We start from the raw sequence: 357,833 nt of genomic DNA, 5'->3' as shown, positions 1-357,833 counted from the left end.
GGACAAAAACAATCGAGTGGGAATAGGCGGCGAACCTCACCAAACGGATATCTTCGACGACATCAATGACGTCGACCTGCTCCGCTTGCTGCTGGCCGATCTGCATGACGACCTGCCTGGTAGGTTAGCTCGGTTTCGTCAGCTAACAGATCTTTCCGCTGCCCTTGGCCCGGGTGGAACGCTTATGCCCGGCGGGGAAACGACATACAACGCGTGGAGCGAAGCTCGAACCAGCTTTGTCCACGGAAACTACATAGCAACTGTGATGTTATGCCAAGGCCTCGCAGAACATCTTCTTGCTGCCCATCTTGAACTAATGCTCGGTGGCGAGCCTCTTCCTCATCGCATCAAGTTCAAAGACACACTCGAACGCTGTATTTTTCATCAGACCATTACTGAGGCGGATGCCGCGGACCTTCGACGCCTCATGGATTTCCGGAATCCACTTTCGCATTACCGGAATATTAGCGATCCGCAAAATCTATCGCGACGAGTCCTAAACTCACAGCGCGCAGCAGGGCACCACCTACTAAACGATGCCAGCTTTGCGATCAGCATGGCTGTCAGGCTTCTGGCGCTACCATCCTTTCGATTGAGCGGACGGTCCATCCTCGATGAGGATGTTTGACCGCAACCATCGGTGTCCGAGCTCAGAGAAGAGATCAAAGTTGAATAATTAGCATTGACTAATGAATTAGTAATGACTAACGTGTTTGCATGATGCAGACACACACCATCGACGCCGTCATGCGCACGCTTGCCGACCCCACGCGGCGCGCCGTGTTCGAGCGGATTGTCGGTTCCGACGAGATCACTGTAGCGGAACTGACGAAGGGGAGCGGCGTCACGCAGGGCGCCATCTCCCAGCACCTCAAGTCATTGAAGCAGGCAGGCCTGGTCGCCGAGCGCCCCGAAGGCCGCAAGGTGTTCTATCGCGCGGAGCCCGAGGGCCTTGCGCCGCTTGTCGACTGGATGAGCCACTACGGCGTCTTTTGGCGCGAGCGGTTCGCCAATCTCAGAACCCTTCTCAAGGAGATCGATCCATGAGCGACGCCGCGTTGAAATCCGACACGCAAGACATCGTTGTCGACGAAGTCTTGCCACATGCGCCGGAGACGATCTGGAAGGCGTTGACAACGGGCGAACTGATCGGCCGATGGCTGATGACGCCGACCGGATTCGAGGCTGTGAAGGGCAAGCGCTTTACGTTTCAGACGACGCCGGCCGGTGCGTGGGACGGTGTCATTCATTGCGAGGTGCTGGAAGCCGTGCCGAACGAGCGGCTCGCCTATGCCTGGAAAAGCGGACACAGGGACAACGCCGGATATGGTGCGGTGCTGGACACGGTCGCGACCTTCACACTGTCGAAAGTTGAAAATGGAACGCGCCTTCGCGTTGTCCATTCCGGCTTCGTGCTCCCGAGGAACGATACCGCTTTCAGGAGCATGGGCGACGGCTGGAAGAAGTGTGTCCCCAACATCGGCGTAGTTGCCGGGGAACAAATCGCTCAGAAAAAGTTGCACTAACCAGCGGCAAGCTGTGACGGGGAAATCGAACGGCTGACCGTGCCGCGCGACGGGATATCTTTGTCTTAACGCCAACGCATCCGAACAAACAGGAGGCTCACCATGCAGCATCAAATCGTTTCGCGAGCGGAATGGGAAGCGGCGCGCGAGCAGCTTCTCGTCAAGGAGAAGGCCCAGACGCGGGCCCGTGATGCGCTGGCCGCCGAACGGCGGCGGATGCCATGGATGGCCGTGGAAAAGACATACACGTTCGGCGGGCCGAACGGAAAAGTGAGCCTGCTCGATCTGTTCGATGGCCGCCGCCAATTGATTGTCTATCGCGCGTTCTTCGAGCCCGGCGTGCACGGCTGGCCGGAACATGCCTGCATCGGCTGTTCGCTGGGCGCCGATCAGGTCAGCAACCTCGTCCATCTGAACGCGCGCGACACGACCCTCGTATACGCCTCGCGCGCACCGCAGGCGGACATTGCGCGCCTGAAGGCGCGAATGGGTTGGGAGAAAATCCCGTGGGTCACGATCACCGATAGCTTCGATGCCGACTTCGGCGTCGATGAATGGCACGGCCACAACGCCTTCATCCGCGACGGCGAACGCATCTTCCGCACCTACTTGATCAACACGCGCGGCGACGAGGCGATGGGCACCGTCTGGAGCTATCTCGACATGACCGCGCTCGGGCGTCAGGAGGAGTGGGAGGACTCGCCGCAAGGTTATCCGCAGGAACGGCCCTACAAGTGGTGGAACTGGAACGACAGTTACGTTCCCGGCGCCGCGCCGGACCCGAAGTGGGTTGCCGTATCCGACGCCGGAGAAGAGGCGTTCCGGAATAAAGATAGCGGCGCGAAAACATGAGGGCGACCTGTTCAGATGCGCCCGACGGCGGGCCGGTGCGCGGGAACGCAGGCGCGTTCCGGGCAGCCGAGTGGTTGAGCCTCGCGGCCGCGCCGACCTTCGCGATCATGGCGCTGCTGACGGGTGTTCTTGGTGAAGGTGCGCCGGCGATCCTTTGCTCGCACGGTGCTTCACCGCTGAGTAGCATGGCCGCGATGTACGGGCTGATGAGCGCCTTTCATTTGACACCATGGCTGAAGCTGATATCCGGCCGGTAAATCTGGAACGGTCCAGCGAGCCGACGTCGCGATAGCGGCTAACCAATCCGTGATTGGATGATATCGATCGTTCGCGGTAATCCTCCCGATGATAGGATAACAATGTCTCCGGGGCGCGAGCCCACGGCAATAAGGATGAATTGATGACGATCTCGACACGGCGCGCGGTATTGGTGGGAGCGTTACCGGCGGCTGCAGCGCTCGTGCTGTCGCGTTATTCGGTTGCAGCCGAGACTCTTCCGAAGATGACCGTCCATCGCGACCCGACCTGCGGCTGTTGCGGCGGTTGGGTCGCCCATGTGAAGGCTGCGGGCTTTTCAGTCGATGAAATCGAAGTTGCCAATCTTGTGCCACTCAAGACGAAGCTCGGCGTGCCTGTGGAGCTTTCCTCCTGTCACACGGCGGAAATCGGCGGCTACGCTATCGAAGGACATGTGCCGGCCGATGCGATCAAGCGCCTGCTTGCTGAGCGGCCGCAAGCGAAAGGCCTGGCCGTCGGCGGTATGCCGATCGGTTCTCCGGGGATGGAAGTCGCGGGAACTCCGCCCGAGGCTTACGACGTCGTTCTGTTCTCGGCTGACGGGGAGCGCGTGTTCGCGCGCTATCGCGGGACACAGGTGATATAGTCAAGCGTCGCCGCGCACTGATACTACTCCGTCGTAATCTTGAGCTTGGTCGCGCCGGTATAACCATAAGACTCGTGCAGCAGAATCAGGATTTCGCTCGCGATATCGGCATCCTTGTATTTGTTGAAGGCATAGCTCTTCGAGTAGTTCGGAGCACGGCCCGGATCGGCATATCCGGCGCTGTGTAATCGTGCGACGCGCTCAGGCGTGAGAACTGTTGTCAGCGCCGCCCAGCTTTCCGCCGACTGAGCTTCACAGTAGATCGCAACAGGCGGGACTTCCGGAGCGCACTGTATGTAGCCGATGCCTGCGTCGAACACGGCATAGACGCGTCGCGTGGCATTGATCCGCAATCGCTGGATTTCGGCGGTTGTACTCACGCCATAGATACCAACCAGCTCTGCCGCTGAACTCGCTGTCTGCTGTGTCGTGGCCGGTGGTGTGTAGAAGCATGTCCGCACCGCTGTTGCGCGCATGGATGGTGCATCGTTCACACTCCCGGCGAGATTCTGCGAGGGACCGTTGCGGGGCGGGCAGGCGGTATCGTTCACCCAACTGGTAGCAACATCCAGATCATTGACGTTCGCGGCATAAGCTTCAGCCAGCGCCCGCACAACATGATCCGCTGCGCGGTCCGTCGGCAGATCTGCGGGGAATATCTGCACGTGATTTCCGAAGCTGGGATCGAGCGTCCAGCCGAGCGCTGCGAGCCGGGTCAAACGATCGCCGGTCAGCACGCTTTTCAGGGAAGGCTGCATCGACGTTCCCGCCGCTTCGCAGCGGAGGCTACGGTCCGAAATACGTCTGCATTGAATGTACTTGTTGCCGTCCCAGAACGTTGCGTAACCCACACGACCGGGCCGGGCCAATGTCGTGATGTTTTGCAACGCTTCGTCGATACGTAAGGCCGGTGCTTGCGCGATGCAGGGGCTTGTCGCTCCCCACGATGCGATTATCGCGCCCGCGAGTGCTGCCAGCCCTCGCCGAAATCCGAACTGCCCCATGCGCACCCCCGAAACGCAAAGACTTCGAACGTTTGCGGACGACTTGTGGGTTTCGCCGCAGGCTACCAGAAGAACTCATCACGGCGCAGAGGTCAATCTAAAGTTGTGGATCGAATAGATTTCCCGCAGCCACTCACTTGAGGCCGTTCGCCATCTCCCGCGCGATGCTCACGAAGCGTTCGATGGTCGGCGTGGTGTCGCCGGTGCGCCACGTGATCCCGGTCTCAAGGATCGGTGCGGTGCCTGCCAGATCGACGTAATTGACGCCGGTACGGGCGAGGTTGCGTAGCGACGCAGGCACGAGCGCGATGCCCATTCCGGCGGAAACAAGACTAATGATGGTTTGCATCTGGATCGCTTCCTGCGCGATCCGCGCCTGTCCGCCATGCGCCGTGTAGTAACCGGTCACGAGATCATGGAAGGCAGGGGCGCTCTGCCGGGGAAAGATGATGAGCGGTGCACTCACCACCGAGTCAGGCGCGAGCCGGTCCGCCGACAACGACAGCGTCCCGTCGGTGATCCAGCTTTCCGGCACGGCCGCGACCAGCGGTTCAGTCACAAGCGGCAGATAAGAGAGTTGTCTGGGCAGCGCGGCGTTCGGTGGCGGGATGACCAGACCGACATGGCCATGGCCTTCGAGCAGGTTGGCGATCTGTACGTTGCTGGTCGCTTCGGTCAGTGAGATTTCGACGTTCGGATAAAGCGAGGCGTAACGGCGCACCAACAGCGGCAGGATGCTGTAGTCCGCGGTGCTGACGAACGAGAGCGCCAGATGGCCGGCGGTGCCGTCGCGCAACTGTTGCGCAATCTCGGGCAGGGCCTTCACGCCGTCGAGCGCGGCGCGGACATGGGTCAGCCACTGCGCGCCGAACGGTGTCAGCGCGACGCTGCGTTTGGTCCGCACGAACAGCGGCGCGCCGAGTTCGCGCTCCAGCGTCATGATCGATTGGCTGAGCGGCGGCTGGGTCATGCCGAGCCGCTCGGCGGCCCGGCCGAAATGCAGCGTATCGGCCACGGCCGCGAAATGCCTGAGCTGACGGACGTCCATTGTGATACTTTCCGCGACCTAGTTCCTTCTGAATAATATATTTTACAGAGCCATTGAACCCCCTTATTGGAACTGTTCCAATCAAGAGGGAACAATCATGCCGGCATACCGCTCCAGAACCTCCACCCACGGCCGCAACATGGCCGGTGCCCGCGGCCTTTGGCGCGCGACGGGCATGAAGGACGCGGATTTCGGCAAGCCGATCATCGCCATCGCCAACAGCTTCACCCAGTTCGTGCCGGGGCACGTCCATCTGAAGGATCTCGGGCAGCTCGTTGCGGGCGAAATCGAATCCGCGGGCGGCGTCGCCAAGGAGTTCAACACCATCGCGGTCGATGACGGCATCGCGATGGGCCACAGCGGCATGCTCTATTCGCTGCCGAGCCGAGAGCTGATTGCAGATGCCGTCGAGTACATGGTCAACGCGCATTGCGCCGACGCGCTGGTGTGCATTTCCAACTGCGACAAGATCACGCCCGGCATGCTGATGGCGGCGATGCGGCTCAACATCCCGACCGTCTTCGTCTCGGGCGGACCGATGGAAGCCGGCAAGGTCGTGGTGAAGGGCACCAAGCGCTCGGTCGATCTGATCGACGCGATGATCGTTGCGGCCGACGACAGCTACACCGACCAGGAAGTCGCGGCGGTCGAGCGCTCGGCGTGTCCGACCTGCGGTTCTTGCTCGGGTATGTTCACCGCAAACTCGATGAACTGTCTGACCGAGGCACTGGGCCTGTCGCTGCCGGGCAATGGATCGGTGCTGGCGACCCATGCCGATCGCGAACGGTTGTTCCGCGAGGCGGGTCATGTGGTGGTCGATCTCGCGCGCCGCTGGTACGAGCAGGACGACGCGACGGCGCTGCCGCGCAATATCGCCAACTTCGCGGCGTTCGAGAATGCGATGAGCCTCGATATCGCCATGGGCGGATCGACCAACACCGTGCTGCATCTGCTGGCCGCCGCGCAGGAAGGCGAAATCGATTTCACCATCGCCGACATCGACCGGCTGTCGCGGCGGGTGCCGTGTCTTTGCAAGGTCGCGCCCGCCAAGAGCGATGTTCACATGGAAGACGTTCACCGCGCCGGTGGCGTCATGGCCATTCTCGGCGAACTTGAACGGGCTAAACTGATCGATACCAGCTTGCCGACCGTGCATGCGCCGACGATGGCCGATGCGCTCAACCGCTGGGATATCGGACGCACCAACAGCGAATCCGTACGCAACTTCTTCCGCGCAGCGCCCGGTGGTGTGCCGACGCAGGTGGCTTTCAGCCAGTCAGAGCGTTGGGATGAACTCGACACTGATCGCGAGAAGGGCGTGATCCGCTCGGCGGATCATCCGTTCTCGAAGGACGGCGGACTTGCGGTGCTGTTCGGCAACATCGCGCCGGAAGGCTGCATCGTGAAAACCGCCGGTGTGGATGAATCGATCCTCACCTTCCGCGGCAAGGCGCATGTCTTTGAAAGCCAGGACGACGCGGTCTCCGGCATCCTTGGCAACAAGGTCAAGGCGGGCGACGTGGTTGTGGTGCGCTACGAAGGGCCGAAGGGCGGCCCCGGCATGCAGGAAATGCTCTATCCGACCAGCTATCTGAAGTCGAAAGGGCTCGGCAAGGTTTGCGCGCTGGTCACCGACGGCCGGTTCTCGGGCGGAAGCTCGGGTCTCTCGATCGGTCACGTTTCGCCGGAGGCCGCCGAGGGCGGGCTGATCGGGCTGGTGGAGACGGGCGATCCGATCCTGATCGACATTCCGAACCGCATCATCAGCGTCGAGCTCGACGACGCCGTGCTGGCGGCGCGGCGCGCGGCAATGGAAGCCAAGGGCAATGCAGCCTGGAAGCCGGTCGACCGCAATCGCGTGGTGTCACCTGCGTTGCGCGCTTACGCGGCGCTGACCACCAACGCCTCGCGCGGCGCCGTTCGCGACGTGTCTCAGGTCGAGAAGTAGTCGCTGGCATTTGCTTCAAACGCTGATGCGAGCAGCGTTAGCGTTTGAGCAGCTCGTAAACAACGGGGTTATCGGCGCACGCGCCGAACCCGCATTCCAGCAGCGCCGAGACGACATTCAACGCCGTCAGGCCGATCACAAGCCACACTGCCGTGCGCGCGAACGCTGATGCGGGAGGGTGAGCGCGGCCGCCGTCGAATTGCCTGTCGAACAGCAGGATGATCGAGAGCAGGGCGATTGCCGCGATAAAGCCCAGCAGCGCCCACGTATAATAGTGATAGCCGCGCAATGCCGAACCGTAGCCGGCTTCCCCCGGCATGATGTGCAGCAGAATCTGACGCGTCGAGACCATCGCGCCGATGAGAGCTGCCAGCAGCGATAGTGCGTAATGGCTGGGCCGCGGTCCGAAGCGGATGTTCAGGATCGGCCCGATGGCCAGCGCCGTGAACATGATGCGCTGAAGCAGGCAGAGCGGGCAGGGAAGTTCGTTCAGCACGAACTGTGCGGCGAAGGCGGCAGCGAGTACGGCCGCGACACCGTAGAGACTGAGTGCGTTCAGGGCGACGGCGCGTTCCGGGGTCATGTGATGTGCCTCAGAACGACAGCTTCAGGGTATCGGTCGCGTGATGGAGATAGGTCGCGACACACGCGATGAGCAGGACGGCGGACAAGGCGAGTGTCAGCGATCGCGAGCCGCGCCATGCGACGAGCATCGTGATCGTGGCGGCGAGAAACAGCGCGGTAAATTCCATCGTCCCGTCCGAGCGAAATACCGCCTTACTGTAAGGCAGATTCGTCGATCCACTAGCGGCGTTTCGCTCAGATATTGTCGTCTATGCGGGTGAGATTATCCCTTCACATACGCAGCCAGCTTCTCGAGCGTCTGCATACCGAGTTCGACCGCGCCGAACTTCATAACGGCATTTCGGGCGTCGACCGACGGGAAGATCGAATGCATCGTCAGGAGCGTGCGGCTCGCGCCCAGCGCTTCGAACGTGACAGCGACCTCGAAAGCGTTCGGATCGTTGTCGATGTCCGAGTCGTGCCGATAGGCGAGGCGTTCGCCCGGCAAGATTTCGCGATACGCGATGCGGTTCGGATAATCCGTTCCGTCCGGGCCGTGCATGGTGAAGCGAAACAGGCCGCCGACGCGAAAGTCCCTCGCGAGCACCGTGATCGTGAAGCCGTTCGGGCCGTACCAAATCTTGAGAGCCTCGGTGTCGGAGAAGGCGCGGAACAGCACGTCCGGCGGAGCGTCGAATTCGCGTTCCATGGTGATGGTGGGCTGATCGGCCGGTGTACTTGCCCTGACCTTGAGAGTTGTCGCCGTCATGTGTCTGTTTCCTTTGACTGGATGTCTTTCAAATACAGATCGAGCTTGCCAAAGCTCTCCTCCCAGAACCGCCGATACTGATCGAGCCATTCGGTCGCTTCCTTCAGCGCCCTCGGTTCCAGGCGGCAAGGTCGCCACTGGGCAGTGCGCCCGCGCGTGACGAGGCCGGCGGTTTCCAAAACTTTCAGGTGCTGGGAAACCGCAGGGAGGCTCATGTCGAACGGCTTCGCCAGTTCCTGCACGGAGGTTTCGCCGAGCGCGAGGCGGGCGAGGATTGCCCGCCGTGTCGGATCAGCGAGGGCCTTGAAGGTCATGTCGAGGGCGTCTGCTGGCATGGTTCAACCTGTATTTAAGTAGATGCTTAAGTACGATTTGGCGGCCCGGCCGTCAAGATTGAAAAGGCCGCTTGCATCTCCGGCCTGTCTGGAAGAGTGTTCTCTGTTTGTTCTATTGCGTAACGAGGTTCAGATCATGCCCGAACAGCTTGTTTTTCAAGGGTTTGAACCACCCAAGCTTCCTGAGTTGACCGATGGATTGTTCCTGGCCCTCGTTCCACCGGCGGCTATCGCTGATCGCATCAGCGACCTGGTTCAGCAGCTTCGTTACAGTCACAGACTGAGGGGTGAAGCTCTTTCGCCGCGCAGGCTCCATGTCACGCTGCACTATCTCGGCGCGTACAACGGCCTGCCTCAGAACCTCGTCGAGGCTGTTTGTACGGTGGCGCTGGATGTCTCCATGCCGCCGTTCGAGATCACCTTCGATCGCGCCTTGAGCTTCACCAACAAAAGAATGGCGAGGCCGCTTGTGCTGCGGGCGGGCAGGGACATTGTCGCGCTGTCGGCACTTCATCGCGCCGTTGGCGAAGCGATGACAAGGGCCGGATTGGGGCGATGGGAGAGACCGCATTTCACGCCGCACATGACGCTGCTTTACGACAGGCGGCTTGTCGACGAGCATCCGATTGAAGCATTTGGCTGGACCGTGACCGATTTCGTTCTCGTGCACAGTCTTGTCGGCCGGGGAAAGCACATTCATCTCGCGCGCTGGCCGCTGCAGCGCTAAATCCTGATTCAGACATGCGAGGAATTGAATTTGTCCATCACCATCTACGGTATCAAGAACTGCGACACAATGAAGAAAGCCCGCGCATGGCTCGACAAGCACGGCGTCGACTACAACTTTCACGATTACAAAACCGAGGGCGTCGACAAGGAATGGCTCGCGCGCTGGAGCAAGGTCGTGGGCTGGGAGACACTGCTGAACCGGGCCGGTACGACGTTCCGGAAATTACCGGACGCCGACAAGACCAGCCTCACCGAGAAAAAGGCGATGGCGCTGATGCTCGCACAGCCTTCGATGATCAAGCGCCCGGTTCTGGAGATCGGCGGCAAGCTGCTGGTTGGCTTCAAGCCCGACATCTACGCGGCCGTGATCAGATAGTGGTCCCCCGCAATTTTCCCGATGGTCAAGTTTCAGGCTCTGGAAGGAACAGCCTGTAAAATACCGCCGATAGGCGGATTCTTCTTGAAGGGGTGCGGCGTTCTGGCGCAGGCTCCGCGGGCGTGCGATTTTACCGTTCGTCCTCCTTCAGGGTGCCGCCATGACAGTCACAACCGCGCCGTCAGTCCCTGCCTCAACGCGATCGCCCTGGTACACCATTCTTTACATTCAGGTGCTGATCGCCATCGCGCTCGGCATCCTGATCGGGCATTTCTACCCCGGCACGGGCAAGGCTCTGAAGCCGCTTGGCGACGGCTTCATCTCGCTGATCAAGATGATGATCGCGCCCGTCATTTTCTGCACGGTCGTGCACGGCATTTCCTCGATGGGAGATCTCAAGCGCGTGGGCCGCGTGGGCCTCAAGGCGCTGCTGTATTTCGAAGTCGTCTCGACGATTGCATTGCTCGTCGGCCTTCTCGTTGGCGAAATCGTCCAGCCAGGCAGCGGCTTCAACATCGATCCGGCAACGCTCGATCCGAAGGCGGTCGCGACTTACGTCCACAAGGCGAGTGAGGAGGGGATCGTCGCGCACCTGATGGCGATCATTCCCAACAGTTTCATCGGCGCTCTGTCGAATGGCGATCTGTTGCAGGTGTTGCTGGTGTCGATCCTGTCCGGCTTCGCGATTGCCTTTATGGGACCGGCCGGCGAGCCGATCGCGCATGCCATCGATATGGCCGCGAAAGTCTTCTTCGGCGTGATCCGCATCATTGTGCGTGCAGCGCCGATCGGCGCATTCGGCGCGATGGCTTTCACCGTCGGCGCCTACGGACTCGGTGCGTTGTGGAATCTGGTGGCGCTGATCGGCACCTTCTATCTGACCAGCATGCTCTTTGTCCTGCTGGTGCTCGGCGGCATCGCGCGGGTTGCGGGATTCTCGATCCTGCGATTCATCGCCTACATCAAGGATGAGCTTCTGATTGTACTTGGCACAAGTTCGTCGGAGACTGTGCTGCCCAACATGATCACGAAAATGGAGCGGCTCGGCGCGTCGCGCGGCGTGGTCGGTCTCGTGATCCCGACCGGCTACAGCTTCAATCTCGACGGCACCAACATCTACATGACGCTGGCGACACTGTTCCTTGCGCAGGCGACGAACACTAATCTGACGATCTGGCAGGAGCTTGGTATTCTCGGTGTCGCCATCATCACCTCGAAAGGTGCATCAGGCGTCACGGGTGCAGGCTTTATCACGCTGGCGGCTACGCTTGCGATCGTGCCGGATATTCCGATTGCGTCGCTCGCTATTCTCGTCGGTATCGACAAGTTCATGAGCGAGTGCCGGGCGCTCACCAACCTGATCGGCAACGGCGTCGCGACCGTGGTCATCAGCCGGTGGGAAGGCGAACTCGACAAGAAAAAGCTTCACGAAGCGATGGCGCATCCAATCGAACTCGGCGAGGCGATGGAGAAGGTCCGCGCGACAGCGTGATCATTGACGCTGTGTGAGGTGTCCGGTTCGCTAAACGAACTCGATCGTGTCGCCTGGCGCGATGCGGCCGGGCAGTTTGTGAAACAGATCACGATCGATCACGGACCGCAGAACGGGGACCGGCAGAACGTCGTTGCCGCGCATCAGGTTTCTGATTTCGAAGCCGCCGTCATCACTGATTGCTTTCAATGAGGCGAGGATGCGGTTGACGCCGGTGCCGTCGGAAAACGGCATCAACAGCCGTTCGTAGTCGACCATGCGACCGTAGAGGTCGCTGACCTTTGAGATGGTGTAGGTTGGCAGCCGTCGCCGGACGCACTCAAAATAAATGGGCATGACGACCGGCTCGAGCTTGGCGCCGACATACTCGTCGAGATAACGGCCCTTGCCGCTGGTGCCATAGGCGCTCGACATACGGCTGCCTTCGCTTTCGATCGTGAACCGTGGCCTGTCTCCCGTGCCGTGCACGGTATAGTAGACCAGGTCGTCCACTTCGTCGGCGATGCGCTCTGGCAGATAGTCTTCAAATTTTGGCAGCCGGTCGTGCCGGGCATACAACCGCAGCCAACAGTTCAAGAGCTCACGCTGCTTGATCGACTTCACAATGGCCGGACTAGCGCTATCGAATTCCATGACCGACGTCCCGACGCGGAGTTGTGGACAGTCCTTGCCAGCAATCATCGGCCTTTGGTCGAAATTTTTGATGAAGGGGGAACCCGGCCGGATATTAGGCTTAACAAGCCGTTTCACGGCTTCTGTCGGGCAGCCGGCTTAGCCCTAGGCATCAATGGACATTATGGAATTTGCAGGCTACGCATAATCGAGTGGGCAGCATTGCGGCTTGCGCAACACTAACGATCCGATACATATTCCGGCCCAGTTGCCGGGGTCGACAGCGCAAGGGGCGGCGCAAAAAACGGTCACACGCGGAACGGCTTGCGTGAAGGCTGACAGGGGGAATTTGCTTGTCTGATGAGTTCATTCTTGAAACCTCTGGGTTGACGAAGGAGTTTGCGGGCTTTGTGGCCGTCAGCGACGTCAATCTGAAGGTTCGCCGCGGGACAATTCATGCGCTGATCGGTCCGAACGGGGCCGGGAAGACGACATGCTTCAATTTGCTGACCAAATTCCTGAAGCCGTCGCGCGGGCAGATTCTCTATAAGGGGCAGGATATCACCGCGATGGCGCCGGCCGATGTGGCGCGGCTGGGCCTGGTCCGGTCGTTCCAGATTTCGGCGGTGTTCCCGCATCTCACGGCGCTGGAAAACGTGCGGGTCGCGCTGCAGCGCCAGCACGGCTCCTCGTTCGATTTCTGGCGCTCCAAATCGGTGCTCGACCGCTTCAACGGCCGCGCGCGGGAACTGCTCGAGGACGTCGGCCTGAGCGACTTCGCCAATACGCCTGCGGTGGAGATGCCGTACGGCCGCAAGCGCGCGCTGGAAATCGCCACCACGCTGGCGCTCGATCCGGAAATGATGCTGCTGGACGAGCCGATGGCCGGCATGGGCCACGAGGACATCGACAAGGTCGCTGCGCTGATCAAGCGCATTTCGCAGAAGTACACGATCCTGATGGTCGAACATAATCTGAACGTCGTCGCCAACCTGTCCGACACCATTACTGTTTTGACGCGCGGCAAGGTGCTCGCGGAAGGCAACTACGCAACCCTCACCAAGGATCCACGGGTCAAGGAAGCCTATCTGGGAGCCGGCCATGAATAACGTTGCAGGCTCGCCGGTTCTCGACGTCAAGAATCTCGAGGCGTGGTACGGCGAATCCCACATCCTTCACGGCATGAACTTCGAGGTTCGTCAGGGAGAGGTCGTGACGTTGCTCGGCCGCAACGGCGCCGGCAAGACATCGACGCTCAAGTCGATCATGGGCATCATCGGCAAGCGCACCGGCTCGGTGTCATTCGAAGGCAAGGATCTGATCCGGCTGCCGGCGGAGAAGATCGCACGCCTCGGCGTTGCGTTCTGTCCCGAGGAGCGCGGCATTTTTGCCAGCCTCGACGTCAAGGAAAACCTGCTGCTGCCGCCGATCATCCGCAGCGGCGGCATGACCCTCGACCAGATCTTCGAGCTGTTTCCCAATCTCAAGGAACGCCTCGGCAGCCAGGGCACCAAGCTGTCCGGCGGCGAACAGCAGATGCTGGCGATTGCACGCATCCTGCGCACCGGCGCGCGCTTCCTGATGCTGGACGAGCCGACCGAAGGTCTGGCGCCGGTCATTATCCAGCAGATCGGCAAGATGATTGCGCGGCTCAAGGCGGAGGGGTTCACCATCCTGCTGGTCGAGCAAAACTTCCGCTTCGCCTCGACCGTCGCGGACAGATTCTACATCGTCGAGCACGGCAAGATCATCGACACCTTCGCAAACTCGGAACTCCAGGCCAACATGGAGAAGCTCCACACCTATCTCGGTGTGTAAAGACGCAACTTACTTCAAGGGAAACGGCAAACGCCGCCGATAGAGCGGCATCCAGGAGGGAAGATAATGAAGAACACGATTTCGGCACTTATGCTGAGCACCGCGCTGATGATCGGTGCGGGGACCAGCGCTTTCGCGCAGGACAAAACCGTCAAGATCGGAAACCTGACCGATATGTCGGGCCTTTACGCCGACGTGGGCGGGCCGGGTTCGACGCTCGCTGCGCAGATGGCCATCGAGGATTCGGGCCTCACCAAAAAGGGCTGGAAGGTCGACGTCATCGCCGCCGACCATCAGAACAAGCCTGACGTCGGTACCACGACGACCCGGCAATGGATCGATGTCGAGAAGGTCGACGTCGTCGTCGACGTGTTGAACTCGGGCGTCGCGCTCGCGGTCAAGAACGTCGTCACCGAAAAGAATGCCATCATGATCAACTCCGGCGCGGCATCGTCGGATCTGACCAACGCGCAGTGCTCGCCGAACGTCGTGCACTGGGTCTACGACACCTACATGCTGGCCAACAGCACCGGCAATGCGCTGGTGAAGGCGGGCGGCGACAGCTGGTTCTTCCTCACCGCCGACTATGCATTCGGTGCGGCGCTTGAGCGCGACACCACCGCGGCCGTCACAAAGGCTGGCGGTAAAATTCTCGGCAGCGTCAAGCATCCGTTGAACTCGTCCGACTTCTCGTCGTTCCTGCTGCAGGCGCAGGCCTCGAAGGCGAAGATCGTCGGCCTGGCCAACGCAGGCGGCGACACCACGAACTCGATCAAGCAGGCGGCTGAATTCGGCATCGTCAAGGGCGGCCAGCGGCTGGCCGGCCTGCTGATGTTCATCAGCGACGTCAACTCGCTCGGTCTGAATGTTGCGCAGGGCCTGAACTTCACCGAGACGTTCTACTGGGATCTGAACGACCAGACCCGCGCATTCTCCAAGCGCTTTTCCGAGCGCATGAAGAACAAGCAGATGCCCACCATGGTGCAGGCCGGCGTTTATTCGGGCCTCATGCATTACTTCAAGGCGCTCGAAGCCATGGGCGGCAATCCGCACGATGGCGCCAAGGTCGTCGCCAAGATGAAGGAAATCAAGACCGATGATCCGCTGTTCGGAAAGGGTGAAATTCAGCCGAACGGACGCAAGATCCATCCGGCTTATCTCTTCGAGGTGAAGAAGCCTTCCGAGTCCAAGGGACCGTGGGACTATTACAAGCTGGTTGGCACCACGCCTGCCGAGCAGGCCTTCCGGCCTCTCTCGGAAAGCGCTTGCTCGCTGGTGAAGAAGTAACAACCTATCGCCCGGCGGCTTGACGCCGCCGGGCATTCTCTCAAGACCGCCTTCAATCGCGCGCGAAAGAAACGATACGATGCAAGCTCTCTACGCCCAGCTTTTGGTTGGATTGATCAACGGCTCGTTTTACGCGCTGCTGAGCCTTGGGCTGGCCGTGATCTTCGGAATGCTCAACATCATCAATTTTGCGCACGGCGCGCTTTATATGATGGGTGCGTTCGTTGCGTACTTCCTGCTGAATCTGGCCGGCATCAACTACTGGTGGGCGCTGATCCTGGCGCCGGTGATCGTCGGCGGCTTCGGCATCCTGCTGGAGCGCACGATGCTGCAGTGGCTGACCGGCCTCGACCATCTCTACGGATTGCTGCTGACGTTCGGCATGGCGCTGGTGATCCAGGGCGTGTTCCAGAACTACTTCGGATCGTCCGGATTGCCCTATGCCATTCCCGATATTCTCAAGGGCGGCGTCAATCTCGGCTTCATGTACCTGCCGATCTATCGCGGCTGGGTCGTCATCTTCTCGCTCGTGATCTGTATTGCCACCTGGTACCTGATCGAGCGCACGCGGCTCGGCGCTTACCTGCGCGCCGCCACCGAGAATCCGACGCTGGTGCGCGCCTTCGGCATCAACGTGCCGCGCATGATCACGCTGACCTACGGTCTTGGCGTCGGTCTCGCCGCGCTGGCCGGCGTGCTCTCGGCTCCGATCAATCAGGTGCGGCCGCTGATGGGCGCGGACCTGATCATCGTGGTGTTCGCGGTGGTTGTGATCGGCGGCATGGGCTCGATCATGGGCTCGATCATCACCGGCTTCGCGCTCGGCGTGATCGAAGGCCTGACCAAGTATTTTTATCCCGAGGCGTCCAACACCGTGGTTTTCGTGCTGATGGTGCTGGTGCTCCTCGTAAAGCCGACTGGACTGACGGGGCGGGCGAACTGACATGACCACGATTACCGACAACGCCGTTCCCGTGAAGGGCCGCACCAGCGACGAAATGATCGCGTTCGCCGTCATGACGATCTTGCTGGCGATTGTGCCGCTGACGGGGCTGTATCCCTATTTCGTGATGCAGGCGCTGTGCTTTGCGCTGTTCGCCTGCGCCTTCAACCTGCTGATCGGCTACAGCGGCCTGCTGTCATTCGGCCACGCGATGTTCCTCGGCACCGCCGGTTATGTCACCGCCCATGCGCTGAAGGTCTGGGGCGTGTCGCCCGAGATCGGCATTATCCTCGGCGTTGCCGCCGCTGCCGCGCTCAGCGTCATAACGGGACTGATCGCGATCCGCCGCCAGGGCATCTACTTCGCGATGATCACGCTGGCGCTGTCGCAGTTGCTGTTCTTTATCTACCTGCAGACGCCCTTCACCCACGGCGAAGACGGCATCCAGGGCATTCCGCAGGGCATGATGTTCGGTGTGTTCGACCTGTCGAAGCCGACCACGCTCTATTACGTGGTGCTGGCGATCTTCCTGCTCGGCTTCCTGCTGATCTACCGCGCCATCAACTCGCCGTTCGGCGAGGTGCTGAAATCGATCCGCGAGAACGAGCAGCGCGCGATCTCGCTGGGCTACAAGACCGACCAGTACAAGCTGCTGGCGTTCATCCTGTCCGGCACGCTGGCGGGTCTGGCGGGTGCGGTGAAGGTGTTCGTGGCGCAGAACGCCTCATTGACCGACGTGCACTGGACCATGTCCGGCGAAGTCGTGCTGATGACGCTGGTCGGCGGCCTCGGCACCGTGTTCGGACCGGTGGTCGGCGCCTTCGTCATCATCGCCATGCAGCAGTACCTGGCCGGCTTCGGACAGTGGGTCACCGTGATCCAGGGCGCGATCTTCGTGATCTGCGTGCTGACCTTCCGCCGCGGAATCATCGGTGAAATCGCCCATTTCTTCAAGCGATCGCTGTAACTGCCGGATTCTACGGTCCTTCTCGTTCCGACAAAACGGTGGATGACCGGCGCTTTTGCGCCGGTAGCTGCCTGTTGGTTTGTGAAACGGGTTATGACAGATATGTGACGCATTCTGTTATGCCGGAGAAAGATCGATGCTTGGCTGGTTTCGTAAACTGCTGCCTCGGGAGGAGCGGTTTTTCGACCTGTTCGCCCGGCATTCCCAATCGGTGGTGCAGGGCGCCGAGGCGCTCGAGGGAATGATGCGCGGCGGCGAGGAGACCCCGGTCTACTGCCAGCGTGTCAACCAGTTCGAGAACGACGCCGACCAGATCACGCGGGAAGTTCTGACCGCGGTCCGCCGGACCTTCATCACACCGTTCGATCGCGGCGATATCAAGAACCTGATCACCGCGATGGACGATGCCATCGACCAGATGCAGCAGACCGCCAAGGCGGTGATGCTGTTCGAGGTGCGGACCTTCGAGCCGCCGATGCGCGAGATCGGCAGCATCCTCGTGCAGTGTGCGAATCTGGTCGGGCGAGCAGTGCCGCTGATGCAGGCCATGGGCGAGAACGTCACGACGCTGACGGCGCTCACCGAGGAAATCACCCGGCTGGAAGGCCGCGTCGACGATCTCAACGACATCGGCCTGAAGGAGCTGTTCCTCAAGCACCGCGGTGGCAGCGCGATGGATTTCGTCGTCGGCGCAGAAATCTACAAGCATCTCGAGAAGGTCGCCGACCGCTTCGACGACGTCGCGAACGAGATCAACAGTATCGTGATCGAACAGGTTTAAGGTCAGGATCGCATCGTGGATGCCTCGCTCGCTTTCCCTATCCTGGTCGGGTTGATCGGTGTCGCGCTGCTGTTCGATTTTCTGAATGGCCTGCACGATGCCGCCAATTCCATCGCCACCATCGTTTCGACCCGCGTGCTGCGGCCGCAATATGCCGTTGCGTGGGCGGCGTTCTTCAATTTCATCGCTTTCGCCGTGTTCGGCCTGCATGTCGCGCAGACCATCGGCACCGGCATCATCCACCCCGGAGTGATCGATGCCCAGGTGATCTTTGCAGCCTTGATCGGCGCGATCATGTGGAACCTGATCACATGGGCGCTCGGAATGCCGTCCAGTAGTTCGCATGCGCTGATTGGCGGATTGCTGGGTGCTGGTATCGCCAAGGCAGGATTCTCCGTCATGGTCTGGAGCGGCCTGTCGAAAACACTGCTCGCGATCGTGCTCTCGCCATTCGTCGGCTTCCTGCTCGCGCTGCTCCTGACGGCGATTGTGTCATGGGCCGCGGTGCGATCGACGCCCTTTGCGGTCGATCGTGCTTTCCGGATTCTGCAGTTCGTTTCGGCCTCGCTGTATTCGCTTGGCCATGGCGGCAATGATGCGCAGAAGACCATGGGCATCATCGCGGTGCTGCTTTACTCGCAGGGATACCTCGGGGGAGAGTTCAGCGTTCCGTTCTGGGTGGTGATTTCGTGTCAGGCCGCGATGGCGCTCGGGACGCTGATGGGCGGTTGGCGCATCGTGCGCACCATGGGATTGCGAATCACCAAACTCAATCCGATGCAGGGGTTTTGCGCCGAGACGGGCGGGGCGGCGACCTTGTTCGCAGCAACATTCCTTGGCGTGCCGGTCTCGACCACTCACACCATCACCGGTGCGATTGTCGGTGTTGGCGCTGCACGACGGCTGTCCGCCGTACGATGGAATGTGGCCAGTTCGATCGTCGTGGCCTGGATCTTTACCATCCCTGCGTCTGCGCTGGTTGCAGCCGCGACGTACTATGGTGTGACGCTGGCGGGCTGGCGCTGATCTACGCTTACGCGACGATCTTGAGTCCAACGATTCCCGCGACGATCAGCCCGATGCAGACGATGCGGAGGGTGGTCGCCGGGTCGCCCAGCAGCCAGATGCCGAGGACGGCGGTTCCGACCGTGCCGATACCGGTCCAGACCGCATAGGCGGTGCCGACAGGCAACGTCTTGAGCGACAGGCCGAGCAGGATGACGCTGGCGATCATGCTGATGATGGTTAGAACCGATGGCATCAGCTTTGTGAAACCATCGGTATACTTGAGCCCGATGGCCCAGCCGATCTCCAGCAAACCCGCGATGAACAGCATTGACCATGCCATGGCTAACTCCTTCCACAACAGGGCCGTCCCTGCGGAGATGTGAGTGAATCGAGGTTGTCCTCGCCGCCCAGATATGGCTGAGCGGTAAAGAAGATGCAAGTGCATATAGTTCAATTACCCTTGATCCTGCCGCGTTTCTTTGCGACACGCTCGCATCATGTCCGACACCGACACCGCCATCGCCGCCGAGTCTGCCTCGCTGACGCCGCTTGCCGAAGAAGTGGCGCGCCGGCGCACATTCGCGATCATCTCGCATCCTGACGCCGGCAAGACCACGCTCACCGAAAAGCTGTTGCTGTTCGGCGGCGCGATCAATCTGGCGGGTCAGGTCAAGGCCAAGGGCGAGCGGCGCAACACGCGCTCGGACTGGATGAAGATCGAACGCGAGCGCGGCATCTCCGTCGTCACCTCGGTGATGACCTTCGAATTCCAGAATCTCGTGTTCAATCTGCTCGATACGCCGGGCCACGAGGACTTCTCGGAAGACACCTATCGCACACTGACCGCGGTCGACTCCGCCGTCATGGTGATCGACGCCGCGAAAGGCATCGAAGCGCGAACGAGAAAACTGTTTGAAGTCTGTCGGCTGCGCGACATTCCGATCATCACCTTCATCAACAAAATGGACCGCGAAAGCCGTGATCCGTTCGATCTGATGGATGAAATCGAAAAGACGCTGGCGCTCGACACCACGCCGCTGACATGGCCGGTGGGACGGGGGCGCGATTTCCTCGGTACCTATGACATCCAGACCGGCGGCGTTCGTCTGCTGGAGGGCGGCGGCGCGAAGACCGGGCAGGCCGAGAAAATTGCAATTTCCGAGCTTGCCGGCCGCAACGCCAATCTCGACGCTGCTGCGATCGAGGAAGAACTCGCACTGGTGTCGGAAGCCTGCAAGCCGTTCGAACTTGACGCATTTCGCGAGGGTCATCTGACCCCGGTGTTCTTCGGCAGCGCCTTGCGCAATTTCGGCGTTGGCGATCTGCTCGAAGGCCTCGGCCGCTATGCGCCGCCGCCGCGCGCGCAGGACGCCGACAAGCGCAAGGTCGAAGCCGACGATCCGAAGATGAGCGCCTTCGTTTTCAAGATCCAGGCGAACATGGACCCGAACCATCGCGACCGCATTGCGTTTGCGCGGCTGTGCTCGGGCAAGCTGACGCGCGGCATGAAGGCCAAGCTGGTCCGCACCGGCAAGAACATGAGTCTGTCGTCTCCGCAGTTCTTCTTCGCGCAGGATCGCGCCATCGCGGATGAGGCGTTCGCCGGCGACGTGGTCGGCATTCCCAATCACGGCACGCTGCGGATCGGCGACACGCTGACCGAGGGCGAGGACATCACCTTCGTCGGCGTCCCATCGTTTGCGCCGGAAATCCTGCGCCGCGTGCGTCTGACCGACGCGATGAAAGCCAAGAAGCTGAAGGAAGCATTGCAGCAGATGTCGGAGGAGGGCGTCGTGCAGGTGTTCCGTCCGCGCGACGGCGCGCCTGCGCTGGTCGGCGTGGTGGGCTCGCTGCAGCTCGACGTGCTGAAGGCGCGGCTCGACGCTGAATACTCGTTACCGGTGGATTTCGAGATCAGCGAATTCCAGCTCGCACGCTGGATTTCGTCCGACGACCGCAAGAAGCTCGATGCGTTCGTGTCGGCGAACAACTCCGGCGTGGCCGACGACGTCGATGGCGATCCGGTGTTTCTCGCCAAGAACGAATTCTATCTCGGCTACACCCGCGAACGCGCCGAGGGCATCGTGTTCTCGAGCATCAAGGACGTGAAGAAGAGGGCGTAAGCTCGCTTTGTCCGCGGGTTCGGTTTTTCACACAGCCGCGACTTGCTGTTCTCGTGTTGCAACAGCGGTTGATTCCTTGCGAGAGGGCCATACGTATGGTTCGGTTGTCCGGACCAACAGGCCGTTCCATGCTGCGGCGCGTTACATTCATCATTCTCTTCGCTCTCGCGGCCGTGATCATCACCTCCGCAGCATCCTTAGCGGGCTCACTACGCGATCTCAATCCGACGCCATTCTCGCATTCGCCGTGCAGCGTGTTGGGCGGTGGACCGTGCACGCCGTATTTCTGCAGCACGTTCAACCACGGCCCGTGTATTCCCGAGATTTATTATCCCTATGGCGAAAATCTGCAGGTCACAGTGCTGAGCAAGCCCGACGACAAGGACGCGCCGAAGTACATCAAGCCCGATCACGATCTCGACACCATCCGCGATCTGTTTGCGGCGCTTCGCGCATGCTGGACGCCGCCACCCGAAAAAGAGGCGCAGGCGGACATGCAGATGTCGGTGAAATTCTCTTTCAATCGCGACGGCGGCCTGATTGCGCCGCCACAACTGACCTATTTCACACCGGGTGTTTCAGCGCAGATCCGTAAAGCCTATCTCGGCGCGATCAATGCGTCGCTCGAAAACTGTGCGCCGTTATCCCTGAGCAAGGGGCTCGGCGGCGCCATTGCAGGCCGACCGATCATGATACGTTTTGTTGATAACCGCAGGCTCAAGCTGGACAGTCCGCCGCCGCAACCATGAACCTGCCTGCGCAGCCTTGCGACCAACGTTGCAGGTCGGCCCTTTCATGTGATTTCATATCACCGGCAGCGGGGAATATGCGCGATCAGCGGCAGGCAGCACCCGGGCCGCGGGATACACCGGAGCCGCGGCAACGCACTGCTGCGCTGCTGCTCAAACTTTCGCCTGTGATGTTTGTCCTTTGTTATCTGCTCGCGGCCGTTCAGGGTGCGAAGTGGCAGCATTCGCTGCTGATCGCCGTGGTCGGGACCGCCATGTGCCTCGGCGCCGCGGGACTCTACAAACTGCGCGGGTCAAGATCGGCAGGCGATCTGTTCTGGCTCAACATCATTCTGCGCCTGTTTACGCGCTAGGCTTGAAGTCCGCGCGTTTCTCCACATTCGCCTTGATGTTTCCCAGACCCACCGCCGCTTCCGCGTCCATGTTGGCGATCTGCTCGTCCGTCGGCGGCTTCTTGCGCGCCGGATTGCGCAGGGTGCGGGTGAACTTCGTGCCGCCGCCGACGTCCTCGCAGGTGTATTGAACGACGATGGGACCGATGAAGTCGGTCTCGGCCTGCACGATCCAGAGTTTCGGGCTGACACAGGCGCGCACGATCCAGTTCAGCGACACTTCACCCGAGCGGATATGCCATTTTTCGTGAAACAGTTCGCCGGCCTCAAGCGGGCGATTTTCGCTGTCGATGTGATGCGATGCCGCCAGCCACTCTGGCCAGGATTGCGGATTGGTGACGTAGTCGAACACAGCTTTCGCCGGGGCGTTGATAACGATGTCGTGGCTGCGCTCGAAGGCGACGGTGGCAGGGGCGTTCATGGCGTTCCTCTTATTGTTTCTCTTGTCATCACCGGGCATAGCCGTCTGAAGGACGGCGTCGCTTCGCTCGCCTATGTCCCGGTGATCTCGGTAAGTTGGGCACCGTGCTTCGATGATCGGGATGGCCGGGACAAGCCCGGCCATGACGGCGCACGAGACCCTAATTGATTCTGATGTCGCCGCGCTTGATGACATCGGACCACAGCTTGATCTCGGCGTCCATCCGCGCGCGTAAGGCGCTCGGCGTCGAGGGTGCCGGTTCGATCAGTTGCGTATCGAGCCGCTCGCGCACGCTGGGCTTGGTCAGGATGTCGTTCACCTCGTCGTTGATCTGCGCGATGATCGCGGGCGGCGTACCTGCGGGAGCGATCAGCGCGTTCCACGCGTCGGATTCGACATCGATGCCTGACTCTTTCAGCGTCGGCACACCGGGCAGAAAGCGTGAACGCTGCGCGGTCGCGACCGCGAGGATTTTGACTTTCCCGCCCGCGAGTTGCGGTGTCACCGCGATGGCCGGCAGGCACGCGGCCTGCACATCGCCGCGGATCACGGCAGTGATCGCCTGCGGCGATCCGCCATAGGGGATATGCACCATCGCGGCGCCAGCACGCTGCGCGATAGCCTCCATGGTCAGGTGCGACAGCGAGCCCGCGCCAATCGAGCCGAAGGCGAGGGGGATCCCCTTGCGCTTGAGCATCGCCAGAAACTCCGCGACCGAATTGACGTTCAGGTTCGCCGGCACCACCAGCACGCTCGGCAACGACGTCAGCATCGTGATTGGCGCAATGTCCTTGGCCGGATCGTAAGGTAGCTTGGAGAACAGCAGCGTATTGATGGCGAGCGGGCCACCGAGGCTGATGCCGAGCGTTGCGCCGTCAGGCGCGGCCTTGGCGACGGCGTCGGTGCCGATATTGCCGCCGGCGCCGGGTTTGTTCTCGACGATGAAACTCGCGCCCGGATGGCGCGCCTGCAGGTCGTCGGCGACGATCCGCCCGACCAGATCCGGCGTCGATCCCGGCGCATAGGGCACGATGATTTTCACGGTTTTCGGCGGCCATGCCGGGTCTGCCGCTTGGGCGTTCGAGACGGGCGCGGCGAGAACCAGCGCGAGAGCGGCGATTGCAAGGGATTTCATAAGGCCAGGGAGAATTCTAGGGCAGGGTTGCGATGCGGAAGCGGCATTGCGCGCCGCACCCCAAAAGTGATACCGGGGCACAGTGCCGCTGGACTTTAACAGGGTCCTTCGCGCGGTGGAATGTCTCGGAAGGCGGTGCTGAAAACCGCTGCGGGCAGGTCGGGACGGAGGCGGCATATGGGCTTGTTGATCCTCATCGCCGGATTGGCGCTGTTTCTCGGCGTTCATACGCTGACCACGTTGCGCGGTCAGCGCGCGGCCGTCATCGCGCGGCTCGGCGAGGGCGGTTACAAAATTCTCTATACGCTGGTGTCGTTCGTAGGGCTTGCGCTGATCGTGTGGGGCTTCAGCCGCTATCGGGCGACGGAATGGGTCAATGTCTGGTATCCGCCGGTCGCCATGCGGCACATCGCGCTGGCGCTGATGCTGCCCGCGGTGATCCTGGTGGTGGCGTCCTATATCCGCGGCAATATCTACCTGAAACTGAAACACCCGATGCTGGCCGGCGTGAAATTGTGGGCGGTGCTGCATCTGATGGCCAACGGCGATCTCGGATCGATCATCCTGTTCGGATCGGTGCTGGCGTGGGCCGTGTACGACCGCATTTCGCTCAAACGCCGCGAGGATCCCGGCGCACCGCCCATTCCTGTCGGCGGATTTGGCAACGATCTGGTCGCGGTTGCGGTCGGCGTGGTCGTTTATGCCGCGCTGGCCTTCGCATTCCATCCTCTCGTGATCGGCGTCCCTGTGATTGGAGTTTAAGACATGTCCGTGCAATCAGCGGTAAAGCGCAAGACCGCGCCCGATATCCTCAAGCGCAAGGGCGGCGATCCGATCGTGATGCTGACGTCGTATCACGCGCACACCGCGGCGCTGGTCGACCGGTATTGCGATGTCATCTTGGTCGGAGACTCCCTCGGCAACGTGATGCATGGTTTCGAGACGACGGTGCCGGTCACGCTCGACATGATGATCCTGCAAGGACGCGCGGTGATGCGCGGCTCGAAAGAGGCGCTCGTCGTGGTGGACATGCCGTTTGGATCGTACGAGGCCTCGAAGGAACAGGCGTTTCATTCCGCCGCGCGCGTGCTGAAGGAAACTCATTGCGGCGCCGTGAAGATGGAAGGCGGCGTGCGTATGGCCGAGACCATCGAGTTTCTCACCACGCGCGGCATTCCGGTGATGGGGCATATCGGCCTGACGCCGCAGTCGATCAACACGCTCGGCAGCTTTAAGTCGCAAGGCAAGGACGAAGCCCTCAAGATCGCGGCGGGCGAGAATGGCAGCGGTCCGTTTCAGGATGATGCCCGCGCGGTGGCGCAGGCCGGTGCCTTCTCGATGGTGGTGGAAGCCGTGGCGGAGCCGCTGGCGCGACGCATCACTGAGATTGTACAGATCCCGACCATCGGCATCGGCGCGAGCAATGCATGCGATGGTCAGGTGCTGGTGCTGGAGGATATGCTCGGCCTGTCGCCGTGGGTGCCGAAGTTCGTCAAGCGCTACGGCAATCTCGGACCGGGGATCGAGGCGGCGATCCAGGACTACGCCCGCGAAGTCCGTTCGCGCGCATTCCCCGGGCCGGAGCATGTTTACGGCATCAAGCCGAAAGCCTGATGGTCCAGCACTCCTTCAAGGAGCGGCAACAAAAAGCCCGGCGTGACAGCCGGGCTTGAGTTTTTGGAGCTGGAGAAACGATGAAGACGTACGGCGCGGCCGTGAGGCCGCGCCGCTCAACATTCAGAACTTGTAGTTCACACCGGCGCGAACGACGTTCACCTTGGTGTCGAATGTCGTGATGCTTGATGCGCCTATGATGACCGGGGATAGGTTGACGAGCCTCTCGTCGCCGAAATCGTAGTAGAGGTATTCGGCGCGTACGGTCCAATTGTTCGTAACGGCATATTCCACACCGCCGCCGACGACCCAGCCCGACAGGGTCTTGTTGGCTGAGAGCGGGTTGAAGCCAAATCCAGTGAAGTCGGTGCGATAGTTGACGTCGGCCCACGCACCGCCACCTGTGAAGTATATCAGCCAGCGATCCGCCGCGTAGCCGAGCCTGCCGCGGATGCTTGCCATCCAGTCGATGTTACGGTCAGCTAGGTGGTTGAAGCCAGCGCCAACCGGCCCGCCGCCGGCGATGAAGACGGGTGAAACGTTAGCATTGCGGATTCCCGTTCCGGAAATATCGCCCTCAATGCCCAGCACCCAGTTGGGAGCGAACTGCCAATTGTAGCCGATCTGGCCGCCGCCGACGACGCCATTGCCGTTGTTGCCGATCGACGCTACGGCAAAACCCGGGAAATTTGCCTGGGTCACGGTTGCTGTGGAGTCACTCCAGCCGCCGCCGACATGGATGCCTCCGTAGAAGCCGGTCCAGCTCCAGACAGGAGCAATGATTGGAGGCGGGGCTTTGTACCGCGGAGCCATGTCCGCGGCAGATGCGCTGCTGATTGTGATGGCCAAGAAGGCTACTGTTGAAAGTAATTTCCGCATGATGCACTCCCCAAAAATAACAGAGTTTGGCAGTCGAGCCGGAAACGCCCTTAAGCGAATACCAACATAAAAATCAGCCGATGGCTGTCACCGGGAAGTCACGCCGGAATACTAATTAAATTGAGGTATGTCAGTATACTTGACATTAATGCGGCGCGGTCTGGCCCTACGTTCTCGATATTCGTCTCGAGAAGGTTTTACAGATGCTGACTGATCCAGACGCGCGCGGCCACTCCATCAGCGCCATCGCGCTGAAGTGCGGGTTCAACGATATTTCCTATTTCAATCGGGTGTTCCGCAAGCGGTACGGCTGCACGCCGTCCGATCTGCGTTACGGACGGCGTGAACCCGATGCGGCGCTCACTGCGACCGGCTGAGCTGCTCTTCGGTCACGATCCGCTCGATGTTCTCGGTCTTGCTTCGGATGCGGTACCGCAGGCGTCCATCCGCCTCGATCGGCATGCAGCCCACGATCGTGTAGACGTCCGACCGGACTTTCTCGGCGCGGCCCTGGGGGCCCTGACCCTGATGATGAACATCGTCATTGATCGAAAAGCTGTGTGACATGGAATCTCCCGGATTGAGCGGGTTGTAGCAGCCGGACAGGGTAAAGCAACGATTTCGGACGTGCCGGCGGCCCAAAAACAGTGTTAACGCTTTGATCCGGCTGGCTTTGCCTTGTCGCCGCCATACCGGTACTGTATCCGCCACCGTCACATCGGGGGAACCGTGCCAACCGCGCGGCTGACGACGGTCTCACACGTTTCCAACACGCCGGACGGGGCAATTAAGTGTCTGAAATATTTCATGAAATAGACGAGGACTTGCGCCGGGAGCAGTTCAAGAAGCTCTGGGAGAAGTATTCGATCTTCGTCATCGCGACCGCGATTCTCATTGTCGCCGCTGTCGGCGGCTGGCGCGGCTACCAGTATCTTGAAGCCAAGAAGGCTGCCGAGGCCGGATCGGCCTTCGAGGCCGCCATCTTGCTGTCCGAGCAGGGCAAGAAGAGCGAGGCCGAGGCCGCTTTTGGAAAGATCGCGGCAGACGGCTCCAGAGGTTATCGCGGGCTGGCGCGCTTGCGCGCCGCTGCGGACGCCGCTGCCGCCGATCCGAAGGCTGCGGCCAAGCTATACGACGGCATTGCTGCCGATCCGAGCGTCGCGGTTACTGAACAGGATCTCGCGCGCATCCGCGCTGCAGCCCTCGTGATGGAAACAGAGCCCTATGCGGACATGCTCAAGCGCCTTGAGCCTGCAGCGGGCGAGGGCCGGACCTTCCGGCACACTGCGCGCGAGCTGCTCGCATTGTCGGCGTGGCGCACGAATGACGCTACCGCTGCACGCCAGTGGCTCGACATGATTGGCAACGATGCCCGCACGCCGGCGAGCTTGCGCAGCCGCGCCGAGGCACTGCAGGCCCTGCTGCCGCCGGCCGCGAAAAGCTGAGGCGAGATATCGATGCGCCGCTCGCAACGTCTGATTGCCGCTACCGTCCTTGCCGCGATGTCTGTCGCGCTTGCCGGCTGTTCCAGCGGCAGTTTCGATCCGACCGATATGATGGACTGGTTCGATACCAAGAAGAAGTTGCCCGGCGAGCGCAGGCCGGTATTCCCCGAGGGCGTTCCGGGCGTCGAGCAGGGCGTGCCGAGGGATATGTACAAGGGCACGCGTCAGGATCTGGCGCCGGCGCCTGCGGCCGAAGCTCCGGCACCTGCGCCGGAACAGCGAAAGCCGGCTGGACGCTCCGCAGCCCGGGAGGCCGAGCCATTCCCGACGCCCGTCGACGATGCCAGCGCGCCTGCGCCGAAGATGAAAAAGCCGAAGCGAACGCGCATCACCGCGCCGGAGCCTGACGCAGAACCAGCCCCAGCGCCGCAGCGGCAACAGCAGCAGGCAGCACCGCAGCAACAGCCACCTTCCTTCCCGGCGCCGTTGCCGAGCGGAGGCTTCGCGCGCTGATCGATTTAAGCCCTCAACACGGTCCGGTGGGCCGCGCATTTTAGATCCCCTTTATTGACATGAGGTCCGTAAAGGGCGAACGGATCACTCATGTCCTTCACCATTGCCATCATCGGCCGGCCCAATGTCGGCAAGTCGACCCTGTTCAACCGGCTGGTTGGGCAAAAGCTCGCGCTTGTCGATGACCAGCCGGGCGTGACGCGCGACCGCCGCGAGGGCGACGGGCGGCTCGGCGATCTTGAATTCACGCTGATCGATACCGCCGGTCTCGATGAAGGCCCCAAAGGCTCGCTGACCGCGCGGATGCAGGAGCAAACCGAGGCGGCCATCGCCGCCGCGGACGCATTGATGTTCGTCATCGACGCGCGCGCGGGACTGACCCCCAACGACCGCGCCTTCGCCGATTTCGCGCGCCGCGCCAACAAGCCGGTGGTGCTTGTCGCCAACAAGAGCGAGGGCAAGGCGGGTGAGGCGGGCGCGATGGAAGCCTACGCGCTCGGTCTCGGCGACCCGATTCCGATTTCTGCCGAACACGGCGAAGGGCTGAGCGATCTCTACGACGCGCTGCGTGTGCTGATGCCGGAGCCGGTCGACGAGGATGACGAAGTGAACGATCCGGAGTCGTTCGAGAACGTGGACGGCGAAGACGAAAGTCTGTCAACGCGCCCGATCCGTGTCGCGGTGCTCGGCCGCCCCAACGCCGGCAAGTCGACGCTGATCAACCGTCTGCTCGGTGAAGAGCGGCTGCTGACCAGCCCCGAAGCCGGAACGACGCGCGATTCCATCGCCGTCGATGTGACGTGGAAGGGCCGCGAGTTTCGCGTGTTCGACACCGCAGGTCTGCGGCGGCGCTCGCGGATCGAGGACAAACTGGAAAAGCTGTCGGTGTCCGATGCGCTACGCGCGGTGCGGTTCGCGGAAGTCGTCATTCTGATGATGGACTCGCAGAGCAAGTTCGAGGAGCAGGATCTGCGGCTCGCCGATCTGATCGAGCGCGAAGGCCGCGCCCTCGTGATCGCGGTCAACAAGTGGGATCTTATGGATCGTGCGCCGAGCCAGATCGCAAGGCTGCGCGAAGATGCCGATCACCTGCTGCCGCAGGTGAAGGGCATGCCGGTCGTCGCCGTCTCCGGCATGATGGGCGAGGGTATCGACCGGCTGATGAGCGCCATCGAGGATGCCTATGGCGTCTGGAACCGGCGCACCTCGACAGCGTCGCTCAATCGCTGGTTCGAACAGGCAGTGCAGAACAATCCGCCGCCAGCCGTGTCCGGCCGCCGCCTCAAGCTCAACTACATCACCCAGACCAAGGCGCGGCCGCCCAGCTTTGTGGTGTTCTGCTCGCGCGCTGACGCCGTTCCGGAGTCCTACCTGCGTTATCTCGTCAACAGCCTGCGCAGCACGTTCGATCTGCCGGGGACGCCGATGCGCATTACGCTGCGCGAGAAGGACAATCCGTTCGCTCACAAAGCGAAGCGGAAGTCCTGAGCGCACAGGCGCTGGAACAATTTGTAACTTAATGGATTGATTCAGGTTCGCCCGTCGGGACCCGCGTTTGCCGGCCCCTGCTTTGTGAAGCGGAGGGTGCCATGTCTGTACTTAAGCCTTCGATACTCAAATCGGGAGTGCGCGCGCTCGTTGCGCTCCTGTTTGCCGTCCTGTTGTCGATCGCTGCCTATGATGCCGCGTCGGCAAGGCCGGGCGGAGGGCACGGTGGTGGTGGCGGGTTTCGGGGCGGGGGTGGTGGCTTTCACGGCGGTGGCGGTTTTCGTGGCGGCGGATTCCACGGCGGAGGCTTCCGCGGTGGTGGCGCCGCTTTTCATGGCGGTGGACACCAGATGGGTGGAGGGCGCGCCTTCTATGCCAGGCCGCACGTTTCCCATTCATTTGCCAGGCCGAGTTTCAGGGGAGGACGCTCCTACGCCGTCCACAATCGGCACTTCCAGCGTAGCGCACGATTCAGTTCGTCCCGCGTCGTCGCCTCACGCAATCTGATGAGGACATCCAGTACAAGAGCTTTGAACGCCACGCGGAACGCCAATGCGGTGCGGCACGCGTTCCACGCCCGCCCGGTCGACAGGGCATTGCGCAATACCAACGCGCTGCGCAATCCCGCAACCCGGGCGCTGGTGACGTCCCGGCTGGCGACGGCAGGGTGGCATGGACACCATGGCTGGTGGCGACACCGCCATGGCGGGTTCGGATGGGTCGGCCCGGTGTTCTGGCCATTCGCCTTCTACGACATCTACGGCTATTCGCTGTGGGGCTATGATTACGACGCCGCGTTCTGGGATTACGGCTATCCGGATATCTATGCAGGCATTTTCGCGCCGTACGGTTACGACGATCTCGCGGGGTACGCGAGTTACCTGCCGGGCTATGCCGGCGGAAGCAGGAGCGGCCGGGAGTCGTTTGCATCGGCTGACCCCAGGGACCGGACGAGCCTGACGCAGATGTGCGGCGAGGACAGCCGCGACATCGCCGGATTACCGATCGATGCGATTCAGAAAGCGCTGCAACCGGATGATGCGCAGCGCGCTGCGCTCGACGATCTCGCCAATGCATCGCTGAAGGCGGCACAAAATATCAAGGCCGCATGCCCGGCTGACATCGGACTGACCGCACCGCGCCGGCTTGCGGTCATGCAACAGCGTATCGAGGCGATGATCGCAGCTGTGCAAGTCATGCAACCGCCGCTGGCGAAGTTCTATGGGCTTCTCAGCGATGAACAGAAGGCGCGCTTTACCGCGCTCGCCGAGCGGCAGCGTCCGGCGCGTCTCGAAAGGACCGTCAGTTCGGCTACAGGATGCGGCGTTGCCCAGCCGGGGCTGACGGAATGGCCGAGCGCGGCGATCGAGCAAAGAGTCAGGCCGACTGATGAGCAGCGCAAAGGTCTCGATGCTCTTCAGAATGCCGCTGCCAAGGCTGCTGATACGCTGAAGGCATCATGTCAGCCGGAGAACGCGCTTACGCCGCCCGCGCGGTTCGAAGCTGTTGGCAAACGGCTGGACACCATCCTGCAAGCGGTGAAAACCGTGCGCGCGGCCATGGACAATTTCTACGGCTCGCTGAACGATGAGCAGAAGGCTAACTTCGACGCTATCGGGCCGAAGCGGCTAAGCGCCGTGGACGAGAGCGCCATCGCTCGCAACGACGCGGACACCCCGCGCCGTGCGCGCGGCCGCCATCATCACGGCAACGTCGAATACATGATCCGAAGGATGATGTCGTTCGCGCGTTGAACCGCACGGCACGACCGTTCTGGGCATGGAAAGATTGGTGCAAAGCCAAATTCGGATTGAGCCGGGTTTGATCCGTCGAGGTCGATAGGCGTGGCGAGCAATGCTCGCTTCTCAACCGCAGGGCCTGATGCCGACTACACCACCGGCGTGCGGAAGCTCTTCAGCGTCTTGCTCGGATAGTCGAAGAACTTCCCGGTCTCGGTCCATAACGGCGCACACATCGGCACGATGAATTCCGCAGCCTGCTCGGGCGTGTCGAGGATCATCGGGTCTTCGCCGGGCATGACTGTCGCGCGCATGCGGGTGCGGATCGGTCCGGGGCTGAACAGATTGACGCGGATCGGCGTGGTCGCGGTTTCGTTCGCCCAGACCCGCACCAGGGCATCAAGCGCCGCCTTCGACGCCGCGTAGGGGCCCATATAGGCGGTTGCCTTGCTGGCAATGCCGGAGGTGATGAACACCGCGCGTCCGGCGTCGGATTTCTGCAGCAGCGGTTCCATGCAGCGGATCAGCTGGAAGTTCGCGGTGGTGTTGACCGCGAACATGTTGTCCCAGAATTTCGGATCGGTGTGGCCGAGCGGCGACGAGGTGCCCGCGACGCCGGCATTGCCGATCAGGATATCGAGCTTGCCGTGGCGTTCGTTCAATGCGGCGCCGAGGCGCGCAATGCCATCAAGATCGGTCATGTCCAGTGGCACCAGCGTCGCGCTGCCGCCATCGGCGCGAATGGCGTCGTCGAGTTCTTCGAGCCCTCCCTGCGTCCGCGCAACGGCAATGACATGTGCGCCGGCGCGCGCCAGCGCGCGCCCCGTGGCGTAGCCGATGCCGCGCGATGCGCCGGTGACAAGAGCGATGCGGGAAGCGAGAGGTTTGATCATAGGGAAAGCCCGATTTTTCCCTTACCCCGCTTGCGGGGAGAGGGTGGCGAGCCGTGTCGGCGGCGCGCCGGGTGAGGGGCCTGCTATTGCATAATGCTGCGCATGAATAAACCCATGCCGGGCTTGCCCCTCACCCGGATCGCAATGGCGATCCGACCTCTCCCCGCAGGCGGGGAGAGGTGGAGGAGGAAGGTCTCCCCGATCTGTGCTAGATGTCCGGCATGACCCCGAACTCTCCACCCGCCGGGCGCCAATGGCGGGCCATGTCGGTTGCCGATCTGCCCGCGGTCAGTGCGCTGGCCGCGTGTATTCATCCCTCGTTTCCGGAAGACGAGGCTGTGTTCGCCGAGCGGCTGCGGCTCTATCCCCCGGGTTGCCGGGTGCTGGAGGGCAAGCAAGGCCTGGTTGCCTATATCGTCAGCCATCCGTGGCGGCATCTGGAGCCGCCGCCGCTGAACGCGCTGCTCAGGGCACTGCCGCAGCAGTCGTCGACATTCTACATCCACGATCTCGCGCTGGCGCCGGAGGCCAGGGGAACGGGCGCGGCAGCGCTCGTGATCGACGCACTGGCGGATCTCGCCCGCAAGACCGGACTGCCGATGATGTCGCTGATCGCGGTCAACGGTTCGGCGGGGTTCTGGCAACGCCAGGGATTTGAGGCAGTGCATGATCCGCTGCTGGACTCCAAGCTGCGCAGCTATAGCGACGATGCTCGCTATATGTCGCGGCCGCTTGAGGCGTCGGGCTGGCACCCGTCGTCGAAACAAATCAGCGCATTGTACGAGCGTCATGCCAACGTGTTCGACCGGGATCGCGGCACGCGGCTGGTCGAACGTACGTGGTTCGAGCGGTTCAGGCGGGTGATGCCGGAGGGCGCTGATGTACTCGATCTCGGATGCGGATCAGGCGAGCCGGTCGCTCGCTATCTGATTGAGGCCGGACATCGCCTCACCGGCGTCGATTCATCGCCGACGCTGATCGGGCTGTGCCGCTCGCGCTTCCCGGATGAGACATGGATCGCCGGTGACATGCGCAAGGTTTCTCTCTCTCGCCATTTCGGCGGCATTGTCGCATGGAACAGCTTCTTCCACCTGACGCCGGACGATCAGCGCCGGATGTTCGGGATATTTCGCGACCACGCCGGGGCCGGCGCTGCGCTGATGTTCACCAGCGGACCCGGAGCGGGCGAGGCAATCGGCGCGTATCAGGGTGAGGAACTATATCACGCCAGCCTCGATACGGCGGAATACGAAACGCTGCTCACAGCGCACGGCTTTTCAGCCGTGCAGCATGTAGTGGAGGATCGGGATTGTGGAGGCCTGACGGTCTGGCTGGCGCGGATGCGGCCCGGCTAAGCCGGTGCATCCGCCAAAGGCCTCGTACCTAGCTCGCTTCCGCCAGCAGCGAGAGCTGGTGCGGCGGTTGCTCCACCTGGGTCTGGTCGGTGAGGTGGGTCGGATAAGCGCCGGTGAAGCAATGGTCCGAGAACTTCGGATTGGAGGCATCGCGCCCCGGTTCGCCCATGGCGCGGTACATGCCATCGACCGACAGGAACGCCAGCGAATCCGCGCCGATGATGTCGCGCATCTGTTCCAGCGTATGGGTCGCGGCCAGGAGGCCGCCGCGGTCGGGCAGGTCGATGCCGTAATAGTCCGGATGCAGGATCGGTGGCGAGGCGAGGCGGAAATGCACTTCGCGCGCGCCGGCGTCGCGCATCATGCGCACGATCTTCTTCGAGGTGGTGCCGCGCACCAGAGAGTCATCAATCAGGATGATGCGCTTGCCTTCGATGGCCGCGCGGTTGGGTGCGTGCTTCATACGCACGCCAAGCTCGCGCACGCTCTGCGTTGGCTGGATGAAGGTGCGGCCGACATAATGGTTGCGGATGATGCCGAGTTCGAACGGCACGCCCGAATGCTGGCTGTAGCCGATGGCGGCAGGTACTCCGGAATCCGGCACCGGCACCACGACATCGACATCGACATGGCTCTCGCGCGCGAGCTGCGCGCCGAATGCCTTGCGGACTTCGTAGACCGAGCGGCCGCCTACGATGGAATCGGGCCGGGAGAAATAGATATATTCGAAGATGCAGGGGCGGGGCGGCATCGGCGGGAACGGTTTATGGATTTCCTGGCCGTGCTCGTCGAACACGATCACTTCGCCGGGCTCGATGTCGCGGACATATTTCGCGCCGATGATGTCGAGCGCGCAGGTTTCCGATGCGAGGATCGGGCAGCCGTCGAGTTCGCCGAGCACCAGCGGCCGAATGCCGAGCGGATCGCGTGCGCCGATCAGCTTCTTGTTGGTCAGCGACACCAGCGCATAGGCGCCTTCGATCGCGCGCAGCGCCTCGATATAGCGGTCGATGAACCGGCCGCGCTTCGACTGCGCGACAAGATGCAGGATTACTTCGGTATCGGAGGTAGACTGCATGATGGCGCCATGACGGACCAGTTCGTGGCGCAGCGTCAGGCCGTTGGTGAGATTGCCGTTGTGGCCGACGGCAAAGCCGCCTGCGTTCAGTTCTGCGAACAGCGGCTGCACGTTGCGCAGGATGGTCCCGCCGGTGGTGGAATAGCGGGTATGGCCAACCGCCATGTTGCCGGGCAGACGGGCGATGACTTCGGCGCGGGAGAAGGTGTCGCCGACGAGGCCGAGGCGGCGTTCGGAATGGAAGCGGCCGTTGTCGTAGGTGACGATGCCGGCAGCTTCCTGGCCGCGATGCTGGAGGGCGTGAAGGCCCAGTGCTGTGATGGCTGCGGCTTCGGGGTGTCCGAAGATGCCGAACACGCCGCACTCCTCGCGAAGCGTGTCGCCGTTCAGATCCTTGTCCAGATCATGGTCGAGATCGTAGTCGGATTTGGAGGGGGGAGTGGGAGACCGATCGCCAGAAGGGGTTTTCATATGATTCACCGCACCCTTGTGAAGCAGGACTAGCGTCCTGCGGCTTTGCCTTCGATCAATTGCTTCAGCCCGTCACGAGCTGATCTTCCATACCCGCCGTCGTTTCCCACCGTTGCCGTTGTGCGCGGTTCGGGAGCAGCATCGGTCTGCTCCTCGTCGCCCTTTTTCTTGAATCTCTTCAAGATGGTGTTCTCGGGATCATCCGGCAAGAGCGACATCAGCCAATCGCCGGTTCCCTGCAACATCACCCGCGACTTTGCACTACGGACCCAATCGGGCTGTTGTTTGTCCGGCACCAGCCAGGCGAAGAACAAAAACGCCACCACCATGATCAAGAGTCCTCGAGCGAGGCCGAACAGGAAACCAAGGGTGCGGTCGAGCGCGCCGATCCGCGAATCCAGGATCATGTCCGAGATACGCACGGTGATGATCGAGACCACGATCAGCGTCAGGATGAATACGCCGGCCACGACGGCGACCGCGGCGACGGTCTCGTTGTTGAAGTAGGTTTTCGCGGTCGGCAGCAGCTTCTGGTAGGCGTAGAGCGTGGTCAGGGCGGCTGCGCCCCACGCGGCGATCGACAGGATTTCGCGCATGAAGCCGCGGATCATCGCCAGAAGGCCCGACAACAACATCACGGCAAGAACGATAATGTCGAGAAGCGTTATCGGCATCGGATGGTCAGGTCCGCTTTCAGTTTCAGAACCGCGAATCGGGTTGCTCAGTCCCCGGATAGCTGACGGCCATATCGCACGTCCCGCAAGGGCCGGGAACCCGCAAAAGGCCTGACATCAACGGCAAAACTGCATCGCTGCTATTGATCGCCCGTTGCGGTTAACGGTCCGTAGCGGGCGCGGCTTGCAGCTCTTGCGACGTCGCCGATTGTATAGCGTCAGGTCACATGAGCGTCACGTCGGGTTTGCCCCTCGTCGGGCTTGAATCTGCCCTCTACGGTCGATTTTCCCGAAGCTGTGGCTTTACGGCCCCGCGCGGCAATGTCCGCGACCAGCGATGTCAGCGATCCGACCGTGTTGAGAGCCAGTCCGGCGTCGCCGACAGCATCGCCGCGAGCAGTTTCCGGTAATACGGCGCGGCCGAAACCGAGTTTGGCCGCCTCCTTGAGCCGGGCGGACGTTTGCGCCACCGGGCGAACCGCGCCGGACAGCGAGATTTCGCCGAAATAGACCGCATCCACCGGCAGCGGCGCATTGGCCAGCGACGACACCAGCGCGGCGGCGGCGGCCATATCGGCGGCCGGTTCGTTGATGCGCAGGCCGCCGGCGACGTTGAAATAGACGTCGTAGCCGGAGAGTTTGACACCGCAGTGCGCCTCCAGCACCGCCAGCACCATCGACAGGCGGCTGGACTCCCAGCCCACCACGGCGCGGCGCGGCGTGCCGAGCGTGGTTGGCACCACCAGCGCCTGCAACTCAACAAGAACCGGACGCGTGCCCTCGAGACCGGCGAACACGGCGGTGCCCGGGCTGCCGAGATCGCGCTCGGAGAGGAACAGTTCCGACGGATTGGAGACTTCGCGCAGGCCAAGGCCCGTCATCTCGAACACGCCGATTTCATCGGTCGGGCCGAAGCGGTTCTTCACCGCGCGCAGGATTCTGAACTGTTGCGAGCCTTCACCCTCGAAACTCATCACCGCGTCGACCATGTGCTCGACCACGCGCGGGCCGGCGATCTGCCCGTCCTTGGTGACGTGGCCGACGAGGATGAGCGCCGCGCCGGATTTCTTCGCGAAGCGGATCAGCGCTTGTGCGGACGCACGGACCTGCGTCACGGTGCCGGGGGCGGATTCGACCGTGTCGGTCCACATGGTCTGGATAGAGTCGATTATCACCAGCCGCGGTGGTGCTCCTTCCGACAGGGTCGCGATGATGTCTTCGACCGAGGTCTGCGCGGCCAATTGCACGGCGGCATCGGCGAGGCCGAGACGCGCGGCACGGAGCCGGACCTGCGCCACGGCTTCCTCGCCCGAGATGTAGACCACGCGATGTCCGGCCCGCGCCATCAGGCTGGTGGCCTGGGTGAGCAGTGTCGATTTTCCGATGCCGGGATCGCCGCCCACCAGCAGCACCGAACCGCGGACAAAGCCGCCGCCGGTCACGCGATCGAGTTCGGTCATTCCCGACGACAGGCGAGGCGCCTCGGGGCTCGAACCGGTCAGGCTTTCCAGTGCAAACGGGCGTCCCTTGCGCTTGGGGCGCAAATTCGCGGGCATGGACGTTGCGCCGGTGGTGTCTTCTTCCGACAGCGTGTTCCACTCGCTGCAGGACTCGCACTTGCCCTGCCACTTGTTATAGGCGGCACCGCAATTCTGGCAGACGAAGGAGAGGGCGTTTTTCGCCATGTATGGGGTGCCGGGGCCGGGAGGAGCGGGAATCGCCTGTTCTTCTTTTGTTCACGAAGGGCGAGCGAAAGTCAACCCCCATCAGCGTTGCCCCGATAGCCGGTTACCTTCCGATCGGCCTATCCTCTCGGGCGCCAGCCGGAGGAGACAACACTTCTCCCTCTACGCCGGGAAAACAAACAACGACCGTGCATGACCGGCCACCGGCATGACGCGGTAAAGGGAGTGACGCCATGAAATGGATTGCCGCCCTTGCCGGCCTTGCTCTCGCGAGCGCGGTTCATGCCGCGGACGCGCCGAAGTTTCAGGTCGACGCGCGGTGGCCGAAGCCGCTGCCGAACAACTGGATCATGGGGCAGGCGGCGGGCGTCGCTGTCGATGCGCAGGATCATGTCTGGGTGGTGCAGCGGCCGCGCACGCTGACCGATGACGAGAAGGCTGCGAGTTTCAATCCGCCGCGCACCAAGTGCTGTGTGCCCGCGCCGCCGGTGATGGTGTTCGACTCCGAAGGCAATCTCCTCAAGGCGTGGGGCGGCAAGGGCGAGGGTTATGACTGGCCTTCGAACGAGCACGGCATCTACATTGATGCGAAAGGCTTCGTCTGGCTTGCAGGCAACGGCGAGAACGACGGACAGATCCTGAAATTCACCCGCGAGGGCAAGTTCGTGATGCAGATCGGCAAGCCCGGTTCACAGACCGACAGCAAGGACACCACACGCCTCGGACGCCCGGCCAACATGACGGTCGACATCGCGGCGAACGAAGTCTATGTCGCGGACGGCTACTATAACCACCGCATCATCGTGTTCGACAGCGAGACCGGCGCGTTCAAGCGGATGTGGGGCGCCTACGGCAAGCCGCCCACGGACGAGAGGATGGGCGCCTACAATCCCGACGCGCCGCCGTCGCAGCAATTCGCCAACCCGGTACATTGCGTGCGCATCGCGAAGGACGGGCTGGTCTATGTGTGCGACCGCCAGAACGACCGCATTCAGGTGTTCAGGAAGGATGGCAGCTTCGTGAAGGAAATGTTCATCGAGAAGACCACGCTGGCGAACGGCTCTGTGTGGGATCTCGAAATCTGGAACGATCCCAAGCAGACTTTTCTGATCAATGCCGATGGCGCCAATAACGAAGTCCGCACCTTGCTGCGCGAGAGTGGAGAAGTTGTCGGACGCTTTGGCCGCAACGGCCGCATGGCGGGCGACTTCCACTGGATTCACAATCTCGCGCTGGACTCCAAGGGCAATATCTACACGACCGAAGTCGACAACGGAAAACGCGCGCAGAAATTCCTGCTGGTCGGCAACATGGTGCTGAAGAAGCGGACCGCGAAGTAGCAGGAAGATGCAAATACTCTGCTCAGCCGGATCAATTACATTCGTGCCAACGCGTACGATCGTAATTTATCCGGTCTAGGCAGGCATCATAGCTAGCAAAACTATACAGGAAACAAAAATACGATGACGCTTACCAACGCGATCATCGCTAATATCCAAGCCCAGCGCGAAGTCCTCATTAAGGCTCCTAACGCGCGTCGATCACCAGTTCTGTTCGCACACACCGCACGTCGACTTCGAACTCCATCCCGATCACGGGTGGCCATGCCGGATACCAGGCGAGGCCGATCTGGCTGATGTTGTCCTCGGCGAACACCGTGTCGAGCAGCGGGCGGATGTCGTGCACGGTGTAGATCTGGGCGGCGGTGACGGCGGCCCAGTCGCAGCCGAGCGCATCGACGCGCTCGCGCATGGCGTTCATGACGAAACGCGCCTTGGTCTCAAGCCCCTTCAATGACACGTCGCGGCCTCCGACGATGCGATCGGTGGTGACGCCATCGCGAATTTCTGGTTTTCCCGAAATCAGGAAGTCACCCGAGGCACCCGCTTCGGGGACGGTATAAGTGAAGGCGAAGAACATCGCCTCCTTTGGGACTTCCGTGATCGGCGCCAGATTGCTGCGCGCCAGTGGATTGATATCGCCGGCCTTGCATCCCCATTGATGCAGCGTCTTCAGGTATTCGCCATTGAAGGCCTGAAACTGCTCGCCGGTCATCGCGGCCGGCGAGCGTAGTTCGCAGGCGGCCAGCGCTGTGACCGGGCGGCCTTCGCGTTCGAGATGCGCCTTGATGAAGGCGAAGCCATCGGCCATCGGGACCGGACGTGCGAAGCGCACCCGGCGCAGCACGAAGCCGGGCATTGGCGTCACGCCGCTTGAGAACGGTCCGCCGGGTGAGACGATGAACCTGTAGTTTCCGGGCTTGAATTCCATGACGTCGGGCATCGTTACTGGCCACCTTTGTAAACGCGCGTATATCGCTTGCCGAGGCTGGTCAGCACTTCGTAGCCGATGGTGCCGAAGTGATGCGCAAGCTCGTCGACGGTGATTTCGTTGTTGAGAAGGGACACCAGCGCGCCGCGGCGTGTTGCGCCGGGCGGCAGGGCTGTGATGTCGATCGCCATCAGGTCCATCGAAATACGTCCGGCGACTGGGCAGCGCTTTCCGGCCACCATCGCTTCGGCGCTGCGCATGTTGTCGATGCTGCCTGCGGCACGGAAATATCCGTCGGCGTAACCCGCCGTGACAATGGCCAGTCGTGTCGGCTGCCGCGCGGTCCAGGTGCCGCCGTATCCGACGTGCTCACCTTTTTCGATGTTGCGGACCTGTGCCACGCGCACCTTGAGATCAACCACCGGCAGCATCGGCGTATCGGCTTCCGGCGTCGGGTTGACGCCGTAGAGAGCCGCGCCCGGCCTCACCAGATCAAACTGGAATTGCGGCCCAAGAAAAATGCCCGAGGAATTCGCCAGCGAGGCGGGGACGCCGGAAAACAGCGATGCGATTTCGCGGAACGCCGCCACCTGCCGCCCGTTCGCCGGATCGTGGAGCATTTCGGCGCTGGTGAGATGGCTCATCACCAGCGAGATGCCGTGATTGCCGTTCTTGATACGCGGCAGCAGTGCCTGCGCTTCCATGATGCGGAAGCCAAGGCGATTCATGCCGGTGTCGATGTGGATCGCAGCTTGACCGTCCCAGCCGCTGGTCTTGCGGAACGCGTCCCACTCGGCGAGTTCGGTGGCATCGCCGATCACCGGGCGGCAATCAATCTTCGCGTACTGGTCGCCGGCGCCCGGAAAGAATCCATCGAGCACGTAAATCGCGGACGTTGACGTGACCTCTCGCGCCGCGCGCGCCTCATCGAGGGTCGCGACGAAGAACGTCCGGCAACCAGCCTTCGCCAGCGCGCGGGTCACCTGCGTAATGCCGCAGCCATAGGCATCGGCCTTCACGACGGCGGCGCAATCCGCAGGGACGGCCTGACTGTTGAGCTTGCGCCAGTTGGTGACGATGGCGTCGAGATCGATGGTGAGAATGCCGGTGGCGCCCGGTGGTACGGGCGCGTCTGCGGCAGTTGCAGCAACGGTGTTGTCAGGAGATTTGATGTCGGAATCAGGAGTCATTGGCCCGGGCGAAAAGGTTTGCAGCGAGTTGATTCAGAAGTTGAACCGACTCTAGCACACTCTTTGCGCGTGGACGTACAGCCGATCAGTTACCAAATCGCTCAGGCAACTGGGCGTCCGGCGCGAGATCACCGAAGCGCGTGACACTGGCGTCGAACTGCAGATTGATGGTGCCGGTGGGGCCGTGACGCTGCTTGCCGATGATGACTTCGGCCTTGCCGTGCACCAGCGACATGTCGAGTTGCCACTTTTCGTGTTCGGGGGTGCCGGGGCGCGGTTCCTTGCTCTGCAGATAGTATTCCTCGCGATAGACGAACAGCACGACGTCGGCGTCCTGTTCGATCGATCCCGATTCACGCAAGTCCGAGAGTTGCGGGCGCTTGTCGTCGCGGCTTTCGACCTGACGCGACAGCTGCGACAGCGCGATGATCGGAACGCTCAGCTCCTTGGCCAGAGCCTTGAGGCCGGTGGTGATTTCGGTGATTTCCTGCACGCGGTTGTCCGAGCGGCGGCCCGATCCCGACAGCAGCTGGATGTAGTCGATAATCAGAAGGTCGAGACCCTTCTGCCGCTTCAGCCGCCGCGCGCGGGCGGTAAGCTGCGAGATCGAAAGACCGCCGCTGTCATCGACGTAGAACGGCAGGTTCTGCATTTCGATGGAATGGTCGCGGATCTTGTCGAAATCGGATTCACTGATGCCGCCACGGCGGATCGAACTTGACGAGATGCCGGTGCGCTCGGCGAGAATACGCGTGGCGAGCTGTTCGGCCGACATTTCGAGAGAGAAGAAGCCGACGACGCCGCCATCGACGGATTTCATATGCCCGTCTGGCTGAATTTCGCCGCGCCACTTCTGCGCGATATTAAACGCAATGTTGGTTGCAAGCGCGGTCTTGCCCATGGCCGGGCGGCCGGCAAGGACGATCAGGTCGGATGGTTGCAGGCCACCCATCTTGATGTCCATGTCGCGCAGGCCGGAGGCCAGTCCCGACAGGTTGCCGTCGCGGCTGTAGGCGGCCGCAGCCATATCGACGGCGACCGTCAATGCCTGCGAGAATTTCTGGAAGCCGCCGTCGTAACGTCCGGATTCGGCAAGGTCGTAGAGCTTTTTTTCGGCGTCCTCGATCTGTGCGCGGGGCGCGAAGTCCACCGGCGCGTCGAACGCGACGTTGACCATGTCTTCGCCGACGCGAATAAGGTCGCGCCGGATCGAGAGATCGTAGACGGTGCGCCCGTAATCCTGCGCGTTGATGATGGTCGTGGCTTCGGCGGCGAGGCGGGCAAGATATTGCGCGACAGTCATGCCGCCGATGTCGGTCTCCGCCGGAACGAATGTCTTGAGCGTCACAGGGGTCGCGATCTTGCCGGCGCGGATCAGGCTGGCCGCGGTCTCAAATATCAGCGAGTGGATCGGCTCGAAGAAGTGCTTTGGCTCTAGGAAGTCCGAGACGCGGTAAAATGCGTCGTTGTTGACCAGAATGGCGCCGAGAAGTCCCTGTTCGGCCTCGATATTATGGGGCGCAACCCGGTAAGTCGGCGTGCCGGCTTCCGGCGCGAGCTTGATAATGTTCGAATCGGTAATCGCCATTGACGTTTAATGATCTTTTATTCGGATGAAAGTGGGGCAGGCGGACGCACAAAGCGGACTGCTACCTAATACTTTCAGAGTCGCTGGCGAAATGCTTCAGGAGAACTATCCCCACTGTTCATCGCCGGAAAGAAAACACAGGCGGGGCTTGATTTGCGACAGACGATGGTTTTGTACGCATCCAGAGAAACGCTCGACATCACTGTTTCAGATTTGCTTCAAACGGCGGCCGCAAGTGGCTGACTTGCAAGACGAGATGGCGATGGAAGGAGCGGAGTTCCAGAAAACCTGTCGTAAAACAAAGCGCCGCCTCCAACTGGGAAGCGGCGGTATCGCGAAGAAATGGAGGAAAGGGACAGGATTCGAACCTTCGACACGGTTTCCCGTGTGCCGCGTTAGCGGTGCCTTAAGCCACTCAGCCACCTTTCCAAGACTTCAAAACTTGGAGGCCCAGCCTGGATTTGAACCAGGATGTGAAGCGTTTGCTGCGCTCCCGCGTAGTCTTTCCGCCACCGGGCCATGCACCGAACGTGCAGCAAGGACCGGCTGCGCGCAATCGAAGATCGAGTCGTTGGTTAATGTCCGCGCCGGCGTCGCGGTGATATGGCGGATTGAGCTGCCACTGGATTCAACCTAGGTTTCGGCCGTATGCGGCGATCCTGGCTAACGGGCCGGGCTCTAAGGCGCTTCTTTATCCCCTGAAACGAGAGGTTCAAAAATGGCTACGAGCGTGAAGCAGTTGATGGCTGAAGCTAACGCCGTTGTGCCGAAGATCACTCCGGCCGAGACGCGCGAGATGATTGCGAAAGGCAATACACTGGTGATCGACGTGCGCGATGCGCACGAGGTGGAGAAGAGCGGCAAGATTGCCGGGGCTGTCAATGTCTCGCGCGGCATGCTGGAATTCCGCGCCGATCCTGAATCGCCTTATCACGACAAGGCTTTCGCCAAGGACAAAACCGTTATCGTCTATTGCGCGTCTGGTGGCCGATCCGCGCTGAGTGGCAAGGTTCTCAAGGATTTGGGTTACGGCGACGTCTTCAACGCTGGCGCCTTCAAGGACTGGGCGGAAAGCGGTGGGGCGGTCGACAAAGCCTGATCCCCTTACGGCGTCCGCATCCCGGATTGGTTTATTCGCCAGCAAGCCGCAGCACAGGACGCTTCGCTGCCTCGACCTCGCGCAGGCGCTGTTCCTCGCGGGTGATGTAATCACGCGTGATCGGAACCACGCCCTGACGTTTGCTGAGCTGGATCTGGAACACCATCACGCTTTGCTTGCGGAACGACATCTCGGATGATGCGAGATAGAATTCCCACATCCGGACAAAGCGTTCGTCGTACAGTTTCGCAGCTTCCTCACGGCGGGCGAGGAAGCGTTCGCGCCAGGCTTTCAGCGTCTCGGCGTAGTGCAGCCGTAGGACTTCGATATCATCGACCAGCAGTCCGGCCCGCTCGACCGCAGGCAGCACTTCGGACAACGCCGGAATGTAGCCGCCGGGGAAAATGTACTTTGCTATCCATGGATTGGTGATGCCGGGGCCTTCCGAGCGTCCAATCGAATGCAGCACCATCACGCCGTCATCGGCGAGAAGTTCCGCGCAGCGCTTGAAGTAGGTGTCGTAATAGTCGACGCCGACATGTTCGAACATGCCAACGGAAACGATGCGGTCGAACGGACCCGGCGTCTCGCGATAGTCCTGTAACCGGAATTTGGCACGGTCACTCAGATTCAGTTCACCAGCGCGCGCGTTGGACACGCCGAGTTGTTCTTCGGACAGGGTGACACCGGTGACATTCGCGCCGGTCATCCCCGCGAGGTAAAGGCCAAGGCCCCCCCAGCCAGAACCGATGTCAAGCACGTGGTGGTCGGGCTTGACCAGCAGCTTGGCAGCGACGTGGCGTTTCTTGGCAAGCTGCGCGTCGTCGAGCGTCGAATCCGGCGTCTCGAAGTAGGCGCAACTGTATTGCATGTCGGCGTCGAGGAAGAGGCGATACAGCCGCCCGTCGAGATCGTAGTGGCTGGCGACGTTGCGCTTCGAGCGCTCGGGCGGATTGAATTGCTGCCAGTGCCGGATCAGGTAGCGGAGCCACCAGCGAACCCTGGACCAGCGCGGCACCAGATCCGGCTGACCGAGCACGATTTCCAGAAGATCGGTCATCGACCCGGTTTCGACCACAAACTCGCCGTCGGTGTAGATTTCGCCCAGTGCAAGTTCCGGGTCGAGCAACAGGTGACGTTCGGCCTCCTTTGTCAGAAACCTCACCGCGACCGACTTCCCTGTGCCGTCGCCGCAGGTGAAGGTGGCGCCGCTCGACGTTGTGAACGTCACCGAGCCCCGGCGGATGAACTGGCTCAGGAAAAACCGTAGCAAGCGATCTATCGAACGCATGTCCAACGATCCAAAGTGGTCTCACATCACCTGAATGTTGGGAGTTTTTGCTCCGGATTCAATCGCAATTTGCCATAGGCGGCGGTCGCGGAAGGCTGCTCTGCGTTTTTGTCCGGTGAGTCGGGGGCGGCATGCCAAAAAGGTGGGTTGGGTGCCGGGCGCACGCAGTTGCGAAGTGTCCGTTACGGGGGCCATCGCTGATCGCTTTTCCCGGTGAGGTCAGGGCTCGGGATCTTTGTTTTTTCTCCGGCTGTTGCGGTGATAGTCTATTACCGAGTCCTGGGCGTGCCGGGACCGTGGCCGGAGTGGTGCTTGTGATCACTTGGCGCGGCATCGTTGTCTTGATGTCCGCCGGACTTTTGTTCGGTGCCGTGAGCGCATCCGCGCAACATCAGCACCCGCCGCAGGACGAGGAAATCCACGAGAAGTTTTATTCGACTTGGATGAGGCCGGATAACCCTCATCTATCCTGCTGTAGTCAACACGACTGCTACCCGACCGAAGCCCGCATCGAAGGCGACATCTGGCTTGCCAAGCGCCGTGAAGACGGGAAGTGGCTTCGTGTTCCTCCTCAGAAAGTCGAGCAGAAGCGCGACAATCCCGACGGGCGTAGCCACCTCTGCGCCCCCAGACCGGAGCGTGCGTATAGCGCGGATGTCTACTGCTTCACCCCCGGCAGCGGAATCTAGTTCGGCCATCAGCCGGGCCGGAACGAAGCTCGGCAGTATCAACAACGTTACCCTGATGCGAAATCTCGGTGCTTCCATTCGCGGCATAATCCGCTAAAGGTGACCGCGAGGTCGGGGGCAGGGTGGACCGCCGTCTGTCCTTGGCTGGCGATGAATCTGGAGATCTTGGATGTTGAGCCGAGCGCTCATTTTGGCGGCGGTGGCTTTTGTGTTGGGCTGTTTCGGGGCGATCCCGGCGGACGCTCAAAATCTTGAAGCCGGCAAGCCTCCCTCCCAGATTTTCTCCAGCACCTGCTCGCTGTGCCATAAAAGTTCGCGCGGACTGCTGAAGAGCGTCTCGCCCGGATCGCTGCCAAGCTTTTTGCGCCAGCACTACACCACGAGCACCGACATGGCCGCGGCCATGAGCGCTTATGTCCTCTCCAATGGCGCCGCCAACGCGGCGCCGGGCGGAGGAAATCTGACCAGGCAGGGTCAGGAGGCGAAAAGCGGCCCGAAACCGGAGCCCGGCCCCGAACAGGCGGCCAAGGGTCGCAAACCACCGACACAAGAAGCAGCCAGACCGGATGCCGATGGATTGCAGAACGGTGCGCCTGACTCTCAAACCGCGGCGGCTCGCCAGAAGGCTGCGGCCGAGCGCCGGGCGGCTCGGCAGGCTGCCCGGGAGGCCGCCAAGGCCGGGAAGGACGGGTTGCCGCCCAAGATCGAAGCCCGGCACGAGGCGCCGAAAGACGAGCCCGCTGCGGAGGCCAAACCCGATGCTGGCAAGCCTGAACCCGCCAAGGACGCCGACAAGAGCGAAACAGCCAAGGCCGAGGGAACGCGCGCGGACCCGGTGCCTGCCGTGACGCCTGCGCCGAAGGAAGCCGTGAAGCCGGCCGAGGTGGCCGCAGCGCCCCCGAAGGACGATGTTCCCTCGGGTCCGTTGACCATCGACATCGGCCCCGCGCCGCCTCCGCCAGCGCCGGTGGTCCCGGTTGGACCGCCGCCGGTTCCCGCTGGCAAGCCTGAACCACCGATCTCCCGTTAAAGCCTGAATTCGGATGCGGATGCGGATGCGCCCGCGTCCTGCCTGACGATTGCTGCCTTGACTAGAGTTTTGCTCTAGAGCAATACTCCATGATCACGAGGACGATAGCGATGGCCGGTGTGCGCGACGATCTGCTAACGGCGGCTTTGGCGGTGTTCGATCAGGACGGTTTCGAGGGCGCGACGGTCGCTGCGATCCGTGAACGGGCCGGGGCTTCCAACGGCAGCTTCTTCCACTTCTTCGGCTCCAAGCGCGAGCTCGCGGGCACGCTGTTTCTCGAAGTGCTGCGGCGCTACCACATCGCTATGCTCGATGTAATTGAACCGCCGCCCGGCGCGGAGGAGGGCATCGCGCGTTTGATCCGCACGCATCTGGCGTGGGTCGTCGACAATCGGCGCGAAGCCAATTTTCTGTTCGAGATATCGCGCAGCGAATGGGCGCAGGATGTGCGTGACGCGCGCATGGCGCGCAACGCGACGGTCGCGGAAGGCGTGGAAGCGTGGCGCGCACCGCTGGTTGCGAGCGGTGAACTGCTGCCGATGCAGGCTTCGCTGTTCTTCAGCCAGATTATCGGTCCGGCTCAATTCGTTTGCCGCGCATGGCTATCGGGCCGCGATCCGTCCGATCCGCGTGATCATGCCGATGTGTTGATCGCATGCGCCGTTCGCGCATTGACGGCAAAGGGAGAGCAATAATGCTTCAGACAGATACGGAGTTCACGCCGATCGCGGCGCACATCCGCAACAACGTCATGCGGCAAGGATTCATGACTCATGTCGGCGCGGAGGTGACCGATCTCACGCGTGGCGGCTGCGTTCTGTCAGTGGATCGCCGGCCAGAGCTGTTACAGCAGAACGGGTTCTTCCACGGCGGCGTCACCGCATTCCTGATCGACAATGCGACCACGATTGCGGCCGCGACGGTGAAGGGACAAGCGGCGCTGACCGCCGAGTACAAGTTGAATCTGCTCGCACCGGCGTCGGGGGATCGATTGATCTGTCGCGCGCGCGTCGTGAAGCCGGGACGGCAAGTGTCGGTCGTCGCTGCTGATGTTTTCTGCATCATCGATGGCGCAGAGAAACATACCGCCACCGCGCTGGCATCGATTGCGATGATCGATCAGGCCATCGCGCCGAAGGTTGTCAGCTAGACAAAAAGCCCGGCCTCATGTGAGACCGGGCTTGTTTGAACGGAACAGACACATCCTCGATGTCATCACCGGGCTTGTCCCGGTGATCCCGATTGATCAGGCACCGTGCTTTCATGATCGGGATGGCCGGGACATAGGGCGAGCGAAGCGACGCCGTCCTTCGGGCGGCTATGCCCGGCCATGACGGAACATCGGTGTGCTTACTTCTCTTCGGCAGGCGCTTCGGCCGGTTCGGCGGCCTCGTCGTGATGGGCTTCCGGATCGAAGAATTCGCCGGCGGCGGCGATGGCTTCGGCAGCCGCGTCGCGATCTTCCTGACGGCTGTTGACGTCTTCGCCGCGGTTGATGCGCTCGGCTTCAGCATCGGAGCGAGCAACCGTCGTCGAGACATGGACTTCGACTTCTGGATGCACAGCGATGGTGATCTTGTGCTGGCCGATGGTCTTGATCGGCGCGTCGAGCAGCACCTGCTGGCGGCTCAGCGAAACGCCGTCGGCTTCGAGCGCCGCCATGATGTCACGCACCGAGACCGAGCCGTAAAGCTGGCCGGTTTCCGACGCCTGACGGATGATGACGACGTTGCGGCCGTCGATCTTCTCGGCGACCTTGGTGGCTTCGCCCTTGGCCTGAATGTTCTTGGCCTCGAGATCGGCCTTCATGCCGTCGTACTTTTCGCGGTTTTCCTTGGTCGCGCGCAGTGCCTTGTTACGCTTGAGCAGGAAGTTGCGGGCGAACCCGTCCTTCACTTTGACCACATCGCCCATCTGGCCGAGCTTGGCCACGCGTTCCAGCAGAATGACTTCCATTTGAGTTCTCCGTTGATGTCTGAGTTGAGTTGAAGATGTTGCGTTCAGGTTGAAGATCAGGAGGTCGGCAGGGGCGGTGGCCCGCGCCGATTCCAGTAGGCTTGTCGAATTCCCAGAACGGCATCGGCGAGGCCGAGACCGATCATTCCAATCAGCGGCCAGCCGATGAACAGCGTGCCGGCGTAGGCGGCGCCCAGTACGAAGGCGCGGCCCGAAAACGCCTGCGTCACGGTATGCAGCACCGCGAATCCGGTGAAGGCGTATGCCATCAGCAGCGCAGCACTGACGATCTGCGCGATCATCGCCAGCAGTCCGCCGGTAAAGCAGAGCACGACGGCGACCAGCAGCGCGCCGAGCACTGTCTTCGGCAACGTCGTGGTGCGCAGATCGGGCCACGGGCGCATCAGGCGGCCGGATGTGGTCGTGATCTTGGCGGCGAGCCACAGATTGAGCGTCAGCGTGATCATGGCGATGATCGTCGCGACACCGGGCGCCACCGCGACCAGTGCATCGACCACCCGCTCGCTTTCCCCCGCCGGGGTGGCAGTTCCGCGGCCGCCGATGATGCGAAGCAGACCACGGCGCAGCGCGGAGGTGATGGTCTCCGCGTCAGTGCCGAGCGTGAGCAGGGCGCTGATCGTGGTGAGGGTCGCGAACGCTGCGGTCCACACCAGGATGCGGCCGGTCGGATACCAGTCCAGCGCCGGCGCAAGATTTGCGAGCTGTGGATCGTTTGAGACCGGGCGCGCCAGCAGCGTTAGATATCCGAGCCACCATGCGGGCAGCGCGATGGTCAGTGCGAACGCCGCCATATAGGGGAAGCCGAAAATGCCGCCGAGGCCGAGCGCGGCGACAATCCCGCCGATCAGTGCGGTGGCGGATCCCCAGCCGAGCGCGGCGACCATCAACGGCAGCGGCGCGAGGTAAAACAGCACGATCGAGATCAGCGCGCCGGACACGATCGACGCGAACATCAACGCCGACGCAAGGCCGGCCGCGACTGCTATGAGGATGCCCGTCATCATCAGCTGTCCTGCTCCTTTCGAGCAGTTAGAGGTTCCTTGAACCCCAACCATCCACCGTGGGACGACCCGCAGTGTTATGAGAATTAGAGAAAAAGCGAGCGCGCGGAGGCCGCGCGCTCGCGGTATCGTTTTAGCGGATCACGTAAGGCAGAAGGCCGAGGAACCGCGAGCGCTTGATGGCGCGGGCGAGTTCACGCTGCTTCTTTGCCGACACGGCCGTGATGCGGCTCGGCACGATCTTGCCGCGCTCGGACACGTAACGCATCAGCAGCTTCGAATCCTTGTAGTCGATCTTCGGCGCGTTCGGGCCCGTGAACGGGCACGTCTTGCGGCGGCGGAAGAACGGACGGCGTGCACCTGCTTCAGCCATGGTTCTTACTCCTCTACCGACGCGGTTGCGTCTTCATCACGTGGACGGCGCGGACCACGGTCACCACGGAAGCCGCCGCCTTCGCGGTCGCCGCCACGGAATCCGCCGCCTTCGCGATCGCCGCGGAAGCCGCCGCCACCGCGCTCGTCGCGGTCACGCTCGGCCTTGCGCATCATGGCGGAGGGACCTTCCTCCAGCTCGTCGACGCGAACGGTGAGATAACGGATAACGTCTTCGTTGATGCGTTCCTGACGCTCGATCTCGGCGACCACCGCTGCGGGGCCGTCGATGTTGAGCAGCATGAAATGAGCCTTGCGGTTCTTGTTCATGCGATAGGTGAGGGAGCGCACGCCCCAGTTCTCGGTCTTGGTGACCTTGCCGCCGAGACCTTCGATCACGCCGGTAATCTGCGTGGTGAATTCTTCGACCTGCTGGGCGCTCGCATCCTGACGCGCGAGAAAAACATGCTCGTAAAGAGGCATGGGAGTCCTTTCCAGTGTTAGCGCGGTTCCTGGCGGCAAGCCCTTCGAGACCCTTCGGAAAGGACTCGATATTGCTCAGAAGGCGGAAGCACGGGACGACGGACCGACTGGCCCTGCCGCATCAATCAAACTGGAATGTCAGACTGGTGAGACCGTCCGTTCAGCTCCCGGCCGGGATCCACGGATGGCGCGGTTATAAGGATTCTGAGGGTGTTTGCAAGGCGCTGGATGGACCGGATGGCCGCCAAATCTGCCTTGATCTATTTGTTTGTATGCCATACAAACAAAGCAACATCGAATAGCTCAGGCGACCTTGGTTGCGAGAGTGCGGATGAAAGCCAGACCTGCCAGCGGTGGCATTCGCGATCCGAAACACGCATCCCGTGCGACCCGCACGGCGGGGCGGCAGATGCGGTCGCAGCTGCTCGATGCCGCCAGCAGCCTGTTCAAGGAACGCGGCGTGGCGGGCGTTTCGATCGCCGAAATCGCAGCAGCAGCAGACGCTTTCCCGAGCCAGATCACCTACTACTTCCGTACCAAGGAAGCGCTGTTCGTCGAGGCGGCCTGCCGCGACGTGCTGTATGTCGCTCGGGCCGCCGAGCAGAACGCGGGCAAACAGCTTTCGCCGAATGATTACACCCGTTCGCTGGTCGAAAGCGTGATGCGGACGGATGCCGTCGGCTTCTTCGTCGAAGCGATGACACTGACTCGCCGCCGCCAGGATTTGGCTCCGCTGGTGGAGCGCACAGTCGAGCGGCTGCACTCCGAAGGGTTGCGCGCCTACGCCGCGGAGATGATCGCCCGCGGATGGCATTCGCGCCTCGATCCGGAAACGAGCGCGCGGCGCTTCTGGGCGATCACGATCGGCGTGACTATAGAGGGGCACGCGATGGGGCGATCCTTCGAGGATCTTGTCGCCGAGATGCTGCGCCTGCTTGGACCCCAGGCCGATGTCGCCGCCGATGGCGCGCGGCTCCGGCTCGTCGCCGCGGATTCCGCCGAACAACCGTCATCCGATAACAAGGAGAAGCGCAAATGACCGCTCCACGCATCCGTGCACGTGACCTCATGACCGAGCAGGAATTGGTGGAGGTTCGCACGCGCTCGACGTGGAAGGGTGTCGCGCTGATCGCGCACGCCTGGGCTCTCATCCTCGGATCGATTGCGATGGTTGCGGTGTGGCCGAATCCCTTCACGTTTCTGCTGGCGGTCGGCATCATCGGCTCGCGTCAGCTTGGCCTTGCGATCCTGATGCATGACGGGGCGCATGGCAGTCTCGCGAACGGCGACAGACTGAATATGTTTCTCAGCCAGTGGTTCTGCGCCTATCCAGTTTTCGCGGAGACGCGGGCCTATCGCCGCTATCACCTTCAGCACCACGCTCATACGCAGCAGGACAATGACCCCGACCTGATCCTGTCAGCGCCGTTTCCGATCACGCAGCCCAGCTACCGACGGAAATTCTGGCGCGATATCACCGGCCAGACCGGTTACCAGCAGCGCAAGGCGCAGTTTCTGAATGCGATTGGCGAGCCCGCATGGACGTTGCGGCGACGCGCTGCGAATTTCTGGGAGAAACTCGGCCCGCAAATGGTGGTCAATGCGATTTTGTTCGCAGGACTCGCGCTGGCAGGGATCTGGTGGGCTTATCCGTTGCTCTGGCTCACGCCTCTGATGACGTGGATGATGGTGATCAGCCGCGTTCGCAACATCGCGGAGCACGCCGTCGTGCCGGACAGCAACGACCCGCTACGCAACACGCGCACCACGCGCGCGGGATTCCTCGAACGGCTGTTCGTCGCGCCATACTACGTCAATTACCATATCGAGCATCATCTGCTGTTCTATGTGCCTTGCTACAATCTGCGGCGCGTGCACGAAATTCTGACGCGCGGTCCGCATGCCGGGCGGATGGAAGTGCAGCCGAGTTACGCCGCGGTGTTGCGGCTCGCGACGTCGCGCCCGAAGGATCAGGATCGGCCGGGCGAGCTTGCCAGCAACGTGCGGCGCGCGCGTGCCGGCGCGGTGGTCGACGGCAACCAGGCGGCATCAGGCTTCTAGGCCTCGGGTGACGGTTGCAACACCGCGACGAGTCGGGCGGATTCTTTCAGTTCGCGCCGCCTATTTGATATTGGCTGGCTTGGGCGCCCCTGCGTTGTCAGGGGGGCCGACGATCGGAATCACTTTGCCGACGTCCATGAGTTGGCTGGAATAAGCCAAGGCGCCGGCGAGAATGACAACGCCGACGGCCACGCCCCAGAGAAACTTATGATAGGCGCGCCTGCCGCCGACTGTGTCATCCCTATCATTGCTCATGATCAGCGCCGTTCCGACATCGGATGCGGTCTCGCCATGCCCGTTGTTCCAGGCGGTGCCTTGTCCGTTGCGGCGACGACGGTCGGGTTACTGTCGAAGGCGGTCACCAGTGCCGCTCCGAATACCGCAAGCAGAACAGCTGCGAAAATCAAGACAGGTGCCAAGGCTAATGTTTGTGGCTTGCGAGGATCTTGTTCCATGTGCGCACTCCACTGAGCGCCCCAAGGTAGAACGCGTTCGTGGAGACCGGGTTCCGCCCGGTTACGCTCATCTCGGTCAGTGGCCTGCCGGTCCGCTGGGCGACCCGTTCAATGGCCGAATGGTTCCATGCAATGGCGGGCGGCCGCGCCGCAGCTTGACACCCGGCGTCCCGGCGGTGTCTTACGGCCTATCTTTTCAGGGGACTTCCATGACAGCAGCATTCACCTTTCCGGGACAGGGATCGCAGACGGTCGGTATGGGCAAGGCGCTCGCCGACGCATTTCCGGCGGCCAGGGCCGTGTTCGACGAGGTCGATGCGGCGCTGGGGCAGAAGCTCACCGCGGTCATCTGGGACGGCCCGGCGGAGACTCTGCAGCTGACCGAGAACGCGCAGCCGGCGCTGATGGCGGTGTCGCTGGCGACGCTGCGCGTGCTGGAGACCGAGGCGGGGATCGACATTGCGCGGGACGCGGCGTTCGTCGCAGGTCATTCGCTTGGCGAATACTCCGCGCTGGCCGCGGCTGGAAGCTTCTCCATCAGCGACACCGCGAAGCTGCTGCGCACGCGCGGTCTCGCGATGCAGAAGGCCGTGCCGGTAGGTGTCGGCGCGATGGCCGCTCTGCTTGGCCTCGACTACGAAGCCGCGGTTGCGGTGGCGGAAGAAGCTGCTCAGAACGAGGTCTGTCAGGCCGCCAACGACAATGGTGGCGGGCAGGTGGTTGTCTCCGGCGACAAGGCCGCCGTCGAGCGCGCACTGGAAATCGCAAAGACCAAGGGCGCCAAGCGCGCGATGCTTCTTCCTGTTTCCGCGCCGTTCCATTGCCGCCTGATGCAGCCTGCCGCCGACGCAATGGCGCAGGCGCTGGCCGGAGTGACTATCAACAAGCCGAAGGCGCCGCTGGTCTCCAACGTGCTGGCGTCTGCGATCACCGATCCGGACGAGATCCGCAAGCGCCTCGTCGAACAGGTCACCGGCACCGTGCGCTGGCGCGAGAGCGTTGCGTACATGGCGAGCAACGGCGTCACGCATTTCCTCGAAATCGGCGCCGGCAAGGTGTTGTCTGGTCTGGTCAAGCGCATCGCGGACGGTGCAGTGGGAGTGTCGGTCGGCGGACCGGGCGACATCGAAGCCGCGAGGGCGGCTATCGCGGCGGCGAAATGAGTTTCTGACGCCGTTGTCGCGGGTGATGATCCGGAAGGGCTGGTTTTTGCACCTTACAAAACCGAAAATCTCGCATATATTGGTACTGTCGCAAGACGATGGCGCTGAATCTCAACGCGGACAATAAGTAGACCCGGGGGGCAGTACCCCGGCGCCTCCACCAGAAGCGGTTAGAGCTTAAAGGTCTCGGTTCCTGAACCGTTTCTGATGGGGGCGAAATAGGTTCGATGCTTGTTATGAAGCCTTGAAGTGTGCCCGGCATGATACCGCCGTTATCGGGTCAAAACCTAAATGCAAACGATAACGTTCGCATGAATGAAGTGCGCCTCGCGGCGTAACCATTCGGGGTAGGTCCACCTAGCAACAGAACGGCCATGGCCGCGTCACCTTCGGGTGGCGCGGCTTTTATTTTGGAAAGCGCGATCTGCGACGCCCTGACGCATCATCGCGTCACTGCGTGCGGCGACGACGGCCGTCTAAGATGTCCTCTCAAGGAGGAGAACTTGAAGAAGAAAGCCAAGCCGGAAGCTCACGTTCAGTATCACAAGGACGGCAGCGTCTGGGCGCGCGGTCAAACGCTCGACGGAGCGATGACCGGTTATTGGGAATGGTTCCGAAAAGACGGCGTGCGCATGCGCTCGGGGCACTTCGAACTCGGCGAGCGGGTCGGAGAATGGACCACGTATGACACGAGCGGCAAGGTCTACAAAGTCACCACCATGAAGCCGAAAAAGAAACCGAAATGACCTTAGCTATCTTGTTTCTGGCCCGCGCAGGCGTGCAGCATTGTCGCCTTCAGGCAGCGTCAGATCGCTCTCGTCTTTCAAGCCCACCCCAGTGAGGCCGCGGCCCAGTGCCTCGCGCGCCAGCCACGCCAGCTTGAATGCCGCTGCGGCGTAGCTCAGTCCTTCCGGACGTACGTTGGAAATGCAGTTGCGTCCGGCATCGTTGCGCCCACGGAACGGCGCGTGGGTGATGTAAATGCCGAGGCTATCCGGTGAACTCAGGCCCGGCCGTTCGCCGACCAGCATGATCGACAGCTTCGCCTGCAACAGTTCTGCGATCTCGTCGGCGATTGCGACCCGCGCCTGCGTGGCGACAATCACCGGCGCCTGCTTCAGTTCGCTGGCGAGATGCGGCTTCAGCGCGGCGAGCAGGGATATGGCGTGACGGTCCACGGCCAGAGACGACAGTCCGTCGCCGATCACAATGCAGATGTCGCTTGGCATGATGGGCGCAGCGCGCAATTTCGCGATGTCATCAGGATCGATCATGCGGCCCAGATCAGGCCGCCGCAGATAGGTGGTGCGGTCGGACGCTCGACTATGGATATGTGCGACCGTCCACCCCTGAGCGTGCAGCGCCGCTTCGAGTTTCGGCACGTCCAGTGCGGCGTGTATCGCATCGCGCGCCATGGCATGCGCCCAGCCAAAGCGCAGGACTTCGTCAGTCGGCATGCCCGCACCGACGCGCCCAAGAGCAAGCCGCGCCGGCGTGACGCTGCGCCATTCGCTCCAGGGGCTTTCTGTTACAGAAGCATTTTCGTTGTCAGTCATGCGACCAGCGACTTGAGATTGCCCATGCCGCCGAGCAGTGCATTGGGTGAGGGCGGAAGCAGCCGCCCCTCCGCATCGGTGATCTGCATGCGTTGCAACCACGCCTCGAATTCCGGCGCGCGCTTCAGGCCCATGGTTTCGCGCAGGAACAGGGCATCGTGGAAGGAGGTGCTTTGGTAGTTCAGCATCACGTCATCCGCACCGGGAATGCCCATGATGAAGCTGATGCCCGCTGCGCCGAGCAGCACCAGAAGCGTATCCATGTCGTCCTGATCGGCTTCGGCATGGTTGGTGTAGCAAATGTCACAACCGAGCGGCAGGCCGAGCAGCTTGCCGCAGAAATGATCCTCGAGGCTCGCGCGGATGATCTGCTTGCCGTCGTAGAGATATTCCGGACCGATGAATCCAACCACTGTGTTGATCAGCAGCGGGTTGTAGCGCCGCGCCAGCGCATAGGCGCGCGCCTCGCAGGTCTGCTGGTCGACGCCGAAATTGGCGTCGGCAGATAACGCGCTGCCCTGACCGGTTTCGAAATACATCACGTTGTCGCCGACCGTACCGCGCTTCAGCGCCAGCGCCGCGTCCCGCGCTTCGTCCAGAATTTCAGGTGTCACGCCGAAAGAGAGATTGGTCTTCTCGGTGCCGCCGATCGACTGGAACACGAGATCAACCGGCGCCCCGGCCTCCGCAAGATGGATGGTGTTGGTGACATGGGTCAGCACGCAACTCTGCGTCGGGATTTCGAAGCGCTGAATCACTTCGTCCAGCATGCGCAGCATGTTGCCGAGCACCGGCATGCTGTCGGAGACGGGATTGATGCCGATCACCGCATCGCCTGAACCCATCAGCAGGCCGTCGAGCATCGACGCCGCCACGCCGCGTAAATCGTCGGTGGGGTGGTTCGGCTGGAGCCGCACCGACAGATGATTTTCCAGCCCGATGGTGTCACGGAAGCGCGTGATGACGCGGCATTTGCGCGCCACCGCGATCAGATCCTGGTTGCGCATGATTTTGGAAACAGCCGCGACCATTTCCGGCGTCAGGCCGCGCGCGAGTGCGGCAAGAGCTTCCGTTGTTGCCAGCTCGGACAAAAGCCAGTTGCGGAAATCGCCGACGGTCATGTGCGACACCGGCGCGAACGCCTTGGTGTCGTGGCTGTCGATGATCAGCCGCGTGATGTTATCGTCCTCGTAGGGGATCAGCGCCTCGGTGAGGAACTGCTTGAGCGGTACCTCGGCCAGCACATGACGTGCTGCCATCCGCTCCTGCGCGGAGGCGGCGCCGATGCCCGCGAGATAGTCTCCGGAACGCGCAGGACTCGCATAGGCCATCACCTGCTTGAGATCGTCGAACGCGAAGAGCTGGGACTCGATGGCGGTGCGATAGCGCATCGGTGTCTCTCCGCTGCTCCGATTCCAGGGCGTGACAGGCAGGATACCATCAGACCCCGCCTCGGCGTAGGAGGATTGCCTGTTGCGACCGTGAAAGACGCAAGGAAGGTGCCATGGGACCACGGTGGCCCGCCCGACCGGGGCTGTTTTGTGGCAAGAGATTGGGCAGGGGTCATTGACGAACAGCGTTTTCTTGCGGCAAACGGAGCGCAAATCTTTGAGCCGGGGGGTACCCGGGAATTCTCCCAAGGGGGCGATATGTTCGATTTAACAGGCAGGACCGCGCTCGTGACCGGAGCGACCGGCGGCATCGGCGGCGCGATCGCGCGGGCATTGCACGCACAAGGCGCGACGGTTGCCATCTCGGGCACCCGGCGCGAGGCACTCGATACGCTCGCCGGCGAGCTGAAAGAGCGCGTGCATGTGCTGCCGTGCAATCTCTCGGACATGACTGAGGTCGAAGCGCTGGTTCCCGCTGCTGAAAAGGCGATGGGTCAGCTCGACATTCTCGTCGCCAATGCGGGCATTACGCGGGACAATCTTTTTGTCCAGTTGCGCGACGAGGATTTCGACGACGTCATCCGGGTAAATCTCACCGCAACGTTCCGGCTCGCCCGGGCCGCGACCAAGTTGATGATGCGCAAGCGCTTTGGACGAATCATCGCGATCACGTCAGTGGTGGGCGTGACCGGCAATGCCGGGCAGGGGAATTACGCGGCATCGAAGGCCGGCCTGATCGGCATGATGAAATCCGTCGGCGCGGAATATGCGCGGCGCAACGTGACAGCCAACTGCATTGCACCCGGGTTTATCGCGACACCGATGACTGACGTTTTGAATGAAAAGCAACGCGAAGGGGTGCTGGCCAAGGTGCCTGCCGGGCGGCTTGGAACGCCCGAGGACATCGCCGCCGCCGCCGTTTACCTTGCGTCCAACGAGGCGGCCTACGTGACCGGCCAGACCCTTCACGTCAACGGCGGAATGGCCATGATTTAATCCCCGTTCCGCGGGGATTTTGTCAAGCGGGACAGGCCGGTGGACGGGGGCCGGGGCCTTGTGGTCAATTCCGGGGAAGTATGGTAACCGAACGGCACTCGGTTGGGGAAAACGCCATTGCAGGATCGCCAAACCCCGTATATTGCCGTTCCGGCGCTAGCCGCCGTTTTCGGTGACTTCGCCGCTGTGGCGAAGGTACGGGGACGCGTGGTACGGACGGCACGAATTCGCAATTTTTTCGCACCGCGAGGGGCTCGTATCGTTTTGCGGTCGAGTTTAATGGAACAAGCACGAGGTTAAACGATGAGTGAGATTGGCGAGCGAGTTAAGAAGATCGTGGTCGAGCACCTTGGTGTCGAGCCCGAGAAGGTTGTCGATGCTGCCAGCTTCATCGACGATCTCGGCGCCGACAGCCTCGATACCGTCGAACTCGTGATGGCGTTCGAAGAGGAATTCGGCTGCGAAATCCCGGACGATGCCGCGGAAACCATTCTCACCGTGGGCGACGCCACCAAGTTTCTCGAGAAAAACGCAAAGAGCTGACGCCACCGCGCAGCCATGACGACGAGCGGCGGGTTGTAATCGAGCGACCCGCCGTCTTGCTGTCAGAGCGGCGCTTGTTGGCGTTCGCCGATCGAGCCGGAGAAGAACGTATGCGGAGGGTTGTCGTCACGGGTCTGGGCATGGTTTCGCCGCTCGCGAATGGTGTCGAGCAGACCTGGAAACGCATCCTCAATGGCGACAGCGGCGCAAGGCGCATCGACCATTTCGACGTCTCCGACCTGACCTGTCAGATCGCCTGCGTGGTTCCGCGTGGCGACGGCACCAACGGCACTTTCAATCCGGATGACTGGATGGAGCCGAAGGAGCAGCGCAAGGTCGACGATTTCATCATTTTCGCGATGGCGGCTGCGAGCCAGGCGCTCGACGATGCCGACTGGCATCCGGCCACCGAAGAAGACCGCTGTGCCACCGGCACCATGATCGGTTCTGGCATCGGCGGTATCGAGGGCATCGGTGAAGCTGCAGTCATTCTGAAGGAGCGCGGACCGCGCAAGCTGTCGCCGTTCTTCATTCCCGGCCGCCTGATCAATCTTGCGTCAGGCTACGTATCGATCAAGCACGGCCTGAAGGGTCCCAACCATGCGGTCGTCACCGCTTGCTCGACCGGCGCGCACGCCATCGGGGATGCGAGCCGCCTGATTGCCTTCGGCGATGCCGACGTGATGGTGGCGGGTGGCGCTGAGTCTGCCGTCAACCGCCTCGCCATGGGCGGCTTCTGCGCGCTGCGCGCGATGGCCACCAAGTTCAACGACAATCCGACCATCGCTTCGCGGCCTTACGACAAGGACCGCGACGGCTTCGTGATGGGTGAGGGCGCGGGCGTTGTGGTGCTCGAGGAGTACGAGCACGCCAAAAAGCGCGGCGCGAAGATTTACGCCGAAGTCGTGGGCTACGGCCTGACCGGCGATGCCTATCACATTACCGCTCCTGCGGAAGACGGCGACGGCGCATACCGCTGCATGAGCGCGGCGATGAAGCGCGCGGGTGTGACGGCCTCCGACATCGACTACATCAATGCGCACGGCACCTCGACGCCGCTCGGTGACGAGATTGAACTTGGCGCGGCACAGCGACTGCTCGGCAACGCGGCCTCGAAGGTTTCGATGTCGTCGACCAAGTCCTCGACCGGCCATCTGCTCGGTGCGGCGGGCGCCATCGAGGCGATTTTCTGCGTTCTGGCGATTCGGGATAATGTCGCGCCGCCGACGATCAATCTCGACAACCCCTCCGTCGAGACGGCGATCGATCTCGTCCCGAACAAGGCAAGACCACGCGACATCAACGTGGCGCTGTCGAATTCATTCGGGTTTGGCGGCACCAACGCGTCGCTGGTCGTCCGGCGCCTCGCAAGCTAAGCGTTTCGAGTTTCAGAATTTAGAGGCTGTAGAAAAAGGGCAGGACTGTCTTCACGGTTTTGCCCCATTCGGACATAATTTCTCTCACGGACGTGCGTATAATACTGAACAATAACATTAATACGTCGGCAGAATTCAGGTTGCTTCGATGAGCCAGAGACCACCTATCGCGCCCCGCAGTCCACGCGCGGCGCTTGAGCCGGAACAGGTTCCGCAGCCACCAAAGCACTCGCAGCGAGCACGAAGCACGTTCGTCGTGGTTGGCAATGCGATCATGACGTTTCTGGTTGTGGCGATGCTGGGCGTCGGAGCCGTGTTTTTCTACGGCAAGAAAACCATGGAAGCCAAAGGCCCGCTGACAGAGGACAAGGTCGTCAACATTCCGCCGCGCGCCGGCATGACCGACATCAGCGACATCCTTCAGCGTGCCGGCGTTATTCCGGCGGATCGCTGGAACCTGACCTTTATCGGCAGCGTGCTGGCGCTCAATGCGCGCTCCGGTTTGAAGTCCGGCGAATATCTGTTCCAGAAGAACGCCAGCCTGCGCGATGTCATCGGTACGATTGTCGATGGCAAGGTGGTGCAGCATTCCATTACGATTCCGGAAGGCCTGACCTCGGAGCAGATCGTTGCCCGGCTTCAGGATAACGATATTTTTACCGGCGCTTTGAAGGAGCAGCCGCGCGAAGGCACGTTGTTGCCCGACACCTACAATTTCCCGCGCGGCACGCCACGCGATCAGGTGATCCACCGCATGCAGCAGGCGCAAAAGAAGGTCCTCGCCGAGGTGTGGGCGCGCCGCAATGCCGATATCCCGGTCCGCTCTCCTGAACAACTCGTGACGCTGGCGTCCATCGTCGAGAAGGAAACCGGCCGGGCCGACGAGCGCAGCCGCGTCGCTGCCGTTTTCACCAACCGTTTGCGTCAGCGCATCAAGCTGCAGTCCGATCCAACCATCATCTATGGCCTGGTCGGCGGCAAGGGCACCCTCGGCCGGCCGATCAAGCGCAGCGAGATCACTCAGCCGTCACCTTACAACACCTATGTGATCGACGGACTTCCACCAGGTCCGATCGCCAATCCCGGCCGCGCGTCGCTCGAAGCGACCGCGAATCCGGCACGCACCCGCGATCTGTTCTTCGTCGCCGACGGCACCGGCGGTCATTCCTTCACCGAAACCTACGACCAGCACCAGAAGGGCGTTGCCAAGCTGCGCGCGATGGAGCGGCAGCAGCAGAACGATACCGTGGATGCCGACGATCAGCCGCCGGTCGCTGCTGTGCCGGCGCCCGCGACAGGCGCGCCGCCTGCCGCGGCAGCTCCCTCAAAACCCCCAGGCGCGGCCCCCAAGGCTGCTCCAAAGGCGGCACCTAAGGCTTCCGCACCCGCCAGCATCATCGCAAACGAGCCGGCGGCGGATGGCGCGGCATCGCGCAAGCGCACCGCAAAGCGCGCCCCGGCTGCGGCGCCTGCCGAGCCGGAGCCCGAAGAAGAGAAGACGCAGTAACGCGGCCTCTCTCTTGCGTGCCTTGCCGATTTCAGGGACAAGCTCAATCCTGACGTGAGCCGGTCTGGCGGTTCGCAAGTCCGCATTTTTCAGGACACCAAGGACGGAGACACTTTCGCGATGGCGCTGTCGAGCATGACCGGCTTTGCGCGAAGCCACGGCACCAGCGGACCCTATGCGTTCGAATGGGAATTGAAATCGGTTAACGCCAAAGGCTTTGATTTCAGGATGCGTCTGCCAGCAGGGTGGGACGACGTCGAGACCGCAGCCCGCAAACGCGCGACCGAACTGCTATCGCGCGGTACCGTCTATGCCAACCTCACCGTCAAGCGTACGGGCGCAGCGTCGATTGTCCGCATCAACGAAGACGTACTGGCGTCGATTCTGAAGGTCGCTTCGGAGATTTCCGCGCGGACCGATGCGGTCGCGCCGAGCGTCGATGGACTGCTTGGGATCAAGGGCGTCCTCGAGGTCGTCGAGCCTGAAAGCGACGAGACTGAAATGCAGGCCGCGCGTGCTGCCGTTTCCGCATCGTTCGAGCAGGCGCTCCAAAGCCTGATCGACATGCGCAAGCGGGAAGGTGTTGCGCTCGGCCAGATCCTGTCCCAGCGCATGGATGAAATCGAACGGCTTGCTCAAAGGGCGGAAGCTGCACCCGGCCGCAAGCCCGAGGCGATCCGTGCGCGGCTCGCTGAGCAGATTACGGCACTGCTGGAGACATCGGATCGTTTCGACGCCGACCGGCTCAGCCAGGAAGCGGTGATGATCGCGGCGAAGGCCGACATACGCGAAGAACTCGATCGCATCGCCTCGCACATCGCGCAGACGCGCGAACTGCTCGGCAAGGGCGGAGCGGTGGGACGGCGGCTGGATTTTCTGGCGCAGGAATTCAACCGCGAGGTCAACACCACCTGCTCGAAGTCGAATGACATCGAACTCACCAATACCGGGCTTGAGATGAAGAGCGTCGTTGAGCAGTTTCGCGAACAGGTCCAGAATCTGGAATAGTAATTTCGGCAGACAGGGATTTGGATGATGGCGGCGGGGGGCACCTTGAGAGATGGTGAGCGGCGCGGGCTGATGTTCGTTCTGTCCTCGCCGTCCGGCGCGGGAAAGTCCACGCTGGCGCGCATGTTGATCGAGAAGATGCACGATCTGCGAATGTCGGTATCGGTGACGACGCGCGCGAAGCGCCCCGGCGAAGTTGACGGCGAGCATTACTATTTCATCGACAAGCCGAAGTTCGACGCCATGGTGAAGGGCAACGAACTGCTCGAGCATGCGCCGGTGTTCGACTATTATTACGGCACGCCGCGCAAGCCGGTGGAGGACGCACTCTCCTCAGGCCAGGATGTGCTGTTCGACATCGATTGGCAGGGGACGCAGCAGTTGCGCGAGAAGGCCCGCGCCGATGTCGTCAGCGTCTTCATCCTGCCGCCGTCGGCGGCCGATCTCGAAAAACGGCTGCATACCCGCGCGCAGGATTCCGATGAGGTTATTCGCGGCCGCATGAGTCGCGCCAGCCACGAACTCAGCCACTGGGCGGAATACGACTACGTCGTCACCAACAGGGATCTCGATGAGGCGTATTCACAGGTCGTGACGATCCTCAAGGCCGAACGCCTCAAACGCGAACGTCAGACCGGCCTGTCGGCTTTCGTCCGCGAATTGCAGAAGCAGTTGGAGAAGTAAGCGGCGGGTTTCGCCCGCCGCTCAGAGGCAGGCGCTACGCCGCCGAACGCTTCGATGCCCGCGCGAGCAACTGTTCGATTTCGTCGGCGGTGTCGTCCAGTACAAGCGGCTCGGGCAGACTGTGCGCGAAGCGCTGCGCCGACGCCGGCAGGAGCGGGTTGTCCTGCACGAGCATTTCATTGGATACGTTCAGATCCCAGATCGGGCGGCGCTGGCCGTAGGTGCGGTCATCTTCACGCGGCTTCGGCCGGAAATATTTGAACAGCAACGGGCCCAGAATCGCCGCGAGCGCCAGCACGCCGACGAGAATACTCAACAGAACCCTGATCGACATGCCCTCGGTCTCGGCAGCCGCGATGGGTTGCTGGGGGCGCGGCGACGCGGTGCCAGTCGTTACCGCAGGCGCAGGTGCGGGCGTTGGAGCCGGGGCTGCAGCGGCCGTTGCGAGACGTTCCGCAGTGAGAGTCGGAGCAGGCTGCGCGGGTTGCGGTATTGCGGCAGCAGGCTGGTCGCTGGCTGAGGCGGCTGCGGTTGGTTCGGGCCAGCGCGTCGCGACGTTCCAGTTCTGCTTGTTTGCCGTCTCAGGCGCCGGCTGGATCGCAGCCGCCTGATTATCATTGCGAACATCGGTGTTGGCGGAGGGGGCCGGCATCGGCGGCCAGGTTGTTTCCGCAAGCGACGGATCTTCATCCGGCGTTCCCGCGGTCAATTCCGCCCGGGCGTTCGCGACGGATTTCTGGATGGGCTTTTTCGCGGCTTCCGGTTTCGGCGAAGGCGCGATTTGTGTCGGAGGAGGCACGTCCTCTTCGGCAGTGTTTGACGACGTTGGTTCAGTTGTCGCTGTTGCCTTTTTCGTCTTCCCGCCCGCGTCTCCGAGATACCAGCACTTACGCTTGGTGCCTTTCTCGATGCGGTAGTACCAGTGTGCGCCCGCCGGAGTTGTGGCCTTTGGAGAGGCCAGACATTCGTCGGCAGCGGTGGCGGCGCTTCCGGATGTCGCGCTGGCGGGGTTCCCCGATGCCGATGTGATGCTGATGATTGAAACGCAGCCGGTGATGGCGGCAAAGGCAATTGCGGCCGTGCGGTTTGACATTCTGTCCCCCTTACGCAACACGAACTCATTCTCGCGTTAGGTTCTCGGTGACAAGTTGGGTCGGAATAGGCCGCAAATCCGGACAGGCTAAGGCTTAATTCGGGCGAGCGCGCAGGGGGCAATTTGCTCAATTCTGGCTGGCATTTGGGAACCTGGATGGCGTAACGAGAGCATGCGCTGCGCCCGTTGCGCCCAACAGTTCGAACATTTGAGGACTTGATCGTTGATCCCGTGGACCCTGCTGGATACCGCGCAAATCCCCGGCGGCGGCGAGCTTCGCCTGATGCGCCGTGGCACTGAATTCTCCATCAAGCTCGGCCAGAACGAACTGATGAACAGCCGCCTCAGCGGCTCGGAGCAGGCGCTGGCCACGCTCGCGTGCAGACGCATCCAGACACGCGAACGGCCACGCATGCTGATCGGTGGCCTCGGCATGGGATTTACGCTGCGTGCAGCGCTTGCCGTGCTCGGCTCCAAAGCCGAGATCGTTGTCGCCGAACTGGTGCCGTCCGTCGTGGCGTGGGCGCGTGGCGAGATGGCGGAGATGTTTGGCGGCAGTCTGACAGATCCGCGCGTCACGATCCGCGAAGAGGATGTCAGCCAGATCATCCGGTCTGCGCGTGCGGCTTACGACACCATCCTGCTCGACGTCGATAACGGCCCGGAGGGCCTGACGCGCGAGTCCAACGATGCGCTGTATGATCTGAAGGGACTGACTGCGGCGCGCGTGGCACTGCGGCCCGGCGGCGTGCTGGCCGTGTGGTCGTCAGGACCCGATCCGCGCTTCACCCAGCGGCTGCGCAAGGCGGGCTTCGATGTGAATGAGGTCCCGGTCCGCGCCAACGGACCACGCGGCGGTGCGCGCCACGTGATCTGGACTGCGGTTCGGCCCGAATAATCCGTTAGTTCTTCAGCATGATACGGCCGACGACCTTGCCAGCGCGCAGCTGATCGATCCACTTCTGCACGTCGGCCATCGGCTCTTCCTTCATAGGCGTCGGCTTGACCTTGCCGGCGCGTGCCAGCGCCATCAGCTCCTGAGCTTCCGCAAGGGTGCCGGTCATGAAGCCTTCGACCGTCATGCGCTTGTAGATCCATTGCACCATGGGCAGGTTGAAGTTGCCACCCATCAGTCCCGACACGACGATCTTGCCGCCGCGGGCCACAACGGAGGTCGCGAACGCCATCGACTTTTCGTTGCCGGCGAAATCGACGATCCCGTCGAAGCCGCCGTCGGTTTCTTTGACAATGCGCTTGGCGATATCGGCCTCTGTCGGATCATAGGCGGCCGAGGCGCCGTTCTTCAGCGCCGCATCGCGCGCCGATGCACTGAGATCGGCGACCGTGATCGGCTGCTTGAACATCGCCTGCGCGAGCGAGACGCCCATCATGCCAACACCGCCGAGGCCGAGCAGCAGGAGATTGCGCTGGCGTTGGCGATCGACCAGACGCTTGAGCGCGCCGTAAGCGGTGATGCCGGAGCACATCAGCGTCGCCGCCGTGTCGACCGGCACCTGACCGTAGTCGATGAGATACTTCTGGTCGGGCACAAGGACGTGGCTGGCGAAACCGCCGTCGATCGATACGCCGAGAAAGCGGTTACGCGCGCAAAGATTCTCGTCGCCGTTGAGGCAGTCGCGGCACTGGCCGCAACCGATCCACGGGAAGACAGCCATCTTCCTGCCGATCAGGGATTTGTCCGCTTCAGGGCCGACTTCATCGACGACACCTGCGATCTCATGCCCAAGGGTGAACGGCAGAACCATGCCGCGCGTGGTGTCGAGCTTCTTGCCGCCGCCCAGATCCGCATAGCCGTCCTGAATGTGCAGGTCGGAATGGCACAGTCCGCAGCGCTCGATGCGCACCAGAACTTCCCGGCCTTGCGGCTTCGGGGTCTCCACGATGGTTTCGCAGAGCGGAGCATCGAATTTCACGAGTGACTGGCGGCGCATCTGAGCCATTGGGATTTTCTCCGTTACGGTGTTTTTGCTTTTGCGGCTGTTATATCTGCCAATTCGCGCGCCATGGCAACAAAGCCGGACACCGGAATGGTCTCAGCGCGGCGGGTCGGTTCGACACCGGCTGCGGCGGCGAGGGTGGCCGGGTCGACGTTGAGTGACTTGAGACTTTGCCGAAGCATTTTCCGGCGCTGGCCGAACGCCGCGGCGGCTACGCGCTCCAGCGCGCGACGGTCGCAAGGCTCTGGCGCGGCGCGCGGGATCAGCCGCACCACGGACGAGGTAACCTTGGGCGGCGGCACGAAGGCGCCGGGCGATATGTCGAACAGGATTTTTGTTTCGGCACGCCAGTTCGCCAGCACGCCGAGTCGGCCATAGGCGTCGTCGTTCTCGCGGGCGACAATGCGCTCGGCGACTTCGCGCTGAAACATCAGCACCATTATGTCGTACCACGGCGGCCAGGGCTCGGCGCACAGCCAGTCGATCAGAAGCACGGTCGCGATGTTGTAGGGCAGGTTGGCGACGATCTTCGCGCGCTCGCCACCGAGATGCGGCCGCGGATCGAATGTCATCGCATCCGCGTTCACGATGGTGAGGCGGCCGGGATAGCGCTGCGCGATTTCCTCAAGCGCAGGGAGCGCACGCTCGTCGCGCTCCACAGCGATGACGCGCTTGACGCCCTGCGCGAGCAATGCGCGCGTCAATCCGCCCGGACCGGGGCCGATCTCGACGATCGTGGCGTCTTCCAGCGGCCCGGCTGCGCGCGCGATCCGCGATGTCAGGTTGAGATCGAGCAGGAAATTCTGGCCCAACGATTTGCGCGCGGACAGTTCAAAGCGGCGAATGACGTCGCTTAGCGGCGGCAGATCGTCGATGGCGCTCATGTGCTGGATGCCGACGCCATGCGCGCGGCAAGGCGAAGCGCCGCGATCAGGCTTGACGGATTGGCGCGACCGGTGCCAGCGATGTTGAACGCGGTGCCGTGATCCGGCGAGGTGCGGATGAACGGTAATCCCAGCGTGACATTGACGCCGTCGTCGAACGCAATGGTCTTGATCGGGATCAGCGCCTGATCGTGATACATGCAGATCGCGCAGTCGTAGGTTTTTCGTGCGGCTTCGTGAAACATCGTGTCGGCGGGCAACGGACCCCGGACTTCGATGCCGTCAGCCTGAAGCATCGCGACCGCGGGCGCTATGATTGTTTGATCCTCGGTGCCGAGCGTGCCGTCCTCGCCCGCGTGTGGATTGAGGCCGGAAATCGCAAGGCGGGGATGGGCAATGCCCAGCCGCGCTTTCAGGTCCGCCGCGACGATGCGCCCGGTCCGGACGATCAGATCGCTGGTGAGGTGTGTGATGGCGTCGCGCAGCGGCAGATGGATCGTCACCGGCACGACGGCAAGTTCAGGCGACCACAGCATCATCACCGGATGCGGCACAGAGCCGTTCACGGCTGCGGAGAGCTGCGCGAGGAATTCGGTGTGGCCCGGATGGGAAAAGCCCGCGCGGTAGAGCACGCTCTTGGCGATGGGGTTGGTGACCACCGCGCTGGCGCGTTCGGAGATCACATCCGCGACGGCGTGGCGGATCGATGCTATGGCAGCAGGTGCGCTGCTGTCATCGGGACGGCCGGGCTGGGCTGTCGCCGCGATGCCGGTTTTGACGACAGGAAGTGCGTTTGCGAAGATTCCGGGAGCGTCCTCGGGGCTGACGTCGGCGACAGCGATGCTGGCGCCCAGCAGGCGCGCGCGCTCGGTGATGAATGCACTATCGCCGATCAGATAGAATGCGGGAAGGTCGAGTTCGCGCCGCTTCAGCCATGCAGCGATTGCAATATCAGGACCGATACCCGCGGGCTCGCCGAGCGTCAGCGCCAAGGCCTTGCTCATGGCGGCTCTCATCATGGCAGCGGTGCCGCGGTTGAACTCATTTGTTGCGCATCTCGATCATCGCCCCTTTGCGAACTTCCTCGAGATACGACTTGGATTTGGCTTCGTACTTCTGGTTGTAGATCTTCTCGCGTGCCTCGCGCTTGGCCGGCGTGTCGGCTTTGGTCGGCTTGCGGCTGCACAGTGCGACCATTTCCACGCCTTGCTTGGTGACTTCCGGTGGCGTCAGCCTTCCGATGGGTGTTTTGTCGAGCAGTTCACGCAAGGCCGGGGGCAGGTCCGCCGAGGTCTTGGTGAGCTGATCGCGGATCGCGGCATCGCGCATCGACCGGAACAGCGACTGCGCTTCATCGCAGCTCTGAATGCGGCTGCGAAGCAATTCTGCTTCCTTGCGGCGTGCCTCAATGGTGCTCGACGGCGAACCGCGCGGTACGATCAGCACGATCGGACGAACAAGATACTCGAAGCTCTCGGCTTCCTTGGCGCCGGATGGTTCAACGCCGGCGAGATCCTTTTCCGGCACCAGCAGGTTCGACTGGAAGCGCCCCCGTACCAGATTGCCCCAAGTCATGTCGGCCTTGATCCGGCTCTTGAGGGTTTCGGGACGGATGCCGTGACCTTCAAGCGTTTTCGAAAGTTGCTCGGGGTTCATGCGCATGCGCGATGCCATATTGCCGTACGCGCCATCGACATCCGACGACGACATGTCGAGGCCATATCGCTTGGCTTCCTTGACCTTGAGCTTGTCGTTGATCAGTTCTTCGAGGGCTTCCTGCCGCGAGACTGCCTTCTGCGACGTAAGCTTGGTGAGTTTGATCCGCTGCTCGATATCGAAATTTGTGATGGCCTCGCCATTGACCATCGCCGCGACGGACTGGGCCATGGCGGCCGAGCCGAAGCCCGACACGGCGAGAACGGCGGCCGCGAGCGAGACTGTTCGTGAGTAGCGAAGAAAAGTAGCGATCATATTCAAACCCGTCTTCAAACCCTTCCTGGCGAAGGCTGGAGGTTCCAGCGCGCGTTCAGCAATATCAACCCCGAGTTTGCGGCGTTAATACGCGTATCCGGCGAACTCCCGGCGGTTCCCGTGACCACACGGCGAGCGCCCTGAAATCTGTCATCGAGCTGGCTGCATCATCCTGCTACCGGAATATTACTGAGCAGCGCTAAACGAAGTGCTGCCGATGGTGCGCAGGCCGATCTGCAGCATGATGCGGTGATCGGTAATGGGGGTCGTGTAGTTCTTCGAGGTATACGCGTAGTCCGTGATGTAGTTGGCTGCAATGATGAAGCAGTCGTCTACGTAGCCCGCGCCCACGATGTACTGATTGACCGTTTGATTGGCGATGTCGTAGCGCAGTGCGCCAGACAGCATCCAGTTGGTGGCCACCTTGAGAGATCCGGTTGCCACGACGCCTTCGCGGCGCGTGAGGAAGCCGAGTTCGGGTTGTGCGTCGTAGTTGCCATACAGCAGGCTCACTCCGAAGCGGTCGAAATTGGCCCGGCCTTCGAGTTCGAAGCGCCGCACAGCTCCCGATGCCTCGTCGAGCCGGGTGCGGGCGATCAGGCTGTAAATTCTGTTGGGCTGATAGGCGATACGCGCGACATAGTCGGAGGCCGATTTGTCCAAACCGCTGCCGAGAGTAGTATTGGTCAGATCCTGCACGGCAAAGGAGTTCAGGCCGAACAACTGGTAGGACTGTCCGAACAGGACGTTGACAAAGCCACCGCGGTCGAACTGCGTTGTCGCCTGAACGCCGACATTGGCGCGGCCACCGCCTTCGACGCGATCGTAGCCCGAGAATTTATCGACACTGAACAGGTTGCTGTCGTCAAATGCAAAGCTCTGCGCGTCTTCGTTGGGAAGGCGGCCGGCGCTCGGTTCGTTGGGACGGATGATCAACTGGCCGATCGGTTCGATCGTCGTCGTGCCCCATGGCTGCACGTTAATGAACGGATAGCGATATTCGAGTCCGACCGTCGGCATCAGGCGCGCGGTCTGGGTGGAGCCAACCGGCAGGTAATTGGAGACGCCCGGCTGGTTGTCGATGTTTGCGCTGATCAGGTCGCCGCGCAGCGAAGCGAACGGCGTAAAGATCTGGCCGATAGAGTCGGTGAACGACCGTCGCCAGGAAACCTCGGCGGTCAGCCGCGTATAGTCGCCCGGAATACCGCGCAGCAGGCAATTCGCTGGTGTTTTGGCCGAGGAGTCCGCGCTGGGCAGGCAGGAGCCAGCAAGCAGCGCGCCGGGATTTATCGCATCGAACGACGCGGTCTGACGGCTCAGGCTCGTAAAGTTTGCCTTGTAGCTGAATTCACCGCCGAGCAAGTTGCGGTTGAGCACGTTCGAGTAATCGATCACGGGGTGAACGATCGGAATCTGATTTTGGTCGTCGGCGGCCGAATAGCCGAGGAAGTGCATCACGCGCGCGTCGAAATAGCTGCGGTTGCCGACGCCGGTGAGATAGATCTGCGACAGGCCCGTATCCGGCGTCAGCAGGAACGCATTCAGCGCGTTCTTGTAAGGACCCAGTTTGTAATCGAAGAAGAACGACTTGTCCGAGACCGCGACTGCGTCCCAGCCCCAGACCCATTTGTCGTTCAGCGCGAACTGGCCCTTGGTGTCGATGCCGCCGCGGAATTCGCGCTGGCCGGGCTCGGCATTGAACTGGTTCGGATCGTTCTGGCGGATGCCGTAGGCGCGGATTTCGTAAGCGCCGTTGATCAGGCGCTGACGGAATTCACCCTGCATCAGCAGGCCCTGCTTGGTGGTATAGCGCGGCGTCAAGGTTGCGTCGTAGTCCGGCGCCAGCGCAAAGTAATACGGCACCTCGATGCCGACACCGTAACGGTTGCTGGACATGTAGTTCGGGATCAGGAAGCCGCTCTTGCGCTTGACCGTCGGGTCAGGCGTCGAGAAGAACGGCAGATACGCGATCGGCTGACCGAAGAATTCAAGGCGCGCGTCCTCGAAATACATCATCTTTTCGGTCTGATTGTGGATGATGCGTGCGCCCTTGACCTGCCATAGCGGCGGCTTCTTCGGATTGTCCTTACAGGCGGCGCAGGCAGTGTACACGCCGTTCTGGAAAATCGTGACCTCGCCGCCGCTGCGGTCTGCGCGCGTCGCCGCCATGCGGGTCTGATCGGCGGTTTCCAGCCGCAGCGAATCGACGAAGCCGTCGCGATAGTCGTCGGACAGGTCGAGAAGATTGGCGTGGGTAATCTTGCCGTCGGGGTCGGTCAGCCGGACGTTGCCTTCGGCGTGCAGCCGCTTGGTCTTCTGGTCGTAGATGACCTTGTCAGCCTCCAGCGTCGACCCGTTGTAGTAGATCTGAACGCTGCCGACCGCCGCGACGCGCGAGTTGTTGTAGTCGTAATTGACCTCGGTGGCCTGAACGAGCATCTGCCCGTCATTGGTCCGCTGGCTCGCAGGCTGCTTGGGCGGCCGGGGGGGAAGCTGGTTGTATCGGAACGCTTGCTGGGCAGACGCCGGTGTCACGTCGGCGGCACCGAAGCCGGCCGCCAGACTGAGAGCCAGAATGGCAGACATGACCGTGCCTTGACGGCGCAAGCGAATGCGCCGCCTAAACGCAGGCGTCCGTCCTTGGAGGGCGGCGACAACGGCCACTACCCGTCCTCCTGGTACAGCAAAGCCAAAAATCCCGAGAGGCCGCCCACACAAACGGGCAACCACGCGGCAGCGAGCGGATGCATCAACTCGGCCTTGCTTAAATCCTCAGTTACTTTCGACAGGACATAGAGCAGAAACCCTGCTGCAACGCCACTTAAAACCATCTTTTGCACGCCGCCGAAGCGGAAGAACCGCAGGCTCACGGCGGCCGCGAGCAACACCATCGCAGCCAATAAAAACGGGCGCGCGATGAGCTTCTGGTACTGCAGCCGGTAACCTGCTGTGGCCTGGCCGGAGTTCTCGGACGATTTGATGTAGTCCGGGAGTTGCCAAAATGACACAGTTTCGGGAGTAGAGAAGCTGTTCCGGACCTGGGCCGGGGTGAGGCTCGTGCCTAAGGTGAGGGTGTTAAGTTCCTCCACGGGGCTATCGAGCTTGTAACGACGCACCTGTTTGAACACCCACCGGCCAGGTTCAAGAGTGGCTTCCTTTGCCTCGATTCTCTCCCTGAAGATTCCAGAAGGGTCATACCTGAATATCGTGATGCCGGTCAGAAGCGCGCCTTGTCCCTGGCTCCGGGCGGCGTTGATGATGCTCTGTCCTTCGCTGGTCGACTGGTTGAGCCAGAAGCCTGCGCCGTCCTGAGCGGCTGGTGCCCTATCGGTGAAGATCTTGGTCTCCATGCCCTTGGCGCGTTCCAGCATTTCCGCCGACATCGGATTATAGAGTACGGTTGCGAAGAGGCCGAGCAAGAGCGCGCTGAGCAGCGCAGGGGTAATGAACTGCCAGGCCGAAATGCCGGAGGCGCGAGCTACCACAAGTTCGAGCCGTCGCGACAATGCGAGGAACGATACCATCGCGCCGATCAGAATGCAGAACGGCATCAGTTTTTCGAGCGACAGCGGCACGCGAAACAGCGCGGTCTGCGCGACGAATAGGCCCGACACATTCGGCAGGCTTCCGGCGCGGCGCATCAACTCAATATAATCGACGGTAATGACCAGCACGAAGATCGCGCCGAAGGTCGCGATCGACGCGATCACGAAACGGGCAGCGAAATAGCGTGCGAGAATTGTCGTTACCATGTGCGCAGCCGCCTTATGCCAACGCGGCCCGCCGGACGAGCCGTGCGGTCGCGAAAGTCCCGGCGGACGACGATGTGGTCATCCGGTAAACAGTAGTGTCGATCGACCCCATCGGGCAGCGGTATCCCCAACTCCAGCCGGATTTCGTGAGCGCGCCCCAATCTCTTGAGAGATTCCCCCAGGGCACGGAATCGAGCTTTCCGGCACATTCTTATTTCATAGCATCCCTTTGATTGGTCAACAAAATGGCCGACCTGAGGCTGGGCGCTAACTGTGGTTAATAAAACATCATCGTTGCTTTAAGGCCACTCCGGGAAAGCACACAGTTGCGGCGGCCATCCTTGCCTCGATTCCGGCGCGCTTGGCAGTGCACACCCGAAAGCGCCATAGTGCGTCATCTCATGTCCCGAATCCGAACGTCCGCTGGATTCTGGTCCCTTGCTGCGAAAGCCGCGATTATCTGGAGGATTTGCTTATGACCGACGCCGTGAAGGTCGGCTTCGTACCGTTTTCCGCTGCCCCGCGCGGCGTTCTGGTGGTGTTTTGCGACGAAGCGCTGAAATTCGGCCCCGCCACAATCAAGGCTCTGGGGACGGCGACGAACGCGGTCAAGCGCGCGGCGGCCACCAACCAGTTCAAGGCGAAGTGCGGCTCCACGATGGACATTCTGGCACCGGAGGGCCTCAAGGCCGGCCGTCTGATCGTCGTCAGTGCCGGCAAGACCGCTTCGCTCAAGGACAGCGATTTTCTTAAATTCGGCGGCAAGATCGCGACCAAGATCAGCGCCGGCACAGAGGCCGTCACGATTCTCGCAGAGCTTCCGTCGGGCGCGATGAAAGGATCGCAGGCAGCGTCGATCGCATCGGGCGTCCGGCTCCGCGCCTACCGGTTCAACCGCTACAAGACCACGAAGAAGGACGGCGACAACGCGCCGCTGCGTGCGCAGTTCTCGGTCGCGGTCGCCGATGTCGCAGCGGCGCGCAAGGCATTTGCCCCTGAGAATCATATTGTGGACGGCGTGCTGGTCGCGCGCGATCTCGTCAACGAACCGCCGAACGTGCTGTTTCCCGCGGAGTTCGCGCGGCGCGCGACGCTGTTGCGAAAACTTGGCGTCAAAGTCGAGGTTCTCGACGTCAAGGCAATGACAAAGCTGGGGATGGGAGCGTTGCTCGGCGTCTCGCAGGGCTCGGAACACGATGGCCGCATGGTCATCATGCGCTGGAGCGGTGGCAAGGCGGGTGAGCAGCCGATTGCCTTTGTCGGCAAGGGCGTATGCTTCGACACCGGCGGCATTTCGATCAAGCCGGCCGGTAGCATGGAAGACATGAAGGGCGACATGGGTGGCGCGGCTTGTGTCGTCGGTCTGATGCACGCGCTGGCTGCGCGCAAGGCGAAGGTCAATGTGGTCGGCGCGATCGGCCTCGTTGAAAACATGCCGGACGGCAACGCGCAGCGGCCCGGCGACATCGTGACATCGATGTCGGGACAGACCATCGAGATCATCAATACCGATGCCGAAGGCCGCCTCGTGCTGGCCGACGTGCTTTGGTATGTGGCGAAAAAGCACAAGCCGAAATTCATGGTCGATCTGGCGACGCTGACCGGCGCGATCATGGTCGCGCTCGGTGTTGACTATGCCGGCATGTTCTCGAACGACGACAAGCTTGCGGAGCGGCTGACCGCGGCGGGGCAGGAGACCGGCGAGCGGGTCTGGCGCATGCCGCTCGGTCCCGAATACGACAAACAGATCGACTCGCAGTTCGCCGACATGAAGAACACCGGCAGCCGTAATGGCGGTTCGATCACAGCTGCGCAGTTCCTGCAGCGGTTCGTCGATGAGACACCATGGGCGCATCTCGACATCGCCGGTACGGCAATGGGCGTTCCTGCATCGGACCTCAACCGCAGCTGGGGATCGGGGTTCGGCGTGCGTCTGCTAAACCGGCTGGTGGCGGATAATTACGAAGCGAAAAAGTAGAGCAGCGGATCGTCATCCTGAGGTGCGAACGCTTGCGGGCCTCGAAGGATGACGCGATAAGGGCGCGAGCCGTCGCCCTTCGAGGCTTGGCGGCTTCGCCGCTCAGGGTGACGGCAAAACATGCGATTGGGTCAGGCGCGATGACCGAAGTCCTGTTCTATCATCTGCAAGGCACGACACTTGAGAAGGTGTTGCCGCCGCTGCTCGAGAAATCCCTTGAGCGCGGCTGGCGCGTCGCGGTACAGACCGGATCGGAGGAGCGCGCGGAAGCGCTCGACGCGCATTTGTGGACGTATCGCGAAGATTCGTTTTTACCGCACGGCACGTGGCGCGAGAGCAATGTCGTGAACCAGCCGGTTGTTCTCACTGTGGATGACGGCAATCCAAACAATGCCAATGTCAGGTTCGTTGTCGATGCTGCGGGCCTGCCCAAGGATTTCGCAACATATGATCGCGTGGTCCTCGTGTTCAACGGTGACGATGACGAAGCTCTCGGCGTTGCCCGCGCAGCATGGGCGGATGGCAAATCGCGCGGTTTGGAGCTGACATACTGGCAGACCGACGAACGCGGCAAATGGCAGAAGCGGGCGTAAGCAGAAGCACGATGATGATCGTGTAATGCGGTTCTGTTGCTGCATTGCGCGCCGGTCCGGCGTTAACAATACAGTCTTTTTTCGTTGACCTGACCGGCGGTTAGCCACCATGGTGCCGCAAAGGGATGGTGGAAGGCCGGATGTGCGCAGCGATCGGCGAGTTGTTCCATCCTTGCCGCAAAATGATGCGCAAATGATTCTTTAGGCATTTGCTTTAAGTGATGTCTGGTTCCGAAACGCGCAGCAAGCGCTGAAGTTGGTGTGAGAACGAATTTGAGCGTCCTGCGTAAAAACACCCACGCCCGGCAGTTGGCGGCCCTCGTGATTGTGGCTCCGATGGTTGCCGGGTGCAGCGGGCTCGGGGGGCTGTCCGACTTCTCGCTCAAGGATCAGGAATGGTTCGCGCGCCCGGGCAGGATTTTCAAAGGCGGCAACAGCACGATTGAGACACCACCGCTGAGCGCGTCGAAGGGTGTGACGCCGAACGACCTGATCAGCTCCGACGGTCAATGTCCGGGAGCGCCGGTAGCCGGCACGCCCGCTGATGCCAATGCATCGTCCGAAGGCCAGGTCTCCGCGGCTCCGGTCGCGCTGGGTCATACCGAGTGCGACGTTGCGCGAGCGATTCCTGTGGCGCCCGACAATGTGAACCTGTCGAATAATGAACGCGGTGATCGTGTGGCGCTGATCACTTGGCGGTCTGGGCCGCGCCCCGGCGCCTATACCTTCACGTCGGGCCGCTTGACGTCGATCGAACGTGTCGATGTGCCGCCGCCGGAGAAGCCCGCGCGCGCTGCGAAGAAAAAGCGCTCTTAGTTTTTCAGCTCGCAGCTTCGTCGTAGGACGAACTTGCTTCCAGCCATTCATCTTCAGCGCGTTGCAACGCGTCTGCTGCACTTGCGCGGGCCTTGGTAAGCTGCGCCGCCTGCTTTGGGTCGCGCTTGAACAGATCGGGCAGGGCGAGCGCGGCATCGATTTTCTCGATGATGCCGGTGATGCGCGCAATCTCGCTTTCAGAATTTGAGATTTTCTGCTTGAGCGGGACGCGCTTTTCCTTGGGGCGCTGCGGTTTGTCGCGACCGTTGCTTGCGCGATCACGGCTTGAGGCGCGCATGCCGCGTGCGGTCAGCACCGAGCGGCGATAGTCGTCAAGATCCCCGTCGTAAGGCGTCACGGCGCGGTCCGCCACCACCCACAATTGATCCGCACACGCCTCGATCAGATAACGATCATGCGAGACCATAATGATCGCGCCGGGAAAATCGTTGATTGCTTCCGCGAGTGCCGCGCGGCTGTCGATATCCAGATGGTTGGTCGGCTCGTCGAGGATGATCATGTTCGGGCCGTAGAACGTCGCAAGCCCGAGCAGAAGCCGCGCCTTCTCGCCGCCGGACAATGAACTGACCTTTGTGTCGCCTGCCTTGCCGGAAAATCCGATGGCGCCGGTGCGTGCGCGCACTTTCGTTTCCGTCTCGTGCGGCATCAGCCTGCGCAGGTGATCGTAAGCCGAACCGTCGAGGTCGAGTTCGTCGGTCTGGTGCTGCGCGAAGTAGCCGACCGATAACTTGTCGGCGCGCACGACCTTGCCGGAAAAGGGCGGCAGCTTGCCGGCGAGCAATTTCACCAGCGTCGATTTTCCGTTGCCGTTGGAACCAAGCAGCGCGATGCGATCGTCATTGTCGATGCGCAGTGTGACGTTGTTGAGCACTGGTTTCGCCGGATCGTATCCGACCGACACGCCGTCCACTGCGATAATGGGCGGTGAGAGAATCTTGTCAGGCGTCGGAAACGCGATCTCGCGAACGTCCTGTGTCACCAGAGCTGTGACCGGCTTCATCCGCTCCAGCATCTTGACGCGCGATTGCGCCTGCTTGGCTTTCGAGGCCTTCGCCTTGAAGCGGTCGACGAACGCCTGCAACCGCTTGCGCTCGTCCATCTGTTTCTTGGCGTGCTTGGCGTCGAGCATCTCGCGGGTGGCGCGCTGTTCCTCGAACGACGAATAGGTGCCCTTGTAAAGCGTGAGCTTGCCGCGATCGAGATGCAGGATCTGATCGACAGACGTATCGAGCAGGTCGCGGTCGTGGCTGATGACGATCACGGTGCGCGGATAGTTCGCAAGATGATCTTCGAGCCAGAGCGTGCCTTCGAGATCGAGGTAGTTGGTCGGCTCGTCGAGCAGCAGAAGATCAGGCGCTGCGAACAGCGTCGCCGCAAGCGCCACACGCATGCGCCAGCCCCCGGAGAACTCCGAGCAGGAGCGTGCCTGATCGGCGGTGGAGAAACCGAGACCTGAGAGAATAGCCGCGGCTCGGGCAGGGGCAGAATGCGCGTCGATGTCCACAAGCCGAGTCTGGATGTCCGCGATGCGATGCGGGTCGTGCGCGGTTTCCGCTTCATGCAGCAACGCGTGGCGCTCGAGGTCGGCTTTCAGAACGACGTCGATCAGGCTTTCGGGACCGTCAGGCGCTTCCTGTGCAAGGCTGCCGACACGCCAGCGCGGCGGAATCGAAATCGAGCCGGTTTCCGTCGGCAATTCGCCCCGAATGGCGTGAAACAACGTCGATTTGCCGACGCCGTTGCGGCCGACGAAGCCGACGCGTGCGCCGGGTACGATTTGCACCGTGCTTTGGTCGATCAAAAGGCGTCCGGCAATCCGGACGGAAATGTCATTGAGGGAGAGCATGGCGGGCTTTTACGAAACGGGCCGCCGAACGCAACAGCTTTGTCAGTCATTTTATGACGGATCGCGGCACTTTTGGCGTGCCCGACCGGGTTGCTGAGAGAAGATGCGCTAACGCGTTTCCATCCCCGGAACCAGCGACGGAGCCTTTTCGCCGTCCAGCTCCGGCAGGCGCGCTATCAGCGCGCGCAGGCGCTGCGACATGTCCGGCGACTCACGGTTGAGTGCATCGCGCAGTTTTTCGCCGATGCCTTGCCAGACCGCTTCGCTATGAATGTGGTCGAGATGGATGTCCCGCGTGTCGACTCGATTTGGCATGGCATGTTCCAATTCGTCTCAACATCATTTCAAATTACACCTGACTAAGTCCGCAGAGGTAAATTCGTTCAGGCATTCGTGCTGAATGGTGAGCAATCGGTAAAAATTGAAGTATCGGGAACATGGAACCGCGATGAAGAAGGCCCCCGAACAGGGTCGCTGCCGGGGGCTGAAGTCTGGGAGGAGCGGATACGATCCGCTTAGTAGCAAACGTTGACCACGCGGTAGCGAAGGCCATACGGCGTATCGACGAGGCGCTTCACGTAGCAGCCGCCATAACCACCGCCGTATCCGCCAGCGAAGTAGCCGTAACCGCCACCCCAGTGGCCGTGATGGTGATGACCGTGATGATGCCAGCCGCCTTTCCAGCCCTTGGCTGAAGCCGCGGTGGGAAGCATGGCAGTGGTGGACAGAGCAGCGACAGCAGCCAGTCCAAGAATGAGTTTGCGCAACATGACAAGTCTCCTTCGGTTAGGCGCGGGGCGCCGTTGTGGTGTCCCTGAATGTCTGTCGATGCGTCCTCGCCGATGGTTCGATCCGTCCCGCGGGCGGGGGTGCGACAAAAAGGAACCGGCCGCTTTTGGCGGCCGGTCCAGGTCAGGAAAGCGGTGAGGCTGATCAATAGCAGCGGTTCACCAGCCGGTACCGGTAGCCCCACGGGGTCGGAACCAGACGGCGTACGTAGCAGCCGCCATAGCCACCGCCGAAGTAGACGGGGTGGCCGACAAAGCGCGGTCCGCCCCAGCCGCGGTGGAAACCGCCGCCGTGCCATCCGCCATGCCCGCCGTGCCATCCATGCGCGGACGCGGCGGACGCGGCGGACGGGGTGAACGCAGCCGCGCCAAGAGCCACGGTCGCGGCGCATGCAAGAACGAGTTTGCGCAACATGGTCATCTCCTTGAGTTCTTTGCGAGGCGTGGGTGAGATGCGCGAACCTCGCTGCGGAGAAGACTAGGTCTGCGATCCTGAACCCCGCCGTGACAGCCGGGTCAGTCAGCGTTCATGTTGATAAAATCGAAGTAAGCCTTGGCAGAGGTTGATAAAATCAAGGCAGGGCTTGGCAGGAACGTGCTGTGGGGGTATCGGGGGCGCGATGCCGTCCATCCCGGGTGGGCTCTGGTATACCAGCTTGCCGTCTCATCACCGCGCCGTTATAAGCGCGGCAACCCTTCCAACAGACCTGCTTTCCAAGGACAGTTATTATGGCGATTGAGCGCACCTTTTCGATCATCAAGCCGGACGCGACCGCGCGCAATCTCACCGGCGCCGTCAACGCCATCATCGAGAAGGCCGGACTGCGTATCGTCGCGCAGAAACGCATCCTTATGACCCGCGCACAGGCCGAAACGTTTTATGCCGTGCACAAGGCGCGTCCGTTCTTCGGCGAACTGGTCGACTTCATGATTTCCGGTCCGGTGGTGGTTCAGGTTCTCGAAGGTGAGGGCGCCATCCTGAAGTATCGCGATGTGATGGGCGCAACCGATCCGTCGAAGGCTGCTGAGGGCACCATCCGCAAGGCGCACGCCAAGTCGATCGGCGAGAATTCGGTGCATGGTTCGGACGCTGCCGAGACTGCGACGATCGAGATAGTGCAGTTCTTTGCAGGAAATGAAATCGTTGGCTGATTAACAGCCGGCCATAAACGGGTCGGGGGGCCTTTCACGTGAACTGGATTGCACAGATTTTCGATCCCGCCACAATCGGCGGTCTCATCACTCAGTTCCAGAGTGAAATTCAGCAACCGCAGTTCTGGGTCGCCCTGACCAAGATCATCTGGATCAACGTGCTGTTGTCCGGCGACAACGCACTCGTGATTGCACTGGCGTGTCGCGGGCTGCAGCCCAAGCAGCGCGTCTGGGGCATGGTGCTGGGTGCAGGTGTTGCGGTTTTCCTGCGCATCATCTTCACCTTTATCGTCGTGACCTTGATGACGATGCCGTTCCTGAAGCTGATCGGCGGGCTCGCGCTGCTGGTGATCGCGGCGAAGCTCCTCGTCCCTGAAAAGGAAGACGAGGATGGCGTGCAGGCCGCAGCCCATCTGTGGGCCGCGGTGCGCATCGTTGCCGTCGCCGACATCATCATGAGCCTCGACAACGTCATCGCGGTCGCTGCCGCCGCCAACGGCAGCGCCATTCTGCTGATCCTCGGCCTCGCGATCAGCATTCCGATGATCGTGGCTGGAGCCGCGCTGATCATGGCGCTGCTTGATCGCTTGCCGGCCCTGGTTTGGCTGGGCGCGGCGCTGCTCGGCTGGATCGCGGGCGAAGTGATCGCCACTGACCCTGCCATTGCGCCGTGGCTGCATCGTGTGCTCGACGGCCACATCGCGCTCGATCTCGATACGACCTCGACGATGTTCGGCTTCGCCAAGCATCTCAAGTTCAATGGCGAGATCGGCGAGATCACACTCGCATTGCTTGGCGTGATCGTGGTGTTGGTTGCCGGGGCGATCTGGAGAAAGCGCGCGTTGCGCGAACACGAAACGCCTGTCGCGGCCTGAGGGCCGCTACAAATCCTGCAGCGTGAGGTCGTCCCGGCCAACGGGGCCGGCTTTGCCGGCCCGATGACTGGCTCCGGCCGGGACCCATCAGCCTGTCAGCGCTTTTTACAAAGAAAATGCTCAGCACCGAGCTCCGATGAGGGGCCGGTGGTATGGGTCCCGGCCTTCGCCGGGACGACACTGTAGATCACACGGATCGCGCCTCGCCGCGCTCAGCCTCTTACCACCTCAACTCGACGCCCAGCGTGCCCTGGTGGGCCTGATAGCCGTCGCGGAATCTGCCGTCATAGTTGGCGTAAAGCCGCGCAGCATTGCTCAGGATCCAGGACGCCGCCGCGCCGGCGTCGGCGCCGTTCCGGCTTTCGCGAATGCCCTGCACGCTGATCGCGTTGTTGCCGAGGCTGACCTGAACCGCGCCCATGTTCTGTGCGAAGTTGTCAACGAACTTGCCGTAGGCCGATACATCGATCGCCTGCTGGCCGATGATCCAGTAATGGCCGATTTCCGCACCGGCCAGCACACGTGCGCGTTCACCGTGTCCGTCGGCGACCGTCACCGGATTGAGGCCGCCGGCTTCTGAAAACCGGTCTGTGCGCGCCGAGACGTATTCCAGCGCCAGTTTCGGAACGATGCGGCTCTGGCTGAAGGAGTAGGTGTAGTTGAGTTCGCCAAGCACGCCATCGATACTGCCGCGATAGTTGGCGTGCGCGCCTCCGAGCAGTGTGGTGCGGTTCGAACTGATCTGGGCGAAGCCATGGACTGCGACCATTGCCACGGTCCAGGGGCCGTTGCTGTAGGAGGCATTGATGCCAAGTTGCGTCATGCCGAGCGTTGCGGTTTGCAGCGCGAGCGGCACGTCGATCCAGGTCTGGCTCTGATCGGCCGAGAAGCCGACATTCAGGCCGGGCGCGACAGTCGCGCCGATACCGCCAACCACCCCGAGCGTTCCGCGCTTGTCACCGACGAAGGTGCCTTGCGCTGCCGTACGCGCGCGGATGCCGTAGGTCTCAGCCCAGGTCCGGTACAGCGGCTCGGCGGTGCTTTGCGACGCGCCGCCACCGCCGGAATTGTCGCGCGCCGCATATCCGTATGTCGCTTCGCGTCCGAGACGTTGCAGAAAGCTGCTGCCGATGTCGAGCTGGGAAGCGTTGACGGAAAGCTGGGAGTTATTGTCGGTCACGTGAGGGACGGGTGGTGGCACGAATTGCGCGCTGGCGCTCGATGCTGCGCACAGCGCAGTCAGGCCGGCCACAGTGGCGTGCAGCATCTTCCTGTGGCTCGAATCCGATCGCGGTGCTGTGCCTGTCATAAAAAGGGAACTCAAAAGGATTTTGCCGCAAACGCCCGGTGATTAGCCCCGAATCCGGCGCTTGCGTCAACGTGCGGCCGTGCGGACCAAGGCCATTCGGACCCGTTGTGGTGCCCATGCCACAGGCAGTTAGGGGGCTCAGGACCGTCTTGCTAACGTGAAATTTTCGTGTTGGGATTGTCGCCGCAATCGGATTTGGGCCGTTCGGCTGTGCGCTTAGAAGACGCGATATCCTGCAAAACATTTGAAGCCCGCTAGCGGCGTGGCACGCGATAAGCGTGACCGCGTCTTTTTTATATCTGGACGAGGAGACGGACGTTGGCAAAAGGTACGGTGAAATGGTTCAACCCGACCAAAGGCTACGGGTTCATAAAACCGGCGGTCGGTGACAAGGACGTGTTCGTGCACATCTCGGCGGTCGAGCGCGCGGGGCTTTCAACCCTCAATGAAAACCAGACCGTGGAATATGATCTGGTTGAAAATCGCGGCAAGTCATCCGCGGAAAACCTGAAGGTTTCCTGATTCCGCGAAACGACGGAATACGATGCTCCCCCCGGCCACCAGCCGGGGTTTTTTTGTTCGCGTGTTAAATCCATGTGCGCGGACTGAAATTCTGCGTGATCGTCGTGCCCATCATGAACATTGGACAAGCCAGTGCGTTTGCTTGGGGGCATTGAGGACCAACCATGCACAGCCAAAGCCGGACCATTTTCCTGATTGGGGCGCTCGCCTTGACACTCGCGGCCTGTAACGAGAAGGCGGACGTTCCGATCGAGCAGGGCTACGGCCCACAGCCGACGCTTCCCGAGCCGAAGAGTTCGTGGATTCCCACGATCAACATCGCGACTGCAAATCGATGGCCGGCTGGCGAAAAGCCAACGGCAGCAGACGGCTTCTCGGTTGCTGCGTTAGCCTCCGGGCTGGATCATCCACGGACGCTGTTTGTGCTGCCGAACGGCGACGTTCTCGTTGCGGAAACCAACGCGCCGGCGAAGCCGGACGACGGCAATGGCATCAGGGGCTGGGTACAGAAGAAGGTCATGAGCCGCGCCGGTGCGAACACGCCCAGCGCCAATCGCATCACGCTGCTGCGTGATGCGGACGGCGACGGTAAGGCAGAGACGAAATCCGTCTTTATCGAGAATCTGAATTCACCGTTCGGTATGGCGCTGGTCGGGAACGATTTCTATGTCGCCGACACCGACGCGATCATGAAGTTCACGTACCGCGACGGCGACATGAAGATCACCACGCCGGGTGTGAAGGTGGCCGATCTGCCGGGTGGCACCATCAATCATCACTGGACCAAGGATCTGGTAGCGAGCCCTGACGGCACCAAGCTCTATGCAACCGTTGGCTCCAACAGCAACGTCGGTGAGAACGGTATGGAGGCCGAGAAAAATCGCGCCGGAATTCTCGAAATCGATATCGCGACAGGTTCGTCGCGCGTCTTCGCGTCAGGACTGCGCAATCCGAATGGGCCGTCCTGGCAGCCGCAGAGCGGCGCGCTGTGGGTCGCGGTCAACGAGCGCGATGAAATCGGCAGCGATCTCGTGCCCGACTACATGACATCGGTGAAGGATGGTGGGTTTTACGGCTGGCCCTACAGCTATTTCGGCCAGCATGTGGATGTGCGTGTCAGCCCGCAACGTCCGGACCTTGTGGCCAAGGCGATCGTGCCGGACTATGCGCTCGGGCCGCACACCGCGTCGCTCGGATTGACGTTCTATCAGGGCGATCTGTTTCCGGAATCGTTCAAAAATGGCGCGTTCGTCGGTCAGCACGGATCGTGGAACAGGAATCCGCGCAGCGGCTACAAGGTGATCTTTGTGCCGTTCAAGGATGGGATGCCGTCTGGCAAGCCGCAGGACATCCTCACCGGATTTCTCAATGACAAGGGCGAGGCGCGGGGCAGGCCGGTCGGCGTCAAGATCGACAAGCAGGGTGCGCTGCTTGTGGCTGATGATGTGGGCAACGTAGTGTGGCGCGTGACGCCAGCGGCGAAGTCCGCGTCTAGGTGATCGCCGGCACGATCAGCGCAGCGGCAGGGGCCGCATTGCCGGTCTTGCACAAACCGTTCTCGAGCCGTGTGCTACCGCTGGCGACGAGGCGCAGCGCATCCGGATAAATCCGATGTTCGACACCAAGGACGCGCACCGAGAGCGTATCAGGCGTGTCGTCGTCATGCACCGCGACAGCGCCCTGCATGACGATTGGACCGGAGTCCATTTCCGGCACCACGAAGTGAACCGTTGCGCCGTGAATCTTGACGCCGTCGGCCAGTGCGCGCTCGTGGGTGTGCAACCCGCGATACGACGGCAGCAGGGCCGGGTGGATGTTGAGCATCCGGCCCTCCCATTGCTTGACGAACCACGGAGTCAGCAGGCGGAGAAAACCGGCAAGGCAGACGAGTTCGATGTTGTGGGCGACGAGCGTCTCGTTGAGTTTGCGCTCGAACGCTTCGCGGTCCTTGCCGAACGGCTTGCTTTCGACGGTCGCGGTCTCGATCCCGGCGTCGCTCGCCTTCGCCAGTCCACCGGCGCCTGCGATATTGGAAATCACGAGAACAATGTCCGCGGGATAGTCTTTGGCTTTCGCAGCCTCGATCAGCGCGGTCATGTTCGAGCCGCGTCCTGAAATCAGAATGGCGACGCGGCGTCGTGCCATCTCAATCCGCCAGGTTGAGTTGGCCGTTGTAGATCACGCGCTCGTCGCCCGAGGCTTCGACCACTTCGCCGAGATCGACGACGTTTTCGCCGTTCTGTGCGAACACGTCCATCACCTCGACAAGCTGCTCCCGCTTGACGATCGCGATCATGCCGATGCCGCAGTTGAAGGTGCGCAACAGTTCGAGTTCGGCAATGTTGCCCTCGCGCGCCAGCCACTTGAACACCGGCAACACCGGAACGGCGGTCAGATCGATACGGACGCCGAGATGTTTCGGCAGCACGCGCGGAATGTTGTCGGTGAAGCCGCCGCCGGTAATGTGGGCGAGACCTTTGACGGCGCCGGTCTGGCGGATCGCCTGAAGGCACGACTTCACATAGAGCTTGGTCGGCGCGAGCAGCGCACCGCCGAGCGTCATCACGGGCGCGAAGGGGGCCGGGGCGTCGAATGTCACGCCGGATTTCTCGACGACCTTGCGCACCAGCGAGAAGCCGTTGGAATGAACGCCGGAGGAGGCGAGGCCGATCACGGCGTCGCCGGGCCCGATGTCCTGGTGTGGCAGCAGCGTGCCGCGTTCGGCCGCGCCTACGGCAAAGCCCGCGAGGTCATAGTCGCCGTCCTTGTAGAGGCCGGGCATTTCGGCGGTCTCGCCGCCGATCAGCGCGCAGCCGGATTCGCGGCAGCCCTCGGCGACACCCGCCACGATCGAGGCGGTGGCCTCGGGGTCGAGCTTGCCGCAGGCGAAGTAGTCCAGAAAGAACAACGGTTCCGCGCCCTGAACCACGAGGTCGTTGACCGACATCGCCACGAGGTCGATGCCGATGCCGCCGTGGATCCCGGTCTCGATGGCGATTTTGACCTTGGTGCCTACCCCATCGGTCGCGGCCACCAGCACAGGGTCCTTGAAGCCTGCGGCCTTGAGGTCGAATAGCCCGCCAAACCCGCCAATTTCGGCGTCGGCGCCCGGCCGTGCGGTAGCGCGCACCATTGGCTTGATGAGGTCCACCAGCCGGTTGCCGGCGTCGATATCGACGCCTGCGGAGGAGTAGGTCAGGCCGGATTTTTGATCGGTCATGATGCGGACTTGCGAGCCACTACACTGGGATTCCGTGAGTTAGCCGGTGGTTACGTCGGATTTGGCGCTGGCGCAATGGCTGGCGGACGGGCTGTGCATAGCTGGGAGAAGAACTCCGGGGCAATGGCCCTGGTGTGAGTGGATGCGACGTTCGCGACCTACCCCATCCGCGAGTTCACATGCGAATGTCAAATCCAAAACCCCACTAGAAGCTTATACTTGCCGGCGGTCCCTCGATTCTAACATTCGCAAACTCGCTGGAACGGATGGGAATGTTGGAATCGGACCAATAGCCGCCGTCCTATGCAAGGTGATGGGGGGGCGCTAAAAGATGCCGAGCCGGGAAAAAGTCGCGTGAATCTGCCGAACATCATCACTCTTGGTCGCATCCTGCTGGTGCCGGTCATCGTCTGGGCGATCGCGTCGAACCAGATGACCATCGCTTTCGTGATCTTCGTCGTAGCGGGGGTCAGCGATGCTATCGACGGGTTCCTCGCCAAGCGGTTCAACATGACAACCGAAATCGGGGCGCTGCTCGATCCGGTCGCCGACAAGGCGCTGCTGGTCTCTATCTACGTCGCGCTCGGAATCTCGGGTGACATTCCGCGCTGGCTGGTGATCCTGGTGGTGTCGCGCGACTTCATGATCGTGGGCGCGGTGATCATTTCGTGGCTGGTCGACAACCCCGTTCCGATGAAGCCGCTGATGGTGTCCAAGCTCAACACCGTAGCGCAGGTGGCGTTCGCGGCACTGGTGCTTGCGTCGCTTGGTTTCGGTTTCAGTACAGCACCTTACGAGATTGCGTTGATGTTGTGTGTCACGGTCTTGACGCTGCTTTCGGTGTCCTTCTATCTCGTGGAGTGGGCACGGCACATGAGTGCGGGCGCTCCCACACCTTGAATGCGGTAGTGGCCGCGTATTGCGCATGCCGGACGACCCGGCCAGGAGTGACTGCTTGGTAGTCCGCGTCCGCCCCCGTCAGTTGGCCCTTGCGTTGCCGCACGCGGAAAGCCTGACGCGCGACAATTTTCTGGAAGGTTCCGCCAACACACAGGCGCTGGCTCTGATTGATGCGTGGCCGGACTGGCCCAACCGCGTGATGATGTTGGTCGGCCCAGAGGGCAGCGGCAAAAGCCATCTTGCGTCGATCTGGGCTGCCGAAGCGGGCGCGCGGTCGGTCGCGGCCCATACGCTGACACCCGACAGCGTGCCTGGCGAACTCGCGACCGGAGCGCTGGTCGTGGACGATCTGGACCCGGCGTCGCTCGATGAGCGCGCACTGTTCCATCTCCTGAATCTCGCACGCGAAGATGAGGCCTATGTCTTGATGACGGGGCGGGTACAACCTTCGTCATTTTCCATAGCATTGCACGATTTGCGGTCGCGGCTGCGGGCAGTGCCGGTGGTCACGCTGACGCCGCCGGACGATCAGTTGTTTCGCGCCCTGATCGTGAAGTTTTGTGCCGACCGTCAGATGACCGTGGACGAGGGCATCGTCAGCTACCTCGCGACCCGCATTGAACGCTCGTTCGCGGCGGCGCGGCGGGCGGTCGAACAGCTTGACGAAGAGGCGTTGCGGCAGCGCCGCCCGATAACCCGTGCGCTGGCTGCTGAAGTGCTGAAAGATACCGCGGCCTGACCGCGCAGGGACTTGGTCATTAACCGGTCCTGGCTCATCATGTCATCGAACTGTCACGACACTGGCACATTGTCTCCGTGGAACAGGCCTAGAGTCCCGGCCTGATGACATGATATGAGGTTTCGCTTCATGGATTCCGCGCAAGTTGTTGTAAAAAAAGAAGAAAACGAAGAGATTGCGGGCGTGTCGTCGATCCGGTCGAGCCCCGAGCGCTTCATCAATCGCGAACTGTCATGGCTCCATTTCAATCGCCGCGTGCTGGAAGAGTCGGTCAACCTCAACCATCCGGCGCTGGAGCGGGTCCGGTTCCTGTCTATTTCGGCCAATAACCTTGATGAGTTCTTCATGGTCCGCGTCGCGGGCCTCAAGGCACAGGTCCGCGAAGGCATCACCGAACGCAGCCCCGACGGCTCGACGCCCACCGAACAGCTCGCCAAGATCAACGAGACCGTCTCGAAACTCGCCAGCGACCAGCAGGAGATCTGGCGCGACCTGCGCCATGTGCTGTCCGATGTCGGGATCGTTCTGGTGGATGGCAAGGATGTCACCAAGGCCGAAGGCAGCTGGATCGAGGACCACTTCCTTCACAACATTTTCCCGCTGCTGACGCCGCTGGCGATCGACCCGGCGCATCCGTTCCCGTTCATCCCAAGTCTCGGTTTCACCATCGCGCTGCATCTGGCGCGGGTGTCCGACGGCAAGGCAATGAACGCGCTGATCCGCATGCCGGGCAAGATCGACCGTTTCATCAAGTTGCCGGCCGGCAAGGACGGCTCGGTGCGTCTCATCACACTTGAACAGGCCACCGGCTTGTTCATTGGCCGCCTGTTCCCGGGCTACACCGTCAAGGGGCAGGGTGCGTTCCGCATCATCCGCGACTCCGAACTGGAAATCGAGGAAGAGGCCGAGGATCTCGTTCGCCTGTTCGAGTCGGCGCTCAAGCGCCGCCGCCGCGGGTCGGTGATCCGTCTCGAAATCGAAGCTCATATGCCTGACGAACTGCGCTCCTTCGTGCAGCGCGCTCTGTCGGTACCTGATGACGACGTTCTGCTGGTCGACGGCGTGCTCGCCATGAACGAGCTGTCGCAACTGACGCGGCTGGATCGTCCCGATCTCGAATTCACGCCCTACGTACCGCGTCACCCTGAACGTGTCCGCGACCATGGCGGCGATATCTTCGCCGCTATCCGTCAGAAGGACTTGATCGTCCATCATCCTTATGAATCGTTCGACGTGGTGGTGCAGTTCCTGCAGCAGGCGGCACGCGATCCTGACGTCGTCGCGATCAAACAGACGCTGTACCGCACCTCGCGCGATTCACCGATCGTACGAACACTTGTCGAAGCTGCCGAAGCTGGCAAGTCGGTGACGGCACTGATCGAACTCAAGGCGCGGTTCGATGAAGAAGCCAATATCCGCTGGGCGCGCGACCTCGAACGCGCAGGCGTTCAGGTCGTTTACGGATTCCTCGAACTCAAGACGCACGCCAAGCTGTCGCTGGTGGTCCGCCGCGAAGGTGCGGGCCTCACCACCTATGTTCACGCCGGCACCGGCAACTATCATCCGGTCACCGCGCGCATTTATACAGACCTGTCGTATTTCACCTCGGACCCGGTGATCGCGCGCGACGCTGCACGTGTGTTCAACTACATCACCGGCTACGCTGAACCGCGCGACATCGAGAAGATGGGCGTGTCGCCGTTGACGCTGCGCAAGCGGATGATCGAGCACATTCACGCCGAGAGCAATCACGCGCGTCACGGCAAGCCGGGCGCGATCTGGCTGAAGATGAATTCGCTGGTCGATCCCGAGATCATCGACGCGCTGTATGAGGCGTCGCAGGCTGGCGTCTCGATCGACCTGGTGATCCGCGGAATTTGCTGCCTGCGTCCCGGTGTTCCCGGACTGTCAGAGAACATTCGCGTCAAATCGATCATCGGCCGGTTCCTGGAACACGGGCGAATCTACTGCTTCGGTATGGGGCATGGCCTGCCAAGTGCGAAGGCTGCTGTGTATATCTCGTCGGCCGACATGATGCCGCGCAACCTCGACCGCCGTGTCGAAGTCCTGTGCCCGCTGCAAAATCCTACGGTTCATCAGCAGGTTCTCGAGCAAATCATGGTCGCGAACCTGAAGGACAACGAACAAAGCTGGCAGTTGTTGCCGGATGGGTCGTCAACGCGTATGAAGGCCGCGAAGGGCGAGGAACCTTTCAACGTGCACAATTATTTCATGACGAATCCGAGTCTGTCAGGCCGTGGAAAGTCGCTTAAAGAATCTTCGCCACGCCGTCTTACGCGCCGTTCGGAGCGTTAGCGGCACGAAGAACGAATCCGTGGCCCCCGCAACCGTTCGCGAACGTCATCGCAACGTGCGCAAGGTTTCCAAGAGCGTCGCTGTCATCGACATCGGATCGAACTCGGTTCGTCTTGTTGTCTACGAAGACAAGACCCGCAATCTCGCGCCCATCTTCAACGAGAAGACATTGTGCGGCCTTGGCCGCGAAGTGCAGTCGACCGGGCTGCTCGCGACCGATGCTGTCGAGAAAGCGCTGGCGGCGCTGCGGCGGTTCAAAGCACTTTGCAGGGTCATGAAGGTCGGTGAGGTCCATGCGATCGCAACAGCAGCTTGCCGCGATGCGACCAACGGGCCGGACTTCATCGCCAAGGCGGAACGCATCTGCGGCTGCGCCATCGACATCCTGTCCGGTGCGCGCGAAGCGAAACTGTCGGCGCTTGGTGTAGCGTCGGGCGTCTACAAGCCGGACGGCATCGTTGGCGATCTTGGCGGCGGGTCGCTCGAACTCATCGATGTGCGTGGCCATCGCATTCGATCGGGGACGACACTGCCGCTCGGCGGCCTCGCGCTGCAGGATGCGTCGCAGAAATCGCTGAAGAAGGCGGAGCGGATCGTCGCCGGCCAGTTGACCGGACTGCCGCAACTCAAAGCGGGCACGGGCCGTACGTTCTACGCGGTTGGTGGTACATGGCGCGCGCTGGCGCGCATCCACATCATTCAGAGCGGCTATCCGCTGCGCGTGATGCACGGCTACAGCATTCCGGCGGCGGATGCGCTCGATTTTGCGCGACGGCTTCGCCGTCTTGCAGCGAGCAATACGCTGGCCGACATCGAAACCGTGGCCGATGCCCGCCGTCCGCTGCTGACCTATGCGGCGCTGGTGCTCGAATACATCATCCGCGTCGCGAAGCCGAAGACCATCGTGTTCTCGACCTACGGAGTTCGGGAAGGATTGCTCTACGAGATGCTGCCCGAAAAGGAGCAGCGGAAAGACGGATTGATCGCCACGGCGCAAACGATGAACGAGTTGCGCTCGCGGTCGCCGCGCCACGCCGACGATCTGATCGTATGGACCGACAAGCTGTTCCGGGTCGCAGGCCTGCGCGAGACCGATGACGAGAAGCGGCTGCGTCATGCGGCTTGCTGGCTCTCCGACGCGGCCTGGCGGGCCCATCCGGATCATCGTGGCGAGCAATCGCTCGATTTCATTATCAACGGGAATTTCGGTGCGGTGACGCACGAGGGCAGGGTGTTTCTCGCGCTCGCGGCTTTCTATCGTTACGCCGGATTGAACCCGGAGAATGAAGCGCCGGAAGCCGTGCGCGCTCTCATTCCGCCCGCGATGGTCGAACGCGCGCGCCTGATTGGCGCTGCGTTTCGCGTCGCCTTCATGATCTCGGCGGCGCAGCGCGGCGTGCTGCCCCACACGCATTTCCGCAATCAGGGCCGCAAGCTCATCCTGGTGTTCGACAAACGGGCCACCGACCTTGCCGCCGATCGCGTCACCAATCGTTTCAAGCAGCTCGCGCGCCTGATTGGGCGCGCAGGGACCATCGTGAAACCATAGCGATGCGCATATCGGCTGATCCCGCTGGCAGGCCAAGTCCCGGTCCGTTGTGGCACACAGCAGTGCTCGCTCTTGTTGTGAGCCTCGCCGCTCCGTTTTTCCTGATCGATCTCCCGCCGGTACTGGATTATCCAAACCATCTGGCGCGCTACTTCGTCCTGGCTCATCCGGATGATCCACTTCTGTCGCAGATGTACGCGCCGCGCTGGGGCATCCTGCCGAATATCGGCATGGATGTGATCGGCGCGACTTTGCTGAAGTTTACCGATCCGCATGTTGGTGGACGATTGATATTGGCGCTCAGCCTTTTTGCGCCACTCGCGGGTGTGGTTGCCTATAGCCGCGTGGCCTTTGGGCGGTTCACCTACTGGCCGCTGGCTTCGGGTTTGGCCGCGTGGAACGCCATATTCTTTTTGGGGTTCATGAACTTTCTGCTCTCGGTGGGGCTTGCCTTCGGTGCTGCGGCGCTCTGGATGACGCTGGATCGGCGTGGCAGACGATGGACCGCGGCCGTTTCGCTCGCGGTCATTGTTGCCGTGATTTTCTTTTGCCATATCTTCGGCGTCTTGCTGACGGCACTCCTGATCGGTTCATACGAACTGGCCCGCCTTCTCGATCTGAGGCGCGACGGAGCTCTGACCTTGGGTGAGGGGCTTCGAACCGGCGCCCTGATCGCGCTGGTTTTAAGCCCGGCTATCGCGCTCTATCTGGCATCGCCCTTGTCGGGCGATTCCACGCCGCCCACGTGGAACGGTCTGCAAAAGGTCTTTGTGACGTTCGCGCCTTTCACGCTGTACAGCACTGTCCTGACAGTGGCGACCGGCGCTCTCCTTTTTTCGTTCCTCGTCCTCGTCTGGCGTCAAGCTGTCTTCGCGCGGGGTGTCCTGCCAGCTCTTGCGGCGTTGGGATTGGTGTTCGTTGTCGCACCATCGACGATCAAGGGCGGCACGTTCGTTGAGGGACGGCTGGCGCTGATGTTCGTGCTGCTGATTTTCGCAGGCATGCAGCCGCGCATCACACCGCGTCAGGGCTTGCTGGCGGGTCTGTTCTTCGCCGCGTTGATCGCCATCCGCACGGGCTATGTGGCTTCGGGATGGATCGATCATCGGCAAGACGTCGCAGATGTGAGGTCGGTTATTGCCGAGGTGAAGCCAGGTTCTCGCGTCCTGGTGGCGCGCGGTCAGCCGGGCTACAAAACAGCCGGCGTCTCGCCGCCGGAGCGGGCGCTGCCTGGCATGTACAGGCTTGATGGACACCTTGGTGCGTTACTCGCGATCGAACGGCGCGCGTTCTGGCCCCTGATGTTTGCTGATCCCACTCAACAGCCTTTGGCGGTGAAACCTCCCTACAGCCGTATCGCTCATCCGCTCGGTGAGCCTGTGGATTGGCCGCTGCTGTATCAGGACCGTTTTTCTGCGTCGGATATCGACGCGGCGCGCTATCTGCCGGATTGGCGCAAGAATTTTGATTACGTCCTGTTGATCGATCCGCCGAAGCCGTTGCAGCCGCCACGCGGTTTAGCACAGGTGGCCTCTAATGATTATGCCGTTCTTTATCGAAACGCGCCGGAGCGCTGAAGGCTTGTCGGCGGCAATGCCGTGGCGGTTGGCACGTTTGTCGCATAAGTTTCGTCGCCACAACCCAGACAGACTTCGAACCGAACCGGAATGAAATGAGCAATGCCACCCTAGATCGCGTCGTCAAGGAAATCGCCGACGAGATGATGGAACGAAGGGATCGCGGAGATGTTGCGACCTATATTCCGGAACTTGCACGGGTTGACGTCAATTCATTTGGTCTCGTCGTGGTCGATTCCAATGGACATGTCGCGGTGGGAGGTGACGCCGAGACGACGTTTTCGATTCAAAGCATCTCCAAGGTTTTCACGCTGACACTGGCGTTGGGCATGATCGGCGACAAGCTGTGGCAGCGGGTTGGGCGCGAGCCGTCGGGCAGTCCGTTCAATTCGATCGTTCAGCTCGAGCGTGAACGCGGCATTCCGCGCAATCCCTTCATCAACGCCGGCGCCATTGCTGTGACCGATGCCATCCTGTCCGGGCACCAGCCGCGCGAAACGCTGGGCGAAATCATCAGATTTATGCAATTCCTCTCGGGCGACTCGTCGATCAAGATCGACGAGTCCGTCGCCGCCTCGGAGCAGCGCACCGGATTTCGCAACATCGCGCTCGCCAATTACATGAAGTCGTTCGGCGTCGTCGAGAATCCGGCAGAGCTCACGCTCGGGGTTTATTTTCACCAATGCGCCATTGCGATGTCGTGTCGTCAGCTCGCGATGGCGGGGCGGTTTCTCGCTCATTCCGGACGCAATCCGTCCACCGGCTTTCTGGTCGTTCCGCCGGAGCGGGCGCGGCGCATCAACGCCGTGATGCTGACGTGCGGGCATTACGATGGGTCCGGAGAATTCGCCTATCGGGTTGGTTTGCCCGGAAAGAGCGGTGTCGGCGGCGGCATCCTGGCGATCGCGCCGGGCAAGGCCTCCATCGCGGTCTGGTCACCCGGTCTCGACTCGAACGGCAATTCCCGGCTTGGCCGCGACGCCCTTGAAAGCCTCAGCAAGCGGATGGGGTGGTCGATCTTCGGCGCATGACGGGCAGGAGAGAGGACCCAAAGTAAAAGGGCCGAAGCGCGATGCTTCGACCCTTTAGTTGACGTCACTGTTCGCCGGGCGGATTTGCCACCCGGGCGTCATGGCGACCGGCGGCATCAGTGTTCACTGCCCCGCTTGGCCTCTTCGATGGCGGCTTCGTGGTACCAGCTGCTGCCGGAGGCTGCGTAGTCGATTACCGGCTTGGCTGGCTCGCTTCGGCTGCTGAGTGCTGTGCGACCGCCTACCGGGAATTGGTAGATCTTGGCCGTTGGCTGGGTCGAGTTAGGTGTCATTCCCGTCTCCTCTCGCTGAGCGCGTCAGCGCTTCGAGATCTAATGTAAGTGGAACGCACGTCTTTTGCGCGGTTTGCCCTATAAAAAGCAGGCATTTGCATAGAATTTGCGCATCCGCGATTCTGCGCCTTCACTCAGCATGCGCTTGATGTCTTAACGCACTCACGCCCGCAGGGTTTCCTCGCCACAACGCCCTGAATCCCGCCGCCGCCAAACGAGGCAGGCGTTGAAATTGATGAGAAAACGCGCACGAGGCGGCGAGCAGCTGGCGAATCAGTCGCGCGCAACCACCGGCGCGGTGGCGACCAGGCCCATGCCAGCGCACTCGTCCTCAGGGGCAGGTTGGCATGTTAAATGCTTACTAAGGGCCAGCCGTTTGCGGCCGGGGCCCCCCGGTGGCTAAACCGGCCGGGAATTTAGCACCGCAATTGTCCACTCACGAGAGATCGCAATGACAAAGTATAAGCTCGAGTACATCTGGCTCGACGGATACACCCCAACACCTAACCTCCGCGGAAAAACACAGATCAAGGAATTCGACGCGTTTCCGACGCTCGAGCAGCTCCCGCTGTGGGGCTTCGATGGCAGCTCGACCATGCAGGCCGAAGGCCACAGCTCGGATTGCGTTCTCAAACCGGTCGCCATTTATCCTGATGCGACGCGCATCAACGGCGCTCTGGTGATGTGCGAAGTCATGATGCCCGATGGCAAGACGCCGCATTCGTCCAACAAGCGCGCCACCGTTCTCGATGACGCCGGCGCATGGTTCGGCTTCGAGCAGGAGTACTTCTTCTACAAGGATGGCCGTCCGCTCGGCTTTCCAGAGGCTGGCTATCCGGCACCACAGGGTCCGTACTATACCGGCGTCGGCTACAGCAACGTTGGTTCGGTCGCCCGCGAGATCGTCGAAGAGCACCTCAACCTGTGTCTCGCCGCCGGCATCAACCACGAAGGCATCAACGCCGAAGTGGCGAAGGGCCAGTGGGAATTCCAGATTTTCGGCAAGGGCTCCAAGAAGGCCGCTGACGAAATGTGGATCGCGCGCTACCTGCTTCTGCGTCTCACGGAGAAGTACGGCATCGACATCGAATTCCATTGCAAGCCGCTCGGCGACACCGACTGGAACGGCTCCGGCATGCATGCCAACTTCTCGACCGACTACATGCGCACGGTCGGCGGCAAGGATTACTTTGAAGCCCTGATGAAGCAGTTCGACAAGAACCTCATGGATCACATCGCGGTCTACGGTCCGGACAATGACAAGCGTCTGACCGGCAAGCACGAAACCGCGCCGTGGAACAAGTTCAGCTACGGCGTGGCGAATCGCGGAGCATCGATCCGCGTGCCGCACTCCTTCGTCAACAACGATTACAAGGGCTATCTGGAAGACCGCCGTCCGAACTCGCAGGGCGACCCCTACCAGATCGCCTCGCAGATCCTGAAGACCATCTCCGAAGTTCCGACAGGTGCCAGGAAGGCGGCAGCCTGAAAACATCACGGGTGAGCTATCCAGCATAGTTCGGCCATGAGTTGGACCTAAAAGCCGGACGGAAGCGCATGCTTCCGTCCGGCTTGTTTTTGAGGCCCCTTCACCCAGAAATCGGGTGGAGAGTGCTGCGCGATTGACCTAAGTCCGGCTCGTCACACAGGGAGCCGATCATGGTCGCTGCAGCAAAAGCCAAAATCTCGATGACCCCCGCGCAGCCACGGGTCGGAGCAATGGACTGGACTGGCTTCACCGAGCATCTCGACGGCAATGGCTGGGCAGTGCTGAGCGGATTGCTCTCCGCCAGCGAATGCCGCTCGGTCGCGGCTCTCTACGGCGAAAGCGGTATCTTCCGTAGCCACATTATCATGGGGCGGCATGGCTTCGGGCGGGGGGAGTACAAGTACTTTTCCTATCCGCTGCCGGACATCATCGCAGACCTGCGGACGTCGCTGTATCCGCGATTGGCGCCCATTGCGAACCGCTGGAACGAGTCGATGGGGATCGATGTGCGTTATCCCGCCGAACATGCCGATTTCATCAAGCGCTGCCACAAGGCGGGACAGACGCGTCCGACACCGCTGCTGCTCCAGTATGGCGCGGGCGATTACAATTGCCTGCATCAGGATCTGTACGGCGAGCATGTGTTTCCGCTCCAGGTTGCGATCCTTCTCTCCAAGCCAGAGGAAGATTTCACGGGCGGGGAGTTCGTGCTGACGGAACAGCGCCCGCGCATGCAGTCACGCGCCGCAGTGGTGCCGCTCAGGCAGGGCGACGCGGTGGTATTCGCGGTGCATAACCGACCGGTGCAGGGCACGCGCGGAACGTATCGCGTCAATCTCCGGCACGGCGTCAGCCAGTTGCGCTCCGGCCATCGCCATACTGTCGGCATCATTTTCCACGATGCCAAATGACATGATCCCGAAAAGTGGAAACCGGTTTTCGGATCAGATCATGTCTAACCAAGAATCGTAGATGATGGATCTGTTCGATGCTGTAGAAGGCGAACCGCGCGACATTCAACTCGCGCCGGGCGCGATGCTGCTGGCGGGATTCGCGCGGCCGATTGAAACGCCGTTAATTGAATCAGTGAACGCCATCATCAACCGTGCGCCGTTTCGTCATCTCATTACGCCCGGCGACCACAGAATGTCGGTGGCCATGACCAATTGCGGCAGGGTCGGCTGGGTCAGCGATCGCACCGGCTATCGTTATGATGCCATCGATCCGGACAGCGGAAACCCATGGCCACAGATGCCGGCTGTGTTTGCGGATCTGGCTTTGCGCGCCGCCGCCAGGGCGGGCTTCGCCGATTTTCGTCCCGACGCCTGTCTCATCAATCGCTACGATCCGGGCGCCAAGCTCTCGCTGCATCAGGACAAGGATGAACTGGATTTCAATGCGCCGATTGTTTCGGTGTCATTGGGACTGGTTGCCACGTTCCTGTTCGGCGGTCTGAACCGGAGTGATAAGACAGCACGCTACCGGCTGGTGCATGGCGATGTCGTGGCATGGGGCGGGCCGTCGCGGCTGGCCTATCACGGCGTGATGCCGCTGGCGGATGGCGAGCATCCGCTGCTCGGCGCCCAGCGTATCAATCTGACTTTTAGGAAGACGCGCTGACGCGCTTTCGTAGGGAGCACGGTAAGGCTTTCATCCGTTCGTCCCCGCGAAAGCGGGGACCCAGAGCAAGGAGCTGGATTCCCGGTTACGCGGGAATGAGCGGAGAAAGGTGTCGGAAGCTCTTACTCCCGATCGACCCGCACCACGCGGCCTTTGTCGATCGCCAGCGCAAGGCGGCCTTTCTTCAAGGCCAGTGCAGCCTCACCAAACAGTTCACGGCGCCAACCGTGCAATGCGCCGACATCGGCGTTGTCGTCGGCGGCGATCTGCTCAAGGTCGTCCACGGTCGCGATCACCTTGCTGGCTACGGCGTGCCGCTCCGAGGTCATCCGCAGCAACACCTTCAGCAGTTCAACGGTTGCGGCTCCGTTGGCGTTGCCGCGCGGCTTGTCGAGCTTGGGCAACGTCGACAGGTCGCGTGCAGTCCCGCGCTTCACCGCGGCGACGATGTCCTGTCCCCATTTCGACTTGTCGAAACCCTTCGGCAGCGAGCGCAGACCGGCGAGCCGTTCAAGGCTGGTGGGCGCATGGGTGGCGATGTCGCCGATGGCGTCATCTTTCAATATGCGCGAGCGAGGCACATCGCGGCTTTGCGCTTCCTGTTCGCGCCACGCCGCAACTTCCATCAGCACCGCCAGTTCTTTCGGCTTGCGGACGCGGGTTTTGAGCCGCTCCCAGGCGCGCTCGGGATGGAAGTCGTATGTCTTCGGTGAGGTGAGGATTTCCATTTCCTCGCTGACCCATTCGCTGCGGCCGCGCTTATTGAGGTCGGCGTCGAGCGCTGCGAACACGTCACGCAGATGCGTGACATCGGCGAGGGCGTAGGTGATCTGGTCCTGCGTCAGCGGACGGTTCGACCAGTCGGTAAAGCGATGGGTCTTGTCGGGACGGTGCCCGGTGATGCGCTCGACCAACTGATCGTAGGCGATTGAATCGCCATAGCCGAGAACCATGGCTGCGACCTGGGTGTCGAACACCGGATGCGGGATAATGCCGGCGCGGTGAAAAATGATCTCGATGTCCTGCCGAGCGGCATGGAACACCTTCAGCACGTTCTCGTTGGCCATCAGGTCAAAGAACGGCTTGAGGTCGATGCCCTTCGCGAGGGTGTCGATAACGACAGCCTCATCCGCACTGGCCATCTGCACGACGCAGAGCAGGGGATAGTAGGTGGTTTCGCGCAAAAACTCGGTATCGACAGTGATAACGCGGTGTTTGGCGAGGCGATTGCAGACTGCTGCGAGTTCGTCGGTCGTGGTGATCATTTCCATGCGGGGGTTATGGACGCGTTGAACGGAATTTTCCATGCGAAAATCGACTGATCGGGCAAGCCCATACGTCATGGCCGGGGACATCGTTTATCCACCGCTGAACCGGAGACGCACGCCGTACGACCAATAGGTCATTGCCGCAATGCACTATTTTTAGGGAGCGACTGCTATGGCCGGAAACAAACGCTTCGTCGGTGCGGGAGTTGTAGGCCTCCTGATCGCGTCGCTGGTTCCCGCTATGGCCCTGGCCAACACCCTGAACGTCAACACCGGCACGCGCATTCCAATGCGGCCTCACGTCAATCTCAATGCGACGATCAATCTCGGCGTAAAATCCCGAACGTTTCACGATATCGACCTCTCCGATGCCTGCCGCGCCGATGAGAGCATCAAGGCGAAAGGCAAGCGGGAGTGGCGCTGTCGGCAGGATCGTTGAGGCAAGCATTTCGCAAGGTGAAATCAAGGGAGGCATGCGTTGCGGCAAAGGAGCTGCATTGCATCCTCCGGCATGATTAGGTGCGGCTTCACATGCGAGCTTCACCATCATGATTACTGGACTTGATCACGCCGTCGTTCTGGTTCGCGACATCGAAGCCGGTGTCGCCGGCTACCAGACGCTGCTTGGACGCGCGCCGGCATGGCGCGCGCAAAGCGACGGAGCGGCCACCGCGATTTTCGTGCTCGACAACACGTCGCTCGAATTGATGGCGCCTGCTGGCGAGGGCGCCGCCGCGGATCGCGTTCGTGCGGCGCTCGACAGGCAGGGCGAGGGGCTCGCGAGTCTGGCTTTCAGCGTCGATGACATCGCAAAGGCGCATCACCGCCTCGCGCGGCTCGGCCTGGCGCCGGAGGACATCAGCGATGGTGCGAGCAAGGATCTCGCATCGGGCCGCACGCTGACTTGGAAACGCACGCGCGCGTCGGCCGAGTCCACCCACGGTATCCGGTTGTTCTTTCTTGAGCGTGCGGAACGGCTGGCGCGTTCAGCCGAAACGGCCTCTGTTTCGGTCACGTTGCTCGATCATCTCGTGATCGCAACGCCAGATCCGGAGCGCACCGCGGCGCTGTACGGCGCGCGGCTCGGCCTCGACATGAAGCTGGACCGGACCATTGCCGCGCTGGGAACGCGTTTCCTGTTCTTCAGAACGGGCGCTCTGGTCTTCGAGGTCATCCATCGCATCAAGGACGGCAGAGGGGACGGCCCGGACAAGATTTTCGGGGTTTCGTGGCGTGTCGCCGACATCGAGGCCACGCGGGCCCGGCTTCAGCAGGCTGGTCTCGACGTCTCCGAACCCCGCGAGGGGCGTAAACCGGGTACCCGGGTCTTCACGGTCCGGACCGGCACCTTTGGGGTGCCAACCATTGTGATCCAGCAGGGGCAGCGCGAGGCTCGCGACAGTTAATCGCCGGTCTGCACGTCCCGCAGCGGGCGCATTGTTTTTATTAAGCTTTTTCCCGCCATACGGGAGGGTAAACGGCACCATCCGGTTGCCGCGTTCCCTCCGCTCGGGTAAACCCTGCGCGCGCATTCATGCGCTGATATCCCCTGATTCTTGTCTCTGACGCCGTTTTCCAGGATTTCCATGCATCGCTATCGTTCCCACACCTGCGGCGCCCTCCGCGATTCCGACATTGGTCAGGAGGTACGGCTGTCCGGCTGGTGCCACCGCATCCGCGACCACGGTGGACTGCTGTTCATCGACCTGCGGGATCATTACGGAATGACGCAATGCGTGGTCGATCCGGATTCGAAGGCGTTCGGCCTGGCCGAAAAGCTGCGCGCAGAGTGGGTGGTGAAGATCGACGGCAAGGTGCGCCGCCGCCCTGAGGGCACCGACAACCCCGATTTGCCGACCGGCACGGTCGAACTGTTCATCGCCGACATCGAAGTGTTGGGCGAGGCGGGCGAACTGCCGATGCCGGTGTTCGGCGATCAGGAATATCCTGAGGAAATCCGGCTCAAGTATCGCTTCCTCGATCTGCGCCGCGAGAAGCTGCACCAGAACATCATGACGCGCGGCGCCATCGTCGACTCGATGCGCGCGCGGATGAAGAAGGCGGGCTTCTTCGAATTCCAGACCCCGATCCTTACCGCATCGTCGCCGGAAGGCGCGCGCGACTTCCTCGTGCCGTCGCGTATCCATCCCGGCAAGTTCTACGCGCTGCCGCAGGCGCCGCAGCAGTACAAGCAACTGTTGATGATGTCGGGCTTCGACCGTTACTTCCAGATCGCTCCATGTTTCCGCGACGAGGACCCGCGCGCCGATCGTCTGCCGGGCGAGTTCTACCAGCTCGACCTCGAGATGAGCTTCGTTACGCAGGACGATGTGTTCGCAGCAATGGAGCCAGTGATCACCGGCGTGTTCGAGGATTTCGCCAAGGGCAAGCCGGTTACCAAGAAGTGGCCGCGTATTCCGTTTGCTGAAGCGCTTCGCAAGTACGGCAGCGACAAGCCTGACCTTCGCAATCCGCTGGTGATGCAGGACGTGTCGGAGCATTTCCGCGGCTCGGGCTTCAAGGTGTTCGCGCGCATGCTGGAAGACGCGACCAACCAGGTCTGGGCGATCCCCGGACCGGGCGGCGGTTCACGCGCATTCTGCGACCGCATGAATTCGTGGGCGCAGGGCGAAGGCCAGCCGGGCCTCGGCTACATCATGTGGCGCGAAGGCGGCGAGGGCGCAGGCCCGCTGGCCAACAACATCGGACCCGAGCGCACCGCTGCGATCCGCGAACAGCTTGGTCTCAAGGAAGGCGATGCCGCATTCTTCGTCGCTGGCGATCCTTCGAAGTTCTGGAAGTTCGCAGGCCTCGCACGCACCAAGCTCGGCGAAGAGCTGAACCTGATCGACAAGGATCGGTTCGAACTTGCATGGATCGTCGACTTCCCGATGTACGAGTACAACGAGGAAGACAAGAAGGTCGACTTCTCGCACAACCCGTTCTCGATGCCGCAGGGTGGCATGGAAGCGTTGCAGACGCAGGATCCACTCACGATCAATGCGTTCCAGTACGACATTGCCTGCAATGGCTATGAGATCGCGTCCGGCGGCATCCGCAACCATCGCCCCGACGCGATGGTGAAGGCGTTCGAAATCGCGGGCTATGGCGAGGAAACGGTCATTGAGCGTTTCGGCGGCATGTATCGCGCGTTCCAGTACGGCGCGCCGCCGCACGGCGGCATGGCTGCTGGCGTCGATCGTATCGCCATGTTGCTTTGCGGTACGAACAACCTGCGCGAAATCTCGCTCTTCCCGATGAACCAGCGTGCTGAAGATTTGCTCATGGGCGCGCCATCGGAAGTCGCGCTCAAGCAGTTGCGCGAGCTGCACATCAGGCTCAATCTGCCCTAGTGTGGTGGTTCGCAAGTCCGCGTGATTCCTGCAGCACGCTCTTTTGCGGACTTGCGAACCGAGACCACACTAGAATTATAATTTCTAGTGTCCTTTTGAATCCGAAGTTCGCTATGGAACGTGCTGCGAATTGAAGCGAACTTCGGATTCAGGACACCAGAGCTGAATCGCATAACCGTCGCAAGACGGGACTAAACAGCACTCGTCGAAAGACGGGGCTAAAGAGAATATCGGGAGTGGGTATGGCGTCGACGTTGTCTGAAGAACTGCGCCTCGCGGCGCTGGCTTATCATCGGCTTCCACGGCCCGGTAAACTCGAGATTCAGGCAACCAAGCCACTTGCGAACCAGCGCGACCTTGCGCTGGCCTATTCTCCGGGGGTTGCCGCGGCCTGCGAGGCGATTGCCGCCGATCCGGCGCAGGCTGCCGAACTCACGACCCGCGCCAACCTCGTCGCCGTCGTGAGCAACGGCACCGCCGTGCTCGGCCTCGGCAATATCGGTCCGCTCGCGTCCAAGCCTGTGATGGAAGGCAAGGCGGTCCTGTTCAAGAAGTTCGCCGGCATCGATGTGTTCGACATCGAGATCGCGGCCGACACCATCTCGCGCGTGGTGGAGACGGTGGCAGCGCTGGAGCCGACCTTCGGCGGCATCAACCTTGAGGACATTAAGGGGCCGGAGTGCTTCGAGATCGAGGAGCAGCTCAAGGCGCGGATGAAGATCCCGGTCTTCCACGACGACCAGCACGGCACCGCGATCATTGTCTGCGCGGCGATCCGCAACGCGCTGATGCTGAACGGCAAGAAAATCGAAGACATCAAGATTGTCGCCTCCGGCGCGGGCGCGGCTGCGATCGCCTGCCTCAATCTTCTCGTCTCGCTCGGCGCCCAGCGCAAGAACATCTGGGTCTGCGATATCGATGGCCTCGTCTATGAAGGCCGCAATACGCTGATGGACAAGTGGAAGGCGGTCTACGCACAGAAGACCGACAAGCGCACGCTGGCCGATGTGATCGGCGGCGCGGACGTATTCCTCGGCGTGTCCGCCGGCGGCGTGCTCAAGCCCGAGATGGTCAAGGCGATGGCCGACAAGCCGCTGGTGATGGCGCTCGCCAATCCGACGCCGGAAATCATGCCGGACGAGGCACGCAAGGTGCGCCCCGACGCGATGATCTGCACCGGCCGCTCCGACTTCCCCAATCAGGTGAACAACGTTCTCTGCTTCCCGTTTATTTTCCGGGGCGCGCTCGATGTCGGAGCGACCGCGATCAACGAGGAGATGAAGCGCGCCGCGGTGGATGCGCTGGCGCAGCTCGCGCGCGATCCGCCGTCCGATGTCGTGGTGCGCTTCGATGGCGGCGAGACGCAGGGCTTCGGTCCCGGCTCGCTGATCCCGAGCCCGTTCGATCCGCGGCTGATCCTGCGCGTGGCGCCCGCCGTGGCGCAGGCGGCGATGGACTCCGGTGTCGCGACGCGGCCGATTACCGATTTCGATGCCTACACCGAAAGGCTCAGCCGGTTCGCATTCCGCTCCGGTCTGGTCATGAAGCCGGTGTTCGCCAAGGCCAAGACCCAGCCGGTGCGGGTGATCTACGCCGAGGGCGAGGACGAGCGCGTGCTGCGCGCCGTTCAGGTCGTGCTTGAGGAAAAGCTGGCGCGTCCCATCCTTGTCGGGCGTCCGTCGGTGGTCGCAACGCGCATCAAGCGGTTCGGTCTCTCGATCAACCCCGGCAGCGATTTCGATCTGATCAATCCCGAGGACGATCCGCGTTATCGCTCCTATGTGCAAACCTACATCGATCTGGCCGGGCGGCACGGCATCACACCGGAAGCTGCGCGGACGCTGGTACGCACCAATGCGACGGTGATTGCCGCGCTTGCGGTAGCGCGCGGCGAGGCCGACGCCATGCTGTGCGGCGTCGATGGCCGTTACATGAGCCATTTGCGGCGCATTCGCGAGATCATCGGCGTGACGCCGGGGCTTGCGGACTATTCGGCACTGGCACTGGTGATCACCAGCAAGGGCGCGTACTTCATCGCAGACACCCAGATTCGTACCAATCCGACCGCTGAAGAACTGGCCGAAATGGCAGCGCTCGCCGCTGTGCACGTTCAACGGTTCGGTATCAAGCCAAAAGTGGCCTTCCTATCGCATTCGGACTTCGGCAGCTACGATTCCGCGTCGGCACAGAAGATGCGGCGCGCGACCGAGTTGCTGGTGAACGATCATCCGGAAATCGAAGCCGATGGCGAAATGCACGGTGATTCCGCGCTGACCGAACTGTCGCGCAAGCTGGTGCTGCCGCATTCGCGGCTTGAAGGCTCGGCCAATATCCTGATCATGCCGAACCTCGACGCCGCCAACATCGCGTATCAGATGATCAAGATTCTCGCCGACGCGCTTCCGGTCGGGCCGATCCTGATCGGACCCACGCGCCCGGCCCACATCCTGACGCCGTCGGTGACAGCGCGAGGCATTCTCAATATGACGGCGGTTGCGGCGGTCGAGGCGCAGGAGCGGGCGGGACGGCAACAGCCGACGCTGTTCGGTTGACGGTAACTCCTGTATAGTCCCGTTCGCGGGATTTCAGTGGGGCCGACAAAAATGCCAGCCATAGTCACAGTTGGACGTATTCTGTTCGTCGTCCTGTTTGTGTTTTCCGGGGCCTCCAAGCTATTCGATATCGCATCTACCACGCAGGCGATCACCGAGAAGGTCGTCCTTCCGGCGATGCTGACGCAATACACGTCCCAGCTTGAGGGCTTCACGGGGATGCCGACCGCGCAGATGCTGGCGATTCTGGCTGGCGCGCTGGAAGTTGGCGCCGGCCTGTTCATTGCGTTGAATTTCGGCACGCGGTTCTTCGCATGGCTGCTGGTGTTGTTCGTCGCGGTGACGACGTTCTACTTCCACAATTTCTGGGACATGACCGGCGCGGACCGGATCAACAACATGATCCATGCGCTGAAGAACCTGTCGCTGATCGGAGGGCTGCTGGTGATCGCAGGTTATCCGCGTCCGGTAGCGATGGAAAACAGCAGCCGCTACACCGACGTCTAATATCCAGTTCGCCGCCACGCGGTGACATCGACGCGACGTTCCGCGTCGAGTACGCGCGTTTCCACCGCCTTGAGATCATGGGCGGCTAGAACCTCCTGTGGCATGCGCTGGGGCACTTCGAGAAATCCGCCCATTCCGCCGGGGATGGTCAGGTTGTGCGCCTGCGACAGCCAGAATGTGTCGAAGCGGTCCATGAACATCTCGAATACGACGGGACCGCCGATGATCGCCGCGGTTCCGGTCGTCACGCCGCTCTCACGGCAGGCGTCCTCAAACGACGCGCCCGCGGGATTCCACAACGTCGCCTTGGGATTGGCGGGATCGCGGGCAAGGGCGGGAATGGTCCGGGTCAGAACGATGCGCGTGCGCTCGGGCGAGCGCGGCTGATCCTCGAAAGAATTTCGCCCATGCACGATCAGGTCCGCCGCATCGAGCGCGGATTCGAAAAATCTCTGATCGGCCTCGAACTTCAGTTCCGGCGGCATGATACCGCTGGCGTCCGCGAGCATGCCGTCAGCGGAGACAATCACATAGCCTTCGATACGCATAAGGTGCGGTTTAGCCATTTCCGGGAAAGCCGCAAGTATGCGTTTTCGGCTATTCCGAAATGGTTTGAACCACGCTGTTGACCGGGCGTGCGCTGACCGTCGGCAGCTTCACGTCCTTGACCAGTTCCTCGTCGTATTTCGCGATGGTCTGCATCGGCGCCTTCGCCTTCACCTGCACGACCTTGTAGCCGCCGGCCTTCAGCCGTTTCATGATTTCGGGCAAGGCCTCAGCGGTATGTTTCTGAAAGTCGTGCATCAGGATGATGCCTTTGCCGTTCTTGTCCAGCTTCGACATCACGGTATCGACGACCTTCTGGGCGGTGCGCGCTTTGAAGTCGAACGAGTCGAGATCGCATGACCACATCGAGATGTTGCGTTCGCCCAGATAGGTCACCATCGTAGGCGGATGCTGGAGTGCTGGGAAACGGAACAGCGGTGACGGCGCTGCGCCGAGTGCCCATTTCACCGCACTAAAGCCTTTCTCGATTTCGTCCTTGCGCTGGTCGTCGGTCAGCTTCTTGTTGTTGAGGTTGGCATGCGACCACGTATGCGCGCCGATGGTGTGACCGTCCGCTGCGACATGCTTGAGGATCTCGGGATAGTAGGTGGCGTGCTTGCCGATCGGGAAAAAGATCGCCTTGGTACATTCGTCGGCGAGCGTCTTGAGAACCGATGGCGTGTTGACCGGCCATGGTCCGTCGTCGAACGTCAGCACCACTTCCTTGTCGCGCAGGAAGTCGAGTTGCTTGAAATGCTCGAAGCCGAAGCCGGGACCGCCAGTGGTGTCGATTTGCACCACGCGCGACACGCCGATGGCGTTCGGGTTTGCGCAATTGGCCTTGATAGCCGCCGGTGCAGGTGTTGGAGCCGGGGCGGTCGCAGTTGTTGGTGCTGGGGCCGGAGCCGGCGTTGGAGCCGCGGCTTTGGCCGGTGGTGGTGCTGCGCTGCGCTGCGGGATGAGTGCCTGTGACCAGACGCTGGTGAAGGCGCAGACCGAGATGGCGCTGGCGGCGAAGACAGTTGCCTTGATGCGCATGGAAAATACCCCCGAACGCAAAATCCCCGCGTCCGGCCCGGCGGACGCTGCCGTAGTCCCCAACCATGAGCCTAGACCCACATTGTTTATTGCGCCAACCGATTTTCAAGGGGAGCGTTGGCAGGGTTAATCCAGCCGCCTTACGGGTTCCGTCAGACGGTCAGCGCGCGGGCAATTGCCGTGACAACGCGCGTGTCGGTCGGCTCGACGCGGGAGGAAAACGCGTCGGCGATATGGCCGTCGCGGCCAACGAGATACTTGTGGAAATTCCAGCTTGGGAGATCGGCCGGCCGCTCGGCCGCCGCCCATTTGTAGAACGGATGGGCATTCGGTCCCTTCACGGAGGTCTTGGCCGTGATTGGGAAGCTGACGTGATAGGTCTGCTCGGCGGTATGCGTGATGTCGCCGGCGCCGCCAGGCTCCTGTGCACCGAAATCGTTCGAGGGAACGCCGATGACGGTCAGGCCGCGTTCGCGATATTGCGTCCACAACTCCTGCAGTCCGGCATATTGCGGAGTGAAGCCGCACAGCGAGGCTGTGTTGACCACCAGCAGCGGCTTGCCGGCGAAGTCGGCGAGACGGATGTCGCCGCCCTTCAGCCCCTGAAATGAAAAGCTGTAGGCTGTCATCCGGCTCATCGCAGCCTGTGCGAAGACGGATCGCGTCGCGAGCGGGAATGTTGCGCTAGCCGCAAGGGCCGTTATCACACCTCGGCGGTCGATCATGATGCGCTCCTGAGACACCGTCGCTCAAGATAACGGATTGCCGCCGCGCCAGGTTTCAAGAAGCCGTGACAGTTTCAGGGACGCTTTGGCGGTTTATCGCACCATGGCATCGGCAATTCCGATTGGTAGTACTCGTTCCACTCGCAAATGTATTCGGGGCCGCTGCGCTTCATGACATGCTTCACCGGCTCGGCCTGACTGATGGCGACGTGGGCCACGATCAGCACTGCGCCGACCGGATAGGCCCATTTGCTCCACCGCAGGTCGTTCAACTTTTCCAGCAAAAGTGCGCCGGCCAGAATGATGAGTGGATCGGTCAGGATGAAGTATTCGGCCTTGAGGCCACGCCGTACGCCGAGTGCGTCGATGCTGATGGCGGACAGCAGCAGAAGTGTCGCCTGGATCGCGACCTGCCGTTCGCCTCGGAGCCACGCATACACAATGCCGGGAATAACCAGCCATGTCAGGAACACGGTCGGACGCGGTGACGAGAACAGGACAAACGTGTACCGCTTGAGCACGGAAATGACGCCGTCGAGCAGCAGGCTGAGAGCTGCGAGAATCTTGCCGCCTTCGGTCGCCGAGGTCACCGGCGCGTCGGCAAACACCAGCATTTTCTCGATGGGATTGATTACGGCGACGATGTTTTGAGGATCATACTGCAGATAAAGCGTCAGCAGTCCGAGTGATGCGCCTGCGACAACCGCGAACATCGACGTCAGCGTTTCGGTGGGGCTGACCCGCCATATCACCGCATAGACGATCATGGCGACGCCGATCCAGCAGAGCAGGGCAGCCTGATACACCCCGTACATGCCGCCGATCAGCGCGTTAAGCTGGGCAATGTCGATCGATTCAGGCTCGAGGCCCGCGGCAATCAGCGGCCACGCAAGGCTGAGCATCAGAGCCGCGACAACGGCTGCACCGAGCGTCGCGATCCATGCCCGAGTCGAGTTGTTCCAGAACGCTGTGCTGGTGCTCTCCGGTGTGCCGAACGGCAGCATCATCAACGGCAGTCCTGCGATCAGCAGGATGATCTGAACCTTGTTCTGCATTCCGAGCACGCACAGCGCGGCCGCGCCTGCGAGAGCGAGTGGACGCCATGTGCTGGCGCGGCGGCTCACGGCGATCAGCAGCATCAATGCCAGCGTGAACAGACCCGCCGCGATCAGTTCGCTGCGGAGAATCCGCATATGAACCGCGATGCCGCCTGAGAACGCGAACGCGAATGTGGCAAGCAGCGCCATCCGCCAGTCGCGGAAGATGCACCGGGCGAGTGCGGCGAAGCCGAGCACGAAGACCGTTGCTGTGAGCCACGCCACCACGCGGCCGGCGCGAACCGCGCTGGTCATTGCGGCATCGAATGCGGGTACGTTCAGCGCGGACGGGATCGACGAGAGCCTCCATGCATCGAGCAGGCCGAGCGTGTGCATCAGCTGGAACCACCACTTCACCGACAGGATGGTGAAGTAGGACGGGTGATCGAAGAACGCCTGCGGCTTGCCGTCGTTCATCACGAGCGCGTTGTAGACGATCATGAAATCCATGTCGGCATTGCGCCAGTAGATGACGAAATAGCCGGCGAGGAAAAACGACAAAGCAAGGCCGATCAGGATGACGGCCATACCGCCGGTCCAGCCGAACTGTGTCAGCCGCGCAAGCGCATCACGCCGCGGGTCGGTGGAGGAGGGTTTTGCCGAGATATCGATGTCGGGGGAGGCTGTCATGATCGGCGCGTTCTATCGTAACGCCGAGCCGAAAGCCAATCCCCGCCGGGAGGCAGTTTTGCGCGTACTACCGCAGCGGGACGATGAAATCCGTGCCGCGCCGCCCGGTCTCGTCGCCAAGGCCGCGATCCGACACCGTGATCGAGCCGCCCGGCGCCAGCGCCGACGCGATCCGCTTCATGGCATCTTCGGGAATGGTCAGGCGATCGAGGGCTTCCGTCGGCGACGACGGCGGAGCGGCCGCTGCCATCGCGACGGCTGGGTCGCCGCGCCTGCGCCTCGGTTTTTCTTCCGTTCCACGCATGGGCACTGGCAGCGAGACGACTGACCAGCGCAGGGCGTCGGGATCGGCCTTGTCGGCGCGGACCGTGAAGACGTGGGTGCCGAGCGGGCGATCCGATGCGGCGATGGTGACCGGCGCTTCAAACCAAGGTTCGAAATTCTGCCGTACGTAGATCTTGTTTTCCTTAGCGCTGACAAAGGCCGCGACATGGCCGGAGCGCGGCTTCACCGGACCAATGAATTCAGCCGCGCCTTCGAGCGGAGGCGTGACGCTGGTGGAGATTGCAGGGTCGGTGGCGCGGGCCTGATCCTTATCGATCTTGGGCGCTTCGCTCTTCTGGTTGTCGCCGGGAGACTTATCGCCGGAAGGATCCGAGCTGTCGCGGCTTGCGCTCTCCGCCGGCGCGCCGACGGTGTCCGCATCGCTCCTTTGCGGGAATGTTCCGCTGGCGTCGGCTGTGCGAATGGGCTCGTTCTCGGAAATCGAGCTCAGTCGCAACTGCGGCTTCTCGTGAGTGGCGGCATCGAGGATCGACGAACGATCCGACTTCAGTGTCGAGGCCTGCTGTTCCGGCGCGGGCGCGGCGGCGACCGGCTTCGTATCCGGCTTGCGGGTAATGAGCAGCGGGTGAGAGAAATCAGCCGGCGAGACGTCACCGGGCGTGATGACCACGCGCGCGCCCATGCGGGTCCAGCCCCACATCCGCATCGCAAAATTCATCGGCATACGGATGCAGCCGTGCGACGCCGGATAACCAGGCAGTACGCCAGCGTGCAGCGCGATACCGGACCAGGTGATGCGCTGCATGTAGGGCATCGGCGCGCCGCTGTAGATATTCGAGCGGTGATACTTGTTCTTCTGGATGATGCTGAATACGCCCGTTGGCGTCGAATGGCCTTGCATGCCGGTGGACACCGGCGACTCCGCAAAAAGGCCGTTCTGATCGTAGATTTTCATCTGCTGGTTTTCGACCGAGATCGCGATGACGATCGGTCCCACCGGCTTGGTGGTGTCTTTCGGTGCATCCGGCAGTTTCGGCCGGGCTCGCACCACACGTGGGCGGCGAGGTTCCATTCGTGGCGGCTCGGCGTAGTCACCGCCGGGGTCCATCGGCCAGAACATCTGGGCGTTGGCAGGCAGCACAAATCCGGCTGTCAGCATCACCGCAAGCCATGTGGTCCGCAGGCCACTGGTTTGGGCGGGGCGGGAACTGATGTCACTGCCAAAGGGGGAGGTTGTGCCGACCGTTTTCTGGTGGTCGCCCGGAGAAGGTAGCTGATTGCCGTACACGCGAAATTCCTCAATTGATTCCAGTGTTAGTGTCGCCAACTGGCTGAATGTTCATCGCCGTTCCGGTCTGGATACCGCATTCTGCGTGATTCAAGGTGCCGAAATGCTAGCTGTTGAACTTTCAAAAGCGCTTAACGGCGACTTATCCCTGGTCACAATCCCGTGCCTTCCAACAGGGGTAATGCCACCCCACATGAGGGGTTCCGGCGCGGGACAAGTCGTTCCGCGCTGTTTTGAAGACCCCTTCCTTGGAGCCTCCCAATGTCCTTTCGTCCGATCCGACTGACAGCCGCCGCGCTGTTGGCTAGCGCCTTTGTCTGGCTGGCCATAACGCCCCTGGCCGCGGCCGATGAACCGGACCTGATCTTCCGCCGTTCCACTGTCTTCAAGTTACTCAGCCCGGATGACAAGCTCGCGACCTACGGCGTCGATGACCCGGCCGTGGAGGGGGTGGCGTGCCATTTCACGGTGCCGGAGAAGGGCGGTTACAAGGGCTGGCTCGGTTTGGCGGAGGAAGTGTCCGACATCTCGCTGGCCTGCCGGCAGGTAGGGCCGATCCGCTTCAAGGCCAAGGCCGCGCAGGGCGAGGACATGTTCCGGCAGCGGCGGTCGCTGTTCTTCAAGAAAATGCAGATCGTCCGCGGCTGCGACGCCAAGCGAAACGTGCTGGTCTACATGGTCTACTCCGACAGGCTGATCGAAGGCTCGCCGAAGAACTCGACGTCCTCGGTCCCGGTCATGCCCTGGGGCAGCAACGACACCATCCAGAAATGCAGTGATTTCATTTCTGGATAGAGAACTGGCTAGAGCCCACGTCGCGTCATTGCGTGCGAAGCGAAGCAATCCAGATCAACAACTGGATTGCTTCGTCGCGAGTTCTCCTCGCAATGACGAACGGAGCCGTTGCGGACTCTACGCCGATCTGTTCTTGAGCATCCCGACGATAGCGGTCAGCACCGCGCCGGCGACGCCGCCGCCTGCGATTTGACCGATCATCGCGCCGATGTCCGGTGTTGAAGCCGTGTTGGCCAGCATCGGAATCAGCATCCCGAGAATCTGTCCGCCCACGCCGCCGCCGATAGCGCCGGCAATGGTATTCCCCATCGTACCAAGATCGATGTTCTTGGCCGCGCCGGCGACGTTTCCGCCGATAGCGCCGCCGATAATCTGGATCAGCAGATTAACAAGTAAGCCCGACATGATTTCGTCTCCCGGTCCGGAGTCACGTTCATCACGACGGCGCCGGACTCATTCGTCGCGCCTTGCAACTGTAGGACGATAGAACCGGCGGTCACGCTGCAGCTGCGAACTCGTACGACGAAAAGCCGGGCGACAAGTCATCGAATTGTCTTGCGCAATGTCGACTCAGAGGTGACGCGCGCCGCGCGCGGCTCTTGCGTTTGCGGGTTGTTTGATCGACGCTTGCCGGACAACAAAATCAAGGGGCGGACAACATGCGTCTCAAGAACAAGGTTGCGCTGGTCACGGGCGGCGCATCGGGATTTGGCGCGGCCATCGCACGGCTGTTTGTGGACGAGGGCGCCAAGGTCGTGATCCTCGATCTGAACGGCGAGGGCGCGGCGCGCGTTGCTGCGAACACCGGCGGCGCCGTTGCGGTCGCGGGCGATGTCTCAAAGCGGGGTGACATCGACAAGGCCGTTGCAACGGCGGTCGAGACATTCGGACGGCTCGACATCGTGGTGAACAATGCGGGCTGGTCGTTCCGCAACAAGCCGATCATGGACGTGACGGAAGACGAGTTCGACCGCGTGTTCGCGGTCAACGTCAAATCGATCTATCACATGACGAACGCCACCGTGCCGCTGATGCGCAAGCAGGGCGGCGGCTGCATCATCAACATCGGCTCGACCGGCGGTATCCGTCCGCGTCCGGGGCTCACGTGGTACAACGGCTCGAAGGGCGCGGTGAACCTGCTCTCCAGCGCGATGGCGGCGGAACTTGCGCCCGACAAGATTCGCGTCAATTGCGTCGCGCCGGTGATGGGCGAGACCGCGCTGCTCGAAACCTTCATGGGTGTGCCCGACACGCCGGAAAACCGCGCGAAGTTCATCGCGACAATCCCGCTCGGCCGCATGTCGCAACCGGAGGACATCGCCAAGGCGTGTGTCTATCTGGCGTCGGACGATGCGGACTTCATCACCGGCGTGGTGCTGCCGGTGGACGGCGGCCGGACGATTTAGACTGGATCAGTAGAGACTGCCACGCCGTCATTGCGAGGAGCGCTCGCGACGAAGCAATCCAGTTTTTGTGGGCTTTCTGGATTGCGTCGCTTCGCTCGCAATGACGAGCGAAAAACCTCTAGCGCTTGCCCTTGCGATCGACGCATTTGCGGGAAGCTTCAACGCCCGCTGCGGTGAGGCGAAGGCCTGACACTTCCTTGATCTGCCCAGCGGGGCAGGAGCCGTCATCGACATAGATCTTCTGACCGAGCCGCAGATCGGTGATGTCGGATTCGCGGCCAACGATGTCGGCGCGAGCGATAGCGGTGAATGCCAGCGATGTCATAGCGCCGAGCAACAGCGTTCGCGGCAGGGATACTGCGATCATGGGTGGCTCACTTGTTCTGGATTTTCAGCCCGTCAGGGCCGACGTTGATCTGCAGGCCCTTCGGTTCCCTGTTGTCCTGGTAGACCTTGTAGCCAAGCACGGCGACCGCGATTACGAGTGCGCCAACGACGGCGTAGAGGATGTTGCGATTGTCCATAAGGGCCCTCCAATACCTCAATGCGAAATCGTTGATGAAAACAGATTGATCGTGCCGACCCCCGCGATGATCAGCGCAAGACCGATGACGGCGGGTGTGTCGAGTTTCTGGCCGAACCAGACGAGACCGACGAGGGTGATCAGCACGATGCCGAGACCGGACCAGATCGCATAGGCGATCCCGACCGGCATGGTCCGCAGCACCAGCGACAGGAAATAGAACGACGCCGCGTAGCCGAGCGCCGTCAGGATCAGCGGCTTCGGCTTGGTGAATTGCTCCGACGCCTGCAGCGCGGAGGTTCCGATCACCTCAAGAATGATCGCGATAATGAGGTAGACGAAGGTCATGCCTCATCGTAGTCGGGCGACCGTGATTCTCAAAGGCGGCGGTTGATTGCCGACATACGCCGACGCCGTCAGCCGGCGTATGTCGGCAAGACTTGTGCGAAAGGAACCGGCACTCGTGACGTGCGCACTAGTGCTTCGCCACCGTTTCCCTCACTTCGGTACAGCACGCCGGGCATTCGTAGACGAAGTCGACCCTCGCCAGGTCCCAGTGGGGCTGAACCTCCCTGATCTGCATGGGAAGGCTCAGGCAGCTTGGACACACGGTCATAGCTGCATGAAAGATGCGTTGCTGTTGGTGATGCTGCGCAAAGGCTGGCATGATTGCTCTCCTTAATAACGGGAGCTCAGGCACTCAATCATCGGCGTCTCAGATGGTTGTTGCCGATGATGGACCATCTTATCGCGCAAGCTCCAAACACCTCATCAACTCTTGCGAACGCACGAAGAACATCCGCACAAACTCTGCGGGTGTGACCAAATCTACACAGTTTGTGCCTTGGTTCGGTCATATTGTGACTGCGCCTTCGCGACATCGCTCATGTGCCGCTCCGCCCAAATGCGCAAACCGTCCACGGTGTCGCTCAGCGTGCGGCCCAGCGGCGTGATCGAATACTCCACTGTCACCGGAACCGTGGGCGTCACCTTGCGCTTCACGAGGCCGTCGCGCTCAAGACCTTTCAGCGTCTGCGATGCCATCTTCTGCGTCAGGCCGCCGATCTCGCGGCGCAGTTCATTGAAGCGCCATGGCCTACGCGAAAGCAGGATCAGCAGCAGCACGGTCCACTTGTCGGCGATGCGATCGAGCACCAGCCGCGTCGGACAGTCCTGCGCGTAAGGGTTGGCCGGCCAGTTCCCCCGCGAGGCTTTGGTTGCACGCGCGGGTTTGGCCGCCGGTCTCTCGGAAGAGACCATGTCTCGCGAAAGTGCCTTCTTCACAACGGCGTCGGCAGCGGGCATCTAATGTCCATTCGTTAGTTGGTATCGATTAGATACCACATATCGCAAAGGATGTCATGATGAAAGTCGCATTGATCGGAGCCACCGGCCGCGCCGGTTCGCCTATCCTCCAGGAACTCGCCCGCCGCAGTCATTAGGTCACGGCTATTGTCCGCAATCCCGAGAAGGTTCAGGCGCAGGCTAACGTCATCGCGAAGAAGGGCGATGTGTTCGACAAGGATGGTCTCGCCGCGCTGCTCAAGTGGCACGATGCCGTCATCAGCTCCGTACACTTTTCCGCAAGCGACCCGCAAAAGCTGATCGAGGCCGTAAAGGCGTCGGGCGCGAAGCGCTATCTGGTGGTCGGCGGTGCGGGCAGCCTCGAAGTCGCGCCCGGCGTCACGCTGGTTTCGACACCCGAGTTTCCGGCGGCGTACACGGACGAAGCCACCAAGGGCGGCGTGTTCCTCGATCTGCTGCGGCAGGAGAAGGAACTTGACTGGACGTTTCTCTCGCCGTCGGCGCTGTTCTTCGACGGTCCGCGCACCGGCACGTTCCGCCTCGGTAAGGATCAGCTTCTGACCAACGAGAAGGGCAGCAGCATCTCGTTCGAGGATTACGCCGTCGCGCTGACCGATGAGGTCGAGAAGCCGAAGCACTCAAGGCAGAGGTTCACGGTGGGGTACTAGTGGTTCGCAAGTCCGCATTATTCCTGCAGCGCGAACTTTTTGCGGACTTGCGAACCAAAGCCACACCAACACCTAGACCGCAGCCACGATTACGTGTGCCTGAATTTTGGCAGCAACCTCGCCGTTGCCATGTCTGTCCGCAATCGCGGATGCGGCGTAGTCGGTTGCAGCTTCCAGCTTTCCCGCGTCTCTGGCCTCGATTTCGTTGCGAAGAACAGTTCCCTGACAATAAGCGACGGCCGGAAGACGCGGCGAGGATGCTCGGCTTTGTTCGGTTCTCGTCTCGATCACCAGACGGGAGAAACCTGCATCTTCCAGCTCGCTACGGATCAGTGCCGTGTCGTGATAGCCGTGCGGCGTGCGTGCCAGAAAGCGCGGCGGATCGTCCGGAAAAATCCTTGCGAGAGCATTCGTCACATCATCCGCAAATACATTCTCCTCGATGCGATCCCATACGCTGAACAAAAAATGTCCTCCGGGCTTCAGGACGCGCTTTGCTTCGCGGTAGGCAGATGAGCGGTCGGGAAAGAACATCGCGCCGAACTGGCAACAAACGAGATCGAAGGTCGCATTTTCAAACGGTAGCGTCAGAGCATCAGCTTGGCGCCATTTGATGCGACTGTCGGGAGTTTGTCGCGAAGCGGCATAGTCGAGCATCGGCTGGTTGAGGTCGGTTACGATATAGCGTGCGCCAGGGGACAGTTTCGGCGCCAATGCGCGGGTGACAACCCCGGTGCCCGCGGCGGTTTCCAGAACGGCGCTGGGCGATAAGGACGCTGCTCGTTGTGCAAGATCTGCGGCGAACGGCTCGAAAATCAACGGCACCATATGGCGGTCGTAGTTTTCCGGAATCGAGCCAGCAAACACCTTGTCCGCGTCCAGCATTGCTATCACCCGCCGTCTGTTTGATGGCTCGCGAAACTAGCACATAATTCTTCGCTTTGGGCCGCCGCTCAGCCATTACCTCCGAGGTCATCGCATCCCTTCCAACGGTCCCATAAAGTTGGCTACAGTCGTCGCCATAACCTGCGCGCAGACGCATGAAGGGACGAAACGCGATGGACGCCAAAACAACCACGAACGAGGCCCAGCGCCGCATTCTCGATGCGGTGGATGATGCCTTCGACCGGCAGCTTGAGACCACGAAGCAGTTTTCATCCATCCCCTCGACGCGTGGCGCGGAAGGCCCGTGTCAGGACATGATGGGCGACCTGCTGCGCGCACGCGGCTACGAGGTCGACGACTGGCATATCGACACGAACGATCTGAAAGGCCTGCGCGGTTATGGGCCGATCGAGCATGATTTCTCCAAGGCGCGCACGGTGGTCGGGACCTATCGTCCTGCGCGCGAGGCAGGCCGCTCGCTGATCCTGCAAGGCCATTGCGACGTGGTGCCTGCCGGGCCGCTCGACATGTGGGACACGCCGCCGTTCACCCCGACCATCAAGGACGGCTGGCTGTATGGACGAGGTGCTGGCGACATGAAGTCCGGCACCATCGCCGCGCTCTACGCACTGGATGCGTTGTGCGCGGCAGGCCTGAGGCCAACGGCGCGGATTCATTTTCAGTCCGTGATCGAAGAGGAGAGCACCGGCATCGGTGCACTCTCGACGGTGCAGCGCGGCTATCGCGCGGACTGCTGTTTCATCCCGGAGCCGACCAACGGCAAGCTGGTGCGCTCGCAGGTTGGCGTGATCTGGTTTCGTCTCAAGGTGCGCGGCAAGCCTGTACATGTGTTCGAGGCGGGGGCGGGCGCCAACGCGATCAAGGCGGCCTATCATCTCGTCCAGGCGCTTGAAGTGCTGGAAGAGGAATGGAACAGACGCGCCGCCAGCGACAGGCATTTCAAGGTCGTGAAGCACCCGATTAATTTCAATCCGGGCATCATCAAAGGCGGCGACTGGGCGTCTTCGGTGCCGGCGTGGTGCGATCTGGATTGCCGGATCGCGGTGCTGCCGGGCTGGTCGATTGTGGACCATCAGGCCGAGATCGTCGCCTGCGTCGAGGCCGCTGCGAAGAAGCATCCGTTCCTGGCGCAGAACCCGCCGGTGGTGGAATGGTCTGGCTTCCTGTCCGAAGGCTATGAACTGACAGGCGCGGGCGAGTCCGAGACCGTGCTGCGCTCGGCTTACGAGACCGTCTACGGCGGGCCGATGAAGGAGCTGGCGTTCACCGCGCTGACCGACACGCGGTTCTATGGGCTCAATGCGGGCATCCCGAGCTTGTGTTTCGGGGCGACGGCGGAGGCGATGCACGGCTTCAACGAGCGGGTCGAAATCGAATCGCTGCGCAGGACGACGCGGGCCATTGCGCTGTTCGCGGCGGAGTGGTGCGGTGTGGAGGCCGTATGATCCGCAGGCCGGATACCGCATTCATCCGTTACTTTAAGTCGCTGACCGGCTCGGAAGCGGCTTCATGTTTTACATTAATGACCGGAGAAGCCGCGTGACCCTGCTTGAGATGATCCAGTCGCGGCCAATGCCGTTCGCCGTTCTGATGGGCGTGAGTTTCACGCAGGCTGAGAAGGACAAGGTGGTCGCGACTATGGTGGTCCGCGAGGACCTCTGCACGCTGGGCCACTCGATCCACGGCGGAGCGGTGATGGCCTTTGCCGATTCCGTCGGCGCGGCCGCGACGATCATCAACCTGCCGCCCGACGCCAAGGGCACCACCACCATCGAGAGCAAGACCAATTTCGTCGGCGCAGCCAAGGCCGGCTCGACCGTGACGGCGACGACGACCCCCGTCCATCTCGGGCGGCGGACTCACGTCTGGCAAACCCGGCTTGAGACCGAGGGCAAGCTGGTCGCCGTGGTGACCCAAACCCAGTTGATCCTGTGATAAATTAACCCCGGCTGCGAATTTATTGCGTAATTTCGCCCTCAAACAGGCAGTTCCGCCGTCTAAACAAGCGACCGTGAGATTTGCGGCGTTGCGCAATCGCGGCAGATTCGGATAGATCAGCCTCCAGACTAAAAGCGTGACAGAGAACAGGTCCTTCATGCGGGTGCACGGCAGCGCCCCACTGACCGAGAAATGTCAAAGATGAATGCGCTCGTCCGGATTGCCCTGAGCCGACCTTATACTTTCGTCGTGCTGGCGCTTCTGCTGCTGATTGTCGGGCCGCTCGCGGCCCTGCGCACGCCGACCGACATTTTCCCTGAGATCCGGATTCCGGTGATCGGCGTGGTGTGGCAGTACACCGGCCTGCCGCCCGACCAGATGTCGGGGCGTATCGTGACGCCGTTCCAGCGCGCACTGACGACGACCGTCAACGACATTGAGCATATCGTCGCCAATTCCTACAACACCTACGGCGTCATCAAGATCTTCTTCCAGCCGAACGTCGATATCCGCACGGCGAATGCGCAGGTCACCGCAATCGCGCAAACCATGTTGCGGCAGTTGCCGCCGGGTTCGACGCCGCCGCTGATCCTGAACTACAGCGCATCGACGGTGCCGATCATCCGGCTTGCGCTGGGCGGTGAGGGACTGACCGAGCAGAACATGTTCGACATCGCCACCAACCAGTTGCGCACGCCGCTCGTCACCGTGCCCGGCGCGGCGATCCCGTGGCCGTTCGGTGGCAAGCAGCGCCAGATTCAGCTCGATATCAATCCGACCGCGATGCAGGCGCTCGGTCTGTCGGGGCAGGACGTCGCAAACGCGCTGGCGGCGCAGAACCTGATCACGCCGGTCGGCACCCAGAAGATCGGCAACTTCGAATACAACATCCAGCTCAACAACGCGCCGCGCAAGATCGAGGAACTCGGCAATCTGCCGATCAAGGTCGTCAACGGCGCGATGGTCTATATCCGCGATGTGGCGCAGGTTCGCGACGGCAATCCGCCGCAGACCAACATCGTCCATGTCGACGGCACGCGCTCCGTGTTGATGATGGTCCTGAAGGCGGGTGCAACATCGACGCTCGATATCATCTCGGGCATCAAGCAGAAGATCATCGACACCAAGGATCAATTGCCGGAGTCTCTGCGGGTCAATCTGCTGGGCGACCAGTCGATCTTCGTGCGCGGCGCCATCGCAGGCGTCGCCTTCGAAGGCGTTCTTGCAGCCGCGCTGACCAGCATCATGATCCTGTTGTTCCTGGGAAGCTGGCGCTCGACCATCATCATCGCGATCTCGATCCCGCTCTCGGTGCTCGGCGCGATTATCTGTCTGGCGGCGATCGGCGAAACGCTCAACATCATGACGCTTGGCGGTCTCGCGCTGGCGGTGGGTATTCTGGTCGACGACGCCACCGTGACGATCGAGAACATCAACTGGCATCTGGAACAGGGCAAGGAGGTCGAGGAATCGATCCTCAATGGCGCGCGTCAGATCGTGACGCCGGCCTTCGTGTCGCTGCTGTGTATCTGCATCGTGTTCGTGCCGATGTTCTTCCTCACCGGCGTATCGCGCTTCCTGTTCGTGCCGATGGCGCTCTCGGTGATGTTCGCGATGATCTGGTCCTTCATCCTGTCGCGCACGCTGGTGCCGACGATGGCGAAGTACCTGCTGCACAAGCACGTCCACGACGCGCATGACGAGACTGGCGAGAAGCAGCGCGCGCGCAATCCGCTGGTCGCGTTCCAGCGCGGGTTCGAAGCCCGGTTCGCGGCGTTCAGGGCGGGCTATTACAGCCTGCTGCAGATGGCGCTGGGCCACCGCAAGGTGTTCGTCACGTGCTTCCTCGGCTTCATCGGGTTGTCATTCCTGCTGGTGCCGTTCCTTGGCCGCAACTTCTTCCCCTCGGTCGATACCGGACAGATCCTGATCCATGTCCGCAATCAGGTCGGGACCCGTGTCGAGGAGACGGCGAACCGGCTGGCCGACATCCAGAAGGTGATCCGTCAGGTCATCCCGCCGGACCAGATCGAAACCATGGCCGACAACATCGGCATGCCGATCAGCGGCATCAATCTGACCTACAACAACACCGGCGTGATCGGCCCGCAGGACGGCGACATCCAGATCAAGCTCAGGGAAGACCACAAGCCGACTGAGGAATATATCCGCGAGCTCCGCGAGAAACTGCCGCGTGAATTCCCGGGCGTTTCGTTTGCGTTTCTTCCCGCCGACATCGTCAGTCAGATTCTCAACTTCGGCTCTCCCGCGCCGATCGATATCCAGGTGCGCGGCGCGAATACTGCAGAGAACTTCAAGTACGCCAACGATCTCTTGCGGAGGATCAGGCTCATTCCGGGTGTCGCTGACGCTCGCATCCAGCAGTCGCCGAACAATCCCGGCTTCAACGTCGATGTGGACCGGACCCGCGCACAGTATGTCGGTCTCACCGCGCGCGACGTCACCAACAGCATGGTCGTGAATCTCGCCGGCAGTTCCCAGGTTGCGCCGACGTTCTTTCTCGATCCGAACAACGGCGTGTCTTACTCCATCGTGATGCAGACGCCGCAGTACCAGATTGACTCGCTGAACAAACTGGAAGCGCTGCCGATTTCTGCGGCTGGAATTACGACAGCGCCCATGCTGGGCGGCATCGCGGACATCAAGCGGTCCACGTCGAGTGCTGTGGTGTCGCAATACGATATCCAGACCATGGTGCAGATCTTTGCGACACCGCAGGGCCGCGATCTTGGCGCGGTTGCCGCCGACATCAACAAGGCGATTGCGGATACTGCGAAAGACCTGCCGCGCGGCAGCCGCGTGGTTCTGATGGGCCAGGTGGAGACTATGAACAGCGCCTTCGCGGGCCTGTTGTTTGGCCTGCTTGGCGCCATTGTCCTGATTTACCTTCTGATCGTCGTCAACTTCCAGTCGTGGTCCGATCCGTTCGTGATCGTCTCGGCGCTGCCTGCGGCGCTCGCGGGCATCGTCTGGATGCTGTTCGCGACCCACACCACGCTTTCGGTGCCGGCGCTGACTGGTGCCATTATGTGTATGGGCGTGGCGACGGCGAACTCGGTGCTGGTGATCGCCTTCGCTCGAGAACGCTATGATGAACTTGGCGATCCTGTGGCCGCCGCGCTTGACGCCGGCTTCGTCCGGTTCCGGCCGGTGCTGATGACGGCGCTTGCCATGATCATCGGCATGACGCCGATGGCTCTCGGCATGGGCGAGGGCGGCGAGCAGAACGCGCCGCTGGGACGGGCCGTGATCGGAGGCCTGATTTTCGCAACGACCGCCACATTGATGTTCGTGCCGGTGGTGTTCAGTATGGTTCACAAGAAGCAGCAGCCCGCGACATCCGCGACGGCGCCGGAGATGGTTCATGCAACCTGACAAGACCTCGTCAGTCTCGCCGCGCAAGATAAGGCTCTATGGTACCGTCGGCGCCGGTGTGCTGGCGGCCGTCGTCGCCACCGGCATCATCACCCGCTCGAAGGGCGACGCCAATCTCAAGCAATGGACCGATGCGCAGGCGATCCCGTCGGTCGCGGTCGCGTTGCCGGGGACCAAACCGCTGAACGCGACACTCGATCTGCCGGGGCGGCTGGAGGCTTATTCGCGTGCGCCGATCTATGCGCGCGTCAGCGGTTACCTCAAGAGCTGGAACGCCGACATCGGTGCCCAGGTCACGGCCGGGCAGAAGCTTGCCGAGATCGAAGCGCCCGACCTCGATCAGCAACTGTTGCAGGCTCGCGCGGACCTCGCGAATTCGCAGGCAGCTGCCAAGCTGTCGGCCGCCACGCTCGCGCGCCGCAAGACGCTGCTGGCGTCGAATTTCGTATCGCAGCAGGAAATCGATGAGCGTTCGGCCGACCTTGCCAGCAAAGAGGCCCAGGTCAACGCGATGAGCGCGAACGTGCAGCGGCTCGAAGCGCTGGCGAGCTACAAGAACGTCACGGCGCCGTTCGATGGCGTCGTTACCGAACGCAACACCGATGTTGGTGCGCTGATCAACGGCGGTACCGGCTCGGGGGCGGCGATGTTCGTAGTCTCCGATGTCAAGAAGTTGCGCCTCTATGTGAATGTGCCGCAGAGCTATCTGCCCGGTATCAGGATGGGCGCAAAGGCGACGGTGACGGTTCCGGAGTATGCCGGGCGTACGTTCCCGGCGACCATCGAGGCCTCGTCCCAATCGGTGGACGTGTCGTCCGGCACCACGCGGATGCAGCTTGCGATCGAAAATCCGAAGGGCGAGTTGCGTCCCGGCGCTTTCGCCAACGTCAAGCTGGCGTTGTCGAGCGACGTGCAGCCCCTGAGCATCCCGGCGAGCGCACTGGTGTTCAACAACAGCGGGTTGCGCGTGGCCACGGTAACCGCGGGCGACAAGGTGCTGTTCAAGACAGTGACGATCGCGCGCGACCTCGGCCGCGAGATCGAGATCGCCACCGGTCTGTCGCCGGACGACCGGATCATCGTGACGCCGCTTGACGGCATCGCGGACGGCGATCAGGTCCGCATCGCCGGTGCCGGGAAGGATGGCAAAGACGGCAAACCGCGGACCAGTTCCAACGCCACCAACAAGACCGAGTAGCCTTCATTCTTCGGCGCGCCGTGATACGGTGAGGGCCGGAGGATCTCATGCAATCACTTCTGGAAGCGGCGGGCAGTTTCCGGCTCGGCCCTCACTTGGTCGCGCTGACGATAGCTTATGTGCTGGCGCTGCCGATCGGCTGGAACCGGGAAAGGGAAGAGCGGAGCGCCGGGTTGCGCACCTTTCCGCTCGTCGCGCTGGCGACCTGCGGCATCGTGCAGGCCACCGAGCATATTCTTGAGGGCCATCCCGAAGGCACCGCCCGGATCATCGAAGGGCTGATGACCGGCATGGGCTTCATCGGCGGCGGCGCGATCCTGAAAACCGAGAATTCGGTGCGCGGCACGGCGACCGCCGCCAGCCTTTGGGCTACAGGCGCGACCGGCGCGGCGGTCGGGCTTGGCGCCTACGACGTCGCCGTGGTCATTTCCCTGTTCACGTTCCTGACGCTCTGGCTGCTCGCCCCCTTCAAGCAGGAAGCCAAGAAGTAAAAGCATCCGGCGCGGTATGAGCGCGCCGGATTGCGTCGTTCGGATCGTTCGATTACCTGCCGACCTTATCCGGGTAGCCGGGTTTGGTCGGACTATCGCCGGGCAGCCCGCTCGGGGATGCCCCTGTACCAATAGACCCCGGTGTCGATGTATTCGGAACGCCGGGCTGGTTGATGCCGGTGTTGCTGCCGGTCGTGCCTGCAGGTGGCGCCGCCGATGGCGGCGGTGTCGCGGGAGAGACGCCTGGCGAACCGGCGGCCGAGCCGCCCGGCGAGGAAGGCGGGGCAACCTGGGCGGATGCCGCAAGCGTCGATGCCGCAAGGGACGCGGCCACCAGCGTTGTCAGAAGCAATTTACGTCGCATTAGAACCTCCGTTGCTATTGGAGGCCCAACACATCGCGGCGATTGCCGTTCCGGACATTCGCGATGATGTGTTCGCGTCGGCATGCCGTGAAAATAATCAGCGTGCCGCAGTTCATGTCTTGGAACATTCACTGAAAACGCGCATTGTGGTGTCTGCCGGGTGTTTTGCCGGCTTTTGGGATGAGCGTCATGCGTACCGTCGTCGCCCTCGCTTTTCTATGCGGTGTGTCCGCGCCTTGCCTGGCGCAGGGGCTGTCACCTAACTTCCTGAAAAAAGAACCATATTTTCTTTCTCCATGGTCCGTCGTCTATGTCGACAACGGCACGTGCGGGGTTGGCAAGGTGATGAAGGTCACGGGCGCGATCGGCGCACTTCGCCGCAAGAAAGTCTGCGTGCCGATGGGCCCCGAGCAGGCGTCCCGGACATTCGCAACGCCTTGAACCGCGACGCCACGGTCGCAGATTACCGGCTTCGTTTCTTCCAGAGTTCAACCAGTGGACCATGCGGCCCGTACACCGGATCGGTGTCGGGCAGGGCGACTTCCGGAATGCTTCGGATCGCAAGGCGATAGTTGTCCGGCGTCGGACGGGTGATCTGCATCTGCGGGCCGGGCGGATAGGCGCCGACCACCACGAAGTCGTCGCTGGCCGACAGGCATTGATGGCCGGTGCCGGCGGGCAAGATCGCGACGTCTCCCTTCCTGATTTCGAAATCCTCGCCGTGATCGCCCCCGAAGCGGATCAGTGCACGGCCGCGCGCGACGCCGAGCACTTCGTGGACTGTCGCATGATAGTGGAGGTAGTCAAAAATACCGTTCCGCCAGGTCTGGTCCCAGCCGTTCGCGGTGAACCTGTCCTCGATGGCCTGCTCCGGATCATCGTCGTCGACGGCAACCGTTCCCTTGTAGAGTAGGAACGGCAGCGGATTGTTCGGGACCAGTCCGTCATCGGGGAAGATGAAGGATACGGGTCTGATCTTGAATGATGCCGTCGATGGGTCGGAGTTATGGATCGCAGTCATGGGGGCTAATCCATGGTTCCGTCATTCGGATGGGGATTTTTTGCCGGCAAAAGTCTGCGCGGCGGGGGTCGTGGTTATAACGCGACACCGGCCTCTATGTTCCGCGCGCAACAGCGGAGCCCAAGGCAAATGAAGAAGGGCGCCGCGAATGATCGCGACGCCCTGAATGTTACACGCGCCTGACGGCGTAAGCTGCGTCAGTCGGCCTTCATGACCTCACCGAACTGCTCCCAGCTCTTGCCGTTCCAGCGCTGCATTTGCATTTGCGTGTAGGCCTGGTTTGATGTTGCGGTGGTGTTGACCTTGATGCCGGGTAGAACGGTCGGCAGCACGAAGTCCTTGAGGCTCTTGGTCTGCTTGGCGATGTTTTCGCGCGAGAGGTCGTTGCCGCTCTGCTTGAGCAACTGCTCGAGGATCATGCCCTGCTGATAACCGAACACGTAGTTCTGGTCGGAAATGTCAGCGCCGGGAAGGTACTTCTGGAAAAAGTCCAGAAACTGCTTCATGCCGGCATCATCCTTCCATTTCGGGTCGGACGCATCTTTCTGGAATCCGGCGGTCACGACCCCGATCACCTTGTCGAGGCCGACAGGCACGAAGGTCGAGCCGATTGAGGCGGACACGAAGTTCACGACCGTCAGAGGCTTCCAGCCCATTTCGCTCATCTTGCGCGGCGCCTGTGCGGCGAACTTCGGCGTGCCCGCGATCAGAAGTGCGTCCGGTGCGCTGGCCTTGAGGTTCACGACCTGCGAGTCGACGGTCGGATCGGCGACTTCGTAAGCCATTGCCACGACCTTGGAAGCGAAATCGTCCTTGTAGGCCGCCTTGAACGCCGCCACGAAGTCCTTACCCAGATCGCCGTTCTGATAAAGGATGCCATTTTGTCTATTAGTTCAATTTCAGAACTTAAATTAGCTGAGACAAAATCCTGAACGCAAGTGGAAAAGACTCTTAATTCTGATGTTTTGGCGCTGAAAATCGAAGGCCTGTCGCCCCTCGATGGGATAAAAGTGCTGTTTTTGAACTTAAGGAAGTATTGGTCGCCGCCTGGCGGCACCGTCAGCTAGCCCGGCAGTCAGCGATGCTCGGTGAATTCGTAACGGTCGCGGATCAGGGTGTTGAAGAAATCGCCCTTCGAGGCGGCCCGGCAGAACTGGAAATAGACCTCGCCGGGAACGCCGAAATAGCTGTAGGACCGGCCGCTCGTGAAAGTGACGTGAAGCTCGCGCGCGGGCGCATTATAATCGATGCGTGAAATCACGCTTGATGCGACCTGCGGCATGCGGCCCTCGTTGCTTTCACTCGTTTCGATATGGGAAGCGAAACATCCCGTACCAACCCTGAGATCGTCAACCTCTGCACGTGCCGAGAGATCACAGATGAGTCCGACCACCGTAACACCGAAAACCACCACCAAGACCAAGGTCAAGCTGCAGCGGCCACCGCTCTACAAGGTGATCCTGCTCAACGACGATTACACGCCGCGCGAGTTCGTGGTCACGGTGCTGAAGGCCGTATTCCGTATGGGCGGGGAGACGGCAAGCCGTGTGATGCTCACCGCGCACCAGAAGGGCGCCTGCGTCATCGCGGTCTATACGCGGGACGTCGCCGAGACGAAGGCGAAGGAAGCGACCGAACTCGGCAAGGCCAAGGGCTATCCGCTGTTCTTTACCACCGAACCTGAGGAATAGGCCTCAGGTCATGGCTGCCAGTCCCGGCCGTCGCCTTGCCTGCGCGCCGCGCCAGGCGGTAGCGTCAGGCGATGACATCCGACCCCGCGAAGATTCTCCTGCCCTTGCTCACGTGCATCGAGACACTCAGTCTCATCGCACGTCATCTCGATCCGTCAGCGCTCGGCGAGGTGATGGAGGCGGTCGGCGCGCCGGACGCGGCGTTGCGCGCAGTCTATTCTGACTTCAAGCCGTCCGATGCCTCGGATGACGTCGGCAAGCGCCTTGTCACCGCAAGCGACGAAGCGCTGTCGGCGTTCGCCGAACTGCGTGTGGCGGCCGGGCAGGGCGATGTCCGCGCGGTGTTCAAGGCGTTGCGTCATCTGCCGCGGGCGCAGGAAGCGCTCTATCCGCTCGCATCGATGATCCCGGTGGTGAACGGGTTCTTTCTCGATCCCTCGCTGCGATCCGATGCCGACGCATTGGCGCGCAGCATGCAGCCGCCGCGACAGAACCAGACCGGCGTGATGCACGTCGATAACGAACCGCGCACGCGCGGCGGCTTCTCGCTCTATGTGCCGGAAACCTACACGCCGGATCGTGCATGGCCGCTCGTGGTCGCGCTGCATGGCGGCAGCGGTCATGGCCGAGGTTTCCTCTGGAGCTGGCTGCGCGATGCGCGCTCCTTCGGTGCGATCGTCGTCACACCGACATCGGCGGGCAATTCGCTGGGCTCGACGTGGGCGCTGATGGGCGACGACAACGATACTCCGAACCTTGCGCGCATTGTCGCGACGGTGCGCGAGCGGTGGAATATCGATCCGGAACGGCTGCTGCTGACCGGCATGAGCGACGGCGGCACGTTCTGCTATGTGAGCGCGCTGGATAACGGCTCGCCCTTCACCCATCTGGCGCCGGTGTCCGCGACCTTCCATCCGATGCTGATCTCGATGGCCGACGCGGAGCGAATGCAGGGGCTGCCGATTTTCCTGACCCACGGCGCGCTGGACTGGATGTTTCCGGTCGAAGTGGCGCGGCAGGCGCAGCGCGCGCTAAGCGCGGCGGGCGCGAGCGTCACCTATCGCGAGATCGATGATCTCAGCCACACCTATCCGCGCGAGATCAATGCGCCGATGCTGGAATGGCTGAAGGCATAGCCGGGCGGATCATTGTCGGGGTATACTGCGCGCAGGAAAATCCCGAGACGATCATGACAACTTCCGCAACTTCCATTGCCGCAAGTTTAGGCATCGCCGCAGTCGCGTTGATGGCGATATCGCATATGCCGGCGCACGCGCAGTCGGCCGATCTCGTGCTGTGCGACCGGCTCGCCGCCGATCCCGCCGACCCGGACAAGCCCGCGGATGTGAAGGGCGTCGCCACCGTCGCGGCGGCCGATGTCGCCACCGCAATCAAGTTCTGCAAGCAGGCCTCGGGATCGCGCCGCGCGATGTATCAGCTCGGCCGCGCCTTTGCGGCGAACCGCCAGAGCGCGGAGGCGATCGGGGCGTGGCGCAAGGCCGCCGACAAGGGCAGTACATCGGCGATGGTTGAGCTCGGTGTCGCCTACGCAACCGGCGCTGGCGTCGCCAAGGATGAAGCCGCGGCTGCCAAGCTGTTCGAACGCGCGTCGCAAGGCGGCAATCCGCGCGGTGTCAGCAACCTTGCGGCGCTCTCGGGAAAAGGTGGTGCAGCGCCTGCGGATGCTGCCCGGTCGCGCAGCTTGCTGGCGAAGGCAGCCGAGACCAATGCGGAGGCGCAGTTTCAACTCGGACTGATGTTGCAGGATGGCGTCGGTGGTCCGAAGGACGATGCTGGCGCGCGCAATCTGTTCGAGAAGGCTGCGGCGCAGGATCATCCCGGCGCGCTGGAGCGGATGGGGGCCTTCGCGAAAGAAGGCCGGGGTGGCGCGCAGGATACCGGTGCGGCGAAAAGCTATTATGAGAAAGCCGCGGCGCTCGGCAACGATGACGCCAAGGCGGCGCTCAAGCGCGCGGAATGTCCCTACGTCCTCAAGGACAAGTCCGGCAAGGTCGTGACCAACCTGTGCTTCTGACCGGAGCGGCGCTGTTCAGACCGTCCGGCGTTCGCGGACCACCTGCGAACTGATCGCGGTTTCCACCGCGCGATGACGCGGCCGCTCGGCGGCGTCGGGACTGAAGCGGAAAATCTCGAGGCTGCGCAGATGCGTCGTCGCGCGCGAGGTGAAGATCGGCGTGTCGCCCGCGATCGCGCGGATGGTCTCGGCGCCGCAGCCCGAGCATTCGTAGGTGAACTCGAGCTTGGTCATCGCCCAGCGAACGTCCTTGACGTCCATCAGGTGCTTGGCGCAGCCCGGGCAAACGATCACCGCCGGCCTGGCATCCCGGAGCGCTACATTTGTAAGCATCTGAACTCTCCCTCCAGACCGGGGACGACGCGCCCGAGAATCGATCCAGGAATCGACCCAAGGACGGACTCGGGGACAACAACCGAAGGACCACAGGTGTTTGAAGACGCTTGCGAAATCGCAATCGCCGACGATCCGTCCAGTTTACCCCCATGCGTGTGACCACTCCCGCGAACTGTTGCGATATGCACAGGAAAGGTGGGCCTGCTAGGCTGGCACGGGCGACGCGGTTAGGCGTCGGACCGGGAGGTACCTCATGGATCGCTGGAGCGGATTCGGCTATGCCGTGTCCGGGACATCGCTGGTGTTGTTCCTGCCGTTCATCGTGTCGCTGTTCGGCCGTGACGCGCGCCTGAAAGTGGCTACGCTGGCGCTGTGCATCGGCGCGGTGTTGCTGACTGGCTTCGATTCGTTGCAGTTCGTCGGTTGGGTCGGCGCATGCGCATTCGCCGGTCTGGCCATTCGTGCGCGGATCAAGGCGAAGGTAGACAGGATCAAGGCGAACAAGGTCAGCGCAAACGACCCACCGTCCGCTTGATGGTTCAGGAGAGGCGAGACATGAAACGGCTCATCACATTTTCTGCAGCGGCCTGTGCCGTGCTGGCCGCTAGCGGTGTATCGCCGGTCGCTGCGCAGACGTTCCAGAGCTTCATCTGCGCCGACGGCGCGCGTTTCACCGCGGCCTTCCTGAAGTACGATCCGAAGCAGGTGCATCTGCAAATCGATGGAAAGGCTGTGGCGCTGAAGAAGCGGTTCACCCTCACGGGCGAGCGCTATACGGGCCGGGGCATTACGCTGACGATGAACAAGAAAGGCACCTTGCTCAGGCACGGCAAGCGCGGACCGACCGCTTGCACCGCGACGTGATCTAGCGCGCCGCTCTCTCAAGCCGTCGCAGACGGCGGTTCCTTTGCGCCGTGGACGCGCATCATCCACTGACGATATTTTCCGGGCTCGCGGCGCTTGAGGGCCGGCCATGTCCATGACATCGCGCGCCGGGCATTGCCGTCCTTATCCGCCAGCCAGATCCGTCCGATGCTCAAGGGGATCGGTGTTTCGTCGATGGGCTGCCAGGTCTGATAATCGTCTGCGCGGACCCGCCGAATTCTATTCCAGATCGCCATCGACAAACCTCGCAACAGCTTGCTGAAAAACGCTCTCAAGGAACGAGCGCATCATGTCGCAACGGGGCCTGTTTTGAAAGCTGCGAGTGTTTCGTCGCAGCGGCCCGTGAAGACGGGACAAGATAGGGATTCGATCGGGCGTATTGCGGCACCCGGATTTCGCTCCGCTTCCTCCGGCGCGGGGCTATTGGCCGCTCTCGGCCAGAGCCCTGAGACATGATTTGCTGAGTTTGGCGCGGTTTTCCTTCAGGCATCCCAAAATCACGTAATCGTCCTGCTTCATCACCGGACGACAATGACGGGACACATCCTTTGAACAGGCGCTTTGCTGGTCGGATGTTCCGCCGCGTCGAGCGTCTTGGGCGAAAGCGGCGGTGACGGTCGCGGAAAGCACGGCCGCGATGAGGATCGTTCGAACCATTGCTCTTGCTCCTCAATCAAGGGACAGGTCGGAGCACGGAATGATGACCGCGCCATTTGAAACCCAAAACGCGGGTTGTTGTTCCGCTCCCTCCGGATTTCGCCGCGCTCCAATCCGGGCTACGCTTTCTGTCGTCCCGCAACCAGAGGCGCGCCCATGACCGACCGCATTCTCGTTTTCTATGGGTCCTACCGTTCCGACCGGATGGGCATTCGTCTTGCGGATTTCATCGTCAAGGGCTTGCGCGAGCGCGGCACCGACGTCGAATTGATCGACGCCAAGAAGGTCAATCTTCCGATGCTGGACCGGATGCGCAAGGAATACCCGAAGGGCGAAGTGCCAGCGGCGCTGGAGGAGCTTGCACAGAAGATCATCGCCGCAGATGGTTTTGTGTTCGTCACCGGCGAATACAACTGGGGCCTGCAGCCGGGCCTGAAGAACCTCACCGATCATTTTCTGGAAGAGTGGTTCTGGCGGCCCGCCGCCATCGCCAGTTACTCGGCAGGGCGGTTTTCCGGCGTGAGGGCGGCGCTCGCCTGGCACGGCACGCTGTCCGAGATGGGCATGGTGGTGACATCGAGCACCATCGCGGTGGGGCCGATTGGCCAGTCGCTTTCAGAAACGGGAGAGCCGACCGGCGAGGGCGGCAAGGCGCTCGCGAAATCCTTCCCGCGTTTTGCGGACGACCTGATGTGGTGGGTGGAAGCCGCCAAGACCCAGCGCGCAAAGAAGGTGCCGCCGTACTGACAGGCGTGTGTCCATCTTCCGCTCATCCCGCCGAGGTGTGGTCCCTGGGCGCTTCCTCGCTGGAGCTAGGGCCACTCAGCCACAAGGGTGCATAGGCCTTTCGTTTCGGGGCAGCCTTGTCGATGATGACAGTCATCATGGTCAACTGCATATGGATCAGCGCCGTGTCGTCGGTTTCCGACGCAGCCTTGATCAAGGTGCGCAAATGTTTGAACGCCTGAGCGGACTCCATCGGGTCTCTCCTGTGTGTTCAACCGAAAGATTTAACTCCAAGGGCTTTCAACGATCTTCGATGGCGTGGATTGACTTCGCTGGCTGATCCGCTCCAGCGCGCGTACGACCTGATCGTCATCAAGCACGGACCGCAAACCGTCGATCGTTGCCTCGAGGTCCTGTGGGCTGGACCCGGTGTTGCGGCCAAGAATGCGACGCGCTTCCTGAATAGCCGCGATGACGGTTTCCTGATCGTCCATTGTCGTGAACTCCGCTGTCCCCCAACACAGCTTTCTGCCGCCAAGACTGACGATTCAACGAGGACGGCGGCAGTTTGGTTCCCGGCGGCTGATCGTCCGGATCGACCTTCAGGGCAGCACGAGGCATCAGCCAGACGAGGGAGTTGATCCTGATCAACGGCAAACGAAATGATTCATGCGCCGCTGCTGTCCATGTAGGCTGGGTTCCATTCACTGCGGTCTTTCCCAACGCTTTCACGTTTATCGCCAAGGCACACAAACCCAAGGAGCCAGGCATGAGCACCACCCAGGAAGGTAGCGAAACTGCAACCGGAACTCCCGCGCGAGGACACGACATGAAGCTTGAGATCGTCGTCGTCCCTGTTTCGGATGTCGATCGCGCCAAGAGCTTCTATGGTGGATTGGGATGGAGGCTGGATGCCGACTTTGCTGCTGGAGACGACTGGCGCGTGATCCAGTTCACGCCGCCGGGTTCCGGCTGCTCCGTCATCTTTGGAAAGAACGTCACCGCAGCGGCTCCCGGCTCCGCACGGGGGCTGTATCTGATCGTCTCTGACATCGAGGCCGCCCGCAATGACCTGCTCGGTCGCGGCGTCGCGGTCGGGGAAGTGTTTCACGGCACCGGCGATACACACACCGGTTCGGACGAGCCCTTCCTGTCCGGACGGCACCGGGTCAACGGCCCGGCTCCCCATCGGGGGAGCTACGGTTCATACGCTTCGTTCAGCGATCCGGACGGCAACGGCTGGCTGTTCCAGGAGATCACCACGCGATTGCCCGGACGCGTCGAGGCGGGGGATACGATCTTCACGTCGTCGGCTGAACTCGCGGCGGCGCTGACGCGTGCGGCGATCGCGCACGGCGAGCATGAGAAGCGGACCGGCGGCCAGCATGATGCGAACTGGCCGGAATGGTACGCCGCGTACATGGTGGCGGAGCAGGTGGGGACGCCACTGCCGACATAACCGGGGGTGGGAGCGCTGACGCTGGCAGGATTGTTACCTGTAGCGCACCAGGGCGCGGCGGGGTAGATACCCGATCCATGGATGAGGCGCGACCCGGGCCGTACAGCGAACGCATGCGGCGCAAGGGCTCGTTGCCGGATTGAAGCAATGAAAGGACAAGAGACATGATCGAAACCGTTGGCATCATCGGAGCCGGCACCATGGGTAACGGCATCGCGCAGATTAGCGCGGCTGCGGGGCTCGCGGTGGTGATGGTGGACATCTCCGACGCAGCCGTCGCGCGCGGTGTGGCGACCATCGGCGGCAGCCTCGATCGGCTGGTCAAGAAAGAGAAGATGAGCGCGGCCGACCGCGATGCCGTGCTGAAACGGATCACCGCGACCACCGATAACTCGAAATTGTCCTCCTGCGATCTGGTGATCGAGGCCGCGACCGAGAACGAGCAGTTGAAGATCAAGATCCTGAAGGATCTTTGCGCGAACCTGCAGCCGCGCGCGCTGGTCGCCACCAATACTTCGTCGATCTCGGTCACCCGGCTCGCGGCGGCGACAGATCGCCCGGACCGCTTCATTGGCATGCATTTCTTCAATCCGGTGCCGGTGATGCAACTGCTCGAACTGATCCGCGGGCTGCAGACCTCCGACGACACCCACGCCAAGGCGCTCGCCTTCGCGCAGCGCGTCGGCAAGGTGGCGGTCACCGCGAAGAACAGTCCGGGCTTTGCGGTCAACCGCATTCTGTGCCCGATGATCAACGAGGCGGTGTTCGCGCTGCAGGAAGGCATCGCTTCCGCGGAAGAGATCGACGCCGGCATGAAGCTCGGCTGCAATCACCCGATCGGCCCATTGGCGCTGGCAGATATGATCGGCCTCGACACCATGCTGTCGGTGATGGAGGTGTTCTATACCGGCTTCAACGATCCCAAGTACCGGCCTGCGCCGCTGCTGAAGGAGATGGTCGATGCCGGACACCTCGGCCGCAAGACGGGGCGCGGCTTCTACGACTACGGCAAGGCGAGCTAACGCGCCTATCGAGGGTCATTCCCGTCATTCCGGACAACGCGCAGCGCGCGTTGATCCGGTATCCCGACGAGCTCTGCGAGATTCCGGGTTCGCGCTTCGCGCGCCCCGGAATGACCGGGTGATGGATTCCGTCAATTATCGCTTTCACGGCCGCATGAAGGCGAAGTCCGTGTCGGGATCGCAATTGTCGACAAGGAAGCGGAGCTCCGATTGAACGTCGGACACGCTCCTTGTTTCGAGGTACTTGGCGACGACGAGGCCAAGCAGCGAACGGCAGACGGCGTCGGCATCCAGCCCGGCGATCTTGGCCTCTGCGACGGCCGCCGCGAAATGACGGTTTGCGATCTCGGATGCGGACATGTTGGTCTCCCTGTCGCGGTCGTATCGGCTTGAGCATGGGAAACTAGACGGCGCCTTGATCCGGATCAAACAGGAAGTGCGTCCACGCTGTTTCAAACAGCAGCGCTGGAAAATTTAGGACAAACGGCGCGACAAGGTCTGCAAATAGCGCGGGCTCTGTAAATAGCAGGGGTGTGCATTGCGCCGGTTGCCTGCGGCGGTCCGGCGGCTTACATCAGCCGCATGAGCGACAATCCCGCGCCCGCCATTCACACCTTCCACCCCGACCTGACCGAAGGGAACATTGCGCAACTCGTCGCGACGTTCTACGGCCGCGCTCGCGCCGATGACCTGATCGGTCCGATCTTCAATGCGGCGGTGAAGGACTGGGACCATCACATCGCGCAGATCAGCGATTTCTGGTCGTCGATGCTGCTCAAGACCGGCCGCTACGATGGCCGCCCGATGCGCCCGCATCTGGTGCTGCCGTTGAAGGGCGAGCATTTCGACCGTTGGCTCGTGTTATTTGAGAAGACCGCGCGCGAAATCTTCGAGGGGGACGTGGCCGAGGCCTTCATCATCCGCGCCCGACGCATCGCCGACAGTTTCGAGATGGGCATCGCTACCACGCGCGGCGAGATCGCGCGGCCGCGGCATAGCGTGTGAAGGAGCGACTGATTTACAGTCAGCTCCCCCAGATACCCAATACTGCCGGCTTCATGCCCAAGGCAAACGGCTCGCGCGCGGCGATCCTCACTCGATGATCTCGATCCCGGCGGCGGAGACCATCTTGCGGTGAATGTCGAGCTGCCGCTTCACAAGCGCACCGAGCTCTTCCGGTGTCGACGGCGTCAACGCAAAATCCTGCTCGATCATCCGCTGCTTCACGGCGGGATCGGACATGGCCTCCTTGAATGCGGTGTTCAGCAAGGCAACGATGTCGCGGGGCAGGTTCGGCGGACCGAACAAGCCTAACCATGGCTCGATCTTGAAATCCGGAAAGCCTGCTTCGGCGATGGTCGGCACGTCCGGCGCGGCGGCGCTGCGCTTTTCGAGAATAGTCGCCAGTGCCAGGATCTTCCCGTCCTTCACCTGAGGAAGACCTGTGCCGGAAGTCGCGACCATCGCCTGGATACGGTTGGTAATCAGGTCGGTGATGGCAGGTGGTTCGCCCTTGTAGGGAACGGGCGTCACATCGAGGTTGTTCGCGGCGACAACAGAGGCGAAAGCCAGACGGCCCGTGATGTTGCCCGAGCCGTAGGCGAGCTTGCCGGGGTTCGCCTTGGCATAGGCAATCAGTTCCTTCAGGGTTTTAACCGGGACGTCCTTGCTGACATAAAGGAAGAAGTTGTAGCGGCCGATCTCGGTGATCGGCGTGAAGTCGGTGGTGACATCGTAAGGCGGCGTCTTGCGCGTCGCCGGGACCCCCGACATCGCGCTGTTGGTCGCGAGCAGGATGGTATAGCCGTCCGCCGCGCTGCGCTTCAGCTCGGTGGCCGCGATCGCACCGTCCGCGCCGGGCTTGTTGTCGATGATGATCTGCTGGCCCAGCTTCTTCGAGATGTTATCGGCAAACGTGCGCGCGATGACGTCGGTGGACGAACCGGCCGGGAAGTGGACGATCAGCCGGATCGGGCGCGTGGGATAGTCGGCGGCCGTGGCCTGGCCGATGCCCAAAACCATACAAATCGCGATCAAAATCTTCCGCAAAACGTGTCCTCCGCAGGGTTCTGTGTGTTTTTGCGATCCCATAGGAGGTGGACTGTCCAATGAGTCAAATGATATATATCGCCCAGATCAATCGATGGCATCGATAAATGGTTGAGCTTCGGCATCTGCGATATTTTCTGGAGGTCGCCCGGTCCGAGCACATCTCGCGCGCGGCCGATGTGCTGCATGTGACGCAGTCGACGCTGTCGCATCAGATCGGACAGCTCGAAGCTTTGCTCGGCACCCAGCTGTTCGACCGCATCGGGCGCGGCATTCAGCTCACCGACGCGGGACGGACATTCTCCGACTACGCGCGGCGTGCGCTGGAGGAAGTGGACGAAGGGCGGTTCGCGCTGGATGGTCTTCGCGACCTCGTGCGTGGCCGGCTCCGGATCGGCGTTATCCACACCTACAACACCACGCTGCTTCCTGCGGTGATCGCGGAGTTCGCGCACGCATATCCCGGAATTCATATTTCCATCGAAGATCTGCCCGCGCCGGACATCGCGGCGCAGGTTGCGAGTGGAGCGCTGCACCTGGGGCTGTCGTTCGCAGCGCCGGGGCGCACCGACGTGGAAGCGGAGGCCCTGTTCTCAGAGCGGCTGATGCTTGTCGTGCGGGACGATCATCCGCTCGCGTCGCGAAAATCCGTCAGCGCGCGGATGCTGTCGGGTCTGCGACTGGCGGTGCAAACAGAGCGGTTTCTGTCGCGCAGGATCATCAATGCCGAGCTTGGAAACTGGATCGACGGCGATATCTGGCTGGAGATGAGTTCGATCGGTGCGATGCTTGAGACGGTTCGTCTCCAGGGACAAACGGCAGCGATCCTCTTTGAGCGAGCCATCGGTGATGAGAGCGGCTTGAGGCAGATCGAGATCGTCCAGCCGCGCGTGACACGCACCGCGGCTATCATATGGCGCAGCGGCCGTGCGCGCAGCCGTGCGGCGACCGAGATCGCCGCAGCCGTCCGGCGGCATTGCAAGGCCGCAGGATTGTCTGTGAAGCGGACTGCGCGGCGCTAGCTACTCGACCTTGACGTCGGCCGCGGTGATGACCTGCTTCCAGCGCGCGACTTCCTCGCCGACGAACGTCTTGAACTCCTCCGGCGTGGTGCCCATGGGGACGATGCCCTGCTGCTCGAGCTTCTTCTTCAGCTCGGGATCGGCGAGGGCTTTCTTGGCCTCGGCGGACATGCGGTCCACGATCTCCTTGGGCACGCCCGCAGGCGCGACGATGCCCGCCCAGGTCCCGGAGGTGAAATCCTTCACGCCTTGTTCGATCAGGGTCGGCGTATCGCCGGCCGCCGGAACGCGCTCCTTCGCGGCGACGCCGAGCGCCCGCGCGTTGCCCGCGCGCACCTGCTCCATCAGCGGTCCGATGATGTCGAACATCACGTTGATCTGGCCGCCCACCAGATCCTGCAGCGCGCCTGCAGTGCCCTTGTAAGGCACATGCTGAAGATTGATGCCTTCGCGGCTCTTGAGCATCTCCATGGTCAGGTGCGCCGCGGAGCCGATGCCGCTGGATGCGAAATTAAGCTGGCCCGGCTTCGCCTTGGCCAGCGCGATGAACTCCTTCATGTCCTTTGCTGGCAGCGAAGGCGTCGCGATCAGGATCAGCGGCGCGACGCTCATCAGCGAGACATAGGTGAAATCCTTTTCGGTGTTGTAGGGCAGGTTCGCCTTGAGCGTTGCATTCACGGCATGCGCCGCGATCACGGTGCCGAAGGTGTAGCCGTCGGGCGCGGCCTTGGCGACCGTATCGGTGCCGATGGCGGCGTTGGCGCCGGGCTTGTTCTCGATCACGATGCTTTGCCCGAGCGAGGCCGCGATCCTCTCCGAGACAAGGCGCGCCATCATGTCGGTGTAGCCGCCCGGCGTGTAGGGCACGACCATGCGGATCGGCCGGTTCGGCCAGCCCTGACCAGATGTTTGTGCCGATGCGCCACTGGTAGCGGCGGAGATGACGACGAGCGCACCCAGCGCCCGGACGAGGGACTTCATTTCAGCGTTTCCTTCCTTGATGCGCGGCTTTCTGGCGAGCCGCAGCTTTTGGTTTATTGTTGTTTGTCCCGCACCGCGTGTGTGCAACGCGGGCAGGTGGCGAATCCTACATCAAACGGGAGCAGGGTGGAAAGGTGGGCGGGTCGCGACGGTAAGCGGAGAGATCGCGCGTGCGGGGTGGAAGGTGTAGAAACAAACTACGAGCAAGTTCCCATTCCACTCATCCCCGCCTTCGCTGGGGCGAGCGGATGGGGTAGCCCCGCGCAATCCGGACTCACGGACGCGCGAGGCGCGCGCGCCGGGCGGTGACGGTTCGTGCCCAGACCTCGTGAAATTTCCGGGCCACACGCCTGTCGATATGCGGCCCGATCAGCTTCGTCATGGCGAAGGTGAGATCCTCGTACTCGTATTCGCAGCTCTCGGCGCGCTTCTTCGGCAGCAAGTCCTTTTCGACGATGTCGGCAAACATTTTCTTGTCCGCGCCGTAGGCCATGCACAGCACATTGTACGCGCGCTGCGCGGGCAGGGAATGTTCATCGGAAAACGCATCGACCGGAACGGTGACCTGCGGCCCCTGCGGCATCTGAACGTTGTAGCCGTAGGCTGCGCCGAGGATCATTTTGCGGGCTTCCTCCTTGCCGAGCCGCAGCATGACATAGGCCGAGAACTGATCGGCGGCGTCTTCCTCGCGGCCGAGCACGGGAATGTCCAGCATGTGGAACACCGCATGGCCGGTCTCGTGCAGAAAGACATCGAGCGCCGGGCCCAGCATGGTGTCCGCGCGGGAAATCCCGATGGGAAGGTCCTGCTTCGGCGCGTTCTTCTGAATTTCCGCCAGCAGTTCGTAACAGACCGTGATGGCTTCGTCCCCGTACCAGGCGTTCGGAACGCCGTCGCAACTCGCGACCTTGAGCTTCAAGGGATAGGGCAGGCGAAGCGGACTGAGCAACTCCCGCAAATGTTCGAGGGCGCGGCCCTGCTTCATCTGGTCGTGGATCGGCTGATGCGCCGGATCTTTCGGCGGCACATACTCGTAACGGATCTGGTTGGGTTTGCCTCGGGGGGCTGCGTCCGCAGCGCCGATGGCGGACAATGCCAGAACGATGGCAGTTGCCGAGACAATCGCGCCGTCGCACAGGTTTCGTTTCATGGGCGTAGTCTAGCGCGGGATCGTTTCCCGTTGATGAATCGGGCCGCCGAAGCCGCCGTTACTTGCGCGGCGTGAGGTCGATCGAGCGCACGAGAATGCGCGATGCTCCCGCTTCCAGATGGCCGTCGCTGTATTTCTGCGCAGCGCAGGTCGTGATGCGGTCCTGCAGACGCGCGAACTGATCGCCGCGCTGGCTTTCGCGGACGTTGCGCGCCTTCTCCGCATCGTCCATCGCGGAGTCCGAGACGCCGCACTGAATTTCGGTTTCGCCGTCAGCCATGAAGAACAGGAACGTGCCGGTCTGGTAATCGTGACCCTGGGCGCGAAGGAAGGTGAGTGACATGGGGATGGTCCTTTCAGGCATAAGATGCCGGTGCCCTGCAGGAGCATAGCGCACTTAGATAACGCAAAGCGGAGTATCTTTCTCCGGATGTCCCTTGAATGGTCCCGGAGGACGCTTTGGGGCGGACGTTAGCGGCGGGCGGCCTTGGCGCGGGGAGTTGTTGCGGGATACCTCAACGCTTGTCGAGATTGCAAGTCAGGACGTTGCCGAAATCGCCGCTCTGCTGCTAACGTATGACGCAGCCACTACAGAATGCGAGTGCCGTTCAGCGCCAGCCGAGCGCAGGCGCGACATGCTTCAGGATCGATTCAATGATATGCGCATTGTAATCGACACCCAACTGGTTCGGCACCGTCAGCAACAGCGTGTCGGCCTCGGCGATGCCTTCGTCCGACTTCAATTGCTCGATCAGCTTGTCCGGCTCGGCCGTATAGCCGCGACCGAAGATCGCCTGCATATCCGCTTCAATGAATCCGATCTGGTCGCCGCCCTCATTGCCGTGCCCGAAATAGTCGCGGTCGCGATCGTCCATCAGCGCAAAGATGCTGCGGCTGACCGAGACGCGCGGCGTGCGCGTGTGGCCCGCTTCCTTGTACGCTTCGCGGTAGAGGCGGATTTGCGCGGCCTGCTGCACGTGGAAAGGCTCGTTGGTTTCGTTCTTCTTCAGCGTCGAGCTTTGCAGGTTCATGCCGAGCTTGCCCGCCCACACCGCGGTCGCGTTCGACGCGGCACCCCACCAGATGCGGTCGCGCAGACCTTCCGAATGCGGCTCAAGGCGCAGCAGACCGGGCGGGTTGGGAAACATCGGGCGCGGATTCGGCTGCGCGAAACCTTTGCCCCGGATGATGTCGTAGAACACCTCGCCGTGTCGGCGTCCCATATCGGCGTCGGTCTCGCCCTCGGCGGGCTGATAGCCGAAATGGCGCCAGCCTTCGATGACCTGTTCGGGCGAACCACGGCTGATGCCAAGCTGCAAACGCCCGCCCGCGATGAGATCGGCAGCGCCCGCGTCCTCCGCCATGTAGAGCGGGTTCTCGTAGCGCATGTCGATCACGGCGGTGCCGATCTCGATCTTGCTGGTTTTCGCGCCGACAGCGGCGAGCAGCGGGAAGGGCGAGGCCAGCTGGCGCGCGAAATGATGCACGCGAAAATACGCGCCGTCCGCGCCAAGCTCTTCGGCGGCGACGGCGAGGTCGATGGATTGCAGAAGCGTGTCAGAGGCGGTTCGCGTTTGTGAATGCGAGGAGGGCGACCAGTGGCCGAAGGAGAGAAATCCGATTTTCTTCATGGAAGCGGGTGACTCGTGCGTGTGCGATCCATTTTAGGTGGGGATTGCAGGCGCGTGAGGCAAGGTCACGAGGGCACGGGTGACGGGCGGTCGGTCGATACGCCGTAGCCCGTATCGAGCGAAGCGCAATACGGAGACGCGTTAACTTGCAATTTAGTCCCGGATTTTTGCTGCGCTTCATCCGGGCTACGGTTGCTTTGCGCGCGCAGGGCATTGCTCATGAACGAGAGCCGCTGCTACGCCCACAGCAAGGGCGCGATGATGATTAAAGCTATCGCGCTGTAAGGCAGCGTCCCATGGTGAAGGTGCGGTCTCTCGTCAGGGATTGCGCTTGCACTGATCAAGCGTCAAACTTCTTATAGTACCAAGAGGCACTCGCTTTCTGTTCCAGCGCCATGTTTTTGAAAGAGGCTGTGAAGTTGTCGAGAGCATGCTTGATCGCCTCCCTTGAATATGGAACGTGAACCACACGGCCGCTTGTGCGAATGATGGCTGGACACAAGTTCTCGTCTCTTCCATTCTTTTTGTTCAGATTAACTGCGACAATGGGAATATCTAACTCAAGGGCCAACTCGAGTTCCCAACGCACATATTTATATAAGTTCTTTGTCTTCTCGCCGATCAATACAATTACAGCACCGGACTTTTTCATTCTGTCGCGCAAGTTTGATTTCACATATGCTTCGTCTTGAGCGCGCCCGGTCATATTGTCGAGGTCGTGGGCATCGCGAAAATCAAACTCAACGCGGTCGTTCTGCTTCCAGCCTTTCATGAAGCCGTACGCCCATTTGTCGTTGTCGCCATCAAATACGACATAGGCGGGTAGGTTATAACTCATCGTATGCTCCGTTAGTCTGACTGTCTTGCGATCCACAAAGTATGTTCGCGCGAAAATGCTTTCTCAGCGTCGTTCACGAATTCTGAGAAATCATCGTCATTCATTGACGGGTCGGCTCGAAGTTTGATCAACCCAATTTCGTGCGCAGCGACCGTGTACGCTGCGGTAAGTTCAATGAATTTTTTAATTTGCATCCAGCCGACAATGCAAGCTGCGACAACGATTATCGGTTCAATAGGCCAATATTGCCAATTAGGAAGTGCAATGCGCGTCAATGCCATCGCACCTGCAATAACGTAAGCTGCTGCACTTACGCAGACCCAAAACTTTGCGTTTGTTTTGTTCTGACTAGCTTTTTTCGTGTACCAAGCGCGTTGTTCGTCGATGCGGTTTGCAGTGTAGTAGGTCAACCGTTCATCGCGTTTCATGTTTCGTATGCTGTTCATCGCGTTGGTTATTTGATCGTTGCCAGACCAGTCACTGGTAATTTTTTCGGCGGTCGATCTGTTTTCTTCGAAGATTGAATGTAATTGATTCCGCAGCTCTGATCTTGCGGACTGTTCATTTTGAAATGGAGTGGCGTGCATGACGTATCGCCACGTCAGAGTCTTCACGCTCTCCGCCAATGCACGACAACGGTACCAATCCTGTTCTGGCTTTCGGAGAGATCGAGTCAGAAGAATGACTAGGCCAGCAAAAAGAAAAATAGCGTAGGTGACGTAATAACCCGCGCCATTCAGAAAGCTCATGGAGAATAGGGATGCCAGTAAAAGTGCCGCGTATTCGCCCTGGATGAGGCGAACAAAAAACGTCTGATAATTGTTCGAAGCATCATCGGCGCTCAAAAATAAAGCAGGGTAATCCTCGTGTTGCATTTTAATGTTTCTTATCCCGGGGTGGATTGGGGTCGTTGCCATAGCTGTCGCTGTCTTGGATACGACCATTGCGACCGTGTTCGACCAGTTCCGTTTTTCGCTCGCGAGCCAAATCTCTGCCGCGTTCCATTGCGTCGGACTTTTTGTCGAAATGGCCGCTCGCGCGATCAGCGCCTTCGCGCTTCACATCCCAACCGCCGCGACCACTATTTGGGACGACGTGATAGTCTTTCTTGGCCATTTGGATTCCTCCATTGAAGTTTCAAGTGTACCTGTTTTGTTCTTAAATATCAAGGACGGCGCGAAATTGCGCCGTCCTACAACCTGCGACCTAGTTGTTGCTTACCCCAAAAGGCGGCAGTTCGATCGTAAAAAGCCCTGCAACTGCGTGACTTTGCACCCCATAAGTTTGCACGATGCACCCCAATTGATGGTAAGAGTCACCGGTTTCCACCCCAAAAGATGGTAAGTTCTCCCGAGGCGTACTCGCCGAGGCCTGAGCGGTGTCCTCATTCAGGATCGCCGGCTTGCCGCAATGTTGGCATCCACAGTCCAAGCCGCTCACAGTTTTAAAGTTAGGTCGAGGAGGGCCGCTACCGCTCAGACAAATGCGGTTTGAGCCCGTGCCATAAGCAGGGCCCTTACCTCCGTTCGGATGGGCGACTGACGGGTACGCCTACGAGGAAGGCCGCCTTGCGAAGCAGGCCTTGGGTGTAGCTGATTGACCTTATGGACATGCATAAGGACAATCATCAGGTCATCGGCCTGGAAGTAGTCAACACCGGCCGGCGACGTCGGTGGACGAACGAAGCGAAGCTCCGGATTGTGGAGGAGAGCCATTCCTGCCCACGGCAGGCCTCGGCGACGGCGCGACGACACGGGATTTCCAACCAACTGTTGTTTTCCTGGCGCAAGGCGTTTCGCGAGGGGCGGCTTGGAGCGTCCGACGCCGTCGGGTTTGTGCCCGTGCTTGTGGAGCGGGAGACGACATCTCCTGGTGAGTGTGCTGCACGAAATTCTGGACGGATTGAGATCGTGAGTGGGAACGGACGGCGGATCATCGTTGATCGCGGTGTTGACGTGGCGGCGCTGCTGCGGATCGTGCGAGGGCTGGAGACTCTGCGATGATTCCAATCCCGACTGGTGCCCGGGTTTGGCTTGCGACGGGCTACACGGACATGCGTCGCGGCTTCCCGTCGCTGGCTTTGCAGGTGCAGGAGATCCTGAAGCGGGATCCTCTCGGCGGTCATTTGTTCTGCTTTCGCGGGCGCAGAGGCGATCTTTTGAAGGCGATTTGGCATGATGGCCAGGGAGCATGCCTGTTCACAAAAAGACTCGAGAGAGGAAGATTTATCTGGCCTTCGGTTGCTGGTGAAGCAGTGACGATCTCTCCGGCGCAGCTTTCCTACCTGTTGTCCGGCATCGACTGGCGCAATCCTCAAGAAACGTGGCGTCCAACGCGAGTGGGATAGCATTTTGCGATTGAAGCTGCCGGAAAATCTGATTCACTGGCTTCGTGACGTTGAAACCGGACGATCTTCCTTCGGACCTTGTGAGTGCCCTGGCGGCGCTGCGGACCGAGCGTGAGGCGCGGCTGCAAGCCGAGGCGGTAGCTGCCAGCGTGCAGGCGCAGTTGTCGGACAACGAGGCGTTGATCGCGCATCTTGAGCTGCGGATCGAGAAGCTCAAACGCGAACTGTATGGGCAGCGCTCCGAGCGCACGGCACGGCTGATCGAGCAGTTGGAGTTGGAGCTCGAAGAACTCGTCACCACGGCGAGCGAGGATGAGCTTGCCGCGCAGGCCGCAGCGGCGAAGACGCAGAAGGTCCGCCCCTTCATGCGCAAGCGGCCGGTGCGCAAGCCATGGCCGGATGACATCGAACGCGATCGCGTCGTCATTGAGGCTCCAACGACTTGCGCCTGCTGCGGCGGATCGCGGCTGGCGAAGATCGGCGAGGATGTGACGAGGACGCTGGAGGAGATTCCGCGCCGCTTCAAGTTGATCGAGACGGTACGCGAGAAGTTCACCTGCCGCGATTGCGAGAAGATCAGCCAGCCGCCCGCGCCGTTCCATGCCACGCCGCGCGGCTTCATCGGCCCGCAATTGCTGGCGACGATCCTGTTCGACAAGTTCGGCATGCATATCCCGCTTAACCGCCAGAGTGCGCGCTTCAAGTGCGAGGGGATCGACTTGCCGTTGTCGACGCTGGCCGACCAGGTCGGCCACGGGACCTTCGCCGTCATGCCGCTCTTCCACCTGATCGAGCGCCATGTGCTCGCCGCCGAGCGCCTTCATGGCGACGACACCACCATCCGTATCCTGGCGAAGGGCAAGTGCACGACCGGGCGGATCTGGACTTATGTGCGGGATGACCGGCCCTTCGCCGGGCCTGCGCCGCCGGCGGCGGTCTATTACGCCTCGAGCGATCGGCGGGGTGAGCACCCGCAGAAGCATCTGGCCTCCTTCGCCGGCATCCTGCAAGCCGACTGCTACAACGGCTTCGAGCCGCTGTTCGACCCGCGGATGAAGGAGCTGCCAATCACGCCGGCGTTTTGCTTCGCCCATGCGCGGCGGGGCTTCTTCGAGCTGGCCGACATCGAGAAAAATGCCCGGGAAGGCATGAGGGGCAAACCCATCTCCCCGATCGCGCTGGAGGCGGTCAGGCGCCTGGATGCATTGTTCGAGATCGAGCGCGCCATCAACGGCTGCGGCGCCGACGAGCGGCGCGCCGCGCGCCAGGAAAGGAGCAAGCCGCTTCTCGAGGACATGCACGCCTGGTTGCTGCGTGAGCGCGAAACCCTCTCGCGCTCCTCCGAGGTCCTGAAGCCTATGAATTACATGCTCAGGCGCTGGGACGACTTCGCCCGCTTCCTCGACAATGGCAGGATCTGCTTGACCAACAATTGTGCTGAGCGCGCATTGAGAGGCATCGCCTTGGGAAGGCGCAACTGGACCTTCGCCGGCAGCCAGCGTGGCGCCGACCGTGCCGCCATCATGCTGACGATGATCACGACCTGTCGCCTCAACGACGTCGATCCCAAGGCCTGGTTCGCCGACGTCCTCGCCCGTATCGCCGATCTTCCCGCATCGCGTCTGCACGAACTGCTGCCCTGGGAGTGGAAGCTCCTGCGCCAAGCCGACAAGCCCGCCGATCAGCAGGCCGCCTGACCTTCACGCAACGCTATCATACAGTCCGCCGTGCCCGCGCGCATGCGTCAATCAGGCGGTCCTCGTCGTATGCGTACACTGACGGGTGTTAGCGGCTCATTTCGAGCGTACGTAATTTTGTAGAGGATCTTTGGCGGCTTCGGCCCCGATCTTTTCTTTGTATGCAAGCGCAGCGTCGATCCGAATGAGCGCGCTTTTAAAGTCCCGTTTCTCGCCCCACACCGCTACCACTTTCAAATCTCCGGCAATAATCGCGCGGACTAGAACAGTGATGGCGATTGAGCAGCGGCGTGGAGCTTTGGCGAGACTGATGGTGCCAGGAGGCAACACTTCGACCGTGGCGGCCGTGCCGATGATCGTCTCCATCCACCGCTGCACATCGTTTCCTCGGAAAAGATAACCCTGTTGGCCGCGCCGACCACCGAGAATCCAGATCGGCGGAAGGCTGCTGCGCACCAGCTTTGTTAGTGCCGTCTGGCTGAGGCTCAATGCGGCACCCAGACTGGCGAGGTTCAGCGATTGCCGCAAGTCGGCTGCTATGCGTTCGGCGGTGGCGCGCTCGACAAGAATCGGGGCGCCTTTTCGTTTCTCCGCGCGGACTAAACCCTCGACGGCCAGCAGCTTGCGCATCGTGCAGAGCCGAACTCGCGACATGGATGCGGCTTCAGAAAGCGTCAACGGACTTGTTTTCATTCGCAACAGCGACGCGAATGCTCGGCGCGTGACTTGGATCTTCTCCGAAGCATTCTTTAGAATGATTTCTCCCAAGCCCGCGGAAAGGCGCGGTCCACCGTTCAACAGGAACCATGGATAAAACCATCCGTACATGCGACCAAGAGCGGGGGCTGAATCTTGCGTAGCTCCCAGATACTCTTCATAGGAACGATCGAGTGCAGCATCCACGGCACCGGTTACAATGCAGTGGAAACCGTTCGCCCGAACGACATGGGATTCACCAAGCTCAGACAGTCCCGGCCACCGTGGGTGATATCCACCGAGGTTTAGAACGCCGATACGTTTCATGATTTCGACCGAATGTCCCAGCGGAATCGCATCAATAAAATGCACATGACCTTGGTCAGGATTGAGAAAGCGATCCATAGACCAGCGATCGAGCGCGGTTACCTTCGGATCTGCCGGCTCCAGGGTAAGCTCTCTAACGTCACCACGTTTGCAGAGATGGCATTTAACCGGAGAGCCGTCCTTCCACGTCAACGTAGAGCCGCAACTGCAGTTTCTGGCGAGCATGCAGTTGTGCACCGGGCAGCTTGTGACGAAAGTCCAGTCCCACCAAAGACGGTGATAGGGGGCTTCAGCAAGACATGCTGGACAAGCGCGCCTGGATCCGAGCGTCAGGTCGGTCCCTGGACGCAATATCTGCCCACCAACGATCGCGCGTGCATTGTTGCTTTCAAAGGTCGCGGTGCTTCGGAGTGTCTCGACATCGCAATGCAGCGCCGCTGCAAGAATTTCGAGGTCTTTGCCGGTCTTGATGCGGCCAATAGCGAGGCCCGTCATCGAGCGCAGTGTCTTCATTCCAGGCAGTCCGTTCCGCTCCGCAAGCCTCAGCAGGCAGCCGTGAGGAGGCTCGTACGGTTCCGGCTGTAACCAGCGCGGCAGAAGAGTGGGGGCGGTTTGCATTTGATCTATCCCCGCTTTCCGAACTCGGCTTTCGTACGAGCCTGCTGGGCCGCTTTGGCGCGGCGCTTTTCCGCCATCAGCAAGCGCTCTTTGCGCTCCTTTTCCATGAGAGCCGGATACCCGCTGACGACATCCCGAGCGACGAGGAAAATATTAGCGTCGTCCTTAATTTCCATTTTGAATCTAACGTAGTCGACGAGAGTTTGTAGATCGATGCACGGAGCTCCTACAGTGATACCGTAGGCGACAACGCGGTGGACGAATTTCGCGATGCGACCTGTGAACATATCGTTCATAAGCGCGATGCGCAAAAGGATATCGTCTTCGTCCAAGCAAGACGGCTGGTCGAAGGGCATTTCCTTGTTCACGGCTGCCATGAATTGCTTCAGGTCCGACAATGGATCCAGGTCGAGCTTAAATGGCTCGACGGTGTGATTGCCCCGGATGAGTTCGCGGACCTGCGGATTGGCGTCAACAATCTCCATCATGTGCGGAAGACCGGCGCAGAGTACCCCGGTACGTCCAACCTTTGCGACGATTTTGAATACGTCGCCAGCATCGTACATCCCCTCGGGATCCTTATATTCCGAGATGTGGTGAACCTCGTCGAAAACGATACAACGTGTTTGCTGCTCCCGCATTTGCGTCGTCATGAGATTGAGCCTCTCATCCGATGTCATGCCGTCCGTTATCTTCTTCTTGAATCCCATGGTCGCTAAAACATCAGCGAAGAGGGATTTGAATCTCGGCTTCTTCGAGACTTGGATCTTCACAATGGGTCGAATGAATCCATTTTCCTTGGTCTCGATTTCGATCGCCCACAAAGCAGAATCAGGACCGAGTGGATGAACGTGGCAGCCGTCCCGGCCTTCGAACTGCTTGGAAAATGCTTCGTGCTTGTCGAGAATGAATTCGTCGATTGCGGTGGTCTTTCCGGCTCGGGTCTCCCCCTTTATGAACGAGATCTCGCCTTCGGGAGCCTCACGCCAGGTATCATACAAATCGCCGACGATGCCGAGGGTTACCTTCAGGCTTGGCGTGAATGCGACGTATTGACTGATATGCTGGCGGCGTTCCGACGCCGGAACGCCGCTCCAGTTGGACATTTGCTGATCAATCATGGTTGCGTCTTCCGAAGGTGCATGGAATCTGTCAGATCGAACCGAAGTTTGGCGTGATTACCAGAGACGCCACGATCCATTTTGCGTTGTTGCTGTCCCATACATAAACGTGGGTCATATCGCTAAAGTTGGTCGGATCACGCGCGTCGAATGCGAGGTTAACTTTCGGGGAGGGCCCAAGCCGACTGCGTAATTGTTGGAGCACGTGGGAATTCCAACGGCATCGATGAAATGTGATGCCGTTCGTACGAAGCGTGCACACGGGGAGGTCGTTCTGGTGCTTGAGCTGCGGGTCATACGAGGGCCCCTGATGTTGGGCGACGCCGCCCGGTGAGTGCCGTCTGCGAAACGGCGGTGGATTCTGAGCCGGCCTCTGGTGTCACGGGTGGTGACGTCACAGCTCGCGGATGCTGCGGCGGAAATTCCGGCTCAAACTTGGGTGTGGGAAGTACGCGTTCGCGATAGGGACCGCGCGCGTCGGGCGGCGCGGACTTGGGCCCGTCTTCCCTCAAGATATGGCCGGTGAGCGGGCGTTCGCTCTCGTCGGGATCGAGCCTAGACTGGTGGATGTGTTCCGTTGGTTTGCGGCCTTCGGTCATGAACCGGGCGACAGGTCGGCTGACAGCTTTGTTAGGTTTCTTGTGGGCCTCGACCACGTCAAGAATTCGCTGGGCCGCCTTGGCCAATTTAAGGCCGCGCTCTTCGTCGTAGACGTCCAAAGCATCGAGCTCACTGCGGATGTGATTGTACTGAGCCAAAGTGTATTTTTCGACTTCGGTTTCGCTCAGCAGGTCGCCCTTGATCCATTCTCCCGTTTCCTCGTCGAGAACTGAAGCAACGCGCAGGTCAAGCGGGTCGATCCTGACCATAACGTTAGCACCCGGTCCGACACGGTTCAGCAGGGCCATAAAGGCGTTCGAATTCCATCGCAGCCGATTGTAGCGAACACCACCGCGCTGAAGACTGCGTCGGACGACGAGCCCGGTCATCGGGGCAATCAATTCTTCCGGCGGCGCAAGCGGTTGGCCGCCGATCTCGATTCCACGCAGGTAGCGCTCGGCTGGAATCTCGTCGGTGGCGCTATGCTTCTCCTGATTGTAGATATCCACGATGTAGATCGTGATGATGAGCATGGCCGCGGACAAGCTCAGAATTGCATTGCCCTCGGAGTCGTATTCAGCACGATCTTGCACATTCGACCGCGTGGTACCTGGAAGAAGGTGAGTCAATTGTTTCGTCTGGGTCTTGAACCAGGATTCGATCTTGCCTTTCAAATCTCCGCGGCAGGTGGGGACGTCGATGACTTTAAAGTTGAGCACGGACTCCGTTGCGCGCATCGATTCCGAGCGGAATTCGGGCCCATTGTCGCAAAACAATCGCGACATAACGCCGTAGACGAGCCAAGGGAACTGGAATCCGCCTCCAACCGAGTCGAGGAAGCGCTCCTTAGGCAATACCGCCATCCGCAGAGCGTTCATCACGCTGACCCAACTGGGCGGAGCGAAGCTTAGATCGAACCCGGTGATGATGCGGCTGTACCGATCGATGACGACGGTCAGGTATGGTTTACCAAGCAGAGCGCCAGTTTTCTCGTCTCGGATCATCAGATCCAATGGGGTGTGATCGACAGAGCCGGTCCCGGTTGTCTGAACAGAATCTCCGCCTCGATAAGTGGAGCGTCTGCCGGGTTTAGGCCGCCAAGCGGAATGGCGGCTGGTTGAAGTAGGCTTGATCGGGTGTGGCGTCGTCAAGGCTTTGGTGCGGTCGGCGACCATTGTAGAAGTCGAGGTATCGGCCGATCGAGTCGCGCGCCTCGCCGACGCTTTCGTAGGCCCGCAGGTACACCTCCTCGTATTTGACGCTGCGCCACAGCCGTTCGACGAAGACGTTGTCGCGCCATGCGCCCTTGCCGTCCATGCTGATGGCAATGCCGTTGCTGGCGAGCAGGCCGGTGAAGGCCGAGCCGGTGAACTGCGAGCCTTGGTCCGTGTTGAATATCTCCGGCTTGCCGTGACGAGCCAGAGCATCCTCCAGGGTCTCTACGCAGAAGGCCGCCTCCATCGTGATCGACAGCCGCCAGGACAGAACCCGGCGGGTCGCCCAGTCCAGCACGACGGCGAGATAGACGAAGCCACGCGCCATCGGGATGTAGGTGATGTCCATCGCCCAGACCTGGTTCGGCCGCGTGATCTGCATGCCGCGCAGCAGATACGGATAGATCTTGTGGCTCGGCTCGGGCTTCGTGGTGCGCGGACGGCGATAGAGCGCCTCTATCCCCATCCGCTTCATTAGCGTCTTCACATGCCGGCGGCCGATCTTGCACCCCTGCAAAGCCAGCAGGCCTCGCAACATACGCGAACCGGCGAAGGGATACTCCAGGTGCAGCCGATCGAGACGCTGCATGATCGCGAGATCGGCGTCCGGCACCGGACGCGGCAGGTAATAGACGCTGCCGCGGCTGATCCGCAGAACCTCAGCCTGCCTGGTGATCGACAGATCGTGCTCACGGTCGATCATCGCTTTGCGCTCAGCAATCCCGCCTTGGTGAGCGCTCCTTCTAAAAAATCGTTCTCCAGCGTCAGCTCCCCGATCTTGGCGTGCAGCGACTTCACGTCGATAGCAGGCGCGGCCGCCGCCATGTTCCCCGATCCGAAAACTCCGGAAGCACCGCCCTCCAACTGGGCCTTCCAGGCGGTAATCTGATTGGGGTGGACGTCAAAATGCTCGGCCAGTTGGGCTATCGTCCGGTCACCCTTGACGGCGGCAAGTGCCACCTTCGCCTTGAAGGCCGGGGTGTGGTTCCGGCGCGGTCGTCTGTTCATGGTCTCTCCTGATTCGCAGGCTCAGCGTGCCCGCTGTCAGGCAGAAATTCCACTTATCGACCTGTTCAAATTTGCGGAGCCGGCTCTGACCTCGCATTCGTCGAGCGAGTAATCTCCACTGGGACCCACGCCGAGGTTGCGGATCTGCATGTCAGCGTGCCACTTTGTGAAGCGGTTCGCGATAAGGGGATACTTATCCCGTTTTCCCAGCACGCGCGCGATTGCGTTCTTCCCGAGCACTTTCTTCGCGCCGGCGGTCGGGGTAAGTCCGTCGCGATCGGCACGGAGAAGAATGAGATTGCGCGCGCGTCTCCAGGTGGCAGTTTCGGAGCCGCGAATCTCCGCGTTAAAGGTTTCGCCTATCGCACGGTTTATCTCGTGAAGTTCCCAATCTTTGAGGCGACTTTTGCGGTTCCCCTTCTTGTTGTGGAAGTCGACAAGCGCGCGAATGTCGCGTCCGGCTGACACCCATCGCAAATACCAACGGAGTACCGCTCGTTTTTCCGGAAGCTCATCCTTATCAAAGGGATCAGTGGTCTTCTCGTTAACCGACTTGATCAAATCGGCGACCACTTTTGTTTTGTCGCGATAGACGAGCTCAAGTTCGTCAATGGCCTTTACGAACGGATATTTCTTGTGCGCAGACATCTGCTCGGTGGTCGAAAACGCTCCCCAGTCGCAGGTCAATGCCTCGCGCAAGTTGGACGAGAACGCCAGATATGCTGCATTCGAAGTGAGCTTCATTTCACGTGCGAGCGTTCGCACCACTGTCGGCGTGAACTTGGCCGGTCTTGCGTACTCATCCGTTGGGTCTTGGGGCGAGAAATGCCAATAGCCGTCGACGTAGCCATCGACGAGATAAGGTCGGCCGTACAGCCGCACTTGGCCACCCTTTGTGAATCGGACCTGCATTTAGGTCTTCCTCCCGATGGTAGCGATCTTGGTCATGATGGATGAGAAGGAATACTTCTGGCGCCGGTCAATCCGAACATGTCCGAGGCGTTCCAGTTTGATAGCCAGACCCAATCCATGGATCGGATGAAGCGGCGCAATCAGGTCTGCGAATTTCCGGATGGCAATGCTGTCAGGTGTGGCGACCAGGGCTGACAGCCCGAGAACGATCGAGGACTCCGGTACGAGCGGGCCGCAGTGCCGCTGCGCCATCTTGGCGTTGTAGAGCCGCGGCTCAACGCGAATCTCATCCTCTGTCCAAAGGCTGAAATTGTGGCCCAGTTTCGAGCATGCGACGCGCATCGCCTCGAGTCGTTTTCTTGCGAGCGTGGCCTTCGCAGGGTCCTTGTGATACAGCCACGACAGCATCTTCACTTCGATGACGTCATTCGGACGGTCATTTTGCCGGATAAGGAAGTCTGGCGTCCAGCGACGCTCTTTCAAGCCGACCGTGATGGTCGTCGTGAACGGTTGAGCGACGACGTCGGCGAAACCGCCGTCGAAGTCCAGGACAGTAAGAGCGTCAATTTCGAGGAGCGACTCCCCGGAAACTAGCTTTCCATTCAATCGTGTCATCGGCACATCGCCGACAAAGTGGTTGCGCCGACCGGTCCGTATCTTCCGTTCTTCAGCGCCCTTGATTAAGCGGTGCGTTTTTGCGCGGTACCGTCCTTTCTTAGATCTGGTTGCTCCTTGAACCTTGTACGTTGCGTGAGGTCCATTAGTGGACAAAGCATTGTTTTCGAGATCGTTGACTTGTTTCGCGTCGATGCGAGAGTGGTGGCGGCCCGGCAATCCACCGTCCGATCCGATCACGTTCGGCGGGCTGGCGATATTCTGTTTGTTGCGGTCGGCGCGGTTCGTCATGGCCGTACCTCCTAGGCACGGTCGAGCGCCGGATCAGTGAACTGCGTACCGGAGGCGCGCCATCGCACTGCTCTTATAGACGCCGTGCTCCTATCAACCAGAAAGGGACACCGCCAAACGTCGCACTTGCTATCCCACCTTTGGATCCATTTGGTCATGATCTCTCCTTGCCCGCGTGAATAACCGCGCGCGAACGTGAGCGGCGAGAAATGCCGCTTGCCAATTGTTGAATGTTCGGAGAGAATCCTGGTGTTGGTTGTTGGATTCTTTCCAGCTGCAAATCACGAACGATTGGAATGAGACCTGACGCCATCAGGTCTCGTTCTGTTTCGGTCCGCTTCCTTCAGATGTTACACGGGCGTCTCCTTTTGCATGTACGCAAAAAGCCTGACTCGTTTGCCGGCGCTTCGCCACAGCAAAGTCCGTAAAATCCTTTGAATTGAATCCCTTAGCGAAAATTCAAAATTTGACTTGCGGTTTTTAAAGCGCTCGCTATGCGCCCTGACGATTCGCAAACTCTGGGCCGCCCCGATTCCATTGCGAGGCCGCGGCACCGACACTGAATGATCGGTGTGAGGTCGTCAGCGGATCTTAAGTGCCGGACAGAACGCGGGATGAGTCGCCACATTTCGCAAAATCTGTTGACGGGAATCCTGTCCCTGGAGCCTTTTCAAAAAAAAGTGAACAGAATGGGTCGCCGAACAAAATCCCGGGCAGGATGGCCGTTCGTCTGCCAAAAGGAAGTTAAGCCAACAAACGCACGTCCGCAGAGTGACATCCAAGCGAGGCCTGGCGTTGCGCTGGTCAAGCCACCTCGCGGACCATCCCGCTTGGAGCGCGGTATCTTACAACGGTAGCGGGCCCAAGGGGCGGCATCTCGAGATCCAGCTCGATCAAATTCGAACAAGCGAGAGCGAGTATTGCCGCGTCAGAATTGCCGAGCACCCTGATTGCAGAAACCAGTTCGCCCAAAGTCATCGCGCCATTTTCCCTTAGCGTCTGCGTGATTTGAAAGCTGAGCCCTGCTGATACGCGCCGGCGCCTATGTGACCAAACAAGATGGTTATTCGTGCATAGCGGTTCGCTGCGGAGGTCTGCTTCGGTCAACACGATTTCCGGAAGAGCCAGGGGATTCGCACGATACTGCGTTGGATCTACCTTATCCGCGGAATGCGTTTTCGTCCCTTCGACGCGGAGCACGAAGCGCCTGTTGCCACGAATGACGACGACAATCGGTTCTCGGGGTGATGGCGACCAGGCAGGTGGCCGAAAAAGTTCGATCGCCAGAATAGAAGGATCCAGCGATGCACGGACAAGTGCGTCCTCGAACAGAGCACATTGTATCGGGACCGGTCTTTCCGTCTTTGCGGACGTAAAGAGTCGGCTAAGTGCCTCAGGTTTTCGGGGGTGATGCATGGGATGGTCCGACACCTATCAATAACGGGGCGACCCCATGGTTAATCCATGTTCTTGGCCGCGGATGGCAGAATTGCCTTAAGGGCGGGGTGGTATTCACAACGGATCACCTTCGGTGATGGTGGCCGCCGCCGCGGCTTTTGCAATCAGGCTCCACACGCTTTGGCGGCGATTGTGGCCTTCGATCGTGGTACTCACGCTGCGTGGAGGAAGGCCAGCCACGTCGTTACGTCCTTCCGTTGCCTCGACACGATAGTTCGAAAGGTCTGCCAGATTGGAGCAGTTCGCGATCCTCATCGTTGCGATCGTTTTGCGGAGAGGTTCAAAGCCGGCAGGAACGAGGTCGATGACAACATCAAGCATGCTGCACTCCCATTTCTCAAGGATTAGATTTTGCTCTGACTGAGCGCGCCTTTAATGGGCGAGCTCGGTCTTTTGGGACAATGCCGTTGGATCATCGTGCGCCGAAACGGGGTATTGCTTGAGCAGTTCGCCAATCGTGGTTCGGTCTAGGTACCCAGTTTCCTCCAAACGACGCGCTACGGCCTCCACCGCGATCCGGTTCATCGCGATGATATCTCGCGCAAGTGAATGACAGCGATCTAGGCGCTGCTTAATCAAACCGACGATCGACGGATCGTGCAGCAGCATCTCGGTGGCACGCTGCGAAAATTGAGCGACACCGATCGCTCCAAAGCCGAAGCGCAATTCAAGATCAATTGCTGCGTTTGTGGCCCGCGAAAAATCGCTATGTTCTCCAACGCCGGCTCCGGCCGTTGATTGGCCTAATAAAACCTCCTCAGATGCACGACCGCCTAGCAGCGCTGCAATGAAATTCTCGATTCCGGCCTTGGTTTGCGAATTGGCCCGCGAAAGTTCAACGCGCGTCGCGCCGCCATGATCTAAAACTGTTAGCGCCTGCGGTGCGAAGACATCTAGAGCGACGCCAACGACCAGGTGTCCTGCCTCGTGAACCGCGCAAGCTCGTCTTAAATTTTTCGGCAAGCTTTCCCGGCCGGACCTGATTTCATACAAAAGACCGTCGAGCGAAAGTTCGCTCTTTTCGCGACGCGCATGGCTCTTGGCGCGCCGCACCCACGCCTCGACGTCAGCACCGGTCTTTCCGGATGCGGCCAAGGCCGCCGGCATTAAATCGACGTCGATCAGAATCTCCCCGAGATGATAGCGGAATATCTGTGCGAGAGTGTCAGCGTCAGGCAACTCGATTTCGATTGTTCGATCAAGCCGACCTGCTCGCCGTATCGCTGCGTCGATGTGGTCGACATGGTTGGTCGCACCAATAACAACCACGCCAGGTCGATCCTCCACTCCGGCGAGTTGCTCTAATAGAAGATTCACAATCTGCGTCCAGTACTCGCGATACTCGGATGTTAAGGTCGCACGATCGCTGATACCATCGAGCTCGTCGATGAAGATAATGCAGGGAGCCAGTTTGCGCGCCTGCGCGAAGCACGATTTTATCGCGGCCAAAGTACCCGAGAGAAAGGCTGCCGCATTCCAGTCCGCGACCGAGGTGGACACAAGTGGAATGTTTGCTGACTTCGCTACGGCTTTAGCGAACTGTGTCTTGCCGACTCCTGGTGGCCCGACAAGTAGCAATCCCTTTTCGATGCAGTCCCAGCCGAGGCGGCCCGCACGGTAGTCGCGCAAATCGGCCACGAGATTTAGGCCCCATTCCCGAGCTGCTCCGTAGCCGGCTAATTCTTCAAGAGCGGGACCGCGGTGATCGAAGGTTCCCTTCGTTGCGACGACTTGTTCAAGCCGCGCTACGCAATCGTTAGCGCTCCGACCGGCTCGAATGGCTAAAACGAGGTCCGAGATATCCGCGGCCCGAACGATTTGATCTGCTATTCCTGCCGTCGGATGCGTGCCTGTCACGGCTTCAATTACGAGAGCGATTGCGGATTCGTCGAGCTGCCCCAAAGACAAATGGTATTCGGCCGCGCGAAGTAGGTCTCGCGGAAGATGGCGTCGAGGATCGGGCGCGACGCCAACGATCGGTATTCTAGCATGCAGGGCGTGAGAGATCCCATCGTTGCCGCGTTCTGGTTTGTGATCACTCGCCGTTCCATCCCGTTCTGAGAGAAAGTAAGATCTTGAGGATGTGTGAGACGATCGTCCGCTGTCGACAGCTTTCGCTTCCAGGCCGAACGAGCAGGTTTGAAGTACTTTCGCCACCACAGAAACTACTTCGGCGACATGGGTGGTTAAGACCACAACGGGTCGATTGCGCCGCAGTTCGCGGGTAAGCCCCTCGACCCCTTCGATCGCACGCGCGACTAGAACGGCCACTGCCGCTAAATCTGCGCGTATTGATGTTCTTTCCTGCGATTGATCGGCGGACGACAAATCGTCTATGAGCATTTCTATTGGGTCGTTAGGGTTCCCGCTGCGTAGGAGCGGGCTGTTGTTGGTGCCGGCTTCTGCTGCCAGCATGTCGAGATATGCGCGCGCGAGGAGATCGCGCTTCGTAGAGCTTGTTTGTGGCATCCTGTTCACCATAGGTCGGGTGCGTGGCATTAGCGATTGCGCATCGTAAAATAACGAGAAGACGTCAGCGACGTCGGACGGAACGCTGTGGAGTCGAACTCGACGGCGTGGCGATCAATGCAAGGGCTGCAAATCTTGAGGACGTAATTTAGTTGGTCCAGAGCTGTGTTGGTTGGGGACGGGGAACAAGTATTGAGAAATTGCAGTGACGACGATATTTCCACCTCGGGTGTCTAGATTTCGATCGTAAAGGTCGGATCGAAATTAAGGTTTTCCCAGATCGGGTCGAAACTCGTCGGCCCGTAGCCCTTGGCATTTGTCACCACTCGCGTTCCGCCGATCATGAAGTCGCGCGTCTCGTGGGTGTGGCCATAAATCCAAGTGTCAATGCCGCGCATGAGCTCCTTGTATTCGCCGTTGACGTAAGCCGCGCTGATGAGGGCATTTTCGGTACCAAGTTTCGCGGTTGCTGGAGCGGGGCCATGGTGGCTGATCGCGCAAACCTTCTTCGTCGTTTTGGTCCTGACGACGTTCGCGAAAAATTCACGCGTTTCTCTGTTGGCTGCGAGCGTGTCCTGCGGTTGCAGGCGGTATTGATAATAGCGCTTCCTTATTCGTTTATAGTCATTCATTACGCCGCCGGCATACGCCATTGCGCGCTGTCGGTCGCCGAAGAGGTTGAAGTCCGTCCAGAGCGTTGCCGCGGCAAATGTCACATTCGCTATCACGCATGACTCATTTTCAAGGACACGGACGTTACTCCCGGTGGCCGCGGCGCGAGCCTTTTCAATTGTGACTTTCCAATCAGCTCCGTAGCCCTCGTGATTGCCGCTAACATAGATAACGGGTCGGTCCGTAATGCGCGCGCGCAGCCAAGCCAGGCCGCGCTCCATTCGTGTGATAAGGTCGCCGGCGACGATTAAGACATCGAACTGGGGGCGCAGGTCCGGGGCGGGCAGGTCCCATCCGCTGCTAGATTCCAAATGTATATCGGACAGAATCCAAAGCAGCATACTGCTCCCCCGTACCAGGTTGCATCGGCACGCAGCGCTCGTAACGAGCGCCGCAAGCATTTTTGGATCTGTGGAAGCAAAGTTCCGACGATTCGTTGGCGCGTCAGAAGCGTGCAGCACGCCAGAGCATGATGAGCTCCTGACACAACGGATCGATCTTTTCTCGGCGACGAAGTGCGGACGAAATCAGCACTCGCGCGGCGTGATTCCCCTCAATCGCGCAGCACAATACTGCGGATACGGCGGCGTCTATGACAGGAGAGGTCATTCCGTATGCGCTCAGTTGCCGGATTGCGACTCCGATCGCTGTTGCTGGATGTCCCGTAACGGCCCGCAACCAATCCACCTCGTTGACGATTTCCACTCCCAAAAGGGCCGCGCGAATGGCTTTCACATCGTGCCTGCCGAAGCCTTGCGGTCTTCGAGTTCGCCACCAATGCAAGGGCGAGATAGGTAATTGTTGAAGGTTGTTGGGAGATCGAAAGCTTTGTTGAGATGGGCGGTCGGGCTGATCAGTGACATGTTCGTACTTTGCGTGCATGCGCTATCCCCTTCGCAAAATGCATTCAACGAACCACGAGAACAGAGCTTGTAGATCTTTGGAGAAACATGACTGCAAACTTCGAACGCGACATGATGCTGCTACGCCGCTATCTCCGAAGATCGATTCCTTGACATTGCGATCAACCCCCACCTTGTCGCTGTCTGCGACTGACAGGCGAACGAAATCCTTTGCCGCCGGTAAAAACCTGGCAAGGATTCGAACGTACAGTTTGTTGGTACGGAATTCGGCGCGAGGTCTTTTAATCTCGTCGCAACCGCAGTGTTTAACAATGTCTTAACAATAGCACACTCTGTGACCGGAGTCACTTATGGGTCCATTGTATGGTTAACCCGCCAGATATTTCTCCGGCTCAGTTGAGGGCGGCAAGAGCTTGGCTAAATTGGAGCCAGCAATTTCTCGCTACAAAGGCTGGAGTGTCGAAGCGGGCGGTCGTTCGCGCTGAATCGGGTTCGTCGCTTCCGCGCACGGCGACGTCGGCGCGTATAAGAAGTGCGCTAGAGGGGGCCGGCCTCCAGTTTCGCTTCAGTAAGATGGTTGCCACGGGTGTTGAGATAAGCGATCTCGGTTCCAAAGAGTGAGGCCTATTGGAAGGGGTGAAAGCGTCCGTCACCGAAAGATGATTTCCGCGTCGCCGTAAGGCGCGAATGCCTCGTCAATGATGGTCGGCTGCATGTAGAGACCGCCTCGTGCGGCGTCGAGGAAGCGGCGCACCGTCAGCAATCCGTCCTGCGAGCCGCTGGTCACCAAATCGAGGGGCGGTCGCCTACCGAAGATGATGGCGTCGTGCGGTGTTCGTAACCACTCGACGCCAAGCTGCTCCGTTTGAAACAGGATTCCGAGACCCTGATGGATCCCGAGTATCGCTGAAATGCGTGTCAGTACATCTACACCGAGAGTGAAGGCGCCGTGTTCGCCCGCCTGCTTGCACCACTTGTGGTACTTGGATCGAGACGGATAGCCAAAAATCAGGAGACGCTGCTCTTCCGTTAGTCCCCAGAGATCCGCAATGGCAAGGAACGTCCGCAGAGCAGGGGCGCTGAGCCGCCTTCGATTGGCCGGTGCAAAGCGTGAATTGTCCAGGCGCGGAAGGCTTTTTTCTGATTCAGACGGGTGTGGTCCGTTGTTCGACATGCAGTCAACCTCTTATTGGAGATAGAGGTAAATAGACGCGACGACCGCGTCGCAGAAATCTGGATGTGACGGTTTTGAAATAGATACCCTACTGAAAGCGTCAGGGTAGATCGAATGCGAACTCAAGCCACCACACGGATTATCGCAGTGCCAGCCAGAAATAGTAAAAGAGCAAAAACCAAATCGCGACGCTACCGATCCAGAGAATTGCCCATTGCCATTTCGGCATGGGCTTTTGCGAGGCGGGAGGTTTGACTTCTCCTGCGCCGCCGTCAATCAGCTTGAATTGGCGCTGCCTTTCGTCGGCCATTTGCCCCCTGTATTGGGACAATGTCAGCAGGCCTCGGTTCATTCAAGCTCCCATTTCCGGTCACTACCGTCATCGCATAGGTCTGAACAAAGTACCTGCCCAATGCGCCAGCGATTAGTCCGACGACGGTGTGCCCCAGAAGCCGAAAGCGTGTTCCCGCGCGGCTGCAGCTGCTGCAGGCGCGCCGATCAGCGCTCCAACGATCTGAATGCAAAGGCTGGTCGTCGCCGATTGCCGTCTTCGCTTAGTGCGGCTGCAACTGCCGCGGATCGCTTTCTCGCTCGCTCGCCGCGTCCGGCTTTAGAGGCAGCGCGTAGGTCATGCCCCAGCAGATGAGTAGCATCACGGCGGAGCCGACGAGGCATCCTTGGATTCCGGCGAACTGATAGAGCACACCGGACAGGGTGATGCCGAGCAGCCGTCCCGCAGCGTTTGCGGCATAATAGAAGCCAACGTCTTCGGCCGATTTCTCGGATCCTGCATATGCAAGGATGAGATAAGAATGCAGGGATGAATTGACAGCGAACGGCAAGCCGAACAGAGCCAAGCCTACGACCAGAAGCAGGTCCGGGCGGCCAATGTGAACGCTGTGCATTGCCACCGCTAGTGCAATTGGCACGGCAGCCAAAACCAATGCCCATATCCGCGCGGCGGGTACTTCGCGGCTCAGGCCATCTGGGCTTCGTGAAACCAATGAGGGCGCAATCGCCTGGACGCCGCCGTAGGCGATTGTCCATGCGGCAAGAAAGCCGCCCACTTCAAGGAAGCGCCAGCCATTCGCATAAAGGAAGACGGGCAAGCCGACGACAAACCAGACGTCGCGGGCACCAAACATGAAGATACGAGCCGCGGCCAACAGATTTACGCCGCGCGTCTTACCGAAGAGCTCCTTTATCGTCTTTGATGATTTCGCCTTCCCAAGCTGACGTGGCAGAAGGAACAGTCCCGCCAGGAAGATAATGCCGAGCAGGGCGGCCATCGCCCAGAGTGCGGGTTTAAATCCGACGACGTCGAGAAGCAGGCCACCCACGAAGAAGCCTACACCCTTCATCGCATTCTTCGACCCGGTGAACCAGGCGACCCACCGGAAGAGCTGTCCGCTTCCTTCCGAAGAAGTTGCTTTGATTGCAGATTTAGAAGCGGTCTTGGTCAGATCCTTGGCGACGCCAGCGACCCCTTGCGCCGCAACGACCCAGGCAACGGAAAAGGCTGCGCTCCACTGTGGATCGAGAAACGACAGCATGATCAGCCCCGCGATCTGGAGAATCTGACCGGCCGCGAGCATACGGGGGATTCCGTACTTGGATGCGAAGTAGCCGCCGGCGAGGTTCGCCGCAATGCCAGCCGCTTCGTAGAGCAGGAACAGGAATGCCAAGGTGAAGGGCGTGTATCCGAGGCGGAAGAAGTGAAACAGCACCAGCATGCGCAACGCGCCGTCGACGAGCGTGAAGCCCCAATAGGATGCTGTTACGATCAAATAGTTTCTGACGGTAGAAGTCATAATCCGGCCCTCGCGACGATGTTGGCCAGGTCAACCATGCGGCATGAATATCCGACTTCGTTGTCGTACCACGCGTACACTTTCAGAAGGGTTCCGTCCGTCACCATCGTGCTCTGGGCGTCAACGATGGCACTGCGGGTATCGTTCGTGTAGTCGGCCGACACCAGCGGACGGTGCTCGATGCCGAGGATGCCCGCGAGTACGGTTTTCTCAGCGGCTTCGAAGAGCTTGTTCACCTCTGTGATCGTCGTCTCGCGCGCGACTTCAAAGACGCAATCAGTGAGGCTTGCGTTAAGAACGGGAACGCGGACGGCGTGGCCGTTTAGCTTGCCCTTGAGCTCCGGATAGATGAGGGAGATCGCCGTCGCGCTGCCGGTTGTCGTCGGTTGCATCGAAAGCATGGCCGACCGTGCGCGGCGAAGGTCTTTATGCGGCGCGTCAACCACGACGTTCGTATTCGTCGGATCGTGGATCGTTGTGATTTGCCCGTGCCGAATTCCGATCGCCTCATGGATCACCTTCACGACGGGTGCGAGGCAGTTTGTTGTGCAGGAGGCCGCTGTCAGGAGACGGTGACGTTCCGGATCGTAGCGCTTGTCGTTGACACCCACCACAACGTTAAGCGCAGCATCGTCCTTCACCGGCGCGGCAACGATGACCCGCTTGACCCCTCGGTCGAAATAAGCCTGAAGCTGGTCGGGCGTGAGGAATTTTCCAGTGCACTCCAGGACGACGTCGCAGCCGAGACCTCCCCAGTCGATATCACCTGGCTTGGCGGCTTCGGAGAAGCCCATCCGTCGCTTGGCGATACCGATCGACTTGCCGTCGTGGACGCCGATATCCTCGCGCCACCTGCCGTGGACGCTGTCGAATTCTAGGAGATGCGCGGTCGCCTCGATGCCGCCTTTCACTTCGTTGACGTGAGCGATGTCAAGGCGGTTCGTGCGCTGAGGGTCGTCTTCCGGGCGATGCAACCCGCCGAGACCCGCCCGCAGCGCGAGCCGGCCGATCCGGCCCATTCCGTTGATTCCGATTTTCATCCAAATGCCTTCTAGGGGGTGACGCGCGTCGTATCGCCGATCTCGTCCAGCCGCGCTTTCAACGCCATGCGGTCGAGGGCTGCGAACGGCAGGCTGACAAAGACTTCGATGCGACGCCGGATCATTGCGTAGAGTTCGTTCAACAGCGTGGTCCGTTCCGACTCTGAGCCGGTGAACTGCGCCGGGTCGGGAAGGGGCCACGCACCGGTGACGAACTTCTTTCCGAGATCGGGACAGGACTGGCCTTGCGGCGTGTCGCAGAGTGCGATGACGAAATCCATCCGAGGCGCTTCCGAACCTGCGAACTCGTCCCACGACTTGCATCGCAGATGAGCGATGTCATGGCCCAGGTGGCTCAACCGATCGAGGACCTCCTGCATCGGAGCTTCCGCCGGATCCGATCCCGCAGAATAGACGTTGAAGCGTCCTTTGCCGATCTTCGCGAGAAGTGCTTCAGCCATGATCGATCGCGCGGAGTTGCGCGTGCAGAGGAACAGCACGTTGAATGCCGGCGCCACGACGTCTGGCTCTGGCTCGGTCTTCTCGATCAAGGCCAGGCTCGCGTCCGGGAGAATGCCGCACAATTCCGGCTTCCCGCTGCAGCAGTCCCGCGCCAGAAAATCAATCAGTCCCCGAAATCCGGCGACGTCGGCGCGGTAGTTCACCGTCCGGCCATCCTTCTCCGCGGCGATCAAGCCAGCTCGCGCGAGAATCGCGAGATGGTTCGACATGGTGTTGTGAGGGACCTCGCAACGCCGGGCGATCTCTCCCGCGGCGATGCTCTCAGGATGGGCCGCAAGCAAAAGCCGCAGCGCCTGGAGCCTGGTCGGTTGCGCGAGCGCCCCAAAGCCCTCGATTGCCGTTTCGATAAAGCTTGCCTGATCCATGGTCAGCCCTTCGCGATACTCTCGCTTATGTCGGTATTCATCGACAAGTTGCGTGACATACTGATGACATTGCAACTTTTAAAATCGACTTTCCTGTCATTTGCGTGTCATCTTGCGTCTATATGTCGAGACTGATAGACATATATCCAAGGGGAGCCAAATGCACAAGTTTTGTCAGGCAATCGTTCTCGTCACCGCGATCACTCTTCCCGTAGCTGCTGCAGGCGCCGCCGAAACTGCCGGAGCGGGATCGACATTCGTGTTTCCGATCCTGCGGAAGTGGGCGGCCGACTACCAAACGAAGACCGGCAACAAGATCAACTACCAGTCGATCGGATCCGGCGCCGGCTTGCAGCAAATACGCTCCTCCACCGTGGATTTCTGCGCGTCCGACATGCCGCTGAAGCCGGATGAACTGGCAAAGGACGGCTTGAGACAATTTCCTTTGGTGATCGGCGGCGTCGTACCCGTCGTGAACATTAACGGCGTCCGTGCAGGCGACCTGCATTTCACGGGCGCTGTCTTGGCCGACATATTCCTCGGTAAGATCAAGTCGTGGAACGATCCGGCGATCCGCTCGCTCAACCCGACCGCCAATCTACCCGCAGCAGCGATCTCAGTCGTTCACCGCTCCGACGGATCGGGGACGACTTTCAATTGGGCCAACTATCTCTCCAAGACGAGCGCCGAATGGAAGCAGAAAGTCGGTGAAGGCACGGCCGTCGAATGGCCGGTTGGGGCAGGCGGCAAGGGAAACGAAGGTGTCGCAGCTTTCGTCGCGCTGGCGAAAAATTCGATCGGCTACGTCGAGTACGCCTACGCCGTTCAGAACAAGCTTGCGTACGGGCTCGTGCAGAACAGGGCGGGCCGGTTCGTGGAACCCAACGCTGAGACCTTTCAGGCGGCCGCCGCAGGTGCGGACTGGGGAGGCTCGAAGAACTTCTTCCTGACCATGACGGACGCACCAGGCGAAAACGCGTTTCCGATCACGGCCACGTCTTTCGTCATTATGCACAAGCAACCGAAAGATGTGACACGCGCGAAAGTCGCGTTGGATTTCTTCAAATGGGCGCTGGAGAGCGGGCAAGCGCAGGCTGACTCGCTGCATTATGTGCCGCTTCCCAAGCCCTTGGTGCAGCAGGTCGAGAATTATCTGAAATCTGAATTCGGACTGTAGGAGACGCGCGGCCACAGGACGATATGCGGCTGCGAAATCTGAGGTAAAAATGGACATCATCATCTACCACAATCAGTCCTGCGGGACCTCTCGCAACGTACTCGGGCTGATCCGCAACGCCGGCATCGAACCACATGTCGTCGAGTACCTCAAGACGCCTCCGTCCAGGGCGCTGCTGCAGCTACTCATTAGTCGGATGAATTCTTCGGTCAGAGCGATACTCCGCGAGAAGGGCACCCCTTTCGCGGAGCTCGGTCTCGATAATCCGGAACTGACTGATGGTGAGTTGCTCGATGCAATGATGGCGCATCCCATACTCATCAACCGGCCGATCGTCGTTAGTCCACTGGGCGTCAAGCTTTGCCGTCCGTCGGAAGCTGTGCTCGACATTTTGGCTGACACGCAGCGTGGCGAATTCCGAAAGGAAGACGGCGAACTTGTTATCGACCAAGCGGGCCGGCGCGTCGCTTAAAGCAGAAAGTCACATGTCAACCTTCGAACGTTATCTTACCCTTTGGGTCGCACTCTGCATCGTGGTCGGCGTCGCCTTCGGGCACGCGTTTCCAGGAGTTTTCGAGGTCATCGGGTCGGCCGAAATAGCCAAGGTCAATCTTCCAGTCGCGGCTCTGATCTGGCTGATGATCGTACCCATGCTCATCAAGATCGACTTCGCAGCCCTGAGCAAGGTCAAAGAACACTGGCGTGGCATCGGCGTCACGCTGTTCATAAACTGGGCTGTAAAGCCGTTCTCGATGGCGGCATTGGCCTGGTTTTTCGTTGGGTATCTCTTCCGTCCATATCTGCCGGCCGGCCAGATCGACAGCTACATCGCCGGCCTCATCATTCTGGCCGCAGCGCCATGCACCGCCATGGTGTTCGTGTGGTCCAACCTCATGAAAGGCGAGCCGCACTTCACATTGAGCCAGGTCGCGTTGAACGACACCATCATGGTGTTCGCATTCGCGCCCATCGTCGGCTTTCTGCTGGGACTCTCTGCGATTACCGTCCCATGGGCAACACTCGTCATCTCCGTCGCGCTCTACATCATCGTCCCGGTCATCGTAGCGCAGGTAATGCGCCGCCGCCTGCTGGCGAACGGCGGAGAGGCCGCCTTAAAGAAGGTGATCGATAGGCTTCAACCTTTGTCGCTCATCGCACTGCTTTCTACTCTGGTCCTGCTGTTCGGATTTCAGGGCGAACAGATTCTGGCGCAGCCGACGATCATCGCTTTACTTGCGGTGCCAATCCTGATCCAGGTCTACTTCAACGCTGGCGTTGCCTATCTCCTCAACCGTATCTCTGGTGAGCAGCACTGCGTCGCTGGGCCGTCGGCGCTGATCGCGGCATCCAATTTCTTTGAGCTGGCGGTAGCGGCGGCCATCAGTCTGTTCGGGTTTCAATCCGGAGCAGCCTTGGCCACGGTGGTCGGCGTCCTGATAGAAGTGCCGGTGATGTTGACAGTGGTCTGGATCGTGAACCGTTCGAAACAATGGTACGAGCGCGACCAGGTCGTACAGCCTGCCGCTGGCGAGACGCGATAACGAGCACCACTTACAAGTCGGCGTAGCCTTGTGCGAGGGCTCGCTTTTGTACGAAACCACTCGAATGGAACTTGCTTTGTCTGAAGACATCAACCTGCCGAACATCCGGACTGACGTGTTTGAAATTCCCAGATGGGCCGCGTTCGATTATGCCGAGCAGAAGCATCCCCCGCGCATCCTTCTTCTCTATGGATCGCTGCGTAAGCGATCGTTCAGCCGCTTTCTGACGTTAGAAGCCGAGCGTCTTCTGAAAGCGATGGGGGCGGAAACTCGCGTATTCGATCCATCCGGTTTGCCGCTGCCGGACGATGCGCCCGTCGATCATCCGAAGGTGAGGGAATTGCGCGAACTGTCGACATGGTCGGAGGGGCAGGTCTGGTGCAGTCCGGAACGGCACGGTGCGATGACCGGCATCATGAAGGCGCAGATCGACTGGATACCTCTGTCCGTTGGTGCGGTACGCCCGACGCAAGGCAAAACCCTTGCAGTCATGCAGGTGAGCGGCGGCTCGCAGTCGTTTAATGCCATCAATCAGTTGCGTGTGCTTGGGCGCTGGATGCGTATGATAACGATTCCGAACCAGTCGTCGGTGGCCAAGGCCTACGAGCAGTTTGACGAAGCGGGCAGAATGAAACCCTCATCGTACTATGATCGCGTTGTCGACGTGATGGAGGAACTGGTGAAGTTCACACTGCTGACGCGCGGAGTTTCCGGATATCTCACCAACCGCTACAGCGAACGGAAAGAAGAGAAGCCTGCACCGGCGCTAATCGTTTGACTATTTCGGCTGGCGGGTGGCATCGATCAAAGCGCCAAGCTCCAGGACTGGCCACACTAATCCGGATCGCGGATTCTCTTAAAGGGAGAATGCGGTAGAGAAGGGATGGAATTTTACGATCGCATTCCGATCTAAATCGCCGACATCGGGGTCGATCTCGGCAAAGCCGTCGGACATGACCAGCGGCAGGAGCCTTGCGGAACCGCCACGGCCAAGCTTGCTGATGATCGGAATGCCATCCCTATCGTAGCCCTTGATGCTCACCGGCATGAATTCAGTTCTACCGGCTTTGTGACTGAAGATGTCGCCGGCTCGCGCCGACGAATTCAGTTTGTTTATCTCAACCGCTCCCAGCAGCGATCGGATAAGGGGACGACCGAACAGAAGAAAATTCACCAAAGCAGCGACTGGATTGCCCGGAAGAGCTAATACCTGCATCTTTCCGATAGATCCTTTGGCGATCGGCTTTCCCGGGCGAAGAGCAAGCTTCACGGTCTCGCACCGTCCACCGGCGGCGACAATCGCGCCTTCAATATGATCGGCGTCGCTCCCCGCGACGCCACCGGATGTGATCAATAGATCCAGGTGGGAGGCTGCATCTGATAGCGCCGAGGCTACCTCGTCGCGATCGTCTGCAATGATTCCAAGATCGGAAACAGCGAGTGCGGACGATCCGAGCAACGAGCGCAACATTGGTCCGTTTGTATCGACGATTGAGCTCGGTCCGGTCTCATATCCTGCTTCGACAAGTTCATCGCCGGTCGAGAGAACTCCGACCCGAAGCTTCCGTTTTACGGGAATGCGGGCGTTTCCAGAGGCCGCGAGGATAGCAATTTGTCGGGCATCGATAATGGTGCCTTTCGCCACCACGATTGTCCCGGACGACAGGTCTTCACCTTGGCCCCGAATATTGCCGCCGATTTCCGGAAGGAAGTGGAATGTTACCTCGGTCGAGGATCGCGTCGTTCGCTCCTCAAGGACGATGGCTGCAGCGCCCTCGGGCACCTTGGCTCCGGTAAGAACCCGCGCTGTAGTGCCGGGCTGCAGCGCGAGCGCCATCGCATGACCGGCTGCTGCTCTGCCGCCAATCTTGAGGGTCAACGGCGTTTGCCGGCGTAAGTCGTCAGCATGCAATGCGAAGCCATCGACCGCCGAATTATCGAAACGGGGAAGGGCGACTTCGGACAGGATGTCCGTCGCCGCGATCCGGCCGACCAGCCCGGTTATCGGTCTGGTTTCAATTCCCGATATTTCGGAAATGCCGTCGAGGATGACCCCGCGCGCTTGCTCAAGGGAAAGAAGCGCGACGCCTGCCAGGCAATCATCGACTGCCCGCGCCGTCGCAAGATCCGGTCTAACGTTCATTGAATACTCCCGCTGACGATCGGCAGATACGGGGAGCGCGTGCTGCGCTCCCCGTATTGAGATCAGGCCGTGTATTCCTGGGACTTGAACGTTAGGTGGCGGACTCCTTCCGGAGCATCCGAGATCTTGCGGATGTTTCCCCAGGTTTGCTTGTAGTTCGGGATAATGAACTCGTTGACGCCCTTCGACACCACGTTACCTTGAACACCGGTCGGGAAGCCAAAGAGCATGAACACCTGCTTCCTCTTCGCAGTTGGCGTTGGATAGACCATCGCCTGGGTCGATCCGTTGTCGTTGTAGACCTCAACCAGGTCTCCGTTCTTGAGCTTGAGATCCGACATATCCTGAGGATTCATCTCAATGAACGAGTAGGGCCATCGGTCCATCACGAACTCGTTTTCGACGTCCAAATAGGCACTCTGCCAAACGTGGTTGGTTCGCCCGTTATTGATCAAGAAGGCAAACTTGTCTTTTTCAGCCTGTTTTCCTGGCGCCTGGAGTCCGCGCCATTGAGTGGAAGCAAACGTCGCCTTTCCGTCTTTGGAGTTGAATTTTCCATCGGCAAAGAGGCGCTTTGTCCCAATAATCTGCTCCTTGCCACTGGCGTTGTCGATTTTTACCGCAGGCTCCTGGAAGCCATTCGTCCCCATGGTCCTTAGCCGCGCATAGGTGACGAATTCACCGCCTTTTTCGTGCTTGGCATAACCGTCCATGAAGGCGTCTTCTTCCGTTTTCCAATCGAAGCCCTTGAACTTGTCGGCTATTTCTCCCTTGCCCATCTCACGGAACACGCGCTCCATATTGTTGGCGATGCGCGCCGCGATCAGGCAATCCGGCATGGCGTTACCGGGCGGGTCCATATAGCGCTCGGTCAGGCGCATGCGACGCTCGCCATTCATCGATGTCAGGTTCATCTCGCCGGACGTGGCAGCGGGCAGGATAACGTGGCACGCTTCCCCGACCTTGGTCGGTACGATATCGACATCGACCGCGAACAGGCCCCCCTTCTTGATCGCGTCAACGATAGCTTTCACCATCGCGTTGCGATCGCCGTAAGGAACCGCGTTCATCGCGTCTTTCACGATGTCAGTGCGTTTCTTGTAGACCCGTTTGAACTCCATTGCGTTCAGTGTGGTCTTGTAGTGGTCGCACCCCCAGATGTGATGCACGCCGCCCTTGCCACCGATCAGGAGCTGATCGACATAGGCGGCGGGACGTCCGACATGTGCGTCTGAGGGGCGGGAATAGCCTTCCTGATGTCCGCCCATGCGCACGCAGCCACCGCCCGGTCGGCCGACGTTGCCGGTTGCGAGGGCCAGATTCACCAAAGATTGGTTGGTGCGGTAGTTGTCGTTGCCCCAGATCAGACCTTTTTCGTAGGCGAACATTGTCCGACGTCGGGCATTTCCGGCCTTCGGCTCGGCGATCCAGGTGATGGCCTTGACGATGTCGGCTTCGCTTAGGCCCGTCGTTTTTGCTGCGTCCGCTATCGAAACCTTATTCGCCGCAAGTGCCTTGTCGAAGTCCTTGGTCGAGGCCGCAATGAATGGCTTGTCGATCCATCCCTTGTCCGCTGCATAGGTCAGCCAAGCGTTGAACAGGATCAGGTCAGTGCCTGAATTGATTGCGAGATGCAGGACATTGTCCTTGCCGGCCTCGACTTCGCAGGCGTTGACTGTGACCGTGCGGCGTGGATCGACAATTACGATCCGTGCGCGATCGACGGCTTCGCTGCCGAACTCGGCTTTCTTCTTGTCAACAGATGTGCCTCGGAGGTTCGGCACCCAGTGATTCAGGAAGTAGTTTGTCTGGGTCTCGAGAGCGTTGGTTCCGACGGCCACGATAGTATCGGCGAGTTCGGCATCCTCGTAGCAGTTGTTCAATTCGCCGACACCCATGTCGCGCGATCCGTGGACTTCGGAATTGTACGCCGGCCGATTATGGATACGGATGTTCTTGATCTTCATGGCGCCGAAGTAGAGCTTGCCGGTGCCCCATGTATTCTCATAGCCGCCCCCCGCGCCGCCATGGTCAAAGGCGGATACGAACAAGCCGTCTTCACCCTGTGAGGCAACAACGGATGCGGTGACCCGTGCCACCAGATCGAGGGCATCGTCCCAACTGGTCGGTTGAAGCTGGCCATAGCGCCAAACCAGCGGATCGGTCAGGCGCTGAAGCTGGGTGTTGCGCTGACGCGAGTAGCTCATTTCAGCGATGCGCGCGCCGCGTAACGACCCCAATCCCGAATTGACGACGCACTCCTTGTCCGGCTTGATGACAATGTGAACGTCGCGACCGTCCTGTTTCACGATGTTGTACATTGACGGCGCGTACCAGGCTGCGGTGTCCGCTTCCTGCTGCTTTGAGAGGTCGACGCCGAATTTGTTTGCTCCGGGCGCGGTTCCTCCTTCGTAACGCGCATCCCAAGTGTAGGCCTTGTAGCCGCATCCGACGATGCAGTAGTGGCAGACGACGTTGTGTTCCTTCGCATCTGCTGGGACGATCGGCAGGCGACCGATTTGGCGCTTGTAGCTCATGATTGTGCTCCCTCAGAGGACGTTGGACAGGCGGCCGTACAGAAGCTCGTCAACGCCTTCAGCGTAGACGTCGCCCTTGTCGTCCACGCGCAGCACGTACTGCGGGAGGTTCTGTGTGGCCTGGCCCCAAATTTGCTGCCCGCCCTTTTCGCAGTCGAAACGCGAATAGTGGCCAGGGCAATTCAGCGTTTGGTCCGAGGCATTGTAATTCAGCGGGAAACCCTTGTGAGGACAGGTCGTCGAGAAGCCGACCACATCGCCGTTCGGGCCAACGCCGCCCGGTACCTTTTGACCGAGCTTCAGCAGGACTCCCGGCGCATCCGCGTCTGGATAGCTGACTTGAAGGGGTTCGTTCGGCTTGAGGTCGTTGATGTTGGCGAGCCGGTTCGCCGGGTATTTCACGAGAGCGGAGCCTTCGGCTTTGGCCTCTTGCGGGAGCATTGTGACCGCGGCCGCAGCCGCCGTCATCGCACCGGCACCGCCCAAGAACTGTCGACGGCCGACGTCGACGAGGTTGTCGCACCTTTTCATCATTGATCTCCCCAGATCATCATTTCATTGGTCCCATCGGACCATCAGTGACCTTGCAGGAGACGGGCCAGACGAGAAACGTCAGGAAATTCAACTAACCGCAGTGATGTATTGCATGCGCAACTCGCGGAACGTTCCGAAATCCGAACATGCTGCATTGCCGTTGGTTCGGCTATCCGATCACGCGCAGGACCAAAGGGCCTAGCGACCGGTATGTTGGCAAATGCTGATCCGAGATCGCTCTCTATGTGTCGCTGGCGGCTTCTGCCTTCCGGGCTTCCCATGTAGCCACCAGGAAGGTTGCCATCGATCCCGCAAGGTTCACGGCCAATTCGGCATGACGCGCTTGTGGCCGTGCTTTCGCTGGGCCCTGGCTGTGCGCGTCGCCGAGTTTGTTGCGGACGGCGCCCAACGACTCCACGATCGATTGGCAGCTTCCGAGAATCTGCTTGAATATCTTTTCGGTATGCTGGTCGGGCGCCAGCCTTAGCTTCGCTGCCACGCGCTTGTAGAGACCCGGCAGATCTTCGTCGTCGGGGACGGTCTCGCCGGCTTCGGCAAGGAGCCACTTGCAGACGTCCTCCAGCAGTGTTCGCGCGACAGTTATTGCCGCTCTCGGATCCGATGCGCGACGCTTCATCGCTTCCTGCCAACGCTCGTGGACATCGGTGACGTTGAACGCCGAGAGACTTCTGCCAATCTCCTCGTCAGCCGGTGTCTTCCCGCCGTGGGTCGATCGCCTCACGCTAAAGATCGGTGAACCAGAGATCCGATCGGTCTGAATCAAGTCGAAGCCGTCCGCCGCTAACAGAGGCGATATCTTACCGACGAGCTCACGCTGGGAACGCTCGTCGCGCAGCATCGGGTGAGTCAGGGCCTCAATGAACCGAAAGAACAGCATTTGCGAGCAGGAATAGATCTCGAGAGATTCGAGAACATCCTTCGTGGTCATGTCGAAGTTGGCGATGCGATGGCGGATGATGTAATCTTCCATCGTCCGTTCGCTAAACGACCCCTTGGGCGCGGACATCTGATCCAGCGGCCAGAGCCGTTTCAAGAACTCCATCTCCGGGGTGTCGATTGAGAGAGCGGCGTCCTCGAGCGCCGATACGACTCTTCGGCGAGTGAGCTCCGTTACATGCGGCCCGCGTGATTCATCGAATTTCGCAAGAACCTCTCCGAGATCGAACCGGGGCTCGTCACCGTGCAGGGCACGAGCGACCGCCAGTATTTCGGCCGCCGTCAAGGACTGCACGCGCGCACTGACGTACTTGTACTTGCTGCTGTGCGCTTCCTCGACGGTACCATCATCGAGCCCGTAGCGCTGGCACACGCTTGGCACGTTGTAGGACTTCTGGTCCGCGATCACCGAGGCGACCAGGTGGCGGAGGGATTTTGCGGTTGCAGCATCCGGAAGAGGTAATGTCGTCATTCGGGCGGCTCGCGGACATTCGTTGAATGGTCCCGCTTCAGTCCGGCTCTCACGATCCGGCCACGCAGCGGGACGGAGACTGTATTCGGACTGGCCGAAACCGTCGAACGGCCATTCAGGGCGGGGAGAGATTATCAGTGGCCCGCGGTCAGGCCCAAGCGGCGCATTTTGTCCCAGAGGGTGGTGCGGCCGATCCCCAGCAGCTTGCTGGCGGCCCCGATTTCACCCTTAGTCGCCGATAGCGCCCGCATGATATGGCGTTTCTCGGCGCTGTTCCTGGCGTCCTCGAGCGAACTCATCGTTTCCTGTTGCAAGATGTCCTGGACTTGCTCCGGAAACATATCTCCCGGCATCACCCATTGACCGAGGCCGAGAGATACCGCGCGCTCGATCCTGTTGCGAAGCTCCCGTACGTTACCCGGCCAGGGATGGGCGAGGGCGAATTCCTCGGCGAGAGCGCTGACGCCACGCAATTCCGTCTCGACTCGTGCACTGCTCTCGGCAAAGAACCTCTCCATCAGCCAGGGAATGTCCTCAACGCGGTCCCGCAGTGGGGGAACGCGCACCGACACTACGTTGATGCGATAATACAAATCCTCGCGGAAGCGGCCGGCTTCGACTTCCTTCTGCAAATTGGCATTCGTCGCGACGACCAGGCGGCCCTTAAAGGGAATCGGTCGTTCGCCGCCGAGACGGTAGAACGTCTTGTCCTCGATCAACCTCAGTAACTTGGCCTGGAGGTCTGAGCGCAGCTCCCCGATTTCGTCGAGAAAGAGGATTCCATCTCCAGCCCGTTCCGCATATCCCAAGTGTCTCTGGGTGGCGCCGGTGAACGCTCCCTTCTCGTGCCCCAATAGCTCGCTTTCCAAAAGATCGGCGGGGATGGCGGCGCAGTTGACCGCCATGAACGGCTGACCCTGACGACCTGACGACGCATGGAGAAAGCGCGCGGCGATCTCCTTGCCACTGCCGGTCTCGCCGGTGATCATCACGGTCGAACCGAGCTTGGCGACGCGGAGCAGTTGCATCTCCAGGGATTTCATCGCCGGCGCAACACCCAGGATGGTTGCGCCTTCGGGCCCGCTAGGCCGCATCAGCTCGCCTAGGCGCAGCAGGAAGTCGTCGAGGTCGAACGGCTTGAGGAAATAGTCGGCCGCTCCGGCTCGCATAAGCCGGACGGCCTGGTCGATGTCGCCGTGACCGGTGATGAAGAGAAACGGCGGTGCGTGAGGCGAGCGGACGGCTTCGCGGAATAATTCTTCCCCGTTGAGGTCAGGAAGACGGATGTCGCACACAATAGCTTCGAACCGATTGCGCGACATGTCATCGATCGCATCTCGGCCGCGTTGCCACCATTTGACGGTCACTCCCTCCAAGGCGAGCCTTTGTACGAGGCTTTCGCCCATGATCTGATCGTCCTCGACGAGTCCTATGGTTTGGCCGCTATGCAACATCGGACAACTCCGCGCGAAGTATTGGAATGATCAATCTGATGGTTGTGCCGCTCGGCCGAAGGCGTTCGATTTCGATACGCCCGCCCATTTCGGCGACAAGTCGGCTTGTGGTCCAAAGACCCAACCCGCCGCCATCTAGTGGAGGCGGCCCGTATCCTGCGGTGAGCACAGCGGAAGCGGACTCGGGCATGCCGCCGCCATAGTCGGACACGACGATTTCGAGGGCAGCGGTACCAGCCGAGACCGTTGCATTTACCTGCGAGCCTTCCGGAGCCGCGGCGACGGCATTGAGAAGGAGATTGAGCAGCGCTTGTCGGATCGGTGTGCTGGCAACCGCGATGGGCCCATCCAAGCGGTTGTCGATCTGAATCGTGACGTATTTCCGCCGTCCTTCCGGAGCGACTAGCATACCGAGATCGTCAATATCAGCGGGGACGAGATTCCTGGATCCGCTGTCCCTGCGGTATACGGCGAGCGTTGTGCGAACGACGTCGCGGATTCCTACAAGTCCGCGCTCGAGCAATCCCAAACTGCTGCTGCGGACACCAGCCAGGTGACCGTGCGTCTTCATCGTCGAAAGAGCATTGAAAAGACCGCCCAGGGGATTGTTGATCTCGTGAGCGACGGCCGACGCAAGTCGCCCCAGGCTTCCGAGGCGCTCTTCTTCCGCAAGTCGCTTGCTCAGATCCTCGCGCTCCTTCATCGAGCGGACGAGTCCGTTGTAGCCGCGGAACAAATGCCCGAACTCGCCCGTGGTCTTTGCGACGATTTCGTCGGGGACGGGGACAGCCAATGTCTCGCGCGCGACACCGAGGTGTTCGGACAGGATACGCACAGGTCGCATCATGTGCGTAACCAGCAACCAACCGGCCGCAGCCAGAAGGATTGTCAATGCACCGTTCGTGAGAGCAAGTGCCATCAGGACGTCGCGACGTTCCGCTGCGAGATGCCGAGTATCAAAAGTGGTGTAGATGATGCCGGCTACTCGACCCGGGTACGACAACGTTCGCATAGCGTTGGCGGTGTCGGCGCCGGCGCTGTAGCTGAAGGCTTTCGTCTTCGAAATATCGTTGGGCGAAAAGCTTGTGCCGATGGGATGTCGCTTCGGATCAGAAGCGGCGATTACCGCTCCCTCGGAATTGGTGACGACCGTCTCAATAGGATGGAGACTCTTATTGATCTCCTGCGCCCGGGCGATCGCATCGTACACTTCCCAATTGTCTTCTCGCAGGATCGATGGAGCTATGGCAGACGAGAGGCCGTCGAGATAACTCTGCGAAAGTTCAACGAGGTGGCGCTGTTGGGTTTCGGTTAAGCGCGCCAAGACACGCTCTGATAGAACTAGTCCTACGAGAATCATCAAGGCCACGACCGCGAGCGGGACCTTTATCGTAATCGGCCAGGATCTGAAGCGCGAAGCGTTCATGGATTCATCCCGCTGCCGCAACAAGTGCTGCCTTGGCAGCAATGGTATCGAAAATATTTGGATCTTCAGAGGCGAAGCCGTCCAATCGGAGCATTTGCAGGACGGCACGTCCTTCGGGGTCGTCGTTCATCTGCAGAAATGCGCGTTTGACGGCTTCGAACCGCGAAGGATCCGCGATGGTTCGCGGCGCCGCGATCGGGGGAAACGCGAGCCACTCCGAAGCTTTGAGGATCCTGGTCCGGGACGTCAATTCCGGCTCCAACTCGCTGACGACGTCATAGACATAGCCATCGACCGATCCTGATCCCGCAAGTCCCGATGCAACTGCCCGGATGACGTCGCGATGACCGTAGGTGAAGAATGTCTTCGCGAAGAAAGTCTCCGGGCGCAGGTTCCGTTGAGCGAGCGCAGCGCGGGTTACGAGAAATCCAGAGTTCGAATCCGGATCCGAGAAGGCATGGATATCGCCACGCAAATCATCCAAGTCGCTCGCCCGACGATCGCGTTCGACGATGAGGTATGATTGATAGAGGGGTTTCCGATGCCAGAGTGGCACCGCCACAAGCTGCAACTCGGAGCGATGCGCGACGAACGGGAATCCGCAGATCCAGGCCGCATCGAGTTGACCCGACGTCAGCAGCGCGGTGATCTCCTGGTACGTGCGTCTGTTGACGAGGGTAACCGGCGAACCGGTGGAGCGCTGGAGGTAGGACTGCAGCCGCCCCAGGAGTTCCAGATCCGAGGTCAGGAACACCGGCGTGAGGCCGAACCTGATCGGCACGATACCGGTGTTCTCCGCCGCATCGCTGAGGGCGGGCGCAAGCAAGGCCGCCGCCGCACCAAGGAAAGCGCGCCGATGCAGTTCTTTGTTTCCACCCGAGGCCATTCGTATCCTCGATTTTTCATTAGTTTTGAGGAGGCTACCGCGATTTAGAAGCGGTTGAAACAGGCGATGGCGGTACTCACCCTCGATCGCATCACGTCCGCGTGGGAGCTTGCCCGCGCAATCCAGGTGGCGTGCAGCAACGGGATACGGTCAGGGGGAGGAACAGCCTATATTTCGAATATTCTAGAAATACAGTTGACACCACACGACGGACGGAGCATCTTTGGTGTCATGAAAATCGAGGACGCTGCAGCCCGCCTCGAAGCGCTGGGCAACCCGACGAGACTGAAGATTTACCGAACGCTCGTCCGCGCGGGCCAGGCGGGCATGGCGGTCGGGCGTTTGCAGGACAAGCTAAAGGTCGCACCGTCAACGCTGTCCCACCATATCAAGTCGCTGGTTTCCGTTGGCCTTGTCTCGCAGGTTCGTGAATCCACCACGCTCGTCTGTCACGCCAACTACGACCTGATGCAGGGTCTGGTCGATTTTCTGGTCGCCGAATGTTGTGCCGACGAAAAGTGCGGTGAGGCGAAGTCCGCAGCATGATTTTTCGTGCCCATAAATTCGATAGTTCTAGAATCATAGGAAGATAGAATGAGCAAAACCGTGGCAATCATTGGAGCGGGTCCCGTCGGCCTGGCCGCCGCTGCCCACGTGATGGAGCGTGGCCTGAATCCCATCGTCCTGGAGGCGGGCGTGGCTGCCGGGCATGCCGTTAGACAGTGGAAGCACGTCCAGCTGTTCTCGCCCTGGGAGTACAACGTCGACAGGGCGGCAGCGAGACTGCTCTCTGCAACGGGCTGGAATTCTCCGGATCCGCACGTCTACCCAACCGGTGCCGAGCTGCTCGAGCAGTATCTCGACCCGCTCGCGACCCGTACCCCGCTTGCAGATGTGATCCGCACGTCGAGCCGCGTGACGGCGATCGGCCGCGTCGGCTTCGACAAGGCCAAGACCAAGGGCCGCGACTTCGCGCCATTCGAAATCCGCTACCAGAACGGCAAGGGGCCGGAGATGCTGCGCGCCGACGCGGTGATCGATACCTCGGGCACATGGTCTTCCCCAAATCCCGCCGGAGCGAACGGACTGCCGGCGATCGGAGAGCATGAATTTGCTGAGCGCATTGCATACGCCATGCCCGATATCCGCGGCGTCGATCGCCGTCGGTACTCCGGCAGGACCGTTGCTGTGCTCGGAGCCGGCCATTCCGCGATCGGCACGCTGACCGAACTGGCACGGCTTCGTGATGAGGCACCGGCGACCGAAGTCGTCTGGCTCCTGCGCGGCTCCGATCCAGCCAAGGCGTTCGGCGGAGGAGCTAACGACAAGCTCGCGGCGCGCGGAGAGCTTGGCGCGGCCTTCGCCGAGCTCGTCGCGGCCGGCAAAATCCGTGTCGAACCCGGGTTCGGTGTGACGCACCTGACGACCGCCGGCGATCGCATGCGCATTGGTGCCGGTTCTTCGTGTTGCGGTCGACATGTCGTTGTGGATGAACTCATCGTCGCCACTGGTTTCCGTCCGGATCTCCGTTTCTTGAGCGAACTGCGCCTCCGGCTGGATCCCTCGATCGAAGCGCCGGTCGCGCTTGCACCATTGATCGACCCCAACGAACATAGCTGCGGAACGGTCCGTCCCCATGGCGCGCGTGAACTTGCGCAGGATGAGCTAGGACTTTACCTCGCTGGCATGAAGTCTTATGGCCGCGCGCCGACTTTTCTGATGATCACTGGATACGAACAGGTTAGGTCGATCGCCGCCGACATTGCGGGGGACCGCGAAGCCGCCGAACGCGTCGAACTCGAGCTTCCGGAAACTGGCGTATGTACGCGCGGCGGCGTGGAAGGCGACTCAACGTCTGCGGGATGCTGTGGCGGTCCAGCTCCTGCGGGCAACGACGCCTGCTGTGTAGAGGACGTCAAGGCGAAGGAGATGGGCAAGACCGGATGCGGTTGTGGCGACAAGGCTTAGGCTTGGAGTGAGAAGCTTGAGGTTGGAAGGCCGATCTGTCATCGCGGGGATGTGTGTGGGGCAACTCGGCAGTTTGCTCCCGCATGTCGTCGTGCCATCTATCCTTGCCGCGTTTCTTATACCGGAATGGCAGCTTACTGGTGCACAGGCCGGCCTTTTGGCCGGTTCTGGTGCTGCCGGTTACATGCTGACCGTGCCGCTATTGGCTGCGCTGACCGATAGAATTGATGCGCGCAAAATCCTAATTGCAGGTTCGGTACTGAACGCGCTCGGCACCTTGTTGTTCGGCGTGTTTGCTTCAGGTCTTTGGACTGGTGTGCTCTTCAATGCGATTGTTGGGATTGGCTTTGCGGGAGCCTATATGCCGGGTCTCAAAGCATTGACCGACCGTTTGGCGCCGGGCGATTCATCCCGAGCCGTCACATTGTACACCTCCAGTTTTTCATTGGGGGTCGGCTTGTCGTTTCTGGTTGCCCAGCTTGTCGCCGCGAGCTGGGGTTGGCGAGCGGCTTTCCTAGTGACAGCCTTCGGTCCAATTATAATGTTCGTGGTCTGTCTCGTGTTGCCGCCGGTCGAGCCAAAGCCTGCGCAGGGACGGCTGCTCGATTTTGCGCCAGTGTTCCGCAATAAAACTGCAATGGGATTTGTTCTCGGATATGGCGCGCATTGTTTTGAGCTTTACGGAATCCGAACCTGGATCGTTGCATTTTGGACGTTCGTTGTGCTGCGGTACGGACAAACGTCAATCTTCACGCCAATTGTCGTCAGTGTTGTCTTCTCTCTGCTCGCGATGCCCGCAAGCATTCTCGGCAATGAACTGGCGTTGAAGTTTGGGCGACACCGGGCAATCACCGCCGTTATGTTTAGTTCTGCCATCGTGGCGCTTATGATCGGATTGTCCGCCGACAAGTCCCCGTGGCTCTTGCTGCCATTGTTGCTGATTTATGCTCTCACCGTTCCGGCCGATTCCGGCGCGCTGACTTCGGGCATGACGATGGCCGCTGATCCGCGTTATCGCGGGGCAACCATGGCGATGCATTCGACCGTAGGTTTCAGCCTGTCCGCCCTTGGTGCATGGGGGATTGGCATCGCGTTGGATAGTGCCGGCGGGCCGTCGAATCCGAGTGCGTGGATGGCTGCATTCTCCGTCCTTGCCCTGGGCATCATGCTGGGCCCGTTGGCGCTCTATTGGTCCAGAGCGACGGCGCCGCAAGCATGAGCCAGCGCCAGCTACCCATCGTCGCGGCACTTGGCACGACGCAGACGCTCGCCTGGGCGTCGAGCTATTATCTACCGGCGATCCTCGCGGATCCGATCGCGCGTGATCTTGGCATCTCGAGCAATTGGCTCTTTGCAGTGTTCTCTGCTTCGTTGGTGATCTCCGGCCTGCTCGGGCCACGCGTGGGCCGGCAAATCGATCTCGTTGGTGGGCGTCAGGTGCTCTCGACATCGAACGTCATCTTTGCCGGTGGGCTTGCGCTTCTTGGAGCATCGACCACGCTGTGGATGTTGAGTGCGGCTTGGCTATTCTTGGGTATCGGCATGGGGTTGGGCCTGTACGATGCTGCATTTGGCACGCTTGGACGGATTTACGGCGACAAGGCACGGAGCGCCATCACCGGAATCACACTAATTGCTGGCTTTGCTAGTACGGTTGGTTGGCCGCTCAGCGCGCTCGGGCTTGAGACGATTGGATGGCGGGAAACGTGCTACGCTTGGGCCGCGGCGCACATCCTGATCGGACTTCCGCTCAATCTTCTTTTCTTGCCACGGACTGCGCGCGTGCAGCACATCGAGGGGCCCGCCGCTAAAACTTGTATTCCGATCGATCGTACGATGGTTCTGCTGTCATTCGCGTTCGCAGCAGCCTGGACAGTGACTTCCGCTATGGCGGCACATCTGCCGCGCATCGTCGAGGCGTTCGGTGCGACGCCGGCGCAAGCAGTGTTCGCCGGCATGATGATCGGGCCGGCCCAGGTGGTGGCTCGCGTGCTTGAGGCAAGCACCCTCAGTAGGTTTCATCCGTTGCTCTCAACTCGGCTTGCCTGCATCACACATCCGATCGGAGCTTGCGTCATCGGGATCTTCGGAGGTGGCGCTGCAGCGGCATTCGCGCTGCTGCATGGCGCTGGCAACGGCATCCTCACGATTGCGCGCGGCACACTGCCGCTGGCGATCTTCGGTCCGAAAGATTATGCCTATCGGCTCGGCCTCATCGGAGCCCCATCACGTATTTGCCAAGCACTCGCACCGCTCGGCTTCGGGCTGTTGATTGAACCGATGGGACGTTGGGTCGTCGCCGTTTCATCCGTCTTTAGTATTGCGGCATTGTTGGCCTTGTTCCTTTTGCCGCGGGTTGATGTGGCCCTCAACGCCTCCAAGATGCCGGCCGAGTGAGGGCGCAGCATCGGCGGCACCGATCATCGGCATGGCCATCATGATGGTGGTGCTATGTACCTGCCGGGGATGCTGCCGCTGATGATCATTGCGGTCATGATCGTGGTCTGTTCGCAGCCAGGTCGGGAGACGCTCAAGTGGGTATTTGCGCTAAGTCGCCTTTGACGACACATGGCCCGCTTATGTTGTTCTGTGCGACAATCTAGACGGATTCGGGCGCTTATGTCGTCTAGCTGTAGTTTCTCTACCTAGGTCCATCAATTCTTAAGTTGAGATTTGCGACAGAATGAGGTATTATGTCGTCTAAAGCGACAAAATTGCCCTCAACCAAGGCTTATGTTGCCATGACCGACGACATTCAACTCACATCCGGTGACCGGACCCGTGACCGGGCTATCCAACGCCAGGCTGAAGCCGGCCATCTCACCAAAATAACTGAGGGCGTCTACGGTAAGCTGAATGGCCGAAGCCTCGACGAGTTCGCTTACTCTCACTGGGCTGCCATTCTCGGTAAAATGGTGCCGGGGGCCATCCTGACTGGGCGAACGGGTATCGCCGTAAATCCGTGGCGCGATCGCGGCAACGACGGCCGCCCCCTCTATCCGGGTTGGATCTTTTGCACGCACAGCGACGGCAAGGCCCGTAAGAGATTTTCGATCCCGGGCCTGGAAGTCCGCTCGTTTCCAGGACCGGGGCCGCTCGAGGGTGATGTCGCATATCTGGGTACGTACATTCCAAGCGCCTCGCGCAATCTCCTCGAAAATCTAAAGCCGTCGCGCGAGCGCGATGGCCCGAGCCGCAACGTCGGACGCGAGGGAGTGGAAGCCGAAATCGAAAGGCTCCTGAAGACAGAACATGAAGATGGATTGAGGGCGATCCGCCAACGCGCGCACAAGATTGCCGAATCCCTCAATGCGTCCGCCGAACTGAAGATTCTCGACGACCTGATCGGTACCTTTCTCGGGACGCGACAAGCCAAGCTCGCACATCAGAAGGTGGCCGCCCGGCAGAGACGTGATGCTCCGTACGATCCAGACTGCATGGAACGCCTCAAGGCGCTCGCAATCGTCCTCAACGGAGGAGCGCTGCCGGAGCGGCCAGATCCTCATGCCGAACCCGATGAACGCGCGTGCACATCGTTCATCGAAGCATACTTCACGAACTACATCGAGGGGACGAGGTTTTCCGTCGATAAGGCCCGCCGTATCGTCTTCGAAAACGAGGAGCCGGATGGCAGGCCAGCCGACGGTCGCGACATCGTTCAAACCTTCCGACAAGTCTCGATCATGGCAAAGGGCATAACCATGGCCGGTTCGTTCGCGGAATTTGTGGACGAGATCAAGGAGCGAAATCGGATTCTTCTCGACGGCCGGCCGGAAAAAGATCCAGGAAACTTCAAGACCGAGCCGAACTTCGTCGGCAACACTCAGTTCGTGGCACCGAACTTGGTGGAGGGCACCTTGAAGGAAGGATTCGAGACGCTCGGAAGCCTGACGAGTCCGCTTGCGCGCGGAATCTTCGTCCACACGCTTCTTGTTCTCGTCCACCCCTTCAACGATGGCAACGGGCGCACCTCGAGGATTATGATGACCAAAGAACTCGTTGGCGCGGGCCAGTCGCGGCTTATCGTTCCGACGATCTTTCGGGAGGACTATATCGGCGGCATCAAGGCGCTCGTCCACGCATCTAGCTTTAGTGCGGCTCCCTTGGTGCGCGCGCTATTGGAATGCCAGCGGGTCACTGCTGCAATCGCGTCTCCCGACCTCGATAGGACGATCGAACTATGGGCCTCGACCCACGCCTTTTTGGAGGACATCGAAACGGCTCGGCTCACGTTCCCCAACCCGATGCTCAAGATTGAAAAGAGAAACGGCGTGCCGGCTCCAGAGACCTATTGGGAAGCGCTCGACTTGGCGAGCAGCGTAACCGACGAGGCGTCCATCTTCGGGCGATCTCTTTAGACAGACCCAGCGTCCTATCCTTCGCCAGGATTCCGTGCGGAAGTGTAACAGCATCCTTGAAGAGGTCGATGCCGACGGGAAGGTTACGAAATAGTCTCCACATATACACGCGATCGGCCTTCATTATTTTGTTCGAAGTATTCCGCTCGGCAGACGTCGCCTTCGAATTCAAGAAGGGCATAGCCGTGAGTGTAGACGCCGCCCGTAGCCCCAAGCTTTGTGGCTTCAATAATCTCGGGCGGCTCTTCAAGGTCCGGCAATGTGTCGTAAATTTTATCGATCAATGAAACGGGGACAGCGCCATGTCCGACGCATCGGCCTCGCTTTAGACCCGCAAATGGTTTGTAGATGCCAAGCGTGTGTTCGTGTCCCCAAAACCAAGCAGCAATATTTCCGGAAGCACTCATTTTTTGGAACGCCTTGAGGAGATGAGGATTTAAGGCCGATCGTTTTCCTGAAGTATCCGCGGCGCCGATAGGGGAAAAAGCAGAGAACAATTGATGATGTGACAGTAGGATTGTACGACCTGGGAATTCCCTGATGCGGTCGCAGTGCCACGCAAGCTCGTCATCCTCAAGAAAAGTGACTGCATCCGCGACGCTCACGGGGCTGTCATCATGAAGGCCCGTGTCCATGGCAAGGATCTGCCATTTCTCATCCGCAGACCGCAGACAAAAAAAGCTTGCGGGCTGAATCGAAGGAGGGGCGTTAAGCCGTTTGATGAGTTCATAGAATCCGACACCTCCACAATACATATCGTGGTTTCCCGACAGCGTGAAAACGTCGGGTGTCAGAGTGCCCTTGCGCAGGACAAGATCAATCGGATCGACAAAGTTCGTTTGGCATTCGTCAGAAGTACCAGAATAATAGATATCGCCAAGATGGACGAATACATCCGGATTATGATCCGCGATAGTTTTTAGGACATCGATCGCAGGCTGTGCACCGGTGCCCCAGTCGCCTGCCACTGCGACGCGGGCACCGGTCTTGATCTCGATTGTCTTGGGTCCATCATCGGATGCCCGAATGTAGGGAATGGGCTTCCTTTTACCGTCCGATTCAAAGTAGAGATGGTATTCGATCAAAGTGTTTAGCCATGCAGGGTCGCAAGTTCCTGCGACGAATTCATGCTTGAGTTCAGATAGAGCCTTGGAATCTCCGCGCGCCAATGCGTTGAGATATCGAAAGCTCAATTCCGCGCAAACGCGCGCGATTCCCGTATTCGTCAGTTCGCGAGCAATACTCGCCGACTGACTCTGACTCGTCTCCACCCCTCGCTCCTGATCGAACGCGCGCTGTGCGATCTCCGCCGCAATACCTGGTAGGGTGCTTGCGGCGGATCTTGGTAGAGTCAGGCGTGCACCGCGCGCCTTGTTGGTCGGGTTCGCGTCAAGTCTCTTAGCTATTTGATCGACGGCGGACTGATACAGGGAAAGCAAGGGGTCGCGAAATGTCTGAAACGTGTCGGGCATGTGGACGTCGAACTCCTAGTTTCGTTCGGATAACCAGCGTTCAATTACCGGAAAATATTTCATGACCTGTTCGCGATCGCTTCTCTTCTCGTTCTCGCTGAGATCGTGGTACCTCGTGGCCATCTGTCGCTCCCAATGGCTGACTAAATCTGCCGGCAGAATGAGCGAACCGTCCGGCTGACGATGTCCTTTGCCGTGAACGTACTTTTGCCAGTGAGCCCACCGCTCATGTTCAATCGCCGCAAGTTCTTCGACCAACAATTTCGACTGCCTATTAACCCGTTCGCTGCACATACGCGCTCCTGCGAGTTCTTAGATCAGCTTTTCCGCGACAAGTTTTCTGTAATGTTCTCCCAGGACAGTTAGTTCACATGATTTTCTTTCCATAGCGGCATGCCACATGTGAAGAGCCCCTACCGGACGAACCAGATTTACCCTCACATAGTTCTGCAGAACTTTGAAAACCGCATTCTTCTGGAGATCAGGCGGTGGGATGTTCGGATCGTTCCGCTGTTCTTGAGACCTCTCGGGTTCGTATGATGGCTCAAGTTGAAATTTGAAGCTCGGCTCGGGAAAAAGTGTCGCCAACTGCAGAAGCTCGGTGAGGGCGATAGGCGGCATCGCTCTTCGCAACGAGACAAAGGATTTTACGTTCGTTTTGAAAACGGGGCGCTGGCCACCCCAAGGTCCTAGGGACTGGTCGATGTGCGCGTACACGCTGCCTGGTGTTACATCCCCGACGAGGTTTGCTGCGGCCCCACCAAGCGCATCGACAAGTAGATTTGTGAATACACCGGGTGCGCCATTGCCTCCCTCATGGGCGTATTGTTCAGCGGTCGATGCTGTCAGTAAAGTCATGCCCTGCACAATTTCCGCAACTGCTCCGCCTCCGGGCCGGTTTCCCGCGATACCGCTGTGGCAGCTATCGAGGATGATGATCTTATTTGTCGCTTTTGAGCACCTCGCAAACGTCATCGCATCGCTCAGAGCAAGTCCGTCATCTCCATTCTGACAATCGCTTGCGCAAAGGAATCCGCCGGTTTCGTCGACGAAGCCGTGCCCAGCGAAGTAGAGCAGCGCAATTTCGGGGTCATCAGAGAACAATTCTCGGATTGCATCGCGAAGGTCGCTCCTCTTGACGATACTGTGAGGACCTGTGGCGAGGAGCACCTTCGGGGTTGCGAAGTTGACGCTGCCATCAGCGTGCCGCGCTAAAATATCGGCTACAGAGTTGGCATCTCGCACGCAGCCACTTAGAGGCGTAAAGTCAGTGTAATAATCTATTCCGACTATTAGAGCCTTACGCATCGGTTGTCACAGTGAATCGATAAAGTTGCTGATGTTGGTGTCGCTCCAGGCAACCGTGGAGATACCGGCGAGCGACGTGCGATCATTCGAGTAGGCCCAAATTCCGCGGATCTTCTTGCCTTCCTCTTTGGCGCACTCGATCTCCCATTTTTGGCCGCTCGATGTGAGCGAATTCTTGCTAACTAGAACTATCACTCCGTCAGATCGGCGGATGCGTGTCCTGACCTTCTCTTTCCATCCGCTGTCATAAGCCTCCTTTACCGACATATCGGTGAATTCATACGGTGCCCGTGGATGTAGTGATTGCCCTTTCAGGAAATCACGTTGACGCTCGTCCTCAATCGCAAAAGCCACGAAGACAATTCTATTCGCTGCCATAATCTTTTCCTTCGATGACTAAATTGTGTGTGCTGTTTACCGTTGTCCGAGCGACGCCTTCATAGACGTGTGGAACGAGCGAAACCCGGTGGCGCGAGCCGTCGTCGGGTACCCCCTCTGTAGTCGCTCTTCTACGAGGAGTTGTGCCTTTTTGGACTCACGAATGTAGATGTCGAGATCTTGCTTTGTGCGCATATACGGCCATTTCACTAAGAATTCTGGGACTGTTGCATTGTCTGACACGAACGATGCAAGAAAACGTTCTTTCTCAGTGGCAACGCCAATCTCCCAAGGCACCCACCATGAAGCTTGCGTGCGCGGGCTAATAACCGCAAGCAATTGCGTGCATTGCTCAAGTTGCTGTCGAATGTAATCGGCGAGATCAGGACCACTTTTATCCAGTTGTCTGTCAATAACGTCCAAGTAGACGTTGAGGCCGTTGGATTGTAAGTGAGCTGCCACAGCCCCGGCTTGGACCGTGTCCTCGTTTTTGTGTGATATAAAGACTTTCACCGGCATAATATCATCCTCAAGTTAAGCGACGTATGGTTCAAGGATCGGACTTGTCGAGATCGGTGGTACTCGTTGTCTTAATTTCAGTGCCTTCACTGCATCGCGCACAGCCGCTAACTTCTCCAGATCATTTTCGAGACAAGAGAGTAGCGCGGCATCCGATGCGGTATCGACTGCAACTGCGTCACAAAGCCTCGCATTCGCTAGTGCGCAATAGTCGCCGCGAAGAAGCCGCGAGCCGGCTTCTCTCGCCAAGTCGACTGCGACAGCGGGTATGCCAAAAGTGAGACGGGTCGTCAGGCGTCCGATCCGATCGCGCAGGTCGAGCCCCGGATGAAGTATCTCTGCAACCCTGGCGGCGGTCGGTACCAGATCGGACGTCCGGCTTGCGACGCTGCGGATCGGTCCCGAGGCGCCGCCGAACGCGCCCCCGAATTGCCCGACGATCTTTTCGATTTCGGATATGGGGCGGCCCGAAACATAGAGGAGACACGCGACCGACTTCTTCGCTCGGATCGTCGCTGTGTGGCTGTCAATGACCTCTCGGCGGAATGCGTCGAGTACATATCCGTCTGTTACCTGGGGGCGGAGTTCGTTAGCCCAGAATTGAGGTTCTTTCTGAGTGCTCTTTTTGTTGATCGGAAAATGGATTTGATCCAACTCCAACGTAACTTGAGTGGCCGCGATTAGGTCGGGATCGCTCAACCGATCAGGAGGAATCTGACGCAGGCACTCGACGAGGCGGACGATTGACGTCACTTCCGTCGCGCTCTCTCCGGCGAGCCGCCCTAGGTCTGTGAGGAGATAGAGTCCGTCGACGTTGGAGATCAGCCCGTTGATCTCGAGATCCTGCAGCGCCTTGACTAGCTCTTCGCGATTCCATTTCCAGCCGTCGCGCGTGCGCGTTGCTTGAAACGCGCCGAAGCTTGATTCCAAAAAATCGACGATAGCATCGCTGGAGATCCCTTTGGGGCTTAGCCGGCTGAGGGAAGTGACTACGCGGACGATGAGGGATCGCGCGTCAGTATCGACGTCGAGGAATCTAGATACGAGATCCTCAGGCGCTCTTGTGACGTAGTTGTTCCAATAACCGTATTCGGCACGCTGATCGGTCGCCAGCAGATATGACGATCCCTTCTCGGCAAACCCGAGGCGGCCTGCGCGCCCGACGAGGTTCTTGTACTCGGCGATAGAGTACGGCTGATCCTGAGGATGCATTAATCCGACGATGACGACAGATGAGGCGGGAGTGTTGACGCCCATCGCGAGAGTTGTCGTTGCGGCAATCACGCGCAGCCCAGAACCTGGACGGCGAAATTCCTCTTCCACCACACGGCGTTCTTCCGGTGTGAGGTCAGCGTGATGGAAGGCTACACCGTGCGCTAGTGCTTTGCGGAGATCTTGGTTGGCGAGCGAAGCATCGCTGGCTGGCAGTTGGTCGAGCGCAGCCTGTGCCGGCGAGAGCGCCAGTGCTTCCGACAGGTACCCGGCCGTCCCGCGTGCTTCACCCTTCACCTCTCTGAATACTATGACTTGCTGACCTTTGCCGACCAAATGCCTCACCAGCGGCACGACCCAATCCTGGCTCGAGCCTTTGCGATATTCCTGCCGGATGATAGGCCCCTCGATCCGCTCGGCGCCGGTGGTTGAATCGATGAAGCGGAATGTGCCGTCCGCACGCAGCAAACCTTCGTCTAACGGTACCGGCCTCTCGGTATGGCGGAGAAGCCGTGCGCCGAACCACCGCTCGAGACCATTAGTATCTCCGATAACAGCGGAGAGTGCGATCGTCTGGGGTTCGATACCCTCGCGCCGGCGCATGCGGATCAGCGTCAGCAAGAACTCCAGGTTGGCGCCGCGGCTTTTGTCCGCAATCATCTGGGCCTCATCGACGACGATCACGCCAGCGCCGGCGAGCACGTGCGGAAAGGTGAGGGCGATGGCCGCGAACTTCTCGTAGGTTAGAAGCGCGATGTCGTACTTGCCGCGCAGCAGCGGTGAGATGTCGTCGGTCTCGCCGGTGGCTTCTACGGTGCGGATTCCGAAGGGGCCGTATACCGAACTGAAGTGGCGCCGCTTGTCTGCCACCAGTGCCTTCAGTGGCAGGAGGAAGATAGCCCGCCGCCGATCAAGCACGTTGCGCAGCGCCGCTAGTTCTCCGACCATGGTCTTGCCGCTCGACGTCGGCGCAGACACCACCAGATGATCTCCGTTCAGGACGCCGTAGTCGTTCACAGCCGCGATTTGGAGTGAGTTTAACGACGGGATAGCATTCGACCATGCGTCAATCAGCCCCTGGGGGAATCCCGCGTCCTGCAGACTCGCGAGATCGGCAGTAACCGCGACCTGGCTGCGATTGGGGAATATGGCGGCAAAACGAGGTCCTTCGACGAAGATGGGCCAATGCACGTCGCCTTCGATCTTCCCCTTCATAGTCGGATGCTGCTGCAGGCCGAATTGCGCTGCCGCCGCCGCGACACGGGCGGAGACGTGGTCGAGCAATCTATAGAGTGGGATGCGTCCGCCCTGTACGACTTCGCTCGCTCCACGCAGCGCTTCGATCAGATAGAACGTCAGGTAGCCGTGCCCTTGGTGAGCGTTTTCGTAAGCCGGCTCGTCGGCTCGCGAGGCTGTAAAAATAAGGCGCCCGTCGCCTGCGATCTGCGCCAGCTTTGCCTCGGCGGATCTCAGGTCGCGCGGCTTGATGTCGATCTGCAGTACCTTGGACCCGAGCCCGCCCGAGAAGCAGCAATCGAGAAAGAAGACTAGGCGACGGGCCGGTATTCTAGAAAACCAGTCTTGGAGGAGGTCCAGCGGCACTGCAGACGCCGGAAGGTTTAAAATGTCGGCGTCGTATGGGATGAGCTCGTGGGTTTCCGAGCCGTGGCCCGAGAAACCGATGACGACAGTGTCGTCGACGTCACAGTCCGCAAGCGCCAAGAATTCCGTTTCGATCCGCTGTTTAGTGGCATCGGTATCCGTCAACAGCGTTGAGGCACCGCCCAGCGTGTCAGTGAACAGCGCATTCAGGGCCATTGCGTCCCGGCATGCGCAGCTAAGCTCTCCGATTGCAGGCGATTGGTAGCGATCGATACCGATGAATAGGCCGCGAAATGCCATCAGAGGACCTCACTAAATATTCAATTCTGCGCTCGTTCTCTCAGTCATTCGCTTCGATGCGTCCTGCCGAGCGCTAAATTCATTCACGATATGTTCGACAAGCCATTTCGCGGCGAAGCCGAAGCTCGCCGCGAAACCTTTCTCAACTTTCAGTTGCCGCCCACAGCACCGACTAGAGGACCAACTTTGCCCGGTAACGGGGACAAACTTGTAGCGGACCAACTATGCCCGATGCTGCATTGGGCTGATTCCCACTCCGAACAATTAACTGCAGCCTGTTGTCCCTCCGCATTTGTCGCACTTCTTGCAGGTGCCGGACATTTCCAGTTTGGCTTTGATAACCATGCAACTCGTAGGTTGTAATTTGCGCGACCATTAATTGGGGTGCATCGTGCAAACTTATGGGGTGGAAGTCGTTCTTTTGGGGTGCGTTACACTAGTGCCTCACGAACACCCCGTCGTGCTGCCGCACGTATCGCACTTCATGCACGTGCCATTCCGTACCAGCGTGAAGTTCGAACACTCGGTGCACATGTCGCCTTCATAGCCTCTAGCCTTTGCTTCCGCGCGGCGCTCGGCCTTGCTTGGTGCGGCCTGAGCTGCCGAACCGGCCTTGCTCCAGTTCTGCTGCTCCAGCTTTTCGGTCGGCGAGAGTTCGCGCTCGGGCTCCGCGGTCTTGAGCGCGGTGAGGGCGCTTGCCCCCCACCCGGCGCGCTGCGCGCGCCGCCCTCCCCACCCAGGGGGGAGGGAGAAGAAGCGGTCGCGCCTGCTGACGCAATCGAGGTGACGTTACCGGACGCCTGCGCATCGGCAGCGCCGCCCTGCATGACCACAAGCTTGTCGGTGCGCGAGCGGGTGAGGCCCTTCGACAGGTACTTCGAGGAGTGCGACGCATCCGGCGACTTGCCTTCCTCGACGCCCTTGCCGAGCGCATCGAAGCCGGTCTCGCTCGGATCGACGTGGGCGAGATCGAAGCGCGACTGGTACGACACCGCAAGTTCGCGGAACACGTAGTCGAGGATCGAGGTCGCGAACTTGATCGAGTCGTTGCCCTGCACCGGGCCCGCTGGCTCGAAGCGGGTGAAGGTGAAGGCGTCGACATACTCTTCCAGCGGCACGCCGTATTGCAGACCCAATGAGACGGCGATGGCGAAGTTGTTGATGAAGGAGCGCAGCGCCGCGCCTTCCTTGTGCATGTCGATGAAGATCTCGCCGAGGCGGCCGTCATCGTATTCGCCGGTGCGCAGATAAACCTTGTGGCCGCCGACCACAGCCTTCTGGGTGTAGCCCTTACGGCGATCCGGCATCTTCTCGCGTTCACGCATCACAACGATGCGCTCGACCAGCTTCTCGACGATTTTCTCCGAGACCTGGGTGGTGCGCGCCGCCATCGGCTTGTCGTAGAACGCCTCGATGGCATCGTCCTCGTCGTCATCATCGCTGATGAGCTGCGAGTTCAGCGGCTGCGAGAGCTTCGAGCCGTCGCGATAGAGCGCGTTGGCCTTGAGCGCGAGCTTCCACGAGAGCAGATAGGCGGATTTGCAATCCTCCACCGTGGCGTCGTTCGGCATGTTGATGGTCTTGGAAATCGCACCCGAGATGAAGGGCTGCGACGCCGCCATCATGCGGATGTGGCTTTCCACCGACAGATATCGCTTGCCGATCTTGCCGCAGGGATTGGCGCAATCGAACACCGCGTAGTGCTCGGCCTTCAGGAAGGGCGCGCCTTCCACGGTCATCGCGCCGCAGATGTGGATGTTGGCGGCCTCGATCTCGCGCTTGGTGAAGCCGAGCGCGGTGAGCAGGTCGAAGCCGGGGGCCGCGATGGCCTCGGGCTCAAGCTTCAGGGTGTCGCGCAGAAAATCTTCGCCGAAGGTCCACTTGTTGAAGGCGAACTTGATGTCGAAGGCGGTCGGCAGCGCGGCTTCGGCCTTCTTCAGCGCTTCGTCGGTGAAGCCCTTGGCGCGCAGCGTCGTTGCGTTGATGCCGGGCGCGTTGGAGAGCGATCCGTGGCCGACAGCGTAGGCTTCGATCTCGGCGATCTCGTTCTCGGGATAGCCGAGCGCGCGCAGCGCTTCCGGCACGGCGCGGTTGATGATCTTCCAGTAGCCGCCGCCGGCGAGCTTCTTGAATTTCACCAGCGCGAAGTCCGGCTCGATGCCCGTAGTGTCGCAATCCATCACCAGGCCGATGGTGCCGGTCGGCGCGACCACGGTGGTCTGCGCGTTGCGGTAGCCATGCTGTTCGCCGAGTTCGAGCGCCGCGTCCCAGACGAGCTTCGCGCGGGTGACGATGTCGCCCTGCGGGCAGCTCGCGTGATCGAGCGGCACCGGATTCACAGCGAGCGCTTCATAGCCGCGGGATTCGCCATGCGCCGCACGGCGATGGTTGCGGATCACCCGCAGCATGTGCGCCGCGTTCTTCTTGTAGCCGGGGAAGGGGCCAAGCTCCTTCGCCATTTCGGCGGAGGTGGCGTAGCTGGTGCCGGTCATCACGGCGGTCAGCGCGCCGCACAGCGCGCGGCCTTCCTTCGAGTCGTAGGACAGGCCCATGGTCATCAGCAGGCCGCCGATGTTGGCGTAGCCGAGGCCCAGCGTGCGGAACTCGTAGGAGAGTTCGGCGATCGCCTTCGACGGGAACTGCGCCATCATGACTGAAATTTCCAGCACGACGGTCCACAGGCGGCACAGATGCTCATAGGCTTCGATGTCGAAGCGGCGGGTCTGGGTGTCGTAGAAGGTCAGCAGGTTGGCGGAGGCGAGGTTGCACGCCGTGTCGTCGAGGAACATGTATTCCGAGCACGGATTGGACGCGCGGATGTCACCGCTGGCTTTACACGTGTGCCAGTCGTTCATGGTGGTGTTGTAGTGCAGGCCGGGATCGGCCGACGCCCAGGCGGCGTAACCAATTTTTTCCCACAGGTCGCGGGCCTTCAGCGTCTTCGTCACCTTCTTGTTGGTGCGGCCGATCAGATTCCAGTCGCCGTCGGTTTCCACCGCACGCAGGAAGTCGTCCTTCAGCGAGACCGAGTTGTTCGAGTTCTGGCCGGCGACGGTGAGATAGGCCTCCGAATCCCAGTCGGTGTCATAGGTGTCGAACGAGATGTCGGTGTAGCCCTGCTTGGCGAACTGCATCACGCGCTTGATGAGATTGTCCTGCACCATGGCGCGGCGCGCGAACTTGATCTCTCGGCGGAGCGCCGGGTTCTTCTCGGGGTCGAAGCAGTCGTCGCCTGAACCTTCGCAGTTCACGCAGGCCTTCATGATGGCCTTGAGATGCTTCTGGTTGATCTTGGAGCCGGTGACCAGCGCGGCGACCTTCTGCTCTTCCTTCACCTTCCAGTCGATATAGGTTTCGATATCCGGATGGTCGGCATCGACCACGACCATCTTGGCCGCGCGGCGCGTGGTGCCGCCGCTCTTGATCGCGCCCGCCGCGCGGTCGCCGATCTTGAGGAACGACATCAGGCCGGATGAGCGGCCGCCGCCGGAGAGCTTTTCGCCTTCGCCGCGCAGGCGCGAGAAGTTGGAGCCGGTGCCGGAGCCGTACTTGAACAGGCGCGCCTCGCGAACCCACAGGTCCATGATGCCGCCTTCGTTGACGAGATCGTCATCGACGCCCTGGATGAAGCAGGCGTGCGGCTGCGGATGCTCGTAGGAGGATTTCGATTTGGTCAGCTTGCCGGTCTTCCAGTCCACATAGTAGTGGCCCTGGCCTGGACCATCGACGCCGTAGGCCCAGTGCAGTCCGGTGTTGAACCACTGCGGCGAGTTCGGCGCGACCATCTGCTTGGCGAGCATGAAGCGCAGTTCGTCATAGAATGCGCGCGCGTCTTCTTCCGAGGTGAAGTACGAGCCCTTCCAGCCCCAGTAGGTCCAGCAGCCGGCGAGACGATCGAACACCTGCTTGGCGGAATGCTCGCCGCCGATGCGCTCGGATTCGGGGAGGGCGGCAAGGGCCTCGGGGTCCGGCACCGAACGCCACAGCCACGACGGGACAGTCTCTTCCTCGACCTTCTTCAGGCGCGAGGCGACGCCGGCTTTCCGGAAATACTTCTGCGCGAGAACGTCGGAGGCGACCTGCGACCAGAACTCCGGCACCTCGACATTCTCAAGGCGGAACACCACCGAGCCGTCGGGGTTGCGGATCTCGCTCGTCGTCAGCCGGAAGTCGATGGCGGCGTAGGGTGACTGGTCGGCTTTGGTGTAGCGGCGTTCGATGCGCATTGTAGTGCCCCGTCCTTTGCCGGCGCTCCCGTCCCTTGACGGTAAGCCGGAGATTTCAATTTGCGAACCGGTTCGTTCGCAGTTCTTTGCCGTTCACATCGTCCCGTGTTCGGGTCCGAAGCCGCGGCCTGTTAACTCTGGCGGGCACGATCCGGTCCCCAAACCGGCCTTGCCCGAACGCCCCAAACTCGCCTTTTGCGCCGCAGTTTGCCGCGGTTTCGCCTTTTCGATTCCGGCCCAAAAACAGCGCAGACAAATCCACGTCCCGTGACCTCGACCGGTCTGACGGAGCTGCCTTCTTGGCCCTTTGCGGGAGGTGCCCGACGGGACTGAAAACCCCCGCGCCGAACAGTCCCAAAGCTAGGCCGACTCCATCCGACACGTCAAGGATTAGTGTCGAAAACTGAATCAAATACTAAATATGGTGGAAAATGCGGATTTCCAGCGGGATGGCGCATCGCCGGGATGGTTCGCATTGCGGGAAGTATCGGTGAGTCCTTGTGGATTCGGAAGCCGAAATCTCACCTCCTTGTGAGTTCCTCCAAGGTTTGTCGCGGGCCTCCAAAATCGCGTCTTTGATATGCGCGTATTTTGCTGATTCCGGGTGGATCGCGTGAAGCGCGCGTGGTCTTTCTCCCCGTCATCCACATGGCGTGGAATTCGAGTCGAAGGACCAAACCTGTGGACAGCCGCACGCCGCCCGAAGCGCTGACCGACATGTCGCCGGAAGAGCGAGCCGTCGCGCAGCGGCGAACGCGATCGATCGGCTATCTGTTGCTGCTGGCAACGTCGATCGGCTGGGGACTGAACTGGCCCGTCACCAAACATCTGTTGATGGAATTGCCGCCGCTGTCGGTCCGCGGCCTGTCTGGCATCGTCGGTGCGGGATTGCTTGCGCTGCTGGCGCTGGCGTTCCGGCAATCGCTGAAAGTGCCGCGCGAGACATGGCCGCGGCTCGTGCTGCTGTCGCTCCTCAACGTCACGGCCTGGATGGCGCTGATGGGGCTGGCACTGGTGTATCTGCCGGCAAGCGAGGCCGCTGTCATGGCCTATACAATGCCAGTCTGGGCCTCGGTGCTGGCGTGGCCGATTCTCGGTGAGCGAATTTCGCTGTTACGGGTGGTTGCTATGGCGATGGCCATCGCCGGCCTCATCGCGCTGATGGGCGGCAGCGGTATCGCGGCGAGCTACGTCAAGCTGCCGGGCATTGCGCTGGCACTGGCCGGCGCATTCCTGTTCGCACTCGGCACGGTGTTCGGCAAGCGCTGGCCGTTGGGATTGCCACCACTGACGTCGGCAGTCTGGCAGATCCTGATCGGCTGCCTGCCGGTCGCCGTGGTTGGGCTCTTGATCGAGCAGCCGCACTTCATGACGCTGTCGCCGCTGGGCTGGACATTGTTCGGCTATTCGATCGTGGTTCAGTTTTGCATCGCGTACGCTTGCTGGTTTGCCGCGCTTCAGCGGCTCCCGGCTTCGGTCGCTGCCATCGGGACACTGCTGGTGCCGGTCATTGGTGTGTTGGCATCCGCCGCAGCACTCGGCGAACCGCTCGGCGTCGCACAGATCGCAGCGCTTGGGTTCACCATAGCCGGCGTCGTGCTGGCGTCACGCTCCTGAGGCGATATCGTCTCATTCAGCGCAAAAGGTATTTATAAATAGCCCATTAATCGGCGCTGTACCTCAAATACAACAGCGCCTGGAACCGCCGCTTGCTAGGTTCCACGCGATACGATGAGCGACCAACGCTCGCGAATGATCGGGGCTGGCGTGGTGTCGTTGCGGGCTAAGGCTGCTTGGGGTTTTCGCGTGTGTACAATGCACGCGTCGCGTTTCATTTTCGCGATCATCGCTGTCGCGGCATGGGCCAGTATCATCATCGCATCCACCGATGCGAAGGCGCAGTTCGCCTGCGTCGGGACGCTCGGCGCGAGTGATGTCACCTGTACCAACGCCGGCACAACCGCTGTGCCGTTTTTTCAGGATCAACTCGGCAGTTTCAATCTCACGACCATCAGTTCCGGTGCGAGCAACGGCATCACCACGACCAGTGTTGATGGAAACGTTACCGCCACGAATTCCGGCATCAATGCCGATATGCTGGGAACGTCGGCGAGCGGTCTCGGCAATGCGACATCGAACAATTCCGGGACGATCGGATCGTACATCTCGACGCTGACCGGCGCGGGTAACGCCACGTCGACGAACTCCGGAACGGTAATTCAGGATATCACCACGATTGCTCAGGACGGCGGCAATGCGCTGACCAACAACTCCGGCAACGTCGGTGGAAACGTCGTGACAACCGCCGATGGCGGCGGTAGCGCGACGACCAACAATTCGGGAACAATTGTTGGCATTCTCAACACACAAACTAGCATTGGCGGCGCTGGGTTTGGCGCAGGCACCGCGATGTCGATCAATTCCGGAATTGCTGACCTCGTTATTACGCAGACTTTCGATGGCGGAAACGCCGTCACGACAAATTCCGGGAAAGTCTTACGTACGATCCAGACCATGACGACCGATAGCGGCGACGCCACGACAGTCAATACCGGGACGATAGACGGATCAATTGCCACGGTCAGCGGACTCTCGAGCGGCGATGGCAATGCGACGACAATCAATGCCGGCGTGGTCAACGGCCTTATCCAGACAGCTGTGGGCGGCAACGGCAATTCAACCAACATCAATTCCGGCTCTGTGTCCGGAGGGATGGTCGGAATAGTTGCTGGCGACGGAAATGCAGCGGCAGTAAATTTTGGATACGTAGGTGGCCCGGTCGCTTCGCAGGTCAACGGTGTTGGAAATTCCTCGATCGTCAACTACGGCACCATCGATAGCGGCGGTTTGGGTACTGTGCTCGCTCAGACGTCATCTGGTACAGCCTCGGTTTTCAACGCCGGGAGAATTGTTGGAACATTAGGTGTCTCTGTGGTCGACGCGGGCCATGCGGTTGTTACAAACGCCGGACTGATAGACGGAAGTGGGTCCGGAGCGGCCATTTTTATGGACAGCGATCCCTCTAATCCGGCGGCCCGCAGCACGCTCAACATTCTTCCTGGATCGAGGATCATTGGCACAATCCAGCTTGCTGGAGATACGTTTTATCCCGGCTCAGGAACAGTTGTGAACATCCTGAGCGGACACGATATTTCGTCGGCGCTGACGTTCGGAAACAACTGTGGATGTGGTACTTTTGGCGGCCTCATCGACACGGGCGCGACCGTCAACGTCACCGGCGGTGCGCCTTATGTCATTAGTGGCGACACCGTCGCCATTCTCGATCCAACGTCGTTCGCGGGTGCGGATCGCAATGTGGTCGACGTGACGCGCACGATTACGTCTCTCGTCACGAGCCGCCTGACCAATCCGGCGCCGATCGGTGGGAGCGGATCGATGGCCATCGGTTTCGCGCCGTCCGGCAACGTCGCGCGCGACATGGTGAACGATGCCTTCTTGGGTATTCCGGTGCTGGCTTATGCGAGCAACGACCGCGTGCTTCTGAGCAATCCGAGCTTTACCGCCGCCGACGGCACCAGCGTGTGGGCGCAGGGCTTCGGCGGGCGTCGAGTTCAGCAGGCGGATGCACCGACGTTGCGTTCGGTGAACAACTTCTACGGTGGCGTGCTCGGCATCGACAAGACGGTGCGGCCAGGTCTGAGGATCGGCGGCTTCATTGGCGGCGGCGCGATCAAATCGACCATCGATCTCAATTCCGGCGACACCTCAAGCGACATCGGGTTCGGCGGTCTTTACGGCCGCTACGCCGTTGGTCGCGCGTTCGTGGATTTCTCATTGCTCGGTGGTTACAGCAGCAACGATGTGAAGCGCACGATTGCCAACAACCTCGCGCCCGGCGGCTATGAATACGCCACCGGAAAGTACAATGGCTGGTTCGTCAGTCCGGAGGTTGCCTACGGTCTTGAGCAGTCGCTCGGCTATAACCTGACGCTGACGCCGTCCGCGCGGGTGCGCTATCTTGCGGCCGGCTTCGGCGGATATCAGGAAACCGGGTCGTCGACGAACCTGACCGTCGCGCCGCGCACGTCGCACAATTTCGAGGAGCGTGGCGAATTCAAGCTGACGCGCACCACCCGCGCCACGCCGTCAGAGCAACTGCAACTGAGTGGCACCGCCGGACTGGTTGCCTTGCAGCGCGTCGGCGACAGTAACGTCAACACCATCTTGCTCGGACAGAGCCTCGCTTTCGCAACACCCGGCAAAGGCAGCATTGTCGGCTTTTACACAGGAGCCGGTTTTGATTGGCGTAACGCTACGGGCGTTTCGGTATTTGGTGCAGCCGAGTTCACTGCAATGTCCGATCAAAGCCAGACCATCACGGGCCGGGGCGGCATGAAGATTTCGTTCTAGCGCCTTCATTCGCGTCAGGGATGCAAAACAAACCCGGCGATGCATTCGCGTGCATCGCCGGATTTGTAATCAGGCTCTGTTCGAATTTACGGGCAGGGATAGCGATTGCCGTCGTAATTCAGATATGTTCCTGAAGCCGGATCATAAGATCGATACCGCTGCATGCAGTAAGCTTCGGCGTCTCCGCCGCCATAGCCATACCGAGGTGCGACGACGACCGGAGCAGGGGCTGGATAGTATGCCGGGCCACCGTATCCATATCCGTAACCGGGCCCGTAGTAGTAAGGGTTGGAGCCCGCCGCGATAGCGCCGCCGATCAGCGCGCCTGCGGCAAGACCAGCGCCGACACCACCCCACCCCCCGTGATAACCGTAACCGTAGCCATAACCATGCCGCCGCCATTGAACCTGAGTTACGAGCGAATTGTCGGCGCCAGCATGCGCAGCCGAAAACGGCTGGCTCGGCGCCAGCGGAGCAGCATGGCTGGATGACGTCGCAGCCATCGGAAGCGCCAGCGCAACCACTGCGGCAGCACATCCTTTCCTAAAGGTGATCATCGTCCTCACTCCAAGCCCGTATCGATCACTCTGGATTGTGAAGCCGCGCGGGATGCGCGGCTCCATTCAGAGGACAGTAATGTTCGTTTGGATTCAGGCGCTTCTGGGGCGGTTCCCAGACCTGGAACATGCCGGCTGCGCCACTGCGATCTGCGCACCAGCAATCAGGTTCGACAGCAAGGGATGCGCGGCCAAATCGATCGCCAGACCGGCGACACCGGCCGATGCGAACAGGCTGACGCCATACTGCCGGACCTGTTCGAAGCTCAACATCGCCGCCGCGACGGTCATAATGACGATGAGAATCTCGGTCGCGCGTCAGGATCCTGTGTCAACAGCGACCGGGTTTTGGGATGGTGCACGCCGATCGTGCTTCGGATCGTGTGGACGATCAGCGCATTGGCGATAAGTGCCGCAGCGATGGTATCGAGCATCGCGGAAGTCCGGAGGTGCGTGGCGAAACGACACCAACGCACAGGCCGGACGGAGGTTCATGCATTGCACCAAGTTGCTGTTGGCGCTGGACAATTGGCGCATCCGATGGCATCACACAGCTCTCGCGCGGCCACCCGCGCCCAGTTCGGATTCGCGCCATGAAGCTGTTTTTCCTGCGTTTTTTCACGTGGTGGAGCGGGTCGACTTTCGGCACGCAGCTGTGGACCCGCCGCTTTGGCGAAGTGGTCGGCCAGGACGAGGGCGGCAACACTTACTATCGCACGCGCGGCGGCAAGATCGATCCGACGCTGGGTTTCGAGCGCCGCTGGGTGATTTACAACGGATATGCCGAAGCGACGCGCGTTCCGCCGGCATGGCATGGCTGGCTGCACCACACCGTAGACACGCCGCCGACCGAGATTGATTACAAGCCCCGCGAATGGGAAAAGCCGCACCGCCCCAACATGACCGGGACGCCTGCAGCCTATCGTCCGTCGGGCTCGACGCTGGCCAGCGGCCGGCGGCCCAAGGCCACCGGTGACTATCAGCCGTGGACTCCGGGGCAGTAACACCGCTCTATTGCCCCTGATACGGCGCGAAAGCCTCGCCCTTTCCCCGCCGTATTCGGCGTGTTAACCCGAGACCTGCGCGAGGCCCATTATCGGTAGAATGTCGTGCAGCCGATTCGACTGAATCGCATATTGGGGCCGGGATCAGTTTAAGATCATGACCGTGATCGTTCCGACAGGTGTGGAGCACGATGTTTTCCGGAAACCGCTTCGCACCTTTTGGCGTCGTGCTCCTGTAGAGTCGCGCAAGATGTTCCGAACCGTCACCGCCTGTTCTTTTGCGGCTTTGATCGTGACATCGCTGATGTCGCTTGCGACGCCCGTTTACGCCCAGATCGGCAACATCTTTTCCGACAGGCCGCGGCCTCCCGCCAACATCCAGCGTGGGGAGCCGATACAGGAGCCGGAAGAAGAGGAAGTCCCCGATCTGCCACCGCAGGGTCGTTTGCTTCCGACACCCAATCGTCCGCCGCCGGGGCAGGGCGTGCCCGCTCCGGGTAACGTTCAGATGCAGCCGCTGCCGCCACCGCCCGGAACAGCGGCTGCTCCAAGGCCACCCGCAGTGCCGGGACAAGGCACGCCGAACGTCGTAACCGTGCCTCCAGCGAATCCGTTGCCAGGGCTGCCGCCGGGGCAGAAACAGCCGCGCGGCGCGCCGCCGTCGCCTGCAACCTTGCAGCCGGGCGATGAGGTTGTGACTGAGCCGCCGGCGCAGAAGATCGTCAACAAGCAGGCGGTCTTCGCAGGGTTGGACAAGATCACGGGCCGTATCATCAAGTTCGACGCCGATATGGGCGAGACTGTTCAGTTCGGCGCTCTGCGCGTCAAGCCGCAGGCCTGCTACACGCGGCCCTCGACGGAGGCGGCCAACACCGACGCGTTCGTCGAGGTCGATGAAATCACGCTTCAGGGCGAAGTGAAGCGGATATTTTCCGGTTGGATGTTCGCGGCCAGTCCGGGTCTGCACGGCGTTGAGCATCCGATTTACGACATCTGGCTGACCGACTGCAAAAGTCCATCCGCTACTGTTGCCCAGCAGGAGGCGCCGAAAGCCGCGCCAGCGCCGCCGCCACCTCAGCAACAGCCAAAGCGTCAGGCAAAACAACCAGCCGTGCAACGGCCGTTGCCGCCGCCAAACCCGTTTCCCCCGTTCCAGCAGTAACGCCTTTCAGGCAATCTAGGCTTGCGTCAGGCACGCCAGCGCTTCCGCGCCGGTCACCGGGCGGTTGGCGGGAAGGGCGAAGAAGTCGCCATGTCCGGTCACGGCGTCGTCGAGCAGCGTGCGATAACGCCGCCGCGGGACCTCGACCGCGCCAAACGTGCGGAGATGATCTGTCACGAATTGCGTGTCGAGCAGCACGAAGCCACCGGCGATCAGGCGCGCCACGAGATGAACGAGCGCGACCTTCGATGCGTCGCGTTCGGTGTGAAACATGCTTTCGCCGAAAAACGCGCGGCCCAGACTGACGCCATAAAGCCCGCCGACCAGTTGATCGCCGCGCCATACCTCGACGCTATGGCAGTGATCAATCTCATGCAGCGACGTGTAGAGGTCGCGGATACGGCCATTGATCCAGGTGTCGTCGCGGCCCGGTTGCGGGGCGGCGCACCCGGCAATGGTTTGCTTGAAAGCAGTGTTGACTGTGACGCGAAAGGTGTCCGCCCGAACGGTTCGCGCAAGACGTGACGCCACGCGAAAGCCATCGAGCGGGATAATGCCGCGCTTTTCGGGCTCAACCCAAAAAATCGTCGGATCGTCGGCGCTCTCCGACATCGGAAAAATGCCGCAGGCATAGGCGCGCAGCAGGACACTTGGGGTGATCTCGGAAGATGCGGTGTCGCGCGAACTCATGCGCAATCATAGCAAAATGTAACGGCTTTCGCGACCGTCAAGCGGCGCCGGTTGCGGATTGTCGAACAGGAGTTTCGGCGGCATGCTTCAACCGCAATACGACACGTGTTCCAGGATGGGCCGGGTCGCGTTCCGCCTTGGTTTCCAGCTTGATAGCCATGGCGCTGACGATGCGCTGACCCATGCCGGTGGATTGGGGATTTTGCTTCGCTTGCAAGCCGACACCGTCGTCGGAAATCGCCAGTTCAAGTCCGCCGTCGCAGGATCGAAGCTCGACATGGATCGGTCCAGCGCCATCCGGATAGGCATATTTAACGGCGTTCATCACCAGTTCGTTGACGATGATGCCGATCGCCACCGCGCGATCCGGATCGATCTCGACGGGCTCCGCCTTGAGCGTCAGGCGCGACATGCGGTTGCCTTCGGCAGAGCGCCGCAAATCCTCGAGCAAGGCTTCCAGATACTGGTTCAACATCACAGTCTTCAGGTCCTGCGATGTGTAAAGGCGGCGATGAACCTGTGCGACCGCAGCGACGCGGCCCATCGCATTGGTCAGTGCGGCCTTTACATCGTCGTCAGTGCTCGAATTCGCCTGAAGGTGGAGCAACGAAGCGATGATCTGCAAACTGTTGCCGACACGATGGTTGACTTCTCGCAGCAGAACTTCGCGTTCCGCGGCGAGCGCAGCATATCGATCGCGCGAGGCGTGAACCTCCGCTTCGGCATCGTCGCGTGCCTTGCGCACCAGTGCCTGCTCGATAGCGCCCTTGGCGGCGACGTCGAGTAAAGCGAGAAATTCTCCCTGCGTATCCTTGACCAGATAATCGGCAGAACCCGCTTTCAGGGCGGTGACAGCGATCTTGCTGTCCTGGGAGGCAGTTACGAAAATGACCGGTGGTGCGTCAGGAATCTTCTGAATTTCGGCAAGCGTCTCAAGACCGTCGAGGCCGGGCATGTGCTGGTCGAGCGCCACCACATCGATTCCGCCCTGCTTGATGCGCACGAGACCGCTCGCGCCATCGGGCGCGTGCTCCACGGTGAAGCCCTGTCGCTTCAATCCGCGCTCGACCAAGCGCGCGAGATCGGCGTCGTCGTCGATATATAGAATGCGAGGCGTGGATGGCTTCATGTCTTTATCGGCGGAACCTTGATGACGGAAAAGAACAATCCGAGTTGTCGGATCGCGTTGGCAAAGCTTTCGTAATTCACGGGCTTGGTAATATAGACGTTACAGCCCAGTTCGTAGCAGCGCTTGATTTCCTGCTCGTCGTCCGTGGTTGTGAGCACCACGACGGGCGCGCATTTGACGTGGCTGTTTTCCTTGATCCGCTTGAGGATATCGATCCCGGTCATGTCGGGCAGATTCAAGTCGAGCAGGATCAGCAGCGCCTGATCCTTATGATCGACGCCTGAGCCGTCCCTGCCAAACAGGTATTTCACCGCGTCTGTACCGTTGGTGAACGGCACGATCTCGTTGTTGACGCCGGAGCGCCGGATATTGCGCTCAATCAGTCGGGCGTGACCTTCGTCATCCTCGATCATGATAATTTTGACTGGCAGGCTCATACTTCTTTTCCTTGAGTTCCGTAATTCCATCGCGCGGGTAGGGTCACAGTAAACGTGCTGCCCGTGTGAAGTTCTGACGAGACGTTGATGGTGCCGCCCATCCGGCGCACCAGAGCGCGGACATGGGCGAGCCCGATGCCCTGACCTTGACGATCCTGAAGACCCGCCCGGCGAAACAGATCAAAGATCCGCGTATGGTCCTTTTGGTCGATACCGCGGCCGTTATCGATGATCTCGAAGATGATGAAGCCAAGTTTGGGGCGGCCCTTGATCAGGATATCACCCGGCACACCCGGTTTCAGGTACTTGAGGGCATTGTCAATCAGATTGGAAAAGATTTGTTCCAAAGCAAGGCGGTCGCTGACGATGTCCGGCAGCGGTTCAACGCGTATTTGAGCATTGGCTTCAGAGGCTTGATGAGCCACTGAGGAGATAATCGTTTCAATCAACTCGCGGGTATCGATTTCCACGGGATGGAAATCACGGCGGCCCTCCCGGGTGAGATTGAGGATGGCAGAGATGAGACGATCCATCTTGCCGATCGATGACTTGATGAAGCCGAGCGCTTCGGAGAAATCCTGAGAGAGCTGCTTGTCTTCGGCCTGGAGTTCCGGCGCTTCGGCCGGATCGGAATCTCCGATCGGCACCGGAATGGAGGGCGCTTCTGCAGCAGCACGGCTGTACCTTGCGATGCGGGTGAAGATGTCGGTACGCAGCTCTTCGAGTTCGCTCGTAAAGCCCATAATGTTGACCAGCGGCGATCGCAGGTCGTGGCTTACGATGTACGCGAAGCGCTGGATCTCGTCATTCGCTTCGCGAAGATCAGCAGTTCGTGTCTCAACAGCAGCTTCGAGGTTGAGATTGTTATCGCGCAGTTGCTGTTCTGCTTTATCGCGTGCTCGCGTCGATTGCCGAACCAGGAAAAGGGAGGTACCGGCCAGAAGGAGCACCAGGCCTGAACCGGCGGTGGTGACGAAGGCGGCGAGGCTCTGGCTGCGATCGGCTGCGACGGTGCGTGCCTGGAAAAGACGGTCTTCCTCGGCGCGCATGGCAGCGGCAACTTCGCCGACGCGTTGAACGGCGGAGTTGCTGCTATCACGCAACATCGCAACGCCGCCGGGAATATCGTTTTGCTTCACAAAATCGATGGCCTTCGTAAATTCGGCCAGCCGTGACTCCACTGCCGCGCGTAACTGTTTGGTGTGCTCAATCTGCACGGCGCTGTCGTTAGTCTGGATTGCAAGTTTCGCTACGCCAGAGGGGATGCGCGCGACGGCGGCCTGATGCTCCTCTAAAAACTTTGGTTGGAAGGTGAGAAGGTAACCCCGCGCAGCGCTTTCGGCGCGGCGGATATCGAGCAAAACGGTCGATATCTGATTTTCGACTTCGACGGTATGAACCACCCAGCGGCTGTCATCGCGCGCTTTGTTCACCAGAACGATGGACGTGATGCTGATCGCAACCAACACGAGAAAGCCTGCGGAGAGCAGGGCGATTTGCCAGAGTGTACGCCGACGGGCTGCGTCCAGAGTCACGCGGGCCCTGCGCAGCTGCCGGATGAGGGAAATCCCTGAAAATTCAAATTGCTACCCCTGAACCATACCCATAGCTTAGGTTCGGAATAACGCGCAAATAGGAATTTAGTTCCATCGCTGGAACTTAGGATTTCAACGAGAACCGGGCCTTAGGACGCCTTGGTGTCGCCGGCTGCGAGATAGTGCTCGAGCCAGTGAATGTGGTAGTCACCGTCGATGATGCTGGGCTCACGCACCAGCCCGCGGAACAGCGGCAGGGTGGTTTCGACGCCGTCCACGACCATCTCGTCCAGAGCGCGCCGCAGCCGCATCAGGCACTCGCCACGGGTTTTGCCATGGACGATGAGTTTGCCCACCAGCGAGTCGTAGTAGGGCGGAATGACATAGCCCTGATACACGGCTGAATCGATCCGTACGCCCAGTCCGCCGGGCGGATGATACTGCATGATCTTGCCCGGCGAGGGCCGGAAGGACACCGGGTTCTCGGCATTGATCCGGCACTCGATCGCATGGCCGTTGATGACGATCTCTTCCTGCGTGCAGGGCAGGTCGCCGCCGGCGGCAACGCGGATCTGTTCGATCACAAGGTCGATGCCGGTGATCATTTCGGTCACCGGATGCTCGACCTGGATGCGCGTGTTCATTTCGATGAAATAGAACTCGCCGTCCTCGTAAAGGAATTCAATGGTGCCGACGCCGAGATACTGCATCTCGCGCATTGCCTTGGCGCAGGTTTCGCCGATTTTCGCGCGTGCGGCTGCGTTCAGGATCGGCGAGGGGCCTTCTTCCCAAACCTTTTGATGACGACGCTGGAGAGAGCAATCGCGTTCGCCGAGATGGATCGCACCGCCGCGGCCATCGCCCAGAATCTGGATTTCGATATGACGGGGTTTGCCGAGATACTTTTCCAGATAGACCGATCCGTCGCCGAACGCGGCCTTGGCCTCGTTGCTGGCAGTTGACAGCGCAAGCATCAGGTCGGCTTCGGTCAGGGCCACTTTCATGCCGCGTCCGCCGCCGCCGGCCGCTGCCTTCACCAGCACGGGAAAGCCGATCTTCTTGGCGATCGCCATGGCGTCGTCACCGGGGCCGACGCCACCGTCAGAGCCGGGCACAACAGGAATGCCAAGGCGTTTGGCGGTTTTCTTGGCTTCGATCTTGTCGCCCATCAGGCGGATGTGCTCGGCCTTTGGGCCGATGAAATGCAGATTGTGGTCGGCCAGGATTTCAGCGAAGCGGGCGTTCTCCGACAGAAATCCATAGCCGGGGTGAACCGCATCGGCACCGGTAATTTCGCACGCTGCGAGCAGCGCCGGTACATTCAGGTAGCTGTCCTTGGCAGGCGGCGGTCCGATGCAGACGCTTTCGTCGGCAAGCCGGACATGCATGGCGTTGGCGTCCGCCGTCGAATGCACAGCAACGGTCGCGATGCCGAGTTCCTTGCAGGCGCGCAGCACGCGCAATGCAATCTCGCCGCGATTGGCAATCAGGATCTTGTCGAACATCGCAGCGCCTGACGGTGAGAACGATTATTCAATGATGACGAGCGGCTCGCCGAATTCGACGGGCTGGCCGTCTTCGACGAGGATTTGCGTGACGGTGCCGGCGCGCGTCGACGGGATTTGGTTCATCGTCTTCATCGCTTCGATGATGATGAGCGTATCGCCAACCTTGACCTTGCTGCCGACGTCAATGAACGGCTTCGCGCCAGGTTCGGACGCAAGATATGCGGTGCCGACCATCGGCGAGGGGACCGCGCCGGGATGCTTCGAGATGTCGGCGGACGTCGCCGACGCAACAGGTGCTGATGCCGGAGCAACTGCGGTGGGTGCGGGTTGGTAGGCGACCGGTGCGGCTGCCGCGATGCTGATGTTACGCGCAACCCGCAGGCGCAATCCGGCGCGCTCGATCTCGATTTCCGTCAGATTGGTTTCATCGAGCAGCATCGCCAGTTCGCGAATGAGCTCGCGCTCGTCGGCTGGCTTTTGTTTGGGAGTGGACGGTTCTTTCGGCGAAGAGGCCATGTGAAATCCGGAGCTTTCCTAACTGATAAACAGGCGATCAGGCTTTCGCCTTGGCGCCGATCCTGGCGGCGAGGCCGCTGATCGCGAGGCGATAGCCGTCAATTCCGAAGCCGCACAGCGTTGCCACGGCTGCCGATGCGACGAAGGAGTGATGACGAAAGGGTTCACGCGCGAAGATGTTGGACACGTGAACTTCGACCGTCGGGAGCTTGACCGCGATCAGAGCGTCGTGGAGCGCGATCGAGGTATGGGAATATCCGCCTGCATTGATGATGATGCCTGCGGCCTTCTTTGCGCCCGCCTCATGGACGAAATCAATCAGCTCACCTTCACGGTTCGACTGGCGGCAATCCGCAGTGAGGCCATAAAGGGCAGCGCTGTCGCGGCAGAGCTTTTCCACGTCGGCCAGCGTGTGATGGCCATAGGTCTCCGGCTCGCGGGTGCCGAGCAGATTGAGGTTCGGCCCGTTGAGCACGTAGATCGTCTTTGCCATCCGAAAACCAAACCCAGCAATGTCGGCGAAATGATGCGGCGCGCGCGGCTTCGGCCGGTTTATAGGCAACCTGAGGCCGGGAGGGAAGCCTGATCGGCTTCGCCGTCCCCTGCCAAATCGTTCAGAAATCGCCCGAAAAGGCCGATCGGAGGCTGGAAATCGTTGGTTAACCAAAATTAACGGATGTTCCCGGAGGCCTTCAGATACCGCAAGCCTCCGGTCCGGTTGCGGCCTAACAGGTCGCCTTGCCGCAGCGGGCCTGGGAAATTTTCTTGGCGAGCCCCTCCGCGCCAACGGCGCCCACCACGACATCCTTCCCGATGACATAGCTCGGCGTTCCGTTGAGCCCCATGTCCTCGGCGAGCTTGAAGTTCTCATTCAGGGTCGCGCTGATTTCAGGGCTGGTCATGTCCTTTTCGAGCCTGGCCATATCGGCGCCGGCCTCCTTCGCGGCCGCCATGGCGCGCGCCTTGTCAGCCTGTCCGCGTCCGTTCAACAGCTTCTGGTGGAAATCGAAATACTTCTTGCCTGTCGGATCCTGCATGCGGAGCGCGATTCCGACCTGGGCGGCTTCGACTGAACTTGGTCCGAGCACCGGGAATTCCTTCAGCACGACACGCAGCTTCGGATCAGACTTCATCAGCGTAAGCATGTCGGCCATGGCGTGTTTGCAGTAGCCGCAATTGTAGTCGAAAAACTCGACGAAATTCACGTCGCCATCGCGGTTGCCGACAACGACGCCGCGTGGGGAGTTGAAAATCAGCTCCGCATTACGTTGGACAGCGGCGCGGTGCTTTTCCGCTTCAGCAACAGCCTGGCGCTTCTGCAATTCTGCGGACATTTCCTCAAGCAGTTCTGGGTTGGCTACGAGGTAATCCTTGATGATCTTTTGAATCTCGCTGCGCTGAGCGTCGTTGAACGACTGCGCATGCGAGGCGGTGGGCAGACCCAACACCAGTGCGAAGGCGAAGGGAGCAAGAGAGCGGAGCGAGATCATGAGTATTCCTTCGGACTGTGTGGACCGGTGCAATGCCGGAGTTCAATTCTTTATGGGCTTCGTGTTAACGATGTCGTCGGCCTTGACCCAGCCGGGTGTGCCGATAGCGAATCTCGTCTTCGCGCGCGAGGCGAGGTCTCGCGCTGTTTTCTGATCACCGCGTAGAAAGGCTGCCTGGGCCGAGGCCAGATCGGCTTCCGCATAATCCCCCTTGCGGCCGTAAGCCATTGCGAGCTGCGTGTATCCAAGCGCTGCCTCAGGTTCCCGTATCAGCGCGGCGCGCAGAATCTTGATGGCCTCCTCAGCGTAGGCCTTATTCTCGGATGCCACGAAGGCCTGGCCAAGTAACATCTCGATGAGCGGGGCGTTGTTGGACAGTTGTACCGCCTTACGCAGAGGTGCGATGGCCTCGACGGGCTTGCCGCCTTCGAGCAGGGCCTGACCCTTCAACTCGTAAAAATAGGGATTGTTGGGCTGAACGCGGATCAGGGCGTCGATCTGGGAGAGGGCGTTGCGCAAGTCTCCATGACGATAGGTGGCGATGGCGCGGGCATAGCGCGCGGGCAGACTGTCGTTCGACGCCGGATAGCGGCGGTTCACAGTGTCTGCGCGTTCCATGAATCCGGACACTTTGGCGCGCATCATGTCGTGACGAAGCTGCAGGGCCGGATCGTCCTTCTTGTCCCAATACGGACTCGATCTCGCCAGTTCCTCCAAGGCTCTGACGCGCTCAGTGGGCATCGGGTGAGACATGTTGTAGGGATCGGCGCCGCGCGCCGCGAACAGGCTCTGCTCGGAGAAGCGCTTGAATGTTTCGTACATGCCCCTGGCCGACTGGCTGGTGGCGTTGAGAAATTTCACTCCGGCCTTGTCTGCGTTTTCTTCCTGCTGCCGCTGATAGGAGAGCATGGTCCGCATGATGGCGGCCTGCGGTGCGGCGACAGCCGCGGCGCCGGCGCTTCCTGCACCCGAACGTGCGCCGGCGACCGCGGCGCCGAGGCCGAGCAGCATGGCGATAATCAGCTGCGTTTGCGCGCGGGAAATCTGTTCGCGCAATTTCGAAAGATGTCCGCCGGCCAGATGTCCTGTTTCGTGCGCGAGCACGCCGATGATCTGATTGGGCGTATCGGATTCGCGCAGTGCGCCGTAGTTGACGAAAATTCGGCGGCCATCGGCAACGAATGCGTTGAAGGTCGAGTCGTTGATGATGACGACCTGAATGTTCTGTTTTTCGAGTCCGGCCGCGCGCAGGATCGGGCGGGTGTAGTCGCGCAGCAGTTGCTCTGTTTCGGCGTCGCGCAGCAGCGGAGGACCACCACCGCCTTGTTGCGCGTGAACCGGCCATGATGCGACGAGCAGCGCTGCGGCGGTGACGACCGCCGTCGCGCGCCGCGCGAATGATTGCGCGGGACGGAACCCTCCGACTTGTCCTGCGGGAGCGCGGATGCACGGGCCCTCGGCTGGCAGGGTCAAGTGGTCATTTGTCATGGCTTGGTCAGCGGGCTTGGCAATGGAGCAGCGGCCTGTAGGGTGCTAAATTATGATCTAACAAGACGCCGAATGCGGCGGTACAACGGCACAGCGTCGATGCTTTTCCTGCACGTCGCCGTCCCCCGGGGAATAGCAGATTTCATGCTCGATGTGACGCTCAGAGACAAGGCAAAAGGCCTTTTGGTGCCCTCAAGGCGGGGCAATGTTCCGCCATTTATGGTGATGGATGTGATGGCTGCTGCCGCCAAAATCGAGGCGGAGGGTAGCAATGTGATTCACATGGAGGTTGGGCAGCCGGCTGCGCCTGCGCCGCAGACCGCTATTGTTGCCGCCCGCGCGGCGCTCGACGTCGGGAAGATCGACTACACCGCGGCCATAGGTATCCCGTCGCTACGGCAGCGTATCTCGCGTCACTACCGTGAAACCTACGCCCAGGATGTCGATCCCGCCCGCATCGTTATCACGACAGGCTCCTCGGGCGCGTTTGTTCTTGCGTTCCTGTCGGCGTTTGAGCCGGGCGACCGGGTCGCCATCACGTCGCCGGGCTACCCACCGTATCGTCACATTCTGCGCGCGCTCGGATGCGAACCGGTTCTGATCGAAACCACCAGCGCTACGCGGCATGCCTTGACCGGAGAGATGCTGCTTGAGGCGCATCGCAAGACGCCGCTAAAAGGTGTGCTGGTCGCCAGCCCTGCCAATCCGACCGGCACCATGATGACGCGCGAGGCGATGTCCGATCTGATCGCTGCGGCGGACAGCGCAGGCATCCGGTTTATTTCCGACGAGATTTATCACGGCCTCGATTATGCGTTTCCGGCAGTGACGGCTGCGCAATTGTCCTCCGAGGCGATCATCATCAATTCGTTCTCGAAGTACTTCTGCATGACCGGCTGGCGTGTCGGCTGGATCGTCGTGCCCGACCGGCTGGCGCGGTCCGTTGAGACGCTGCAGCAGAACCTTTCGATTTCAGTGCCGACGCTGTCGCAAATCGCCGCCGAAGCCGCATTCGACGGTTGTGCCGAGATGGATATGATCAAGCACGGCTATGAGGAAAACCGCCGCATCCTGATCGAGGGGCTGCCGAAAGTCGGCCTGACGGAATTCCTGCCGGTGGACGGTGCGTTCTATCTCTACGCGGATGTCTCGAAATTCAATTCCGACAGCTTAGAGTTCGCCAAGGCGATGCTGCAGCAGGCGCATGTCGCAGCAACGCCCGGCGTGGATTTCGATCCATTTCACGGAAAGTCGTTCGTTCGCTTTTCCTATTCACGTTCAACGCAGGAAATCGCTGAAGCAGTGGCGCGGATCACCCGCTGGCTGGCCAAGGGTTGATCGGCGACCGGGTAACAACGCGGCAATAAGAAACCGCCCGCTGTGAAGCGGGCGGTTTCGTTTTGAACCTTATTGTTACTCGCCGCGGCGTGACCACCAGCCCGCGCGGCGCGGCTGGGCAGGTTCACTCTGCGGTTCGGAAGGCGTTGGCTCGCTCTGCGTCTGAACCGGGACCGGCTCCGGTTCAGCTTTCGGCGTTTCGCCGAAGAAGAAGCTCACCTTCTCGCGGACGGTCGAACGCTTGCGCGGAGCTGCCTCGACCTCTTCCGGCGTCGAAATGTGGTGTGACACGGGTTCGGGAGATGGTGCAGGAGCAGGGCGTTCCTCGCGGATGGGCTCTGCCGGCGCCGACAGATCGGCGACCGCTTCGGCAGCTTCGGATTCAGGCAGTGGTCCGAGGTCGTCGGCGATCGTCGAGACGATTCCCTCTCCGGGCTGCGCGCCTTCGGTCAAACCGGCTTCGTTGCCACCACGCCGGCGGCGGCCACCGCGACGGCCACGGCGGCGCGGACGGCGCTCTCCGTTTGCGTTCTGGTCGGCGCGCTGTTCGCCGTTCTGATCGTCCTGCTCGTCGTCACCTTCGTCGCTGTCGTCGCCCGTGGCTTCGGCCTGCGATGCAGATTCCTGGGCGGCGTTCTGGTCGGACGGAGCAGAGCCTTCACGGGCTTCACCCCGGCCACGGCGGCGGCGGCGGCGCTTGCGGCGCGGACCTTCTTCGCCTTCAGCGGCAGGAGCGGCGTCGGCGGATTGAGCCTCGGCGCCCTCGGTTTCATCGTCGCCTTCAAACTCGGCTTCGGCTTCGAACGTTTCGTCGTCTTCGTACTCGTAGGTGTCCTCGACCGCAGCCGGGAACGCCGCGACCTGCGCAGCCAGGATTGCCTTGGCGGCTTCCAGCGTATGCACGGCTTCGCCACGATCGATGACAAAGGATTGCTGGCCGCTGATGGTTGGATCGGCGATGACTGCCAGCGTCACCTTGAAGCTGTTTTCAAGATCACGCAGGTGGCCACGCTTGTGGTTCAGCACATAGAGCGCGACGTCGGTGCGCGTGCGCACCGTGAGATTGTGCGTTGGGCCCTTCATCAGGGTTTCTTCGAGGCCGCGCAGCAATTGCAGCGCGACGGACGATACCGAGCGGACGTGGCCGGTGCCGCCGCAATGCGGGCATGGCTCGGTGGAGCTTTCCAGCACGCTGGCGCGGATACGCTGGCGCGACATTTCAAGCAGGCCGAAATGCGAGATACGGCCGACCTGAATGCGGGCACGGTCCTGCCGCAGGCAGTCGCTGAGCTTGCGCTCGACCGAGCGGTTGTTCCGCTTCTCGTCCATGTCGATGAAATCGATGACGATCAGGCCGGCAAGATCGCGCAGCCGGAGCTGTCGTGCGACTTCCTCGGCGGCTTCAAGATTGGTCTTGAGTGCCGTGTCCTCGATGTGGTGCTCGCGGGTAGAGCGGCCCGAGTTCACGTCGATGGAAACCAGCGCTTCGGTCTGGTTGATAACGATGTAACCGCCGGATCGCAGAGTGACCGTCGGTGAGAACATCGCGTCGAGCTGGCTCTCGACTCCCATGCGCGAGAACAAGGGTTGACCGTCGCGATATTGTTTTACCGCCCGCACATTGGTCGGCATCAGCATTTTCATGAAATCGCGTGCCTCGGTGAAGCCAGTCTCGCCGGCGACGAGGACTTCGTCGATTTCCTTATTGTAGAGGTCACGCAGCGACCGCTTGATCAGCGAACCTTCCTCGTAGACGAGGGTGGGCGCCTGCGATTTCAGCGTGGTGTCGCGGACGGTTTCCCACATCCGGATCAGATATTCGAAGTCGCGCTTGATCTCGGGCTTGGTGCGCGAAGCGCCGGCGGTGCGCAGAATGATCCCCATGCCCTCCGGCACGTCGAGATCCTGCACCACGTCCTTCAGGCGATTGCGGTCCTGCGCCGAGGTGATCTTGCGGCTGATGCCGCCCCCGCGCGCGGTGTTGGGCATCAGCACGGCGTAGCGGCCGGCGAGCGAGAGATAGGTCGTAAGCGCAGCGCCCTTGTTGCCGCGTTCTTCCTTCACGACCTGAACCAGCATCACCTGGCGGCGCTTGATGACTTCCTGGATTTTGTACTGGCGGCGCGGGCGGAAAGCGCGTTCCGGCACTTCCTCCAGCACGTCGTCGCCGCCGACCGACTCGACGACTTCCTCTTCGGCGTCGTCACCGTCTTCATCGCCCTCGTCATCGTCGTCAGCATCGTCGGCGTGGTGTTCGTCCGAATGATCGTCATCGCGGAGAGCGGCTTCTGTGTCTTGAGATTCGTCATGCGCATGATGTTCATGCGGTTGATCGTCGTGTGCATGCTCGTCGTGCGAATGATCGTGAGGAGTCGCCGCTTCGTCACCGGCAGATGTAACAGGCGCATCGTGGGCTACAGGTGCGTCCGCCTCATGCGAACGGTCGTCATGATCGTGTGCTGTGTGATCGTGGTCGCCATGCGTATGATCGTCATGGTGATGATCGCCATGGCTGTGCTGTTCACGACCGTGCTGATCCTGGCCGTGCTCGCCATGTTCGTCGTGACCATGTTCATGATGCATCGTCTCCACGTCATGCGGATGGTCGGGCGCATGATCTCCGATCTGTGCCGTATCCGGCTGCGCTTGCGCATCAGTCTCCACGTTCGCGCCTTCGACAATGGCGCTCTGCACGCGCTCGCCGCTATTGCGGCGTCGTGAACTGCGATGGCGAGAGCGCCGGCGGTTGGAACGGTTTTCCGTTTCCTCCTCGGCTTCGCGATGCGCGCGCTCGTCTGCCTCGATCAGGGCCTGACGATCGGCGACCGGGATCTGGTAATAATCAGGATGGATTTCGCTGAAGGCGAGAAAGCCGTGACGATTACCGCCGTACTCGATAAAGGCGGCCTGCAGCGATGGCTCTACCCGCGTGACCTTGGCGAGATAGATATTGCCGCGCAGTTGCTTGCGCTGGGCAGACTCGAAATCAAATTCCTCGACGCGATTGCCGCGGACCACGACCACCCGGGTCTCTTCCGGATGGGTGGCATCGATCAACATTTTGTTGGGCATTTTTGAGCTCTTGACGGCGAACGGGACGTTCGGCGGGCAGCGCTAGGCGCGTAGCCGGGTCACGTAACGGTTCACCTGATTCGGGGGTGAGGGGAAGGCCAAAACGCCGCCCGAAGCACCGTGCCGATTGCAACGTCAGCGAAACGCGACGCGGAAAAGATTCGCGTCGTATCGATGCTGGCGTCGATGGGATTTTATCACAGATCCCGTTCGGCAATAGAGTCTGGCGCATCAAGCGTCGGCCCGTCTAATTCAATGGGCGGCAAAGTGCCGCCGTATCCTGCCGCCGACGTCGCCAGCGGTTCGCGCTGGTTCTGGATGTCCGCTGCCTTGCAGCAGCGGTTGCCGGTTATGAGGGTAGCCGCTCGGGCTGGTAACCGCCGCTCCGCGTCAGCCGCGCACTGCACTGGCTGTGGAGGGTCGGAAGGTACGCTGGAACCTCTTAATTGAATGAGAGGAACCGGCGCTGCACCGGGAAGCTGAACGCGACACAACCGTAAGTTTAAACCGTCAGCACCTCATACATACGTCGAATGGTGGTTTCTGGCAAGGGAAGCGTCACAGCGCTGCAACACAGCGCCGTAATCGTTCCTTGCCCGGTAAGCAGCCGTTAACTGTGCGGTTCTATTGCGGTATGAGGTGTCCGGAGCTGCGAATTTGGTGACAAGCCACATGAAATATCGCGCATTGTTGGTGGCTGCTCAGATGTGCGCCGCAGCATTGTCGTGCTTCACGATTCCTGCCGCTAGGGCCATCGAATCTCAGTCACCACAGCTGGCAGTTGCGCCTGCCTTTCCAGTCGCCTCCGGCGTGCGCGTGGCGGGCGACAACAAGCAGACCCGCTTCATTTTGGATATCGATCGCAAGATTGATGTGCGGGCCTTTGTGCTCGGCGATCCCTACCGCGTCGTCGTGGACATTCCTCAGGTGACCTTCGATCTGCCGGCCGGCACCGGGACGACCGGCCGCGGACTGATCCGGGCATTTCGCTATGGTCTCGTGATGCCCGGCGGATCGCGTGTTGTCTTCGACCTGGCCGGTCCGGCTAAAATCGAGAAGGCCTATGTGATCGATGCAGCGAACGGGCAGCCGCCGCGGCTCGTGGTCGAACTGGCCGCCGTGGAGCGCTCCGCCTTCAAGGTTTCTCATGCGGGCGACGAAAAGCTTCAGCTACGTCCGGCCATCGTCGCCGATGCCTCGGGGACTGCGGTTGAAACGACCGGCGCGATGGGACCCGGCAAACCCGCCGATTCCCGCCCGGTTATCGTGATCGATCCCGGTCACGGGGGCGTCGATAACGGAACGCAGGCTGCGACCGGCGAAGCCGAAAAGACGCTTGTCCTGGATTTCGCCAAGGCTTTGCGGGACAGGATCGAAAAGGGCGGCAAATTCCGGGTCGTCATGACGCGCGATGACGACACCTTCATTCCGCTCGGCGAACGCGTGAGGATCGCCCGTTCCAATATGGCGTCGCTGTTTGTCTCGATCCACGCCGATGCACTGCCCAAACGGGGAGGCGATGCGCAGGGCGCGACGGTGTACACGCTCTCGGATCGCGCCTCTGACGCGGAAGCAGAAAAGCTGGCCGAGGCCGAGAACAAGGCGGACGCAATCGCGGGTGTTAATTTGACGGAAGAGCCGGCGGAAGTGGCCGATATCCTGATCGAACTCACTCAGCGCGAGACACGAGCATTTTCAAACCGCTTTGCCCGGACTCTCGTCAACGAGATGAAGAACGTTGCCCGTATGCACAAGCACCCGCTCAAGTCGGCGGGCTTCAAGGTCCTCAAGGCGCATGACGTTCCTTCTGTCCTCGTCGAGCTGGGTTACGTCTCGAACAAGGACGACCTCCAGCATCTGGTGTCCGAGAACTGGCGGTCGCGTACGGTCGGTTCCGTTGCCCAGGCCGTGGATGCCTTTCTTGGAAAACGTGTGATTTCCGCAGGTCCTTCGAAATAAGCGCCTTCGGCTTGAATTCGCAGGGCAATTGTCGCCGAGGCCCTAGTTTGGCCACAGCGGCGGCTCTATAGAATTTTGGGTTGGGAAGAGACCAGAATCGATCCATGCGAATGGCGAATGGTATAGTTCGGTTCGGAAGCCCGGTCGTGCGCCTCGGGTGATCGCGCCAGACGCTTAAGGACGGATACTGACGATGCGGTTGCTGTTGCGGTTCATGGGCTTCCTGTTTGCGGCCGGAACGATCGTGTTCCTTGTCGGCGTCGCAGCAGCGGCGGGACTGATCTGGCATTTTTCGAAGGATCTGCCGGACTATTCCCAGTTGCAGGACTATGAGCCGGCGGTGATGACGCGCGTGCACGCCGCTGACGGATCGTTGCTCGGCGAATACTCCAAGGAGCGCCGGCTCTATCTGCCGATCCAGGCCATCCCGAAGCCGGTCATCAACGCGTTCCTTGCGGCGGAAGACAAGAATTTCTACGAGCACGGCGGTATCGATTTCACCGGTATGGCCCGCGCCGCAGTTCTCTACGCGCAGAACTACGGTTCCAACCGCCGCCCGCAGGGCGCGTCCACGATCACTCAGCAGGTCGCGAAGAACTTCCTTCTGACCAACGAAGTCTCCTTCAATCGCAAGATCAAGGAAGCGCTGTTGGCAATGCGCATCGAGCGCACCTACACCAAGGACAAGATTCTCGAACTTTATCTCAATGAAATTTATCTCGGCCTGAGCGCCTACGGCATTGCCGCTGCGTCGCTGGTCTATTTCGACAAGTCAGTGAACGAACTCACCATCGCGGAAGCCGCCTATCTGGCGGCGTTGCCAAAGGCGCCGTCGAGCCTTCATCCGGTCCGCAACCGCGATCGCGCCATCGAACGCCGAAACTATGTCATCGACCGGCTGGTTGAAAACGGCTGGATCAAGCAGGTCGATGCCGTCGCCGCCCGCAAGGAGCCGATGATCGTCACCAGCCGCTCCAACGCGGCGCACATTTTCGCCGGGGAATATTTTGCGGAGGAAGTCCGTCGCGACATCTTCGAACGTTACGGCGAGAAGAAACTCTATGAAGGCGGCCTTTCGGTGCGCACCTCGCTTGACCCCAAACTTCAGATCATGGCGCGCAAGTCGATGGTGGCCGGGCTGGTCAAGTTCGACGAGGCCCAGGGTTGGCGCGGCGCGCCGCATAAGATCGACATCGGCGGCGACTGGGGCGTGAAGCTTGCAGAGGTCAAATCGCTCTCCGACATTTCGCCGTGGCGGATGGCTGTTGTGCTTGAAACGAGCGAGCAGTCGGCGCGGATCGGCTTTCAGCCTGGCCGCGAGCTTGGCGGTGCAGTCTCCAAGACCCGCGAAACAGGTTTGATTTCGCTGGACGGCGTGAAGTGGGCGAAGGCGGCAGCCGGACCGACGCGCTTCAAGACGCCGACCGCGGTGACGCAGGTGCTTGCACCAGGCGACGTGATTTATGTAGATCCGTTGCTCGACAAGGACGGCAACAAGGTCGAGGGACAGTACCGGCTCCGCCAGACACCGGAAGTCTCCGGTGCCATGGTCGCGATGGATCCGTGGACGGGCCGCGTTGTTGCAATGGTCGGCGGCTTCTCCTTCGATCAGAGCCAGTTCAATCGCGCGACGCAGGCGTATCGCCAGCCGGGTTCGTCCTTCAAGCCGATCGTGTACTCGACGGCGATGGATAACGGCTACACGCCATCAACAGTCGTCGTGGACGCGCCGATCGAAATCGATCAGGGGCAGGGCGCCGGTGTGTGGCGTCCGGAAAACTACTCGACCGGGAAGTACTACGGACCTACCACGCTGCGGAATGCGCTCATCAGGTCGTTGAACACGGTGACGGTGCGCCTCGCGCAGGATGTCGGCATGCCGCTGATTGGCGAGTATGCCAAGCGCTTTGGCATCTATGATGAGTTGCCGAACTATCTGTCCTACGCGCTCGGAGCTGGCGAGACGACTGTCATGCGCATGGTCACCGCCTATTCGATGTTTGCCAATGGCGGCAAGCGGGTGAAGCCGACGCTGATCGATCGCATTCAGGATCGCTACGGTCATACCATCTTCAAGCACGATCAACGCGAGTGCCGCGGTTGCGACGCTGGTGACGGTTGGAAGAACCAGCCCGAGCCATCGCTGGTCGATCGTCGCGAGCAGGTGCTGGATTCCATGACCGCCTACCAGATCACGTCGATGATGGAGGGTGTGGTGCAAAGCGGCACGGCGACCATCTTGCGTGAGGTCGGCAAGCCGATTGCCGGTAAGACGGGCACGACCAACGATGAGAAAGATGCGTGGTTCATCGGCTTCTCGCCGGATCTCGTGGTCGGTGTTTACATCGGCTACGACAAGCCGCGGAATCTTGGCAGGGGCGGCACTGGCGGCCATCTTGCCGCGCCGGTTGTGAAAGACTTCATGAAGCTCGCTCTTGCCGACAAGCCTGCGGTTCCTTTCCGCGTGCCCGCAGGCATCAAGCTGATTCGTGTGGATGCCAAGTCCGGCATGCGCGCTGGACCGGGCGACGGCGGCAGAACCATCCTCGAAGCTTTCAAGCCCGGAACCGCGCCGCCAGACAATTACTCTGTTATTGGTGTGGCAGATGCTGACGGGCGCTCACCCGGCGTCTCCCCGGATGCAGATCGCGCGATCTTCCGGCCTGGTACCGGCGGCCTGTATTAGCCGACGCGTCAAGTTGCGCTGGCCGCCGTCAGCCGCTACATCCCTCACGTCTTTTGAATCGCGGTGCTCCCGCAAGCCGGAAATCCCATGCGTCCTGAAATTGAACGCCTTGTTGAAGAGATCAAGCAGTCAGTCGGGCTGCTGAGGAGGCATCTTTGACGTCGATGCTGCCACGGCGCGCCTCGCCGAACTGAACGCTCTCGCAGAAGACCCCAATCTCTGGAACGATCCGCAGAAAGCCCAGAAGCTGATGCAGGAGCGCACCTCGCTTGAGGGGCAGCTCACCGGCATCGGCAAGATCGAGCGCGAGCTCGAAGACCAGATCGGCATGATCGAGCTTGGCGAGTCCGAGAACGACGAGGGTGTCGTTCTCGAAGCCGAGAATGTGCTGAAGGCGCTGAAGAAGGACGTCGCGAAGCAGGAGCTGGAAGCGCTGCTGTCGGGCGAAGCCGACAAATTCAACACATATCTTGAAGTCCATGCCGGTGCTGGTGGCACCGAAAGCCAGGACTGGGCGTCGATGCTGCTGCGCATGTATACGCGCTGGGCGGAGAAGCGCGGTTTCAAGGTCGAGTACCTTGAAGAGACCGAAGGCGAAGAAGCGGGTATCAAATCCGCGACAATCCAGATCAGCGGTCACAATGCTTACGGCTGGTTGAAGACGGAAGGGGGGGTGCACCGGCTGGTGAGAATCTCGCCGTTCGATTCCAACGCCCGGCGGCACACGTCATTTTCGAGCGTCGCGATTTTTCCGGTGGTCGACGACAGCATCAAGATCGACATCAAGGAATCCGACGTGCGCACCGATACGATGCGCTCTGGCGGCGCGGGCGGCCAGCATGTCAACAAGACCGAATCCGCGGTGCGTTTGACACATATTCCGACCGGGGTGGCCGTGGTCTGTCAGGCGGGCCGCTCGCAGCATAAGAACCGGGCGCAGGCCTGGGACATGCTGCGCGCACGTCTCTACGAAATCGAACTGAAGAAACGCGAAGAGAAGGCCGCCGCCGATCAGGCCGCCAAGACCGATATCGGCTGGGGGCATCAAATCCGATCCTATGTGTTGCAGCCCTATCAGATGGTGAAGGATCTGCGCACCGGCGTGCAGACCTCCGACACCCAGGGTGTACTCGACGGCGATCTGGATGATTTCATGGCAGCGACATTGGCGCAGAAGGCATTCGGCACCACGCCCGGGGCGATTGAGGACGTCGACTAGAGTCTTCGATTTATCGCGTTTCTTTATGCGAACCGGTACCCGTCTCGCTTGAAAATATACCGAGCGCGGAGCCGGGTTGTCCGGAAACGGGTGGTTTTGCACCCGGTCTCCGCATATGCCATGTGGCCATGGCAGTCGTGCAAGAGAGACTTCCCGAAATCGAGATGAGAATGGACGAGCGCGATTGGTCGCGCCTGGTCTTCCTGTCCGTTCTCTGGGGCGGAACGTTCTTTTTTACCAGTGTTGCGCTGAGGGAGCTGCCGCCGCTGACGCTGGTTTGTCTTCGTCTGTCGATTGCGACACTGATCCTGCTGCCTGTGCTCTGGATCAATCGAGTCCGGTTTCCCGTTGGTATCGCAGGCTGGTGGCCCTACGTGGTAATGGCGCTCATCAACAATGTGATCCCGTTTTCGCTGCTTGTGATGGGGCAGACTTACATTCCGGGTGGTACGGCAGCAGTTGTGAATGCGACGACGCCGGTTTTCACTGTTCTGGTTGCGTCGGCGTTCGGCGAGGAGAAGCTCATCCTCCGGCGTGTTGCGGGCGTTCTGCTCGGCCTTTGCGGCGTCATCATTCTGAAGGGGGCTGAATTCGACATCAACTCCCGGCAAAGCATCGGCATCGTGCTGTGTCTTGGCGCCACGATCTGTTTCGGATTCTCCGCGCTGTGGGCCAAGCGTAAACTGGCAGGTTCTCCGCCAATCGCGTCCGCGACCTTTCAACTACTTTCGGGGAGCCTGATGATGTTCGTTCTGGCGAGCATTTTCGATCGCCCCTGGCAATTGCAAATGCCTGGACTGATCACGTGGCTGGCAATTCTCGGTATTGCATCGCTCTCGACCGCGCTCGCGTTTATCCTTTTCTTCCAGATCATCACGCGCTCCGGGGCAAGCAACGTGATGCTCGTGACGCTTCTTGTTCCCGTCAGCGCGATCCTGCTTGGCTATTTTGTCCTGGGTGAGAGGATCGAAGCCCGTGAGATCGTCGGCGCGCTCGTTATCGCGAGTGCGCTTTTGGTGATCGATGGACGCGTCTTTCGTGTGTTCGGCCGATCAGGGTTGAACTGAACCAGTCTATCCTTGGGTCAAGCGGACGCCCGCGCGAAGGAATTTCTGGGGGTCAACGGCGTCGCCATCGATCCGCGTTTCATAATGCAGGTGAGGGCCAGTGGATCGGCCTGTCGAGCCGACCGCGCCGATTACTTGACCGAGGGCAATAACTTGCCCGACTTTGACGTTGATTTCCGACAGGTGCCCGTAGCGCGTCGACAGTCCGTTGCCGTGGTCAATCTCCACCAGACGGCCGTAGCCGCCGCTCCATCCCGCGGTAACGACTTTGCCGCTGGCGGTAGCGCGGACGGGATCGCCGGTCGATGCGCGGAAGTCGAGGCCGCTGTGCATCGCGGGGCGGCCGAGAAAGGGATCGCTGCGGACACCGAAGCCGGATGAGAATTCGACATTGCCGACAACCGGTTTACGATACGGCACAAGCGACAGGGTGCGCGTGAGTTTATCGACCTGCGCGCGGCTTAGGTTGATCCGGTACAGTTGGCGGTCGAACGCGCTGGCGTCAGATGATGGCTTGGTCACTGGTATGAACGGTCCGCCCATTCCGCCCTTGGGAGCGGCGGCTTCGAGCTGCGCGATGTCCAGTCCAAGGTCGGTGATCACGCCGCGCATGCGGCGCATCCGCGACTCGTAGCTGCCTTCCACGGAGCTGAGGGCAGCCGTTTGACGGCCTTCAACCTTATCCAGTGCGTTCTGGAGATTCGACAACGCGCTATCGACGCCCTGAGATTTCGCAAAGTCGGTGCGCGGCTGCACGACTGCCGGCGTTCGCGATTCAAGACGGGCCTCACGGTCCGGCGGTGTGACAAAGATCACAGTGTCGTTGATCGGTGAGGGCTTTGGGATTCCTGTTGTGTTGCCTGCATCGGTCGCCTGTGCGCCGCGCGCCGTCGGCTTGATCGAACCGGTGGGAGCGGTATCGGGCATGGTGTTGAGGGCCGCTGCTCGCGATTCGAGCAGCGCCTGCCGCCGCATGATCTGATTGAGCTTCTGGTCGTACTGTTCCTGGTCGAGCAACTGACGGCTTGTGGTGCGATCGACACGTGCGCGAAGTTCGGCAATGCGATCTTCATAGGCATACTGCATGTCGGCCTGGCGGGCGATGAGCCGGGTCAGGACGTCGTCTCGGAAGGCGAAGTAGGTCGCTGTCGCCGCCGACCACGCGCCCATGATGACAATCGATCCGGCCACGATCCAGAATACCACTGGCCCAAAGCGCACCGCCTTACCGTGATGGACGATGGTGTAGCCGTTGCGGTCCGGACGATGATGCGCCGGGCGTCGCTGTGGCGCCCTGGCATGGACGTGGTGGTGTTGGGCATGTTCGGAATAGTGGGCGGAACGGTTCGACATCAGCACTCCCGCGCCGGCCGGAACGCACTCCGGGCGGCTCAATTACAGAAGCCGATTTGAACCTTTCATGGTTAATTTTCGGAAAACGATCCTTAATTCCTTAAGCGACCCGCGCGGCCGCCAGCACCTCATCAGCGTGGCCATCGACCCTGACGTTGCGCCAGACTCTTGTGATTATGCCGCTGGTGTCGAGCAGAACCGTTGTCCGAGTAATTCCCATGAACGTCTTGCCGTACATCGATTTTTCGCCCCAGACGCCATAGGCCTTCAGCATTCCGAGCTTCTCATCCGATACGAGGGGGACCGTCAGTTCGTGCTTGTCGCGAAAACGCTCCTGCGCGGTCACCGGGTCGGCCGAGACGCCGAGAATAGCCGCCTGTGCCGACGCGAAGGCATTGGCGAGGCGGCTGAAGGCGACGGCTTCAAGCGTGCAGCCAGGGGTATCCGCGCGCGGATAGAAGAAGATTACCAGCTTTCGCCCGGCATAGGCCTCCAGAGAGACGAGTTGTCCGCCATCGCGTGGCAATGAAAACGCAGGCGCAGGTTTGCCCTCAACCAGCGTTCCGACCATGCGGACCGGTGGCGCAACGGGTTTGTTTTTCGCAGATGCCGCAGGCTTTCTGGCCGATGCGGTCTTCGCGCTGGCGCGGCTAGAGGCGCTGGCGGACGTTCTTGCTGTCGTGGCGGCTTTCGCTGTTCCACGTTTGGCCTTGGCTCCTTTGCCGGACTTACGGGCTGTGGATGCGGTCGATGCCTTCGCGGCAACCCGCTTGGCGGTCCTGGTCTTTGCGCCCCCGGCTTTTAAGGTCGATTTGGAGGATTTCTTACGCGTTTTCTTGGACATACGCCTTCCTTTCGTCGCTTTCAGCGGGGTATTTTGGGATTCGCAAGAACCGCGACCAGACCACTAAGGCCGCCTTCTTCGGCTGGGCAAATCTGACGTCCCCGAGGTATGGTGGTTAGCTAATTTAATTTAATGAATCTGCGACTCTCTCAGGCCACCGGTCGAACGACACACAATACAATAAAACCAAGGCTGGACCTTTAGTCTGGCAGTACTCCGACGGAGCGAGTCTCCAATTTGACGCTTTGACGCCCGGCGGCGCGACCAGGCTGACGATCACTACGAGAGGCAATGCCGAGATCAGAGCCCCAGAAAGCCTTTGCGAAGGCTGCAGACGAGCACCGGCATTGGGATGATTCCGGATGGAATCACCATGACGCTGCCGCGTGCGACAGGGCGGTCAAACTTCTCAATCGGCCCAGCATCGGAATTCACCGGATCACTGACGGGTTTCGCGGATTGCGCCGAGGGATCGCGGGCAGTCGATGGGCTGGGCGGACCGCGATTGTCCTGATGTCGCTGAGCGTTGTCTTCGCCGTAGCGTTCGGCGTGTTGTGGCTGCGGCTTGGTGCCGGACCGGTGAATCTCGACATCGTGACGCCATGGCTGGCCTCCGCGATCGAGGAAAATCTTGGACACAATCATACCGTTGAAGTCGGAGGTACGCAGATCGAGCGCGCTGGCCGGATCAAAATCGCCGTCCGGTTGCGCGATATCATCGTGCGGGATCACGACCGCAACATCGTTGCGAGCGCTCCAAAAGCGGAAGTGAGACTTTCCGGGATGGCCCTCTTCACCGGGCGACTCCAGGCTGAAACGCTCCGTCTTGTGGGTGCGGAACTTGCGGTACGGATCACACCCGACGGCCGCGTCATTGTATCGACGGGGCAGAGCAACAGCCCGCTCGCAACCGGCAAGGTTGCCGTCAAACCGGCACCGCAGGCGACGTCCGGCCCAACACCTTTGCCGTTTCAGGCATCGCCTGCACCCGTCGCTCCAGCCTCATCCGTTGCGGCTTCGAATGGAACGAGCGGACTGCTAGCCGCGCTTGATTGGCTCGACAGCCTCAGCGCCAAGGGGCTCGACGGTCAGAGTCTCAACGAAATCGGATTGCGAAATGGCGTGCTGACGGTCGAGGATCAGCGGAACGGCGGCGTCCTCAACTTCAAGAACATCAGCCTGAGCCTGCGGCGTCCGGTCGGTGGCGGTGTTGCGCTCAGTGTCGGCGAAGAAGGCAAGAACGGCTGGGAGCTCAAGGTCGCGGTCGGTGCACCATCCAACGGCGTGCGATCGATCGACATCAGCGCGAACAAGGTTCCCACCAACAATCTGCTGCTTGCAGCCCGGCTGAAGGATTTTACTTACGCAGCGGACATGCCGCTTAGCGGCGAGTTCAAGGGCGAGATCGGCCGGGACGGGCTTCCCACTTATTTCCGTGGCGAAATCGTTGCGGGCAAGGGCACGATTGTCGATCTCAACGTGCCCGACTACCCGATGGTGATCGACCATGCCGATGCGCGCATTGAATGGGATTCCGGGCGGCGCGTCATGGTCGCTCCGTTTCATGTTTACGCGGGGGCCAATCGCATTACCTTGCTGGCGCATCTCGAACCACCCAACGACAGCATTCCGAACTGGCAGCTTGGACTGAGCGGCGGAACGATTCTGTTGGCTGGTGGGCCTGGCGAAGCACCGTCGATCTTCAATCGCATTGCTATTCGCCTCCGCTTCGACACCGAAAATCGACGCGTGCTTTTGACTCAATGCGACATCAGCAACGGCGAGATTGGTATCGCCGGTTCAGGAAGCATCGATTATTCCGGCGAGCCGCGGCTGACGCTCGGGATGGCAGCAACGCCGATGCCGGTTTCCGTGCTGAAGCGTATCTGGCCCGTGCTGATCGTGCCGGAAGTCCGTGAGTGGATCACCGAGCGAGTTGATCGTGGAACGGTCCAGCGGCTCGACGTTGCCGTAAATGCGCCGATCCATACGCTCGTCCGTGGCGGGCCGCCGATTCCTGACGATGGTCTGTCGGTGAATTTCCTGGCTAGCGGTCTGACCATCAAGCCGGTCGATGACATGCCGTTGGTTCGCGACGCCGACATGAAAGGTCGGGTGAGCGGACGGACCGTCAACATCAATGTCGGGCAGGGTGCCGTCGATACGCCGTCCGGCAGACGGCTCAACATTTCCGATCTAACATTCGAGGTGCCTGATCTCGCGCCGAAGCCCGCGCCCACCAAGGTGCGCTTCCGGATCGATGGTCCGGTGCCGGCTGCTGCCGAAGTTCTGCAGTCTGAACGGCTGCGAGAAGCAGGCGATACGGTGATCGATCCCAATTCGAGCAAGGGAACGGTATCCGCGATCGTGACGCTCGCGATGCCTTTGAAGAACGCGCTGACCAAGGCTGACACGACTTACTCCATCAATCTCGATCTTGGCGCGTTGGCCGTCGACAAGCTGGCGATGAACCAGAAGCTCGAAGCCAGTTCGCTGAAAGTTGTCGCCGACAATCAGGGCTATCGGGTGAAGGGTGACGTCAAGATCGGCGGACAACCCGCGGCGCTTGATTATCGCAAGAACAACGAAGGCGACGCCGATGTGCGTGTTTCGGCGACCCTTGACGATGCTGCCCGCGCGCGCCTCGGCGTCGATCTGGGACCGAGTCTGAGCGGCGCGATTCCCATCAAACTTACCGGCAAGATTGCTGGCGGCGAAGGTGACAACCGCGACAATCGCTTTGGCGTCGAAGCGGATCTGACCGCCGCGCGCATCGACAACCTGCTGCCTGGCTGGACCAAGGTTGCGGGCAAAACGACCAAGATGACCTTTACCGTCGTGCAAAGGCCTCAGGGAACGCGCTTCGAGGACATTGTCGTCGAAGGAAATGGGACGCAGATCAAGGGTTCGCTCGAAGTTGATGACAAGAACGATCTCGTCAATGCGTCCTTCCCGACGTTCTCGCCTTCGGAAGGCGACAAGGCGAATTTGAAGGCCGAGCGCGCACCTGACGGGACGCTGAAGGTCACGATGCGGGGCGAGGTGTTCGATGGCCGCGGCTTTATCAAGAGCGCGATGTCGGGCAGGGATCAGAACACCAAGGAAAGGTCCAAGAGTTTCGACATCGACATTGACGCCAAGCTTGGAGCGCTTGCAGGCTTCTATGGCGAGGCGGTTCGCAGCATAGATCTGAAACTCACGCGCCGCGGCGGAGCGATCAAGTCGTTCTCGCTCAGCGGCAAGCTTGGCCGCGACACCCCGGTGATTGGCGACCTGCGCGGGCGGGCGCACGGACGTGACGTGATGTATCTCGAAACGAACGACGCTGGTGCGTTTTTCCGTTTCACCGACACCTACGCCAAGATGAATGGCGGCAAGATGTGGCTGGCGGTTGATCCGCCGACGTCGGATACGTCGCCACAGGAGGGGCTGCTGAACGTCCGCGATTTTACGATCAAGGGTGAGGCGGCGCTTGATCGCGCTGTCGCCAACGCGCCGGGAGCGAATTCGCAGGGCGTCGGGTTCTCCGGCATGCGCGCGGAGTTCACGCGCCAGAGCGGCCAGTTGCGGGTCAAGGACGGCGTGCTTCGCGGCCCCACGATCGGTGCGACCATCGAGGGGCTTATCGACTATCCCGTCAATCAGGTGAAGATGAGCGGCACGTTCGTCCCGCTCTATGGTCTGAACAACATGTTCGGGCAGATTCCGATCGTCGGCCTGTTCCTCGGTGGCGGCAGCAATGAAGGCCTGATCGGCATTACATATGAAGTGGTTGGAACACCCGGCGCGCCTGTTTTGCGGGTTAATCCGATTTCGGCGATGGCGCCCGGCGTGTTCCGCAAGATATTTGACTTCAACACTGGCAAGCAGGGCGTTCCTGCGGATCTTGTCGCCCCCAATCAGCAATGAGCGCATTTCAGGTTCAGGATCCCGACTACGAAGAGCGGGTACGGAGGACGTTTGCAAATCAGCCGGCGCTGGGAACGTTTGGAATTACGCTGGCCAGGATCGAGCCGGGCGCTCTTGAATTACGGATGCTGTATGACGCGAGACTCTCGCAGCAGAACGGCTTCCTGCACGGTGGCGTCGTTTCTGCTGGACTCGATACCGCCTGCGGGCTTGCGTCTTACACGCTGATGCCTGCGCACGCCGATATCCTCACCGTCGAGTTCAAGATCAATCTGCTGGCGCCCGCCAAAGGCCAGACGTTTCGCTTTGTCGGCAATGTCGTGAAGCCGGGACGCACGCTTGTCGTCTCGGAAGGCCATGCCTATGCCAGCAATGACGGCCGCGAGAAACTCATCGCCACCATGTCGGCGACCATGATGACCATGGTCAGCCGAAGCTAGAGACGGGCGGCAGTTACACTGGCTTCAGGAGCACGTGCTTCTTGCGGCCCATCGAGAGCTTCACCACGCCTTCCGATGTCAGATCCTTCGGGGTCAGGTTCACCTTTTCATCGGTCACCGGCGCGTCGTTGATCCGCAGGCCGCCGCCCTTGATCTGACGCCGTGCCTCGCCGTTCGATGCCACAAGGCCTGCCTTGACGAACAGTCCCAGCGCCGGTGCGCCAGCATCGAGTTCGGAACGCGGGATTTCCAGCGTTGGCAGGTCACCCGCGATGGTGCCTTCCTCGAAGGTCTTTCGCGCCGTCTCCGAGGCGGCATCCGCAGCTTCGCGTCCGCGGATGAGCGCGGTCGCTTCGGTCGCGAGGACTTTCTTCGCTTCGTTGATGTCCTGGCCCTTGAGCGCGGCGAGCTTCGCGATTTCACCCATCGGTAGCAGGGTGAACAGCTTCAGGAAGCGTTCGACGTCTGCGTCTTCGGTGTTGCGCCAGAACTGCCAGTAGTCGTAGTTGCTGAGCAGGTCGGCATTCAGCCAGACCGCGCCCGCTGCGGTCTTGCCCATCTTGGCGCCCGAGGATGTCGTCAGCAGCGGACACGTCAACGCGTAAAGCTGGTGCGTTCCCATGCGGCGTCCGAGATCGATGCCGTTGACGATGTTGCCCCACTGGTCGGAACCGCCCATCTGCAGGTTGCAGCCGTAGCGCCGCGACAGTTCGACATAGTCGTAGGACTGCAGGATCATGTAGTTGAATTCGATAAACGAAAGCTCCTGTTCGCGCTCGAGCCGCATCTTCACCGAGTCCATGGTCAGCATGCGGTTGATCGAGAAATGCCGGCCGACGTCACGGAGCATTTCGATGTAGTTGAGCGCCGTCAGCCACTCTGCATTGTCGGCCATTGCGGCATCGCTCTTTCCCGCGCCAAACTTGATCAGCTTCGTGAAGGTTCCCTTGATGCTTTCCTTGTTCGCATCGATCTGCTCGTAGGTCAGCAGCTTGCGCGTCTCATCGCGGCCGGATGGATCGCCTACGCGGGTGGTGCCGCCGCCCATGAGCACGACAGGCTTGTTGCCGGTCTGCTGGAGCCAGTGCAGCATCATGATCGACAGCAGGTGCCCGACATGCAGGGACGAGGCCGTGCAATCGTATCCGATATAGGCCGTCACATCACCCTTCGCGGCAAGCGCATCAAGGCCGGCGGCATCCGACATCTGGTGGATGAAGCCCCGGCTCTGAAGGACGTTGAGGAAATCGGACTGGTAGGCGCTCATGGAGGCACTCTTTGACGATTCAGTTATTTAGCGTTTTGTTTGGGCCTGTGGTGTATCAGGTCCGGCGTCGGATTCAACCAAGCGCATATTCAGGTTTTGCGGCCAGAATACGCGCAAAACGATGATTGAGGGCATTTTGACCCTCAAGGAGAGGCCCTTGCTGAAGGCGATTGGGCTAATGAGCGGGACGTCCCTCGATGGCGTCGATGTCGCGCTGATCGAGACGGACGGCGAGCGTGTCGGAACGTTCGGCCCGACAGGTTATCGCGCCTATACCGATAGCGAACGCACCTTGCTGAGGCAGGCGCTTGCCGATGCAGTACCTGTCACCGAGCGCAGTGCGCGTCCCGGTGTTCTGACGGATGCGGAGCAACTGGTGACCCGCGCACACGCGGAGGCGGTCGAGAATTTTCTGACAGCCCATTGTCTCTCTCGCGACTCCATCGATGTCGTCGGCTTTCACGGCCAGACTGTGCTGCATCGCCCAGACCGGAAACTGACGGTGCAGATCGGTGACGGTCATGCGCTAGCCAGGTCACTTGGCATGCCGGTGGTGTTCGACTTGCGCGCCGCCGACGTCGCCGGAGGCGGACAGGGGGCGCCACTGGTGCCGGTGTATCACAGCGCGCTGGTGCGAATGCTGGGCCGTTCAGGACCGACAGTGGTCGTTAACATCGGCGGCGTTGCCAACATCACCTACATCGACGGCGAGACACTGATCGCCTGCGACACTGGCCCAGGCAATGCACTGCTCGACGATTTCATGCTGCGCAGGACGGGTGAAGCAGTGGATCGCGATGGCCGGACAGGATCCAGAGGGCGAGCAGATCAGGACTGGATTGCGCACGCATTGAGCCGTCCTTTCTTCACATCGCCACCACCGAAGTCGCTCGACCGCAATGATTTCGCGGCGCTGACTGTTGATGGCATGAGCACGGAAGATGGTGCGGCCACGCTGACGGCATTCACGGCGGCTTCGATCGCGTTGATCGCGCCGACTTTGCCGAAATTGCCTGCGACCTGGATGGTGGTGGGCGGGGGGGCTAGCAATCCGACCTTGATGCGGATGCTGGGCGAGCGTCTGGCGCCGGCCACCGTCACGCGCGGCACTGACCTCGGATGGTCCGGGGATGCCATTGAGGCGCAGGCTTTCGCTTACATGGCCGTTCGCAGCCTCAAAGGGTTGCCACTGACGTTTCCCGGAACGACCGGTGTCGCCGCACCGCTGACGGGTGGCGTCCTCGCGAAACCGTGATTTCATGCAATTGCATGAAACTTGACGATGAAGGGCTCCTCCTTCTATAAAGATGCAAATGCATCCTTATAGGTTTTCAATATGCTCCTCTCTGACGCGGTGTTCCTGGCTACTCAACTGATTTTCAGCGCCCGTGGCGCGGTCCGTATGACGCGCTGCCGGGTGACGCGCGCGATCCGCAATGTCCGCAATCCCGGAGCCGATCAATGACGGAAACACTCAAACTCATCAGCCACAAGCTATGTCCATACGTCCAGCGTGCGGTGATTTCTCTGACGGAGAAGGGCGTGCCGTTCGAGCGGATCGACATTGATCTCGACAACAAGCCCGAGTGGTTTCTGAAGATTTCGCCGCTCGGCAAGGTACCGGTGCTGCAAATCGGCGACAAGGCCGTCTTCGAGTCAGCCGTTATCCTCGAATATCTCGAAGAAACCTTGCCCAATCCGCTGCACTCGAAAGATCCGCTGACACGCGCCGAACATCGCGCATGGATCGAATTCGGCTCTGCTGTACTGGGCGACATCTGGGGGCTGGAAACGGTGGCCGATGAAGCAACCTTCAATGCGAAGGCAAAGCAGGCAGCCGACAAATTCGCGCGGCTTGAAGCGCGCCTAGTGGCGGCTCCGTGGTTTGATGGCGAAAAGTTTTCGCTTGTCGATGCCGTGTTCGCGCCGGCATTCCGTTACTTTGATGTTTTCGAAGAGATTGGCGATTTCGGGATTTTGGACAACAAGCCGAAGATCGCGCGCTGGCGCAAGAGCCTGCGCGAGCGTCCGTCAGTTGTCGCGGCTGTGAGCGCTGAGTATCCGGCGCTGCTGCGAACCTTCATGAAGAAGCACAAGTCGTATCTTTCCCAACTGGACCAGCGTGCTGCTGCTTAAAGGCGCCGGTTCAGTAAATGAAAATGGCGCGGATAATGTCCGCGCCATTTTATTTGAGAGAGATTGGATGTTCAGCGGACGTTGGCGAGCCGCATGTCGAGATAGGACGTCACCGATTCCATCAGCGGCTCCATCTTGTCGACGAAGAAGTGGTTGGCGCCGGGAATGACCTGCTGATCGATCACGATTCCCTTTTGCGTCTTGAGCTTCTCGACCAGCGTCGTGACGTCCTTCGCGGGTGCGACGATGTCCTTGTCGCCATGAACGATCAGGCCGGACGAGGGGCAGGGTGCGAGGAACGAGAAGTCGTAGCGGTTGGGCTCCGGCGCGATCGAGATGAAGCCTTCGACCTCGGGACGGCGCATCAGAAGTTGCATGCCAATCCATGCGCCGAACGAGAAGCCGGCCACCCAGCAGGCGCGCGCTTCGGGGTTGATGGTCTGTGCCCAGTCGAGCGCGGATGCCGCATCGGACAACTCACCGGTGCCGTGATCGAATTGTCCCTGGCTACGGCCGACGCCGCGGAAGTTGAAGCGCAGCACAGAGAAGCCACGGGCCACGAACGCGTAATAGACCTGATACACGATCGGGTGATTCATGTTGCCCTGGAACTGCGGATGCGGGTGCAGCACCATCGCAATCGGCGCATTCTTCTGCTTCGCCGGGTGGTATCGGCCTTCAAGACGGCCGGCAGGGCCGGTGAAAATGACCTCAGGCATCAAAATTCCTTTGAAGCGTCGTTATGCGGGCCGGGTTGGCCGATGCAAACGATGTGTCTCTCGAGTGTTGCCATGCGCGCGGCGGGGCGCGATGAACGGGTGCCGCGTTCTAGCATGGGGCAAGGGGCAAAAAGCAAGCATATTGAGCCTGCAGAGACTATCTGGGAGGCCGGATTGCTGATTATTTTCATGCGATTGTGCGGTAAAGCGCCCTTCGGACCGGACTGGATTCTCAGACATTATGCGTGACCGTGTCTATCTCGACTGGAATGCGACGACGCCGCTGCGGCCTGAAGCCCGCAGCGCGATGGAGGCTGCGTTCAATATCAGCGGCAATCCTTCGTCGGTTCATAGCGAGGGCAGGGCGGCCCGGAAGCTCATCGAAGATGCGCGTTCCGCAATAGCTGCGGCCGTAGGCGCCGATCAGCGGAACATCGTTTTCACCTCTGGAGGCACGGAGGCGAATGCGCTGGCGCTTGGGCCCGGGCTTTGCCGGGCAGGTGGAGAACCGGTGCAGCGTCTGATTGTCTCCGCGATTGAGCATCCGTCGGTGCTTGCTGGTGGGCGATTCGCTCAAGGAGCGATCCAGGTAGCGCCAGTGCTGCCCTCGGGCGTGTTCGATTTGACGAGCCTTGCAGGTCTGCTGGAAAGCGGTCCTCCGGCGCTGGTTTCCGTGATGCTGGCGAACAACGAGACTGGCGCGATTCAGCCGATTCCCGAGGTCGCGGCGCTGGTTCATGGGGCCGGGGGCGTCCTGCACGTCGATGCGGTTCAGGCGTTTTCAAAAATGCCTATCAATATCAAGGCGCTTGGGGCGGATATTCTCACGGTTTCTGCGCATAAGGTCGGTGGTCCCAAGGGCATCGGAGCAGTCGTCGCTTCCGCCGGGATCGAGGGGCTGCACGCGCTGATCAGGGGCGGCGGGCAGGAGCAGGGTCGTCGGGCGGGAACCGAGAATGTCGCCGGAATCGCGGGCTTTGGAGCCGCCGTGAGGGCTGCCATAGGGGCGATGGACGTCGATGCGCCGCGGATGAAGGCCCTTCAGGAGCGGCTTGAAATCGGCCTCAGGAACCATCCCGGCACCGTAATCTTCTCGGATGCCGTATCGAGGCTGCCCAACACTACGCTGGTTTCGGCTCCTGGCCTGAAGGCGGAAACCGCCGTGATCGGCTTCGATCTGGAGGGCATTGCGGTATCGTCGGGGTCTGCTTGTTCCTCCGGCAAGGTCCAGCCGTCCCATGTGTTGCAGGCCATGAAAGCGGACCCGGCGCTCCTGCAGGGAGCCATTCGCCTCAGTCTGGGCTGGGACACTACCGAAGCGGACATAGATCGGTGTCTTGAGGCTTGGATAAAGCTCTCAGGTGTATTACGTAAAGCCACAGCAATCGGGCTTGAACAGTTCTAACCTTCACGCAATGCGTGTATTCAAGCCGCATACAACTTAGCGGTCCACCGCGGTCCTTGAAACCGCGAGCGGAGGATTAAAATGCCGGCCGTACAAGAGACGGTCGATCGGGTTCGCCAGATCGACGTCGATCAATATCGTTATGGATTCGAGACCATCATTGAATCCGAGAAGGCCCCGAAAGGGCTTTCCGAAGACACCGTTCGATTCATCTCCGCGAAGAAGAACGAACCCGAGTGGATGCTGGAATGGCGTCTTGAGGCGTTCCGCCGCTGGCTGACCATGGAAGAGCCGACCTGGGCTCGCGTCAACTATCCGAAAATCGACTATCAGGATCTCTATTATTATTCCGCGCCGAAGAAGAAGGCGCTGGCCTCGCTCGATGAGGTCGATCCGGAAATTCTGAAGACCTACGAGAAGCTCGGTATTCCGCTGCGCGAGCAGGAGATGCTTGCCGGCGTTGTGCGTCCCGAAGGCGAGCGCCGCGTGGCCGTCGATGCGGTGTTCGACTCGGTGTCGGTCGCGACGACTTTCCAGGCGGAGCTGAAGGCGGCCGGCGTGATTTTCATGCCGATCTCGGAAGCGATCCGCGAACATCCCGATCTGGTGAAAAAATATCTCGGCACCGTGGTGCCGACCTCCGACAACTATTTCGCGACGCTGAACTCGGCTGTGTTTTCTGATGGCTCGTTTGTTTACGTGCCGCCGGGTGTGAAATGCCCGATGGAGCTGTCGACCTACTTCCGCATCAATGAGCGCAACACCGGCCAGTTCGAGCGCACGCTGATCATCGCCGACAAGGGCGCTTACGTCTCTTACCTCGAAGGCTGCACCGCGCCTCAGCGCGACGAGAACCAGTTGCACGCTGCCGTCGTCGAGCTCGTCACCCATGACGATGCCGAGATCAAATACTCGACGGTGCAGAACTGGTATCCGGGCAACTCGGAAGGCAAGGGCGGCATCTACAACTTCGTCACCAAGCGTGGCGACTGCCGGGGCAAGAACTCCAAGATTTCATGGACCCAGGTCGAGACCGGCTCCGCGATCACCTGGAAGTATCCGAGCTGCATTCTGCGCGGCGACAATTCGCGCGGCGAGTTCTACTCGATCGCGATTTCGAACGGCTACCAGCAGGTCGATTCCGGCACCAAGATGATTCATCTGGGCAAGAACACGACCAGCCGCATCATCTCGAAGGGCATCGCTGCCGGCGTTTCGCAGAACACCTATCGCGGCCTCGTCACGGCGCATCGCAAGGCGACGGGCGCACGTAACTTCACGGCGTGCGACTCGCTGCTGATCGGCGACAAGTGCGGCGCGCATACCGTGCCGTACATCGAAGCCAAAAACTCGTCGGCGCTGTTCGAGCACGAAGCGACGACGTCGAAGATTTCCGAGGACATGCTGTTCTACTGCGTGCAGCGCGGACTGTCGCAGGAAGAAGCCGTGGCGCTCGTCGTCAATGGCTTCGTCAAGGACGTGTTGCAGCAATTGCCGATGGAATTTGCGGTCGAGGCGCAGAAGCTGATCTCGATCTCGCTGGAAGGAAGTGTTGGATGACCGCGTTACTCGAAGTCAAAGGCCTCAAGGTTCAGGTGGAAGATAACGAGATCCTGCATGGTCTCGACCTCACCGTGAATCAGGGCGAAGTCCATGCGATCATGGGGCCAAACGGCTCCGGCAAATCGACGCTGTCTCACGTCATTGCCGGCAAGCCAGGCTATGACGTGACCGCTGGCGAAATCCTGTTCAAGGGCGAAGACGTGCTGGAGATGGCGCCCGATGAGCGCGCCGCCAAGGGTGTATTCCTCGCGTTCCAGTATCCGGTGGAAATCCCCGGCGTCACCACCATGAATTTCCTGCGCACGGCATTGAATGCCCAGCGCAAGGCGCGTGGTGAAGCGGAACTTCTGGTGCCGGACTTCCTGAAGAAGGTGCGTTCCGTCGCGGACTCGCTCAACATTCCGATGGATATGCTGAAGCGCGGCGTCAACGTTGGCTTCTCCGGCGGCGAGAAAAAGCGCAACGAGATTTTGCAGATGGCGTTGTTCCAGCCGAGTCTTTGTATTCTCGACGAAATGGATTCGGGTCTGGACATCGACGCGCTGCGCGTCGCCGCCGACGGCGTCAATGTGCTGCGCTCGAAGGATCGCGCGATGGTCGTCATCACCCACTATCAGCGGCTGCTGAACTACATTGTGCCGGACTTCGTCCACGTCATGTCGAAGGGCCGCGTGGTCAAGAGCGGCGGCAAGGAACTGGCGTTGGAGCTGGAAGAGTCCGGCTACGCACAGTTCGAAGACAAGGCAGCGTAAGCGGGTCCAATCATGAACGTTGCATTGGTTAAGCCCACGACGGACCATGCGCTCGGCGAATTGTTCGCCGCGGCGCAGAGCCGTCTGCCCGGGTCGGGCACCGTTGCCGAGGTCCGGCAGATTGCTTTCGACGACTTCGTGCGTCGCGGCCTGCCGCACCGGCGTATCGAGGAATGGAAGTATACTGACCTGCGCGCTTTGCTGCGCGAGGTCGCGCCACTGGCGCCTGCGCCGGATCAGGCCGCGTTTGCTCGTGCCGCCAAGGCCGTTAAATCGCTCGGCATCGACAGCACGCAGAAGCTGGTCCTCGTTGACGGCGTGTTCGCCCCCCAATTGTCGGATGTGACCGCGCTCGAAGCAGGCGTTCATGTCCGCGCGTTGCGCGAGGTTCTCGAGGACAACGACAACAAGGTTCGTGCCGACCTGCTCAAAACCAGCGTGGCGTCTGACGCGATGATTTCCTTGAATGCCGCGCTGGCGACGGATGGCGTCGTGATCGACGTGGCTGAGGGCATCGCGCTCGCAAAACCAGTTCATATCGTCCATGTGGCCACCAATTCCAGCACGTCGCTTGTTACGCGCTCGCTGCTGAAGGTCGGGAAGGGTGCGCACATGACGTTCGTCGAAAGCTTCGTCGCTGCAGAAGGTGCCGAATCTTATCAGACGCACGATTCCGTCGTGATCTGGATTGGTGACGGTGCGGAGCTCCAGCATGTCCGCCTGATGGAAGACGCGCTCGACGCCGCTAACATATCGACCGGCATCGTCACGATTGGCGCCAAGGCCAAGCTCAATACGTTCAATCTGACCAATGGCGGCAACGTCAGCCGTTATCAGGGCTTCATCACGTTCGCCGGCGAAGGGAGCGAGCTGACCACCAACGGCGTCAATCTGCTCGGCGCCCGCCGGCATGGTGACACTACGCTCGTCGTCGATCACGCGGTTCCGCACTGCACGAGCCGCGAGGTGTTCCGCTCGGTGCTCGACGATCGCGCGCATTCGGTGTTTCAGGGCCGCATCATTGTGCGTCCCGACGCACAGAAGACTGACGGCAAGATGATGACCCGCGCGTTGCTGCTGTCGGACGAAGCCGAAGCGGACAACAAGCCGGAGCTGGAAATCTTCGCAGATGACGTAACGTGCGGTCACGGCGCGACCGCTGGTGCTCTCGATGAGAGCTTGTTGTTCTATCTGCGCGCGCGCGGCTTGCCCGAGAATGAAGCGCAAGCACTTCTGATCGCAGCTTTCGTCGGCGAGGCTATCGAGTCGATCGTGGATGATAATCTTCGCGACTTCGCGGTCGCCGCTGCCGAGCGTTGGCTGGCGACGCGAGGCTGATCATGCATCCGGCAGTCGCCAATGGCTCATATGATGTGGAGCGTGTCAGGCAGGACTTTCCGGCGCTCGCGCTGAAGGTCTATGGTAAGCCGCTGGTGTATCTCGACAACGCGGCCTCGGCGCAGAAGCCGAACGCTGTGCTCGATCGTATGATGGAGGCCTACAAGTCCGAATACGCCAACGTCCATCGTGGCCTGCATTATCTCGCCAACGCGGCGACGGACGCTTATGAGGGCGGCCGCACCAAGGTTGCGCAGTTCCTGAATGCGAAGCGCAACGAAGAAATCATCTTCACGCGCAATGCCACCGAGGCGATCAACCTCGTGGCGTCGTCATGGGGTGAGCCGAACATCAAGGCCGGAGACGAGATCGTGCTCTCGATCATGGAGCATCACTCGAACATCGTGCCGTGGCATTTCCTGCGCGAACGGTATGGGGCGGTGATCAAGTGGGCGCCGGTCGATGACGAAGGCAACTTCCTGATCGACGAGTTCGAGAGACTGCTGACGGCGAAGACCAAACTCGTCGCCATCACGCAGATGTCCAACGCGCTCGGTACCGTCGTGCCGGTCAAGGACGTCGTGAAGCTTGCGCATGCGCGTGGCATTCCGGTGCTGGTGGACGGCGCTCAAGGTTCGGTGCATCTGAACATCGACGTGCAAGATCTCGATTGCGATTTCTACGTCTGCACCGGCCACAAGCTGTATGGCCCGACCGGGATCGGTGTGCTGTACGCCAAGTATGACCACCTCGTTGCGATGCGTCCTTACAACGGCGGCGGCGAGATGATCCGCGAGGTCGCGAAGGACTGGGTGACCTACGGCGATCCGCCGCACAAGTTCGAGGCTGGCACTCCGGCAATCGTCGAGTCGATCGGGCTCGGTGCAGCGATCGATTATGTGAATTCGATCGGCAAGGACCGTATCGCCAAGCACGAACACGACCTCCTGACCTATGCGACCGACCGGCTGCGCGAGATCAATTCACTCCGCATTATCGGTACGGCGAAGGACAAGGGGCCGGTCATCTCTTTCGAAATGACGGGCGCGCACCCACATGATGTGGCGACGGTCATCGACCGTGGTGGCATCGCTGTCCGGGCCGGCACCCATTGTGTCATGCCACTTCTGGAGCGATTCAACGTGACGGCAACGTGCCGTGCCTCATTTGGCATGTATAATACGCGCGCTGAAGTCGATCAGTTGGCGCAGGCGCTTATCAAGGCGCGGGAGCTATTCTCATGAACGACACCATCCAGACGGCCGAACCGGCGGGCCTGAAATTCGATACCCAGTCGGCGCTTCCTCCCGAGGAAACCGAACGGCTGGGTACCGACATCGTGGCTGCGCTGAAGACCGTGTTCGATCCGGAAATCCCGGCGGACATCTATGAACTGGGCCTGATCTACAAGGTCGACATCAAGGACGACCGCTCCGTGGACGTGCAGATGACACTGACCACGCCGAATTGCCCGGCGGCAGGCGAACTGCCGACCATGGTGGAGAATGCTGTGGCCAGTGTCGCGGGCGTTGGCCCTGTCAGCGTCGCCGTCGTCTGGGAGCCGACCTGGACTCCGGACCGGATGTCAGACGAGGCACGCCTCGTCCTCAACATGTGGTGAGTTGAGACGAAGCCGATTCGGTATCTATTCTGCATTTCAGGGCAGCCTTGAACTGCCACGAGGAATGAACAAATGAGTGGTATGACGCCAAGCACTCCGATACCCGCCGCAAAGCCGGCCGCGCGCCCCCGCCCGCAGGTTATGCGGCTGACGGACGCTGCTGCGTCGCGGGTCAAGGAACTGTCGGCGCGCGCCGACTCCGAGATCGTCGGTCTTCGCGTTGGCATCAAGAATGGCGGCTGCGCCGGCCAGTCCTACACTGTCGAGTATGCCCACGAAGTGCGCCCAACCGACGAGGTCGTAGAGGACAAGGGCGTGAAGGTGCTCGTCGATCCGAAGGCGGTTCTGTTTCTGCTCGGTACCGAGATGGACTACAAGGCCGACAAGATGCAAGCGCAGTTCATCTTCAACAATCCCAATCAGGTCAGCGCCTGCGGTTGCGGCGAGTCGGTTCAGTTGACCGCCGCGAAAATCGACGGCTGATCGATCCGGTCCGGGGTAATGGACCGGGATTATCTCATCGACCTGTTTTCCGAATTCGGCCCCATCGTGCTGCGGCGGATGTTCAGCGGCTACGGCATCGTCTCTGATGGCGTGAATTTCGCGATGGCGCTGCGTGCCGGTATCATTTTCAGGGTCGATGACCTCACCATCCCGCGCTACGAAGCCGAGGGCGCCAAACCATTCCAGTATGAAACCAGAAAGAAGACGGTTGTCGTGAAATCGTATCGGCATTTGCCGGAGCGGCTTTACGATGACCCTGAAGAACTGGCTGCGTGGGCGCGCGAGGCTGTGGGTGCGGCGAAACGGGCTGCGGCGAAGAAGTCCGGGGTGAAAAAACGAGCAACCCAGCGGGCTGCGAAGCTCGTTCCGGCCAAGGCCCGAACGAATCAGGCGAAGCCGTCCGCAGATGGGAAAGCGCGGGCGAAAGCTGCCAAGAGAATTACCAAGGGCAAGAAAGCCGGCCCGAAAAAGGGCGCCGCGAAAAAGCGTTAAGCGACCTGAATGCGGTCGGTCGGCGAAAATTCGGGATCTGCTTCACAGATCACGCGATTGCGGCCGTTACGCTTGGCTGCATAGAGGCAGGCGTCCGCGCGCTCAATCAGCCTTTCGCGGTCGTCGCCGGGCTGCAGCATCGATACACCGATAGAAATGGTCACACGGCCGAGGATCTCGCCCGTCGATTTCTTCTTCAACTGCTTCGACATCACGGCGCGACGGATGTTGTCGGCGACCGTCAACGCCTGACGCAGGGCCGTGTTCGGCAAGACCACGGCGAATTCTTCGCCACCGTAGCGCGCGGTGATGTCCTGTCCCTTGGTCGTCTGCTTTAGCGACATCGCGACAAGGCGCAATACCTGGTCACCGGTGAGGTGACCGTAATTGTCGTTGAAGGATTTGAAATGGTCGATGTCGAGCATCAGCAGGGACAGCGGCTCGCCGCATTCGGCTGCATGCGTAACCGCATTCTCGATCGCGCGGTCGAAGAATTTTCGATTGCCCAGTGAGGTGAGGGGGTCGGTCAGGCTTTCTGCGCGAATAGCTTCAAGGCTGTGCTGAAGGCTGCTGATCTGTTGCTTGGACGTGGCGAGGCGGGATTCCAGCGCCTTGTTTGTTTCCTGCATTTCCCGCGTCGATGCAATGAGTGCTTCGACCACGGCCCTGACCTGCTCGCGATCCTTCGCGCTGGTCAGTTCCTGGGTGGCGCCTTCGAGGTTGCGCCCGAAGGTGGAGGTCATTCCCAGAGCATCCGTGATGAGATTCATCACGTCGTCGATTTCGTTGATCACCCGCGTGCCGACTGTGTCGATACGCTCAGTGGTGCGGTTCTGGGAGAGATAGGTTTCGTAGATCTGCTCGAGATCGGCCTCGGTCAGCTTGCCGTTGCGTCCCAGCGTTTCGTTGATGATTTTGTTGAGGGCTGCGTTGTAGCCGGTCGCGTAGATATACCAAATCTCATAATTGCGAGGCACTGCGTTCTGACGCAAGGATCGGATTTGACCCAAAGCGACTTCGGCGAACGCCATGGTGCGTTCGTATTCTTCCAGCAGGCCAATCACGTTCGGTGTCCTTCAAGGGCAGGCTTCTGCCCACCCTTTCAACGAAATGGCTAAAAATATCGAGAGCACGTTAAGGGAGGAGAATGAATGACCCGTAAACGAGATTATTGGCTTGCGGGTCAATCGGTTGTGGTTAGCCGCGGGCGCGGACTGGTCGCAGGAGAAACGCGGGAAGGTGCGAGTGGTCTCCCGGCTCGGCATGCTGTTCGCGCGCGGGGGGCGGCATGGCGCGTCCGATCGACGGCGCCTGAGATTGTGCGGGCTTTTCAGCTGCGTGAGGCTTCCGGTCTGCGCCTTCGGGCTTGCGGGACTTGTTGCGGCCACCACGGGTTCGCTGGGAATCGCGGCGAGGCTTGCGATCTTCCGTCGCACGCTCGGCCTGCTGTTCGCGGGCGGGCGATGCTTCGGTGCTCGCAACGGGGACGACATCAGCGCGCGCGATAGACTGGCCAATCAGCTTCTCGATGGCGGCGACAGATTTCTGGTCCGCAGGACTGACGATCGAAATCGCGGTCCCGAGGCGTCCGGCCCGGCCGGTGCGGCCGATGCGGTGGACATAGTCATCCGGATGGTGAGGAACGTCGAAATTGAAGACGTGGCTGACTTCGGGGATATCGAGGCCGCGAGCTGCGACGTCGGAAGCCACCAGCAGCGGAAGCTCGCCTTTACGGAACTGGTCGAGCGAGGCGGTGCGAGCCGACTGATCCATGTCGCCGTGGAGGGCGCCGACGCTGAAGCCATGCTTCTGGAGTGATTTGTAAACAACCGCGACGTCGCGCTTGCGGTTGCAGAAAATAATCGCGTTTTTGAGATCCTTGGCGTCGCGCAGCAACTGCCGGAGCATCTCGCGCTTTTCGTGCGGTTCGCGGCCAACGCTGACCTGCGACTGGGTCACGGTGGTCGCGGTCGATGCCGGCTTGGAGACTTCGACCTTCTCAGGATTGTGCAGGAAGGTCTCGGTGATGCGCCGGATTTCCGGCGGCATCGTCGCCGTGAAAAACAGGGTCTGGCGAGTGAATGGCACCAGCTTGCAGATGCGCTCGATGTCGGGAATGAAGCCCATGTCGAGCATGCGGTCGGCTTCGTCGATCACCAGCAGTTCGACACCCGTGAGAAGCAACCCGCCGCGCTCAGTGTGATCCAGCAACCGGCCTGGCGTCGCGATCAGCACGTCGACGCCGCGCATCAGCTTGGTGTCCTGATCGCCGAATGACACGCCGCCGATCAGCAGTGCGACGTTCAGCTTCTGGCCGGCGCCGTATTTGTCGAAGTTTTCCTTCACCTGGGCCGCGAGTTCGCGGGTCGGTTCAAGGATGAGGGTGCGCGGCATGCGCGCGCGGGCCCGTCCTTTTTCCAGCAGCGTCAGCATGGGCAGCACGAAAGCGGCGGTCTTGCCGGTGCCGGTCTGGGCGATGCCGAGCACGTCGCGCCGGGCAAGAACGTGGGGGATCGCTTTTTCCTGGATGGGGGTGGGGATCGTATAACCAGTCGCCGCCACGGCAGCGAGAACCTTGTCGGACAGGCCGAGATTGGAAAAGGACATTGAGCCTCGAGTCGAAATCGCCGTTCGGACTCTGGAAATTTCTGTCGCGCTCACCCCGGAACGGCACGCTTTAAGGGCACGGGGAGGAGATATTTGCCGACAGGCGGCTGGCCAGGAAATCGCGTCTCGATTCTGACCGCGTTGCAGCGGAACATAGGCATGAAACGGCGAAAGTCAATGAATTTGAGGGCTAAAACCGCGAAAAACCTTAATACGACAACAAGTTGAATGGGTTTTCAGCCTCTGGGCTGGTTCACGTGAACCGCCTTCTTGTCCTTCGCGACTATGACATACTGACCACCGGAACCGGGCCTTGCCCGCGGGGCGGTCCGAGGGGACAGATTATGACCATTTATCGGTTCGCGACGCTGCTGATCGGCCTCGTTGTGCTGACGGCCGCGTTTGCCGCGCCTGCCTACGCCGAAAAGCGGGTAGCGCTGGTGATCGGCAACAATGATTACCGCAACGTGCCGCCGCTGCAGAAGGCGGTGAACGATGCGCGCACCATGAGCGATGCGTTGAAACAGCTCGGCTTTAACGTGCTGTTCGCAGAAAACCAGACCCGCAAGGCTTTCAGCGAAACGATGCTGGCGTTCGACAAGATTGTCGAGCCGGGCGACACGGCATTTTTCTTTTTTGCCGGGCATGGATTCGAGATCAATGGCCAGAACTATCTGCTGCCGACGGACATCGCGGCTGTGACGCAAGGTCAGGAGGAATTGATCCGTGACGGCGCGTTCGCAGCCGAACGCGTGATCTCGCGGCTTCAGGCCCGTGGCGCACGGACCTCGATCTTCGTGTTCGACGCCTGCCGCAACAATCCGTTTGAAGCGACAGGCACTCGTGCACTTAGCGGAAGCGGGGGTCTCGCGCCGATCTCACCGCCGGAAGGCGTGTTCGTGTTTTTTTCCGCCGGCGCAAAGCAGACTGCGCTCGACCGCCTGAACGACAACGATCCCAATCCCAATTCGGTATTTACCCGCACCTTCGTGCGCGAGCTGACGCAGCCGGGCCTCAACCTCGTGCAGATCGCAAAGCGGACCCAATCCGACGTGCGCAAGATGACAGTAGCTGCAAACCGGATGCAGACACCTGCATACTACGACCAGATCGTCGGTGACTTCGTTTTGAGGCCAGTCAAGGATGGCGACCGCGCCATCGCCGTCGAGCCGCAGGTGCAGGTCGCGGCGCTGCCGGTGCAGCCGACACCTCCGATTGTGATCGACAACGGCAACGCGCCGATCGCGAGCTTCATGCGCCACAACGGCGGCTGGTCGATTGCGTTCTCGATTGCCGATCCGACGCTGGCGATTTCCTGGCGGCTTGGCGAGAGTGGAGAGTTCAAGGAAACCGGATTTACCGATGCGCTCGATCCACGAACGCGGCGGCGTATGCCGAACCCTTCTATCGAACTGCCGAACGATGCGCCGGCGGCGACGATTCAGGTGCGTTACGTCGATCCGACTGGCCAGATGCAGGGGCCCTTTCCGATCAAATTCGATCCTGAAGCCGCGTTGATCGCCAGTCATCGCAAGCTGCTGGATATGACATCCAACAGCTGGCTTTCGTTCGGCGGCTATAGCGGCCCGCTGGTCTATTACTCGCAGATTTTGTCGTTCCGCTGCGCCGTTCGGGAAATGCGCATTGGCATCGACACGACGGTGCCGAACCAGGTGGTCAAGATTCCGCCGTGCAATCCAAGGGATCCATCGGCAATCCCGGAAAACGCCGCGTCGTATATGAAGATCCCGGCGTCGACCAGATCTGTTTCAGTCGAACTGACCTATCAGGACGGCAGCCTCTCGGAGATCAAGAACTTCCGGCGGTAAGATAGGGAACGTCTATGTCCTTCGAGAGCCCAAGCGAACCTGCCAGGCGCTCTCTCGCGGTACAATGCTGCATTGTGGGCGGTGGGCCGGCCGGAATGATGCTTGGCTATCTGCTTGGCCGAGCGGGCATCAAAACCGTTGTTCTCGAAAAGCATGCGGACTTCTTTCGCGACTTCCGTGGCGACACGGTTCATCCATCGACCATGCAGGTGATGCTGGAACTAGGCCTCCTCGACGATTTCCTGAAAATTCCGCATCAGCAATTGACGCAGATGCAGGGCATGTTTGGCTCAACGCCGGTGCAGATCGCCGACCTGTCGCGGCTGAACACCGCGTGTCCCTTCATCGCGCTGATGCCGCAATGGGACTTTCTCAATTTTCTCGATACAAAGGGCGCGCGGTTTCCAGGCCTTCAGGTTCTGAAGTCGACCGAGGCAACCGAACTCGTTAGGGACGGCGCACGCATAACCGGCGTCGTTGCTGCCACGCCCCAAGGGCCGCTTCATATTTCGGCTGACTTGACGGTGGCTTGCGATGGCCGTCATTCGATCCTGCGAGAGCAGGCCGGCCTCAAGATCGAGGATATCGGCGCGCCGATCGATGTACTCTGGTTTCGCGTTGGGAAACGCAAGACCGACAGCGATGGTATTTTCGCGCGCCTGCATCGTGGTCAGATGATGGTGACGATCGATCGCGACGACTATTGGCAATGCGCCTATGTGATCGCCAAAGGCAGGATCGACGACATCAAGGCGCGGGAAATCGATGCGTTTCGCGAGAATGTCGTATCGTTGGTGCCAATTCTGCGCGATCACATCGATGATGTAAAAAGCTGGGATGACGTCAAGTTGCTCACAGTTCGAATCGATCGACTGACGCAATGGGCGTTACCAGGGCTGCTCTGTATTGGCGACGCTGCACATGCAATGTCGCCGGTCGGGGGCGTCGGAGTCAATCTTGCGGTACAGGATGCGGTCGCTGCCGCGAACATCCTGTTCGACAAATTCGGGGCAGGAGGACCATCGATCGAGGACCTCGAAGGGGTTCAGAAGCGCCGCCTGTTTCCGACGCGGATGACGCAGACCATGCAGACCGTCGTTCAGGATCGCATTATCAATCGCGCGTTGTCCGGCGAAGATCTAAAGCCGCCGCTCGCTGTGCGCGTGATCAATGCGCTGCCATGGCTTCAGGGGCTCACGGCCCGTCTGCTCGGCATTGGTGTTCGGCCGGAACACGTGCACTCTCCCGAGAAGACATGATCATCCTTGTGTGGAATAGCCGCCATCCACCGGGATCGCCGTGCCGGTGACGAAGTCGGATGCGGCTGATGCGAGAAACACCGCGGTGCCAGCCAGATCGTCGATGTTGCCCCAGCGCTTTGCTGGCGTGCGGTTCAGGACATTGTCGTTAAGTCCCGGAATTTGCTCGCGCGCGGTCCGGGTGAGGGCGGTGTCGATCCAACCCGGCAGGATCGCGTTGGCCTGAATGTTGTCCGCGGCCCACGACAACGCGATCGACTTGGTGAACTGCACGATGCCGCCTTTGCTCGCGGCATAAGCGGGCGCGAAGCTCGCGCCGAAAATCGACATCATCGAGCCGATGTTGATGATCTTGCCGCCACCGGCTTCCTGCATCGCCGGATAGACCGCTTTTGAGCAGATGAAGGCGCTCGTGAGGTTGGTGTCAATCACCGTGTGCCAGTCCTCGAGACTGAGCATGTGGGCTGGATGCCGGACACTCATTCCCGCATTGTTGACGAGAATGTCGAGGCTGCCCAACTGTTTCAATGTGGCTTCGACCATGTCGGCAACAGAGGCTTTGTCGGTTACGTCGACGGCAATTGCCAGCGCCTTGGCGCCAAGCGTTTCGATATCGCGAACTGCATCTTCGGACTTTGCCTTGTTGCGCCCTGCGATGACAACGCTTGCGCCCGCCCGGGCAAGACCGCGGGCCATGCCGAGGCCGATACCGCCATTGCCGCCGGTGACGAGGGCAACCTTGCCGGTGAGGTCGAAGGGAGTTTTTTGCATATTGGCTCCGTTGCGGTCTTCGCCGCTCGCGGAGATCAAATCATATCGAAACGATATCGCCTAGCTGCCTCGCATGAACGCGATCAAGAGCAGTCCGGCGAGGCTGAGTGCAGCACCGTAATAGGCCCATTGGATTTGGCTGATCATGAAACTGGTCTGCGGCCAGTTCACGTAACCGGTGCCCTGGCCGATCCAGAGCAAGCCGATGATCAGTGCGAGTGTGCCGACGGCGAGGAGGAATGTTCTCATATGAACACTACGCCTCCTTCCGGAATTGGTTTCATCCGCGCATGGCGGTTTACACGTCCAGCAAGTCTTCGCTGGCAAATTCCGCCTTGTCGGAAATGAACGCAAAGCGGGCCTCGGCCTTGCTGCCCATCAGGCGCTCGACGGAATCCGCAGTACCTTCGCGGTCGTCCGGCAGCAGCACGACCCGCAGCATCGAGCGCTTCGTCGGGTCCATGGTGGTTTCCTTCAACTGCGCCGGCATCATCTCGCCGAGGCCTTTGAAGCGCCCGATATCGACCTTGGCGTTAGCGTGGAATTCCTTTTTCAGAAGTTCATCGCGATGCGCCTCGTCGCGCGCGTAGACCGTCTTGGAGCCGTGCGTAAGGCGATAGAGCGGTGGCACGGCGAGATAGAGATGACCTTCGTCGATCAGGCGCGGCATCTGCCGATAGAAGAACGTGATGAGCAGCGAAGCGATATGCGCGCCGTCCACGTCCGCGTCGGTCATGATGATGATGCGGGAATAGCGCAAGTCCTCTTCGCGATACTGTGCTCCTATCCCGGCGCCGATGGCCTGAATAAGATCGGCCAGCTGCGCGTTCGAGGTCAGCTTGTCCTTGGTTGCCGATGCGACGTTGAGGATCTTTCCGCGTAGCGGCAGGATCGCCTGCGTCTTGCGGTCGCGCGCCTGCTTGGCGCTGCCGCCTGCCGAGTCGCCTTCGACGATAAAGAGTTCGGACCCTTCAGTAGCGCTGTTGGTGCAGTCGGCGAGCTTGCCGGGCAGCCGCAGTTTCTTCACGGCGGTCTTGCGCGATGTTTCCTTCTCGGCGCGGCGGCGCAGCCGCTCGTCGGCTCGCTCGACCACGAATTCAAGCAGCTTGTTGGCCTGCAGCGGATTGCCGGTTAGCCAGTGATCGAACGGGTCCTTGATAGCCTGTTCGACGATCTTCTGGGCTTCGGCGGTCGCCAGGCGGTCCTTGGTCTGGCCCTGAAACTCCGGCTCGCGGACAAACACAGAGAGCATGGCGGCTGCGCCAACCATCACGTCTTCGGATGTGATGGACGAGCCCTTCTTGCCCTGTCCGATGCGCTCGGCGTAGTCCTTCAATCCGCGCAGCAGCGCGCTGCGGAAACCTGCTTCATGGGTGCCGCCATCCGGCGTCGGTACCGTGTTGGTGTAGGACGACAGGAATCCATCGGCGTCGGCAGTCCATGCGACCGCCCATTCGCAAGCGCCGTGGGCGCCGTTGCGTCCGGACTTGCCTGAGAAAATATCCGGATGCACCAGCGTGTCCGCGTGGATCGCTGCGGCTAGATAGTCCTTCAGGCCGCCGGGGAAATGGAAGGTGTCTTCCGCAGGGACGTCATCAACGCCCTTGAGCAATTCCTTGTCGCAGCGCCAGCGGATTTCGACGCCGCCGAACAGATAGGCCTTCGAGCGCGCCATCTTGAACAGGCGCTGCGGCTTGAAAACGGCCTTCGCGCCGAAAATTTCGCTATCGGGCTTGAAGCGGATGCTGGTGCCGCGGCGATTGTTGATCTTGCCGAGTTCTTCGAGCTTGCCCTTCGGCTTTCCGCGCTCGAAGGTCATCTTGTAGAGCTTCTGGTTGCGCGCGACCTCGACCACGAGTTGCGAGGAGAGGGCGTTCACGACCGACACGCCGACGCCGTGCAGACCACCTGAGGTCTCGTAGACCTTGGAGTCGAACTTGCCGCCCGCATGCAGTGTGCACATGATGATTTCGAGAGCGGACTTCTTCGGGAATTTAGGGTGCGGATCGACCGGGATGCCGCGCCCGTTATCGACGACGGTCAGATAGCCATCGGCTCCGAGATGGACTTCGATGAAAGTTGCGTGGCCGGCCAGCGCTTCGTCCATCGAGTTGTCGATGACTTCCGCGAACAGGTGGTGCAGCGCCTTTTCGTCGGTGCCGCCGATATACATGCCGGGACGGCGGCGAACGGGCTCCAAACCTTCGAGCACCTCGATGTCGCGCGCGGTATAGCCAGCTTCCGCGCCCGAGGGCTTGGCGGCGGCCTTTGCGGCCGCACGGGGCTTCCGATCCGAGGATGCGAACAGATCGGCGTCCGTTTTTTCTTTCTTTTTCAAAGGTTTCTGCATGGTTCTTAAGTCTTGATATATCGTGATCGGGGGGCGAATCGCTGGCTGTTACTATGCCACGGTTGCGGCGGTAAATGTGACGCAGGTGGTTCCCAAACAAGGCGGGCGCTGCCGTGATATGCCGATAACGGGGAACCGGCGGGCTCAATAAAAAGGCCGGAAACGGGACAGTGCATGACTTTTGAAGAAATGACGCGCGGATTGGCCGAATTTGTCCGCGACCATCAGATGTGGGCCATGCCGGTTGTCTTTGCGCTCGCGTTCGCGGAATCGCTCGCTTTTCTTTCGCTGATTATTCCGGCTTGGGGTGCTCTGGTTTCGATCGGCGCGCTCATCGGCGTGAGCGGCATCAGTTTCTGGCCGGTTTGGGTCGCAGCCGGCCTGGGGGCGGCACTCGGAGACTGGGTGTCATATTGGATCGGCGTCAGATTTCACGATCGAATAGCGCACATGTGGCCGATGTCCAGCTTCCCTGACATGCTGCCTCGCGCGGAACGGTTCATGAAGAAATGGGGCGTACTCGGGATTTTCATCGGCCGCTTTTCGGGGCCGCTGCGTGCAACTGTGCCGCTCGTCGCGGGCATTGTCGAAATGGAGTACTGGCACTTCCAGTTCGCGAACTTCACCTCCGCGTTTCTATGGGCCGGCCTGTTGATGGCGCCGGGCATGTTCGGCGTCAAATTGCTCATGTGATTTTGTCTAAACCTTTTTCAAACCCAAACTCTTTCGTGATCGGGAATAGCTGTCGCGACGGCGTGTTAACTTCACGTGTTGGTCACGACGCACACGCTTTGCAAACGACTCGCAACAATGGGCGAGGTTGGACCATCGCGACGCGTGACGGATCAGACGCAAATTGTAATCGGGAGAACGTTCATGACACTGACACGACGCCACGCGCTGACGAGCGCTGCCGCTCTCGCGACGGCTCCTCTGTTGCCCGCACTCCCGGCCAAGGCCGCTGCGCCTGTCGCCGGCAAGCAGAACGCGAGCTTCTATCGTTACAAGGTCGGCGATGCCGAAGTGACCGTGGTTTCTGATGGAGCCACCACGTTTCCGCTTGCTGACAATTTTGTGACGAATGCGAAGAAAGAGGACGTGAGCACTGCGCTTGAAAAAGCATTTCGGCCGCGGGACCAAGTAACAATCTATTTTGGTCCGCTTGTGATCAACACCGGCGGCAAGTTGGTCGTTATCGATACGGGCAATGGTCCCGCCACCTTCGCAAGCAGCAAGGGTGCCGCGGGACAGTTCGCCAGCAATCTTGCTGCCGCAGGGATCGATTCCAAGGCAGTCGATATGGTGGTGATTTCACATTTCCACAGCGACCATGTGAATGGATTGCTCACGGCCGACGGACAGCCTGCATTTCCGAATGCCGAAGTGCTGGTGCCGTCTGTCGAGTGGAAATACTGGATGGACGATGGCGAGATGAGCCGCGCTCCGGCTGGCCGCATGGAAGGCCTGTTCAAGAACAATCGCCGCGTTTTCGAAGCCGGACTGAAGAAGAAGGTCACGCCTTACGACTGGGGCAAGGATGTCGTGCCGGGCCTGCGCGCCGTAGAGACCATCGGCCACACGCCGGGTCACACGTCTTATGTGCTGTCGTCCGGCCCAGACACGGTTTTCATCCAGTCGGATGTTACCAACAATCCGGACCTGTTCGCTCGCAATCCTGGCTGGCAGGCGTTTTTTGATCAGGATGGTCCCCAAGCCGAAGTCACCCGGCGCAAGGTCTATGACATGCTCGCGGCAGACAGGATGCGTGTGCAGGGCTTCCATTACCCGTTCCCCGGCCTCGCCAACATCGAAAAGGACGGCACAGGCTATCGCTGGGTGCCGGCCCCCTGGAATCCGTCCATCTGAGCTGACGGATCGCGACTTGACGGGAATTGGGCGCGGATTTATATCCGCGCCCATGATTTTGAACGCAACCATCATCGCAGCTCGCCGCCGCCGCATTCCCGCGGTATGGGCGGTTGATCGCGTTTAAAGATCACCATCCGTGCCGCCGGAGACAGTCCGCGGCATGCTTCACTCTCCAAAACACGCGGTTTGATCTCAGGCGGCTCCTCGCAAAAGCAGGGGTTTGCAATGTACGTTCTGCCCGCCTTCCGAGTTGACCGCGCTGCTTGCCTCGCGTTCGCCGCCGCGCGTGGATTCGGGCTGGCCTGCGCCCACGACGGCCAGAAGCCGATCGCGTCGCCGGTACCGTTCCATATCGAGTACGCAAACGATGGGACGCCGCTACTTTGCTTTCATCTTGCTCGTCACAATCCCTTTGTCGAATGCGCAGATGGCGTGACGCCATGGTTGTTCGCGGTGAACGAGGCCGATGCCTATGTCTCGCCCGACTGGTACGTTTCACCCGATCAAGTGCCGACGTGGCTCTATCGCTCAGTTCATATGACCGGTGCGGTCCGCGTCATGACCAGCCAACAACTGCCCGATCACTTGAATCAGGCGAGCGCCCGATTTGAAACCGATCTGGCGCCGAAAAAGCCCTGGACGATGGACAAGATGTCGTCCGGCAGACGTGAAGCAATGATGAAGGCGATCGTGGGATTGGTCATGGCCGTTGAGGAGGTCGAGGGCAGCTTCAAGCTGAACCGGCACAAATCGGACGCGGACCACGTTGCGGTGACCCGCGCTTTGGCCCTACAGACATCAGCGGGCGCGGGCACCCTGTCGGCGGCAATGCGCGCTATGCGGCCACAGGCTTTTGCCGCTATTGAAGACAATGAAGTGTTGAGCACTGCGCACGAAGGGACCGCGCCATGAGCACGAAGAAGAAAATCGGCATTCTCGGCGCCTCCGGTTACACCGGGGCGGAGCTGGTCCGGCTGTTGTTGCGCCATCCCCGCGTGGAGATTGCGGTGCTGACTGCCGACCGGCGGGCAGGGCAGATGATGGGCGATGTGTTTCCGCAGTTCGCGCCATATGATCTGCCGCGCCTCGTCACGATCGATGAGGTCGATTGGGCGCAGGCAGGACTCGATCTTGTGTTCTGCGCGCTGCCGCACGCCACCACGCAAAAGGTGCTGAAGGATGTTTTCGCCAAGGCGCCGGACATCAAGATCGTCGATCTGTCGGCGGATTTCCGGCTGGAAGATCCGGCGGCCTATGCCAAGTGGTACGGCCATGAGCATCACGCGCTCGAACTGCAGAAGGAAGCCGTCTACGGGCTGGCGGAAATCTATCGGCGCGACATCAAGAAGGCGCGGCTGGTCGCCAATCCCGGCTGTTACACAACATGCGCGCAATTGCCGCTGATCCCGCTGCTGAAGGCCAAGGCGATCGAACCGGACGAAATTGTCATCGACGCCAAGTCCGGCATGACCGGTGCTGGGCGTTCGGCGAAAGAGGAGATGCTGTTCTCGGAAGTGTCCGAAGGCTTCAACGCTTATGGCGTCGGCCAGCATCGGCATATGGCCGAACTCGATCAGGAGTTCTCGAAGGCAGCTGGCAAGGATGTCGTCGTATCATTTACGCCGCATCTTCTGCCGATGAACCGCGGCATCTTTTCGACCATCTATGTGCGGGGCCGGCGGGGCAAGATCGCGCAGGACCTTCACGAGATACTGGTCAAGCAATACGAGAAGGAGCCGTTCGTGCACGTCCTGCCGTTCGGCAAGACCCCGCACTCTCGGCATGTGCGCGGCTCGAACATGACGTTCATTGGCGTGGCCGCGGATCGCATCGCCGGGCGGGCGATCATTGTCTCGACGCTCGACAACCTCACCAAGGGCGCTTCGGGCCAGGCTGTGCAGAATATGAATCTCGTGCTTGGCTTCCCGGAGACGGCGGGCATCGATCAGCCGCCGATGTTTCCGTAAGACATCACACAGCGAACATGAAAGAAAAGGGACGGCGGTGAGCCGTCCCTTTTGCCCTTACTGCATTGAGCCGTCGTACTTCCGAGATCAGAGAATCTTGAAAATCGCCAGCGCGAGAACCGCCTGCGCGATGAACCCGACCGTGAAGGCGAGGGTGCGAAGCACTGGAATGCCGAGCGTGTAAACGATCAGATGCGCAACGCGGGACCAGAAATAAACGGCGCACGCGAGCACGGTCCATTTGGTCGAATAGTCGATGGCATTGAGGATCAGGACCAGCGGCGCGAAGATCACCAGATTTTCGACGGCGTTGTCATGGGCGAACATCAGCCGATTGGCCCACTCGGCCTGCGGCTTGTCGTTGCGCGACGGGTTCGCCATTGCGCCGCCGAGGCCGCGCACCTGACAGCGATTAACGATGTAGGGCACCCATAGCAGGCCGGTGAAAATAACGGTCAGCGTCAACCAGAACAGTTCACGGGTCATCGACGTTCTTCCTTCCAATCTTGCAAGGCCTGCCCGGAGGCGGGTGGAAATGCCTTCACCGTCCCGTCGTGTAACGGGGCGAGTCGACGAAGCAAATAACGTTTGAAGTCATAAACGATTGGCGGTGCAAGGCCAATGTCGCGGCAGGCGTTATTCTCAGGCGCGGACCCGGACATAGCTTCCCGGCGCATCTTCGATCGCTTCCAAAGGCCCGGAGCCGGGCACGCGGGCGGGGACCTGTTCGGCGTCGATCGACTCCATCCAAGAGCGCCAATCCGGCCACCACGACCCTTTGTGCTCCTGCGCATCCTTGACCCAGTCCGCGAGCGTGATGTCTCCGATACGGTCATTGGTCCAGTACTGGTACTTATCGAGTTCCGGTGGGTTGACCACGCCGGCGATGTGGCCCGATCCCGCCAACACGTATTTGACCGGGCCGCCGAAGAACTGCGAGCCATAGAGCACGGATTCAGCGGGCGCGATGTGATCTTCCTTGGTGGCGAGATTGTAGACTGGCACCTTCACCTTTGAGAGATCGAGCTGGGTGTTGTCGATGGCCATGGTGCCGGTGGAAAGCCGGTTCTCGAGATAGCAGTTGCGCAGATAATAGGAATGGTTCGCCGCAGGCATGCGGGTGGCGTCTGAATTCCAGTGCAGCAGGTCGAATGCTGCAGGTTCCTTGCCCTTGAGGTAGTTGCTGACGACGTATGACCAGATCAGATCGTTCGAACGCAGCATGTTGAAGGCCATCGCCATCTTGCTGCCTTCGAGGACACCAGCCTGTTTCATGTCGCGTTCGAGATTCGAAATCTGGCTCTCGTCAACAAATACCAGCAGATCACCTGCATGGGTGAAATCGACCTGCGCTGCGAGGAACGTCGCTGAGGTCACACGGACCTGACGCTTCTCCGCCAGCCACGCCAGCGTGGTCGCGAGCAGCGTGCCGCCGACGCAGTAACCCATGGTGTGGACGCGCATCTCGCCCGTGGCTTTCTCGATGACATCCATGGCCGTCAGAGGACCCTGGCGCATGTAGTCCTCGAAGGTCTTGCCGCCGAGCGTCTTGTCAGGGTTGACCCATGAGATCAGGAACACCGTGATGCCCTGATTGACGCACCACTGGACGAACGACTTCTGCCGGTTGAGATCGAGAATGTAGAACTTGTTGATCCACGGCGGCACGATCAGAAGCGGCGTGCGCAGAACAGTTTCAGTCGTCGGCGTGTACTGAATGAGCTGCATGATCTCGTTCTGGTAGATGACCTTGCCCGGAGTCAGCGCAAGGTCGCGGCCGACTTCCAGATTGCCCGCGGACTGACGGATTTTGAGCGTGCCCTGACCAGCCTCGATATCTTCCGCAAGCATTGTCATGCCGCGGACAAGGTTGTCGGCATTGCTTGCGAGCGTTTGCCGCAGCACTTCCGGATTGGTCAGCACGAAGTTGGACGGCGAAATCGCGTTGGTGACCTGCTGAACGTAGAACTCTGCTTTTTTCCGCGTGTGAGGATCGAGACCATCGGCGTTCTTGACCAGGTCATTCGCGCACTGTGTGGTGAGCAGATAGGCCTGCATCATGAAATCAAAAAACTGGTTGGTCTTCCATTCAGGGTCATGGAAACGCTTGTCGCGCGGGGACGGTTCGGCAGCGGGTGTCGTCACCTCTCCGGACAGGCGGCGCGCAGCACTGGTCAGCAAATCCAGATAGGCCTTGCCGAACTTCATCTGCACGTTGGCGGCGCGATCTTTGTCAGAGAGCCAGTACTCTGCGACCGATGTAAACGTCTTCACCAGTTCGTTCAGTTCGCCAGGGGGGCGGCCCCTGTCTTCGCCGTTCTCGCGCGGCTTCAGATAGGCGGAGAGGGCACGACCGCTTGATTCAAGTGCGCGTGCAAGATTTGCCGAGAACGCTTCCGGGTCGAAGCCTTTCGTGGCGCCGGTGTCGCCGGCCTCGGTGCTTAGCAAGGTGTCACTCATCGCTTACTTCTGAACTCTCGTTTCGATCGGCGAGCTTTGTGAATTCGCAAGATCATCATGGCATAGTTCGGATCGGCTTGCTGATTTGCATGTGCTGCGTTGCGGCATGATTAATACTTCGGTCACATTAGAGCCTCATGAACACTGTCTGCTCCGCGACGACGATTAGTCGGGATTAACGCTCTCCACCGACGTTGAGTTCGCATCGCCTGCGTCAACACAGAGCAGGAATCGTGCCGATTGAAACCAGAGGACGTGGATTTTTTCCGTGGGATGCCAAATGCAGCAGGTTCGGCAATCGTCGGCTTTGGCCGGCTTGTTGCTGCTTGGCCTCGTGCTCGGCGGTTGTGCGTCCACTATCGCTGACGCGCCCCTGTTAGGGCTGCCCGCCAATACGCCGGCCCGGCCCGCGACCCCGGCTGAGTATCTGCCCGTGCATGATTTACCGGCTCCCCGCCAGGAAACGGTGCTCGATCAGGCTCAGCAGGACAAGCTGGAGAAGGATTTGCTCGCGGCCCGTGATCGCCAGGCCTCCGGTGCTCAAGCCGCCCAACGCCGCAGCAACTAGTGTCCTGAATCCGAAGTTCGCCTCCCTTTTTCGGCGTATTCCATAGCGAACTTCGGATTCAACAGGACACTAGAAGTCTATAATTTAGTGTGGTTTTGGCTCGCAAGTCCGCAAAGGAACGCGCTGCAGAAATAGTGCGGGCTTGCGAGCCACCACACTAGATTTACGCTTCGCCGCAACTCCCGGTGGTGCTAAAAAGACCACGATTCATTCGCAAAAATACAAATTCTGGCGCGGGTCACCCCCGCAATGCGTTCGAATCCGCTTAATATGCTGAAATTCCGCACCTTCTAACCACCGTGCCGAATTCCACTTCGGTGCAAAACACGTTACTGATCTCGTCGTTATCGCCGGTTTGACCGGCTCCCGGAGCCCGACCCATGGAAGAGTTTTACCGTATCCGCCGTCTGCCGCCTTACGTATTCGAGCAAGTCAATCGGGCCAAGGCGGCCGCGCGGAACGCCGGGGCCGATATCATCGATCTGGGCATGGGAAATCCGGACCTGCCGACCCCCCCGCACGTGATCGAAAAACTGAAGGAAACGCTCGGCAAACCGCGCACCGACCGTTATTCGGCGTCGAAAGGTATCGTAGGACTGCGTCGCGCGCAGGCTGCCTACTACGAGCGCCGCTTTGGGGTGAAACTCAATCCGGAAACCCAGATCGTTGCCACACTCGGTTCCAAGGAAGGCTTCGCCAACGTCGCGCAGGCCATTACGTCACCCGGTGACGTGGTGCTGGTGCCGAACCCGAGCTACCCGATCCACGCCTTCGGCTTCCTGATGGCGGGCGGCGTAGTTCGCTCCGTTCCCGCCGAGCCGACGCCGGAATTGTTCAGCGCACTCGAGAAGGCGATCATTCACTCGATCCCCAAGCCGATCGCGATGATCGCGTGTTATCCGTCGAATCCGACGGCCTATGTCGCATCGCTTGATTTCTACAAGGACCTCGTCGCATTCGCGAAGAAGCACGAGATCTTCATTCTGTCCGATCTGGCCTATGCGGAACTGTATTTCGATGGCGTGCCGCCGCCGTCGGTGCTGCAGGTGCCCGGCGCGATCGATGTGACCGTCGAATTCACCTCAATGTCGAAGACGTTCTCAATGGCGGGCTGGCGCATGGGCTTTGCCGTCGGCAATGAGCGGATCATCGCGGCGCTGACCCGCGTAAAGTCGTACCTCGACTACGGTGCCTTCACACCGGTCCAGGTCGCGGCGACCGCTGCGCTGAACGGTCCGCAGGACTGCATCAAGGAAATGCGCGACACCTACCGCAAGCGCCGCGACGTGCTGGTGGAAACCTTTGGCCGGGCGGGCTGGGATATTCCGCCGCCGGCGGCGTCGATGTTCGCCTGGGCGCCGTTGCCGGAGAAGTTCCGCGAGGTCGGCAGCATGCAGTTTGCCACGCTGATGGTGGAAAAATCCGGTGTCGTGGTGTCGCCCGGCGTCGCCTTCGGCGAGCATGGCGAGGGCTTTGTCCGCATCGCGATGGTGGAAAACGAGCAACGAATTCGCCAGGCCGCCCGCAATATCCGGCGTTTCCTTGAAACTGGCGTTGAATCGTTGCACAACGTGGTTCCTCTCGCCAACCGGCGGTAGGCCTGATTCCGAAAAGCATGCCCTCGGACTCGCCCCGAGGGTGGAACCGGTTTTCGGACCCGATCATGCCTAGTTAACTCGAGTTTTTCCGGCAGGTTTTCAGCAAAATGGTCGCACCACTCAAGGTGGGTATCGCGGGTCTCGGCACCGTGGGTGCCGAGGTAGTCCGCCTGATCGAGAGTCAGAGCAGGGCCCTGTCGGCGCGGTGCGGCCGTGGCGTCCGGGTTGTCGCAGTGTCTGCCCGCTCCAAGGCCAAAAAACGTGGCCTTGATTTGCGCGGCCTCGAGTGGGCTAAAAACCCGCTGGCGCTGGCGAATGATCCGAAGATCGATTGCTTCGTGGAACTGATGGGCGGTTCCGGCGAGCCCGCGTTGTCTGCGATCGAAGCGGCGCTGCGGAACGGCAAATCGGTGGTCACCGCGAACAAGGCGCTGATCGCCAAGCACGGTTCGCGGCTCGCTGCGCTGGCCGAAAAGCACGGCGGCGCGCTGAACTACGAAGCCGCGGTGGGCGCGGCGATCCCAGTCATCAAGACGCTGCGGGAAGGCCTCGCCGGCACCGGCATCAACCGCGTCTACGGCATTCTCAACGGCACCTGCAATTACATCCTGACACGGATGGAGCGCGAGGGGCTGTCGTTCGCGGAATGCCTCAAGGACGCGCAGCGCCTTGGCTACGCCGAAGCCAACCCGTCGTTTGACGTCGATGGACACGACACCGCGCAGAAGCTTGCCATTCTCGCCAGCCTCGCGTTCGGCACCAAGGTGAACCAAAGCGCGGTTTACGTTGAAGGCATTTCGTCGATCGCTCCGGAAGATCTGCGCGCTGCCGAAGAACTTGGCTATCGCGTCAAGCTGCTTGGCGTCGCAGTGCGGACCGAATCCGGCATTGAGCAGCGCGTGCATCCGACCATGGTGCCGCGTTCTTCCTCGATTGCGCAGGTCATGGACGTGACCAATGCGGTCACCATCGACGGCGAGGGTATCCCGCCGATTACGCTGGTCGGCCCCGGCGCTGGCGGTGCAGCGACCGCTTCAGCGGTATTCGCCGACATCGCAGATGTCGCACGCGGAATCCGTGCCGCGCCGTTCGGGCGGCCGATTGCGAAGCTGAAAATCGCGGTCAAGGCGCCGATGAAGCGTCACGAAGGCGGCTATTACATTCGCCTGATGGCGCGCGACCTTGCGGGAACCGCGGCGACCATCGCGACGCGCCTCGCCGAGCAGAAAATTTCCATTGAATCGATCGTGCAGCGTCATCCTGACGGCGCAGTTGAACCGGTAAATACGCGCGGCAAACCATCGCCAGTGCCTGTCATCCTCATCACTTACGCAACCACTGAAGATGCAGTGCGCCGTGCCCTGCATGCCGTCCAGCAAGATCGGGTGATAACCGGCCGTCCGCAGGTCATCCGCATCGAAAAGAACTGATAGGGTCCGGTCAGCCGGGTCCATCGCCACGTTAGTTGTCTTGGGAGTTAGCCTATGTCCGTTACGATTTCCGTTCCGCCGCAGCTGTTGCTGGAACGCATTCTCACTCTCGAAATCGTGCGCGTGACTGAGCGTGCTGCGGTGTCCGCTGCACGCCTCCGGGGCCACGGCAACGAGAAAGCCGCCGACCAGGCGGCGGTGGACGCGATGCGGCGCGAGCTGAACAAGATTCCAATTCAGGGCACCGTCGTGATCGGCGAGGGAGAACGCGACGAAGCGCCGATGCTGTTCATCGGTGAAAAAGTCGGATCCGATGCCGGTCCTCAAGTTGATATCGCGGTCGATCCGCTCGAAGGCACGACGCTGTGCGCCAAGAACATGCCGGGCGCGATTGCGACCATGGCGATGGCGGAGGGCGGCACGCTGCTGAATGCCCCCGACGTCTACATGCAGAAAATCGCTGTCGGTCCGGGTTATCCGAAGCACGTGGTCGATCTCGACGCGCCGCCGGCTGAAAACATTCGCCGTCTCGCCCGAGCCAAGGACGTGCATCCGTCTGCGATCACCGCGCTGGTGCTGGACCGTCCGCGCCACGCCGACATCATCAACGCGATCCGCTCGACTGGCGCGGCTGTGCGCCTGATCACTGATGGCGACGTCGCTGGCGTCATCCACACTGCAGATTCGGACAACACCGGCGTCGATATCTATATGGGCACGGGTGGCGCGCCTGAGGGTGTGCTTGCTGCAGCAGCGTTGCGCTGCATCGGCGGCCAGATGCAATGCCGCCTCATTCTCGATACCGAAGAGAAGCGCGAGCGCGCGGCAAAAATGGGCGTCAAGGATTTCTCGATGATCTACGGCATTGAGGATATGGTGCGGGGCGACTGCCTGTTCGCCGCGACCGGCGTCACCGACGGCTCGCTGCTGTCGGGCGTCAAGTTTCGCAAGAACGTGATCGAGACCGAGACCGTCGTGATGCGCTCGGTGACCGGCACCGTTCGCATTATCAAGGGCGAGCATCGCCAGTTCGAGAAATTCCACCTCGATTGAGCAGGACATCCCCATGACCGAACGCGTTGTCATCCGGCATCTTCGCGTGGATGAGCGCGAGGCGTGGGAGCCCTTGTGGGCCGGCTATCTCAAGTTCTACAAGGCCACCGTTCCGGCTGAGACAACAGCCGTGACGTGGCAGCGGTTTCACGACGACGCGGAGCCGATGTACGTGCTCGGCGCGTTCGTCGATGAAAAGCTGACCGGCATTGTTCATTTCCTCTATCACCGGTCTTGCTGGACGCTCGGCAACTACTGCTATCTGCAGGACCTGTTCGTGAACGAAGGTGCGCGGGGTCACAGCGTGGGCCGCAAGCTGATCGAGGCCGTTTACGAAAGGGCCAAGGCCGCCGGTGCGAGCAGGGTGCACTGGTTGACGCAGTTCGAGAATGCGCGCGCGCAGATATTGTACGATGAAGTCGCCGACCGGTCGGGCTTCATGCAGTACCGCAAGATCCTCTGAGGGGGTTGGATGTCTGAGATCAAGGCGCTGCTGTTCGATGTCTTCGGCACCGTGGTCAACTGGCGGACCAGCCTGATCGACAACTTCACCGCATGGGGCGCGGCGAAAGGTTTCAAGAGCGACTGGACTGCGCTGGTCGATGCCTGGCGCGGCGCGTACATGCCGTCGATGGACGAGGTCCGCAAGCATCCCGAGCGCGGCTTCGTGATCCTTGACGACCTGCAGCGGCAGTCAATCGAACCGTTGGCGGCAAGGCTTGGTATCACCGGGCTGACACCCGCCGATTTCGACTATCTCACGCGCGGTTGGCACAACCTCAATCCCTGGCCGGACAGCGTCGGCGGTCTGACGCGGCTGAAGACGAAGTTCATTATCGGGCCGCTTTCGAATGGCAATGTCGCGCTGCTGACCAACATGGCGAAGCACGCGGGCTTGCCGTGGGATCTGGTGCTGAGCGCCGAAATTTTCCAACATTACAAACCTGATCGCGAAGCCTATCTTGGCGCAGCGAAGATACTCGGCCTGGCGCCGGGGCAGGTGATGCTGGTCGCAGCTCACAATAACGACCTGGCGGCGGCGCAGTCGTTCGGACTGAAGACAGCTTTCGTGCCGCGCGTGACGGAATATGGTCCCCTGCAGAACCGTGATTTCAAGGCCGATGGAAACTGGGATTTTGTGGTCAAGGATTTCAACGACCTCGCCGACAAGCTCGGCTGTTAGGCTTGTCGCGGCGAATCATTGAACGCTGACGCTTCGTACTTACCTGCGGAAGGCATCATGACGCTCCCTGCATCCGCATTGCCTGTTGAATCGGTCCCCGCCTTTCTTGGCGTGACCCAGTCCGCGACTGGCCGCGTCTGGCGCGACCGGCTGGACCCGCGCGGCGCGGCGAGGGCGCTTGCCATCGCGCAGCGTTATCAGGTGCCGGAAATGCTGGCCCGGATTATTGCGGGCCGCGGAATCGATATCGATGCCGTCGATGATTTCCTCGATCCGACCATTCGCAAACTGCTGCCCGATCCGCTGACGGTGACGGAAATGGAAGCCGCCGCCAAGCGCATTGCCGATGCGGCGGCGCGCGGCGAGAAGGTGGCGATCTTCGGTGACTATGACGTGGACGGCGCAACGTCAGCGGCGTTGCTGACCTGGCATCTGCGTCACTGTGGGCTCGATCCGCTGATCCACATTCCTGACCGCATCTTTGAGGGTTACGGACCCAACGTGGAAGCTGTGCGCGGTCTCGCCAACAAGGGCGCGACGCTGCTGGTTACGGTCGACTGCGGAACGACGAGCATCGAGCCGCTGGCGGAGGCCAAGCGCCTCGGCATGGACGTGGTCGTGATCGATCATCACCAGTGCGGCGACGAACTGCCTGTGGTGGATGCGCTCGTGAACCCGAACCGCCTCGACGATCTGTCGGGCCTTGGGCATCTGGCCGCCGTGGGCCTCGTATTTGTCACGCTGGTGGCGGTGAACCGTGAGTTACGCGCCCGCAACTTCTGGAGCGATGTCCGGCCCGAACCCAATCTGCTCGATGCGCTCCACCATGTCGCACTCGGCACCGTTGCCGACGTTGCCTCGCTCACCGGCCTCAACCGCGCCTTTGTCGCCAAGGGATTGATCGCGCTGCGCCGCCGTGACCACGTCGGCCACACCGCGTTGATGGACGTTTCCCGGCTCAGCGGTCCGCCAGAGGCCTGGCATCTCGGATTCATGCTCGGTCCACGCATCAATGCGGGTGGCCGTATCGGACGTGCGGACCTGGGCGTGCGATTGCTGCTGGAAGGCGACATTTCGGAAGCGGCGCGGATCGCGGCCGAACTGGATCGGCTCAACACTGAGCGCCGCGTCATCGAACAGATGGCGGAAGCACAAGCGGAGGCGGAAGCGCTGGCATCGCTCGGGCTTGACGACAAGGGCTCGGTGATCGTTACGGCGTCCGAGGGCTGGCACCCGGGCGTGGTCGGCCTCGTGGCGTCCCGCCTGAAGGAGAAGTTTTCACGGCCCGCATTTGCCATTGCGCTCGAGCCCGGCGGTATTGGCACCGGTTCGGGGCGCTCCATTCCGGGCGTCGATCTCGGCAAGGTGGTGCGCGAGGCGGTAAATGAAGGAATTCTTCTGAAGGGCGGCGGCCACGCCATGGCCGCGGGCGTGACGCTGAAGAAGGAAAACCTCGCGGAGTTTCGGGCGTTTGTGGAAACGGCGCTCGCCGCGACCGTTGCAGACGCACGTCACGCCAACGAGTTGTTCATCGACGGTGCGGTGAGTGCGCGCGCGGTGACGACCGATTTCGTCACCACCATGAACCGCGCCGGACCATATGGCGCGGGCAATCCCGAACCGCTGATCGCATTGCCGTCCCATCAACTGGTTTTCGCGGATGAGGTCGGACAGGCGCATCTGCGTCTGCGGTTCAAATCGGGTGACGGGTCTTTCGTCAACGGCATCGCGTTTCGCTCGATCGGCCAGAAGCTCGGCAATGCGCTGATCGAAAATCGCGGCCAGATGCTGCATGTCGCAGGATCGCTCACCGTCGACCGCTGGCAGGGCTCCGAGCGCGTGCAGATGCGGGTGACGGATGTCGCCGTGCCGGACCTTGGGCCGAACTTTATTCGGTAGGTCGTCATTCCGGGGCATTCGCGCAAACCCGGAATCCATAGCCCTTCATGCGATGTCTGCGTTATGGATTCCGGGCCTGCGCCGAGTGGCGCATCCCGGAACGACGGCTGAACTTGCAAGCTGTGACGGCGGCTAAGATCCCTGCCGCAACCGCGCCAGCACCTTCAATCCAGCATAACCGTCCGCTGGCAGCAGTCCCGCCTTGGTCTGAAAATCTCTGACGGCCTGCATGGTGTCGTTGCCGACGCGGCCGTCGGTGCCGCCGGTGTCGAAGCCAGCCTTGGTGAGGCGCGTCTGAACTTCCTGGATCTCCGCAAGCGTGAGCGCTCGTTCCGAGCCCGGGAAGGGCTGGACGAACGGTCCACCGCCCAGAATGCGATCGCCGAGATGCACGATGGCCAGCGCGTAGTTCATCGACGGATTGTAGCTCTTCACGGCGTAGAAGTTCGGTCCCAGCAGGAACGATGGTCCGCCCTGCACGGGCACCCAGAGTTGCGCGGAATCATTGGAGCGTGGAAACGGCTGACCATCCGCGCGGGTTACGCCGGAGGCAGCCCACTTGGCATAGGACTGACTGCCGCTCTTGGACGCGGTCGCGCCCTTCACCTCATAACCCCAATGCTCGCCACGGCGATACTTGCCGCGGTTGACGAGGTAGCGCGCGCTGGAGCCCAGCGCGTCGTCCGGGCGGCCAAACGGCGAGACGCGGCCGTCGCCGTCATAGTCGAAGCCGACATTGAGCCAGACTTCCGGCATCCACTGGGTATGGCCCATCGCGCCGGCCCATGAGCCGCGCATCTCCTCCGGCGTGCTCCAGTGCTTGTCGACGATGCGCAGGGCATTGATGAGCTCGGTTTCCCAGTAGGCCTTGCGGCGGGGTTCGTTCCACGCCAGCGCCGCAAGCGACGGAAACACCGGCCGCATATGGTTCTGCTGCACGAGCGGATCACCGTACGCCGTCTCGACACCCCACAGCGCCAGCAGCGTGCCGCGCTCGACGCCGAAATCCTTTTCGATCCGTGCAAACAGCGTGCTGTATTTCTGAAGCGCCACCTTGCCCGCGGCCAGCCGCCAGTCCGAGACACGGCGGTTGATATATTGCCAGAGCTGTTCGTTGAACTCGGGCTGCTTGCGCATCTTCTGGAAGACGCTCATGTCCGGCTCAATCCGGCTAAGGCAACGAATGTATGTGCCTTCGGAAATACCTCGCGCGAGCGCGCGGGCCCGAAATCCTTCGCGCCATTGATCGAAGCCGGGAGGATTGGCGGCGAGGGCGCGAACGGGATTGGCCATCAGCGCGCCAGCGCCAAGCGCAGAGCCCAGCAGCATCCGTCGCGTGAGGTAGGTGCGGTCTGAAGAATCTCTTTGCGTCATACGCCCAGTCTAGCGCTGCTTTGCGGGTTGGACCAAAGGCCAATCTGCCGTGGATTTTGTCAGGGATGATCTTGTCCGAAAACCGGTTCCCGCCTAGCGGCCTTCGCCTTCCTTGGCGACGTTTGACGGGAGATTCGCAGGCGGCAGGGCATGGGCCATCGCAGGCGCCTCGGGAGGCGGCTGGATGTATTCGCGGCCACGCCCGCCGATCAGGCGTTCGTAGGACGAGATGAGGGTGACGTAGGGATTGACCCAGAGCCAGCCGTCGCGCGTGAACACCTGGACGTCGAAATGCAGATGGTTTGTCGTACCTCCAGGGCGATCCTGAAAGTTCGAGACCGCGCCGATCTTTTCACCCTCGGCCACGCGCCGTCCGTGAAGGACGCCATCGGCATCGAGGTGGGCCGGGTTCATGTGCATATAGCGAAAGCGGATGTGTTCATTGCGCGTATTGACCAGCAGGAACGCTGCCTGTTGCTTGAGCGTCCTGATCAGCACGCCCTCGCGGACCGCGACAACCGGAAAAAGATCGGGGATACAGCGGTCGGCGCCGTCATTGCGCAGGTGACAGGACGACGGGCGGATATCCTGACCCTGATGCCCCATTCCGTTGGCGCATTGTCCGACTTCGAAGTCGCGTGTTTCGCAGAAATTATCCTGCCAGGGGTAGCTGTAGTTCTCCCTGGCCGATTCATCGAACACCAACGGCTTGTCATTGCGCTTGCAGCGATATGGATCGCCTTTGGTCGGTGCAAATGACACCCGTCCCGTGAGGTTGCAGTCCCCCCAGTTCATGAACGACTGAGAGTTGGCGAATGCCGGAGCTTTTTCGATCGGAAAGCGGATCTGCGAGTAGACCGTAAAGTCCTCATGGCCGCCTTGCCCGCGGTAACCGCTGTTGACGATGATCTCGCCCGGCGGGCGATAGGTGAAGTTCGCGTCGTATGTAATCGGCCGCTCAGAGGCGTAGGAAGCGATATTGTAACGGGAATCGCGCGGGGTGCCGCCCGCGACCCGCAAGGCCTTGAGGAAGCGCTCGGCGACTGGCGCCGCTTCGCGGCAGGAGAGGCGCCTGCTCCGCGCGACGCTGTCGAGGCACTGGATTGAAACGACATAGGGAACGCCGAACCGCGTAAAGGCATAGCGCACGTAGCCTTCGCGGATCACCCGGCGCAGGTTGGGAAATTGCGTTGCGAGCGCTTTGACGGCTTCGCCCTTGCCTGCAAGCGGATCCTTGATGTCGTAGACCAGCAGCGAGGCGCTGATCTGGACCTCAACGGGTTGCGAGTAGACCCGGGACGGCATGTTGTCCCCAGCGCCACGGTCGAGCATGAAGACTGCGTCGTAGCCGGACGGCCCGGCCTCGAACATGCTGGCGGCGCGGAAACCCGCCTGATAGCGCGGGATGAGGAGATTGATCGCACCGCTCTGGCGGTCGGAGAGATACAAGGCGCTGTCGAACGGCAGCAACACCGGGACTGGGCTGAGTTCGATGCCAGAAAAAATCGGCGACGTCACCGTGTTGATCTGCGAGATCGCCGTGATGCGCGGCGTGCTGACCTGACGTGACGGACGCCGGCCCGTGAAACTGAAATTGTCGGCGGCAACCGGCTGTGAGTCGATTTCGGTCTTGAGCTGATTGACAGCAGAAGGCCAGTCCGGCCTGACGACCGATATCGCGGGAGTTCTGAATTCGCCGGCGTGAGCAGGATGCGCGAGCGGGCCAACGGAGAGCAAAGCAGAGGAAAGCGACGCAAGAGACAGAAAGCAGCACCAGAAATTCCCCGATGCCGTCCTTCTGTTGTTCTCTGCCCGCGCAGTGGTCAAGACGTCCTCACGGGATCTGTGCTTAGTCTTTCGCGCGCTCGACGTAGGAGCCGTCTTCGGTCATCACGACGATGCGCGTACCGGTGCCGATGTGCGGCGGGACCAGCGTGCGGACGCCGTTCGACAGCATCGCAGGCTTGTAGGACGACGACGCCGTCTGCCCCTTGGTCACCGGCTCGGTATCGACGACTTCCAGCGTGGTGCGCTGGGGCAGGGTGATGGCCACCGCGATGTTGTCGTGGATCGACAGCTTTACGGTCATGTTCTCTTGCAGGTAAGGAGCCTGCGTGCCGACCACGTCCTTGGGTACCAGGAGCTGATCGTAATTCTCGTTATTCATGAAGTGGAAGCCGTCGCCGTCCTCGTACAGATAGTTGTAGTCGCGATCCTCGACGAACGCGCGCTCGACCTGATCGGTCGTCTTGTAGCGTTCGGAGACCTTGGTGCCGTCGCTGATTCGGCGCATTTCGATCTGGCTGACCGGAGTTCCTTTGCCGGGGTGGATGTTCTCCGCAGTCAGAACGACATATAGCTTGCCGTCCTGCTCAATGATGTTGCCCTTGCGGATCGAACTGGCGATGACTTTCACAGATGGTTTTCCTAAGTTTCAGGGCCGGTTGCGGTGCCGGGTCGGCGCTTCGAAGCCCGGCAAGGCGGTTTCGGGCCGCAACATACCGATTTGGAGCGCCAAAGCCAGCATTTTGCTACGGAATCAGGCATTTCGCGCATGAATGCGGGACAGGAACTTTCACCCTGGTGGACGCCCGGCCGCCATGTGGACCGCAAGCCGTTTTTGCAGGCGCGGAACGCCATTACCCGGGCCACCCGGGACTGGTTCGGGGGTGAGGGGTTCATTGAGGTCGAGACCGGAATTCTTCAGAAATCGCCCGGAAACGAGACGCACCTTCATGCCCCCTCGGCGGATTTGACGTCGGCCTCGGGTGACAAGATGAGGCACTATCTCCGAACCTCCCCCGAATTTGCCTGTAAGAAACTGCTGGCCGCCGGGGAGACAAAGATTGTGGAGTTCGCCCGGGTATTCCGGGATCGCGAGCGCGGGCCACTGCATCTGCCAGAGTTCACCATGCTGGAGTGGTACCGCGCCAATGAAGGCTATGAGGCCGTCATGGCCGATTGCATCGTCGTGATTGCGCGCGCGGCACAGGAGACCGGAATCGGGATGTTCTCATTCCGCGGCAAGAGCGCCGATCCGTTTGCCGCGCCGGAACTGCTGACCGTTGCGGATGCATTCTCGCGCTTCGCTTCCATCAATCTGCTCGCGACGATTTCCGACGGCCGCGCAGACCGGGATGCGTTGGCGTCAGCCACGGGACATCGCGTCCGCGTCACCGAGGACGACACTTGGTCGGATATCTTCAGCAAGGTCCTGGTCGAACATATCGAGCCGAATCTCGGACAGGGCCGTTTGACGATCCTCTACGAATATCCTGCGCCGGAGGCCGCACTTGCGCGCACCAAGCTGTCTGACCCGCGCGTCGCGGAGCGGTTTGAAGTCTATGCCTGCGGCGTCGAACTCGCGAACGGGTTCGGCGAATTGATCGACGCGGAAGAGCAGCGACTGCGCTTCACCGCAGCGATGGACGAGAAGGAGAGGCGCTACGGCGAACGCTATCCGCTCGATGAGGAGTTTCTCGCCGCAATGGCGCAGATGCCGGAAGCCTGTGGCGTCGCGCTGGGCTTCGATCGCCTGGTGATGCTGGCGAGCGGTGCAACGCGCGTCGATCAGGTAGTCTGGACGCCGCCGGGAGGTGACGCATGACACGCGCCACTGCAACATTGCGAACGGAAACCGACCTGATCGAGCATGGCCTCGCGTCGCCGGAAAATCTGTCCGTGCTGGAAAAAGTCGCTGCACGTTACGCGGTGGCAGTGACGCCGGATATCGCGGCGCTGATCGACACGTCGGATCCGAACGATCCCATCGCGCGCCAGTATATTCCCTCCGCCGATGAACTGGTCACACAGCCTCATGAGAGCGCCGATCCCATCGGCGATCATTCGCATTCGCCGGTCAGTGGCATCGTACATCGCTACCCGGATCGCGTGCTGCTCAAGCTCGTGCATGTTTGCGCCGTGTACTGCCGGTTCTGCTTCCGCCGCGAAATGGTCGGGCCGGGCAAGGACACCGCGCTTTCGAATGAGGCCTATGCCGGCGCTCTGGATTACATTCGCGCTCATCCGGAAATCTGGGAAGTGATCCTGACCGGCGGCGACCCGTTGATGCTGTCCGCACGCCGGCTGAAGGAGATCATGGATGATCTGGCTTCCATTGATCATGTCAGGATCATTCGCATTCATACCCGCGTGCCGGTTGCTGACCCGGCCCGGGTAACGGACGAGACCGCAGCCGCCTTGAGAGTGAGCGGTGCGACCACGTGGGTTGCCGTACACGTCAACCATCCGCGCGAACTGACGGCCGAAGCGCGTGGCGCCTGCGCGCGGATCATCGACCGGGGATTCCGATGGTCAGCCAGTCGGTGCTGCTGCGCGGCGTCAATGACAATCCGGAGACGTTGGAAGCCTTAATGCGCAGCTTCGTCGAGTGCCGTATCAAGCCGTATTATTTGCATCACGGCGACCTCGCGCCGGGCACGGCGCATTTGCGCACGACAGTGGAGGAGGGGCAAAAGCTGATGCGGTATCTGCGCGGGCGTGTGTCGGGGTTGTGCCAGCCGGATTACGTGCTCGACATTCCGGGCGGTCACGGCAAGTCCCCGATAGGACCACAGTATTTATCGCGGACAAGTGAAGACGCTGGCGGTCATTATCGTGTTGCGGATTATTGCGGCGATGTTCACCTCTATCCGCCTGCTGAGTAGGCAGTCTGATGGCGGGACCCGAACCTCCCGAAAATGAGGGCAATTGAGCTGTCGAAAACGCGGTGATGCTCGGCTTTTTCGTCCTGCTTGTCGTCGCAGGTATCTGGTTGCTCGGATCGATGGCCGATTTGCGCAAGGTGCAAGATTGTGCGGCGCAAGGCAGGCGCAACTGCAGAACGATAGAAAATCAAACCCGTTCCCAGTAGAATACCCTCACGCTGCGGAATCTCATTGGTGGAGGTGTGACATGAGAAAATCCATCCCGATTGCCATGATGGCCCTGTTGCTGGGCGCGTCAGGCGCATTGGCTCAAAGCAAAAGCGGGACATCGAGCCCCACGCCCTCAGCGACGACGAACTCTGGCAGCATTCCCAACGCGCCGGTTGGGCACCGGCAGCCGCGCGCCAGCGACGTGCCGCCGACAGAGGAAAAGAACTACACGGAGTCGGCCGAAGACAAGGCGCTTGATCGGAAGATCAAAAGCATTTGCAGAGGCTGTTGAGCAGCAACCGACGTCAGGCTTTTCGCGCGGCGAGCGCCATCCCGATCAAGGAGGTGCCACCGAACACGAGATTAATACCGACCAATAGTCCGATGGCCCACGCGGCTGATCCGGGAAGCCCGGCGATGATCAACGCCGCCACAATCAGATCGACGATACCGGACACAAGCAGCCAGCCCCAGCGCCCGGATAGTTCGCGGCGATGGGCGAGGGCACACATGATCGTGGTGATACCTTCGGCGATGAAGTAGGCGCTGACCACGAGGGTGAGCGTCAGCGTTCCTGCGACGGGCTGAATAATCAGGATGATGCCCGCGGCAAGCGCGAGGGCTGCGGAGATCAGAGACCACCAGAAGCCGGGCATATCGCGCGTGGTGAAAGTAAGGTAGAGCCCGACCGCGCCGCTGATCAGGAACAGCCAGCCAAGGAAGATCGTGACGGCGATGCTGGCGAGCAGCGGGATGGCAATCGCGGCCATCCCCAAAATCACCAGGACGATGCCTTCGATCAGGAAGGCTTTCCAGTTCGCTTTGACGGCCTCTTTCATTTGCGCATGAAGCCCGGCGATATCCTGAGGCGTCGTCATGGACGGTCTCCTGTTCTGATTCCAGCAATTGGCGGATGCGACCAGCTTAGTCCTGCGCCGCTGCGCTTGTTAGAGGCTAACGGACTCAGGCTACGCGTCGAGGATGGCTACCGCGCGAGTCCAGCCTGCGGACGCGCGTTCTATCTTCACCGGAAAGCACGAGATCATGAACCCGGTCGAAGGCAGTTGATCTAAATCATGCAGTTTTTCGAGGTGGCAATAGCCGATGTGGCGGCCGGCCTTGTGGCCTTCCCAGATCAAGCTCGCGTCTTTCGTCGCGGCATACTTCTTTGCGGTGTAGACGAAGGGAGCATCCCAGCTCCAGCCGTCGGTGCCAGTGAGACGCACGCCGCGCTCCAGCAGATACATCGTCGCTTCGTATCCCATCCCGCAACCGGATGTGACGTAATCCTGCCGGCCGTACTTCGCGCCGGCACTGGTGTTGACGACGACGATCTCAAGCGGCTTGAGCGCATGTCCGATCCGCTTCAGTTCGTTCTCGACATCAGCGGCGGTCGCGACATAGCCGTCAGCAAAATGGCGGAAGTCGAGCTTCACGCCCGGCTGAAAGCACCACTCCAACGGAACCTCGTCGATCGTCCATGAGCGCTCGCCGTGGTTCATGGTCGGGTGAAAGTGATAGGGCGCATCAAGGTGGGTGCCGTTGTGAGTCGAGAGGTTGACCTGCTCCACGGCCCAGCCCTGGCCGTCGGGGAGGTCCTCCTTCTTCAATCCATCGAAGAATTGCAGCATCCGGGGCAATCCCTGCTGATGGTCGATGTACTGGATGGTGGGATGACCGCCCGGAGGATCCGCCGGCACGTCGTTTTGCAGCGGTACGGAAATGTCGATCAGCTTGCGGGTCATGCGGGGCGCTCCAGCGGCCAGCCCACTGCGGGCGGCAGGTTTCGGGGGAGTGTGCATGAAGTTGCGCACACCGCTCAAGCAAAGGCATCTGGCGGCTTGCCGCAGTCGCGAAACGCCATTATACGTTCCCCCGCGTCGGCCAAATCACCTCACGGGATTGCGGCCCGCCGCCGCCCCAAACAATGCTAACGTATTGATTTTGTGCGACTAAAAGACTTGTTCCAAGGCGAAAAGACAACGATCCACGCACACTCGGTGCGGAGCGTTTGCAGCCTTTTCGCTCCCTTCGTCTATCGGTTAGGACGCCACCCTTTCACGGTGGAGAGAGCGGTTCGATTCCGCTAGGGAGCGCCACTTGCTCATCGCAGGTCATATCTCGAACCGGACCCGGCTTTTAGCGGCTATCTGGCCTGGCTTTCCTCTTAATGTAAAACTTCAGGTATCTGATGTTTCGCTTTCGGGTTCAGCCTCAGGTCTCTGACAGCCTTTAGTCCCTTGGAAGTTTTCTGGAATCAGCCCGGTGACGGGGATGGCACTCGCCGGATCGGCGGAATGCACTATGCTGCGTGGCCATGAGTCACCCGTCGCTTTCCCGTATCGTCAGCCGATTCAAGCGCGAGCCCTCGCGCACCGGCTCCCTCATCATCACGTTCTATGGCGATGCGATTCTGCCGCGCGGCGGGTCGGTCTGGCTTGGAACGTTGCTGCAGTTTCTGGACATGCTTGGGACCGACGGCGGCGTGGTGCGCACGGCGGTGTCGCGGCTCGCCACGGATGGCTGGCTCGACCGGGACAAGGTTGGCCGGAAGAGCTTCTACAAGCTGGCGAAGAGCGGCCGCGAGCGTTTCGAGATGGCTGTGGAGCACGTCTACAATCCGCATCCGTCGAATTGGGCAGGGCGCTTCGAGCTTTTGCTGATCGGAAATGGCGCGGATCGCGAGACGTCGCGGGCTGCGTTGACCGAAGCCGGTTTTGGAAGCCCGATGCCAGGTGTGTGGGTCGCACCATCGGATGTGCGCGTGCCGTCAATCGCCGAAAGTGCGATCCGGCTGGAGGTATCTGCCGACAATGCCATGGGACGGCAGCTTGCGGCCGCGAGTTGGTCGCTCGAGCGGACCGCGGAGTCGTATCGTGAATTCATGAAGACCTTTGCGTCGCTTGAAGGCTGGATCGGCGGCGCCGACAGGGTTTCTCCCGCAGACGCTATCCTCGCCCGGATCCTTTTGATCCATCACTACCGGCGGGTGGTTCTGCGCGATCCGTTGCTCCCGGAGGGCCTCCTGCCGCCGGCATGGCCAGCTCTCGACGCACGGCAGTTTTGTGCCCGGCTTTATCAAGCCCTTCTGCCGGCTTCGGAATCCTGGCTCGATGCGTATGGAGCGAGTGCGACAGGTTCCCTGCGTCCGCCGGGTGCGGAACTTGGCCGGCGCTTCTCCGACGTGCAGCGCAACATGTTACAAAAATAACTTGTAGATAGAATTTTTTGTTATATATTAATCGGCGTCTCCCGGGAGGAAACGGCGATGTACACGCAAGCGCTCAACACATCGGAAGCGGAAGTCGTTCACGTCGAGGACGCGGAACGCGCCGCGCATTTTCAGGCGCGCATCGATGCTGACGATCGCATCGAGGCAAACGACTGGATGCCTGCCGCGTATCGCAAGACACTGACCCGGCAGATTTCCCAGCACGCCCATTCCGAAATCGTCGGCATGCTGCCGGAAGGCAACTGGATTACCCGCGCGCCGACGCTGCGCCGCAAGGCCGCGTTATTGGCGAAGGTGCAGGACGAGTGTGGTCACGGGCTTTACCTCTATGCGGCAGCTGAAACGCTCGGCTCGTCGCGCGAGGAACTTGTTGACCTGATGCTGAGCGGCAAGGCGAAGTATTCCTCAATCTTCAATTATCCGACGCCGACCTGGGCTGACATTGGTGCGATCGGCTGGCTGGTCGATGGCGCGGCCATCATGAACCAGATCCCGCTGTGCCGTTGTTCCTACGGTCCCTATGCACGCGCGATGATCCGCGTCTGCAAGGAGGAGTCGTTCCATCAGCGCCAGGGCTATGAAATCATGCTGACGCTGTCGCGCGGCACCGAAGAGCAGAAGGCCATGGCGCAGAATGCGCTCGACCGCTGGTGGTGGCCGTGCCTGATGATGTTCGGTCCGCCGGACCAGCTCAGCCAGCACAGCGATCAATCCACGCAGTGGAAAATCAAACGCTTCTCCAATGACGACCTGCGCCAGAAGTTCATCGATGCGACGGTGCCGCAGGCCCACTATCTCGGCCTCACGATTCCGGACGCTGACCTGACGTGGAACGAGGCGACCAGTCATTGGGACTACGGCACGATTGACTGGGATGAGTTCAAGCAGGTGCTTTCGGGCAACGGCCCGTGCAACCGCGATCGCATGGCCGCGCGCCGCAAGGCTCATGAGGAGGGCGCGTGGGTGCGTGAAGCGGCCGCCGCCTATGCAGAGAAACAACAGGCGCACCGCACCCCTGCGGTTGCAGCGTAGACCCGGCTGGAGGCTGTCATGACCACTCAGAACACACAGCTTTGGGAAGTTTTCATCCGCAGCCGTAACGGCCTTGCGCACAAGCATGTCGGATCGCTGCATGCAGCGGACGCGACGCTGGCGCTTCAGGCTGCGCGCGATATCTACACGCGGCGCGGCGAGGGGCTGTCGATCTGGGTCGTGCCGTCGAATGCGATCATTGCGTCCGACCCATCCGAGAAGGGCATGATGTTCGAGCCGGCGATGTCGAAGATCTATCGCCATCCGACATTCTACGACGTGCCGGACGAAGTCGGGCATATGTAAGCGCCGGCGTTCACTCCGGCTGAAAATACACACGTCCACGATACGGGACTGACGATCATGTCTGTACGTTCCATTTCCGTTGCCGAGAGTCCGCTCGTGCTTTACGCGCTGCGCCGCGCCGACGATGCGCTGATCCTCGGACACCGCGTGTCGGAATGGTGCGGCCACGGACCGATGCTCGAAGAGGACATGGCGCTGGCCAATATGGGTCTCGACCTGATCGGGCAGGCGCGCGAGCTCTACACCTACGCTGCCAAGGTCGAAGGCGCAGGGAACGATGAAGACAAGTACGCCTACCTGCGTGACGTTCGGCAATATCGCAACCTTCTGCTGGTTGAACAGCCGAACGGCGACTTCGCGCGCACCATCGTGCGGCAGTTCTTCTATTCTGCGTTCGCCGATCCCTACTGGCGTGCGATGATGAAATCCAAGGACGAGACGCTGGCGGCGATCGCGGCGAAGTCCGAAAAGGAAAGCGCCTATCATCTGCGGCATACGTCGGAATGGATGATCCGGCTCGGCGACGGCACCGACGAAAGCCATCGGCGCGCGCAGACCGCGATCGATGATCTCTGGGCTTTCACAGGAGAGTTGTTCCACGCCGATCAAAGCGATGCGGACCTGATTTCGTCTGGCATCGCAATCGATCCGGAAAGCCTGCGCGGCCGCTGGGCCGAAACCGTCTCGAACATCCTGGGCGTGGCGACGCTGAAGCGCCCGTCCAGCGACTGGATGCAGAAGGGCGGCCGGTCCGGCAATCACACCGAACATCTCGGGCATCTGCTCTGCGAGCTGCAATCGATGCAGCGAACTTTTCCGAACGCAACATGGTAACCGGCAGCAACAGCGCGCACGACCTTCGCCAGACCGCCTGGAACGCAGCGGCTCAGGTGGTTGATCCGGAAATTCCGGTGCTGACCATCGCTGATCTCGGCGTGCTGCGTGACGTGACCGTGACGGATGGTGCGGTCGAAGTCGCGATCACGCCGACCTATTCCGGCTGTCCTGCAATGAACATGATTGCGCTGGAAATCGAGCTGGCGCTGGAGCGCGAAGGCATTCGCAATTCGAAGGTGCGCACGGTGCTGTCACCGGCCTGGACCACGGACTGGATGAGCGAGCAGGGCCGCCAGAAGCTGAAAGAGTATGGCATCGCGCCGCCGCAGACGGGCGGTGGACGCCGGGCTTTGTTCGGCGAGCAGCACGTGGCCTGTCCGCAATGCGGATCAGTAAACACGGAAGTGCTTTCCGAGTTCGGCTCGACATCCTGCAAGGCACTGTGGCGCTGCAAGGTATGCCGAGAGCCGTTCGACTATTTCAAGTGCCACTAGCCACCCGAGAGAGCGGACCAGAGCGACATCAGATGTCACACGTTCCAAAATTTCACCGTCTTGCCGTCGACGATCTGCGCCGCGAGACCGCCGACGCGGTGTCGATGACATTCGCGATTCCGGGGGAACTGGCGCAGGATTATGCTTTCGCGCCCGGCCAGTATCTGACGCTGCGGACAACCATGGACGGCGAAGAGGTGCGGCGCTCGTACTCGATTTGCTCAAGCCCCGACGACCATGAACTGCGCATCGCGGTCAAGAAGGTCGACGGTGGTGCATTCTCAAACTGGGCGCTGGACGAACTGAAAGCCGGCGATGAGCTCGATGTGATGACGCCGACGGGTCGCTTCGGCGTGGCGCATGCGCCAGATCAGGCGCGCATCCATGTCGGCTTTGCTGCCGGCTCCGGCATCACGCCGATCATGTCGATCGTACGCGGAATTCTTGCACGCGAACCCAACAGCCGCTTCTTTCTGTTCTACGGGAACCGGGCGACCAACGGCATTCTGTTCCGCGAGGCGCTGGAAGAACTGAAGGACCGGTTCATGGGCCGCCTGTCGGTGTTCCATGTGCTGTCGCAGGAAGAGCAGGACTTGCCGATCCTGTACGGCCGTCTCGATCGTCAGAAGGTCGAGGTGCTGCTGCGTTCAATGGTGCCCGCGGCTGCGGTCGATCACGTCTTCGTCTGCGGCCCGGTCGCCATGAGCGAAGAAATCGAGGCGACTTGCGTCGATCTTGGCATTTCCAAGGATCACGTTCACGTTGAGCGCTTTGTCTCGGAATTCGGCGGCAAACCGCGGCCGAAGATTCAGGTCGCGCCGGAAGCGCCACCCAAGGCGGTGGCGTCGCTGATTGTGGACGGCAAGCGCAAGGATGTGCCAATCGCGGAGGGCGAAGTCATTCTCGACGCTGCGCTGCGCGCCGGCATGGATCTGCCATACGCCTGCAAGGGCGGTATGTGCAGCACATGCCGCGCCAAGATCGTTGAGGGTGAAACGCGGATGGTCGTGAACTACTCGCTGGAGCCCTGGGAGCTTGAGGCCGGCTTCGTGCTGACCTGCCAGGCGCACCCGGTCTCCAGCCGCGTCGTGGTTGATTACGACCAGATGTAACTATTTGCCCTCGCGCAGCAGGGCATAGGCCGTTTGTGCCATCGCGACGGGCCGCGCGTCGCCGTCCGTCCGGAGCAACACGCTGCCGTAAGCCATCGTCTTGCCCATCCGCACGACGCGCGCTTCCGCCAATAGGTCTGCACGCATGGCAGGCCGCATGAAGTGGATCGTCTGATCCACTGTGGTCATCGGAAAGTATTCGCCGGCCGCGGAGCAGATCGCAAACACCATCGCGGTATCGGCCAAACTCATCAGTGCCTGACCGCAGACCACGCCGTTGTCCCGGCACAGCCTGTCGGAGAAGCGCATCCGCAGCACCGCGCTGTCGCCCTCAATGCTTTCAATCGACAGGTCAAGGTCCTGGACCCACTGCGCGAAGACGGATGCGAGCAGGGTTGTAGCGGCGGCTTTGTCGAATGTCGGCATGCGGTGTCCTGTGAATGAAGTCTAGGCGAGGGTGACGGGAAGCGATGTGAAGCCGCGAAAGCGCACACGCCTTGCCCGATGGGCGGGTCCGTTCGCCGCGAAATTCGGGAAGCGAGCGAGAAACCGGCTAATGGCGATCCGGCCTTCAAGGCGCGCGAGAGTGAGGCCGACACAGGCATGTGCGCCGGAGGCGAACGCGAGGTGGCGGTTCGGCGAGCGGCCGATGTCGAGCCGCTCCGGTTGTGCAAATACGTCGGGATCCCGGTTCGCCGCGCCGATGCAGAGCGTGATCAGTGCGCCTTCCGGAATTGTTACGCCGTCGAGTTCGGTGTCCTGCACGACGCGGCGGTTTCCGAGCTGGTTCGAAGATTCAAACCGCAGGAATTCCTCGACGGCCGTCTTGATCAGGGAAGGATCATCAATCAAGCGCTGGCGTTCGGTCGGGAAACGCAGCAGCAGTTCCAGCCCATTGCCGATCAGGTTGGTCGTCGTCTCGTGACCGGCGTTCAGGATGAAGATGCAATTCTGCAGAAGCTCGATCTCGCTCAGGCGCTCTCCGTTCGCTTCACCTTCGATCAGGCGGGTCAACACGTCACGATCAGCGTCGCCGGGCCGTGCGCGCCGGTCGGCAACCAGCCGGCGAAGGTAGCCGAGGAATTCGCTGACTGCGCGCTCGCCGCGCGCCTGCACATCCTCCGATAGGAACGGCTCCAGCGCGCCGAGGATCGCCAGCGACCAGCCGCGCAGCGGCGCTCGGTCCTCGTGGGGAATGGCGAGCAGGTTTCCGATCACTTCAACTGGAATGGCGGACGCGAAATCCTCGATCAGGTCGACGTTGCCGCGCGATTGCATGTCGTCCAGCAGCCGGTCGACGAGAGCGATCAAGCCCGGCTCCATCTCGGCGATAGCACGCGGATTGAGCGCACCGGCAATCAGTCGCCGCACGCGGGTGTGCAGCGGCGGATCGTTGAAAACGAGACTGGTGGTATGGTGTTGGAAGAGCAGCGAGTCCGCGCCGTATTTCGGTGCAAACTCGACCTTCTTGTCGGAGCTGAAGCGCGTCGTATCCTTGTAAATCGCTTCCAGATCGCGATGGCGCGTCAGGAACAGCGATCCGTCCGGCATGCGATGGATCGGATCGGCGGATTGCAGCGCGCGATAGGTCGGGTAGGGATCATCATAGAATGCGTCGGGAAGGTTCTTGAGCGAGAAGCCGCGCACAATCGCTGCGTCCTCGCTCGAAACCGGGCGAGGCGTGCTTTGTGGATCAGTGTGGGATTGACCCATCGATGCAATCGGCCTGAGGTCTAGAAAACGACGTCGTTGATCTGCACCACGGCCTGCGCCTTGGTGAAATTTGGAATATCCGCGAAGATTTCCTTGCCGTGCGCCTTTCCGGCGGCCTTGAAATCGTCCATCGATCCGAAGGTCAGCAGCGCGGTCATTTGATAATCGGGCGCGCTGCCATCCGCCTTCGCGATCCCTTTGATGGCTTGCGCGCTCTTGAGCCCGAGCGGACCCCAGCGATCCTTCACCAGCGGCATGTGCGTCTTGAGATAATAGTCGGTGTCGAATGCTTCGCCGACCGGATACATCACTGTGACAAGAATCATCGATTTTTCCCTTTCGTTGTTTTCACTATTTAGCTCTGGGGCCGCACAGCATTCATCGTCAGCAGTTCATAAGTTGCCGCAGACTCGTCTTTATCGGTCAGAATCTCGACATCCCAACGCACTTCGCCGTACTGCTTGTTTCGCGGCGATTTTTCTTTCGCCGTCAGCCGCACCTTGATGGTCTCTCCCGGCTGGATGGGCTTGATGAAGCGCAGTGAATCGAGACCGTAGTTGGCGAGTACCGGACCGGGATCGGGATCGACAAACAATCCTGCAGCGAACGACAGCAGGAGATAGCCATGTGCGACGCGGCCGGGAAAGAACGGATGACCCTTGGTCGCTTCCTCGTCCATGTGGGCATAGAACGTATCGCCGGTGAAATGGGCGAAATGCTCGATGTCCTCGAGCGTAATGGTGCGTTCCTTCGAGTAGAAGGTCTGCCCGACATCGAGGTCCTCGAAATGAAACCGGAACGGATGCCGGTCCTTCTCGATGACGGGTGCATTCTTCGTCCAGCTTCCGGTGATGCCTGTCAGCATCGCAGGCGAGCCCTGCAGCGCGGTGCGCTGCATGTAATGATGCACGCTGCGTACGCCGCCCAATTCCTCGCCGCCGCCTGCGCGGCCGGGACCGCCATGGACCATCTGCGGCATCGGGGAGCCGTGACCGGTTTGTTCCTTGGCGCAGTCGCGGTCGATCATCACCAGACGTCCGTGGAAGCTACCGACGCCGAACACAAGCTCGGACGCGATCTTTGGATCATGGGTGTAAACCGAAGCGACCAGACTGCCGCCGCCGCGATTGGTGAGCGCAATAGCTTCCTCGAGATCGCCGTAACCCATCACGGTGCAGACCGGGCCGAACGCCTCGATCGAATGGACGTGACTGGCGCGAATGGGATCGGCACAATGCAGCAGGAGAGGGGGAAGGAACGCACCACGGGTCACATCCGCGCCTTCCACGGTGAAGTTGTCAGGATCGCCCGCGACGATCTGGGATTCCGTTCGCAACGTCTTGACGTGGGCAAGAACGTCGCGGCGCTGGTCGAGGCCGACCACCGGTCCCATACGAACGGTTTCCAGCTCAGGATTTCCGATGGCCACCTTCGAGAGGCGCCCGCGTAACGCTTCGATGACGGCCTCGACACTTGCCGATGGCGCGAAGGCGCGGCGGATCGCGGTGCACTTCTGCCCGGCCTTCACCGTCATTTCCTTGGCGACTTCCTTGATGAACAGGTCGAATTCCGGTGTGCCGGGTTTCGCGTCCGGCGCGAGAATGGCCGCGTTGAGCGAATCCCGCTCAGCGATGAAGCGGACGGCTTCTTTCGCAATGACCGGGTGCCGCTGAAGCTTTTCGGACGTATCCGCAGATCCGGTGAACGAGACAACATCCTGGCAGGTGAGGTGATCGAACAGGTCGCCGGTGCTGCCGACTATGAACTGGAACGTCCCTTCGGGGAGAATTCCGGACTCGGAGATCATGCGCGCAAGCGCGTGGGCAACATAGGAGGTGACGGTTGCGGGCTTCGATACCACCGGCACGCCTGCAAGCAATGCGGGTGCCAGCTTCTCAAGCAAGCCCCAGCAGGGGAAGTTGAACGCGTTGATGTGAACTGCGACGCCCTGCAAGGAGGTGACGATGTGCTGGCCTGCGAACGTGCCGCCTTTGCCCATTGGCTCGACCGCACCGTCCAGCAGGAAGGTGGAATTCGGAAGCTCGCGGCGTCCCTTGCCTGCGTAGACGAACAGCGTGCCAATACCGCCATCGACATCGATCAGGTTATCGGTACGCGTGGCGCCGGTCTGGAACGACAGCTTGTAGAGCTGGTCTTTGCGCTCGGTCAGGTATTGCGCGAGCTTCTTGAGCAGATCGGCACGCTGGTGAAACGTCAGCTTGCGCAGATTCTTGCCGCCGACATTGCGGGCGTAGGCGAGCACGCTGTGCATATCCAGCCCGCCGCTCGTTGCCTCTGCGATCACATCGCCAGTCACGGCGCTGCGCACTTCGATGAGATCGCGCCCTGGTGCGGCCCATTGTCCGCTGACGTAGCTGTCGAGTTTCATGGGATCACTTCGAGGTTGGGTGCCTCAGGCACCGATTGAGAAATGAGTCTATTCCGCCGCTGCAGCGCGCTTCGATGTCTTCGACGGTTGCTTGAGAACGTTGCGCGCGCCGTCAACGATCAGCCTTGTCACGAGCTCGGCGTATTCGGCGCGGCTGACCGATCCGGTGCTTTTGAACCAGAGGTAATGCCAGTTGACCATGCCGAACAGCGACATGGTTACCGGTGTCAGCATCTTGGTGCCCTTGAGGTGAGGGGCGACGCCCACGACAGCCGAAGAAAAGATGATGACGAGATCGCGCTCCATCCTCTTTAGTTCGGTCTGACGCTCATGAGGCAGAAACCGCATGCTGCTGATCTGCACGTTGTGCTGGGAATCGGCATCCCGATACGCTTCCAGCAGCGCCGCAATCAGGCCGCGCAGCCGCGCTTCAGGTGGCGCGCCTGGATCGTCTGCTGTTTCGACGACTTCCAGCAACTCTTTCAGATGGAAGCGGATGACGTCGAACAGCAGGCCTTCCTTGTCCTTGTAGTAATGATAGAGGTTGGCCTTCGACACGCCGCAGGCTTCGGCGATCTTGTTCATCGATGCGCGGTCGTAACCGTGCGCCGAGAAAAGCTCCGCCGAGCGATCGAGGATCGCCTGTCGTTTATCGTCGTAGTCGTTGGCGCGGCTGCGGGCCATTTGAAATTCTATTCCTTAGTCTCTAAGCGAGCATGATCTGCGGGAAACCGGTATCCATTTTCCGGATCATGCTTTGGGCCGGCGATCGATGATGCGCTTGGCCTTGCCGACGGAGCGTTCGATGCTTCCCGAATCGAGCACTGTGACCACTGCCGTGATTCCGATGGTGTCCTTCACCGACTGCACCAATTGCCTGGTCGCAGCCTCGCGTGCGGGGAAGCTGGCTTCCGGCCGCGCTTCGACCTGGATTTCCATGTTGTCCATGCGGCCCTCGCGGGTGAGCACAAGCTGGTAGTGCAGGGAGAGATCGTGGATGGTGAGAAGCTTTTCCTCGATCTGGGTAGGGAACACATTAACGCCGCGAACGATCATCATGTCGTCGGAGCGTCCCGTGACCTTTTCCATCCGCCGCAGTGACCGCGCCGTTCCGGGCAGAAGCCGTGTCAGGTCCCGCGTCCGATAGCGGATGACGGGCATGGCTTCCTTTGTCAGCGACGTGAAGACCAGTTCGCCCTTCTCGCCGTCGGGCAGCACTTCACCCGTCGCGGGGTTGATGACCTCGGGATAGAAGTGGTCCTCCCAGATGTGAAGGCCATCCTTGGTCTCGACGCATTCGCTGGCGACCCCCGGGCCCATCACCTCGGACAGCCCGTAAATATCGACGGCGTGAAGATCGAAAGCCTCCTCGATCTCCTCGCGCATGGCGTTGGTCCACGGCTCCGCGCCGAAGATGCCGATCCGCAGCGAGGATTTCCGCGGGTCGAGCCCCTGTTTCCTGAATTCGTCAAGGATCGCCAGCATGTAGGACGGCGTCACCATGATGACTTCGGGTTTGAAGTCGTTGATGAGCTGGACCTGACGCTCTGTCATGCCGCCAGAAATCGGGATGACGGTGCAACCCAAGCGCTCCGCGCCGTAATGCGCGCCGAGGCCGCCGGTGAACAAGCCATATCCATACGCGATATGCACCTTCATGCCCGCGCGGCCACCCGCGGCGCGGATCGAGCGTGCGACAACATCGCTCCAGGTTTCGATATCGCGCTTGGTGTAGCCGACAACGGTCGGCTTGCCCGTCGTGCCTGACGACGCATGGATACGTGCAACGTCCGATTGAGGTACGGCGAACATGCCGAACGGATAGTTGTCCCGCAGATCGGTTTTGATCGTGAAGGGAAACTTCGCCAGATCAGGAAGGTCTTTGAATGAATCCGGGGTGACGCCTGCGGCATCGAATTTCGCGCGGTAGTGCGGCACGTTTTCATACGCATGGCGGAGCGACCAGGCCAGCCGCTCGCGCTGAAGCGCGCGAATGTCGTCGCGGGAGGCGATCTCGTAACGATCGAGTTCCGTCGGTTCGGGCGTCAACCGGTCGAGCTTGCGCAGCGGTATCTGAAGCAACGTTCTCTCCCAATCCTACTTGTTGTCTTGCGGGTGGCTGTCGAGCAACTGGCCCGATATCGTTCGCGAATGTCCGCGAAACTCGGCGATCACCTTGTTGCTGCCGTCGCGGACCGTGACGTCGTAAATGCCGCCGCGTCCCGCGCGGTTGCGTTCCACGGCATGAGCGGTCAGCGTTTCACCTTCGCGGACCGACTGGAGAAACGTCACCGCGCATTGGTGTGCGACGGTGCGCTGGTTGTAGGTGTTGCAGGCAAACGCGAACGTGGAGTCGGCGAGCGTAAAGATAAAGCCGCCATGGCAGATGCCGTGACCGTTGGTCATCTCCTTGCGAACAGTCATCGAGAGAACTGCTTCGCCCGGCGCGATCCGCTGCAGGCTCATGCCGAGTCCCTGGCTGGCCCGGTCGTCCTGCCACATCTTGTTTGCACAAGCCTGGGCCAGCGCCTGCGGATCCTTGTTGCCGTCAACGGATGCGTCCATCAGATGCCTCCGACGAAACGAGGCGCGCGCTTTTCAAGGAATGCAGTCACGCCTTCCGCAAAATCCGGAGCGCGGCCTGCCTGTCCCTGAAGATCGCGTTCGAGATCGAGTTGCTGATCGAGCGTGTTGGTCTCGGATGCGTCAATCGCTTGTTTGGTCAGGGCGAGGGCGCTGGTCGGCTGTTTCGCGAGATGGGCCGCAAGGCGGTGTGCTTCTGCCATCAGACTGGCATCGTCCACCACCTTCCAGATCATCCCCCAGGATTCCGCCTGTTCTGCGGAGACGGGCTCGGCCAGCATTGCGAGAGCCCGAGCACGCGCACTTCCCGCAAGGCGCGGCAGGAACCATGTGCCGCCGCAATCAGGGACAAGGGCGATTTTGGAAAAGGCCTGAATGAACTTGGCGGAGCGCGCAGCCAGAACGATATCGCAGGCAAAGGCGACATTGGCGCCGCCGCCGGCAGCCACGCCATTCACCGCGCAGACGATCGGGAGCGGCAGTTTTCGCAATCTGCGGATAAGGGGATTGTAGTGCCGGTCCAGCGTGACTGTGAGATCGGGCTTCTGGCCAGGGACAAAGTCAACCTCGGACAAATCCTGTCCGGCGCAAAATCCTCGTCCTGCGCCCGTGAGGATCAGCGCACGACATGTCTTGTCGGCCTCCGCTTCGGTTAACGCCTTATCGAGCGCGGCGTGCACGCTTGCGTTGAACGAGTTGAGGCTGTCAGGCCTGTTGAGCGTGATGACGCGATATCCGTCGCGGATCTCGGTCAGGATCACATCTTTGTCCACAGCGTCCTCCCAATCGGCCTGTTTCTGTCGGCCGTTGGAGATCAGGTTACTATTGACCAACCGTTCGGTCAATTATATTGATGGGGTCAGAAGCGCATCAGATCGCATGGGACAATTCGCCGATGTGACGAACAAGATGCGCCGGGCAAGCTCTCCAAAACGGGCGCCCATCATCAGGGAGGAAACCATGAAGCCGACTTCAGCATTGAAACTCTTTTTGGCCGCCGGTGCCGCCGGATTGGCATTCGGAAGCCCAGCATTCGCGCAGCAGACTGTAAAGATCGGTTCCGTCCTTTCGGTGACGGGCCCGGCTTCGTTTCTCGGCGAGCCTGAAGACAAGACGCTGCGGATGTATGTCGACAAGATCAACGCTGCTGGCGGCGTTAACGGCAAGAAAATCGAACTCATCGTCTATGACGACGGCGGCGACGCCAACAAGGCGCGCACATTCGCTACGCGTCTGATCGAGGACGATAAGGTTATCGCAATGGCGGGCGGTTCGACCACCGGCACGACCATGGCAATGATCCCGGTTTTTGAGGAAGCGCAGGTTCCGTTTATTTCGTTCGGCGGTGCGGTCGAAATCATCGATCCGGTCCGCAAGTATGTCTTCAAGACGCCTCATACCGACAAGATGGCGTGCGAAAAGATCTTCGAGAACCTGAAGCAGCGCAAGCTCACGAACATTGCCATGATCTCGGGCACCGATGGCTTCGGCGCTTCGATGAAGGCCCAGTGCACTAAGGTTGCACCGAACTACGATATCAAGATCATCACTGAGGAGAGCTACGGTCCGCGCGATAGCGACATGACCGGCCAGCTGACCAAGATCAAGAACACGGCCGGAGTTCAGGCCATCGTCAATCCCGGCTTCGGGCAGGGACCTGCGATCGTCACCCGCAACTATGCGCAGCTCGGCATGACCGCGACGCCGCTCTATCAGAGCCACGGCGTAGCCTCGAAGAGCTTCATCGAACTCGCGGGCGCTGCGGCTGAAGGCATCCGTCTGCCGGCAGCAGCACTTCTTGTTGGCGACAAGCTGCCGGACGGCGATCCGCAGAAGAAAGTCGTTGTCGACTACAAGAAGACCTATGAGGACACCGCGAAGAGCCCTGTCTCGACCTTCGGCGGCCATGCCTATGACGGCCTGTACATCCTGATCGACGCCATGAAGCGCGCCGGTTCAAACGACCCGAAGAAGATTCGTGACGAGATCGAGAAGACCAAGGGCTTTGTCGGTACCGGCGGCATTGTGAACATGACGCCGACTGATCACCTTGGCCTCGATCTCTCCGCTTTCCGCATGCTGGAAATCAAGGGCGGCGACTGGTCGCTGATCAAGCCGGGTTCGTAAACCTGCCGCATATGCATAAATGCTCCCGGATGGTCGGATTGCTCATCCGGGAGCGCCATCTCACTGCCTAAAGAGTCATATCGCCGGGAACGGCAGCCATCTGCTGTCTTCGTTGTTCGTGGAGCGGGAATGCCCGAGTTTGTCCAATTTCTTGTTTCCGGACTGACCGTGGGCGCGGTGTACGCGCTCGTCGCTCTCGGTTTCACGCTGGTCTACAACGCATCCGACGTTGTCAATTTCGCTCAGGGCGAGTTTGTGATGCTGGGCGGGATGGTGACGGTGTTTGCCTCCGCGGCAGGTATTCCGCTTCCGCTCGCAGCACTCCTCGCTGTCGTTGTTTCCGTCGTTGTCGGTCTCCTGCTGTATTGGCTGGCCATCGAACCCGCGCGCGATGCATCGCCGGTTACGCTGATCATCATCACGATTGGCGCTTCCATCCTGCTACGAGGCGCAGCGCAAATTCTGTTCGACAAGCAGTTCCACAAGCTTCCCAGCATCTCTGGCGATACGCCGGTTAATCTGCTCGGAGCGGCCATCCAGCCGCAGAGCTTCTGGGTGCTGGGCGGCACGGCGGTGATCGTGATCCTGCTGTATGTGTTTCTGGAGCGCACTGTGCTCGGAAAAGCTGTGCTTGCGACTGCTGCCAACAAGCTTGCGGCGCGGCTGGTTGGCATCAATACGACGACGGTCATGGCGCTCGCGTTCGGGGGATCTGCTGCCATCGGCGCGGTTGCCGGCGTCCTGATTACGCCGATCACGCTCACAAGCTACGATGTGGGTACATTGCTGGCGCTGAAGGGATTTGCGGCCGCGATGCTGGGCGGCATGGGCAATCCGCTCGGCGCGGTCGCCGGCGGGCTATTGCTCGGGCTGCTTGAGGCGTTCGGGGTCGGCTACATCAGCTCGACCTACAAGGACGCCTTCGCCTTCATTGTCATCCTTCTCGTCCTGTTCGCCATGCCGCAGGGTCTGTTTGGCCGGCGGACCGTGGAAAGGGTCTGAGCGGTGTTGCAGAAGATTGGCCATCGCTATCTGACCTTGATCGCGCTCGCCGTGATCGTCGCGGCGTTGCCGCTGATATTTCCGTCGAGCTATTACTTCCGCGTGGCGTCGCTGGTCTGGGTGTCTGCATTCGCGGCGATCGGTCTCAACATCCTGATGGGGCAGGCGGGGCAGGTCAGCCTGGGCCACGCCGGTTTCTTCGGAATTGGCGCTTATGCCGTCGCCATCGGGCCCGCGCATTTCGGAATACCGACATGGGCTGCGCTTCTCATCGGTTGCGCTCTTTCGTCGGTCCTGGCCTATCTCGTCGGCCGTCCGATCCTGAAGCTGAAAGGACACTATCTTGCCATTGCGACGCTCGGTCTTGGCGTGCTGGTGGCGCTGGTCATCACGACGGAAAGCCGCTGGACCGGCGGTCCGGACGGCATGCCTGTGGCGAAACTCACGCTGCTGGGATGGCGCGTCAGCGGATCGGACACATGGTACTGGATTTCGGGCGGGCTTCTGCTGCTGGGAACATGGATTGCCCTCAACCTGAACGATACGCCGACCGGGCGCGCCTTCCGCGCGCTTCACGATAGCGAGGTCGCGGCACGCGTCGCAGGAATCGACGTCGCGCGATTCAAGTTGCAGGCGTTCGTGATTGCCGCAGCCTACGCATCGGTCGCCGGGTCTGTACTCGCGATGATGAACGGCTTCATCAATCCCGATCAGGCGGGATTCCTGCACTCTGTGGAAATGGTGACCATGGTGGTGCTCGGCGGCCTTGGATCGGTCGTCGGGAGCATTGTGGGCGCGGCGGTGCTGATCACCTTGCCGCAGGTCCTGACCGTTTTTCAGGAGTATGAACATCTGCTCCTCGGCTTCATCATCATCGTGTCGATGATCTTTATGCGCGACGGCATCGTCCCGACGTTGTCGCGTGTGCTGGCGAAGAGGACGCAGTCATGACGATCCTCGGCGCCAGGGACATCGGCATTTCATTCGGTGGCATCAAGGCCATTGACGGCGTCAACTTCAGCGTCAGTCCGGGGCAGATCCTGTCCATCATCGGACCGAACGGTGCGGGCAAGACCACGCTCTTCAATATCGTTTCCGGTGTCTATGAGTGCGATCAGGGACGGGTAGAACTGTCCGGTGAAGACGTGACACGATTGACGCCGGACAAGCTCGCGGCGCGTGGCCTGTCGCGTACCTTCCAGAACCTCCAGATATTCCAGCGCATGACCGCCGCAGAGAACGTGATGGTCGGTCGTCATTTGCGGGAACGCTGCAATCTTCTCGCGGACCTGTTCCGGCTGCCTTCGGTGACGCGCCAGAACAGTGAGACGCGCGAGGCAGCACTGACCCTGCTCGACGATGTCGGGTTGCGGAGCAGTGCGGATATCGCAGCAGGTTCGCTCTCTTATGGCGCGTGCAAGCGTCTCGAGATCGCCCGCGCCCTTGCCGCAGAACCGCGCGTGTTGCTGCTCGATGAGCCCGCGGCGGGCTGCAATGCAGTCGAGACCGAGGAGATCGATGAATTGATCCGCCGTGTCGCAGCCAAAGGCATAGCGGTCGTATTGGTCGAACATGACATGAAACTCGTCATGAAGATTTCCAACCACATTCTTGTACTGAACCGCGGAAAGCCGATTGCCGAGGGCGCGCCGCGTGAAGTGCGCGACAATCCAGCGGTGCTTGAAGCCTATCTGGGCAAGCACGGGGCGAAGGAGGCGGCGCGTGCTTGAAGTCGTCAATCTTCGCAGCGCCTATGGCCGTATCGAGGTTCTGCACGGCGTGAATCTGAACGTCCGCTTAGGCGAGGTCGTCGCCCTGATCGGCTCGAACGGGGCGGGAAAGACCACGCTGCTTCGAGCGTTGTCGGGTGTTCAGCCGATCACCGCCGGCGAGATCAGCCTCTTGGGCGAGCGTATCGACCGCCTGCCGCCGCATCGGCGGGTGGAGCGCGGCATGACGCAGTCGCCGGAAGGACGTCAGGTTTTCGGACCGCTGAGTGTCGAAGACAATCTGCGTCTCGGAGCTTACATGCGCCGCGACAAGAACATCGACAGTGACCGCGATCGCGTTTTCGAGATGTTTCCGATTCTGGCCGAGAAGCGGAGGCTTCTGGCGGGGGGATTATCCGGCGGGCAGCAGCAAATGCTCGCAATCGGACGCGCGCTGATGGGCAAGCCGAAATTGCTGCTGCTGGACGAACCGTCGCTGGGTCTGTCGCCCACCCTGGTCGATCAGATTCTTGCCGCCATCGTCGATCTTCGAGTCAATGGTGTGACCGTGTTGCTGGTCGAACAGAACGCGAGCGCGGCTCTCGAAATTGCCGATCGCGGCTACGTGCTAGAGACCGGCAAGGTTGCATTCGAAGGGGCTGGCGCAACCTTGCTGTCGGACCCCAAGGTGAAGGCCGCATATCTCGGCGCGGCCTAGCACCCATTAACCTTGCAACGGCTTGATAGCCGTTCGCGGCTCCCCCGGCAGCGGGATGGAATCGATCTCCGCGCTTTCGCCGGCCGGAGCACGCCCGAACCACGCATAAAGTGCCGGCAGCACAAAGAGCGTCAACAGCGTCGCGCTGATCAGGCCGCCGATCACAACGGTTGCAATCGGCCGTTGCACTTCCGCGCCCGTTCCGGTTGCCAGCGCCATCGGGACAAATCCGAGAGAGGCGACCAGCGCTGTCATGGCGACAGGCCGAAGACGGGTGAGGGCGCCGGTAAAAATGGCGTCCGCTTTCCCGTATCCCGTCGCGATCAATTGCTTGATGTAGGTCAGCATCACAAGGCCATTGAGGACGGCGACGCCGGATAGCGCGATAAATCCAACTGCAGCCGATACCGAGAACGGAATTCCCCGGAGCCACAACGCGACGACACCACCGGTCAGCGCCAGCGGGACAGCACTGAAGACGATGAGAGCATCCCGCGCGGTCCCGAGTGCGCCCATCAGCAACAGGAAGATCAGAATGAAGCAAACCGGAACCACGATCGAAAGTTTTGCGCGCGCCGCCGCCAGATTTTCGAACTGGCCGCCCCAGGTCATCCAGTAACCGGGCGGCAATGTCACGGCGGCATCGATCTGCGATCTGGCGTCGTTCACGACAGCGGCAATGTCGCGGTCCCGCACATTGGCGGTGATGACGATCCGTCGCTTGCCGTTTTCGCGGCTGATCTGATTGGGACCGTCGCTGATCTTGAAGGTCGCCAGTTGCCCGAGCGGTACGGTCAGCGGAGCAGGGCCCATGAGCGGCAGCGAGACCGGCAAGTTCTTGAGCGCATCAAGATCGCCGCGAATGTCTTCCGGCAATCGGACCGTGATGTCGAAGCTGCGATCTCCTTCAAACACGGCTCCGGCTGTTCGCCCGCCGATGGCTGTGCCGATAACGTCCTGAACAGCCGAGAGACTGAGACCTCGCCGGGCGATCTCCGTTTTGTTCACGCTGATATCCAGTACCGACAGTCCGCTGGCCTGTTCGATTTTGACATCGGCCGCGCCTTTCGTTTTCCGCAGGATAGCTGCAATCTGCCCGGCGCTGCGCAGAAGCGGCTCGAATTCATCGCCAAAAACCTTTACGGCGAGATCGCCGCGTACACCGGCCAGCAGTTCGTTAAAGCGCATCTGGATCGGCTGGGTGAATTCGTAATTGTTGCCCGGCAGTTCGCGCACCGCATCCGCGATCTGGTCAAGCAGCGCAGCCTTGGTCAACTTGGGGTCAGGCCATTCGTCTTGCGGCTTGAGGATGATGAAGGTGTCCGATGCATTGGGCGGCATCGGATCCGAGGCGACTTCAGCCGTTCCTGTTTTCGAGAAGACGTAGGAGACTTGCGGAAAGGCGCTGATGGCCTTCTCGACGTCGAGTTGCATCGTCTACGATTGCGTCAGGCTTGTGCTGGGAATGCGCAGCGCGTGCATGGCGATGTTCTTCTCATCCAGCGTCGGGATGAATTCCTGCCCAAGCCGGAGAAACAGCAACAAGGCGCCGACGAACAGGACCAGTCCGGTCGCGACAGCAGGAGCGGGCCGCTCGATGGCGCGCCGGAGCAAGGGCGCATACGAGGTCTTGAGGCGGCGCACGACGCGGCTGTCGGATTCCGTGACCCGGCCCGTCACTGCGATGGCGATCAGCGCAGGTACGAACGTGAGGGACAGCACGAAGGCCGAGACGAGCGCAAGGATGACCGTCAAAGCCATCGGTTCGAACATCTTTCCTTCGACGCCACTGAACGTGAGCAACGGAACGTAAACCAGAATAATGATGGCTTGGCCGTAGACACTGGGGCCGATCATCTCTTCGGCTGCGGCTTTCACCGTCGTGAGGCGTTCTTGCAGCGACAACGTCCGGCCGACGGCTGTCTGCTTTTCGGCAAGGTGACGCAGCGCGTTCTCGGTAATGATAACCGCGCCATCGACGATCAGGCCGAAATCGAGCGCTCCAAGGCTCATCAGATTTGCGCTGATCCGGCCCTGCAGCATCCCGAATGCGGTCATCAGCATGGCCAATGGAATGACGAGAGCTGTGATGAACGCGGCGCGGAAGTTGCCGAGCAGGAGGAACAGGACGGCGATGACCAGCAAGGCGCCTTCGCCAAGGTTCCTGGCCACTGTGCTAATTGTGGCATCCACCAGTTGTGTGCGGTTGAGGACGGTTTCGACAGTCACGCCGGCCGGGAGCGTACGGCGGATGTCCTGCATTTTAGCATCGACTGCGGCAGAGACCGTCCGGCTATTATTCCCGATCAGCATCAGGGCCGTTCCGATAACCACCTCCTGCCCATCGCGGCTGGCGCTGCCTGTGCGGATTTCGCCTCCGATCGCGACGTCCGCGACGTCGCGGACCCGGACCGGAATCCCGCCGCGGGTGATGATGGTCACGTCGCCAATATCGGCAAGTTTTTCCAGACGGCCCCCTGTGCGAACCGCGATGCCTTCGCCGTTGCGGTCAATGGTGCTCGCGCCCCGGCTGATGTTGTTCACCTCGATGGCGCGTACGACGTCGCTGAACGAGAGCCCTAATGAGATGAGCTTCGCAGGGTCCGGCTTCACCTGAAACTGTTTGATGTATCCGCCGATGGAGTCGACGCCCGCCACGCCGGGCACGGCCTTGACCTGTGGACGGATGATCCAGTCCTGCACCGTTCGCAGATATGCGCCGCGCTCGACGTCGGTTTTCAGCAGTTCGCCTTCCGCCGTCAGGAACGAACCGTCTCTCTGCCAGCCTGATGTGTCGTCGCCGCTGGATTTAGCGGCAAGGGAAACCGTCCACATGTAGATCTCGCCGAGCCCTGTCGAAATCGGCCCCATCTTCGGATCAGCGCCAGGTGGCAGAGTTGAGCGCAGGTCGATCAGCCTTTCGTTGATCTGCTGTCGTGCGAAATAGATGTCGGTCTTCTCGCTGAAGATGGCGATGACCTGCGAAAACCCGTTGCGTGACAGCGAGCGGGTTGCTTGCAGTCCGGCGATGCCGGCCAGAGCCGTCTCGATACGGAAGGTGACCTGCTTTTCGATCTCCACGGGAGACAGCGCAGGCGCCGTGGTATTGATTTGCACCTGCTTGTTGGTGATGTCGGGCACGGCATCGACAGGAAGATGCGCGAGCGACCACACGCCCAGCGCGACGAAGCCGAGGCTCAGCAGCACGACTATCCAGCGGTGTTGAATGGAAAGGTCGAGAATGCGCTTGATCATGACTAGTGGTCCGATTCTAACATTCGTATTCCGTTTCAGCTGTGATCGTTTGCGAATGTTAGAATCAAAGGACCACTAGCAAGATTGTGATTCTAGTGCCGCTTTTCGATCTGAAGTTCCTGGGACGAGTTTGCAGCAAGTGGTGCAGGAACTTCAGATCGGCGGCACTAGGTGCCTAATGAGCATGTCCGGCTTCGCCGCGGCCGAGATCGGCCTTCAAGACGAAGGTATTGGCGGTTGCGATCCGGTCACCGGGAGACAGGCCGGAGATCACCTCGAATGATTTGCCGTCCTCGCGGCCCGTGATGATCTTGCGGGGCTCGAAGCCTTCCGAGGTGCGGACGAAGACGGCGCTTTGACCGTCCACGCTTTGCACAGCGGTTTTTGGCACCACGATATCCGTCTGAATCTGCTGGAAGGGAATGTGAGCGGTGATGAACATTCCTGGCCGCAGGGCGTGCGAGGGATTGTCGACCGAGGCAACGACACGCGCCAGACGGGTCTCCTTGTCCAGCAACGGGCTGACAAACATGATCGTCGCGGGCATGGAATCTGCGCCCGGACCAGTTTCGACGCTGATTTGCTGACCTTCCCGGACCACGGCAAGATCTGTGGCGGGCAGCGCCAGTTCGGCCCACACCACGCGCGCGTCGACGATCACGAACAGCTCGCTTTCCTGACCTTCGCGGCCGACCAGCGATCCGAGATCGACGCGACGCTCCGCGATCCGGCCGCTCATCGGCGCCCGCAATTCCTGCAATCTCAGGCTTTCGACGGGTTGTTGCGGCAACGCGGCGATCTGGTCGCTGGTCAGGCCCAGCGCAAACAGCTTCTGGCGCGCGACATCGAACTTGATCCGCATGTCTTCGAACAGGGTCTTCGCACGCAGGTAATCATTTTCGCTGCTGACCTTGGATTCGAACAGGCTCTTGGAGCGATTGAACAGCGTTTCCTGAAGTTCAAAAGCGACGCGTGCGGCAAGGTATTGGCTTTTTGCATCGGCAACCTCACGGCTTTCGATAATCGCCAGAACGTCTCCTTCGCGAACGTTGTCGCCGAGGCGTTTGCGCAACTCGGCGACGGTGCCGACCAGTCGGACGGAAACCTTTGCGATGCGCTCGCCGCTTGGGACGATCGTACCCGGCACGACGATGCGCTTGCTCAAGGTTCCGGCAGTTACTTCACGGATCGCGAAGTTTCCGGCCGCGATCTGACGATCGCTGAGCTTCATGCTGGCTTCTTCATGTTGCTCGGACTTGCTTGTCTCGGTCGGAGCTTCATGCGCGTGTGCGGCGGTGAGAAAAATGGTCGCGAGTGCGCCAAGGGTGCCGCTTGCGACACGTAATCGAAGTTTGGTCATTGTTTAAATCCCGCGAGCGGTCAGGCTCGTGCCACGATCAATTCAACGAATTGCTGTGCCTGCGAAAGTTGATGCAGACAGGCTGTCGCGCAGCCGTCGCGGCTGCGGACATGCCAGCGGGCCTTTCGGCCTCGGGATTTAGGCGCGGGGTGGTTTGAAAAGGGGCAGGCCGGCCAGCGATGGTGGTGTCTGTTCCCGGCCGATGGGCGGTGCTTGGTGGCTGATGTCAGTCGGAAGGCTCACGGCAAAGGCCGGTTGTCCGGTCACATGGCTCAGGCAATGGCCGCAATGAGATGGCATCTTTTGATCGGCGGTATCCGGCGGGGTGCTCCCGCCGAAATCCATCGCGATCACCGTGGTATCCGAGCCAGCAAAAGCCAGATCGTGGTTTGCGCAATGAAACAGCGATGCCAGCAGGCCAAGCATCAATGCGAGGACGAGCGACAGACGGGAGCGCCGTCCGTTGCGTCCGGAGCCGAGGCTCGCATTGCGTTGAAGACTGCCGATCATGTTCTATCAGTAGATTTTCTGTCAGGCCTTTTCAAGGCCGGTTAACTGGCTGTCGGGTGCCAGCGCGCAGGCCGTGACCGGACTGGTTATGATCTGGATTGTCGCATGTTTAATACCGAAATCGTCATTCAGGTGATGCGTTGCCTCGATCAGGAATGCGTCTCCCGGATGACCGGACGGCATGACCAGATGGCAGGTCAGCGCAACCTCGGTCGTGCTCATTGGCCAGATATGAAGGTCGCAGACCTCCGTGACCCCGGGGCGCTGTTCAAGGTAACGGCGAACCGCCGCCGGATCGATGGTTGAAGGCACCGCGCCAAGCGACATCGCTGTGCTGTCGCGCAACAGCCCCCATGTGCCCCACACGATGACAGCAACGATCGCGAGGCTTGTAATCGCATCGAGCCACAGCCAGCCGGTGAACATGATAATCAATGCGGCGATGACGACGCCGGCCGACACGGCGGCGTCAGCGGCCATGTGCAGGTAGGCGCCCTGGATATTGAGATCGCTCTTGCGGCCCGAGGCGAACAGCAGCGCAGTGAAGCCGTTGATGACGATCCCGATAGCCGCGACGATCATGACGGTCATTTCCGCGACTGGCTCGGGATTGAACAGGCGCAGCACGGCCTGCCAGCCGATCGCGCCGACGGCGATCAGCAGGAAGACTGCATTGAACAACGCCGCCAGGATCGAGGAACCGCGCAGGCCGTAGGTGTAGCGCGCTGAAGGGGGCCGCTTCGACAGAATGACGGCGATCCACGCGACGACCAGTCCCAGAACATCGGACAGATTGTGTCCGGCATCCGCGATCAGGGCCGTCGAGTTACTGATGTAGCCGTAGATCGCTTCGACGATGACGAAGAGCGTGTTGAGCACGATACCGACAGCGAAGGCGGTCCCGAAACTTGCGGGCGCGTGAACGTGTCCGCTGTGTCCATGAGCATGACCGTGATGCCCATGATCAGCGTGGTCGTCGTGCGCGGCGTGATGCGAATGCGTCATGCGGTTCCCGTACAAACCGAAGCCCGAAGGCCCAGTTGCTGCATGGGATATGCGTCATCCGGAAACCGAATACTATCACAGCGGGGAAGTAATCTGAGGGCGCTGGACGGCGCCCGGGTCTTACTGGAACGGCCTCACGCCTGCGATGGCGCGCGATCGGGCAACCGTCGCCGTGATGTTATCGGCGAGCAGGCGTGCGAGGCAGGAATAGCCCCAGTCGTTCATGTGCAAGCCATCGGCGGTAATGAACCGGTCGAACGCGATAGCCTGATCTTCGTGCCAGTTCCGCATGGCCACGTAGCGGCGAAACAACGGGACGTGCGTCTGCTTCGCGACGTAAGCAATCAGCCCGACCATTTCGCTGACCGCAGGCTTGGCGTTCACGCGCGGCGCAAACTGCGGGTCGATCAGCAGCACGTCCGCACCGCTTTTTCTGATGCGGGAAATCCCGGCCTGCAACACGTTGGCTGTCTCAGGGATATTGCCGTCGCGAAGCACGGTGTTGGTGCCGAGCTGCCAGATCACCAGATCCGGCTTCGGCTCGAGAACCGCATCCATCCGCGCCATCATCGAGTTGGCGTCTTCGCCGTTGATGCCCTGATTGATGACGGTGACAGGCGTTTCCGGAAACCTTTGGCGCAATTCGCGCTCGAGGCGGCTTGGATACGAGAACGCCGCCGAGCTGGCGCCTGCGCCACCGGTCGAGGACGAGCCAACCGCAACGATGGTGACGGGTTGATGCGCGTCCAAGCGTTTGGCGACCCGCGCGATGGGAGCATCGAGCTGCGCGAGCGACTTCGACTGCACGCAGGGTTGAGCCTTGAAGACGCTGTTGAGGTCATCGCTGACAGCAGGGCCATTGGCTTGTTCGGCGCGCGAGGCAGCAGGGCTCACGACAAGCGCCGAGATACCAAGCGCAAGCGCACCAACCGTGGCGGCGATCGTCGAGGCCGTTTTCCGGCCGGGCAAAGGGCTGATCATCGAGAAGCGAACCCTGGCATGGCGGCCATGGAAGGTCCGCGTTAATCAACACCTAGCCAAATTTACCTCCGTGTTCAATGCGCCCTTCGGAGGTAGGGAACTCATGCTTAATCAAAATGCTCCGCCAAAACAGCGGGTTGAACCTGTGGTTCCAGTTGCTGCGATGCACAAAGCCGTGAGCGGGAGGCAGTTGTTCGTCGTCAGAGGGTCTTGAGCAGCGCACTGCATCCGTTCCAGATGATCTGAATGCCGATGCAAAAGAGGATGAAGGCCGAGAGTCGCATGACCACGTCCGTTCCGCGTGCGCCGAGAAACATGATGATGCGATCGGCGAAGCGATAACAGACGAAGATCGTGATGGCGATGGCGGCAAGACCTGCCACCGCGGCGCCGCCAAGAACGGCCAATTGGGTGAGATCGTCGGTCGCTATCGGCCGCTGGCTTCCCAGGGTAACTGCAACGGAGATCGAGCCGGGTCCGACCGTCAGCGGCATGGTCAATGGATAGAACGCATCGATCGTTGGGCCGGCGTCCACCTTTGGGTGATCCACGGATTCTACAGGAGCGTGGAGCAGCCGCCAGCCAAAGGTCGCCACCACCAGTCCACCGGCGACCCGGACGACGGGCAGGGTAATTCCGAAGAATTCGAGGACATGAGAGCCGATAAACAGCGAGCCGAGCAGGAGGAAGAAACTGTTGCGGGCTACGTTCAGGGCAAGAACGCTGCGCTCGGCCGTGGTGCGTCCGCGGGTCATGCGCAGGAAGAGCGGCGCGCTTCCGATCGGGTTGACGATCGGAAACAGCGCGGCATAGACCAGCAGAAAAGCGTTGATGATGTTTTGCACGATGATCGCCCTGACGGCATCAGCCGTCCGCCGATTTCGAACAGAGATCGCAAGCATTTGCAACTCAGAACAGCCGACCGATGGTCCTGCTGGGTGATACTTGAACTTGCGGCCGCCTATGAAACGTCTCGTCTTGGGCAGGCGGCCTTGATACCGTGACGGCGAAGCAACGACGGTCGATTCATGCAGCGCAAACTAACAATGTTTTTTCTGGCGGCGCTCATCGGAAATCCACCGTCCATGCTGTTTGCCGAGCCCGTCCCGATTACATGCACGATTCTGCCGGGCGAAGAATCGGCCAGCGTGTTGCTCACCAATCCGTTCAACTACACCGCGTCATGTCAGGCAAACTGCAAATTCTCGACCGCCGTTTACGACGATAATCCTCAGATCATTTGCGCCAAGCCAGTGCCGGCCGGCAAGCAAGTCGAGATGTGCATTCTCAAGGCGGCGGGTAACAAACTCGTCAAGTTGGTCGAAGCCAACGCTGATTGTAAAAAACCTTGAGCGCTCGGCTTCTGGATCGATCAAAAGTGAATGAAAGCCCCGTATACGCGGGAGCTTTCATATCCGTACGGCTAGCGTCCGAAGAACAGCCAAAGCAAAAAGATCACTGGAATCGGCACACCCAGCAGCCATAATAGAATTCCGCGTCCCATTTTCGCCTCCATATCAACCTCAGGACATGGAGAACGTCGAAGCGATGGCGATGTTCCTAAAAATTAGAACTCACGAACCGGTATGCGGATTACCAGTGGCCGGTATTCGGCATCGAACTCCAGGGTTCTTGCGGTGCGAGTGCATCGCCCTTCTGCAAGAGCTCGATAGAGTGCAGGTCGGGTGAACGGATGAAGGCCATCTGACCGTCGCGCGGCGGACGATTGATGGTGATGCCGAGCTTCATCAGCCGATCGCATGTCGCATAGATATCGTCGACCTCATAGGCGAGGTGTCCGAAGTAACGATCTTCGCCATAGGTCTCTTCATCCCAGTTGTACGTCAGTTCGACCAGCGGCGCGCCGCGTCCTTTGACCTGCTTGAGCAGGCTTTCGTCTTCGGCTGCGCACAGGAACACCAGCGTAAATCGGCCTTTCTCGCTTTCCGTGCGGCGGACTTCCTTCAGTCCAAGCGCGTCGCTGTAGAACTTGAGGGCGGTGTCAAGGTTGCGGACACGCAGCATGGTGTGGAGGTAACGCATGTTTCTTATCCTTCTTCGGACATGCCGGAGTTGAGGGAGCGCGATCCAATAGCAGTTAATTGGACGGGAGGGCAGTTCAGGCGAAAGGAACTTTTTCGCTGCGATGCCGTTGTCCTTCACAACTTCGAGATGATGGAGGCGCTTTTTGAACGAGGTAATTGATCGGGTTATTCATACGTTCGGGATGATGCGTAACCTGAGCGAAGACGCACTACACGAGGCCCGCGAAAATCTCAGCAGTTACCTCGAAACGCTTTCATCTGCCGGCGAAACCGATCCGCAGCGTTTGGCGGTGTTCGGGCTGGCCTACCTCCGCAACCGTCACGACGGCTTGTCGCCAAAATACACAGGCTGCTGACGTTTTCAGGCGGTTGCTCGCCCTATGACAGTGGATAAGAAACCGCGTCAACTGGCGAGGCATGGTCCTTCTTGATACCCCGTGAGCACTTAACGGAGACGACCATGCAAAAAATAGATCTGGATTCGATGTCGATCGACGATCTGGCGAAACTGCGCGACCAGACGAGCGAAAAGCTCGCCGAGAAGGTTGCCGCACGCCAGCTTGAACTCGCCGCGGAAATGGAAAAGCTCGCAGCATTCGGTGGCAAGAAGACCAAGACCGTTGTGCCGAAGAAGGACCTGAAGGATGTCAAGGAAGCCTTGAAGCCGCAGCTTCAGGAAGCCTTGAAGCCGCAAGCCACCAAGGCCGCTTGAGCCGCAACGATCCGTGATCGACAGTCAATGGGGGCTTCGCGCCCCCATTTTTATTGAGTTATAGTTCGCACGACAGCTCTCTCAGGGCGCATGATGATTGCATCCGATCTTCGCAGCGGAATCGACCTGCTCGGCGACATGATCGCCGAGGCCCGGACCATCGTGCCGTTCACCGGCGCGGGTATTTCCACGGAATCTGGAATTCCCGATTTCCGTTCACCGGGTGGTCTGTGGACACGCAACCGGCCTATCCCTTTCGACGAGTTCGTTGCGAGCCAGGAGGCGAGGGACGAAGCTTGGCGCCGCCGCTTTGCGATGGAACCGAGCTTCGCAGCGGCGCGACCCGGGCGCGGGCACCGCGCACTGGCGTCGCTGTACAAGGCGGGGAAGGTGCCCGCGATCGTGACGCAGAACATCGACAATCTGCATCAGGCATCGGGCTTTTCCCCCGAGCATGTCGTGGAGTTGCATGGCAACACCACCTATGCCCGTTGCATCGGATGCGGAACGCGGTTCGAGATCGGCTGGGTCAAGGAACGGTTTGATCCTGAAGGTATTGCACCATCCTGTACGGCATGCGGCGAGCCGGTAAAGTCGGCTACGATTTCCTTCGGCCAGTCGATGCCGGAAGAAGAAATGCGCAGGGCAACAGAGCTTGCGCAGCACTGCGATCTGTTCCTCGCGATCGGATCGTCTCTGGTGGTATGGCCTGCGGCAGGTTTTCCAGTATTGGCGCGGAACTGTGGCGCAAAGCTCGTGATCATCAACAATGAGCCGACAGATCAAGATGATATTGCCGATCTGGTGATCCGCCACGACATCGGCGAGATACTCGGACCATTCGTGGGTAATTGACCTACTCAGTTGATTCGCAATCGTTCAAGGCTGTTCATAGGTCGCTGCTGATTTCTTTTTTGTCTTTCAGCATTGTTCCGGAGTGTTATCGTTCAATCAAGGATTCGCGTTTCTCAGTTTTGATTCGTCACGGCGAGAAAATGCGAAGCGAGCTTCGTCGCATAACGTTCTTGGTCATGTCGGTGACTGACTGCAGATTTTTGTTTGGGGTCCGGGGGTCATGGGTTCGGACGCATTTGAGTCCAAGAAGGCAGGCGGTTCGCTAATGGGGGCTGGACCCGACAGGTTCGCTCCAGGCGAGTTGGCTGCCGACAATTTCGCAGCCGCGGATGGAGCGGCCGTCAACCTCGTCGAGATTTCCGGCGTCATCAAATGGTTCGACGCCTCCAAGGGTTACGGCTTTATTGTCCCCGACAATGGCTGGCCCGATGTGCTGCTCCACGTCACGGTGCTGCGCCGCGATGGCTACCAGACCGCCTATGAGGGCGCGCGTCTGGTCTGCGAATGCGTGCAGCGCCAGAAGGGCTACCAGGCCTTCCGCATCGTTTCGATGGACGAGTCGACGGCGATCCATCCGGCGCAAATGCTTCCGGCACGGACCCATGTCAGCGTTACCCCGACCAGTGGTCTGGAGCGGGCGCAGGTGAAGTGGTTCAACCGGCTGCGCGGCTTCGGCTTCCTCAGTTGCGGTGAGGGGACGCCGGATATCTTCGTGCACATGGAAACCCTCCGCCGGTACGGCATGACCGAACTGCGCCCCGGCCAGTACGTGCTGGTCCGCTTCGGGCCCGGTTCCAAGGGCATGATGGCGGCTGAGATCCAGCCGGAGACCGGCGCACCCGGACTGTCCTCACACTAGTCCCGCGCAAGACTGGCAGATTGCGCCGGTCTGCCCTGACCACATCCGCGTGATCCTCCAACAAGGCCAGACCTGCGTCTGGCCTTTGCCATGATTGCCGCGCTAGGGTGCCGCGGTCGTTGGTTCAGGATATTGATTGCGAATGCTGTTTGGTCGTCTGCCGAAATCCCCAAATCTGAAAACGAACATCCGGGTCGTCCTCGCGGTGATGATGGCGCTTCTTGCAGCGACGGTGACCAATGTTGTTGCCGCCGAGATACAGCCGCTGGAGATTGTCACCAAGTCCGGCGTGCACGTGTTCACCGTCGAAATGGCGAAGACCGAACAGGAGCGGGCCACTGGCCTGATGTATCGCAAGGAGCTGGCCGAAGGGCGGGGCATGCTGTTCGACTTCTCACCGGAGCAGCCGGTTTCGATGTGGATGAAGAACACCTTCATTCCGCTCGACATGATCTTTATCCGGAGCGATGGCCGGATTCTGCGGATCGCGGAAAACACCGAACCCCATTCCGAAAAGATCATTTCGTCGGGAGGTCTGGCCAAGGGCGTGCTGGAGGTGATCGGAGGCACCGCCCGGAAGTACGGAATTCAGGCTGGCGATCGCGTCGCCCATCCGTTGTTTGGAACGCGGTGAACCCACGCACGGGTAACCGCCCGGGGACACGCCTCGGCGTCGGGTAAAAGTGCATAAAATGCGCGGGAACGCCGAAAGAACCGGCTGTCAGAATCACTTTGGGAAAATTTAGTAGATTCAATGATTTAGATGGTCGGGGCACGAGGATTCGAACCTCGGACCTGCAGTACCCAAAACTGCCGCGCTACCAGGCTACGCTATACCCCGATAAATCCAGTCGATACACGCTTCGCACGGCGTCAGCAAGGCGGAAGGCCACTCGCGAAGGGATAATCCGACCGCATGTGGAATTGTTCCGGCCAACCGCGGATCAGGCTCCCGGAGCCGCCGAGGGCTGCGTTGCGGCCGCCTTTGCGGGTGCCGTACGGGCTGACGGCTTGTCCTGCTTCTTGGACCAGCTTCCATAGTAAGCGACAGCGGTCAAGATCGCGACACCGACGATGCTGACGCCAAGCTGCGCCCAAACCGTCCCCCAGCTCAGCATCAGCACGAAATGCGCAACGAACGAAAGGAATATGCCGACGCAAAACACCTGCAGCGATTGCTGACCGCACTTGATCACGGGTTCGAGCCACTTCGATTCGAGTAAACTCCAATCCTTGGGCACAAAGCGGGTGATCAAGAACGCAATCACCACGAAATGGATGACGCGATACGGCGCCAGGAACGTCTTGTCGTTCGGATTGAAGGCGTCATAGAGCCACTTCGGAAACAGGGCGCCGAAGGATTCAAAGCGCCCGGCCATCGTCATGATCATCGCAAAGACAAGATAGAGGGACCCCGCGACCAGCAACCAGCGGGACCTGATAATCGAGCGGGATTCGATTGCCCCGCCCAGCGCAAACCAGGCGCCGAACACGAACAGAAGCTGCCAAGTATATGGATTGAAATACCAGGAGCCGATCGGATAGGCCGAGAAATTCCAGCCGAACTGACGGGCTGCGAAATACAGCACCAGCGAAGCGATCATCACCATGTCGGGCTTGCGCAGCATCAGCCACAGCACCGGCGGGAAAAAGCCCATCAGGATGATGTAGAGCGGTAGCACGTCCAGATTGACCGGCTTGAATCGCAGGATAAGACCCTGCGTCAGCGTCTGGATCGGATTTTCAACCAGACCGGCGACATTGAACTCGTTCAGGATGTCCGGATCGGCATAACGCAGCGCGACCCAGCCGATCGCCGCGATGTAAATCACAAACAGAATGACGTGCGCGACATAGAGTTGCCAGACGCGCTTCCACAGCCGTGTCGAACCGACGATAAAGCCGCGATCGAGCATCATCTTGGCGTAAACGAAAGACGCCGTGTAGCCCGAGATGAACACGAACAGGTCGGCCGCGTCGCTGAATCCGTAGTTTCGCGGCGTGACCCAGTTGATGACGTTGTTGGGAATGTGGTCGAGAAAAATCCACCAGTTGGCGATACCGCGGAAGAAATCGAGCCGGAGATCTCGGCCCTTTTCTGGGAGTGTTGCCTGAATTTCCATGGGTACCGTTTCGTAATGCGATCGAACCAAAAAATAACTTCGGCGGCGCCTATCCGGACCTAATCGGTCCGACATTGTCACGGCGTTTCGGACCGACTATATCAGAACTCGCCGTAGAAAGTCTTCTTCGGGACAGGGCGCTCAACATCTGGATCTTGGCCGGCCCCCGAATTTCGTGCTTTTTACCCATTATCTGAATCTGATCGATGCCACGGCGAGCAGGCCAGGACCCGAATCCATGACAGCCAGAATATTCAAACCTGCCAAGAACGCGATGCAGTCCGGGTGGGCCAAGACAAAGTCATGGCAGCTAGACTATGAGCCCGAGCAGCCACGCGTGATCGAACCGCTGATGGGCTGGACCAGCTCTGCAGACATGAAGCAGCAGGTGACCCTCCATTTCGACACCAAGGAAGAGGCCGTTGCCTATTGCGAGCGGGAAGGCATCCCGTACCAGGTGCTTGAGCCGAAGGAATTGCAGCCGCGCGCGAAGGCCTACGCGGACAATTTCGCCTTCCGCCGCGTCGAACCCTGGACACACTAAGCCTGAAGCCTGCCAAACCGTGTTGGAGTTTGCGGCCTGCGGTCTGGCAACCGCGGGAGTGTGTCCGGCATTGCCCGAACCCGGAATCCGGCGCGGGTGAAATTGCCCCAACAAATGTCCGGGACATGACATTTCAAAGTATTGCTTTGGCCTATTGAGGGCGTCTGATCCGGCGCAAGTCCCTTCAATATCGTCGCAAAAGTTGTGGTTGCATTCAGCCGCCAAGCAGTGACACCTTGCGGGTCGAAGCCGTCCGGAATGGACGGAAGCAAGCAAGATCAAAACGTTACGCGGCGGGAAACAATGGCTCTTCGTTCCGGACTCGATCCCAAGTCGTCCGATTTCACGCGCAATGCCGAGGCGATGCGTACCCTGGTCGCGGACCTGCGGGAGAAGCTGTCGCAGGTGGCGGGCGGGGGCGGTGAAGCGTCCCGCGCGAAACACTCGGCACGCGGCAAGATGCTGGCGCGAGACCGCGTCGATCTTCTGATCGATCCCGGTACGGCCTTTCTGGAATTCTCGCCGATGGCGGCCTACGGCCTGTACGGCGGCGCGGTGCATTCGGCCAGCATCGTCACCGGCATCGGCCGCGTCTCGGGCCGCGAATGCGTCATCGTCGCCAACGACGCAACGATCAGCGGCGGCACCTATTATCCGATGACGGTGAAGAAGCATCTGCGCGCGCAGGACATTGCGCGGCAGAACAACCTGCCGTGCATCTACATGGTGGATTCCGGCGGCGCATTCCTGCCGCAGCAGGATGAAATCTTCCCTGACGAGAAGCATTTCGGGCGCATCTTCTATAATCAGGCCAACATGTCCGCGCAGGGCATTCCGCAGATCGCCATCGTCATGGGCTCGTGTACGGCCGGCGGTGCTTACGTGCCCGCGATGTCCGACGAGAGCATCATCGTTCGCAATCAGGGTACCATCTTCCTTGGCGGCCCGCCGCTGGTGAAAGCTGCAACCGGCGAGGTCGTGACGGCGGAAGAACTCGGCGGCGCGGACGTTCACAGCCGCCAGTCCGGCGTGACCGATCACTATGCGCAGAACGACAGCCACGCCATCGGCATCGCGCGGCGCATCGTGGGCAATCTCAATCCGGCGACATCCTCCGCGACAGGATTGCGCGAACCGCGCGATCCATTGTTCGAGCGCGAAGATATCTACGGTGTCGTTCCGGTCGATGCGCGCAAGCCATTCGACGTGCGCGAGATCATCGCGCGGATCGTTGACGGCTCGGAGTTCGAGGAATTCAAGAAACTGTACGGAACGACTCTTGTGTGCGGCTTCGCGCATATCTGGGGCTATCCGGTCGGCATCATCGCCAACAACGGAATCCTGTTCAGCGAGAGTTCGCTGAAGGGCGCGCATTTCATTGAGCTGTGCTGCCAGCGGGGCATTCCGCTGCTGTTCCTGCAGAACATCACCGGTTTCATGGTCGGCAAGAAGTACGAGGCGGGCGGCATCGCCCGCGACGGCGCCAAGCTCGTCACAGCGGTTGCTACCGCGTCCGTGCCGAAATTCACTGTGGTGATCGGCGGCTCTTATGGTGCCGGCAACTACGGTATGTGCGGCCGCGCCTACAGCCCGCGCTTCCTCTGGATGTGGCCGAATGCGCGCATTTCGGTGATGGGCGGCGAGCAGGCGTCGATGGTGCTGAGCCAACTTCGCCGCGACAACATCGAAGCCAAGGGCGGCACGTGGTCGGCAAAGGAAGAGGACGCTTTCCGCAGCCCGATCCGCGAACAGTATGAAACACAGGGCCATCCATACTACGCCACCGCACGGCTGTGGGACGACGGGGTGATTGATCCGGCCGATACGCGCCTTGTGCTCGGGCTTGGTTTGTCTGCTGCTGCGAATGCACCGATCGAGCCGCCGAAGTTCGGCGTGTTCAGAATGTGATGCGGGACACAACGATGACCGATCTTGTCCGCATCGAACGCGATCAGGACGTGGCGCGCGTCACGCTGAACCGCCCCGAACTGAACAACGCCCTGAACAAGGCACTGATCGAGGAACTGCGCGCCGCGTTCGAGAGTATTGCCGCCGATCGCTCCATTGCAACGCTGGTACTCGCGGGCGAGGGCAAGAGTCTTTGCGCGGGGGCCGACATCAGCGCGATGCGTGAAGCGGGCACCTATACGCGTGAGGAAAATATTAAGGACGCGATGCCGCTGGTACGGATGCTGTCCGCGCTCGATCGCATGCCCCAGACGACCATCGGCCGCGTGCACGGTCCGATCTACGGCGGCGGCGTTGGTGTTGTCTCTGCCTGCGACATTGCCATCGGCACATCCAATGCAACGTTCTGCCTGTCCGAAGTTCGTCTTGGCATCGTGCCGGGCATGATCAGTCCCTATGTGCTGCGGGCCATCGGCGAACGGACAGCGCGACGCTATTTCCAGACCGCCGAAGTGTTCGACGCCAACGAGGCGATGCGGATCGGTCTGCTGCATGAGGTGGTCGCGCCGGAAGCGCTCGACGAACGGATCGGCAAGCTGCTCAAGCAGCTAAAATCCGCAGCGCCCGGCGCACGCGCCATCGCGAAGAAACTTGCAGGCGACATTGCCGGACGTCCGATCAATGAAGCTCTGATGACTGAAACCGCGCAACTGATTGCCGATGTGCGCGCCAAACCTGAGGCCCGCGAGGGCCTTTCGGCATTTCTTGAAAAGCGCAAGGCGTCGTGGAGCTAAAGCCGGTCATGGAGTCGCAAGTGAACGCCAAAACCCCCGCCGCGCTGTACCGCCGCTTCAACACATTGCTGATCGCCAACCGCGGCGAAATTGCCTGCCGTGTGATCAAGACGGCGCGCGCCATGGGCCTGCGAACGGTTGCGGTCTATTCCGAAGCCGATGCCGATGCACTTCACGTTGCCATGGCCGACGACGCCGTGCTGCTCGGCCCGGCGCGGGCGCGCGACAGCTACCTCAATGTCGACCGCATCATTGAGGCCGCGAAGAAGACGGGCGCCGAGGCTGTTCACCCCGGTTACGGCTTCCTCTCGGAGAACGCGGACTTCGCACGTCGCTGTGCCGCCGAGGGCATCGTGTTCGTCGGCCCGACCGCCGAAATGATGGAAGCGATGGGCTCCAAGTCCGGCTCCAAGGCGCTGATGGAAAAGGCGGGCGTGCCTTTGGTGCCCGGCTATCACGGCGAGGCGCAGGACGAGAAGACGCTCGCCGACGCGGCCAACAAGATTGGTTATCCGGTTCTCGCCAAGGCTTCCGCGGGCGGCGGCGGCCGCGGTATGCGCATCGTCCGCAGCGCGGATGAACTGACGGCAGCGATCGTCAGCGCCAAGCGCGAAGCATTGGCCGCCTTCGGCGACGACCGGATGCTGATCGAGAAATTTGTCCTGAATCCGCGCCACATTGAAGTGCAGATCATCGGCGACAGCCACGGCAACCTGCTATCGCTGTTCGAGCGCGAATGTACGCTTCAGCGCCGCCACCAGAAGGTCATCGAGGAAGCCCCGTCGCCGACGCTGAATCCTGCTCAGCGCGAAGCTGTATGCCAAGCCGCGCGCAAGGCCGCCGGCGCGGTGAATTACGTTGGCGCGGGCACCATCGAGTTCGTCTCTGACGGACGCGAGGTGTTTTTCATCGAAATGAACACGCGCCTTCAGGTCGAACATCCGGTGACCGAGCTGATTACCGGTGTCGATCTGGTTGAACTGCAGTTGCGCGTGGCGTTCGGCGAAAAGCTGCCGCTGACGCAGGACCAGGTCAAGCTCAACGGCCACGCCATCGAGGCGCGCGTCTACGCCGAGAATCCGAACAAGAACTTCATGCCGTCGGTCGGCCGCATCCGCACCTGGCACACGCCGGACGAAGTAGACGGCCTGCGCATCGATGCGGGCTACGGCGAAGGCAAAACGGTTTCGCCCAACTACGACGCGATGCTGGCCAAGGTGATCGCCTGGGCGCCGACGCGCGACCTTGCGATCTCACGGCTCAATCGCGGCCTGCAGGAGACCGACGTTCGCGGCATTGTCACCAACATTCCGTTCCTGTCGGCGCTCATTACGCATCCTGATGTCCGCGCCAACACCATCGACACCAGCTTTATCGAGCGCGAGCTTGCGAAGCTCACGCCCGCTGAAGCCGAGCTGACCGAACTCGAGCTCGCCGCAGCCGTGGCCTCGATCCTTCGGAGCGAGGAAGTCGCAGCAGGCGCGGACGTGAAGTCGCCATGGCGTGCATCGTCGGGATGGGCCGCTGTCGGCGCGCGTCATCGGCGGTTCCTGTTTCGGCAAGCGGACGGCACCGAACGCAAGGTATCGCTGCGATACGGGCAGGGCCCTTCGACGCTCGCGATCGATGGACGAATTCTTGCCTTTGCAAGTTCGACGTCACCGCGCGGCGGGATCGATCTTGTACTCGACGGCGTGAAACATCACATCACCGGCCTGCTCGACGGCCATGAGGTTTATGTCCGCACCCGCAATGGCCGGTTTGAAGTCCACTGGGTCGATCCGTTCGGCACCGAGGATGAGGAGCAGGCAGGCGCCGATCGCGTCGTCGCGCCGTTGCCCGGCACTGTGGTTGCTATCCTTGTCGAGGAGGGCGTATCGGTCGAGAAGGGCGCTGCGATCCTGACGCTGGAAGTGATGAAGATGGAGCAGACGCTCCGTGCGCCGTTCGCGGGGATCGTGAAGCAGCTCAAGTGCAAGGTCGGCGACATCGTGCAGGAAGGCGTCGAGCTCGCCGAGATCGAGCCCAAAGCTTAGATTTGAAGGCATAGGTTTCATGAGCGATCAGGTCCGTATTGTCGAAGTCGGCCCCCGCGACGGGCTGCAGAACGAAAAGACGCCCGTGACCGCCGAGGCGCGCATTGCATTCATCGAGGATCTGATCAAGGCAGGCCTGCACACCATCGAGGTCGGCAGCTTTGTCTCGCCCAAGGCTATTCCGCAGATGGCCAACTCGGACCAGGTGCTGCGCGCGGTCGATCATCATCCCGGCTACGAATTTCACGTGCTAGTGCCGAATGAGAAGGGCTATGACGCGGCGAAAGCAGCCGGCGCGAAGGTGATCGCGGTGTTCGCTTCCGCATCGGAAGGCTTCTCGAAGGCCAATATCAACTGCACGGTCGCGGAATCGATCGCGCGTTTCGTACCGGTGCTGGAGCGCGCCAAGGCCGACGGCATCAAGGTTCGCGGCTATGTGTCTTGCGTGCTCGGTTGCCCTTATGACGGCGAGGTAAAGCCATCCGCTGTCGTGGACGTGACGAAGAAGCTATGGGATCTCGGCTGCTACGAAGTTTCGCTGGGGGATACAATCGGCGTCGGCACGCCGTCGAAAGCACGGCAATTGCTGCGCGCGGTCGCCACGGAAGTCCCGATGAAGAATCTCGGCATGCACTTCCACGACACTTATGGTCAGGCGTTGGCCAATCTGTACGCTGGCTTGGAAGAGGGCACGCGCGTGATCGATTCCGCTGCGGGCGGTCTCGGCGGCTGTCCTTACGCGCCCGGCGCAACCGGCAATGTCGCGACCGAGGATGTCGTCTACATGCTCGAAGGCATGGGCATTGCGACCGGCGTAGACATGAAGCAGCTCGTTGCCGCCACCAACGGCATCGCCGGGCTTCTCGGCAAATCGCCGGTGAGCCGGGTGGCGTCGGCGCTCAATGCCAAGGCCCGCGCTTAGGCTCTCGTTTTCGTGATCATCAGTCTGGGATGCGAGCAGCCAAAGTTGCGTCGTATCGCAGTGGTGCGCGTGTTCGAAAATAATCAGTCAGCCTGACGTAACGAACGCCAGTTCATCCCGAACATCCAGAAGCGGCATTCGCCGCATCATAAAACCGATTTCAGAGGATGACTCTCATGGCACGCACGACACGTTTCGCGCTCGGCGCTGCGGCAATTCTGTCACTCGGCCTGGCGTTCGCGCCGGCAGCGGTCGCTCAGGACAAGATGTCCAAGGACAGCATGAAGAAGGAAGACACCATGTCCAAGGATGGCATGAAGAAAGATACGATGTCGAAGGATGGTATGAAGAAAGACACCATGTCGAAGGACGGCATGAAAAAAGACGAGATGAAGAAGTAACTTCATCTCGTCTTTTGCTTTTCTGCAGGCTCGCTCGCGCCGGGCGGGCCTGTTTCGTCGCGGGACGTGTCGGCCGCGTTATTTCTTCGCCTTGCGCGCGGCATAGCGCGCGTCCCGAGCTGCCTTCTGCTGAGCCTTCAGCTCGGCTTCCGCAGCCTCTTTTTCGGCCTGCAGGCGGCGGGCTTCCGCGGCTGCCTGGGCTGCGAGTTCGGCCTCGCGGGCTAGCTTTTCAACCCGGGCGGCCTCGCGCTGCTTCTGCGCCTCGGCGCGCGCGGCGGCTTGCGCCTGCCGCTCGGCAGCCTTTTTCAACACGGCGGGATCGTCAGGCCCCGGCTTGGCTTTGAATTTTTCGACGATGTTCTTCCTGGCGTTCTGCGCGGCGGCCTGCCGGTCCGCAAAACTCGGTTCCTTAAAACCCATACGGTCGATGTCTTTCTGTTCGATGGTGTGTCGGGCAGCTTGTAGCAGATTTCCGGCTCCTGTCAGGGGGGGCCCGGCGTTGCTGACACAAAATGGATCGCATGGCGTTGAATCCCGGGGCTGGCGGAAGAGGGTTCCAGGGTGCCAAACTCCAACGGAAGGAAGAAACGATGAAAAAGATCATTGTCATCACGATTTGCACACTCGCGTTGACGGTGTCCGCGGCCAGTGCGAAGCAGAAAAAGCGCCATGCCGCGACACAACCTGCAGCCACCGAGGTGTCGCGTCCGCCAACCAGCGGCAACCCCTATGCCGGCGGCGGACTAAGCGGCGCGAACCAGGCGACAAACAACCCCAAAGCCAGCAATGAAATCGGTGGCGGAATGTAGGCTGTCGCGACCTGCTTGAGCACCCTCCAGAGGGCTGAAGCTGTTCGGGGAGATTGGCGATCCCAGCAGGATTCGAACCTGCAACCCACGGAGTAGAAATCCGTTACTCTATCCAGTTGAGCTATGGGACCGTTGCGGTCTTCATACCACCGCGATCGTGAAAAAACCGCCACCCGACGGTGAAATTTCCGAACCTTTTCCCGCTTCCGCCCGACAAACCGGCGGGGTGTACCCAAGGGCCTGCATTGCCTTTCGGGTCTCCCGACCTAAAGTCTTGTCTTTGCCAGGTCAATAACTTGGTGCGCCGTCGCGCGCCCGTCCGTGCGCGGCTGTCGCGCAGAATCTTTCGACCCGGTATCGGTACGACCATGAGTCCGTCACGATTCGCGCATTGTCTATATTCAAGGCGGCCCACGCTCGCCGGCAGGGAGTTTTCATCATGATTGGTCTGGTTCGCGCCATTTCGGTTTGCGCCGCGCTGGCGCTTGGCCTCAGCTCAGTGCACGCCGCCGACAAGGCGTTCAAGCGGGACGATCTGGCTGACTCGGCCATCCGGCTCGAGGCCCAGATCAAGACCGAGGCCGGGATCATCAACAAAACGGCGGCGACGCTGAAATCCGATACCGACGCCGCCTTCAAGCGCAGCGACCTGCGCGGCGCGCTGGTTCTGCTGGGACAGACGGCCGCCGTCGCCCCGGAGGACAGCGGCAACTGGCTGCGGCTGGCGAAGACCGTCTTCCAGATCCGCCCCTCGGACAACCGGGAGCGGACCTTCTTCCATGAGCGCGCATCCACGGCGGCCTACATTGCCTATCAACGCGCCGCGAACGCGGGCGAGGAAGCAGACGCACTGGCGGTGCTGGGCAGCGCACTGGCCGAGCGCAAACTCTGGCGTCCGGCGCTCGATGCGCTGCGCCTGTCGCTCGATCAGAAGGAGGTTGCGGACGTCCGCGGCCAGTACGAAAAACTGCGTGATGAAAAGGGCTTCCGGCTGCTGGATTACAGCGTGGATTCGGATTCGGCGTCGCCGCGCGCCTGCTTTCAGTTCTCGGAAGACCTCGCCAAGCGGGTGGACTTCAACCCGTTCGTGGCGCTTGCGGGCACCGACAGCCCGGCGCTGACATCAGAAGAGAAACAGCTTTGCGTCGAGGGCCTCAAGCACGGCGAGCGCTACACCATCAACCTGCGGGCCGGCCTGCCGTCGACCGTGAAGGAGACGCTGCCGAAGTCTGCCGAGTTCAACATCTATGTCCGTGACCGCAAGCCGTTCGTGCGCTTCACGGGCCGTGCCTATGTGCTGCCGCGCACCGGCCAGCGCGGCATCCCGCTGGTCAGCGTCAACACGCCGTCGGTGTCGGTGAACATTTTCCGCATCGGCGACCGCAACCTGATCAACGCGGTGCTCGGCAGCGACTTCCAGCGCAGCCTGTCGCGCTATGAGCTGTCTGACCTCGGCAACGAGAAGGGCGTCAAGGTCTGGACCGGCGAGGTCGCCACCGCGCAGACCCTGAACGCCGATGTCGTCACCGCATTCCCGGTCGATCAGGCTGTGGGTGAAATGCAGCCCGGCGTCTATGTGATGACGGCTGCGGCGAAGGGGCCGGGCTCGTCCGGCGACGACGATTCAGGTCAGCTTGCGACCCAGTGGTTCATCGTCTCCGACATGGGCCTCACGGCATATTCCGGCAATGACGGCGTCCATGTGTTCGTCAACTCGCTGGCGTCCACCGAGCCGACGCCCGGTGCGGAAGTCCGGCTGGTGTCGCGCAGCAACGAAGTGCTGGCCACCCGCAAGACTGACAGTGCGGGCCATGTGCTGTTCGAGGCAGGGCTGGCGCGGGGCGAGGACGGTTTGTCGCCCGCGCTGCTGTCGGTCTCCGGCGACAAGGGCGACTACGCTTTCCTCAGTCTCAAATCCAATGCGTTCGATCTGTCCGATCGCGGCGTCTCTGGGCGCACGGTGCCGGCAGGCCCGGACGCCTTCGTCTATGCAGAGCGCGGCGTCTACCGCTCCGGCGAGACGGTCTATCTCACGGCGCTGCTGCGCGATGGCAAGGGCAACGGCGTGACGGGTACACCGCTGACGCTGGTGGTCGAGCGCCCCGATGGCGTGGAATTCCGCCGATCTGTTGTGCCGGATCAGGGCGCGGGCGGCCGCAGCCTGACCCTGCCGCTGAATTCGGCAGTGCCGACCGGCACCTGGCGGGTCCGTGCCTTCACCGATCCGAAAGCGCCATCGGTCGGCGAAACCACCTTCATGGTCGAGGATTACGTCGCTGATCGGATCGAATTCTCGTTAATTTCCAAGGCAAAGCAGATCAAGGCTGAACTTCCTGCAGAACTTGAAGTGGATGGCCGCTTCCTCTACGGCGCACCCGCGTCAGGTCTGGCGCTCGAAGGCGACATGCTGGTCGCCCCGGCTTCGGATCGTCCGGGCTTTGCCGGCTACAAGTTCGGCGTCGCCGACGAGGAAACCTCCAGCAACGAGCGCACGCCGCTGGAAAACCTCCCGGAAGCCGACGCCAACGGCAAGGCGACCTTCAAGGTCAGCCTGCCGAAGCCCCCATCCTCGACCCACCCGCAGGAAGCGCAGATCTTCGTCCGCATGGTGGAAACCGGCGGCCGCGCGGTCGAGCGCAAGCTGACGATTCCGGTCGCGCCGAACGATGCGATGATCGGCGTGAAGCCGCTGTTCGCCGACAAGAACGTCGCCGAGGGCGATCCCGCAAACTTCGATGTTGTGTTTGCAGCGCCCGACGGCAAGTCACTCGCGCGCAGCGGGCTGCGTTATGAATTGCTGAAGCTCGAGTCCCGCTATCAGTGGTACCGGCAGGGTTCGTCCTGGGATTACGAGCCGGTGAAATCCACCAAGCGCGTGGCGGACGGCGACGTGACCATCGCCGCCGACAAGCCCGCACGCATCACGGTTGCGCCACAGCCGGGCCGTTATCGGCTCGACGTGAAATCGACCGAGCAGGATGGACCGTTGACCTCGGTGCAGTTCGATGTCGGCTGGTACTCTGATGGCAGCGCCGACACGCCGGACCTGCTGGAAACGTCCATCGACAAGCCGGAATACAAGTCCGGCGACACCATGGTGGTGTCCGTCAACGCGCGCACCGCGGGCAAGCTGACCATCAACGTCCTCGGTGATCGTCTGCTGACCACGCAGTCCACCGACATCAAGGAAGGCCAGAACAAGATCAACATTGCCGTTGGCAAGGATTGGGGCACCGGCGCCTATGTGGTGGCGACGTTGCGCCGTCCGCTCGACGCCGCTGCCCAGCGCATGCCGGGCCGCGCCATCGGCCTGAAGTGGTTCGGCATCGACAAGGCGGATCGCACGCTCAAAGTGAGTTTGACCCCGCCGGCGCTGGTGCGTCCGGGCACGGCGCTCAAGCTGCCGGTGAAGATCGAAGGGCTGAGCCGCGGCGAAGACGCCAAGATCGTTGTCGCCGCCGTTGACGTCGGCATTCTCAACCTGACCAACTACAAGCCGCCTGCGCCGGACGACTACTATCTCGGCCAGCGCCGCATGACATCCGAAATCCGCGACCTCTATGGGCAGTTGATCGACGGTATGCAGGGCACACGCGGCCAGATCCGCACCGGCGGTGACGGCGCTGCCGCTGAGTTGCAGGGCAGTCCTCCGACGCAGAAGCCGCTGGCGCTGTATTCGGGCATCGTCACGGTCGGCGCGAACGGCACGGCGGAAGTCTCCTTCGACATTCCGGAGTTTGCCGGCACCGCGCGCATCATGGCGGTCGGCTGGACGGCAACGAAGGTCGGCCGCGCCAACACCGACGTAACGGTGCGCGATCCGGTTGTGCTGACGGCTACGCTGCCGCGCTTCCTGCTCAGCGGCGATCGCGGCACCATGAATCTCGATCTCGACAATGTCGAAGGTGCAGCAGGCGATTACGTCATCAGCGTCAAGACGTCGGGTCCGGTGAAACTCACCGGCAACCCGGCGACCACCATGCGGCTGGCTGCCAAGCAGCGCAGCACCGTCGCGCTCGCTATCGATGCGGCGGGCGGCGCAGGGCAGGCGGCGCTTGACGTCGACATCAAGGGGCCGAACGGGCTGACGCTGGCGCGCCACTATGCGCTCGACGTCAAGGCGGCGACGCAGATCCTCGCGCGCCGCTCGGTCCGGACGCTGGCGAAGGGTGAAAGTCTCACCCTCACATCCGACATGTTTTCCGATCTCGTGCAGGGCACGGGCGGAGTTCAGCTCTCGGTCGGCCTTTCCACCGCGCTTGATGCCGCGACCATCCTCAAGGCGCTGGACCGCTATCCGTTCGGATGCTCCGAGCAGATCACCAGCCGTGCGATGCCGCTGCTCTACGTCAACGATCTTGCGGCCGAGAACCATCTGGCGATGGATATGGCGGTCGATCAGCGCATCAAGGACGCCATTGATCGCCTTCTTGCACGACAAGGCTCGAACGGTTCGTTCGGTCTGTGGTCGGCTGGCGGCGACGACGCCTGGCTCGATGCCTACGTCACCGATTTCCTGACGCGGGCGCGCGAAAAGGGATTTGCGGTGCCGGATATCCTGTTCAGGACGGCGCTGGATCGTATCCGCAACTCGGTGGTCAATGCCGACGAGCCGGAGAAGGACGGCGGCCGCGATCTCGCGTACGGCCTTTATGTGCTGGCGAAGAACGGCACCGCGCCGATCGGCGACCTGCGCTATCTGGCCGACACCAAGCTGAACAACATCGCCACGCCGATCGCCAAGGCACAGCTTGCCGCGGCGCTGGCGCTGGTGGGTGACCGCGCACGCGCCGAACGCGTGTATGCGGCGGCGGTGAACAGTCTTGCGCCGAAGCCTGCGCTTGAGTTCGGCCGTATGGACTATGGCTCATCGCTGCGCGACGCGGCGGCATTGGTGTCGCTCGCCAGCGAAGGCAGCGCACCAAAGGCAACGCTAAGCCTCGCGGTCGAGCGGGTCGAGGCCGCGCGCGGTCTAACGCCTTACACCTCGACGCAGGAAAACGCCTGGCTGGTGCTGGCCTCGCGGGCGCTGGCAAAGGAGGCGAACAGCCTCGCGGTGACCGTGAACGGCGAAGTCGCGAAGAACGCGGTCTACCGCAACTATCGCAGCGCAGACGTTGCGGCGAAGCCGATCACCATTACCAACAGCGGTGAGACCCCGGTGCAGGCGGTGGTTTCGGTCACCGGCGCGCCGGTCACGCCGGAACCTGCGGCGTCAAACGGCTTCAAGATCGAGCGCAATTTCTTCACGCTCGACGGCAAGGCCGCCGATCCGTCGAAGGCGAAGCAGAACGACCGCTTCGCCGTCGTGCTCAAGGTCACCGAAGCCAAGCCGGAGTTCGGCCGCATCATGGTGGTCGATTATCTCCCCGCCGGTCTGGAGATCGACAATCCGAAGCTGGTGTCGTCCGGCGATTCCGGAACGCTCGACTGGATCGAGGACGGCGAGGAGCCGGAGAACACCGAATTCCGCGACGACCGCTTCAGCGCGGCCATCGAACGCGAGGCGAAGGACGACGCCGTGTTCACGGTCGCCTACATCGTGCGCGCGGTCTCGCCCGGCAAGTACGTGCTGCCGCAGGCCTATGTCGAGGACATGTACAATCCCTCGCGCTACGGCCGCACCGGCACCGGAACAGTCGAGGTGCGTTCGGCGAAATGAAGGGGTGTATGCGATGACGCGAGGCCCTTGGTTCCTGCTGCTGTCTTTGACGATCGCGCTTGCGATTACTCATGGATCGCTTTGGGCACGAAATATAAGGCCGTCGAAAAGAGTTGGACTTTGGGACAGACTTAGCTGGGAGGTTTTTCCGAAAGACGAGCAAACTAAAGAATACCTGCGGAAGCGCTTCCAAACGGCCGTCTTGGTACTCCCGACGACCGTCGTTGTCCTGTATTTGCTCTCCGAAATGTACGCCGAATGAGCGACGACACACCAGCCACACCACACACGCCGCGTTCGCGGCGCTGGCGGCGGGGCAGGACCGCTGCACTGGCCATCGGCGCGCTGAGCGCGATTGCCGTTGCAGCGGGTGCGCTCTGGGTCGCCTCACTCCCACCGCTGCCGTTCGCGGATGCGCGGAAAATCTCCACCACGATCGTTGACCGCAACGGTAAGCTGCTGCGTGCATTTGCGATGGCCGATGGACGATGGCGGTTGCAGGCCCACGCAAGGGACGTCGATCCGGGCTATGTGAACCTGCTGCTGAATTACGAGGACAAGCGCTTCCGTTCGCACATCGGCGTCGATCCGCTGGCGATAGGGCGTGCCGCGGTTCAACTGGCGACACGCGGGCACATCGTGTCCGGCGGTTCGACCATCACCATGCAGGTGGCGCGGCTGATGGAGCCGCGGCAGGAGCGTTCGATCTCGGCCAAGCTGCGCCAGATGGTGCGCGCCGTAGAACTCGAGCGGAAGCTCAGCAAGGACGAGATCCTCGATCTCTATCTGACGCTCGCGCCGTTCGGCGGCAATCTTGAAGGCGTGCGCGCGGCATCGTTTGCTTATTTCGGCAAGGAGCCGAAGCGATTGTCGCTGGCGGAATCCGCGCTACTGGTGGCGCTGCCGCAGTCGCCGGAAACGCGGCGGCTCGACCGTTATCCCGATACGGCCCGTGCCGCACGCGATCGTGTCCTGTCGCGGATGGTCGCGGACGGCCGCGTCTCCGCCAACGATGCGGTTCATGCGACACGCGAGATCGTGCCGCGCCTGCGCAAGCCGATGCCTTTGCTCGCGCCGCATTCGACCGACCAGTCGCTCGCGATCATGAAGGACACGCCGCTGATTCAGCTCACGCTGGATTCCGGAATTCAGAAAGCGCTGGAGTCGCTGGCGCGGGATCGCGCCATCGCGCTGGGTCCGGATGTGTCGGTCGGCATTCTCGCCGTCGATAACGAGAGCGGCGATGTGCTGGCGCATGTCGGATCATCCGATTACTTCGACACCAAGCGTGCAGGGCAGGTGGATATGACGCGGGCGGTGCGCTCGCCCGGCTCGACGCTCAAGCCTTTCATTTACGGCCTCGCGTTCGAGGACGGCTTTGTGCATCCCGAAAGCCTGATCGAGGACCGGCCGATCCGCTATGGCAGCTACGCGCCGGAAAACTTCGATATGACCTTTCAGGGCACCGTCACCGTGCGGAAGGCCTTGCAGATGTCGCTCAACGTTCCGGCCATCGCATTGCTGGATCGCATTGGCTCGAACCGGCTGACGGCGCGGATCAAGCAGGCCGGCGCGAACCTGATCCTGCCCAAGGACGAAACACCCGGCCTCGCCATGGGCCTCGGCGGTGTTGGCGTCACGCTGAATGACCTCGTTCGCCTCTACTCGGGATTTCCCCGGTTGGGCGAGACCATGCCGTTGCGGGAAATCGTGCGGCCGGACGACGCAGCCGAGCCCGAGACACGGCGGCTGCTTGATCCATCTGCGGCATGGCTGGTCGGTAACGTGCTGATGGGCACGCCGCCGCCGGACAACGCGCCGCATAACCGGCTCGCGTTTAAAACGGGTACCAGCTACGGCTACCGCGATGCCTGGTCGGTCGGCTTCGATGGCCGCATGACCATCGGTGTCTGGGTCGGCCGCCCGGACGGCGCGCCGGTTCCAGGGCTGACGGGACGCACCGCCGCGGCTCCGATCCTGTTCGATGCCTTTGCGCGGACCGGCAAGCTGCCGATGGCGCTGCCGAAAGCCCCGAAAGGGACGCTGATGGCGAGCAACGCCAAGTTGCCGCTGCCGCTGCGGCGCTTTCGTCCGTCAGGCGACTTCGTCCGGACCGGCAGCGAACAGGCGCTGCGCATCCAGTTCCCTCTGAACGGCTCGCGGATCGACGCCTATGGCGGCGGCGAGACGAGCCAATCGGCCATGCCGGTCAAGGTCGCGGGTGGGGTGCTGCCCATGACCATGATGGTTAACGGAATCGCTGTGGGAAGCATCGACAGCCGCCGCCAGAAGCTGGTCGATCCGCCGGGGCCGGGCTTCGTTCGGCTGACGGTGATGGACGCGACTGGCGCGGCGGACACAGTCGTCGTGAGAATTCAGTAGAACCGGCCCAAGCTGTTGTCCGGGTAGCGGTTTCAGCGTATGCGGAACCGATGGCTGAGACCTACCCAAGCCCCAGATTTGGCGCCCCGCGTGAACCGGCAGAGCAGAAGAATCCCGGTAGCGGCCTCGTGCGCGTCGTCGACTTCGCAGTCGAGAGCCACGCCCGGGCGATTTCACTGCTGATCCTGGTCGGCCTGCTGTTTTTCCTGCCCGGTTTCTTCAACATTCCGCCGGTCGACCGCGACGAAGCCCGCTTCGCGCAGGCCACCAAGCAGATGGTCGAAACCGGCGATTTCGTCGATATCCGCTTCCAGGACGAGGTGCGATACAAAAAGCCCGTCGGTATTTACTGGGCGCAGGCTGCCGTCGTGGAGACCGCGTCCAAGCTCGGCCTGCCGCGCGCGCAGGTGCGTATCTGGCTGTATCGCGTTCCGTCGCTGATCGGCGCGATTGGCGCCGTGCTGCTGACATACTGGACCGCGCTCGCCTTTGTGACCCGGCGCGGCGCGCTGCTTGCCGGTCTGATCATGTGCAGCTCGATCCTGCTCGGGGTCGAAGCGCGTCTGGCCAAAACCGACGCGATGCTTTTGCTGACAACCACAGCTGTCATGGGCGCGATGGCGCGCGCCTATCTCTCGTGGCAGCGCGGCGACGACAATCCTCATCCGCCATGGACGCTTGCGTTTGTGTTCTGGACGGCCATTGCAGGCGGCATCCTGCTGAAAGGCCCGCTGATCCTGATGTTCGTCGCGCTCACGGTCGTGACGCTGGCGATCCTCGATCGTTCGGCGGCGTGGCTGTGGCGCCTTCGTCCGGTCTGGGGACTGATGTGGACGCTGGTGCTGGTGTTGCCCTGGTTCATCCTGATCTTCCTCAAGGCAGGCGACACGTTCTTCTCCGATTCACTCGGCCGCGACATGCTCAGCAAGGTCGCGAGCCCGCAGGAGACGCACGGCGCGCCGCCCGGACTTTATTTCATCCTGTTCTGGGTGACCTTCTGGCCGGGAGCGACGCTGGCAGGTCTCGCCGTGCCTGCAATCTGGCGCGCGCGCCGCGAGCCGGGCGCGCAGTTTCTGCTGGCATGGCTGCTGCCGGCGTGGATCGTTTTCGAACTCGTGATCACCAAGCTGCCGCATTATGTGCTGCCGCTCTATCCGGCGATTGGAATCCTGATCATTGGCGCGCTCGAACGTAAGGTGCTGGCGCGGGGTGCATGGATCGTGCGCGGAACATCGTGGTGGTTTGTTCTGCCACTGATCATGAGCGTGGCGTCGATCATCGGCGCGATGACGCTGTTGCGCCAGCCGGAATTTCTGGCGTGGCCGTTCGCGGCCGGCGCATTGATCTTCGGGCTGTTTGCCTGGTGGATGTATGACGACCATCGTGCCGAGCGTTCGCTGTTGAACGCGGTCGGGGCATCGTGGTTTCTCGCAGTCTGCATTTACGGCGTTGTCGTGCCGTCGCTCGCGCCCCTGTTTCCAAGCGTTCAGGTTGCGCGCGCATTGCGCAACGTCGAATGCGTCGGCCCGGCAGCTGCCGCGGCAGGTTTTCACGAGCCAAGCCTTGTATTCATGGTCGGCACATCGACGGTATTGACCAACGGTTCGGGCGCCGCCGACTTCCTGCTGCAGGGAAGCTGCCGGTTTGCGCTGGTCGAATGGCGCGAGGAGCGCGCCTTCGCGCAGCGGGCCGAGACGATTGGCCTGCGCTACAACGTAGCAGCGCGCATCGACGGCTATAACTTCTCGCAAGGCCGCGCGATCTCGATCGCCGTGTTCCGCTCGGAAGGGACCGAATAGGATGGCAACCGAAATCAGCGGCCGCCATCCGGTCAACTACGTGGCCGGTGTTGGCTCAGTCGCGTGGCAGTCTGTTGCTCGCCTCGTGCGTGCACCATCCCATTCGCGGCGTGCTGAAGCTCGCCGCGCGCTCGCCCTGCGATGGCTGGGGCTTGCGGCGCTGACGGCGCTCACCATCGGAGTTCTGATGGTGGCCGCCGACGTCGCCGCCATCAAGCTGATGCCGGCGCGGGGAACAGTCGGCCTCTGGCCGTTGCGGATATTCACTGATTTTGGGAAATCGACTTACGTCCTGTGGACACTGGCGGGCGGACTCCTTGTGATTTTGCTGATCATGCCGCGGCTGACGGGACTGTCGCGGCAAGTCCTGATCGCGTTCGGCGTTCGCATTCAGTACATCTTTCTTTCGGTCGCGATCGCTGTTCTGTGCACGGAAGTTCTCAAGTACATCATCGGCCGAAGCAGACCGTTTGTCGGCGGCGAAGCCAACGCATTTTTCTTCCAGCATTTCTCTGGCAATCCTGCCTTTGAAAGCCTGCCGTCCGGCCACGCGACCACGGCTTTCGCTCTGGCCTTTGCGGTCTCGGCGGTCTGGCGAAAAGCGACGCTCGTCATGCTCGTCTATGCCGTGCTGATCTGCATCAGCCGCGTGATCCTGCTCGCCCATCACCCGAGCGATGTCGTCGGCGGTGCCTTGATGGGCGTTATCGGCGCGATGTTCGTCCGCTACTGGTTCGCGGCCCGCCGTCTCGGGTTCTCGATCGGCCGGGACGGCTCAATTGAACCCCTGCCGGGACCGTCCTGGGCCTCCCTGAAAAGGGTTGCCCGCGAGGCGTTCGCACCATAAGAAGCGGTCGCCCGGTGCGGCTATTTGGCCACATTTTCGGGCTTTCGGACCAATCGGCACATGAGCGATCAACCAGCCAACTCCGGCCTGCCGGCCCCCGACGTATCGATTGTGGTTCCAGTCCGCAACGAACAGGACAACGTCGCGCCGCTGATCGCCGAGATCGCTGCGGCGCTCGATGGCCGCTGGGCCTATGAAATCATCTACGTCAACGATGGCTCGACGGACGCGACCGGCGAACGGCTTGCCGCAGAAATGAAGGCGCGAAACAACGTGCGCCAGATCCGCCATGCGGCTTCCAGCGGGCAGTCGGCTGCGGTGCGCACCGGCATTCGCGCGGCGCGTGGAAAGATCGTCGCCACGCTCGACGGCGACGGGCAGAACAATCCGGCATTCCTTCCGGCTTTGATCGAGGCGCTCGAGAAGGGCGGCGACAAGGTCGGGCTTGCAGCGGGCCAGCGCGTCGGGCGCAAGGACACCGGCTTCAAGAAATTTCAGTCTCGCACCGCCAACGGCGTGCGTAATGCGATCCTGCATGATGGTACGCGCGATACCGGCTGCGGATTAAAGGCGCTGCGCCGTGACGTGTTCCTCGCCCTGCCATATTTCGATGGTCTGCATCGTTTTCTGCCGGCGCTGGTGCGGCGAGAGGGTTACGACATCGTCTACGTCGATGTGATCGACCGTCCGCGCCATTCCGGTGTTTCGAACTACGGTTTCTTCGATCGGCTCTGGATCGGAATCATGGATCTCGCGGGCGTGTGGTGGCTGATCCGCCGCAAGAAATCCACGCCGGTTGCGACGGAGGTGACGTGATGCTGATTCAGTTCGGTCAGGATCTTGGCAATTATCTCTACGATGTGTTCGTCGCGAAGTTCGACTTCTGGCTCGCGTTCGGTCTGATCGCGCAATTGCTGTTCACCGCACGCTTTCTCGTGCAGTGGATTTCGAGCGAGCGCGCTGGCCAGAGTGTCGTGCCGATGGCGTTCTGGTTCTTCTCGATGGGCGGCGGATTGATGACGCTGGTCTATGGCATCGCCAAGCGCGAGCCGGTGATTATCCTGGGGCAGGGACTCGCGACCATCATCTACATCCGCAACATCATGCTGATCCTCAAGAACCGCGGTTCGGGCTCGAAGGTCGAGAAGAACTGAGGTTATTGCGGATACGCCGTCATCCTGAGGTGCCGTAGCGAAGCGGAGGCCTCGAAGGGCGACGGCGAGGTCGCGGACAGTGATCCTTCGAGGCTCGCAAGCGCTCGCACCTCAGGATGACGACGCAGCGCTGATGCGGATTATTTCGCTGCCGCGTTGAATGCATCGAAGCCGCGCGCCAGATCGGATTTCAGATCATCCAGATTCTCGAGGCCGATGTGGAAACGCAGCGTCGGGCCGCCCGGATTCCATGTCGTTGCCGTCCGATATGACGAGCAGTCGAACGGGATCACGAGGCTCTCGAATCCGCCCCACGAATAGCCCATGCCGAACAGCGTGACGGTGTCGAGGAACGCATCGACCGCCTGTTTCGACGCAGGCTTCAGCACGATGCTGAACAGACCCGTCGCGCCGGTGAAATCGCGTTTCCAGATCGCATGCCCGGGATCGGTTTCGAGCGCCGGGTGAATGACGCGAAGAACTTCGGGACGCGCCGCGAACCAGCGCGCCATGTCGAGACCGGCCTGCTGGTGATGAGCGAGACGCACGGCCAATGTCCGGAGCCCGCGCAGGGCGAGAAACACATCGTCAGGTCCGGCGCATACGCCGAGCAGCCGGATCGCTTCGGTGATCAGAGGCCACGTCTTCGTGTTGGCGGAAATGGTCCCGAACATGATGTCGGAGTGGCCGCCGATATATTTCGTCCCGGCCTGGATGCTGATATCGACGCCCTGGTCGAGCGACCGATGATACAGCGGTGTTGCCCAGGTGTTATCGTCGACGACCAGCGCGCCCTTGGCATGAGCGACGGCCGCGATGGCCGGAATATCCGGCATCTCGAATGACTGAGAACCTGGCGCTTCGACAAGGACCGCACGGGTGTTGGACTTGAACAGCTTCTCGATGCCCGCGCCAATCAGTGGATCGAAGTAGGTAGTCTCGATGCCGTAGCGCTTGAGCAGCGTGTCACAGAAATTCCGGGTCGGACGGTATGCGCTGTCGATAACGAGTAAATGATCGCCGGCCTTGAGAATCGCCAACAGCGCTGTGGAAATCGCCGCAACGCCGGATGGCGCGATTCCCACGCCGGCACAGTTCGGTCCTTCGAGCGCCATCAGGGCCTGCTGGAGCGCCTTTGTGGTCGGCGTCCCGTGGCGGCCGTATTGAAACTCTCCGCGATGCGCGTGGAGGTCTTCGGCGGTCGGGTAAAGCACCGTTGAACCGCGCACGATGGGCGGATTGATGAAACCCTTTTGCGCAATGGTATCGCGGCCGGACGTTACCAGTTCGGTCTGTGGATCGAGCGGTGCGGAAGGTCGATCGTCTTTTCGGGAAATCATGTGATGTTCACTTGTGGAAGACATCTTGCCGCAGCGTTGCTCGACAATGACCAATACGCTGCCTATGAGTAGTATGCTCAGTAAGCTGACCGTGACGGCCGACGTCAACCCCTTGACCCGTCTCGCTCGGCGTTCTGTTATGCAGACCAGATATTTAGCTGGGTTTCGCACGCATCAGCAGGATCGTTTTGCCTCGCGCGACGTTGTCCGTCGCCAGCGCCGAACCATCGGGAAAGGTCTTTCTATGAAACGGGTCTCGTTCGCTCTTATTTCGGCTCTCACGGCATTTGCCGTCCAACCCGCCCTTGCTCAGGCGCAGGACAAGCCCAAGGACCGCGGGACGCTGCAGGGCGTGAAGGACCGGGGCAGCCTGTCCTGCGGTGTCAGCCAGGGATTGCCCGGTTTCTCATCGCCGGATGACAAGGGCAACTGGACCGGTCTCGATGTCGATGTGTGCCGCGCGCTCGCTGCGGCGATTTTCAATGATTCGACCAAAGTGAAATTCGTGCCGCTGTCCGCGAAAGACCGCTTCACGGCGCTCCAGTCGGGTGAGATTGATGTGCTGTCGCGCAACTCGACCTGGACGCTGTCGCGCGACACGTCGCTGGGCCTGAACTACACCGGCATTTCCTACTACGACGGGCAGGGTTTCATGATCCGCAAGTCGCTCAAGGTGAATTCCGCGCTCGAACTGAACAGCGCGTCGATCTGCGTTCAGACCGGCACGACCAATGAGCAGAACGTCTCGGACTACTTCAAGGGCAACAATATGAAGTACGAGCTGATCGCGTTCGGCACCGCGGACGAGACATTGAAGGCTTACGAATCGGGCCGTTGCGATGTGTTCACGTCCGACGTCTCGCAGCTGTATGCCGAGCGTCTCAAGCTCGCCGCGCCGAACGACCACGCCGTCCTGCCGGAAGTGATTTCCAAGGAGCCGCTCGGTCCCGTGGTGCGTCACGGCGACGACCAGTGGTTCGATATCGTGAAGTGGACGTTGTTCGCGATGATCAATGCCGAGGAATATGCCGTCACGCAAAAGAACGTCGATGAAATGGCGAAGTCGAACAAGCCCGAGCTGAAGCGGATTTTCGGCACCGACGGCAACCTCGGCGAGCAACTTGGCCTGACCAAGGATTGGGTGACGCGCATTATCAAGGCGACCGGTAACTACGGTGAATCCTTCGATCGCAATGTTGGCGCCGGCTCGAAGCTCGGAATCGCGCGGGGGTTGAACAAGCTCTGGAATCAGGGCGGGCTGCAGTACGCACCGCCCATTCGCTAAACCTTGCCGGACGCGGCAATGGCTAACGAACCCCGCAAGCCCCCACTGCAACTGGTTGCACGGCTTCGCCGTGCGCTGGGCGGCCAGGCGGGGTGGGGCGGCGTGGTCGTACAGGTTCTGTTCGTCGCAGTCGTCGTCTGGATCGGTTACGAAATTTTCGAGAATGCGCGGACCAACCTTCAAGCCCAGCGGATCGCGTCCGGTTTCGGATTCATGTCCAACACGGCGGGCTTCGCCGTCAGTCAGGCGCTGATCCCGTTTACCGAAGGCGACACTTACGCGCGGGTGTTTGTTGTCGGCCTGCTGAATACGCTGCTGGTGTCGATCATCGGAATCGTGATCGCAACCATCATCGGTGTGCTCGTTGCCTTGGGACGCCTGTCGCCGAACTGGCTGCTGGCGCGGATTTCCGGCGGCTATGTCGAGGTGATCCGCAACCTGCCGCTGCTGTTCCAGATCCTGTTCTGGTATCTGGCCGTGCTGGCGACGCTGCCAAGTCCGCGCCAGAGCATCTCGCTGTTCGGCAGCGTGTTTCTGAGTAATCGCGGACTGATCGTTCCCGATCCTGTTCCACAGCCATCGTTTGGCGTCTTTGTCGTTGCCATTGCAATCGGTATCGTCGCGTCGCTTGCGATGCGCGCCTACGCACGCCGCCAGTTGTTCGCCGCCGGAGAGAAGCTCACGATCTGGCCGTTTGTCGTGGCCATGCTGATCGGGTTGCCCGCGCTGGCCGTGGCGATCTTTGGCGCGCCTGTCACGTTCGACATGCCGCAACTGAAGGGCTTCAACTTCGCTGGCGGCGCGAAGGTTCTGCCGGAATTCGCGGCGCTGACTATCGCCCTGTCGACCTATACCGCCGCGTTCATCGCTGAAATCGTCCGCGCCGGTTTGCAATCCGTGCCGAAGGGGCAGATGGAAGCGGGCGCGTCGCTTGGTCTGTCGCGGGGAGAGACACTGCGGCTGATTATCATTCCGCAGGCGATGCGCGTGATCCTGCCGCCGCTGACCAACCAGTATCTCAATCTGACCAAGAACTCGTCGCTCGCGGTCGCGATCGGTTACCCCGATCTGTTCTCGGTCTTCGCCGGTACTGCATTGAGCCAGACCGGGCAGGCTGTCGAGATCATCGCGCTGACCATGGGCGTCTATCTGCTGATCTCGCTGGTCACGAGCGCGATCATGAGTTTCTACGGCTGGCGTCTGAACCGGAGCCTTGCCGCATGACCAAGCAGGCAGCCTTCGTCCGGCAGGACATCGTCGCACCGCGCCGCGCTCCGGTCAGGACCACGGGCCTGATCGGCTTCGCACGCGAGCGGCTGTTCAACTCGCCGCTCAACATCATGATCACATTGATCGGCGCAGCGTTGCTGTGGCTGACCCTCGTCCCTGTCGTGAGGTTCATGCTGATCGATGCCGTTTGGCAGGGCAGCGATCGAAACGCCTGCCTCGAGTCGAACGTGGGGCGCGTGGTCGGCGCGTGCTGGCCGTTCATTCAGGCGAAGCTCGATCAGTTCATCTACGGCTTCTATCCCGAGGACGAACGCTGGCGGGTTAATCTCACATTTGCACTCGGTGCGTTGCTGCTTCTGCCGCTTCTGATTCCGCGCGCGCCAGCGAAAGCGCTCAACTCCGGGCTGTTCTTCGCGGCCTATCCCGCGATCGGATTCTTTCTGTTGCGCGGCGGCGGCCTGAAGGGCTTCGCGGTGCATTGGGTCGCCGATCTTGGATCGGGATTCGCGTCCAGCCTTGTCGACGCGGGCACCCGGTTTGCAGAGGCCGGGGCTACGATGAGCCGCGGCTGGTTAAGCCAGCCAATCGCGTTGCTGGGCGAGGCGATTGCCTGGCTGGGGCGAGGGCTTGGCTGGCTGGTGTGGCCGCTGGAGTGGCTGCGCGATTATACCGAGCGGTTCCATTCGCCGCTGTGGGCGGATCTGACTGCAACCACCGTCATCGTATCCTTGCTTGTGTTTTTCTTCAGCGGCGGACTTCGCAACGGCTGGCGAGCCCTGTTTCGCAGCATTGCGATCTTTGTCGGTATCGCCATCGTCATAAAGGTGATGCGCCTTGATCAGGGCGGCCTGCCGATCGTCGACACACGGTCGTGGGGCGGTCTGCTTGTGACGCTTGTTGTATCTGTCACCGGAATTGCCGCGTCGATGCCGGTCGGCATCTTGCTTGCGCTCGGCCGCCGCTCAACCATTCCGCTGATCCGCGTGTTCTCGATCGCTTTCATCGAATTCTGGCGCGGCGTGCCGCTGATCACCGTGCTGTTCTTTGCGACATACATGCTTCCGCTGTTCCTGCCGGGCAACTTCACGGTCGATGGTCTGGTGCGCGTGCTGATCGGCATCGCGCTGTTTGCCGGCGCGTACAACGCGGAAGTCATCCGCGGCGGCTTGCAGGCTGTTCCGCGCGGACAACCGGAAGCGGCGAATGCGCTCGGCCTGTCGTACTGGAAAACCACCGGCCTGATTGTGATGCCGCAGGCGCTGCGGAATGTCATTCCGGCTCTGGTCAACAGCTTTATCGCGCTGTTCAAGGACACGACGCTGGTGCTGATTGTGGCGATCTTCGATCTGCTTGGTCAGTTGCGCGCATCCTTCGCCGATCCGAACTGGGCGACGCCCACAACACTGTTCACCGGCTTTGCGTTCACCGGAATGATCTACTTCGTGTTCTGCTTTGGAATGTCGCGTTACTCGCTGTTTGTGGAACGCCGCCTGAACGTTCACAAGAATGTCTGAGATGAAATCATGACCGCAGATCCCATTGTCAGCATCTCGGGCCTCAACAAGTGGTTCGGTGACTTCCACGTGCTGCGCGACATCGACATGATCGTCGGCCGCGGCGAACGCATCGTGGTTTGCGGGCCGTCGGGCTCCGGCAAGTCGACGCTGATCCGTTGCATCAATGCGCTGGAGGAGTTTCAGGAAGGCCGCATCGTCATCGATGGTATCGAACTGGGGCCAAACCTGCGCCGCGTCGACGACGTGCGCCGCGAGGTCGGCATGGTGTTCCAGAGCTTCAATCTGTTTCCGCACCTGACCGTGCTGGAAAACTGCACGCTGGCGCCGATCTGGGTCCGCAACATTCCGAAGAAGGATGCGGAAGCCGCAGCGATGAAATATCTCGAGCGCGTGCGGATACCCGACAAGGCCGACAAGTATCCCGGCCAGATTTCAGGCGGGCAGCAGCAGCGCGTGGCGATTGCCCGTGCGCTGACCATGAATCCGAAAGTGATGCTGTTCGACGAGCCAACCTCCGCGCTCGATCCGGAGATGGTCAAGGAGGTGCTCGACACCATGGTCGATCTCGCCAAGGAGGGGATGACCATGCTGGTGGTCACCCACGAAATGGGCTTCGCGCGCGAGGTCGCCGACCGCGTCGTGTTTATGGATGCCGGTCAGATCGTCGAAGCCAACACGCCGGACCAGTTCTTCTCACATCCGCAGCATGCGCGGACCAAGCTGTTCCTCAGCCAGATCTTGCGGTGACTATCTTTACCTCTCCCCCGCATGCGGGGAGAGGTAAAGTCAGGATCGCTTTCGCTCGCAAATGACGGAGAAAACTACACCTTCTCGAACGGCGGCTTGATCGTGCTCTTGCGTTCAAGCCACGCTGGCACCGGCAGATTCTTCGAGCGCAGGAAGTCCGGGTTGAACAGCTTCGACTGATACCGCGTGCCGTAGTCGGCAAGAACGGTCACGATGGTGTGGCCAGGGCCAAGATCCTTCGCGAGACGGATGGCGCCAGCGATATTGATGCCGGACGAGCCGCCAACGCAGATGCCTTCATGTTCGAGCAGGTCGAACACGATCGGCACCGCTTCCGCGTCTTCGATCAGATAGGCCTTGTCGACCTTGACGCCCTCGATGACCGGGGTGACGCGCCCGAGGCCGATGCCTTCGGTCACCGAGCCCCCTTCGGTCGCCTTGACCTCGCCGTGGTCGAAATAGTTGTACATCGCAGCGCCGCGCGGATCCGCCACGCCGATCATGATGTCCTTCTTCTTCTCGCGCAGGAAAGTGGCAGCTCCCGCGAGCGTACCGCCCGTGCCGATGGAGCAGATGAAGCCGTCGACCTTGCCATCCGTCTGGTCCCAGATTTCGGGACCGGTCGAGACGTAATGGGCCTTGCGGTTGTCGAGGTTGTTCCACTGATCGGCGAAGATGACGCCGTTCTTTTCGGTCTTGCGCAGTTCATCCGCGAGCCGGCGGCCGACATGCTGGTAATTGTTCGGATTACTGAACGGCAGCGCCGGTACTTCCACGAGTTCGGCGCCGAACAGCCGCAGCACGTCCTTCTTTTCCTGGCTTTGCGTTTCCGGGATCACGATGATGGTGCGGTAACCACGCGCGGCGGCGACGAGGGCGAGGCCGATGCCGGTGTTCCCGGCGGTGCTCTCAACGACAAGGCCGCCGGGCTTAAGCTCGCCGCGCTTCTCTGCCTCGAGGATCATCTGCTTTCCGGCGCGGTCTTTCACTGACTGCCCCGGGTTCATGAACTCGGCCTTGCCGAGAATGGTGCACCCGGTCTCTTCGGAGGCGCGTTTCAGCTTGATGAGCGGAGTGTTGCCGATAGCGTCGATGACGTCTTTGCGAATGTGCATGATATTGAAGGACCTGGGACCGGCTGTGTCAGGAGGCAAGGGGAGGATGGGACTATGCACCCACAACCTAGAGGCCGCGCACCGTGCCGACAAGGGCAACGCGTGCAGGCGTGATCTGCCGTGTTTCGGCCTTGGTTAACCCGATTTGGCGAACACGACCTGACGAACGTCGATGTTGCCGGACAGGAATCCGGCTTCGCAATAGGCGAGGTAGTATTCCCACAGCCGCCGGAAGCGCTCATCGAATCCGAGCGGCATCAGGTTCGGCCACGCCGCGCGGAAGTTGTCTCTCCATGTCGCGAGCGTCTTGGCATAATCTTCTCCAAAAATGCGCTCGCGGATAACAGGAACACCGAACTTCTCGCCGAGCGATTTCAGCACCTGCGGCGAGGGCAGCATCCCGCCCGGGAAAACGTAGCGCTGGATGAAGTCGACCTCGCGCCGGTAGGCGTTGAAGAACTTGTCCTGAATGGTAATCGCCTGAATTCCAGCAAAGCCGCCCGGGACGAGGCGGTCGCGCAGTTGGGTAAAATAATGCGGCCAGAATTGCTCGCCGACAGCCTCGATCATCTCGATCGAGGCGATCCGGTCATACTGGCCGCGCTCATCCCGGTAATCCTGGAACCTGATCTCGACCTTGTCGCTCAGTCCCGCAGACTGCATCCGCCTCTGCGCAAAATCACGCTGCTCGGTGCTGATGGTCAGCCCGACAACCCGCGCGTCGTAATTCTTGGCGGCATACTCCGCAAAGCCGCCCCAGCCGCAGCCGATCTCAAGCAACTTCTGTCCGGGGTGCAGATTGATTGCCTCAGCAAGGCGCCGGTACTTGTTGTGCTGGGCAGCGGTGAGATCATGCGTGTCGTCCTCAAACAGCGCGGACGAATAGGTCATGCTCGGGTCGAGCCAGGCCGAATAGAACGAGTTGCCGATGTCGTAATGCGCATAGATGTTGCGGCGCGCCTGACGCTTGGTGTTGCGGTTGAGCCAATGGCGGACAAGTTGCACGAAGCGCGCAAGCGGGTTGTTGCCGAGCATCGTCTGAATCAGATCGTGATTGACGCAGAAGATGTAGAGAAATTGCGTCAGGTTGGGCGTGTCCCATTCGCGGCGCAGATAGGCTTCGGCGATGCCGATGTCACCACCGCGCGCGAGCCGCCACGCAAAACCGTAGCTGTGGATCGTCATCTGCGCGGCCGGGCCCGGCTCCAGCCCGCCGCTGCGCACCACGCGGCCATCCGGCAGCGTGACATCGAGCGTGCCGCGCCGGAGATTGGAGACGAACCTGAATGCAAACTGGACCAGCTTGGGTACGTCCGGCAGGGACGCCTCAACATTGTCGGGCGTCAGGATGATCAGGTCAGACATCGCGCAATTCCATCAGTGTGATGTGGCTCTGCGTCCAAATCTTCTGCTCGCGTGTACCGGCCGTTTGTCCGCCGAACTGTCCTTCTCTGTTGGTCTTGCCACAATTCTTGCGCCCTTTAGCCAAAGACGCAAGTACCGGGGCAGCGGGATTGGCTGTCGGCGTCGTGCCGTCGCGGGTAGCTCTGGCCGCAGTCTGTGTCGCTGAAGTCCACATGAAATCTTGGTAAGGCTTGCCGCCGTTCAGATCGACGAATGCAGGAAAGCCTTTGTTATTGGGGCTAAGTCAGATTTCGGACGTGACACCCAGGAGGCACAGCTCGCCCTTGTCCTGGGGAGCGCAACGGAACATCCCTGTGCGCCGCCAGAACTGCCCGCTACAATGGGATTCTGGTTGGTTGGAGAGTGTTCACGCCGGTGTTCGAGTCGCCCCTCAAGTTGAAACGTGGCGCGTTTCCGCGGCCTTCGCTCGCGCTATGCGCGGCGCTGGCCATGGCGGCCACGTCGGGCGGCTGCATCCTGACGGCTGACCTGCCGGACCCGGCGCTGGACGTCCCGGGAGCCTATAAATCGGCGACGGGAAAGGCTGACAGTGCGCTGCCGACGCTCGACTGGTGGCGCGGCTTCCGCTCGCAGGAGCTGACCGTCCTCATGGAAGAGGCCCAGACCGTCAATCTCGACATCGCCGCCGCGGTCGCCCGCATCCGGCAGGCCGACGCGCTGGCTCAGACCGCAGGCGCTGCGTTGCTGCCGAGTCTCACCGGCACCTTCTCCGGCTCGCGGTCGCGGTCATCTCGCACAACGGGCACGATCACAAGTGCGACCCCGCTCACCGGACGCGGTGAGGTCACGAATCATACGGCATCGCTCAGTGCGAGCTACGAGATCGATTTCTGGGGCAAGAATCGCGACGCGCTGTTGGCCGCCGAAGAAACCGCCAACGCGAACCGCTTCGATCGCGACGTGGTCGCGCTGACCACCCTGGCGAGCGTCGCCAATGCCTATTTCAACGTGGTCGCCGCGCAGGAACGGATCAACATCGCGACGCGTAACATCGCCAGCGCACAGCGCATCTATGACGCGATCAAGGCGCGCGTGGATGCCGGAACGGGCTCCGATCTCGATCTCGCGCAGCAGGAAAGCCTGTTGGCCAATCAGAAGGCGGCGGTGCCGCCGTTGCGGCAGGCGCTGGATCAGAATGCCAACATTCTGGCAACGCTGGTTGCACGTCCGCCCGAGCGGGTGCGGCTGACCGGCGGTTCGCTGGGAGGGATCGCGATTCCGCGTGTGACGCCGGGACTGCCGTCGGACCTGCTGACGCAACGGCCTGACATCCGGCGTCAGGAAAACCAGCTGGCGTCAGCGACTGCGAATGTTGGCAGCGCGCGAGCCCAGTTCTTCCCAAGCATTCAACTGACCGGTCAGGGCGGCTATCAAAGCGCGCAACTGGCGATGTTGTTTACTCCGCAGTCGGCATTCTTCAACGTCGCGGCCGGGCTGACGCAGCCGATCTTCGATGCCGGGCGAATCCAGGCCAACTTCGATCTGCAGCAGGCCCGGCAGGATGAGTTGTTGCAAACCTATCGCAAGACCGTGGTGTCGGCCTTCGCCGACGTGGATACGGCGCTCTCGACCCTTAAGCAGGCGAACGAGCGGCTGCGGCTCCAGCGCATCGTGGTGGCGGCATCCCGGCGGGCGTTCGAACTCTCGGAACGGCAGCTGCGCGCCGGCACAGCCGACATCGTGACTGTGCTAAACACGCAATTGACGCTATTTCAGGCTGAAGATTCGCTTGCGCAGTTCCAACTCGCCCGGCTGCTGGCGGTCGTAACGCTCTATCAGGCATTGGGCGGTGGTTGGTCGCCAAGGACGGAAGGGCCGGCGAATGCTCTTTAAGCCCGATCTGAATGAAAAGGCCAAAGGCCTGAACAAGGCGGCCGGCGAGGGAGTCGCGCGCGTCGCGTCGGGTGCGCGGCGGCGAACCGTCTCGATCGCGGTATGGCTCCTCATCATCGGCGGCCTGTGCTATCTCGGCTGGACCTACTTCAAGAAGACCGAGACGGCGACGCGCACGCGCCCCGATCTCGCGATCCCGGTGCTGGCCGCGACGCCCCGCATCGAAGACGTGCCGGTCTACCTCGACGGCGTCGGCACCGTCCGTGCGCTGAACAACGTGACTATCCGTGCGCAGGTAAGCGGCAAGCTGTTATCGGTGAATTTCAAGGAAGGTCAGGACGTCAAAAAGGGCGACGTGCTGGCCGAGATCGATCCGGTGATCTACCAGGCGCAATACGATCAGGCCGTCGCGAAGAAGGCGCAGGACGAGGCGACGCTCGCGAACGCCCGTATGGATCTGGTCCGCTATCAGCAATTGGCGACAGCCAAGGCAGGCTCCGCGCAGCAGGCGGACACCCAGAAGGCGCTGGTTGCGCAACTCGAAGCGCTGGTGAAATCCGATCAGGCGGTGATCGACAATGCGCAGGCCACGCTCGGCTATACCAAGATCGTCGCGCCGCTTTCGGGCCGCGCCGGACTTCGTCAGGTCGATCAGGGCAACATCGTTCAGATGTCGGACGCGACGGGTGTGGTCGTGATTACACAACTGCAGCCGATCGCCATTCAGTTCAGCCTGCCGCAGCAGCAGATCTTTCGCGTCAACGCAGCTTCTGCGAAAGGAGCGTTGACCGTCGATGCGTTCGGAAATGACGGCAGGACTGTCGTCGATACCGGCAGGGTGACCGGCATCGACAATCAGGTCGATCAGACGACCGGCACCGTGAAGGTGAAGGGTGAATTCCCCAACGCGAATTTCCAGTTGTGGCCGGGACAGTTCGTCAACGTGCGCCTCAAAGTACAGACGCTGGACAAGGCGATTGTCGTGCCGACCGCTGCGGTTCAGCGCGGACCGGCCGGCACATTTGTTTACGTCATCGGTCAGAACAATATCGTGTCCGCACGTCCTGTGACGGTGACGCAGCAGAACGAAACGATTGCGGTTATTGCCTCCGGCATCACGGTCGCCGAACAGGTTGTGACGACCGGGTTCGCCAACTTGTCTGAGGGGGCGAGAGTCGCCATCAGCACGGATTATCAGGCTCCGACGCCGGATCTCGCACCACGCAAACAGCAGCGGCCGGGCGGCGGTGACAAGGGCCAGCGCAGCGAGCGGCGCGATGGCCAGAAGGAGCAGGGGGCTGCACCGCAAGGCGGTCAACAACAAACGGGCGGCGGCGCGAAAGCGCCGCAGTGAGCCGTGTTTATTCTGAACCTGTGAGCACGCATCGATGAGCGTCTCTGAGCCATTTATCCATCGGCCGATCGCGACGTCGCTGCTCGGCATCGCGCTGCTGATCGGCGGCGCGCTCGGATATTGGGCGCTGCCGGTGTCGGCCCTGCCGCAGGTGGATTTTCCGACGGTCCAGGTGACAACCCAGTTGCCGGGTGCGAGTCCTGATGTTGCCGCGTCGCTGATCACCGCGCCGCTGGAGCGGCAGCTCGGACAAATCCCGTCGCTGGTTTCCATGACCTCGACGAGTTCGTTCGGCGTCAGCCAGATTTCTCTGCAGTTCGATCTCAACCGTGACATCGACGGCGCGACGCAGGATGTGCAGGCTGCGATCAATGCCGCGGCGGGCGTGCTCCCGAAGAACCTGCCGTATCCGCCGACATATGCAAAGGTGAATCCGGCCGATGCGCCGGTGCTGACGCTGGCGATGACGTCGGATACGTCACCGCTGCGTGCGATGAGCGATCTCGCCGACACCATGATGGCTCAGCGTCTCGCGCAGATTTCCGGCGTCGGGCGCGTGTCCATTCTCGGAGGATTGAAACCCGCCGTTCGCGTGCAGGCCGATCTCGCCCGGCTCGCCGCCTACGGCATCTCGATGGAAGACCTGCGCACGGCGATTGCCGGCGCGAACGTGTCCGGCCCGAAAGGATCGCTCGACGGCGCGCAGCAGGCCTACACCATCGCAGCCAACGACCAGATCGCCACCGCCGACGCCTACAAGCCGATCATCATCGCCTATCGCAACGGTTCGCCGGTGACGATCGGCGACGTCGCGAGGATCATCGACGGGCTGGAAAACGAGAAGACTGGCGCCTGGTATCAAGGCAAGCCCGCGGTTGTCATCGAGATCCAGCGTCAGCCCGGCGCCAACGTGATCGAGGTGGTGCGGCAGATCCGCGAGGAGATACCCAAGCTCCAGAAAGCCGTTCCTGCGGGCGTGGACCTCACCGTGGTCAGCGACCGCACCGTCACGATCAAGGCGTCCGTTCGCGACGTCCAGTTCACGCTGGTGCTCAGCGTCGTGCTGGTGACACTTGTGGTCCTGATCTTCCTGCGCTCGCTGCGCGCCACGCTGATCGCGGGCGTCGCGTTGCCGCTGTCGCTGATTTCCAGCTTCGGGGTGATGTACTTCGCAGGCTTCAGCCTCGACAACCTGTCGCTGATGGCACTGACCATCGGTACCGGATTCGTGGTCGACGACGCCATCGTGATGATCGAGAACATTGTCCGCCATATGGAGGGCGGTGAGGGCGTGATGGACGCCGCGCTGCGCGGCGCCAGCGAAATCGGCTTTACGGTGATATCGCTGACGGTGTCGCTGATCGCCGTGTTCATTCCGCTGCTGTTCATGTCCGGCCTCGTCGGCCGCATGTTCCGGGAGTTCGCGTTGACGCTGACGATTGCGGTCGTGACATCCGCCGTGGTGTCGCTGACCCTGACGCCGATGATGTGCTCGCGGCTGCTGAAGCGGCATCACGAGGAACTTCAGGTGCCCGGTCTCGCCACGCTCAGCGGCTGGATCGACAAGATGGTGGCATTCTACGAGCGCACGCTGCTCTGGGTGCTGCAGCATCAGCGCGCGACGCTGGTTGTCACCTTTCTGACGATCATTGCGACTCTCGCGCTCTATGTCGTCGCGCCGAAAGGCTTCCTGCCGTTGCAGGATACGGCATCGGTCACCGCCGTGACCGAAGCCGGCACCGAGGTGTCCTTCACGGATATGAAACTGCGGCAGACCCAGATCGCCGACGCCATCAAGGCAGATCCTGACATTGTGGGCGTCGTCTCTGTGATCGGTGCGGGGTCGGTGAACCCGACCACGAATGTCGGGCGTCTCGTTTTGACGCTGAAGCCGCGCGGCCAGCGCAAGACCGGCATCGCGGACGTTGTGGAGCGGTTGAAGCAGCGTGTTGCCGCCGTTCCCGGCATGAGGGTCTATTTTCAGGCTGTACAGGACGTTCAGATCAGTACGCGGTCCAGCCGGTCGCAGTATCAGTACACTTTGACCGCGACCGACGCGCCGTCCGTGATCGAGTGGTCGAACAAGCTCGTCCAGGAGATGCGGCGCGATCCGATGTTCCGCGATGTGTCGTCGGACGGGCAGGAGGGCGGTCTTCGTGCCCTGGTCAATGTCGATCGCCAGCGCGCGGGCCAGCTTGGCGTCTCGGTGCAGGCGGTCAACGATACGCTGAACGACGCCTTCGCCCAGCGCCAGATTTCAACGATCTTTGGTCAGGCCAACCAGTACCGCGTCGTTCTTGAAGCGTTGCCTGAGTATCAGCGCGATCCGTCAGTGCTGTCGAAGCTGTATGTTCCCGGCGCCGCCGGTGCGTCAGGGGCGCCCACGGCGCAGGTGCCGATCGACGCGGTGGCCAGCATCGTGCGAACGACCGCGCCGCTGTCGATCTCGCATCAGTCGCAATTCCCCTCAGTCTCGCTGTCGTTCAATCTTGCGCCGGGTGAAGCGCTCGGCAACGCCGTCGAGCGCGTCGCCGAGATCGAGAAGCGTATCGGGATGCCGGGAAACATCGTCGGTCTCTATTCGGGCGACGCCGCCGAGTTTTCCAAGTCGCTCTCAGGGCAACCATGGCTGATCCTCGCGGCGCTGGTGACGATCTACATCGTGCTGGGCGTGCTGTACGAAAGCTACATCCATCCGATCACCATTCTGTCGACGCTGCCTTCGGCCGGCGTCGGCGCGATCCTCGCGCTGATGCTTTGCGGTCAGGATCTGTCGGTGATCGGCTTGATCGGCATCATTCTGCTGATGGGTATCGTCAAGAAGAACGCGATCATGATGATCGACTTCGCGCTCGAGGCGGAGCGGCATCAGGGCCTGTCGGCTTACGACGCCATCGTGAAGGCGTGTCTGCTGCGGTTCCGCCCGATCATGATGACGACGCTGGCGGCGCTGTTCGGCGCGCTGCCGCTGGCGCTTGAAGGCGGAACGGGGTCCGAGTTGCGCTTCCCGCTCGGCGTGTCAATCATCGGCGGGTTGGTCGTCTCGCAAATCCTCACGCTCTATACGACGCCGGTCATCTATCTCGCGCTGGACCGGATCAATCGCCGGATCGAAGCCGCGGTGCCGCCGGATGATTCCGGCAAGCCGTCGCCACCGATCGCCGGAACCACGGAGGGCGTCCAGTGATCCGGTTCTGACATTCGTATAATGTTCTTCGCGGGCACTCTACGAATGTCAGAACCAAAGGATCACTGGAATTATAGGTCGCTAGCGTCCTTTCGTATCCGACGTTTGCTCGGAAGGCGCTGCAAAATGAAGCAAACGTCGGATACAGGACACTAGGAATGGCGTCGCTTTCCGAACCATTCATCCGCAGGCCCGTCGGCACCACGCTGCTGGCAATCGGCCTGTTTCTGGTCGGAGCGGTCGCCTACAATTTCCTGCCGGTTGCGAGCATTCCATCGGTCGATTTCCCGTCGATCCGGGTGTCGGCTTCGCGTCCCGGCGCCGATCCGACGATCATGTCGTCCACCGTCGCTGCGCCGCTGGAACGGCGGCTCGGTGAAATCTCCGGCATCGATCAGATCACATCGACCAGTTCACTGGGCACCACCAGCATCTCGCTTCAGTTCGCCATCGGCCGCAACATCGATCGCGCGGCGCGCGACGTGCAGGCCGCGATCAATGCGTCGCTGGCCGATTTGCCGACCGATCTGCCGACGCTGCCGAATTTCCGAAAGGCCAATCCTGCCGCGTCTCCGGTGCTGATCATCGCGCTGACCTCTAAAACCATGCTGCCGAGCGCGATCTATGACGTTGCTGACACGGTCATCGCCCAGCGCATTTCACAGGTGCCCGGCGTGGGCGAGGCGACGGTGAGCGGCGCGGACCAGCCGGCTATTCGCGTTCAGCTCAGTCCCGGTGCACTGGCCACGGCCGGCATTGCCAGCGACGATGTTCGCAATGCCATTATCAACGCCAATGCGATTGGCCCCGTCGGAGCCTTCAACGGTCCGGTGCTCGGCGAGACGCTCGCAGCGAATCCTCAGATGCGCACGGCGGCCCAGTTCCGCGATATCGTCATCAAGGCCGCCAACGGCAATTTCGTGAAACTGTCCGACGTCGCGACCGTCCTCGATGCGACGCGCAACAGCCGCTCCATTGCATGGTTCAACAAGCAGCCTGCCGTTCTGATCCTGATCACCAAGCAGCAGGACGCCAACGTCATCGAGACCGTCGATCGCGTGAAAGCATTGCTGCCCGAGTTGAAGCAATGGATTCCGGGCGGCGTCGAGATTTCAATTCTCTCGGATCGCACGGGAACCATTCGCGCCAACGTGGAGGACATGGAGTGGACGCTGGGAGCGACCGCTGTTCTGGTCATGCTCGTGGTATTCGTGTTCGTGCGCCGGATCACGCCGACCATCGCGGCGGGCATTTCCGTGCCGCTGGCGCTGGCGGGCACATGCGCGATGATGTGGGTCGCAGGGTTTTCGATCAACAATCTGTCGCTGATGGCGCTGGCGGTCTCAGTGGGTTTCGTGGTGGACGATGCCATCGTCATGATCGAGAACATGTACCGCAATCTCGAAGAGGGCATGAAGCCCTATCAGGCGGCGTTGCTCGGCGCGAAGCAGATCGGATTCACCGTTTTGTCGATCAGCATTTCGCTGGTTGCAGCGTTTACCCCGCTGATTTTCATGGAAGGCATCATCGGGCGGCTGTTCCGCGAATTCTCGCTGACACTGACCTTCGCCATTCTGGTCTCGATGGTGGTGTCGCTGACCGTGACGCCGATGATCTGTGCGCACTACATCAAATCCACGATCTCGCCGGACGCGACATGGTTCGACCGGCTGGTCGAAGGCAGCCTGTCGCGCATCGTGCGGTTCTATGAGCGAACCCTGCACGTTGTATTGCGCTTGCCGGTCCTGACCATGCTGGTGTTTGTCGCGACCATCGCACTGACAGTGACGCTCTATATCAAGTCGCCGAAGGGCTATTTCCCGACGGATGACAGCGGCCTCGTGATCGGGGCGACGCGCGCGTCACCGGATGTCTCGTTCCAGGCCATGCTTGGTCTCCAGCAACGGATCGCAGATATCGTGATGGCCGATCCGGCTGTCGCGGGCGTCGGATCCAGCCTCGGCGGCAGTGGCGGGCCGGGCGGAGGCGGCGCAAATCGCGGAACGATGTTCATCAGCCTGAAGGATCTCGACCAGCGCGGCGGTCTGACGACCACGCAGGTGATCGATCGTCTCCGGCGGAACCTCGGCACGGTGCCGGGCATCCGGCTGTTCATGTTCGCGGCCCAGGATCTGCGGGCGGGCGGACGCCAGAGCGACTCCAGCTATCAGTATACGCTGATCAGTTCGGATCTGGATCTGCTGTCGAAGTGGGCGCCGATCGTTGCGAAGAAATTCGAAAGCGTCGAAGGCATCACGGACATTTCGAGTGACCGCGACGCCGCCGGTCTGGCGCTGAACCTGTCGATCGACCGGAAGATGGCCGCCAGTCTCGGTGTTCAGGTTCAGGACATCGACAACGCCTTGAACAATGCGTTCTCGCAGCGGCAGATATCGACCATCTACACGCAACGTAACCAGTACAAGATTATTCTGGAGGTCGATCCGCGGTTGCAGGGCGATCCGTCGGCGCTCGATAAAATCTATGTGGCGGGCGCGGGCGATGCCCAGGTCCCGCTGTCGGCAGTGGTCAGGATGGAGCGCGGGCTGTCGCCGCTCTCCGTCTATCATCAGGCCTCGTTCCCTTCGAACACGATCTCGTTCAACGTTCCGGACGGCGTGCCGCTGCAAACCGCGACCGACAACGTCCTGCGTGCGGTCGAGGAGCTGCACATGCCTGAAGGCATTCGCGGCGAGTTCGCCGGCAATGCGGCCGACAGTCAGAAAACCGCGAACCGCCAGCCTTTGCTGATCCTCGGCGCGCTGATCGCGGTCTATATCGTTCTCGGCGTTCTGTATGAAAGCCTCGCGCATCCGCTGACGATCATTTCGACATTGCCGTCCGCGGGCCTCGGCGCTTTGCTGGCCCTGCAGATCACCAACACGCCGCTCACGGTGATCGCGTTTATCGGCATCATCCTTCTCATCGGCATCGTGAAGAAGAACGGCATCATGATCGTCGACTTCGCGCTGGAGGGCGAACGGCATCGCGGTCTGTCGTCGGAGGACGCGATCTTCGAGGCCTGCCTCGCACGCTTCCGGCCGATCCTGATGACCACCATGGCGGCATTGCTGGCTGCCGTTCCGCTGGTGCTTGCGACGGGGCCGGGGACAGAACTGCGCCGGCCGCTCGGCATCACCATTATCGGCGGGCTGATCGTGTCGCAGATCCTGACGCTCTACACCACGCCGGTGATCTATCTTCTGATCGACCGGCTGCGGCGGCGGGAGCGGCAAACGCCGGTGACGGACGCTGCACCGGCCGAGTAGGAACTTTGCGGCAGTGCACAGCGCGCAGGAACTTTAGGGTTCCATTCGCGTTGGGCCGGTATGAATAGACCGCCAATTCAAGAAGTTGTCGCCGAAACCGGAGAGCCGGTTGAAGCCCCGCCACCCGAACTGCTCGAACCCGAACCGGGGTTGTCGGCCGAGGAGATCGAACAGCTCAAACGCGATTACCTGCTGACCCGTTTCTGGATCAGCGCGCGCGGATTTTGGGGCTCCGGCGGAGGCCGCCTGGCGTGGCTTCTGAGCATCGGCCTGATCGCTCTCATCGTCCTGCAAATCACGTTTCAGTACGGCATCAACGTCTGGAACAGGTCGATCTTCGACGCGATCGAGAAGAAAGACTCCGCCAAGGTCTTCTATCTGACGGGCGTGTTCTTTCCGCTCGCGATCGGCAGCATTGTTATTGGCGTCGTGCAGGTGTTTGCGCGCATGAATATTCAGCGGCGCTGGCGCGCGTGGCTGACAAACTCCGTTGTGTCGCGATGGCTGACCAACGGACGCTACTATCAGCTCAATCTGGTCGACGGCGATCACCAGAACCCGGAATACCGGATCGCCGAGGATCTGCGGGTGGCGACCGACGCGCCGGTCGATTTCGCCGCAGGCGTCACGCAGGCGTTTCTCTCGGCCGCCACCTTCATCGTCGTGTTGTGGACCATCGGCGGCGCGCTGACAGTGTCAGTCGGAGGCAGCACCGTTACCATTCCGGGCTTCCTCGTGATCGCGGCCGTCATGTATGCGGCGATCGCCAGCGGCTCGATGATGATCATCGGCCGCAATTTTGTTTCCGTATCCGAGAGCAAGAACCAGGCTGAAGCGGAGTATCGCTACGCGCTGACCCGCGTGCGTGAAAACGGCGAAAGCATCGCACTGCTCGGCGGCGAAGAGGAAGAACGTTCGGGAATCGACAAGTCGTTCGGCAATGTTCTGCGGCAATGGGCGCGAATTTGCGGGCAGCATATGCGCACCACCATTGTGTCGCAGGGATCCAGCCTGATTGCGCCGGTGATTCCGATCCTGCTGTGCGCCCCGAAGTTTCTGGAAGGAAGCATGTCGCTGGGACAGGTCATGCAGGCGGCCTCGGCATTCACGATCGTGCAGGCCGCGTTCGGCTGGCTGGTGGACAATTATCCGCGCCTTGCGGAATGGAACGCGGGCGCGCGGCGCATCGCGTCGCTGATGATGTCGATTGACGGTCTGGAGCGCGCCGAAACCGGTGATGGCATCAACCGCATCCAGCGCGGCGAAACCGAGGGCGATGCGATGCTCCGCCTGAACGAACTGTCTGTCACGTTGAACGACGGCACCGCTGTCGTCGGGGAGTCGGAAGTGGTGATCGAGCCCGGTGAGCGTGTTCTTGTTGCCGGTGAATCCGGCACCGGAAAGAGCACACTGGTGCGCGCCATTGCCGGTTTGTGGCCGTGGGGCGGCGGCAGCGTCGATTTTCATCCCGACCGCAGGATTTTCATGTTGCCGCAAAAGCCGTATGTGCCGTTCGGCACGCTGCGGCGCGCGATCGCCTATCCCGGCGCGGCCGAGGACTGGACTGTCAAACAGATGGCGGAGACGCTTGAGAAAGTCGGGCTGGCGCATCTGAAGGAAAAGATCGAAGAGGATGCCCCGTGGGACCAGACATTGTCCGGCGGCGAAAAGCAGCGGCTGGCATTCGCACGGTTGTTTCTACATCGGCCCGACATCATCGTCCTTGATGAGGCGACATCCGCGCTCGACGAACCCGGGCAGGACAAGATGATGGGGCTGCTCCACGAGGAACTGAAGGACGCGACAATCATCAGCGTTGCACATCGCCCGGAACTGGAAGAATTCCACAGCCGCAAGATTACGCTGGAGCGTCGCAAGGGCGGCGCGAAACTCGTCAGCGACATCGATTTGATCCCGCGCGGCGGCAAGCGGCGCTTGTTGGGCCGATGGCTGAGAAGGCGCCAGCTTCCAGCACCAGGGAGCGCCCCCTGACGGAATCTCGTCGAGCGATGCCTTGGCAGGTTGCCGTCATCCGGCGCGCAGCGTATAGCCGGACGCATGTCAAAATCCGCCAAAACCAAGCCGGCCGCCGACGCGCCCGAAGAGATCGAAGAGTGCCCCCGCTGCGGCAAGCCGCTGCCGCTGTGCATCTGCGACAGCGTGACGCCGATTGCTAACCGGGTCGAACTTCTGATCCTGCAGCATCCGCAGGAGCAGGACAGGGCGCTTGGAACGGCGCGGCTGACGGCGCAGCATTTCCAGAAGGTGACCCACAAGATCGGCCTGTCGTGGCCGAGCCTGTCCAAGGCGCTGGGCCGCTCCGTCGATCCGCTCGACTGGGCCATCCTCTATCTCGGCTCGGCGAAGGTCGCCGACCTCGCGACCGAACGCGATCTCGTCGCGATCGATCGCAAGGGTGAGATCGAGGATAGCCAGCGATCGATCCTGAAAGATATCGAGGGCGTCGTGCTGCTCGACGGGACGTGGAGCCAGGCCAAGGCGCTCTGGTGGCGCAATGCGTGGATGCTGAAATGCCGGCGTATCATCCTTGGACCGGCGAATCCATCGCACTATGGCAAGCTTCGCAAGGAGCCGCGCCGCGACGGGCTGTCGACCATCGAGGCTGCGGGAATGGTGCTCAGCAGGCTTGAAGGACGCCCGGAGATCGAAACAGAACTCAATGCGACGTTCCAGCGGATGCTGACGCAATATCGCGCGGTTCAGTCGACGATGCCGGAACTGGCGCCGAAGCCGAAGAAGCGCGACTACCGGCGTCCGGAAAACCGGCGAGGCAAGGGCGCCAAGGCATCGGCCTGATCCTGATTGTCGGCAAGCGCGGCCAATAGACCAAAGCTTTCGTCATTGCGAGCGCAGCGAAGCAATCCAGAAAACAACAAGGAAGACTGGATTGCTTCGTCGCTAACGCTCCTCACAATGACGAAGCAGGGAGCATGTACGCTGTTCGCAACGGGCAATCAGAACGTTCGGCGGACACCGACGGTCCCTGAGATGATGCCCTGGTCCTTGAAGTCATAGACGGCGGTCGGCTTGAAGGTGCCGGTCAGTGGACCGGGGTTCGCCAGTGTTTGCGATCCGGAGTGCGACTGGTCGAGCATCGTGTACATCACCTCCACCCCGAACGTGAGGTTCTTGACAGGGGTCCATGCCGTGCGCGTGCCGATCTGCCAGATGCTGAAATCCGGATTGCAGGTGAATCCATTCGACTTCGGGGACAGAGCTGTAAACAGGGCGCAGAACGCAGCGGTGCCGCTCGCATTGTAGTCGATACGCGAGTAGGTGCCGAACACGCCTGTCTGCCAGGCAGGCGACCAGTTGTGCAGGAAGCCGCCTCGGAACCCCCATCCGGTTGACTTCTCGATCCGGCTGCCCGTTGTGTAGACGCCGTCCAGCAGCGACAGCACCGCCATGCCCTGATAGCTGCCGGCGAAATTCGTGCCGCTGCTGAAAGCATCGAAATTCGTCCCGGTTACGCCGCCGATAAGATACTTCGCGGCGCCGTCGACGTAGGTGAAATCCAGCGACAGCTTGTCACCGGGGCCGGTTGGCAGATCCCTCAACTGAAGCCCGCCCATGACAGCGAAGCCCCAGACGTCGTTCGGGTGGCCGTTCGGTTCGACCGGTGCGGCGCCGGCGGGTCCGGCGTAGTAGTTCGCATGAACGTTATGCGCGGCGGCGGACAGTTGCGCTGTGAAGGATTTCTGGTCGATCCGGATGTTGCCGACGAAATCAGGAGCAACATTCCCGCCGTACGAGTTGGTGAAGACGCCGCTGAACACGCCCGTGGCAGGTTGTGTCAGGCTGGCATTGAGCAAGACAGCGCGGTTGATAACGCGGTTGTCTTCAACTGCGACCGAGGCGGAGACGTCGTTGCCGAATTCCCACGTATAGGCGAGCTGCGTGATGCCGTTGATGTTGTCATAGCCGCCGATCAGGAAGGACGTGCTGCTGTTCGCACCGGAAGACCCCCACGGCGTTTGAAAGACCGACACGGCCTTACCAAGCGTGAAGCCCGCGAACTGAACGAAGCCGTAGTCCAGTGTCAGGACGCCCGTGTCGGGAGCCGCGCCGGTATCGAACTGAAATCGTGGATTCATGTAGATGCGCACCACACCGTATTCGGTCTGTGTGCGGGTATCGATCTGCAGCTCCGTGCGCATGCGGGTCGTGAAGTAATCGCGATCCCGTGACTGGGTGCCTTCGGCGTTGCCTTGGTCCCAGGCGGGCTTGTTGTAGTTTCCGCCGTTGAAGTTCGCGTCGGCCCGTATGTAGCCGCTCAGCTTGATGCAGGTGTCTGTGCCGGGGATGTAGTAGTAACCGGCGCCGTACAGGGAACAGATCTTCACATACTCGACGGCCTTCGCTTTGACCGGCAGATCGGCTGCGGACGCTCCCGTGATCGCGGCGAAACCAGCCGCCGCTCCAAGTGCGAGATTTCTGATCGTGTACGTTCGCCTTTCGGAGCTGTTCACTGAATGGGTGATGCGCATCGACTCAGCCCCCGGAGGTAACATTTGCGGATTGTTACCGAGCGATGACATGGCAGCAAGTGCAGGGAAGCCACATGGCTCGCCGGGAAGAGGTCGCGGTCTTTTCGCTATGGAACTCGCCGCGGCGGGGTTAGCGCCATCCGGCATTCTGAGCCAGCAACACGCCGACGATGACCGCAAGCGTCACCGCCGTTGCGATCAGCATCGACCGCCCGCCCATGCCGCGGCCGATCCACCACAGAAGCGCCGCGCCCATCAGGATCGGAACAATGATATCCAGGGGTGAGTTCATTCCAAGACTTCCTGAGATGACTTCCTGCGATGACTAGGGCTGTCCGTTCTTCCGGCCCAGCCACTTTCGTTCGGCCCAGCCAAGCGCGTTGGCCAGCGGCCGCTGCAGGAACGGCACGTCCTGAGCAATCAGCATAAGGCCAAGCGGCAGCATCCAGAGGCCCAGAACGGGCAGGAAACTGAAAATTCCGCCAACGACAAGGAGAAAGGCGAGGGGAATCCTCACCCAACGCGATGACGGTTGACGCAACCAGCGTATGAAACGGGCCCCCTTTTCCGGAAGCCGGTTCGCGATCCATTCAAAGTGGCGGTCGAGTTCGGCCCTGGATTCTGCGCTCACTTCAAAAACCGCCTGTTCCACCCTGGATTGCCCGCCGCGCCATCAAGGGCAGCTATGCACAGGCGCAATCCCCCGCAAGGCGGGAGTGGATCAAGGTCAGCTAAGTGATTGATTTGATTGGCTCCCCGGGCTGGATTCGAACCAGCGACCATTCGATTAACAGTCGAATGCTCTACCGCTGAGCTACCGAGGAATACTGCTGAAGCAGCAATGGGCCGCCTATAGCAAAGGCCCTGAGTCTTGCAAAGCGTAAATCGCCCAAAAATGAGAGAGATGGGTGAATGGCTAAGAGAATGTTGGAGGCCACGACCGGAATTGAACCGGTGTACACGGTTTTGCAGACCGTTGCGTCACCACTCCGCCACGTGGCCCCACTCGCGCGACTAGTTACAAGGGCACAGGCACTTATGCAATCCCGTGACCGGGGCTCGTCTTTATGCCGCAGCCGAGCCCGGTTGGGCGGATTTGCGGCGGTGATAACCGTGCCCTCGATTCGAGCTAGCTGCTGCTTCTGGCGTTGCTTGCCGTGATCACCTTCATCAGGGCTTCGACCGGAAAACCACTGCGATGCATCGTGCAGAGGACGTCGATCATCTGGTCGCTGGGTTCATTCGCGGACATCAACGCCGCGCGCACTTCGGGCGGCAGGTCGTCGAACTCACCCATCTGCCGCCGGACAGCCGACAGGCCGCTCGCGGACAGCGCGCCATGGTCTGAGCCGGGCAGGGATTGGCCCGGGCCGGACGCCGGTGTTCCGCCGGACCGTTTGCGCTGATCTTTCCTCATTTGAATGTGTTGGCCGCGACGTCGTAGGTCCAGGTGAGGCGTCCGTCGGTGAAGATGACGGAGCGGAATCCGAGATCACGCGCCTTGTTGAAGATCTTCCCGGATTCCGCGAGGTTGAGAACCGTCGGGCGATCCATCTTGAAATACTTGTAGTTCAACACCGTCTCGTGCTCGCCGGACGTACTGATGTCCATTGAAAGTCCCCGGCGCAGCATCTGCTTGCGGGTATCCGCTGCAAATTTCTTGCGGCCGTCGACGTTGCCGCTCAGCGAATCCAATCTGGCGTCGATGTTGTTGGTGCCGAGCTTGCGGACATATTCGCGCTCGTTCTTCTGCATCGCCGCCAGCAGCTTCTTCGCCCGTGGAGCTTCCGGAGCAGACGGATCGATCGACTTGAGGTCGGCTTTGGCGGCGTAATAGTCGGCCAGCGCCGGGAGTTTCTGCCCACGTTTGACGGAAGCATCTCCGAGCGCCTTCATGACAGCGGCAGCGCGCTCGATCATTTTCTTGCGCTTTGGAACCTGTTGGTCCGCGGTGTCCGCCGGTGCTGCGGTTGCCGTTTGCGCAGGTGCGGGCGCGATGCTCGCGCAGATCAGCAGCGCGGCCAGCGGCAAATCGCGAACCCGGAAACGGAACGCAGATCGTGTCGTGTCGTGTGTCATCATTCCCAGCCTTCGATCCCCACCGCATGCTGTCATGCTCGGGGATTTCATACCATAGACAGACTTGCGACTTGCACCTGGTGGTCCCGATTCTAACATTCGCATCCGTTTCGGCAGACAACTTTGCGAATGTTAGAATCGAAGGACCACTGGCAAATATGAGTTTCTAGTGGAGCTTTGGATTTGACATTCGCGTTGCGAATTTGCGACGGAGTGGGTCGCGAATGTCAAATCCGCTCCACTAGCAGGCTTGCAACGTATTCGGCCTTGCAGCAAATATGCCTGCGCCGGGCAACGTCGATCCGGCTAGGCCTTGTGACCTTGTCCCTGTGACCTAATCAGTGTTCCTGTCTTGAGGTTATCCCATGTCAGATTTCACGGCCTCGCGGCAGAATATGGTCGACTGTCAGGTGCGGCCCAGCGACGTCACCGACCTGCGCATTATCGATGCGATGCTCGCGGTCCCGCGTGAAACATTTGTGCCGGATGGCAAGCGGGCCATCGCCTACCTGGATCTGGATATCGACGTTGCTGCAGACGGGCAGCCGAAACGCCACCTGATCAAGCCGGCGGTGCTCGCAAAGATGCTGCAGGCTGCTGCGATCTCCGAAACGGACCGCGTGCTGGTGGTCGGTTGCGCGAGCGGCTATTCGGCGGCCGTTCTTTCCCATCTCGCCGCGGAAGTGTTCGCCACCGAGCCCGACCCGTCGCTGGCTGCCGCAGCGAAGAAGAATCTGGCCGGTCTGGGTCTCGCCAACGCGACTGTCACCGCCGCCGCCCCGGCCGAGGGCGACCGCGCCCACGCGCCGTACGACGTCATTGTCATGGACGGCGCGACCGAAGTTGAGCCTCAGGGGCTCTATGAGCAGCTGAAGATGGGCGGCCGGCTTGTCGGCGTCTTTGCCACCAGGACGCCCCCACGGGCCACCCTGGTTGCGCGCTCTCCGTCGGATTTCGGGAACCGGGTGCTTTTTGACGCCTCTGCGCCGGTTTTGACGGGTCTTGAGCGCCGTCCAGCGTTTACATTCTAGGATCGTTTTCCTTGGAACTGCGCAGGTGTGGCTACAATGTCCCAGCCACACTGTTTCGACCGCAAGTGGTTACCTTGGGGTTTCACCGGGTTGAACCGATGCATAGACTTACGCGGAACGGGCAAAGGCGACTCAGAGACCCGGTATCCGCGCGCCTTAATGGCGAGCGGAACCGGTTTGGGGATATGACGTAATGCAAGCTAAAAATCGGACGAAACTCAGTGCGGGTGTCGCGCTTGCGGCCCTCTTGATGGGCTCGGTCATGACAACTCCTGTCATGGCTGACACCATTGATGCCGCGCTGGTGCGAGCCTACCAGAACAACCCGCAGCTGAACGCGCAGCGCGCATCGGTCCGCGCGACCGACGAAAGCGTGCCACAGGCATTGTCCGGCTATCGTCCGCGCGTCGCTGTCACCGCCAGCGCAGGCACCCAGTACACCGAGACCCAGACCAACACGCAGGTCGGCGGACGATTGAGCGAAATCGGCCTGCGCGGCGTCAACGCACCGCGTTCGGTCGGCGCGACAGTCACCCAGACACTGTACAACGGCGGCCAGACCGGCAATCGCACGCGAGCCGCGGAAAGCCAGGTTTCGGCATCGCGCGAAGGGTTGCGCGTCCTCGAACAGACCGTGCTGTTCTCGGCTGCGACCGTCTACATGGATTACCTGCGCGACGCCGCGATCGTCGAAGTGCAGAAGAGCAACGTCCGCGTGCTCGAGCAGACCCTCAAGCAGACCCGCGATCGTTTCAATGTCGGCGAAGTGACGCGCACCGACGTCGCGCAGTCCGAAGCCCAGCTTGCCGCGGGCAAGACTCAGCTTCTGACAGCGGAATCCAACCTGACGACGACGCGCGCGAATTTCCGCCGCATCATCGGCAACGATCCTGTCAACCTTGCGCCCGGGTCGCCGGTCGATCGTTTTCTGCCGACCACGCTGAATGCAGCGGTTGATCGCAGCCTGCTGGAAAACCCGAACGTCACGGCGGCCATGTACGGCATCGACGTGAGTTTCCTTCAGGTGAAGGTCAACGAGGGTGCGTTGTTCCCGGTTGTGACCCTTCAGGGCAGCGTGCAGCAGTCTTACGAAAGCACGATGTCGACTTACAAGGCGTTCGGCGCATCCGCCGTCGCCCAGCTGACGGTGCCGGTCTATCAGGGCGGCGCCGAGTACTCGCTGATCCGTCAGTCGAAAGAAACGCTGGCGCAGCAGCGCCTCAACCTCGAACAGGTTCGCGACCAGACCCGCGCCACCGTTGCGCAGGCATGGGGCCAGCTTGTCGCCGGCAAGGCGCAGGTTCAGTCGGCGCAATCGCAGGTGACTGCTTCTGAAATCGCACTCAACGGCGTTCGCGAAGAAGCGCGGGTGGGACAGCGCACCACGCTGGACGTCCTCAATGCGCAGCAGGCGCTGGTGAATGCGCGTGTCGCGCTGGTGACGGCGCAGCACGATCGCGTCGTTGCATCCTACAGCGTGCTCAACTCCATCGGACGTCTGTCGCCGAGTGTCCTGAATCTCGCGACCAACGTCTACGATCCGAGCGTCCACTATCACCAGGTTCGCGATAGCTGGTTCGGCGTCCGGACACCCGACGGCCGCTAATCCCTGAGTGGAGTTGTTGGATTTGATATTCGCGCCGCGAACCTGCGGGCAGGGTGAGCGCGAATGTCAAATCCACACCACCAGGCCGCAGGTTAACCTTCTCTCGTCAGCGCTGTGATCAACCGGCCCGGTACGCAGGCCGTTGCTTGCAATAAATTGTTGCCATGACATACCGTTCTAAAGGGTCGCAAAGCGATTCGTGACGGTGGTGTGCGGCTTTTGCAGGTCACATGGATAGATCGAAGCCGATGATGTGGAGTCGGAGATGACGCAACCGGCAAAGGCGCAGGAGCCCTCGATGGAGGAGATTCTGGCGTCGATCAGGCGCATCATTTCCGATGACGAAGCCAAGCCTGCAGCAGGAGCTGCCGCTGCGGCTCCGCCGGCTGCTGCTCCGGTCGCCGCACCTCAAAAGACCGAAGTTCCCAAGGCGGAAATGTCCCGTCCTGCTCCTGCTCCGGCTCGTCCGGTGATGGCAGGCATTCCGCCATCCAAGATCGCACCGGCCCGGCCAGCTCCGGCGGCGGCTCCTGCCGCTAAACCGGCGCCTGCACCTGCCGCAAAGAACAGCCAGGACGAAATCGACGCGATGATGGCGAGCTTCGATGCGCCCGCCGCGCCGCCGAAGGCCGAAGAGCCGGAAGACGATAACGACGTGTTCGAGTTGACCGAGCAGATGGCGGTGCCTGAACCGGTCCCGCCGTCGTTCAACAAGATCGAACCCGAGGACGATCTGGAGTTCACCGAGTCACCGATGGTTCAAGCCTCACATCACCGCTCGCCCGCGATGGAGTCGCCCAGTTTCATGGCGGCGCCGCGCGAGATGCCATCGCAGCAGATTCTGTCGGGTTCGACGGTGTCGGCAGTCGAGTCCGCTTTCAACGCGCTGCAGAATACTGTCCTGAGCAACAATGCCCGGACGCTGGAGGATCTCGTCAAGGAGATGCTTCGCCCGATGCTGAAGTCCTGGCTGGACGACAATCTGCCCAATCTGGTCGAGCGGATCGTCAAGGCCGAGATCGAACGGGTCTCCCGCGGCCGCTAATCGTTTGCATCAACGCAATCGAGCCAATCCAGGCAGCTCATCTGGAATCTCGGCTTCCTGGCGTCAAATGCCCGGAATATTGCAGGTTTTGCTTTCAGGGCTGACACCCAATATAGTCGCGCCCGCGTTTCCGAACGCATTCCGGATTTCACGACGCCTGAAAACGCGCTAGAGCGCGCTGGATGCGTTCCAGCGCGATAACCGACGATTGCACGCAAGATGATCGAGAAAAACTACCAGCCCGCCGAGATCGAGAATCGAATTGCCAGCGCCTGGGAAGACGCTGGCGCGTTCAGGGCCGGACGGCCCGAGCGGCAGGGCGCCGAACCCTTCACCATCGTGATCCCGCCGCCGAACGTCACCGGTTCGCTGCACATGGGACACGCGCTGAACAACACGCTGCAGGACATCCTGTGCCGTTTCGAGCGCATGCGCGGCCGCGACGTGCTGTGGCAGCCCGGCACGGATCACGCCGGCATCGCCACGCAGATGGTGGTGGAGCGGCAGTTGATGGAGCGGCAGGAGCCGGGCCGCCGCGACATGGGCCGCGCCGCGTTTCTGGAGCGGGTCTGGAAGTGGAAGGCCGAGTCCGGCGGCGTTATCGTCAATCAGTTGAAGCGCCTCGGCGCGTCGTGTGACTGGTCGCGCGAGCGCTTCACCATGGACGAGGGGCTGTCGCGCGCCGTCGCCAAGGTGTTCGTCGAACTCTACGCACAGGGCTTGATCTACAAGGACAAGCGGCTGGTCAACTGGGACCCGAAATTGCTGACCGCGATTTCGGACCTTGAAGTGCAGCAGATCGAGGTCAAGGGCAGCCTCTGGCATCTGCGTTATCCGCTCGAGGGCGTCGCCTACAACGCGGAAGATCCGTCGACCTACATCGTGGTCGCCACTACGCGCCCCGAGACCATGCTGGGCGATACGGCGGTTGCTGTTAATCCGGACGATGATCGCTACAGGCATCTCGTCGGCAAGAAAGCGGTGCTACCGCTGGTCGGCCGGCTGATTCCAATCGTCGCTGACGACTATTCCGATCCCGAGAAGGGGTCGGGCGCGGTGAAGATCACGCCGGCGCACGACTTCAACGACTTCGAGGTGGGCCGCCGTCACAACCTGCCGTCGATCAGCGTGCTCGATCAGGAAGGGCGCATGGCGCTCACCGCCAACGAAGACTATCTGCGGGGCCTTCCCGAAGCGGCATTGATCTTCGCCGAAGAACTCGACGGCAAGGACCGCTTCGCCGCGCGCAAGCTCATTGTCGCGAAGCTGGAAGAGGCCGGTTTCCTCGACAAGATCGAGCCCAACACACACATGGTGCCGCACGGCGACCGCTCCGGCGTCGTTATCGAGCCTTATCTGACCGACCAGTGGTACGTCGACGCCAAGACTTTGGCCGCGCCCGCCATTGCGGCCGTGCGCAGCGGCGAGACGGTGTTCGTGCCGAAGAACTGGGAGAAGACCTACTTCGAGTGGATGGAAAACATCCAGCCGTGGTGCATCTCGCGCCAGCTCTGGTGGGGACATCAGATCCCGGCATGGTACGGGCCGGACGGCAAGGTGTTCGTTGCCGAGACCGAGGACGAAGCCGTCGGCAAGGCGCTCGGCTATTACGTCGAGCAGGAAGTCATCACCGCGGAGCAGGGCCATGACATGGCCGTCGACCCGGCGAAGCGTGAAGGCTTCATCACGCGCGACGAAGACGTGCTGGACACGTGGTTCTCGTCGGCGCTGTGGCCGTTCTCGACCCTCGGCTGGCCTGACACCGACGTCGACGTGAAACGTTACTACCCGACCAACGTTCTCGTCACCGGCTTCGACATCATCTTCTTCTGGGTCGCCCGCATGATGATGATGGGCATGCACTTCATGAAGGACGTGCCGTTCCCGACGGTCTACATCCACGCCCTCGTCCGCGACGAGAAGGGCGCCAAGATGTCGAAGTCGAAAGGCAACGTCATCGATCCGCTGCACCTGATCGACGATTACGGCGCCGACGCGCTGCGCTTCACGCTGGCCGCAATGGCGGCACAGGGCCGCGACATCAAGCTGTCGACCCAGCGCGTCGAAGGCTATCGCAACTTCGCGACCAAGCTCTGGAACGCATCGCGCTTCGCTGAAATGAACGGCTGCGCGCTGGCGGACGGATTCGATCCGTCGAAAGCCAGGGAGACGCTCAACCGCTGGATTGCGCACGAGACTGCGCGGGCCACGCGCGAGGTCACCGAAGCCATTCAGGCCTATCGCTTCAACGACGCGGCCGGCATCATGTACCGCTTCGTCTGGAACATCTATTGCGACTGGTACCTCGAACTCGCCAAGCCTGTGCTGATGGGGGCGGACTCGCCGGCCAAGGCGGAGACGCAGGCCAGCATCGCCTGGGCGCGCGACGAAATCCTGAAGCTCTTGCACCCGTTCATGCCGTTCCTCACGGAAGAACTCTGGGCGGTGACGGCCAAGCGCGACGGGCTTCTCGCCCTCGCGGAATGGCCGCTGAAGGCGCCGGCCGCGCCGATGATCGAGACGGCCATCGCCGGAGACCCGCTGGCCATGCCGGTCATCGTCGTGCCGGCGCCGGAGATCAAGCAGTTCAGCGATCCCGCGGCCGAGGCCGAAATCGGCTGGCTGATCGAACTCATCTCGGCGATTCGCTCAATGCGCGCGGAAATGAACATCCCGCCGGCAACGCTGTTTCCGCTGGTGCTGGTCGGCGCCTCCACCGACATCAAGTCGCGTGCAGAGCGCTGGAGCGACGTGATGAAGCGCCTTGCGCGGCTCGGCGACATTTCGTTTGCCGATCGCGCGCCGGATGGTTCGGTTCAGTTGCTGGTCCGCGGTGAAGTCGCCGCGATCCCGCTGAAGGGCGTGATCGATCTCGCTGCCGAGAAAGTCCGCCTCGACAAGGAACTGGCCAAGGCGGACGCCGATATCAAACGCGTCGACGCCAAGCTCGGTAACGAGAAATTCGTCGCCAACGCGCCGGAAGAAGTGATCGACGAACAGCGCGAGAAGCGCGACGAAGCCGAAGCACGCAAGGCGAAAATTCTCGAAGCATTGGAGCGGCTGAAGGACGTCGCGTGAGCTCGGCACGCTCGACATTCGGCGCGCTTTTTCTTCTTTGGCTCGCAGGGAATGGTCTTCGTCTGACCATCCTTGCGATCCCGCCGGTTCTTGCGCTTATTATTCTCGATCTCAGGCTTTCCGGCACGGAAGTCGGAATTCTCAATGCCATTCCGGTTTTCCTGTTCGCTCTGGTCGCGGTGCCGGGCTCACTGCTGATAGCGCGCGTGGGTGCTGTGCCTGCGCTTATCATCGGGCTTCTCATCGCGGCGGCAGGTTCGGCTTTGCGCGGGTTCGCGACCGACACGTGGATGCTTTACATCACGACCGTGATCATGGCGGCGGGGGTCGCGGTGATGCAGCCGTCGCTGCCGCCGACGGTGCGTCAGTGGGTGCCGGACCGGATCGGCTTTGCCACCGCCGTATATACCAATGGGCTTCTGTGCGGCGAAATCTTCCCGGTGATGCTCGCTGCTGTCATCGTGCCGCTTCTTGCAGGGAGCTGGCGCGCGAGCCTGGTGCTCTGGTCGATCCCGCTCGTGGCGATCGCGCTCATCATTTTCTGGTTTCAGCCCGGCGGCAAAAGCGCGCCGGTCGCACGTCACAACCTCTGGATGCCCGATTGGCACGACCCCTTGCTGTGGAAGGTCGGCCTCATGATGAGCGGGGCCAACCAGCTTTATTTTTGCACCAATGCCTTTCTTCCGGGGTATCTGCTGCAAACAAGCCGCACTGAATTGATTGCTCCGGCTTTGACGGCTCTCAACGCGGGGCAGTTGCCCGCGTCACTCATTCTCCTCGCGATGGCTAGCCGATGGGAGCGCAAGAAGTGGCCTTTGCTCGGTGCCGCAGCGGTAGGGCTTGCGGGCATTGCCGGCGTTCTGATTCCATGGGGACCATGGAGCGTGATCGGATCGGCGGCTCTGATCGGCTTTGCCTGCGCCGTCACGCTGACCCTCACGTTGGCATTGCCGGCTCTGCTGGTCGCACCGGATGATGTGCCGCGGATGTCGGCTGGCGTGTTTACACTTGGCTATGGCCTTGCGATGACGATGTCGGTCATCGGCGGCTTCGCGTGGGACGTCAGCGGGAATGCTGCGTTCGCATTCGTTCCGATTGCCGTCTGGCTGCTGCCGCTCGTCCTCCTGCCTCTGGTGACCGACTTCTCGACGCGCCGCGCCTGAGCGGGATTCGCTGCGGGGCGTTTGATCCCAGCCCCATCGTATCGTCCTGTGGTAGCGTCGTGGCGGCTGGCTGAAACGCCGGAACGAATGACGTAATATCCTGGGGTGACCGATGCTCGATCATGTTTCGATTACCGTCTCCGACATCGCCGCAGCAGAGCGCTTCTATGATGCGATCATGAATGTGCTTGGCGTCGTCAAGGTCGGACGCCGCGATGACTGGCTTGGTTATGGCGAGCGCTCGCGTTCAGCGTATCCGGATCGCGTCTACATCTCGATCCGCAAGGGTGCGAAGCCTGAAGACGCCGCAGGCCGCCACTGGTGCTTCAAGGCAAAGTGGCAAACGCAGGTCGATGCATTCTGGGACGCGGGCATCGCGGCGGGCGGCAGCGACGACGGCGCGCCGGGCCTGCGCAACTATCACGCATCTTATTATGCCGCGTTCCTTCGTGATCCCGACGGCAACCGGATCGAGGCCGTCTGCCACGCGGCGATTTGAGCCGGAATTGTCCCTCTCGTCATTGCGAGCGGAGCGAAGCAATCCAGAGCCAAGGGCAAAGAACTGGATTGCCTCGTTACAAGCGCTCCTCGCAACGACGGCTGACTTGGTCGCTGCCTGCATTCTGATGGATGCATCTTTTCGAGGCTTGCATGCCTTCACGGTCATGCACGCGGCGCATAACGAGCACGCGATCGGTTGGTCGGATGTCGCTGCGCTACAAACATCTCGAATTCCGAGGTGCCGCAGTTACGTCGCCAATTCGCCTTTTGCAGCGAAGTTCGTCACCATTTCGCCTTATGCCGGAAACGGCTTGCTGAGAAACCTCGAGCCCTTCAATCCGTAGCGCCACGGCAGCTCCACCGCCTTGGTAATGCCGATACGGATGCCGCTGACGATCTCGGGCTTTCTGGGCCGCGCGTGAATCGCAATCGGCGGGACGTCGAGCGCGAGGCCGTTGTGCTTGTTGGTCACGGCCATCGCCTCACAGAGTTTGCCCGGTCCTGAACTCAGCGATCGTTCGTCGTGCAATCCGCGCCGCCGCCGCATCGCCGGGATGCCGTGGGTCGGCTCGATCGCGCGGATCAGCACCGCGCTGGCAGAGCCTTCCTTCTCGCAGACAAAGTTCATGCACCAGTGGATGCCATAGGAACGATAGACGTACAGAAATCCCGGCGGGCCGAACATCACCATGTTGCGCGGCGTCGGTCCGTTGAAGGAGTGTGCTGCCGGCTCGGTGTGGTGATAGGCCTCGACCTCGGTGATGATGCCGCCGACGCCGTCCACCAGCAGCGTCGCCCCGATCAGGTCGGGCGCGACCTCATGGACGCTGCGGGCAAAGAATTTGCGCGTCAGCAGGCGTCCGGCAGGGGCTGGAACGCGGTTTTCAGCCATTTATGGGCAGGGGATGTGCGCGGAGGGCCATGCTGGATTGCTTCAGGACGTGATATGCATTCCAGAGTAGCACGGCGCGGACAGCTTGCACCAAGGGATCGGCAGGCTTAGGTAAGTCGAAGGAAATCGCGGGCCTTTCATGGTTGTTCTGATCGATACTGTCTCATCCAATCAGGTGCGTCCGCGCCATCCGGAGAAGGTCAACCGGCCCGATTCGAAGTCGCCGGCGAAACCCGACTGGATTCGGGTGCGCGCCCCGAATTCCCGCGGCTATGCCAACACCCGCAACATCGTCAAGGAAAACGGCCTCGTTACGGTGTGCGAGGAAGCGGGCTGCCCCAACATCGGCGAGTGCTGGGACAAGAAGCACGCCACCTTCATGATCATGGGCGACACCTGCACCCGCGCCTGTGCCTTCTGCAACGTCAAGACGGGAATGCCCGGCGCGCTCGATGCATCCGAGCCGGAGCATGTGGCGCTGGCCGTATCGAAGCTCGGCCTGAACCATGTTGTCATTACCTCGGTGGACCGCGATGATCTCGCCGACGGCGGCGCCGATCATTTTGCGAAAACCATTCGCGCCATCCGCGCGAGCTGCCCGACCACGACCATCGAAATCCTGACGCCGGACTTTCTGCGCAAAGAGGGTGCGCTGGAGCAGGTCGTGGCGGCCAAGCCCGATGTGTTCAACCACAATCTGGAAACCGTGCCGTCGCGCTATCTCACCGTGCGTCCCGGCGCGCGCTACTTCCATTCGATCCGGCTGTTGCAGCGGGTCAAGGAAATGGATCCGGCCATCTTCACCAAGTCCGGCATCATGGTCGGCCTCGGCGAGGAGCGTCACGAAGTGTTGCAGGTGATGGATGACCTGCGTTCGGCAGACGTCGACTTCCTCACCATCGGGCAGTACCTGCAACCGAGCCTCAAGCATCACGCCGTGATGCGCTACGTGACGCCGGACGAATTCGGCGGTTACGAGAAAGTCGCTTACACCAAGGGCTTCCTGATGGTGTCAGCAAGCCCGCTGACGCGTTCGTCGCATCATGCCGGCGAGGATTTCGCGAAACTGCAGGCGGCACGTCAGTCGCGTAGTTTGCGTTGAGACGTTCCGGCGCGTCATGCAGCGTGTTCTTGTGCTAGGCTCTCCCGGATCAGGGAAATCGACTTTCGCGCATCGGCTCGCGGCGGCGGCCGGGATTCCCCTGATGTCGCTCGATGCGCTTTACTGGAAGCCCGGATGGACGCCATCCGATCCGGCCACGTTCAAATCGCGTGTGAAAGATGCGGCCATGAACGAGCGCTGGATCATGGATGGCGGCGAATTTCGGCGTGACCGTGCGGACACCATCATATGGTTCGATCTGCCTCGTCATGTCTGCATGTCGGGAATTCTTGGCCGGATTGCGAAGAGCTACGGCCGCGTCCGGCCGGAGATGGCTGCGGGCTGTCCGGAGCAGTTCGACCTTGAATTCTTCCGTTACGTCTGGACCTTTCGCAAGGAACAGCGAATCGCGTTGATTGCCTATCTTGACGGGCGACGCGCCGATCAGAAACTGCTCCGTTTCACGGAGCGGGCAGAAGCCAACAGCTACCTTGCCGATAAGGAAGCTGCGTCGGCAGGAATACACTGATGCCGCACTTTTCAAACAAGCGCCGCGTGCATCACAGCGCGGATAAAATGTTCGATCTCGTCGCCGACGTCGAGCGCTATCCCGAATTCGTGCCGTTGTGCCAGTCGCTGAAAGTCCGCCAGCGGACGGTGAAGCCTGACGGCCGCGAGGTCATCGTAGCCGACATGACGGTGTCGTTTCAGCTTGTCCGCGAGAAATTTACAAGCCGGGTGACGCTCGATCGTCCGGACCTGAAAATCATGGTCGAATATCTACAAGGTCCGTTCAGCAAGTTCGAGAACCGCTGGACCTTCGAGGCGAAATCCGATGATGCCTGCGTCGTCGGATTCTTTATCGCCTACGAGTTCAAGAGTCGGATACTCGCGGTGCTGATGGGCGCGATGTTCGACGCCGCTTTCCACCGTTTCGCCGCGGCGTTCGAGAAACGCGCGGATGCGATCTATGGGCGGCCGCGCGCGGGCGCTTCTTGAGCGGCGGCTGCGGTCCGCGCGCCATCTCCGTCAGCATTTTCAAAGCTTCAATCACCGACTGTTCGCGCACGTTGTTGCGGCCGACTGCACCGAATCGGCATTCCTTGTGAGCGATGCGGCCGTCGCGTGCAGCGACCGCCAGATGCACCAGTCCGACAGGCTTGCCCGGCGTCGCGCCGCCGGGTCCGGCGATGCCGGTGATCGAAACCGCCAGATCAACATCGGCATGTTCGAGCGCGCCGAACGCCATTGCGGTCGCAGTTTCCTTGCTGACCGCGCCGAATGTTTCGAGCGTGGACGTCTCGACGCCCAGCATCGCGTGCTTGGCTTCGTTGGAATAGGTGACGAAGCCGCGATCGACCACATCGGAAGAACCGGGAATTTCGGTCAGCGCCGCCGCGACCAGCCCCCCCGTGCAGGATTCGGCGGTCGCAATCGTCAGCTTGCGCATCCGGCACAGATCCAGCAACGAGCGGGAGAGGGCGCGAATGGCGCTCGTGCTCATGCGATTTGCCCGCCTTCGTCCCAGGGAAGGCGGATCGTCGCGCTGGCGGTCGCGGCAATGCCTTCCTGGCGTCCGGTAAATCCGAGCCGCTCGCTCGTTGTCGCCTTCACGGCAACACGCGATTGCGGAAGGCCGGTGATCTCAGCAATCTTCGCACGCATCGCATCGCGCAGCGGGCCGATCTTCGGTGCCTCGCAAATCATCGTCACTTCGAGATGCGCGATACGGCCACCACGCTTGCCGACGAGTTCGGCGGCATGTTTCAGGAACTGGTCGGACGCCGCACCCTTCCACTTCGGGTCGCTCGGCGGGAAGTGCGAACCGATGTCGCCATAGGCCAGCGCGCCGAGGATAGCGTCGACGAGCGCATGCAGTCCGACGTCGCCATCGGAATGCGCAAGGAAGCCGCGATTGAACGGCACGCGTACGCCGCACAGCATCAGGTGATC

At 61.0% G+C, this 357,833-nt stretch carries 336 protein-coding genes, 7 tRNA genes, 1 other RNA gene and 5 pseudogenes (1 of these 349 running past the window's edge); 187 read left to right on the top strand and 162 right to left on the bottom strand.

What is annotated here, in order from left to right; all coding sequences use genetic code 11:
- Window positions 1-16: 16 nt before the first annotated feature.
- From BN32_RS26035 to BN32_RS07305, 6 genes are all read left to right on the top strand, one after another.
- The gene (locus BN32_RS26035) at window positions 17-628 is read left to right on the top strand and encodes a hypothetical protein (protein WP_244438156.1); all 612 of its coding nucleotides are present in this window, start codon (window positions 17-19) and stop codon (window positions 626-628) included.
- A gap of 89 nt (window positions 629-717) precedes the next feature.
- A complete protein-coding gene (locus BN32_RS07325) occupies window positions 718-1,047 on the top strand; it encodes an ArsR/SmtB family transcription factor (RefSeq protein ID WP_019197487.1) in 330 nt (109 codons plus the stop codon).
- Complete coding sequence (locus BN32_RS07320) at window positions 1,044-1,526, top strand: SRPBCC family protein (protein WP_019197486.1); 483 nt, start codon at window positions 1,044-1,046, stop codon at window positions 1,524-1,526. The genes BN32_RS07325 and BN32_RS07320 overlap by 4 nt, the downstream gene beginning before the upstream one ends.
- Before the next feature lie 102 nt (window positions 1,527-1,628).
- Window positions 1,629-2,378, top strand: a complete 750-nt coding sequence (locus BN32_RS07315; protein ID WP_019197485.1) for a DUF899 domain-containing protein — start codon at window positions 1,629-1,631, stop codon at window positions 2,376-2,378.
- Window positions 2,375-2,635 (top strand): hypothetical protein, encoded by a 261-nt coding sequence (locus tag BN32_RS07310; RefSeq protein ID WP_019197484.1) that lies wholly within the window; start codon window positions 2,375-2,377, stop codon window positions 2,633-2,635. Before BN32_RS07315 ends, BN32_RS07310 begins: the two co-directional genes overlap by 4 nt.
- Before the next feature lie 143 nt (window positions 2,636-2,778).
- Entirely contained in the window at window positions 2,779-3,261 is a 483-nt protein-coding gene (locus BN32_RS07305; RefSeq protein ID WP_019197483.1) for a DUF411 domain-containing protein, read from the top strand.
- Between the two features lie 23 nt (window positions 3,262-3,284).
- Here BN32_RS07305 and BN32_RS07300 read toward each other — a convergent pair whose 3' ends face one another.
- Both BN32_RS07300 and BN32_RS07295 read right to left on the bottom strand, forming a co-directional pair.
- Complete coding sequence (locus BN32_RS07300; protein ID WP_040425547.1) at window positions 3,285-4,265, bottom strand: TY-Chap domain-containing protein; 981 nt, start codon at window positions 4,263-4,265, stop codon at window positions 3,285-3,287.
- Between the two features lie 133 nt (window positions 4,266-4,398).
- Window positions 4,399-5,313: a LysR family transcriptional regulator gene (locus BN32_RS07295; RefSeq protein WP_019197481.1), complete on the bottom strand. Its 915-nt coding sequence runs from the start codon at window positions 5,311-5,313 to the stop codon at window positions 4,399-4,401.
- A 97-nt stretch (window positions 5,314-5,410) separates the two neighbouring features.
- On the opposite strand from BN32_RS07295, the gene ilvD reads away from it, so the two are divergent.
- Window positions 5,411-7,261 (top strand): dihydroxy-acid dehydratase, encoded by a 1,851-nt coding sequence (ilvD, locus tag BN32_RS07290; protein WP_040425546.1) that lies wholly within the window; start codon window positions 5,411-5,413, stop codon window positions 7,259-7,261.
- Window positions 7,262-7,298: 37 nt separating this feature from the next.
- On the opposite strand, the gene BN32_RS07285 is transcribed toward ilvD, so the two are convergent.
- From BN32_RS07285 to BN32_RS07275, 4 genes are all read right to left on the bottom strand, one after another.
- The gene (locus tag BN32_RS07285; protein WP_019197479.1) at window positions 7,299-7,844 is read right to left on the bottom strand and encodes a disulfide bond formation protein B; all 546 of its coding nucleotides are present in this window, start codon (window positions 7,842-7,844) and stop codon (window positions 7,299-7,301) included.
- Window positions 7,845-7,854: 10 nt separating this feature from the next.
- Window positions 7,855-8,013 (bottom strand): DUF5993 family protein, encoded by a 159-nt coding sequence (locus BN32_RS27240; RefSeq protein WP_019197478.1) that lies wholly within the window; start codon window positions 8,011-8,013, stop codon window positions 7,855-7,857.
- Window positions 8,014-8,108: 95 nt separating this feature from the next.
- The gene (locus BN32_RS07280; protein ID WP_019197477.1) at window positions 8,109-8,594 is read right to left on the bottom strand and encodes an SRPBCC family protein; all 486 of its coding nucleotides are present in this window, start codon (window positions 8,592-8,594) and stop codon (window positions 8,109-8,111) included.
- Window positions 8,591-8,929, bottom strand: a complete 339-nt coding sequence (locus BN32_RS07275; protein ID WP_019197476.1) for an ArsR/SmtB family transcription factor — start codon at window positions 8,927-8,929, stop codon at window positions 8,591-8,593. Before BN32_RS07275 ends, BN32_RS07280 begins: the two co-directional genes overlap by 4 nt.
- A gap of 136 nt (window positions 8,930-9,065) precedes the next feature.
- Here BN32_RS07275 and thpR point away from each other — a divergent pair, with 136 nt between their 5' ends.
- From thpR to BN32_RS07260, 3 genes are all read left to right on the top strand, one after another.
- On the top strand, window positions 9,066-9,656 hold the full coding sequence (gene thpR / locus BN32_RS07270) for an RNA 2',3'-cyclic phosphodiesterase (RefSeq protein WP_019197475.1): 591 nt from the start codon (window positions 9,066-9,068) through the stop codon (window positions 9,654-9,656).
- 30 nt (window positions 9,657-9,686) lie between these two features.
- Window positions 9,687-10,034 carry an ArsC family reductase gene (locus BN32_RS07265; RefSeq protein WP_019197474.1) on the top strand — a complete coding sequence of 116 codons (348 nt, stop codon included), beginning with the start codon at window positions 9,687-9,689 and terminating at the stop codon, window positions 10,032-10,034.
- 160 nt (window positions 10,035-10,194) lie between these two features.
- On the top strand, window positions 10,195-11,526 hold the full coding sequence (locus BN32_RS07260; RefSeq protein WP_019197473.1) for a dicarboxylate/amino acid:cation symporter: 1,332 nt from the start codon (window positions 10,195-10,197) through the stop codon (window positions 11,524-11,526).
- Window positions 11,527-11,556: 30 nt separating this feature from the next.
- Here BN32_RS07260 and BN32_RS07255 read toward each other — a convergent pair whose 3' ends face one another.
- Entirely contained in the window at window positions 11,557-12,159 is a 603-nt protein-coding gene (locus BN32_RS07255) for a PAS domain-containing protein (protein WP_040426101.1), read from the bottom strand.
- A 332-nt stretch (window positions 12,160-12,491) separates the two neighbouring features.
- On the opposite strand from BN32_RS07255, the gene BN32_RS07250 reads away from it, so the two are divergent.
- The 7 genes from BN32_RS07250 (at window position 12,492) to BN32_RS07220 (ending at window position 18,960) form a co-directional block, all read left to right on the top strand.
- Window positions 12,492-13,247, top strand: coding sequence for an ABC transporter ATP-binding protein (locus BN32_RS07250; protein ID WP_019197471.1), 756 nt, complete (start codon window positions 12,492-12,494; stop codon window positions 13,245-13,247).
- Window positions 13,240-13,956: an ABC transporter ATP-binding protein gene (locus BN32_RS07245; RefSeq protein WP_019197470.1), complete on the top strand. Its 717-nt coding sequence runs from the start codon at window positions 13,240-13,242 to the stop codon at window positions 13,954-13,956. Before BN32_RS07250 ends, BN32_RS07245 begins: the two co-directional genes overlap by 8 nt.
- Window positions 13,957-14,022: 66 nt before the next feature.
- Entirely contained in the window at window positions 14,023-15,243 is a 1,221-nt protein-coding gene (locus tag BN32_RS07240) for an ABC transporter substrate-binding protein (RefSeq protein ID WP_019197469.1), read from the top strand.
- Window positions 15,244-15,322: 79 nt separating this feature from the next.
- A complete protein-coding gene (locus BN32_RS07235; protein ID WP_019197468.1) occupies window positions 15,323-16,186 on the top strand; it encodes a branched-chain amino acid ABC transporter permease in 864 nt (287 codons plus the stop codon).
- A gap of 1 nt (window position 16,187) precedes the next feature.
- The gene (locus BN32_RS07230) at window positions 16,188-17,153 is read left to right on the top strand and encodes a branched-chain amino acid ABC transporter permease (RefSeq protein WP_019197467.1); all 966 of its coding nucleotides are present in this window, start codon (window positions 16,188-16,190) and stop codon (window positions 17,151-17,153) included.
- 136 nt (window positions 17,154-17,289) lie between these two features.
- Complete coding sequence (locus BN32_RS07225; protein ID WP_019197466.1) at window positions 17,290-17,934, top strand: DUF47 domain-containing protein; 645 nt, start codon at window positions 17,290-17,292, stop codon at window positions 17,932-17,934.
- A 15-nt stretch (window positions 17,935-17,949) separates the two neighbouring features.
- Window positions 17,950-18,960, top strand: a complete 1,011-nt coding sequence (locus BN32_RS07220) for an inorganic phosphate transporter (protein WP_019197465.1) — start codon at window positions 17,950-17,952, stop codon at window positions 18,958-18,960.
- A gap of 7 nt (window positions 18,961-18,967) precedes the next feature.
- On the opposite strand, the gene sugE is transcribed toward BN32_RS07220, so the two are convergent.
- Window positions 18,968-19,282: a quaternary ammonium compound efflux SMR transporter SugE gene (gene sugE / locus BN32_RS07215; protein WP_040425545.1), complete on the bottom strand. Its 315-nt coding sequence runs from the start codon at window positions 19,280-19,282 to the stop codon at window positions 18,968-18,970.
- A gap of 157 nt (window positions 19,283-19,439) precedes the next feature.
- Between sugE and BN32_RS07210 the strand changes: the two genes are divergently transcribed.
- From BN32_RS07210 to BN32_RS07200, 3 genes are all read left to right on the top strand, one after another.
- A complete protein-coding gene (locus BN32_RS07210; protein WP_019197463.1) occupies window positions 19,440-21,065 on the top strand; it encodes a peptide chain release factor 3 in 1,626 nt (541 codons plus the stop codon).
- A 128-nt stretch (window positions 21,066-21,193) separates the two neighbouring features.
- Window positions 21,194-21,814, top strand: coding sequence for a hypothetical protein (locus BN32_RS07205; protein ID WP_019197462.1), 621 nt, complete (start codon window positions 21,194-21,196; stop codon window positions 21,812-21,814).
- Window positions 21,815-21,891: 77 nt separating this feature from the next.
- Complete coding sequence (locus BN32_RS07200) at window positions 21,892-22,167, top strand: hypothetical protein (protein ID WP_019197461.1); 276 nt, start codon at window positions 21,892-21,894, stop codon at window positions 22,165-22,167.
- Here the strand turns inward: BN32_RS07200 and BN32_RS07195 are convergent.
- Both BN32_RS07195 and BN32_RS07190 read right to left on the bottom strand, forming a co-directional pair.
- Window positions 22,157-22,627 (bottom strand): SRPBCC family protein, encoded by a 471-nt coding sequence (locus BN32_RS07195; protein ID WP_019197460.1) that lies wholly within the window; start codon window positions 22,625-22,627, stop codon window positions 22,157-22,159. The genes BN32_RS07200 and BN32_RS07195 overlap by 11 nt on opposite strands.
- 160 nt (window positions 22,628-22,787) lie before the next feature.
- The gene (locus BN32_RS07190; protein WP_019197459.1) at window positions 22,788-23,762 is read right to left on the bottom strand and encodes a Bug family tripartite tricarboxylate transporter substrate binding protein; all 975 of its coding nucleotides are present in this window, start codon (window positions 23,760-23,762) and stop codon (window positions 22,788-22,790) included.
- Window positions 23,763-23,939: 177 nt separating this feature from the next.
- On the opposite strand from BN32_RS07190, the gene BN32_RS07185 reads away from it, so the two are divergent.
- The gene (locus BN32_RS07185) at window positions 23,940-24,524 is read left to right on the top strand and encodes an NnrU family protein (RefSeq protein ID WP_019197458.1); all 585 of its coding nucleotides are present in this window, start codon (window positions 23,940-23,942) and stop codon (window positions 24,522-24,524) included.
- A gap of 3 nt (window positions 24,525-24,527) precedes the next feature.
- Window positions 24,528-25,376, top strand: a complete 849-nt coding sequence (gene panB / locus BN32_RS07180; RefSeq protein WP_019197457.1) for a 3-methyl-2-oxobutanoate hydroxymethyltransferase — start codon at window positions 24,528-24,530, stop codon at window positions 25,374-25,376.
- Window positions 25,377-25,499: 123 nt separating this feature from the next.
- Here the strand turns inward: panB and BN32_RS07175 are convergent, their stop codons facing one another.
- Window positions 25,500-26,255 carry an outer membrane protein gene (locus BN32_RS07175; RefSeq protein ID WP_040425544.1) on the bottom strand — a complete coding sequence of 252 codons (756 nt, stop codon included), beginning with the start codon at window positions 26,253-26,255 and terminating at the stop codon, window positions 25,500-25,502.
- 179 nt (window positions 26,256-26,434) lie between these two features.
- Here BN32_RS07175 and BN32_RS26030 point away from each other — a divergent pair, with 179 nt between their 5' ends.
- A complete protein-coding gene (locus tag BN32_RS26030; protein ID WP_152343863.1) occupies window positions 26,435-26,632 on the top strand; it encodes a helix-turn-helix transcriptional regulator in 198 nt (65 codons plus the stop codon).
- Here BN32_RS26030 and BN32_RS07165 read toward each other — a convergent pair.
- A complete protein-coding gene (locus tag BN32_RS07165; RefSeq protein ID WP_019197454.1) occupies window positions 26,616-26,822 on the bottom strand; it encodes a hypothetical protein in 207 nt (68 codons plus the stop codon). The genes BN32_RS26030 and BN32_RS07165 overlap by 17 nt on opposite strands.
- A gap of 224 nt (window positions 26,823-27,046) precedes the next feature.
- Between BN32_RS07165 and BN32_RS07160 the strand changes: the two genes are divergently transcribed.
- The 4 genes from BN32_RS07160 (at window position 27,047) to BN32_RS07145 (ending at window position 31,455) form a co-directional block, all read left to right on the top strand.
- Window positions 27,047-27,700, top strand: a complete 654-nt coding sequence (locus tag BN32_RS07160) for a tetratricopeptide repeat protein (protein WP_019197453.1) — start codon at window positions 27,047-27,049, stop codon at window positions 27,698-27,700.
- A gap of 12 nt (window positions 27,701-27,712) precedes the next feature.
- Entirely contained in the window at window positions 27,713-28,213 is a 501-nt protein-coding gene (locus BN32_RS07155; protein WP_019197452.1) for a hypothetical protein, read from the top strand.
- A gap of 90 nt (window positions 28,214-28,303) precedes the next feature.
- The gene (gene der, locus BN32_RS07150) at window positions 28,304-29,701 is read left to right on the top strand and encodes a ribosome biogenesis GTPase Der (RefSeq protein WP_019197451.1); all 1,398 of its coding nucleotides are present in this window, start codon (window positions 28,304-28,306) and stop codon (window positions 29,699-29,701) included.
- Window positions 29,702-29,802: 101 nt separating this feature from the next.
- Entirely contained in the window at window positions 29,803-31,455 is a 1,653-nt protein-coding gene (locus BN32_RS07145) for a Spy/CpxP family protein refolding chaperone (protein WP_051488444.1), read from the top strand.
- Window positions 31,456-31,589: 134 nt separating this feature from the next.
- Here the strand turns inward: BN32_RS07145 and BN32_RS07140 are convergent, their stop codons facing one another.
- Window positions 31,590-32,333: an SDR family NAD(P)-dependent oxidoreductase gene (locus BN32_RS07140; protein WP_019197448.1), complete on the bottom strand. Its 744-nt coding sequence runs from the start codon at window positions 32,331-32,333 to the stop codon at window positions 31,590-31,592.
- 221 nt (window positions 32,334-32,554) lie between these two features.
- Between BN32_RS07140 and BN32_RS28120 the strand changes: the two genes are divergently transcribed.
- Entirely contained in the window at window positions 32,555-33,688 is a 1,134-nt protein-coding gene (locus tag BN32_RS28120) for a GNAT family N-acetyltransferase (protein ID WP_347334366.1), read from the top strand.
- 28 nt (window positions 33,689-33,716) lie between these two features.
- On the opposite strand, the gene purF is transcribed toward BN32_RS28120, so the two are convergent.
- The 3 genes from purF to radA all read right to left on the bottom strand — a co-directional run bounded on the left by purF (window position 33,717) and on the right by radA (window position 37,596).
- Window positions 33,717-35,237 carry an amidophosphoribosyltransferase gene (gene purF, locus BN32_RS07130; RefSeq protein ID WP_019197446.1) on the bottom strand — a complete coding sequence of 507 codons (1,521 nt, stop codon included), beginning with the start codon at window positions 35,235-35,237 and terminating at the stop codon, window positions 33,717-33,719.
- Window positions 35,238-35,266: 29 nt separating this feature from the next.
- Window positions 35,267-35,911 (bottom strand): CvpA family protein, encoded by a 645-nt coding sequence (locus BN32_RS07125; RefSeq protein WP_019197445.1) that lies wholly within the window; start codon window positions 35,909-35,911, stop codon window positions 35,267-35,269.
- Between the two features lie 218 nt (window positions 35,912-36,129).
- The gene (gene radA, locus BN32_RS07120; protein WP_019197444.1) at window positions 36,130-37,596 is read right to left on the bottom strand and encodes a DNA repair protein RadA; all 1,467 of its coding nucleotides are present in this window, start codon (window positions 37,594-37,596) and stop codon (window positions 36,130-36,132) included.
- Between the two features lie 233 nt (window positions 37,597-37,829).
- On the opposite strand from radA, the gene BN32_RS07115 reads away from it, so the two are divergent.
- Window positions 37,830-38,936, top strand: coding sequence for an NHL repeat-containing protein (locus BN32_RS07115; protein ID WP_019197443.1), 1,107 nt, complete (start codon window positions 37,830-37,832; stop codon window positions 38,934-38,936).
- Window positions 38,937-39,123: 187 nt separating this feature from the next.
- Here the strand turns inward: BN32_RS07115 and cnbZ are convergent, their stop codons facing one another.
- The 5 genes from cnbZ to BN32_RS26730 form a co-directional block, all read right to left on the bottom strand.
- Window positions 39,124-39,879 carry a 2-amino-5-chloromuconate deaminase CnbZ gene (cnbZ, locus tag BN32_RS07110; RefSeq protein WP_019197442.1) on the bottom strand — a complete coding sequence of 252 codons (756 nt, stop codon included), beginning with the start codon at window positions 39,877-39,879 and terminating at the stop codon, window positions 39,124-39,126.
- 2 nt (window positions 39,880-39,881) lie between these two features.
- Window positions 39,882-41,057: an alanine racemase gene (alr, locus tag BN32_RS07105; RefSeq protein ID WP_019197441.1), complete on the bottom strand. Its 1,176-nt coding sequence runs from the start codon at window positions 41,055-41,057 to the stop codon at window positions 39,882-39,884.
- A gap of 85 nt (window positions 41,058-41,142) precedes the next feature.
- Window positions 41,143-42,645, bottom strand: a complete 1,503-nt coding sequence (locus BN32_RS07100) for a replicative DNA helicase (RefSeq protein WP_019197440.1) — start codon at window positions 42,643-42,645, stop codon at window positions 41,143-41,145.
- Window positions 42,646-42,988: 343 nt separating this feature from the next.
- Window positions 42,989-43,074: transfer RNA gene (locus tag BN32_RS07095), tRNA-OTHER, on the bottom strand.
- A gap of 14 nt (window positions 43,075-43,088) precedes the next feature.
- Window positions 43,089-43,164 (bottom strand) — tRNA-Cys (locus BN32_RS26730).
- A 199-nt stretch (window positions 43,165-43,363) separates the two neighbouring features.
- On the opposite strand from BN32_RS26730, the gene BN32_RS07090 reads away from it, so the two are divergent.
- A complete protein-coding gene (locus tag BN32_RS07090) occupies window positions 43,364-43,744 on the top strand; it encodes a rhodanese-like domain-containing protein (RefSeq protein ID WP_019197439.1) in 381 nt (126 codons plus the stop codon).
- 31 nt (window positions 43,745-43,775) lie between these two features.
- On the opposite strand, the gene BN32_RS07085 is transcribed toward BN32_RS07090, so the two are convergent.
- Window positions 43,776-45,035: a cyclopropane fatty acid synthase gene (locus tag BN32_RS07085; protein WP_019197438.1), complete on the bottom strand. Its 1,260-nt coding sequence runs from the start codon at window positions 45,033-45,035 to the stop codon at window positions 43,776-43,778.
- Window positions 45,036-45,349: 314 nt separating this feature from the next.
- Here BN32_RS07085 and BN32_RS26725 point away from each other — a divergent pair, with 314 nt between their 5' ends.
- The 4 genes from BN32_RS26725 to BN32_RS07065 all read left to right on the top strand — a co-directional run bounded on the left by BN32_RS26725 (window position 45,350) and on the right by BN32_RS07065 (window position 47,904).
- Window positions 45,350-45,724: a hypothetical protein gene (locus BN32_RS26725; RefSeq protein ID WP_152343702.1), complete on the top strand. Its 375-nt coding sequence runs from the start codon at window positions 45,350-45,352 to the stop codon at window positions 45,722-45,724.
- A 169-nt stretch (window positions 45,725-45,893) separates the two neighbouring features.
- Window positions 45,894-46,754: a hypothetical protein gene (locus BN32_RS07075; protein ID WP_019197436.1), complete on the top strand. Its 861-nt coding sequence runs from the start codon at window positions 45,894-45,896 to the stop codon at window positions 46,752-46,754.
- Window positions 46,755-46,864: 110 nt separating this feature from the next.
- Complete coding sequence (locus BN32_RS07070; RefSeq protein ID WP_019197435.1) at window positions 46,865-47,449, top strand: TetR/AcrR family transcriptional regulator; 585 nt, start codon at window positions 46,865-46,867, stop codon at window positions 47,447-47,449.
- Window positions 47,449-47,904: a PaaI family thioesterase gene (locus BN32_RS07065; RefSeq protein WP_019197434.1), complete on the top strand. Its 456-nt coding sequence runs from the start codon at window positions 47,449-47,451 to the stop codon at window positions 47,902-47,904. Before BN32_RS07070 ends, BN32_RS07065 begins: the two co-directional genes overlap by 1 nt.
- A gap of 200 nt (window positions 47,905-48,104) precedes the next feature.
- On the opposite strand, the gene rplI is transcribed toward BN32_RS07065, so the two are convergent.
- From rplI to rpsF, 4 genes are all read right to left on the bottom strand, one after another.
- On the bottom strand, window positions 48,105-48,710 hold the full coding sequence (gene rplI / locus BN32_RS07060) for a 50S ribosomal protein L9 (RefSeq protein ID WP_019197433.1): 606 nt from the start codon (window positions 48,708-48,710) through the stop codon (window positions 48,105-48,107).
- 56 nt (window positions 48,711-48,766) lie between these two features.
- Window positions 48,767-49,735 (bottom strand): DUF2232 domain-containing protein, encoded by a 969-nt coding sequence (locus BN32_RS07055; RefSeq protein WP_019197432.1) that lies wholly within the window; start codon window positions 49,733-49,735, stop codon window positions 48,767-48,769.
- Window positions 49,736-49,865: 130 nt separating this feature from the next.
- Window positions 49,866-50,105: a 30S ribosomal protein S18 gene (rpsR, locus tag BN32_RS07050; RefSeq protein WP_002711478.1), complete on the bottom strand. Its 240-nt coding sequence runs from the start codon at window positions 50,103-50,105 to the stop codon at window positions 49,866-49,868.
- A gap of 5 nt (window positions 50,106-50,110) precedes the next feature.
- Complete coding sequence (gene rpsF, locus BN32_RS07045) at window positions 50,111-50,587, bottom strand: 30S ribosomal protein S6 (protein ID WP_019197431.1); 477 nt, start codon at window positions 50,585-50,587, stop codon at window positions 50,111-50,113.
- A gap of 331 nt (window positions 50,588-50,918) precedes the next feature.
- On the opposite strand from rpsF, the gene BN32_RS07040 reads away from it, so the two are divergent.
- Both BN32_RS07040 and BN32_RS07035 read left to right on the top strand, forming a co-directional pair.
- A complete protein-coding gene (locus tag BN32_RS07040; protein WP_040426097.1) occupies window positions 50,919-51,626 on the top strand; it encodes a TetR/AcrR family transcriptional regulator C-terminal domain-containing protein in 708 nt (235 codons plus the stop codon).
- Window positions 51,623-52,648 carry a fatty acid desaturase family protein gene (locus tag BN32_RS07035; protein WP_040425538.1) on the top strand — a complete coding sequence of 342 codons (1,026 nt, stop codon included), beginning with the start codon at window positions 51,623-51,625 and terminating at the stop codon, window positions 52,646-52,648. Before BN32_RS07040 ends, BN32_RS07035 begins: the two co-directional genes overlap by 4 nt.
- Window positions 52,649-52,708: 60 nt before the next feature.
- On the opposite strand, the gene BN32_RS07030 is transcribed toward BN32_RS07035, so the two are convergent.
- On the bottom strand, window positions 52,709-52,903 hold the full coding sequence (locus tag BN32_RS07030) for a hypothetical protein (protein ID WP_019197428.1): 195 nt from the start codon (window positions 52,901-52,903) through the stop codon (window positions 52,709-52,711).
- A gap of 409 nt (window positions 52,904-53,312) precedes the next feature.
- On the opposite strand from BN32_RS07030, the gene fabD reads away from it, so the two are divergent.
- The 3 genes from fabD to BN32_RS07015 all read left to right on the top strand — a co-directional run bounded on the left by fabD (window position 53,313) and on the right by BN32_RS07015 (window position 55,012).
- Complete coding sequence (gene fabD / locus BN32_RS07020; protein ID WP_019197426.1) at window positions 53,313-54,266, top strand: ACP S-malonyltransferase; 954 nt, start codon at window positions 53,313-53,315, stop codon at window positions 54,264-54,266.
- A gap of 49 nt (window positions 54,267-54,315) precedes the next feature.
- Window positions 54,316-54,646, top strand: a transfer-messenger RNA (tmRNA) gene (gene ssrA, locus BN32_RS26025).
- A gap of 123 nt (window positions 54,647-54,769) precedes the next feature.
- The gene (locus tag BN32_RS07015) at window positions 54,770-55,012 is read left to right on the top strand and encodes a toxin-antitoxin system YwqK family antitoxin (protein ID WP_040426095.1); all 243 of its coding nucleotides are present in this window, start codon (window positions 54,770-54,772) and stop codon (window positions 55,010-55,012) included.
- Between the two features lie 6 nt (window positions 55,013-55,018).
- Here BN32_RS07015 and eutC read toward each other — a convergent pair whose 3' ends face one another.
- Both eutC and BN32_RS07005 read right to left on the bottom strand, forming a co-directional pair.
- Window positions 55,019-55,822, bottom strand: a complete 804-nt coding sequence (eutC, locus tag BN32_RS07010; protein ID WP_019197424.1) for an ethanolamine ammonia-lyase subunit EutC — start codon at window positions 55,820-55,822, stop codon at window positions 55,019-55,021.
- Complete coding sequence (locus BN32_RS07005; RefSeq protein WP_019197423.1) at window positions 55,819-57,213, bottom strand: ethanolamine ammonia-lyase subunit EutB; 1,395 nt, start codon at window positions 57,211-57,213, stop codon at window positions 55,819-55,821. Before BN32_RS07005 ends, eutC begins: the two co-directional genes overlap by 4 nt.
- 258 nt (window positions 57,214-57,471) lie before the next feature.
- Between BN32_RS07005 and fabG the strand changes: the two genes are divergently transcribed.
- From fabG to gmk, 6 genes are all read left to right on the top strand, one after another.
- Window positions 57,472-58,209: a 3-oxoacyl-[acyl-carrier-protein] reductase gene (gene fabG, locus BN32_RS07000; RefSeq protein WP_019197422.1), complete on the top strand. Its 738-nt coding sequence runs from the start codon at window positions 57,472-57,474 to the stop codon at window positions 58,207-58,209.
- Between the two features lie 303 nt (window positions 58,210-58,512).
- The gene (locus BN32_RS06995) at window positions 58,513-58,752 is read left to right on the top strand and encodes an acyl carrier protein (RefSeq protein ID WP_006020277.1); all 240 of its coding nucleotides are present in this window, start codon (window positions 58,513-58,515) and stop codon (window positions 58,750-58,752) included.
- A 110-nt stretch (window positions 58,753-58,862) separates the two neighbouring features.
- Window positions 58,863-60,128 (top strand): beta-ketoacyl-ACP synthase II, encoded by a 1,266-nt coding sequence (gene fabF, locus BN32_RS06990; RefSeq protein WP_040425533.1) that lies wholly within the window; start codon window positions 58,863-58,865, stop codon window positions 60,126-60,128.
- A 148-nt stretch (window positions 60,129-60,276) separates the two neighbouring features.
- Window positions 60,277-61,635, top strand: a complete 1,359-nt coding sequence (gene mltG, locus BN32_RS06985; protein WP_040425532.1) for an endolytic transglycosylase MltG — start codon at window positions 60,277-60,279, stop codon at window positions 61,633-61,635.
- Between the two features lie 120 nt (window positions 61,636-61,755).
- Window positions 61,756-62,643: a YicC/YloC family endoribonuclease gene (locus BN32_RS06980; RefSeq protein ID WP_040426093.1), complete on the top strand. Its 888-nt coding sequence runs from the start codon at window positions 61,756-61,758 to the stop codon at window positions 62,641-62,643.
- A 27-nt stretch (window positions 62,644-62,670) separates the two neighbouring features.
- On the top strand, window positions 62,671-63,327 hold the full coding sequence (gene gmk / locus BN32_RS06975) for a guanylate kinase (protein WP_040426091.1): 657 nt from the start codon (window positions 62,671-62,673) through the stop codon (window positions 63,325-63,327).
- Between the two features lie 34 nt (window positions 63,328-63,361).
- Here gmk and BN32_RS06970 read toward each other — a convergent pair whose 3' ends face one another.
- Complete coding sequence (locus tag BN32_RS06970) at window positions 63,362-64,420, bottom strand: hypothetical protein (RefSeq protein ID WP_019197417.1); 1,059 nt, start codon at window positions 64,418-64,420, stop codon at window positions 63,362-63,364.
- Between the two features lie 223 nt (window positions 64,421-64,643).
- Between BN32_RS06970 and BN32_RS06965 the strand changes: the two genes are divergently transcribed.
- On the top strand, window positions 64,644-65,318 hold the full coding sequence (locus tag BN32_RS06965; protein WP_019197416.1) for a spermidine synthase: 675 nt from the start codon (window positions 64,644-64,646) through the stop codon (window positions 65,316-65,318).
- Window positions 65,319-65,322: 4 nt separating this feature from the next.
- Here BN32_RS06965 and BN32_RS06960 read toward each other — a convergent pair whose 3' ends face one another.
- From BN32_RS06960 to lptG, 6 genes are all read right to left on the bottom strand, one after another.
- A complete protein-coding gene (locus BN32_RS06960; protein WP_019197415.1) occupies window positions 65,323-66,381 on the bottom strand; it encodes an alcohol dehydrogenase in 1,059 nt (352 codons plus the stop codon).
- A 14-nt stretch (window positions 66,382-66,395) separates the two neighbouring features.
- On the bottom strand, window positions 66,396-67,262 hold the full coding sequence (rsmA, locus tag BN32_RS06955) for a 16S rRNA (adenine(1518)-N(6)/adenine(1519)-N(6))-dimethyltransferase RsmA (RefSeq protein WP_019197414.1): 867 nt from the start codon (window positions 67,260-67,262) through the stop codon (window positions 66,396-66,398).
- Complete coding sequence (pdxA, locus tag BN32_RS06950; RefSeq protein ID WP_019197413.1) at window positions 67,259-68,266, bottom strand: 4-hydroxythreonine-4-phosphate dehydrogenase PdxA; 1,008 nt, start codon at window positions 68,264-68,266, stop codon at window positions 67,259-67,261. The genes rsmA and pdxA overlap by 4 nt, the downstream gene beginning before the upstream one ends.
- Window positions 68,267-68,303: 37 nt before the next feature.
- On the bottom strand, window positions 68,304-69,233 hold the full coding sequence (locus BN32_RS06945; protein ID WP_019197412.1) for a peptidylprolyl isomerase: 930 nt from the start codon (window positions 69,231-69,233) through the stop codon (window positions 68,304-68,306).
- Window positions 69,234-69,419: 186 nt separating this feature from the next.
- On the bottom strand, window positions 69,420-71,795 hold the full coding sequence (locus BN32_RS06940) for an LPS-assembly protein LptD (protein WP_040426089.1): 2,376 nt from the start codon (window positions 71,793-71,795) through the stop codon (window positions 69,420-69,422).
- Between the two features lie 101 nt (window positions 71,796-71,896).
- Window positions 71,897-72,985, bottom strand: a complete 1,089-nt coding sequence (lptG, locus tag BN32_RS06935) for an LPS export ABC transporter permease LptG (RefSeq protein ID WP_019197409.1) — start codon at window positions 72,983-72,985, stop codon at window positions 71,897-71,899.
- Between the two features lie 475 nt (window positions 72,986-73,460).
- Between lptG and BN32_RS06930 the strand changes: the two genes are divergently transcribed.
- The 3 genes from BN32_RS06930 (at window position 73,461) to BN32_RS06920 (ending at window position 76,372) form a co-directional block, all read left to right on the top strand.
- Window positions 73,461-74,963 carry a leucyl aminopeptidase gene (locus BN32_RS06930; RefSeq protein ID WP_019197408.1) on the top strand — a complete coding sequence of 501 codons (1,503 nt, stop codon included), beginning with the start codon at window positions 73,461-73,463 and terminating at the stop codon, window positions 74,961-74,963.
- Window positions 74,964-75,103: 140 nt separating this feature from the next.
- Window positions 75,104-75,556 (top strand): DNA polymerase III subunit chi, encoded by a 453-nt coding sequence (locus tag BN32_RS06925; RefSeq protein ID WP_019197407.1) that lies wholly within the window; start codon window positions 75,104-75,106, stop codon window positions 75,554-75,556.
- A gap of 273 nt (window positions 75,557-75,829) precedes the next feature.
- Entirely contained in the window at window positions 75,830-76,372 is a 543-nt protein-coding gene (locus BN32_RS06920; protein ID WP_152343879.1) for a hypothetical protein, read from the top strand.
- A gap of 4 nt (window positions 76,373-76,376) precedes the next feature.
- Here the strand turns inward: BN32_RS06920 and BN32_RS06915 are convergent, their stop codons facing one another.
- From BN32_RS06915 to BN32_RS06900, 4 genes are all read right to left on the bottom strand, one after another.
- Entirely contained in the window at window positions 76,377-78,239 is a 1,863-nt protein-coding gene (locus BN32_RS06915; protein ID WP_019197405.1) for an ABC-F family ATP-binding cassette domain-containing protein, read from the bottom strand.
- A 108-nt stretch (window positions 78,240-78,347) separates the two neighbouring features.
- Entirely contained in the window at window positions 78,348-78,566 is a 219-nt protein-coding gene (locus tag BN32_RS06910; protein ID WP_244438102.1) for a hypothetical protein, read from the bottom strand.
- 188 nt (window positions 78,567-78,754) lie between these two features.
- Window positions 78,755-79,009 carry a hypothetical protein gene (locus tag BN32_RS06905; protein WP_019197403.1) on the bottom strand — a complete coding sequence of 85 codons (255 nt, stop codon included), beginning with the start codon at window positions 79,007-79,009 and terminating at the stop codon, window positions 78,755-78,757.
- Between the two features lie 163 nt (window positions 79,010-79,172).
- On the bottom strand, window positions 79,173-79,442 hold the full coding sequence (locus tag BN32_RS06900; protein ID WP_040426087.1) for a hypothetical protein: 270 nt from the start codon (window positions 79,440-79,442) through the stop codon (window positions 79,173-79,175).
- Window positions 79,443-79,756: 314 nt separating this feature from the next.
- On the opposite strand from BN32_RS06900, the gene ndk reads away from it, so the two are divergent.
- Window positions 79,757-80,179, top strand: coding sequence for a nucleoside-diphosphate kinase (gene ndk, locus BN32_RS06895; RefSeq protein WP_019197401.1), 423 nt, complete (start codon window positions 79,757-79,759; stop codon window positions 80,177-80,179).
- A 38-nt stretch (window positions 80,180-80,217) separates the two neighbouring features.
- Window positions 80,218-81,054, top strand: a complete 837-nt coding sequence (locus BN32_RS06890; protein WP_019197400.1) for a TerC family protein — start codon at window positions 80,218-80,220, stop codon at window positions 81,052-81,054.
- A 220-nt stretch (window positions 81,055-81,274) separates the two neighbouring features.
- Here the strand turns inward: BN32_RS06890 and BN32_RS06885 are convergent, their stop codons facing one another.
- Window positions 81,275-82,321: an autotransporter outer membrane beta-barrel domain-containing protein gene (locus BN32_RS06885; RefSeq protein ID WP_019197399.1), complete on the bottom strand. Its 1,047-nt coding sequence runs from the start codon at window positions 82,319-82,321 to the stop codon at window positions 81,275-81,277.
- 360 nt (window positions 82,322-82,681) lie between these two features.
- Here BN32_RS06885 and BN32_RS06880 point away from each other — a divergent pair, with 360 nt between their 5' ends.
- Together BN32_RS06880 and BN32_RS06875 are read left to right on the top strand one after the other, a co-directional pair.
- The gene (locus tag BN32_RS06880; RefSeq protein WP_006020300.1) at window positions 82,682-82,885 is read left to right on the top strand and encodes a cold-shock protein; all 204 of its coding nucleotides are present in this window, start codon (window positions 82,682-82,684) and stop codon (window positions 82,883-82,885) included.
- Between the two features lie 164 nt (window positions 82,886-83,049).
- Window positions 83,050-84,384, top strand: coding sequence for a PQQ-dependent sugar dehydrogenase (locus BN32_RS06875; RefSeq protein WP_019197398.1), 1,335 nt, complete (start codon window positions 83,050-83,052; stop codon window positions 84,382-84,384).
- Here BN32_RS06875 and purN read toward each other — a convergent pair.
- Window positions 84,377-85,030, bottom strand: coding sequence for a phosphoribosylglycinamide formyltransferase (purN, locus tag BN32_RS06870; RefSeq protein ID WP_019197397.1), 654 nt, complete (start codon window positions 85,028-85,030; stop codon window positions 84,377-84,379). The genes BN32_RS06875 and purN overlap by 8 nt on opposite strands.
- A gap of 1 nt (window position 85,031) precedes the next feature.
- Complete coding sequence (gene purM / locus BN32_RS06865) at window positions 85,032-86,105, bottom strand: phosphoribosylformylglycinamidine cyclo-ligase (RefSeq protein ID WP_019197396.1); 1,074 nt, start codon at window positions 86,103-86,105, stop codon at window positions 85,032-85,034.
- 354 nt (window positions 86,106-86,459) lie between these two features.
- Here purM and BN32_RS06860 point away from each other — a divergent pair, with 354 nt between their 5' ends.
- From BN32_RS06860 to BN32_RS06835, 6 genes are all read left to right on the top strand, one after another.
- Window positions 86,460-87,005, top strand: a complete 546-nt coding sequence (locus BN32_RS06860) for a CDP-alcohol phosphatidyltransferase family protein (RefSeq protein WP_019197395.1) — start codon at window positions 86,460-86,462, stop codon at window positions 87,003-87,005.
- A gap of 55 nt (window positions 87,006-87,060) precedes the next feature.
- Entirely contained in the window at window positions 87,061-87,744 is a 684-nt protein-coding gene (locus tag BN32_RS06855; RefSeq protein WP_040425528.1) for a P-loop NTPase family protein, read from the top strand.
- A gap of 129 nt (window positions 87,745-87,873) precedes the next feature.
- Window positions 87,874-90,060, top strand: coding sequence for an RNA degradosome polyphosphate kinase (locus BN32_RS06850; RefSeq protein WP_019197393.1), 2,187 nt, complete (start codon window positions 87,874-87,876; stop codon window positions 90,058-90,060).
- Between the two features lie 19 nt (window positions 90,061-90,079).
- The gene (gene ppx, locus BN32_RS06845; RefSeq protein ID WP_019197392.1) at window positions 90,080-91,609 is read left to right on the top strand and encodes an exopolyphosphatase; all 1,530 of its coding nucleotides are present in this window, start codon (window positions 90,080-90,082) and stop codon (window positions 91,607-91,609) included.
- A 62-nt stretch (window positions 91,610-91,671) separates the two neighbouring features.
- Window positions 91,672-93,186: a hypothetical protein gene (locus BN32_RS06840; RefSeq protein WP_244438101.1), complete on the top strand. Its 1,515-nt coding sequence runs from the start codon at window positions 91,672-91,674 to the stop codon at window positions 93,184-93,186.
- A 95-nt stretch (window positions 93,187-93,281) separates the two neighbouring features.
- Window positions 93,282-94,217 carry a glutaminase gene (locus BN32_RS06835; RefSeq protein WP_019197390.1) on the top strand — a complete coding sequence of 312 codons (936 nt, stop codon included), beginning with the start codon at window positions 93,282-93,284 and terminating at the stop codon, window positions 94,215-94,217.
- Window positions 94,218-94,333: 116 nt separating this feature from the next.
- Here BN32_RS06835 and BN32_RS26020 read toward each other — a convergent pair whose 3' ends face one another.
- The gene (locus BN32_RS26020; protein ID WP_082757978.1) at window positions 94,334-94,510 is read right to left on the bottom strand and encodes a DUF2735 domain-containing protein; all 177 of its coding nucleotides are present in this window, start codon (window positions 94,508-94,510) and stop codon (window positions 94,334-94,336) included.
- A 451-nt stretch (window positions 94,511-94,961) separates the two neighbouring features.
- On the opposite strand from BN32_RS26020, the gene BN32_RS06830 reads away from it, so the two are divergent.
- The 3 genes from BN32_RS06830 to alkB all read left to right on the top strand — a co-directional run bounded on the left by BN32_RS06830 (window position 94,962) and on the right by alkB (window position 97,619).
- Window positions 94,962-95,999 (top strand): glutamine synthetase beta-grasp domain-containing protein, encoded by a 1,038-nt coding sequence (locus BN32_RS06830; protein ID WP_019197389.1) that lies wholly within the window; start codon window positions 94,962-94,964, stop codon window positions 95,997-95,999.
- Window positions 96,000-96,169: 170 nt separating this feature from the next.
- Complete coding sequence (locus tag BN32_RS06825) at window positions 96,170-96,910, top strand: 2OG-Fe(II) oxygenase (protein WP_040425526.1); 741 nt, start codon at window positions 96,170-96,172, stop codon at window positions 96,908-96,910.
- 61 nt (window positions 96,911-96,971) lie between these two features.
- Window positions 96,972-97,619, top strand: coding sequence for a DNA oxidative demethylase AlkB (gene alkB, locus BN32_RS06820; RefSeq protein ID WP_019197387.1), 648 nt, complete (start codon window positions 96,972-96,974; stop codon window positions 97,617-97,619).
- Between the two features lie 122 nt (window positions 97,620-97,741).
- Here alkB and rnd read toward each other — a convergent pair whose 3' ends face one another.
- Window positions 97,742-98,890 carry a ribonuclease D gene (gene rnd, locus BN32_RS06815; RefSeq protein WP_019197386.1) on the bottom strand — a complete coding sequence of 383 codons (1,149 nt, stop codon included), beginning with the start codon at window positions 98,888-98,890 and terminating at the stop codon, window positions 97,742-97,744.
- Between the two features lie 169 nt (window positions 98,891-99,059).
- On the opposite strand from rnd, the gene BN32_RS06810 reads away from it, so the two are divergent.
- From BN32_RS06810 to BN32_RS06790, 5 genes are all read left to right on the top strand, one after another.
- Window positions 99,060-99,326 (top strand): hypothetical protein, encoded by a 267-nt coding sequence (locus BN32_RS06810; RefSeq protein ID WP_019197385.1) that lies wholly within the window; start codon window positions 99,060-99,062, stop codon window positions 99,324-99,326.
- A gap of 109 nt (window positions 99,327-99,435) precedes the next feature.
- Window positions 99,436-100,293, top strand: coding sequence for a VOC family protein (locus BN32_RS06805; RefSeq protein WP_019197384.1), 858 nt, complete (start codon window positions 99,436-99,438; stop codon window positions 100,291-100,293).
- Window positions 100,294-100,473: 180 nt separating this feature from the next.
- On the top strand, window positions 100,474-102,240 hold the full coding sequence (gene aspS / locus BN32_RS06800) for an aspartate--tRNA ligase (RefSeq protein WP_019197383.1): 1,767 nt from the start codon (window positions 100,474-100,476) through the stop codon (window positions 102,238-102,240).
- Window positions 102,241-102,482: 242 nt separating this feature from the next.
- Entirely contained in the window at window positions 102,483-104,792 is a 2,310-nt protein-coding gene (locus BN32_RS06795; protein WP_019197382.1) for an NADP-dependent malic enzyme, read from the top strand.
- Between the two features lie 51 nt (window positions 104,793-104,843).
- Window positions 104,844-105,299: a DoxX family protein gene (locus BN32_RS06790; RefSeq protein ID WP_019197381.1), complete on the top strand. Its 456-nt coding sequence runs from the start codon at window positions 104,844-104,846 to the stop codon at window positions 105,297-105,299.
- Here BN32_RS06790 and BN32_RS06785 read toward each other — a convergent pair.
- From BN32_RS06785 to BN32_RS06765, 5 genes are all read right to left on the bottom strand, one after another.
- On the bottom strand, window positions 105,296-105,847 hold the full coding sequence (locus BN32_RS06785) for a dihydrofolate reductase family protein (protein ID WP_019197380.1): 552 nt from the start codon (window positions 105,845-105,847) through the stop codon (window positions 105,296-105,298). The genes BN32_RS06790 and BN32_RS06785 overlap by 4 nt on opposite strands.
- Window positions 105,848-105,896: 49 nt before the next feature.
- Window positions 105,897-106,883, bottom strand: coding sequence for a polysaccharide deacetylase family protein (locus BN32_RS06780; RefSeq protein WP_040425524.1), 987 nt, complete (start codon window positions 106,881-106,883; stop codon window positions 105,897-105,899).
- A gap of 152 nt (window positions 106,884-107,035) precedes the next feature.
- Window positions 107,036-107,608: a glutathione peroxidase gene (locus BN32_RS06775; RefSeq protein WP_040426082.1), complete on the bottom strand. Its 573-nt coding sequence runs from the start codon at window positions 107,606-107,608 to the stop codon at window positions 107,036-107,038.
- 74 nt (window positions 107,609-107,682) lie between these two features.
- On the bottom strand, window positions 107,683-109,335 hold the full coding sequence (locus tag BN32_RS06770) for a hypothetical protein (RefSeq protein ID WP_019197376.1): 1,653 nt from the start codon (window positions 109,333-109,335) through the stop codon (window positions 107,683-107,685).
- 67 nt (window positions 109,336-109,402) lie between these two features.
- On the bottom strand, window positions 109,403-110,779 hold the full coding sequence (locus BN32_RS06765; protein WP_019197375.1) for a L,D-transpeptidase: 1,377 nt from the start codon (window positions 110,777-110,779) through the stop codon (window positions 109,403-109,405).
- 390 nt (window positions 110,780-111,169) lie between these two features.
- Here BN32_RS06765 and BN32_RS06760 point away from each other — a divergent pair, with 390 nt between their 5' ends.
- A complete protein-coding gene (locus tag BN32_RS06760) occupies window positions 111,170-111,703 on the top strand; it encodes a CreA family protein (RefSeq protein WP_019197374.1) in 534 nt (177 codons plus the stop codon).
- 117 nt (window positions 111,704-111,820) lie between these two features.
- On the opposite strand, the gene BN32_RS06755 is transcribed toward BN32_RS06760, so the two are convergent.
- Complete coding sequence (locus tag BN32_RS06755; protein WP_019197373.1) at window positions 111,821-112,108, bottom strand: hypothetical protein; 288 nt, start codon at window positions 112,106-112,108, stop codon at window positions 111,821-111,823.
- Window positions 112,109-112,362: 254 nt separating this feature from the next.
- Here BN32_RS06755 and BN32_RS06750 point away from each other — a divergent pair, with 254 nt between their 5' ends.
- A complete protein-coding gene (locus tag BN32_RS06750) occupies window positions 112,363-113,109 on the top strand; it encodes a glucose 1-dehydrogenase (protein WP_019197372.1) in 747 nt (248 codons plus the stop codon).
- A 118-nt stretch (window positions 113,110-113,227) separates the two neighbouring features.
- Here the strand turns inward: BN32_RS06750 and BN32_RS06745 are convergent, their stop codons facing one another.
- The 4 genes from BN32_RS06745 to BN32_RS06730 all read right to left on the bottom strand — a co-directional run bounded on the left by BN32_RS06745 (window position 113,228) and on the right by BN32_RS06730 (window position 114,790).
- Entirely contained in the window at window positions 113,228-113,476 is a 249-nt protein-coding gene (locus tag BN32_RS06745) for a DUF6719 family protein (RefSeq protein WP_019197371.1), read from the bottom strand.
- 7 nt (window positions 113,477-113,483) lie between these two features.
- Entirely contained in the window at window positions 113,484-113,633 is a 150-nt protein-coding gene (locus tag BN32_RS27235; protein WP_019197370.1) for a hypothetical protein, read from the bottom strand.
- Between the two features lie 17 nt (window positions 113,634-113,650).
- The gene (locus tag BN32_RS06740) at window positions 113,651-113,980 is read right to left on the bottom strand and encodes a DMT family transporter (RefSeq protein WP_019197369.1); all 330 of its coding nucleotides are present in this window, start codon (window positions 113,978-113,980) and stop codon (window positions 113,651-113,653) included.
- Window positions 113,981-114,460: 480 nt separating this feature from the next.
- Window positions 114,461-114,790, bottom strand: a complete 330-nt coding sequence (locus BN32_RS06730) for a winged helix-turn-helix transcriptional regulator (protein WP_244438153.1) — start codon at window positions 114,788-114,790, stop codon at window positions 114,461-114,463.
- A 203-nt stretch (window positions 114,791-114,993) separates the two neighbouring features.
- Between BN32_RS06730 and BN32_RS06725 the strand changes: the two are divergent.
- A pseudogene (locus tag BN32_RS06725) lies at window positions 114,994-115,605 on the top strand (NAD(P)-dependent oxidoreductase).
- A gap of 72 nt (window positions 115,606-115,677) precedes the next feature.
- On the opposite strand, the gene BN32_RS06720 reads toward BN32_RS06725, so the two are convergent.
- A complete protein-coding gene (locus tag BN32_RS06720) occupies window positions 115,678-116,490 on the bottom strand; it encodes a class I SAM-dependent methyltransferase (RefSeq protein ID WP_019197364.1) in 813 nt (270 codons plus the stop codon).
- 173 nt (window positions 116,491-116,663) lie between these two features.
- Here BN32_RS06720 and BN32_RS06715 point away from each other — a divergent pair, with 173 nt between their 5' ends.
- The 5 genes from BN32_RS06715 to BN32_RS06695 all read left to right on the top strand — a co-directional run bounded on the left by BN32_RS06715 (window position 116,664) and on the right by BN32_RS06695 (window position 123,534).
- Window positions 116,664-117,956, top strand: coding sequence for an ArgE/DapE family deacylase (locus BN32_RS06715; protein WP_019197363.1), 1,293 nt, complete (start codon window positions 116,664-116,666; stop codon window positions 117,954-117,956).
- Between the two features lie 94 nt (window positions 117,957-118,050).
- Complete coding sequence (locus BN32_RS06710) at window positions 118,051-118,446, top strand: PaaI family thioesterase (RefSeq protein WP_040426078.1); 396 nt, start codon at window positions 118,051-118,053, stop codon at window positions 118,444-118,446.
- A 204-nt stretch (window positions 118,447-118,650) separates the two neighbouring features.
- Window positions 118,651-121,845 (top strand): efflux RND transporter permease subunit, encoded by a 3,195-nt coding sequence (locus BN32_RS06705; RefSeq protein ID WP_019197361.1) that lies wholly within the window; start codon window positions 118,651-118,653, stop codon window positions 121,843-121,845.
- Window positions 121,835-123,043, top strand: a complete 1,209-nt coding sequence (locus BN32_RS06700; protein ID WP_019197360.1) for an efflux RND transporter periplasmic adaptor subunit — start codon at window positions 121,835-121,837, stop codon at window positions 123,041-123,043. Before BN32_RS06705 ends, BN32_RS06700 begins: the two co-directional genes overlap by 11 nt.
- 47 nt (window positions 123,044-123,090) lie before the next feature.
- On the top strand, window positions 123,091-123,534 hold the full coding sequence (locus tag BN32_RS06695; protein ID WP_019197359.1) for an MgtC/SapB family protein: 444 nt from the start codon (window positions 123,091-123,093) through the stop codon (window positions 123,532-123,534).
- A gap of 52 nt (window positions 123,535-123,586) precedes the next feature.
- Here the strand turns inward: BN32_RS06695 and BN32_RS26015 are convergent, their stop codons facing one another.
- A complete protein-coding gene (locus BN32_RS26015) occupies window positions 123,587-123,898 on the bottom strand; it encodes a hypothetical protein (protein WP_082757459.1) in 312 nt (103 codons plus the stop codon).
- 189 nt (window positions 123,899-124,087) lie between these two features.
- Between BN32_RS26015 and BN32_RS06690 the strand changes: the two genes are divergently transcribed.
- Complete coding sequence (locus tag BN32_RS06690; RefSeq protein ID WP_040426076.1) at window positions 124,088-124,339, top strand: hypothetical protein; 252 nt, start codon at window positions 124,088-124,090, stop codon at window positions 124,337-124,339.
- 22 nt (window positions 124,340-124,361) lie between these two features.
- On the opposite strand, the gene BN32_RS06685 is transcribed toward BN32_RS06690, so the two are convergent.
- The 3 genes from BN32_RS06685 to BN32_RS06675 all read right to left on the bottom strand — a co-directional run bounded on the left by BN32_RS06685 (window position 124,362) and on the right by BN32_RS06675 (window position 126,201).
- Window positions 124,362-124,919 carry a cupin domain-containing protein gene (locus BN32_RS06685; RefSeq protein ID WP_019197356.1) on the bottom strand — a complete coding sequence of 186 codons (558 nt, stop codon included), beginning with the start codon at window positions 124,917-124,919 and terminating at the stop codon, window positions 124,362-124,364.
- Window positions 124,920-125,116: 197 nt separating this feature from the next.
- The gene (locus BN32_RS06680; RefSeq protein WP_321175311.1) at window positions 125,117-125,794 is read right to left on the bottom strand and encodes an ABC transporter substrate-binding protein; all 678 of its coding nucleotides are present in this window, start codon (window positions 125,792-125,794) and stop codon (window positions 125,117-125,119) included.
- A 200-nt stretch (window positions 125,795-125,994) separates the two neighbouring features.
- Entirely contained in the window at window positions 125,995-126,201 is a 207-nt protein-coding gene (locus tag BN32_RS06675) for a KTSC domain-containing protein (RefSeq protein WP_019197354.1), read from the bottom strand.
- A 97-nt stretch (window positions 126,202-126,298) separates the two neighbouring features.
- On the opposite strand from BN32_RS06675, the gene clpS reads away from it, so the two are divergent.
- The 3 genes from clpS (at window position 126,299) to BN32_RS06660 (ending at window position 128,645) form a co-directional block, all read left to right on the top strand.
- The gene (gene clpS, locus BN32_RS06670; protein ID WP_019197353.1) at window positions 126,299-126,610 is read left to right on the top strand and encodes an ATP-dependent Clp protease adapter ClpS; all 312 of its coding nucleotides are present in this window, start codon (window positions 126,299-126,301) and stop codon (window positions 126,608-126,610) included.
- 71 nt (window positions 126,611-126,681) lie between these two features.
- A complete protein-coding gene (locus BN32_RS06665; protein WP_019197352.1) occupies window positions 126,682-127,746 on the top strand; it encodes a carboxylesterase family protein in 1,065 nt (354 codons plus the stop codon).
- A 110-nt stretch (window positions 127,747-127,856) separates the two neighbouring features.
- A complete protein-coding gene (locus BN32_RS06660) occupies window positions 127,857-128,645 on the top strand; it encodes a tetratricopeptide repeat protein (protein WP_040426074.1) in 789 nt (262 codons plus the stop codon).
- A 15-nt stretch (window positions 128,646-128,660) separates the two neighbouring features.
- On the opposite strand, the gene BN32_RS06655 is transcribed toward BN32_RS06660, so the two are convergent.
- Window positions 128,661-128,978, bottom strand: coding sequence for a hypothetical protein (locus BN32_RS06655; protein ID WP_019197350.1), 318 nt, complete (start codon window positions 128,976-128,978; stop codon window positions 128,661-128,663).
- A 256-nt stretch (window positions 128,979-129,234) separates the two neighbouring features.
- Here BN32_RS06655 and BN32_RS06650 point away from each other — a divergent pair, with 256 nt between their 5' ends.
- Window positions 129,235-129,516: a hypothetical protein gene (locus BN32_RS06650; RefSeq protein WP_019197349.1), complete on the top strand. Its 282-nt coding sequence runs from the start codon at window positions 129,235-129,237 to the stop codon at window positions 129,514-129,516.
- Between the two features lie 20 nt (window positions 129,517-129,536).
- A complete protein-coding gene (locus BN32_RS06645; protein WP_040426072.1) occupies window positions 129,537-129,845 on the top strand; it encodes an MliC family protein in 309 nt (102 codons plus the stop codon).
- Between the two features lie 17 nt (window positions 129,846-129,862).
- On the opposite strand, the gene BN32_RS06640 is transcribed toward BN32_RS06645, so the two are convergent.
- On the bottom strand, window positions 129,863-130,102 hold the full coding sequence (locus tag BN32_RS06640) for a hypothetical protein (RefSeq protein WP_019197347.1): 240 nt from the start codon (window positions 130,100-130,102) through the stop codon (window positions 129,863-129,865).
- A gap of 577 nt (window positions 130,103-130,679) precedes the next feature.
- Here BN32_RS06640 and BN32_RS06630 point away from each other — a divergent pair.
- Complete coding sequence (locus BN32_RS06630; protein WP_019197345.1) at window positions 130,680-131,270, top strand: NADPH-dependent FMN reductase; 591 nt, start codon at window positions 130,680-130,682, stop codon at window positions 131,268-131,270.
- Window positions 131,271-131,292: 22 nt separating this feature from the next.
- Here BN32_RS06630 and BN32_RS06625 read toward each other — a convergent pair whose 3' ends face one another.
- Window positions 131,293-131,502 carry a hypothetical protein gene (locus tag BN32_RS06625; RefSeq protein WP_019197344.1) on the bottom strand — a complete coding sequence of 70 codons (210 nt, stop codon included), beginning with the start codon at window positions 131,500-131,502 and terminating at the stop codon, window positions 131,293-131,295.
- 31 nt (window positions 131,503-131,533) lie between these two features.
- Complete coding sequence (locus BN32_RS06620; protein WP_019197343.1) at window positions 131,534-131,743, bottom strand: hypothetical protein; 210 nt, start codon at window positions 131,741-131,743, stop codon at window positions 131,534-131,536.
- Window positions 131,744-132,018: 275 nt separating this feature from the next.
- On the opposite strand from BN32_RS06620, the gene BN32_RS06615 reads away from it, so the two are divergent.
- Window positions 132,019-132,708, top strand: a complete 690-nt coding sequence (locus BN32_RS06615; RefSeq protein ID WP_040426070.1) for a VOC family protein — start codon at window positions 132,019-132,021, stop codon at window positions 132,706-132,708.
- Between the two features lie 164 nt (window positions 132,709-132,872).
- Window positions 132,873-133,730: a 3-hydroxybutyryl-CoA dehydrogenase gene (locus BN32_RS06610; RefSeq protein WP_019197341.1), complete on the top strand. Its 858-nt coding sequence runs from the start codon at window positions 132,873-132,875 to the stop codon at window positions 133,728-133,730.
- A gap of 144 nt (window positions 133,731-133,874) precedes the next feature.
- Here the strand turns inward: BN32_RS06610 and BN32_RS06605 are convergent, their stop codons facing one another.
- Window positions 133,875-134,090 carry a hypothetical protein gene (locus tag BN32_RS06605; protein WP_019197340.1) on the bottom strand — a complete coding sequence of 72 codons (216 nt, stop codon included), beginning with the start codon at window positions 134,088-134,090 and terminating at the stop codon, window positions 133,875-133,877.
- A gap of 222 nt (window positions 134,091-134,312) precedes the next feature.
- On the opposite strand from BN32_RS06605, the gene BN32_RS06600 reads away from it, so the two are divergent.
- On the top strand, window positions 134,313-134,735 hold the full coding sequence (locus BN32_RS06600; RefSeq protein ID WP_040426068.1) for a group III truncated hemoglobin: 423 nt from the start codon (window positions 134,313-134,315) through the stop codon (window positions 134,733-134,735).
- Between the two features lie 87 nt (window positions 134,736-134,822).
- Here the strand turns inward: BN32_RS06600 and BN32_RS06595 are convergent, their stop codons facing one another.
- Complete coding sequence (locus BN32_RS06595) at window positions 134,823-135,779, bottom strand: Bug family tripartite tricarboxylate transporter substrate binding protein (RefSeq protein WP_040425520.1); 957 nt, start codon at window positions 135,777-135,779, stop codon at window positions 134,823-134,825.
- A 107-nt stretch (window positions 135,780-135,886) separates the two neighbouring features.
- On the opposite strand from BN32_RS06595, the gene BN32_RS06590 reads away from it, so the two are divergent.
- On the top strand, window positions 135,887-136,801 hold the full coding sequence (locus tag BN32_RS06590; protein ID WP_019197337.1) for a LysR substrate-binding domain-containing protein: 915 nt from the start codon (window positions 135,887-135,889) through the stop codon (window positions 136,799-136,801).
- Here BN32_RS06590 and BN32_RS06585 read toward each other — a convergent pair whose 3' ends face one another.
- The 7 genes from BN32_RS06585 to BN32_RS26010 all read right to left on the bottom strand — a co-directional run bounded on the left by BN32_RS06585 (window position 136,802) and on the right by BN32_RS26010 (window position 142,517).
- Window positions 136,802-137,782, bottom strand: a complete 981-nt coding sequence (locus BN32_RS06585; protein WP_040426066.1) for a Bug family tripartite tricarboxylate transporter substrate binding protein — start codon at window positions 137,780-137,782, stop codon at window positions 136,802-136,804.
- 274 nt (window positions 137,783-138,056) lie between these two features.
- Window positions 138,057-138,932 carry a DUF4344 domain-containing metallopeptidase gene (locus tag BN32_RS06580; protein WP_019197335.1) on the bottom strand — a complete coding sequence of 292 codons (876 nt, stop codon included), beginning with the start codon at window positions 138,930-138,932 and terminating at the stop codon, window positions 138,057-138,059.
- Window positions 138,933-138,990: 58 nt separating this feature from the next.
- Window positions 138,991-139,275 (bottom strand): DUF1488 family protein, encoded by a 285-nt coding sequence (locus BN32_RS06575; protein ID WP_019197334.1) that lies wholly within the window; start codon window positions 139,273-139,275, stop codon window positions 138,991-138,993.
- 265 nt (window positions 139,276-139,540) lie between these two features.
- A complete protein-coding gene (locus BN32_RS06570) occupies window positions 139,541-140,563 on the bottom strand; it encodes an LLM class flavin-dependent oxidoreductase (protein WP_019197333.1) in 1,023 nt (340 codons plus the stop codon).
- Between the two features lie 340 nt (window positions 140,564-140,903).
- Window positions 140,904-141,401, bottom strand: a complete 498-nt coding sequence (locus tag BN32_RS06565) for a TIR domain-containing protein (RefSeq protein ID WP_019197332.1) — start codon at window positions 141,399-141,401, stop codon at window positions 140,904-140,906.
- An 11-nt stretch (window positions 141,402-141,412) separates the two neighbouring features.
- Window positions 141,413-142,276: a DUF4231 domain-containing protein gene (locus tag BN32_RS06560; RefSeq protein ID WP_019197331.1), complete on the bottom strand. Its 864-nt coding sequence runs from the start codon at window positions 142,274-142,276 to the stop codon at window positions 141,413-141,415.
- Window position 142,277: 1 nt separating this feature from the next.
- The gene (locus BN32_RS26010; RefSeq protein WP_082773567.1) at window positions 142,278-142,517 is read right to left on the bottom strand and encodes a DUF2188 domain-containing protein; all 240 of its coding nucleotides are present in this window, start codon (window positions 142,515-142,517) and stop codon (window positions 142,278-142,280) included.
- Window positions 142,518-143,005: 488 nt separating this feature from the next.
- Here BN32_RS26010 and tnpA point away from each other — a divergent pair, with 488 nt between their 5' ends.
- The 3 genes from tnpA to tnpC are packed head-to-tail and all read left to right on the top strand — an operon-like array spanning window position 143,006 to window position 145,445.
- Window positions 143,006-143,404, top strand: coding sequence for an IS66-like element accessory protein TnpA (tnpA, locus tag BN32_RS06550; protein WP_019200281.1), 399 nt, complete (start codon window positions 143,006-143,008; stop codon window positions 143,402-143,404).
- Entirely contained in the window at window positions 143,401-143,748 is a 348-nt protein-coding gene (gene tnpB / locus BN32_RS06545) for an IS66 family insertion sequence element accessory protein TnpB (protein ID WP_019200280.1), read from the top strand. Before tnpA ends, tnpB begins: the two co-directional genes overlap by 4 nt.
- A gap of 44 nt (window positions 143,749-143,792) precedes the next feature.
- Window positions 143,793-145,445: an IS66 family transposase gene (gene tnpC / locus BN32_RS06540; RefSeq protein WP_019200279.1), complete on the top strand. Its 1,653-nt coding sequence runs from the start codon at window positions 143,793-143,795 to the stop codon at window positions 145,443-145,445.
- Between the two features lie 96 nt (window positions 145,446-145,541).
- Here tnpC and BN32_RS06535 read toward each other — a convergent pair whose 3' ends face one another.
- The 10 genes from BN32_RS06535 to BN32_RS26720 all read right to left on the bottom strand — a co-directional run bounded on the left by BN32_RS06535 (window position 145,542) and on the right by BN32_RS26720 (window position 158,328).
- The gene (locus BN32_RS06535; protein WP_082773568.1) at window positions 145,542-147,086 is read right to left on the bottom strand and encodes a TniQ family protein; all 1,545 of its coding nucleotides are present in this window, start codon (window positions 147,084-147,086) and stop codon (window positions 145,542-145,544) included.
- A gap of 5 nt (window positions 147,087-147,091) precedes the next feature.
- Entirely contained in the window at window positions 147,092-148,207 is a 1,116-nt protein-coding gene (locus tag BN32_RS06530) for a TniB family NTP-binding protein (protein ID WP_019197328.1), read from the bottom strand.
- A 293-nt stretch (window positions 148,208-148,500) separates the two neighbouring features.
- Complete coding sequence (locus BN32_RS06525) at window positions 148,501-149,982, bottom strand: Mu transposase C-terminal domain-containing protein (RefSeq protein WP_156946950.1); 1,482 nt, start codon at window positions 149,980-149,982, stop codon at window positions 148,501-148,503.
- Window positions 149,897-151,029, bottom strand: a protein-coding gene (locus tag BN32_RS06520) for an IS3 family transposase (RefSeq protein WP_156946936.1) whose coding sequence is annotated in 2 segments (ribosomal slippage) — window positions 149,897-150,774 and window positions 150,774-151,029 — 1,134 coding nt in all. Because the reading frame shifts where the segments join, the coding sequence is not laid out codon by codon here. Before BN32_RS06520 ends, BN32_RS06525 begins: the two co-directional genes overlap by 86 nt.
- 36 nt (window positions 151,030-151,065) lie before the next feature.
- Window positions 151,066-151,941, bottom strand: coding sequence for a hypothetical protein (locus BN32_RS06510; protein WP_040425518.1), 876 nt, complete (start codon window positions 151,939-151,941; stop codon window positions 151,066-151,068).
- Complete coding sequence (locus BN32_RS06505) at window positions 151,942-152,847, bottom strand: hypothetical protein (protein ID WP_019197326.1); 906 nt, start codon at window positions 152,845-152,847, stop codon at window positions 151,942-151,944. It lies immediately after the preceding gene.
- A 1,512-nt stretch (window positions 152,848-154,359) separates the two neighbouring features.
- Complete coding sequence (locus tag BN32_RS06500; RefSeq protein ID WP_019197324.1) at window positions 154,360-154,626, bottom strand: hypothetical protein; 267 nt, start codon at window positions 154,624-154,626, stop codon at window positions 154,360-154,362.
- 51 nt (window positions 154,627-154,677) lie between these two features.
- Window positions 154,678-156,720: an AAA family ATPase gene (locus BN32_RS06495; RefSeq protein ID WP_244438100.1), complete on the bottom strand. Its 2,043-nt coding sequence runs from the start codon at window positions 156,718-156,720 to the stop codon at window positions 154,678-154,680.
- Window positions 156,721-157,007: 287 nt separating this feature from the next.
- Window positions 157,008-157,787 (bottom strand): metallophosphoesterase, encoded by a 780-nt coding sequence (locus tag BN32_RS06490; protein ID WP_019197322.1) that lies wholly within the window; start codon window positions 157,785-157,787, stop codon window positions 157,008-157,010.
- A gap of 103 nt (window positions 157,788-157,890) precedes the next feature.
- Entirely contained in the window at window positions 157,891-158,328 is a 438-nt protein-coding gene (locus BN32_RS26720; protein WP_152343849.1) for a hypothetical protein, read from the bottom strand.
- Window positions 158,329-158,672: 344 nt separating this feature from the next.
- Between BN32_RS26720 and BN32_RS26000 the strand changes: the two genes are divergently transcribed.
- The gene (locus BN32_RS26000; protein ID WP_082773557.1) at window positions 158,673-158,930 is read left to right on the top strand and encodes a helix-turn-helix domain-containing protein; all 258 of its coding nucleotides are present in this window, start codon (window positions 158,673-158,675) and stop codon (window positions 158,928-158,930) included.
- 28 nt (window positions 158,931-158,958) lie between these two features.
- Here BN32_RS26000 and BN32_RS06485 read toward each other — a convergent pair whose 3' ends face one another.
- The 5 genes from BN32_RS06485 to BN32_RS06470 form a co-directional block, all read right to left on the bottom strand.
- Window positions 158,959-159,483 carry an MbcA/ParS/Xre antitoxin family protein gene (locus BN32_RS06485; protein ID WP_019197321.1) on the bottom strand — a complete coding sequence of 175 codons (525 nt, stop codon included), beginning with the start codon at window positions 159,481-159,483 and terminating at the stop codon, window positions 158,959-158,961.
- 139 nt (window positions 159,484-159,622) lie between these two features.
- Window positions 159,623-159,835 carry a hypothetical protein gene (locus BN32_RS26715; protein WP_152343848.1) on the bottom strand — a complete coding sequence of 71 codons (213 nt, stop codon included), beginning with the start codon at window positions 159,833-159,835 and terminating at the stop codon, window positions 159,623-159,625.
- 202 nt (window positions 159,836-160,037) lie between these two features.
- Window positions 160,038-161,294: an organoarsenical effux MFS transporter ArsJ gene (gene arsJ, locus BN32_RS06480; protein WP_019197319.1), complete on the bottom strand. Its 1,257-nt coding sequence runs from the start codon at window positions 161,292-161,294 to the stop codon at window positions 160,038-160,040.
- A complete protein-coding gene (locus BN32_RS06475; RefSeq protein WP_019197318.1) occupies window positions 161,291-162,334 on the bottom strand; it encodes an ArsJ-associated glyceraldehyde-3-phosphate dehydrogenase in 1,044 nt (347 codons plus the stop codon). The genes arsJ and BN32_RS06475 overlap by 4 nt, the downstream gene beginning before the upstream one ends.
- 11 nt (window positions 162,335-162,345) lie before the next feature.
- Entirely contained in the window at window positions 162,346-163,221 is an 876-nt protein-coding gene (locus BN32_RS06470; RefSeq protein WP_019197317.1) for a metalloregulator ArsR/SmtB family transcription factor, read from the bottom strand.
- 160 nt (window positions 163,222-163,381) lie between these two features.
- On the opposite strand from BN32_RS06470, the gene pstS reads away from it, so the two are divergent.
- From pstS to arsH, 4 genes are all read left to right on the top strand, one after another.
- Window positions 163,382-164,398, top strand: a complete 1,017-nt coding sequence (gene pstS, locus BN32_RS06465) for a phosphate ABC transporter substrate-binding protein PstS (RefSeq protein ID WP_019197316.1) — start codon at window positions 163,382-163,384, stop codon at window positions 164,396-164,398.
- Between the two features lie 49 nt (window positions 164,399-164,447).
- Window positions 164,448-164,870, top strand: coding sequence for an arsenate reductase (glutaredoxin) (arsC, locus tag BN32_RS06460; RefSeq protein WP_019197315.1), 423 nt, complete (start codon window positions 164,448-164,450; stop codon window positions 164,868-164,870).
- Between the two features lie 13 nt (window positions 164,871-164,883).
- Complete coding sequence (gene arsB, locus BN32_RS06455) at window positions 164,884-165,939, top strand: ACR3 family arsenite efflux transporter (RefSeq protein ID WP_019197314.1); 1,056 nt, start codon at window positions 164,884-164,886, stop codon at window positions 165,937-165,939.
- A 64-nt stretch (window positions 165,940-166,003) separates the two neighbouring features.
- A complete protein-coding gene (gene arsH, locus BN32_RS06450; RefSeq protein WP_019197313.1) occupies window positions 166,004-166,717 on the top strand; it encodes an arsenical resistance protein ArsH in 714 nt (237 codons plus the stop codon).
- A 78-nt stretch (window positions 166,718-166,795) separates the two neighbouring features.
- On the opposite strand, the gene BN32_RS06445 is transcribed toward arsH, so the two are convergent.
- The 7 genes from BN32_RS06445 to BN32_RS06415 all read right to left on the bottom strand — a co-directional run bounded on the left by BN32_RS06445 (window position 166,796) and on the right by BN32_RS06415 (window position 176,348).
- The gene (locus BN32_RS06445; protein WP_019197312.1) at window positions 166,796-168,082 is read right to left on the bottom strand and encodes a molybdopterin molybdotransferase MoeA; all 1,287 of its coding nucleotides are present in this window, start codon (window positions 168,080-168,082) and stop codon (window positions 166,796-166,798) included.
- A 62-nt stretch (window positions 168,083-168,144) separates the two neighbouring features.
- A complete protein-coding gene (locus BN32_RS06440) occupies window positions 168,145-170,619 on the bottom strand; it encodes an arsenate reductase (azurin) large subunit (protein WP_019197311.1) in 2,475 nt (824 codons plus the stop codon).
- Between the two features lie 12 nt (window positions 170,620-170,631).
- Complete coding sequence (locus tag BN32_RS06435) at window positions 170,632-171,150, bottom strand: arsenate reductase (azurin) small subunit (protein ID WP_040426060.1); 519 nt, start codon at window positions 171,148-171,150, stop codon at window positions 170,632-170,634.
- Window positions 171,151-171,394: 244 nt separating this feature from the next.
- Window positions 171,395-172,519: an abortive infection family protein gene (locus BN32_RS06430; protein ID WP_244438099.1), complete on the bottom strand. Its 1,125-nt coding sequence runs from the start codon at window positions 172,517-172,519 to the stop codon at window positions 171,395-171,397.
- A gap of 197 nt (window positions 172,520-172,716) precedes the next feature.
- Window positions 172,717-174,036: a sigma-54-dependent transcriptional regulator gene (locus BN32_RS06425; protein ID WP_019197308.1), complete on the bottom strand. Its 1,320-nt coding sequence runs from the start codon at window positions 174,034-174,036 to the stop codon at window positions 172,717-172,719.
- The gene (locus BN32_RS06420; RefSeq protein WP_244438098.1) at window positions 174,026-175,360 is read right to left on the bottom strand and encodes an ATP-binding protein; all 1,335 of its coding nucleotides are present in this window, start codon (window positions 175,358-175,360) and stop codon (window positions 174,026-174,028) included. Before BN32_RS06420 ends, BN32_RS06425 begins: the two co-directional genes overlap by 11 nt.
- A gap of 106 nt (window positions 175,361-175,466) precedes the next feature.
- Window positions 175,467-176,348 carry a substrate-binding domain-containing protein gene (locus BN32_RS06415; protein ID WP_019197306.1) on the bottom strand — a complete coding sequence of 294 codons (882 nt, stop codon included), beginning with the start codon at window positions 176,346-176,348 and terminating at the stop codon, window positions 175,467-175,469.
- Window positions 176,349-176,579: 231 nt separating this feature from the next.
- On the opposite strand from BN32_RS06415, the gene BN32_RS06410 reads away from it, so the two are divergent.
- The 5 genes from BN32_RS06410 to BN32_RS06390 all read left to right on the top strand — a co-directional run bounded on the left by BN32_RS06410 (window position 176,580) and on the right by BN32_RS06390 (window position 182,674).
- Window positions 176,580-176,894 (top strand): ArsR/SmtB family transcription factor, encoded by a 315-nt coding sequence (locus tag BN32_RS06410; protein ID WP_019197305.1) that lies wholly within the window; start codon window positions 176,580-176,582, stop codon window positions 176,892-176,894.
- A gap of 48 nt (window positions 176,895-176,942) precedes the next feature.
- Entirely contained in the window at window positions 176,943-178,316 is a 1,374-nt protein-coding gene (locus tag BN32_RS06405; RefSeq protein WP_019197304.1) for an NAD(P)-binding domain-containing protein, read from the top strand.
- A 49-nt stretch (window positions 178,317-178,365) separates the two neighbouring features.
- Window positions 178,366-179,535, top strand: coding sequence for an MFS transporter (locus BN32_RS06400; protein WP_173405777.1), 1,170 nt, complete (start codon window positions 178,366-178,368; stop codon window positions 179,533-179,535).
- Window positions 179,532-180,713 (top strand): MFS transporter, encoded by a 1,182-nt coding sequence (locus tag BN32_RS06395; RefSeq protein ID WP_040426054.1) that lies wholly within the window; start codon window positions 179,532-179,534, stop codon window positions 180,711-180,713. The genes BN32_RS06400 and BN32_RS06395 overlap by 4 nt, the downstream gene beginning before the upstream one ends.
- 344 nt (window positions 180,714-181,057) lie before the next feature.
- On the top strand, window positions 181,058-182,674 hold the full coding sequence (locus BN32_RS06390; protein WP_019197300.1) for a Fic family protein: 1,617 nt from the start codon (window positions 181,058-181,060) through the stop codon (window positions 182,672-182,674).
- A gap of 83 nt (window positions 182,675-182,757) precedes the next feature.
- Here BN32_RS06390 and BN32_RS06385 read toward each other — a convergent pair whose 3' ends face one another.
- The 7 genes from BN32_RS06385 to BN32_RS06355 all read right to left on the bottom strand — a co-directional run bounded on the left by BN32_RS06385 (window position 182,758) and on the right by BN32_RS06355 (window position 193,691).
- On the bottom strand, window positions 182,758-184,146 hold the full coding sequence (locus tag BN32_RS06385) for a metallophosphoesterase family protein (RefSeq protein ID WP_019197299.1): 1,389 nt from the start codon (window positions 184,144-184,146) through the stop codon (window positions 182,758-182,760).
- A gap of 15 nt (window positions 184,147-184,161) precedes the next feature.
- Window positions 184,162-184,440, bottom strand: a complete 279-nt coding sequence (locus BN32_RS06380) for a hypothetical protein (protein WP_019197298.1) — start codon at window positions 184,438-184,440, stop codon at window positions 184,162-184,164.
- An 18-nt stretch (window positions 184,441-184,458) separates the two neighbouring features.
- A complete protein-coding gene (locus tag BN32_RS06375) occupies window positions 184,459-185,454 on the bottom strand; it encodes a caspase family protein (RefSeq protein WP_019197297.1) in 996 nt (331 codons plus the stop codon).
- Window positions 185,455-185,460: 6 nt separating this feature from the next.
- On the bottom strand, window positions 185,461-185,832 hold the full coding sequence (locus BN32_RS06370; protein WP_019197296.1) for a TIR domain-containing protein: 372 nt from the start codon (window positions 185,830-185,832) through the stop codon (window positions 185,461-185,463).
- A 36-nt stretch (window positions 185,833-185,868) separates the two neighbouring features.
- Window positions 185,869-186,351, bottom strand: coding sequence for a toll/interleukin-1 receptor domain-containing protein (locus BN32_RS06365; RefSeq protein WP_019197295.1), 483 nt, complete (start codon window positions 186,349-186,351; stop codon window positions 185,869-185,871).
- Window positions 186,352-186,366: 15 nt separating this feature from the next.
- Window positions 186,367-189,465: a DEAD/DEAH box helicase gene (locus tag BN32_RS06360; protein ID WP_019197294.1), complete on the bottom strand. Its 3,099-nt coding sequence runs from the start codon at window positions 189,463-189,465 to the stop codon at window positions 186,367-186,369.
- A 482-nt stretch (window positions 189,466-189,947) separates the two neighbouring features.
- Window positions 189,948-193,691, bottom strand: coding sequence for a vitamin B12-dependent ribonucleotide reductase (locus BN32_RS06355; protein WP_244438097.1), 3,744 nt, complete (start codon window positions 193,689-193,691; stop codon window positions 189,948-189,950).
- Window positions 193,692-194,408: 717 nt separating this feature from the next.
- Here BN32_RS06355 and BN32_RS06350 point away from each other — a divergent pair.
- Together BN32_RS06350 and BN32_RS06345 are read left to right on the top strand one after the other, a co-directional pair.
- The gene (locus tag BN32_RS06350) at window positions 194,409-195,308 is read left to right on the top strand and encodes a DMT family transporter (RefSeq protein ID WP_040426052.1); all 900 of its coding nucleotides are present in this window, start codon (window positions 194,409-194,411) and stop codon (window positions 195,306-195,308) included.
- Between the two features lie 114 nt (window positions 195,309-195,422).
- Window positions 195,423-198,062, top strand: coding sequence for an autotransporter outer membrane beta-barrel domain-containing protein (locus tag BN32_RS06345; protein ID WP_244438096.1), 2,640 nt, complete (start codon window positions 195,423-195,425; stop codon window positions 198,060-198,062).
- Between the two features lie 86 nt (window positions 198,063-198,148).
- Here BN32_RS06345 and BN32_RS06340 read toward each other — a convergent pair whose 3' ends face one another.
- On the bottom strand, window positions 198,149-198,619 hold the full coding sequence (locus tag BN32_RS06340; RefSeq protein WP_019197291.1) for a BA14K family protein: 471 nt from the start codon (window positions 198,617-198,619) through the stop codon (window positions 198,149-198,151).
- 132 nt (window positions 198,620-198,751) lie between these two features.
- Window positions 198,752-198,937: pseudogene (locus tag BN32_RS27585) on the bottom strand (mechanosensitive ion channel family protein); the annotation flags it as partial.
- A 275-nt stretch (window positions 198,938-199,212) separates the two neighbouring features.
- Between BN32_RS27585 and BN32_RS06330 the strand changes: the two are divergent.
- Window positions 199,213-199,623: an NADH:ubiquinone oxidoreductase subunit NDUFA12 gene (locus BN32_RS06330; protein WP_019197288.1), complete on the top strand. Its 411-nt coding sequence runs from the start codon at window positions 199,213-199,215 to the stop codon at window positions 199,621-199,623.
- Window positions 199,624-199,873: 250 nt separating this feature from the next.
- Entirely contained in the window at window positions 199,874-200,785 is a 912-nt protein-coding gene (locus BN32_RS06325) for a DUF2155 domain-containing protein (RefSeq protein ID WP_040426051.1), read from the top strand.
- Window positions 200,786-200,800: 15 nt separating this feature from the next.
- Here BN32_RS06325 and aat read toward each other — a convergent pair whose 3' ends face one another.
- From aat to BN32_RS06280, 9 genes are all read right to left on the bottom strand, one after another.
- Window positions 200,801-201,475 (bottom strand): leucyl/phenylalanyl-tRNA--protein transferase, encoded by a 675-nt coding sequence (gene aat, locus BN32_RS06320; protein ID WP_019197286.1) that lies wholly within the window; start codon window positions 201,473-201,475, stop codon window positions 200,801-200,803.
- Between the two features lie 37 nt (window positions 201,476-201,512).
- Window positions 201,513-202,604, bottom strand: a complete 1,092-nt coding sequence (locus BN32_RS06315) for a sensor histidine kinase (protein WP_019197285.1) — start codon at window positions 202,602-202,604, stop codon at window positions 201,513-201,515.
- The gene (locus tag BN32_RS06310) at window positions 202,601-203,041 is read right to left on the bottom strand and encodes a response regulator (RefSeq protein WP_019197284.1); all 441 of its coding nucleotides are present in this window, start codon (window positions 203,039-203,041) and stop codon (window positions 202,601-202,603) included. Before BN32_RS06310 ends, BN32_RS06315 begins: the two co-directional genes overlap by 4 nt.
- On the bottom strand, window positions 203,038-204,576 hold the full coding sequence (locus BN32_RS06305) for a sensor histidine kinase (RefSeq protein ID WP_019197283.1): 1,539 nt from the start codon (window positions 204,574-204,576) through the stop codon (window positions 203,038-203,040). The genes BN32_RS06310 and BN32_RS06305 overlap by 4 nt, the downstream gene beginning before the upstream one ends.
- Window positions 204,577-204,725: 149 nt before the next feature.
- Window positions 204,726-206,081, bottom strand: a complete 1,356-nt coding sequence (gene accC / locus BN32_RS06300) for an acetyl-CoA carboxylase biotin carboxylase subunit (RefSeq protein ID WP_019197282.1) — start codon at window positions 206,079-206,081, stop codon at window positions 204,726-204,728.
- Window positions 206,082-206,105: 24 nt separating this feature from the next.
- Window positions 206,106-206,600, bottom strand: a complete 495-nt coding sequence (accB, locus tag BN32_RS06295; RefSeq protein ID WP_019197281.1) for an acetyl-CoA carboxylase biotin carboxyl carrier protein — start codon at window positions 206,598-206,600, stop codon at window positions 206,106-206,108.
- 37 nt (window positions 206,601-206,637) lie between these two features.
- Window positions 206,638-207,093 carry a type II 3-dehydroquinate dehydratase gene (aroQ, locus tag BN32_RS06290; protein WP_019197280.1) on the bottom strand — a complete coding sequence of 152 codons (456 nt, stop codon included), beginning with the start codon at window positions 207,091-207,093 and terminating at the stop codon, window positions 206,638-206,640.
- Window positions 207,094-207,325: 232 nt separating this feature from the next.
- A complete protein-coding gene (locus tag BN32_RS06285) occupies window positions 207,326-208,090 on the bottom strand; it encodes a DsbA family protein (protein ID WP_019197279.1) in 765 nt (254 codons plus the stop codon).
- Between the two features lie 42 nt (window positions 208,091-208,132).
- Complete coding sequence (locus tag BN32_RS06280; RefSeq protein WP_040425516.1) at window positions 208,133-209,578, bottom strand: M48 family metalloprotease; 1,446 nt, start codon at window positions 209,576-209,578, stop codon at window positions 208,133-208,135.
- A 144-nt stretch (window positions 209,579-209,722) separates the two neighbouring features.
- On the opposite strand from BN32_RS06280, the gene BN32_RS06275 reads away from it, so the two are divergent.
- Window positions 209,723-210,916, top strand: coding sequence for a pyridoxal phosphate-dependent aminotransferase (locus BN32_RS06275; protein WP_019197277.1), 1,194 nt, complete (start codon window positions 209,723-209,725; stop codon window positions 210,914-210,916).
- A 75-nt stretch (window positions 210,917-210,991) separates the two neighbouring features.
- On the opposite strand, the gene BN32_RS06270 is transcribed toward BN32_RS06275, so the two are convergent.
- Entirely contained in the window at window positions 210,992-213,988 is a 2,997-nt protein-coding gene (locus tag BN32_RS06270; RefSeq protein ID WP_019197276.1) for an Rne/Rng family ribonuclease, read from the bottom strand.
- Window positions 213,989-214,660: 672 nt separating this feature from the next.
- Between BN32_RS06270 and BN32_RS06260 the strand changes: the two genes are divergently transcribed.
- From BN32_RS06260 to BN32_RS06245, 4 genes are all read left to right on the top strand, one after another.
- Window positions 214,661-215,947 (top strand): N-acetylmuramoyl-L-alanine amidase, encoded by a 1,287-nt coding sequence (locus tag BN32_RS06260; RefSeq protein ID WP_019197275.1) that lies wholly within the window; start codon window positions 214,661-214,663, stop codon window positions 215,945-215,947.
- A gap of 193 nt (window positions 215,948-216,140) precedes the next feature.
- Complete coding sequence (locus tag BN32_RS06255) at window positions 216,141-218,633, top strand: penicillin-binding protein 1A (protein WP_019197274.1); 2,493 nt, start codon at window positions 216,141-216,143, stop codon at window positions 218,631-218,633.
- An 87-nt stretch (window positions 218,634-218,720) separates the two neighbouring features.
- A protein-coding gene (gene prfB, locus BN32_RS06250) for a peptide chain release factor 2 (protein ID WP_152343789.1) occupies window positions 218,721-219,852 on the top strand; the annotation gives its coding sequence in 2 pieces (ribosomal slippage) (window positions 218,721-218,789 and window positions 218,791-219,852; 1,131 coding nt in all).
- A gap of 170 nt (window positions 219,853-220,022) precedes the next feature.
- Window positions 220,023-220,919 carry a DMT family transporter gene (locus BN32_RS06245; RefSeq protein ID WP_019197272.1) on the top strand — a complete coding sequence of 299 codons (897 nt, stop codon included), beginning with the start codon at window positions 220,023-220,025 and terminating at the stop codon, window positions 220,917-220,919.
- A 6-nt stretch (window positions 220,920-220,925) separates the two neighbouring features.
- On the opposite strand, the gene BN32_RS06240 is transcribed toward BN32_RS06245, so the two are convergent.
- Together BN32_RS06240 and BN32_RS25990 are read right to left on the bottom strand one after the other, a co-directional pair.
- A complete protein-coding gene (locus BN32_RS06240) occupies window positions 220,926-222,272 on the bottom strand; it encodes a peptidoglycan DD-metalloendopeptidase family protein (RefSeq protein WP_040425510.1) in 1,347 nt (448 codons plus the stop codon).
- A 100-nt stretch (window positions 222,273-222,372) separates the two neighbouring features.
- Window positions 222,373-223,116, bottom strand: coding sequence for a peroxiredoxin (locus BN32_RS25990; protein WP_082773512.1), 744 nt, complete (start codon window positions 223,114-223,116; stop codon window positions 222,373-222,375).
- 291 nt (window positions 223,117-223,407) lie between these two features.
- Here BN32_RS25990 and BN32_RS06225 point away from each other — a divergent pair, with 291 nt between their 5' ends.
- Together BN32_RS06225 and BN32_RS06220 are read left to right on the top strand one after the other, a co-directional pair.
- Window positions 223,408-227,025 (top strand): YhdP family protein, encoded by a 3,618-nt coding sequence (locus BN32_RS06225; RefSeq protein ID WP_040425508.1) that lies wholly within the window; start codon window positions 223,408-223,410, stop codon window positions 227,023-227,025.
- On the top strand, window positions 227,022-227,465 hold the full coding sequence (locus BN32_RS06220) for a PaaI family thioesterase (RefSeq protein ID WP_019197265.1): 444 nt from the start codon (window positions 227,022-227,024) through the stop codon (window positions 227,463-227,465). Before BN32_RS06225 ends, BN32_RS06220 begins: the two co-directional genes overlap by 4 nt.
- A gap of 13 nt (window positions 227,466-227,478) precedes the next feature.
- Here the strand turns inward: BN32_RS06220 and tyrS are convergent, their stop codons facing one another.
- Complete coding sequence (gene tyrS, locus BN32_RS06215) at window positions 227,479-228,732, bottom strand: tyrosine--tRNA ligase (RefSeq protein ID WP_019197264.1); 1,254 nt, start codon at window positions 228,730-228,732, stop codon at window positions 227,479-227,481.
- A gap of 157 nt (window positions 228,733-228,889) precedes the next feature.
- Here tyrS and BN32_RS06210 point away from each other — a divergent pair, with 157 nt between their 5' ends.
- The 3 genes from BN32_RS06210 (at window position 228,890) to BN32_RS06205 (ending at window position 230,868) form a co-directional block, all read left to right on the top strand.
- Complete coding sequence (locus BN32_RS06210; RefSeq protein WP_082773513.1) at window positions 228,890-229,987, top strand: anhydro-N-acetylmuramic acid kinase; 1,098 nt, start codon at window positions 228,890-228,892, stop codon at window positions 229,985-229,987.
- 81 nt (window positions 229,988-230,068) lie between these two features.
- Window positions 230,069-230,197 (top strand): hypothetical protein, encoded by a 129-nt coding sequence (locus BN32_RS28045; RefSeq protein ID WP_019197262.1) that lies wholly within the window; start codon window positions 230,069-230,071, stop codon window positions 230,195-230,197.
- The gene (locus BN32_RS06205) at window positions 230,194-230,868 is read left to right on the top strand and encodes a glutathione S-transferase family protein (protein ID WP_019197261.1); all 675 of its coding nucleotides are present in this window, start codon (window positions 230,194-230,196) and stop codon (window positions 230,866-230,868) included. Before BN32_RS28045 ends, BN32_RS06205 begins: the two co-directional genes overlap by 4 nt.
- A gap of 71 nt (window positions 230,869-230,939) precedes the next feature.
- On the opposite strand, the gene BN32_RS06200 is transcribed toward BN32_RS06205, so the two are convergent.
- Window positions 230,940-231,587 carry an alpha/beta hydrolase gene (locus BN32_RS06200; protein WP_006020406.1) on the bottom strand — a complete coding sequence of 216 codons (648 nt, stop codon included), beginning with the start codon at window positions 231,585-231,587 and terminating at the stop codon, window positions 230,940-230,942.
- Window positions 231,588-231,828: 241 nt separating this feature from the next.
- Here BN32_RS06200 and BN32_RS06190 point away from each other — a divergent pair, with 241 nt between their 5' ends.
- The 8 genes from BN32_RS06190 to BN32_RS06155 all read left to right on the top strand — a co-directional run bounded on the left by BN32_RS06190 (window position 231,829) and on the right by BN32_RS06155 (window position 239,262).
- Window positions 231,829-232,992, top strand: coding sequence for a cysteine desulfurase family protein (locus BN32_RS06190; protein ID WP_019197259.1), 1,164 nt, complete (start codon window positions 231,829-231,831; stop codon window positions 232,990-232,992).
- A gap of 81 nt (window positions 232,993-233,073) precedes the next feature.
- The gene (sufB, locus tag BN32_RS06185; protein ID WP_019197258.1) at window positions 233,074-234,552 is read left to right on the top strand and encodes a Fe-S cluster assembly protein SufB; all 1,479 of its coding nucleotides are present in this window, start codon (window positions 233,074-233,076) and stop codon (window positions 234,550-234,552) included.
- Window positions 234,549-235,307 carry a Fe-S cluster assembly ATPase SufC gene (gene sufC / locus BN32_RS06180; RefSeq protein WP_019197257.1) on the top strand — a complete coding sequence of 253 codons (759 nt, stop codon included), beginning with the start codon at window positions 234,549-234,551 and terminating at the stop codon, window positions 235,305-235,307. Before sufB ends, sufC begins: the two co-directional genes overlap by 4 nt.
- Before the next feature lie 12 nt (window positions 235,308-235,319).
- On the top strand, window positions 235,320-236,645 hold the full coding sequence (sufD, locus tag BN32_RS06175) for a Fe-S cluster assembly protein SufD (RefSeq protein WP_019197256.1): 1,326 nt from the start codon (window positions 235,320-235,322) through the stop codon (window positions 236,643-236,645).
- Between the two features lie 2 nt (window positions 236,646-236,647).
- Window positions 236,648-237,889 (top strand): cysteine desulfurase, encoded by a 1,242-nt coding sequence (locus BN32_RS06170; RefSeq protein WP_040426048.1) that lies wholly within the window; start codon window positions 236,648-236,650, stop codon window positions 237,887-237,889.
- Entirely contained in the window at window positions 237,886-238,266 is a 381-nt protein-coding gene (locus BN32_RS06165; RefSeq protein WP_019197254.1) for an SUF system Fe-S cluster assembly protein, read from the top strand. Before BN32_RS06170 ends, BN32_RS06165 begins: the two co-directional genes overlap by 4 nt.
- A 72-nt stretch (window positions 238,267-238,338) precedes the next feature.
- A complete protein-coding gene (locus tag BN32_RS06160; RefSeq protein ID WP_082773511.1) occupies window positions 238,339-238,749 on the top strand; it encodes a HesB/IscA family protein in 411 nt (136 codons plus the stop codon).
- Window positions 238,750-238,767: 18 nt separating this feature from the next.
- Window positions 238,768-239,262: a TfoX/Sxy family protein gene (locus BN32_RS06155; RefSeq protein WP_019197252.1), complete on the top strand. Its 495-nt coding sequence runs from the start codon at window positions 238,768-238,770 to the stop codon at window positions 239,260-239,262.
- Here BN32_RS06155 and BN32_RS06150 read toward each other — a convergent pair.
- Window positions 239,259-240,326, bottom strand: a complete 1,068-nt coding sequence (locus BN32_RS06150; RefSeq protein ID WP_019197251.1) for a GGDEF domain-containing protein — start codon at window positions 240,324-240,326, stop codon at window positions 239,259-239,261. The two genes, BN32_RS06155 and BN32_RS06150, sit on opposite strands and share 4 nt — an antisense overlap.
- Before the next feature lie 133 nt (window positions 240,327-240,459).
- Window positions 240,460-241,869, bottom strand: a complete 1,410-nt coding sequence (locus tag BN32_RS06145) for a DEAD/DEAH box helicase (RefSeq protein WP_019197250.1) — start codon at window positions 241,867-241,869, stop codon at window positions 240,460-240,462.
- Window positions 241,870-242,213: 344 nt separating this feature from the next.
- Here BN32_RS06145 and BN32_RS06140 point away from each other — a divergent pair, with 344 nt between their 5' ends.
- Both BN32_RS06140 and BN32_RS06135 read left to right on the top strand, forming a co-directional pair.
- Window positions 242,214-243,698: a caspase family protein gene (locus tag BN32_RS06140; RefSeq protein ID WP_019197249.1), complete on the top strand. Its 1,485-nt coding sequence runs from the start codon at window positions 242,214-242,216 to the stop codon at window positions 243,696-243,698.
- Window positions 243,699-243,712: 14 nt separating this feature from the next.
- On the top strand, window positions 243,713-244,957 hold the full coding sequence (locus tag BN32_RS06135) for an FAD-dependent oxidoreductase (RefSeq protein WP_051488440.1): 1,245 nt from the start codon (window positions 243,713-243,715) through the stop codon (window positions 244,955-244,957).
- Here the strand turns inward: BN32_RS06135 and BN32_RS06130 are convergent, their stop codons facing one another.
- The 3 genes from BN32_RS06130 to parE are packed head-to-tail and all read right to left on the bottom strand — an operon-like array spanning window position 244,958 to window position 248,078.
- On the bottom strand, window positions 244,958-245,728 hold the full coding sequence (locus BN32_RS06130; RefSeq protein ID WP_040426047.1) for an SDR family NAD(P)-dependent oxidoreductase: 771 nt from the start codon (window positions 245,726-245,728) through the stop codon (window positions 244,958-244,960). It abuts the gene before it with no gap.
- Window positions 245,729-245,788: 60 nt separating this feature from the next.
- Entirely contained in the window at window positions 245,789-245,977 is a 189-nt protein-coding gene (locus tag BN32_RS06125) for a hypothetical protein (protein WP_019197246.1), read from the bottom strand.
- Window positions 245,978-246,026: 49 nt separating this feature from the next.
- On the bottom strand, window positions 246,027-248,078 hold the full coding sequence (parE, locus tag BN32_RS06120) for a DNA topoisomerase IV subunit B (RefSeq protein WP_019197245.1): 2,052 nt from the start codon (window positions 248,076-248,078) through the stop codon (window positions 246,027-246,029).
- A gap of 174 nt (window positions 248,079-248,252) precedes the next feature.
- On the opposite strand from parE, the gene BN32_RS06115 reads away from it, so the two are divergent.
- The 4 genes from BN32_RS06115 to argC all read left to right on the top strand — a co-directional run bounded on the left by BN32_RS06115 (window position 248,253) and on the right by argC (window position 251,914).
- Entirely contained in the window at window positions 248,253-248,771 is a 519-nt protein-coding gene (locus BN32_RS06115) for a DedA family protein (protein WP_019197244.1), read from the top strand.
- A 183-nt stretch (window positions 248,772-248,954) separates the two neighbouring features.
- The gene (locus BN32_RS06110) at window positions 248,955-249,944 is read left to right on the top strand and encodes an MBL fold metallo-hydrolase (protein ID WP_019197243.1); all 990 of its coding nucleotides are present in this window, start codon (window positions 248,955-248,957) and stop codon (window positions 249,942-249,944) included.
- Window positions 249,945-250,172: 228 nt separating this feature from the next.
- Window positions 250,173-250,859: an FMN-binding negative transcriptional regulator gene (locus BN32_RS06105; protein ID WP_019197242.1), complete on the top strand. Its 687-nt coding sequence runs from the start codon at window positions 250,173-250,175 to the stop codon at window positions 250,857-250,859.
- Window positions 250,856-251,914, top strand: a complete 1,059-nt coding sequence (gene argC / locus BN32_RS06100; protein ID WP_019197241.1) for an N-acetyl-gamma-glutamyl-phosphate reductase — start codon at window positions 250,856-250,858, stop codon at window positions 251,912-251,914. Before BN32_RS06105 ends, argC begins: the two co-directional genes overlap by 4 nt.
- A gap of 87 nt (window positions 251,915-252,001) precedes the next feature.
- Here argC and BN32_RS06095 read toward each other — a convergent pair whose 3' ends face one another.
- Together BN32_RS06095 and BN32_RS06090 are read right to left on the bottom strand one after the other, a co-directional pair.
- Window positions 252,002-252,400 (bottom strand): MAPEG family protein, encoded by a 399-nt coding sequence (locus BN32_RS06095; RefSeq protein ID WP_019197240.1) that lies wholly within the window; start codon window positions 252,398-252,400, stop codon window positions 252,002-252,004.
- A gap of 156 nt (window positions 252,401-252,556) precedes the next feature.
- On the bottom strand, window positions 252,557-254,374 hold the full coding sequence (locus BN32_RS06090; RefSeq protein ID WP_019197239.1) for a PHA/PHB synthase family protein: 1,818 nt from the start codon (window positions 254,372-254,374) through the stop codon (window positions 252,557-252,559).
- Window positions 254,375-254,654: 280 nt separating this feature from the next.
- Between BN32_RS06090 and BN32_RS06085 the strand changes: the two genes are divergently transcribed.
- From BN32_RS06085 to recJ, 7 genes are all read left to right on the top strand, one after another.
- Entirely contained in the window at window positions 254,655-254,942 is a 288-nt protein-coding gene (locus BN32_RS06085; protein ID WP_019197238.1) for a hypothetical protein, read from the top strand.
- Window positions 254,943-255,322: 380 nt separating this feature from the next.
- A complete protein-coding gene (locus tag BN32_RS06080) occupies window positions 255,323-256,540 on the top strand; it encodes an LL-diaminopimelate aminotransferase (protein WP_019197237.1) in 1,218 nt (405 codons plus the stop codon).
- Window positions 256,541-256,647: 107 nt separating this feature from the next.
- Entirely contained in the window at window positions 256,648-257,970 is a 1,323-nt protein-coding gene (locus BN32_RS06075; RefSeq protein ID WP_019197236.1) for a homoserine dehydrogenase, read from the top strand.
- 54 nt (window positions 257,971-258,024) lie between these two features.
- Window positions 258,025-259,023 carry a class II fructose-bisphosphatase gene (glpX, locus tag BN32_RS06070; protein ID WP_019197235.1) on the top strand — a complete coding sequence of 333 codons (999 nt, stop codon included), beginning with the start codon at window positions 258,025-258,027 and terminating at the stop codon, window positions 259,021-259,023.
- A gap of 13 nt (window positions 259,024-259,036) precedes the next feature.
- Entirely contained in the window at window positions 259,037-259,486 is a 450-nt protein-coding gene (locus BN32_RS06065) for a GNAT family N-acetyltransferase (protein WP_019197234.1), read from the top strand.
- A 9-nt stretch (window positions 259,487-259,495) separates the two neighbouring features.
- Window positions 259,496-260,206, top strand: coding sequence for a haloacid dehalogenase type II (locus BN32_RS06060; protein WP_019197233.1), 711 nt, complete (start codon window positions 259,496-259,498; stop codon window positions 260,204-260,206).
- Window positions 260,207-260,263: 57 nt separating this feature from the next.
- Window positions 260,264-262,105 (top strand): single-stranded-DNA-specific exonuclease RecJ, encoded by a 1,842-nt coding sequence (gene recJ, locus BN32_RS06055; protein ID WP_019197232.1) that lies wholly within the window; start codon window positions 260,264-260,266, stop codon window positions 262,103-262,105.
- A 132-nt stretch (window positions 262,106-262,237) separates the two neighbouring features.
- Here the strand turns inward: recJ and BN32_RS06050 are convergent, their stop codons facing one another.
- The 3 genes from BN32_RS06050 to efp form a co-directional block, all read right to left on the bottom strand.
- Window positions 262,238-263,479 (bottom strand): lytic murein transglycosylase, encoded by a 1,242-nt coding sequence (locus BN32_RS06050; RefSeq protein WP_040425504.1) that lies wholly within the window; start codon window positions 263,477-263,479, stop codon window positions 262,238-262,240.
- Window positions 263,480-263,572: 93 nt separating this feature from the next.
- The gene (locus BN32_RS06045; protein ID WP_152343788.1) at window positions 263,573-265,306 is read right to left on the bottom strand and encodes a M23 family metallopeptidase; all 1,734 of its coding nucleotides are present in this window, start codon (window positions 265,304-265,306) and stop codon (window positions 263,573-263,575) included.
- A 22-nt stretch (window positions 265,307-265,328) separates the two neighbouring features.
- Window positions 265,329-265,895 carry an elongation factor P gene (gene efp, locus BN32_RS06040; RefSeq protein ID WP_019197229.1) on the bottom strand — a complete coding sequence of 189 codons (567 nt, stop codon included), beginning with the start codon at window positions 265,893-265,895 and terminating at the stop codon, window positions 265,329-265,331.
- A 138-nt stretch (window positions 265,896-266,033) separates the two neighbouring features.
- Here efp and epmA point away from each other — a divergent pair, with 138 nt between their 5' ends.
- The 3 genes and pseudogenes from epmA (at window position 266,034) to BN32_RS06020 (ending at window position 268,648) form a co-directional block, all read left to right on the top strand.
- Complete coding sequence (gene epmA / locus BN32_RS06035) at window positions 266,034-267,086, top strand: EF-P lysine aminoacylase EpmA (protein ID WP_040426044.1); 1,053 nt, start codon at window positions 266,034-266,036, stop codon at window positions 267,084-267,086.
- Window positions 267,083-268,146 (top strand): annotated as a pseudogene (locus tag BN32_RS06030) (lysine-2,3-aminomutase-like protein). Before epmA ends, BN32_RS06030 begins: the two are co-directional and overlap by 4 nt.
- Before the next feature lie 247 nt (window positions 268,147-268,393).
- Window positions 268,394-268,648, top strand: coding sequence for a hypothetical protein (locus tag BN32_RS06020; RefSeq protein WP_019197225.1), 255 nt, complete (start codon window positions 268,394-268,396; stop codon window positions 268,646-268,648).
- 13 nt (window positions 268,649-268,661) lie between these two features.
- On the opposite strand, the gene BN32_RS06015 is transcribed toward BN32_RS06020, so the two are convergent.
- The gene (locus BN32_RS06015) at window positions 268,662-269,234 is read right to left on the bottom strand and encodes an HdeD family acid-resistance protein (RefSeq protein WP_019197224.1); all 573 of its coding nucleotides are present in this window, start codon (window positions 269,232-269,234) and stop codon (window positions 268,662-268,664) included.
- Window positions 269,235-269,324: 90 nt separating this feature from the next.
- Window positions 269,325-270,101 carry a cyclase family protein gene (locus tag BN32_RS06010; protein ID WP_040425502.1) on the bottom strand — a complete coding sequence of 259 codons (777 nt, stop codon included), beginning with the start codon at window positions 270,099-270,101 and terminating at the stop codon, window positions 269,325-269,327.
- Between the two features lie 279 nt (window positions 270,102-270,380).
- Here BN32_RS06010 and BN32_RS06005 point away from each other — a divergent pair.
- From BN32_RS06005 to paaE, 7 genes are all read left to right on the top strand, one after another.
- Window positions 270,381-270,455: transfer RNA gene (locus BN32_RS06005), tRNA-Glu, on the top strand.
- Between the two features lie 218 nt (window positions 270,456-270,673).
- Complete coding sequence (paaX, locus tag BN32_RS06000; protein WP_019197222.1) at window positions 270,674-271,567, top strand: phenylacetic acid degradation operon negative regulatory protein PaaX; 894 nt, start codon at window positions 270,674-270,676, stop codon at window positions 271,565-271,567.
- A gap of 57 nt (window positions 271,568-271,624) precedes the next feature.
- A complete protein-coding gene (gene paaA / locus BN32_RS05995; RefSeq protein ID WP_019197221.1) occupies window positions 271,625-272,620 on the top strand; it encodes a 1,2-phenylacetyl-CoA epoxidase subunit PaaA in 996 nt (331 codons plus the stop codon).
- Window positions 272,621-272,638: 18 nt separating this feature from the next.
- Window positions 272,639-272,926 (top strand): 1,2-phenylacetyl-CoA epoxidase subunit PaaB, encoded by a 288-nt coding sequence (paaB, locus tag BN32_RS05990; RefSeq protein ID WP_019197220.1) that lies wholly within the window; start codon window positions 272,639-272,641, stop codon window positions 272,924-272,926.
- A gap of 57 nt (window positions 272,927-272,983) precedes the next feature.
- Window positions 272,984-273,760: a 1,2-phenylacetyl-CoA epoxidase subunit PaaC gene (gene paaC / locus BN32_RS05985; protein ID WP_019197219.1), complete on the top strand. Its 777-nt coding sequence runs from the start codon at window positions 272,984-272,986 to the stop codon at window positions 273,758-273,760.
- On the top strand, window positions 273,754-274,257 hold the full coding sequence (gene paaD, locus BN32_RS05980; RefSeq protein ID WP_019197218.1) for a 1,2-phenylacetyl-CoA epoxidase subunit PaaD: 504 nt from the start codon (window positions 273,754-273,756) through the stop codon (window positions 274,255-274,257). Before paaC ends, paaD begins: the two co-directional genes overlap by 7 nt.
- Before the next feature lie 32 nt (window positions 274,258-274,289).
- Window positions 274,290-275,369, top strand: a complete 1,080-nt coding sequence (gene paaE / locus BN32_RS05975) for a 1,2-phenylacetyl-CoA epoxidase subunit PaaE (RefSeq protein WP_019197217.1) — start codon at window positions 274,290-274,292, stop codon at window positions 275,367-275,369.
- Here the strand turns inward: paaE and BN32_RS05970 are convergent, their stop codons facing one another.
- From BN32_RS05970 to paaG, 8 genes are all read right to left on the bottom strand, one after another.
- A complete protein-coding gene (locus tag BN32_RS05970) occupies window positions 275,370-275,795 on the bottom strand; it encodes a PaaI family thioesterase (protein ID WP_019197216.1) in 426 nt (141 codons plus the stop codon).
- A 21-nt stretch (window positions 275,796-275,816) separates the two neighbouring features.
- Window positions 275,817-277,082, bottom strand: a complete 1,266-nt coding sequence (locus BN32_RS05965; protein ID WP_082773421.1) for a cytochrome P450 — start codon at window positions 277,080-277,082, stop codon at window positions 275,817-275,819.
- 20 nt (window positions 277,083-277,102) lie between these two features.
- Window positions 277,103-277,408: an EthD family reductase gene (locus BN32_RS05960; protein WP_019197214.1), complete on the bottom strand. Its 306-nt coding sequence runs from the start codon at window positions 277,406-277,408 to the stop codon at window positions 277,103-277,105.
- Window positions 277,409-277,437: 29 nt separating this feature from the next.
- Window positions 277,438-279,471 (bottom strand): phenylacetic acid degradation bifunctional protein PaaZ, encoded by a 2,034-nt coding sequence (paaZ, locus tag BN32_RS05955; protein ID WP_019197213.1) that lies wholly within the window; start codon window positions 279,469-279,471, stop codon window positions 277,438-277,440.
- A gap of 48 nt (window positions 279,472-279,519) precedes the next feature.
- The gene (locus tag BN32_RS05950; protein ID WP_019197212.1) at window positions 279,520-280,155 is read right to left on the bottom strand and encodes a TetR/AcrR family transcriptional regulator; all 636 of its coding nucleotides are present in this window, start codon (window positions 280,153-280,155) and stop codon (window positions 279,520-279,522) included.
- 66 nt (window positions 280,156-280,221) lie between these two features.
- Window positions 280,222-281,553 carry a phenylacetate--CoA ligase PaaK gene (gene paaK, locus BN32_RS05945; RefSeq protein ID WP_019197211.1) on the bottom strand — a complete coding sequence of 444 codons (1,332 nt, stop codon included), beginning with the start codon at window positions 281,551-281,553 and terminating at the stop codon, window positions 280,222-280,224.
- Window positions 281,554-281,568: 15 nt separating this feature from the next.
- Window positions 281,569-282,036, bottom strand: a complete 468-nt coding sequence (paaI, locus tag BN32_RS05940; RefSeq protein ID WP_019197210.1) for a hydroxyphenylacetyl-CoA thioesterase PaaI — start codon at window positions 282,034-282,036, stop codon at window positions 281,569-281,571.
- Window positions 282,036-282,827 carry a 2-(1,2-epoxy-1,2-dihydrophenyl)acetyl-CoA isomerase PaaG gene (gene paaG, locus BN32_RS05935; RefSeq protein ID WP_040426042.1) on the bottom strand — a complete coding sequence of 264 codons (792 nt, stop codon included), beginning with the start codon at window positions 282,825-282,827 and terminating at the stop codon, window positions 282,036-282,038. The genes paaI and paaG overlap by 1 nt, the downstream gene beginning before the upstream one ends.
- A 187-nt stretch (window positions 282,828-283,014) precedes the next feature.
- Between paaG and BN32_RS05930 the strand changes: the two genes are divergently transcribed.
- The 5 genes from BN32_RS05930 (at window position 283,015) to BN32_RS05910 (ending at window position 287,610) form a co-directional block, all read left to right on the top strand.
- A complete protein-coding gene (locus tag BN32_RS05930; RefSeq protein ID WP_040426041.1) occupies window positions 283,015-284,181 on the top strand; it encodes an ABC transporter substrate-binding protein in 1,167 nt (388 codons plus the stop codon).
- Window positions 284,182-284,310: 129 nt separating this feature from the next.
- Window positions 284,311-285,183, top strand: a complete 873-nt coding sequence (locus tag BN32_RS05925; RefSeq protein ID WP_019197207.1) for a branched-chain amino acid ABC transporter permease — start codon at window positions 284,311-284,313, stop codon at window positions 285,181-285,183.
- Window positions 285,184-285,186: 3 nt separating this feature from the next.
- The gene (locus BN32_RS05920) at window positions 285,187-286,134 is read left to right on the top strand and encodes a branched-chain amino acid ABC transporter permease (protein WP_040425499.1); all 948 of its coding nucleotides are present in this window, start codon (window positions 285,187-285,189) and stop codon (window positions 286,132-286,134) included.
- Window positions 286,131-286,913 carry an ABC transporter ATP-binding protein gene (locus tag BN32_RS05915; protein WP_019197206.1) on the top strand — a complete coding sequence of 261 codons (783 nt, stop codon included), beginning with the start codon at window positions 286,131-286,133 and terminating at the stop codon, window positions 286,911-286,913. The genes BN32_RS05920 and BN32_RS05915 overlap by 4 nt, the downstream gene beginning before the upstream one ends.
- A complete protein-coding gene (locus BN32_RS05910) occupies window positions 286,906-287,610 on the top strand; it encodes an ABC transporter ATP-binding protein (RefSeq protein WP_019197205.1) in 705 nt (234 codons plus the stop codon). Before BN32_RS05915 ends, BN32_RS05910 begins: the two co-directional genes overlap by 8 nt.
- Window positions 287,611-287,616: 6 nt before the next feature.
- On the opposite strand, the pseudogene BN32_RS05905 reads toward BN32_RS05910, so the two are convergent.
- From BN32_RS05905 to BN32_RS05880, 6 genes and pseudogenes are all read right to left on the bottom strand, one after another.
- A pseudogene (locus BN32_RS05905) lies at window positions 287,617-290,865 on the bottom strand (efflux RND transporter permease subunit).
- 175 nt (window positions 290,866-291,040) lie between these two features.
- On the bottom strand, window positions 291,041-292,225 hold the full coding sequence (locus BN32_RS05900; RefSeq protein WP_019197202.1) for an efflux RND transporter periplasmic adaptor subunit: 1,185 nt from the start codon (window positions 292,223-292,225) through the stop codon (window positions 291,041-291,043).
- Window positions 292,226-292,363: 138 nt separating this feature from the next.
- Window positions 292,364-292,735: a hypothetical protein gene (locus BN32_RS05895; protein WP_019197201.1), complete on the bottom strand. Its 372-nt coding sequence runs from the start codon at window positions 292,733-292,735 to the stop codon at window positions 292,364-292,366.
- 21 nt (window positions 292,736-292,756) lie between these two features.
- A complete protein-coding gene (locus BN32_RS05890; RefSeq protein WP_019197200.1) occupies window positions 292,757-293,740 on the bottom strand; it encodes a cation diffusion facilitator family transporter in 984 nt (327 codons plus the stop codon).
- 120 nt (window positions 293,741-293,860) lie between these two features.
- Window positions 293,861-294,721 carry an SGNH/GDSL hydrolase family protein gene (locus tag BN32_RS05885; RefSeq protein ID WP_019197199.1) on the bottom strand — a complete coding sequence of 287 codons (861 nt, stop codon included), beginning with the start codon at window positions 294,719-294,721 and terminating at the stop codon, window positions 293,861-293,863.
- Between the two features lie 200 nt (window positions 294,722-294,921).
- Entirely contained in the window at window positions 294,922-295,623 is a 702-nt protein-coding gene (locus BN32_RS05880; protein ID WP_019197198.1) for a MarC family protein, read from the bottom strand.
- A 126-nt stretch (window positions 295,624-295,749) separates the two neighbouring features.
- Between BN32_RS05880 and BN32_RS05875 the strand changes: the two genes are divergently transcribed.
- Window positions 295,750-296,073 (top strand): hypothetical protein, encoded by a 324-nt coding sequence (locus tag BN32_RS05875; protein WP_040425497.1) that lies wholly within the window; start codon window positions 295,750-295,752, stop codon window positions 296,071-296,073.
- A gap of 241 nt (window positions 296,074-296,314) precedes the next feature.
- Here the strand turns inward: BN32_RS05875 and BN32_RS05870 are convergent, their stop codons facing one another.
- The gene (locus BN32_RS05870; RefSeq protein WP_040425495.1) at window positions 296,315-296,764 is read right to left on the bottom strand and encodes a VOC family protein; all 450 of its coding nucleotides are present in this window, start codon (window positions 296,762-296,764) and stop codon (window positions 296,315-296,317) included.
- A gap of 145 nt (window positions 296,765-296,909) precedes the next feature.
- Here BN32_RS05870 and BN32_RS26710 point away from each other — a divergent pair, with 145 nt between their 5' ends.
- The 5 genes from BN32_RS26710 to BN32_RS05845 all read left to right on the top strand — a co-directional run bounded on the left by BN32_RS26710 (window position 296,910) and on the right by BN32_RS05845 (window position 299,826).
- Window positions 296,910-297,122 carry a hypothetical protein gene (locus tag BN32_RS26710; RefSeq protein WP_040425493.1) on the top strand — a complete coding sequence of 71 codons (213 nt, stop codon included), beginning with the start codon at window positions 296,910-296,912 and terminating at the stop codon, window positions 297,120-297,122.
- A gap of 104 nt (window positions 297,123-297,226) precedes the next feature.
- Window positions 297,227-297,478 (top strand): hypothetical protein, encoded by a 252-nt coding sequence (locus BN32_RS05860; protein ID WP_040425491.1) that lies wholly within the window; start codon window positions 297,227-297,229, stop codon window positions 297,476-297,478.
- Between the two features lie 93 nt (window positions 297,479-297,571).
- Window positions 297,572-298,333, top strand: a complete 762-nt coding sequence (locus BN32_RS05855; RefSeq protein ID WP_040426036.1) for an SIR2 family NAD-dependent protein deacylase — start codon at window positions 297,572-297,574, stop codon at window positions 298,331-298,333.
- Between the two features lie 220 nt (window positions 298,334-298,553).
- A complete protein-coding gene (locus tag BN32_RS05850) occupies window positions 298,554-299,192 on the top strand; it encodes a cold-shock protein (RefSeq protein WP_019197191.1) in 639 nt (212 codons plus the stop codon).
- A 142-nt stretch (window positions 299,193-299,334) separates the two neighbouring features.
- On the top strand, window positions 299,335-299,826 hold the full coding sequence (locus tag BN32_RS05845) for a DUF192 domain-containing protein (protein ID WP_019197190.1): 492 nt from the start codon (window positions 299,335-299,337) through the stop codon (window positions 299,824-299,826).
- A gap of 130 nt (window positions 299,827-299,956) precedes the next feature.
- Here the strand turns inward: BN32_RS05845 and BN32_RS05840 are convergent.
- Both BN32_RS05840 and BN32_RS05835 read right to left on the bottom strand, forming a co-directional pair.
- Window positions 299,957-300,033, bottom strand: a tRNA-Pro gene (locus tag BN32_RS05840).
- A gap of 103 nt (window positions 300,034-300,136) precedes the next feature.
- Entirely contained in the window at window positions 300,137-301,315 is a 1,179-nt protein-coding gene (locus BN32_RS05835) for an OpgC domain-containing protein (protein ID WP_019197189.1), read from the bottom strand.
- A gap of 238 nt (window positions 301,316-301,553) precedes the next feature.
- Between BN32_RS05835 and BN32_RS05830 the strand changes: the two genes are divergently transcribed.
- The 6 genes from BN32_RS05830 (at window position 301,554) to BN32_RS05805 (ending at window position 307,920) form a co-directional block, all read left to right on the top strand.
- Entirely contained in the window at window positions 301,554-301,859 is a 306-nt protein-coding gene (locus tag BN32_RS05830) for an ETC complex I subunit (RefSeq protein WP_040426035.1), read from the top strand.
- A 303-nt stretch (window positions 301,860-302,162) separates the two neighbouring features.
- Window positions 302,163-303,767, top strand: a complete 1,605-nt coding sequence (locus tag BN32_RS05825) for a carboxyl transferase domain-containing protein (RefSeq protein ID WP_019197187.1) — start codon at window positions 302,163-302,165, stop codon at window positions 303,765-303,767.
- A gap of 14 nt (window positions 303,768-303,781) precedes the next feature.
- Window positions 303,782-304,561 (top strand): enoyl-CoA hydratase/isomerase family protein, encoded by a 780-nt coding sequence (locus tag BN32_RS05820; RefSeq protein ID WP_040426033.1) that lies wholly within the window; start codon window positions 303,782-303,784, stop codon window positions 304,559-304,561.
- A gap of 8 nt (window positions 304,562-304,569) precedes the next feature.
- A complete protein-coding gene (locus BN32_RS05815) occupies window positions 304,570-306,597 on the top strand; it encodes an acetyl/propionyl/methylcrotonyl-CoA carboxylase subunit alpha (RefSeq protein ID WP_040426032.1) in 2,028 nt (675 codons plus the stop codon).
- A gap of 19 nt (window positions 306,598-306,616) precedes the next feature.
- Window positions 306,617-307,519, top strand: coding sequence for a hydroxymethylglutaryl-CoA lyase (locus BN32_RS05810; protein WP_019197184.1), 903 nt, complete (start codon window positions 306,617-306,619; stop codon window positions 307,517-307,519).
- 176 nt (window positions 307,520-307,695) lie between these two features.
- On the top strand, window positions 307,696-307,920 hold the full coding sequence (locus BN32_RS05805; RefSeq protein WP_019197183.1) for a pentapeptide MXKDX repeat protein: 225 nt from the start codon (window positions 307,696-307,698) through the stop codon (window positions 307,918-307,920).
- Window positions 307,921-307,998: 78 nt separating this feature from the next.
- Here the strand turns inward: BN32_RS05805 and BN32_RS05800 are convergent, their stop codons facing one another.
- Window positions 307,999-308,340, bottom strand: a complete 342-nt coding sequence (locus tag BN32_RS05800) for a DUF6481 family protein (protein WP_019197182.1) — start codon at window positions 308,338-308,340, stop codon at window positions 307,999-308,001.
- A gap of 92 nt (window positions 308,341-308,432) precedes the next feature.
- Between BN32_RS05800 and BN32_RS05795 the strand changes: the two genes are divergently transcribed.
- The gene (locus BN32_RS05795; RefSeq protein WP_152343657.1) at window positions 308,433-308,729 is read left to right on the top strand and encodes a hypothetical protein; all 297 of its coding nucleotides are present in this window, start codon (window positions 308,433-308,435) and stop codon (window positions 308,727-308,729) included.
- A 54-nt stretch (window positions 308,730-308,783) separates the two neighbouring features.
- On the opposite strand, the gene BN32_RS05790 is transcribed toward BN32_RS05795, so the two are convergent.
- Window positions 308,784-308,860 (bottom strand) — tRNA-Arg (locus BN32_RS05790).
- 308 nt (window positions 308,861-309,168) lie between these two features.
- Here BN32_RS05790 and BN32_RS05785 point away from each other — a divergent pair.
- From BN32_RS05785 to BN32_RS05755, 6 genes are all read left to right on the top strand, one after another.
- Window positions 309,169-314,391, top strand: coding sequence for an alpha-2-macroglobulin family protein (locus BN32_RS05785; RefSeq protein ID WP_019197180.1), 5,223 nt, complete (start codon window positions 309,169-309,171; stop codon window positions 314,389-314,391).
- 258 nt (window positions 314,392-314,649) lie between these two features.
- A complete protein-coding gene (gene pbpC, locus BN32_RS05775) occupies window positions 314,650-316,773 on the top strand; it encodes a penicillin-binding protein 1C (RefSeq protein WP_019197178.1) in 2,124 nt (707 codons plus the stop codon).
- A 50-nt stretch (window positions 316,774-316,823) separates the two neighbouring features.
- Entirely contained in the window at window positions 316,824-318,572 is a 1,749-nt protein-coding gene (locus BN32_RS05770; protein ID WP_040425489.1) for an ArnT family glycosyltransferase, read from the top strand.
- A 1-nt stretch (window position 318,573) separates the two neighbouring features.
- Window positions 318,574-319,419: a phosphatase PAP2 family protein gene (locus BN32_RS05765; protein ID WP_019197176.1), complete on the top strand. Its 846-nt coding sequence runs from the start codon at window positions 318,574-318,576 to the stop codon at window positions 319,417-319,419.
- A 60-nt stretch (window positions 319,420-319,479) separates the two neighbouring features.
- On the top strand, window positions 319,480-320,235 hold the full coding sequence (locus BN32_RS05760; RefSeq protein WP_019197175.1) for a glycosyltransferase family 2 protein: 756 nt from the start codon (window positions 319,480-319,482) through the stop codon (window positions 320,233-320,235).
- On the top strand, window positions 320,235-320,573 hold the full coding sequence (locus tag BN32_RS05755) for a lipid-A-disaccharide synthase N-terminal domain-containing protein (RefSeq protein ID WP_019197174.1): 339 nt from the start codon (window positions 320,235-320,237) through the stop codon (window positions 320,571-320,573). The genes BN32_RS05760 and BN32_RS05755 overlap by 1 nt, the downstream gene beginning before the upstream one ends.
- Window positions 320,574-320,713: 140 nt before the next feature.
- On the opposite strand, the gene metC is transcribed toward BN32_RS05755, so the two are convergent.
- Entirely contained in the window at window positions 320,714-321,913 is a 1,200-nt protein-coding gene (gene metC, locus BN32_RS05750) for a cystathionine beta-lyase (RefSeq protein WP_019197173.1), read from the bottom strand.
- A 244-nt stretch (window positions 321,914-322,157) separates the two neighbouring features.
- Between metC and BN32_RS05745 the strand changes: the two genes are divergently transcribed.
- From BN32_RS05745 to BN32_RS05730, 4 genes are read left to right on the top strand one after another with little or no spacing between them, the layout of a single operon-like run.
- Window positions 322,158-323,198 (top strand): amino acid ABC transporter substrate-binding protein, encoded by a 1,041-nt coding sequence (locus BN32_RS05745; protein WP_019197172.1) that lies wholly within the window; start codon window positions 322,158-322,160, stop codon window positions 323,196-323,198.
- Between the two features lie 18 nt (window positions 323,199-323,216).
- On the top strand, window positions 323,217-324,422 hold the full coding sequence (locus tag BN32_RS05740; RefSeq protein WP_019197171.1) for an amino acid ABC transporter permease: 1,206 nt from the start codon (window positions 323,217-323,219) through the stop codon (window positions 324,420-324,422).
- Window positions 324,419-325,942, top strand: coding sequence for an amino acid ABC transporter permease (locus BN32_RS05735; RefSeq protein ID WP_019197170.1), 1,524 nt, complete (start codon window positions 324,419-324,421; stop codon window positions 325,940-325,942). The genes BN32_RS05740 and BN32_RS05735 overlap by 4 nt, the downstream gene beginning before the upstream one ends.
- A 9-nt stretch (window positions 325,943-325,951) precedes the next feature.
- Window positions 325,952-326,692 (top strand): amino acid ABC transporter ATP-binding protein, encoded by a 741-nt coding sequence (locus BN32_RS05730; RefSeq protein WP_019197169.1) that lies wholly within the window; start codon window positions 325,952-325,954, stop codon window positions 326,690-326,692.
- A gap of 74 nt (window positions 326,693-326,766) precedes the next feature.
- Here the strand turns inward: BN32_RS05730 and BN32_RS05725 are convergent, their stop codons facing one another.
- A complete protein-coding gene (locus BN32_RS05725; RefSeq protein ID WP_019197168.1) occupies window positions 326,767-327,807 on the bottom strand; it encodes a cysteine synthase A in 1,041 nt (346 codons plus the stop codon).
- Window positions 327,808-327,942: 135 nt separating this feature from the next.
- Complete coding sequence (locus BN32_RS05720) at window positions 327,943-329,172, bottom strand: SAM-dependent methyltransferase (RefSeq protein WP_019197167.1); 1,230 nt, start codon at window positions 329,170-329,172, stop codon at window positions 327,943-327,945.
- Between the two features lie 489 nt (window positions 329,173-329,661).
- Between BN32_RS05720 and BN32_RS05715 the strand changes: the two genes are divergently transcribed.
- The 6 genes from BN32_RS05715 to BN32_RS05690 all read left to right on the top strand — a co-directional run bounded on the left by BN32_RS05715 (window position 329,662) and on the right by BN32_RS05690 (window position 341,692).
- On the top strand, window positions 329,662-331,065 hold the full coding sequence (locus BN32_RS05715; protein WP_152343659.1) for an efflux transporter outer membrane subunit: 1,404 nt from the start codon (window positions 329,662-329,664) through the stop codon (window positions 331,063-331,065).
- Window positions 331,055-332,419: an efflux RND transporter periplasmic adaptor subunit gene (locus BN32_RS05710; protein ID WP_019197165.1), complete on the top strand. Its 1,365-nt coding sequence runs from the start codon at window positions 331,055-331,057 to the stop codon at window positions 332,417-332,419. The genes BN32_RS05715 and BN32_RS05710 overlap by 11 nt, the downstream gene beginning before the upstream one ends.
- A gap of 34 nt (window positions 332,420-332,453) precedes the next feature.
- The gene (locus tag BN32_RS05705) at window positions 332,454-335,606 is read left to right on the top strand and encodes an efflux RND transporter permease subunit (RefSeq protein WP_019197164.1); all 3,153 of its coding nucleotides are present in this window, start codon (window positions 332,454-332,456) and stop codon (window positions 335,604-335,606) included.
- 158 nt (window positions 335,607-335,764) lie between these two features.
- Complete coding sequence (locus tag BN32_RS05700) at window positions 335,765-338,875, top strand: efflux RND transporter permease subunit (protein WP_019197163.1); 3,111 nt, start codon at window positions 335,765-335,767, stop codon at window positions 338,873-338,875.
- Between the two features lie 60 nt (window positions 338,876-338,935).
- Complete coding sequence (locus tag BN32_RS05695; RefSeq protein WP_019197162.1) at window positions 338,936-340,867, top strand: ABC transporter ATP-binding protein/permease; 1,932 nt, start codon at window positions 338,936-338,938, stop codon at window positions 340,865-340,867.
- Between the two features lie 66 nt (window positions 340,868-340,933).
- The gene (locus BN32_RS05690) at window positions 340,934-341,692 is read left to right on the top strand and encodes a tRNA-uridine aminocarboxypropyltransferase (RefSeq protein WP_019197161.1); all 759 of its coding nucleotides are present in this window, start codon (window positions 340,934-340,936) and stop codon (window positions 341,690-341,692) included.
- Between the two features lie 158 nt (window positions 341,693-341,850).
- Here BN32_RS05690 and BN32_RS05685 read toward each other — a convergent pair whose 3' ends face one another.
- The 7 genes from BN32_RS05685 to BN32_RS05660 form a co-directional block, all read right to left on the bottom strand.
- The gene (locus BN32_RS05685) at window positions 341,851-343,383 is read right to left on the bottom strand and encodes a porin (RefSeq protein WP_019197160.1); all 1,533 of its coding nucleotides are present in this window, start codon (window positions 343,381-343,383) and stop codon (window positions 341,851-341,853) included.
- 130 nt (window positions 343,384-343,513) lie between these two features.
- The gene (locus BN32_RS27230; protein WP_019197159.1) at window positions 343,514-343,675 is read right to left on the bottom strand and encodes a hypothetical protein; all 162 of its coding nucleotides are present in this window, start codon (window positions 343,673-343,675) and stop codon (window positions 343,514-343,516) included.
- Window positions 343,676-343,708: 33 nt separating this feature from the next.
- A complete protein-coding gene (locus tag BN32_RS05680) occupies window positions 343,709-344,014 on the bottom strand; it encodes a hypothetical protein (protein WP_040426028.1) in 306 nt (101 codons plus the stop codon).
- A 118-nt stretch (window positions 344,015-344,132) separates the two neighbouring features.
- A tRNA-Asn gene (locus BN32_RS05675) sits at window positions 344,133-344,207 on the bottom strand.
- 104 nt (window positions 344,208-344,311) lie between these two features.
- Window positions 344,312-344,385: transfer RNA gene (locus BN32_RS05670), tRNA-Cys, on the bottom strand.
- A gap of 127 nt (window positions 344,386-344,512) precedes the next feature.
- A complete protein-coding gene (locus tag BN32_RS05665) occupies window positions 344,513-344,800 on the bottom strand; it encodes a hypothetical protein (protein WP_019197157.1) in 288 nt (95 codons plus the stop codon).
- Window positions 344,797-345,465: a hypothetical protein gene (locus BN32_RS05660; protein WP_019197156.1), complete on the bottom strand. Its 669-nt coding sequence runs from the start codon at window positions 345,463-345,465 to the stop codon at window positions 344,797-344,799. The genes BN32_RS05665 and BN32_RS05660 overlap by 4 nt, the downstream gene beginning before the upstream one ends.
- 362 nt (window positions 345,466-345,827) lie before the next feature.
- Between BN32_RS05660 and BN32_RS05655 the strand changes: the two genes are divergently transcribed.
- The 6 genes from BN32_RS05655 to BN32_RS05630 all read left to right on the top strand — a co-directional run bounded on the left by BN32_RS05655 (window position 345,828) and on the right by BN32_RS05630 (window position 353,884).
- A complete protein-coding gene (locus BN32_RS05655) occupies window positions 345,828-346,493 on the top strand; it encodes a protein-L-isoaspartate O-methyltransferase family protein (RefSeq protein ID WP_040425486.1) in 666 nt (221 codons plus the stop codon).
- A gap of 193 nt (window positions 346,494-346,686) precedes the next feature.
- Entirely contained in the window at window positions 346,687-348,099 is a 1,413-nt protein-coding gene (locus BN32_RS05650) for a TolC family outer membrane protein (RefSeq protein ID WP_040425484.1), read from the top strand.
- 265 nt (window positions 348,100-348,364) lie between these two features.
- Window positions 348,365-349,144, top strand: coding sequence for a PopZ family protein (locus tag BN32_RS05645; RefSeq protein ID WP_019197153.1), 780 nt, complete (start codon window positions 348,365-348,367; stop codon window positions 349,142-349,144).
- Window positions 349,145-349,363: 219 nt separating this feature from the next.
- Entirely contained in the window at window positions 349,364-352,222 is a 2,859-nt protein-coding gene (locus BN32_RS05640; RefSeq protein ID WP_019197152.1) for a valine--tRNA ligase, read from the top strand.
- Window positions 352,219-353,385 (top strand): MFS transporter, encoded by a 1,167-nt coding sequence (locus tag BN32_RS05635; RefSeq protein ID WP_019197151.1) that lies wholly within the window; start codon window positions 352,219-352,221, stop codon window positions 353,383-353,385. The genes BN32_RS05640 and BN32_RS05635 overlap by 4 nt, the downstream gene beginning before the upstream one ends.
- A gap of 112 nt (window positions 353,386-353,497) precedes the next feature.
- Window positions 353,498-353,884, top strand: a complete 387-nt coding sequence (locus BN32_RS05630) for a VOC family protein (protein WP_019197150.1) — start codon at window positions 353,498-353,500, stop codon at window positions 353,882-353,884.
- A gap of 297 nt (window positions 353,885-354,181) precedes the next feature.
- On the opposite strand, the gene BN32_RS05625 is transcribed toward BN32_RS05630, so the two are convergent.
- Window positions 354,182-354,778, bottom strand: coding sequence for a DNA-3-methyladenine glycosylase (locus BN32_RS05625; protein WP_019197149.1), 597 nt, complete (start codon window positions 354,776-354,778; stop codon window positions 354,182-354,184).
- A 139-nt stretch (window positions 354,779-354,917) separates the two neighbouring features.
- Here BN32_RS05625 and lipA point away from each other — a divergent pair, with 139 nt between their 5' ends.
- The 3 genes from lipA to BN32_RS25985 are packed head-to-tail and all read left to right on the top strand — an operon-like array spanning window position 354,918 to window position 356,879.
- Window positions 354,918-355,880: a lipoyl synthase gene (gene lipA / locus BN32_RS05620; RefSeq protein WP_019197148.1), complete on the top strand. Its 963-nt coding sequence runs from the start codon at window positions 354,918-354,920 to the stop codon at window positions 355,878-355,880.
- Between the two features lie 16 nt (window positions 355,881-355,896).
- The gene (locus BN32_RS05615) at window positions 355,897-356,409 is read left to right on the top strand and encodes an AAA family ATPase (RefSeq protein WP_040425482.1); all 513 of its coding nucleotides are present in this window, start codon (window positions 355,897-355,899) and stop codon (window positions 356,407-356,409) included.
- Complete coding sequence (locus tag BN32_RS25985; RefSeq protein WP_244438094.1) at window positions 356,409-356,879, top strand: type II toxin-antitoxin system RatA family toxin; 471 nt, start codon at window positions 356,409-356,411, stop codon at window positions 356,877-356,879. Before BN32_RS05615 ends, BN32_RS25985 begins: the two co-directional genes overlap by 1 nt.
- A 34-nt stretch (window positions 356,880-356,913) precedes the next feature.
- Here BN32_RS25985 and BN32_RS27580 read toward each other — a convergent pair.
- Window positions 356,914-357,384: pseudogene (locus tag BN32_RS27580) on the bottom strand (CinA family protein); the annotation flags it as partial.
- Window positions 357,381-357,833, bottom strand: partial view of a bifunctional 2-C-methyl-D-erythritol 4-phosphate cytidylyltransferase/2-C-methyl-D-erythritol 2,4-cyclodiphosphate synthase gene (locus BN32_RS05605; RefSeq protein WP_082773422.1) — the final stretch only. Its footprint extends 744 nt past the window's final position; only the last 453 of its 1,197 coding nucleotides appear in the window; the start codon falls outside the window, past its right edge — the gene reads right to left on this strand; its stop codon occupies window positions 357,381-357,383. The gene BN32_RS05605 and the pseudogene BN32_RS27580, both read right to left, overlap by 4 nt.

The sequence above is a fragment of the Afipia birgiae 34632 genome, from assembly GCF_000308295.2.
GTDB lineage: Bacteria > Pseudomonadota > Alphaproteobacteria > Rhizobiales > Xanthobacteraceae > Afipia > Afipia birgiae.
This window is presented reverse-complemented; position numbering and strand designations above follow the sequence as displayed.

Bases quoted from the DNA above. Each gene is read 5' to 3' on its own strand.
- BN32_RS07325 (WP_019197487.1), top strand. From the start codon at position 718: ATGATGCAGACACACACCATCGACGCCGTCATGCGCACGCTTGCCGAC.
- BN32_RS07320 (WP_019197486.1), top strand. From the start codon at position 1,044: ATGAGCGACGCCGCGTTGAAATCCGACACGCAAGACATCGTTGTCGAC.
- BN32_RS07315 (WP_019197485.1), top strand. From the start codon at position 1,629: ATGCAGCATCAAATCGTTTCGCGAGCGGAATGGGAAGCGGCGCGCGAG.
- BN32_RS07310 (WP_019197484.1), top strand. From the start codon at position 2,375: ATGAGGGCGACCTGTTCAGATGCGCCCGACGGCGGGCCGGTGCGCGGG.
- BN32_RS07305 (WP_019197483.1), top strand. From the start codon at position 2,779: ATGACGATCTCGACACGGCGCGCGGTATTGGTGGGAGCGTTACCGGCG.
- BN32_RS07300 (WP_040425547.1), bottom strand. From the start codon at position 4,265: ATGGGGCAGTTCGGATTTCGGCGAGGGCTGGCAGCACTCGCGGGCGCG.
- BN32_RS07295 (WP_019197481.1), bottom strand. From the start codon at position 5,313: ATGGACGTCCGTCAGCTCAGGCATTTCGCGGCCGTGGCCGATACGCTG.
- ilvD (WP_040425546.1), top strand. From the start codon at position 5,411: ATGCCGGCATACCGCTCCAGAACCTCCACCCACGGCCGCAACATGGCC.
- BN32_RS07285 (WP_019197479.1), bottom strand. From the start codon at position 7,844: ATGACCCCGGAACGCGCCGTCGCCCTGAACGCACTCAGTCTCTACGGT.
- BN32_RS27240 (WP_019197478.1), bottom strand. From the start codon at position 8,013: ATGGAATTTACCGCGCTGTTTCTCGCCGCCACGATCACGATGCTCGTC.
- BN32_RS07280 (WP_019197477.1), bottom strand. From the start codon at position 8,594: ATGACGGCGACAACTCTCAAGGTCAGGGCAAGTACACCGGCCGATCAG.
- BN32_RS07275 (WP_019197476.1), bottom strand. From the start codon at position 8,929: ATGCCAGCAGACGCCCTCGACATGACCTTCAAGGCCCTCGCTGATCCG.
- thpR (WP_019197475.1), top strand. From the start codon at position 9,066: ATGCCCGAACAGCTTGTTTTTCAAGGGTTTGAACCACCCAAGCTTCCT.
- BN32_RS07260 (WP_019197473.1), top strand. From the start codon at position 10,195: ATGACAGTCACAACCGCGCCGTCAGTCCCTGCCTCAACGCGATCGCCC.
- BN32_RS07255 (WP_040426101.1), bottom strand. From the start codon at position 12,159: ATGGAATTCGATAGCGCTAGTCCGGCCATTGTGAAGTCGATCAAGCAG.
- BN32_RS07245 (WP_019197470.1), top strand. From the start codon at position 13,240: ATGAATAACGTTGCAGGCTCGCCGGTTCTCGACGTCAAGAATCTCGAG.
- BN32_RS07240 (WP_019197469.1), top strand. From the start codon at position 14,023: ATGAAGAACACGATTTCGGCACTTATGCTGAGCACCGCGCTGATGATC.
- BN32_RS07235 (WP_019197468.1), top strand. From the start codon at position 15,323: ATGCAAGCTCTCTACGCCCAGCTTTTGGTTGGATTGATCAACGGCTCG.
- BN32_RS07230 (WP_019197467.1), top strand. From the start codon at position 16,188: ATGACCACGATTACCGACAACGCCGTTCCCGTGAAGGGCCGCACCAGC.
- BN32_RS07225 (WP_019197466.1), top strand. From the start codon at position 17,290: ATGCTTGGCTGGTTTCGTAAACTGCTGCCTCGGGAGGAGCGGTTTTTC.
- sugE (WP_040425545.1), bottom strand. From the start codon at position 19,282: ATGGCATGGTCAATGCTGTTCATCGCGGGTTTGCTGGAGATCGGCTGG.
- BN32_RS07210 (WP_019197463.1), top strand. From the start codon at position 19,440: ATGTCCGACACCGACACCGCCATCGCCGCCGAGTCTGCCTCGCTGACG.
- BN32_RS07205 (WP_019197462.1), top strand. From the start codon at position 21,194: ATGCTGCGGCGCGTTACATTCATCATTCTCTTCGCTCTCGCGGCCGTG.
- BN32_RS07200 (WP_019197461.1), top strand. From the start codon at position 21,892: ATGCGCGATCAGCGGCAGGCAGCACCCGGGCCGCGGGATACACCGGAG.
- BN32_RS07195 (WP_019197460.1), bottom strand. From the start codon at position 22,627: ATGAACGCCCCTGCCACCGTCGCCTTCGAGCGCAGCCACGACATCGTT.
- BN32_RS07190 (WP_019197459.1), bottom strand. From the start codon at position 23,762: ATGAAATCCCTTGCAATCGCCGCTCTCGCGCTGGTTCTCGCCGCGCCC.
- BN32_RS07185 (WP_019197458.1), top strand. From the start codon at position 23,940: ATGGGCTTGTTGATCCTCATCGCCGGATTGGCGCTGTTTCTCGGCGTT.
- panB (WP_019197457.1), top strand. From the start codon at position 24,528: ATGTCCGTGCAATCAGCGGTAAAGCGCAAGACCGCGCCCGATATCCTC.
- BN32_RS07175 (WP_040425544.1), bottom strand. From the start codon at position 26,255: ATGCGGAAATTACTTTCAACAGTAGCCTTCTTGGCCATCACAATCAGC.
- BN32_RS07165 (WP_019197454.1), bottom strand. From the start codon at position 26,822: ATGTCACACAGCTTTTCGATCAATGACGATGTTCATCATCAGGGTCAG.
- BN32_RS07155 (WP_019197452.1), top strand. From the start codon at position 27,713: ATGCGCCGCTCGCAACGTCTGATTGCCGCTACCGTCCTTGCCGCGATG.
- der (WP_019197451.1), top strand. From the start codon at position 28,304: ATGTCCTTCACCATTGCCATCATCGGCCGGCCCAATGTCGGCAAGTCG.
- BN32_RS07145 (WP_051488444.1), top strand. From the start codon at position 29,803: ATGTCTGTACTTAAGCCTTCGATACTCAAATCGGGAGTGCGCGCGCTC.
- BN32_RS07140 (WP_019197448.1), bottom strand. From the start codon at position 32,333: ATGATCAAACCTCTCGCTTCCCGCATCGCTCTTGTCACCGGCGCATCG.
- BN32_RS28120 (WP_347334366.1), top strand. From the start codon at position 32,555: ATGACCCCGAACTCTCCACCCGCCGGGCGCCAATGGCGGGCCATGTCG.
- purF (WP_019197446.1), bottom strand. From the start codon at position 35,237: ATGAAAACCCCTTCTGGCGATCGGTCTCCCACTCCCCCCTCCAAATCC.
- BN32_RS07125 (WP_019197445.1), bottom strand. From the start codon at position 35,911: ATGCCGATAACGCTTCTCGACATTATCGTTCTTGCCGTGATGTTGTTG.
- radA (WP_019197444.1), bottom strand. From the start codon at position 37,596: ATGGCGAAAAACGCCCTCTCCTTCGTCTGCCAGAATTGCGGTGCCGCC.
- BN32_RS07115 (WP_019197443.1), top strand. From the start codon at position 37,830: ATGAAATGGATTGCCGCCCTTGCCGGCCTTGCTCTCGCGAGCGCGGTT.
- cnbZ (WP_019197442.1), bottom strand. From the start codon at position 39,879: ATGCCCGACGTCATGGAATTCAAGCCCGGAAACTACAGGTTCATCGTC.
- alr (WP_019197441.1), bottom strand. From the start codon at position 41,057: ATGACTCCTGATTCCGACATCAAATCTCCTGACAACACCGTTGCTGCA.
- BN32_RS07100 (WP_019197440.1), bottom strand. From the start codon at position 42,645: ATGGCGATTACCGATTCGAACATTATCAAGCTCGCGCCGGAAGCCGGC.
- BN32_RS07090 (WP_019197439.1), top strand. From the start codon at position 43,364: ATGGCTACGAGCGTGAAGCAGTTGATGGCTGAAGCTAACGCCGTTGTG.
- BN32_RS07085 (WP_019197438.1), bottom strand. From the start codon at position 45,035: ATGCGTTCGATAGATCGCTTGCTACGGTTTTTCCTGAGCCAGTTCATC.
- BN32_RS07075 (WP_019197436.1), top strand. From the start codon at position 45,894: ATGTTGAGCCGAGCGCTCATTTTGGCGGCGGTGGCTTTTGTGTTGGGC.
- BN32_RS07070 (WP_019197435.1), top strand. From the start codon at position 46,865: ATGGCCGGTGTGCGCGACGATCTGCTAACGGCGGCTTTGGCGGTGTTC.
- BN32_RS07065 (WP_019197434.1), top strand. From the start codon at position 47,449: ATGCTTCAGACAGATACGGAGTTCACGCCGATCGCGGCGCACATCCGC.
- rplI (WP_019197433.1), bottom strand. From the start codon at position 48,710: ATGGAAGTCATTCTGCTGGAACGCGTGGCCAAGCTCGGCCAGATGGGC.
- BN32_RS07055 (WP_019197432.1), bottom strand. From the start codon at position 49,735: ATGATGACGGGCATCCTCATAGCAGTCGCGGCCGGCCTTGCGTCGGCG.
- rpsR (WP_002711478.1), bottom strand. From the start codon at position 50,105: ATGGCTGAAGCAGGTGCACGCCGTCCGTTCTTCCGCCGCCGCAAGACG.
- rpsF (WP_019197431.1), bottom strand. From the start codon at position 50,587: ATGCCTCTTTACGAGCATGTTTTTCTCGCGCGTCAGGATGCGAGCGCC.
- BN32_RS07040 (WP_040426097.1), top strand. From the start codon at position 50,919: ATGAAAGCCAGACCTGCCAGCGGTGGCATTCGCGATCCGAAACACGCA.
- BN32_RS07035 (WP_040425538.1), top strand. From the start codon at position 51,623: ATGACCGCTCCACGCATCCGTGCACGTGACCTCATGACCGAGCAGGAA.
- BN32_RS07030 (WP_019197428.1), bottom strand. From the start codon at position 52,903: ATGAGCAATGATAGGGATGACACAGTCGGCGGCAGGCGCGCCTATCAT.
- fabD (WP_019197426.1), top strand. From the start codon at position 53,313: ATGACAGCAGCATTCACCTTTCCGGGACAGGGATCGCAGACGGTCGGT.
- eutC (WP_019197424.1), bottom strand. From the start codon at position 55,822: ATGACTGACAACGAAAATGCTTCTGTAACAGAAAGCCCCTGGAGCGAA.
- BN32_RS07005 (WP_019197423.1), bottom strand. From the start codon at position 57,213: ATGCGCTATCGCACCGCCATCGAGTCCCAGCTCTTCGCGTTCGACGAT.
- fabG (WP_019197422.1), top strand. From the start codon at position 57,472: ATGTTCGATTTAACAGGCAGGACCGCGCTCGTGACCGGAGCGACCGGC.
- BN32_RS06995 (WP_006020277.1), top strand. From the start codon at position 58,513: ATGAGTGAGATTGGCGAGCGAGTTAAGAAGATCGTGGTCGAGCACCTT.
- fabF (WP_040425533.1), top strand. From the start codon at position 58,863: ATGCGGAGGGTTGTCGTCACGGGTCTGGGCATGGTTTCGCCGCTCGCG.
- mltG (WP_040425532.1), top strand. From the start codon at position 60,277: ATGAGCCAGAGACCACCTATCGCGCCCCGCAGTCCACGCGCGGCGCTT.
- BN32_RS06980 (WP_040426093.1), top strand. From the start codon at position 61,756: ATGGCGCTGTCGAGCATGACCGGCTTTGCGCGAAGCCACGGCACCAGC.
- gmk (WP_040426091.1), top strand. From the start codon at position 62,671: ATGGCGGCGGGGGGCACCTTGAGAGATGGTGAGCGGCGCGGGCTGATG.
- BN32_RS06970 (WP_019197417.1), bottom strand. From the start codon at position 64,420: ATGTCAAACCGCACGGCCGCAATTGCCTTTGCCGCCATCACCGGCTGC.
- BN32_RS06960 (WP_019197415.1), bottom strand. From the start codon at position 66,381: ATGGCTCAGATGCGCCGCCAGTCACTCGTGAAATTCGATGCTCCGCTC.
- rsmA (WP_019197414.1), bottom strand. From the start codon at position 67,262: ATGAGCGCCATCGACGATCTGCCGCCGCTAAGCGACGTCATTCGCCGC.
- pdxA (WP_019197413.1), bottom strand. From the start codon at position 68,266: ATGAGCAAGGCCTTGGCGCTGACGCTCGGCGAGCCCGCGGGTATCGGT.
- BN32_RS06945 (WP_019197412.1), bottom strand. From the start codon at position 69,233: ATGATCGCTACTTTTCTTCGCTACTCACGAACAGTCTCGCTCGCGGCC.
- lptG (WP_019197409.1), bottom strand. From the start codon at position 72,985: ATGGTAACGACAATTCTCGCACGCTATTTCGCTGCCCGTTTCGTGATC.
- BN32_RS06930 (WP_019197408.1), top strand. From the start codon at position 73,461: ATGACCGACGCCGTGAAGGTCGGCTTCGTACCGTTTTCCGCTGCCCCG.
- BN32_RS06925 (WP_019197407.1), top strand. From the start codon at position 75,104: ATGACCGAAGTCCTGTTCTATCATCTGCAAGGCACGACACTTGAGAAG.
- BN32_RS06915 (WP_019197405.1), bottom strand. From the start codon at position 78,239: ATGCTCTCCCTCAATGACATTTCCGTCCGGATTGCCGGACGCCTTTTG.
- BN32_RS06905 (WP_019197403.1), bottom strand. From the start codon at position 79,009: ATGTTGCGCAAACTCATTCTTGGACTGGCTGCTGTCGCTGCTCTGTCC.
- BN32_RS06900 (WP_040426087.1), bottom strand. From the start codon at position 79,442: ATGTTGCGCAAACTCGTTCTTGCATGCGCCGCGACCGTGGCTCTTGGC.
- ndk (WP_019197401.1), top strand. From the start codon at position 79,757: ATGGCGATTGAGCGCACCTTTTCGATCATCAAGCCGGACGCGACCGCG.
- BN32_RS06885 (WP_019197399.1), bottom strand. From the start codon at position 82,321: ATGCTGCACGCCACTGTGGCCGGCCTGACTGCGCTGTGCGCAGCATCG.
- BN32_RS06875 (WP_019197398.1), top strand. From the start codon at position 83,050: ATGCACAGCCAAAGCCGGACCATTTTCCTGATTGGGGCGCTCGCCTTG.
- purN (WP_019197397.1), bottom strand. From the start codon at position 85,030: ATGGCACGACGCCGCGTCGCCATTCTGATTTCAGGACGCGGCTCGAAC.
- purM (WP_019197396.1), bottom strand. From the start codon at position 86,105: ATGACCGATCAAAAATCCGGCCTGACCTACTCCTCCGCAGGCGTCGAT.
- BN32_RS06850 (WP_019197393.1), top strand. From the start codon at position 87,874: ATGGATTCCGCGCAAGTTGTTGTAAAAAAAGAAGAAAACGAAGAGATT.
- BN32_RS06835 (WP_019197390.1), top strand. From the start codon at position 93,282: ATGAGCAATGCCACCCTAGATCGCGTCGTCAAGGAAATCGCCGACGAG.
- BN32_RS26020 (WP_082757978.1), bottom strand. From the start codon at position 94,510: ATGACACCTAACTCGACCCAGCCAACGGCCAAGATCTACCAATTCCCG.
- BN32_RS06830 (WP_019197389.1), top strand. From the start codon at position 94,962: ATGACAAAGTATAAGCTCGAGTACATCTGGCTCGACGGATACACCCCA.
- BN32_RS06825 (WP_040425526.1), top strand. From the start codon at position 96,170: ATGGTCGCTGCAGCAAAAGCCAAAATCTCGATGACCCCCGCGCAGCCA.
- alkB (WP_019197387.1), top strand. From the start codon at position 96,972: ATGATGGATCTGTTCGATGCTGTAGAAGGCGAACCGCGCGACATTCAA.
- rnd (WP_019197386.1), bottom strand. From the start codon at position 98,890: ATGGAAATGATCACCACGACCGACGAACTCGCAGCAGTCTGCAATCGC.
- BN32_RS06810 (WP_019197385.1), top strand. From the start codon at position 99,060: ATGGCCGGAAACAAACGCTTCGTCGGTGCGGGAGTTGTAGGCCTCCTG.
- BN32_RS06805 (WP_019197384.1), top strand. From the start codon at position 99,436: ATGATTACTGGACTTGATCACGCCGTCGTTCTGGTTCGCGACATCGAA.
- aspS (WP_019197383.1), top strand. From the start codon at position 100,474: ATGCATCGCTATCGTTCCCACACCTGCGGCGCCCTCCGCGATTCCGAC.
- BN32_RS06795 (WP_019197382.1), top strand. From the start codon at position 102,483: ATGGCGTCGACGTTGTCTGAAGAACTGCGCCTCGCGGCGCTGGCTTAT.
- BN32_RS06790 (WP_019197381.1), top strand. From the start codon at position 104,844: ATGCCAGCCATAGTCACAGTTGGACGTATTCTGTTCGTCGTCCTGTTT.
- BN32_RS06785 (WP_019197380.1), bottom strand. From the start codon at position 105,847: ATGCGTATCGAAGGCTATGTGATTGTCTCCGCTGACGGCATGCTCGCG.
- BN32_RS06780 (WP_040425524.1), bottom strand. From the start codon at position 106,883: ATGCGCATCAAGGCAACTGTCTTCGCCGCCAGCGCCATCTCGGTCTGC.
- BN32_RS06775 (WP_040426082.1), bottom strand. From the start codon at position 107,608: ATGATCGACCGCCGAGGTGTGATAACGGCCCTTGCGGCTAGCGCAACA.
- BN32_RS06770 (WP_019197376.1), bottom strand. From the start codon at position 109,335: ATGACAGCCTCCCCCGACATCGATATCTCGGCAAAACCCTCCTCCACC.
- BN32_RS06765 (WP_019197375.1), bottom strand. From the start codon at position 110,779: ATGCTGACAGCCGGATTTGTGCTGCCTGCCAACGCCCAGATGTTCTGG.
- BN32_RS06760 (WP_019197374.1), top strand. From the start codon at position 111,170: ATGTCCTTTCGTCCGATCCGACTGACAGCCGCCGCGCTGTTGGCTAGC.
- BN32_RS06755 (WP_019197373.1), bottom strand. From the start codon at position 112,108: ATGTCGGGCTTACTTGTTAATCTGCTGATCCAGATTATCGGCGGCGCT.
- BN32_RS06750 (WP_019197372.1), top strand. From the start codon at position 112,363: ATGCGTCTCAAGAACAAGGTTGCGCTGGTCACGGGCGGCGCATCGGGA.
- BN32_RS06745 (WP_019197371.1), bottom strand. From the start codon at position 113,476: ATGATCGCAGTATCCCTGCCGCGAACGCTGTTGCTCGGCGCTATGACA.
- BN32_RS27235 (WP_019197370.1), bottom strand. From the start codon at position 113,633: ATGGACAATCGCAACATCCTCTACGCCGTCGTTGGCGCACTCGTAATC.
- BN32_RS06740 (WP_019197369.1), bottom strand. From the start codon at position 113,980: ATGACCTTCGTCTACCTCATTATCGCGATCATTCTTGAGGTGATCGGA.
- BN32_RS06720 (WP_019197364.1), bottom strand. From the start codon at position 116,490: ATGCTGGACGCGGACAAGGTGTTTGCTGGCTCGATTCCGGAAAACTAC.
- BN32_RS06715 (WP_019197363.1), top strand. From the start codon at position 116,664: ATGGACGCCAAAACAACCACGAACGAGGCCCAGCGCCGCATTCTCGAT.
- BN32_RS06705 (WP_019197361.1), top strand. From the start codon at position 118,651: ATGAATGCGCTCGTCCGGATTGCCCTGAGCCGACCTTATACTTTCGTC.
- BN32_RS06700 (WP_019197360.1), top strand. From the start codon at position 121,835: ATGCAACCTGACAAGACCTCGTCAGTCTCGCCGCGCAAGATAAGGCTC.
- BN32_RS06695 (WP_019197359.1), top strand. From the start codon at position 123,091: ATGCAATCACTTCTGGAAGCGGCGGGCAGTTTCCGGCTCGGCCCTCAC.
- BN32_RS26015 (WP_082757459.1), bottom strand. From the start codon at position 123,898: ATGCGACGTAAATTGCTTCTGACAACGCTGGTGGCCGCGTCCCTTGCG.
- BN32_RS06690 (WP_040426076.1), top strand. From the start codon at position 124,088: ATGCGTACCGTCGTCGCCCTCGCTTTTCTATGCGGTGTGTCCGCGCCT.
- BN32_RS06685 (WP_019197356.1), bottom strand. From the start codon at position 124,919: ATGACTGCGATCCATAACTCCGACCCATCGACGGCATCATTCAAGATC.
- BN32_RS06675 (WP_019197354.1), bottom strand. From the start codon at position 126,201: ATGCCGCAGGTCGCATCAAGCGTGATTTCACGCATCGATTATAATGCG.
- clpS (WP_019197353.1), top strand. From the start codon at position 126,299: ATGAGTCCGACCACCGTAACACCGAAAACCACCACCAAGACCAAGGTC.
- BN32_RS06665 (WP_019197352.1), top strand. From the start codon at position 126,682: ATGACATCCGACCCCGCGAAGATTCTCCTGCCCTTGCTCACGTGCATC.
- BN32_RS06660 (WP_040426074.1), top strand. From the start codon at position 127,857: ATGGCGATATCGCATATGCCGGCGCACGCGCAGTCGGCCGATCTCGTG.
- BN32_RS06655 (WP_019197350.1), bottom strand. From the start codon at position 128,978: ATGCTTACAAATGTAGCGCTCCGGGATGCCAGGCCGGCGGTGATCGTT.
- BN32_RS06650 (WP_019197349.1), top strand. From the start codon at position 129,235: ATGGATCGCTGGAGCGGATTCGGCTATGCCGTGTCCGGGACATCGCTG.
- BN32_RS06645 (WP_040426072.1), top strand. From the start codon at position 129,537: ATGAAACGGCTCATCACATTTTCTGCAGCGGCCTGTGCCGTGCTGGCC.
- BN32_RS06640 (WP_019197347.1), bottom strand. From the start codon at position 130,102: ATGGCGATCTGGAATAGAATTCGGCGGGTCCGCGCAGACGATTATCAG.
- BN32_RS06630 (WP_019197345.1), top strand. From the start codon at position 130,680: ATGACCGACCGCATTCTCGTTTTCTATGGGTCCTACCGTTCCGACCGG.
- BN32_RS06625 (WP_019197344.1), bottom strand. From the start codon at position 131,502: ATGGAGTCCGCTCAGGCGTTCAAACATTTGCGCACCTTGATCAAGGCT.
- BN32_RS06620 (WP_019197343.1), bottom strand. From the start codon at position 131,743: ATGGACGATCAGGAAACCGTCATCGCGGCTATTCAGGAAGCGCGTCGC.
- BN32_RS06615 (WP_040426070.1), top strand. From the start codon at position 132,019: ATGAGCACCACCCAGGAAGGTAGCGAAACTGCAACCGGAACTCCCGCG.
- BN32_RS06610 (WP_019197341.1), top strand. From the start codon at position 132,873: ATGATCGAAACCGTTGGCATCATCGGAGCCGGCACCATGGGTAACGGC.
- BN32_RS06605 (WP_019197340.1), bottom strand. From the start codon at position 134,090: ATGTCCGCATCCGAGATCGCAAACCGTCATTTCGCGGCGGCCGTCGCA.
- BN32_RS06600 (WP_040426068.1), top strand. From the start codon at position 134,313: ATGAGCGACAATCCCGCGCCCGCCATTCACACCTTCCACCCCGACCTG.
- BN32_RS06590 (WP_019197337.1), top strand. From the start codon at position 135,887: ATGGTTGAGCTTCGGCATCTGCGATATTTTCTGGAGGTCGCCCGGTCC.
- BN32_RS06585 (WP_040426066.1), bottom strand. From the start codon at position 137,782: ATGAAGTCCCTCGTCCGGGCGCTGGGTGCGCTCGTCGTCATCTCCGCC.
- BN32_RS06580 (WP_019197335.1), bottom strand. From the start codon at position 138,932: ATGAAACGAAACCTGTGCGACGGCGCGATTGTCTCGGCAACTGCCATC.
- BN32_RS06575 (WP_019197334.1), bottom strand. From the start codon at position 139,275: ATGTCACTCACCTTCCTTCGCGCCCAGGGTCACGATTACCAGACCGGC.
- BN32_RS06570 (WP_019197333.1), bottom strand. From the start codon at position 140,563: ATGAAGAAAATCGGATTTCTCTCCTTCGGCCACTGGTCGCCCTCCTCG.
- BN32_RS06565 (WP_019197332.1), bottom strand. From the start codon at position 141,401: ATGAGTTATAACCTACCCGCCTATGTCGTATTTGATGGCGACAACGAC.
- BN32_RS06560 (WP_019197331.1), bottom strand. From the start codon at position 142,276: ATGCAACACGAGGATTACCCTGCTTTATTTTTGAGCGCCGATGATGCT.
- BN32_RS26010 (WP_082773567.1), bottom strand. From the start codon at position 142,517: ATGGCCAAGAAAGACTATCACGTCGTCCCAAATAGTGGTCGCGGCGGT.
- tnpA (WP_019200281.1), top strand. From the start codon at position 143,006: ATGGACATGCATAAGGACAATCATCAGGTCATCGGCCTGGAAGTAGTC.
- tnpB (WP_019200280.1), top strand. From the start codon at position 143,401: ATGATTCCAATCCCGACTGGTGCCCGGGTTTGGCTTGCGACGGGCTAC.
- BN32_RS06535 (WP_082773568.1), bottom strand. From the start codon at position 147,086: ATGCAAACCGCCCCCACTCTTCTGCCGCGCTGGTTACAGCCGGAACCG.
- BN32_RS06530 (WP_019197328.1), bottom strand. From the start codon at position 148,207: ATGATTGATCAGCAAATGTCCAACTGGAGCGGCGTTCCGGCGTCGGAA.
- BN32_RS06525 (WP_156946950.1), bottom strand. From the start codon at position 149,982: ATGGTCGCCGACCGCACCAAAGCCTTGACGACGCCACACCCGATCAAG.
- BN32_RS06510 (WP_040425518.1), bottom strand. From the start codon at position 151,941: ATGCAGGTCCGATTCACAAAGGGTGGCCAAGTGCGGCTGTACGGCCGA.
- BN32_RS06505 (WP_019197326.1), bottom strand. From the start codon at position 152,847: ATGACGAACCGCGCCGACCGCAACAAACAGAATATCGCCAGCCCGCCG.
- BN32_RS06500 (WP_019197324.1), bottom strand. From the start codon at position 154,626: ATGCTTGATGTTGTCATCGACCTCGTTCCTGCCGGCTTTGAACCTCTC.
- BN32_RS06495 (WP_244438100.1), bottom strand. From the start codon at position 156,720: ATGCTGGCAGCAGAAGCCGGCACCAACAACAGCCCGCTCCTACGCAGC.
- BN32_RS06490 (WP_019197322.1), bottom strand. From the start codon at position 157,787: ATGCTGCTTTGGATTCTGTCCGATATACATTTGGAATCTAGCAGCGGA.
- BN32_RS26720 (WP_152343849.1), bottom strand. From the start codon at position 158,328: ATGCACGCAAAGTACGAACATGTCACTGATCAGCCCGACCGCCCATCT.
- BN32_RS26000 (WP_082773557.1), top strand. From the start codon at position 158,673: ATGGTTAACCCGCCAGATATTTCTCCGGCTCAGTTGAGGGCGGCAAGA.
- BN32_RS06485 (WP_019197321.1), bottom strand. From the start codon at position 159,483: ATGTCGAACAACGGACCACACCCGTCTGAATCAGAAAAAAGCCTTCCG.
- BN32_RS26715 (WP_152343848.1), bottom strand. From the start codon at position 159,835: ATGAACCGAGGCCTGCTGACATTGTCCCAATACAGGGGGCAAATGGCC.
- arsJ (WP_019197319.1), bottom strand. From the start codon at position 161,294: ATGACTTCTACCGTCAGAAACTATTTGATCGTAACAGCATCCTATTGG.
- BN32_RS06475 (WP_019197318.1), bottom strand. From the start codon at position 162,334: ATGAAAATCGGAATCAACGGAATGGGCCGGATCGGCCGGCTCGCGCTG.
- BN32_RS06470 (WP_019197317.1), bottom strand. From the start codon at position 163,221: ATGGATCAGGCAAGCTTTATCGAAACGGCAATCGAGGGCTTTGGGGCG.
- pstS (WP_019197316.1), top strand. From the start codon at position 163,382: ATGCACAAGTTTTGTCAGGCAATCGTTCTCGTCACCGCGATCACTCTT.
- arsC (WP_019197315.1), top strand. From the start codon at position 164,448: ATGGACATCATCATCTACCACAATCAGTCCTGCGGGACCTCTCGCAAC.
- arsB (WP_019197314.1), top strand. From the start codon at position 164,884: ATGTCAACCTTCGAACGTTATCTTACCCTTTGGGTCGCACTCTGCATC.
- arsH (WP_019197313.1), top strand. From the start codon at position 166,004: ATGGAACTTGCTTTGTCTGAAGACATCAACCTGCCGAACATCCGGACT.
- BN32_RS06445 (WP_019197312.1), bottom strand. From the start codon at position 168,082: ATGAACGTTAGACCGGATCTTGCGACGGCGCGGGCAGTCGATGATTGC.
- BN32_RS06440 (WP_019197311.1), bottom strand. From the start codon at position 170,619: ATGAGCTACAAGCGCCAAATCGGTCGCCTGCCGATCGTCCCAGCAGAT.
- BN32_RS06435 (WP_040426060.1), bottom strand. From the start codon at position 171,150: ATGAAAAGGTGCGACAACCTCGTCGACGTCGGCCGTCGACAGTTCTTG.
- BN32_RS06425 (WP_019197308.1), bottom strand. From the start codon at position 174,036: ATGTTGCATAGCGGCCAAACCATAGGACTCGTCGAGGACGATCAGATC.
- BN32_RS06415 (WP_019197306.1), bottom strand. From the start codon at position 176,348: ATGGCCTCGGGTGGAAACAAAGAACTGCATCGGCGCGCTTTCCTTGGT.
- BN32_RS06410 (WP_019197305.1), top strand. From the start codon at position 176,580: ATGAAAATCGAGGACGCTGCAGCCCGCCTCGAAGCGCTGGGCAACCCG.
- BN32_RS06405 (WP_019197304.1), top strand. From the start codon at position 176,943: ATGAGCAAAACCGTGGCAATCATTGGAGCGGGTCCCGTCGGCCTGGCC.
- BN32_RS06400 (WP_173405777.1), top strand. From the start codon at position 178,366: ATGTGTGTGGGGCAACTCGGCAGTTTGCTCCCGCATGTCGTCGTGCCA.
- BN32_RS06395 (WP_040426054.1), top strand. From the start codon at position 179,532: ATGAGCCAGCGCCAGCTACCCATCGTCGCGGCACTTGGCACGACGCAG.
- BN32_RS06390 (WP_019197300.1), top strand. From the start codon at position 181,058: ATGACCGACGACATTCAACTCACATCCGGTGACCGGACCCGTGACCGG.
- BN32_RS06385 (WP_019197299.1), bottom strand. From the start codon at position 184,146: ATGCCCGACACGTTTCAGACATTTCGCGACCCCTTGCTTTCCCTGTAT.
- BN32_RS06380 (WP_019197298.1), bottom strand. From the start codon at position 184,440: ATGTGCAGCGAACGGGTTAATAGGCAGTCGAAATTGTTGGTCGAAGAA.
- BN32_RS06375 (WP_019197297.1), bottom strand. From the start codon at position 185,454: ATGCGTAAGGCTCTAATAGTCGGAATAGATTATTACACTGACTTTACG.
- BN32_RS06370 (WP_019197296.1), bottom strand. From the start codon at position 185,832: ATGGCAGCGAATAGAATTGTCTTCGTGGCTTTTGCGATTGAGGACGAG.
- BN32_RS06365 (WP_019197295.1), bottom strand. From the start codon at position 186,351: ATGCCGGTGAAAGTCTTTATATCACACAAAAACGAGGACACGGTCCAA.
- BN32_RS06360 (WP_019197294.1), bottom strand. From the start codon at position 189,465: ATGGCATTTCGCGGCCTATTCATCGGTATCGATCGCTACCAATCGCCT.
- BN32_RS06355 (WP_244438097.1), bottom strand. From the start codon at position 193,691: ATGCGCATCGAACGCCGCTACACCAAAGCCGACCAGTCACCCTACGCC.
- BN32_RS06350 (WP_040426052.1), top strand. From the start codon at position 194,409: ATGTCGCCGGAAGAGCGAGCCGTCGCGCAGCGGCGAACGCGATCGATC.
- BN32_RS06345 (WP_244438096.1), top strand. From the start codon at position 195,423: ATGAGCGACCAACGCTCGCGAATGATCGGGGCTGGCGTGGTGTCGTTG.
- BN32_RS06340 (WP_019197291.1), bottom strand. From the start codon at position 198,619: ATGATCACCTTTAGGAAAGGATGTGCTGCCGCAGTGGTTGCGCTGGCG.
- BN32_RS06330 (WP_019197288.1), top strand. From the start codon at position 199,213: ATGAAGCTGTTTTTCCTGCGTTTTTTCACGTGGTGGAGCGGGTCGACT.
- BN32_RS06325 (WP_040426051.1), top strand. From the start codon at position 199,874: ATGTTCCGAACCGTCACCGCCTGTTCTTTTGCGGCTTTGATCGTGACA.
- aat (WP_019197286.1), bottom strand. From the start codon at position 201,475: ATGAGTTCGCGCGACACCGCATCTTCCGAGATCACCCCAAGTGTCCTG.
- BN32_RS06315 (WP_019197285.1), bottom strand. From the start codon at position 202,604: ATGAAGCCATCCACGCCTCGCATTCTATATATCGACGACGACGCCGAT.
- BN32_RS06310 (WP_019197284.1), bottom strand. From the start codon at position 203,041: ATGAGCCTGCCAGTCAAAATTATCATGATCGAGGATGACGAAGGTCAC.
- accC (WP_019197282.1), bottom strand. From the start codon at position 206,081: ATGTTCGACAAGATCCTGATTGCCAATCGCGGCGAGATTGCATTGCGC.
- accB (WP_019197281.1), bottom strand. From the start codon at position 206,600: ATGGCCTCTTCGCCGAAAGAACCGTCCACTCCCAAACAAAAGCCAGCC.
- aroQ (WP_019197280.1), bottom strand. From the start codon at position 207,093: ATGGCAAAGACGATCTACGTGCTCAACGGGCCGAACCTCAATCTGCTC.
- BN32_RS06285 (WP_019197279.1), bottom strand. From the start codon at position 208,090: ATGATCTCGCTCCGCTCTCTTGCTCCCTTCGCCTTCGCACTGGTGTTG.
- BN32_RS06280 (WP_040425516.1), bottom strand. From the start codon at position 209,578: ATGACAAATGACCACTTGACCCTGCCAGCCGAGGGCCCGTGCATCCGC.
- BN32_RS06275 (WP_019197277.1), top strand. From the start codon at position 209,723: ATGCTCGATGTGACGCTCAGAGACAAGGCAAAAGGCCTTTTGGTGCCC.
- BN32_RS06270 (WP_019197276.1), bottom strand. From the start codon at position 213,988: ATGCCCAACAAAATGTTGATCGATGCCACCCATCCGGAAGAGACCCGG.
- BN32_RS06260 (WP_019197275.1), top strand. From the start codon at position 214,661: ATGAAATATCGCGCATTGTTGGTGGCTGCTCAGATGTGCGCCGCAGCA.
- BN32_RS06255 (WP_019197274.1), top strand. From the start codon at position 216,141: ATGCGGTTGCTGTTGCGGTTCATGGGCTTCCTGTTTGCGGCCGGAACG.
- BN32_RS06245 (WP_019197272.1), top strand. From the start codon at position 220,023: ATGGACGAGCGCGATTGGTCGCGCCTGGTCTTCCTGTCCGTTCTCTGG.
- BN32_RS06240 (WP_040425510.1), bottom strand. From the start codon at position 222,272: ATGTCGAACCGTTCCGCCCACTATTCCGAACATGCCCAACACCACCAC.
- BN32_RS25990 (WP_082773512.1), bottom strand. From the start codon at position 223,116: ATGTCCAAGAAAACGCGTAAGAAATCCTCCAAATCGACCTTAAAAGCC.
- BN32_RS06225 (WP_040425508.1), top strand. From the start codon at position 223,408: ATGCCGAGATCAGAGCCCCAGAAAGCCTTTGCGAAGGCTGCAGACGAG.
- BN32_RS06220 (WP_019197265.1), top strand. From the start codon at position 227,022: ATGAGCGCATTTCAGGTTCAGGATCCCGACTACGAAGAGCGGGTACGG.
- tyrS (WP_019197264.1), bottom strand. From the start codon at position 228,732: ATGAGCGCCTACCAGTCCGATTTCCTCAACGTCCTTCAGAGCCGGGGC.
- BN32_RS28045 (WP_019197262.1), top strand. From the start codon at position 230,069: ATGCTCCTCTCTGACGCGGTGTTCCTGGCTACTCAACTGATTTTCAGC.
- BN32_RS06205 (WP_019197261.1), top strand. From the start codon at position 230,194: ATGACGGAAACACTCAAACTCATCAGCCACAAGCTATGTCCATACGTC.
- BN32_RS06200 (WP_006020406.1), bottom strand. From the start codon at position 231,587: ATGCCTGAGGTCATTTTCACCGGCCCTGCCGGCCGTCTTGAAGGCCGA.
- BN32_RS06190 (WP_019197259.1), top strand. From the start codon at position 231,829: ATGCGTGACCGTGTCTATCTCGACTGGAATGCGACGACGCCGCTGCGG.
- sufB (WP_019197258.1), top strand. From the start codon at position 233,074: ATGCCGGCCGTACAAGAGACGGTCGATCGGGTTCGCCAGATCGACGTC.
- sufC (WP_019197257.1), top strand. From the start codon at position 234,549: ATGACCGCGTTACTCGAAGTCAAAGGCCTCAAGGTTCAGGTGGAAGAT.
- sufD (WP_019197256.1), top strand. From the start codon at position 235,320: ATGAACGTTGCATTGGTTAAGCCCACGACGGACCATGCGCTCGGCGAA.
- BN32_RS06170 (WP_040426048.1), top strand. From the start codon at position 236,648: ATGCATCCGGCAGTCGCCAATGGCTCATATGATGTGGAGCGTGTCAGG.
- BN32_RS06165 (WP_019197254.1), top strand. From the start codon at position 237,886: ATGAACGACACCATCCAGACGGCCGAACCGGCGGGCCTGAAATTCGAT.
- BN32_RS06160 (WP_082773511.1), top strand. From the start codon at position 238,339: ATGAGTGGTATGACGCCAAGCACTCCGATACCCGCCGCAAAGCCGGCC.
- BN32_RS06155 (WP_019197252.1), top strand. From the start codon at position 238,768: ATGGACCGGGATTATCTCATCGACCTGTTTTCCGAATTCGGCCCCATC.
- BN32_RS06145 (WP_019197250.1), bottom strand. From the start codon at position 241,869: ATGTCCTTTTCCAATCTCGGCCTGTCCGACAAGGTTCTCGCTGCCGTG.
- BN32_RS06140 (WP_019197249.1), top strand. From the start codon at position 242,214: ATGACCATTTATCGGTTCGCGACGCTGCTGATCGGCCTCGTTGTGCTG.
- BN32_RS06135 (WP_051488440.1), top strand. From the start codon at position 243,713: ATGTCCTTCGAGAGCCCAAGCGAACCTGCCAGGCGCTCTCTCGCGGTA.
- BN32_RS06130 (WP_040426047.1), bottom strand. From the start codon at position 245,728: ATGCAAAAAACTCCCTTCGACCTCACCGGCAAGGTTGCCCTCGTCACC.
- BN32_RS06125 (WP_019197246.1), bottom strand. From the start codon at position 245,977: ATGAGAACATTCCTCCTCGCCGTCGGCACACTCGCACTGATCATCGGC.
- parE (WP_019197245.1), bottom strand. From the start codon at position 248,078: ATGCAGAAACCTTTGAAAAAGAAAGAAAAAACGGACGCCGATCTGTTC.
- BN32_RS06115 (WP_019197244.1), top strand. From the start codon at position 248,253: ATGACTTTTGAAGAAATGACGCGCGGATTGGCCGAATTTGTCCGCGAC.
- BN32_RS06110 (WP_019197243.1), top strand. From the start codon at position 248,955: ATGACACTGACACGACGCCACGCGCTGACGAGCGCTGCCGCTCTCGCG.
- BN32_RS06105 (WP_019197242.1), top strand. From the start codon at position 250,173: ATGTACGTTCTGCCCGCCTTCCGAGTTGACCGCGCTGCTTGCCTCGCG.
- argC (WP_019197241.1), top strand. From the start codon at position 250,856: ATGAGCACGAAGAAGAAAATCGGCATTCTCGGCGCCTCCGGTTACACC.
- BN32_RS06095 (WP_019197240.1), bottom strand. From the start codon at position 252,400: ATGACCCGTGAACTGTTCTGGTTGACGCTGACCGTTATTTTCACCGGC.
- BN32_RS06090 (WP_019197239.1), bottom strand. From the start codon at position 254,374: ATGAGTGACACCTTGCTAAGCACCGAGGCCGGCGACACCGGCGCCACG.
- BN32_RS06085 (WP_019197238.1), top strand. From the start codon at position 254,655: ATGCAGCAGGTTCGGCAATCGTCGGCTTTGGCCGGCTTGTTGCTGCTT.
- BN32_RS06080 (WP_019197237.1), top strand. From the start codon at position 255,323: ATGGAAGAGTTTTACCGTATCCGCCGTCTGCCGCCTTACGTATTCGAG.
- BN32_RS06075 (WP_019197236.1), top strand. From the start codon at position 256,648: ATGGTCGCACCACTCAAGGTGGGTATCGCGGGTCTCGGCACCGTGGGT.
- glpX (WP_019197235.1), top strand. From the start codon at position 258,025: ATGTCCGTTACGATTTCCGTTCCGCCGCAGCTGTTGCTGGAACGCATT.
- BN32_RS06065 (WP_019197234.1), top strand. From the start codon at position 259,037: ATGACCGAACGCGTTGTCATCCGGCATCTTCGCGTGGATGAGCGCGAG.
- BN32_RS06060 (WP_019197233.1), top strand. From the start codon at position 259,496: ATGTCTGAGATCAAGGCGCTGCTGTTCGATGTCTTCGGCACCGTGGTC.
- recJ (WP_019197232.1), top strand. From the start codon at position 260,264: ATGACGCTCCCTGCATCCGCATTGCCTGTTGAATCGGTCCCCGCCTTT.
- BN32_RS06050 (WP_040425504.1), bottom strand. From the start codon at position 263,479: ATGACGCAAAGAGATTCTTCAGACCGCACCTACCTCACGCGACGGATG.
- epmA (WP_040426044.1), top strand. From the start codon at position 266,034: ATGAATGCGGGACAGGAACTTTCACCCTGGTGGACGCCCGGCCGCCAT.
- BN32_RS06020 (WP_019197225.1), top strand. From the start codon at position 268,394: ATGAGAAAATCCATCCCGATTGCCATGATGGCCCTGTTGCTGGGCGCG.
- BN32_RS06015 (WP_019197224.1), bottom strand. From the start codon at position 269,234: ATGACGACGCCTCAGGATATCGCCGGGCTTCATGCGCAAATGAAAGAG.
- BN32_RS06010 (WP_040425502.1), bottom strand. From the start codon at position 270,101: ATGACCCGCAAGCTGATCGACATTTCCGTACCGCTGCAAAACGACGTG.
- paaX (WP_019197222.1), top strand. From the start codon at position 270,674: ATGAGTCACCCGTCGCTTTCCCGTATCGTCAGCCGATTCAAGCGCGAG.
- paaA (WP_019197221.1), top strand. From the start codon at position 271,625: ATGTACACGCAAGCGCTCAACACATCGGAAGCGGAAGTCGTTCACGTC.
- paaB (WP_019197220.1), top strand. From the start codon at position 272,639: ATGACCACTCAGAACACACAGCTTTGGGAAGTTTTCATCCGCAGCCGT.
- paaC (WP_019197219.1), top strand. From the start codon at position 272,984: ATGTCTGTACGTTCCATTTCCGTTGCCGAGAGTCCGCTCGTGCTTTAC.
- paaD (WP_019197218.1), top strand. From the start codon at position 273,754: ATGGTAACCGGCAGCAACAGCGCGCACGACCTTCGCCAGACCGCCTGG.
- paaE (WP_019197217.1), top strand. From the start codon at position 274,290: ATGTCACACGTTCCAAAATTTCACCGTCTTGCCGTCGACGATCTGCGC.
- BN32_RS05970 (WP_019197216.1), bottom strand. From the start codon at position 275,795: ATGCCGACATTCGACAAAGCCGCCGCTACAACCCTGCTCGCATCCGTC.
- BN32_RS05965 (WP_082773421.1), bottom strand. From the start codon at position 277,082: ATGGGTCAATCCCACACTGATCCACAAAGCACGCCTCGCCCGGTTTCG.
- BN32_RS05960 (WP_019197214.1), bottom strand. From the start codon at position 277,408: ATGATTCTTGTCACAGTGATGTATCCGGTCGGCGAAGCATTCGACACC.
- paaZ (WP_019197213.1), bottom strand. From the start codon at position 279,471: ATGAAACTCGACAGCTACGTCAGCGGACAATGGGCCGCACCAGGGCGC.
- BN32_RS05950 (WP_019197212.1), bottom strand. From the start codon at position 280,155: ATGGCCCGCAGCCGCGCCAACGACTACGACGATAAACGACAGGCGATC.
- paaI (WP_019197210.1), bottom strand. From the start codon at position 282,036: ATGGACGCATCCGTTGACGGCAACAAGGATCCGCAGGCGCTGGCCCAG.
- BN32_RS05930 (WP_040426041.1), top strand. From the start codon at position 283,015: ATGAAGCCGACTTCAGCATTGAAACTCTTTTTGGCCGCCGGTGCCGCC.
- BN32_RS05925 (WP_019197207.1), top strand. From the start codon at position 284,311: ATGCCCGAGTTTGTCCAATTTCTTGTTTCCGGACTGACCGTGGGCGCG.
- BN32_RS05915 (WP_019197206.1), top strand. From the start codon at position 286,131: ATGACGATCCTCGGCGCCAGGGACATCGGCATTTCATTCGGTGGCATC.
- BN32_RS05900 (WP_019197202.1), bottom strand. From the start codon at position 292,225: ATGACCAAACTTCGATTACGTGTCGCAAGCGGCACCCTTGGCGCACTC.
- BN32_RS05895 (WP_019197201.1), bottom strand. From the start codon at position 292,735: ATGATCGGCAGTCTTCAACGCAATGCGAGCCTCGGCTCCGGACGCAAC.
- BN32_RS05890 (WP_019197200.1), bottom strand. From the start codon at position 293,740: ATGACGCATTCGCATCACGCCGCGCACGACGACCACGCTGATCATGGG.
- BN32_RS05885 (WP_019197199.1), bottom strand. From the start codon at position 294,721: ATGATCAGCCCTTTGCCCGGCCGGAAAACGGCCTCGACGATCGCCGCC.
- BN32_RS05880 (WP_019197198.1), bottom strand. From the start codon at position 295,623: ATGCTTGCGATCTCTGTTCGAAATCGGCGGACGGCTGATGCCGTCAGG.
- BN32_RS05875 (WP_040425497.1), top strand. From the start codon at position 295,750: ATGCAGCGCAAACTAACAATGTTTTTTCTGGCGGCGCTCATCGGAAAT.
- BN32_RS05870 (WP_040425495.1), bottom strand. From the start codon at position 296,764: ATGCGTTACCTCCACACCATGCTGCGTGTCCGCAACCTTGACACCGCC.
- BN32_RS05860 (WP_040425491.1), top strand. From the start codon at position 297,227: ATGCAAAAAATAGATCTGGATTCGATGTCGATCGACGATCTGGCGAAA.
- BN32_RS05855 (WP_040426036.1), top strand. From the start codon at position 297,572: ATGATTGCATCCGATCTTCGCAGCGGAATCGACCTGCTCGGCGACATG.
- BN32_RS05850 (WP_019197191.1), top strand. From the start codon at position 298,554: ATGGGTTCGGACGCATTTGAGTCCAAGAAGGCAGGCGGTTCGCTAATG.
- BN32_RS05845 (WP_019197190.1), top strand. From the start codon at position 299,335: ATGCTGTTTGGTCGTCTGCCGAAATCCCCAAATCTGAAAACGAACATC.
- BN32_RS05835 (WP_019197189.1), bottom strand. From the start codon at position 301,315: ATGGAAATTCAGGCAACACTCCCAGAAAAGGGCCGAGATCTCCGGCTC.
- BN32_RS05830 (WP_040426035.1), top strand. From the start codon at position 301,554: ATGACAGCCAGAATATTCAAACCTGCCAAGAACGCGATGCAGTCCGGG.
- BN32_RS05825 (WP_019197187.1), top strand. From the start codon at position 302,163: ATGGCTCTTCGTTCCGGACTCGATCCCAAGTCGTCCGATTTCACGCGC.
- BN32_RS05820 (WP_040426033.1), top strand. From the start codon at position 303,782: ATGACCGATCTTGTCCGCATCGAACGCGATCAGGACGTGGCGCGCGTC.
- BN32_RS05815 (WP_040426032.1), top strand. From the start codon at position 304,570: ATGGAGTCGCAAGTGAACGCCAAAACCCCCGCCGCGCTGTACCGCCGC.
- BN32_RS05810 (WP_019197184.1), top strand. From the start codon at position 306,617: ATGAGCGATCAGGTCCGTATTGTCGAAGTCGGCCCCCGCGACGGGCTG.
- BN32_RS05805 (WP_019197183.1), top strand. From the start codon at position 307,696: ATGGCACGCACGACACGTTTCGCGCTCGGCGCTGCGGCAATTCTGTCA.
- BN32_RS05800 (WP_019197182.1), bottom strand. From the start codon at position 308,340: ATGGGTTTTAAGGAACCGAGTTTTGCGGACCGGCAGGCCGCCGCGCAG.
- BN32_RS05795 (WP_152343657.1), top strand. From the start codon at position 308,433: ATGGATCGCATGGCGTTGAATCCCGGGGCTGGCGGAAGAGGGTTCCAG.
- BN32_RS05785 (WP_019197180.1), top strand. From the start codon at position 309,169: ATGATTGGTCTGGTTCGCGCCATTTCGGTTTGCGCCGCGCTGGCGCTT.
- pbpC (WP_019197178.1), top strand. From the start codon at position 314,650: ATGAGCGACGACACACCAGCCACACCACACACGCCGCGTTCGCGGCGC.
- BN32_RS05770 (WP_040425489.1), top strand. From the start codon at position 316,824: ATGGCTGAGACCTACCCAAGCCCCAGATTTGGCGCCCCGCGTGAACCG.
- BN32_RS05765 (WP_019197176.1), top strand. From the start codon at position 318,574: ATGGCAACCGAAATCAGCGGCCGCCATCCGGTCAACTACGTGGCCGGT.
- BN32_RS05760 (WP_019197175.1), top strand. From the start codon at position 319,480: ATGAGCGATCAACCAGCCAACTCCGGCCTGCCGGCCCCCGACGTATCG.
- BN32_RS05755 (WP_019197174.1), top strand. From the start codon at position 320,235: ATGCTGATTCAGTTCGGTCAGGATCTTGGCAATTATCTCTACGATGTG.
- metC (WP_019197173.1), bottom strand. From the start codon at position 321,913: ATGATTTCCCGAAAAGACGATCGACCTTCCGCACCGCTCGATCCACAG.
- BN32_RS05745 (WP_019197172.1), top strand. From the start codon at position 322,158: ATGAAACGGGTCTCGTTCGCTCTTATTTCGGCTCTCACGGCATTTGCC.
- BN32_RS05740 (WP_019197171.1), top strand. From the start codon at position 323,217: ATGGCTAACGAACCCCGCAAGCCCCCACTGCAACTGGTTGCACGGCTT.
- BN32_RS05735 (WP_019197170.1), top strand. From the start codon at position 324,419: ATGACCAAGCAGGCAGCCTTCGTCCGGCAGGACATCGTCGCACCGCGC.
- BN32_RS05730 (WP_019197169.1), top strand. From the start codon at position 325,952: ATGACCGCAGATCCCATTGTCAGCATCTCGGGCCTCAACAAGTGGTTC.
- BN32_RS05725 (WP_019197168.1), bottom strand. From the start codon at position 327,807: ATGCACATTCGCAAAGACGTCATCGACGCTATCGGCAACACTCCGCTC.
- BN32_RS05720 (WP_019197167.1), bottom strand. From the start codon at position 329,172: ATGTCTGACCTGATCATCCTGACGCCCGACAATGTTGAGGCGTCCCTG.
- BN32_RS05715 (WP_152343659.1), top strand. From the start codon at position 329,662: ATGGCGGCCACGTCGGGCGGCTGCATCCTGACGGCTGACCTGCCGGAC.
- BN32_RS05710 (WP_019197165.1), top strand. From the start codon at position 331,055: ATGCTCTTTAAGCCCGATCTGAATGAAAAGGCCAAAGGCCTGAACAAG.
- BN32_RS05705 (WP_019197164.1), top strand. From the start codon at position 332,454: ATGAGCGTCTCTGAGCCATTTATCCATCGGCCGATCGCGACGTCGCTG.
- BN32_RS05700 (WP_019197163.1), top strand. From the start codon at position 335,765: ATGGCGTCGCTTTCCGAACCATTCATCCGCAGGCCCGTCGGCACCACG.
- BN32_RS05695 (WP_019197162.1), top strand. From the start codon at position 338,936: ATGAATAGACCGCCAATTCAAGAAGTTGTCGCCGAAACCGGAGAGCCG.
- BN32_RS05690 (WP_019197161.1), top strand. From the start codon at position 340,934: ATGTCAAAATCCGCCAAAACCAAGCCGGCCGCCGACGCGCCCGAAGAG.
- BN32_RS05685 (WP_019197160.1), bottom strand. From the start codon at position 343,383: ATGCGCATCACCCATTCAGTGAACAGCTCCGAAAGGCGAACGTACACG.
- BN32_RS27230 (WP_019197159.1), bottom strand. From the start codon at position 343,675: ATGAACTCACCCCTGGATATCATTGTTCCGATCCTGATGGGCGCGGCG.
- BN32_RS05665 (WP_019197157.1), bottom strand. From the start codon at position 344,800: ATGAGGAAAGATCAGCGCAAACGGTCCGGCGGAACACCGGCGTCCGGC.
- BN32_RS05660 (WP_019197156.1), bottom strand. From the start codon at position 345,465: ATGATGACACACGACACGACACGATCTGCGTTCCGTTTCCGGGTTCGC.
- BN32_RS05655 (WP_040425486.1), top strand. From the start codon at position 345,828: ATGTCAGATTTCACGGCCTCGCGGCAGAATATGGTCGACTGTCAGGTG.
- BN32_RS05650 (WP_040425484.1), top strand. From the start codon at position 346,687: ATGCAAGCTAAAAATCGGACGAAACTCAGTGCGGGTGTCGCGCTTGCG.
- BN32_RS05645 (WP_019197153.1), top strand. From the start codon at position 348,365: ATGACGCAACCGGCAAAGGCGCAGGAGCCCTCGATGGAGGAGATTCTG.
- BN32_RS05640 (WP_019197152.1), top strand. From the start codon at position 349,364: ATGATCGAGAAAAACTACCAGCCCGCCGAGATCGAGAATCGAATTGCC.
- BN32_RS05630 (WP_019197150.1), top strand. From the start codon at position 353,498: ATGCTCGATCATGTTTCGATTACCGTCTCCGACATCGCCGCAGCAGAG.
- BN32_RS05625 (WP_019197149.1), bottom strand. From the start codon at position 354,778: ATGGCTGAAAACCGCGTTCCAGCCCCTGCCGGACGCCTGCTGACGCGC.
- lipA (WP_019197148.1), top strand. From the start codon at position 354,918: ATGGTTGTTCTGATCGATACTGTCTCATCCAATCAGGTGCGTCCGCGC.
- BN32_RS05615 (WP_040425482.1), top strand. From the start codon at position 355,897: ATGCAGCGTGTTCTTGTGCTAGGCTCTCCCGGATCAGGGAAATCGACT.
- BN32_RS25985 (WP_244438094.1), top strand. From the start codon at position 356,409: ATGCCGCACTTTTCAAACAAGCGCCGCGTGCATCACAGCGCGGATAAA.